The sequence below is a fragment of the Streptomyces mutabilis genome, assembly GCF_014649815.1.
Classification (GTDB): Bacteria; Actinomycetota; Actinomycetes; order Streptomycetales; family Streptomycetaceae; genus Streptomyces; species Streptomyces mutabilis.
Genome location: NZ_BMTT01000001.1, coordinates 513670 through 950325, shown reverse-complemented (window position 1 = coordinate 950325; position 436656 = coordinate 513670). Strand labels below are relative to the sequence as shown.

At 71.7% G+C, this 436656-nt stretch carries 352 protein-coding genes, 9 tRNA genes, 3 rRNA genes, 1 other RNA gene, 20 pseudogenes and 1 riboswitch (1 of these 386 only partly in view); of the genes and pseudogenes, 203 read left to right on the top strand and 182 right to left on the bottom strand.

Translation table 11 applies throughout. The annotated features are described in order from the left end of the window. The 3 genes from IE142_RS04150 to rrf all read left to right on the top strand — a co-directional run. Window positions 1-1216 (top strand): 16S ribosomal RNA (locus tag IE142_RS04150); the annotation flags it as partial. Window positions 1217-1515: 299 nt separating this feature from the next. Beyond that, a 23S ribosomal RNA gene (locus tag IE142_RS04145) occupies window positions 1516-4634 on the top strand. Between the two features lie 90 nt (window positions 4635-4724). Beyond that, window positions 4725-4841: ribosomal RNA gene (gene rrf, locus IE142_RS04140) — 5S ribosomal RNA — on the top strand. Between the two features lie 107 nt (window positions 4842-4948). Here the strand turns inward: rrf and IE142_RS04135 are convergent. From IE142_RS04135 to IE142_RS04115, 5 genes are read right to left on the bottom strand one after another with little or no spacing between them, the layout of a single operon-like run. After that, window positions 4949-6259 (bottom strand): DUF58 domain-containing protein, encoded by a 1311-nt coding sequence (locus IE142_RS04135; protein ID WP_191884403.1) that lies wholly within the window; start codon window positions 6257-6259, stop codon window positions 4949-4951. Further along, a complete protein-coding gene (locus IE142_RS04130) occupies window positions 6259-7248 on the bottom strand; it encodes an AAA family ATPase (RefSeq protein WP_191884450.1) in 990 nt (329 codons plus the stop codon). Before IE142_RS04130 ends, IE142_RS04135 begins: the two co-directional genes overlap by 1 nt. Then, entirely contained in the window at window positions 7248-8468 is a 1221-nt protein-coding gene (locus IE142_RS04125; protein ID WP_191884402.1) for a DUF4350 domain-containing protein, read from the bottom strand. Before IE142_RS04125 ends, IE142_RS04130 begins: the two co-directional genes overlap by 1 nt. Continuing rightward, window positions 8465-9247, bottom strand: coding sequence for a DUF4129 domain-containing protein (locus tag IE142_RS04120; protein ID WP_191884401.1), 783 nt, complete (start codon window positions 9245-9247; stop codon window positions 8465-8467). Before IE142_RS04120 ends, IE142_RS04125 begins: the two co-directional genes overlap by 4 nt. Window positions 9248-9251: 4 nt before the next feature. Continuing rightward, on the bottom strand, window positions 9252-10586 hold the full coding sequence (locus tag IE142_RS04115; protein WP_191884400.1) for a DUF7847 domain-containing protein: 1335 nt from the start codon (window positions 10584-10586) through the stop codon (window positions 9252-9254). Window positions 10587-10726: 140 nt separating this feature from the next. Here IE142_RS04115 and mtnA point away from each other — a divergent pair, with 140 nt between their 5' ends. From mtnA to IE142_RS04080, 7 genes are all read left to right on the top strand, one after another. Then, on the top strand, window positions 10727-11869 hold the full coding sequence (mtnA, locus tag IE142_RS04110; protein ID WP_191884399.1) for an S-methyl-5-thioribose-1-phosphate isomerase: 1143 nt from the start codon (window positions 10727-10729) through the stop codon (window positions 11867-11869). Between the two features lie 4 nt (window positions 11870-11873). Further along, window positions 11874-12563 (top strand): two-component system response regulator MtrA, encoded by a 690-nt coding sequence (gene mtrA / locus IE142_RS04105; protein ID WP_191884398.1) that lies wholly within the window; start codon window positions 11874-11876, stop codon window positions 12561-12563. A 1-nt stretch (window position 12564) separates the two neighbouring features. Then, a complete protein-coding gene (gene mtrB, locus IE142_RS04100) occupies window positions 12565-14643 on the top strand; it encodes an MtrAB system histidine kinase MtrB (RefSeq protein ID WP_191884397.1) in 2079 nt (692 codons plus the stop codon). Continuing rightward, window positions 14633-16471: an LpqB family beta-propeller domain-containing protein gene (locus IE142_RS04095; protein WP_191884396.1), complete on the top strand. Its 1839-nt coding sequence runs from the start codon at window positions 14633-14635 to the stop codon at window positions 16469-16471. The genes mtrB and IE142_RS04095 overlap by 11 nt, the downstream gene beginning before the upstream one ends. Before the next feature lie 100 nt (window positions 16472-16571). Further along, window positions 16572-17519, top strand: coding sequence for a ComF family protein (locus tag IE142_RS04090; protein ID WP_191884395.1), 948 nt, complete (start codon window positions 16572-16574; stop codon window positions 17517-17519). Between the two features lie 312 nt (window positions 17520-17831). Next, window positions 17832-18524, top strand: coding sequence for a ribosome hibernation-promoting factor, HPF/YfiA family (gene hpf, locus IE142_RS04085; protein WP_191884394.1), 693 nt, complete (start codon window positions 17832-17834; stop codon window positions 18522-18524). A 227-nt stretch (window positions 18525-18751) separates the two neighbouring features. Then, complete coding sequence (locus IE142_RS04080) at window positions 18752-19498, top strand: response regulator (RefSeq protein ID WP_191884393.1); 747 nt, start codon at window positions 18752-18754, stop codon at window positions 19496-19498. Window positions 19499-19528: 30 nt separating this feature from the next. Here the strand turns inward: IE142_RS04080 and IE142_RS04075 are convergent, their stop codons facing one another. Then, window positions 19529-20704 carry a winged helix-turn-helix domain-containing protein gene (locus IE142_RS04075; RefSeq protein WP_191884392.1) on the bottom strand — a complete coding sequence of 392 codons (1176 nt, stop codon included), beginning with the start codon at window positions 20702-20704 and terminating at the stop codon, window positions 19529-19531. Window positions 20705-20842: 138 nt separating this feature from the next. Further along, the gene (locus IE142_RS04070) at window positions 20843-21412 is read right to left on the bottom strand and encodes a GNAT family N-acetyltransferase (RefSeq protein WP_191884391.1); all 570 of its coding nucleotides are present in this window, start codon (window positions 21410-21412) and stop codon (window positions 20843-20845) included. Window positions 21413-21689: 277 nt separating this feature from the next. On the opposite strand from IE142_RS04070, the gene secA reads away from it, so the two are divergent. Then, complete coding sequence (gene secA, locus IE142_RS04065) at window positions 21690-24536, top strand: preprotein translocase subunit SecA (protein WP_191884390.1); 2847 nt, start codon at window positions 21690-21692, stop codon at window positions 24534-24536. Window positions 24537-24724: 188 nt separating this feature from the next. On the opposite strand, the gene IE142_RS04060 is transcribed toward secA, so the two are convergent. Then, window positions 24725-25453, bottom strand: coding sequence for an Rv3235 family protein (locus tag IE142_RS04060; RefSeq protein ID WP_191884389.1), 729 nt, complete (start codon window positions 25451-25453; stop codon window positions 24725-24727). A gap of 321 nt (window positions 25454-25774) precedes the next feature. On the opposite strand from IE142_RS04060, the gene IE142_RS04055 reads away from it, so the two are divergent. The 4 genes from IE142_RS04055 to IE142_RS04040 all read left to right on the top strand — a co-directional run bounded on the left by IE142_RS04055 (window position 25775) and on the right by IE142_RS04040 (window position 34338). Continuing rightward, on the top strand, window positions 25775-26290 hold the full coding sequence (locus IE142_RS04055; RefSeq protein WP_191884388.1) for a DUF6912 family protein: 516 nt from the start codon (window positions 25775-25777) through the stop codon (window positions 26288-26290). 114 nt (window positions 26291-26404) lie between these two features. After that, window positions 26405-27079 (top strand): HAD family hydrolase, encoded by a 675-nt coding sequence (locus IE142_RS04050; protein WP_191884387.1) that lies wholly within the window; start codon window positions 26405-26407, stop codon window positions 27077-27079. 767 nt (window positions 27080-27846) lie between these two features. Further along, window positions 27847-32787: an NAD-glutamate dehydrogenase gene (locus IE142_RS04045; protein ID WP_191884386.1), complete on the top strand. Its 4941-nt coding sequence runs from the start codon at window positions 27847-27849 to the stop codon at window positions 32785-32787. Between the two features lie 105 nt (window positions 32788-32892). After that, window positions 32893-34338, top strand: coding sequence for a putative glycosyltransferase family protein (locus tag IE142_RS04040; RefSeq protein WP_191884385.1), 1446 nt, complete (start codon window positions 32893-32895; stop codon window positions 34336-34338). 92 nt (window positions 34339-34430) lie between these two features. Here the strand turns inward: IE142_RS04040 and IE142_RS04035 are convergent, their stop codons facing one another. The 4 genes from IE142_RS04035 to IE142_RS04020 form a co-directional block, all read right to left on the bottom strand. Beyond that, window positions 34431-36116 carry a glycosyltransferase family 2 protein gene (locus tag IE142_RS04035; protein ID WP_191884384.1) on the bottom strand — a complete coding sequence of 562 codons (1686 nt, stop codon included), beginning with the start codon at window positions 36114-36116 and terminating at the stop codon, window positions 34431-34433. Continuing rightward, complete coding sequence (locus IE142_RS04030; RefSeq protein ID WP_191884383.1) at window positions 36113-38320, bottom strand: CDP-glycerol glycerophosphotransferase family protein; 2208 nt, start codon at window positions 38318-38320, stop codon at window positions 36113-36115. The genes IE142_RS04035 and IE142_RS04030 overlap by 4 nt, the downstream gene beginning before the upstream one ends. A 133-nt stretch (window positions 38321-38453) precedes the next feature. Continuing rightward, the gene (locus IE142_RS04025) at window positions 38454-39311 is read right to left on the bottom strand and encodes an ABC transporter ATP-binding protein (RefSeq protein ID WP_191884382.1); all 858 of its coding nucleotides are present in this window, start codon (window positions 39309-39311) and stop codon (window positions 38454-38456) included. Beyond that, entirely contained in the window at window positions 39304-40242 is a 939-nt protein-coding gene (locus IE142_RS04020) for an ABC transporter permease (protein WP_191884381.1), read from the bottom strand. The genes IE142_RS04025 and IE142_RS04020 overlap by 8 nt, the downstream gene beginning before the upstream one ends. A 167-nt stretch (window positions 40243-40409) precedes the next feature. On the opposite strand from IE142_RS04020, the gene IE142_RS04015 reads away from it, so the two are divergent. Beyond that, window positions 40410-41036, top strand: coding sequence for a TetR/AcrR family transcriptional regulator (locus IE142_RS04015; RefSeq protein ID WP_191884380.1), 627 nt, complete (start codon window positions 40410-40412; stop codon window positions 41034-41036). A gap of 310 nt (window positions 41037-41346) precedes the next feature. Here the strand turns inward: IE142_RS04015 and galE are convergent, their stop codons facing one another. Both galE and IE142_RS04005 read right to left on the bottom strand, forming a co-directional pair. Continuing rightward, window positions 41347-42327 (bottom strand): UDP-glucose 4-epimerase GalE, encoded by a 981-nt coding sequence (gene galE, locus IE142_RS04010; RefSeq protein WP_191884379.1) that lies wholly within the window; start codon window positions 42325-42327, stop codon window positions 41347-41349. Window positions 42328-42402: 75 nt separating this feature from the next. Then, window positions 42403-42873 carry a MarR family winged helix-turn-helix transcriptional regulator gene (locus IE142_RS04005; RefSeq protein WP_191884378.1) on the bottom strand — a complete coding sequence of 157 codons (471 nt, stop codon included), beginning with the start codon at window positions 42871-42873 and terminating at the stop codon, window positions 42403-42405. A 126-nt stretch (window positions 42874-42999) separates the two neighbouring features. Here IE142_RS04005 and IE142_RS04000 point away from each other — a divergent pair, with 126 nt between their 5' ends. Next, complete coding sequence (locus IE142_RS04000) at window positions 43000-43413, top strand: organic hydroperoxide resistance protein (RefSeq protein WP_191884377.1); 414 nt, start codon at window positions 43000-43002, stop codon at window positions 43411-43413. Here IE142_RS04000 and IE142_RS03995 read toward each other — a convergent pair whose 3' ends face one another. From IE142_RS03995 to IE142_RS03955, 9 genes are all read right to left on the bottom strand, one after another. Continuing rightward, window positions 43414-44976, bottom strand: a complete 1563-nt coding sequence (locus IE142_RS03995; protein WP_191884376.1) for a hypothetical protein — start codon at window positions 44974-44976, stop codon at window positions 43414-43416. A gap of 101 nt (window positions 44977-45077) precedes the next feature. After that, on the bottom strand, window positions 45078-46388 hold the full coding sequence (locus tag IE142_RS03990) for a hypothetical protein (protein ID WP_191884375.1): 1311 nt from the start codon (window positions 46386-46388) through the stop codon (window positions 45078-45080). Next, window positions 46385-48619 carry a bifunctional glycosyltransferase/CDP-glycerol:glycerophosphate glycerophosphotransferase gene (locus IE142_RS03985; protein WP_191884374.1) on the bottom strand — a complete coding sequence of 745 codons (2235 nt, stop codon included), beginning with the start codon at window positions 48617-48619 and terminating at the stop codon, window positions 46385-46387. Before IE142_RS03985 ends, IE142_RS03990 begins: the two co-directional genes overlap by 4 nt. Window positions 48620-48626: 7 nt before the next feature. Further along, window positions 48627-50831: a bifunctional glycosyltransferase/CDP-glycerol:glycerophosphate glycerophosphotransferase gene (locus IE142_RS03980; protein ID WP_191884373.1), complete on the bottom strand. Its 2205-nt coding sequence runs from the start codon at window positions 50829-50831 to the stop codon at window positions 48627-48629. Window positions 50832-50982: 151 nt separating this feature from the next. Next, window positions 50983-53241: a bifunctional glycosyltransferase/CDP-glycerol:glycerophosphate glycerophosphotransferase gene (locus IE142_RS03975; RefSeq protein ID WP_191884372.1), complete on the bottom strand. Its 2259-nt coding sequence runs from the start codon at window positions 53239-53241 to the stop codon at window positions 50983-50985. Window positions 53242-53404: 163 nt separating this feature from the next. Then, window positions 53405-54322, bottom strand: coding sequence for a carbohydrate ABC transporter permease (locus tag IE142_RS03970; protein WP_191884371.1), 918 nt, complete (start codon window positions 54320-54322; stop codon window positions 53405-53407). Then, window positions 54319-55665 (bottom strand): carbohydrate ABC transporter permease, encoded by a 1347-nt coding sequence (locus tag IE142_RS03965; RefSeq protein ID WP_191884370.1) that lies wholly within the window; start codon window positions 55663-55665, stop codon window positions 54319-54321. The genes IE142_RS03970 and IE142_RS03965 overlap by 4 nt, the downstream gene beginning before the upstream one ends. Before the next feature lie 4 nt (window positions 55666-55669). After that, entirely contained in the window at window positions 55670-57088 is a 1419-nt protein-coding gene (locus IE142_RS03960) for an ABC transporter substrate-binding protein (RefSeq protein ID WP_191884369.1), read from the bottom strand. A 252-nt stretch (window positions 57089-57340) separates the two neighbouring features. Further along, window positions 57341-61225, bottom strand: a complete 3885-nt coding sequence (locus IE142_RS03955; protein ID WP_191884449.1) for an FHA domain-containing protein — start codon at window positions 61223-61225, stop codon at window positions 57341-57343. Window positions 61226-61664: 439 nt separating this feature from the next. Between IE142_RS03955 and IE142_RS03950 the strand changes: the two genes are divergently transcribed. From IE142_RS03950 to IE142_RS03935, 4 genes are all read left to right on the top strand, one after another. Further along, window positions 61665-63395, top strand: a complete 1731-nt coding sequence (locus tag IE142_RS03950; protein ID WP_191884368.1) for a serine/threonine-protein kinase — start codon at window positions 61665-61667, stop codon at window positions 63393-63395. Window positions 63396-63534: 139 nt separating this feature from the next. Then, on the top strand, window positions 63535-64788 hold the full coding sequence (locus IE142_RS03945; protein WP_191884367.1) for a serine/threonine-protein kinase: 1254 nt from the start codon (window positions 63535-63537) through the stop codon (window positions 64786-64788). Between the two features lie 71 nt (window positions 64789-64859). Next, the gene (prfB, locus tag IE142_RS03940) at window positions 64860-65966 is read left to right on the top strand and encodes a peptide chain release factor 2 (protein WP_043372420.1); all 1107 of its coding nucleotides are present in this window, start codon (window positions 64860-64862) and stop codon (window positions 65964-65966) included. 311 nt (window positions 65967-66277) lie between these two features. Continuing rightward, window positions 66278-67150, top strand: a complete 873-nt coding sequence (locus IE142_RS03935) for a hypothetical protein (RefSeq protein WP_191884366.1) — start codon at window positions 66278-66280, stop codon at window positions 67148-67150. A 112-nt stretch (window positions 67151-67262) separates the two neighbouring features. On the opposite strand, the gene IE142_RS03930 is transcribed toward IE142_RS03935, so the two are convergent. Then, window positions 67263-67454: a hypothetical protein gene (locus IE142_RS03930; protein ID WP_191884365.1), complete on the bottom strand. Its 192-nt coding sequence runs from the start codon at window positions 67452-67454 to the stop codon at window positions 67263-67265. Between the two features lie 225 nt (window positions 67455-67679). On the opposite strand from IE142_RS03930, the gene ftsE reads away from it, so the two are divergent. The 5 genes from ftsE to ssrA all read left to right on the top strand — a co-directional run bounded on the left by ftsE (window position 67680) and on the right by ssrA (window position 71600). After that, complete coding sequence (gene ftsE / locus IE142_RS03925; RefSeq protein ID WP_043372426.1) at window positions 67680-68369, top strand: cell division ATP-binding protein FtsE; 690 nt, start codon at window positions 67680-67682, stop codon at window positions 68367-68369. Window positions 68370-68401: 32 nt separating this feature from the next. After that, window positions 68402-69319, top strand: a complete 918-nt coding sequence (ftsX, locus tag IE142_RS03920) for a permease-like cell division protein FtsX (RefSeq protein ID WP_043372428.1) — start codon at window positions 68402-68404, stop codon at window positions 69317-69319. A gap of 68 nt (window positions 69320-69387) precedes the next feature. Next, a complete protein-coding gene (locus tag IE142_RS03915; protein ID WP_191884364.1) occupies window positions 69388-70566 on the top strand; it encodes a S41 family peptidase in 1179 nt (392 codons plus the stop codon). A gap of 47 nt (window positions 70567-70613) precedes the next feature. Next, a complete protein-coding gene (gene smpB, locus IE142_RS03910) occupies window positions 70614-71093 on the top strand; it encodes an SsrA-binding protein SmpB (RefSeq protein ID WP_043372430.1) in 480 nt (159 codons plus the stop codon). A 106-nt stretch (window positions 71094-71199) separates the two neighbouring features. Beyond that, window positions 71200-71600: a transfer-messenger RNA gene (gene ssrA, locus IE142_RS03905) on the top strand. Window positions 71601-71753: 153 nt separating this feature from the next. Here the strand turns inward: ssrA and IE142_RS03900 are convergent. Then, entirely contained in the window at window positions 71754-73052 is a 1299-nt protein-coding gene (locus tag IE142_RS03900) for an MFS transporter (protein WP_191884363.1), read from the bottom strand. Window positions 73053-73135: 83 nt separating this feature from the next. Between IE142_RS03900 and IE142_RS03895 the strand changes: the two genes are divergently transcribed. The 12 genes from IE142_RS03895 to IE142_RS03840 all read left to right on the top strand — a co-directional run bounded on the left by IE142_RS03895 (window position 73136) and on the right by IE142_RS03840 (window position 89500). Then, window positions 73136-74107 (top strand): LysR family transcriptional regulator, encoded by a 972-nt coding sequence (locus IE142_RS03895; RefSeq protein WP_191884362.1) that lies wholly within the window; start codon window positions 73136-73138, stop codon window positions 74105-74107. Between the two features lie 201 nt (window positions 74108-74308). Next, window positions 74309-75994 carry a hypothetical protein gene (locus tag IE142_RS03890; protein WP_191884361.1) on the top strand — a complete coding sequence of 562 codons (1686 nt, stop codon included), beginning with the start codon at window positions 74309-74311 and terminating at the stop codon, window positions 75992-75994. Further along, window positions 75994-78192: a bifunctional polysaccharide deacetylase/glycosyltransferase family 2 protein gene (locus IE142_RS03885; RefSeq protein WP_191884360.1), complete on the top strand. Its 2199-nt coding sequence runs from the start codon at window positions 75994-75996 to the stop codon at window positions 78190-78192. The genes IE142_RS03890 and IE142_RS03885 overlap by 1 nt, the downstream gene beginning before the upstream one ends. Then, the gene (locus tag IE142_RS03880; RefSeq protein ID WP_191884359.1) at window positions 78189-79538 is read left to right on the top strand and encodes an acyltransferase family protein; all 1350 of its coding nucleotides are present in this window, start codon (window positions 78189-78191) and stop codon (window positions 79536-79538) included. Before IE142_RS03885 ends, IE142_RS03880 begins: the two co-directional genes overlap by 4 nt. A gap of 139 nt (window positions 79539-79677) precedes the next feature. Continuing rightward, window positions 79678-81039: a nitrate/nitrite transporter gene (locus IE142_RS03875; RefSeq protein WP_191884358.1), complete on the top strand. Its 1362-nt coding sequence runs from the start codon at window positions 79678-79680 to the stop codon at window positions 81037-81039. 103 nt (window positions 81040-81142) lie between these two features. Beyond that, the gene (locus IE142_RS03870; protein WP_191884448.1) at window positions 81143-82294 is read left to right on the top strand and encodes a uroporphyrinogen-III synthase; all 1152 of its coding nucleotides are present in this window, start codon (window positions 81143-81145) and stop codon (window positions 82292-82294) included. A 153-nt stretch (window positions 82295-82447) separates the two neighbouring features. After that, on the top strand, window positions 82448-83038 hold the full coding sequence (locus IE142_RS03865) for a CGNR zinc finger domain-containing protein (RefSeq protein ID WP_191884357.1): 591 nt from the start codon (window positions 82448-82450) through the stop codon (window positions 83036-83038). A gap of 185 nt (window positions 83039-83223) precedes the next feature. Continuing rightward, window positions 83224-83748, top strand: coding sequence for a sigma-70 family RNA polymerase sigma factor (locus tag IE142_RS03860; protein ID WP_007450155.1), 525 nt, complete (start codon window positions 83224-83226; stop codon window positions 83746-83748). 71 nt (window positions 83749-83819) lie between these two features. Beyond that, window positions 83820-84599, top strand: a complete 780-nt coding sequence (locus tag IE142_RS03855) for a zf-HC2 domain-containing protein (protein WP_191884356.1) — start codon at window positions 83820-83822, stop codon at window positions 84597-84599. Window positions 84600-84716: 117 nt separating this feature from the next. Then, window positions 84717-87029 carry a HelD family protein gene (locus IE142_RS03850; RefSeq protein WP_191884355.1) on the top strand — a complete coding sequence of 771 codons (2313 nt, stop codon included), beginning with the start codon at window positions 84717-84719 and terminating at the stop codon, window positions 87027-87029. Window positions 87030-87449: 420 nt separating this feature from the next. Next, window positions 87450-88865, top strand: a complete 1416-nt coding sequence (locus tag IE142_RS03845) for an NAD-dependent malic enzyme (RefSeq protein WP_191884354.1) — start codon at window positions 87450-87452, stop codon at window positions 88863-88865. Between the two features lie 353 nt (window positions 88866-89218). After that, the gene (locus IE142_RS03840; RefSeq protein ID WP_043372451.1) at window positions 89219-89500 is read left to right on the top strand and encodes an HU family DNA-binding protein; all 282 of its coding nucleotides are present in this window, start codon (window positions 89219-89221) and stop codon (window positions 89498-89500) included. A gap of 188 nt (window positions 89501-89688) precedes the next feature. On the opposite strand, the gene murA is transcribed toward IE142_RS03840, so the two are convergent. After that, window positions 89689-91035, bottom strand: a complete 1347-nt coding sequence (murA, locus tag IE142_RS03835; protein ID WP_100045650.1) for a UDP-N-acetylglucosamine 1-carboxyvinyltransferase — start codon at window positions 91033-91035, stop codon at window positions 89689-89691. A 236-nt stretch (window positions 91036-91271) separates the two neighbouring features. Here murA and IE142_RS03830 point away from each other — a divergent pair, with 236 nt between their 5' ends. The 10 genes from IE142_RS03830 (at window position 91272) to IE142_RS03785 (ending at window position 103620) form a co-directional block, all read left to right on the top strand. Next, window positions 91272-91844, top strand: coding sequence for a YqgE/AlgH family protein (locus IE142_RS03830; RefSeq protein WP_191884353.1), 573 nt, complete (start codon window positions 91272-91274; stop codon window positions 91842-91844). Between the two features lie 30 nt (window positions 91845-91874). Further along, entirely contained in the window at window positions 91875-92159 is a 285-nt protein-coding gene (locus IE142_RS03825; RefSeq protein ID WP_071528725.1) for a DUF3039 domain-containing protein, read from the top strand. Between the two features lie 198 nt (window positions 92160-92357). Further along, complete coding sequence (locus IE142_RS03820) at window positions 92358-93656, top strand: extracellular solute-binding protein (protein WP_191884352.1); 1299 nt, start codon at window positions 92358-92360, stop codon at window positions 93654-93656. Continuing rightward, entirely contained in the window at window positions 93653-94615 is a 963-nt protein-coding gene (locus IE142_RS03815) for a carbohydrate ABC transporter permease (RefSeq protein WP_191884351.1), read from the top strand. The genes IE142_RS03820 and IE142_RS03815 overlap by 4 nt, the downstream gene beginning before the upstream one ends. After that, a complete protein-coding gene (locus tag IE142_RS03810; RefSeq protein WP_191884350.1) occupies window positions 94612-95457 on the top strand; it encodes a carbohydrate ABC transporter permease in 846 nt (281 codons plus the stop codon). Before IE142_RS03815 ends, IE142_RS03810 begins: the two co-directional genes overlap by 4 nt. 1 nt (window position 95458) lies before the next feature. Beyond that, window positions 95459-97078: a beta-N-acetylhexosaminidase gene (locus tag IE142_RS03805; RefSeq protein ID WP_191884349.1), complete on the top strand. Its 1620-nt coding sequence runs from the start codon at window positions 95459-95461 to the stop codon at window positions 97076-97078. A 272-nt stretch (window positions 97079-97350) separates the two neighbouring features. Further along, a complete protein-coding gene (locus IE142_RS03800; RefSeq protein WP_191884348.1) occupies window positions 97351-98244 on the top strand; it encodes an FAD binding domain-containing protein in 894 nt (297 codons plus the stop codon). Further along, the gene (locus IE142_RS03795) at window positions 98241-100583 is read left to right on the top strand and encodes a 2Fe-2S iron-sulfur cluster-binding protein (RefSeq protein ID WP_191884347.1); all 2343 of its coding nucleotides are present in this window, start codon (window positions 98241-98243) and stop codon (window positions 100581-100583) included. The genes IE142_RS03800 and IE142_RS03795 overlap by 4 nt, the downstream gene beginning before the upstream one ends. Next, window positions 100580-102898, top strand: coding sequence for a xanthine dehydrogenase family protein molybdopterin-binding subunit (locus IE142_RS03790; RefSeq protein WP_191884346.1), 2319 nt, complete (start codon window positions 100580-100582; stop codon window positions 102896-102898). Before IE142_RS03795 ends, IE142_RS03790 begins: the two co-directional genes overlap by 4 nt. A 170-nt stretch (window positions 102899-103068) precedes the next feature. Beyond that, window positions 103069-103620 (top strand): SUKH-4 family immunity protein, encoded by a 552-nt coding sequence (locus tag IE142_RS03785; protein ID WP_191884345.1) that lies wholly within the window; start codon window positions 103069-103071, stop codon window positions 103618-103620. On the opposite strand, the gene IE142_RS03780 is transcribed toward IE142_RS03785, so the two are convergent. Beyond that, window positions 103591-103663: transfer RNA gene (locus tag IE142_RS03780), tRNA-Cys, on the bottom strand. The two genes, IE142_RS03785 and IE142_RS03780, sit on opposite strands and share 30 nt — an antisense overlap. Window positions 103664-103856: 193 nt before the next feature. On the opposite strand from IE142_RS03780, the gene IE142_RS03775 reads away from it, so the two are divergent. The 4 genes from IE142_RS03775 to IE142_RS03760 all read left to right on the top strand — a co-directional run bounded on the left by IE142_RS03775 (window position 103857) and on the right by IE142_RS03760 (window position 109134). Further along, window positions 103857-105302, top strand: a complete 1446-nt coding sequence (locus IE142_RS03775) for an MFS transporter (RefSeq protein ID WP_191884344.1) — start codon at window positions 103857-103859, stop codon at window positions 105300-105302. 152 nt (window positions 105303-105454) lie between these two features. Further along, window positions 105455-107251: a DEAD/DEAH box helicase gene (locus tag IE142_RS03770; protein WP_191884343.1), complete on the top strand. Its 1797-nt coding sequence runs from the start codon at window positions 105455-105457 to the stop codon at window positions 107249-107251. A 301-nt stretch (window positions 107252-107552) separates the two neighbouring features. Next, window positions 107553-108209: an IclR family transcriptional regulator gene (locus tag IE142_RS03765; RefSeq protein WP_043372479.1), complete on the top strand. Its 657-nt coding sequence runs from the start codon at window positions 107553-107555 to the stop codon at window positions 108207-108209. A gap of 133 nt (window positions 108210-108342) precedes the next feature. Next, on the top strand, window positions 108343-109134 hold the full coding sequence (locus IE142_RS03760; RefSeq protein ID WP_191884342.1) for a S16 family serine protease: 792 nt from the start codon (window positions 108343-108345) through the stop codon (window positions 109132-109134). Between the two features lie 30 nt (window positions 109135-109164). Here IE142_RS03760 and IE142_RS03755 read toward each other — a convergent pair whose 3' ends face one another. The 5 genes from IE142_RS03755 to IE142_RS03735 are packed head-to-tail and all read right to left on the bottom strand — an operon-like array spanning window position 109165 to window position 113425. After that, the gene (locus IE142_RS03755; RefSeq protein WP_191884341.1) at window positions 109165-110157 is read right to left on the bottom strand and encodes a glycine betaine ABC transporter substrate-binding protein; all 993 of its coding nucleotides are present in this window, start codon (window positions 110155-110157) and stop codon (window positions 109165-109167) included. Beyond that, window positions 110154-111008 (bottom strand): ABC transporter permease, encoded by an 855-nt coding sequence (locus tag IE142_RS03750; protein ID WP_191884340.1) that lies wholly within the window; start codon window positions 111006-111008, stop codon window positions 110154-110156. The genes IE142_RS03755 and IE142_RS03750 overlap by 4 nt, the downstream gene beginning before the upstream one ends. Then, the gene (locus tag IE142_RS03745; protein WP_191884339.1) at window positions 111005-112270 is read right to left on the bottom strand and encodes a betaine/proline/choline family ABC transporter ATP-binding protein; all 1266 of its coding nucleotides are present in this window, start codon (window positions 112268-112270) and stop codon (window positions 111005-111007) included. The genes IE142_RS03750 and IE142_RS03745 overlap by 4 nt, the downstream gene beginning before the upstream one ends. Further along, window positions 112263-112910 (bottom strand): ABC transporter permease, encoded by a 648-nt coding sequence (locus IE142_RS03740; protein WP_191884338.1) that lies wholly within the window; start codon window positions 112908-112910, stop codon window positions 112263-112265. The genes IE142_RS03745 and IE142_RS03740 overlap by 8 nt, the downstream gene beginning before the upstream one ends. A gap of 32 nt (window positions 112911-112942) precedes the next feature. Then, entirely contained in the window at window positions 112943-113425 is a 483-nt protein-coding gene (locus IE142_RS03735) for an Lrp/AsnC family transcriptional regulator (protein ID WP_191884337.1), read from the bottom strand. Window positions 113426-113551: 126 nt separating this feature from the next. Between IE142_RS03735 and hppD the strand changes: the two genes are divergently transcribed. Then, entirely contained in the window at window positions 113552-114697 is a 1146-nt protein-coding gene (hppD, locus tag IE142_RS03730; protein ID WP_191884336.1) for a 4-hydroxyphenylpyruvate dioxygenase, read from the top strand. Window positions 114698-114706: 9 nt separating this feature from the next. Here hppD and IE142_RS03725 read toward each other — a convergent pair whose 3' ends face one another. After that, window positions 114707-116104 carry a tetratricopeptide repeat protein gene (locus IE142_RS03725; RefSeq protein ID WP_191884335.1) on the bottom strand — a complete coding sequence of 466 codons (1398 nt, stop codon included), beginning with the start codon at window positions 116102-116104 and terminating at the stop codon, window positions 114707-114709. Between the two features lie 92 nt (window positions 116105-116196). Between IE142_RS03725 and IE142_RS03720 the strand changes: the two genes are divergently transcribed. Then, on the top strand, window positions 116197-117645 hold the full coding sequence (locus IE142_RS03720; protein WP_370466281.1) for an FAD-binding oxidoreductase: 1449 nt from the start codon (window positions 116197-116199) through the stop codon (window positions 117643-117645). A 42-nt stretch (window positions 117646-117687) separates the two neighbouring features. On the opposite strand, the gene IE142_RS03715 is transcribed toward IE142_RS03720, so the two are convergent. Further along, the gene (locus IE142_RS03715; RefSeq protein ID WP_191884333.1) at window positions 117688-118107 is read right to left on the bottom strand and encodes an SsgA family sporulation/cell division regulator; all 420 of its coding nucleotides are present in this window, start codon (window positions 118105-118107) and stop codon (window positions 117688-117690) included. Window positions 118108-118359: 252 nt separating this feature from the next. On the opposite strand from IE142_RS03715, the gene IE142_RS03710 reads away from it, so the two are divergent. Together IE142_RS03710 and IE142_RS03705 are read left to right on the top strand one after the other, a co-directional pair. Continuing rightward, window positions 118360-119961 (top strand): RDD family protein, encoded by a 1602-nt coding sequence (locus IE142_RS03710; protein WP_191884332.1) that lies wholly within the window; start codon window positions 118360-118362, stop codon window positions 119959-119961. 275 nt (window positions 119962-120236) lie between these two features. Next, window positions 120237-121043, top strand: a complete 807-nt coding sequence (locus IE142_RS03705) for an RDD family protein (protein ID WP_191884331.1) — start codon at window positions 120237-120239, stop codon at window positions 121041-121043. A 37-nt stretch (window positions 121044-121080) separates the two neighbouring features. Here IE142_RS03705 and IE142_RS03700 read toward each other — a convergent pair whose 3' ends face one another. Then, window positions 121081-121374 (bottom strand): hypothetical protein, encoded by a 294-nt coding sequence (locus IE142_RS03700; protein WP_370466280.1) that lies wholly within the window; start codon window positions 121372-121374, stop codon window positions 121081-121083. Between the two features lie 409 nt (window positions 121375-121783). Between IE142_RS03700 and IE142_RS03695 the strand changes: the two genes are divergently transcribed. Then, window positions 121784-124132, top strand: a complete 2349-nt coding sequence (locus tag IE142_RS03695) for an immune inhibitor A domain-containing protein (RefSeq protein WP_191884329.1) — start codon at window positions 121784-121786, stop codon at window positions 124130-124132. Between the two features lie 146 nt (window positions 124133-124278). Then, window positions 124279-124620, top strand: a complete 342-nt coding sequence (locus IE142_RS03690; RefSeq protein WP_043372516.1) for a hypothetical protein — start codon at window positions 124279-124281, stop codon at window positions 124618-124620. Window positions 124621-124636: 16 nt separating this feature from the next. Here the strand turns inward: IE142_RS03690 and IE142_RS03685 are convergent, their stop codons facing one another. Both IE142_RS03685 and IE142_RS03680 read right to left on the bottom strand, forming a co-directional pair. Next, the gene (locus IE142_RS03685) at window positions 124637-125224 is read right to left on the bottom strand and encodes a nicotinamidase (protein ID WP_191884328.1); all 588 of its coding nucleotides are present in this window, start codon (window positions 125222-125224) and stop codon (window positions 124637-124639) included. A gap of 102 nt (window positions 125225-125326) precedes the next feature. After that, on the bottom strand, window positions 125327-126673 hold the full coding sequence (locus tag IE142_RS03680; RefSeq protein WP_191884327.1) for a nicotinate phosphoribosyltransferase: 1347 nt from the start codon (window positions 126671-126673) through the stop codon (window positions 125327-125329). 98 nt (window positions 126674-126771) lie between these two features. Between IE142_RS03680 and clpS the strand changes: the two genes are divergently transcribed. The 7 genes from clpS to IE142_RS03650 all read left to right on the top strand — a co-directional run bounded on the left by clpS (window position 126772) and on the right by IE142_RS03650 (window position 131647). Continuing rightward, entirely contained in the window at window positions 126772-127089 is a 318-nt protein-coding gene (gene clpS / locus IE142_RS03675) for an ATP-dependent Clp protease adapter ClpS (RefSeq protein WP_191884326.1), read from the top strand. A 41-nt stretch (window positions 127090-127130) separates the two neighbouring features. Next, on the top strand, window positions 127131-127739 hold the full coding sequence (locus IE142_RS03670; protein WP_191884325.1) for a DUF2017 domain-containing protein: 609 nt from the start codon (window positions 127131-127133) through the stop codon (window positions 127737-127739). A gap of 389 nt (window positions 127740-128128) precedes the next feature. Next, entirely contained in the window at window positions 128129-129556 is a 1428-nt protein-coding gene (locus IE142_RS03665; protein ID WP_191884324.1) for an amino acid permease, read from the top strand. Window positions 129557-129701: 145 nt separating this feature from the next. Next, on the top strand, window positions 129702-130124 hold the full coding sequence (locus IE142_RS03660; protein ID WP_191884323.1) for a M67 family metallopeptidase: 423 nt from the start codon (window positions 129702-129704) through the stop codon (window positions 130122-130124). Window positions 130125-130214: 90 nt separating this feature from the next. Next, on the top strand, window positions 130215-130310 hold the full coding sequence (locus IE142_RS37615; protein ID WP_310873142.1) for a putative leader peptide: 96 nt from the start codon (window positions 130215-130217) through the stop codon (window positions 130308-130310). A 101-nt stretch (window positions 130311-130411) separates the two neighbouring features. Next, window positions 130412-130690 carry a MoaD/ThiS family protein gene (locus IE142_RS03655; protein WP_043372536.1) on the top strand — a complete coding sequence of 93 codons (279 nt, stop codon included), beginning with the start codon at window positions 130412-130414 and terminating at the stop codon, window positions 130688-130690. Between the two features lie 6 nt (window positions 130691-130696). Continuing rightward, complete coding sequence (locus tag IE142_RS03650) at window positions 130697-131647, top strand: PLP-dependent cysteine synthase family protein (protein WP_100049236.1); 951 nt, start codon at window positions 130697-130699, stop codon at window positions 131645-131647. Between the two features lie 4 nt (window positions 131648-131651). Here IE142_RS03650 and IE142_RS03645 read toward each other — a convergent pair whose 3' ends face one another. Then, window positions 131652-132116, bottom strand: coding sequence for a type II toxin-antitoxin system PemK/MazF family toxin (locus tag IE142_RS03645; protein ID WP_191884322.1), 465 nt, complete (start codon window positions 132114-132116; stop codon window positions 131652-131654). Between the two features lie 204 nt (window positions 132117-132320). Between IE142_RS03645 and IE142_RS03640 the strand changes: the two genes are divergently transcribed. Further along, on the top strand, window positions 132321-133073 hold the full coding sequence (locus IE142_RS03640) for an MBL fold metallo-hydrolase (RefSeq protein ID WP_191884321.1): 753 nt from the start codon (window positions 132321-132323) through the stop codon (window positions 133071-133073). 71 nt (window positions 133074-133144) lie between these two features. On the opposite strand, the gene IE142_RS03635 is transcribed toward IE142_RS03640, so the two are convergent. Both IE142_RS03635 and IE142_RS03630 read right to left on the bottom strand, forming a co-directional pair. After that, complete coding sequence (locus IE142_RS03635; protein ID WP_100049691.1) at window positions 133145-134395, bottom strand: PTS transporter subunit EIIC; 1251 nt, start codon at window positions 134393-134395, stop codon at window positions 133145-133147. A 270-nt stretch (window positions 134396-134665) separates the two neighbouring features. Then, complete coding sequence (locus tag IE142_RS03630; RefSeq protein WP_191884320.1) at window positions 134666-135961, bottom strand: PTS transporter subunit EIIC; 1296 nt, start codon at window positions 135959-135961, stop codon at window positions 134666-134668. Between the two features lie 158 nt (window positions 135962-136119). Here IE142_RS03630 and IE142_RS03625 point away from each other — a divergent pair, with 158 nt between their 5' ends. From IE142_RS03625 to rdgB, 4 genes are all read left to right on the top strand, one after another. After that, window positions 136120-136353, top strand: coding sequence for a PTS sugar transporter subunit IIB (locus IE142_RS03625; RefSeq protein WP_007388582.1), 234 nt, complete (start codon window positions 136120-136122; stop codon window positions 136351-136353). Window positions 136354-136506: 153 nt separating this feature from the next. After that, on the top strand, window positions 136507-137247 hold the full coding sequence (rph, locus tag IE142_RS03620; protein WP_191884319.1) for a ribonuclease PH: 741 nt from the start codon (window positions 136507-136509) through the stop codon (window positions 137245-137247). 180 nt (window positions 137248-137427) lie between these two features. Then, window positions 137428-137835 carry a prefoldin domain-containing protein gene (locus IE142_RS03615; protein WP_191884318.1) on the top strand — a complete coding sequence of 136 codons (408 nt, stop codon included), beginning with the start codon at window positions 137428-137430 and terminating at the stop codon, window positions 137833-137835. Between the two features lie 46 nt (window positions 137836-137881). Beyond that, window positions 137882-138484 carry an RdgB/HAM1 family non-canonical purine NTP pyrophosphatase gene (rdgB, locus tag IE142_RS03610; RefSeq protein WP_043372555.1) on the top strand — a complete coding sequence of 201 codons (603 nt, stop codon included), beginning with the start codon at window positions 137882-137884 and terminating at the stop codon, window positions 138482-138484. A 46-nt stretch (window positions 138485-138530) separates the two neighbouring features. Here the strand turns inward: rdgB and IE142_RS03605 are convergent. The 4 genes from IE142_RS03605 to bcp all read right to left on the bottom strand — a co-directional run bounded on the left by IE142_RS03605 (window position 138531) and on the right by bcp (window position 140534). Then, window positions 138531-138613: transfer RNA gene (locus IE142_RS03605), tRNA-Leu, on the bottom strand. A 12-nt stretch (window positions 138614-138625) separates the two neighbouring features. Continuing rightward, on the bottom strand, window positions 138626-139291 hold the full coding sequence (locus IE142_RS03600; protein ID WP_191884317.1) for an HNH endonuclease signature motif containing protein: 666 nt from the start codon (window positions 139289-139291) through the stop codon (window positions 138626-138628). Further along, a complete protein-coding gene (locus IE142_RS03595) occupies window positions 139288-139932 on the bottom strand; it encodes an HNH endonuclease signature motif containing protein (protein WP_191884447.1) in 645 nt (214 codons plus the stop codon). Before IE142_RS03595 ends, IE142_RS03600 begins: the two co-directional genes overlap by 4 nt. A gap of 134 nt (window positions 139933-140066) precedes the next feature. Continuing rightward, window positions 140067-140534, bottom strand: coding sequence for a thioredoxin-dependent thiol peroxidase (gene bcp, locus IE142_RS03590; protein WP_191884316.1), 468 nt, complete (start codon window positions 140532-140534; stop codon window positions 140067-140069). Between the two features lie 92 nt (window positions 140535-140626). Here bcp and IE142_RS03585 point away from each other — a divergent pair, with 92 nt between their 5' ends. The 3 genes from IE142_RS03585 to IE142_RS03575 all read left to right on the top strand — a co-directional run bounded on the left by IE142_RS03585 (window position 140627) and on the right by IE142_RS03575 (window position 141815). After that, window positions 140627-140959 (top strand): DUF3618 domain-containing protein, encoded by a 333-nt coding sequence (locus IE142_RS03585; RefSeq protein ID WP_191884315.1) that lies wholly within the window; start codon window positions 140627-140629, stop codon window positions 140957-140959. Between the two features lie 75 nt (window positions 140960-141034). Beyond that, window positions 141035-141337 (top strand): GroES family chaperonin, encoded by a 303-nt coding sequence (locus IE142_RS03580; protein WP_167307483.1) that lies wholly within the window; start codon window positions 141035-141037, stop codon window positions 141335-141337. 59 nt (window positions 141338-141396) lie between these two features. Beyond that, window positions 141397-141462: riboswitch (guanidine-III (ykkC-III) riboswitch) on the top strand. Window positions 141463-141494: 32 nt separating this feature from the next. Next, entirely contained in the window at window positions 141495-141815 is a 321-nt protein-coding gene (locus IE142_RS03575; protein WP_019325643.1) for a DMT family transporter, read from the top strand. Window positions 141816-141827: 12 nt separating this feature from the next. Here IE142_RS03575 and IE142_RS03570 read toward each other — a convergent pair whose 3' ends face one another. Continuing rightward, on the bottom strand, window positions 141828-144230 hold the full coding sequence (locus tag IE142_RS03570; protein ID WP_191884446.1) for a transglycosylase domain-containing protein: 2403 nt from the start codon (window positions 144228-144230) through the stop codon (window positions 141828-141830). 281 nt (window positions 144231-144511) lie between these two features. Here IE142_RS03570 and IE142_RS03565 point away from each other — a divergent pair, with 281 nt between their 5' ends. The 4 genes from IE142_RS03565 to IE142_RS03550 all read left to right on the top strand — a co-directional run bounded on the left by IE142_RS03565 (window position 144512) and on the right by IE142_RS03550 (window position 148066). Continuing rightward, window positions 144512-145318, top strand: coding sequence for an ABC transporter permease (locus tag IE142_RS03565; protein ID WP_191884314.1), 807 nt, complete (start codon window positions 144512-144514; stop codon window positions 145316-145318). Window positions 145319-145406: 88 nt separating this feature from the next. Then, complete coding sequence (locus IE142_RS03560; protein ID WP_370466291.1) at window positions 145407-146171, top strand: ABC transporter permease; 765 nt, start codon at window positions 145407-145409, stop codon at window positions 146169-146171. A 5-nt stretch (window positions 146172-146176) separates the two neighbouring features. Further along, window positions 146177-147190 (top strand): ABC transporter ATP-binding protein, encoded by a 1014-nt coding sequence (locus IE142_RS03555; protein WP_191884312.1) that lies wholly within the window; start codon window positions 146177-146179, stop codon window positions 147188-147190. Window positions 147191-147223: 33 nt separating this feature from the next. Then, window positions 147224-148066, top strand: coding sequence for a DUF1707 SHOCT-like domain-containing protein (locus IE142_RS03550; protein ID WP_191884311.1), 843 nt, complete (start codon window positions 147224-147226; stop codon window positions 148064-148066). 83 nt (window positions 148067-148149) lie between these two features. Here the strand turns inward: IE142_RS03550 and IE142_RS03545 are convergent, their stop codons facing one another. Beyond that, a complete protein-coding gene (locus IE142_RS03545; RefSeq protein WP_191884310.1) occupies window positions 148150-149514 on the bottom strand; it encodes an SGNH/GDSL hydrolase family protein in 1365 nt (454 codons plus the stop codon). Window positions 149515-149710: 196 nt separating this feature from the next. On the opposite strand from IE142_RS03545, the gene IE142_RS03540 reads away from it, so the two are divergent. From IE142_RS03540 to IE142_RS03530, 3 genes are all read left to right on the top strand, one after another. Then, window positions 149711-151096, top strand: a complete 1386-nt coding sequence (locus tag IE142_RS03540) for a DUF445 domain-containing protein (protein WP_191884309.1) — start codon at window positions 149711-149713, stop codon at window positions 151094-151096. A gap of 98 nt (window positions 151097-151194) precedes the next feature. Next, entirely contained in the window at window positions 151195-152736 is a 1542-nt protein-coding gene (locus tag IE142_RS03535; RefSeq protein ID WP_191884308.1) for an MFS transporter, read from the top strand. A 50-nt stretch (window positions 152737-152786) separates the two neighbouring features. Further along, window positions 152787-153149, top strand: a complete 363-nt coding sequence (locus tag IE142_RS03530) for a VOC family protein (protein ID WP_191884307.1) — start codon at window positions 152787-152789, stop codon at window positions 153147-153149. Here IE142_RS03530 and IE142_RS03525 read toward each other — a convergent pair. Next, a pseudogene (locus tag IE142_RS03525) lies at window positions 153121-153354 on the bottom strand (hypothetical protein); the annotation flags it as partial. The gene IE142_RS03530 and the pseudogene IE142_RS03525 overlap by 29 nt on opposite strands. A gap of 243 nt (window positions 153355-153597) precedes the next feature. On the opposite strand from IE142_RS03525, the gene IE142_RS03520 reads away from it, so the two are divergent. Together IE142_RS03520 and IE142_RS03515 are read left to right on the top strand one after the other, a co-directional pair. Beyond that, window positions 153598-154071, top strand: coding sequence for a carboxymuconolactone decarboxylase family protein (locus tag IE142_RS03520; RefSeq protein ID WP_191884306.1), 474 nt, complete (start codon window positions 153598-153600; stop codon window positions 154069-154071). Between the two features lie 426 nt (window positions 154072-154497). Then, complete coding sequence (locus tag IE142_RS03515) at window positions 154498-155325, top strand: SAM-dependent methyltransferase (protein WP_191884305.1); 828 nt, start codon at window positions 154498-154500, stop codon at window positions 155323-155325. A 72-nt stretch (window positions 155326-155397) separates the two neighbouring features. Here IE142_RS03515 and IE142_RS03510 read toward each other — a convergent pair whose 3' ends face one another. From IE142_RS03510 to IE142_RS03495, 4 genes are all read right to left on the bottom strand, one after another. Next, window positions 155398-157029, bottom strand: a complete 1632-nt coding sequence (locus IE142_RS03510) for a hypothetical protein (RefSeq protein ID WP_191884304.1) — start codon at window positions 157027-157029, stop codon at window positions 155398-155400. A 303-nt stretch (window positions 157030-157332) separates the two neighbouring features. Continuing rightward, complete coding sequence (gene tgmC / locus IE142_RS03505) at window positions 157333-158532, bottom strand: ATP-grasp peptide maturase system methyltransferase (RefSeq protein WP_191884303.1); 1200 nt, start codon at window positions 158530-158532, stop codon at window positions 157333-157335. After that, on the bottom strand, window positions 158529-158927 hold the full coding sequence (locus IE142_RS03500) for a putative ATP-grasp-modified RiPP (protein ID WP_268252947.1): 399 nt from the start codon (window positions 158925-158927) through the stop codon (window positions 158529-158531). The genes tgmC and IE142_RS03500 overlap by 4 nt, the downstream gene beginning before the upstream one ends. After that, entirely contained in the window at window positions 158920-159456 is a 537-nt protein-coding gene (locus IE142_RS03495; RefSeq protein ID WP_191884302.1) for a hypothetical protein, read from the bottom strand. Before IE142_RS03495 ends, IE142_RS03500 begins: the two co-directional genes overlap by 8 nt. 191 nt (window positions 159457-159647) lie before the next feature. Between IE142_RS03495 and IE142_RS03490 the strand changes: the two genes are divergently transcribed. Continuing rightward, window positions 159648-160922 carry an NsdA family TPR-like regulatory protein gene (locus tag IE142_RS03490; protein WP_191884301.1) on the top strand — a complete coding sequence of 425 codons (1275 nt, stop codon included), beginning with the start codon at window positions 159648-159650 and terminating at the stop codon, window positions 160920-160922. Here IE142_RS03490 and IE142_RS03485 read toward each other — a convergent pair. From IE142_RS03485 to IE142_RS03470, 4 genes are all read right to left on the bottom strand, one after another. Next, window positions 160903-161565 carry an HAD family hydrolase gene (locus tag IE142_RS03485; protein WP_191884300.1) on the bottom strand — a complete coding sequence of 221 codons (663 nt, stop codon included), beginning with the start codon at window positions 161563-161565 and terminating at the stop codon, window positions 160903-160905. The two genes, IE142_RS03490 and IE142_RS03485, sit on opposite strands and share 20 nt — an antisense overlap. A gap of 129 nt (window positions 161566-161694) precedes the next feature. Beyond that, window positions 161695-164841, bottom strand: a complete 3147-nt coding sequence (locus IE142_RS03480; protein ID WP_191884299.1) for a DEAD/DEAH box helicase — start codon at window positions 164839-164841, stop codon at window positions 161695-161697. Between the two features lie 165 nt (window positions 164842-165006). Further along, entirely contained in the window at window positions 165007-165462 is a 456-nt protein-coding gene (locus IE142_RS03475; RefSeq protein ID WP_191884298.1) for an SRPBCC family protein, read from the bottom strand. Between the two features lie 97 nt (window positions 165463-165559). After that, window positions 165560-166597, bottom strand: coding sequence for an SEC-C domain-containing protein (locus IE142_RS03470; protein ID WP_191884297.1), 1038 nt, complete (start codon window positions 166595-166597; stop codon window positions 165560-165562). A gap of 159 nt (window positions 166598-166756) precedes the next feature. On the opposite strand from IE142_RS03470, the gene IE142_RS03465 reads away from it, so the two are divergent. The 3 genes from IE142_RS03465 to IE142_RS03455 all read left to right on the top strand — a co-directional run bounded on the left by IE142_RS03465 (window position 166757) and on the right by IE142_RS03455 (window position 168939). Continuing rightward, window positions 166757-167077, top strand: coding sequence for a DUF6412 domain-containing protein (locus IE142_RS03465; protein WP_191884296.1), 321 nt, complete (start codon window positions 166757-166759; stop codon window positions 167075-167077). Window positions 167078-167179: 102 nt separating this feature from the next. Next, on the top strand, window positions 167180-167893 hold the full coding sequence (locus IE142_RS03460; protein WP_191884295.1) for a YidC/Oxa1 family membrane protein insertase: 714 nt from the start codon (window positions 167180-167182) through the stop codon (window positions 167891-167893). 188 nt (window positions 167894-168081) lie between these two features. Next, window positions 168082-168939 carry a fumarylacetoacetate hydrolase family protein gene (locus tag IE142_RS03455; protein ID WP_043372606.1) on the top strand — a complete coding sequence of 286 codons (858 nt, stop codon included), beginning with the start codon at window positions 168082-168084 and terminating at the stop codon, window positions 168937-168939. Window positions 168940-169040: 101 nt separating this feature from the next. On the opposite strand, the gene IE142_RS03450 is transcribed toward IE142_RS03455, so the two are convergent. The 3 genes from IE142_RS03450 to IE142_RS03440 form a co-directional block, all read right to left on the bottom strand. Beyond that, the gene (locus IE142_RS03450) at window positions 169041-169916 is read right to left on the bottom strand and encodes an LLM class F420-dependent oxidoreductase (protein ID WP_191884294.1); all 876 of its coding nucleotides are present in this window, start codon (window positions 169914-169916) and stop codon (window positions 169041-169043) included. A gap of 102 nt (window positions 169917-170018) precedes the next feature. Then, complete coding sequence (locus IE142_RS03445; protein ID WP_191884293.1) at window positions 170019-170501, bottom strand: heme-degrading domain-containing protein; 483 nt, start codon at window positions 170499-170501, stop codon at window positions 170019-170021. Then, window positions 170498-171577 (bottom strand): Gfo/Idh/MocA family oxidoreductase, encoded by a 1080-nt coding sequence (locus IE142_RS03440; protein ID WP_191884292.1) that lies wholly within the window; start codon window positions 171575-171577, stop codon window positions 170498-170500. Before IE142_RS03440 ends, IE142_RS03445 begins: the two co-directional genes overlap by 4 nt. 230 nt (window positions 171578-171807) lie before the next feature. On the opposite strand from IE142_RS03440, the gene IE142_RS03435 reads away from it, so the two are divergent. Further along, entirely contained in the window at window positions 171808-173097 is a 1290-nt protein-coding gene (locus IE142_RS03435; RefSeq protein ID WP_191884444.1) for an ROK family transcriptional regulator, read from the top strand. Between the two features lie 154 nt (window positions 173098-173251). On the opposite strand, the gene IE142_RS03430 is transcribed toward IE142_RS03435, so the two are convergent. Continuing rightward, entirely contained in the window at window positions 173252-174721 is a 1470-nt protein-coding gene (locus tag IE142_RS03430; protein ID WP_229830132.1) for a PQQ-dependent sugar dehydrogenase, read from the bottom strand. A 319-nt stretch (window positions 174722-175040) separates the two neighbouring features. Between IE142_RS03430 and IE142_RS03425 the strand changes: the two genes are divergently transcribed. The 6 genes and pseudogenes from IE142_RS03425 (at window position 175041) to IE142_RS03405 (ending at window position 179904) form a co-directional block, all read left to right on the top strand. Continuing rightward, complete coding sequence (locus IE142_RS03425; RefSeq protein ID WP_191884291.1) at window positions 175041-175925, top strand: hypothetical protein; 885 nt, start codon at window positions 175041-175043, stop codon at window positions 175923-175925. Between the two features lie 212 nt (window positions 175926-176137). Beyond that, window positions 176138-176418: pseudogene (locus IE142_RS36305) on the top strand (ABC transporter permease); the annotation flags it as partial. Window positions 176419-176531: 113 nt separating this feature from the next. Next, a complete protein-coding gene (locus tag IE142_RS03420) occupies window positions 176532-177311 on the top strand; it encodes an HAD-IIA family hydrolase (RefSeq protein WP_043372617.1) in 780 nt (259 codons plus the stop codon). A gap of 112 nt (window positions 177312-177423) precedes the next feature. Continuing rightward, window positions 177424-177996: a hypothetical protein gene (locus IE142_RS03415; RefSeq protein ID WP_191884290.1), complete on the top strand. Its 573-nt coding sequence runs from the start codon at window positions 177424-177426 to the stop codon at window positions 177994-177996. A gap of 2 nt (window positions 177997-177998) precedes the next feature. Continuing rightward, complete coding sequence (locus IE142_RS03410; protein WP_229830129.1) at window positions 177999-178787, top strand: class F sortase; 789 nt, start codon at window positions 177999-178001, stop codon at window positions 178785-178787. 79 nt (window positions 178788-178866) lie between these two features. Beyond that, window positions 178867-179904: a glycoside hydrolase family 6 protein gene (locus tag IE142_RS03405; protein ID WP_191884289.1), complete on the top strand. Its 1038-nt coding sequence runs from the start codon at window positions 178867-178869 to the stop codon at window positions 179902-179904. 73 nt (window positions 179905-179977) lie between these two features. On the opposite strand, the gene glxA is transcribed toward IE142_RS03405, so the two are convergent. The 3 genes from glxA to IE142_RS03390 all read right to left on the bottom strand — a co-directional run bounded on the left by glxA (window position 179978) and on the right by IE142_RS03390 (window position 184242). Then, a complete protein-coding gene (gene glxA / locus IE142_RS03400) occupies window positions 179978-181915 on the bottom strand; it encodes a radical copper oxidase GlxA (protein ID WP_191884288.1) in 1938 nt (645 codons plus the stop codon). After that, window positions 181912-183885 carry a glycosyltransferase family 2 protein gene (locus IE142_RS03395; protein ID WP_191884287.1) on the bottom strand — a complete coding sequence of 658 codons (1974 nt, stop codon included), beginning with the start codon at window positions 183883-183885 and terminating at the stop codon, window positions 181912-181914. Before IE142_RS03395 ends, glxA begins: the two co-directional genes overlap by 4 nt. 283 nt (window positions 183886-184168) lie before the next feature. Then, window positions 184169-184242 (bottom strand) — tRNA-Lys (locus IE142_RS03390). A gap of 196 nt (window positions 184243-184438) precedes the next feature. On the opposite strand from IE142_RS03390, the gene IE142_RS03385 reads away from it, so the two are divergent. The 3 genes from IE142_RS03385 (at window position 184439) to IE142_RS03375 (ending at window position 187419) form a co-directional block, all read left to right on the top strand. Next, complete coding sequence (locus IE142_RS03385; protein ID WP_191884286.1) at window positions 184439-185485, top strand: peptidoglycan-binding protein; 1047 nt, start codon at window positions 184439-184441, stop codon at window positions 185483-185485. A 66-nt stretch (window positions 185486-185551) separates the two neighbouring features. Beyond that, window positions 185552-186706, top strand: a complete 1155-nt coding sequence (locus tag IE142_RS03380) for an SPFH domain-containing protein (protein WP_191884285.1) — start codon at window positions 185552-185554, stop codon at window positions 186704-186706. Window positions 186707-186813: 107 nt separating this feature from the next. Beyond that, window positions 186814-187419: a lytic polysaccharide monooxygenase auxiliary activity family 9 protein gene (locus IE142_RS03375; protein ID WP_191884284.1), complete on the top strand. Its 606-nt coding sequence runs from the start codon at window positions 186814-186816 to the stop codon at window positions 187417-187419. 74 nt (window positions 187420-187493) lie between these two features. Here the strand turns inward: IE142_RS03375 and IE142_RS03370 are convergent. From IE142_RS03370 to ehuB, 6 genes are all read right to left on the bottom strand, one after another. Continuing rightward, window positions 187494-187567 (bottom strand) — tRNA-Lys (locus IE142_RS03370). A 101-nt stretch (window positions 187568-187668) separates the two neighbouring features. Further along, window positions 187669-188427 carry an IclR family transcriptional regulator gene (locus tag IE142_RS03365; protein WP_043372629.1) on the bottom strand — a complete coding sequence of 253 codons (759 nt, stop codon included), beginning with the start codon at window positions 188425-188427 and terminating at the stop codon, window positions 187669-187671. Between the two features lie 229 nt (window positions 188428-188656). Beyond that, on the bottom strand, window positions 188657-189442 hold the full coding sequence (gene ehuA, locus IE142_RS03360) for an ectoine/hydroxyectoine ABC transporter ATP-binding protein EhuA (protein WP_043372631.1): 786 nt from the start codon (window positions 189440-189442) through the stop codon (window positions 188657-188659). Then, the gene (gene ehuD, locus IE142_RS03355; RefSeq protein ID WP_191884283.1) at window positions 189432-190082 is read right to left on the bottom strand and encodes an ectoine/hydroxyectoine ABC transporter permease subunit EhuD; all 651 of its coding nucleotides are present in this window, start codon (window positions 190080-190082) and stop codon (window positions 189432-189434) included. Before ehuD ends, ehuA begins: the two co-directional genes overlap by 11 nt. Continuing rightward, window positions 190079-190783: an ectoine/hydroxyectoine ABC transporter permease subunit EhuC gene (ehuC, locus tag IE142_RS03350; protein WP_191884282.1), complete on the bottom strand. Its 705-nt coding sequence runs from the start codon at window positions 190781-190783 to the stop codon at window positions 190079-190081. Before ehuC ends, ehuD begins: the two co-directional genes overlap by 4 nt. Further along, complete coding sequence (gene ehuB / locus IE142_RS03345; RefSeq protein WP_191884281.1) at window positions 190780-191709, bottom strand: ectoine/hydroxyectoine ABC transporter substrate-binding protein EhuB; 930 nt, start codon at window positions 191707-191709, stop codon at window positions 190780-190782. Before ehuB ends, ehuC begins: the two co-directional genes overlap by 4 nt. Before the next feature lie 106 nt (window positions 191710-191815). Here ehuB and IE142_RS03340 point away from each other — a divergent pair, with 106 nt between their 5' ends. After that, the gene (locus IE142_RS03340) at window positions 191816-192310 is read left to right on the top strand and encodes a DUF3830 family protein (RefSeq protein ID WP_043372639.1); all 495 of its coding nucleotides are present in this window, start codon (window positions 191816-191818) and stop codon (window positions 192308-192310) included. Here IE142_RS03340 and IE142_RS03335 read toward each other — a convergent pair. Both IE142_RS03335 and IE142_RS03330 read right to left on the bottom strand, forming a co-directional pair. Further along, on the bottom strand, window positions 192291-193694 hold the full coding sequence (locus IE142_RS03335; protein ID WP_191884280.1) for an amidase: 1404 nt from the start codon (window positions 193692-193694) through the stop codon (window positions 192291-192293). The two genes, IE142_RS03340 and IE142_RS03335, sit on opposite strands and share 20 nt — an antisense overlap. A 23-nt stretch (window positions 193695-193717) precedes the next feature. Next, window positions 193718-194689, bottom strand: a complete 972-nt coding sequence (locus tag IE142_RS03330) for a D-2-hydroxyacid dehydrogenase (protein WP_191884279.1) — start codon at window positions 194687-194689, stop codon at window positions 193718-193720. Between the two features lie 186 nt (window positions 194690-194875). Here IE142_RS03330 and IE142_RS03325 point away from each other — a divergent pair, with 186 nt between their 5' ends. The 6 genes from IE142_RS03325 (at window position 194876) to IE142_RS03300 (ending at window position 199747) form a co-directional block, all read left to right on the top strand. Then, a complete protein-coding gene (locus IE142_RS03325) occupies window positions 194876-195745 on the top strand; it encodes a maleate cis-trans isomerase family protein (protein WP_191884278.1) in 870 nt (289 codons plus the stop codon). Continuing rightward, window positions 195742-196473 carry a maleate cis-trans isomerase family protein gene (locus tag IE142_RS03320; protein ID WP_043372649.1) on the top strand — a complete coding sequence of 244 codons (732 nt, stop codon included), beginning with the start codon at window positions 195742-195744 and terminating at the stop codon, window positions 196471-196473. Before IE142_RS03325 ends, IE142_RS03320 begins: the two co-directional genes overlap by 4 nt. A gap of 417 nt (window positions 196474-196890) precedes the next feature. Continuing rightward, window positions 196891-198459, top strand: coding sequence for a pectate lyase family protein (locus tag IE142_RS03315; protein WP_191884277.1), 1569 nt, complete (start codon window positions 196891-196893; stop codon window positions 198457-198459). A 149-nt stretch (window positions 198460-198608) separates the two neighbouring features. Next, window positions 198609-198959 (top strand): DUF8844 domain-containing protein, encoded by a 351-nt coding sequence (locus IE142_RS03310; protein WP_191884276.1) that lies wholly within the window; start codon window positions 198609-198611, stop codon window positions 198957-198959. Window positions 198960-199071: 112 nt separating this feature from the next. Continuing rightward, the gene (locus tag IE142_RS03305) at window positions 199072-199683 is read left to right on the top strand and encodes a bifunctional DNA primase/polymerase (protein ID WP_191884275.1); all 612 of its coding nucleotides are present in this window, start codon (window positions 199072-199074) and stop codon (window positions 199681-199683) included. Next, a tRNA-Lys gene (locus IE142_RS03300) sits at window positions 199674-199747 on the top strand. Before IE142_RS03305 ends, IE142_RS03300 begins: the two co-directional genes overlap by 10 nt. A gap of 72 nt (window positions 199748-199819) precedes the next feature. On the opposite strand, the gene IE142_RS03295 is transcribed toward IE142_RS03300, so the two are convergent. Continuing rightward, window positions 199820-201175: a M6 family metalloprotease domain-containing protein gene (locus IE142_RS03295; RefSeq protein WP_191884274.1), complete on the bottom strand. Its 1356-nt coding sequence runs from the start codon at window positions 201173-201175 to the stop codon at window positions 199820-199822. 302 nt (window positions 201176-201477) lie between these two features. On the opposite strand from IE142_RS03295, the gene IE142_RS03290 reads away from it, so the two are divergent. Continuing rightward, the gene (locus tag IE142_RS03290) at window positions 201478-203475 is read left to right on the top strand and encodes a putative bifunctional diguanylate cyclase/phosphodiesterase (RefSeq protein ID WP_191884273.1); all 1998 of its coding nucleotides are present in this window, start codon (window positions 201478-201480) and stop codon (window positions 203473-203475) included. On the opposite strand, the gene IE142_RS03285 is transcribed toward IE142_RS03290, so the two are convergent. The 4 genes and pseudogenes from IE142_RS03285 to IE142_RS03270 all read right to left on the bottom strand — a co-directional run bounded on the left by IE142_RS03285 (window position 203451) and on the right by IE142_RS03270 (window position 205796). Continuing rightward, a complete protein-coding gene (locus IE142_RS03285; protein WP_191884272.1) occupies window positions 203451-204569 on the bottom strand; it encodes an LLM class flavin-dependent oxidoreductase in 1119 nt (372 codons plus the stop codon). The two genes, IE142_RS03290 and IE142_RS03285, sit on opposite strands and share 25 nt — an antisense overlap. Before the next feature lie 69 nt (window positions 204570-204638). Further along, a pseudogene (locus tag IE142_RS03280) lies at window positions 204639-204832 on the bottom strand (DUF397 domain-containing protein). Between the two features lie 7 nt (window positions 204833-204839). Continuing rightward, a pseudogene (locus IE142_RS36300) lies at window positions 204840-205392 on the bottom strand (DUF5753 domain-containing protein); the annotation flags it as partial. 29 nt (window positions 205393-205421) lie between these two features. Then, window positions 205422-205796 (bottom strand): VOC family protein, encoded by a 375-nt coding sequence (locus tag IE142_RS03270; protein ID WP_191884270.1) that lies wholly within the window; start codon window positions 205794-205796, stop codon window positions 205422-205424. Between the two features lie 98 nt (window positions 205797-205894). On the opposite strand from IE142_RS03270, the gene IE142_RS03265 reads away from it, so the two are divergent. Further along, complete coding sequence (locus IE142_RS03265) at window positions 205895-206908, top strand: helix-turn-helix transcriptional regulator (RefSeq protein WP_191884269.1); 1014 nt, start codon at window positions 205895-205897, stop codon at window positions 206906-206908. Between the two features lie 81 nt (window positions 206909-206989). Here the strand turns inward: IE142_RS03265 and IE142_RS03260 are convergent, their stop codons facing one another. Further along, window positions 206990-208390: an MFS transporter gene (locus IE142_RS03260; protein WP_191884268.1), complete on the bottom strand. Its 1401-nt coding sequence runs from the start codon at window positions 208388-208390 to the stop codon at window positions 206990-206992. 344 nt (window positions 208391-208734) lie between these two features. Between IE142_RS03260 and IE142_RS03255 the strand changes: the two genes are divergently transcribed. The 11 genes from IE142_RS03255 to IE142_RS03205 are packed head-to-tail and all read left to right on the top strand — an operon-like array spanning window position 208735 to window position 218818. Beyond that, the gene (locus tag IE142_RS03255) at window positions 208735-210222 is read left to right on the top strand and encodes an aldehyde dehydrogenase family protein (protein ID WP_191884267.1); all 1488 of its coding nucleotides are present in this window, start codon (window positions 208735-208737) and stop codon (window positions 210220-210222) included. A gap of 23 nt (window positions 210223-210245) precedes the next feature. Next, window positions 210246-211247, top strand: a complete 1002-nt coding sequence (locus tag IE142_RS03250; RefSeq protein WP_191884266.1) for a VOC family protein — start codon at window positions 210246-210248, stop codon at window positions 211245-211247. After that, window positions 211244-212044 carry an aspartate dehydrogenase domain-containing protein gene (locus IE142_RS03245; protein ID WP_191884265.1) on the top strand — a complete coding sequence of 267 codons (801 nt, stop codon included), beginning with the start codon at window positions 211244-211246 and terminating at the stop codon, window positions 212042-212044. The genes IE142_RS03250 and IE142_RS03245 overlap by 4 nt, the downstream gene beginning before the upstream one ends. Further along, window positions 212041-212844, top strand: a complete 804-nt coding sequence (locus IE142_RS03240; protein ID WP_191884264.1) for an alpha/beta fold hydrolase — start codon at window positions 212041-212043, stop codon at window positions 212842-212844. The genes IE142_RS03245 and IE142_RS03240 overlap by 4 nt, the downstream gene beginning before the upstream one ends. A gap of 5 nt (window positions 212845-212849) precedes the next feature. Next, a complete protein-coding gene (locus IE142_RS03235; protein WP_100048114.1) occupies window positions 212850-213371 on the top strand; it encodes a cupin domain-containing protein in 522 nt (173 codons plus the stop codon). After that, window positions 213364-214116: an SDR family oxidoreductase gene (locus tag IE142_RS03230; protein ID WP_191884263.1), complete on the top strand. Its 753-nt coding sequence runs from the start codon at window positions 213364-213366 to the stop codon at window positions 214114-214116. Before IE142_RS03235 ends, IE142_RS03230 begins: the two co-directional genes overlap by 8 nt. A 28-nt stretch (window positions 214117-214144) precedes the next feature. Beyond that, window positions 214145-214936 carry an SDR family oxidoreductase gene (locus IE142_RS03225; RefSeq protein ID WP_191884262.1) on the top strand — a complete coding sequence of 264 codons (792 nt, stop codon included), beginning with the start codon at window positions 214145-214147 and terminating at the stop codon, window positions 214934-214936. A 9-nt stretch (window positions 214937-214945) separates the two neighbouring features. Beyond that, window positions 214946-216577 carry a thiamine pyrophosphate-binding protein gene (locus IE142_RS03220; protein ID WP_191884261.1) on the top strand — a complete coding sequence of 544 codons (1632 nt, stop codon included), beginning with the start codon at window positions 214946-214948 and terminating at the stop codon, window positions 216575-216577. Window positions 216578-216591: 14 nt separating this feature from the next. Further along, complete coding sequence (locus IE142_RS03215; protein ID WP_191884260.1) at window positions 216592-217542, top strand: PDR/VanB family oxidoreductase; 951 nt, start codon at window positions 216592-216594, stop codon at window positions 217540-217542. 18 nt (window positions 217543-217560) lie between these two features. Continuing rightward, window positions 217561-217788, top strand: coding sequence for a recombinase-like helix-turn-helix domain-containing protein (locus tag IE142_RS03210; protein ID WP_191884259.1), 228 nt, complete (start codon window positions 217561-217563; stop codon window positions 217786-217788). Between the two features lies 1 nt (window position 217789). Then, window positions 217790-218818 (top strand): Rieske 2Fe-2S domain-containing protein, encoded by a 1029-nt coding sequence (locus IE142_RS03205; protein WP_191884258.1) that lies wholly within the window; start codon window positions 217790-217792, stop codon window positions 218816-218818. Here IE142_RS03205 and IE142_RS03200 read toward each other — a convergent pair. The 5 genes from IE142_RS03200 to IE142_RS03180 form a co-directional block, all read right to left on the bottom strand. Next, entirely contained in the window at window positions 218797-219345 is a 549-nt protein-coding gene (locus IE142_RS03200; protein WP_179342501.1) for a MarR family winged helix-turn-helix transcriptional regulator, read from the bottom strand. The two genes, IE142_RS03205 and IE142_RS03200, sit on opposite strands and share 22 nt — an antisense overlap. Before the next feature lie 244 nt (window positions 219346-219589). Next, complete coding sequence (locus IE142_RS03195) at window positions 219590-220963, bottom strand: AAA domain-containing protein (protein ID WP_191884257.1); 1374 nt, start codon at window positions 220961-220963, stop codon at window positions 219590-219592. Then, window positions 220960-222558, bottom strand: a complete 1599-nt coding sequence (locus IE142_RS03190; protein ID WP_191884256.1) for a hypothetical protein — start codon at window positions 222556-222558, stop codon at window positions 220960-220962. The genes IE142_RS03195 and IE142_RS03190 overlap by 4 nt, the downstream gene beginning before the upstream one ends. Further along, a complete protein-coding gene (locus tag IE142_RS03185; protein ID WP_370466269.1) occupies window positions 222549-223772 on the bottom strand; it encodes a hypothetical protein in 1224 nt (407 codons plus the stop codon). Before IE142_RS03185 ends, IE142_RS03190 begins: the two co-directional genes overlap by 10 nt. Continuing rightward, window positions 223669-224670 carry a phosphatase PAP2 family protein gene (locus tag IE142_RS03180; RefSeq protein WP_191884255.1) on the bottom strand — a complete coding sequence of 334 codons (1002 nt, stop codon included), beginning with the start codon at window positions 224668-224670 and terminating at the stop codon, window positions 223669-223671. The genes IE142_RS03185 and IE142_RS03180 overlap by 104 nt, the downstream gene beginning before the upstream one ends. A 194-nt stretch (window positions 224671-224864) precedes the next feature. Here IE142_RS03180 and IE142_RS03175 point away from each other — a divergent pair, with 194 nt between their 5' ends. Beyond that, window positions 224865-225461 (top strand): histidine phosphatase family protein, encoded by a 597-nt coding sequence (locus IE142_RS03175; protein ID WP_043372669.1) that lies wholly within the window; start codon window positions 224865-224867, stop codon window positions 225459-225461. 100 nt (window positions 225462-225561) lie between these two features. Here IE142_RS03175 and IE142_RS03170 read toward each other — a convergent pair whose 3' ends face one another. Beyond that, the gene (locus tag IE142_RS03170; RefSeq protein WP_191884254.1) at window positions 225562-227028 is read right to left on the bottom strand and encodes an NsdA family TPR-like regulatory protein; all 1467 of its coding nucleotides are present in this window, start codon (window positions 227026-227028) and stop codon (window positions 225562-225564) included. Between the two features lie 297 nt (window positions 227029-227325). Between IE142_RS03170 and IE142_RS03165 the strand changes: the two genes are divergently transcribed. Together IE142_RS03165 and IE142_RS03160 are read left to right on the top strand one after the other, a co-directional pair. After that, entirely contained in the window at window positions 227326-227709 is a 384-nt protein-coding gene (locus IE142_RS03165; RefSeq protein WP_191884253.1) for a hypothetical protein, read from the top strand. 172 nt (window positions 227710-227881) lie between these two features. Beyond that, on the top strand, window positions 227882-228751 hold the full coding sequence (locus IE142_RS03160) for a spermidine synthase (protein WP_191884252.1): 870 nt from the start codon (window positions 227882-227884) through the stop codon (window positions 228749-228751). A gap of 28 nt (window positions 228752-228779) precedes the next feature. Here IE142_RS03160 and IE142_RS36295 read toward each other — a convergent pair. The 5 genes and pseudogenes from IE142_RS36295 to IE142_RS03140 form a co-directional block, all read right to left on the bottom strand. Then, window positions 228780-229113, bottom strand: a pseudogene (locus IE142_RS36295) (hypothetical protein); the annotation flags it as partial. Between the two features lie 140 nt (window positions 229114-229253). Continuing rightward, the gene (locus IE142_RS03155) at window positions 229254-230702 is read right to left on the bottom strand and encodes a GH1 family beta-glucosidase (RefSeq protein WP_191884251.1); all 1449 of its coding nucleotides are present in this window, start codon (window positions 230700-230702) and stop codon (window positions 229254-229256) included. 176 nt (window positions 230703-230878) lie between these two features. Next, entirely contained in the window at window positions 230879-231790 is a 912-nt protein-coding gene (locus IE142_RS03150; RefSeq protein WP_100048639.1) for a carbohydrate ABC transporter permease, read from the bottom strand. Window positions 231791-231802: 12 nt separating this feature from the next. Continuing rightward, window positions 231803-232813, bottom strand: coding sequence for a carbohydrate ABC transporter permease (locus tag IE142_RS03145; RefSeq protein ID WP_191884440.1), 1011 nt, complete (start codon window positions 232811-232813; stop codon window positions 231803-231805). Between the two features lie 5 nt (window positions 232814-232818). Next, on the bottom strand, window positions 232819-234144 hold the full coding sequence (locus IE142_RS03140; protein WP_191884250.1) for an ABC transporter substrate-binding protein: 1326 nt from the start codon (window positions 234142-234144) through the stop codon (window positions 232819-232821). A 365-nt stretch (window positions 234145-234509) separates the two neighbouring features. Here IE142_RS03140 and IE142_RS03135 point away from each other — a divergent pair, with 365 nt between their 5' ends. Continuing rightward, entirely contained in the window at window positions 234510-235565 is a 1056-nt protein-coding gene (locus tag IE142_RS03135) for a LacI family DNA-binding transcriptional regulator (RefSeq protein WP_191884249.1), read from the top strand. 210 nt (window positions 235566-235775) lie between these two features. Here the strand turns inward: IE142_RS03135 and IE142_RS03130 are convergent. The 4 genes from IE142_RS03130 to IE142_RS03115 form a co-directional block, all read right to left on the bottom strand. Further along, window positions 235776-235848: transfer RNA gene (locus tag IE142_RS03130), tRNA-His, on the bottom strand. Between the two features lie 145 nt (window positions 235849-235993). Further along, a complete protein-coding gene (orn, locus tag IE142_RS03125; protein WP_043372686.1) occupies window positions 235994-236599 on the bottom strand; it encodes an oligoribonuclease in 606 nt (201 codons plus the stop codon). Window positions 236600-236753: 154 nt separating this feature from the next. Next, window positions 236754-237947, bottom strand: coding sequence for a helix-turn-helix domain-containing protein (locus tag IE142_RS03120; protein ID WP_191884248.1), 1194 nt, complete (start codon window positions 237945-237947; stop codon window positions 236754-236756). Between the two features lie 387 nt (window positions 237948-238334). Further along, window positions 238335-238688 carry a hypothetical protein gene (locus IE142_RS03115; protein WP_191884247.1) on the bottom strand — a complete coding sequence of 118 codons (354 nt, stop codon included), beginning with the start codon at window positions 238686-238688 and terminating at the stop codon, window positions 238335-238337. 300 nt (window positions 238689-238988) lie between these two features. Between IE142_RS03115 and IE142_RS03110 the strand changes: the two genes are divergently transcribed. Continuing rightward, entirely contained in the window at window positions 238989-239516 is a 528-nt protein-coding gene (locus tag IE142_RS03110) for a universal stress protein (protein WP_019325548.1), read from the top strand. A gap of 140 nt (window positions 239517-239656) precedes the next feature. On the opposite strand, the gene glmS is transcribed toward IE142_RS03110, so the two are convergent. The 13 genes from glmS to IE142_RS03045 all read right to left on the bottom strand — a co-directional run bounded on the left by glmS (window position 239657) and on the right by IE142_RS03045 (window position 255812). Continuing rightward, the gene (glmS, locus tag IE142_RS03105; RefSeq protein ID WP_043372694.1) at window positions 239657-241474 is read right to left on the bottom strand and encodes a glutamine--fructose-6-phosphate transaminase (isomerizing); all 1818 of its coding nucleotides are present in this window, start codon (window positions 241472-241474) and stop codon (window positions 239657-239659) included. 54 nt (window positions 241475-241528) lie between these two features. Further along, the gene (locus tag IE142_RS03100) at window positions 241529-241786 is read right to left on the bottom strand and encodes a hypothetical protein (RefSeq protein ID WP_029393286.1); all 258 of its coding nucleotides are present in this window, start codon (window positions 241784-241786) and stop codon (window positions 241529-241531) included. 77 nt (window positions 241787-241863) lie between these two features. After that, a complete protein-coding gene (locus IE142_RS03095; protein WP_191884246.1) occupies window positions 241864-242745 on the bottom strand; it encodes a DUF4429 domain-containing protein in 882 nt (293 codons plus the stop codon). An 81-nt stretch (window positions 242746-242826) separates the two neighbouring features. Further along, entirely contained in the window at window positions 242827-244599 is a 1773-nt protein-coding gene (locus IE142_RS03090) for an IucA/IucC family protein (RefSeq protein WP_191884245.1), read from the bottom strand. Continuing rightward, entirely contained in the window at window positions 244596-245150 is a 555-nt protein-coding gene (locus IE142_RS03085) for a GNAT family N-acetyltransferase (protein WP_191884244.1), read from the bottom strand. The genes IE142_RS03090 and IE142_RS03085 overlap by 4 nt, the downstream gene beginning before the upstream one ends. Further along, window positions 245147-246427, bottom strand: coding sequence for a lysine N(6)-hydroxylase/L-ornithine N(5)-oxygenase family protein (locus tag IE142_RS03080; protein WP_191884243.1), 1281 nt, complete (start codon window positions 246425-246427; stop codon window positions 245147-245149). The genes IE142_RS03085 and IE142_RS03080 overlap by 4 nt, the downstream gene beginning before the upstream one ends. Beyond that, window positions 246411-247853 carry a lysine decarboxylase DesA gene (gene desA / locus IE142_RS03075; protein ID WP_191884242.1) on the bottom strand — a complete coding sequence of 481 codons (1443 nt, stop codon included), beginning with the start codon at window positions 247851-247853 and terminating at the stop codon, window positions 246411-246413. Before desA ends, IE142_RS03080 begins: the two co-directional genes overlap by 17 nt. A 182-nt stretch (window positions 247854-248035) precedes the next feature. After that, complete coding sequence (locus tag IE142_RS03070) at window positions 248036-248896, bottom strand: siderophore-interacting protein (protein ID WP_191884241.1); 861 nt, start codon at window positions 248894-248896, stop codon at window positions 248036-248038. Between the two features lie 26 nt (window positions 248897-248922). Further along, complete coding sequence (locus IE142_RS03065) at window positions 248923-249969, bottom strand: ABC transporter substrate-binding protein (protein ID WP_191884240.1); 1047 nt, start codon at window positions 249967-249969, stop codon at window positions 248923-248925. Between the two features lie 121 nt (window positions 249970-250090). After that, window positions 250091-251251 carry an acyl-CoA dehydrogenase family protein gene (locus IE142_RS03060; RefSeq protein ID WP_191884239.1) on the bottom strand — a complete coding sequence of 387 codons (1161 nt, stop codon included), beginning with the start codon at window positions 251249-251251 and terminating at the stop codon, window positions 250091-250093. A gap of 4 nt (window positions 251252-251255) precedes the next feature. After that, the gene (locus IE142_RS03055) at window positions 251256-252221 is read right to left on the bottom strand and encodes a hydroxymethylglutaryl-CoA lyase (protein ID WP_191884238.1); all 966 of its coding nucleotides are present in this window, start codon (window positions 252219-252221) and stop codon (window positions 251256-251258) included. Further along, window positions 252218-254158 (bottom strand): acetyl/propionyl/methylcrotonyl-CoA carboxylase subunit alpha, encoded by a 1941-nt coding sequence (locus tag IE142_RS03050; RefSeq protein WP_191884439.1) that lies wholly within the window; start codon window positions 254156-254158, stop codon window positions 252218-252220. The genes IE142_RS03055 and IE142_RS03050 overlap by 4 nt, the downstream gene beginning before the upstream one ends. A gap of 37 nt (window positions 254159-254195) precedes the next feature. Next, a complete protein-coding gene (locus tag IE142_RS03045) occupies window positions 254196-255812 on the bottom strand; it encodes a carboxyl transferase domain-containing protein (protein ID WP_043372711.1) in 1617 nt (538 codons plus the stop codon). Window positions 255813-255917: 105 nt separating this feature from the next. Between IE142_RS03045 and IE142_RS03040 the strand changes: the two genes are divergently transcribed. The 4 genes and pseudogenes from IE142_RS03040 (at window position 255918) to IE142_RS03025 (ending at window position 259424) form a co-directional block, all read left to right on the top strand. After that, window positions 255918-256529: an SACE_7040 family transcriptional regulator gene (locus IE142_RS03040; protein WP_191884237.1), complete on the top strand. Its 612-nt coding sequence runs from the start codon at window positions 255918-255920 to the stop codon at window positions 256527-256529. 120 nt (window positions 256530-256649) lie between these two features. Continuing rightward, entirely contained in the window at window positions 256650-257807 is a 1158-nt protein-coding gene (locus IE142_RS03035; protein ID WP_191884236.1) for an acyl-CoA dehydrogenase family protein, read from the top strand. A 10-nt stretch (window positions 257808-257817) separates the two neighbouring features. Further along, window positions 257818-258690 carry an acyl-CoA thioesterase gene (locus IE142_RS03030; RefSeq protein WP_191884235.1) on the top strand — a complete coding sequence of 291 codons (873 nt, stop codon included), beginning with the start codon at window positions 257818-257820 and terminating at the stop codon, window positions 258688-258690. Between the two features lie 5 nt (window positions 258691-258695). Then, a pseudogene (locus IE142_RS03025) lies at window positions 258696-259424 on the top strand (cation diffusion facilitator family transporter). 27 nt (window positions 259425-259451) lie between these two features. Here the strand turns inward: IE142_RS03025 and IE142_RS03020 are convergent. Both IE142_RS03020 and IE142_RS03015 read right to left on the bottom strand, forming a co-directional pair. After that, complete coding sequence (locus IE142_RS03020; protein ID WP_100047067.1) at window positions 259452-260240, bottom strand: phosphatase; 789 nt, start codon at window positions 260238-260240, stop codon at window positions 259452-259454. Window positions 260241-260307: 67 nt separating this feature from the next. Then, a complete protein-coding gene (locus IE142_RS03015) occupies window positions 260308-262161 on the bottom strand; it encodes a PucR family transcriptional regulator (protein WP_191884234.1) in 1854 nt (617 codons plus the stop codon). Window positions 262162-262358: 197 nt separating this feature from the next. Between IE142_RS03015 and IE142_RS03010 the strand changes: the two genes are divergently transcribed. The 3 genes from IE142_RS03010 to IE142_RS03000 are packed head-to-tail and all read left to right on the top strand — an operon-like array spanning window position 262359 to window position 266534. Further along, complete coding sequence (locus IE142_RS03010) at window positions 262359-263828, top strand: sodium:solute symporter family protein (protein ID WP_191884233.1); 1470 nt, start codon at window positions 262359-262361, stop codon at window positions 263826-263828. A 52-nt stretch (window positions 263829-263880) separates the two neighbouring features. Next, complete coding sequence (speB, locus tag IE142_RS03005; protein WP_100047064.1) at window positions 263881-264852, top strand: agmatinase; 972 nt, start codon at window positions 263881-263883, stop codon at window positions 264850-264852. Then, entirely contained in the window at window positions 264849-266534 is a 1686-nt protein-coding gene (locus tag IE142_RS03000; protein WP_191884232.1) for a thiamine pyrophosphate-binding protein, read from the top strand. The genes speB and IE142_RS03000 overlap by 4 nt, the downstream gene beginning before the upstream one ends. Window positions 266535-266546: 12 nt before the next feature. Here IE142_RS03000 and IE142_RS02995 read toward each other — a convergent pair whose 3' ends face one another. From IE142_RS02995 to IE142_RS02975, 5 genes and pseudogenes are all read right to left on the bottom strand, one after another. Next, window positions 266547-267386, bottom strand: coding sequence for an endonuclease I family protein (locus IE142_RS02995; RefSeq protein WP_191884231.1), 840 nt, complete (start codon window positions 267384-267386; stop codon window positions 266547-266549). Between the two features lie 151 nt (window positions 267387-267537). Continuing rightward, the gene (locus IE142_RS02990; RefSeq protein ID WP_191884230.1) at window positions 267538-269808 is read right to left on the bottom strand and encodes an ArnT family glycosyltransferase; all 2271 of its coding nucleotides are present in this window, start codon (window positions 269806-269808) and stop codon (window positions 267538-267540) included. A 75-nt stretch (window positions 269809-269883) separates the two neighbouring features. Next, window positions 269884-270489 (bottom strand): hypothetical protein, encoded by a 606-nt coding sequence (locus tag IE142_RS02985; RefSeq protein WP_191884229.1) that lies wholly within the window; start codon window positions 270487-270489, stop codon window positions 269884-269886. Window positions 270490-270622: 133 nt separating this feature from the next. Beyond that, window positions 270623-270811: pseudogene (locus tag IE142_RS02980) on the bottom strand (DUF397 domain-containing protein); the annotation flags it as partial. A gap of 8 nt (window positions 270812-270819) precedes the next feature. Continuing rightward, window positions 270820-271600 (bottom strand): annotated as a pseudogene (locus IE142_RS02975) (helix-turn-helix domain-containing protein); the annotation flags it as partial. Between the two features lie 162 nt (window positions 271601-271762). Between IE142_RS02975 and IE142_RS02970 the strand changes: the two are divergent. Continuing rightward, window positions 271763-272086, top strand: coding sequence for a hypothetical protein (locus IE142_RS02970; RefSeq protein WP_191884228.1), 324 nt, complete (start codon window positions 271763-271765; stop codon window positions 272084-272086). Beyond that, complete coding sequence (locus IE142_RS02965; protein ID WP_306432524.1) at window positions 272083-272280, top strand: hypothetical protein; 198 nt, start codon at window positions 272083-272085, stop codon at window positions 272278-272280. The genes IE142_RS02970 and IE142_RS02965 overlap by 4 nt, the downstream gene beginning before the upstream one ends. A gap of 30 nt (window positions 272281-272310) precedes the next feature. On the opposite strand, the gene IE142_RS02960 is transcribed toward IE142_RS02965, so the two are convergent. Next, on the bottom strand, window positions 272311-272682 hold the full coding sequence (locus IE142_RS02960) for a hypothetical protein (RefSeq protein ID WP_191884227.1): 372 nt from the start codon (window positions 272680-272682) through the stop codon (window positions 272311-272313). A gap of 90 nt (window positions 272683-272772) precedes the next feature. Between IE142_RS02960 and IE142_RS02955 the strand changes: the two genes are divergently transcribed. Further along, complete coding sequence (locus IE142_RS02955; RefSeq protein ID WP_191884226.1) at window positions 272773-273786, top strand: esterase-like activity of phytase family protein; 1014 nt, start codon at window positions 272773-272775, stop codon at window positions 273784-273786. Here the strand turns inward: IE142_RS02955 and IE142_RS02950 are convergent. Next, window positions 273779-274135 (bottom strand): hypothetical protein, encoded by a 357-nt coding sequence (locus tag IE142_RS02950; RefSeq protein WP_191884225.1) that lies wholly within the window; start codon window positions 274133-274135, stop codon window positions 273779-273781. The genes IE142_RS02955 and IE142_RS02950 overlap by 8 nt on opposite strands. Before the next feature lie 169 nt (window positions 274136-274304). Between IE142_RS02950 and IE142_RS02945 the strand changes: the two genes are divergently transcribed. From IE142_RS02945 to IE142_RS02935, 3 genes are all read left to right on the top strand, one after another. Further along, entirely contained in the window at window positions 274305-278036 is a 3732-nt protein-coding gene (locus IE142_RS02945) for an ABC transporter ATP-binding protein (protein ID WP_191884224.1), read from the top strand. 104 nt (window positions 278037-278140) lie between these two features. Further along, entirely contained in the window at window positions 278141-278512 is a 372-nt protein-coding gene (locus IE142_RS02940) for a hypothetical protein (protein ID WP_191884438.1), read from the top strand. 91 nt (window positions 278513-278603) lie between these two features. Continuing rightward, entirely contained in the window at window positions 278604-280028 is a 1425-nt protein-coding gene (locus tag IE142_RS02935; RefSeq protein ID WP_191884223.1) for a S28 family serine protease, read from the top strand. Between the two features lie 52 nt (window positions 280029-280080). On the opposite strand, the gene IE142_RS02930 is transcribed toward IE142_RS02935, so the two are convergent. Together IE142_RS02930 and IE142_RS02925 are read right to left on the bottom strand one after the other, a co-directional pair. Continuing rightward, window positions 280081-280758 carry a hypothetical protein gene (locus IE142_RS02930; RefSeq protein WP_191884222.1) on the bottom strand — a complete coding sequence of 226 codons (678 nt, stop codon included), beginning with the start codon at window positions 280756-280758 and terminating at the stop codon, window positions 280081-280083. A 143-nt stretch (window positions 280759-280901) separates the two neighbouring features. Next, a complete protein-coding gene (locus IE142_RS02925; protein ID WP_191884221.1) occupies window positions 280902-282749 on the bottom strand; it encodes a glycoside hydrolase family 3 protein in 1848 nt (615 codons plus the stop codon). A gap of 588 nt (window positions 282750-283337) precedes the next feature. On the opposite strand from IE142_RS02925, the pseudogene IE142_RS02920 reads away from it, so the two are divergent. Continuing rightward, window positions 283338-283647: pseudogene (locus tag IE142_RS02920) on the top strand (ATP-binding cassette domain-containing protein); the annotation flags it as partial. On the opposite strand, the gene IE142_RS02915 reads toward IE142_RS02920, so the two are convergent. Beyond that, entirely contained in the window at window positions 283631-284431 is an 801-nt protein-coding gene (locus tag IE142_RS02915; RefSeq protein ID WP_191884220.1) for a sugar phosphate isomerase/epimerase family protein, read from the bottom strand. The pseudogene IE142_RS02920 and the gene IE142_RS02915 sit on opposite strands and share 17 nt — an antisense overlap. A gap of 563 nt (window positions 284432-284994) precedes the next feature. Further along, window positions 284995-286041, bottom strand: a complete 1047-nt coding sequence (locus tag IE142_RS02910; RefSeq protein WP_191884219.1) for a LacI family DNA-binding transcriptional regulator — start codon at window positions 286039-286041, stop codon at window positions 284995-284997. 299 nt (window positions 286042-286340) lie between these two features. Between IE142_RS02910 and IE142_RS02905 the strand changes: the two genes are divergently transcribed. From IE142_RS02905 to IE142_RS02895, 3 genes are read left to right on the top strand one after another with little or no spacing between them, the layout of a single operon-like run. Then, window positions 286341-287492 carry a Gfo/Idh/MocA family protein gene (locus tag IE142_RS02905; protein ID WP_191884218.1) on the top strand — a complete coding sequence of 384 codons (1152 nt, stop codon included), beginning with the start codon at window positions 286341-286343 and terminating at the stop codon, window positions 287490-287492. Continuing rightward, a complete protein-coding gene (locus IE142_RS02900; RefSeq protein WP_191884217.1) occupies window positions 287489-288640 on the top strand; it encodes a dihydrodipicolinate synthase family protein in 1152 nt (383 codons plus the stop codon). The genes IE142_RS02905 and IE142_RS02900 overlap by 4 nt, the downstream gene beginning before the upstream one ends. A gap of 41 nt (window positions 288641-288681) precedes the next feature. After that, window positions 288682-289497 carry a sugar phosphate isomerase/epimerase family protein gene (locus IE142_RS02895; RefSeq protein WP_191884437.1) on the top strand — a complete coding sequence of 272 codons (816 nt, stop codon included), beginning with the start codon at window positions 288682-288684 and terminating at the stop codon, window positions 289495-289497. Window positions 289498-289665: 168 nt separating this feature from the next. On the opposite strand, the gene rbsD is transcribed toward IE142_RS02895, so the two are convergent. The 6 genes and pseudogenes from rbsD to IE142_RS02865 form a co-directional block, all read right to left on the bottom strand. Further along, the gene (gene rbsD, locus IE142_RS02890) at window positions 289666-290055 is read right to left on the bottom strand and encodes a D-ribose pyranase (protein WP_043372761.1); all 390 of its coding nucleotides are present in this window, start codon (window positions 290053-290055) and stop codon (window positions 289666-289668) included. Beyond that, window positions 290052-290954 carry a ribokinase gene (locus tag IE142_RS02885; RefSeq protein WP_191884216.1) on the bottom strand — a complete coding sequence of 301 codons (903 nt, stop codon included), beginning with the start codon at window positions 290952-290954 and terminating at the stop codon, window positions 290052-290054. Before IE142_RS02885 ends, rbsD begins: the two co-directional genes overlap by 4 nt. A gap of 110 nt (window positions 290955-291064) precedes the next feature. Further along, window positions 291065-293023: an ABC transporter permease/substrate-binding protein gene (locus IE142_RS02880; protein WP_191884215.1), complete on the bottom strand. Its 1959-nt coding sequence runs from the start codon at window positions 293021-293023 to the stop codon at window positions 291065-291067. After that, window positions 293013-294548, bottom strand: coding sequence for a sugar ABC transporter ATP-binding protein (locus IE142_RS02875; RefSeq protein WP_191884214.1), 1536 nt, complete (start codon window positions 294546-294548; stop codon window positions 293013-293015). Before IE142_RS02875 ends, IE142_RS02880 begins: the two co-directional genes overlap by 11 nt. Next, window positions 294545-295582 carry a LacI family DNA-binding transcriptional regulator gene (locus IE142_RS02870; RefSeq protein ID WP_191884213.1) on the bottom strand — a complete coding sequence of 346 codons (1038 nt, stop codon included), beginning with the start codon at window positions 295580-295582 and terminating at the stop codon, window positions 294545-294547. The genes IE142_RS02875 and IE142_RS02870 overlap by 4 nt, the downstream gene beginning before the upstream one ends. A 198-nt stretch (window positions 295583-295780) precedes the next feature. Then, window positions 295781-296190: pseudogene (locus IE142_RS02865) on the bottom strand (carboxymuconolactone decarboxylase family protein); the annotation flags it as partial. A gap of 281 nt (window positions 296191-296471) precedes the next feature. Here IE142_RS02865 and IE142_RS02860 point away from each other — a divergent pair. Further along, window positions 296472-297089, top strand: a complete 618-nt coding sequence (locus tag IE142_RS02860; RefSeq protein ID WP_191884212.1) for a TOPRIM nucleotidyl transferase/hydrolase domain-containing protein — start codon at window positions 296472-296474, stop codon at window positions 297087-297089. A gap of 124 nt (window positions 297090-297213) precedes the next feature. On the opposite strand, the gene IE142_RS02855 is transcribed toward IE142_RS02860, so the two are convergent. Next, the gene (locus IE142_RS02855) at window positions 297214-297624 is read right to left on the bottom strand and encodes an ATP-binding protein (RefSeq protein ID WP_191884211.1); all 411 of its coding nucleotides are present in this window, start codon (window positions 297622-297624) and stop codon (window positions 297214-297216) included. Between the two features lie 217 nt (window positions 297625-297841). On the opposite strand from IE142_RS02855, the gene IE142_RS02850 reads away from it, so the two are divergent. From IE142_RS02850 to IE142_RS02835, 4 genes are all read left to right on the top strand, one after another. Next, the gene (locus IE142_RS02850; RefSeq protein WP_191884210.1) at window positions 297842-298678 is read left to right on the top strand and encodes a helix-turn-helix domain-containing protein; all 837 of its coding nucleotides are present in this window, start codon (window positions 297842-297844) and stop codon (window positions 298676-298678) included. Between the two features lie 6 nt (window positions 298679-298684). Beyond that, window positions 298685-298873 carry a DUF397 domain-containing protein gene (locus tag IE142_RS02845; RefSeq protein WP_191884209.1) on the top strand — a complete coding sequence of 63 codons (189 nt, stop codon included), beginning with the start codon at window positions 298685-298687 and terminating at the stop codon, window positions 298871-298873. Between the two features lie 527 nt (window positions 298874-299400). Further along, a complete protein-coding gene (gene recD2 / locus IE142_RS02840) occupies window positions 299401-301653 on the top strand; it encodes an SF1B family DNA helicase RecD2 (protein WP_191884208.1) in 2253 nt (750 codons plus the stop codon). Between the two features lie 243 nt (window positions 301654-301896). Then, on the top strand, window positions 301897-303186 hold the full coding sequence (locus IE142_RS02835; protein ID WP_100045941.1) for a citrate synthase: 1290 nt from the start codon (window positions 301897-301899) through the stop codon (window positions 303184-303186). 670 nt (window positions 303187-303856) lie between these two features. On the opposite strand, the gene IE142_RS02830 is transcribed toward IE142_RS02835, so the two are convergent. After that, window positions 303857-306124, bottom strand: coding sequence for a heavy metal translocating P-type ATPase (locus tag IE142_RS02830; protein ID WP_191884207.1), 2268 nt, complete (start codon window positions 306122-306124; stop codon window positions 303857-303859). Between the two features lie 144 nt (window positions 306125-306268). Next, complete coding sequence (locus IE142_RS02825; protein ID WP_019325490.1) at window positions 306269-306508, bottom strand: heavy-metal-associated domain-containing protein; 240 nt, start codon at window positions 306506-306508, stop codon at window positions 306269-306271. Window positions 306509-306665: 157 nt separating this feature from the next. Here IE142_RS02825 and IE142_RS02820 point away from each other — a divergent pair, with 157 nt between their 5' ends. Next, window positions 306666-307703, top strand: a complete 1038-nt coding sequence (locus IE142_RS02820) for a zinc-dependent alcohol dehydrogenase family protein (RefSeq protein WP_191884206.1) — start codon at window positions 306666-306668, stop codon at window positions 307701-307703. Here IE142_RS02820 and IE142_RS02815 read toward each other — a convergent pair. Beyond that, window positions 307690-308283: a GNAT family N-acetyltransferase gene (locus tag IE142_RS02815; protein ID WP_191884205.1), complete on the bottom strand. Its 594-nt coding sequence runs from the start codon at window positions 308281-308283 to the stop codon at window positions 307690-307692. The two genes, IE142_RS02820 and IE142_RS02815, sit on opposite strands and share 14 nt — an antisense overlap. 57 nt (window positions 308284-308340) lie before the next feature. Next, on the bottom strand, window positions 308341-308532 hold the full coding sequence (locus IE142_RS02810; protein WP_043372788.1) for a helix-turn-helix transcriptional regulator: 192 nt from the start codon (window positions 308530-308532) through the stop codon (window positions 308341-308343). Window positions 308533-309097: 565 nt separating this feature from the next. On the opposite strand from IE142_RS02810, the pseudogene IE142_RS36290 reads away from it, so the two are divergent. Further along, window positions 309098-309373, top strand: a pseudogene (locus IE142_RS36290) (hypothetical protein); the annotation flags it as partial. 14 nt (window positions 309374-309387) lie between these two features. Continuing rightward, window positions 309388-310890 (top strand): CoA-acylating methylmalonate-semialdehyde dehydrogenase, encoded by a 1503-nt coding sequence (gene mmsA, locus IE142_RS02805; protein WP_191884204.1) that lies wholly within the window; start codon window positions 309388-309390, stop codon window positions 310888-310890. 90 nt (window positions 310891-310980) lie between these two features. On the opposite strand, the gene IE142_RS02800 is transcribed toward mmsA, so the two are convergent. Further along, window positions 310981-311838 (bottom strand): SCO4651 family lipoprotein, encoded by an 858-nt coding sequence (locus IE142_RS02800; RefSeq protein WP_191884203.1) that lies wholly within the window; start codon window positions 311836-311838, stop codon window positions 310981-310983. Between the two features lie 262 nt (window positions 311839-312100). Here IE142_RS02800 and IE142_RS02795 point away from each other — a divergent pair, with 262 nt between their 5' ends. The 6 genes from IE142_RS02795 to IE142_RS37475 all read left to right on the top strand — a co-directional run bounded on the left by IE142_RS02795 (window position 312101) and on the right by IE142_RS37475 (window position 320778). Then, on the top strand, window positions 312101-314752 hold the full coding sequence (locus IE142_RS02795) for an alpha/beta fold hydrolase (protein ID WP_191884202.1): 2652 nt from the start codon (window positions 312101-312103) through the stop codon (window positions 314750-314752). Then, window positions 314749-315630 carry an ABC transporter permease gene (locus tag IE142_RS02790; RefSeq protein ID WP_191884201.1) on the top strand — a complete coding sequence of 294 codons (882 nt, stop codon included), beginning with the start codon at window positions 314749-314751 and terminating at the stop codon, window positions 315628-315630. The genes IE142_RS02795 and IE142_RS02790 overlap by 4 nt, the downstream gene beginning before the upstream one ends. 172 nt (window positions 315631-315802) lie before the next feature. After that, a complete protein-coding gene (locus IE142_RS02785) occupies window positions 315803-317371 on the top strand; it encodes a vWA domain-containing protein (protein ID WP_191884200.1) in 1569 nt (522 codons plus the stop codon). 100 nt (window positions 317372-317471) lie between these two features. Next, window positions 317472-319397 (top strand): AMP-dependent synthetase/ligase, encoded by a 1926-nt coding sequence (locus IE142_RS02780; protein WP_191884199.1) that lies wholly within the window; start codon window positions 317472-317474, stop codon window positions 319395-319397. Window positions 319398-319618: 221 nt separating this feature from the next. Continuing rightward, window positions 319619-319846, top strand: a complete 228-nt coding sequence (locus IE142_RS02775) for a chaplin (protein ID WP_100045932.1) — start codon at window positions 319619-319621, stop codon at window positions 319844-319846. 140 nt (window positions 319847-319986) lie between these two features. Next, complete coding sequence (locus tag IE142_RS37475; RefSeq protein WP_229830127.1) at window positions 319987-320778, top strand: chaplin; 792 nt, start codon at window positions 319987-319989, stop codon at window positions 320776-320778. A 148-nt stretch (window positions 320779-320926) separates the two neighbouring features. On the opposite strand, the gene IE142_RS02765 is transcribed toward IE142_RS37475, so the two are convergent. Continuing rightward, entirely contained in the window at window positions 320927-322252 is a 1326-nt protein-coding gene (locus IE142_RS02765) for a carboxylate--amine ligase (protein WP_191884198.1), read from the bottom strand. A gap of 142 nt (window positions 322253-322394) precedes the next feature. On the opposite strand from IE142_RS02765, the gene IE142_RS02760 reads away from it, so the two are divergent. Continuing rightward, window positions 322395-323618, top strand: coding sequence for a glycoside hydrolase family 26 protein (locus IE142_RS02760; protein ID WP_191884197.1), 1224 nt, complete (start codon window positions 322395-322397; stop codon window positions 323616-323618). Window positions 323619-323640: 22 nt separating this feature from the next. Here IE142_RS02760 and IE142_RS02755 read toward each other — a convergent pair whose 3' ends face one another. The 7 genes and pseudogenes from IE142_RS02755 to IE142_RS02725 all read right to left on the bottom strand — a co-directional run bounded on the left by IE142_RS02755 (window position 323641) and on the right by IE142_RS02725 (window position 333403). Further along, complete coding sequence (locus tag IE142_RS02755) at window positions 323641-324801, bottom strand: GNAT family N-acetyltransferase (protein WP_191884196.1); 1161 nt, start codon at window positions 324799-324801, stop codon at window positions 323641-323643. A gap of 770 nt (window positions 324802-325571) precedes the next feature. Continuing rightward, window positions 325572-326696, bottom strand: a pseudogene (locus tag IE142_RS02750) (glycosyltransferase); the annotation flags it as partial. Between the two features lies 1 nt (window position 326697). Then, window positions 326698-327387, bottom strand: coding sequence for a polysaccharide deacetylase family protein (locus tag IE142_RS02745; RefSeq protein WP_043377110.1), 690 nt, complete (start codon window positions 327385-327387; stop codon window positions 326698-326700). A gap of 55 nt (window positions 327388-327442) precedes the next feature. After that, a complete protein-coding gene (murJ, locus tag IE142_RS02740; protein ID WP_191884195.1) occupies window positions 327443-329137 on the bottom strand; it encodes a murein biosynthesis integral membrane protein MurJ in 1695 nt (564 codons plus the stop codon). Beyond that, the gene (locus IE142_RS02735; RefSeq protein WP_191884194.1) at window positions 329134-330510 is read right to left on the bottom strand and encodes an O-antigen ligase family protein; all 1377 of its coding nucleotides are present in this window, start codon (window positions 330508-330510) and stop codon (window positions 329134-329136) included. The genes murJ and IE142_RS02735 overlap by 4 nt, the downstream gene beginning before the upstream one ends. 5 nt (window positions 330511-330515) lie before the next feature. Next, complete coding sequence (locus tag IE142_RS02730; RefSeq protein WP_191884193.1) at window positions 330516-331946, bottom strand: exopolysaccharide biosynthesis polyprenyl glycosylphosphotransferase; 1431 nt, start codon at window positions 331944-331946, stop codon at window positions 330516-330518. After that, window positions 331943-333403 (bottom strand): glycosyltransferase, encoded by a 1461-nt coding sequence (locus tag IE142_RS02725; protein ID WP_191884192.1) that lies wholly within the window; start codon window positions 333401-333403, stop codon window positions 331943-331945. The genes IE142_RS02730 and IE142_RS02725 overlap by 4 nt, the downstream gene beginning before the upstream one ends. A gap of 371 nt (window positions 333404-333774) precedes the next feature. Between IE142_RS02725 and chpG the strand changes: the two genes are divergently transcribed. The 5 genes from chpG (at window position 333775) to IE142_RS02700 (ending at window position 337195) form a co-directional block, all read left to right on the top strand. Continuing rightward, window positions 333775-334014 carry a chaplin ChpG gene (chpG, locus tag IE142_RS02720; RefSeq protein ID WP_043372803.1) on the top strand — a complete coding sequence of 80 codons (240 nt, stop codon included), beginning with the start codon at window positions 333775-333777 and terminating at the stop codon, window positions 334012-334014. A gap of 286 nt (window positions 334015-334300) precedes the next feature. Then, a complete protein-coding gene (locus IE142_RS02715; protein WP_191884191.1) occupies window positions 334301-335065 on the top strand; it encodes a hypothetical protein in 765 nt (254 codons plus the stop codon). A gap of 247 nt (window positions 335066-335312) precedes the next feature. Continuing rightward, complete coding sequence (locus IE142_RS02710; RefSeq protein WP_191884190.1) at window positions 335313-335594, top strand: hypothetical protein; 282 nt, start codon at window positions 335313-335315, stop codon at window positions 335592-335594. Between the two features lie 184 nt (window positions 335595-335778). After that, on the top strand, window positions 335779-336345 hold the full coding sequence (locus IE142_RS02705) for a tyrosinase family oxidase copper chaperone (protein ID WP_191884189.1): 567 nt from the start codon (window positions 335779-335781) through the stop codon (window positions 336343-336345). Then, the gene (locus IE142_RS02700; RefSeq protein ID WP_043372813.1) at window positions 336329-337195 is read left to right on the top strand and encodes a tyrosinase family protein; all 867 of its coding nucleotides are present in this window, start codon (window positions 336329-336331) and stop codon (window positions 337193-337195) included. Before IE142_RS02705 ends, IE142_RS02700 begins: the two co-directional genes overlap by 17 nt. A gap of 65 nt (window positions 337196-337260) precedes the next feature. Here the strand turns inward: IE142_RS02700 and IE142_RS02695 are convergent, their stop codons facing one another. After that, window positions 337261-337557: a chaplin gene (locus IE142_RS02695; protein WP_191884188.1), complete on the bottom strand. Its 297-nt coding sequence runs from the start codon at window positions 337555-337557 to the stop codon at window positions 337261-337263. 319 nt (window positions 337558-337876) lie between these two features. On the opposite strand from IE142_RS02695, the gene IE142_RS02690 reads away from it, so the two are divergent. Then, window positions 337877-338530, top strand: coding sequence for a DUF2087 domain-containing protein (locus tag IE142_RS02690; RefSeq protein WP_191884187.1), 654 nt, complete (start codon window positions 337877-337879; stop codon window positions 338528-338530). Here IE142_RS02690 and IE142_RS02685 read toward each other — a convergent pair. Then, a complete protein-coding gene (locus IE142_RS02685) occupies window positions 338503-338904 on the bottom strand; it encodes a Rossmann-fold NAD(P)-binding domain-containing protein (RefSeq protein ID WP_440862262.1) in 402 nt (133 codons plus the stop codon). The two genes, IE142_RS02690 and IE142_RS02685, sit on opposite strands and share 28 nt — an antisense overlap. Window positions 338905-339166: 262 nt before the next feature. Here IE142_RS02685 and IE142_RS36285 point away from each other — a divergent pair. Next, window positions 339167-339716: pseudogene (locus tag IE142_RS36285) on the top strand (IS5 family transposase); the annotation flags it as partial. 244 nt (window positions 339717-339960) lie between these two features. Here IE142_RS36285 and IE142_RS02680 read toward each other — a convergent pair. The 4 genes from IE142_RS02680 to IE142_RS38695 all read right to left on the bottom strand — a co-directional run bounded on the left by IE142_RS02680 (window position 339961) and on the right by IE142_RS38695 (window position 342867). Then, window positions 339961-340380, bottom strand: coding sequence for an RNA polymerase sigma factor (locus IE142_RS02680; RefSeq protein ID WP_191884186.1), 420 nt, complete (start codon window positions 340378-340380; stop codon window positions 339961-339963). Window positions 340381-340392: 12 nt separating this feature from the next. Continuing rightward, on the bottom strand, window positions 340393-340668 hold the full coding sequence (locus tag IE142_RS02675) for a hypothetical protein (RefSeq protein ID WP_191884185.1): 276 nt from the start codon (window positions 340666-340668) through the stop codon (window positions 340393-340395). 355 nt (window positions 340669-341023) lie between these two features. Beyond that, window positions 341024-341788, bottom strand: a complete 765-nt coding sequence (locus IE142_RS02670) for an alpha/beta fold hydrolase (RefSeq protein WP_191884184.1) — start codon at window positions 341786-341788, stop codon at window positions 341024-341026. 335 nt (window positions 341789-342123) lie between these two features. Continuing rightward, complete coding sequence (locus IE142_RS38695; protein ID WP_370466292.1) at window positions 342124-342867, bottom strand: hypothetical protein; 744 nt, start codon at window positions 342865-342867, stop codon at window positions 342124-342126. Between the two features lie 308 nt (window positions 342868-343175). Here IE142_RS38695 and IE142_RS02660 point away from each other — a divergent pair, with 308 nt between their 5' ends. Together IE142_RS02660 and IE142_RS02655 are read left to right on the top strand one after the other, a co-directional pair. Continuing rightward, the gene (locus IE142_RS02660; protein WP_191884183.1) at window positions 343176-344018 is read left to right on the top strand and encodes an oxidoreductase; all 843 of its coding nucleotides are present in this window, start codon (window positions 343176-343178) and stop codon (window positions 344016-344018) included. A gap of 323 nt (window positions 344019-344341) precedes the next feature. Further along, window positions 344342-346318, top strand: a complete 1977-nt coding sequence (locus IE142_RS02655) for a SpoIIE family protein phosphatase (RefSeq protein ID WP_191884182.1) — start codon at window positions 344342-344344, stop codon at window positions 346316-346318. A gap of 364 nt (window positions 346319-346682) precedes the next feature. On the opposite strand, the gene IE142_RS37290 is transcribed toward IE142_RS02655, so the two are convergent. From IE142_RS37290 to IE142_RS02640, 4 genes are all read right to left on the bottom strand, one after another. Next, window positions 346683-346817: a hypothetical protein gene (locus tag IE142_RS37290; protein WP_268252946.1), complete on the bottom strand. Its 135-nt coding sequence runs from the start codon at window positions 346815-346817 to the stop codon at window positions 346683-346685. Between the two features lie 147 nt (window positions 346818-346964). Next, window positions 346965-348254, bottom strand: a complete 1290-nt coding sequence (locus IE142_RS02650) for an alkaline phosphatase family protein (RefSeq protein WP_191884181.1) — start codon at window positions 348252-348254, stop codon at window positions 346965-346967. Between the two features lie 73 nt (window positions 348255-348327). Beyond that, complete coding sequence (locus tag IE142_RS02645) at window positions 348328-349968, bottom strand: alkaline phosphatase D family protein (RefSeq protein ID WP_191884180.1); 1641 nt, start codon at window positions 349966-349968, stop codon at window positions 348328-348330. An 893-nt stretch (window positions 349969-350861) separates the two neighbouring features. Next, a tRNA-Arg gene (locus IE142_RS02640) sits at window positions 350862-350937 on the bottom strand. A 321-nt stretch (window positions 350938-351258) separates the two neighbouring features. Between IE142_RS02640 and IE142_RS02635 the strand changes: the two genes are divergently transcribed. The 4 genes from IE142_RS02635 (at window position 351259) to IE142_RS02620 (ending at window position 357677) form a co-directional block, all read left to right on the top strand. Continuing rightward, window positions 351259-352866 (top strand): dynamin family protein, encoded by a 1608-nt coding sequence (locus tag IE142_RS02635; RefSeq protein WP_191884179.1) that lies wholly within the window; start codon window positions 351259-351261, stop codon window positions 352864-352866. Between the two features lie 3 nt (window positions 352867-352869). Beyond that, window positions 352870-355317 carry a GTPase gene (locus IE142_RS02630; protein WP_191884178.1) on the top strand — a complete coding sequence of 816 codons (2448 nt, stop codon included), beginning with the start codon at window positions 352870-352872 and terminating at the stop codon, window positions 355315-355317. A gap of 226 nt (window positions 355318-355543) precedes the next feature. Next, window positions 355544-356005: a single-stranded DNA-binding protein gene (locus IE142_RS02625; protein WP_191884177.1), complete on the top strand. Its 462-nt coding sequence runs from the start codon at window positions 355544-355546 to the stop codon at window positions 356003-356005. Window positions 356006-356267: 262 nt separating this feature from the next. Further along, window positions 356268-357677 (top strand): Cys-Gln thioester bond-forming surface protein, encoded by a 1410-nt coding sequence (locus IE142_RS02620; RefSeq protein WP_191884176.1) that lies wholly within the window; start codon window positions 356268-356270, stop codon window positions 357675-357677. A gap of 301 nt (window positions 357678-357978) precedes the next feature. On the opposite strand, the gene IE142_RS02615 is transcribed toward IE142_RS02620, so the two are convergent. The 3 genes from IE142_RS02615 to IE142_RS02605 form a co-directional block, all read right to left on the bottom strand. Continuing rightward, a complete protein-coding gene (locus IE142_RS02615; protein ID WP_229830125.1) occupies window positions 357979-359178 on the bottom strand; it encodes an ABC transporter substrate-binding protein in 1200 nt (399 codons plus the stop codon). Window positions 359179-359289: 111 nt separating this feature from the next. Continuing rightward, on the bottom strand, window positions 359290-359670 hold the full coding sequence (locus tag IE142_RS02610; RefSeq protein WP_107477247.1) for a hypothetical protein: 381 nt from the start codon (window positions 359668-359670) through the stop codon (window positions 359290-359292). A 148-nt stretch (window positions 359671-359818) separates the two neighbouring features. After that, complete coding sequence (locus IE142_RS02605; protein ID WP_191884174.1) at window positions 359819-359971, bottom strand: hypothetical protein; 153 nt, start codon at window positions 359969-359971, stop codon at window positions 359819-359821. 143 nt (window positions 359972-360114) lie between these two features. Here IE142_RS02605 and IE142_RS02600 point away from each other — a divergent pair, with 143 nt between their 5' ends. Further along, window positions 360115-360357 carry a hypothetical protein gene (locus tag IE142_RS02600; protein ID WP_191884173.1) on the top strand — a complete coding sequence of 81 codons (243 nt, stop codon included), beginning with the start codon at window positions 360115-360117 and terminating at the stop codon, window positions 360355-360357. A 180-nt stretch (window positions 360358-360537) separates the two neighbouring features. Here the strand turns inward: IE142_RS02600 and IE142_RS02595 are convergent, their stop codons facing one another. Continuing rightward, a complete protein-coding gene (locus tag IE142_RS02595; RefSeq protein ID WP_191884172.1) occupies window positions 360538-361668 on the bottom strand; it encodes an HAF repeat-containing protein in 1131 nt (376 codons plus the stop codon). Between the two features lie 974 nt (window positions 361669-362642). Between IE142_RS02595 and ettA the strand changes: the two genes are divergently transcribed. From ettA to IE142_RS02580, 3 genes are read left to right on the top strand one after another with little or no spacing between them, the layout of a single operon-like run. Then, window positions 362643-364307: an energy-dependent translational throttle protein EttA gene (ettA, locus tag IE142_RS02590; RefSeq protein WP_043372834.1), complete on the top strand. Its 1665-nt coding sequence runs from the start codon at window positions 362643-362645 to the stop codon at window positions 364305-364307. Between the two features lie 6 nt (window positions 364308-364313). Then, window positions 364314-364724, top strand: coding sequence for an acyl-CoA thioesterase (locus IE142_RS02585; RefSeq protein ID WP_191884171.1), 411 nt, complete (start codon window positions 364314-364316; stop codon window positions 364722-364724). Continuing rightward, entirely contained in the window at window positions 364721-365410 is a 690-nt protein-coding gene (locus IE142_RS02580) for a DUF8185 domain-containing protein (protein WP_191884170.1), read from the top strand. Before IE142_RS02585 ends, IE142_RS02580 begins: the two co-directional genes overlap by 4 nt. Before the next feature lie 29 nt (window positions 365411-365439). Here IE142_RS02580 and IE142_RS02575 read toward each other — a convergent pair. The 3 genes and pseudogenes from IE142_RS02575 to IE142_RS02565 all read right to left on the bottom strand — a co-directional run. Next, window positions 365440-365586, bottom strand: a pseudogene (locus tag IE142_RS02575) (AbrB/MazE/SpoVT family DNA-binding domain-containing protein); the annotation flags it as partial. Then, a pseudogene (locus IE142_RS36275) lies at window positions 365558-365972 on the bottom strand (ABC transporter permease); the annotation flags it as partial. The pseudogenes IE142_RS02575 and IE142_RS36275, both read right to left, overlap by 29 nt. A 157-nt stretch (window positions 365973-366129) precedes the next feature. After that, entirely contained in the window at window positions 366130-366543 is a 414-nt protein-coding gene (locus IE142_RS02565) for a globin (protein WP_043372846.1), read from the bottom strand. A 62-nt stretch (window positions 366544-366605) separates the two neighbouring features. Here IE142_RS02565 and IE142_RS02560 point away from each other — a divergent pair, with 62 nt between their 5' ends. Beyond that, complete coding sequence (locus IE142_RS02560) at window positions 366606-367583, top strand: methyltransferase domain-containing protein (RefSeq protein WP_191884168.1); 978 nt, start codon at window positions 366606-366608, stop codon at window positions 367581-367583. 31 nt (window positions 367584-367614) lie between these two features. On the opposite strand, the gene IE142_RS02555 is transcribed toward IE142_RS02560, so the two are convergent. From IE142_RS02555 to IE142_RS02540, 4 genes are all read right to left on the bottom strand, one after another. Beyond that, on the bottom strand, window positions 367615-369297 hold the full coding sequence (locus tag IE142_RS02555) for an FHA domain-containing protein (protein ID WP_191884167.1): 1683 nt from the start codon (window positions 369295-369297) through the stop codon (window positions 367615-367617). Window positions 369298-369345: 48 nt separating this feature from the next. Further along, window positions 369346-370692, bottom strand: coding sequence for a VWA domain-containing protein (locus IE142_RS02550; RefSeq protein ID WP_191884166.1), 1347 nt, complete (start codon window positions 370690-370692; stop codon window positions 369346-369348). A gap of 109 nt (window positions 370693-370801) precedes the next feature. Beyond that, on the bottom strand, window positions 370802-372325 hold the full coding sequence (locus IE142_RS02545; RefSeq protein WP_191884165.1) for a PP2C family protein-serine/threonine phosphatase: 1524 nt from the start codon (window positions 372323-372325) through the stop codon (window positions 370802-370804). Between the two features lie 3 nt (window positions 372326-372328). Beyond that, window positions 372329-374740, bottom strand: a complete 2412-nt coding sequence (locus tag IE142_RS02540; RefSeq protein ID WP_446697079.1) for a serine/threonine-protein kinase — start codon at window positions 374738-374740, stop codon at window positions 372329-372331. 16 nt (window positions 374741-374756) lie between these two features. Here IE142_RS02540 and IE142_RS39400 point away from each other — a divergent pair, with 16 nt between their 5' ends. Next, on the top strand, window positions 374757-375005 hold the full coding sequence (locus tag IE142_RS39400; protein ID WP_446697080.1) for a hypothetical protein: 249 nt from the start codon (window positions 374757-374759) through the stop codon (window positions 375003-375005). A gap of 69 nt (window positions 375006-375074) precedes the next feature. Here the strand turns inward: IE142_RS39400 and IE142_RS02535 are convergent, their stop codons facing one another. The 5 genes from IE142_RS02535 to IE142_RS02515 all read right to left on the bottom strand — a co-directional run bounded on the left by IE142_RS02535 (window position 375075) and on the right by IE142_RS02515 (window position 381350). Continuing rightward, a complete protein-coding gene (locus IE142_RS02535) occupies window positions 375075-376412 on the bottom strand; it encodes a coiled-coil domain-containing protein (RefSeq protein WP_191884163.1) in 1338 nt (445 codons plus the stop codon). A gap of 72 nt (window positions 376413-376484) precedes the next feature. After that, window positions 376485-377534, bottom strand: coding sequence for a glutamate ABC transporter substrate-binding protein (locus tag IE142_RS02530; RefSeq protein ID WP_191884162.1), 1050 nt, complete (start codon window positions 377532-377534; stop codon window positions 376485-376487). Window positions 377535-377593: 59 nt separating this feature from the next. Further along, complete coding sequence (locus IE142_RS02525) at window positions 377594-379063, bottom strand: GlnX family signal transduction membrane protein (protein ID WP_191884161.1); 1470 nt, start codon at window positions 379061-379063, stop codon at window positions 377594-377596. Window positions 379064-379245: 182 nt separating this feature from the next. Next, window positions 379246-380211, bottom strand: a complete 966-nt coding sequence (locus tag IE142_RS02520) for an N-acetylglucosamine kinase (protein WP_191884435.1) — start codon at window positions 380209-380211, stop codon at window positions 379246-379248. Between the two features lie 41 nt (window positions 380212-380252). Continuing rightward, a complete protein-coding gene (locus IE142_RS02515) occupies window positions 380253-381350 on the bottom strand; it encodes a mechanosensitive ion channel family protein (RefSeq protein ID WP_191884160.1) in 1098 nt (365 codons plus the stop codon). A 312-nt stretch (window positions 381351-381662) separates the two neighbouring features. Between IE142_RS02515 and IE142_RS02510 the strand changes: the two genes are divergently transcribed. Further along, window positions 381663-382199: an HNH endonuclease gene (locus IE142_RS02510; protein ID WP_043372873.1), complete on the top strand. Its 537-nt coding sequence runs from the start codon at window positions 381663-381665 to the stop codon at window positions 382197-382199. 75 nt (window positions 382200-382274) lie between these two features. Here IE142_RS02510 and IE142_RS02505 read toward each other — a convergent pair whose 3' ends face one another. From IE142_RS02505 to IE142_RS02485, 5 genes are all read right to left on the bottom strand, one after another. Then, window positions 382275-382532 (bottom strand): Uma2 family endonuclease, encoded by a 258-nt coding sequence (locus IE142_RS02505; RefSeq protein ID WP_370466252.1) that lies wholly within the window; start codon window positions 382530-382532, stop codon window positions 382275-382277. A 216-nt stretch (window positions 382533-382748) separates the two neighbouring features. Further along, window positions 382749-383405, bottom strand: coding sequence for a class I SAM-dependent methyltransferase (locus IE142_RS02500; protein WP_191884159.1), 657 nt, complete (start codon window positions 383403-383405; stop codon window positions 382749-382751). 321 nt (window positions 383406-383726) lie between these two features. Next, complete coding sequence (locus tag IE142_RS02495; RefSeq protein WP_191884158.1) at window positions 383727-385085, bottom strand: FtsX-like permease family protein; 1359 nt, start codon at window positions 385083-385085, stop codon at window positions 383727-383729. Further along, a complete protein-coding gene (locus tag IE142_RS02490) occupies window positions 385082-385789 on the bottom strand; it encodes an ABC transporter ATP-binding protein (RefSeq protein WP_191884157.1) in 708 nt (235 codons plus the stop codon). The genes IE142_RS02495 and IE142_RS02490 overlap by 4 nt, the downstream gene beginning before the upstream one ends. After that, a complete protein-coding gene (locus IE142_RS02485; protein ID WP_191884156.1) occupies window positions 385786-386319 on the bottom strand; it encodes a PadR family transcriptional regulator in 534 nt (177 codons plus the stop codon). The genes IE142_RS02490 and IE142_RS02485 overlap by 4 nt, the downstream gene beginning before the upstream one ends. 278 nt (window positions 386320-386597) lie before the next feature. Here IE142_RS02485 and IE142_RS02480 point away from each other — a divergent pair, with 278 nt between their 5' ends. The 3 genes from IE142_RS02480 to IE142_RS02470 are packed head-to-tail and all read left to right on the top strand — an operon-like array spanning window position 386598 to window position 389863. Further along, a complete protein-coding gene (locus tag IE142_RS02480) occupies window positions 386598-386903 on the top strand; it encodes a hypothetical protein (RefSeq protein WP_043372889.1) in 306 nt (101 codons plus the stop codon). Window positions 386904-386912: 9 nt separating this feature from the next. Beyond that, window positions 386913-389558 (top strand): 4-alpha-glucanotransferase, encoded by a 2646-nt coding sequence (gene malQ / locus IE142_RS02475; RefSeq protein WP_191884155.1) that lies wholly within the window; start codon window positions 386913-386915, stop codon window positions 389556-389558. Between the two features lie 23 nt (window positions 389559-389581). Next, the gene (locus IE142_RS02470) at window positions 389582-389863 is read left to right on the top strand and encodes a hypothetical protein (protein ID WP_191884154.1); all 282 of its coding nucleotides are present in this window, start codon (window positions 389582-389584) and stop codon (window positions 389861-389863) included. Between the two features lie 120 nt (window positions 389864-389983). On the opposite strand, the gene IE142_RS02465 is transcribed toward IE142_RS02470, so the two are convergent. Further along, window positions 389984-390496, bottom strand: coding sequence for a MarR family winged helix-turn-helix transcriptional regulator (locus IE142_RS02465; protein ID WP_043372896.1), 513 nt, complete (start codon window positions 390494-390496; stop codon window positions 389984-389986). Between the two features lie 105 nt (window positions 390497-390601). Here IE142_RS02465 and IE142_RS02460 point away from each other — a divergent pair, with 105 nt between their 5' ends. After that, complete coding sequence (locus IE142_RS02460) at window positions 390602-391528, top strand: EamA family transporter (RefSeq protein WP_191884153.1); 927 nt, start codon at window positions 390602-390604, stop codon at window positions 391526-391528. A gap of 261 nt (window positions 391529-391789) precedes the next feature. Here IE142_RS02460 and pepN (IE142_RS02455) read toward each other — a convergent pair whose 3' ends face one another. Next, entirely contained in the window at window positions 391790-394363 is a 2574-nt protein-coding gene (pepN, locus tag IE142_RS02455) for an aminopeptidase N (RefSeq protein WP_191884152.1), read from the bottom strand. A gap of 113 nt (window positions 394364-394476) precedes the next feature. Between pepN (IE142_RS02455) and IE142_RS02450 the strand changes: the two genes are divergently transcribed. Further along, complete coding sequence (locus IE142_RS02450) at window positions 394477-394953, top strand: DUF1203 domain-containing protein (RefSeq protein WP_191884151.1); 477 nt, start codon at window positions 394477-394479, stop codon at window positions 394951-394953. 10 nt (window positions 394954-394963) lie between these two features. Here the strand turns inward: IE142_RS02450 and IE142_RS02445 are convergent, their stop codons facing one another. Next, the gene (locus IE142_RS02445) at window positions 394964-395980 is read right to left on the bottom strand and encodes an aspartate-semialdehyde dehydrogenase (RefSeq protein ID WP_043372905.1); all 1017 of its coding nucleotides are present in this window, start codon (window positions 395978-395980) and stop codon (window positions 394964-394966) included. A gap of 348 nt (window positions 395981-396328) precedes the next feature. On the opposite strand from IE142_RS02445, the pseudogene IE142_RS02440 reads away from it, so the two are divergent. After that, window positions 396329-396688, top strand: a pseudogene (locus IE142_RS02440) (sigma-70 RNA polymerase sigma factor region 4 domain-containing protein); the annotation flags it as partial. A 555-nt stretch (window positions 396689-397243) separates the two neighbouring features. Here the strand turns inward: IE142_RS02440 and IE142_RS02430 are convergent. Continuing rightward, window positions 397244-400540, bottom strand: coding sequence for a S8 family serine peptidase (locus IE142_RS02430; RefSeq protein ID WP_191884150.1), 3297 nt, complete (start codon window positions 400538-400540; stop codon window positions 397244-397246). A gap of 250 nt (window positions 400541-400790) precedes the next feature. Between IE142_RS02430 and IE142_RS02425 the strand changes: the two genes are divergently transcribed. Together IE142_RS02425 and IE142_RS02420 are read left to right on the top strand one after the other, a co-directional pair. Next, the gene (locus IE142_RS02425; protein ID WP_229830124.1) at window positions 400791-401276 is read left to right on the top strand and encodes an NUDIX hydrolase; all 486 of its coding nucleotides are present in this window, start codon (window positions 400791-400793) and stop codon (window positions 401274-401276) included. Between the two features lie 100 nt (window positions 401277-401376). Beyond that, the gene (locus IE142_RS02420) at window positions 401377-402513 is read left to right on the top strand and encodes a serine hydrolase domain-containing protein (RefSeq protein ID WP_191884149.1); all 1137 of its coding nucleotides are present in this window, start codon (window positions 401377-401379) and stop codon (window positions 402511-402513) included. A 79-nt stretch (window positions 402514-402592) separates the two neighbouring features. On the opposite strand, the gene IE142_RS02415 is transcribed toward IE142_RS02420, so the two are convergent. Together IE142_RS02415 and pepN (IE142_RS02410) are read right to left on the bottom strand one after the other, a co-directional pair. Beyond that, window positions 402593-403657 carry a hypothetical protein gene (locus tag IE142_RS02415; protein WP_191884148.1) on the bottom strand — a complete coding sequence of 355 codons (1065 nt, stop codon included), beginning with the start codon at window positions 403655-403657 and terminating at the stop codon, window positions 402593-402595. A 212-nt stretch (window positions 403658-403869) separates the two neighbouring features. Then, complete coding sequence (gene pepN, locus IE142_RS02410; RefSeq protein ID WP_191884147.1) at window positions 403870-406461, bottom strand: aminopeptidase N; 2592 nt, start codon at window positions 406459-406461, stop codon at window positions 403870-403872. 145 nt (window positions 406462-406606) lie between these two features. On the opposite strand from pepN (IE142_RS02410), the gene IE142_RS02405 reads away from it, so the two are divergent. Both IE142_RS02405 and IE142_RS02400 read left to right on the top strand, forming a co-directional pair. Beyond that, complete coding sequence (locus tag IE142_RS02405; RefSeq protein WP_191884146.1) at window positions 406607-407245, top strand: mycothiol-dependent nitroreductase Rv2466c family protein; 639 nt, start codon at window positions 406607-406609, stop codon at window positions 407243-407245. A 178-nt stretch (window positions 407246-407423) separates the two neighbouring features. Next, window positions 407424-407687: pseudogene (locus IE142_RS02400) on the top strand (SAM-dependent methyltransferase); the annotation flags it as partial. A 116-nt stretch (window positions 407688-407803) separates the two neighbouring features. Here the strand turns inward: IE142_RS02400 and IE142_RS02395 are convergent. Both IE142_RS02395 and IE142_RS02390 read right to left on the bottom strand, forming a co-directional pair. Next, complete coding sequence (locus IE142_RS02395; protein ID WP_191884144.1) at window positions 407804-408445, bottom strand: superoxide dismutase; 642 nt, start codon at window positions 408443-408445, stop codon at window positions 407804-407806. Between the two features lie 189 nt (window positions 408446-408634). Then, window positions 408635-410017, bottom strand: a complete 1383-nt coding sequence (locus tag IE142_RS02390) for an amino acid permease (protein ID WP_191884143.1) — start codon at window positions 410015-410017, stop codon at window positions 408635-408637. Between the two features lie 324 nt (window positions 410018-410341). Here IE142_RS02390 and IE142_RS02385 point away from each other — a divergent pair, with 324 nt between their 5' ends. Next, entirely contained in the window at window positions 410342-410923 is a 582-nt protein-coding gene (locus tag IE142_RS02385; protein ID WP_191884142.1) for a biotin transporter BioY, read from the top strand. A gap of 81 nt (window positions 410924-411004) precedes the next feature. On the opposite strand, the gene IE142_RS02380 is transcribed toward IE142_RS02385, so the two are convergent. Then, a complete protein-coding gene (locus IE142_RS02380) occupies window positions 411005-412447 on the bottom strand; it encodes an amino acid permease (RefSeq protein ID WP_191884141.1) in 1443 nt (480 codons plus the stop codon). 206 nt (window positions 412448-412653) lie between these two features. Here IE142_RS02380 and IE142_RS02375 point away from each other — a divergent pair, with 206 nt between their 5' ends. After that, window positions 412654-413139: a ribose-5-phosphate isomerase gene (locus tag IE142_RS02375; RefSeq protein ID WP_191884140.1), complete on the top strand. Its 486-nt coding sequence runs from the start codon at window positions 412654-412656 to the stop codon at window positions 413137-413139. Window positions 413140-413285: 146 nt separating this feature from the next. Continuing rightward, window positions 413286-414131, top strand: a complete 846-nt coding sequence (locus IE142_RS02370; RefSeq protein ID WP_191884139.1) for an Fpg/Nei family DNA glycosylase — start codon at window positions 413286-413288, stop codon at window positions 414129-414131. Window positions 414132-414147: 16 nt separating this feature from the next. On the opposite strand, the gene IE142_RS02365 is transcribed toward IE142_RS02370, so the two are convergent. Next, the gene (locus tag IE142_RS02365) at window positions 414148-415398 is read right to left on the bottom strand and encodes a GNAT family N-acetyltransferase (RefSeq protein WP_191884138.1); all 1251 of its coding nucleotides are present in this window, start codon (window positions 415396-415398) and stop codon (window positions 414148-414150) included. A gap of 163 nt (window positions 415399-415561) precedes the next feature. On the opposite strand from IE142_RS02365, the gene IE142_RS02360 reads away from it, so the two are divergent. Both IE142_RS02360 and IE142_RS02355 read left to right on the top strand, forming a co-directional pair. Continuing rightward, window positions 415562-416797: a PP2C family protein-serine/threonine phosphatase gene (locus tag IE142_RS02360; RefSeq protein ID WP_229830123.1), complete on the top strand. Its 1236-nt coding sequence runs from the start codon at window positions 415562-415564 to the stop codon at window positions 416795-416797. Window positions 416798-416874: 77 nt separating this feature from the next. Beyond that, window positions 416875-417304, top strand: a pseudogene (locus IE142_RS02355) (HD domain-containing protein). Window positions 417305-417332: 28 nt separating this feature from the next. Here the strand turns inward: IE142_RS02355 and IE142_RS02350 are convergent. Then, window positions 417333-418499 (bottom strand): acyltransferase family protein, encoded by a 1167-nt coding sequence (locus tag IE142_RS02350; protein ID WP_191884137.1) that lies wholly within the window; start codon window positions 418497-418499, stop codon window positions 417333-417335. A gap of 664 nt (window positions 418500-419163) precedes the next feature. Here IE142_RS02350 and IE142_RS02345 point away from each other — a divergent pair. Then, a complete protein-coding gene (locus tag IE142_RS02345; RefSeq protein WP_043372950.1) occupies window positions 419164-419358 on the top strand; it encodes a hypothetical protein in 195 nt (64 codons plus the stop codon). An 89-nt stretch (window positions 419359-419447) separates the two neighbouring features. On the opposite strand, the gene IE142_RS02340 is transcribed toward IE142_RS02345, so the two are convergent. Then, window positions 419448-419518, bottom strand: a tRNA-Gly gene (locus IE142_RS02340). 162 nt (window positions 419519-419680) lie between these two features. Between IE142_RS02340 and IE142_RS02335 the strand changes: the two genes are divergently transcribed. The 5 genes from IE142_RS02335 to clpX all read left to right on the top strand — a co-directional run bounded on the left by IE142_RS02335 (window position 419681) and on the right by clpX (window position 424527). Beyond that, window positions 419681-419757, top strand: a tRNA-Pro gene (locus IE142_RS02335). A 166-nt stretch (window positions 419758-419923) separates the two neighbouring features. Next, complete coding sequence (gene tig / locus IE142_RS02330) at window positions 419924-421318, top strand: trigger factor (protein WP_043372953.1); 1395 nt, start codon at window positions 419924-419926, stop codon at window positions 421316-421318. Between the two features lie 363 nt (window positions 421319-421681). Then, window positions 421682-422287, top strand: coding sequence for an ATP-dependent Clp protease proteolytic subunit (locus IE142_RS02325; protein WP_052412035.1), 606 nt, complete (start codon window positions 421682-421684; stop codon window positions 422285-422287). 81 nt (window positions 422288-422368) lie between these two features. Next, window positions 422369-423049 (top strand): ATP-dependent Clp protease proteolytic subunit, encoded by a 681-nt coding sequence (locus IE142_RS02320; RefSeq protein WP_043372959.1) that lies wholly within the window; start codon window positions 422369-422371, stop codon window positions 423047-423049. A gap of 191 nt (window positions 423050-423240) precedes the next feature. Further along, the gene (clpX, locus tag IE142_RS02315; RefSeq protein WP_043372961.1) at window positions 423241-424527 is read left to right on the top strand and encodes an ATP-dependent Clp protease ATP-binding subunit ClpX; all 1287 of its coding nucleotides are present in this window, start codon (window positions 423241-423243) and stop codon (window positions 424525-424527) included. Window positions 424528-424593: 66 nt separating this feature from the next. On the opposite strand, the gene IE142_RS02310 is transcribed toward clpX, so the two are convergent. Together IE142_RS02310 and IE142_RS38690 are read right to left on the bottom strand one after the other, a co-directional pair. Next, window positions 424594-425577 carry a DUF2076 domain-containing protein gene (locus IE142_RS02310; protein WP_191884432.1) on the bottom strand — a complete coding sequence of 328 codons (984 nt, stop codon included), beginning with the start codon at window positions 425575-425577 and terminating at the stop codon, window positions 424594-424596. Between the two features lie 266 nt (window positions 425578-425843). Continuing rightward, window positions 425844-426652, bottom strand: a pseudogene (locus tag IE142_RS38690) (RNA-guided endonuclease InsQ/TnpB family protein); the annotation flags it as partial. Window positions 426653-426679: 27 nt separating this feature from the next. On the opposite strand from IE142_RS38690, the pseudogene IE142_RS02300 reads away from it, so the two are divergent. The 9 genes and pseudogenes from IE142_RS02300 to mrdA all read left to right on the top strand — a co-directional run. Next, window positions 426680-427022: pseudogene (locus IE142_RS02300) on the top strand (transposase). A 41-nt stretch (window positions 427023-427063) separates the two neighbouring features. Then, a complete protein-coding gene (locus IE142_RS02295; RefSeq protein ID WP_191884136.1) occupies window positions 427064-429688 on the top strand; it encodes a valine--tRNA ligase in 2625 nt (874 codons plus the stop codon). A 171-nt stretch (window positions 429689-429859) separates the two neighbouring features. Next, on the top strand, window positions 429860-431383 hold the full coding sequence (gene folC / locus IE142_RS02290) for a bifunctional tetrahydrofolate synthase/dihydrofolate synthase (protein WP_191884135.1): 1524 nt from the start codon (window positions 429860-429862) through the stop codon (window positions 431381-431383). Window positions 431384-431391: 8 nt separating this feature from the next. Beyond that, window positions 431392-431748, top strand: a complete 357-nt coding sequence (locus tag IE142_RS02285) for a DUF4233 domain-containing protein (protein WP_191884134.1) — start codon at window positions 431392-431394, stop codon at window positions 431746-431748. A 150-nt stretch (window positions 431749-431898) separates the two neighbouring features. Beyond that, a complete protein-coding gene (ndk, locus tag IE142_RS02280) occupies window positions 431899-432312 on the top strand; it encodes a nucleoside-diphosphate kinase (protein WP_043372970.1) in 414 nt (137 codons plus the stop codon). 318 nt (window positions 432313-432630) lie between these two features. Next, window positions 432631-433650, top strand: a complete 1020-nt coding sequence (locus IE142_RS02275) for a rod shape-determining protein (RefSeq protein ID WP_019325389.1) — start codon at window positions 432631-432633, stop codon at window positions 433648-433650. Between the two features lie 166 nt (window positions 433651-433816). After that, window positions 433817-434809 (top strand): rod shape-determining protein MreC, encoded by a 993-nt coding sequence (mreC, locus tag IE142_RS02270; protein ID WP_191884133.1) that lies wholly within the window; start codon window positions 433817-433819, stop codon window positions 434807-434809. Window positions 434810-434822: 13 nt separating this feature from the next. Next, entirely contained in the window at window positions 434823-435494 is a 672-nt protein-coding gene (gene mreD / locus IE142_RS02265; protein WP_191884132.1) for a rod shape-determining protein MreD, read from the top strand. Between the two features lie 52 nt (window positions 435495-435546). Further along, a protein-coding gene (mrdA, locus tag IE142_RS02260) for a penicillin-binding protein 2 (RefSeq protein WP_191884131.1) crosses the window boundary here: on the top strand, window positions 435547-436656 show its beginning. 1188 nt of this gene lie beyond the right edge of the window; only the first 1110 of its 2298 coding nucleotides appear in the window; it begins with the start codon at window positions 435547-435549; its stop codon lies beyond the right edge, outside the window.

Genomic DNA, 436656 nt, shown 5'->3' with positions numbered 1-436656 from the left:
GGGACTGAGACACGGCCCAGACTCCTACGGGAGGCAGCAGTGGGGAATATTGCACAATGGGCGAAAGCCTGATGCAGCGACGCCGCGTGAGGGATGACGGCCTTCGGGTTGTAAACCTCTTTCAGCAGGGAAGAAGCGAAAGTGACGGTACCTGCAGAAGAAGCGCCGGCTAACTACGTGCCAGCAGCCGCGGTAATACGTAGGGCGCAAGCGTTGTCCGGAATTATTGGGCGTAAAGAGCTCGTAGGCGGCTTGTCACGTCGGTTGTGAAAGCCCGGGGCTTAACCCCGGGTCTGCAGTCGATACGGGCAGGCTAGAGTTCGGTAGGGGAGATCGGAATTCCTGGTGTAGCGGTGAAATGCGCAGATATCAGGAGGAACACCGGTGGCGAAGGCGGATCTCTGGGCCGATACTGACGCTGAGGAGCGAAAGCGTGGGGAGCGAACAGGATTAGATACCCTGGTAGTCCACGCCGTAAACGGTGGGCACTAGGTGTGGGCAACATTCCACGTTGTCCGTGCCGCAGCTAACGCATTAAGTGCCCCGCCTGGGGAGTACGGCCGCAAGGCTAAAACTCAAAGGAATTGACGGGGGCCCGCACAAGCGGCGGAGCATGTGGCTTAATTCGACGCAACGCGAAGAACCTTACCAAGGCTTGACATACACCGGAAAACCCTGGAGACAGGGTCCCCCTTGTGGTCGGTGTACAGGTGGTGCATGGCTGTCGTCAGCTCGTGTCGTGAGATGTTGGGTTAAGTCCCGCAACGAGCGCAACCCTTGTCCCGTGTTGCCAGCAGGCCCTTGTGGTGCTGGGGACTCACGGGAGACCGCCGGGGTCAACTCGGAGGAAGGTGGGGACGACGTCAAGTCATCATGCCCCTTATGTCTTGGGCTGCACACGTGCTACAATGGCCGGTACAATGAGCTGCGATACCGCGAGGTGGAGCGAATCTCAAAAAGCCGGTCTCAGTTCGGATTGGGGTCTGCAACTCGACCCCATGAAGTCGGAGTCGCTAGTAATCGCAGATCAGCATTGCTGCGGTGAATACGTTCCCGGGCCTTGTACACACCGCCCGTCACGTCACGAAAGTCGGTAACACCCGAAGCCGGTGGCCCAACCCCTTGTGGGAGGGAGCTGTCGAAGGTGGGACTGGCGATTGGGACGAAGTCGTAACAAGGTAGCCGTACCGGAAGGTGCGGCTGGATCACCTCCTTTCTAAGGAGCACTTCTTACCGAGTCCTTCGGGGCGAGGTCAGAGGCCAGCATGCGAGCGAACGTCTCGCACTGGTTGCTCATGGGTGGAACGTTGACTATTCGGCACGATCAGGATGAGGACTGTTAGTACTGCTTCGGCGTGGAACACAGGGTCTTGGCTGGACGTGTCGGGCACGCTGTTGGGTGTCTGAGGGAATGAACTTCCTTCAGTGCCGGCCCCAGTGCACTCGGGTGTTGATCCCGGGGTGATGGGTGGTTGGTCGTTGTTTGAGAACTGCACAGTGGACGCGAGCATCTGTGGCCAAGTTTTTAAGGGCGCACGGTGGATGCCTTGGCACCAGGAACCGATGAAGGACGTGGGAGGCCACGATAGGCCCCGGGGAGTCGTCAACCAGGCTTTGATCCGGGGGTGTCCGAATGGGGAAACCCGGCAGTCGTCATGGGCTGTCACCCGCTGCTGAACACATAGGCAGTGTGGAGGGAACGCGGGGAAGTGAAACATCTCAGTACCCGCAGGAAGAGAAAACAACCGTGATTCCGGGAGTAGTGGCGAGCGAAACTGGATGAGGCTAAACCGTATACGTGTGAGACCCGGCAGGGGTTGCGTGTGCGGGGTTGTGGGATCTCTCTTCTACGGTCTGCCGGCCGTAGGGCGAGTCAGAAACCGTTGATGTAGGCGAAGGACATGCGAAAGGTCCGGCGTAGAGGGTAAGACCCCCGTAGTCGAAACATCAGCGGCTTGCTTGAGAGACACCCAAGTAGCACGGGGCCCGAGAAATCCCGTGTGAATCTGGCGGGACCACCCGCTAAGCCTAAATATTCCCTGGTGACCGATAGCGGATAGTACCGTGAGGGAATGGTGAAAAGTACCGCGGGAGCGGAGTGAAATAGTACCTGAAACCGTGTGCCTACAAGCCGTGGGAGCGTCGGATGCAGCTTGCTGCATCTCGTGACTGCGTGCCTTTTGAAGAATGAGCCTGCGAGTTTGCGGTGTGTTGCGAGGTTAACCCGGGTGGGGTAGCCGTAGCGAAAGCGAGTCCGAACAGGGCGATTCAGTAGCACGCTCAAGACCCGAAGCGGAGTGATCTAGCCATGGGCAGGTTGAAGCGGAGGTAAGACTTCGTGGAGGACCGAACCCACCAGGGTTGAAAACCTGGGGGATGACCTGTGGTTAGGGGTGAAAGGCCAATCAAACTCCGTGATAGCTGGTTCTCCCCGAAATGCATTTAGGTGCAGCGTCGTGTGTTTCTTGCCGGAGGTAGAGCACTGGATAGGCGATGGGCCCTACCGGGTTACTGACCTTAGCCAAACTCCGAATGCCGGTAAGTGAGAGCGCGGCAGTGAGACTGTGGGGGATAAGCTCCATGGTCGAGAGGGAAACAGCCCAGAGCATCGACTAAGGCCCCTAAGCGTACGCTAAGTGGGAAAGGATGTGGAGTCGCACAGACAACCAGGAGGTTGGCTTAGAAGCAGCCACCCTTGAAAGAGTGCGTAATAGCTCACTGGTCTAGTGATTCCGCGCCGACAATGTAGCGGGGCTCAAGCGTACCGCCGAAGTCGTGTCATTGCAGCAATACGGCCAACGCCGGCTGTGATGGGTAGGGGAGCGTCGTGTGCCGGGTGAAGCAGCCGCGGAAGCGAGTTGTGGACGGTTCACGAGTGAGAATGCAGGCATGAGTAGCGATACAAACGTGAGAAACGTTTGCGCCGATTGACTAAGGGTTCCTGGGTCAAGCTGATCTGCCCAGGGTAAGTCGGGACCTAAGGCGAGGCCGACAGGCGTAGTCGATGGATAACCGGTTGATATTCCGGTACCCGCTGTGAAGCGTCAAACATCGAGCATCGTGATGCTAAGGCCGTGAAGCCGCCCTGATCTCTTCGGAGTTGAGGGGAGTGGTGGAGCCGCTGAACCAAGCGGTTAGTAGGTGAGTGATGGGGTGACGCAGGAAGGTAGTCCATCCCGGGCGGTGGTTGTCCCGGGGTAAGGGTGTAGGCCGTGCGGTAGGTAAATCCGTCGCACATGAGGCTGAGACCTGATGCCGAGCCGATTGTGGTGAAGTGGATGATCCTATGCTGTCGAGAAAAGCCTCTAGCGAGTTTCATGGCGGCCCGTACCCTAAACCGACTCAGGTGGTCAGGTAGAGAATACCGAGGCGTTCGGGTGAACTATGGTTAAGGAACTCGGCAAAATGCCCCCGTAACTTCGGGAGAAGGGGGGCCATTCCTGGTGATGATCTTTACGGTCTGAGCTGGGGGTGGCCGCAGAGACCAGCGAGAAGCGACTGTTTACTAAAAACACAGGTCCGTGCGAAGCCGTAAGGCGATGTATACGGACTGACGCCTGCCCGGTGCTGGAACGTTAAGGGGACCGGTTAGCTCCATTTCGGTGGGGCGAAGCTGAGAACTTAAGCGCCAGTAAACGGCGGTGGTAACTATAACCATCCTAAGGTAGCGAAATTCCTTGTCGGGTAAGTTCCGACCTGCACGAATGGCGTAACGACTTCTCGACTGTCTCAACCATAGGCCCGGTGAAATTGCACTACGAGTAAAGATGCTCGTTTCGCGCAGCAGGACGGAAAGACCCCGGGACCTTTACTACAGTTTGATATTGGTGTTCGGTTCGGCTTGTGTAGGATAGCTGGGAGACTTTGAAGCTCGCACGCCAGTGTGGGTGGAGTCGTCGTTGAAATACCAGTCTGGTCGTGCTGGATGTCTAACCTGGGTCCGTGATCCGGATCAGGGACAGTGTCTGATGGGTAGTTTAACTGGGGCGGTTGCCTCCTAAAGAGTAACGGAGGCGCCCAAAGGTTCCCTCAGCCTGGTTGGCAATCAGGTGTTGAGTGTAAGTGCACAAGGGAGCTTGACTGTGAGACCGACGGGTCGAGCAGGGACGAAAGTCGGGACTAGTGATCCGGCGGTGGCTTGTGGAAGCGCCGTCGCTCAACGGATAAAAGGTACCCCGGGGATAACAGGCTGATCTTCCCCAAGAGTCCATATCGACGGGATGGTTTGGCACCTCGATGTCGGCTCGTCGCATCCTGGGGCTGGAGTCGGTCCCAAGGGTTGGGCTGTTCGCCCATTAAAGCGGTACGCGAGCTGGGTTTAGAACGTCGTGAGACAGTTCGGTCCCTATCCGCTGTGCGCGTAGGAGTCTTGAGAAGGGCTGTCCCTAGTACGAGAGGACCGGGACGGACGAACCTCTGGTGTGCCAGTTGTTCTGCCAAGGGCATGGCTGGTTGGCTACGTTCGGGAGGGATAACCGCTGAAAGCATCTAAGCGGGAAGCCTGCTTCGAGATGAGGACTCCCACCCACTTGATGGGGTAAGGCTCCCAGTAGACGACTGGGTTGATAGGCCAGATATGGAAGCCGGGTAACCGGTGGAGTTGACTGGTACTAATAGGCCGAGGGCTTGTCCTCAGTTGCTCGCGTCCACTGTGTTGGTTCTGAAACCACGAACAACCCCGCGTTTGTCACAGAGCGTGGTGTCGGTTGTCAGTTTCATAGTGTTTCGGTGGTCATAGCGTAAGGGAAACGCCCGGTTACATTCCGAACCCGGAAGCTAAGCCTTACAGCGCCGATGGTACTGCAGGGGGGACCCTGTGGGAGAGTAGGACGCCGCCGAACAATTTTTGCGAGGAGACCCCGCACCGGGAACGGTGCGGGGTTTTCTGCGTTTCAGGGGCAAAAATCGCGAGGACGGCGGGACGGAAGAGCCCCGCCGTATTCGTCGTTCACAGGCGTCCTGCCGCCTTGAGTTCCAGATAGGCGTCGGCCAGGGCCGGGGCCAGTTCGTCAGGGATCGCGTCGACGACCGTGACGCCGTGCCGGCGGAGCCGGTCCGCGGTGCGATGCCGTTCCGCCTGTGCCTGCGCAGCCGCTGCGGCCTCGTAGACGGCGTCGGTGTTGCCGTGGGCTTCGGCCATCCGGGAGATGTGCGGATCGGCCACCGACGCGACGAGGACGGTGTGGCGCTGCGTGAGTTGTGGCAGGACGGGGAGTAGGCCCTCTTCGATCGGGGCCGCGTCGAGTGCGGTGAGCAGGACGATCAGGGAGCGGCGGGGGGCAGAGCGGAGGGCCTTGGCGGTGAGCCCGCGTGCGTCGGTCTCCACGAGCTCCGGTTCCAGCGTCGCCATCGCGTTGACCAGGGAAGGAAGTACGTCGCCCGCTGTGCGGCCCTGGACCAGGGCGCGCACGTGGCGGTCGTACGCGAGGAGATCGACGCGGTCGCCGGCGCGGGAGGCCAGGGCGGCCAGGAGCAGAGCGGCGTCCATGGACGCGTCCAGGCGGGGTGCGTCGCCGACGCGGCCGGCTGAGGTGCGGCCGGTGTCGAGGACGAGCAGGATGTGCCGGTCGCGTTCGGGACGCCAGGTGCGTACGGCGACGGCGGTCTGGCGGGCGGTGGCACGCCAGTCGATGGAGCGGGTGTCGTCTCCGGGGACGTACTCGCGCAGGCTGTCGAACTCCGTGCCCTCGCCACGGGCGAGGACGCTGGTGCGGCCGTCGAGTTCGCGGAGGCGGGAGAGCTTCGAGGGCAGGTGCTTGCGGCTGGTGAAAGGGGGCAGTACGCGCACCGTCCAGGGGACCCGGTGGGTGCCCTGGCGCGCGAAGAGGCCCAGCGGGCCGCACGAGCGGATCGTGACGCGGTCGGCTTGGCGGTCGCCTCGGCGGGTGGGGCGTAGGCGGGTGGTGACGCGTCGGCGTTCGCCGGCGGGCACCGTCACGCGGTGGCGGGAGGCCGAGGTCTCCGTGCCGGGCTGCCAGCTGCTGGGGGGCCAGGCGTCGCGCAGGTGCGCGCGGAGCGGGCGGTTGGAGGGGTTGGTGACCGTCAGCGTGATGTCGGCGGTGTCGCCCAGGCGTGCGGAGGTGTCGCCGGAACGGGTCAGGCGCAGGCGTCGTACGGGGGCGGCCAGGGCGAAGTCGCAGGCGCAGGCCGCGGCCAGTGGGCCGTTCACGGCGAGGAGGCCCGTCCAGCTCGGGTCCCAGATGCCGACCGGGAGAGAGCCCAGGGCCGCGAGGAGCGCGGCGCGTCCGGTGAGTGCCATCAGCGGGGGACGGGGACGTGGGCGAGGATCGCGTTGATCACGGAGTCCGTGGTCACGCCCTCCATCTCGGCCTCCGGGCGGAGCTGGACGCGGTGGCGGAGAGTGGGGAGGGCCAAGGCCTTCACGTCGTCGGGAGTGACGTAGTCGCGTCCCGTGAGCCATGCCCATGCCCGGGACGTGGAGAGCAGCGCCGTGGCTCCGCGCGGGGAGACGCCGAGGGCGAGGGACGGCGACTCGCGGGTGGCGCGGCAGATGTCGACGACGTAGGCCGTGATCTCCGGGGAGACGGAGGTCTTGGCGACGTCGGCGCGGGCGGCTTCCAGGTCGGCGGCGTTCGCGACGGGGCGTACGCCCGCGGCGCGCAGGTCGCGCGGGTCGAAGCCGGAGGCGTGGCGGGTGAGGACGTCGATCTCGTCCTGGCGGGAGGGGAGGGGGACGGTGAGCTTGAGGAGGAAGCGGTCCAGCTGGGCTTCCGGTAGGGGGTAGGTGCCCTCGTACTCGACCGGGTTCTGGGTCGCCGCGACCAGGAAGGGCTCGGGGAGGGGGCGGGGGGTGCCGTCGACGGTGACCTGGCGTTCCTCCATGGCTTCGAGGAGGGACGACTGGGTCTTCGGGGGCGTGCGGTTGATCTCGTCGGCGAGCAGCAGGTTGGTGAAGGCCGGGCCGGGCTGGAAGGAGAACTCGGCGGTGCGGGTGTCGTAGACGAGGGAGCCGGTCACGTCGCTGGGCATGAGGTCCGGGGTGAACTGGACGCGCTTGGTGTCGAGTTCCGTCGCGGCGGCGAGGGCGCGGACCAGGAGGGTCTTGGCGACTCCCGGGACGCCTTCGAGGAGGACGTGGCCGCGGCACAGGAGCGCTACGACGAGGCCGGTGACGGCTGCGTCCTGGCCGACCACGGCCTTGGCGATCTCGGCGCGCAGGGCTTCAAGGGCGGCTCGGGCGTTGCCCGGGTCCCCGGTCTGCCCGGCGTTGTCAGTGGTCGGGTCCATCATGGACGGCGTACCTCTCTGCCGAGGGCGTCGAGTTGGTCGGCGAGGGCGATGAGGGCCGCGTCGTCGCCGGGCGACGGGCCGAAGAGGAGGGTGCGCAGGGACTGTCCGTCGCCGCGTGTGTCGTGGAGGCGGGCGGACAGGGCGGGGAGCAGGGCCTCGGGCGTGTGCGCCTGGGCGACGGGGGTGCCTACGAGGGGGGCGAGGCGGGTGCGGGTGGCGGAGCGAAGAGCGGTGGCCGCGCGGTCGCGGGCGTTGGCCTTGCGGTAGAGGCGTGCGCGGCCTTCGGCGGTTTCGGAGGCGCGGATCGCCACGGGGAGTTTTTCGGGCACCAGGGGGCCGAGCCGGCGTGCCCGCCACAGGGCGGCGAGGGCCGCGGCGATGAAGAGCTGCAGGGTGCCCCAGAGCCAGCCGGAGGGGAGCAGGTCGAAGAAGCTGCGTTCGTCGTCCGGGGCCGTGGTGTCGGAGACCGAGGGGAGGTACCAGACCAGGTGGTCGCGGGAGCCGAGGAGTTGCAGGGCGAGCGAGGCGTTGCCGTGCTCGTCGAGGTGGTTGTTGTAGAGGATGTCGGGGGCGCCGAGGACGACGGTGTCGCCCGGGGTGCCTTCCTGGGCGGCCTCTTCGGGTGCGTCCGGGATGCGGAGCAGGGTGGCCAGGCGTCGGCTGGGGTAGCAGGTGTCGGCCTCGATGTGGGTGGTGCTGTAGCGGATGCCGCCCGTGTCGGCGGTGCCCGCGCGGCGGGCGGCGGGCAGGTCGCAGGCGGGGGCCAGGGTCGAGTCGAAGCTGAGCGCGGGGTCCGCGGTGACGCCGGGGGCGAGGCGTTCGACGGCGGGGCCGCCGGGGGCGACGAGGAGGGTACGGCCGCCGGATCCTTCGGTGGCGGAGTGCAAGCGTGTCTGCTGGCGTTCGGTCAGGAGGTCGGGGACGGCGACCAGGAGGGTGGTGTGGGGGCCGGCGGCGGCGCGGGCGTCGTCCAGGGTGGTGACCACGCGGGTGGACACGCCCCGGTCGGCGAGGAGTTCGGCGACGGCCCGGCTGCCGTACGGGTCGGCGGAGCGCGGGTCGAGTTCGCCCTGCCGGGCGTCGGAGCGGACGACGGCGATCGCGACGGCGCCGGCGAGCAGTACGACGAGCGCGAGGGCGATGCCGCGGGCGCGGGTCCACACCTGGCGGGCGCTGGGTGAGGCCGAGGTGGTGGGGAGCGTGGCCTCGGTGGTCATTCGGCGGCTCCCGGGCGGGTGTCGCGGCCCGTGGCGTCGGCCGTGCCGCCGACTGCGCGGACCGCCAGTCGCGGCTTACTGCGTTCCAAGTCACGGTCGAGTTCGGTGAGGTGCCGGTACGACTGCTCGGTGCCGGGGCGCCCGCCGTACGTGACGTCGTCGAAGTCCCGGGCGGCGGCGCGCAGCCGGCCACCGTGGTCGGGCAGGGCGCGGCCCGCCTCGCGGGCGGCCTCGTCGGCGGTGCGGCCGGGGCGGACGTCGAGGAGGGCGCGTTCCTCCAGGGCGCGGACGACGGCGCGCATGCGCTCCTGGACGGCTTCGTTCCAGTGGCCTTGGGCGGCGTGCGCGTCTGCCGCGGCCCGGTGGTCGGCTGCGCTGCGGGGGCGGTCGTCGAACAGGGCGGGGGCGGAGGTCGGCGGGCGGCGCGGGGTGCCCAGGCGCCACCAGAGCGCGCCCAGCACGGCGAGGACGGCCACGATGATGACGATCAGGCCGAGTGTTCCACCGGGTGTCGCGGTGGACGCGCGGTTGAGCAGCTCGTCGATCCAGTCCCAGAGGGCGTTCAAGGCCCGCTGGAACACGCCGGGGTCGTTCTCGTGGTACATCCGCTTGGACAGCTCCCGCTGTGCGGCCTCCCGTGCGGGGTCGCGCGGGACCGTCACCGGCGGTTCGTCGCCGGAGCGCGACAGCGACAGCACGGGGCGGTCGCCGGCGCGCGCCACCGCCCGTGCGGCGGTGCGCGACAGCACCTCCGTCAGGACTCCCCCCGCCCGGCTCACCGCATCAGCTCCCCGGGTTGGTGCCGGGAGCGCCGGGGCCCTGGGCCCCGGCGGCACGGGCCAGCTCGAGGTCGAGGGCTTCACGGCGGATGCGCTGGTCGATGTAGAGCAGCACGGTGACGCCCGCCGTGATCGGGAACGTGATCATGGAGCCGATCACGGAGCCGATGCCGCTGACGATCAGGAAGGTCCAGCCGAGGCTGCCGGTGCCTTCGAGGAAGCCGCTGACACCGTCGCCGCTGAAGGCGGCGGCGAGGAAGGCGAAGGGGATGACGATGATCGACGCGACGACGTTCGCGATGATCGTGGCGAGCAGCTGGATGCCGAAGACACGCCACCAGGAGCCGCGCACCAGCTTCGTGGAGCGGCCCATGGCCTTCTTGATGCCCTGCTTCTCCAGCATCAGCGCCGGGGAGGCCAGCGAGAAGCGGACCATGAGCCACACCGCGACGATGCCGCTCGCCAGGAAGCCCAGGACGGTGAGGGCCACGCCGGCTCCGCCGCCGCCCGCGGCCGTGACGATGAGACCGGGCGCCATGCCCACCGTGACGATGCCGGCGACGATCAGCAGCAGCAGGACGATCAGGCCGAACAGCCTCGCCACCTGCGGGCGGGCGTCCCGCCAGGCTTCGCCTATGGTCACCGACCTGCCGAGCACGGCGCGGCTGGTGACGGTCGTCAGCAGGGCGGTGGCCAGGACGGTGCCGATCAGGGAGATGAGGAAGATGACACCCGAGTTGATCGTGGTGTCGGCCATGGCGTCGCCGAGTTCGCTCAGCGTGGCGTCGGGGTCGTTGAGGGCCTCGGAGCCGAGGTCGTCCAGGACGAGGCCCTGGAGCAGCACCACGAGGATCTCCGTGAAGACCGCGACGGTGAGCGAGATGCCGAGGACCGTGCGCCAGTAGGTGCGCATGGTGGAGACGGCGCCGTCGAGGATCTCGCCGACGCCCAGCGGGCGGAGCGGGATCACGCCGGGTTTGGCCGCGGGCGGGGGACCGCCCCAGCCGCCTCCCCAGCCGCCGTAGCCACCAGGCACGCCGTAACCGCCGTAGCCACCACCAGGGCCTCCGGGGCCGGCGGGGGGCGGGGTGCCCCAGCCGGCGTTGGGAGGTGGCGGGGGTGGGGCCTGGCCGGGGGCGGAGGGGGCGGACCACTGGCCGGGTGGCGGCTGCTCCTTGGACCACTTCGTGCCGGGGCCCGTAGGTTCCGTGCCCGGCTGGTCCGCGGGCTGCGCGGGCCGGTCGGGGCCACCGGGGCGGTCGGCGGGGCCGGACGCGCCGGGCTCCCGCCCGTCGGACGGGGAGGATCCGGGCGAGGCCCAGCCCGGAGTGTCGTTCATCGTCGCTCCTTCACGGTGCCCGTCCGCGGTCGCGGCGGCAGGTTGGCAGCCATCGTGCCATGGGGTGCTCCGCCGCGGACCGGGCGCGGTATGGCCTGCGCACCTTCGATTGTCCGCCGGACAGGGGGCAGACTGACCGCATGGCTGATCAGGACGCGCGAAACGGCGAGGACAAGCGGCCGACCGAGATCCCGGCACTGCGCTGGGAAGAACCACCGGAGGGCCCGGTGCTGGTCCTGCTGGACCAGACCAGGCTGCCGGCCGAGGAGGTCGAACTGGTCTGCACGGACGCGTCCGCGCTCGTGGAGGCGATCCGTTCGCTCGCCGTACGTGGGGCGCCGCTGCTCGGCATCGCGGGTGCGTACGGCGTCGCGCTCGCCGCCGTACGGGGCTTCGACGTGGCGGAGGCCGCGGACGCGCTGGCCGGAGCCCGCCCGACGGCGGTGAACCTGGCCGGCGGGGTGCGGCGGGCCCAGGCCGCCCATCAAGGTGCGCTCGCCAGGACCGGTGACACCCGGCTGGCCGCCGCGGCGGCGCTGGACGCGGCGCGGGCGCTGCACCGGGAGGACACCGAGGCCAGCGCCCGGATGGCCGCGCACGGGCTAGCGTTGCTGGACGAGCTGCTGCCCGCGGGCGGGCACCGCGTCCTGACGCACTGCAACACCGGTTCGCTGGTGTCGGGAGGTGAGGGAACGGCTTTCGCGGTGGCGCTCGCCGCGCACCGGGCGGGCCGGCTGCGGCGCCTGTGGGTGGACGAAACGCGTCCGTTGCTGCAAGGTGCTCGCCTGACGGCTTACGAGGCGGCGCGCAACGACATGCCGTACACCTTGCTCACCGACAACGCGGCCGGTTCGCTGTTCGCGGCGGGTGAGGTGGACGCGGTGCTGATCGGTGCCGACCGCATCGCGGCCGACGGTTCGGTGGCGAACAAGGTGGGGAGCTATCCGCTCGCCGTGCTCGCGCGGTACCACCACGTGCCGTTCATCGTGGTGGCCCCGGTCACGACGGTGGACCCGGACACGCCGGACGGGGCGTCCGTCGAGGTCGAACAGCGCCCCGGATATGAAGTGACCGAGGTCACAGCACCGCAGGTGCCGGTGACGGGAGCGGGAGGCGGGATTCCGGTGGCACCCCTGGGGACCCAGGCGTACAACCCGGCGTTCGACCTGACTCCGCCCGAGCTGGTGACGGCGATCGTCACCGAGGAGGGCGCTGTCTCGCCCGTGACCACCGAGGCCCTCGCCGAGCTGTGTGCCAGGTCACGCCAGGTCACGATTAGCTAATGGGATGATGGCGTTTATGAAGGGACGAGTCCTTGTCGTCGACGACGACACCGCACTGGCCGAGATGCTCGGCATTGTGCTGCGTGGTGAAGGTTTTGAGCCATCGTTCGTAGCCGACGGCGACAAGGCGCTGGCCGCCTTCCGGGAGACCAAGCCCGATCTGGTGCTGCTCGACCTGATGCTGCCCGGCCGGGACGGCATCGAGGTGTGCCGCCTGATCAGGGCGGAGTCGGGTGTGCCGATCGTGATGCTGACGGCGAAGAGTGACACCGTCGACGTCGTCGTGGGCCTGGAGTCGGGCGCCGACGACTACATCGTGAAGCCGTTCAAGCCGAAGGAGCTGGTCGCCCGCATCCGGGCACGTCTGCGCAGGTCGGAGGAGCCGGCACCGGAGCAACTCGCGATAGGCGACCTGATCATCGACGTGGCCGGTCACTCCGTGAAGCGGGACGGGCAGTCGATCGCGCTGACGCCGCTGGAGTTCGACCTGCTGGTGGCGCTGGCCCGCAAGCCGTGGCAGGTGTTCACCCGCGAGGTGCTCCTCGAGCAGGTCTGGGGCTACCGGCACGCGGCCGACACCCGGCTGGTCAACGTGCATGTGCAGCGGCTGCGCTCCAAGGTCGAGAAGGACCCGGAGAAGCCGGAGATCGTGGTGACCGTCCGCGGCGTCGGTTACAAGGCCGGGCCGAGCTGACATGAGCAGGGACAGTGCCGCTTCGGCGCCCGGCCGGTCCGGGGCCCGCGCCGGACGGCCTGTCGGCCCCCCGCCCGCAGGCTCCCGCTGGGACCGTCTGCTGCAGGGCGGGCTGCTGAACGGCGGGGTGCAGGGCAGCCCGGTGCTTCGGCTGTTCGTGCGCTGGGTGCGCCGGCCGCTGCTGCCCGTCATGCGGCTGTGGCGGCGCAACATCCAGCTGAAGGTCGTCGTCACCACACTGCTGATGTCGCTGGGCGTGGTGCTGCTGCTCGGCTTCGTCGTGATCGGGCAGGTCCGCAACGGCCTGCTGGACGCCAAGGTGAAGGCGTCCCAGAGCCAGGCCACCGGCGGGTTCGCGGTGGCCAAGCAGAGGGCCGAGGAGGCGGCGAGCGTCACCGGCGACGACGGCGTGCCCGCCGGCGACGGCCGTCCCTCGCAGAACGTCATCCAGTGGATGAGCGAGCTGGTGAAATCGCTCTCCAGCGGCGGCCAGGGCGCCTTCGACGTGGTCACCCTCCCCATGGGCGGGGAAGGGGGCAGTGGACGCGGCCCGCGCGCCTCCGGTGTGGTCAACTGGTCGGCCAGTGTGCCGGAGGAGCTCCGGGAGCGGATCGACAGCAGTACGGCGGCCGCGCAGAGCTACACGCGGATCGTCTACGACTCCGACCAGCCCTCCCAGCCCGGTCTGGTCATCGGCAAGCAGGTCAACGACCCCAACGGTGAGCCGTACCAGCTGTACTACCTGTTCCCGCTCACGCAGGAGGAGAAGTCCCTCAGCCTGGTCAGGGGCACTCTGGCGACGGCCGGGCTCTTCGTCGTCGTGCTGCTCGGGGCCATCGCCTGGCTCGTGGTGCGCCAGGTCGTCACGCCCGTACGGATGGCGGCCGGTATCGCCGAGCGGTTGTCCGCCGGGCGGCTGCAGGAACGGATGAAGGTCACCGGCGAGGACGACATCGCGCGGCTCGGCGAGGCCTTCAACAAGATGGCGCAGAACCTCCAGCTGAAGATCAGTCAGCTGGAGGACCTGTCGCGGATGCAGCGGCGGTTCGTCTCCGACGTGTCGCACGAGCTGCGGACGCCGCTGACGACCGTGCGGATGGCCGCCGACGTCATCCATGACGCGCGCGTGGACTTCGATCCGGTGACCGCGCGGTCGGCCGAGCTGCTCGCCGATCAGCTGGACCGGTTCGAGACGCTGCTCTCGGACCTGTTGGAGATCAGCCGGTTCGACGCGGGCGCGGCGGCGCTGGAGGCCGAGGCGACAGACCTCCGGGAGGTCGTACGGCGGGTCGTCAGCGGGGCCGAGCCGCTCGCCGAGCGCAAGGGCGCGCGGATACGGGTCGTCGGCGACCAGCAGCCCGTCGTAGCCGAGGCGGACGCCCGGCGCGTGGAGCGCGTCCTGCGCAACCTCGTCGTCAACGCCGTCGAGCACGGCGAGGGCAACGACGTGGTCGTCAAGCTCGCCGCGGCCGGCGGCGCGGTCGCCGTCGCGGTGCGCGACTACGGCGTCGGCCTCAAGCCGGGGGAGGCCACCCGGGTCTTCAGCCGCTTCTGGCGGGCCGACCCGGCACGCGCGCGCACCACCGGCGGCACGGGTCTCGGCCTGTCGATCGCCCTGGAGGACGCGCGGCTGCACGGCGGCTGGCTGCAGGCCTGGGGCGAGCCGGGCGGCGGTTCGCAGTTCCGGCTGACGCTGCCCAGGACCGCGGACGAGCCGCTGCGGGGCTCACCGATACCGCTGGAGCCGACGGACTCGCGGCGCAACCGCGGGCTGGGCGACGCCGGCCCGGGCGACGCCGCCGCGCCGCAGGGCGCGGAGAAGGCGGCCACCGTACCGGCGCAGACCTCGGCCGGCGGGACGTCCCCGGTGTCCGCGCGGGGCCCGATGCCGCCCCCGCCGGCCTCGGCGGCGCCCACCGCCGACCCGACGGCACTGCCCGGCAACGGCGCGCGCGTGGTGCCGCGGCCCGTGGCGGGCGCCCGGAGCCAGGACGATGGACCCGCGCCGGAGGCGGCGAACCGCCCGGACACCGGGCCGGAGGACTCGAGCAGGCAAGGGGAGGCAACTCGTGGGCGCTGACCGCGAGGGGAGCGGCCGGCGGCCGGCACGCGCCATGACGTACGCCGTCTGCGGCGTCGTACTGCTGGCGGGGTGTGCGTCCATGCCCGACAGCGGGGATCTGCGCGGGGTGGATTCCACGCCGCGGCAAGACCCTCAGGTGCGGGTGTTCGCGATGCCGCCGCGGGAGGACGCCCCGCCCACGGAGATCGTCCAGGGTTTTCTGGAGGCGCTGACCAGCAACGACCCGCAGTACGAGACGGCACGCAAGTACCTGACGGGCGAGGCGGCCAAGACCTGGCGGCCGGAGCGGTCGACCACGGTGCTCGCGGGCGGGCCGGGGACGGAGTCCGACCACTCGGGCAACCGTGAGGAGGCCAACGACTACTCGGTCACCCTGACCGGCACCCGGGTCGCCACGGTGGACGCGCAGCAGTCGTACACGCCGGCGGACGGCGAGTACCGGGAGGCGGTCCACCTCACCCGGGACGTCAAGAGCCGGCAGTGGCGGATCGACGTGCTGCCGCAGGGCGTCATCATGGGCAAGTCGGACTTCCAGCGCACCTACATGTCCGTCAACAAGTACTACTTCGCCTCGAACGCCGCTCCCGCCAAGCAGGCCGGTACGAGCACGCAGCCGGCGGCCGTCGCCGATCCCGTGTACGTGCGCCGGCTCGTGGACCCCATGTCCCAGGTGGTGAGGTCCCTGTTCAGCGGGCCGACACGTTTGCTGGGGCCCGTGGTCAGGTCGAGCTTCCCCACCGGTACCGCGCTGGCGAAGAACGCCGACCCGCTGACGCCCGACGACCACAACAAGCTGACGGTGCCGCTGAACGACCGGGCGGCCGGGGTCGGCGACGACACGTGCGACGAGATGGCGGCGCAGCTCCTGTTCACCGTGCAGAGCCTCACTCCGGTGGTGGACGAGGTCGAGCTGCGCGCGGGCGGCGGGAAGCTGTGCTCGCTCACCGAGGACCGGGCCGAGGCGGTCGCGGCGCGCGGCTCGGCCCATCGGCCCGACTACCTGTACTTCATCGACGAGCGCGATCGCCTGGTGCGCATCGCCGCCGGCAGCAAGGGGACGCGGGCCGAGCCCGTCCCCGGGGCGTTGGGCGAGGGTGCGGTGGGCCTGCGGTCGGTCGCGGTCTCGCGCGACGAGCACAGTGCGGCCGCCATCGGGCTCGACAACAAGTCGCTGTACGTCGGCTCCATGGTGTCGGGCGGCTCGCTCGGCGAACCCGTGCTCGTGAGCGAGGGCAAGACGGAGCAGAACCGGCTGACGCCGCCGAGCTGGGACGCACAGGGCGACCTGTGGATCGCGGACCGCGATCCGGCCGACCCCCGGTTGCTGCTGCTGAAGGAGGGCGCGGGCGAGCCGGTGGAGGTGCGGACCCCGGGCCTGGACGGGCGGGTCCAAGCCGTGCGGGTGGCGGCCGACGGCGTGCGGATCGCGCTCATCGTGGAGAAGGACGGCAAGCGCTCGCTGCTCATCGGGCGGATCGAGCGGGACGGGAAGGCGGGCGAGCAGCCCGCGGTCACCGTCCTCGAACTGCGCTCCGCGACCCCCGAGCTGGAGGAGGTCACGGCCATGTCCTGGGCCGGTGACAGCCGGCTCGTGGTGGTCGGACGCGAGCGCGGGGGCGTTCAGCAGATCGGGTACGTCCAGGTCGACGGGTCCGCTCCGGAGGCCTCGGTGCCCGCCGCGCTGACCGGGGTGAAGGAGATCGCCGCGACCGAGGACGAGACGCTGCCGCTGGTGGCGTACTCGGAGGACCTGATCGTGCGTCTGCCGTCCGGGCTGCAGTGGCAGAAGGTGACGGAGGGGACGGCGCCGGTCTATCCCGGTTGAGGGACGATGAGCGGAGTTCTCCACAGGTATTCCACAGGGGGCTCCGGGGAGTTGTCCACAGGCCTGGTGGAGGCGTGCGGCTGTCGGCACAGTGGTGGTCGTGCGGGGATGGTGGCGGGAACTCACGGATCTGGTGCTGCCGGCCGAGTGCGGAGGCTGCGGCAGGGCTCGGGCGGTGCTGTGCCCGAGCTGCCGTACGGCTCTGAGCGGTGCCGCGCCGTGCCGGGTGCGGCCGGTGCCGGAGCCGCCCGGGCTGCCGGTGGTGCACGCGGCGGCTCGGTACGCCGACGAGGTACGTGCCGCGCTGCTGGCCCACAAGGAGCGGGGTGTGCTGGCACTCGCGGCTCCCCTCGGCGCGGCCCTGGCCGGGGCGGTGCGGGCGGCGGGGCTCCGGGAGGCGCGGGTGGACGGTCGGGCGGCTCGGACCGGTGCGCGTGAGCAGGAGGCGGCGTTGCGTGTGCGGGGGCCGGTGCTGCTCGTGCCGGTGCCGTCGGCGCGCCGGGCGGTGCGGATGCGGGGGCACGATCCGGCGCGGCGCATCGCTCTGGCGGCCGCGGCGGAGTTGCGGCGGACCGGGACTCCGGCCCGGGTGCTGGCCGTGCTGCGGCAGCGGCACGCCGTGGCCGACCAGTCCGGCCTCGGCGCCCGGCAGCGGCTGGACAACCTCGCCGGCGCGCTGGCTGTGGCCCCGGGCGGTGGACGGCTGCTGCGCGGCGGCGGGCAGGTCGTCCTCGTCGACGACCTGATGACGACCGGGGCGTCTCTGACGGAAGCGGCGCGGGCGCTGCGCGCGGCGACCGGCTGGGCGGGCCCGGCCCTCGCGACGGCCGCGGAAAGGGGCCCCGTGGCTGAGCGGACGACGGTGCCGAACACGTACTGGACGGCGAAATCGGCTGTGTATCCGTCGGCGGCAGGGGAAGGCAGAGAGGAACGGAAGGCCGGGCTTCGAATGGCGGGCCCGAACGGAGGCGGTGGCGTGATACGTGAAGTGATCTGCGCGGCGGTGGTCGCGGCTTCACCAGATTCTTTCGAAACAAACCGGAACTGACTGAGAAGTTATGTCGTTGCAGGTGATGAGAGGATCAATTCACCGGAACGGAGGTACCCCGCGATAGAGGGTGACGACATCCGTCCGGGCGGGATATGTTCGGTTGTGAGGAAAGCCGCAGGCCACACCTCTTGAATCCGAATGCCGTGCTGCGGGTTTTGCCGCCATCACCCGCACCGGTGGAGTGGAGATCCCGCCCGCGGGGGAGGAGGTGGACGTCACCGAGTCCGAGGTTCCGGGATAGTCCGGGACCTGGTGCGAAAGGGAGATGCTCCGCCGTCGAAGCGGAGCGATCCGGGAACGGAGTTCTGCGTGGACATCGTCGTCAAGGGCCGCAAGACCGAGGTGCCCGAGCGGTTCCGGAAGCACGTGGCCGAGAAGCTGAAGCTGGAGAAGATCCAGAAGCTCGATGGCAAGGTGATCAGCCTCGACGTCGAGGTGTCCAAGGAGCCGAACCCCCGGCAGGCCGACCGTTGTGACCGAGTGGAGATCACGCTCCGCTCCCGCGGTCCGGTCATCCGAGCGGAGGCGGCGGCGAGCGACCCGTACGCGGCGCTCGACCTGGCGGCGGAGAAGCTCGGTGCCCGGCTGCGCAAGCAGCACGACAAGCGCTTCTCGCGCCGCGGCGCGCGCCGGATCACGGCCGCCGAGGTCGCCGACCACGTCCCTGGCGCGGCGACGCTCAACGGGCACGGCGAGGTCGTCTCCCAGGAGCGGCGGGACGAGGTACCCACCAAGAAGATCGGCTCGCTCGAGGTCCAGGGCGATGGCCCGCTCGTCGTCCGCGAGAAGACCCACGTGGCCGCGCCGATGAGCCTGGACCAGGCGCTCTACGAGATGGAGCTGGTCGGGCACGACTTCTACCTGTTCGTCGACTCCGAGACGAAGGAACCCAGCGTCGTCTACCGGCGGCACGCCTACGACTACGGCGTGATCCACCTCACCACGGACACGATGGTCACCCAGGCGCACGCTCCCGAGGCGGGCGATGCGCTCGGTGGCTGACGACGCCGGATGACACGGAATCGGTGCCCCTGGGGGCGCGTGTGCGCCCCCAGGGGCACCGGTGTGCGACGGTGCGCGAGGGTGTGCGACCCCTTCGTGGCCCGCTGGTCACCCCGGTGTCGGCCGGACATGGAATCATGGCGGCAACGGCCCAACCGGTGGGGCGTTGCTCTGGGTTGGCGATGGCTCAGGACGACCACAGGCCACAGCCTTCAGGGGGAGGAACCATGGCGGAGACTTTCGGACCGATGCGGGGCGAGGGGATCGACGACGGCGCCGCCGGCATGGGCCCGGACGCGGCCTCTGCGCGCCAGGAGCCGATCAGGGTTCTGGTCGTGGACGACCACGCCCTGTTCCGCCGCGGTCTGGAGATCGTGCTCGCGGCCGAGGAGGACATCCAGGTCGTCGGCGAGGCCGGCGATGGAGCCGAGGCCGTGGAGAAGGCCGCCGACCTGCTGCCGGACATCGTCCTGATGGATGTACGGATGCCCAAGCGGGGCGGGATCGAGGCCTGCACCTCCATCAAGGAGGTGGCTCCCAGCGCCAAGATCATCATGCTGACGATCAGTGATGAAGAGGCCGACCTCTACGACGCGATCAAGGCGGGGGCGACGGGCTACCTCCTCAAGGAGATCTCGACGGACGAGGTGGCCACCGCCATTCGCGCGGTGGCCGACGGACAGTCGCAGATCAGTCCCTCCATGGCGTCGAAACTGCTCACCGAGTTCAAGTCGATGATCCAGCGGACCGACGAACGCCGGCTGGTGCCCGCGCCGCGTCTCACGGACCGCGAGATCGAAGTCCTCAAGCTCGTCGCCACGGGAATGAACAACCGGGACATCGCCAAGGAACTGTTCATCTCCGAGAACACCGTGAAGAACCACGTGCGCAACATCCTGGAGAAACTGCAGCTGCACTCCAGGATGGAGGCGGTGGTCTACGCGATGCGGGAGAAGATCCTCGAGATTCGCTGACGGCCGGCGCCGGTGCGCGTCGGCACCGGTTCAGGCGAGCAGGCGGACAAGCTCTGCCGTGAGGGCCTCGCGCAGCTCCGGTGCGTCGACCCGTTCCACCCGCACGTCCGTGCATTCCACCCAGCCCGCCGCCTCGACCAGGGCCTGGGCCACCGGCACGGCGGCCTTGGGGCTGTCCAGCGTGACCTGCCTGGCGACCAGGGTGCGCCCCTCGCGCGCCGGGTCCACGCGGCCGACGAGCCGGCCACCGGCCAGGACGGGCATCGCGAAGTAGCCGTGCACCCGCTTCTGTTTGGGCACGTAGGCCTCCAGGCGGTGGGTGAAGCCGAAGATCCGCTCCGTGCGCGCACGCTCCCAGACCAGCGAGTCGAAGGGCGAGAGCAGTGTCGTGCGATGACGGCCGCGCGGCGGCGTCTCCAGGGCCTCCGGGTCCGCCCAGGCCGGTTTGCCCCAGCCCTCCACCGCGACCGGGACCAGACCCGAGTCGGCGATCACGGCGTCGACCTGCTCGGCCTTGAGGCGGTGGTAGTCGGCGATGTCCGCGCGCGTACCGACGCCCAGGGAACGGCCGGCCAGGCGGACCAGGCGGCGCAGGCACTCGGCGTCGTCGAGTTCGTCGTGCAGCAGGGAGGGCGGCACGGCGCGCTCGGCCAGGTCGTACACCCGCTTCCAGCCGCGGCGCTCGACGCAGACCACCTCGCCGTACATGAGCGCGCGCTCGACGGCGACCTTCGTGCCCGACCAGTCCCACCATTCGCTGGTCCTCTTCGCACCGCCCAGGCCCGTCGCGGTGAGCGGCCCCTCGACGCGGAGCTGCTTGACGACCTGGTCGTAGACGCCGTCCGGGAGGTGGTGGTTCCAGTGCGGGCGGTTGCGGTAGGCGCGGCGGCGGAAGGCGAAGTGCGGCCACTCCTCGATGGGGAGGATGCAGGCGGCGTGGGACCAGTACTCGAAGGCGTGGGTGTCCTTCCAGTAGGCGTCCTCGACGGTTTTGCGGCCCACCGCGCCAAGGCGGGCGTACGGGATGAGTTCGTGGGAGCGGGCGAGGACCGAGATGGTGTCGAGCTGCACCGCGCCCAGGTGCCGGAGGACGCCGCGGACGCCTGCGCGGCGGTCGGGGGCTCCGAGGAAGCCCTGTGCGCGGAGGGCGATGCGGCGGGCCTCGTCTGCGGAGAGTTCCGTGGCAGGGGGCGGGAGGGTCGTCATACGTCGGCACGATAGGGGGTGGGTCTGACAGCGAGGACGGGGTCTTCTGGCAGGGGCCCGGCACTGGTGTGGACGCGGAGGTGGGGCCGCAGCCCGGTGGGGCGGGTCGCCTCCCCGGAGGTGCCCCCACCGCCCACCTCACGTTCGGGCCGGCAGGTACGGGGCCGTCGACGGGAGGCAGAGGTCCGAGGGGAGGAGGGAGCCGATCCAGGCGTCGCGGCGGGTGCCCTTGTTGTTGATCGCGGAGCGCAACGTGCCCTCCATGGTGTAGCCCGCGCGCTGGGCCACCGCGCGGGAGGCCGTGTTGCCGACCTCGGCGCGCCACTCCAGGCGGTCGACCGCCCGCTCGGTGAAGGCCCAGTGGGAGGCGCCGACGGCGGCCTCGGTGACGTAGCCGTGGCCGCGGTGCTCCTTGGAACCCCAGAACCCGATCTCCCCGACACCCAGGGAGATCATCGTGATGCCGAGCATCCCCACCAGGTCCCCGGCGGGGAGGAAGAGGCCGAAGGTGAACATCGAGGCGTTCGCCCAGCCGTCGGGGACCATCTGCTCCGTGAAGCTCCGTGCGTGCTCGTGGAGGTAGGGGGAGGGGATCGTGGTCCAGCGCTGGATGTCGGTGTCCTGACAGGCCGCGTGCACGGCCCCGGTGTCCTGGGCGCCGACCGTGCGCAGGACGAGGCGGTCGGTGGTGAGCGTGACGGGTTCCATCGGCCGATTCTGCGGGGCACTCCGCGACGGGCGCCGTCTTTTTGCCGTGCGTGAACAGACGGTCACTTTTCGCGTGTTTCACCGACGGGTGCGGCACCATCCTCGGTACCCGGACGTTGAACTCGATGACGGCAGACCGGAAGCTGGATGAAGGAGCACACGGTCCCCGTTACAGCGGGCTCCCGGGGCGGCGGGGTCCTCGCATACGATGGCCGTTGCTCAGTACGTCACAGGAAATCGACCGTCCCAGGCCCGACCGGCAAGGAGACCAACCCCCGTGTCCGTCCTCTCGAAGATCATGCGTGCAGGCGAAGGCAAGATCCTGCGCAAGCTGCACCGCATCGCGGACCAGGTCAACTCCATCGAAGAGGACTTCGTCGACCTCTCCGACGCCGAGCTGCGGGCCCTCACCGATGAGTACAAGCAGCGCTACGCCGATGGTGAGAGCCTGGACGACCTGCTGCCGGAAGCCTTCGCCACCGTACGCGAGGCCGCCAAGCGCGTCCTCGGCCAGCGCCACTACGACGTGCAGATCATGGGCGGCGCCGCCCTCCACATGGGGTACGTCGCCGAGATGAAGACCGGTGAGGGCAAGACCCTCGTCGGCACGCTGCCCGCCTACCTCAACGCCCTGTCCGGCGAGGGCGTGCACATCGTCACGGTCAACGACTACCTGGCCGAGCGCGACTCCGAGATGATGGGCCGCGTCCACAAGTTCCTCGGGTTGAACGTCGGCTGCATCCTCGCCAACCAGACACCGGCCCAGCGCCGCGAGATGTACGGCTGCGACATCACGTACGGCACGAACAACGAGTTCGGCTTCGACTACCTGCGCGACAACATGGCCTGGTCCAAGGACGAACTCGTCCAGCGCGGTCACAACTTCGCCATCGTCGACGAGGTCGACTCCATCCTGGTCGACGAGGCCCGTACGCCGCTGATCATCTCCGGCCCGGCCGACCAGGCCACCAAGTGGTACGGCGACTTCGCCAAGCTGGTCACGCGGCTGAAGAAGGGCGAGGCCGGCAACACCCTCAAGGGCATCGAGGAGACCGGCGACTACGAGGTCGACGAGAAGAAGCGCACCGTCGCCATCCACGAGTCCGGGGTCGCCAAGGTCGAGGACTGGTTGGGCATCGACAACCTCTACGAGTCGGTGAACACCCCGCTGGTCGGCTACCTGAACAACGCCATCAAGGCCAAGGAACTGTTCAAGAAGGACAAGGACTACGTCGTCATCGACGGCGAGGTCATGATCGTCGACGAGCACACCGGCCGAATCCTCGCCGGCCGCCGCTACAACGAGGGCATGCACCAGGCGATCGAGGCGAAGGAAGGGGTGGACATCAAGGACGAGAACCAGACGCTCGCCACGATCACCCTCCAGAACTTCTTCCGCCTCTACAAGCGCCACGACCACAACGGCAAGGAACTGCCCGGCCTGTCCGGCATGACCGGTACGGCGATGACCGAGGCCGCCGAGTTCCACCAGATCTACAAGCTCGGCGTGGTGCCCATCCCGACCAACCGGCCGATGATCCGCAAGGACCAGTCGGACCTGATCTACCGCACCGAGGTCGCGAAGTTCGAGGCGGTCGTCGACGACATCGAGGAGAAGCACCGCAAGGGCCAGCCGATCCTCGTCGGCACCACCTCGGTCGAGAAGTCCGAGTACCTCTCGCAGCAGCTCAGCAAGCGCGGCGTCCAGCACGAGGTGCTCAACGCCAAGCAGCACGACCGGGAGGCGACGATCGTCGCCCAGGCCGGCCGCAAGGGCTCGGTCACGGTGGCCACCAACATGGCCGGCCGCGGTACGGACATCAAGCTCGGCGGCAACCCCGAGGACCTCGCCGAGGCGGAGCTGCGCCAGCGCGGCCTCGACCCCGAGGAGCACATCGAGGAGTGGGCCGCCGCCCTGCCCGCCGCCCTGGAGCGGGCCGAGCAGGCGGTCAAGGCCGAGAAGGAAGAGGTCGAGAAGCTCGGCGGCCTCTACGTCCTGGGCACCGAGCGGCACGAGTCGCGCCGCATCGACAACCAGCTGCGCGGCCGTTCCGGCCGTCAGGGGGACCCCGGCGAGTCCCGCTTCTACCTCTCCCTCGGCGACGACCTGATGCGCCTGTTCAAGGCCCAGATGGTCGAGCGCGTGATGTCGATGGCCAACGTCCCGGACGACGTGCCGATCGAGAACAAGATGGTCACGCGCGCGATCGCGTCCGCCCAGTCCCAGGTCGAGACCCAGAACTTCGAGACCCGCAAGAACGTCCTGAAGTACGACGAGGTCCTCAACCGGCAGCGCGAGGTCATCTACGGCGAGCGGCGCCGCGTCCTGGAGGGCGAGGACCTGCAGGAGCAGATCCAGCACTTCATGAACGACACGATCGAGGCGTACGTCCGCGCCGAGACGGCCGAGGGCTTCCCCGAGGACTGGGACCTCGACCGGCTGTGGGGCGCCTTCAAGCAGCTCTACCCGGTGCAGATCACCGTCGAGGAGCTGGAGGAGGCCGCCGGCGACCGGGCCGGACTGACCGCCGACTACATCGAGGAGTCCATCAAGGACGACATCCTCGAGCAGTACGAGGCGCGGGAGAAGCAGCTCGGCTCCGAGATCATGCGTGAGCTGGAGCGCCGGGTCGTGCTCTCGGTCCTGGACCGCAAGTGGCGCGAGCACCTCTACGAGATGGACTACCTCCAGGAGGGCATCGGCCTGCGCGCGATGGCGCAGAAGGACCCGCTGGTCGAGTACCAGCGCGAGGGCTTCGACATGTTCCAGGCCATGATGGAGGGCATCAAGGAGGAGTCCGTCGGCTACCTGTTCAACCTGGAGGTCCAGGTCGAGCAGCAGGTCGAGGAGGTCCCGGTCGAGGACGCGGCGCCGTCGCTGGAAAAGGGCGCGCAGGACGCCGTCCCGGCCCAGGCGGGCGCCCGTCCGGAGATCCGCGCCAAGGGTCTCGACGCCCCGCAGCGCCGGAACATGCACTTCTCCGCGCCGACCGTGGACGGCGAGGGCGGGGTCGTCGAGGGCGACTTCACCACCGACGAGGAGCCCGCGCGGACCTCGTCCGACGGCCTCACGCGCGCGGAGCGCCGCAAGCAGGCCAAGGGCGGACGCCGCCGCAAGAAGTGACCGCGCGGTGCCCGCGGGCGCCGTGGCGGTGGGGAGGGCCGGAGACCACTGGGTGGTGTCCGGCCCTCCGGCCTGGACGGGGCCGCCACGGGCCTGTTTCGGCCTGGACGGGGCCGTTCCGGGCCTGTTTCGGCCGGGACGGGGCCGTTCCGGGCCCTGCTCCGGACGGCCCCTCCCGGTGGCTGGTCTCAGTCGTCCGCGTGCGGCCTGCGGGGACCGCCCAGTTCCACCGCGGTGCAGCGCCAGCGCAGGTCCCGGCCCTGTTCCAGGCGGAAGGCCATCGCGCGCAGCTGGTCCCCCGCGCCGATGCGGGCGAAGACCTCCAGAGCACCCGGCCGGGGCTCGAAGTAGCCGATGTCACGGACGACGGGGAGGGTGCCGCGCGTGCGCAGGGGCCCGCGTTCGGCGAGGCGGGCCAGCTCGTCGTAGGCACGCCCGGCGGTGTGGCGGAGCATCGAGTGGACGGGGCGGCGGCCGCTGAGCACGTTGAGGAGGAGCTCGGCGAAGCGGTCGGTGGGGCGGAGCTGCGGTACGGGTCGGCGCGGAGTCCGGGCGGGCACGAAGGGTCCCGGCGCGGTCGCGGCTTCCCGGCGTACGGCAGGGGCGGCGGGGCCCGGTACGGCGGCGCCGGCGGTCGTGCGCGGTCCCGTCCTGGGGGTGCGGCCCGGCCCGGTCGCGGGCGGGCGGTTGTCCGCCGGCCGCGTTCGGGCCCGCGGGGACCTGCCCGGGGAGCCCGGCGGCCGTCCGCCGGGTGCGGTGGACCGTACGGTGCCGCCGCCGGGCCTGCGGGGCGGTGCGGCGCCGGGGACGCGCGACGCGGACTCCGCGGAGACGGGTGTCGGCGGAGTCGGTGCGACGGCGGTCGCCGACGTGAGGCGGAGCGGGCGGGACTGGGTCCTGGTCATGACCTTGCGCATGGGGGCTCCCCGTTTCGGCGGCCCGGAGCGAATACCGGGCAGTAACTTGCGGTTGGGGATCTTGTACGGGTCGGCGGGGCGGCGCGGCAAGGAGGACCGCGGCCGGGGCGAAGGGCCAGGCAGGTTCACTTATCCGGGTGATCGGGGCCCCGGGAAGCCCGGAGTGGCGCGGGCGCACCGGGTGAGTTCCGGGCGAGGAGTGGACGCGTTCGGCGTCACGGGTGGGGACTCGAAAGGGGACACCCGCACGTATCCTGAAGGCTCTCCCGGGCTCTCCCGGGCACCCGGCGGAGTTCCCCCGACCACGAAAGCGGCAGCCCCATGCGCGTCTACGTTCCCCTGACCCTCTCCGGTCTCGCCGAGGCCCGCAGGACGGGCCAGCTGGGGACCGGACCGCTCGTCGCCCACGCCGTCACACCGGCGCTGCGCGAGTGGTACCTCTCGGACGACATCGAGGAGCTGGAGTACGCCGCCCTGAACCGGGCCGCCCTCGCCTCGCTGCGGCTGGTGGCGGCGGACTCCGGGGCGCCCCGGCGCCGGGTCGTGGTCGCCGCCGACGTGCCCGACGGGGCGGCCACCGTCGACCCGGACCGCGGGATCGATCCCTCCGCGCTGGGCGAGGTGCGGTTGGCGGGACCCCTGCCGCTGGCCAAGGCGGCCTCGGTGCACGTCGACTCCGCCGACGCCGAGGCGGACGTTGCCGCGGCGGCCGGGGCCCTCGCGGCGGCGGACGGCGGGGACGACGACGCCCAGTTCGTCGTGGACGGGGCGGAGGACCACGAGCTGCTCTGGTACGCGACGCAGGAGATCGCGAGCCTGGTCGGGGCCGGCGACTGACATTACGGCGGTCGGCACTCCGGCATCCCGACACCCCCACAGCCTCCGGGTGGCGGCGCCCGCCGGCGAGGGGCCCGTCTTTGACCGTCAGTGGCGGCGGGTACGTTTTCGAGCATGGGGATGCAGACAGGGGCGCACATCGTCTGGGACTGGAACGGGACGCTGTTCCACGACAACGACGCGATCATCGGGGCGACGAACGCGGCGTTCGCCGAGCTGGGACTGGCGCCGATCACGCTGGAGCAGTACCGGGCGCTGTACTGCGTGCCCGTGCCGAAGTTCTACGAGCGGCTGATGGGGCGGCTGCCCAGCGACGCCGAGTGGGAGGTCATGGACGCGACCTTCCATCGCCACTACATCGAGCACCGGGTGCGGTGCGGGCTCGCCGAGGGCGCGGCGGAGCTGCTCGCGGGCTGGCGTTCGGCGGGGCGCAGCCAGTCGATCCTGAGCATGTACGGGCATGACGAGCTGGTGCCGCTGGTCAAGGGCTTCGGGATCGAGTCCCACTTCATACGCGTCGACGGGCGGACCGGGCCCTCCGGGGGCAGCAAGGCCGAGCACATGGTGCGGCACATCGCGGAGCTGGCCGAGTCGGCCGGGATCGATCCGGCGCGCACGGTGGTGATCGGGGACGCCGCGGATGACGCGGTGGCCGCGGGGCACGTGGGGGCGCGGGCGGTGCTCTACACCGGGGGGTCGCACAGTCGGGCGAGTCTGGAGGGTGTGGGGGTTCCGGTGGTGGACACGTTGGGGGAGGCCGTGGCTGAGGCGGAGCGGTTGGCGGCGTGACGTCGTGACGGACGGGCGGGTGCGGGTTCCGCCGGTCTGGTGGTGACCGGCGTGGCTGTGGGTCGGGGGTGGGCCGCGCGGCCCGGCGCCGACGGGGTGCCGCTGCGCCCACCCTCCCCCACTCTCGGCTCCGCTCGAGCGGGGGATGCCCATCGCCCCAGCGGCACGACTGCCCGCAGCCACGGCGGGACGGCGGCACGCAGCTGTGTGGGTGTGCATCGCTGTCCAGCGGCCATGCGGGTGGCACGGCTGACCGGCAGCTGCGCGGGCGGCGCGGCTGCCCGCATGCTCACAACCGTGCCGGGTGTGGCGTGACCGCCGCCGCCGCGAGTGCGGTGTCTCTGTGCAGAACGTCGAAGTTTCGGTCCCGGTCTTGTACACATACGGGTCGTGACGGGAGCCCCGCAGGGAGCGATAGCCTTGTGGCGTGATCAGCGCGATAGCTCGCGGGGGCACCGGTGCCTCCGCCCTGCGCCCGGTACGCACGGACGACATCCGTGTCCGGGTGGCGGTCGCTGATCCTCGCGGGCGGGACGGGGCACGCACAGCCCCCGGTACGACGCCGCGCACTCCCCGGACGGTGACGACGAGAGCGACGTCACACCTGGTGAACGTGGCGACATTGGCTGATATGCCCCCGCTCCTCTCACCTTGCGGCATAGCGTCTGAACGGACCGGACACCCCGTGTCCCGAGGACGTGCCGGAAGGCAGGAGACCGTACTTCCTTCTACGTCACGCAACGGCGCGCGACAGGAGCCAGAGGACAATGCAGACCAAGCTGGACGAAGCCAAGGCCGAGCTGCTCGAAAGGGCTGCGCGGGTAGCTGAGAACAGCCCGGTCGGAGGGCACCTACCGACTGGGACGACGGACGAGGGCACGCCGGGCACCCCGGACCAGGCATCCGTGTTCGCGTTCCTCCGGCGCTACTACCGGCACACCGCCCCGGAGGACCTGACCGACCGCGACCCGGTCGACGTCTTCGGAGCCGCCGTCTCGCACTACCGGCTGGCCGAGAACCGCCCGCAGGGCACGGCGAACGTGCGGGTGCACACCCCGACCGTCGAGGAGAACGGCTGGACGTGCAGCCACTCCGTGGTCGAGGTGGTCACCGACGACATGCCCTTCCTCGTCGACTCCGTGACCAACGAGCTGACCCGGCAGGGCCGCGGCATCCACGTCGTGGTCCACCCGCAGATCGTGGTGCGCCGAGACGTCACCGGCAAGCTCGTCGAGGTGCTCACCGACGGCCCCTCCGCCGAACTGCCGCACGACGCGCACGTCGAGTCCTGGATCCACGTAGAGATCGACCGCGAAACCGACCGCGGCGATCTGAAGCAGATCACCGCCGACCTGCTGCGCGTCCTCAACGACGTCCGCGAGACCGTCGAGGACTGGGGCAAGATGCGCGACGCGGCCGTCCGCATCGCCGAGCAGTTGCCGGACGAGCCGACCCCCGACGACCTGCCCCCGCGGGAGCTGGAGGAGGCCCGCGAGCTGCTGCGCTGGCTGGCCGACGACCACTTCACCTTCCTCGGCTACCGCGAGTACGAGCTGCGCGGCGACGACTCCTTGGCCGCCGTCGCCGGCACCGGCCTCGGCATCCTGCGCTCCGACCCGCACCACGCGACTGACGAGAGCCACCCGGTCAGCCCCTCCTTCGAGCGCCTCCCGGCCGACGCCCGCGCCAAGGCCCGCGAGCACCGGCTGTTGGTGCTGACCAAGGCCAACAGCCGGGCGACCGTGCACCGGCCGTCGTACCTGGACTACATCGGCGTCAAGAAGTTCGACGCGAACGGCAACGTCGTCGGTGAGCGCCGCTTCCTGGGCCTGTTCTCCTCCGCCGCGTACACCGAGTCCGTCCGCCGCGTCCCGGTGATCCGGCGCAAGGTGGAGGAGGTGCTGGAGCGGGCCGGGTTCTCGCCCAACAGCCACGACGGCCGGGACCTGCTGCAGATCCTGGAGACGTACCCGCGCGACGAGCTGTTCCAGACCCCGCCGGACGAGCTCCAGTCCATCGTCACCTCCGTCCTCTACCTCCAGGAGCGGCGCCGCCTGCGTCTCTACCTGCGCCAGGACGAGTACGGGCGCTACTACTCGGCCCTCGTCTACCTCCCCCGCGACCGCTACACCACCGGTGTCCGGCTGCGGATCATCGACATCCTCAAGGAGGAGCTCGGCGGCACCAGCGTCGACTTCACGGCCTGGAACACCGAGTCGATCCTGTCCCGGCTGCACTTCGTCGTCCGCGTCCCGCAGGGCACCGAGCTGCCGCACCTGTCCGACGCCGACAAGGAGCGCGTCGAGGCCCGCCTGGTCGAGGCGGCCCGCTCCTGGGCCGACGGGTTCGCCGAGGCGCTGACCGCCGAGTTCGGCGAGGAACACGCGGCGGATCTGCTGCGCCGCTACGGCAGCGCCTTCCCGGAGGGCTACAAGGCCGACCACGGCCCGCGCTCCGCCGTCGCCGACCTCGGCCACCTGGAGCGGCTCGACGAGGACCGGACGTTCGCGCTGAGCCTGTACGAGCCGGTCGGCGCCGCGCCCGAGGAGCGCCGGTTCAAGATCTACCAGAAGGGCGGCACCGTCTCCCTGTCCGCCGTGCTGCCCGTGCTCAGCCGGCTCGGCGTCGAGGTCACCGACGAGCGGCCGTACGACCTGCGCTGCGCGGACCGCACCACGGCCTGGATCTACGATTTCGGCCTGCGCATGCCGAAGGCGGTGGCCGGCGGCGCCGACTACCTCGGCGACGACGCCCGCGAGCGCTTCCAGGAGGCCTTCGCCGCCACCTGGAACGGTCAGGCGGAGAACGACGGCTTCAACGCCCTGGTCCTCAGCGCCGGGCTGACCTGGCGGCAGGCCATGGTGCTGCGCGCGTACGCCAAGTACCTGCGGCAGGCCGGCTCGACGTTCAGCCAGGACTACATGGAGGACACCCTCCGCAACAACGTCCACACCACGCGTCTGCTGGTCTCCCTGTTCGAGGCGCGGATGGCCCCGGAGCGCCAGAGTGCCGGGCGGGAGATCGTCGACGCCCTGCTCGAAGAGGTCGACGCGGCCCTCGACCAGGTCGCCAGTCTCGACGAGGACCGCATCCTGCGTTCCTTCCTCACCGTCATCAAGGCGACGCTGCGGACGAACTTCTTCCAGAAGGCGGCGGGCGGCAAGGCGCACGACTACGTCTCCATGAAGTTCGACCCGCAGGCCATCCCCGACCTGCCCGCGCCGCGTCCGGCCTTCGAGATCTGGGTGTACTCGCCACGCGTCGAGGGCGTCCACCTGCGCTTCGGCAAGGTCGCGCGCGGCGGTCTGCGCTGGTCGGACCGCCGGGAGGACTTCCGCACCGAGATCCTCGGCCTGGTCAAGGCGCAGATGGTGAAGAACACCGTCATCGTGCCGGTCGGCGCCAAGGGCGGCTTCGTGGCCAAGCAGCTGCCCGATCCGAGCGTCGACCGGGACGCCTGGATGGCCGAGGGCATCGCCAGCTACCGGACCTTCATCTCGGCGCTGCTCGACATCACCGACAACATGGTGGCCGGCGAGGTCGTGCCCCCGGCCGACGTCGTCCGGCACGACGAGGACGACACCTACCTCGTCGTCGCCGCCGACAAGGGCACGGCGAAGTTCTCGGACATCGCCAACGAGGTCGCCGAGTCCTACAACTTCTGGCTCGGCGACGCCTTCGCCTCCGGCGGCAGCGCGGGCTACGACCACAAGGGCATGGGCATCACCGCCCGCGGCGCCTGGGAGTCCGTCAAGCGGCACTTCCGGGAGCTGGGCGTGGACACCCAGACCCAGGACTTCACCGTCGTCGGCATCGGCGACATGTCCGGCGACGTGTTCGGCAACGGCATGCTGCTGTCCGAGCACATCCGCCTGGTCGCCGCCTTCGACCACCGGCACATCTTCGTCGACCCGAACCCCGACTCGGCCACCTCGTACGCCGAGCGGCGCCGCCTGTTCGAGCTTCCGCGCTCCTCGTGGGAGGACTACGACGCGGGCCTGATCTCGGCGGGCGGCGGCGTCTTCCCGCGCACGGCCAAGTCGATCCCGGTCAACGCCCACATGCGCGAGGCCCTGGGCATCGAGCCCGGCATCACCAAGATGACCCCGGCCGAGTTGATGAAGGCGATCCTCACCTCCCCGGTGGACCTGCTGTGGAACGGCGGCATCGGTACGTACGTCAAGGCGTCCACCGAGTCCAACGGCGACGTCGGCGACAAGGCCAACGACGCCATCCGGGTCGACGGCAAGGACCTGCGCGTCCAGGTCGTGGGCGAGGGCGGCAACCTGGGCCTGACCCAGCTGGGCCGCATCGAGTTCGCCCGCACCGGCGGCAAGATCAACACGGACGCCATCGACAACAGCGCGGGCGTGGACACCTCCGACCACGAGGTGAACATCAAGATCCTGCTCAACGGTCTGGTCAAGGACGGCGACATGACCGTCAAGCAGCGCAACAAGCTGCTGGCCCAGATGACCGACGAGGTCGGCGCCCTGGTCCTGCGCAACAACTACGCGCAGAACACGGCGATCGCCAACGCGCTCGCCCAGTCCAACGACATGCTCCACGCCCAGCAGCGCTTCATGCGCCACCTGGTGCGGGAGGGCAGCCTCGACCGGGCCCTGGAGTTCCTGCCCACCGACCGCCAGATCCGCGAACGCCTCGGCGCGGGCCAGGGCCTGACCGGCCCCGAGACGGCCGTGCTGCTGGCGTACACGAAGATCACGGTCGCCGAGGAACTGCTGCACACCTCGCTGCCCGACGACCCGTACCTCAAGGGCCTGCTGCACGCCTACTTCCCGACGGCGCTGCGCGAGCAGTTCCTCGACCGGATCGACGGCCACCCGCTGCGCCGCGAGATCACGACGACCGTCCTGGTCAACGACACGGTCAACACGGGCGGTACGACGTACCTGCACCGGATGCGCGAGGAGACCGGCGCGTCGCTGGAGGAGATCGTGCGGGCGCAGACCGCGGCCCGGGCGATCTTCCGCTCCTCCCCGGTGTGGGACGCGGTGGAGGCCCTGGACACCAAGGTCGAGGCCGCCGTGCAGACCCGTATCCGCCTGCACTCGCGACGCCTGGTCGAGCGCGGCACGCGGTGGCTGCTCAACAACCGGCCGCAGCCGCTGGAGCTCGCCGAGACGGTGGACTTCTTCGCCGAGCGCGTCGAGCAGGTCTGGTCGCAGCTGCCCAAGCTGCTGCGCGGCGCGGACGCGGAGTGGTACCAGCACATCTACGACGAGCTGACCGCGGCCGGTGTCCCGGACGAGCCGGCCACGCGGGTGGCCGGGTTCTCCTCGGCCTTCCCGACGCTGGACATCGTGTCGGTGGCCGACCGCACGGGCAAGGAGCCGCTGGACGTCGCCGAGGTGTACTACGACCTCGCCGACCGGCTCGGCGTCACCCAGCTGATGGACCGCATCAGCGCCCTGCCGCGCACCGACCGCTGGCAGTCCATGGCCCGCGCGGCGATCCGCGAGGACCTGTACGCGGCGCACGCGGCGCTCACCGCCGACGTGCTGGCGGCCGGCAACGGCACGTCGACGCCGGAGCAGCGGTTCAAGGCGTGGGAGCAGAAGAACGCGGCGATCCTCGGCCGGGCCCGCACCACGCTGGAGGAGATCCACAACTCGGACGCGTTCGACCTCTCCAACCTGTCGGTGGCCATGCGGACGATGCGGACGCTGCTGCGCACGCATTCGTGACGGCGTGATGCCGTAGTCGCACAGCCGTGTGAGGCGCCCCGGGTCCCGCGACCCGGGGCGCCCTCATGACCGTTACGGGTGGAATGCCCCGTATAGGGTGACCGCGTGACTGGGCGTCTCTGGACGACACGCGTCGCCGCGCTCGTCCTCCTGCTGCTGCTGCTCCTGGCCGTCGTCCGGCTGCCCTGGGCCGGCGACCTCGGCATCCACGCGGCCACCGTCGAGCGGCTGCGGCACAGCCTGACCGATCCCGGGAACCCACTGGTCGACGCGGACACGCCGAGTCCGTACTACTCGCCGTGGACGGTGCTGCTCGGCTGCGTGGCCGGGGCGACGGGGTGGTCCGTCTTCGTCGTGCTGCGGATCGGGGCGCTGCTGGCCCTCGGGGTGCTGGTGACGGGGGTCTGGCGGTACGTTCGCACGCTGAGCGGGCACCGGGCGGCGCCGCCGCTGGCGCTGCTGTGCCTGGTGCTGTTGTGGGGCACGGACGAGTTCAGCTGGAGCGGCTTCCTCGGTCTTCACTCCCTCGCGCTCACGGTGGCCTATCCGAGCCTGCTCGCGCTCGGTCTCGCCTTCCACCTGTGGGCGTTGCTGGTGCGGCCGGCCGGTCGGTGGGTCCGGCTCGGGTGCGGAGTGCTGTGGGCGGTGATCCTGCTCGTCCATCAGTTCTCCGGGGTGGTCGCCTCGCTGGGCGCGCTCGCCGTCGTGTTCGGCTCCCGGGCGGAGCGGGTGGCGTGGCGGTGGCTGGGCGCGGGCCTGGGACTGGGGGTGGCGGTGCTGTGGGCCTGGCCGTACTACGACTTCTTCGCGCTGCTCGGTGCGGGGGACGGGATGAACGCGGTGCACCGGTCGCTGTACCGGGACCTGCTCGGGCGGTACTGGCTGGTGCTGGTGGGCGTGGCGGCGCTGGGGTTGCGCTGGTGGCGTGACCGGCGGGACGTACTGGTGCTGTTCTTCGCGCTGGGCGCGGTGGTGTTCCTGGCGGGTGGGGTGAGCGGGCACTGGTCGTGGGGGAGGGCGCTGCCCGCCGCGCTGATCCCGGCGCAGCTCGCGGTGGCGCTGGAGGTGGTCGGTTCCGGGCGGCGGGCGGTGCGGACGGTGTGGGCGTGCGTGCTGGGCGCGGCCCTGGTGGTGGGGGCGTGGGCGCAGGCGGGGGCGCTCGGGTACGTGGTGGACCGGGGGCTGCTGCCGGGGGTGGTCGAGGCGAAGTACCGGGAGCCCTGGACGGGGTACCACTGGATCACGCCGTGGGTGGAGTACGGGGACGTGGTCATGGCGAGGAAGCTTCCCTCGCGGCAGATTCCGGCGTACGGGGCGTACACCGTGGCTCCCGGGTATCCCGACTTCTTCCTGCGGGACGAGGGGGAACGGGTGGCGGCGGTGCGGGCGTACTTCTCGGAGGGGGCGGTGGGGAGTGTGCGGCAGGGCATCGTGCGGGAGTACGGGGTGCGGTGGGTGGTGGACCGGGGGGACGGGCTTCTGGGGGTCGGGGGGTTGGCGGTGGTGGCGCGGGGGCCCGGTGGGGAGGTTCTGTACGCGGTGGTGCGGTGAGCGGCACGGGGGGGTGTCGCGGCCCGGCGTGGCGGGGTGCCGCTGCGCCCACTGCCCGCAGCTACGCGCTACGCAGCTGTGGCAGGCCGGCGTCAGCGCAGGACGCTCGCCGCCAGGCGGGCCGCGCGCCTCGCGCGGGGTGTGGCCAGGCGGCGCAGGGCCGGGCGGACGACGGACGCCGTGGCGCCCACCGGCTGCCAGCGGATCTGCAGGCGGCCCGGGTTGTGGCCCTCCGGTTCCACCGTGACCCGGTGGGGCAGGGCGCCCGAGCGGTAGGGAATCCGGGCGGCGAGAGGTGGGAAGGCGAGCGGGGCCAGGATGAGTCCCGTGTGGGTCCGGCCCTGGTGGCGGAGCCGGAGCACGGGGTGGCGGACGCCTTCGAACCCCTGGAGGGGGAGGCGGGCCGATGCCAGGTCCAGGCGTACGCGGCCCTCGAAGACGCCGGGGCGGACGGGCGAGAGGCGGAACGGGACCGTGAGTCGGCGACGGCCGGGGGAGAGGTGGAGGACGGCGCGCCGGTGGCCGACCGGGAGACGGAGGGCCGGGTCGTAGGTGCGGACGGCCAGGTCGACCGAGGCGCCGGGACCGCGCGCGATCTCCGTGATCTCATGTCGCAGCTGGGCACCGAAGAACGGGCGGGTGTCCAGGTCCAGCTCCGTCAGGTCCAGCTCTCGGCGGGCCTGTTCGGAGCGCGGGACCTCCTCGCCCCAGTAGGCGCGGCCGTCGGTCGCGTCCGGCGTGATCCGGCGCGGGGCCACGTCGTGGCCGAGGCCCCGGGCCGCGATCCGTACGTCGGACAGGCGGCCGTCGCGGACCAGCTGGAGCACCACCCGCTCGGCGCGGGGCAGGCGCGCGTAGGCGCCCGGGGCGAGCGTGTCGAGGTACGGGACCATGATGTCCGCGAAGGACGCGAGCCACGTCTCGTCCCGGTACGGGAGGTCACCGGCGTACATCCGGAAGTCGTGCTTGAGGAACTTGAAGTCCTTGTCCTCCCGCAGCGACTCGTGCCCGCTGTCGGCCAGGAAGGCGTCGATGAGGCGCTGCACGTGGACGCGGTCGCGGACGTTGGTCAGCTTGTGCCGCTGGTTGGAGATCGAGGCCGTCCCGGAGGCGGCGTACGGGGCGACGTACCAGCGGTAGACCGGCTCGGGGACGACGGTGAACGTCTTGGCCAGGCAGTACGCCTGCGCCGTGAAGAGCTGGTCCTCGTAGTGGATGCCCTCGGGGAAGCGCAGGTCGTGGCGGTCGAGGAAGGCGCGGGCGTACATCTTGCTGGTCGACAGGTGCTCGAAGAGCAGGCGCGGGTCGGCCTCGATGCCGTCGAGCGTGCGGCGTTCGGCGACCAGGTGCGGCATCCAGGTCGTACGGCGTCCGCCGTCCACGCGTACGCGGTGCACCGCGCCCATCGCGAAGTCCAGGTCGCGCTCGCGGTGGGCGGCGAGCAGCACCTCGACGGCGCGCTCGGGCAGTTCGTCGTCGCTGTCCAGGAACATCAGGTACGGGGCTCGGGCGATCTCCAGGGCACGGTTGCGCGGGGCGCTGCACCCGCCGCTGTTCTCGGCCAGCCGCAGGTACACGACACGGGGATCGCGGGCCGCCAGCTCGCGGGCCACCTCCTCGGTGGCGTCCGTCGAGTGGTCGTCGCTGATGACGACCTCGATGTTCGCGTGGGTCTGGCGCAGGACGGACGCCACCGCGCGGGGAAGGCGTTCGGCGTCGTTGTAGACGATGACCGTGACGGTGACGTCGGGGGTGTCCGTCGGCTGAGCGGTGCTCATGACGCCGTCGCCTCCTCGGGGCTCGGGGCCGGGGTGCGCTCCTCGATCGGCAGGATCGGAGGCAGCGTCCGTTCGTCCTCGCCGAGGAAGACCCGGCGCACGACGCGTTCGGCGGCGCGGCCGTCGTCGTACTCGCAGAACCTGCGGCGGAAGGCGGCCCGCGCCTTCGCCGCGCGGGCGTCGCGCCAGGCGTCGGTGGTGAGGATCTCCGTCAGTTCGGCCTGGTCGCGGGCGACCGGGCCCGGGGTCTCGGCCATCAGGTCGAAGTAGACGCCGCGGGTGGTGCGGTAGGTCTCCCAGTCGTCGGCGTGGATGACGATCGGGCGGTCCAGGTTGGCGTAGTCGAACATGATCGACGAGTAGTCGGTGACCAGCGCGTCGGCGGCCAGGCACAGGTCCTCGACGGGGTCGTAGGAGGAGACGTCGATGATCCGGCCGGTGCGGCGCAGGCCCGCCAGGGGTGAGGTGGCGTTCTCGTAGAAGTAGTGGGCGCGCACCAGGAGGACCGTGTCCTCACCGAGCCGTTCGGCGAGTGCGGCCAGGTCCAGGCGGGGGGTCCAGCCGGCCTCGTAGTCGCGGTGGGTGGGCGCGTACAGGATCGCCCGGTGGCCGGGCGCGATGCCGAGGCGTTCGCGGACCGCGCGGACCTCGGGGGCGCCGGCCGTGTAGAAGACGTCGTTGCGCGGATAGCCGTGGTCGAGGGAGACGTGCCGGGACGGGTACGCCCGCTGCCACATGCGGGTGGAGTGGCTGTTGGCGCTGACGCTGAAGTCCCACCGGTCCACCCGCTCCAGCAGCGCCTGGAAGTCCAGTCCCCGGGCGGCGGCGGGGTACGGCATCTGGTCCAGGCCCATGCGCTTGAGCGGGGTGCCGTGGTGGGTCTGGAGGTGAACCGTGCCGGGGCGTTTGACCACCGCGTCCGGGAAGTTGACGTTGTTGACTAGGTACTTGGCGCGGGCCAGCACCTCCCAGTAGCGGCGGCTGCCGGGGACGACGTGGTCGGTGCCGGGCGGCAGCAGGGCCGCGTTCGCCGCCGTGACCACCCACACCGGGTGCACGCTCGGGGCGAGTTCGGCGAGCTTGGCGGCTGTCGCGGCCGGGTTGCAGGCCACCCCGCGCGCCCAGTACGCCGAGAAGACGGCGAGATGCTGGTCGACCGGCTCGGCGAGCGCCCGGCGGTACTGGAGGGCGCGCAGCCGTGTCCCGGCCCGGTGCCGGGCGGTGCGCGCCGCCGACCGCGCGCGGAGGCGCGTGCGGTTGGCGACCTGCAGCGTGCGGTACCGGGCGCGGGCGTCCTGCTCCAGCAGCGACCGGCGTACGCCTTCGAGGCCGGTCCGGCGCCGGTGGCCCTCGGGGCGGTGCTGCCGGGCGGCCAGGGACGCCCGGTGGAAGAATTCCCGTGCGACGTCGTCCGGCATCCCGGCGCGGGCGTGGGCGCGCAGGCAGTCGCGGACCATCAGGTCGTACAGGACGGCGTGGACGGCGGGCCGGCCGGCGGACAGGTCGAGGAGCCGCTCGTAGCGCTCGATCAGGGCGTAGTGCCGGTCGGGCGTGACCGGCGGCAGGCTCTCGGCGCGCAGTCGCCGGTCCTCGTACGCCGGGTGGGGCAGGCAGGCGACGCGGTCGGCGAGCAGCAGGGCGGTGTACGCGGCGAACGGTTCGTCGTCGGTGGTGAGGAGCCGTTCGTTCGCCCGCCAGAATCCGGCGCGCACGGCGCGGTTGCCGAGCAGCCCGGTCACCGACAGCAGCGCCGCGTGGTCGTCGAGGGCGAGGCCGGCCCGGCCCGCGCGGGCGAGGCGGGGGCCGTCGGGGGAGGGCAGGCCGGAGGCCCGCCAGGTGCTGCGGACGTGGTCGAAGAGCAGGACGTCCACCGTGTCGGGGAGGTCCGCGGTGTGCTCGGCGACCGTGCGCGGGGCGCCGGCGGGCACGCCGTCCTTGGCGTGGACGAAGTGCAGCCACCGGCCCGCCGCGCGTGCCGCCCCCGCCGCGCGGGCCGCGGCGTCGCCCGCCCCGTCCGGGAGGGGGAGCACGGTGAACGCGGGGGTGTGCCGCTCGGCCGCCTCCCGCGCCCAGTCCCCGACGGCGGCGACGATCACCTCGACGCCGGTGAGGGGGTGGGCGTCGAGGGTGTCGAGGAGGGCGGGCAGGTGGTCCTGGACGTTGGCACCGTGGACGATGACGCTGAGGTCGGGGGTCTCGGACATCGCGGGGACTCCTTCGCCGTCGTCGCTCCCGGCACACTCCTGTTCGTTCGTCCGGCCATAGTTGCACTAATCGGGCAAAAGGGTTAACCGCAGGTGCGCCTCCCGGGGGAGGGGCGCGGCGCCCCGCAGGCGGTCAGGCGGCCGTCTTCGCCTTCGGGGCGGGCTTGGCCGCCCTGTCCGGGCCGCCGGTGAACTTCTCGTACTCCTTCAGGACCTCGTCCGTCGGCCCGTCCATGCGCAGCTCGCCGCGCTCCAGCCACAGCACCCGGTCGCAGGTGTCCCGGATCGACTTGTTGCTGTGGCTCACCAGGAACACCGTGCCGGCGTGCTTGCGCAGCTCCCGGATGCGTTCCTCGGACCTCTTCTGGAAGGAGCGGTCACCGGTGGCCAGGGCCTCGTCGACGAGGAGGACGTCGTGGTCCTTGGCGGCGGCGATGGAGAAGCGCAGCCGGGCCGCCATGCCGGAGGAGTACGTGCGCATCGGCAGGGTGATGAAATCGCCCTTGTCGTTGATCCCGGAGAAGTCGACGATCTCCTGGTACCGCTCCTTGATCTGCGCCCGGGACATGCCCATCGCCAGGCCGCCGAGGTGCACGTTGCGCTCACCGGTGAGGTCGTTCATCAGGGCCGCGTTGACGCCGAGGAGGGAGGGCTGGCCGTCGGTGTAGATGCGGCCGTTCTCGACGGGGAGCAGACCGGCGACCGCCTTCAGCAGCGTCGACTTGCCGGAACCGTTGGTGCCGATCAGGCCGATGGCCTCGCCCCGGTACGCCACGAAGGAGACGTTCTTCACAGCGTGCACCCGGCGTACGCCCGCCGCCTTCTCGGCCTTCTTCCGGCGCACGATGCGGTTGAGGGCGGCGGTCGCGGAGCCCCGGCCGGCGCCGGTGCCGTTGACCCGGTAGACGATGTCGACGCCGTCGGCGACGACGGTGGGGACGCGCTCGGCGGGGGTGCCGGCGGGGGTGTTGTCAGCGGGGGTGTCAGCCACGACCGTACGTCTCCTCGGCCTTCCAGAAGTAGATGAAACCGCCGACGCCGGCGACCAGCGCCCAGCCGAGCGCGAGCGCCCACACGTGGGGCGGCAGGTGGCTCGCGTCGAAGGTGTCGATCAGGGCGAAGCGCATCAGGTCGATGTAGACGACGGCGGGGTTGAGCTGGAGCACCGTGCCGACCCAGGAGGGCAGGCCGCTGTCCGGGCCGGTCATGTGGTCGATGCTGAACATGACGCCGGAGGCGTACATCCAGGTGCGCAGCAGGAACGGCATCAGCTGGGCCGCGTCGGGGATCTTGGCGCCCACCCGGGCCATGAACAGCGACACGCCCGCGTTGAACAGGAACTGCAGCACCAGTGCCGGCACCGCCAGCACCCAGGACGGGGCGGGCGGCACGCCGAAGGCGAGCAGGATGACGACGAGCGCGGCCATCGAGAACAGCAGTTGCTGGAGCTGCTGGAGGCAGAAGGAGACCGGCAGCGCGGCCCGCGGGAAGTGCAGGGCGCGCACGAGGCCGAGGTTGCCGGAGATGGCCTTGGTGCCCGCCATGATCGAGCTCTGCGTGAAGGTCCACACGAACACGCCGGTGACCAGGAACGGGACGAAGTCCTCCACGCCCCGGCTGGTGTTCATCAGCACGCCGAAGATGAAGTAGTACACCGCCGCGTTGAGCAGGGGCGTCATCACCTGCCAGACCTGGCCCAGCTTGGCCTGGCTGTACTGGGCGGTGAGCTTGGCGGTGGCGAAGGCGGTGATGAAGTGCCGGCGCGCCCAGAGTTGGCGGACGTACTCCGGCAGGGAGGGGCGGGCGCCGCTGACCGTCAGGCCGTGGCGGGCGGCGAGGGCCGCGAGGTCGTGTTCGTCGGCGAGGGAGGCCGGGGAGGCCGGGGCCGGTTTCGGAGGCGGTGTGTGGAGGACCTGGCTCACATCCGCTGCTTTCGCTCGGGGGAGGGGGAGGTGACGCCCGGCGTTCACCTGCGTGTCGAAGCACGTTCATTACGTCGGGACGGGACCGTATCGTCGTAACGTGAGCGTAGGGCGTCGCCGCGTCGGAACGCAACCGTTTCGTCGTTACGCCCCTATGCTTGGCTCGCATGACGACCCACGCCGACGAGCCGCAGCCGCGCCCGCGCCGCCGGGCACCCGCCGGGGCGGCGGTGCTCCGCGAGGACGTGACGGAGGCCATCCGGGCGGCGGTCTTCGAGGAACTGGCGGCGGTCGGCTACGCGCGGATGTCCATCGAGGGCATCGCGCGCCGCGCGGGGGTCGGCAAGACGGCCGTCTACCGGCGCTGGCGCTCCAAGCTGCACCTGGTCCTCGACATCGTCTCCGCGCTCGCCGTGCAGGGCCTGCCCGTGCCGGACACCGGGTCCCTGGAGGGCGACCTGCGGTTGCTGTACGAGGTGACGTCCCGGGCCCTGCGCCACCCGGTGGCCTCGCAGATCATCCCGGACCTGCAGGCCGAGGCCGCCCGCAATCCCGACATCGCCGAGGCCATGCGGAAGACCCTGAGGGAGGGGCAGGACGGCGTCGCCAGCAGGATCCTCGCGGCGGCGGCGGAACGCGGCGAGCTGGGCCCGGCCGTCGACACCGACCTCGCGCTCGACCTGATCTCGGGCCCGCTGTACTGGCGTTCGGTGGTCATCCGCAGCCCGAAGCTGCCGAAGGGGTACCTGGGAGCGCTGGCGCGGGCGACGGCGGAGGGGCTGAAGGCGCTCTAGGCGTGTCGACGCGGAGTACCCGAGGGCTGGTCGATCCACGTGATGCGCGTCGTGGCCGACGGCGACACCGTGGTCTCCGAGGTGGAGGTCCCCGCACAGGACGCTGGGTGTCCACCGGGTCGCGTCGCTGTGGACGGTGCGGGAGGCGGATCGCCGGCGGCCGGGAGTGCTGGACGCGGCCGGGCGCGGATCCCTCGCCGCAGTGGCGGGCCGCCCTGCGTTCAGCGGTTGTGAGCCGCACCCGGAACCGCGGGCGGCGCGGGGAAGCCCGCGGTCCCGGCGGCCCGGGTGACCGTCGGTGGTGCGCGCCTCAGTCCCGCGCGGCCTTCGGATGCAGCCGCACCCAGCCCGCCCACGCCGACGTGATCATGTCCTCGACGTCGTACTTGGCCTTCCAGCCCAGTTCCACGGCGGCGCGGTCGGACGAGGCGACCACGCGGGCCGGGTCGCCGGGGCGGCGCGGAGTGACCGTCGGGGGGTGGTCGTAGCCGGTGAGGGCGTTGATGCGGTCGATCATCTCGCGGACGGAGACGCCCTCGCCCCGGCCGATGTTGAGGGTGAGGGTGCGGCCGGGGGCGGACCCCAGGGCGCGGGCCGCGGCGACGTGGGCCTCGGCCAGGTCGACCACGTGGATGTAGTCGCGGACGCAGGTGCCGTCCGGCGTCGCGTAGTCGTCGCCGAAGATCCGGGGGGCCGCGGACTCGCTGAGCTTCTCGAAGACCATCGGGACGAGGTTGTGGACGCCGGTGTCGGCCAGCTCCGGGCTTGCCGCGCCCGCCACGTTGAAGTAGCGCAGGCAGGCCGTGGACAGCCCCGTCGCCCGGCCGGTCGCGCGGACCAGCCACTCACCGGCCAGCTTGGTCTCGCCGTACGGCGACATGGGCAGGCACGGCGTCTCCTCCGTCACCAGGTCCACGTCGGGCATGCCGTAAACGGCCGCGGAGGAGGAGAAGACGAAGGACGGGACCTCGGCGGCCGTAACCGCCTCCAGCAGAACGCGCAGACCCTCGACGTTCTCCCGGTAGTAGTCCAGCGGCAGCTGCACCGACTCGCCGACCTGCTTCTTCGCGGCGAGGTGCACCACACCGGTGACGGAGTGGTCGGCGAGGGCGCGGGCGACCCGTTCGCCGTCCAGGACCGAGCCCACCACCAGGGGGACGCCGTCGGGCACGCGCTCGGCGATTCCGGTGGACAGGTCGTCGTACACGACCGTCCGCTCGCCCGCCTCCGTCATCGCGCGTACGACGTGCGCCCCGATGTATCCGGCGCCGCCGGTGATCAGCCAGGTCATGTGCGGCCGTCCCCTCGTCAGTGGTCCTCGGTAGTCATGATCCGTCATCCCGGCGCCCGACGGGCCCCGCACCGGTCAGGACGCGGTGGAGGCCGCTTCGGTGCCGTACGTGTCCAGGGCCGCCGTGAGCCGGTCGAGGCGGGCGCGCAGGTCCTGGACCTCCGCGAGGTCCAGACCGGTCGCCGTCGCGACCCGGCGCGGCACCTCGGTGGCCCGCTCGCGCAGTGCCACGCCCTCCCCGGTCGGCCGCACCCGAACCGACCGCTCGTCACGCACGCTGCGCTCCCGCCGGACCAGACCGGCCGCCTCCAGCCGCTTGAGCAGGGGCGACAGCGTGCCGGAGTCGAGCCGCAGGTGCTCGCCGAGCTTCTTCACCGGCAGCTCCCCGTGCTCCCAGAGCACCAGCATCACCAGGTACTGCGGGTAGGTGAGCCCGAGGTCCTTGAGAACCACGCGGTAGACGCCGTTGAAGGCGCGCGAGGCCGCGTTCAGGGAGAAGCAGATCTGCTGGTCCAGGCGGAGCCAGTCCGTTGCGGGCGTGGTCATGCCTCCAGGGTAGCCGACGGGTATTGCGCACCATTTAGTTGTGCACAACTTAATTGCGTGCTCTACTAGTGGGTGTCAGGCGTCGCCGAGACGCTTCTCAGATCTTCAGTGAGGGACGGTTCACCCATGGACGCGCTCTACACCGCCGCCGCCACCGCCACCCACGGCCGCGACGGCCGCACCGTCAGCTCCGACGGCACGCTCGACCTCGCGCTCGGCATCCCCGTCGAGATGGGCGGCAGCGGTCAGGGCACCAACCCCGAGCAACTGTTCGCCGCCGGGTACGCCGCCTGCTTCGGCAGCGCCCTCGGCCTCGTCGGCCGGCAGGCGAAGGTAGACGTCGGCGACGCCGCGGTGACCGCCGAGGTCGGCATCGGCAAGCAGGGCGAGGGCTTCGCGCTCGCCGTCACGCTGCGCGTCGAGCTGCCCGAGGGCGTGGACGAGGAGACCGGCCGCAAGCTGGTCGAGCAGGCCCACCAGGTCTGCCCCTACTCCAACGCGACCCGCGGCAACATCCCGGTAGACCTCGTCATCGAGTAGTCACCTCCCGGCCGGGACCCGCGCCAGCACCTCTCCCGTCCGCTCGCTCCACGCCACCACCACCGCCTCTTCGGGCACCGGCTGCCAGCGCGTCAGCAGCAGCCAGCGGACGTGGTAGCGGCGGACGACGGCGGCGCGCTCGGCACGGGTCGAGCCGGGCTCGAGGTACGCCTCGACGTCGGCCGCCCGTCGCACGCGCTCCCGCTCGTCCAGCGACGGGTCCGGCCAGGCGGGCGCCGCCAGGTTCGGCCCGTACCCGGCGATGGCGTGACCGGCGAAGTAGCCGTCGGTGATCACGACCTCGCCGGGGCCGATGTGCCGCGCCGCCCACTCGTACGTCGGCCAGTGCGGTGGCTGCTCGAAGCCGACCGGGTCCAGCGCCCGCGGCACCACCGCCCCCGCCTGGACGGTGAGGAAACCCAGCAGCGCCCCCGCGGCCGCCGCCCACCCCAGCGCCCCGCGCCGCCACCCCCACGGCCGGGGCGCCGCCAACTCCACCGCCAGGGCGAACTGCAACGGCACCAGCGTCAGCCCGAGGATCCGGCCGTAGGTGTAGTGGCCGCTGAACCAGCCGTACGCCACCACGGCGCAGTCCAGCGCGAACATCAGCACCAGCGGATCACGCGCCGACGCCCGCCCGCGCAGCCACAGCGCCGGCAGCCCGAGCAGCGCCAGCCAGAACTCCCCGGGCAGGTCCAGGTACAGGACCCGGTGCATCCCGTCCACGCTCTCGTCGCCGGCCAGCGCGAACACGTCGAAGTACGGCCACAGTGCCGCCGAGGCCGTCGCCACGCCGCCCGTCAGCGCCCACCGCCCGACGACCGGCCCCCGCCACCCCCGCTGCCATCCGGCCACCAGCGCCACCGCGCCCAGCGCCGCCGCCACCGCCGTGATCGGGTGGACGAGGAGGATCAGCCCGTACAGGAGGCCGAGCCCCGCGTACCCGGGCAGGCCGTGCAGCCCGCTCGGCCCCACGTAGCGCACCCGGCGCGCGTCCCGGGCCCGCGCGCCCGTCAGGGCCCAGGCCCAGAAGGTGAGTCCGATCGCGAACGCCGACGGGTAGCCGAGGTTGCCCGTCATCGACATCAGTCCGAGGTAGCCGCTCCACCAGGCCCGCTCGGTGCCCCACAGCAGCGTCATCGCCCCCAGAGCCAGCACCGGCGCCCACGGACGCGGGCTCAGCACCCGCACGAAGCGGCCGAGGCCGGTCAGCAGCACCAGCAGGTTCAGCGGCCCGGCGAGCCGCACCACCTCCCAGCCGCCCAGCCCGGTCAGCCGGGCGAACAGACCCTGCGCGACGGCGTACGGCGAGTAGTAGGCGCTGCCCTCGCCCGGCAGGTCGGCCATCGGGTGGCGGGGGTGGAGCAGATCCGCCTTCAGGCGCTCGACGACGGCCGCGTGCTGGCCGGCGTCGCAGCACAGCGGCACCGCCCAGTACGCCAGCGTCATCAGGAGGAAGAACAGGAAGCCGACGGCCTGGTACGGGGTGGGGCGCCAGGACCGGCCGCCGCGAAGCGCCGTCGCACCGCGCACGGGCCGCCGGACGAGGGCACCGGCGCTCACGGGACGGACGAAGGGTGGAACATTTGGGGCATTTGCCGTATGTTCCCGGCAGTCCCTCCGAAGTCAACGACGTGACTTCACGTCACCGCATTGAGTGACTGTCAGTCGGCCGCGCGCGCCCGTTCGGCCTGCCCCTGCCCCTGCCCCTGCCCCTGCCCCTGCTCCTGCACCGGCAGCGCCACCCGGCCGCCCCGCACCGCCGGCTCCAGCAGCAGCGGAACGCCCACCACCGGCAGCAGCCACGCCAGCACGATCAGCCGCTCGCCCCAGATGTCGATGTCCGGATGCCCCGCCTGCGTCAGGACGCCCGTGAACGCCACCGCGACCAGGAAGACCCCGACCGTGCCACCGCGCCGCAGCGCGCCCCACGCCCCGGCGGCGAGGGCCGCGACGAACAGCGGCTCCCACGCCTGCCGGCGCAGCCACTCCACCCAGAAGTTGCCCTGCAACTGCCAGAACTCGGGCCACGGGTCCTTCCGGTCCGGCCGGGCGAAATGGCCGGTCAGCAGGTCCTGGAGGCTGTCGGACACGGACGGGTAGCGCAGCAGTCCCGACAGGAGCATCGTCACGGCGGCACCGGCGAGCCCGACGGCCGCGAGCGCGAGCACGTCCCGGCCCGGCGGGCGGCCCCGCCGGCACCGTCGCAGCGCGATCAGCGCACCCGCCGCCGCCAGGCACACCCCGAGGAACAGGGCCTGGGAATGCTTCACCGCGAACAGCGCCAGCAGCGACCCGCCGACCAGCGCGTACCCGGCCCGCCGCCGCCCCTCCCGCAGCACCAGCGCGCACCCCCACACCGCCGCCAGCGACAGCGCCATCAGCAGGCCCTCGGTCATCGGGCGCATGGCCGTCGTCCCGCAGGGCAGCACGTAGTACAGCGCCTGCCCGGTCAGCGCGAGCGGCACCGGTACGGACAGGGTGCGCAGGATCAGGAAGACCAGGGCGCCGCCGGCGCAGGCGATGACGACGCCCGCCGCCCACAGCCCCCACGTCACCCCGAGCAGCGTGACGAACGGCACCAGGAACAGCGGGTAGCCGGGACGCGCCTCGAAGATGCGCATGAAGCGTTCCGTCATGTACGGCACGGTGTGCCCGCCGGTCTGCCCGGCCGCCAGCCGCGGCTCCACCTGCCGCCACTCCCGCTCCCGGCACTCGTCCATGACCCGGTCGGTGGGGTCGGGGCGGTGGAAGCGGACCACGTGGACGCTCTGGTCACGGCGGGCCGTCGACGCCTTGCTCGCGCACACGTAGTCGATGGTGGCCGCCGCCACCCCGCGCTTGCTCTCACCGGTCAGGCTCAGGGCGTACGACAGGTAGTTCTTGGTGTCGGGGGTGTCCCGGCCGGTGACGTTCGCGAGCTGGAGCAGGGCGAACACCGCGGCCAGGAGCAGCACCCAGGTGCGCGGCCTCACGGCGAGGCCAGCAGGTCGCGGCCGGTGGCGTCCGGGACGGTCCGGGCGCCCGGCACGCCGCCGGGCTCCGGCATCGGCTCGCCGAGCAGCAGCGTCCGCACCACCCGCTCGGCGGCCCGGCCGTCCTCGTACTCGCAGAACCGGGCCCGGAACGCGGACCTGAGCCGGGCCGCCTCCTCGTCCCGCCACGTCCCGGAGGCCAGCAGCCACGCCAGCTCCCGGTAGGAGCGCGAGACGTGGCCCGGTGCCTCGGCGGTGATGTCGAAGTAGGCGCCGCGACTCGCCGTGTAGGCGGCCCAGTCGTCCGCGTGGACCAGGACCGGCCGGTCCAGGAGGACGTAGTCGAACATCAGCGCCGAGTAGTCGGTGATCAGCAGGTCGGAGGCGAGCATCAGGTCCTCGACGTGCGGCTCGTCGGTCGCGTCGATCAGCACGCCCCGCCGGTGCAGCTCCGACAGGCCCAGGCCGCGCGCCGGTCCGTCGGCCAGGGACGGGTGCAGCCGCACCACCAGGGTGTGGCCGTCGCCGAGGTCGGCGGCGAGCCGGGCCAGGTCGATCCGCTCCACGTACCCGCCCCGCCGGTACTCGCGGCGGGTCGGCGCGTACAGCACCACGGTGTTCCCGTCGGGGACGCCGAGCCGCTCGCGCGTGGGGCGGCCCGCCTCCGGCCCGGCGTTCACCAGCACGTCGTTGCGCGGGCTGCCGGTACGCGCGGACGTGAAGTGGCAGGGGTACGCCCGTTCCCACATCCGTTCCGCGTACCGGCCCGCGACCAGGCTGTGGTCCCAGCGGTCGGCCCGGCGCAGCATCTGCGGCACGTCCAGGCCGTGCCGGGCGCCGGGCCGGCCCAGCAGGTCGGCGCCCATGTACTTGAGCGGGGTGCCCTGGTGGGTGTGGATGTGGACGCTGTCCGGCCGCTTGGGCACCGCGTAGGGCCAGTTGACGTTGTTGACGAGGAACGCGGCCCGCTCCACCGCCCGGTGGTAGTCCGCGCTGCCGAGGATCACGTGCTCGGTGTCCGGCGGCAGCGCCGCCGCCTCCTCCTCGCCGCGGACCACCCACACGCCGCGCAGGTGCGGGGCGATCTCGCGGGCCTTGCGGTGGATCGCCGCGGGATCGCCCAGCACGCCCCGGTGGGAGAACGCCGAGTACACGACGAGGTCGGGATCGACTTGGCGGCGCGTGCGCACCGCGGTCCGCACCCGGCCCAGGCGCCCGGCGACCGACCCGCTCGCCTGCCGTGCCCGCCGCTCCAGCTCCCGGCCCGCCCGGCCCGACTCCCGCCGCAGCCGGTAGGCCGGGTACCCGAGGACCCCGCGCTCCAGCACGCGCAGCTCGGCCGGGATCTCCGCGCCCCGCGGCCGGTACGCCCGGAACAGCTCGGCGGTGCGGCGGAAGAACTCCGCCTTGTCCGAGGGCGGCAGCCGGTCCGGCTTGGACAGGATGTCCAGGCAGTGCTCACCCATCTTGGTGTGCAGGAACGGCCGCCAGCGGGCCGCCAGTTCGGGCCGGTCGTCGAGGAACGCGAAGACCCGCTCGTACTGCGCGTGCACGTCGAAGTGCTTGCGGCCGGTGGTGGACAGGATGTTGCCCTGGCGGCGCTGCCGGTAGTTCAGGCAGATGCGGTCCAGCGTGGCGATCCGCCCGGCGGCGAACATCACCGGGAAGGTCCACGGCGTGTCCTCGTAGTAGCCCGGCGGGAAGGTGAAGCCCTCCCGCTCCACGAAGTTGCGCCGGTAGACCTTGTTCCACACCACCATCAGCAGGTCGAGGATCTCGGGGCGCTCGGCGGCGGTGAAGGTCTCGTCGGTCTGAGCGAGCACCTGGGCGAGGACGTTGCGCCGGGTGCCGCCCCACCAGTAGGTGCGCGCGTAGTCGAAGACCAGGACGTCCGGGTCGTCCGCCTCCGCGAGCCGGTCGGCCATCGCGCGCAGGGCGCCAGGGGTGAGGGTGTCGTCGCTGTCGAGGAAGAAGAGGTAGTCGCCGGTGGCGTGCGGCAGTCCCGCGTTGCGGGCCCGGCCGAGGCCGACGTTCTCGTCCAGGTGCAGCACGCGCACCCGCTCGTCGAGGGCGGCGTACTCGTCGAGGATCGCGCCGCAGTCGTCCGGGGAGCAGTCGTCCACGGCGACGACCTCGATGTCCCGGTACGACTGGTCCAGGACCGAGTCCAGACACTCGCGCAGGAAACCCTGCACCTTGAAGCAGGGGATGATGACGCTGAAGCGGGGCACGGCGGGATCAGCTCCTCACGAGGGTGGCGGCGGGGGCCGGGACGCGCTCGGCGAGCGGGACCACGGGCGGCAGGGTCTCGGGCGGTTCGCCGAGCAGCACCCGGCGCACCACGCGCTCGGCGGCCCGGCCGTCGTCGAACTCGCAGAACCGCTCGCGGAAGGCAGCCCGCAGCGCCGCCGACTCCGGGCCCGCGTACGAGCCGTCGCGGAAGACGTGGGCCAGTTCCTCCGGCGTCCGAGCCACCGGCCCGGGCGGGGCCGCCATCAGGTCGAAGTAGACGCCGCGGGTCTCCCGGTAGACGTCCCAGTCGTCGGCGTACACGACGATGGGGCGGTCCAGGTTGGCGTAGTCGAACATGATCGACGAGTAGTCGGTGACCAGCGCGTCGGCGGCCAGACACACGTCCTCGGCCGAGCGGTGCCCGGTCACGTCGATGATCCGGCCGCTGCTCCTCCTGCCGCCCCGGTCGTAGAAGTAGTGGGCGCGCAGCAGCACCACCACGTCCTCGCCGGCCGCCTCGCAGAACGCCTCCGGGTCCAGGGCGCCCGTACCGAACCCTGCCTCCCAGTCGCGGTGCGTGGGCGCGTACAGGACGGCCGTCTTTCCCTCGGGGACGCCGAGTTCGCGCCGCACGCGGGCGACGTCGTCGGCGGTCGCCGTGACGTAGACGTCGTTGCGCGGGTAGCCGTACTCCAACTGCTCGTAGGACCCCGGGTAGGCGCGCTCCCACATCCGGGTGGAGTGCCGGTTGGCGGAGAGGTTGAAGTCCCAGCGGTCCACGCGGCCCAGCAGCTTGGTGAAGCTGCCGCTCGCGGCCGCCACCACCGGATACGTGGACTGGTCGACGCCCATGGTCTTCAGCGGGGTGCCGTGCTGGGTCTGCAGGTGGACGCTGCCGGGGCGCTTGACAATGCCCTCGGCGAAGTTGGCGTTGTTGACCAGGTACTTGGCGCGGGCCAGCACCTCCCAGTAGCGCCGGCTGCCGATGACGGCGTGGTCGACGTCCTCGGGCACGGTGTGCGCCTGGTCCGGCTCGACCAGGAACACCGAGCGCAGGTGCGGGGCGAGTTCGCGGGCCCTGGCGTGGATCGCCGCCGGGTTGCAGGCGTAACCGCGGCCCCAGTACGCGCAGTACACGACCAGGTTCGGGTCCAGCGGGCGGCGCAGGTGGCGGTGGTAGTGCAGGCGGGTGCGCAGCCCGTGCGGGCGCGGCAGGCGCCGCAGGACGCCGACGGCCGCCCGGTTGGCGGCGCGCAGGGCGCGGAAGCCGGCGTAGGACCCGGACGCCAGCAGGCGGTGCTGCACGCCCAGCCGGCCGCCGGGCGCCCGGAAACCGGCCGGGCGGTGGCGGCGGTAGAGGCGGCTCGCCCGGCGGTAGAAGGCCCGGCGCTCCGGGCGGGGCAGGCGCCGCGGATGGGTGGCGGTCTTCAGGATCGCGGCGAAGAGCTGCTCGAACAGCGGCCCCCGCCGCTCCTCCGGCAGCCCCCGCTCGGCGGCGTGCGCGAGCGCCAGTTCCGCCTGGTCCAGGAGCTCCGCGTGGTGCCCGCCGGGCAGGTTCAGCCGGTTGCCCTGCCGCCGCACCAGATGCCGTACGACGACGGAGCGCAGCACCGTCACGCGCTCGGCGCGCGCCGCGACCAGGGCGCCGAAGCCGATGTCGGTGAAGTGCCCGTCGGGGAAGGCGAGCCGCCGTTCGGTCAGGAAGGTGCGGCGGTAGACAGCGCTCCACGCGGGCAGGTGCACGCCGGTCAGGTGCGGGGCGCGCTCGGGGGTGAAGGCGCCGTCCGGGGCCTTCGCCAGCAGAGGGGCGGCCGGGTTGGCCGGTTCACCCTCCCACCAGGGCACCCGCTCGTGCTCGAAGTGCAGGACGTCCACGCCGCCGGTGTCCGCCAGCCGCCCGTCCAGCGCCGCCAGCGCGCCCGGGACGAGGACGTCGTCGCCGTCGAGGAACAGCAGGTACGCGCCGGTCGCCGCCCGCATCCCGGCGTTGCGCGCCCCGGCCAGGCCGGCCGCCGGCGGCGAGTGCACCGGCGTCACCCGGGAGTCCCGCTCGGCGCGCTCCTCGACGACGTCCGCCGCGGCGCGGTCCGCGGTATCACCCACCGGGATCAGCTCGAAGTCGCCGAAGGACTGGGCGAGTACCGAATCCAGCGCCTGGGAGAGCCGCCCCGCGACCCCATGGGACGGGACGATGATGCTGAAGCGGGGCATGCTGCTCTTTCTCTCGTTGTCCTGGTCCGTCGGGAGTCGCCCCGCGGGCCCTGCCGGCCCGGTCGTCCCGTGGGCCGCCGGACGGGCGGCCGGGTCGGAGTGGGCCGCGACGAGCCGCGGGGCATGTGGACTCCCGGTGGACAAACGGCGGTCAGAGGCTGTCGGTGACGGTGCGGGGCCCCGCCAGTTGCGGCACGGTGGTCAGCGGGGCGCGGGCGAGCCCGGCCGCGGCGGAGGGCGCGGGGCGCCGCTCGGCGAGCGGCACGACCGGCGGCGGGTCCGTCTGTCCGAGCACCACGCGGCGTACGACGCGTTCGGCGGCGCGGCCGTCGTCGTACGGGCAGAACCGCTCCCGGAAGGCGGCCCTGAGCTGCGCGGACCGTGCGCCGCGCCAGTGCCCGCCGGCGAAGACGCCGATCAGCTCGTCCTCGTTTCGGGCGATCGCGCCCGGCGGGAAGTCGCGCAGGTCGACGTAGGTGCCGCGGACCGCCTCGAACGCCTCCGGCTCGTCGGCGTGGATCACGATCGGCCGGTCCAGACCCGCGTAGTCGAACATCAGTTCTGAGTAATCGGTGACGAGGGCGTCCGAGGCCAGGCACAACGACTGGACGCTCGGGTGGTCGCTGACGTCGAGGACCCGGCCGGCGGACTCGGCGAGCGGGCCGCCGTGGCGGGGATGGGCGCGGGCCAGCACCATGAAGCGCGGGCCGAGTCGGGTGACGACGCGTTCCAGGTCCAGGGCGGCGCGCTGGGTGCGCCGGTAGTCGCGCTGGGTGGGCGCGTACAGGATCGCGACCGTGCCCTCGGGGATGCCGAGCGTCTCGCGCAGCCGGGCCACGTCCGCGGGCGTCGCCCGCTGGAGGACGTCGGTGCGGGGCTGGCCGTACTCCAGCGTGGTGTAGCGGCCGGGGAGGACGCGTTCCCAGGTCAGGGTGGAGTGGCGGTTGGCGGAGACGACGTAGTCCCACGTGCCGGCGTCGCGCAGCAGCCGGGCGACATCGGTGCGGCCCGCGGCGGCCGGGCGTTCCCAGAGGTCCAGGCCCATGTGCTTGAGGGGCGTCCCGGCCTGCGTCTGGACGACGACCTGGCCCTTGCGTCTGACCAGGCCGGGATCGAAGGCGGCGTTGTGCACCAGGTAGCGGGAGCGTGCCAGTGCCGTCCAGTGAGCGGCCGTGCCGGGGGTCAGGCGGCGGGTGCCGGCCGGGATCGTGTGGTGGTGCGCGGGGTCGGCGGCCCACGCCGTGCGCACGTGCGGCGCGAGCTCGCGGAACGCCTCCTCCAGCGCGCCCGGGTTGCAGCCGTGCCCCCGGCCGTCAGCGGCGAAGACGGCACGGTCGGCGCGCAGGGGCAGGCAGCGCTGGACGCGGTAGTGGGCGCGCAGGGTGACGGTCCGCGCGGCGCGCAGCAGCCCGGCGGTGACCTTCACCGCCCGGCGGCGCGCGGACGACGCCAGCCGCAGGGCCTGCCAGGTGCGGCGCAGGCCCAGCCGGAGCAGGGCGTGGCGCAGCCGCACGGGCAGCGGGGCGGGGGCGCCGGGGACCCGGTAGCGGCGGCAGTGGACGCGGGCCCGGCGCAGGAACTCGGCGCGCAGCCGGCGCGGGAGGCGGTCGGGGCGGGTGAACACCGTCGCCAGGTGGTCGGCCATGCGGCGGTACAGCGCCGGCCGCCAGCGGTCCAGCTCCGGGCGCGACTCCAGGAACGCGAAGACCCGGTCGTACTGCGCGAAGACGTCCAGGTGCCGCTCGCTGGGCGTACCCAGGATGCTGCCGTGCCGGCGCTGCCGGTAGTGGACGCACACCCGGTCCAGGGTGGCGATGGACCCGGCCGTCATCAGGACCGGGAAGGTCCACGGGGTGTCCTCGTAGTAGCCGGGCGGGAAGGTGAGGCCCTCGCGCTCGGCGAACTCGCGTCGCACCGTCTTGTTCCAGGCCACCATCAGGAGCTTCAGCAGCTCGGGCCGGTCGGTGAGCCGGAACGGCGCCGGGCCCCGTTCGGCGAGGTGCCGGGCGGCCTGGTTGCGGACCGCCTCCCCCGTCCAGTAGGTGCGCGCGTAGTCGTAGACCAGGACGTCCGGCTCGCCGGTCTCCTTGATCCGGTCGGCGAGGGCCCTGAGCGCGTCCGGGGTGAGGGTGTCGTCGCCGTCGAGGAAGACCAGGTAGTCGCCGGTGGCCCGTTCCAGACCGGCGTTGCGGGCGGGTCCGAGGCCCCGGTTGCGGGGCAGGTGCACGGCGCGCACCCGACCGTCGCGGGCCGCGAACTCGTCGGCGATCGCGCCGCAGGCGTCCGGCGAGCAGTCGTCGACCACGATCAGTTCGAGGTCCGGGTACGACTGGGACAGCACCGATTCCAGGCATGCGGGCAAGTACGCCTGCACCTGGTGCGCGGGGACGATGACACTGAACCTGGGCACGGGGACATCCAGTGGGTCGACGGGATCGGCGCGGGCGTTCGGCCCGGGAACGGCCGGTGGAGTGACTTGGTTACGCTCCCTGCGGCATCCGGGGGACCACGCCCGGACGAGGAAGGGGCGGACCGCCGACCGGCCCGCCCCTTCAAGGGTGCTCATCCGGCGCCTACTTGACGGCGCCCGCCATCACGCCCGAGACGAACTGCCGCTGGAACGCGAAGAACACGGCCAGCGGGACCACCATCGAGATGAACGCGCCCGGCGCCAGGATGTCGATGTTGTTGCCGAACTGCCTCACCTGCGTCTGCAGGGCGACCGTGATCGGCTGGCTCCCGGAGTCGGAGAAGATCAGCGCGACCAGCATGTCGTTCCACACCCACAGGAACTGGAAGATGCCGAGGCTCGCGATCGCCGGCCCGCCGAGCGGCATCACGACCCGTACGAACAACCGCAGTTCACCCGCACCGTCGAGCCGGGCCGCCTCCAGCAGCTCCCTCGGGATCTCTGCGAAGAAGTTCCGCAGGAGGAACACCGCGAAGGGCAGGCCGAAGCCGACGTGGAAGAGGATCACGCCGACGACCGATCCGAACAGGCCGATCTTCCCGAAGAGTTCGGCAATCGGGATCAGCGCGACCTGGACGGGGACGACGAGCAGGCCGACCACGGCCAGGAACCACCAGTCGCGGCCCGGGAAGTCCATCCACGCGAAGGCGTACCCCGCCAGCGAGCCGATGATCACGACCAGGACCGTCGCCGGGACCGTGATCAGCGCGGTGTTGAGCAGGGAGGAGGTGATGTCGCCGTTCTTCAGCAGCTCCTCGTAGCTCTGGAAGGTGAGCCGGGACGGCTCGGTGAAGACCTCCCACCAGCCGCCCGCCGCCATGTCCCGGGGGGTGCGCAGCGAGGACAGCAGCAGGCCGATCGTCGGAACCAGCCAGAACAGGCCCACCACGATCAGGAACACCCGGACCAGCCCGCCGCTGACGCCCTCGACGAGCCGTGAGCCGAGGGACTGCTTCGCCTTGACGGCACTCTTGGGCGGTTGCGTGGCCGCCTCGGTGAGGGAACCCGCGTCCGCGGTCATCGCCGCACCTCCCGCCGCAGCCGCCGTACGTTGAACCACATCACCGGGATGACCAGGAGCAGCAGGAACACCGCGATGGCGCTGGCGACGCCCGGCTGGTCCGAGGCGAAGCCCTTGCGGTACAGCTCCAGGGCGAGGACGTTCGCGTCGTCCTGCGAGGAACCCGGGGCGATGATGAAGACCAGGTCGAAGACCTTCAGCACGTTGATCATCAGGGTCACGACGACGACCGCGAGGACCGGCGCGAGGAGCGGGACCGTGACCCGTCTGAAGACCTGCCACTCGTTGGCGCCGTCGACCCGGGCCGCTTCGAGGAGTTCCCGGGGCACCCCCGCCAGCCCGGCCGCGATCAGCACCATCGCGAAGCCCGCCCACATCCACACGTACGACCCGATGACGGCCGGGGTGACGAGGGAGGGACCGAGCCAGTCCAGGCCGTTGTACGGCTCCTTGAAGTTGTCGGCGGGGAGCCTGAGCTGCGCCCCGTCGGCCACCGCGGGGAGCGTGAAGGTGCCGTCGCCCGCCGCCGTGGTCTCCGCGACGACCTCGCCGTCCTTCACCGCCTCGATCCTCATCCCGGCGTAGCCCAACTCGGCCGCGTCGACGCCGTTGAGCTCGCCGACGCCCTTGCCGCGGGTGAAGTCCTGCCAGGTGGTACCGGTGATCTTGCCGTCCTCGGGCTTCGCGGGTACGGCCTTCTCCGCGCCGTCCGGCATCACGTCCGGGGCGACGCCCACCAGGGGGAGGACGACCGTCTCGCCCGTGCTCACCGGCTGCTTGGTGATGAACGCGCCGCCACCGGCCGGCTCCAGCGGCGACTCGCGGCCCGGGTGCGCCTTCGGGAACGCCGACGACTCGGCGAACGTGTCGTGCACCCCGACCCACACCGCGTTCGCCACGCCCTTGTCCGGGTCCTGGTCGTACACCAGCCGGAAGATGATCCCGGCGGCCAGCATCGAGATGGCCATCGGCATGAAGACGACGAGCTTGAACGCCGTTCCCCAGCGCACCCGTTCGGTCAGCACCGCGAAGATCAGGCCGAGCGCGGTGGCGACCGTCGGCGCGAACACCACCCAGATGATGTTGTTCTTCAGCGCGGTGCGGATGCCGTCGTCGGTGAACAGGGCCTGGTAGTTGTCGAACCCGGCGAAGGAGTCGCCGGACTGGTCGTAGAAACTGCGGATCAGCGAGTACCCGATCGGGTAGACCACGAGCGCGCCGAGCAGTACCAGGGCGGGCAGCAGGAACAGGGCCGCCACGGTTCTGCGGGTGCCGGTCACGCTCTTGCGCGACTTGGGGGCGGCAGCGCCCCGGGAGGCTCCTGCCGCCGTGGCCGACGCCATCGCGTCAGCCTCCGTAGGCGGCGGCCGCGTCCGCCTCCAGCCGCTGCTGCGTCCCCGCGACGTCCTTCGGGTTCTTCAGGAAGTCCTGGAGGGCCTTCCACTCGCCCTTGCCGGGCGTGCCGCCGAAGGCCTGCGGGGCCTGGTCCGACATGTCGAAGCGGAAGTCGTCGCCGGCCGCGACCAGGGCCTCGGCGATCTTCCTCTGCACGTCGTTCGGGTACGCCGACGCGTCCAGGTTCTTGTTCGGCGAGAGGTAGCCGCCGAGCTTCGCGTGGATCGCCGCCGCGTCCGGGGAGGCCAGCCAGGTGGCCAGCGCCTGCGCCGCCTTCGATTCCTTGAGGATCACCGCCGCGTCACCGCCGGAGACCACCGGCGCGGTGTCGCCGACCGCCGGGAACGGGAACACCTTCGCGTCGGTACCGACCTCCGCCTCCGTCTCGGCGATGTTGACCTGCGCGAAATCCCCCTCGTAGACCATGCCGGCCTTGGGCTGGTCGCCGCCGGTGAAGGTCTGCGTCACCGAGGCCGGGAAGTCGGTCTGCAGCGCGCCGGTCGCGCCGCCCGCCACGTAGTCCTTCCTGCCCCAGATCTCGGCGAGGGTGGTCAGGGCCTCCTTCACGGACGGGTCCGTCCACTTGATCTCGTGCTCGGCGAGCTGGTCGTACTTCTCGGGGCCGGCCTGGGAGAGGTAGACGTTCTCGAACCAGTCGGTGAGGGTCCAGCCCTCCGCGCCGCCGACGGAGAACGGTGTGACGCCCGAGTCGTAGACCGTCTGCGCGGTGGTGAGCAGTTCGTCCCAGGTCTTGGGTTCGGCCGCGCCCGCGTTCTCGAAGACCTGTGCGTTGTACCAGATCAGGGACTTGTTGGCGGCCTTGTAGTAGACGCCGTACTGCTTGCCGCCGACCTTGCCGATGTCCTGCCAGCCCGGCGTGTAGTTCTCCGACAGCTCCTTCGTGGCCTCGGCGCCCAGCGGCTTGGCCCAGCCCTTGTCCACGGCCTGCTTGATGGCACCGGGCTGCGGGAGCATCGCCACGTCCGGCGGGGCGCCGCCCGCGACCTTCGAGCCGAGGAAGTTGATGATCGGGTCCTGGGCGGGCACGAAGGTCACCTTCGCGCCGGTGCGCTTCTCGAACTCGGCGAGGACCTGCTTGAAGTTCTCCTGCTCGGCGCCGGTCCAGACGGCGGCGACCTCCAGGTTCTCGCCGTCCAGCTTCGGCAGGGTGACGGTGGCGGCCGGGTCCTTGTCGCCGCCTTTCTGACCGTCCTTGTCGCCGCCGTTGTCGTCGTCTCCGCCGCACGCGGTGAGCGAGAGGGCGAGGGCCCCGGCGGCGAGGAACGCGGCGGCCCTGGTGGTCCTCTTCGCGGCGCCGTTCCCTGCCCTCTTGACGGTCCTGCGTGTCCGGATGGTGCTGCTCGTGCGCATCACTGCCCCGTTCTTCGTTCCTGGTCGAACGTTCGGCGCTGTCCCGTGCGCTCTGGTGTACGCCAGGGGGATGAGGGGGGCAAGAGCGCGTCCGCTGTCAAGCGGGGTTTCGTGACCGCGTCGTGACCGGGCGACCGGGGTCGGTGCGGCCTGGTCGGGGACTGTCGCCCCCGAGACCTCGCTGCCGCCCGGGGCGGCTTCGTCCTCGAGCTCACTCGGACGGGGCGCCAGACGGCCTGAGAGCGATCGGCGTCACAGGAGCGACGGCACCTCCGCCGCCGACACCTCCCGGGCCGCCCGCTCCAGCGCGCTGGCCAGCAACGCCAGATCGGTCGGCCCGTTGCCCAGCTCCCGCACCGGCCGCCGGGTGGGCGGGTCGCCCATGCGGTGCCACTCCAGCGGGACCACCGTGGGCCGCAGGGTCGCCGTCCGCGGGATGCGGCCCGTGACCCGGCCGCCCTGGAACTCCACGCTCTGCCCGTCCGGGCGGGTCAACCGGCCGCGTCCCGGCGCCGGTTCGTCCGGCCCCGGCACCGGCGCGTCGAGGGTGACCCGCACGGTGGCGCGCAGGGACGGTTCCGTCTGGGCCGTACGGCCGCCGGGCGCGGTGGCCGCCACCAGGTGCACGCCGAGGCGCTCGCCGTCCCGCGCCACGGCCTCCAGTGCCCGCATCACCGACCCCGCCGCGGGCCGGCCGGGCGAGCCGAGCGGGGGAGTGACCAGGGCGTCCAGGTCGTCCACGATCACGACGAGGCGGGGGAGCGGCGGCACGGCGGCGGTGCGGCGCCGGGCCGCGCCCGGCCGCAGGCGCAGCGTGGAGCTGGGCGGGGAGTCGACGTCGCCGGTCTCCGCCGCCGCGCCGGCCGTGGTCCCGCCCGTCGAGGTGCGCTGGGTTATCAGCCGGCCCGACAGCTCCCGCCCGGTGTGCCACTCGGTGAAGTGCGAACGGCCCAGCAGCTCGGCGCGCCGTTTCAGCTCCGCGCTCAGGGACTGCGCGAACTCCCGCATGCGGACCGGGTCGTTGGCGGTGAGGTGGGTGGTGACGTGCGGCACGTCCGTGCAGACGCGCAGGCTTTCGCCGGGCCCGCCGCCCGCGCTCACGCTGTCCCGGCCGTCCACCAGGACGATCCCGAGCCGGTCGGGGCGCTCGGCGGAGGCGAGGGAGGCGACGAGCGCCCGCAGCAGCTCGGTGCGGCCGCTGCCGGGCGGGCCCTCGACCAGCAGGTGCGGCCCCTCGGCGGCGAGGTCGGCGGTGACCGGTCCGCGCGGCCCGGCGCCCAGGACGGCGTGCGCGCGTCCGCCCAGGGCCTGGGTGTCGTCGGCCGCGTCCGCCCACCGCGCCATCAGGGACGCCGGGGTGGCCCGGGCGAGGCCCAGCTCGTCCAGGAGCCGGGCCGCCTGGGGCAGTGGTGCGGACACCCGTGCGTGCCGCTCGCCGCCGGGCTGGTCGGTGCGCAGCGGGGCCAGCGCCCGCGCGAACCGCTCGGCCCAGGCGAGGGAGACCGCGTCCGCCGTGCCGAGGGTGCCGTGGCCGACGGGGCCGCCCCGGCCGTTCGGGGACGCCTCCGTGCGGGCCACGCGCAGCAGCCGAAGGGCCGTCGCCACGTCGCCGCTGAGCAACGCCACGGCCCCGCACTCGCTGAACACGGGGGACACCGCGCAGGCCGCCTCGTACGTCTCGGTCACCGGGGACGACGGGGAGGCGGCGGCCGTCTCGGCGAGGCACACGACGTGGACACCGGCCCGCGGCCCCTCCACGACCAGCCTCGCCACGGCCTCCCGCACGTCGACGCCGCCGGGGTCGCCGTCCACGACGACCACCGTGTACGGGCCCGCGAAGCGGTCGGCCGGGTCGGACCCGTCGTCCGGCCGCGCCCAGGAGGGCCGCCGGGCGGTGTCCGGGTCCGTGCCCGGCGCGGCGGGACCGAAGTGCCGCGCGTCGTGCCCGGGGGCCGTGGGCTGGGCGGGGATCGTGGTCGCCGTCTCCGGGGCGGGTGGGTGTGCGCCGCCGTTCCGGGCGTCCGCCAGGTGGTCCTCCAGGCGGCGCAGCAGCTCGTGGGAGCGGGCCATGGCCTGTTCGCGGTCGTAGGCGAGCAGCAGGCGGCAGTCCTGGCCGCGTCCCGGGCGCAGCTGCGGCAGCCAGCCCAGCCACGACCACTCGGCCGACCGCTCCGCGAGCGGACGGGAACGGTCGGCGCTGATCAGCACGATCTCCAGCACGTCGGCGGAGTGCAGCGCGGCGAGCTGGGCCAGTACGGCGCGGGCCAGCCCGGCGAGCCGCGCGCGGGGGCCGGCCAGCCCGAGCGCCCCCACTTCGCGCAGACCGGCGGTCACCGGCACCGCGGGCAGCGGCGCGTCGCCGCCGGGCGCCACCCGGTCGGCCGTACCGAGCCGCACGGTGAGCGCCTCCGGGTGGCCCGGGCCGCGCTCCCACAGCCGGGGGCCAGGGCCTAGGGCCGTCAGCAGCAGTGAGGCGGGGTCCGGCCAGGTCTCGGGGGCGCTCGAGGCACCGGTGGCCGGGCCCGTCGGGGCGGGCGAGGCCGCCTCGGCGTCGTGCGCCCGCCGGCCGGGTCCGGTGGCGTCCTGCGCCCCGCCGCGTCCTCCGGCCAGCCGCCGCGCCCACGCGCCGAGCCCGCCTCGCCTGCGCACGCCCTGGGGTACGTCGGTGCCGCGCAGTGGCGTGCCTTTGCGGCCGGTGCCGGCGTCGCGTCCGAGGGCGTCGGTGGTCCCGGGGGCCAGGCGGAAGGGTGCGGCGGGGGTGGTGCCGGGCGCAGTCGCACCGGCGGCGCCCGGGGCGGGGGTGCCTGTGCCGGGAGCGTCCGATCCGGCCGCGTCCGTCGCTCCTGGATGGCCGGTGCCGGGTGCGGTGGCGGACGCGTCCGTGCCCTGCGGCTGGGCGCCGAACGTGCCGGTGCCGTGTGTCGGCGCGCCGAACGGGCCCGCGCCGTGCGCGCCCGGCCCGAACCCGCCGCCGTGTGTCTCACCGGTCGGCGGGGTCGGCCGGGACCCGCCGGTCACCGGGCCGGTGCCGTGGCTCTCGATGTGCGGTGCGCCGCCCTGCCCGGGCACCTGGGGGGACTCGGCCGGGGCCGCACCGGTCCGGTGTCCCGCCGAGCCGTGGACGTGGTGGGTCGGACCGGTGGGGCCGCTCCGGCCGTCGGTGCCCGTCCCGGGTCCGGAGCCGTCCGTCGCGCCGGTCGTGTGCGCGGTGCCGCCCGCCCCGCCGGTGATGCGCCCGGGACCGGCCTGGTGCCCGAGGCCGACGTGCGCCGCCCCGGTCGTGTGCGCGGTGCCGTCCGCCGCCCCGGCGGGGAGTCCGGAACCGCCCGACGCCCCGCCCCGGTGCCAGGCGCCGCCGCTCGCCGCCCCGGCCGCCCGCGCGGACCCGTCCGCCCCGCCGTGGCCCCCCGCACCGTCGGCCACGCGCGCGTGAGCCACCTCCTCCCCGGCGCCGTACGAGGACGAGGGCACGCCGGACAGCCGTAGGTGCCCCTCCCCGTCCGCCGTCGTGGCCAGCCGCGCCTCCGCCCCGGGACGGGCCGGAACCAGGCGCAGCGCAGACTCGCCGATCCGCAGCAGCGCCCCCGGCGTGAGGCGGACCGGGCGGTCGCCCACACGGGTGCCGTCCAGGGTCGTGCCGTTGGTCGAGCCGAGGTCGGCGACCGAGACGCCGCCGTCGGGGGCGACGGTCACGGCGCAGTGCATCCGGGAGACGTCCGGGTCGTCGAGCGCCACGTCGGCGTCGGCGGAGCGGCCGAGCCGGATCTGCCCGCCGTGCAGCAGGTGGACGCCGCCCGCGTCGGGACCGGCGACCACGTGGAGCTGGGCCGGGGCGCCGGCCGGGTCGGTGTGAGGGTCGGGCAGGCCGGAAGCGCCCAGACAGAGCACGGCGCCGTCGATCAGCGGGGGCTCGCCCAGGGTGCTGCGCTGGGCGTCGAGCCGCTGCGCACCGGCGTAGAGCACCACCTGGCCGGTCCCCGGGGCCTCGCCGCCGGGCAGCGCAGCGGCCAGCGCGGAGGCGACCGCGGCCAGGGCGGTGCCGACCGGTGCGGTGACCAGCACGTCGCAGCTCGTGGCGCGGTCCCCCTCCGGAGCATGCGGGCCCAGCGGGTCTACGACGGTCAGCCGGATCTGCATCGCCGTCAGCGGTCCCTTCGCGCGGGCGCCCGCGCGCCGGGAATGAAGCCGTTCACCACGGTCCCCCACCGCGGACTTCCCCCACCGCCACACGAGCACGTCGGCCAGTACTGCACGCATCCTCGCACCTGCCACTGACAACGCGCCCGTCGCCCACCGCCGAATGATCTTGATTGGTCGGCTCTGCCCGCAAAAGTGCCCGACAGGTGCCCTCCCGCTGATCGAGCGGGGACCGCTTGAGATCGGTCACGTCCGGACCCGGCAACCAAGGGACCGAGTCGCGCGTCTTCACTTCGAACGCGCGCCTGAAGGCGCCGGAAACGGAACGCAAGACGTACCCGCGGACCAATGGGAACCCACGGAACGACGACAGCCCGGTGCCGGGAGCACGGCACTACAGTGGGTCGGAACAGCCAGCAAGCAACAGGGAGCGCATGACGTGCGGCCGGTAGGCAGCAAGTACCTCCTCGAGGAGCCCCTCGGCCGCGGTGCCACGGGCACCGTCTGGCGTGCCCGCCAGCGCGAGACCGCGGGCGCCGAGGCCGCCGTGGCCGGTCAGCCCGGCGAGACCGTCGCGATCAAGGTCCTCAAGGAGGAGCTCGCGAGCGATCCCGACATCGTGATGCGCTTCCTGCGGGAGCGCTCCGTCCTGCTGCGGCTGACCCACCCCAACATCGTCCGGGTCCGCGACCTGGTCGTCGAGGGTGAGCTGCTGGCGCTCGTCATGGACCTCGTCGACGGTCCCGACCTGCACCGGTACCTGCGCGAGAACGGGCCGTTCACCCCGGTCGCCGCCGCCCTGCTCACCGCCCAGATCGCCGACGCCCTCGCGGCCAGCCACGCCGACGGCGTCGTCCACCGCGACCTGAAGCCGGCCAACGTCCTGCTCAAGCAGGACGGCGGCGAGATGCACCCGATGCTCACCGACTTCGGCATCGCGCGCCTCGCCGACTCGCCCGGCCTGACCCGCACCCACGAGTTCGTCGGCACGCCCGCCTACGTAGCGCCGGAGTCCGCAGAGGGCCGCCCGCAGACCTCCGCCGTCGACGTCTACGGCGCCGGCATCCTGCTGTACGAGCTGGTCACCGGCCGGCCCCCGTTCGGCGGCGGCTCCGCCCTGGAGGTGCTGCACCAGCACCTGAGCGCCGAGCCGCGCCGCCCCTCCACCGTCCCCGACCCGCTGTGGACGGTCATAGAGCGCTGCCTGCGCAAGAACCCCGACGAACGCCCCAGCGCGGAAAACCTCGCCCGCGGCCTGCGCGTCGTCGCCGAGGGCATCGGGGTGCACGCGAACAGCGCGCAGATCGGCGCCGCCGAGAACGTCGGCGCCCTGCTCGCCCCCGACCCGGCGCCCGCGCAGGTACCGGGCGCCCCGGACGCCGCCGACCCGACGCAGGTGCTCCCGCACAACGCGCAGAACCCGAACGGCGCCTACGACCCGAACGGCGCGACCAGCGTCCTGCCGCAGACGGGCAACCAGGCGGGCGCCGCCGACCCCACCGCCGTACTCCCGAACCGCGGCGCGGCCGACCCGACCGCCGTCATGCCGCCCGTGCCGCCGGGACAGCCGGGCGGACCCGGGCAGGGCGAGGGCGGCGGGCCCGAGGACCCGCACCCCTGGCAGAACCAGCTCCGCGCCGCCCGCGACCGCAACGAGCAGACCCAGGTCCAGTACCTCGACCCGGACCAGGACCCGCTGCGCCGCCGCCCCCAGCGGCAGGTCTCCCGCCCGCAGCAGCCGCCCCGCCAGACCCCGCAGGCACCGCCGCCCGGCTACGGATACCCGCAGCAGCAACAGCCGCAGCGGTACGCCACGCCCCAGCCGCAGCAGCCCCAGCAGGCGCCCCGGCCCCAGCCGCAGCGCTACGCCCCGCCGCCCACGCCCGAGCCGCAGCCGCCCCGGCGCGAGCCCCGGCCGCCCCGGCAGCGCAGCGCCAACCCGATGCGCATCCCCGGGCTCGGCTGCCTCAAGGGATGCCTGTTCACGCTCGTCATCCTGTTCGTGGCCGGCTGGCTGATCTGGGAGCTGAGCCCGCTCCAGGACTGGATCGGCACGGGCAAGGGCTACTGGGAGCAGCTCAGCGACTGGTTCACCACGGTGACCGACTGGTTCGGCGAGCTCGGCGGCGGCAGCGGCTCGGGCGGCGGCGGGACGTCGACCGACGGCTGATCCGACGACCGCTTCAGCCGCCGCTCCGGAGGCGAGTCCGGGAATTGTCGACATCCGATGGGTGATTTCGGCCTCCCCGGTCAAGGCCGGCTCCACGGACGCGTACTTTTAGGCGCAACACGCGTCGGTAGGAGCAGTCTTGGCACGGAAGATCGGCAGCCGGTACACCGCCCACCAGATCCTCGGGCGGGGCAGCGCCGGCACGGTGTGGCTCGGAGACGGGCCCGAGGGACCCGTCGCGATCAAGCTGCTGCGCGAGGACCTGGCGTCCGACCAGGAGCTCGTCTCCCGCTTCGTGCAGGAGCGCACCGCCCTGCTCGGCCTGGAGCACCCGCACGTGGTCTCCGTGCGCGACCTGGTCGTCGACGGCAACGACCTCGCGCTGGTCATGGACCTGGTCCGCGGCACCGACCTGCGCACCCGACTGGACCGGGAGCGGCGCCTGGCGCCCGAGGCCGCGGTGGCCGTCGTCGCGGACGTCGCCGACGGTCTGGCCGCCGCGCACGCCGCCGGGGTCGTACACCGCGACGTCAAGCCCGAGAACGTGCTGCTCGACATGCAGGGCCCGCTCGGCCCCGGCGGCGCGCACCCGGCCCTGCTGACCGACTTCGGCGTGGCCAAGCTGATCGACACCCCGCGCCGCACCCGCGCCACGAAGATCATCGGCACGCCCGACTACCTGGCCCCGGAGATCGTCGAGGGCCTGCCCCCGCGCGCGTCGGTCGACATCTACGCCCTGGCCACGGTGCTGTACGAGCTGCTGGCGGGCTTCACCCCGTTCGGCGGCGGCCACCCCGGCGCCGTACTGCGCCGCCACGTCACCGAGACGGTCGTCCCCCTGCCCGGCATCCCGGACGAGCTGTGGCAGCTGCTCGTGCAGTGCCTCGCCAAGGCACCGGCCTCCCGGCTGCGCGCCTCGGAGCTGGGCGCCCGGCTGCGCGAGCTGCTGCCGATGCTGGCCGGGATGGGTCCGCTGGACGTCGACGAGCCCGACGCCGAGCGGGAGACGGACGAGCCGGAGGAGGCCGCCACCGCCCCGGGGAGCGCCACGCCCACCGGGGAGCCGGTACGGCGCCGGGGAGCGGTGCCGCTGGTGCCGGGCGCGAAACCGGCCGACTCCAACCGCGACACGCACACCTCCATGCGCGTACCGGCCCCCGACGAACTGGCCGGCGGCGCCCGCGGCACCGCCCGCGCCCCGCGCGCGTCCGGCGCCCCGCGCCCCGGCTCGGCCCGTAACCGTGCCACCGCGCGGCGACGCAGGCTGGCCCTGGGCGTCGGCGCGGTCGCCCTGGTGGCGGCGGTCGGCGTCGGTACCTGGCTGACCACGGGCGGCGACGAGGGCGACACGGGCCCCCAGGACACGCGGAACTCGGCGCCGGCCTCGCCCTGAGGCCGGGCACGCCACAGCGGTCACGGGACGACCCGGCGAAGACCGGTGGACGGAGCCGTTACGCTGGATGCGTGGCAGTCGTCGATGTATCCGAAGAGCTGAAGTCCCTCTCCTCGACCATGGAGTCGATCGAGGCCGTCCTGGACCTGGACAGGATGAGGGCAGACATCGCCGTGCTCGAGGAGCAGGCGGCCGCGCCGTCCCTCTGGGACGACCCGGAAGCGGCACAGAAGATCACCAGCAAGCTCTCGCACCTCCAGGCCGAGGTGCGCAAGGCCGATGCCCTGCGCGGCCGGATCGACGATCTCGGCGTGCTCTTCGAGATGGCCGAGGAGGAGGACGACCCGGACACCCGTGCCGAGGCCGAGTCCGAGCTCACGGCCGTCAGGAAGGCGCTGGACGAGATGGAGGTCCGCACCCTCCTCTCCGGCGAGTACGACGCCCGTGAGGCGCTCGTCAACATCCGCGCCGAGGCCGGTGGCGTGGACGCCGCCGACTTCGCCGAGAAGCTCCAGCGGATGTACCTGCGCTGGGCCGAGCAGCGCGGCTACAAGACCGAGGTCTACGAGACGTCGTACGCGGAGGAGGCCGGCATCAAGTCGACCACCTTCGCCGTGCAGGCGCCGTACGCCTACGGCACCCTCTCCGTCGAGCAGGGCACGCACCGCCTGGTGCGCATCTCGCCGTTCGACAACCAGGGGCGCCGCCAGACCTCCTTCGCGGGCGTCGAGATCCTCCCCGTGGTCGAGCAGACCGACCACATCGAGATCGACGAGTCCGAGCTGCGGGTGGACGTGTACCGGTCCTCCGGCCCCGGCGGCCAGGGCGTGAACACCACCGACTCGGCGGTGCGGCTCACTCACCTCCCCACCGGCATCGTGGTCTCCTGCCAGAACGAGCGCTCGCAGATCCAGAACAAGGCCACCGCCATGAACGTGCTCCAGGCCAAGCTGCTGGAGCGGCGCCGCCAGGAGGAGCAGGCCAAGATGGACGCCCTCAAGGGCGACGGCGGCAACTCCTGGGGCAACCAGATGCGTTCGTACGTCCTGCACCCGTACCAGATGGTCAAGGACCTGCGCACCGAGCACGAAGTGGGCAACCCCGAGGCCGTGTTCAACGGCGAGATCGACGGGTTCCTGGAGGCCGGTATTCGCTGGCGCAAGCAGCAGGAGAAGTAGCGCGAAGCGCGGACGGCGCTTTGTCGACAAGGCAACTGCCCCCGTCGAGGGGGCAGTTGCCTTTTTTCTGACCGTGTTGTCCAGCTTTTACGTCACACTCACACCCATTGTGTCCGGCATACGTCTCTTACCTGGACATCGCGTACGCAACGGCCTTGACGTTGCTTTGAACATTCGTAAGGGTGAGGCGCGGCATGCGTATTTCTGGGGCGCATGTGAACCGGGGGACTTCAGCAGGCAGCTACCTCCCGTCGATCACGGCCCCCGAGTGCGGCCTCACTGACTAATCGGCTACTGGGGGTAGCAACTACATGACGAAGAAGACGCGGATTCGTGTCGCGCGGATAGCGGCCGGTGCGGTGATCGCCGCCGGCGCGTCGCTGACCGCCGCGGGTGCGGCTTCGGCGCTGGAGATCGGCATCGGCGCGGGCGTCGGCAGCGAGGGTGTCAACCTCGGTGTGAGCGTGGAGGACGGCGAGGACGAGCCCGACCCGTGCGACATCGGTACCGGTCCGGAGTGCGACGACGACACCACCACCGGCGGTACGACCGGTGACACCACCACGGGTGGTACGACCGGTGACACCACCACGGGTGGTACGACCGGCGGCACCACCACCGGCGGCACCTCGGGTGACACGACGACCGGCGGTACGACCGGTGACACCACCACCGGCGGTACGACCGGTGACACCACCACGGGTGGTACGACCGGCGGCACCACCACGGGTGGTACGACCGGCGGCATCACCACCGGTGGCACCTCGGGTGACACGACGACCGGCGGTACGACCGGTGACACCACCACGGGTGGCACGTCCGGCGACACCACCACCGGCGGCAACTCCGGCGGCAATGGTGGTTCCACCGGAGGTGACGGCGGCTCCACCGGTGGTAACGGCGGCGGCTCCACCGGCGGCGGCGACACCACCGGCGGTACCACCCCCGACGGCGGCAGCAACGACAACGTCACCCAGGACGAGGGTTCCTCGGCCCTGACCGACACCGGCGAGGAGGCCCCGGCCTCCTCGGACACCGCCGCCCAGGGCAGCGGTGACGAGCTCGCCGAGACCGGCGCCGCCGAGACCACGTTCCTGCTGGTCGGCGCCGCGACGATGATCGCCGGCGGCATCGGCTTCCGCATGCTGCCGCGTCTGATGAACGGCCGCGGCGCGGCTGCCTGACGGTAGTCACCCGCGTACGCACGCGAAGGGGCCCGGAGCGAAAACCGCTCCGGGCCCCTTCTGTGTCCTGGTCGACCCTCGCCCCAGGGCCCCGCCGGGCCCTGGGCGGGCGTCAGGCGGTCTGGTGGGCCAGTAGAGCCACCGCCGCGATCAGCACCGCCAGCAGCGCGATCAGCGTCGTCGGATTCAGGCCCGCGAAGAGATTCCCCTGCTGCAGCCGCTCGCGGTTCGCCCGGCACACCGGGCACCGGCCCTCGCTCACGGGCGCCGCGCAGTTCGCGCACACCAACCGGTCGTACGTCATGCGCTCGCCCTCCTTGCCGCCGGCTCTGTCGGGACAACGCCCACACCGCCGTGAACGTTCCCCTGTCCACTGTGCCAGGTTCCGTGGGGCCCCGCGCGCCTTCCCCTCAGGGGCGGGCAGGGACAAAACGCGCAACTGATGCGCAACCCCGACCGGTGACTGCGGTCCGCTCCCCGCTTCGCGTATGGTCACGCACATCTACCCCCGGCTACCCGTGGTGCATCCGTGATCCGATTCGACAACGTCTCCAAGGTCTACCCCAAACAGAGCCACCCAGCCCTCAGGGACGTCTCCCTGGAGGTCGAGAAGGGCGAGTTCGTCTTCCTCGTGGGGTCCTCCGGCTCCGGAAAGTCCACCTTCCTGCGGCTCATCCTCCGCGAGGAGCGGTGCAGCCACGGCCAGGTGCACGTCCTGGGCAAGGACCTCGCCCGCCTGTCCAACTGGAAGGTGCCGCAGATGCGGCGCCAGCTGGGGACGGTGTTCCAGGACTTCCGCCTGCTGCCGAACAAGACGGTCGGCGAGAACGTCGCCTTCGCGCAGGAGGTCATCGGCAAGTCCCGCGGCGAGATCCGCAAGTCCGTGCCGCAGGTGCTCGACCTCGTCGGTCTGGGCGGCAAGGAGGACCGCAGGCCCGGCGAGCTGTCCGGCGGTGAGCAGCAGCGCGTCGCCATCGCGCGCGCCTTCGTCAACCGGCCCAAGCTGCTGATCGCCGACGAGCCCACCGGCAACCTCGACCCGCAGACCTCCGTCGGCATCATGAAGCTGCTCGACCGCATCAACCGGACGGGCACCACCGTGATCATGGCGACCCACGACCAGAACATCGTGGACCAGATGCGCAAGCGCGTCATCGAGCTGGAGAAGGGCCGCCTCGTCCGCGACCAGGCACGCGGCGTCTACGGCTACCAGCACTGACGACGAGGAACGGAAAGGCTTAACGAGACGCCATGCGCGCCCAGTTCGTGCTCTCGGAGATCGGTGTCGGTCTTCGCCGCAATCTGACGATGACCTTCGCCGTCATCGTCTCCGTCGCCCTGTCCCTGGCCCTGTTCGGCGGTTCGCTGCTGATGAGCGACCAGGTCAACACCATGAAGGGCTACTGGTACGACAAGGTCAACGTCTCGGTCTTCCTCTGCAACAAGAGCGACGCCGAGTCCGACCCCAACTGCGCCAAGGGCGCGGTGACCGAGGACCAGAAGAAGCAGATCAAGTCCGACCTCGACGAGATGGCCGTCGTCGACACGGTGACGTACGAGTCGCAGGACGAGGCGTACAAGCACTACAAGGAGCAGTTCGGCGACTCGCCGCTGGCCAGCTCCCTCACGCCGGACCAGATGCAGGAGTCGTACCGCATCAAGCTGAAGGACCCGGAGAAGTACCAGGTCATCGCCACCGCCTTCGACGGCCGGGACGGCGTGCAGTCCGTGCAGGACCAGAAGGGCCTGCTGGACAACCTCTTCGAGCTCCTCAACGGCATGAACTGGGCCGCCCGCGCGGTGATGGCCCTGATGCTCGTCGTCGCGCTGATGCTGATCGTCAACACGGTGCGCGTCTCGGCGTTCAGCCGGCGCCGCGAGACCGGCATCATGCGGCTGGTCGGCGCCTCCGGCTTCTACATCCAGGCGCCGTTCATCATGGAGGCGGCCGTCGCCGGGCTCATCGGCGGTGGCGTCGCCTGCGCCTTCCTGGTGACCGCCAGGTACTTCATCATCGACCACGGACTCGCCCTGTCCGAGAAGTTGAACCTGATCAACTTCATCGGCTGGGACGCCGTACTGACGAAGCTGCCGCTCATCCTGGCCACCAGCCTGTTGATGCCCGCGTTGGCCGCGTTCTTCGCGTTGCGCAAGTATCTGAAGGTGTGACACACGCCAAGAGGGCCGCACGGGCAAGCGACCGTGCGGCCCTGGTGCGTTGTCCTAGACTCACCGGCATGTCAGGTCGTGACCCGTTCTGTCAGCCCCGCCGCCCACGCCACGGGGCAGCCCTGGCCTTGGTGTTCACGGGCGTGCTCGTCGCCGGCGCGGCGACCGGTTCGCTCCCCGGGGCCGACCGGAGAACCGCCTCGGGCACGCCGCGGCCGGCCGCTCCCGCCGAACGGCACGAGGAGGTCGCCCGCGCGGCGGCCGAGGCGATGGCCGACGGCAAGTCCCCCGTGGAGGCCGCCGAACGCGCCGTCAGCCGCAGCGGGGACCGCTGGGGCGCCGTCTACTCCAGCGGGGAGTACGCGGAGTTGGAGGACGCCCTCGACGGCCGGTACACCGGCGTCGGGCTCTCCGCCCGCCGCGAACGCGACGGCCGCATCGAGGTCACCGAGGTGAGGTCCGACTCGCCGGCCGCCGAGGCCGGCATCCGCGAGGGCGACCGGCTGCGCACCGTCGACGGCGAACGGGTCGACGGGCGTCCCGTCACCGAGGTCGTCTCCATACTGCGCGGCGACGCCGAGGACGACCCCGCCGGCACCGCCGTCCGGCTGGGCCTGGAACGCGGCACGCGCGCGTGGACCGAAACCCTGCGGCGTGCCCGGCTGTCGACCGATCCCGTGACGGTGCGCACGCTCGCCGACGGCCTCACCGTCGTCCGGGTCACCTCCTTCACCAAGGGCGCCGGCGAGCAGGTGCGCTCCGAAGTGGAGCGGCTGCCGTCCGGGGCCGGTGTCGTCCTCGACCTGCGCGGCAACTCCGGCGGCCTGGTCGGCGAGGCCGTGACCGCCGCCTCCGCCTTCCTGGACGGCGGCCTGGTCACCACGTACGACGTCGACGGCGACCAGCGGGCGCTGCACGCCGAGCCCGGCGGCGACACCACCAGACCCCTGGTCGCGCTCGTCGACGGCGGGACGATGAGCGCGGCCGAACTCCTCACCGGGGCCCTGCAGGACCGCGGACGGGCGGTCGTCCTGGGCTCGCGCACCTTCGGCAAGGGCTCCGTGCAGATGCCGAGCCGGCTGCCCGGCGGCTCGGTGGCCGAGCTGACCGTCGGGCACTACCGCACCCCCCTGGGCCGCGACGTCGACGGTACGGGCATCACGCCCGACCTGGAGGTCGACCCGGCGGACCCGGCCGCACTGGAGCGGGCGCGGACGGTTCTGAGCGGTCTGGGACCGACCGCGTGAATCGGCTTTCCGCGGCCCCCCTCCGTAGTGCCAAAATGGACCGCACTATGGCTAAGGAAAAAGGGCGCAAGCTGATCGCGCAGAACAAGAAGGCGCGGCACGACTACCAGATCCTCGACACCTACGAGGCCGGTCTGGTCCTGTCGGGGACCGAGGTGAAGTCACTGCGCCAGGGGCGGGCATCGCTGGTCGACGGCTTCGTGCAGCTGGACGGACACGAAGCGTGGCTGCACAACGTGCACGTGCCGGAGTACAGCCAGGGCACCTGGACCAACCACAGCGCCCGCCGCAAGCGGAAGCTGCTGCTGCACCGCGTGGAGATCGACAAGCTGGAGGCCAAGTCCCAGGAGACCGGCCACACGATCGTGCCGCTCGCGCTGTACTTCAAGGACGGCCGGGCCAAGGTCGAGATCGCCCTGGCGCGCGGCAAGAAGGAGTACGACAAGCGGCAGACCTTGCGGGAGAAGCAGGACCGGCGCGAGGCGGAGCGGACGATCTCGGCGATCCGGCGCAAGCAGCGGGCCTGAACCCCTGGGAATAGGCTGGCACGGGTGCGTGTTGTTCCCGTACGATGGCACCTGCACCTCACAGAGGGTGCGCGCCCCCTCCTCGGAGGGATTGAAAAATCAACATGGGGATGATCGGTTTCGACAGCGGCTGTCGAAGCAGGGGAAGCGTGTCGAGGAAGCGGCCATGATCTCGTAAACCACAGGCCGAAAAAAATAATCGCCAACACCAAGCGCGATTCCTCCCAGCAGGCCTTCGCCCTCGCTGCCTGATCTCAGGTAGCAGAGCGAGCCTCCTACTAAAGGGAGTGTCAGCCCGGGGCTGTTCCCGACCCGGATCCTGGCATCAGCTAGGGGACTAAACCTTGATCCCGGTCACGGGGTGAAGAGGGAAACCAAACAGTGACTGAGCCCGTCGGAGACTTGTCCGCGTGATCTCCGGGGCCGAGAAAATCGAAGCGGACTGCACACGGAGAAGCCCTGGTTCCGCACCGTTGGACGCGGGTTCGATTCCCGCCATCTCCACGAGGTCGAGGGCGACATGTGCCCGCGTGAAAGCGCGAGCCGTGTCGCCCTCGTCGTTCTTGTGCGGCGAAGCCGCGCGGAGGAGGGGCTTCGCCGCCCGCAGCCCCTCCTCGGGCCCCCCTGGTCACCGGTGACGAGCCGGTGACCAGGGGGTTTTTACGCTCTCGCGGCCCGCCTCCGGGGCATCGGCAGCAGCGCCAGCAGCAGGGCCGCCGCTGCCGCCGTGAGCGGGATGCCGTACGCGGCTGCGGGGGAGGCGTGCTCGACCACCCAGCCGCCCGTCGCGCTGCCGCAGGCGATGCCGCCGAGCAGACCCGTCACCGCGAGGGTCATGCCCTCGTTCAGGCGGCCCTGAGGGGAGCGGTGCTGTACCAGCGTCATGGTGGTGACCATCGTCGGCGCCGTCGCCATCCCGGCGATCAGCAGCGTGAGCGCCAGCAGCGGCAGGGAGCCGGTGAGGGACGCCGCGAGCAGGGGCAGCGTGAGCAGGGCCGTCATGGCGGCCACGCACCACGGCAGGCGGCGCTCGGGGGGACCGGCCGGCTTCAGCGCGCCGTACAGCAGGCCCGCCGCGCAGGAACCGGCCGCCTGCAGTGCGAGGATCACACCAGCCGCCGAGCGGTGGCCCTGTGCATCCGCGAACGCGATCGTCACCACCTCCATCGCCCCGAAGACCCCGCCCGTCGCCAGGCACACGGCCAGCAGCGGCGGAACGCCCGGGACCCGGAAGGGGGCCTTCGCCGTCGGGCGCGGCCGGGCCGGCGGCTCGGTGGAGCGCTGGGCGGCGAACAGCAGCATGCCGCTCACCAGCAGCACCACGCCCACGAGCGTGCCCGCCTCCGGGAACAGGGTCGTGCACAGGAACGCCGCCAGCACCGGCCCGAGCATGAAGCACAGCTCGTCGGTGGCCTGCTCGAAGGAGTTCGCGGTGTGCAGGGCGTCCGAGTCGCCCTTCAGCAGGTGGGCCCAGCGGGCGCGGGCCATGCCGCCGGTGTTGGGCGTCGTCGCGGTGGCGGCGTAGGCGGCGGACAGGGTCCACGCGGGGGCGCCGTAACGGACGCACAGCACCAGGGCCAGCGAGCCCAGGGCCGCGAGCAGCGTGGCGGGCACCGCCACCCGCGCCTGGCCGTGCCGGTCCACGAGCCGCGCGATCCACGGGGCGACGAGCGCGGTCGCCGCCAGCCCCGTCGCGGTGACCGCGCCGGCGAGGGCGTATGAACCGCGCGTACCGGCGATCATCACGACCGCGCTCACGCTGAACATGCCCATGGGTATCCGGGCCATGAGATTCCCGGTCGTGAATCCTCGGGCACCGGGGGTGGACAGGAGCTGCCGGTACGGGCCGGGCGGCCGGTCCCGGGAGCGGGGGCGGAAGTCGGCGGCGACCAGGGCGTCACCGGTGACGACGAGGAGGGGGGACTGCGGGGACGGGCGTGCGGAAGTCGATTGCGGCATGGACTCACCGTCGCCCCGCGGCGATCACGGGGTCCAACACCTTCTCCGTACCCATTGACGCACTCCCGTTGTAAGTTCGCCGGATGTCCGCACCCGACCACCTCGACCCGCGCCTCCTGCGCGCCTTCACCACCGTCGCCGAGGAGCTGCACTTCACCCGCGCCGCCGCCCGCCTGTACGTCGCCCAGCAGGCACTCAGCAGGGACGTGCGGCGCCTGGAGCGGGAGTTGCGCGCCGAGCTGTTCGTCCGCACCACCCGGCAGGTGACCCTGACGGCCGACGGCGAGCGGCTGCTGCCGTACGCCCGCCGTGTCCTCCAGGCGCAGGACGACCTCCTGGCCGCTTTCGGGCAGGCCCGCCCCCTGCTGGTCGACCTCAACTCCCCGGGCCTGGCCACCGGCCGCCTGGTTCTGGAGCGGGCCCGCGAACTGGCGCCCGGTCAGGAGCTGATGGCCCGGTACGAGAGCGGGCTGACGTACGCCGCCGGCGAACTGCTCGCCGGCCGCGTCGACGCCTCCTTCGGCCGGTTCGCGGGCCTGGACCCGGCGCTGCGGGCCGGCCTCGCCCACCAGCCGGTCCGCTACGAGCCGATGGCGGTCGTCCTGCCGGAGAGCCACCCGCTGGCCCCGCTTCCGGAGGTACCGCTGGCCGCACTCGCCGGTGAGACCGTGTACGCCGGTGCCGGTAACCCGCGGACGCCGGAGTGGACCGACCTCGCCCACCGCCTGTTCGAGACGCGCGGCATCGACGTGGCGCCACCCGCGCCCCTGGCCGTCGGGGAGGAGGAGTTCCAGCGGATCATGGGCAAGGCGGGCAATCCGGTCCTCGCCGTGGTGAGCTTTCCGGCCATGGCGTCGACGGTGGTGCGCCCGCTCGTCGATCCGGTGCCGCTGTCGCCGGTCTCACTTGTCTGGCGGAAGGGGCTGGTGCACCCCGAGTTCGACGCGCTGCGCCGGGCGGTGTCCCAGGTCGCGGCCGAGAACGGCTGGCTCAGCAGGCCCGCGGGAGGGTGGATTCCGGCCGCCGACGCCGCTGTGATGTCCGTTCGTGACTGACACGCGGCAACCACACGTCCTCCGCGTGCGCTACATTCTTGGCCTGAGCACGGTGTGGTACAGGGGGCGCTCGAACCTGGTGGGGGCCGGTTCGGTCGACGGGTGCTCGGAGTCGAATGCGCACCCGGAACCGTCCCGTGGGGGAAGTGCGTGCGCGTGGAGAAATGGCAGAAAAACGCCCAACTGGAGGGGACCGAGGCTGTGTCCGGGATACGTGATGTCCCGGAGGCGGGACAGCAAGCCGACGCCACCGAGGTGTTTCCGGCGGCGCGCCCCTTCCAGGTGACCGATGAGGCTCCGACGACCGGAACGGGGCCCGGCGGGTCCGGCGCGGGATGGTTCGGGAACGGCGATGACGCCGCGCGTAGTGACGCGGGTGCCCTGGGAGCGGTTTTCCGCCGCCCGGGCGAGTTCCCCACGCGGGCGGACGCGCCGCGGACCGCCGACCGGCCGTCGCCGGACGCCGCCGGGACGCGCCTCCTCGCCTCCCACGGGAGCGCCGACGCGGACCGGACCGAGGTCCTCGGCGACCGAATAGGCCAGGACCGCATGGGCCGGGAGGGCATAGCCCGGGACCGCACAGATCCGGACGGCACAGCCCGGGGCGGCATAGCCCGGGACCACATAGCCCGGGACCACATAGCCCAGGACCGCACAGCCCAGGGCCGTACGGACCGAGACGGTACGCAGCGGTGGCGTGACCCGTTGGACCGGGGACGGATCACCTGGGGTGCGAACCAGTCCGGATTCGTTCCGGACGGGCCGAGGCCGAACCGTGCGAACCCGTCCCCGACGACTCCGTCCAGGACGGTCCATGACGGGACGCCCCCGTCAGCGACCAACCCGAACGGGACCGACCCGGCCGGCGCGAACCCGGACCACCGGCACCCGGGATACGTCGGCCCGAACGGTGCCGACCCGACCGGACCCGTCCGGCGTACCGCCGCCCCGGACGCCGACAGGACCGACGTCCTGCCCCCGGTCACCCCGGCGACGCCCCCGGTGTCCCCGACCCGCGCGTTCCCGACCACCGCGCCCGGTCCCGCAACCGCCGCCCTCCGCGACCCGTGGCAGGACATCCCGGACGCCGATGCCGGTGCGGCAGCCGCCGCCGACCACACGCACGACCCGCACGAGGTGACGGTCCAGCTCGACGCCGTCCAGCTCGGCGACGGCGTGCTCCGCCGGGCCGACGGCCCGCAGCCCGGCAAGATAGGCCCCGAGGGCTCCGACGGGCCGGTGTTCGTCGACGCGTCCGGCCGCCGCAGCCGTCTCTACCGCCGCCTCGGCATAGCCGTCGGCGTCGTGTGCGCGATCTACGCCGTCGTCATCGTCTCCACGCTGCTGTCCGGCAACTCCAACGCGCCCTGGCTCCCCGTGGACGGCCAGCAGGAGGGCAAGCCGGCCGGCCAGGTCGACACCACCCCGCTGCCCTCCCGGTCGGCACAGCCCTCCGGCACCGGCAGTGCCGCCCCGCGGACCAGCCCCTCGGCCGGCACCGGCGTGACCACCGCACCGGGCGCCGACGCCCCCGCGCCCGGTGCCTCCGGCAGCGCGCGGCAGCCCGGCACCAGCGCCGGCCCCGAGCCTTCCGAGACCTCGGGCGGCACCGAGCCGGGCGGCAGCGGTGGCACCACCGCCCCGAACCCGACGCAGTCGACCCAGGAACCGCCACCCGCCTCCACCGACCCGTCGACCCCGGTGGACGGCGGCGAACCCACGGTCGACCCGACCGGCCCCGCCGTCGACCCCACCACGGGCACCGACCCCGGCGGCGACACGATCGCCAACGGCGCGAGCGACTCCCACTCCACCGTCGTCGCCGGACCGGCCGCTTCGGACACCACCCGCACGTCCCCTCACCTGTCCCCGGAGAACACCCTCTGATGGCACTCCGCACCCGCCGTCACGGAGCCGCGCGCAGCGCCCGTGACGGCTCCCGGCGCCCCCGCCTGCCCCTGCGCCTGCTGCTTCCGCTGCTGGTCCTGGTCGCCCTGGCCGCGATGCTCATGCTGCGCGGATACGTGCACAGCGAGATCCTCGCCGACCACCGCGTCCAGCCGCCCGCCGCCACCGACCAGGTGCCGGAGAAGATCCTCGAGGGCGGCCCGGTCATCGACGCCCGCGGCGGCCGCACCGAGAGCCTGAGCGTCCCGGACCACCGTCTGGTCCTCACCTTCGACGACGGCCCGGACCCGACCTGGACACCGAGGGTGCTGGACGTGCTGAAGAAGCACGACGCGCACGCGGTCTTCTTCGTCACCGGCACCATGGCCTCCCGCTACCCGGACCTGGTCGAGCGGATGGTCGACGAGGGCCACGAGGTCGGTCTGCACACCTTCAACCACCCCGACCTCTCCTTCCAGTCCAAGAAGCGCATCGACTGGGAGCTGTCGCAGAACCAGCTGGCGATCACCGGCGCGGCCGGCATCCGCACCTCGCTCTTCCGCCCCCCGTACTCCTCCTTCGCCGACGCCATGGACAACAAGTCCTGGCCGGTCACCGAGTACATAGGCAGCCGCGGCTACATCACCGTCGTCAACAACACCGACAGCGAGGACTGGCAGCGGCCCGGCGTCGACGAGATCATCCGCCGCGCCACGCCCAAGGGCGGCGAGGGCGCCATCGTCCTCATGCACGACTCGGGCGGCGACCGCAGCCAGACGGTCGCGGCCCTGGACAAGTTCCTGCCCGACCTGCAGAAGAAGGGCTACGAGTTCGACAACCTCACCGAGGCCCTGGACGCGCCCAGCGCGATGACCCCGGTGACCGGCGCCGAACTCTGGAAGGGCAAGGCCTGGATCTTCCTCGTCCAGGCCTCCGAGAAGATCACCGACGGCCTGGTGGTCGGCCTCGCGGTCATCGGCACGCTGGTCATCGGGCGTTTCGTGCTGATGCTGCTGCTCTCCGGCATCCACGCCCGCCGGGTCCGCCGCAAGGGCTTCCGCTGGGGCCCGCCGGTCACCGAACCGGTGACGGTGCTGGTCCCGGCGTACAACGAGGCCAAGTGCATCGAGAACACCGTCCGTTCGCTGATGGCCGGCGACCACCCCGTCGAGGTCATCGTCATCGACGACGGCTCCAGCGACGGCACCGCCCGGATCGTCGAGGCGATGGGCCTGCCGGGCGTCAGGGTGATCCGCCAGCTCAACGCGGGCAAGCCGGCCGCCCTCAACCGGGGCCTGGCGAACGCCCGTCACGACATCGTCGTCATGATGGACGGCGACACGGTCTTCGAGCCGTCCACCGTCCGTGAACTCGTCCAGCCCTTCGGCGACCCGAAGGTCGGCGCGGTGGCCGGCAACGCCAAGGTCGGCAACAAGGACAGCCTCATCGGCGCCTGGCAGCACATCGAGTACGTGATGGGCTTCAACCTCGACCGCCGGATGTACGACGTGCTGCGCTGCATGCCGACCATCCCCGGCGCCGTGGGCGCCTTCCGCCGCTCCGCCCTGGAGCCCATCGGCGGCATGAGCGACGACACCCTCGCCGAGGACACCGACGTCACGATGGCGCTGCACCGCGCCGGCTGGCGCGTGGTCTACGCCGAGAACGCCCGCGCCTGGACCGAGGCCCCGGAGACCGTCCAGCAGCTGTGGTCACAGCGCTACCGCTGGTCGTACGGCACCATGCAGGCCATCTGGAAGCACCGCCGCGCGGTGATCGAGAAGGGCCCCTCGGGCCGCTTCGGCCGCGTGGGCCTGCCCTTCGTCTCCCTGTTCATGGTCCTGGCTCCGCTGCTCGCGCCGCTGATCGACGTCTTCCTGCTCTACGGCATCGTCTTCGGTCCGACCGAGAAGACGATCGTGGCGTGGCTGGGCGTCCTGGCCATCCAGGCCGTCTGCGCGGCGTACGCCTTCCGCCTCGACCGCGAACGCATGACCCACCTGATCTCGCTGCCGCTGCAGCAGATCCTGTACCGCCAGCTCATGTACGTCGTGCTGCTCCAGTCCTGGATCACCGCGCTCACCGGCGGCCGCCTGCGCTGGCAGAAGCTCCGGCGCACCGGTGCCGTCGGCGCGCCCGGGGGCTCCGTGCCGCGGCAGCGCGCGCAGAGCAGCGATGATCGGAGGCCCGTGGCATGACCCACGGATACACGACCGGTTCGACCGGTACGGGCCCTGGCTCGGACCCGTACGGGGTGCCGTACGGCACGCCCCGTGCCCAGGGCGCCGACGCGGCCGCGGGGACGCCGTACGGCGTCCCGCAGCAGCGTACGACGGAGCCCGCGCCCGACACGGCGCCCCCGCCCGCCCCCGCCACCGGGAAGCCGGGCCGCGACCGGTACCTGGACCTGCTGCGTTCCATCGCCCTGGTCCGCGTCGTCGTGTACCACCTGTTCGGCTGGGCCTGGCTGTCGGTGGTCTTCCCGTCGATGGGCGTGATGTTCGCGCTGGCGGGCTCCCTGATGGCCCGGTCGCTGAAGCGTCCGGCGCTGAGCGTGATCCGCGGACGGGTGCGCCGGCTGCTGCCGCCCATGTGGGCGTTTGCCGCGGTCGTGCTGGCGATGATGTTCGTCAACGGCTGGAACCCGACCGAGGACCCGGACCACGGCGACCCCTGGGGCCTGATCGGGCTGTTCAACTACATCGTCCCGATCGGCGCCCCTCCCTACCCCTGGCACGTCGGCTCCCCGTCCGGCCTGCTGGAGGACACCTGGGCGGTACAGGCCGCGGGGCCGCTGTGGTACCTGCGCGCCTACCTCTGGTTCGTCATCGCCTCGCCGCTGCTGCTGTGGCTGTTCCGCAAGGCGCCGTGGCCGACGCTGCTCGCGCCGCTGGGCCTGACGGCGATCGTCGGCACCGGCCTGGTGAAGATCCCCGGCGAGACCGGCAACGCGGTCACCGACTTCGCGGTCTACGGCGGCTGCTGGGTCCTGGGCTTCGCCCACCACGAGGGTCTGCTGAAGCAGATCCCGCGGTACGTCTCCGTGTCCTGCGCGTCGCTGGTGATGGCCTTCGGCCTGTGGTGGGCCTCGAACCACCTGGGCCCCGACGGCTGGGACCTCAACGACATCCCGCTGGCCCAGGCCACCTGGTCGTTCGGCTTCGTCGTGATCCTGCTCCAGTACTCCCCGTCGTGGCAGGAACTCCCGGGCCGGCTGGCCAAGTGGGACAAGCTGGTGACCCTCTCCAACAACCGCGCGGTCACCATCTACCTGTGGCACAACCTGCTGATCATGGCGACGGTCCCGATCATCGACCTCGCCTACCAGCTCCCCTTCATGCAGAGCGAACGCGCGGTCAGCGCCCTCGACGGCGCGTACACGATCTGGATGTTCGCCCTGGTCTGGCCGCTCATCGGCCTGATGGTCCTCGCGGTGGGCTGGGTAGAGGACCTGGCGGCGAAGCGGAAGCCGAACCTGTGGCCGAACGGCACGAAGCGCTCCACCGGCGGACGGCCCGGAACGAGGGCGGCCCACCGGAGCTGAAGCCCCGCCCGGACCTCTCACCCGGCTCCCGCGCCGGGTGAGGGCAACGTTCCCTTCCGGTCATCCGCAGCCCCACCGGCCCGAAACGCGTCCTCCCTACCTTCGCGGCAATCGAGCTGTGGAGCACCGTGGAGGCGTCATGACAGTCCCTGGCCGCCGCTGGATCCAGCACTGGGATCCGGAGGACGAGACCTTCTGGAAGGAGACGGGGGAGCGGGTCGCCCGGCGGAACCTGTTCTTCTCCGTCCTCTCCGAGCACATCGGGTTCTCGGTCTGGACCCTGTGGTCGGTGCTGGTGCTCTTCATGGGCCCGGAGTACGGGCTGACACCGGCCGACAAGTTCCTGCTGACGTCCGTGGTGACGCTCGTCGGGGCCGTCGTGCGGGTGCCCTACACCTTCGCCGTCGCGGTCTTCGGCGGGCGGAACTGGACGATCGTCTCCGCCGGGCTGCTGCTCGTACCGACCGTCGCCGCCTTCGCGGTCATGGAGCCGGGAACATCGTTCTCGACGTTCCTCCTGGTCGGGCTGCTGGCCGGCATCGGCGGGGGCAACTTCGCGTCCTCCATGACCAACATCAACGCCTTCTTCCCGCTCCGGAAGAAGGGCTGGGCGCTCGGTCTCAACGCGGGCGGCGGGAACATCGGCGTGCCGGTGATCCAGCTGACCGCCCTCGCGATCATCGGGGCGGGCGGCGGGCCCCGGGTGCTGCTCGGCATCTACATCCCGCTGATCCTGGTGGCCGCCGTCCTCGCCGCCTGCTTCATGGACAACCTCTCCTCCGTGAAGAACGACACCGGGGCCGCCAAGGACGCCGCCCGGGACGGCCACACCTGGATCATGGCCGTGCTGTACATCGGCACCTTCGGATCGTTCATCGGCTACAGCTTCGCCTTCGGTCAGGTGCTCCAGACCCAGTTCGGGCGGACCCCGCTCCAGGCGGCGTACCTGACCTTCATCGGTCCGTTGCTCGGCTCCCTGATCCGGCCGCTGGGCGGCAGGCTCGCCGACCGGTACGGCGGCGCGCGGATCACACTGTGGAACTTCGTCGCCATGGCCGCCGCCACCGCCGTGCTCGTCGCCGCCAGCATGGCGAAGTCGCTCGCGCTGTTCGTCGCCGTGTTCGTGGTGCTGTTCGTGCTCAGCGGGCTCGGCAACGGCTCGACGTTCAAGATGATCCCCGGCATCTTCCAGAACAAGGCGCTGGCCAGGGGGCTGACGGGGGAGGAGGCCGTGGCGTACGGGCGGCGGCTCTCCGGTGCCTCCATGGGGCTGATCGGCGCGGTCGGCGCGCTCGGCGGCGTCGGCATCAACCTCGCCTTCCGGCAGTCCTTCCTCTCCGTCGGCTCCGGCACCGGCGCCTTCGTCGCGTTCCTCGCCTACTACGCCGTCTGCTTCGCCGTCACGTGGGCGGTATACCTTCGCCGCCCTGCCGTACGGACGCCGGACGGCCCGGCGAACACGGCCGAGGCGAAGAGCCGGCTCAGCTACGCCGAGGTGTGACGTAACACTGGTGACACGCAGCGGAACCGAGCCCGTCACGCGCCGTTGACAGGCTCGTCGCCGTGCAGTCAGTACGACGACCGGGACGATCGGGACGAGAATGATGGACGACGTACAGCAGCGACCCGAGCACGGCCCCCTCGCCGGTTTCACCGTGGGCGTGACCGCCGCCCGCCGGGCCGACGAACTGGGCGCGCTGCTCCAGCGGCGCGGCGCCGCCGTCCTGCACGCACCGGCGATCAGGATCGTGCCGCTCGCCGACGACAGCGAGCTGCTGGCCGCGACCAAGCAGCTCATCGACCAGGCACCGGACGTCGTCGTGGCCACCACCGCCATCGGGTTCCGCGGGTGGGTGGAGGCCGCCGACGGCTGGGGGCTCGGTGACGTCCTGCTGGAGCGGCTTCGTGCCGTGGAGCTGCTCGCGCGCGGGCCCAAGGTCAAGGGCGCGGTCCGGGCCGCCGGACTGACGGAGGAGTGGTCGCCGGCGTCCGAGTCCATGGCCGAGGTGCTGGACCGGCTCCTGGAGCAGGGCGTCGACGGCCGGCGGATCGCCGTACAGCTGCACGGTGAGCCCCTGCCGGGGTTCGTGGAGGCGCTGAAGGCGGGCGGCGCCGAGGTCGTGGGCGTGCCCGTCTACCGGTGGCTGCCGCCGGAGGACCTCGGCCCCGTGGACCGGTTGCTGGACGCCGCCGTCTCGCGCGGCGTGGACGCCGTGACATTCACCAGCGCGCCCGCCGCCGCGTCGCTCCTGTCCCGCGCCGAGGAGCGCGGCCTGCTGCCCGAGCTGCTCGCCGCGTTCGGCCACGACGTGCTGCCGGCCTGCGTCGGTCCGGTGACCGCGGTACCGCTCCAGGGGCACGGCGTCGACACGGTCCAGCCCGAACGCTTCCGGCTCGGCCCCCTCGTCCAGCTCCTGTGCCGGGAACTCCCGGCCCGCGCCCGCGCGTTGCCGGTCGCCGGGCACCGGCTGGAGATCCGCGGGCACGCGGTCCTCGTCGACGGGGAGCTCAGGACCGTGCCGCCCGCCGGCATGTCCCTGCTGCGGGCCCTGTCCCGTCGGCCCGGCTGGGTCGTCCCCCGCGCGGAACTCCTGCGCGCCCTGCCGGGCACCGGCCGCGACGAACACGCCGTCGAGACGGCGATGGCCCGACTGCGCACGTCCCTCGGCGCTCCCAAGCTGATCCAGACGGTGGTGAAACGCGGCTACCGCCTCGCCCTGGACCCCGCGACCGACGCCAAGTACACGGACGGGTGAGGGCGGCGGGTCCGGTCCTCGTGAGCGGGCATCCGGACAGGGGCGGTACTAGGGGTTCCGGGCAGCGGAACGGGCAGGCACTGTAGAGGGAGCGGTTCCCCTGCTCCCCTCTCCGGCCCGCCCCACCGGGCACCCCAAGGCGGTGACAGGAACATGGCACTGGGTACGGCCACCGGCCCGTACGAGCTGCGGTTCGACACCGGGCGGATCTGCCTGGACCTCCTCGCCACCACCCACCCCGTGGAACGCCTCGTCTCCGTCGCGGCGCTGGGCGCCTGGATCACCGGCTCCGGACTCGTCCCGCCCGGCACGCCGTTGAGCCACGCCGATGCCTCCTGGCTCGCCCGCTTCCGCGAACTGCGCTGTCAGACCGCCCGACTGGTCCGTGCCCGGCCGGGCCCCGGCGCCGTCCCGTACGACCACGCGCTCACCCGCGTCAACGCCCTGGCCGTCTCCGCACCCCCGGCGCCGCGCGCGGTGCGCGGCCAGGACGGGGCGCTGGTGCGGGAGTTGACCGGTCCGCCGGAGTGCGCGGAACTGCTCGGCGCCCTCGCCCGGGACGCCGTGGAACTGCTCACCGACCCCGTCGCACGGGCGAGCCTGAGGCAGTGCGAGGGCGACAACTGCCCCATCGTGTACGTCGACACGTCCCGCGGCCGCCGCCGGCGCTGGTGCTCCAGCGAGGTCTGCGGCAACCGCGAACGCGTCGCCCGGCACCGCAGGCGCGCCGCCCTCGCCCGCTAAGTGCGGCCGTGCCCCGTTCGTCGCACCGCCCCCGAGGAAACCGTCACCGCGCTTTGAACACCCCGCACTCCGCGTCCGTACCGGATGGGCGAGCGACCGACTGGGGGGACCCCCGGACATCGGAGGTGGGCGTGCGCAAGGATTCCGTCGTGGCCAATGACCGAGGTGCCAGGGCCCGACATCGCATGTCCCAGTCGTCCTCGGAACCCGACGAGGAGCTGATGCGCGCCCTGTACCGGGAGCACGCGGGCCCCTTGCTCGCGTACGTGCTGCGGCTGGTCGCGGGGGACCGCCAGCGCGCCGAGGACGTCGTCCAGGAGACGCTCATCCGTGCCTGGAAGAACGCCGGTCAGCTCAACCGGGCGACCGGATCGGTACGCCCCTGGCTGGTGACGGTCGCCCGGCGCATCGTCATCGACGGCCACCGCAGCCGGCAGGCCCGGCCGCAGGAGGTCGATCCGTCGCCGCTGGAGGTCATCCCCGCGGAGGACGAGATCGACAAGGCGCTGTGGCTGATGACGCTGTCGGACGCGCTCGACGACCTGACCCCGGCCCACCGGGAGGTCCTCGTCGAGACGTACTTCAAGGGGCGTACCGTCAATGAGGCGGCGCAGACACTGGGCATACCCAGCGGCACCGTTCGCTCCCGGGTGTTCTACGCCCTGCGTTCGATGAAGCTGGCTCTGGAGGAGCGGGGGGTGACGGCGTGATGAGCGGGTACGGGGGCGCTCAGGGATTCGGCGGGGGATTCGGCCCGGGCGATACGGGTGATTCTGTCCCCATGCAGGGATCACCGGCGCCGAACGAGCACGAGACCGTCGGCGCCTACGCCCTCGGCATCCTCGACGGCGCGGAGGCCACCGCCTTCGAGGCCCACCTCGCCGGCTGCGAGTGGTGCGCCCAGCAGCTCGACGAACTGGCCGGGATGGAGCCCATGCTGGCCGCCCTCGCGGACCTCCCCGGCGCCGGTACGCCCGCGATCGCCGAGTCGCTGACGGCGAAGCCGAGCCCGGCGCTGGCGGAGAGGCTCGTCGAGGAGGTCGCCGAGCGCCGCGCGAGCAAGCGGCGCCGCAACTTCTACTTGGTGGGCACCGCGGCCGCGCTGATCATCGGCGGCCCGTTCGCCGCCGTGGCGACCACGGGCGGCGGCGGTGACGACGGCGGCGGGAAGAAGACCGAGGCGACGCGGCAGGCCGGCAGCCCCGCCGAGTCCGCCTTCGCCGAGATGCCCGACCGCGTGACCGCCACCGACCCCGCCACCCGGGTCAGCGCGACCGTCGCCCTGGAGAAGAAGGCGTGGGGCACCGAGGCGGTCCTGGAGCTGAAGAACGTCAAGGGCCCCCAGAAGTGCTCCCTGATCGCCGTCGGCAAGAACGGCGAGCGCGAGACGCTCAGCTCCTGGACGGTCCCCAACTGGGGCTACGGCATCCCGGACGCCACCACCGAGAAGGCCAGGAAGCCCCTCTACGTGCACGGCGGCGCCGCCTTCGAACCCAACCAGATCGACCACTTCGAGGTCATGACCTTCGACGGCGAGCGGCTGGTGGAGGTGGACGCCTGAGGCCGGCCCGGGGCCCGTCCGGCGGACGGCCCCGGGACGGCCCCCGGCCGCGCCGTGGCTTCCGGCGTCCCCTTCGCGTACCTTTGACGGCTGCCCAGCACGTCAGAAGGGGGCCCGGTGGCCGCACAGGCGCAACAGGACTCAGCGGTCGACTCGGTGCACGACTCCGTACGGGAGGACTCCGTACGGGACCGAGAGATCAGCGTGGAACAGGCACACCTGGACCGGGTGTACCGCCGCCTCGAGGAGAAGATCCACGAGGCCGAGTTCCTCATGAACGACGCCGCGCAGCGCGGCCAGGTCGGCACCCCCGGCGCGCTGGCCGAGCGCGACGCGCAGGTCTTCCGGGCCGGCGTCCACCTCAGCCGCCTGAACAACGAGTTCGAGGACTTCCTCTTCGGCCGCATCGACCTGCTCCTCGGCAAGGACGGCAAGAAGGGCCCCGACGGCGCCTACACGGCCGTCGAGCCCGCCGAGGGCGCCCTCAGGCCCGACAGCACCGCCGACATCGCCGAGACCCTGCACATCGGCCGCATCGGCGTCCTGGACGAGGACTACGCCCCGCTGGTCATCGACTGGCGGGCGCCGGCCGCGGCCCCCTTCTACCGGTCCACGCCGGTCGACCCCGGCCGGGTCGTGCGGCGCCGGGTGATCCGCTCCAAGGGGCGGCGCGTCCTCGGCGTCGAGGACGACCTGATGCGGCCCGAGATCAAGGCGAGCCTGGACGGCGAGGAGCTGGCCGTCGTCGGCGACGGCGCCCTGATGGCCGCCCTCGGCCAGGCCCGTACGCACTCCATGCGGGACATCGTCGCCTCCATCCAGGCCGAGCAGGACCTGGTCATCCGCGCCCCCGCCGCCTCCGTGACCTACGTCGAGGGCGGCCCCGGCACCGGCAAGACCGCCGTCGCCCTGCACCGCGCCGCCTACCTGCTCTACCAGGACCGGCGCCGGTACGCGGGCGGCATCCTCATCGTCTCGCCGACCCCGCTGCTGGTGGCGTACACCGAGGGCGTACTGCCCTCCCTCGGCGAGGAGGGGCAGGTCGCCATCCGCGCCATCGGCTCCCTGGTCGACGGCGCCGAGGCCACGCTGTACGACTCCCCGGCCACCGCCCGCGCCAAGGGTTCCTCGCGCATGCTGAAGGTGCTGCGCCGGGCCGCGCGCGGCGCGCTGGAGCCGGAAGGGTCGCCGACGCTGCTGAGGGTCGTCGCCTTCGGCCGCCGCCTCGAACTGGGGGCCGAGGAGCTGGCCGGCATCCGCCGCACCGCCCTCGGCGGCACCGCCCCCGTCAACCTGCTGCGCCCCCGCGCCCGCCGGCTGCTCCTGGACGCCCTGTGGGCCAAGTCCGGCGCCGCCGGCCGGCACACCGACCCGGAGCTCGCCGCAGAGCTGCGCTCCTCCTTCGACGAGGACGTCAGTTCCGAGGACTCCTTCCTCGCCTTCCTCGACGCCTGGTGGCCCGAGCTGACCCCGGCCGCCGTGCTGGCGGCCATGGCGGACGAGCGGAAACTGGGCCGCTGGGCCCGGCGCGTGCTCAACCCGGGCGAGGTGCGCAAGGTGGCCCGGTCGCTGCGGCGCGAGGGCCACTCCGTGCACGACATCGCCCTGCTCGACGAGCTCCAGGCCGTCCTCGGCGCCCCGGCCCGCCCCCGCAAGCGGCGCGAGCTGGACCCGCTGGACCAGCTCACCGGCCTGGAGGAGCTGATGCCGCAGCGCGAGGAGACCCAGCGGGAGCGCGCCGAGCGCCTCGCGCAGGAGCGCACCGAGTACGCGCACGTCATCGTGGACGAGGCACAGGACCTGACCCCGATGCAGTGGCGGATGGTGGGCCGCCGCGGCCGGCACGCCACGTGGACGGTCGTCGGTGACCCGGCCCAGTCCTCCTGGTCCGACCCCGACGAGGCGGCGGCGGCCCGCGACGAGGCCCTGGGCACCCGCCCGCGCCGCCGCTTCGAGCTGACCGTGAACTACCGCAACCCGGCCGAGATCGCCGAGCTGGCGGCGAAGGTGCTGGCCCTCGCCATGCCGGGCTCGCAGTCTCCGGCGGCCGTCCGTTCGACGGGTGTGGAACCGCGCTTCGCGGTCGCGGCGGACTCCTTGGAGGAGACCGTCCGGTCGGAGGCGGCCCGGCTGCTGGACCTCGTCGACGGCACCGTCGGCGTCGTGGTCGCCATGAACCGCCGCGAGGAGGCCCGGCGCTGGCTGGCCGGGCTCGGGGACCGCGTGGTGGCGCTGGGCAGCCTGGAGGCCAAGGGCCTGGAGTACGACGCCACGGTGGTCGTCTCCCCGGCCGAGATCGCCGACGAGTCGCCCGCCGGGCTGCGGGTGCTGTACGTCGCGCTGACCCGGGCCACCCAGCAGCTGACGGTGGTCTCGTGCGAGCGGGACGAGCCGGACGCCGCGGGGGTGCCGGACCTCCTGCGGGACTGAGGAGCGGCCGGTACGCACGAGGGGCCCGCGCCGTCGGACGGCGCGGGCCCCTCGTGTGCGTCTCAGGTGGCACCGGCCCGCCATGCTCGCCTCGCGGCAAGTGGTCGCTCGTAGCGACGAAGGTTGGGCCCGGGGGCTTGGATCGAGCCGGTGCCACGTCCAAGGTAACAAACGATCCCCGCAAGGCAATTCCCGTCCCGCGGGTTCTTTCCCGGACTCGCGCACCGGTGGGGGCACCCCCTTCCCTAGGGGCCCTACTTCTCGTATGGTGGAAGTCGTTTTCCGAAAGTGGCGGCTCCAGGTGTGGACGGCGCGCGAACACAAAGTCCGCAATCCGGGGCGGCTACCACGTACTCGGTGGTAGGTGCGACGATCGGACGGCACAACGCAGTCACACGGTGAAAGCAGAGGAAGTCGGCCATGGCAACGGCGCCCAGCGTCTCCTACTCGATGACGGTCAGGCTGGAGGTGCCCGCCGGCGGAACAGCGGTCTCGCAGCTCACCACGGCGGTCGAGTCCTCCGGCGGCTCCGTCACCGGCCTCGACGTCACGGCGTCCGGCCACGACAAGCTCCGGATCGACGTCACCATCGCCGCCGGCTCGACCTCTCACGCCGACGAAATCGTGGAGCGGCTGCGCGGCATCGAGGGCGTCAGCCTGGGCAAGGTCTCCGACCGTACCTTTCTGATGCACCTCGGCGGCAAGATCGAGATGGCGTCGAAGCACCCCATCCGCAACCGTGACGACCTCTCCATGGTCTACACGCCCGGCGTGGCCCGCGTCTGCATGGCGATCGCCGAGAACCCCGAGGACGCCCGCCGCCTCACCATCAAGCGCAACTCCGTTGCGGTCGTGACGGACGGCTCGGCGGTCCTCGGCCTCGGCAACATCGGCCCGAAGGCCGCGCTGCCGGTGATGGAGGGCAAGGCGGCGCTGTTCAAGCGGTTCGCCGGCATCGACGCCTGGCCGATCTGCCTGGACACCCAGGACACCGACGCGATCGTCGAGATCGTCAAGGCCATCGCCCCCGGCTTCGCCGGCATCAACCTGGAGGACATCTCCGCGCCGCGCTGCTTCGAGATCGAGGCCCGCCTGCGCGAGGCCCTGGACATCCCGGTCTTCCACGACGACCAGCACGGCACCGCCATCGTCGTCCTCGCCGCCCTCACCAACGCCCTGCGCGTGGTGGACAAGCCGATCGAGAACGTACGGGTCGTCATGTCCGGCGCCGGCGCCGCCGGTACGGCCATCCTCAAGCTGCTGCTCGCCGCCGGCGTCAAGAACGCCGTCGTCGCCGACATCCACGGTGTCGTGCACGCCGGCCGCGCCGACCTGGTCGACGCCGCCCCGGAGTCGGCGCTGCGCTGGATCGCCGACAACACCAACCCCGAGGGCCTCACCGGCACCCTGAAGGAAGCCGTGCACGGCGCGGACGTCTTCATCGGCGTCTCGGCCCCCAACGTCCTGGACGGCGACGACGTGGCCGCCATGACGGACGGCGCGATCGTGTTCGCGCTCGCGAACCCCGACCCCGAGGTGGACCCGGCCATCGCCCGCCAGACCGCGGCGGTCGTGGCCACGGGCCGCTCCGACTTCCCGAACCAGATCAACAACGTGCTGGTCTTCCCGGGCGTCTTCCGCGGCCTGCTGGACGCCCAGTCCCGCACGGTCAACACCGAGATGATGCTGGCCGCCGCGCACGCCCTGGCGGACGTGGTGACCGAGGACGAGCTCAACCCGAACTACATCGTCCCGAGCGTCTTCAACGACAAGGTCGCCGGCGCGGTCGCGGGCGCCGTGCGGGAGGCGGCCAAGGCCGCCGGAGTGGTGGCGTAGGTCTCTCCGACGCGGTCGGGCGGCCCGTGTCGCGGTGGTGAGGATCACCTCCGCGGGCCGCCCCGTCGGCGCGTCGCGGGACGGTGGGCCTCGCATCGCCCTCTAGGGTGGCGCAAGGCTCAGGCCCTCTCCATCGTGTGACTCCCAAGGGTGTTCTCACGACTCCTGGGGGTGCCGGATTGGCTTTACCGCCGCAGGTGGAGGCAGGATGCCTCCCTGGGCGCGAGGGTCTGACGACCGACCCGGGTCCGGGGAGTGTCCGAGGCCCCTGGCAGCATCGGCATCGCTGTGCCCATCATGCGGCTCCGCCGCGTGGCACGCCTCAACGGCAAGAAGAACACGGGAGTAACAACATGAACCGCAGTGAGCTGGTGGCCGCGCTGGCCGACCGCGCCGAGGTGACCCGCAAGGACGCCGACGCCGTGCTGGCCGCGTTCGCCGACGTCGTCGGCGACATCGTCTCCAAGGGCGACGAGAAGGTCACCGTCCCCGGCTTCCTGACCTTCGAGCGCACCCACCGTGCCGCTCGCACCGCCCGCAACCCGCAGACCGGCGAGCCGATCCAGATCCCGGCCGGCTACAGCGTCAAGGTCTCCGCGGGCTCCAAGCTCAAGGAAGCCGCCAAGGGCAAGTAAGCGCTCCGCTCCGAGCGCCGGGTGACTGCGCGGCCCCTTCGTCCGGGCTGCGGCCCGTGTGCGGCCGCGGGCCGTGCGTGGCTGGTCGCGCATTCACCCGCGCCCCTTTCAGGGGCGCTCGTCTCAACGCCAGTGGGGCGGTCACCCGGTACCGGGTGACCGCCCCACTGGCGTGTCCGCGAGGGGCGTCAGCCCAGGGCCTTGCCCGGCAGCTCGACCTTCGCGCCGAGCTCCACGAGCTTCTCCATGAAGTTCTCGTAGCCGCGGTTGATCAGGTCGATGCCGTGGACCCGGGAGGTGCCCTGGGCCGCGAGGGCGGCGATCAGGTACGAGAAGCCGCCGCGCAGGTCGGGGATGACCAGGTCGGCGCCCTCCAGCTTGGTCGGGCCGGAGACGACGGCCGAGTGCAGGAAGTTGCGCTGGCCGAAGCGGCAGTCGGAGCCGCCCAGGCACTCGCGGTAGAGCTGGATGTGGGCACCCATCTGGTTGAGCGCGGAGGTGAAGCCGAGCCGGGACTCGTAGACCGTCTCGTGGACGATGGACAGGCCCGTGGCCTGCGTCAGAGCCACCACCAGGGGCTGCTGCCAGTCCGTCTGGAAGCCGGGGTGCACGTCCGTCTCCAGGGCGATGGACTTGAGCCGGCCGCCCGGGTGCCAGAAGCGGATGCCCTCGTCGTCGATCTCGAAGGCGCCGCCCACCTTCCGGAAGGTGTTCAGGAACGTCATCATCGACCGCTGCTGGGCGCCGCGCACGTAGACGTTGCCCTCGGTCGCGAGCGCCGCCGAGGCCCAGGAAGCGGCCTCCAGGCGGTCCGAGAGGGCGCGGTGGGTGTAACCGCCCAGCTCGTCCACGCCCGTGATGCGGATCGTGCGGTCGGTGTCCATGGCGATGATCGCGCCCATCTTCTGCAGGACGCAGATCAGGTCCTCGATCTCCGGCTCCACGGCCGCGTTGGAGAGCTCCGTGACGCCCTCCGCCAGCACCGCCGTCAGCAGCACCTGCTCGGTCGCGCCGACGGACGGGTACGGCAGCCGGATCTTGGTGCCGCGCAGCCGCTGCGGGGCCTCCAGGTACTGGCCGTCCGCACGCTTCTCGATCTTCGCGCCGAACTGCCGCAGCACCTCGAAGTGGAAGTCGATGGGCCGGCCGCCGATGTCGCAGCCGCCCAGGCCCGGGATGAAGGCGTGCCCGAGACGGTGCAGCAGCGGGCCGCAGAACAGGATGGGGATGCGCGACGAACCCGCGTGGGCATCGATGTCGGCGACGTTCGCGCTCTCCACGTGGGAGGGGTCGAGGACCAGCTCGCCGGGCTCCTCACCCGGGCGGACGGTCACCCCGTGCAGCTGCAGCAGCCCGCGCACGACCCGCACGTCGCGGATGTCCGGCACGTTGCGCAGCCGGCTCGGCGCACTGCCCAGCAGGGCGGCCACCATGGCCTTCGGCACGAGGTTCTTCGCACCGCGGACCCGGATCTCGCCCTCCAGCGGGGTCCCGCCGTGGACAAGCAGTACGTCATCAGTGCCGTTGACGGTCATGAATCTCGCGTTCCGTGGGGTTCGGGCAGGGGCCAGAAGGGAAAGGGTAATCGCCTTGTACCCCCGCCGAGTAAGCCCGCGCAGGGTCCGGCAACGTCATGGATTCGTCACAACACGCGGCGTTCACCGGCGCGCACAGGGGGTCACGGTCGCGGAGCCGTGCGCGGGGTGCGTGTTCACCCTCGTGCCCCCGAGTGCCTCCCCATGACAGGGGAACATGCGGGATCATGTCAGGCATGACCGAGGTGTCCTCGCTCACGGGGCGGCTGCTCGTGGCAACGCCCGCCCTGGCGGACCCGAACTTCGAGCGTGCGGTGGTGCTCCTCCTCGACCACGACGAGGAGGGCTCCCTCGGTGTCGTCCTCAACCGTCCCACGCCGGTCGACGTGGGCGACATCCTGGAGGGTTGGGCGGACCTGGCCGGCGAGCCCGGCGTCGTCTTCCAGGGCGGCCCGGTCTCCCTCGACTCGGCGCTCGGCGTCGCCGTGGTCCCCGGCGGGGCGTCCGGTGAGCGGGCGCCGCTGGGCTGGCGCCGGGTGCACGGCGCGATCGGCCTGGTCGACCTGGAGGCGCCGCCGGAGCTGCTGGCGCCGGCCGTGGGCGCCCTGCGGATCTTCGCCGGGTACGCGGGCTGGGGGCCCGGCCAGCTGGAGGACGAGCTGGGGGAGGGGGCCTGGTACGTGGTCGAGTCCGAGCCCGGCGACGTGTCCTGCCCGATCCCGGAGAGACTCTGGCGCGAGGTGCTGCGCCGCCAGCGGGGCGACCTGGCGATGGTGGCGACGTATCCGGACGACCCGTCTCTCAACTGAAGCGTGTGAGCTTCAGTACCCTTGGCGGTTATGAGCACTCTCGAGCCCGAGCGCGGGACTGGTACGGGAACCCTCGTAGAGCCGACGCCACAGGTGTCCCACGGCGACGGCGACCACGAGCGCTTCGCCCATTACGTCCAGAAGGACAAGATCATGGCGAGCGCCCTCGACGGCACCCCCGTCGTGGCGCTGTGCGGCAAGGTCTGGGTGCCGGGCCGTGACCCGAAGAAGTACCCGGTCTGCCCCATGTGCAAGGAGATCTACGAGTCCATGAGCGGCGGCGGGGACGAGGGCAAGGACGGCGGCAAGAAGTAGCGCCCCTGCCCCTTCGAATCTTCCAGACGTCCCGAAGGCCCCCGGAGTGCGCCCGCGCGCACTCCGGGGGCCTTCGCGTTGTCACGAAGTGGTTGAGACCTCTTGTGGACATGTTCATGTAGTCCATAACCTCCTGGATGTTGTGCAGAGCGAAATCGTCATTGCATATGTTGCAACGCACGTCCGGAGGATCACTCCATGAAGCTCGCCCCGCGCCTGGCCGTCCTGCTGGCCGCCGCCGTCGTCACCGCGACCGCCTGCGCCCCCCAGACCTCCGACAACTCCTTCCTTGGCAAGGACGAGAAGAGCGGCACGCTGAGGGTCTGGCTCTTCCAAGAGGTCAACAACAAGCCCAAGGAGAAGGTCGTCGACGCGGTCCTCGCCGGCTTCGAGAAGGTCCACGAGGACACGGAGGTCACCGTCGAGTACATCCCGGTCGAGACCCGCGCCCAGCGCATCAAGGCCGCCTTCAACGACCCCGACAGCGCCCCCGACGTCATCGAGTACGGCAACACGGACACCGCCGGCTACGTGAAGGACGGCGGACTCCTGGACGTCACCGAGGAGTTCGGGGCCTGGGACGAGGCGAAGGACACCGACCCCACCGCCCGCCAGTCGGTCACCGTGAACGGCAAGGTCTACGGCGCCCCGTACTTCGTCGGAGTCCGTGCCCTGTACTACCGGACCGACGTCCTCGGCGAACTCGGCCTGGAGCCCCCCGGGTCGCTGGACGAGCTGGCGTCCACCGCGAAGAGGATCCGGGCCGAAAAGCCCGGTCTCTACGGCATCGCCGTCGGCGGCGCCTACACCTACGGCGCCATGCCCTTCATCTGGGCCAACGGCGGCGACCTCGCCACCGGCAAGGGCGGTTCGTACGCCTCCGCCATCGACGGCGCCGCCGCGCGGAAGGGCATCGAGGCGTACACGTCCCTGTTCGGGGACGACAACTGCCCCGCCGCCAAGTGCGCCGGCATGGGCGGCAACGACACCGTCACGGCGTTCGCCTCCGGCAAGGCGGCCATGGCGATCGTCGGCGACTTCAGCCGCCGGGCCGTGGAGGCGGGCAAGGTCAAGGGCAAGTACGGGGTCGTGCCGCTGCCCGGCGTGCAGCCCGGCTCGATCGCCCCGGCCTTCGCGGGCGGCAACAACATCGGCGTACTCAAGAGCACCTCGCACCGCACTCTGGCCGTGGACCTGATGAAGCGGCTCGCGTCGAAGGAGGCGCAGGGCGAGCTGTTCGACGCGATGGGCTTCCTGCCCACCTACACGGACGTACGGCAACGCGTCGCGGCCGAGGAGCCGTTCGTGAAGCCGTTCGTGGACACCCTGGCGGCGGGCACGAAGTTCGTGCCGGCTTCGGCGGCCTGGGCGACGATCGACTCGTCGCTGGTGCTGCCGACGATGCTCCAGGAGGTGGTGAGCGGCAGGAAGGACGTGGGGGCTGCCGCGGGGGACGCCGCCCGGAAGATGGACGAGGCGTTCGGCTCCACCGGATGAGTGCGCCTTCCGGCTCGGGGGGTGCGGTGCGATTGCGGGTGCGGCGCCGTCGGGGCTTGTCGCGCGGTTCCCCGCGCTCCTCGAGGGGCGCCCTCAGCACCCCTTGGTTGTATCTCGCGCCCGCTCTTGTCGTCCTCGGTGGGCTGCTCGTCTACCCGGTCTACCAGCTCGGGCTGATCTCCTTCCTGGAGTACACGCAGGCGCAGGTCAGCGGTGGGGAGCCGACCACCTTCCAGGGGTTCGGCAACTACGCCGAGCTCTTCGGGGACGCGCAGTTCTGGCGGGTGCTCGTGGCCACCGTCGTGTTCGCGGCGGGGTGTGTGGTGTCGACGCTGGCCGTCGGGTGTGCGCTCGCCGTGCTGCTCACGCGGGTGCGGGCCGTGCCGCGGCTCGTGCTGATGCTCGCGGCGCTGGGCGCCTGGGCGACCCCGGCGGTCACCGGGTCGACGGTCTGGCTGCTGCTGTTCGACCCGGACTTCGGGCCCGTCAACCGGGTGCTCGGCCTCGGTGACCACTCCTGGACGTACGGGCGGTACAGCGCCTTCGCGCTCGTCCTGCTCGAAGTGGTGTGGTGCTCGTTCCCGTTCGTCATGGTGACCGTCTACGCCGGCATCCGCGCGGTGCCGGGTGAGGTGCTGGAAGCCGCCGCGCTCGACGGTGCCTCGCAGTGGCGGATCTGGCGGTCGGTGCTGGCGCCCATGCTGCGGCCCATCCTGGTCGTCGTCACCATCCAGTCGGTCATCTGGGACTTCAAGGTCTTCACCCAGATCTACGTCATGACGAACGGCGGCGGCATCGCCGGCCAGAACCTCGTCCTCAACGTCTACGCCTACCAGAAGGCGTTCGCGTCCTCGCAGTACAGCCTCGGCTCGGCGATCGGCGTCGTGATGCTGCTGATCCTGCTCGCCGTGACACTGGTCCACCTGCGACTGCTGCGCCGCCAGGGGGAGGAGCTGTGAATCTTTCGCGCCTGCGCGTGCGCCGTCCGTGGCGGCTGGCGGCCGAGGCGTCGGCGCTGCTGATCGCCGTCGCAGTGGCCTTCCCGCTGTACTGGATGGTGCTGAGCGCCCTCAAACCGGCCGGGGAGATCGAGTCGAGCGAGCCTCGGCCGTGGACGCTGACCCCTACGCTGGATTCCTTCCGGCGGGTCTTCGGGCAGCAGGAATTCGGTCGCTACTTTCTCAACAGCCTGCTCGTGGCGGGCACCGTCGTGGTCGCCTCGGCGCTGATCGCGTTCCTCGCGGCGACCGCGGTGACGCGTTTCCGGTTCCGTTTCCGGACCACTCTGCTGATCATGTTCCTGATGGCCCAGATGGTGCCCGTCGAAGCCCTCACCATCCCGCTGTTCTTCCTCATGCGGGACTTCGGCCAGCTGAACACGTTGGGTTCGCTGATCCTGCCCCACATCGCCTTCTCACTGCCCTTCGCGATATGGATGCTGCGGGGTTTCGTGAAAGCCGTGCCCCAGGCCCTGGAGGAGGCTGCCTACATCGACGGGGCGAGCCGGACGCGGTTCCTGTGGCAGATCCTTTTCCCGCTGGTCTTTCCGGGGCTGGTCGCCACCAGTGTCTTCTCGTTCATCTCGACCTGGAACGACTTCCTGTTCGCCAAGTCGTTCATCATCAGCGACACCTCCCAGTCGACACTGCCGATGGCGCTGCTGGTCTTCTACAAGCCGGACGATCCCGACTGGGGCGGCGTGATGGCGGCCTCCACCGTGATGACGATCCCGGTGCTGGTCTTCTTCGTCCTCGTGCAACGACGACTCGTCTCCGGCCTCGGCGGAGCGGTGAAGGACTGACATGACGGAAGTGACCGACGTGATTCCCCTGCCACAGCACGCGACGAGCCAGGACGCCTATTTCGATCTCGGCCCGGACACCGGGCTGGTGGCGGACGACGGCGCCGGGCGGACCGAGCGCTGGCTGCGGGCCACGCTGGGCGCGGCCACCGGCCTGCCGCTGGCGCCCGCGACGGGTGGCGGCGGCGACATCCGGCTGTCCCTCGACGGCGGACTCGCCACCGAGGGCTACCGCCTCGACATCGCGCCGACGGGCGTGCACCTCGCCGGCGGTGGTCCGGCGGGCCTCTTCTGGGGCGCCCAGACGCTGCGGCAACTGCTCGGCCCGGACGCCTTCCGGCGCGCCCCGCTGCCCGGGCGCCGCTGGCGGCTGCCGGCGGTGCGGATCCAGGACGCCCCCCGCTTCGGCTGGCGCGGCCTCATGCTGGACGTCGCCCGGCACTTCATGCCCAAGGAAGGCGTCCTGCGTTACCTGGACCTGATGGCTGCCCACAAACTCAACGTCCTGCACTTTCACCTGACGGACGACCAGGGCTGGCGCGTCGAGATCAAGCGCCACCCCCGGCTCACCGAGCACGGCTCCTGGCGCTCGCGAACCAAATTCGGGCACCGCGCCTCGCCCTTGTGGGAGGACAAACCCCACGGCGGCTACTACACCCAGGACGACATCCGGGAGATCGTCGCCTACGCCGCCGAACGCCACATCACCGTCGTCCCGGAAATCGACGTACCGGGCCACTCCCAGGCCGCCATCGCCGCCTATCCGGAACTCGGCAACACCGACGTCGTGGACACCACAGCCCTCGCCGTCTGGGACACCTGGGGCATCTCCCCGAACGTACTCGCCCCCACCGACAACACCCTGCGCTTCTACGAGGGCGTCTTCGAGGAACTCCTGGAACTCTTCCCCTCGGAGTTCGTCCACATCGGCGGCGACGAATGCCCCAAGGACCAGTGGCGGCGCTCCGCCACCGCACAGGCCCGCATCGAGGAATTCGCACTCGCCGACGAGGACGGACTGCAGGCCTGGTTCATCCAGCACTTCGACACCTGGCTCGCCGCACGCGGGCGCCGGCTCATCGGCTGGGACGAGATCCTCGAGGGCGGACTGGCCAAGGGTGCGGCCGTGTCCTCCTGGCGCGGGTACGCGGGCGGGATCGCCGCCGCGCGCGCCGGACACGACGTCGTCATGTGCCCCGAGCAGCAGGTCTACCTGGACCACCGGCAGCACGCGGGCGAGGACGAGCCCGTGCCGATCGGTTTCGTGCGCACCTTGGAGGACGTCTACCGGTTCGAACCGGTCCCGGCGGAGCTGACGCCGAAGGAGGCGGAACACGTGATCGGCACCCAGGCGAACGTGTGGACCGAGGTGATGGAGGACCAGCAGCGCGTGGACTACCAGACGTTCCCGCGGCTCGCCGCGTTCGCCGAGGTGTCCTGGAGCGCCCTGCCGGCCCCGGACGAACGGGACTTCGACGCCTTCGAGCGGCGGATGGCCGCCCACTACCGGCGGCTCGACGCGCTGGGCGTCGCCTACCGGCCGCCCGGCGGTCCACTGCCCTGGCAGCGGCGGCCCGGCGTCCTGGGCCGGCCGATCGACGGGCCGCCGCCGAACAAGTAGGGAAACACCGGAAGGAGTCCCGAAACGTCACCGAAGAGTGGCAACTCCCGGCACGTCACGCCGACCGCGCCCAGCTCCGACACCGGCACGATGTCCGGAGAAGACGTGTGAAAACGGCCCATCTCGCCAATGAGGCGGGCGAATGCCTCCTAGCGGACCCCCGCGTTCGGGCCCTGCGAAGATGTGCCAGAGTTGCCACGTCCGCCCTGTGAGGTCGTACGGTACGGCCACATGGGCGGGACCAGGTGGGACAGCGGGAAGGGGCAGTCGGTTTGACCACGCACGCACCGCAGGCGGCGCAGGCCGTCACGCTGCCCACAACACTGGACGAGGCCGTGGCGGCACTGGCCGCCGTACCCGCCGCCGTGCCGGTCGCGGGCGGCACCGACCTGATGGCCGCGGTCAACTCCGGTCAGCTCAGGCCCGCCGCGCTGGTGGGCCTCGGCCGGATCAGCGAGATCCGCGGCTGGCAGTACCAGGACGGCCACGCCCTGCTCGGCGCGGGACTCACCCACGCCCGCATGGGCCGCCCCGACTTCGCCGCGCTCATCCCGGCGCTCGCCGCCGCCGCGCGCGCCGCCGGACCGCCGCAGATCCGCAACGCCGGCACCCTGGGCGGCAACATCGCCTCGGCCGCCCCCACCGGCGACGCGCTGCCGGTGCTGGCCGCCCTGGAGGCGACACTGATCATCGCGGGCCCGGACGGCGCCCGCCGCGAGATGCCGGTCTCCCACCTGCTGGCCGGCATGGAGATGCTCCGCGCGGGCGAACTCATCGGCTACGTGCGCGTGCCGCTGCTGCACGCCCCGCAGGTCTTCCTGAAGGCGACCGGCCGCACCGGTCCGGGGCGCGCGATGGCCTCCGTCGCGCTCGTCCTCGACCCCGCCCGACGCGGGGTCCGGTGCGCCGTCGGAGCCATCGCGCCGATGCCGCTGCGGCCCCTGGAGGCCGAGCAGTGGGTGGCCTCGCTCATCGACTGGGACAACGGCCGCGCGATCGTCCCGGAGGCGCTGCACGCCTTCGGCGAGTACGTCGCCGCCGCCTGCATCCCCGAAGCGGCCCCGGCGGAGGACGGCTCCGTACCGCAGCTGCCGCCCGCCGTACTGCACCTGCGGCGCACCGTCGCCGCGCTGGCCCGACGAGCACTGGGGAGGGCGCTGTCGTGACCGACGACCAGCACGACGACCGGCACGGACAGGGCACGCCCCCGAGCGGCGGACGTTGGGACCCGCTGCCCCAGGGCGACTACGACGACGGCGCCACCGCCTTCGTGAAACTTCCCGAGGGCGGCGTCGACGCCCTCCTGGCCTCCGACAGCCCGCTCGCCGCGCCCGGGCACGGCTACGTGCCGCCGCAGATCACGGTGACGCCCGCCACCACCGCCGGCACCGACCCGGCGGCCACCGGCACCTGGGCGATGCCGGCCGCACCCGTGGACGGCACGCAGTGGCACACCCCGGACGCCGGTCACGAGCCCGCCGACCCGCAGCAGGGGTACGCCGGGTACCCGCAGCAGGACCCCTACGGCGGGGCGGCACCGTACGACGCGACCGCCGGGTACGGCGACCGGTTCGCCTACCGGCCCGCGGCCACGGGCCAGTGGGACTTCTCCGAGGCCGCGGGCGGCGCCGGGGCGGCGGATCACACGGCGTCCGAGTCCGGCACCTCGCCCGGCCACGACGTGACCGGGCAGTGGTCCATCCCCGTCGCCGACGGCGACCTGCCCGAGGAATCGGGCGAGTTCACCCAGTCGTCGCTGGCCGAGCAGTGGGGCGGCACCGCACCGGCCACCCTGCCCGGTGGCGCCCCCGCGCCCTGGGCGACCCAGTCGGCCGGGCAGCCGTGGGGCGAGCGCACGGAGCAGGCCGTGCCGGACGCCGGGGAGCCGCCGGCCGGGACCACGCCGCCCGCGCCCGGCAACACGGCCGGCCTGTACCCGGGAGCGCCGGCACCGGTCCCGGAAGCCGCGCGCCGGGCACCGGCGGCCGACGACACGGTGACCGATGCGACGGCGGACGAGTTCGGCGGGACCGGGGAGTTCGGCGGGGCGCGGGAGTTCGGCGGGACCGGGGAGTTCGAGGGGGCGCGGGAGTTCGAGGGGTCCGGAGGGTTCCGGGACGCCGAGGAGTTCTACGGCGCCGGTGATTTCCACGAGTCCGGCGAGCACCCGGGCGCCGACGCTTCCCGGGCGGTCGGAGAGGTCCCTGTGGGCGCCGTGGAGGGTTCCCCGGGCACGGGCGGCACTCCTGGCCCGGAAGCGGCGCGGGAGGACGCTGACGCGCCTTCGGGGGGCGTCGTGCCCGGCGCCGGGCGGGAGCAGGCGCCGGAGTCCGGGCGGGAGGCACCGGAGTCCGGGCCGGAGCCGGAACTCCGGTCGGGACAGGGCACGGAAGCCGGGGCGGAGCCGGAAACCGCGGGGGAACCGGAGTCCGCGCGGGAACCCGCGAACGTCCGCGAGCCGGAGGCGGAGCCGGAGCCCGAGCCGGAGCCGGAGGCCGAGCCCGAGCCGGAGGCCGAGCCCGAGCCCGAGCCGGAGCCCGAGCCCGCGGCTGAGCGGGACCCGGAGACGGAACCCGGCGACGACCACCACGCCGACCCGGCCGACCCGAGCACCGACCCGGCGATCCAGAGCACGGACCCGGCGATCCAAAACACCGATCCGGCCGACCCGACCGCCTCGGTCGACGCGACGGCCGCCGGCCAGGAGGAGCCCCCCGCCGGCCAGGAGCAGCTCCCCGCCGGCCAGGAGCAGCTCCCCGCCGGCCAGGAGCAGCCCCCCGCCGACCCCTCCGGCCCCACAGCCCCCTCCGGTGCTCACGAGGAGCACCCCCTCGCCTCGTACGTCCTGCGCGTCAACGGCGCCGACCGGCCCGTCACCGACGCCTGGATCGGCGAGTCCCTGCTGTACGTGCTGCGCGAGCGGCTCGGCCTCGCGGGTGCCAAGGACGGCTGTTCGCAGGGCGAGTGCGGCGCCTGCAACGTGCAGGTCGACGGACGCCTGGTCGCCTCCTGCCTGGTACCGGCCGTCACCGCGGCCGGCAGCGAGGTGCGCACGGTCGAGGGCCTCGCCGCCGACGGGCGGCCGTCGGACGTGCAGCGGGCCCTGGCCCGGCGGGGCGCGGTGCAGTGCGGCTTCTGCGTGCCCGGCATGGCGATGACCGTGCACAACCTCCTGGAGGGCAACCCGGCGCCGACCGAGCTGGAAACCCGGCAGGCGCTGTGCGGCAACCTGTGCCGCTGCTCCGGCTACCGGGGCGTCCTGGAGGCGGTCAAGGAGGTCGTCGCCGAGCGTGAGGCACACGCCGGCGCCGAGACGCCCGAGACGAACGCCGAGGAACCCCGTATCCCGCACCAGGCAGGTCCGGGCGCCGGCGGCGTCAACCCGTCGGCCTTCGAGTCCCACGCCCCGCCGGGGACCCCCGACGCACCCGCGCCGCAGCCCTGGGAACCGCACGACCAGCCCTACGGCGACCAGCCCCACGGCCAGGACGGAGGCCACGCGTGAGCAACGACGCCGCGACTGCGGAGGCCACGGGAGCCACGGAGACGGCTCCCGCCCCCGAGCCGATCCCGCACGGCCTCGGCGCGTCCCTGCCGCCCGCCGACGCCCGCGCCAAGACCGAGGGCACCTTCCCGTACGCCGCCGACCTGTGGGCCGAGGGCCTGCTGTGGGCGGCCGTCCTGCGCTCACCGCACGCGCACGCGCGCATCGTGTCCATCGACACCACCCACGCGCGCGAGATGCCCGGCGTGCGGGCGGTCGTCACGCACGAGGACGTGCCCGGCGCCCCCCTGCACGGACGCGGCTCCCGCGCCGACCGCCCGGTGTTCGCCTCCGACGTCGTGCGCCACCACGGCGAGCCCATCGCCGCCGTCGCCGCCGACCACCCGGACACCGCGCGGATGGCCGCCGCCGCCGTCATCGTCGAGTACGAGGTGCTCCACCCGGTCACCGACCCGGAGCAGGCCTTCGAGGCCGAGCCCCTGCACCCCGACGGCAACCTGATCCGGCACATCCCGCTGCGGCACGGAGACCCGGAGGCGGCCGGCGAGGTCGTCGTCGAGGGCCTGTACCGCATCGGCCGCCAGGACCCGGCGCCCATAGGGGCCGAGGCGGGACTGGCCGTACCGCGCCCGGACGGTGGCGTGGAGCTGTACCTGGCCTCCACCGACCCGCACGGCGACCGCGACACGGCCGCCGACTGCTACGGCCTGTCACCCGAGCAGGTGAAGGTCGTCGTCACCGGGGTGCCCGGCGCCACCGCCGACCGCGAGGACCAGGGCTTCCAGCTGCCGCTCGGCCTGCTCGCGCTGAAGACCGGCTGCCCGGTGAAACTGACCGCCACGCGTGAGGAGTCCTTCCTCGGCCACGTCCACCGCCACCCCACCCTCCTGCGCTACCGCCACCACGCGGACGCCGGAGGCCGGGTGGTGAAGGTCGAGGCGCAGATCCTGCTCGACGCGGGCGCCTACGCCGACACCTCCTCCGACGCGCTGGCCGCCGCGGTCGCCTTCGCCTGCGGCCCGTACGTCGTCCCGAACGCCTTCATCGAGGGGTGGGCGGTCCGCACCAACAACCCGCCCTCCGGCCACGTCCGCGGCGAGGGCGCCATGCAGGTCTGTGCCGCCTACGAGGCGCAGATGGACAAGATCGCCAAGAAGCTCGGCCTGGACCCGGCCGAGGTGCGGCTGCGCAACGTCCTGGCCACCGGCGACGTCCTGCCCACCGGTCAGACGGTCACCTGCCCGGCCCCCGTCGCCGAACTCCTCCAGGCGGTCCGGGACTTCCCGCTTCCCGCCCTCCCCAAGGACACCCCCGAGGACGAGTGGCTGCTGCCCGGCGGCCCCGAGGGCGCGGGCGAACCGGGCGCGGTGCGCCGGGGCGTCGGCTACGGCATCGGCATGGTGCACCTGCTCGGCGCGGAGGGCGCGGACGAGGTCTCCACGGCCACCGTGAAGGTCCAGGACGGCGTGGCGACGGTGCTGTGCGCGGCCGTCGAGACCGGCCAGGGCTTCACCACGCTCGCCCGGCAGATCGTGCAGGAGACGCTGGGCGTCGACGAGGTGCACGTGGCGCCCGTCGACACCGACCAGCCCCCGGCCGGCGCGGGCTGCCGCGGACGCCACACCTGGGTGTCGGGCGGCGCGGTGGAACGGGCGGCCAAGATGGTGCGCACCCAGCTCCTCCAGCCACTGGCGCACCAGTTCGGGATGTCCACCGAGCTGCTCCAGATCGCCGACGGCAAGATCACCTCGTACGACGGCGTGCTGTCGACCACCGTCGCCGAGGCGCTGGACGGCAAGGAACTGTGGGCCACCGCCCAATGCCGCCCGCACCCGACCGAGCCCCTGGACGAGACCGGCCAGGGCGACGCCTTCGTCGGCATGGCCTTCTGCGCGATCCGCGCGGTGGTCGACGTCGACATCGAGATCGGCTCGGTGCGCGTCGTGGAGCTGGCCGTCGCCCAGGACGTCGGCCGGGTCCTGAACCCGGCCCAGCTCACCGCCCGGATCGAGGCGGGCGTCACCCAGGGCGTCGGTATCGCGCTCACGGAGAACCTCCGCACCCCGCGAGGCCTGATCCGCCACCCCGACCTGACCGGTTACGCCCTGCCGACCGCGCTGGACGCCCCCGACATCCGGATCGTGAAGCTCGTCGAGGAGCGGGACGTCGTCGCCCCCTTCGGTGCGAAGGCGGTCAGCGCGGTACCGGTGGTGGCCTCCCCGGCGGCCGTCGCCTCCGCCGTACGCGCCGCCACCGGCCGCCCGGTGAACCGCCTTCCGATCCGGCCGCAGGCCGCGGTGGTGACGGGGAACTGAGCCGCCCGCGCGCGTGAGGCAACGCGCCGGGTGCGGGAGGCGTCCTGTACAGGGACGGGCGCGTCCGGTGTGCCGGGGCATTGTCAGTGGTCGCCCCTAGGCTGTGAAGCAGTGGGGTCGGCCGACGCTCCCACCGCTCACAACGCGCTCACGCACACTCGGGGGAGACGATGCACGAGGTCACGACGGACACGTCGACGCGGACACCGGCGCGCGTGCCGCTGTTCTGGACGTCGGCGGCGGTGATCGGCTGCCTCCTGCTGTCGGCGGGCCGCCGCACGGCGTCCGGCCTGGCCCTGGACCTGTCGTACCGCTTCCTGGTGGGCGAGTTCGGCCGGGGACGCGTGGCCCGCTTCGAGGACATCGACTTCCCGCCGGCCCTCACCCACGAGCCCACCCGCCGCTTCCTGCGCGAGACCGGCCTGCCGGAGCACGGGTTCCCCCTCGACGCGGACGACGACGGGATGCCGCTGCCGACCCTGGCGGAGCACTACGGCGACGGGGCCCCGGAGGAGGCGGGCGACCACCTCGTCAGGTTGGGCCGCCTGCCCGACGGCAGCGACGTGGTCGTGGACGGCCTGACGGGCACGGTCCTGACCTGGCACCCGTCCGACGCGAGCCTGCGCCCGCTCACCCCGGACGTCTCGACCCTCGTCTTCACGCTCTGGCTGCTGCGCCGCGCGGGCGCATCGGAGGCCGTGGCGGGATTCGAACCCGCGTAACCCGCTTTGCAGGCGAGCCCCTGGGCCACTCGGGCACAGGCCGTGTCACTGACGCGGTGACCCGACCGTAGGCCGGGGCGAGGGAAGGGCTCAAGGCATCCGGAGGTCCCGCAACACGACTGCCACACACCGTTCATGAAGGCACCTGGGCGACGGGAGTCGTACGACCAAGGTCCCGGTCCCGTACCGCCTCCCGACAGGGGTCAAAGCGTGCTTCGGCCCTTACGCTGACGACCATGACCGTCCCTGAGCCCCGCGACACCGACGTCGCCGTCCCCGCCCCCGTCGGCCCCACGCCGCCCGTCGACACCGTGCTCAGTCGCACCTACCGCGCCCTGAGCGTCGGCATCGTCTCCGTCGTCGTGCTGATCGCCTTCGAGGCGACCGCGGTGGGGACGGCGATGCCGGTGGCGGCGCGGGAGCTGGACGGGGTGTCGCTCTACGCGTTCGCGTTCTCCGGGTACTTCACGACCAGCCTGTTCGGGATGGTGCTCTCGGGGCAGTGGTCGGACCGGCGGGGGCCGCTGGCGCCCCTGACGAGCGGGATCGCGGCCTTCGCGGTGGGACTGGTGCTGTCCGGGACGGCCGGGGCGATGTGGCTGTTCATCGTCGGCCGGGCCGTGCAGGGACTCGGCGGCGGACTGGTGATCGTCGCGCTGTACGTCGTCGTCGGGCGGGCCTACCCCGAGCGGCTGCGGCCCGCGATCATGGCGGCGTTCGCGGCGGGCTGGGTCGTCCCGTCGATCGTCGGCCCGCTGGCGTCCGGCGCGGTGACCGAGCACCTGGGCTGGCGCTGGGTGTTCGTCGGCATCCCGGTGCTGGTCGTGATCCCCCTGGCCCTCGCGCTGCCGCAGATTCGCAGCCGCGCCGCCGGCCCGGTGGGCGGGGCGGCTGCGCCGGCTTCCTCCGACCGCCGCCGCATCCGCCTCGCCCTCGCCATCTCACTGGGCGCCGGTCTGCTCCAGTACGCCGCCCAGGACCTTCGCTGGGCCTCCCTGTTGCCCGGCGCGGTGGGCGTGGCGCTGCTCGTGCCGGCGGTCCTCGGGCTGCTGCCGCGCGGCACCTACCGGGCGGTGCGCGGCCTGCCCTCCGTCGTCCTGCTGCGCGGTGTCGCCGCCGGTTCCTTCGTCGCCGCCGAGTCCTTCGTGCCGCTGATGCTGGTCACCCAGCGCGGTCTCAGCCCCACGCTGGCCGGTCTTTCGCTGGCCGCGGGCGGTGCGACCTGGGCCGCGGGCTCCTGGATCCAGTCCCGCGCACGCCTCGAACCCCACCGTGAGCGCCTGATGACCCTCGGCATGATCCTGGTGGCCGCGGCCATCGCCACGGCACCGAGCGTGCTGATCGACGCCGTCCCCGCCTGGACGGTGGCCGTCGCCTGGGGCTTCGGCTGCTTCGGCATGGGCCTGGTGATCTCTTCCACCAGCGTGCTCCTGCTCAAGCTCTCCGCCCCCGAGGAGGCCGGCACCAACTCCGCCGCCCTCCAGATCTCCGACGGCCTCTCGAACGTGGTCCTGCTGTCGGCCGGGGGAGCGGCCTTCGCCGCCCTCGGCGGCGGCACGGTCAGCCACGCGGCGACCGAGGCGACCGGCTCCCACCCGGCCGCGTTCGCCGCGGTGTTCCTGCCGATGGCGGGGGTGGCGCTGGTGGGGGCGTGGGTGACGACGCGGCTGCGTCAGCGGTGAACCGCCGAGGGGCACGGGACCGCCGCGACGGCTGTGACGTCCGTCCCACCCGGGGGTGACCCGCCCCGGTGTGCGCGTCGACCGCGCCGGGCCGCCGGTAGGGTGGCCCGGTTGTCATACGTGGCCGAGCCGTTCTACCCCTTTCGGAGACCGTGACTACCACCGCCAGCTCCAGCACCTCGCACCACCTCTCCCCGGCCTTCCCCGGCCGTGCCCCGTGGGGCACCGCCAGCAAGCTGCGGGCCTGGCAGCAGGGGGCGATGGAGAAGTACCTCCAGGAGCAGCCCCGGGACTTCCTCGCGGTCGCCACCCCCGGCGCCGGCAAGACCACCTTCGCGCTGACGCTGGCGTCCTGGCTGCTGCACCACCACGTCGTGCAGCAGGTGACCGTCGTCGCGCCCACCGAGCACCTCAAGAAGCAGTGGGCCGAGGCCGCCGCCCGGATCGGGATCAAACTCGACCCCGAGTACAGCGCCGGCCCGCTCAGCCGCGAGTACCACGGCATCGCCATCACCTACGCCGGCGTCGGCGTGCGCCCGATGCTGCACCGCAACCGCTCCGAGCAGCGCAAGACCCTCGTCATCCTCGACGAGATCCACCACGCCGGTGACTCCAAGTCCTGGGGCGAGGCCTGCCTGGAGGCGTTCGAGCCGGCCACCCGCCGGCTCGCGCTGACCGGTACGCCGTTCCGCTCGGACACCAACCCGATCCCCTTCGTCACGTACGAGGAGGGCAACGACGGCATCCGCCGCTCCGCCGCCGACTACACCTACGGCTACGGTTCCGCGCTCGCCGACGGAGTCGTCCGTCCCGTGATCTTCATGAGCTACAGCGGCAACATGCGCTGGCGCACCAAGGCCGGTGACGAGATCGCGGCCCGGCTCGGCGAGCCCATGACCAAGGACGCCGTCAGCCAGGCCTGGCGCACCGCGCTCGACCCGCGCGGCGAGTGGATGCCCGCCGTGCTGCGCGCCGCCGACCAGCGGCTGACCGAGGTCCGCAAGGCCATCCCGGACGCCGGCGCCCTCGTCATCGCCGCCGACCAGGACTCCGCCCGCGCCTACGCCAAGCTGATCCGCGAGATCACCGGCAGCAAGGCCACCGTCGTCCTCTCCGACGACGTCGGCGCCTCCAAGAACATCGACACGTTCAGTCAGAGCACCGACCGCTGGATGGTCGCCGTGCGCATGGTGTCCGAGGGCGTCGACGTGCCGCGCCTGGCGGTCGGGGTGTACGCCACCACCATCTCCACCCCCCTCTTCTTCGCCCAGGCCGTCGGCCGCTTCGTACGGTCCAGGCGGCGCGGCGAGACCGCGTCCGTGTTCCTGCCGACCGTGCCCGACCTGCTCACCTTCGCCAACGAGATGGAGCGCGAGCGCGACCACGTCCTCGACAAGCCCAAGAAGGAGGGCGAGGAGGACCCCTACGCCGAGTCCGAGAAGGAGATGGACGAGGCGAACCGGGAGCAGGACGAGGACACCGGCGAGCAGGAGCAGTTCGCCTTCGAGGCGCTGGAGTCCGAGGCCACGTTCGACCGGGTCATGTACAACGGCGCCGAGTTCGGCATGCAGGCCCACCCGGGCAGCGAGGAGGAGCAGGACTACCTCGGCATCCCGGGGCTGCTGGAGCCCGACCAGGTGCAGCTGCTGCTCCAGAAGCGGCAGGCCCGGCAGATCGCGCACAGCCGCAAGAAGCCCGACGACGAGGCCGACCTGCTCGAACTGCCCGCCGAGCGGCGGCCGGTCGTCTCCCACAAGGAGCTGATGGAGCTGCGCAAGCAGCTCAACACCATGGTCGGCGCCTACGTCCACCAGAGCGGCAAACCGCACGGCGTGATCCACACCGAATTGCGCCGCGTCTGCGGCGGCCCGCCCAGCGCGGAGGCCACCGCCGGGCAGCTGCGCGAGCGCATCGCCAAGGTGCAGGAGTGGGCCACCCGCATGAAGTGACGGGCGGGAAGCGGGCGGCGTCCGCGTGCGCTGTACGTACCCGGACAAACACAGCCAGTCCGCACCGGCCGCCGCCCGGATTCTGGACGGAGCCTTCCGCTGAGCGAACCTGGTCGCTACTGTCCCGCTACGCACACGCCCCGTGGCAGCGCCGCCGCGGAGCGCAGCCGTGAAGCGACTGGGCCGGGCACAGGGCCGGGCCGTCAGCCGATCGGCGGCCTCTGAAGCGCGTCACCGACGGGACTCGGTGACGCATCCGCCGCGAGGGGGCCGCCGACCTCACCACTAAGGAGTGGGCGTCGTGACCGCGGAGACCTCTCAGACGCTCGACCGGGGACTGCGGGTCCTCAAGCTGCTGGCCGATACGGACCACGGGCTGACCGTCACCGAGCTTTCCCACAGACTGGGCGTGAACCGGACGGTCGTGTACCGGTTGCTGGCCACGCTGGAGCAGCACGCACTCGTACGCCGTGACCTGGGCGGACGCGCCCGGGTCGGGCTGGGGGTGCTGGGCCTCGGCCGCCAGGTGCACCCGCTGGTGCGCGAGGCGGCGATGCCGGCGCTGCGGTCGCTGGCCGAGGACATCGGGGCGACGGCCCATCTGACGCTGGTGGACGGGGCGGAGGCGCTGGCCGTGGCCGTCGTCGAGCCGACCTGGACGGACTACCACGTGGCCTACCGGGCCGGCTTCCGGCACCCGTTGGAGCGGGGGGCCGCGGGCAAGGCGATCCTCTCCGCGCGGCAGCAGGCGCAGCCCGCCGAGGAGGGGAAGTGGCCGGGCTACACCCTGACCCACGGGGAGTTGGAGGCCGGTGCCTGTGGGGCGGCCGCGCCGCTGCTCGGGGTGACGGGGGTGGAGGGCAGCGTGGGCGTGGTGATGCTGGCGGACGTGGTGCCGGAGCGGGTGGGGGCGCGGGTGATGGACGCGGCTCGTGAGGTGGCCGAGGCGTTGCGGTGACGCCGCTCGGCCGGTGCGCGGCGCGGGCGCCGGCGCGGGGTGCGTCGCGCGGAGTGTGCGGCTGCCCGCGGCGGGGGCGGCGGGCGGTTGCCCACCGGCCTGCGCGGCAATGCCCTCGCGTTAGATTGACCCCGTGCTTCCTCGTCTCACGCGTCCCCAGGTTCTCGCCGTCTGTGCCGCCCCCGTGGTGGCGCTCCTCACCACCGCCGTGTTCGCGCCGCTGCCGTTCGCGGTGGCGCAGCCCGGGGCGACGGCCGACGTGCTCAAGGAGTACCAGGGCGACGAGGTGATCAGGATCTCGGGCGCGCCCACCCGGGACACCGAGGGCCAGCTGCGGATGACGACGATCGTGGCGACCGGCCCCGACGCGCACGTGTCGCTCGGTGACGTGCTCGGCAACTGGTTCGACACCGACCGGGCGGTCATGCCGCGGGACGCCGTCTACCCCGAGGGCGACGACGTCAAGGAGATCGAGAAGTACAACTTCGACCAGATGCGGGAGTCCCAGAACACGGCGACGACGGCCGCGCTGAACCACCTGGACCTCGACGGGTCCGACATCGACGTGAAGCTGGACCTTGGGGACGTCGGCGGCCCCAGCGCCGGTCTGCTGCTCTCCCTCGGGATCATCGACAAGCTGGATGGCGACGGCCGGGGCGGCGATCTGACCGGCGGCCGGATCATCGCCGGTACCGGCACGATCACCGCCGGCGGCAAGGTCGGCGCGGTCGGCGGCGTACCGCTGAAGACGCAGGCCGCCCGGCGGGACGGGGCCACCGTCTTCCTGGTGCCGAAGGCGGAGTGCTCGGACGCGCAGGCCGAGCTGCCCGAGGGGCTGCGGCTGGTCCCGGTGACCACGCTGGAGGGCGCGGTCGACGCCCTGCGGGCCCTGAGCACGGGCAAGGGCGAGGTCCCCGCCTGCTGAGCTGAGCCGGGCGGTCCGCCCCACGGCTTCTCAGCCCTCCTTCACGAAGCCCTTCTCGATCATCCAGTCCAGCGCCACCTGGTGCGCGTCCTGCCCGTCCACGTCGACCCTGGCGTTCAGGTCCCGGGCGACGTCGTTGTTCAGTGCCTTGGTCACCGGCGCGAGCACGGAGGCGATAGCCGGCCACTTCTTCAGGGTGGCGGTGCGGATCATGGGGGCGGCGTTGTAGTTCGGGAAGAACTTCCTGTCGTCCTCCATCACCACCAGGTTCATCGACTTGATCCGCCCGTCGGTGGTGTACACCTCGCCGTAGGCGCAGGCGCCGTCGGCGGTCTGGGTGTAGATGATGCCGGTGTCCATCTCCGTGATGTTCCGGGCCGGGATGTCCATCCCGTACGCCCTCTCCATGCCCGGCAGCCCGTCCGCGCGGTTGGCGAACTCGACCTCCACGCACAGCGTCACCGCGCCCGGGTCCCTCTTCGACAGCTCGGCCGCCTCGGACAGCGTCCTCGTGCGGTACCTCTTGTGGTTCGCCTGGTTCATGGCCAGCGCGTAGGTGTTGTTCAGCGCGGCAGGCGGCAGCCAGGTCAGCCCCTTCCCCAGGTCCTCCTTGCGCACCGCCTCCCACTGCTCATGCGGGTCGGGGATGGGTTCGCCGTGCCCGAGGTACGTGATCCAGGCGGTGCCCGTGTACTCGTACGTGGCGTCCGCGTCGCCGTTCTCCACCGCCGCCCGGGTGCCGACCGAGCCCTGGATACCGGTGCGGTCCAGGACCTCCGCGCCCGCCGCCTGGAAGGCGATGCCCATGATCGCGCCGAGCACGAGTTGCTCGGTGAACTGCTTGGACACCACGGTCAGATCGGCGCCCTCGAGCGGCCGCCCCTGCCCGATCGTGCCGGGCTCGACGTCGTCGACCATGGGGGAGCCGCTGGTCAGCCCGCAGCCGGAGGCCGCCACCAGCAGCGCAGCCGTCAGCAGCCACGCACGGCGTCGTCCGCCGCCCCGTCCCGTGCGCGCGCTCATGTCCGCACCTCCAGGCCGCGGGGCCGCAGCAGCAGTTCGGCGAGCGAGGCCAGCCAGTCCACCAGCAGTGCCAGGGCCACCGTGAGGATCGAGCCGAGGACGAGGACCGGCATCCGCTGGCTGGTGATCCCCGTGGTGATCAGGACGCCCAGGCCGCCGCCTCCGCCGAAGACCGCCAGCGTCGCCGTGCCGACGTTGAGGACGAGGGCGGTGCGCACCCCGGCCAGGATCAGCGGGACGGCCAGCGGCAGCTCCACCCGCGTCAGCACGCCCAGCGGGGACATGCCGATGCCGCGGGCCGCCTCCAGCAGCGTCGGGTCGTTCGCCTTGAGGCCCGCGATGGTGTTGGAGAGCACCGGCAGGACGGCGTAGACGATGATGCCGATCAGGGCGGCCCGGCGGCCGATGCCCAGCCAGATCACCAGCAGCGCCAGCAGGCCGATCGCCGGGGTCGCCTGTCCCATGTTGGCGAAGGCCATCGCCACCGGCGTCGCCTTCTTGAACATCCGGCGGGTGAGCAGGATGCCCAGCGGAATCGCGATGATCAGCACGAAGAAGGTGGAGATCACGGTCAGCTGCACGTGCTGCCACAGCGCCTTGGTGACCTGGCCGTCGGACAGGGCGTTCCGGCTCAGCGCGTCCAGGGCGGCCTGCCGGAACCACAGCCAGGTCGCCAGCAGCACGGCGACCAGGAGCGCGGGCAGGAAGGTCAGCTTCCGCCAGCCGACCCGCCGCTCGGTCGCCGCCGGGGACGGGGGAGGGGGCTCGTGCTCGAACTCGTCCGCGTCCTCGTAGGCCGGTTCCTCGACACCGCGCCCGCCCTCGGGCCGCCGGCCGGCAGAAGCGCTCACGCCTTCGCCTCCCCTCCGGGACCTCCGACGCCCCCGAAGCCCTCCTGCTCCGCGTGGGTCTGCTCGGCCCGCGTCTCCTCCAGGTCGTGCTGGTGCTCCAGCGCGTCCAGCCGGTCGGCCTCCAGCAGCTCGTGCACGGAGTTCAGCAGCGTCTCCATGTCGACGACGCCCTCGTACTCGCCGCGCCGTCCGGTGACCGCGACCCGCCCCGTGTTGTCGGTGAGCACCGCCTCCAGCGCGTCCCGCAGGGTCGCGTCCCGGGTCACCGTGTCGTGGACCAGCGCCCCGGCCCGCGCCAGCGAGCCCTTGGCCCGCATCAGGTCGCCGCGCCTGAGCCATTTGTAGGGGCGGCGGCGCCGGTCCAGGAGCAGGATCTCGTTGGTGCCGGCCGCCCGGAGCTGGTTGAAGATCTGCTGGAGCGGGTCCTCGACGGTCACCGTCGGGTAGTCGGTGATGCCGACGTCCCGCACCCGGGTCAGGTTCAGCCGCTTCAGCGCCGCTCCCGCGCCCACGAAACCGGAGACGAAGTCGTCCGCCGGGTTGGTGAGGATGGCCTCCGGGGTGTCGAACTGCGCGATGTGGGAGCGCTCGCGCAGCACCGCGATCCGGTCGCCCAGCTTGATCGCCTCGTCGAAGTCGTGGGTGACGAAGACGATCGTCTTGTGCAGCTCGTGCTGGAGCCGGATCAGCTCGTCCTGGAGGTGGTCCCGGGTGATGGGGTCCACCGCGCCGAAAGGCTCGTCCATCAGCAGCACCGGCGGATCGGCAGCCAGCGCCCGCGCCACGCCCACCCGCTGCTGCTGGCCGCCGGACAGCTGGCGCGGGTAGCGGCCGTGGAACTCCCCGGCGTCCAGCCCGACCAGGTCGAGCATCTCCTCCACCCGGGACCGGATGCGGGACTTCGACCAGCCCACCATCTTCGGTACGAGCGCGATGTTCTGGGCGACGGTCATGTGGGGGAACAGACCGGAGGACTGGATCGCGTAGCCGACCTTGCGGCGCAGCTTCACCGGGTCGATGTCGGTGACGTCCTCGCCGTTGATGCGGATGCGGCCGCCGCTGGGCTCGATCAGCCGATTGATCATCTTCAGGGTGGTGGACTTCCCGCAGCCGGAAGGGCCGACGAGGACGACCGTCTCGCCCGCCTGGATCTCCATCGACACGTTCTCGACGGCCGGCTGCGGATTGCCGGGGTAGCGCTTGGTGAGCGACTCCAGCTCGATGGTCGCCCCGGTGGTGGCGTTGCGGCCGTTCTCAGACACGGATCCCCCTCGGGATGGTCAGCCGTCCGAGCAGGACGTACGCGGCGTCGAACAGCAGCGCCAGGACGATGATCCCGAGCGTGCCCGCGAGCACCAGGTTGAGCGCGTTCTCGCTGCCCAGCGAGGCGATCCCGCGGAAGATCTCGTTGCCGAGCCCCGGCCCGGAGGCGTAGGCGGCGATGGCGGCGATGCCCATCAGCATCTGCGTGGAGACCCGGATGCCGGTGAGGATCGGCGGCCAGGCCAGCGGCAGCTCCACCCGCAGCAGCCGCGCCGCCCGCGACATGCCGATGCCCTTGGCCGCGTCCACCAGCGCCGGGTCGACCCCGCGCAGGCCGACGATCGAGTTCCGCACGATCGGCAGCAGCCCGTACAGCGTCAGCGCGGTCACCGTCGGCGGCACGCCCAGGCCCACGATCGGGATGAGCAGACCGATCATGGCCAGCGACGGGATGGTCAGGATGGTCGACGTGCCCAGCGTCGCCAGGTTCCCCGCCCAGTCGCTGCGGTAGGTGAGGACGCCGGTCAGGACGCCGATCAGGGTCGCCACGACCATGCACTGGAAGACGGCGCTGGCGTGCTGGTAGGCGTCGGCGAGCAGCTGCTGGTGGCGGCTGCCCAGGAACTCCCAGAAGTTCACGCCCGCTCACCTCCGGGAACGTCGGACCGGCCTCAGTCGCGTCTGCCGCCGTCCTCGGCCGCCTGCTCAACCAGCGGGATGATCCGCAGCGGAACGGGGTTCTCCATGACGATCGCCGTGGCGGCCCGGACGATGCCATCAAAACCGACAACCCGGTCGATCACCCGCTGGAGATCGGCGTTCGAGCGGGCCACCAGCCGGCACAGCATGTCCCCCGTACCGGTCGTGGTGTGCAGCTCCAGGACCTCCGGCACCGTCGCCAAGTGCGCCCGTACGTCGGACCCTTGACCCTGGCGGATCTCCAGCGTCGCGAACGCGGTCACCGGGTATCCGAGCGCCGCCGGGTCCACCTCGGGACCGAAGCCGCGGATGACTCCGTTCGACTGAAGCCGGTCCAGGCGCGCCTGCACGGTGCCGCGCGCCACCCCCAGTCGCCGGGACATCTCCAGCACCCCGACCCGCGGCTCCCGCGCCAGCAGCCCGATGATCCGCCCGTCCAGCCGGTCTATCCCCATCCCGCGCCCCCTCCAGGCTGGTCATCCTGTACAGATCGCCCGCCCGTCCCGCCGTGTCACTGGTCAGGTTGCCCAGTGAAAACACGAACTATTGCGCACCTTGCAGACGCGGGAGACCCTGCGGCTATGACGCAGACCACACACCACACTCCCGACACCGCCCGGCAGGCCGACCCCTTCCCGGTCAAGGGAATGGACGCGGTCGTCTTCGCCGTGGGCAACGCCAAGCAGGCCGCGCACTACTACTCCACCGCCTTCGGCATGCAGCTCGTCGCGTACTCCGGACCGGAGAACGGCAGCCGCGAGACCGCGAGCTACGTCCTGGAGAACGGCTCCGCCCGTTTCGTCTTCACCTCGGTGATCAAGCCGTCCTCCGAGTGGGGTGAGTTCCTCACCAAGCACGTGGCCGAGCACGGCGACGGGGTCGTCGACCTCGCCATCGAGGTCCCCGACGCCCGCGCCGCCCACGCCTACGCCGTCGAGCACGGCGCCCGCTCCGTCGCGGAGCCGTACGAGGTCAAGGACGAGCACGGCACCGTCGTCCTCGCCGCCATCGCCACGTACGGCGAGACCCGCCACACCCTGGTCGAGCGCACCGGCTACGACGGCCCCTACCTGCCCGGCTACGCCGCCGCCGAGCCGATGGTCCAGCCGCCCGCGCAACGCACCTTCCAGGCCGTGGACCACTGTGTCGGCAACGTCGAGCTGGGCCGCATGAACGAGTGGGTCGGCTTCTACAACGAGGTCATGGGCTTCACGAACATGAAGGAGTTCGTGGGCGACGACATCGCCACCGAGTACAGCGCGCTGATGTCCAAGGTCGTCGCGGACGGCACCCTCAAGGTGAAGTTCCCGATCAACGAGCCCGCCGTCGCCAAGAAGAAGTCCCAGATCGACGAGTACCTGGAGTTCTACGGCGGCGCCGGCGTCCAGCACATCGCGCTGAACACCAACGACATCGTGCAGACCGTCCGCACCATGAAGGCGAACGGCGTCCAGTTCCTCGACACTCCCGACTCGTACTACGACACGCTCGGCGAGTGGGCCGGCGAGACGCGCGTGCCCGTCGAGACGCTGCGCGAGCTGAAGATCCTCGTCGACCGCGACGAGGACGGCTACCTGCTGCAGATCTTCACCAAGCCGGTCCAGGACCGCCCGACCGTCTTCTTCGAGATGATCGAGCGGCACGGTTCCATGGGCTTCGGCAAGGGCAACTTCAAGGCCCTGTTCGAGGCGATCGAGCGCGAGCAGGCCAAGCGCGGCAACCTCTGACACAGCCGGCTACCGGGGCGGGTCCTCCACCGAGGGCTCGCCCAGCTCCGCCAGCGCCCGCCTCGCCTCCGGCGCCCGCAGCGGCGAGAAGTACGGGTTGATCATCAGCGCCTCCCGCAGATGCCGCCGCGCGGGCCCGTACCGCTCCAGCCCCCGCTCGATCACCCCCCGGTGGAAGACGTACAGCGCGCTGCGCACCCCGCCGCCCTTGTCGCCGTCCGTCGCGATGGCCGCGAACTCCAGCGCCTCCTCGTGCTCACCGGCGCGGTGCAGCGCCCAGCCCAACGCGTCGGCCACCGCGATCCCCGGCTGCCGCCCCCACTCCTCGCGCAGCAGCCGCACCGCCCGGGCCGGGTCCCCGTGGTCCGCCTCGAACCGGCCGAGCACCAACCGCTCGTCCGCCCCTGCCGCCTCCACGTCCCGCACCCGCTCCCGCAGCAGGTCGTACTGCACCCGGGCCGCCTGCCCGAGCCCCAGCGACTCGTACAGCTCGCCCAGCTCCAGCGCGTACTCGGGTTCCGGCCGCTTGGCCAGCGCCGCCTGGTACGCCGACAGTGCCTCCGTCGTGCGGCCCAGCGCCGCCAGCGCCCGCCCCTGCCCAACCTGCGCGGCCCGCTGGTCGGGGTCGGTGCGCAGCGCCTCCTCGAAGAACCGCAACGCCTCCTCCCGCTCCCCGCGCTCGAACGCCAGCCGCCCGGCCTGCTCCAGGTACGCCGCCCGCTCGGCCGGCGTTTCGGCGGCCGCCGCCGCGTCGGAGATCCGGGCCTGCGCGTCCTCCCGCCAGCCCCGGTCCCGGTAGACCGCCGCCGCCCGCGCTCCCGTCGCCGGCGCGTCCGGGCGCAGCTCCTTCAGCTTCTCCAGGGCCCGTCCCACACCCTTGTCGTCGCCGAGCCCGGTGTACGCGTCGATCAGCACCGCGTGCGCCGTCCACCGCTTCGGCGCCGCCTTCACCGCGCTCTCGCCCCACTTCTTCGCCGCCGGGAAGTCCCGCCGCGCCACCGCCAGCGTCGCCAGCCCCTCCAACGCCTGCGGGTTGCGCTCCGCCCCGACCTTCAGGGACGTGTGCAGCGCCTTCTCGGCCTTCGCCCAGTTCGCCACGTCCGCCGTACGCCGCCCCTGCTCGACGTAGGCGGCGCCCAGCACCGCCCACGATGCCCCGTCCAGCGGCTGCGCCCGCAGATGCCGCTCCCGGTCACCGATCAGCACCGCCAGGTCCGGCAGCGCGGCCGGCACCCCCGTGGTCACCGCACCGCGCGCCAGCGCCGCGGGGCCCGGCGCGGGCGGGGAGGCGTCACCCCCGTTCCACGGCAGCAGCACCAGAACCCCGCCGAGTACGGCGGCCCCGGCGACGGAGGCGATCAGCACCCGGTTCCGGCGGCGGGAGCGCCGCCCGTGTTCGATCTCCATGGCGCCTACTGTGCGCCCGTACGACAAGCACACCGCGGCTTGCGCCGGGTGCCGCCGACGGGGTTCACACCGATGGCCCCGGGTGCGAACCTGTGATCATGAGCCGTATCGAAGCGCCTCGCGACGAAGACGACGCGGCGGCCGCGGCGACGTCGGGCCCCGCCCCGGCGGTCCCCGGCACCCTCGTCGACCGGCTGCTCGCCGGACTGCCCGCCGACTCCGTCCTCACCGACCCCGACATCACGACCTCCTACGCCAACGACATGGCGAGCTTCTGCCCGGCGGGCGCCCCCGCCGTGGTCGTCCTGCCGCGCACCGTGGAGGACGTCCGGCACGTCATGCGCACCGCCACCGAGCTGCGCGTCCCGGTCGTCCCGCAGGGCGCCCGCACCGGCCTGTCCGGCGGCGCCAACGCCACCGACGGCTGCGTGGTCCTCTCCCTGACCAAGATGGACCGCATCCTGGAGATCAATCCCGTCGACCGCGTCGCCGTCGTCGAACCGGGCGTCGTCAACGCCGCCCTCTCCCGCGCGGTGAACGAACACGGCCTGTACTACCCTCCCGACCCCTCCAGCTGGGAGATGTGCACCATCGGCGGCAACATCGGCACCGCCTCCGGCGGCCTGTGCTGCGTCAAGTACGGGGTGACCGCCGAGTACGTCCTCGGCCTGGACGTCGTCCTCGCCGACGGCCGCCTGATGTCCACCGGCCGCCGCACCGCCAAGGGCGTCGCCGGATACGACCTCACCCGCCTCTTCGTCGGTTCCGAAGGGTCCCTCGGCATCGTCGTACGCGCCGTCCTCGCGCTGCGCCCCAAGCCGCCCGAGCAGTTGGTGCTGGCCGCCGAGTTCGCCTCCGCGTCGGCCGCCTGCGACGCGATCTGCAAGATCATGGAGGGCGGACACGTCCCTTCTCTCCTCGAACTGATGGACCGTACGACCGTCAAGGCGGTCAACGACCTCGCCCACATGGGTCTGCCGGAGACCACCGAGGCCCTGCTCCTGGCCGCCTTCGACACCGCCGACCCGGCCGCCGACCTCGCCGCCGTCGGCGCGCTGTGCGAGGCGGCCGGCGCCACGCAGGTGGTCCCCGCCGACGACGTCGCCGAGTCCGAACTCCTCCTCCAGGCACGCCGCCTGTCCCTCACCGCCCTCGAAGCGGTCAAGGGCACGACGATGATCGACGACGTGTGCGTGCCCCGGTCGAGGCTCGGCGACATGCTGGAGGGCATCGAGCGCATCGCCGCGAAGTACGACCTGACCATCGGCGTCTGCGCCCACGCGGGCGACGGCAACACCCACCCCACCGTCTGCTTCGACGCCCAGGACCCCGACGAGTCCCGGCGGGCCCGAGAGTCCTTCGACGAGATCATGGGCCTCGGCCTGGAACTCGGCGGGACCATCACGGGCGAGCACGGGGTGGGCGTACTGAAGAAGGAGTGGCTGGCGCGCGAGATCGGTCCCGTGGGACTGGAGATGCAGCGGGCCGTCAAGCAGGTCTTCGACCCGCTGGGCATCCTCAACCCGGGCAAGCTCTTCTGACCCCCGCCGCTCCCGCGTGCCCCGCACGCTCCGCACGGGTCCTCACGGGGTGAGCAGCTCGGCCAGCCCGTCGTCGAGGCCGAGCTGCCCGCGCTCGGTCCCCGGCGGCACCGCCCGCAGGGTCCGCTCCAGCCAGGCCGACACCTGCGCCGACGGCGCTTCGAGGAGCGCGTCGCCGTCGGGACTGCTCAGTGCCATCAGCACGACGCTGCGGCCGTCCGCCTTCGACGGCCACACGCGTACGTCCCCGTGCCCGCACGGCCGGAAGACCCCCTCCACCAGCAGGTCGCGGGCGAACGTCCAGTGCACCGGGTGGCCGGAGTTGATGTGGAAGGTGACGTGGACGGCGTACGGATCGTCGGCGTAGTAGGCGAGCCGTGCCGGTACCGGGATGGCGCGCTCGGGTGACAGGACGAGCATCAGTTCCAGCTCGCGTTCCACGACGGTCGGGTTGGGGCGCATGGCGGGTTGTCCTCTCTCGTTCGGTCCGCACAGGCCGCCTGGAACGGGCCCGCACGAGTGAGAGCGACGTGGGCCGTGAGCGTTACGCGGGTTCGCGGAACTTTTTCCATCTCGTCTGTCCCCGGTGTGAAGGTCCATGCACGAGGTTGCCCGGAAAGGGGTGGGTCCGGCGGGACCGGCGGTGCGGATTGCGCCCGTCTGATAGATGTTGAGCCCCCGAACCAACCCCCGAGCAGATACGGGACGACGGACATGAGCGCCCCAACCCCGGCCCCTGGCGACGACAGGCCCCGCGAAGGGTATTACCCGGACCCGTCCATTCCTGGATATGTCCGTTACTGGAACGGCGCCTCCTGGGTGCCGGGCACCAGCCGGCCCGCCCCCGAGGACGGCGAGCCGCTCGCGCCGCCGCCCGGCGTGCGGCCCTCCGTGGAGGAGACCGGCCCGCACTTCTTCGACGAGGACCCGGTCGAGGACCCGCCGCACGCCGCCGCGTCCCAGCACGGCAGCCGTCCCGAGCCGGCCGCGTCCTGGGCCGCCGGCCGCTCCGACCGGTCCGGCTCCGTGGACGCCCACGGCTCCGTGGTCGCGTGGCCGGGCCCGGCCGGGGCGACGGACCCGAGGGTCGCGCACGCGCAGGGGGCGGAACCGGCCCGGGGAGCGGTGGCGGACGCCGGTGACGGGTCGGCCGGCCCCTCGGGCGCGGGGGGCGCTCGAGCCGGGGTTTCCGGTGCCGGTGCCGCTGATGGGGCTCCCGTCGGTTCCGGTGCGGGCGGGGACCCTGCCGGGGCTGCCGCGGGCGGTGCCGCGGCTGCTGGCGGTGACGGGGCCGCGCGGAACGACGACGCCGGTACCGCGCGGGCGGACACCCCGGCCCGGTCCGCGTCCGGCGGCGAGGCGGAGGCCGGTTCGGGCAACACCTTCGTCTTCGGGCGCCCGGCGGCAGGGCCCGGCGCCCGGGCCGGCCGGCCCTCGAACGACACCGCCGAGGACGAGGGCACGATCACCTTCCGCGCGGTCCCCCCGCGCGCGGGCGGCACGGAGGGCCCGGGCTTCGGCGCCGGCAAGGCCGCGGCGCGCGCCGCCGCCCCGCAGGCCCCCGCGCCCACGGCCCCTTCCGGCCCGCAGCCGCCGGCCGGTCCGCCCGTTCCCCACCAGGCCGCCGCCCCCCAAGCCGCCGCTCCTCAACCCGTCGCGTCGCCGCCGCAGCCCGCCGCCTCCGGTCCGGTCGCGGCCGGCCCCGGCGGTGGTCAGTCGTCCTGGGCGCAGCAGGTGCACCGGCTCGCGGGTGCCGGCGAGGGCGAACAGCCCGTCGCGCCGTGGAAGCCTCCGGTGGAGGACGTGTTCCAGGCCGCCGCCCGGCGGCAGGCGGCGGCCCGCCCCGCCGGGCTCGGCAAACGGCTGGCCGCCCGGCTGATCGACACCGTCGTCCTAGGGGGCGTCACCGCCGTGGCCGCCGTACCGCTCGGGATCAAGGCGGTCGACCACGTCAACGGCAAGATCGACGAGGCCAAGCTCTCCGGCGAGACGGTCACGGTCTGGCTGCTCGACGGCACGACCTCCACATATCTGGGCATCGTGCTGGCCGTCCTGCTCCTGTTCGGCGTCGTCTACGAGGCGCTGCCCACCGCGAAGTGGGGCCGCACCCTGGGCAAGAAGCTGCTCGGGCTGGAAGTTCGGGACATCGAGGCCCACGAGCCCCCGTCCTTCGGCGCGGCCCTGCGCCGCTGGCTGGTCTACAGCGTCCCCGGCGTCCTGGTCATCGGCCTGGTCGGCGTCGTCTGGTGCCTGTTCGACCGCCCGTGGCACCAGTGCTGGCACGACAAGGCGGCGAACACGTTCGTCGCGGGCTGACTTGGCGGGGGGCTTCGGGGCCGGGTGCGGGTGAGTGGAGGCTGGTCGCGCAGTTCCCCGCGCCCCTTGGGGCAGGTGCGGTGGACGCGCCCCAGAGGGGCGCGGGGCTGTACCCGGTATGCGGCTCCGCCGCGTGGGTGCGAGCGCCCACGACGCACCCGCACCCGCCGACGCACAATCAGCCCCGCCCCGATCGCGTCGGACCACGCACCCTCCGTCCCCTGGACGGCCCTCCGCCGGATGCGCCGTAATAGAGCCCGAGGTCCACTCGGGACATGAGCAGCGAACCGCCCCCCGGCTCCGGCGGGCAGCCGCCGGAAGACGACCCGTTCGAAAAGCGCCCCCCGCACGGCAGCACCGGCCAGCCCCCGCCGTCCGGCGGCAGCGCACCCCCGCCTCCCGGCAGTGGCGGTCCCTACGGTGCCCCGCCTCCCGGCAGTGGCGGTCCCTACGGTGCCCCGCCTCCCGGCAGTGGCGGTCCCTACGGTGCCCCGCCTCCCGGCAGTGGCGGTCCCTACGGTGCCCCGCCCCCCGGCGGCGGAGGCCCCTATGGCGCACCACCCCCCGGCGGCGGAGGCCCCTACGGCGGTGATCCCTACGGCGGCGGCTCCTACCCCACCGACCCCCTCGCCGGCATGCCCCCGCTCGCCGACAGCGGCCGACGCACCCTCGCGCGAATCATCGACATGATCCTCGTGGGCATCGTGGTGTGGCTGCTCAGTTGGGCGTTCAACGTCCAGGAGTACCAGGTGGACGGCGAGGACATCTCGGTCGGCAGATCGTTCGGGCAGTCGCTGATCGCCGCGGTGCTCTACATCGCCTACGACACCTACATGACGGCGAGGACGGGACAGACCCTCGGCAAGAAGTGGCTCGGTCTGCGCGTGGCCAACCTGGACGACGGCGCCACACCGTCGGTGCAGACGTCCCTGATCCGGGCGCTGGTGCTGTGGATCCCGTTCGCCTTCTGCTGCGCCTGCGTCTGGACGATCATCGCGGGCGGCTGGAGCTTCTTCGACCGGCCCTACAAGCAGGGCCTGCACGACAAGGCCGCCAAGACGGTGGTCGTCAGCGCCCGTTGACGAACCGGGAGCCGACCGACGCCGGGAGGCGACGGCGTCAGGCGGCGCGGCCGCGGGCCGGTTCGCCCGCTCCCGCGGAGACCCGGGCGGCCGGCACGGGTTCCCGGTCCGCCGCGCGCTCCGCGGTCGGGACGGAGGCCATCGTGCGGGTCGGCCTGGCCTGGGGGACCGTCATGGCGACCAGCAGCCCGAGGGCGAGCGCCGCGACGGCGATGACAGCGACTCCGGGACCCGAACTCGTCTGCGACAGCAGCAGCATGGCGAGCGTCGAGAAGATCACGGTGCACGTACCGTAGGCGAACTGTGCGGCAGTCGGACGGGGCATGGCCATCGTGTCCTCGAAAGACAATCTGGGGGTGAGACCGGCTGTCGGCCTGGCTTTCCGCCGGCTTCCGGGCGTTCCGCCAAGCGACTCTAACCCGCTGTGTGCCCGGGGGGAAACAGTGGTAAGCCCGCCCTTACCTTCGGGGCCGATGCACGGGGGGCGCACGGATTCATGACGTCCGGGAAGCGGACGGTACCGCGCGCCCGCGGAGGTGGCGGCCGTCACGCCGCCGCGTCCGCAAAGCGAACGCCGACTCCGCATAGTGCACTTGTTCTGCTCAAGTCAAGGTCTGTCTTTTCCGGTGAACCTCTAGTCAAATGTCGTCACTTGAATACACGCGTTGATCACGTGTGCGCGGACTCTGCTCTGTCCTTGTCCCCCCATCCGCGCGCGTGCACGCGGGGGAGGAACTCGAGTGACCAGTAGATCCTGGACGTTCAGAGCGGCGGCGACCACCGTCGCCCTCGCCGCCGCCACGGCCACGCTCTCGGCGGGCGTCGCGCAGGCGGACTCGCCCGCCAAGCCGGAGGCCGTGGACCGCCACGACCCGCACCCCGCGAAGGACATGCACTCGCATGACCTCAAGGGTCCGCTGAGCGACACTCAGGCGGCCCAGCGCGAGGAGGCCCTGAAGCAGGTCATCTCCGGCAAGGCGTCGGTGAAGAAGAAGGACGGCTCCAACGTCGTCCAGCTCAAGAGCAAGAAGGGCGACGCCAAGTACGTCGAGCTCGGCCGGGAGAAGACCGACAAGATCTTCACCATCCTGGTCGAGTTCGGGGACAAGGTGGACAGCCGCTACGGCGGCGACCCGGGCCCGCTGCACAACCAGATAGCCAAGCCGGACCGGAAGACCGACAACTCCACGGCCTGGAAGGAGGACTACGACCAGCAGCACTTCCAGGACCTGTACTTCGGTTCCGGCAAGGGCGTCGACTCGGTCAAGACGTACTACGAGAAGCAGTCCTCCGGCCGTTACTCCGTCGAGGGCGAGGTCTCCGACTGGGTCAAGGTCCCCTACAACGAGGCCCGCTACGGCAACAACGCCTGCGGCGCCACCAACTGCCCGAGCGTGTGGAACGTCGTCAGCGACGGCCTGACCGCCTGGGTCGAGCAGCAGAAGGCGGCCGGCCGCACCGACGCCCAGATCAAGGCGGACGTCGCCCGCTTCGACGAGTGGGACCGCTACGACTTCGACGGCGACGGCGACTTCAACGAGCCCGACGGCTACATCGACCACTTCCAGATCGTGCACGCCGGTGAGGACGAGTCCGCCGGCGGCGGCGCCCAGGGCACCGACGCGATCTGGGCCCACCGCTGGTACGCCTTCGGCACCGACGCCGGCGCCACCGGCCCGGGCGGCAACAAGCTGGGCGGCGCGCAGGTCGGCTCCACCGGTGTCTGGGTCGGCGACTACACCATCCAGCCGGAGAACGGCGGACTCGGCGTCTACGCCCACGAGTACGGCCACGACCTCGGCCTGCCGGACCACTACGACACCGCCGGCGGCGAGAACTCCACCGGCTTCTGGACGCTGATGTCGTCCGGCTCCTGGCTCGGCACCGGCCGCAACGAGATCGGCGACCTGCCCGGCGACATGACCGCCTGGGACAAGCTGCAACTGGGCTGGCTGAACTACGACACCGCCAAGGCGGGCGTGAACTCCTGGCACAAGCTGGGCGTCGCCGAGTACAACACCAAGCACAAGCAGGCGCTGGTCGTCGAGCTGCCGAAGAAGGCGGTCACCACCGAGATCACCACCCCCGCCGAGGGCAGGACCCAGTGGTGGAGCGGCAGCGGCGACAACCTCAAGAACACGCTGAGCCGTTCGGTCGACCTGACCGGCAAGTCGAAGGCCGAGCTGACCTTCGACGGCTGGTACGACATCGAGGCCAACTACGACTACCTCTACACCGAGGTCTCCACCGACGGCGGCGCCAACTGGACCGCCGTCGACGGCACGGTGGACGGTCAGCCGATCCCGCGCGACGCCGCCGACAAGCCGGCCCTGCACGGCACGCTCGACGCGTACACGAAGTTCGCGTACGACCTCGACGCCTACGCCGGCCAGGAGATCGACCTCCGCTTCCGCTACCAGACCGACGGCGGCGTGGCCCAGAAGGGCTTCACGGCCGACTCGATCAAGGTCACCGCGGACGGCGTGGCGCTGTTCACCGACAACGCCGAGAGCGCGGACGCCGCCTGGACGGCCACCGGCTTCTCCCGCGTCGGCGCGTCCTTCACCAAGGACTACGCCCAGTACTACATCGCCGAGAACCGGCAGTACGTGTCGTACGACAAGACGCTGAAGACCGGCCCGTACAACTTCGGCTTCACGGACCGCCCGAACTGGGTGGAGCACTACGCCTACCAGAACGGCCTGCTGATCTGGAAGTGGGACACCTCCCAGGCGGACAACAACACCAGCCAGCACCCGGGCACCGGCCTGGTCCTGCCGGTCGACTCGCACCCGACCGCGATGAAGTGGAAGGACGGCACCCTGCTGCGCAACCGCGTGCAGGCCTACGACTCGCCGTTCAGCCGCTACCGCACGGACGGCATGACGCTGCACAAGGCGGACGTCGCGAAGTACTTCCCGGGCTCGAAGGGCGTCTCGGTCTTCAACGACCGCGAGAACGACTACTACGACGAGTCGAACCCGACCGGTGGCGTCAAGATCACTGACACCAACACGAAGATCAAGATCCTCAAGGAGGCCAGGAACGGCTCGACGATCGAGCTCGAGGTCGGTCCTGCGGGCAGGTAAATGACATCTGCCCAGGTCAGAGCATGATCGGCGGCGACCCTCTGGCGGGTCGCCGCCGATCCGTGTTTAGGTGCGTCCTGTGGTTCTCTTATTGACACCTGGTCCGAGAAGCGGACCGGCACCGGCTGACACGGGGGTATGACCGCATGGCCGCAGGAGGCTTCAGCAAGCTGCCGAACGGCACGGTGGTGGTGGCACTCAACCTGCCCAGCCCCGCCACGCCCGGTGGCAGCGTGCGCGTACTCGTCCACGCCCACAACCGGGCGCGCGCCCTGACCAGGCTGCGCAACCTGGGACTGCGGGCGGTCTATCTGCGGGGCAACGCCGCCCCGCCGACCCCGGACGAGATCACCGCGGTCCTGCACCACCCCGACGGCCTCATATGGCGCACCGCCCCGGTGGCCGGTGTCACGGGCGGCCCGGAGCTCGTCCAGGAGCTGTGGCACCCGATCCGGGCGCTCCTGAGACGCCCGGCGCCGCAGGCGTAGCGCGGTCCGGCGGGCGCTACTGGACGACCGGCTTCCCGGACAGCTCCACGCCCGCCTCCCGCAGCTCCTCCACCGCCCGCTCGGTGGTCTCGGGGGTCACCCCGGCGGTCAGGTCGAGCAGCACCTGCGTGCGGAAGCCCTCGCGGGCCGCGTCCAGGGCGGTGGCCCGCACGCAGTGGTCGGTGGCGATGCCCACCACGTCGACCTCGTCGACCTCGCGGGCGCGCAGCCAGTCGGCGAGCGTCGTGCCGTTCTCGTCGGTGCCCTCGAAGCCGCTGTAGGCCGCCGAGTACGCTCCCTTGTCGAAGACGGCGTCTATCGCGCCGGAGGCGACGGCGGGGGCGAAGTTCGGGTGGAAGCCGACGCCCTCCGTGCCGGCCACGCAGTGCGCCGGCCAGGAGTGGACGAAGTCGGGGTTGTCGGCGAAGTGTCCGCCCGGCGCGACGTGGTGGTCGCGGGTGGCCACGACGTGGCGGTAGCCGGCGGGCGCCTGCCCGATCAGCTCGGTGATGGCGGCGGCCACGTCGGCACCGCCGGTCACCGCAAGGCTGCCTCCCTCGCAGAAGTCGTTCTGCACGTCTACGACGATCAGGGCGCGGCGCATGGTCGGTGTCCTTCGGCTGGGTCGGCTGGGGTAGGAGGGACGGAGGTTGCTCGGCGGGAACGGATCGGTGGCTGGTGCGGCGCCCGTGGGACCGCACCAGCTTTAGCTACCCGAGCCCTCGTGCACGTACTCCGTCGGGATGACGGGTTCCCCTCGGGACAGCTGGGTCGCGGACAGCGGGAGGTTGGCGCGGGCGGCCGCGTGCCGGTCCCGGGCGGCGTCCAGCGGCTCCCGGGCGACCACCTCGCCGCCCTTGACCAGCTCGACCAGGAGCTGCCGGTCGGCGAGATCGTCGGGCACCGGCCCGGTGCCGACCACCTCGGCCTCGGCGTACCCGGAGGAGTCCAGTCGCCGGGCGGCCCACTTGCGGCCGCCGATCGAGGTCTTGCCGCCGCTGGACTTCTTCGCCACGGGAACCAGCGGCGCCCCGTCCTCACCGGACTCCGCGCGGGCGACCAGCTTGTAGACCATCGAGGCCGTCGGGTGCCCGGAACCGGTCACCAGCTGGGTGCCGACCCCGTACGCGTCCACGGGCGCCGCCGCCAGCGAGGCGATGGCGTACTCGTCCAGGTCCGAGGTCACGACGATCTTGGTGTCGGTCGCGCCGAGCTCGTCGAGCTGCTGGCGCACCCGGTGGGCGACCAGCAGCAGGTCGCCGGAGTCGATGCGCACGGCGCCCAGCTCGGGCCCGGCGACCTCCACGGCGGTGCGGACCGCCTCGGCGACGTCGTAGGTGTCCACGAGGAGCGTGGTGTCCCGGCCCAGCGCCTCCACCTGGGCCCGGAAGGCGTCGCGCTCGTGGTCGTGGAGCAGCGTGAAGGCGTGGGCGGAGGTGCCGACGGTGGGGATGTTGTACCGGAAGCCGGCGGCCAGGTCCGAGGTGGTCGCGAAGCCGCCGACGTAGGCGGAGCGGGCGGCGGCGACGGCGGCCAGCTCGTGGGTGCGCCGGGCGCCCATCTCGATCAGCGGGCGGTCCCCGGCGGCCGAGGCCATCCGGGAGGCGGCGGCCGCGATCGCCGAGTCGTGGTTGAGGATGGAGAGGATCACCGTCTCCAGCAGCACGCACTCGCCGAAGGTGCCCTCCACCCGCATGATCGGCGAACCCGGGAAGTACACCTCCCCCTCGGGGTAGCCCCAGATGTCTCCGGTGAAGCGGTACTCGGCGAGCCAGTCCAGGGTCTCCCCGTCGACGATGTCCCGCTCGCGCAGGAAGCGCAGGACGCCCGCGTCGAAGCGGAAGTTCTCCACCGCGTCCAGCACCCGCCCGGTGCCCGCCACGACGCCGTAGCGCCGCCCGTCGGGCAGCCGCCGGGTGAAGACCTCGAACACGCTCCGCCGCCCGGCCGTGCCCGCCTTCAGGGCGGCCCGCAGCATCGTCAGCTCGTACTGGTCCGTGAAGAGCGCCGTCGAGGGGACGTCCACCGGCAGCCCAAGGTCCGCTGTGTTCATACGACGGATCGTACCCCCATTTCGTCAGTCTGACGATTTGTGGTTCCGTGGCACCCACCACAGGCCCGTTTGTGCGGGTGCCCCCCTGTGGTGGCAGCATGGGCCATGTGACGGCAGCCGCACCCATGGAGATCGAGAAGACCGAGTCGGCGGAGGAGGTCTTCGCCGTACCCGAGCCAGACGTGCCCTGGGTGACGATCGTGCACAACGACCCCGTCAACCTCATGAGCTACGTGACGTACGTCTTCCAGTCCTACTTCGGCTACTCGAAGGACAAGGCCACCAAGCTCATGCTCGACGTCCACCGCAAGGGCCGGGCGGTGGTCTCCAGCGGCTCGCGCGAGGAGATGGAGCGGGACGTCCAGGCCATGCACGGCTACGGTCTGTGGGCCACCCTCCAGCAGGACCGGAAATGACCCCCGCCCGCCCGCAGGACGGAAGTAGCTGAATCACCTCCATGCCAGGACAGTTCGAACCGCTCCCCGGCGGCGGCGCGGCCGTCGCCCTAGACGACGTCGAGATCTCCATCATCCGGTCCCTGGCCGTGCAGCTCCTGGAGCTGATCGGCCCCGGCCCCGCCGAGGACGCCTCCGACGACCCGCTCGCCGAGCTCTTCGCCGAGGGCCCGAGCGAACCGCCCTCCGACCCGGTGCTGCGGCGCCTGTTCCCGGACGCCTACGGCGCCCCCGGCTCCGCCCCGCAGGCCGCCGAGGCCGAGGAGCAGCGGGCGTACTCCGCCGAGTTCCGCCGCTACACCGAGAACGACCTGCGCGCCGGCAAGCGGGAGAACGCCCTCGCGGTGATCCGCACCCTGGACGCCCTCTCCTCGGCGTCGGCGGGCGAGGCCGGGGCGGTGCTGAAGCTGTCGCCCGAGGAGTCCCAGCAGTGGCTGCGCGCCCTGAACGACCTGCGGCTGGCCATCGGCTCCCGGCTGGAGATCGCCGACGAGGACGACACCGACCTGCTCTACCGGCTCCCCGACGAGGACCCGCGCAAGCCGATGGTGATGGCGTACCTGTGGCTGGGCGGGCTCCAGGAGTCGCTCGTCGCGACCCTCATGGCCTGAGTCGGACGGCTGCTCCGCCCCGGACGGCCAAGCCCTGAACCGGCCATTCCGATTACCTTCGTGTCCGCTCAGCGGATCCTCAAATCCGGGTAACGAATCCGTCAAACCGGCGCCCCTGTTTGCACCCCGGGGGAGCCCTTTGTCCGCTTCTGCCCGTGCGGCACATCACAGAGCGCCTCTGTGATCGACGTCGCGGTCGTGGTAAATCTTCACGACCGCCCGGCGAACACCACCCGAATGTTCGGCCGGGTGCGCCACCGAGCCGGCGGACCGCCGGCCAGGCAAGGAGCGGGACGTGAGGCCCGCTCGACTCCATCATCCGGGGGGATCGAGACCCGATCCGAGGCCGACGAAAGGCCCGGTTCGGCATGGAGAAAGGCGCACCACACATGACCTCTGCGCAGGTCGACACGGACAAGGCACCGGAAGAGGGCTACGAGCGCGGGCTCAACAGCCGCCAGGTCCAGATGATCGCGATCGGCGGCGCCATCGGCGTCGGCCTCTTCCTCGGCGCCGGGGCCAACATCGCCAAGGCCGGGCCCAGCATCATCCTCATGTACGCCCTCGCGGGCGTGATCATCTTCTTCATCATGCGGGCCCTCGGCGAGCTCCTGCTCTACCGCCCCGTCTCCGGCTCCTTCGCCGAGTACTCGCGCGAGTTCCTCGGCCCCTTCTTCGGATACTTCACCGGCTGGACGTACTGGCTGATGTGGGTGGTCACCGGCATGGCGGAACTCACCGCCGCCGCCATCTACATCCACTACTGGTTCCCGGACGTCCCGCAATGGGTGTCCGCCCTCGTCTTCCTGGTCCTCCTCTTCGTCGCCAACCTGATCTCGGTGAAGCTCTTCGGCGAGATCGAGTTCTGGTTCTCGATGGTCAAGGTCACCGCCATCATCGGCATGATCGTGATCGGCATCGGCGTGCTCACCCTGGGCTTCAGCCAGGCCGGCGACACCGCCGCAGTCTCCAACCTGTGGGAGTTCGACGGCTTCTTCCCCAAGGGCATCGGCTCGTCCCTGATGACCCTCCAGGGCGTCATGTTCGCCTACCTCGCCGTCGAGCTGGTCGGCGTCACCGCCGGCGAGTCGGAGAACCCGGAGAAGACCCTTCCCAAGGCGATCAACACCCTGCCCTGGCGCATCGCCCTCTTCTACGTCGGCGCCCTCACCGTCATCCTGGCCGTGGTCAAGTGGACCGAGTTCGCCGAGGGCGTCAGCCCCTTCGTGAAGGCCTTCGCGGTCATCGGCATCCCGGCCGGCGCCGGCATCGTCAACTTCGTCGTGCTCACCGCCGCCCTGTCGTCCTGCAACTCCGGCATGTACTCCACGGGCCGCATGCTGCGCACCCTCGCGGACAACGGCGAGGCCCCGAGGATCTTCAACCGGCTGTCGTCGACCAGGACCCCGGCCATCGGCATCGGCGTCTCGGTCGTCTTCATGGGCATCGGCGTGGTCCTGAACTACATCGTCCCGGAGAAGGCCTTCGGCTACGTCACCTCCATCGCCACCGCCGCCGGCATCTGGACCTGGCTGATGATCCTGCTCAGCCACGTCATGTACCGCCGCAAGGTCGTCGCGGGCCGCCTGCCCGCCTCCTCCTTCCCGGCACCGGGCGGCTCGGTGTGCTCCTACGTCGCCATCGCCTTCCTCCTCTTCGTCACCTGCCTCATCGCCTACGACGCCGACGCCCGCGTCTGCCTGTACGTGATGGCCGGCTGGGCCGCCGCCCTCGGCGTCGGTTGGGCCGTGCTCAAGAGCCGCAACCCCGAGGTCACCGAGGGCCGCAGCGAGCCGGACCTGGAGAAAATCGTCTGACCCGCGCGTTCCCGGGTCCCCGGGACCTCCGGTCACCCGGAACGCTCGTGGCGTCCTCACCGGCCGCCGCTCAGGACGTCCAGCATGCGGGCCGCCCCGTACCACCCATCGGTACGGGGTGGCCCTTCTGCTTATCCTGGGCCGCATGCTGACCATCACCCAGGCCCTGTACGACCAGATCGTCGCCCACGCGCGCGAGGACCACCCCGACGAGGCGTGCGGCGTGGTGGCCGGTCCCGTGGGCGAGGGCCGCCCCGAGCGGTTCGTCCCGATGCTGAACGCCGCCCGCTCGCCCACCTTCTACGAGTTCGACTCGCAGGACCTGCTCAAGCTCTACCGCGAGATGGACGACCGCGACGAGGAACCCGTGGTCATCTACCACTCCCACACGGCCACCGAGGCCTACCCCTCCCGCACCGACATCACCTACGCCAACGAGCCCGGCGCCCACTACGTCCTGGTCTCCACGGCCGACACCGACGACGCCGGAGACTTCCAGTTCCGCTCGTTCCGCATCCTGGACGGAGAGGTCACGGAGGAGGAGGTCAGGGTCGTGGACGCGTACTGAATCTCCGCTCATATCACATCGCGGATGAGAGACGTCCAGTAGGTGAGATCACACTCCGGAAGCCGGACCGGGAATCGATACGATGAGCCCATGGTTCTTCTCGACGTGAGCGAAAAGGCGCCGGGCACGCTGCTCGTGGCGCGGCTGCACGTCGACCTGTGCAGGCTGAACAGCGCCATCTGTTGATCTTCCGCTGCCGCCGTACGGCCGTGAGGCCGCGGCGGGCTGCCGCGTGCCGCCGCGCGCCTCACCGAACCCACCACACCTTCCGACAGGAGCCCTCAGCCATGGCCATCGAGGTCCGCATCCCGACCATCCTCCGCCAGTACACCGACGGCCAGAAGGCGGTGGAGGGCAACGGGGACACCCTCGCCCAGCTCTTCGCCGACCTCGAGACCCGGCACACGGGCATCCAGGACCGCATCGTGGACGGAGAGCAGCTGCGCCGCTTCGTCAACGTCTACCTGAACGACGAGGACGTCCGCTTCCTCGACGGCATCGACACCAAGCTGTCCGACGGCGACAGCATCACGATCCTGCCGGCCGTCGCCGGCGGTATGGCCTGATAGCCGATGCGTTACGACTCCCCGCTGGCCGCGGTGGGCAACACCCCCCTGGTGCGCCTGCCGCGGCTCTCGCCGTCCGACGACGTCCGCATCTGGGCCAAGCTGGAGGACCGCAACCCCACCGGCTCGATCAAGGACCGCCCCGCGCTCCACATGATCGAGCAGGCGGAGAAGGACGGCCGCCTCACCAAGGGCTGCACGATCCTGGAGCCGACCAGCGGCAACACCGGCATCTCGCTCGCCATGGCGGCCAAGCTCAAGGGCTACCGCATCGTCTGCGTGATGCCGGAGAACACCTCCCAGGAGCGCCGCGACCTGCTCGCCATGTGGGGCGCGGAGATCATCTCCTCCCCGGCCGCGGGCGGCTCCAACACCGCCGTACGGGTCGCCAAGGAACTCTCCGCCGAGCACCCGGACTGGGTGATGCTCTACCAGTACGGCAACCCGGACAACGCCGGCGCCCACTACGCCGGCACCGGCCCCGAGATCCTCGCCGACCTGCCCTCGGTCACCCACTTCGTCGCCGGCCTGGGCACGACGGGGACGCTGATGGGTGTCGGCCGCTACCTGCGCGAGCACAAGCCCGACGTGAAGATCGTCGCCGCCGAACCGCGCTACGACGACCTGGTCTACGGCCTGCGCAACCTCGACGAGGGCTTCGTACCCGAGCTCTACGACGCCTCCGTCCTCACCACCCGCTTCTCGGTCGGCTCGGCGGACGCCGTGACCCGCACCCGGGAACTCCTCCAGCAGGAGGGCATCTTCGCGGGCGTCTCCACCGGCGCCGCCCTGCACGCCGCGATCGGTGTCGGGAAGAAGGCGGTGAAGGCCGGCGAGAGCGCCGACATCGTGTTCGTCGTCGCCGACGGCGGCTGGAAGTACCTCTCCACCGGCGTCTACACCGCGGCCACCACCGAAGAGGCCATCGACACGCTCCAGGGCCAGCTCTGGGCCTGAGCGCTCACCGGGCGAGGTGCCGGACCTGGTCCCACAGGGCCGGGTCCACCTCGCCCACCCGGCGCCTGAAGTCCCGCTTCGGCACCTGGCGCAGCTCGTCCGTCTCCAGATAGCTCGTCCGCCCCCGCGCGTCCCCGACCGAGCCCGGCGGCAGCGTGATCACCCCGGCCCGCTCGTCCCGGTACCGGCTGGTGATCTTCGCGACCAGCGCCCGCCGCCCGTGCACCGAGATCACCAGACACGGCCGGTCCTTCGCACCCCGCGCGTCCTCGTACGGCACCTTCGCCCACCAGATCTCCGCGGGCCGCGGCCGGGGACCCCGTCCCCGCGGTCGCGCGGGCCGCCCCGGCGGACGCCGGCTGCCACCCGGCCGCGGCGGCCGCCGCCCCCGCCCCCACCCGTCGACGACCACGGCGACGAGCGCGAGCAGCACCGCCGCCGCGAAGGCGAGCCACCACGACGTGTCCATACCGACGACGGTACCGGCGCACACGTCTCCCGCGCGCCCCCTCCACGGCCCCGCGCGCCCCGGGTCCAGCCGAACCGGTGACACCACAGGTGAGTTCGCCCACAACGGCCCCTGGCGGAGGAGCGACCAAAGGTTTTGCGCCTTACGCTCGACAAACCGCACGACCCCCGTCTCTCCACACGCGCCAGCGGAGGTTTCTGCTTCATGAAGCTCACCGTCGTCGGCTGCTCGGGGTCGTTCCCGTCCGCGGAATCGGCCTGCTCGAGCTACCTCGTCGAGGCCGACGGCTACCGGCTGCTCCTCGACATGGGCAACGGCGCCCTGGGCGAGCTGCAGCGCCACTGCGGTCTCTACGACCTCGACGCGATCTTCCTCAGCCACCTGCACGCCGACCACTGCATCGACATGTGCGCCTACTTCGTGGCGCGCTACTACCGGCACGACGGCGGCCGCTGCGCCCCCCTCCCGGTCTTCGGACCCGAGGGCACCGAGCACCGGCTCACCACCGCCTACGCCGACACCCCCTCGGCCTCCTCCATGAGCGAGGTCTTCGACTTCCACACGGTCAAGCCGGGCACCTTCGAGATCGGCCCGTTCACCGTGCACACCGACCGCGTCGCCCACCCTGTGGAGGCCTACGGCATCCGCGTCGAGCACGGCGGCCGGTCACTGACCTACTCCGGGGACACGGGCGTCACCACCGCACTGGACGAACTCGCCCGCGACACCGACCTGTTCCTGTGCGAAGCCGCCTTCACGCACGGCAAGGAGAACATCCCCGACCTGCACCTCAACGGCCGCGAGGCGGGCGAGACCGCCACCCGCGCCGCCGCCCGGCGCCTGGTCCTCACCCACATCCCGCCGTGGACCGACCCCCGGGTCAACCTCGCCGACGCGCGCGAGGCGTACGCCGGACCGGTGGAGGTGGCGGCGGCGGGGGCGACGTACGAGATCTGAGCCCGGCATGACGAAGGGCCCCCGAACCGCTCTCGGTCCGGGGGCCCTTCGTCATGCCGTGGGGCGGAGGCTCACGCCTTCGTGAGGTCCTCGATCTCCTCCTCCGGCTCGCGGCCCGGGGTCTTCAGATCGAACTTGACGATCGCGAAGCGGAAGACCACGTAGTAGATGACCGCGAAGACCAGACCGATCGGGATGATCATCCATGGCTTGGTGGCCAGACTCCAGTTCAGGGCGTAGTCGATGAAGCCGGCCGAGAAGTTGAAGCCGTCATGGACGCCCAGTCCCCAGGTGATCGCCATCGAGGCCGCGGTGAGCACCGCGTGGATGACGTACAGGAGAGGCGCGATGAACATGAAGGAGAACTCGATCGGCTCGGTCACGCCGGTGACGAACGAGGTCAGCGCGAGCGAGACCATCATGCCGAGGACGGCCTTGCGGCGCTCCGGGCGGGCGGCGTGCGCCATCGCCAGCGCGGCGGCCGGCAGGCCGAACATCATGATCGGGAAGAAGCCGGACTGGTACATGCCCGCGGAGGGGTCGCCGTGCAGGAAGCGCGGGATGTCGCCGTGCCAGACCTGACCGGCCGCGTCCGTGAAGTCACCCAGCTGGAACCACGCCACCGTGTTGACGAACTGGTGCATGCCGACCGGGATCAGCGCACGGTTCACACCGCCGAACAGGGCCGCACCACCCGCGCCCAGGCCGGTCATCCACTCACCGAAGTTCGAGATGCCCTCACCGATGGGCTCCCAGACCAGACCGAAGAAGACACCGACCACGATGCCGACGAAGGCCATGATGATCGGCACCAGGCGCCGGCCGTTGAAGAAGCCGAGCCAGTCCACCAGCTTGGTGCGGTGGAACCGCTGCCACAGCACGGCGGCGAGCAGACCCATGATGATGCCGCCGAGCACGCCCGGGTCGTTGTACGTGGCCGCGACGTCCTCGCCGTTCTTGACCACCGCCTCGGTGACCGGGAAGGCCTCCAGGACCTTGCTGTAGACCAGGAACCCGACCACCGCGGCCAGCGCGGTCGAACCGTCCGCCTTCTTGGCGAAACCGATGGCCACGCCTATGCAGAACAGGATCGGCAGCGAGCCGGTCAGAGCCCCGCCCGCGTTGTTGAAGACGGCGGCGACCTTGTCCCAGCCGAGGCCGTCCTTGCCGAAGATGTCGTCCTGGCCGAGCCGGACCATGATGCCCGCCGCCGGCAGCACGGCGATCGGGAGCTGCAGGCTGCGGCCGACCTTCTGCAGACCCTGGAAAAGACCAGATCCCCGCTTCTTCGCGGGGGCCGCCTTGTCGGTGGCGGTGCTCATACTTCCTCCATCGGGTGGTGGTCTACACCACTCAGTGGTGTAGACCTGTTTTAGCACGATGAAGGCGGCGTAAGGAACCCGCGATTCCGCGACGGGGACGCTACGCGCAGTACCGGACCAAGACCCCGCCCGGACCCGGCCCGAGGGCCCCGACGAGGGCCGCAGAGGGCCCGATGAACATCCGGCGAGGGCGTGCCGAAGGCCCCCGGCCGGTCGCTCCGGGGGCCTTCGCGAGACCACGGTCAAAGGGTACGTGAGGGGACGTGAGGTCTACACCTTCGTGACGTCCTCCACCTCGTCCTCCGGCTCCCGCCCCGGCGTCCTCAGATCGAACTTCGTGATCGCGAACCGGAACACCGCGTAATAGACGACCGCGAAACACAACCCGATCGGAATGATCAGCCACGGCCTGGTCGCCAGGTTCCAGTTGATGACGTAGTCGATCAACCCCGCCGAGAAACTGAACCCGTCCCTCACACCCAGCGCCCACGTCACCGCCATCGACACACCCGTCAGCACCGCGTGCACCGCGTACAGCACCGGAGCGATGAAGAGGAACGAGTACTCCAGCGGCTCGGTGATCCCCGTCACGAACGACGTCAGCGCCACCGACAGCATCAGGCCGCCCACCTCCTTGCGGCGGTGCGGCTTCGCACAGTGCGTGATCGCCAGCGCCGCCGCCGGCAGCGCGAACATCATGATGGGGAAGAAGCCCGAGGTGAACTGGCCCGCGTCCGGATCACCCGCCAGGAACATGTTGATGTCGCCGTGCACCACCGTGCCGTCCGGCTTCGTGTACGAACCGAACTGGAACCACATCGGCACGTTCAGGAACTGATGCAGACCGATCACCAGCAGAGCCCGGTTCGCCAGCCCGAACACACCCGCACCCCACGCGCCCAGCCCCGTCAGCCAGTCGCTGAAACTCTCCAGCGCGTCACCGATCGGCGGCCACACCCACAGACACAGCGCCGCGAACGCGATCGCCACGAACGCCATGATGATCGGCACCAGCCGGCGCCCGTTGAAGAACCCGAGCCAGTCGACCAGCTTCGTACGGTGGAACCGCTGCCAGAAGTACGCCGCCAGCAACCCCATCACGATGCCGCCGAACACCCCCGGATTCTGGTACGTGAACGCCGTCACCGTCCCCGAACCGTCCGTCAGCTGACAACCGACCTGCGGAACCGCCTCCGATCCCTCCGGACAGTCCTCCGGGAACTGCCGCAGCACGTACCAGTAGACGAGGAACCCCGCCACCGCCGCCAGCGCCGTCGAACCGTCCGCCTTCTTCGCCATCCCGATGGCCACACCCACGCAGAACAGCAGCGGCAACCCCAGCGATCCGTCCAGCAGCGCACCGCCCGCACCCGTCATCACCTTCGAGACGTTCGTCCACCCCAGACCGTCGTCCCCGAAGACGTCCGGCTGCCCCAGACGATTGAGAATGCCCGCCGCGGGCAGGACTGCGATGGGCAACTGCAGACTGCGGCCCATCTTCTGCAAGCCCTGGAACGCCTTGTTCCACCGGCCACGAGCAGGGCTGACCGCCCTGTCGGCACTCATCCGGTCTCCGTCCCCTCGCCGGTACACTGGTGTAGACCAGTTGACAGACGGCTCCGCCGCCGTGACGCCATCATTCGATACAGACCCCACGATGGCTCGCGAAGATGGGCCAACTGTGGGTTACTGCCACAAAGCGGCTCGGATCAGGGAGAAAGAACATGGCCAGCAAGGCTGAGAAGATCGTCGCCGGCCTCGGCGGCATCGACAACATCGACGAGATCGAAGGCTGCATCACCCGCCTCCGTACCGAGGTCAACGACCCCGACCTGGTCAACGAAGCCGCCCTCAAGGCCGCCGGCGCCCACGGCGTCGTCAAGATGGGCACCGCCATCCAGGTCGTCATCGGCACCGACGCCGACCCCATCGCCGCCGAAATCGAAGACATGATGTAAGCGCGCACCGCGCACCGCGCACCGCGCACCGCGCACCGCGCACCGCGCTCCCGAGCGCACCGGGCGCACCGGGCGCCGAAAGCGCCCCCAGGGGCCCCTCCCACCACACACCACGGGAAGGGCCCCTCCCCATGCCCCGCTAGGCTCACCCGCATGTCACGCATCGACGGCCGCACCCCTCAGCAACTCCGCCCCGTCACCATCGAACGCGGCTGGAGCAAGCACGCCGAAGGCTCCGTCCTCGTCTCCTTCGGCGACACCAAAGTCCTCTGCAACGCCTCCGTCACCGAAGGCGTCCCCCGCTGGCGCAAGGGCAGCGGCGAAGGCTGGGTCACCGCCGAGTACGCCATGCTCCCCCGCGCCACCAACACCCGCGGCGACCGCGAATCCGTCAAGGGCCGCATCGGCGGCCGCACCCACGAGATCAGCCGCCTCATCGGCCGCTCCCTGCGCGCCGTCATCGACTACAAGGCGCTCGGCGAGAACACCATCGTCCTCGACTGCGACGTCCTCCAGGCCGACGGCGGCACCCGCACGGCCGCCATCACCGGCGCCTACGTCGCCCTCGCCGACGCCATCACCTGGGCCCAGCACACCAAGAAACTGATCAAGCCCAGCCGCAAGCCCCTCACCGGCACCGTCTCCGCCGTCTCCGTCGGCATCGTCGACGGCACCCCCCTCCTCGACCTCCGCTACGAGGAAGACGTCCGCGCCGACACCGACATGAACGTCGTCTGCACCGGCGACGGCCGCTTCGTCGAGGTCCAGGGCACCGCCGAAGCCGCACCCTTCGACCGCGACGAACTCAACACCCTCCTCGACCTCGCCGCCGCCGGCTGCACGGAACTCGCCGAACTCCAGCGCAAGGCGCTTGGTACCGTCCTCGAAAAGTAAAGAGCGCGCCAAGAAAGGCGGCCGGGAGGCGCAACTCGACCGCCCGCCACAGCGTCACTAGCAGTACGAGCGGCAGCACAGCAGTTCTACGGGCGTACAGCCGAAGCCGGTTGTACGCCCGCCGCCGCACCGACCGCACACGGGCCGCCCGGCCCTGTCCCAAGGGGAGGACCGAGACCCATGGCCGCGAGCCGCCACCGCAGCCTTCGCCGCACCACCGTCACCGCCGCAGCCGTGGCGACCTTCGCCCTGACGGCCGGCCTCACCACCGGCTGCGACGCCGTCGACAAGGCACTCGACTGCGTCCAGACCGCCGACGCCATAGCCGACAGCGTCACCGCCCTCCAGCAAGCCGTGGAGAACGCGTCCAACGACCCGACGCAACTCGAGGAATCCCTCAACTCCATAGACAAGAACCTCGACGAGATCGGCGACCAGACCGACGACGCCGACGTCAACAAGGCCGTCGAAGACCTCGGCAAGGCCGTCGACAACGTCCGCACCTCCGTCGAGAACGGCGACGACACCCCCGACCTCAGCCCCGTCACCGACGCGGCCGGCGAACTGACCAAGGTCTGCACGCCGTAAGGACGGGCCGACGGGACGGACTCAGGGGTCCGGAATACTGGACCCCATGACCCGCCTCATCCTCGCCACCCGCAACGCCGGAAAGATCACCGAACTCAGGGCCATCCTCGCCGACGCCGGCCTGCCCCACGAACTCGTCGGCGCGGACGCCTACCCGGAGATCCCCGACGTCAAGGAGACCGGCGTCACCTTCGCCGAGAACGCCCTCCTCAAGGCCCATGCCCTCGCCCGGGCCACCGGCCTGCCCGCCGTCGCCGACGACTCCGGCCTCTGCGTCGACGTCCTGAACGGCGCGCCGGGCATCTTCTCGGCCCGCTGGGCCGGCCGCCACGGCGACGACAAGGCCAACCTCGACCTCCTCCTCGCCCAGATCGGCGACATCGCCGACGAACACCGCGGCGCGCACTTCGCCTGTGCGGCGGCGCTGGCCCTGCCCGACGGCACCGAACGAGTCGTCGAGGGCCAACTCCGAGGCACCCTCCGCCACGCCCCCGCCGGCACGGGCGGCTTCGGCTACGACCCGATCCTCCAGCCGGAGGGCGAGACGAGGACCTGCGCGGAACTGACTGCGGACGAGAAGAACGCGATCAGCCATCGAGGGAAGGCGTTCCGGGCGCTGGTGCCGGTGGTGCGGGAGCTGTTGGGCTGACGTGAGCCGGAGGGGCTGCCCTACTGGGGCAGCCCCTCATCGTGGGTGCGGCCGATGGGAGTCGAACCCACATGGGCAAATGCCCCGAGGCACCTAAAACCTCTGCTTATACCATTCAGCAACGGCCGCATTGCGGCCATGCTACCGGTCGTCAGCCACTTGCCTACCGCGGCCTCCGCGGGACCAGGTGTCCGTGGCGGCGTGGCAGTTCGGGCAGAGCAGCCTCAGGTTCGCAGGCCGGTCGTTGCTCCAGTCACCGTCGATGTGGTCGACTTCCAGTGTCATCGGCTTGCCGAGCCATTCGGGGCCGGTGCCACACTCTGCACACTGCTCAGCCACGCCGATTTCGCGAAGCGCCCGGCGCAGCAAGACGGTCTTTGTCCGGCGCTTGCCGTCGTGTTTGACCAGGATCTCCTCAGGACGCTTCAGTGGTGTCGTGCCCGCCCCGCCTCGCTGGTGCGCTTGGCCAAGGAAGTGAGCCGTCGAGATGCTCTCTTCGGCGAGCCACTGACGCAACAGGGCGCGCTGGGTGCCCCCGTCCGGGCGTCCCAGTCGGCGAAGCAGTTCAGCGATCGAGACGGAATCGGCGACTGCGAGACGCAGCTCTTCAACACTGGGGCGGAGGAGCCTGCCGGAGGGCGCGAAATGCGAGATGTCGATGCTGAAGTAAGCGAACCGTCTCGTGAGGTACCTACGGAGATGGCCGTACGGCTGGGTGCCGAAGAAAGCGATCACTTCGTCGATGCTGGAACACCGCGCGGCGGCTTCTGTGAGTCGATCGCGGGTGTACCGCACTCCGTTGCTCATGCGTGGGTACGCCCTTTACCCCGTCCCCGGTAATTGTCAGTCGTCGAGTGGCAGTTGGGGCAGAGGAAGCGGAGGTTCTCAACGCGGTTGTTCCGCCAGTTGCCATCGATGTGATCGACCTCGAGAGGGAGCGGGCGCCCTCGCCAGGCGGTTCCAGTGCCACAGACGGCGCACTGCTCCGGTGCGCCCGTGGTCGTCATGGCCCACTTGAGGCGGTCGCTCGGAATACGCCGGGCCTGGGAAGACAGCTGCTCGACGAGCACCCCTTCCGGCGTCCGGGGGCGCCAGGCCTTGCCCCTCCGGGTCGGCAGCTGGAAGTGCGAGATGTCGATGCCGTACGACTTGATGCGTCGGCTGATGTGCGTGTGGTGCCCGCCGACCACTTCCAGTCCGAGATGTCGGAGTACCTCGCACATGTTCGTCGAAGCTGTGACTGCTTCCTGGAGAACCTCCCGGGTCCACTTCACCCCCTCACGCTGGAAGTGGGCGGTGTCCACCCCCAGCCGCTTCATCCGCGCCATGACATAGCGCCGCGTGGAACTCCTCGGATCCACCCCCAACCGCACCAACGCGTCCGACAGCGTCCGCGCCCCTCGAGCCGCCTCCTCCAGCCGCTCCCTGCTGTACACGCTCGCCCCCATCGATTCCCCTCCGTCCTCGGCCACCCGTTCGCAGCCTCGTACGGAGTAACGGACCGTTTATCGGACAGTCACGCGCGGAATGCGGAAGGGCCCGCACCGGAAGGCTCCGGCACGGGCCCCGCCAAGAGGGGGACTCAGACGCCCAGGTCCTTGATGATCTTGGCTACGTGGCCCGTGGCGCGGACGTTGTACAGGGCCCGTTCGACCTTGCCCTCCTCGTCCACCACGATCGTGGAGCGGATGACGCCCATGTAGGTCTTGCCGTAGTTCTTCTTCTCGCCGAAGGCGCCGTACGCGTCGAGGACCTTCTTGTCCGGGTCGGCGAGGAGGGTGACCTTCAGGGACTCCGTGTCGCGGAACTTGGCCAGCTTCTCCGGCTTGTCGGGGGAGATGCCGATGACGTCGTACCCGGCGCCGGCCAGCAGCTCCAGGTTGTCCGTGAAGTCGCACGCCTGCTTCGTGCAGCCGGGGGTAAGCGCCGCGGGGTAGAAGTAGACGATGACCTTGCGGCCCTTGTGGTCCGAGAGGGACACCTCGTTGCCGTCGGCGTCCGGGAGGGTGAAGGCGGGGGCAGGGTCCCCGGGCTGGAGTCGCTCGCTCATCGATCCAGCGTAACGGGGGGTCCTGACAGTGCGGCGGAGCGAGTAGCTGACAGACTGTCCGGGACAGTGTCGGATGACTTCGGAGGCGTACGGTGGCGGACACGTCGGACATCAGAACCCCGGCGCAGATCGAGGCGGACATCGAGCGCCGCCGCGCAGTGCTGGCCGAGACGCTCGACGAGATCGGGATGCGGGTGCATCCGAAGACGATCATGGACGATGCGAAGGCGAAGGTCGCTTCCAGCGTCGACCACACCCTCGGACGGGCGTACGTCGGGGTCAATCGTGTGGTCAGCGATGTGAAGTCGCAGTTCGTGGACGAGGACGGCGCGCCGCGGATGGAGCGGGTCGTGCCCGTCGCGCTGGTCGTGGTCGGGGTGGTGGGGCTGCTGGCCCTGGGCGGTACCCGGCGGCGCAAGCGCTGAGCGGGGACAGGTAGGTTTCAGGGCGTGAGCGCCAAGAGAAACGAGCACCCGCAGGACGACAAGCTGCCGATCCGGATGCTGCACGACCGTGTACTCGTGCGGCAGGACACCGGTGAGGGCGAGCGGCGTTCGGGGGGTGGCATCCTGATTCCCGCGACGGCTGCCGTCGGCAAGCGGCTGGCCTGGGCCGAGGTCGTCGCGGTGGGGCAGAACGTGCGGACCGTGGAGCCGGGTGACCGGGTTCTGTACGACCCGGAGGACCGGGCGGAGGTCGAGGTCCGGGGTGTGGGTTACGTGCTGATGCGTGAGCGTGATCTGCATGCGGTGGCCGCGGACCGGTTCGAGGGGTCGGAGGACTCCACCGGGCTGTATCTCTGAATCGGGGCCGCAACGGGCTTCAGGGGCTGGTGATCAAGGTCACCAGCCCCTTTTTCCTGTTTTTGCTACCTTGGGAAGCACCCGACGAGACGCGCCGTACCGGGTGAAGGAAAAGACGACGCACCACCGTTCAGTTCGTTTCACGGAGGTGCCTGTCATGGCGTGGGTTCTGCTCGTCGTCGCCGGTCTGCTCGAGGTCGGCTGGTCGATCGGGATGAAGTACACCGACGGTTTCACGCGGCTGTGGCCGAGTGTGTTCACCGGTGCCGGGATCGTCGCGAGCATGATGCTGCTGTCGTACGCGGCGCGGACGCTGCCCATCGGTACCGCTTACGGCGTGTGGGTGGGCATCGGTGCGGCCGGTGCGGCGGTGCTCGGCATGGTGGTGCTGGGGGAGCCGGCGACCGCCGCCCGGATCTTCTTCATCTGTCTGCTGCTGGTGGCGGTGGTGGGGCTGAAGGCGACTTCCGGTCACTGAGCCCCGGATGCGTCAGGGTCGCCGGGAGTCGGTGGGGAGGCCGGCGATCGTCCCGGTGTCGGGGTCGCCGCCGCCCGCGCCGGTCGTGTCGCCCTCTCCGCCCTCGGTGCCGCCGTTCGAGGAGTCGTCCCCGCTTCCGTCGCCGCCGGTGGGGCCGGGCTCGGTGCTGGGGCCGCCCGTGGTGGGGCCGCCCGTGGTGGGGCCGCCGGTGGAGGTGTCGCCCGGCGGGCTGCTGGCCGATCCGCCCGGGGTCTCGGCGCCGGTCTCCTCGTTGCCGCTCGACTCGTCGTCCGGGGCGCCGGTGCCGCTCTCGTCGCCGCTGCCCGCTTCGTCGGAGGAGTCGGCGGACGGGGCGGCGGTGACGTCGGCGCCGGTCTGGAGCTGGAGGTCGAAGTCGGTGACGGGTTCGCCCTTGAGGGCGTCGCGGGTGTACTGGCCCCAGATTTCCGCGGGGGCGCCGCCGCCGTTGATGCGGGGCAGGCCCATCGCGCCGTAGAGGGACTTGTGGGCGGCGGTCTCCGGGTCCTGGCCCATCACCGCGACGACGGTGGCGAGTTCGGGGGTGTAGCCGGCGAACCAGGCGGCGGTGTCCTCCTCGGCGGTGCCGGTCTTGCCGGCGGCGGGGCGGCCGGCCGCCTGGGCGGCGGTGGCGGTGCCGTTCTGGACGACACTGCGCAGGACGGAGGTGGTGGTGTCGGCGGCCTCGCGGCTGACGGCCTGGTGTTCGCGCCGTTCGGGCAGGTCGACCTCGTGCTTGCCGTCCTTCATGACCTTCTCGACGAGTGTGTACGTGCCGTGCCTGCCGTGGTTGGCGAGGGTGGCGTAGGCCTCGGCCATGTCGAGGGGGCTGGCGGTGGCCACGCCGAGGGCGATGGAGGGGGAGGGGGTGAGCTCGGGGGTGTTCTTGGAGAGGCCGAGGTCGATCGCGGTCTGCATGACCTTGTCGGAGCCGACGTCGACGGCCATCTGGGCGTACACGGCGTTCACGGACTTGTCGGTGGCCTCGCGGACGGTGACGTCGCCGTAGTCGCGGTGGTCCTCGTTCTCGGGGGCGTAGCGGCCGCCGCTCCAGCCCTGGACGGGGCGTTCGCTGGTGCCGTCGTAGATCGTGTTCGGGTTGATGGTGCGGCCGTCCTGCGTCTCGGAGTGGTTCTCGACGGCGGAGGTGAACACGAACGGCTTGAAGGTGGAGCCGACCTGGAAGTCGCGGCGGGTGGCGTTGGGTGTGTACTGCTTGACGTAGTCGATGCCGTTGTACATGGCGACGACCTTGCCGGTCTTGGGGTCGACCGAGGCGCCGCCGGCGCGGACGTAGGTGTCGACCTCGCGTTCCTTCTTGTCCAGCTGGGACATGAGCTTGTCGTCGACGGCCTTGACGAAGGCGTCCTGCTTGTCCTTCTGGAGGGTGGTGGTGATGCGGTAGCCGCCGCGGTCGAGTTCCTCCTCGCCGACGATCTCGTTGCTGATCAGGTAGTCCTTGACGATGTTGACGATGTAGCCGCGCTGTCCGGACATGCCGGTGGAGATCGTGGACTGCTTGGGCACGGGGAACTTCTGGGCGGCGCGTTCGGACTGGGTGAGCCAGCCCTTCTTGACCATGCCGTCGAGGACGTAGTTCCAGCGGGACTCGGCCGCGGGCCGGTTCTCGGGGTGGGCGACGACGTCGTACTGGCTGGGTGCGTTGAGCAGGGAGGCGAGGTAGGCGCCCTGGCCGGCGGTGAGGTCCTTGGCGTCGATGCCGTAGTAGGCCTGGGCGGCGGCCTGGATGCCGTAGGCGCCGCGTCCGAAGAAGCTGGTGTTGAGGTAGCCCTCGAGGATCTCGTCCTTGCTCTTCTCGCGGTCGAGCTTGATCGAGATGAAGAACTCCTTCACCTTGCGGCTGATGGTCTGTTCCTGGGCGAGGTAGTAGTTCTTGACGTACTGCTGGGTGATGGTGGAGCCGGACTGCTTGCCCTTGCCGGTGGCGGTGTTCCAGCCGGCGCGGATCATGGCCCCGGGGTCGACGGCGGACTCGGTGTAGAAGTCGCGGTCCTCGGCGGCCAGGACGGCGTGCTGGGCATCCTTGGAGATGCGGGCGAGGCCGACGCTCTCCCGGTTGACCTCGCCGTCGCGGGCGATGACGCTGCCGTCGGCGTACAGGTAGACGTTGGCCTGTTCGGTGGCGAGGGCGTTGGCGGCCGGGATCTTGACCAGGGAGTAGCCGACGAAGAAGCCGCCGATCAGCAGCAGCACGCCGACGACGAAGGTGCCGAGCACCATGCGCCAGGTGGGGATCAGCCGGCGCCATCCGGTTCGCTTCGGCTTCTTGGGCTTGGCCGAGCCTTCGGGGCCCGCGGCCTGTGGGTCGCCGGCCGCCAGTGACTCTCTGGACGCCCAGCCCGGGGTCTGCGGCTGCGGCTGCGGCTCGTCGCTCATCTCGTGCACGGACTCCTGTTTCACGTCGTACGGTTTTCGCATCGTACGTTTTTCGCGGTGTAACGGTCTTCGCGTCGTACGGTCTGGTCTCGTACGGTTGTGCGCGTCTGCGTCCTCTGACGCCCTTGGTGCCCTGTGCGTCTTGTGAGGTCCTCTGAAGAAGACTCTCGCACCGCGCGTTCCGTTCCCACTCGACGGCACACCCGTGAAAATTCCGTGGCCCGTGCTCTCGCGTCCGCACTAGGCTCCTGCGCTTCGGTGCCGGTCGGAGGGGGAGGGCTGTGGGCGTGGGCTCGGGGCGGTTGTACGCGGCCGTCGCGGCGGGCGGATTCAGGCGTTACGCGACGTATCGGGTGGCCACCGCCGCCGGGGTGTTCACCAACACGGTTTTCGGGCTGATCCTCGTGTACACCTATCTGGCCCTGTGGGACGAGAGGCCTCAGCTGGGGGGCTACGACCAGGCGCAGGCCGTGACGTTCGTGTGGCTGGGGCAGGCGTTGCTGGCGGCGCTGGCGATCGGTGGCGGCGGGTTCGAGGACGAGCTGATGGAGCGCATCCGAACGGGTGACATCGCGGTGGACCTGTACCGGCCGGCGGATCTGCAGCTGTGGTGGCTGGCGGCGGACGCGGGACGGGCGGTGTTCCAGTTGTTGGGGCGGGGGGTGGTGCCGTTCGCGTTCGGGTCGCTGTTCTTCCCGGTGGCGCTGCCGCGAGAGGTGTCCACGTGGGCGGCCTTCCTGGTGGCGGTGGGGCTCGGGGCGCTGGTGAGTTTCGCGCTGCGCTATCTGGTGGCGTTGTCGGCGTTCTGGCTGATGGACGGCACGGGAATGCTGCACATGGCGTGGATCGCGGGGCTGTTCTGCTCGGGGATGCTGTTGCCGCTGAACGTGTTCCCCGGCGCGCTGGGCGAAGTCGTGCGGGCGCTGCCGTGGTCGTCGCTGCTGCAGGCGCCGGCGGACGTGCTGCTGGGGGAGGCGGCCCCGCTGGGGACGTTCGTCTTCCAGGCTGCGTGGGCGGTGGCGCTGCTGGCGGTGGGGCGGTTGGTGCAGTCGGCGGCGACGCGGCGGGTGGTGGTGCAGGGTGGCTGAGACGGCGGAGGCGAGTGAGGCGGCCGGGAGGGCGGAGCCGCGCGGCCGGGTCGTGGAGGGGCTGCGGGCGTACCGGCTGATCGCGGCGATGTGGATCAGGTCGACGATGGCGTACCGGACGTCGTTCGTGCTGACGACGTTCGGGAACTTCGCGATGACCGCGTTGGACTTCGTGGCGATCCTGTTGATGTTCTCCCGGGTGGACGCGCTGGGCGGCTGGTCGCTGGGCGAGGTGGCGTTGCTGTACGGGCTGTCGGGGATCTCCTTCGGGCTGGCGGATCTGGCGATCGGGTCGATGGACCGGCTGGGGCGCCGGGTGCGGGACGGGACGCTGGACACGCTGCTGGTGCGTCCGGCGCCGATGCTGGCGCAGGTGGCGGCGGACCGGTTCGCGCTGCGGCGGCTGGGACGGGTGACGCAGGGGCTGCTGGTGCTGGGGTACGCGCTGGTGGTCGTGGACGTCGACTGGACGGTGGCGAAGCTGCTGCTGATGCCGGTGATGCTGCTGGGCGGGGCGGGGATCTTCGCGGCGGTGTTCGTGGCGGCGGGGGCGTTCCAGTTCGTGGCGCAGGACGCCTCCGAGGTGGCGAACGCCTTCACGTACGGCGGTATGACGATGCTGCAGTATCCGCCGACGGTGTTCGCGCTGGACCTGGTGCGGGGGGTGACGTTCGTGGTGCCGCTGGCCTTCGTCAACTGGCTGCCGGCCTGCTTCGTGCTGGACCGGCCGTACCCGCTGGACCTGCCCGGCTGGGTGGCGTTCGCGCCGCCGCTGGTGGCCGTGGCCTGCGGGGCGCTGGCGGGGCTGGCGTGGCGGGCGGGGCTTCGTTCTTACCGAAGTACAGGGAGCTGAGGGAGATGGGCGGGTCGGGGACGATGGCCGGGGCGGACACCGCGGGGCCCGGTGCGGCGGCCTTCATCGAGCTGGACGGCGTCGAGAAGGTCTTCGACGTGCGCAAGAAGACCGGGTTCCTGAAGCGGGAGCGGCGGCGGGTGCGGGCGGTGGACGGGCTGTCGTTCACCGTGGCGCGCGGCGAGATGGTCGGTTACATCGGGCCGAACGGTGCCGGGAAGTCGACGACGATCAAGATGCTGACCGGCATCCTGACGCCGAGCGGCGGCCGGCTGCGGGTGGCGGGCATCGACCCGTCCCGGGAGCGGACCCGGCTGGCGCAGCGCATCGGGGTGGTGTTCGGGCAGCGTACGACGCTGTGGTGGGACCTGCCGCTGATCGACTCCTACCGGCTGATGCACCGCATGTACCGCATCCCGGACGTCCGTTACCGGGAGAACCTGGAGCGTTGCGTGGAACTCCTCCAGTTGGGCGAGCTGCTGGACGTGCCGGTGCGGCAGCTCTCGCTGGGCCAGCGGATGCGCGGCGACATCGCGGCGGCGCTGTTGCACGACCCGGACGTGCTGTACCTGGACGAGCCGACGATCGGCCTGGACGTGGTGTCGAAGGCCAAGGTGCGGGGGTTCCTGAGGGACTTGAACGCGGAGCGCGGCACCACGGTGCTGCTGACCACGCACGACCTCCAGGACATCGAGCAGCTGTGCTCGCGGGTGATGGTCATCGACCACGGGCGGCTGGTGTACGACGGTCCGCTCGCCGGGCTGCACGAGGCGGGGGAGAGCGAACGGACCCTGGTGGTGGACCTGGAGCGGGAGCTGCCGCCGATCGAGGCGCCGGAGCCCGCGCGGGTGATGCGGGTGGAGGGGCCGCGGCAGTGGCTGGCGTTCCCGGCGTCGGCGTCGGCGGCGGGGCTGGTGGCGCGGATCGCGGCGGAGTATCCGCTGGTGGACCTGTCGGTGCGGGAGCCGGACATCGAGTCGGTGATCGCGAGGATGTATGCGGAACGCACGAGCGCGTAGTGCCCGGCGCGACGACCTCGTAGGCTGCTGTACATGACCGACGACGCCCCGGAGCTGCGCGCATCCGACGCCGACCGTGAACGAGTCGCCGAAGTCCTGCGGGAGGCCCTCGCCGAGGGGCGTCTGGACATGGCCGAGTTCGAGGAGCGGCTGGACGCCACGTACAGCGCGCGGACCTACGGGGAGCTGGCGCCGATCACCCGGGACCTGCCGGTCGGCACGGTGGCGGCACCCAAGGTGTCGATGACCAAGGAGCCGGCGGCGGCCGGGGAGTGGGCGGGCCGGATCACCGGTGGCGACGGTTCGTCGTCGTGGGCGGTGGCCGTGATGTCCGGCTTCGAGCGCAAGGGGCGCTGGACGGTGCCGCGGCGGTTCAACTCCTTCGCGTTCTGGGGCGGCGGGGACATCGACCTGCGGGAGGCGAACTTCGCGGGCGGCGAGGTCGTGGTCAACTGCGTCGCGATCATGGGCGGCATCGACGTGATCGTGCCGCCGGGCATCGAGGTGATCGTGCGCGGCGTCGGCGTCATGGGCGACTTCGACCACCGGGAGTCCGGTGTGCCGGGCGACCCTGGTGCCCCGCGCGTCATCGTGACCGGCTTCGCCTTCTGGGGCGGCGTCGGCGTCCGGCGCAAGCTGACGCGGGCGGAGAAGCTGCGGATCAGGGAGGAGCGCCGGCAGGAGAAGCTGGAGCGCAAGGCCGCCCGGCGGGAGCTGCGCTCCTCGCTCGGCGAGTCCCGCGATGACCTGTCGGAGGCCCACCGCCGGATGCTGGACGGCCACCGCGACATGCTGCGCGAGCACCGCGACGAGCGTCGGGAGCAGCGCGAACTGCGCCGGGAGGAACGGGACCGGCGCAGGCGGGGCGAGGACTGAGCGGGGCGGGCCCCGGTGCCCCGCGGGGCGGGGCGCCCGAGCCCTCCCGGCACCGGACCCGGCGCCGCCTCCGGTCCACGCGGTCACAGCTGGACCGGTGCCGCACCCTTCAGGTCGTCCAGGTCGAAGACCTCGCCCATGCGCTCGTACCCCTCGTCGCTGGGGTGCAGGTGGTCGCCGCTGTCGTAGTCGGAGCGCAGGCGGCGCGGGTCGTAGGGGTCGCGCAGCGCCTTGTCGAAGTCGACGACCGCGTCGAACACGCGGCCGGAGCGGATCTCCTCGTTGATCTCCTGCCGCATGGTCTCGCGGGTTTCGGTGTAGCCGCCGTACCCGCCGAACGGCATGATCGTCGCGCCGACGACCTTCAGTCCACGGCCGTGCGCCCGGTCGACCATGGTGCGCAGGCCGTCCAGGAGGCCCTCGCGGTCGGCGAGTTCGGGGCTGTTCAGGATGTCGTTGACGCCGAGGACGATGACGACGGCCTTGACGTTGGTGCGGCCCAGCACGTCCCGCTCGAACCGGCTGAGGGCACTGGGATTGTCGGCGGGACGGCCTGCCCTGCTGGTCAGGATGCGGTTTCCGCTGATGCCCTGGTTGACGATGCTGTACCGGGGCGTGTCCCGCCCGTCCGCGGCCGCCTCGTGCAGCCGCTCGGCGAGGACGTCGGTCCAGCGGTTGTTGGCGCCCGTCTCCGACCCCGCGCCGTCGGTGATCGAGTCGCCGAGGGCGACGACGGTGCCGTCGGCCTCGTTGCTGAGCACGTCCAGGGCGGTCAGGTACCGCCAGTACCGGGTCTCGCTCGTGTAAGCGACGCCGGTGACGTCCGCGGTGTGCTCCCCGTCGGCGAGGTAGCTGATCTGCTGCGCGTGCGGGTGGTAGGTGACCGGGCCGGACGGCACCGGGGAGTACGTGGTGACCAGGACGTCCGCGCCGTAGGGGACGGGGAGGCGGGTGATGTCGCTCATCACCTGCCCGCCGGCGGGGATGACGACCTGCGGGCTGCCGCCGAAGGTGAGGCGGCGCATGGTGTCGGCGAGCGCGGCGGCGGTGCCCGGTCCGGCGGACAGGGCGATGGAGGCGTGCGTGATGGTCAGCGGGGACTGCCCGTAGAGGTTGGACAGTGTGATCCGCGCGCTGGTGCCGCCGACGCCGGCGTGCACGACGTTGCGTACCGAGCGGCCCGCCATGCCGGTCGTCTCGGTGCGGGGTTCCGCCGCCGCCGGGGACGCGGACCAGGCGCCCACCCAGGTACCCGTGGAGGCGGGAGCGGCGTCGCCGCGCGGCGCGGGGCCGCCGGCGAGGGGTGTGCGGTCCCTGGTGCCGTCGTCGGCGGACACTCCGGCGTATATGGCCGCGGAGATCGCCACTATAAGGGTGACGATCGCGGCGAGCAGGGCACGGTGCTTGGTGGGAGGCGCCCCCGTGCCTCCGTCACGACCCCGGGTCATGCTGTGCTGTTCTCCTCGGGCGAGGGGAGCCCGAGGCTCCGGTCCGATATACCCATGATGCGGCATGGGGCGGGGAAATGCCGTAAGACCCCCGGGTGTTCCCCTCCCGGACAGACGCCGGGAACTCGTGTTCCGTTCCAGGAGTCGGTCAGGAAGGGACAATGTGTGCGGGACGGATCAGCGAACGGTGGAGTGGATGGAACGCGCGAAGGCGGAACTTCCGGACGGTGCCGGCGGTGACGGTGGCGGCAGCGGTCCGGGGGAGGACACCGGTGGCGGGGCCGGTCGCGCCGCTCCCGGCGCCGTCCGCGACCGCGCGATGACGTCCTTCAGCGCGGCCGACGAGGAGAAGCGGCGCGGCGTGCGCCGTATGAAGCTCACCGCCACCGGCCTGCTGCTGTTCGTCGCGCTGGTGTACGTCCTGGCCGAGTGGGCCTCCCACCGCGGCGCGGGCGCCTGGGCGGGTTACGTCTCGGCCGCCGCCGAGGCCGGCATGGTCGGCGCGCTCGCCGACTGGTTCGCGGTCACCGCCCTCTTCCGCCACCCCTTGGGCCTGCCCATCCCGCACACCGCGATCATCCCGAAGAAGAAGGACCAGCTGGGCGTCTCGTTGGGCGAGTTCGTCGGCGAGAACTTCCTCTCCGAGGACGTCGTACGGCAGCGACTGCGCGCCGTCGGCATCGGCAGCCGGCTCGGCGCCTGGCTCGCCGTGCCCGAACACGCCGACCGGGTGACGGCCGAGCTGGCCGCCGCCCTGCGCGGCGCCCTGACCGTGCTGCGCGACTCCGACGTGCAGGCGGTCGTGGGGGAGGCGATCACCCGCCGGGCCGACGCCCAGGAGATCGCGCCCGGCATCGGCAAGATGCTGAACCGCATCGTCGCCGACGGCGGCCACAAGCGCGCCGTCGACCTGATCGTCTCCCGCGCCCACGACTGGCTCGTCCTGCACGGCGACTCGGTGATGGACGCCGTACAGGGCGGCGCGCCCGGCTGGACGCCCCGGTTCGTGGACAAGCGGGTCGGCGAGCGCGTCTACAAGGAGCTGCTGCGCTTCGTCACCGAGATGCGCGACATGCCCGCCCACCCGGCGCGCGGCGCCCTCGACCGCTTCCTCGCCGACTTCGCCTCCGACCTCCAGTCCGACACGGACACCCGCGCCCGCGTGGAGCGGCTGAAGACCGAGGTGCTGGGCCGCGGCGAGGTCCAGGACCTGATCGCGTCCGCCTGGACGGCCGTACGATCCATGATCGTCTCGGCGGCGGAGGACGAGCGCAGCGAACTGCGCATGCGGGTGCGGGCCTCGCTGCTGTCGCTGGGCGCCCGGATGGCCTCCGACACCAAGGTGCAGGGCAAGGTCGACGCGTGGGTGGAGGGCGCCGCGGTGTACGTGGTGACCACCTACCGCAAGGAGATCACCTCCCTGATCACCGACACCGTGGCGAGCTGGGACGCCGAGCACACCACGAAGAAGATCGAGGCGAACATCGGCCGCGACCTGCAGTTCATCCGCATCAACGGCACGGTGGTCGGCTCGCTGGCCGGGCTGCTGATCTACACGGTGTCCCGCATCCTGGGGGCGTAGGGCTGCCACGGGCGGCCCTCGGGCCTCCCGGCGCGGCGGGCGTGTTCCCCCCCCGGTGCAGGGCACACGGGGGGCGTTCGCTAGACGGAGAGGGAGCCATGACAGCTGAGTCGTCGTCGGCGGGCCCGGCGCCCGCCCCCACCGGCACCGTCACCACGGCCGTCCCCGCCCGCCTCGACCGCCTGCCCTGGTCGCGCTGGCACTGGATGATCGTGATCGGCCTGGGCACCGTCTGGATCCTGGACGGCCTGGAAGTCACCATCGTCGGCAACGTCGCCGGCCGTATCGCCGAGGAAGGCAGCGGCCTGGACATCAGCGCCGCGCAGATCACCGGCCTCGCCGCCGCCCTCTATGTGGCGGGCGCCTGCTCCGGGGCCCTGTTCTTCGGCTGGCTGACCGACCGTTACGGCCGCAAGAAGCTGTTCATCGCGACGCTGGCCGTCTACCTGGCGGCGACCGCGCTGACCGCGCTCTCCTTCGAGTCCTGGTGGTTCTTCCTCTTCCGCTTCCTCACCGGCTTCGGCATCGGCGGCGAGTACGCGGCCATCAACTCGGCGATCGACGAGCTGATCCCCTCCCAGTACCGCGGCCGCGTCGACCTCATCATCAACGGCAGCTACTGGCTCGGCGCGATCGGCGGCTCCCTGCTGTCCATCGTGATGCTGGACACCGACATCTTCGCCAAGGACCTCGGCTGGCGGCTCAGCTTCGCCATGGGCGTGGTTCTCGGCCTGGTCATCCTGCTGGTCCGCCGGCACGTGCCGGAGAGCCCGCGCTGGCAGTTCATCCACGGCCACGGCGAGAAGGCCGACGCACTCGTCACCTCCGTCGAACGGGAGATCGAGCAGGAGAAGGGTGAGAAGCTGCCGCCGCCTGCCGGTGAGATCACCATCCACCAGCGCCAGAGCATCGGCTTCGGCCTGATCGCCAAGACCGTCTTCCGCCGCTACCCGCGCCGCACGGTCCTCGGCCTGTCCCTCTTCATCGGCCAGGCCTTCCTCTACAACGCCATCACCTTCGGCTTCGGCACCATCCTCATCACCTTCTTCGACGTGCCGACCGGCTCCACCGGCTATTACTTCGCCGTCATCGCCGCCGGCAACTTCTGCGGCCCGCTCCTCCTCGGCCCCCTCTTCGACACGGTCGGCCGCCGGATCATGATCTCGGGCACGTACCTGCTCTCGGGCATCCTGCTCTTCGCCACCGCGTGGCTCTTCGACCGGGGCTCGCTCACGGCCGCGACGATGACTGCCTGCTGGTGCGTGGTGCTGTTCTTCGCCTCCGCGGGCGCCTCCAGCGCCTACCTGACGGTCTCCGAGATCTTCCCCATGGAGACCCGTGCCATGGCCATCGCCTTCTTCTACGCCCTGGGCACCGCCGCCGGCGGCATCAGCGGCCCGCTGCTCTTCGCCGACCTCACCGAGTCCGGGGTGGTCGCCGACACGGCACTGGCCTTCCGGATCGGCGCCGGGCTGATGTGCGCGGCCGGCCTGGTGGCGGCGTTCCTGGCGGTGAAGGCGGAACGCCGCTCCCTGGAGGACATCGCGGAACCGCTGTCGGCGGTGCGGGCGGGGCCCGCGAAGCCGGCGGACCCGGCGAACTCACCCGGAACGTCCGGCTCCGGCACGGCGAGCGCGTAGCGTCGGGCCGTACGCCCCGTCACCCGTCGCCCGCGCGGGAGGAGCCGCCCATGACCATCCGCAGGATCATGCCCGACATCCAGGTCGAGGACGAGGAACAGCTGCACACGAGCCGCGACTTCTACGGCCTGCTGGGCTTCGAGCAGGTCATGGACATGGGCTGGGTGACGACCCTCGCCTCCCCGTCCAACCCCACCGCCCAGATCAGCCTGTTCACCGAGGAACGCGCCGCGCCCCTCGTCCCCGACCTCAGCGTGGAGGTCGAGGACGTCGACGCGGTGTACGCGCGGGTCACCGCGTCGGGCGCGGAGATCGTGCGGGAGATCGCGGACGAGGAGTGGGGCGTGCGGCGCTTCTTCGTGCGGGACCCGACCGGCCGGGTGGTCAACGTACTGACCCACCGCCGGAACTGAACCGGCCCGGGACGGGCGCTCGGGCCCGCCGGTCGGCGACCGCCCAGGACGCCAGCGCCACGGCACCGGCGACACCGAGGACGGACGGCCGGGCGCCCACCTTCTTCGCCGGCGGGTGCGACCCGGCGAAACCGGTGACGTACGCGGCCCTCGGCGCACCCGCGGCCTCCCCGCCGGCCCGCGCCCGCCACTGCCGCGCGGCGGCACCGGCATGCCCCACCGACTGGCCGAGGCAAATCGGCGCCGGGCGGGCCGCGCCCGCCGGGGTGAGGACATCACGGCGGCTCCTGCCCCGAACCCCCGCACGCACGTGAGACGCAGATCACACCCGTCCGCCCGTCGGGCCTGTCACATCCCCTCCCCGCGATCCGTCGTAGCTGTGTACGCCCGAGGGCGAACGACTACCGACCGGAACTTGAGCCCGATCACCGACGACGGAGGAACCACCATGGAAGCTCGTCTCAACATGTTCGCCAACCCCTTCGCGGGCAAGCTGGTGCGCCACATCAACTCGGCCGGCAAGGTCGTGGCCGACTCGACCCTGCCCGCCGCGACGCAGGAGCTGGTGAAGATCCGCGCCAGCCAGATCAACGGCTGCGGCTTCTGCCTCGACATGCACACCAAGGACGCCGCGAAGGCGGGGGAGACCGCGCTGCGCCTCAACCTGATCGCGGCCTGGCGGGAGGCCAAGGTCTTCACCGACGCCGAGCGCGCCGCCCTGGAGCTGACCGAGCAGGGCACCCGCATCGCCGACGCCGCCGGCGGCGTCACCGACGAGGCCTGGGCGGAAGCCGCGAGGCACTACGACGAGGACCAGCTCGCCGCCCTGGTCGGCCTGATCGCCATCATCAACACGTACAACCGGATGAACGTCATGCTCCAGAACCCGGCGGGCGACTACGAGCCGGGCATGTTCGGCTGACGCGCCCGTCCTCCCGTCCTACGGTGCTGCCGGGTGCCGTCGGGCCGGTCCGCCCGAGCGACGGGTGGACCCCCCACGCACCCGGGCACCCGAACGCCACGGGCATGCGGATCACTGCCCGGTGCCCTGCCTGCCCGTGACGGCTGGCCAGGGCCCGCGACCGTGTCACGGCGGCGTGGCGCGACGCACCGTGGCCCGTTCGTCGTCGGATGTCCTGCCGGGATGTGGATGCTGCGCGCGCCTGGAGAGGACTTCTTCCGGGAATCGCGGCTTCCCACTGGCCTACCCGGCTCGGCGCCGGGAGGGGAAGGGTCGTCCGGACAGGGCGCGGGCAGGGGTGCGGGCACTCCTCCGCATCTTCTCCGCGCCGGAGCGCGGCACTAGGTTGGTTCCCTGATCGGTCAACCCAACGGTCAGGAGGATGCCGTGTCGGACTCCCGTTCCCAGCTCGGCGCCGGCGCGGAGTTACGCGCCCGCATCGACACGTCCACGCCGCACTCGGCGCGGTTCTGGAACTACTTCGTCGGCGGCAAGGACAACTACGAGGTCGACCGGGAGATCGGTGAGCAGATCAAGGGCATCTTCCCGGGCCTCGTCGACGTGGCCCTCACCAGCCGGCTCTTCCTCGGGCGCGCCGTCCGCCACCTGATCCGGGAGGAGGGCGTCCGGCAGTTCCTGGACATCGGCACCGGACTGCCCACCGCCGACAACACCCACGAAGTGGCCCAGCGCGAGGCTCCCGACGCCCGCATCGTGTACGTCGACAACGACCCGATCGTGCTGACCCACGCCAACGCCCTGCTCACCAGCACCCCCGAGGGCAGGACCGCCTATCTGGACGCCGACCTTTACGCCCCCGAGGCCGTCCTGGAAGCCGCCGCCGGCATCCTCGACTTCTCCCGGCCGGTCGCCCTGATCATCCTCAACACACTCGGCCACGTCGCCGACCACGACCAGGCCCGCGACCTGGTGCGGCGCCTCCTGGCGGGCCTCCCGTCGGGAAGCTACCTGGTCATCGGCGACAGCACCGCGACGAGCGAGGGCATGATCGCCGCGTCGGAGGCCTACAACGCCAGCGGCGCGACGCCGTACCACGTACGCAGCGTCGAGGAGATCGCCGGCTTCTTCGAGGGGCTCGAACTGGTCGCCCCCGGCATCACCCAGGTCCCGTCCTGGCGCCCGGACCAGGAGCCCCCGACCGGCCCGACCGCCGTCTCCGTCGACGCCTACTGCGGGGTGGGGCGCAAGCCGTGAGCCGGGCTGTACGGTGTGCCGCCGCGCGGACCCGCCTGGCGGCCCGCCCGTCGTTCCTCGCGTCGGACGGGGTCACCCCGAGGCCAGCTGCTCGGCGATCTCCTTGACCCAACCATCCCTCTTCGCGGGGTCGTTGAGGGTCAGCTCCCAGGCCTCCGCGTCCAACTTGTGCTGTGCGGGACCCGCCTTGAGCGCGATGAGCAGCTCCCGGGCGGACTGCCGCAGCTCGGGTGTCGTGCTGTCGCTCCCGGGGACGTCGGGGCCCGCCGCCAGGCCGTAGATCTTGCGCGCCATGGCCTGCCGCTCGCCCTTCGACACCTTCTTCCAGAACTTCAGGGCGTGCTTCAGCGAATCCGTGCGGGGCGCGGCCTCCGCCGGCGCCTCGCCCTCCGGCGCCCAGCGCTCGGGGTGGCGGACCTCCTCGTAACGCTTCGTGGCCGCGCGGCCCGCCTTGTAACCGGTGGTGCCCAGGACGAGACCGGCCCCGACCGCGGCGAGAATCCAGCCGGCCGGGTTGCTCGCCAGCGCTCCCGTCGCCGTGACCAGCGTCATGACCCCGGCCGCGGCCTTGACGGGCTCGCCCACCACGCCGCCCACCATTTCCTTGCCGATCTTGGCGGCCTGCTTCTTCATCGCGTACTTCTGCACCTGGCTCAGGTCCGCCGTGTCCTTCACGGCACGCCGGTAGGCCTCTTCGGCGGGCCTGATGCTGCGGAACTCCCTCTCGAAGGCCGCGAAGGCCGCGTCGACGCCCTGCTGCCACCCCTCGTGCGGGTGCGCCTCGGCCGCGTCCAACCTGGCGTACACCTCCGCACGGGCCACCTCGGCCCGGTTCACGGCCCCGTGCACCTCCCGGTCCAGCCGGGCGAGCAGCTCCACGTTGACGACGTTGGCGTCTCCGAGGTCCTTCAGGTTCTTGTACTTGCTCGTCGCTCCCCCGACCCGGACCAGGGCGCGGGCGCCCTTGGTCAAGCCGGTGACGGCACTGAGGGCCCCGCTCGCCTCGGCCGCCGTCGCGGCGTTCGCCGCCCCCTGGACCTTGGTCGCCTCCTTGGCGATGGCGGCACCGTAGGAACCCGAACTGACGGCACCGACGCCCGCGTCCGTCCCCTTGGTCTTGGCCCTCCTGTTCGCCGTGTGGTGTCCGGCCCCGGTCTCGTTCCTCCGGGAGTCCTTCATGCTCTTGTACGCGTCCATGCCGCTGACCACGACGCCGGTCGCCTCCGTGAGGAGGTTCCACCCTCCGGCGGAGGTCCCCGAGATGGCGGAGTCGTTCTTGAGGGCCCCGTCGGCGGTGGCGGCGGCCTGGTGGGTGAGGGCGGCGTTGGTGGGCGTCTGGCCACCCTTGACGGCGTTGTCCGTGGGTTCGAGGTTCTTCTTGAACCGGTCCAGCAGCGCGGCGATCCGGTCCCGGTAGCTCTTCCTCTGCCGCGCCCCGTCGGCCGCGCCACCGGCCCCCGTCGCCTCTTCCCTGACCGTCCCGGTGCCCTCCGCCGCCCGTTCCCCGGTCGCGCTCCTGACACGCTGCACCGCCGCGGCGGCGGCCCGATTCCCGACACTGGACTGGAACCGCAGGAAGGCGTGCTCCGCCGAGCTCCCGGACGGACTCCCGACCCGGCTCCCGTTCCCTTCCCGACGTTGCCTGGCCGCCGCCAGCGTGGCTACGGAGGGCCGTGCCGGCGTGCGGTGGACCGGGGTGCTCATGGGCGTGCCTCTCCTGCTGCCGGACCGGGCGTGGCGGCGAAGCTAACAAGGCACGGCGAACAGGAGGGGAGCGGCGGGGAAACACTCCGGGCGAGGGGAGCGCTGCGGCGGCCGTGTCGCTGACCCGAACCACCCGTCCGGCGAAACGAGTGCGGTGCGCAACCAGAGTTGCGTACTGGCACGGCAGTCATGACGCCGGTCACTCGCCGTGCGCCTCCCGCGCCCCGGCCGGATGTGCAGGTGTCCGTCTCTCAGCCGTGTGCGATAGGGCGCCGCACCCATCCGTGAGCGGGGAGCCCCTCCTCAGCCTTGGCGTAGAGTCAGGTGAGGCATCAGCGGGTGGAGCAGCCGCTGCCCGTCGGCGTCCACCCGCAGGGTGAAGCTCTCAGGACCGGGGCGTCTCGCGGCGATGAAGTCGTCGATGAGGCGCTCGGCGCGCTCCCATAGCTTCAACGGCCCGCCTTCACGCACGAGCCAGGTGTCGCCATCGCGGGCGAGCGTGGCGGCGGAACCGGATGTCACGTCGATCAGATGCAGTACCCCGCCTAATGTGACCATCTGGGCGTCCGGTACGGCACTCTGCACCAAGAAGCGCAGGTGGAACGCCTCGTCGGTCGCAGCCGTCAACTGCTCCGGGGTGTGCCTCGCCGGTCGGGGGCGCTCGGTCAGGCCGGCGGCCCAGTCCGCCGGGTTACCGAAGGCGGGCGCAGTGTGCGTGCGAGCCGACATGAAGGAGATGGTGCCGGGCAGCAAAGGGCCCTCGGCAGCGCCGTCCTCGGCGACCGTGAGCAGGGCGCGGGCGCTTCCGTATAGCCAGCCCGACAAGGGTAGAAGCACCTTCCCGCCTGGCCTCACTTGTTGGAGCAGGGTGGGCGGCACGGCACGGAAGGAGCAGGTGGCCACGGCCCGGTCGAACCAGGCTTCGGGCCAGTACCCGTAGAGTCCGTCGGCTCTGGCAAGCGTCGGCGTGTATCCACAGGAGTACAGGGCGTCGGCCGCCGTCTTCAGCCTGTCGGAATCGATTTCGACGCTGGTGACGTGCGACGAACCAAGGAGTTCGCATGCGAGGGCGGTCGAGTAGCCCGTCCCAGTGCCGATCTCCAGGACCGTGTGCGCCTCTGTGACGTCCGCGTCCGACCACGTGCGCAAGACCAGTGAAGGCAGGGTGGACGACGAGGTCGGTACACCTCCGTGCCGGGCGACCGGGTTGCTCCAATCGGTCTCCTCGCCGTCGATCCGGGTCACCAGTGCCGTGTCCGAGTACACGCTCGCCAACCAGTGGCCATAGTCCAATTGGGCCGTGATGGGCTCCCACACCGTCAGCCCATGCGCGTCAGGTTCGGCGCCGGGCAGATAGAAGCCGGGGACGAACGCGTGGCGCGGTACCTTCTCGGTAGTCGTCAGCCAGGCCGGGGCGATGGCAGTCCCGGCTTCCGCGATGGTCTTCGCCATTTCGCTCCGTAGGGCGGTGGCGTCGTTTTCGATGTCCGTGGGCAACGTCATGGCTGGCCGGGTCCTTCCATGCTCAGAATGTCGGCGGACGCCTCGGTGATCGACGGTGCGTCCGGAAGCCAGCCCCACTGGCCGTTCGAATTGCACTCGATCGCCCACGAGTCGTCCGGATGGCTCCCATCGCCGGTGAGCGCGAAGTCGGTCGTGGTGCCGTCCGGTGACTGGGGCTGTGGTTGCTGTCCGTCTCCGCCACCGAAAACGGACACCGTGCCGCTTGTCTCGGACGTCCCGTGGCGCCCCATGTCCCCTACTCGGCCGCTGGCGTCGGTGTAACGGGCGGTTCGCGTCTGCGGATCCAGCACCACTGCCGCGTACGCGGCCGGGCCGACCGGCATACGATCGGCCACCGATCGGAGGGCCGAGGGTTCTCGGGCCGTGTCACTCACCGGTGGTGCGGGCTTCTTCGGGGGAGGCACCTGATACGCCGGCCTCCATCTGCTCGGCCAGCCGCCCTCGGCCCTCCCTCATCAGCGCCGTAATGTCCCGCGGGGCGCACAAGTCGCCGTCGAACCGCGGCGGTACGACCCAATACGTGCCGGGCGGCTGTTGGCGGTCAAGCCGTGGGATGCCCAGGTAGGTGCCGTGGCCGAGACAACTCGCGAGGTCGTCGTACGCCCAGACCAGGCCCGCGTGCCCTTGGATCAGCGCGTAGTACGTGCCACCTCCGACTCGTCGATCGTGGATGATCGAACCGCCGAGCAGTTCGCCCAGCGCCGTGGCCACGCCCGCCTTATCGGCAGTCCGCACGGCGGCGTGAACGATGTACGCGGCCATGCGTACGGCTGCGAACCGTTCACCGAGCGGCACCAGGGCGACGCCCTGCGCCGCCCACTCGCGCCGAATCCGCTCCGGATTCGGATCGGTTTGAGCCAGCCACTGCGCGATCGCACGGTCCAATGCTTCTTGGGTGGACACCGGTGTCCTCCTGCTGTCCGCCGGGGTTGGATGTGCCCTCAGAGTCCACGAAGTCATCGCCCACATCTAGGACTTGAAGAGGCCCCTGAGAGGACTTCGAAAGGGCCTCGATGACGCCTTCGGGGTGATGAGCTGTCCAGCTTCGGCCGTGCTGTGCGAAGCTCTGGAGCAGCAGCCCGCAGGAGGTCCCCATGTCCAGGCCGACAGGCAACGTCCGACTCAAAGCCGCCCGAGTAGCAGCCGGATTCAACTCGCAGCAAGACTTGGCGGACGCCCTCACGGAGCATGCGAGGCGCATGGGCATTCGCGGTCTGTCCGTCGGCGTACGGCAGGTCCGTCGATGGGAGTCGGTCAACCCGCCCTGGCCACAGCCGGATTGTCAAAGAGTGCTCGTGCACCTGCTGGGGCAGAGTGTGGAAGCACTCGGGTTCGTGCCGCCGTGGGGCTCAGAGGGGCCCAAGCCCGATGCCGTGCGCCGTGCGTTGGCCGCAGGGGGAACGGCGGGTCTTGGGCTGGCCGTAACGACCGGCAGGAGTGTTGCGGCATCTCAGCCGATGACCGTCGGAGCGGACTTCGAGTCGGTCACCAGGTCCCATCGCCGGCTGTACTGGTCGGTGGCACCGGCGAAGCTCCATCCAGCCGTCGCGGCCCACGCCGCGCTGGGCTGCGTGCTACTCCGGGAGACGGAGGACGCCACGCGTCGCGTGATCGCTGCCGCGCTGGCCGAGACCTACCTTTTGGCGGGCAGGATCGAGTTCTTCGATCTCCGTGAAACGGATGCGGCCAACGAGACCCTTCTCCTCGCCCTGCAGTCGGCGGGTGAAGCCGACGACCCGATGCTCGGCTCGGCGATCATCGCGCACATGGCCTTCATCCCCGGTTGGGCGGGAGATAGGGAGTCCGCCCAGGAGCGCATGATCGCGGCGCGCACGTATGCACGCCGGGCTCCCGCGTCAGCGGAGTTCCTAGCCTGGCTGGATGCGGTCGAGGCCGAATGCGAAACCCGGTGCGGTGACACCCGCACGGCCCTGCATCTGATCGGCCACGCGGAAGACGTCCTGAAGGACGGCAACGAGCATCCGACGCCCTCGTGGATGGACTGGTTCTCACCGGCCAGGCTCGCGGCCTTCAAGGGCAACACCCAATTGCTCGCCGGACACCGCCCACAGGCCCGCCAGACACTATTGGAAGCACTCGAAGCCATGACCTCCGCCGACGACAAACAACGCACGGTCGTCTACGGCGACCTGGCGGCCGTGGAAGCGCTGTCCGGCAACGCTGAGGCGGCCTGTGAGTACGCGGGTAAAGCCCTGGATCAGTTGGCCGTCACTTGGTACGCGACCGGCATGGACCGCGTACGCGAGGTTCGCCGTGCACTCACCGCACACCAACACGAGCGGTGCGTGCGGGAGCTGGACGACCGTCTGTACGACTGGTCGACGACGGTCAGTGTGATGAGTCGTTGAACTGGGCGATCGCGGCGGGCAGCTCGGCCAGGTCTTCGATACGGAAAGTCGGCAGTTCCAGGGCTTCGGGGCGGCCCCACTGGATAGTTGCCCACGGGCCGCGATGCACCAGCGCGGTGAGCATGCCCGCCTCGCGGGCGGGCCGGATGTCATTGTCACAGCGATCCCCGACGTAAAGGATCTCCCCGACCGCGAAGGGAACGGCGTCGGCGACCCGTCTGAAGAACTCCGGATCGGGCTTGCTGGCCCCCCAATCGTCGGACGTACCGATCAGATCCACGTCATGGGAGAACAATGCACGCAGGATCCGGCCCGCGCGCACCGTCTGGTTCCCCGCGATCCCCAGCCACAGTCCGTCGGACCGTAGCTGTTCGAGAGACGTCCGGACCTCCGGGTACAGGTCGTCTTCCCCGAACGTCTCCGGCTGTCCGGCGACGGCCCTCTTCTCGCGCTCCGCGTAGAGATCGAAACCGGGTTGGAACTCCTGGAAGGTCTCGCGGTAGTCGCGACCTTGAGCGATCACCGCGCCGAACATCGCGTGGAACGTGTGTCGAGGCACGCCGAGCCAGTCCGCCCATGTTCCGTACTCACGGGTCTCGTCCACGAGACACTCACCGACGTCGAAGACCACTGCGCGAATCATGCGGGGCAGGGTAACGGGTGGCGCCTTACGCAGCGAGGCCGTGGTGGGAGCCTGGGCCGGGCCGGGGCGCGTCCCGGAGAGTGGGCCTCGTCTCCTCAGGACACGTCCCCACCGGCCTTCCTACCCAGGTCAGCTCACCTTCCCCGAGTACGTCCACACGTCGGCCGGGAGTTCGTGTTCCAGACGCCAGGTGATCGCCATCGGTTTACTGCCTGTGTGGCTCTCATAGGTCGCCGGGCCGAGGAGCATCCAGGGCTGCGACTTACCCATGTCGGTGTTCTTGTACCGCCGCATGAACAGCAGGACGTGGCTTCCACGCTGTACGTGTTGCTGGTAACGCGTGCCGGTGCGGGAGTCGGCGGCCGTCGCGTTCTGCGACTCCCAGTGATAGAGGGTCGGGCTCAGCGCATAGTCCTTGTACCGAACCGTCGGTGAGAAGTCCCTCTCGTTCTTCTCCTGCGTGATGAGGAGGGCGTCCGTGCGAAGCTCCTCGACCCACTGAACGCCCTGTGCGAAGGACCGCGGCATCTGGCCACCGAAGCGGGCGACCCCGAGTGCGGCGAGTATCTCCGAGCGGTTGTAGGCGCTGTGCACCTTGAGCGGGAGATGACTCAAAGGACCGGCAAGCGGGATGGGGAAGTGGTCGGCCTGCTCGACGACGTGGGCCAGTAGCTGTCGCAGCTCGTCACGGACCGCCCACTGGCCCCGCAACGACTCCAGCCCATCCCGGTAGCTGGTGAACCCGCCTGCGTTGTCCCAGAGGTTGAAAAACAGCATCCGGGCGTACGCCTGGTCGGTGGCCCCCAATTCGTCGTAGGGAGGGGCGTCGTCTTCGAGTAGGCGAAGGTATGCCTGCGCGCGTTCCGGATCGTCCACATGGAGGAAAGCATGGGCGCGCTTGAGTAGCGTCTCTTCCCCTTGAGGTGCGGGCTCCTTGAGTAGGCCGGCTCGCCGGAGGACGGTCGTCCAGGAATTGTCGCTTTTGTACAGCTCTTTAATCTCCCGACGGCTCTCCCGGAGGAAGTCGGCGAGACGCGGAGTGCGGTACTCCTTGACCTCTTTCACCAGCGTCTTCACCGTGGCGCCCAGCTGGGTCCGGATGTTGTCGAGGACGAGGTCCTTGGACTTCCCCTCCAAGATGACTTGGCAGCCGGACGGCAGCTGAGGGAAGTCATGCTCGATGTGCTCGACCAGACGACTGCGCGACAGATTGGTCAAGGCTCGGAATTGTTCTTCGAAGCGGAACTCCGCGCGGTGTTGTCCGATGAAGTCGAGGACGGTGAGGACCGGCTTCGTCTCGGTGCGTCGGAGGCCCCGCCCCAATTGCTGGAGGAAGACCGTGGCGCTGTTGGTGGGGCGCAGCAGCAAGAGGGTGTCGACGTCCGGGATGTCGAGCCCCTCATTGAACAGATCCACCGAAAAGATGACCTGGAGCTTGCCGTCACGGAGGTCGGTCAGCGTCCGGGCGCGCACGTCAGCAGGCGAGTCACTGTCGAGTGCCACTGCCTCGAAGCTCGCTTTGCGGAAGAACTCCGCCATGTAGTGGGCGTGCGCCTTGGTGACGCAGAAACCGAGCGCTCGCATCGAGCCCGGGTCGGAGACCTTGTCCCGGATCTGCTTAACGACGATGCGGGCCCGGGCGTCATTGCCCGTGAAGAGATTCCCGAGGTCCTGATCTGCGTACGAGCCCTTCTGCCAGCCAAGGTTTCTCAGGTCGGTACCGTCTGGGATCCCGAAGTAGTGGAAGGGGCACAGCAGGTCGTTCTCCAGTGCTTCCCAGAGTCTCATCTCCGCGGCGATGCGACCTTCGAAGAACTCGTCCTGCACGTTGGTCCCGTCCATCCGTTCGGGAGTGGCGGTCAGGCCCAGCAGTTCCGTCGGTATGAAGTGGTTGATCACCCGTCGGTAGGTGGAGGCTGTGGCGTGATGGAACTCGTCGATGACGATGATGTCGAAGTGATCCGGAGCCAACTGCTCAAGCCGCTGGACGTTGAGTGACTGGACGCTGGCGAAGACGTGATTCCATTTGCGAGGATCTGCGCCCCCGTGCAGCAGCTCACCGAACGAGGCGTCGTCCAGCACCTCACGGTAAGTGCGGAGGGACTGCTTGAGGATCTCTTTGCGATGCGCCACGAACAGCAGCCTGGGTCGGCTGCCGGTCGACTCCCGGCACAGATGGCGGTAGTCGAGTGCGGCCATCACGGTCTTGCCGGTTCCCGTCGCCGCGACCAGCAGGTTGCGATGGCGCCCGCGGATCTCACGCTCGACGCGAAGCCGTTCCAACATGTCCCGCTGATGCGGGAACGGGCGCACTTCGAGCCCGGACAGGTTGATCTTCAGGTCGCTGGTCGATGTGTTCCCACCAGCCTGGGCCAGCGCTTCGGACAAGCGATCGCCATGGCGATCGGGGTCGTAGGTCTCGAAGGCCGAGTCGTTCCAATAGGCGTCGAAGGTCGCCTCGAATTTGTCCAAGACCGCGGGGGTGGCCACCGAAGACAGTCGTACGTTCCACTCGAGCCCGTCGAGGAGTGCCGCCCTGGACAGGTTCGAGCTGCCGACGTAAGCCGTGTCGAAACCCGTACGGCGCCGGAAAAGCCAAGCCTTGGCGTGGAGCCGCGTCGAGCGGATCTCGTAGTTGACCTTCACCGTGGCGCCGAAGTCGCGCACGAGCCGGTCGAGCGCATGGCGATCGGTGGCGCCCATGTAGGTGGTGGTGATGACCCGAATCGGTACCCCACGCTCCTTTGCGGCACGCAGCGCGTCCTCCAGTACGCGGATGCCGTACCACTTCACGAACGCGCAGAGCAGGTCGATGCGGTCTGCGGTGGCCAACTCGGCCCTCAGCTCCGAGCCCAGGCTCAGGTCCTCCGGCGAGTTGGTGAGGAGCGACGTCTCAGACAGGGGAGTCAGCGGGCGGATCGCATAGGCGCCGGGAGCTTCTTGCTCAGCAAGAGCCAGCAGCTGCCGAGGCCCGTCGGCGATGGTGCTGACGGGCTCGCCATCGCTTTGATCGCCGGGACCGGCGGCGAGTGACTCCAGAATGCGATTCGCGAAGGGAACCCGCTGGTCGGCCGGAAGCTGGTTGAGGCGACTAGTCACGATGTCGCCGATGTGCCGCGCCAGCACACGAGGCGAGGACTCCGCACTGACCTCCGCGTCGACAGCCCTCCACCCGGCGGCCTCAAGCCGCGCCAGCTCGCCGTGCACGCTCTCCGTGATCAGCTGCTCGTAAACTCCCGCGACCGGCTGTGCCGGTCCCCCCGTCTTCTCCACCATGCCACCCCAGGATCACTATTCCGATGTGGCTCAGTTCTAACAGCAGCCACTGACACCGGGCCACGTACATGGCGGTGTGAGACAGCCGTGATGTCGACTGCCCATCAGATGAGCAGGGCGTGAGTGGTGTCCCGGTGGAGGGAAGGCGCCGAGGAAGGCCGCCCCTCAGGACTTCGCCCCGTCCCCCAGGAACCCCTCCAACCCGTCCAGCAGTATCCCGCTCCCCTGCTCCGCCATGTCCCGCTCCTCCTCCGTCTCGCAGGTCTGGCTGAGGGTGATCACCGTGTTGCGGGGGCCCTGTTCCGTGAGTTCCATGGTCATCAGGGTGGGGCCGGGGCGGCCGGGGATGTCCATGCCGAGGACCAGGCGGTGGTGTTCGGCGACCTGCTGGTAGGTGCCGGTCAGGGGGAACTCGGCGCCGTCGGGGGTCTGCATCGTGGCCTTCCAGGCGCCGCCCGGGCGGACGTCGAGTTCGACGGAGCCGGGGACGGCGTGGGCCCACTGGGCGTACTGGTCGGGGGCGGTCCAGGCCTGCCACACCTGGGCCGGGGAGGCGTCCAGGGTGCGGGTCAGGGTGTACGAGAAGCCGCCGGCCGGGGTGGAGGTCTGGTCGGTGGTCATGGTGTCCGTCTCCTCGGGGTGAGGTCGAGCCGGGGCGGTCGCGTCCTGCGGTCCGCGTGAGGCCTTTGCACCTGTAGACGTCCGGCGGCGCCGGTTCTCATCGGTCAGCGGCGATGTTCTCCCCGTGGCACCGCTCGTACGGGCGGTCCGAGCCGCACCAGCAGGCCGCGCCGCGCTGCGGCGGCCACGCCACCGCGCGGCCCCGGGCCGCCAGCGTCGTCGCGTACTGGGGGAGGAGGGTCGCGTCGGCCGGGGAGGCGCCCTCCGAGGCGGCGAAGGCCTCGTAGGAGGGGACCGTGCCCCGGACCACGCCCAGGTTCGGGGTGCCGGACGCGGCCAGCTCGCGCAGGGCGGCCTCCGTCGTCGCCAGGTGGTCCTCGTAGGAGGGGTACTCGGCGGAGAGGGACGGGTACGCCTCGAGCAGTTCCGTCAGTTCGTCGGCCGGCCAGTGGAGCATTGCCACCGGGAAGGGGCGGGAGAGGGCCTCGCGGTAGGCGCCCAGTTCGGCGCGCAGGCGGGAGATCTCCGCCTGCAGGTCGGCCGGGTTGTCCGAGCCCAGGGACCAGACGCGTTTGGGGTCGTGCAACTCGTCCAGGGAGACCGGCATGGTGTGGAGGGTGTCGGCCAGAGCGTCCCACTCGTCGTGGGGCAGGCCCAGCATGCGGCGGACGCGGTGGCGGCCGTAGAGGAGGGGGTGGGTGGAGTACGGGGGTTCCGCGACGTCCGTCAGCAGCAGGCGGGCGCCCTCCGTGAACGTCTCGTGCGCCGCCTCCAGCTCGTCGTGGGCCTCCAGGGACTCCGCCGCGATCACCCAGGGAGCCGGGTCGCGGGGCGACGCCGTGCGGACCCCGTCGATGATCGCCCTGGCCTCCGCCTCGTGGCCGTACTCCCACAGGTTCGACGCCTTGAGGGCGCGGACCAGGGACGGGTTCTCCAGCCCCTGGGAGTCCGCGGCGGAGGACAGCAGGCGGTCGTAGAGTTTGGTCGCGGACGGGCGGTCGCCGGAGAGTTCCAGGTGGGCCGCGGCGCGCAGGAGCAGGGTCTCGGCGTCCTCGGGGTAGAGGCCGGCGGTCCGTTCCAGGCGTGCCGCCTCGGCGGCGTGGTCGACGTTTTCGGCGGGCGTGTCGGGGCGCATGAGGGACACCGTACTGCCGTCAGCCGACGAGGGTGAGGGCCCCGGGGGCCGGAGGCCGGGGCCGTGCGGTCCGGCTCCACAGCCCGTACCGGCTTCCGTGCGGCTCCTGTATAACTGGGGCGAACGTGTGTACGCGAGCGGGTGGAGGGGGAGCCGCGGATGAGCCGGAACCGGACCGTGCCGCGGGTGCCTCGCGCGCTGTTCGTACTGCTCCTCGTGATCCTCCCCGTCGCCTTCGTCGACATCGGCAGCCTCTCCGCCACCGTCGCGCTCGCCGCGACCGCGGCGGTCGGTTCCGCGCTCGCCGTCTGCGCCGTCATCGCCGCGCGCTGCGCGCCCGCCGTGCCGCCCACCCGGGTGCGTACGGCCATCAGGGACCGGGACCGGCGTACGGCCTTCCTGCCCCAACGCGATCCCGACGCCCCCGGCCGTCGCCGGCCCCGAGCGCCCGGACACGCCCTCCCGGCGACCGCCGCGTAGGGCACGTCCTTCACCCAGGTCACTTCCCCGCGCGGGGCGTGTCGTCATGCCGCTGTTCTCACTTCCCCGGCACGACGAGACCCTCGGAGGGCTCACTCACCCATGTCCGTTTTCGCCAACCTGGTCGAGGGCATCGCCGACCTGCTCCAGCCGCTGTTCGGCGCCTGGGCCGCGGCCGCCGCCATCGTCCTGTTCACCGCCCTCGTACGGCTCCTCGTCCACCCGCTGTCACGGGCCGCCGCACGCGGGCAGAAGGCGCGCACCGAGCTCCAGCCGAGGATCGCCGAACTGCGCCGCAAGCACGCGAGGAACCCCGAGAAGCTCCAGCGGGCGGTGCTCGAACTGCACGCCCGGGAGAAGGTGTCGCCCCTGTCGGGGTGCCTGCCCAGCCTGTGCCAGATTCCCGCGTTCTTCCTCCTCTACCACCTCTTCTCCAGCCCGACGATCGGCGGTCAGGCCAACGAACTGCTGTCGCACCGGCTCCTCGCCGCCCCGCTCGGCGGGCGGTGGACCGACGCGCTCGGCGACGGTGGGCTCCTCGGCGGTGCCGGGCTCGTGTACGTGGCGCTGTTCGCGGTCGTCGCCGGGGTCGCCGCCTTCAGCTATCGCCTCGCGAAGCGGACGATGGCCGACCGCCCGATACTGCCCACCGGTGACGGCGGGCAGGTGCCGGGGCTCGGCGCGATCGGCAAGGTCATGCCGTTCATGTCCTTCTTCACGCTCGTCACCGTGGCCGTCGTACCGCTGGCCGCCGCGCTGTACGTCGCCACCAGCACGACGTGGAGCGCCGTCGAGCGGGCCGTGCTGTACCGCTGAGCGCGGCGGCGCGCGCGGGCCCGCGTGGACCCGCGTGGACCCGCGTGGCTACGGTCCAGTAGGTGAACGGGGTATTGCGGAGTGGAACGGGACCTTGGAGGATCGAACAGTCCTCCGATGGTTGTCGTTACTGCCGCACCCAGGTCGCACTCATCGGGCGGGCTGCCCGCGATCGAGGAGTTGGGGATATGAAGCTGTTGCGAGTCGGTACGGCGGGGTCGGAGCGGCCCGCGCTGCTCGACGCCGACGGAACCCTGCGAGACCTGTCGGGCGTGGTGACGGACATCGACGGGGCGCTGCTCGCCGACGATGCCGCGCTCGGGCGGATACGGTCCGCCGCCGCGGCCGGTGAGCTGCCCGCCCTGGACGCCACCGGACTGCGCGTGGGACCGCCCGTGGGGCGCATCGGGAAGATCGTGTGCATCGGGCTCAACTACCACGACCACGCCCGGGAGACCGGGGCAGAGCCGCCCGCCGAACCCGTCGTCTTCTTCAAGGCGCCGGACACGGTGGTCGGGCCGGACGACACCGTGCTCGTACCGCGCGGCTCCGTCAAGACCGACTGGGAGGTGGAGCTCGCGGTCGTGATCGGGCGCACGGCCCGCTATCTGGAGTCGGCGGAGGAAGGGCTCGCGTGCGTCGCCGGGTACGCGGTCGCGCACGACGTGTCCGAGCGGGAGTTCCAGATCGAGCGGGGCGGGACCTGGGACAAGGGCAAGAACTGCGAGACGTTCAACCCGCTCGGGCCATGGCTGGTGACCGCCGACGAGGTGCCCGACCCGCAGCGGCTGTCGCTGCGGCTATGGGTGAACGGGGAGCTGAAGCAGGACGGGACGACGGCCGAGCAGATCTTCCCGGTGGGGGAGGTCGTGCGGTACGTCAGCCAGTTCATGGTGCTGCGTCCCGGTGACGTCATCAACACCGGGACGCCGGCGGGGGTGGCCATGGGGCAGCCCGAGCCGAAGCCGTATCTGCGGGCCGGGGACGTGGTCGAGCTGGAGATCGACGGGCTCGGGCGGCAGCGGCAGTCGCTGAAGAGCGCATAGGCGCTCCGCCGGGGGTGCGGGGGACTGCGGGGGCGTTGTCTGGTGCGGGTTGTCCGTGGTTGGTCGCGCAGTCCCCCGCGCCCCTTTCAGGGGCGTTCACCTCACGTCAGCAGTGAAGCGAGCTTGCGCCAGCCCTCCCTCGGGAGGTGGGCCATGTCGTCCTCGACCAGTTGGAGGGCGACGTGGTCCGCGCCCGCGGCGTGGAAGGCGTCTACGCGGGCGCGGATCGTGTTCTCGTCGCCCCAGGCGAAGACCGCGTCGATCAGGCGGTCGCTGCCGCCGTCGGCGACGTCGGCGTCGGTGAAGCCGAGGTTGAGGAAGTTCCTGGTGTAGTTCGGCAGCTCGAGGTACCGGCCGAGGTAGGCGCGGGCCGTCGCGCGGGCGCGGGACGGGTCGGAGTCGAGGACCACCTTGAACTCCGGGGCGAGCAGCGGACCCTCGCCGAGCCGCTCGCGGGCCTGCGCGGTGTGCTCGGGGGTGACCAGGTACGGGATCGCGCCCGCCGCCCGGTCCCGGGAGAGGTCCAGCATCTTCGGGCCCAGTGCCGCCAGTACGCGGTGACCGGCCCGCATCCCGGCCTTGTCTAGGTCGTCCAGGTAGCCGACCATCGTCGAGTACGGGCGGCTGTAGCCCTCCACCCGGGGACCGTGGCTGACGCCGAGGCCGAGCAGGAAGCGGCCGGGGTGGGCCACCTCCAGCTCGGCGAAGCCCGCCGCCGCCTCGGGGGCCCGGTGCTCCCAGACACTCTGGATGCTGGTGCCGACGACGATGCGCTCGGTCGCTTCGATCAGCGGGGCCGCGTCCCGGGCGGAGGTGTTGCCGCCCAGCCACACGGCGCCGAACCCGAGCCGCTCCAACTCGGCGACGGACTCGGCCCGTTCGCGACCGCGGACCGGGTCGGAGTCGGCGTGCAGCGCCGCGCTCCAGACGCCGTACCGTCCGACCGATTCCTTCAGAGAAGCCGTCGCGTCGTTCATCGGTTGCGATCCCTCCGGTGGGGCGTTGTGATCGTCCTTCGTGCGTACACCGCGTGCCAACCGGAGGGACCGCTGAGTGATTCCCGGAGTCCGCCGTACGGGCTATTCGCCCAGGAAACGCTCCAGCGCCTCCACCACGAGCCGGTGGTCCTCCACCTGCGGCAGCCCGGACACCGTCACCGCGCCGACCACGCCGACGTCGGCCACGGTGATCGGGAAGGAGCCGCCGTGCGCCGCGTACGTGTCCGGATCGAGGCGCGAGGACTCCTCGAACGTCGTGCCCTTGGCCCGGAAACGGGAGCCGACGAGGTACGACGCGGAGCCGTACCGCTCCACCACCCGGCGCTTGCGGGCGATCCAGGCGTCGTTGTCGGGGGTCGAGCCGGGCAGGGCCGCGTGGAAGAGCTGCTGGCCGGCGCGGTGGATGTCGACGGCGACCGGCGCCCCGCGCTCCCGGGCCAGCTCCACCAGGAGGGAGCCCAGTGCCCACGCGTCGTCGTTGGTGAACCGGCGGAAGACCAGGCGGCGTTCCTGCGCCTCCAGTTCGTCCACCGTCGGGACGGACGTCTCGGGGGAGGGGCTCACAGGGTCACCACCAGTCCGTCGCGGGCGGACTCGCGGGCCGCCTCCAGTACATCCAGGGCGGCCGCCGCCTCGCGGACGCCGACCGGGTTCGGGCCGCCTTCGCGCAGGGCCTTCGCCACCGCCGCGTAGTACGCGGGGTAGTCGCCCGCGACGGTCGCCTCCACGTGACCGCCGCCGGTCGTCGGGGACTCCCCGGCGCCCACCCGGCCCCACAGGGACTCGTCCTCCTCGCCCCAGCCGGGGCCGGGCCGCTTGCCCTCGCGCAGCGCCGCCTCCTGCGGGTCCAGGCCGTGCTTCACGTAGCCGGCCTTCGAGCCCAGGACGCGGAAGCGCGGGCCGAGCTGGGCGGCGGTGGAGGAGACGTAGAGGTGGGAGCGGACGCCGTTCGCGTGCGTGATCGCGATGAACGTGTCGTCGTCCGCCTCCGCGCCCGCGCGCCGCACGACCGACTCGGCGTACACGTGCGTGGCCGGGCCGAACAGGACGAGGGCCTGGTCGACCACGTGGCTGCCGAGGTCGTAGAGGAGACCTCCGATCTCTGCCGGGTCGCCGGACTCGCGCCAGCCGCCCTTCGGCTTCGGCCGCCAGCGCTCGAAGCGGGACTCGAAGCGCCATACGTCGCCCAGCGCGTCCTCGGCGAGCAGTTTGCGGAGGGTCAGGAAGTCGTTGTCCCAGCGGCGGTTCTGGAAGACGGAGAGGAGCAGGCCGCGCTCCTCGGCCAGCGCCGCCAGCTCACGCGCCTCGGCGGCGGTGCCCGCGACCGGCTTGTCCACCACGACCGGCAGACCGGCCTCCAGGGCCCGCTTCGCGAGCGGTACGTGCGTCCTGTTCGGGGAGGCTATGACGACGAGGTCCAGCTCCGCGGCCCGGGCGAACAGCTCGTCGGGGCCGGCGACGGTACGCACGTCCGGGAACTCCGCGCGGGCCTGCTGCTGCCGGTCGGGGTTCGAGGTGACCACCGTGTCCAGCGCCAGGCCCTCGGTGGCGCCGATCAGCGGGGCGTGGAAGACGGAGCCCGCGAGTCCGTAGCCGATGAGGCCGACGCGCAGGGGGCTGCCGGGAGGGTTACCAGTCATGCGTCCCACTTTCGCAACGGTGTTGCCAAAGTGCAAGCGCCGGGGACAATGGGGGCGTGAACAGGACCGACGGCAGAGGTACGGGGACGGGTACTGCGGGCGTGGGGCGAGGGCCGGGCCCGGGTGCGGGGTCGGGCGTGCCGGTCGAGGGCGTGCGGGCGGGTTCGGGCTCGGGCTCGGGTGTGCGGTCCGGTCCGGGTGCGGGCGCGGTCCCCGCGGCGGGCGGCGGGATGCGGGGTGCGGCGGGCGGCGCCAACCTGCTCGCCCTGCGCAGCCACAACACCGCGCTGGTGCTCGACCTGCTGCGCACCGCCGGTGCCGGGGGGATCAGCCGGCTGGAACTCGCCGAGCGGACCGGGCTCACCCCGCAGGCGGTCAGCAAGATCACCGCCCGGCTCCGTGAGGACGGCCTCGCCGCCGAGGCCGGACGCCGTGCGTCGACGGGAGGCAAGCCGCGTACGGTACTGCGCCTGGTCCCGGAGGCGGGCCACGCGCTCGGCGTGCACCTGGACCGGGACGAGCTGCGGGCGGTGCTGGTCGACCTAGACGGTGCCGTGGTGGGTGAGCGGCGTTCCGCGCTGGATCTGGGGGCGGGCGCGGAGGCCGTGGTGGAGGCAGTGGCGCGGGCGGCCCGGGAGCTGGTCGCGGACACCTTGCGGCCGTCTGAGGGCGCCGTGGGAGCGCTGGGCGGCGCCCCGGAGCCGTCGGGCGGCGCTCCGGGCCGGTCGGAGGGCGCCTCGCCGTCGCCGGGCGGCACCTCGGGCCGGTCGGAGGGCACCCCGCCGTCGCCGGACGACACCCCGCACCGCCCGGACGGCCCCCCGCCACCGCCGGACCGCGCGTTCGCCGCCGTCCCCGGTTTCCTCGGCCTCGGTGTCGCCCTCCCGGGGCCGCTCGACCACGTCCGGGGCGTGCTGCACCGGGTCACCGGCTTCCCGGAGTGGGACGGGTTCCCGTTGCGGGACGCGCTGGCGCGGCGGCTCGGCGTGCCGGTCGTCGTGGACAAGGACACCAACGCGGCGGCGCTCGGCCTCGCCGTCGGCGGAGAGGACGGCTCCTTCGCCTACCTGCACCTCGGTACGGGACTGGGTGCCGGCCTCGTGATCGGCGGGGGCGTGCACCGGGGCGCCCGGACCGGCGCCGGCGAGTTCGGGCACCAGGTCATCCAGCTGGACGGGCCGCCCTGCACCTGCGGCGCCCGCGGCTGCATAGAGGCCCTGTGCCTCGGTGCCGTCGCCCGCGGCGATCTGGCCGGGGCGGCCAGGGTGCTGGGCGCGGGCGCCGCCAACCTCGCCGGGCTGCTGGACATCGACCTGGTCCTGCTCGGCGGCCGTACCGTCGCCGCCGCCCCCGAGGCGTTCGTCCACGGGGTCGGCGCCGTCCTCGACGCCCGCGCCCGTCGCGAGGGCGGTCACGACGGCGCCGTGCCGGTGCGACTCGCGCCCGGCGGGACACGCGGGGTGGCGGAGGGAGCGGCCCAGCTGCTGCTCGCGCCGCTGTTCGGGCGAGGGGACGCGTGAGGGGGCGGCCCCCGCGCGCCCGGCACCAACGGCGGGGCGCGTAACGAGGGGCGGCCCCCGCGCGCCCGGCCGACGGGCGTCCCGCGTCTGCCGCCGGTGCCGCCGCCGGTGCCGTCCCGCCCACGGCGCCGCCCCCGCGGCTCCCCGGCGTCGCTCAGCGGCCCACCGCGCACGCGTCCCCGTTCAGCGTGAACCGCGGCGGCGGTGACGCGTCACCGGTGTGCTCGGTGAGATAGCCCAGCGTGACGCTCGCGCCCGGCGCGATCGTCGCGTTGTGCGGGGCGTTGGCCGCCGAGATCGTGTTGCTTCCCTGGGTCAGCTCCGTGTTCCAGTCGGACACGACGGTCTGACCGAGGGGCAGCGGGAACGCGAGCGTCCACCCGCGCACCGGGGTGTCGCCCGTGTTGGTGACCGTGAGGTCGACCGTCGTGCCGGTGCCCCAGGCGGTCACCGTCCGGTCCACCCGGCAGACCGGCTCCTCCCGCGTGAACGACACCCGGTGCAGGCCGCCCGGCAGGTCGTTGACCACGTAGAACTCCCCGTCGACGGTCGTGCCGACCGACGTCACCTGGGTGGGCATCTCCCCGATCTCGGCCTGCTCGTAGCCGCCCCTGCCGTCCGGGCGCAGCGCCCAGACGGTGGACGAGCAGTAGTCGGTGGCGATGTAGACCCCGCCGACCAGGTCGGCGTACTCGCGGCCCCGGTAGACGTGGCCCCCGATGACCGAGCAGCCGCCGGTGTACGGGGAGTAGGTGAAGACCGGCTCGGTGTACTGCCCGCCGGACGCGCAGTCGCCGCCCTCGAACCTCTCCAGGCCCTCGTAGCAGGACCAGCCGAGGTTCAGTCCGCCCTGCCCGGCGGGGAGGTGGTCGATCTCCTCCCAGCGGCCCTGGCCGACGTCGCCGATCCACATCGACCCGTCGGCGCCGTCGAAGGAGAAGCGCCACGGGTTGCGCAGGCCGTACAGCCAGATCTCCGCGCGGGCGCCGGGGGTGTCGACGAAGGGGTTGTCGCCGGGGACGCAGTAGGCGAGCGGGGCGCAGGCGCGGCTCACGTCGATGCGCATGATCTTGCCTAGGAGGGTGTCCAGTCGCTGCCCGGAGCGGAAGGGGTCCCCGGAGCCGCCGCCGTCGCCGATGCTCCAGTACAGGTTGCCGTCGGGGCCGAACGCGAGCTGGCCGCCGTTGTGGTTGCTGTACTCGGCGTGCGGCTGGGAGAGCAGCGGTTCCAGACGGGACTCGTCGAGCCGGTAGCGGGCGAGGGTGACGGCGCCGTCGGGCAGCGCCGTGTACGCCAGGTACAGGGCCCGGCTGTCGGCGAAGTCGGGCGGGACGGCGATGCCGAGGAGGCCGCGCTCGTTGCCCGACTCGTCCACGGACGCGGTGATGTCGAGCAGCGGGGCCGGGGCCAGGCCGGTGTCCGGGTGGTAGACGCGGACCCGGCCGGGCTTCTCGGTGATGAACAGCCGGTCCGTGCCGTCGTCCGGGGCGACGAGGGCGGTGGGGCGGCGCAGGCCGGAGGCGACCTGGGTGGTGGTCGCCTCGAGCGACGGCAGGGGGACGGGGGTCGGCTCCGCGGCCGCGGCGGGCGAGGGGGCGAGCGTGGCCAGCAGGAGAGCCGGCACGAGCAGGAGGAGGGCGCTCAGGAGACGTGCCGGACGGCGACCTCTCCTCGGATGGCCATGTATATGACAATTACGGATTTCCGTAGTGTCCATTCCAGTCCCTTCAGTAGTGTGGGAGCGCTCCCGCTCCTTCAGGCTGGGGCCCGCCGAGGAGAGCGGCAACGCGCGAACGCGCCACTTTCGCGCCGTCCGGCGCGAAAGTGCACGGTCGGTCCGCCGGTCGCCGCCCGCCGATCGGGGGGTGTCCGTCCGCCGTCCGGGCGTCGTGGCCCGAATGGCGGTGCCCGAAGCCGGGATCCACCGGCACGCTCATGTGTTCATGCGACTGTTCACGCCCGCGTCCCCCCGCCTGACGGCGGCAGCCGCCCTCCTCGCCGCCTCCGTGTCGGCCGCCCCCGTGTCGGCCGCTCCCGCGTACGCGGACCCCGGCGCGCCGCTGCCCGCCTGCACGGCCCCCGACGACCACACCTTCCCCCTCACCACCCGCCTCCACGGCGGTCCCGCCGCCTACGAGGCCGGCGGCGGCTACGGCACCTGGTACCTGGACCTCACCAACACCACGTCCCGCAGCTGCGAGGGCATCCACCCGGTCGTCGTCCTCGTCGACGAGAAGCGCGCGCTGGAACCGTCGCAGCCCCTCCTGGAGTTCTACGACGGGGACCGGCCGCACCCCGTGGAGCTGGAGGCCACCGACCGGGACGAGCTGATCGGCGCGTTCGGCGAAGGCGCCGGCGAAGACGCGGTCGACGACTTCCCCGGCTTCACGGTCGGCCCCGGCAAGACCCTCACCGTCAAGGTGCGGCTCGCGCTGGCCTCGGACGCCGAGGCCAACGAGGTCACCGCCAACGCCGCCGTCGTCCAGCGTCGCGGGGGCGACGGCGAGTGGATCGGCCAGTCGAACGACTACCGCTTCCGCATCCGCAACGACGACTCGACCGACGCGCCGAACGAAACCGACGCCCCGGACGCCGACCCGAGCGCCGAGCCGTCCACCGGGCAGACCACCGGCCCCGCCACCGGCCACAGCACCGGCCCCGCCACCCCCACCGCCGCCACCACCCCGGACGACCGGAGCACCGGCCTGCCCTCCGCCGACGAACTCGCCGGCACGGGACCGGGCAGGGCGGCCGCGACCCTGGCCGCCACCGTCCTGCTGGTCGTCGCCGGCGGCGCGGCCGTACTGCTGGCCCGCCGACGCCGCTGACCACCGCCCGCCCGCCCGCCGACGCCACCGCCCTGCGCCGCCCCCACCCGGGGCACCCGAAGCCCCGTCACGGCAGCTTCCCGGGTGCCGGCGCCACGCACGGGCCCCGGCATCCAAGCCACCCGTGACCGCCCGCCGCCCCGTCACCCCCCGACTGCGAACATCCCTCCGTGGACTACCCCGAGGACCAGTACCCGGGCGCCCCCGTCCGCCTCGCCCTCGCGGCCGGCACCTGGGCCGCGCTCGCCGCGGCGGCGCTGAAGCAGTGGCACCGCAGGGTGCTGGACGCCCTGTTCGTGCTCACCCGCTGGATCGTGATCATCGCCCGCTCCGTCCTGGTCACCGCCTTCGCCTACCGAGCCGGTGTCCGCGGCGATCACCGCCTCGACCCGGCCACGAACAGGCCGCCGTCTCCCTCGGCGCCTCCCCGGCGTACGTGCTGTGGCGGGTCGGGCTGCCGCCGCTGCTGCCGTCCCGTACACCGATGCCTGGAAGGGAACCACCGGAAGCTGAGAAGGACCGGAAGCCGAGACGGCCGTTCCCACAAGATCCCGCTCTGTTTAGGCTGGGGCGCACGCCGGACCACGCAGGCAGGAGATCCCGGACATGGCAAACCGCAAGCCCATCGAGTCGTGGCTCACCGACATGGACGGGGTCCTCATCCACGAGGGTGTGCCGATCCCCGGCGCCGACGCCTTCCTCAAGAAGCTCCGTGAGTCCGGCAAACCCTTCCTGGTACTCACCAACAACTCCATCTACACCCCGCGCGACCTGCACGCCCGGCTGCGCCGCATGGGCCTGGAGGTGCCGATCGAGTCGATCTGGACCTCGGCGCTGGCCACCGCCAAGTTCCTGGACGACCAGCGGCCCGGCGGCTCGGCGTACGTCATCGGCGAGGCGGGCCTGACCACCGCCCTGCACGACATCGGCTACATCCTCACCGACCACGACCCCGACTACGTGGTCCTCGGCGAGACCCGCACGTACTCCTTCGAGGCCATGACGAAGGCGGTCCGGCTGATCAACGCGGGTGCCCGCTTCATCTGCACCAACCCCGACGAGACCGGCCCCTCCACCGAGGGGCCGCTCCCGGCGACCGGCGCGGTGGCGGCGCTGATCACCAAGGCGACCGGCAAGCAGCCGTACTTCGCGGGCAAGCCCAACCCGCTGATGATGCGCACCGGCCTCAACGCGATCGGTGCCCACTCCGAGACCAGCGCGATGATCGGTGACCGCATGGACACCGACGTGCTGGCCGGCATCGAGGCCGGGATGCAGACCTTCCTCGTCCTCACCGGCCTGACCCGGCCGGAGCAGGTGGATGCCTTCCCGTACCGGCCGTCCAAGGTGGTCGACTCGATCGCGGACCTCGTCGAACGGGTCTGAGCCGCCTCAAACGCGCCGTTCCTCGGTATAACCCGTTCGGAGCACGCCGGCCCCCGCGCAGGATGCGGGGGCCGGTCCCGCGGGGGAGTCTCCAGGTAACTGGAGGTACACGATGGGCTCACTGAAAGTCACTCTCTGCGCCGGAGCGGCGGCGGCCGCGGTGCTCGCCCCGATCGCACCGCTCGCCTCGGCCGCACCCGCCGCCCACCCGGCGGACGGAGGGGGCGTCTCGGTGTCACCGTCCTCCCCGGCGCCCGGCAGCGACGTGAGGCTCCGCGTGCCCGACTGCACCGAGAAGACGGCCGTCGCCGTGTCGGCGGCGTTCGTCTCCGACGCGAAGCTCTCCCCGTCGAGCTCCGACGGCGCCCTCGTCGGGGCCGGCACGGTCCGCTCCACCATGGAGGCCGGCGCGTACGTCGTGCGGGTCGAGTGCGGCCAGGACGCGCGCGAGGGCACCGTCACCGTCGCCGAGCGACAGCGGCCGGCGGCACCCGCCTCGCCCGTCGCCCCCGTCGACGCGGGCGGCGGCGGCACCGCACGGCTCGCCGCCTCCGACACCCGCGACGAGGTCCGGCCCGAGCCCCCCGGCACGGCGCACACCGTGACCGGCCTGGTGCTCGCGGGCATCGCCGCCGTCGCCGTCGCGCTGCGCGGTGTCCGCAGCCGGAGCCGCGGGACGGACTGACCATGTCCGAACGGAACGGACCCACCACGCCCGAACGAGACGGACCGACCACGTCCGAGCGACACGGTCCGACCACGTGTGAAGGGAACGGGCCGACCACGCCCGAACAGGACCGGCAGCGCCCCGTCGGCCCCATCGGTCCCGTCACCCCCGGCGGCCGCCTGGTGACCGGCATCGCCTGGACGGTGCTGCTGCTCGGGCTGTGGCTGTGGGGCCGCGAGGCCACCGACGTGCGCGAGGGCATATCCGTGCCGACCACCGGCGACATGGCGGCCGCCGGCCGACCGCCCGACATACCGCTGCCGCCCGCCCACGAGCCCCTCGGCGACGCCCTGCCGCAGCGCCTGGACATCCCCGAACTCGACATCCGGGCCCCGGTCCTCGCCAGCGGCCTCGACACCAAGGGCGCCATCGAACCACCGCCCTTCGACCGCCCCGGCTCCGTCGGCTGGTACGCCGACGGCGTGACGCCGGGAGCGGCCGGGACCGCGCTCCTGGTGGGCCACGTCGACACCGAGACCCGGCCCGCCGTCTTCTACGAGGTCAGCACCCTGGAACCCGGCGAGACGATCCGCGTGGTCCGCGAGGACGCCGAGGTCGCCGAGTTCACCGTCGACGACGTCCAGGTCCTCACCCGCGACGGCTTCGACGCCCAGCAGGCCTACGGCCCGCGCGACACCGGCCGCGCCGAACTCCGCCTGATCACCTGCGGCGGCACCTTCGACCCCGCCACGGGCGGCTACACGGCCAACGTGGTCGTCTCGGCGTACCTCACGGGGACGGGCGGCTAGCCCGTTTTCCGGACCCACGCGGGTGCCGGAGGCGTATGTCAGGATTGAGCCTCGGAAACAGTGCACCCAGGGGGGTTGGATGTACGGCAGCAGGGGGGCCGGAACGATGTCCACGAGGCGGGCGTCCGCGGTGGTGCTGGGGGCGGCGCTGCTGCTCGCGGGCTGCTCCTCGTCGGGTGACGGGGACGACGAGGGCAAGGACAAGGCCAAGGACGCGGGGGCCGGCATCACGCAGCAGCCGAAGGAGGCGGACCCGTTCTGGGTCAACCCGGACGGCAACGCGGCCAAGCAGCTGGCGGCCCTGGAGAAGTCCGACAAGAAGGACCAGGCCGAGCAGATCCGCAAGATCGCCCAGCAGCCGACCGGCGAGTGGATCAGCCCCGAGAACCCCGAGGAGCAGGCCCGGGGCTTCACCGAAGCCGCCGACGAGGCGGGCCGCACCGCGCTCCTCGTCCTCTACAACATCCCGCACCGCGACTGCGGCCAGTACTCGGGTGGTGGCGCCGCCGACGGCAACGCCTACCGCGACTTCATCGACGGCGTCGCCAAGGGCATCGGCGACCGTTCCGCGACGGTCATCCTGGAGCCGGACGCGGTGCTCCACCTGGTGGACGGCTGCACCCCGGAGCAGTACCACGAGGAGCGCTACGACCTCCTCAAGGGCGCCATCGCCAAGCTCTCCGCGCTGAAGAACACCAAGGTCTACCTCGACGCGGGCAACGCCGGCTGGGGCCACCCCGACCAGATCTTCGAGCCGCTGAAGTGGGCGGGCATAGACCAGGCCGACGGCTTCTCGGTCAACGTCTCGAACTTCTACACCACCGAGGACTCCATCGCCTACGGCAAGCAGCTCTCGGCCAAGGTCGGCGGCAAGCGCTTCGTCATCGACACCAGCCGCAACGGCAACGGCCCCTACACCGAGGGCGACCCGGGCGAACGCTGGTGCAACCCGCCGGGCCGGGCTCTCGGCGAGACCCCGACCACGAAGACCGCCGACCCCCTGGTCGACGCCTACCTGTGGGTCAAGCGCCCGGGGGAGTCGGACGGCGAGTGCAAGGGCGGCCCGAAGGCCGGCGAGTGGTGGCCGGAGTACGCCCTGAAGCTGGCGCAAGGATGAGAAACCCAGGGGCGCGGGGACTGCGTGACAAGCCACAGCGCTCCCGCACCCCTGGTCGCCACCTGCGCGAGCGCTACGGCACGTGCACCCACTCCGCCTTGGAAGGCGTGCCCTCCCCGTCAGTCACGAACATCATGTACCACCCCGACTGAACCAGGTTCTTGTTCTCGGGAACCGTCACCGTCAACTGGTCCCCGTCGGCCTCGAAGTCCAGCGCGATCGACCGCTGGTCGACATCCGTGACGTGCGTCGACGCGCTCGGCCGGATCAGCCGCACCTTCTTGACCGACTCCGCCGCCCGTGAGGTGAACGTGCCCGACTCACCCCGCTCGATGGTCTGCGGCCCGCCCGACAGGTCCGGCCGCGAGTCCCGGTACAGGTACGGCGGCGTGTAGATCTCGATGCGCTGCTCGAACTTGCCCGGCTTGGTGTTCGCCTTGTCGGCGTAGAGCGAGTCCGACCCGAAGAACATCAGGCGCCCGTCGGGCAGCAGGATGGAACCGGAGTGGTAGTTGCGGCCCACCAGCGGATCGGCGACGCGCTCGAACTCGTTCGTCTCCGGGTGGTACAGCCGGGCCTGGAGGATGTTCGAGTCGCTGCGGCCCCGGTAGTCCTCCGAGCCGCCGGAGACCAGCACGCTGTCGTCGGGCAGGACCGAGGCCTGCGGATAGCGCGTGCCCTTCTCCAGCGACGGCCCGTCCACGAACTTCGGGTCGTCGGCCTTGAGGTCCGCGATCCGGGTCTTCTCGCTGGACAGCTTGGACTCGCCGACCCCGCCGCCGCCGATCACCATGTACTTCTCGTCCTGCGCCGGCGGCAGCAGCACCGTGTTGGCGGTCTCCAGCATGTTGGCGTCGCTCATACCGGGGACCTCGGTGAACTTGTTGGTCTCCACGTCCCAGATGCCCGGGTCGCGGCCCACGTCGTCCGGGCCGTAGCCGGCGTTCGCACCCGAGTAGAAGATCTTGCCGTTCTGCATGAGGAACAGCGCCGGGTACGTCGGGAACTGGCGCTCCTCCTCGGTGTACGTCCACTTCCTGGTCTTCGGGTCGTAGATCTCGTTCTTGCCCGGCACGATCTGGCCGATGTCGTCGAGGCCGGAGACGCTGAGGATCTTGCCGTCGCTCAGCGTGGTGAGCGTCGGGTACCAGCGGGCCTCGTGCATCGGGTCGACCTTGATGTACTTCTCGGCGACCGGGTCGAACTCGAACGCGTCCCGGATGCCCTGGAAGTCCTTCTTGTCGAGGGCGAGCTTCTCGGCGATCCCGTACGTGTTGCGCGCGTCGTCGCCCGACAGGCCCTGGACGGTGTAGTTGTCCTGGGTGCCGGTGGCGTACTTCTGGCCGCTCTTCGCCGCCTCGACGTAGATCCGGCCGAGGCCGGGGTCGTTGCGCAGGAACTGCCCGGTCTCCTTGTCGAAGACCTTCTCGGCGCGCGGCACCAGCACCGGGTCCTTGGAGACGAAGGTCTTGCCGTTCTCCTTGCCGGTGAACTCGGTACCCGCCGGGAGGGTGATCGGCTTGTCCGGGTTCTCGTTGTGGACGATCATCAGGCCGCCGGCCTTGGTGACGTCACCCTTGAGCTTCTCGTACCGCTTGGTGCCGCCCGCGATCAGCAGATTGCCGTTGGCGAGCTGGGTGTGGCCGGTGCAGAACAGGTCGGTGGGCGTCGGCACCTTCTTGATGGTCCCCTTGACCGGGTCCCAGATCCGGGTGTCGTACTGCTTGGCGTCGAAGTTGTCCTGGTTGTTGCCCGACCCCGCGACGAGCAGCACCTTGCCGGTGCGCAGCAGCGCCGCGTGGATGGTGTTCTGCCGGTACTCCTCGGGGAACTCGACGATCTCCCACTTGCCGTTGGCGGCCTTGTACTCCGGTTGATTGATCTTGTACTGGTGGTATTTCTCGGTTCCGAAGCGGTAGAGCCACGGCCCGTTCATCCCGGCCAGCGCGACTACCACCGCCGTGCCTATCGCGAAGCGACGGGCCCGGCGGCGGCCGGCACGGTCCTTCATTCCTTACGTCCCCCAAGTCCACCAAGGGCGATCTGCATGGTCTGGTCGTTGCCCCCGTCGGAGGGGGCTGCCCAGCTGGGCTTCTGCTGCGGCGCGTGCGGCGCGTACGACTGCTCCGGCGCCGACTGCTGCGGCGGAACCCGGGGCTCGGGCTCCGCCGCCACGACCGGCGGTTGCTTCTTCGTCTTTCGCAGTTCATGGCGCCACGCGAACATCGGCGACGCGGTGATCAGCAGCGCGAACGTCGCCCAGATGATCATCGCAGGGTGCGAGTGGCCGAAGACGAGACCGGCGGCGATCGAGGCGCCGAAGATCACGATGAAGTACCAGTGGTACCGGAAGGTCCCGAACCACGTGTCCGGGCTGGCCGAGTCGCCCTTCGGGGTCACCACGAACTTGCTCTTGCGGCGCAGCACCGAGTCGATGAGTGCCTTCGCGTACAGGGGCGCCGACAGCGCGGACATCACCATGCCGGCCACACCGCCGGAGCCCTCCGGCTCGTGCGGGGAGACGTTGTGGCGGCGGTTCCAGACGTACAGGCCGATCTGCAGGGCGGAGGCGTTGCCGTAGAGCATCAGCCAGACCGTCGGGTCGATGTTGACACCCGAGGCGCCGGCGCCGAGGAACAGCGCGCAGCTGAGTGCGGCCAGGATCCAGTTCAGGGCCGACATCGGGTAGAAGATGATCATCATCGTGTAGTTGAAGAGCTTGCTCGGCGGCAGCGAGTACCAGCCCTTCCAGTACTGCTTGAGGATCGTCTCGTACGTCCCTCGCGACCAGCGCATCTGCTGGGTGAAGAAGTCCGTCCAGGCGTTCGGGCCCTCGCCGACCGCGAGCACGTCCGGGGTGTAGACCGAGCGCCACTTGCGGCCGGTGGCCGGGTTCTTGTGGCGGTGGATCTCGAAGCCGGTCGCCATGTCCTCGGTGATCGAGTCGTACAGACCGCCGATCTGCTTGAGCGCCTTGATGCGCACCGCGTTCGACGTGCCCACGAACATGGGGGAGCCGTAGCGGTTGCCCGCGCGCTGGATCAGGGCGTGGAAGAGGAACTGCTGCGACTCGGCGGCCTTGGTGATCGGGTTGTCGTAGTTGCCGTAGACCTGCGGGCCGATGACGAAGCCGACGTCCGGGTCGCGGAAGAAGCCGAGCATCCGCTCCAGGTAGTTCGGCAGCGGCACGTGGTCGGTGTCGACGGAGGCGAAGAAGTCGTAGTCGTCGCCGTGCGCGTCCAGCCAGGCGTTGTAGTTGCCGTGCTTGGTCTTGGCGCGGTGCGGACCCTTGGGCATGTTCCACTTGGCGACGCCCTTGCGGGAGAAGTGGTGCACGCCGAGACGCTCGCAGACCGCCTTCACCTCGGGGTCGTCGCCCTCGTCGAGGAGCCAGACGTGCATCAGACCGCGGTGGCGGATCTTGACGGCCGCCTCCAGGGTCTTCGTCACCATCTCCAGCGGCTCCTTGCCGGGCACGAAGGAGGTGAGGAAGGCGACCCGGGTGCCGGTCTCGGGCACCACCGGGACCGGGTCCCGGGCGACCAGGGTCGCGTGCGCGTTCGACAGCACGTTCAGGCAGCGGAACAACTCGATCAGGCCGATCGACACGAGCATCACGATGTCGAGCGTCGGCAGCCAGTCGAAGGCCGGGTAGTCGCGCTCGGTCCAGTGCGTGGGCTGGAGCAGCCAGACCAGCAGCACGACCGACAGCAGCGGGGCGGCGGCCAGCATCAGGGCGACCCGGATGCGGTGCGGCTCCTGCGAGATCAGCGAGCGGTACTGGACCTTGTACGGCTTGTTCGGGTCGGGCTGGGTGAGGGGGCCCGCGAGCCGGCTGTAGTGCTCGTAGTCGTACCTCGGCAGGGTCTTCCTGATCCGGCGGAACGAGCCGGTGTTCCAGGTCCGGTGCGCAGGCACTCTGAGCTGCGTGGTCTGGGACGGGTCGTGGTCCTGCCCGGCGCCCGTCGGCGTCGACGTCATGAGTCATCCCCCCACACGCGAGTCACGCGTGTTTCGTCGCTTCCGTCGTCCGCTCGGGTCCCCCTCGACCTTCACGGACGTAACAGTGGTGGGTTACTGTCACCACGGCATCCACACCTTATATAGACATGGGACAGCGACCCCCCGGTTGCATGATGCCCCCCTCGGCATCCTTCCCCCCAACCGGACCAGGGTTCTACGGTGTTCGCCATGATCGCAAGACACCCGTCGGCCGGGCACGCCGAAGGCCCCCCGTGTGCTACGGGGGGCCTTCGGCCGTCTGTGCGCCGCCAGGGACTCGAACCCCGGACCCGCTGATTAAGAGTCAGCTGCTCTAACCAACTGAGCTAGCGGCGCCTGCTGACCTGCACAACTCTACCCGATACCGGCCGGTGCTCCGGACCGCGCCGAAAGGCCCGGCGCGAGCGCCCGGGCGCCGTGTACATCATTCGGACCGTCAGCATGCGCGTGTGCGGGACAGTTGAGAAACTGTCCGGCATGTACCGAACTGTGCCGTCGCGGAGTTTTTCGCCGGGAGTGTGAGGGGAATCGCATGGAGGCTGCTCCCGTGTTCGAGGAATTCGATCCCCCGGGCGACTGCGACTGTGCCGGCTGCCGCCACTGGCGCCGCGTCCTGCCGCATTCCCGCACCGGCCGCGCCGGCGCCCACCCGGCGGCCCGTCGTGCGCTGCTCGTGGCCACCGCCGCGGCCTCCGCGCTCGGCGCGGGCGGTGTCGCGGCGGTCCCGGCCGCCGCCCACGCGGTTCACCGGCCAAGCGTCGCGGCCGTCGACGTGCCCGACACCCCGCAGGGGCCGAGGGCCCAACTGCACGGTTCGGCCGGCCCGCCGGCGATGCCCCCCGCCGGTACGCCGCTGGCCGGGATCACCCGTACGGAGATCATCGAACGGGCCCAGACCTGGGTCACCGCGAAGGTGCCCTACGGCATGACCTCCTACTGGTCCGACGGTTACCGGCAGGACTGCTCGGGCTATGTCTCGATGGCCTGGAAACTGCCCACGAACGAATGGACCGGCAGCCTCGGCACCTTCGCCGACCGCATCACCAAGGAGGAACTCCAGCCCGGCGACATCCTGCTCTTCCACAACGCGGCCGACCCCCAGGCCGGGTCCCACGTGGTGATCTTCGGCGGCTGGACGGACGGCACGCGCACCTCCTACCTCGCCTACGAGCAGATCCCGCCGCACACCCGCAAGCAGTCCACGCCCTACGCCTACTGGAGCGATTCGGCGAAGTACCTGCCCTACCGCTACAAGGGCGTCACCGCGACCACGGCCGCCACCGGCACGCGGGAGCCGGCCCCCGCACCCGGCGCCGCCCCGGCCCCCGCTTCGCACGGGGTGGCCGGCTACCCCGGACGGGCGATGTTCCGGCCGGGCGCGGACAACCCGTACGTCACCCGGCTCGGCCGGCAGCTGGTGAGGAAGGGATTCGGCACCCACTACACGACCGGACCGGGGCCGCGCTGGGGCGAGGCGGACCGGCGGGGCGTCGAGGCCTTCCAGCGCGCCCAGGGCTGGCGCGGCGGGGCGGCGGACGGCTATCCGGGCCCGGAGACCTGGCGGCGGCTCTTCTCCTGACCGTCCGCCCGGCGATCACCCGTTCACGACGTTCATGACGCATCTGGCGCGGAGGCTGGAGCACGCATGAGTACGACCTCTTCCACGAACCCGGACACCATGCCGCCGGCCCCCCAGGGGCCCCCGGAGCCGGGCGGACGGGCGGAGACCGGTCACCGGTCCGCCCGCCTCATCCACAACGAGGCCACCACCGAGATCCCCGTCCACCTGCTCTTCCGCGACGACCCGGATCCGTCGCCGGTGCCGCTGGGGCCCGCGGTCGTCGCGCGCCGGCAGGGCATGGGCGAGCAGCCCCGCGCGCGGCGCCCGGTCGCCGCGCGCACGGTGCCGCCGGTACGGATCGACCCGGAGCTGACGGAACATGCGGCGCGGGTGCTGCCCGGCGCCGCGGGCGTGGTCGCCGGTGCGTGCGGCGCGGCGGGCTGCGCGCTCACCTCCTGGTGGGCCGGGCTCGTACCGCCGCTCGCGGCCGAGGCGCTGGGGCTGCCGGCGTACGCCGGTGCCGGACTCGGGCCCGCGCAGTGGGCGGTGTACGCGGCCGCCGGGGCGCTGGGGCTGTTCGGCTTCGGCGGGCTGGCCCGGGGCCGCACCGGGCGGGCCTGGGTGCTCGGCCTGTTCGGCCGCTACCGGGGCACCGTCCGGCGCACCGGCCTGATGTGGGTCAACCCGCTGCTGCTGCGCCGCCGGGTGGACGTACGGCTGCGGCACTGGCGCAGCGAGCCGATGCCCGCGGCCGACGGCAACGGGGTCGCCCTGAGGGCGGTGACGCTGGTGGTGTGGCGGGTGCGGGACACCGCGAAGGCCACGCTGGGCGTCGAGGACCACGAGGCGTACCTGCGCGAGTGCGTCGAGGCGGCGCTGGCCCGGGTGCCGGTGGAACCGCTCGGCACGGTCCGCAGCTCGGCCGACGTGGCGGGCGAGACGCTGACCCGGCTGGTGGCGGCGGACGCGGCGCCGGTCGGCCTGGAGGTGTTTTCGGTGCGGCCGGTCCGGGTGGAGTACGCCCCCGATGTCGCCGCCGCCATGCACCGGCGCCGGATCGCCGCGCTGGACGCCGCGCAGCGGGCCAGCGCGCTCACCTCGGTCGTGGACTCGGTGGAGGACACGGTGACCCGGCTGACCATGCGCGGGCTGGTCGAACTCGACGACTACGAGCGCAAGGTGCTGGTGAAGGACCTGACGGTGGCGTTCTGCGCGGGGCGTGGGGAGGCGGGGTGCTGACCCGTTCCTCGATTGGTATGGACATGTTCAACTAACGGCAATAACCTGAAACTTGGTCTAGACCTGCACGGCTCACTGAACCTCCCCACGTCACAGGAGCATTCAGCATGCGCACAAGGACCAAGTTGTATGCCGCCGCCCTGGGCATGGCGACCACCGGAGCCCTCGTGCTCTCGTCCGGCGGCGCCAGCGGCCACGGCTACACCGACCTGCCGGTCAGCCGGCAGAAGCTCTGCCAGAACGGCGGGGTCAGCAACTGCGGCGCCATCCAGTGGGAGCCGCAGAGCGTCGAGGGGCCCAAGGGCTTCCCGGCGGCGGGACCGGCCGACGGCCGGATCTGTTCCGCGGGCAACACCGGGTTCGCCCAGCTGGACAGCCCGAAGACGCCGAACGGACAGGCCTGGCCGACCACCAAGGTGAACGGCGGGCAGAGCTACACCTTCCGCTGGCAGTTCACCGCCCGGCACGCCACGACCGACTTCCGGTACTACGTCACCAAGCCGGGCTGGAACCAGAACCACAACCTGTCCCGGTCCGACCTCAACCTCACGCCGTTCTTCACGGTGCCCTACGGCGGCAAGCAGCCCCCGGCCACGCTCTCCCACACCGGCACGCTGCCGTCCGGGCTGAGCGGGCACCACGTGATCCTCGCGGTGTGGACGGTCGCCGACACGGGCAACGCGTTCTACGCGTGCTCGGACGTGACCTTCTGAGACGGAAGCCTCTGAACGGAAGCCTCTGAACGAGCGGAGGGCCCCCTCGCCTGTGCGAGGGGGCCCTCTTGCTGTGCGCCGCCAGGGACTCGAACCCCGGACCCGCTGATTAAGAGTCAGCTGCTCTAACCAACTGAGCTAGCGGCGCATGACTCCCGCCTTCCGCTTCCCGCGGTCGGCGACGACGAAAATACTACCCGGTCCTCGGGTGTGCTCGTGACCACCGGTGCGGGAGCCCGGAGCCGGCGTCTAGATCGCCAGCGACAGCAGGACCGGCGCCGCGTTCCGGTTCAGCTCGTCCGCGGCCCGGCGCAGCCGGTGGGCGTGCTCGACCGGAAGGGACAGGGCCAGGCAGCCCACGGCCGAACCGGCCGTGATCGGGACGGCCGCGCAGACCGTGCCCACCGCGTACTCCTGGAGGTCCAGCACGGGCACGGTGGGCGGCTGGGACTCCAGCCGGGACAGCAGCAGCTTGTCGCTGGTGATGGTGCGCGAGGTCAGGCGGGCCATCTTGTGCCGGGCGAGGTGGTCGCGGCGGCCCGCGTGGTCCAGCTGGGTCAGCAGGCTCTTGCCGACCGCGGTGGCGTGCGCCGAGACCCGGAAGTCCACCCACTCGTTCACCTTGGGCGTGGCCGGGCTGTCGGCGTACTGGGTGACGCTGACCTCGCCGTCCACGTACCGGCTGATGTAGACGGCGGCACCCACCGAGTCGCGCAGCCGGTCCAGGGTGCGCTGGAGCTTCTCGCGCAGCGCCTCCTCACGGCCGTGGGTCGAGCCCAGACGGGCCAGTGCCTCTCCGGTGACGTACACGCCGTCGGCGGTCTGCTCGACGTAGCCCTCACGGCGCAGCATGCGCAGGAGCGGGGTCAGTCGCTCCCGGTCCAGGCCGGTGTGCCGGGCGATTCCGGTGTCGGTGACTCCGGTGGAGTGCCGTGCCACGGTCTCCAGGGCGCGCAGGGCGTCCTGGGCCGAGTGGTGCGGCGCGGTCGGCTTGTGCTGCAGCGCCACGGTGGTCTCCCCCTGCGCTTCGCTGATAGGCCCCTGCCCCTGCCCCTGCCTGTGCCCCCCCGACCGGACAGCGGATGCCTTTCACGATAACCGTCAAAAGGGGCCGTGTGGCGGGGTGTTGACGAACTTCCGGAGCCCTGGGCTGGGCGCTGACCCGCTGGCATATGCCAAAGGCACGCCCCAGCGCCACGACCTCGGGCGATGGGGCGTGCCTGCGTGCCGTCGGGGGTCACAGCACCGCGCTGAGGAATTCCCGCGTCCGGTCGTGCTCCGGCTCGCTGAAGATCTTCTCCGGCGGACCGGCCTCGATGACCCGGCCCGAGTCGAACATCAGGACCTGGTCCGAGATGTCCCGCGCGAAGTTCATCTCGTGGGTGACGCAGAGCATGGTGATGTCCGTGGTGCGGGCGATGTCCCGCAGCAGGTCGAGGACGCCCGCGACCAGCTCCGGGTCCAGGGCCGAGGTCACCTCGTCGAGGAGGAGCACCTTGGGCCGCATCGCCAGCGCCCGGGCGATCGCCACGCGCTGTTGCTGGCCGCCGGAGAGCTGGGCCGGACGGGCGTCGCACTTGTCGGCCAGGCCCACCATGTCGAGCAGGCCCTCGGCCCGCTCGACCGCCTCGTCCTTGGACATCCCGAGCACCGTGACCGGCGCCTCGGTGATGTTGCGCAGCACGCTCATGTTCGGGAACAGGTTGAACTGCTGGAACACCATCCCGATCTGTTTGCGGGCCTCGCGGCGCTCCTTCTCGGTCGCCGGGAAGAGCTTCTGCCCGTCCACGGTGATCGTGCCCTCGTCGGGCTTGAGCAGCGTCATCAGCAGCCTGAGGATCGTCGTCTTGCCCGACCCGGAGGGGCCGATCAGGGTGACGTGCTTGCCGGCGTCGACGGAGAAGTCGAGGTGGTCGAGGACGGTGTTGTCCCCGAACCGCTTGGTGACCTGTTCCAGGCGTATCAGCTCGCCGGAGCTGCGCTCGGGGCTCTTCTCGGGATTGGGGAGGGTGTCAGTGGGCAAGGCGTCGCTCCAGGGCTCGCAGGGCAAGGGAGGCCAGGTAGGAGATGACGATGAAGGCCACGCCGATCACCGTCAGGGGCTCGGTGAACTGGAAGTTCTGCTGCGAGAACAGCCGCGCCTCGCCGAGCATCTCCAGCACCGTGATCGCCATCAGCAGCGGCGTGTCCTTCAGCATGGAGATCACGTAGTTGCCGAGGGCGGGCACCACACGGCGGATCGCCTGCGGCAGGATCACCGCGGTCCATGTCCGCCCCATCGGCAGGTTCAGCGCCGTCGCGGCCTCCCACTGGCCGACCGGCACCGCCTCGATGCCGGCCCGGTAGACCTGCATCGTGTACGTCGAGTAGTGCAGCCCGATGGCGAGCACACCGGTGGTGAGCGCCGAAGCGGTCACACCCCACTCGGGCAGCACGTAGAAGAGGAAGAACAGCTGCACCAGCAGCGGGGTGTTGCGCACGAACTCGGTGACGACCCCGACGGGCCAGGTCACGAAGCGGGACGGCACCCGCATCAGCAGCGCCCACGCCAGTCCGAGGACGAACGAGACCAGCGACCCCAGGACCAGGATCTGCAGGGTGACCAGCAGACCGTCCCAGAAGTGCGGCATGAAGCCGGAGACCGCGCTCCAGTCCCACTTCATCGGACACCCCCCAACCCGGCAGGCTCAGGAGCGGCGGCCTCGCGCTTCGGGGCCGCCTTCCCCACGCCCGCCTTCAGCTTCTTCTCCAGACCGCGCATCACCCGCGTCAGCAGGAACGCGATCACGAAGTAGATGAGCAGGATGTACGTGTAGATCTCCGCGCTTTCCTGCAGCGCGAGACGCACCAGGTTGCCGCTGAAGGCCAGGTCGCCCATGCCCATGATCGACACCAGGGCGGTGCCCTTGAGCAACTCGATCAGCAGGTTGGAGAAGGGCGGGATCATCTCCGGCACGGCCTGCGGCAGCAGGATCAGCTTCATCCGCTGCCAGGGCGTGAAGCTGAGGGCGATGCCCCCCTCCTTCTGCGCCGGGTCGACCGCGGCGAGCGCACCGCGCACGATCTCGGAGCCGTACGCCCCGTAGGTCAGGCCCAGCGCCAGCGTGCCCGCCCACATCGGCACCAGCTGCCAGCCGAAGGCCGGGGGCAGCACGAAGAACACCCAGAAGATCATCACCAGTGCCGAGGTGCCGCGGAACACCTCGGTGTAGAAGCCCGCCAGGAAGCGGACGATCCACAGTCGGTGGGTGCGGCCGACGCCGACCACGAAGGACACGGCGATGGCCAGCAGCGCGCTGAAGAACAGCAGCTGGACGGTGACCCAGACGCCCTGCAGTACGAGTTCCCACAGTCCCGAGGTCATCCGCCGCAGAGCTCCTTCGCGGTCAGATCGGTCATCTCGTTCTCGGTGAAACCGAAGGGTTTGAGAATGCGCAGCAGTTCGCCGCTCTTCTTGAGCTTCTGCAGCTCGACGTTGAAGGCGTCACGCAGGTTGGTCTCGTTGGGCCGGAAGGCGAAGCCGCCGCCGTCGACGTGCGGTTCGCCGTCGATGATCGGCGCGAACGCCTCGGTCACCTCGGCCTTGTCGGACTTCTTCACCACCTCGCGGGTGGTCAGGGCCGTGCCCGCGAAGACGTCCACGCGCCCGGACTCGACGGCGTTGAGTCCGGCCACCTGGTCGGGGACGATCAGGATGTCGTCCTCCTTGTACCCGTGCTCCACCGCGTAGGCGATCTCGGCGTAGCCGGTGCCGGTCGCGAACTTGGCCTTCTTCTTGACGACGTCCTCGTAGTCGTGCAGCCCCATCGGATTGCCCTTGCGTACGATGAACGCGTCGAGCATCTGGTAGTCGGGGTCGGAGAAGATGACCTGCTGGCAGCGGTCGGGGTTGATGTACATCCCGGCCGCCACCACGTCGAACTGCTGCGACGCCAGACCCGGGATGAGGGAGCCGAACTCCGTCGGCACCGGCTGCACGCGGTCCACTCCGAGCCGCTTGAAGATGACCTTCGCCAGCTCCGGCGCCTCGCCCGTCAGCTCACCGTTCTTGTCGATGTACCCGAAGGGGATCTCGCCGGCGATGCCGAGCCGGGCCACGCCCTGGGCCTTGAGCCGGTCGAGGAGATCGCCGCCTTCCACGCCGGACCCGGCGGCCACCCGGGAGCAGCCGGCCGCCCCCAGTGCGCCGAGCGCCGCGACCCCCGCGAGCAGCGACCGGCGAGTGGGCCCGGCTGTCCTGGTCCTTTGGTCGGATATGCCCCATGGAGGGGTTCTGTGTGGTGGAGCCATGGGCGCGCAGCTACCCGAAGCCGGTCGGGTTATGCCGATCGTTTTCAGTCCGATACCTCCGCCCTGCGCCCTTGACCGGGGGCCCCGGGGGCACTGCCATGGAGGCATGGCTGATCGCTACATCGAAGTCTCGCTGGTCAAACGCGGAATCACGTGCAGGGCCCAGTTGCTGGACGACCGGGCCCCGATCACCTGCGCGGCGGTCTGGGACGCGCTCCCCCTCGGCGGCGACGTGTATCACGCCAAATACGCACGCAACGAGATCTACGCCCTTTTCCCGCCCTTCGCGGCATCCGAACCACCACTGGAGAACCCGACTGTGACGCCCATTCCGGGCGACCTGTGCTATTTCGCCTTCGCGGGTGCCGAGTTGGGCACCAAGGCGTACGGCTACGACCGCGAGGTCCGCGCGGGCACCACCCTCGTCGACCTCGCCCTGTTCTACGAGCGCAACAACCTGCTCCTCAACGGCGACGTCGGCTGGGTGCCCGGCACCGTCTGGGGCAGCGTCGTCGAGGGCCTCGACGAGATGGCCGAGGCCTGCAACGACCTGTGGCGGACCGGAGCCGCGGGGGAGACCCTCAGCTTCCGGCGGGCGTAGGCGAGGCGGGCACGCCCGCTTCGTACAGCGCGTGCGCGGCCCGCAGGACCAGGTCGTCCCGGTGGCGGGCCGCCACGAGCTGCAGGCCGATCGGCAGCCCGTCCCCGTCGGTGCCGACCGGGACGGTCGCCGCCGGCTGCTGGGTCAGGTTGAACGGATAGGTGAACGGCGTCCACCCCGTCCACCGCCGGTGCCCCGAGCCCTTCGGTACCTCGGCACCGGCCTCGAACGCCGTGATCGGCAGCGTCGGCGTCACCAGCAGGTCGTACGCCTCGTGGAAGCGGCCCATCCGCCGGCCCAGCTCCATCCGGACGTCCACCGCGGCCAGGTACTCCAGCGCCGAGTACCGCGCCCCCGCGCCGACGATGTCCCGCAGCCCGGGGTCGAGCAGTTCCCGCTGACCCGCCTTGAGGTGCTGCACCACGCGGGCCGCCCCGCTGAACCACAGGGTGTGGAAGGCGTCCACCGGGTCCGCGAAGTCCGGGTCCGCCTCCGACACGTACGCGCCCAGCTCCGCCAGCCGTTCCACGCCGCGCCGCACCGCCGACGCCACCGCCGGACGCACCGCCACCTGCCCGCCGAGCGAGGGCGAGTACGCCACCCGCAGCCCCCGCACCCCTTCGGCGAGAGCCTCCGTGTACGACCCGGGCGCCGGTCCCAGCGCCGACCAGTCCCGGGCGTCGGGCGTGCCGATGACGTCCAGCATCAGCGCCGCGTCCGCCGCGTCCCGGGTCATCGGGCCGACGTGCGCGAGGGTGCCGAACGCGCTCGCCGGGTACAGCGGCACCCGGCCGTACGTCGGTTTCAGGCCGAAGATCCCGCAGAAGGAGGCGGGGATGCGCACGCTGCCCCCGCCGTCCGTACCGAGCGCCAGCGCGCCCGCCCCGCGCGCGACGGCCGCCCCCGCGCCCCCACTGGAGCCGCCCGCCGTGCGGGAGGGGTCGTGCGGGTTGCGGGTGACGCCGGACAGGGGCGAGTCCGTGACGCCCTTCCAGCCGAACTCGGGCGTCGTCGTCTTGCCGACGAACACGGCGCCGTGCTCGCGCAGCCGGGCGACGGACGGCGCGTCCTCGTCCCACGGACCGTCCGGCGACACCGCCCGGGAGCCGCGCAGGGTCGGGTGACCCCGCGTCAGCAGGATGTCCTTCACGGTGACCGGCACCCCGTCCAGCCGCCCGCCCGGCTCCCCGCGCCGCCACCGCTCCTCGGCACCCCGGGCCCGGTCGAGCGCCTCCTCGCCGGTCAGCCGGACGAACGCGTTGAGCTCCGGCTGGATCCGCTCGGCCCGCTCCAGGGCCGCCCGGGTCACCTCGACGGGGCTGAAATCGCCCTCGCGATAGCCGGCGACGAGCTGTACTGCGGTCAGCTCCGTGAGGTCGGTCATGCACCCTCCCGTTTCCAGGGACGTCAGTGTCCGGGCACGTATCCACGCTTCTTGTCGACCACGTTCGCCAGCGGCTCGCCCGCCGCCCAGCTCTCGAACAACTCCACGAACTGCGCGCCCAGTTCGTCCCGCCAGCCGATGGTGTCCCCGCTCATGTGCGGGGAGACGATCAGGTCCGGGACGTCCCACAGCGGGCTGTCGGGCGCCAGGGGCTCGTGGACCAGGACGTCCAGCGCCGCCCCCGCGATCCAGCGCCTGGTCAGGGCCTCGGCGAGGTCGTCCGCGACGACCAGCTGACCGCGCCCCACGTTCACGAACCGCGCGGACGGCTGCATCATCCCGAACCGCCGGGCGTCGAACATGCCGCGCGTGTCGTCGGTCAGCGGCGCCGCCGCGACCACCCAGTCGGCGCGCGCCAGCAGCCGGTCCAGCTCGCCGGGCCCGTGGACACCGGGGCGGGCGGTGCGGCCGACCAGCGCGGTCGTGATGCCGAGCGCCTTCAGCGTCCGGGCGATGGCCCTCCCGATCGGCCCGGAACCGACCACGCAGGCGCGAGTACCGGCCACCCGGAGGGACTCGCGGTGCCGCCAGGTCCGCTCGCCCTGCAACCGCAGCGTCGTGGGCAGATCCTTGGCCATCGCCAGGACGAGCGCGGCGACGTACTCGGCGATCGGCTGGTCGAAGACACCGCGCGCGTTGGTCACCACCGTGTCCGACCCGGCCAGCTCCGGACACATCAGATGGTCCACGCCGGCACTCGCCGTGTGCACCCAGCGCGGACGCGGGCCGTCACCCGGCCACGCCTCGCGTACGGCGTGCGAGGTGAAGTCCCACACGAGCAGCACGTCGGCGTGCGGCAGCCGCTCGGCGAGGGTCGACTCGTCGGCGTGCTCGATCCGCGCCCGTCCGGTCAGCCGGCCCAGTCGGGGGAGGGGCTCGGCGTCCAGTACGAGCAGGGTCGGCGAGGACGGGGGCGTGGGCGTGGAGGTGGTCATCGGCAGGTTCGTCTCCGGGGGCGCGCGGGGGTGCTCGGAACGGGTTGACTGGGGACTTAACCGGCTGTTGACCTGGTGGTGACGCGGGCGGATTGACCACGCTCGCACCAGAACCTACCTTCGTCAACACGGCCGTGCGTACGGTGCGTTGTCCTCCCCTCTCACAGCGTGAGGTCGGTGCGTGCCATGGACATCTCCTTTCTGGGCGGACCAGCTCCGCAACGCGGGGTCGGCGTGGTCGCCCCGTTCGACTTCGCACTCGATCGCGAGCTGTGGCGATGGGTGCCCGACGAGGTCTCGCTGCACATGACGCGAACCCCTTTTGTGCCCGTCGAGGTCAGTCTGGACCTCGCGCGCATGGTCAGCGAACACGAGACCCTCGGCGAGGCGGTGCGCACCCTCAACGCCATCGCGCCCGAGGTCGTCGCCTACGCCTGCACCTCGGGCAGCTTCGTCGGCGGCGTCGCCGGCGAACGCGCGATGTGTGAGGCGATGACCTGGGCGGGCGCGGTCCCGTCCGTGACCACCTCCGGCGCGCTCCTGGACGCGCTGGCCGAGCTGGGCGTACGCCGGGTCGCGCTGGTGACGCCGTACACCGTGTCGGTGACGCGGGCGCTGGAGGCGTACATCGCCGAGGCCGGTGTCGCGGTCACCGGCTGCGCCTTCATGGGGCTGACCCGGCACATCTGGAAGGTCCCGTACCGGAACGTGGCGGACATGGCGCGCCAGGCGGTACCGGCTGAGGGCGCGGCCGACGCCCTCTTCATCTCCTGCACCAACCTCCCCACCTACGACGTCATCCCGCAGCTGGAGGCCGAGCTGCGGATCCCGGTGATCTCGGCCAACCAAGTGACGATGTGGGCGGCGCTGCGCCGACTGGGTACCCGTGCCGTGGGGCCGTACCAGGCGCTGACCGACCCGTCGGCGCGTACCGGCCCCCTGGTGCCGGGGCCGGCCGACCCCGCGGTGGCGGGTCCGGTCGGTCCGCCGGTGGCGGACATGCCGGGCGTCCCGGAGGCCCCGGACACGGAACAGCAGCAGGAAGGGTGGACATGACAGCACTGGGATTCCTGTACCCGGGCCACTCCGGCGAGGACGACTATCCACGCATCGAGCAGCTATTGGGCAGCGACATCCGGGTGGACCTGGTGCACACGGACATCGGCGAGGACGCGCACCGGGTGGACGCGCTGCTGGAGATGGGCTCACCGCGGCGGCTGGCGGCCGGCGTGGAGGAGCTGCGGCTGGCCGGCGCGGACGCGGTGGTGTGGGCCTGCACCAGCGGCAGCTTCGTGCACGGCTGGGAGGGCGCCCAGGAGCAGGTGCGCGCGCTGGCCCAGTCGGCGGGGCTGCCGGCCTCCTCGACCTCCTTCGCCTTCGTGCACGCGGCCAAGGAGATCGGGGCGCGGCGGGTCGCGGTCGGCGCGACCTACCCGGACGACGTGGCGCGGCTCTTCGCGGGCTTCCTCGGCGCCGCCGGCATCGAGGTGACCGACGTGGTCAGCTCCGGAATCATCACGGCGGCGGAGGTCGGCACCTGGACCGAGTCGGAGGTGCTGGCGCTGGCCCGCTCCGCCGACCGCCCGGACGCCGAGGCGGTCCTCCTGCCGGACACGGCCCTGCACACGGCGGCCCACATCCCGGCCCTGGAGAAGCGGCTGGGCAAACCGGTTCTCACCGCCAACCAGGTCACCGTCTGGGAGGGCCTGCGTCTGGCGGACCGCCGGGTCAACGCCCCGGAACTGGGCGCGCTCTTCACGCGGGAGCCGGTGGTCCAGGCCTGAGGCACGGCCGGGGAGGCCCCGGCCGACACGGAAGAACCCCGGTCCCGCTGAGCGGGGCCGGGGTTCTCGTCGAGCGCTGGGCAGGCCTTGCACCTGCATTTCCCCACGGGAAGTGGGGCGTCTTTCCTTGGACCACCAACGCATTGCCGTTCGCGGGGAGTTGGCCTCCCTGAGCAGCAAGATGATCGTACCGCAGCTTCGGTCCGGGCGCACATCGGCTGGGAGTGCGGGTGTGCGCGTCGGTCGGATGTTCATGTGGAAGAGCGACGTTCTTCATCGTGAACTTACCTGAACCCTTGTCAGGTCTGGGGGCGGCCCCTATTCTCGCCGCGAGAAAGCGCTTTCCCGCCTGGTCGGATTGACATGACCAGGACAAGTAGCTCGTTCCGGCATGTGAAGAGAATGGGGAGACCGAGGATGAGACGACCAGTCGCGCTGCGACTCCACGCCGCGCTGGCCACGATGGCCGTCGCGGCGGCGACCGGTGTGGTGCTGTCGATGCCCGAGGCGGCGGCAGCGGCCAGTGGCGCCACCGGCTACGCGACCCAGAACGGCGGCACGACCGGTGGCGCGGGCGGCCAGACGGTGCGGGCCACCACCGGGACCCAGATCCACCAGGCCCTGTGCGGCCGGGCCAGCAGCAGCACCCCGATCACCATCGAGGTCGAGGGCACCATCAACCACGGCAACACCACCAAGGTGTCCGGAGACAGCTGCAGCACCGCGGCCGACAAGATCGAGCTCAAGCAGATCAGCAACGTCACGATCGTCGGCGTCGGAAACGGCGCCGTCTTCGACCAGCTGGGCATCCACATCCGGGAGTCCAGCAACATCATCATCCAGAACGTGACGGTCCGTAACGTCAAGAAGTCCGGCTCGCCCACCTCCAACGGCGGCGACGCCATCGGCATGGAGAGCGGCGTCCGCAACGTCTGGGTCGACCACACCACCCTGGAGGCGTCGGGCGGCGAGTCGGAGGGTTACGACGGCCTCTTCGACATGAAGAACGACACCCAGTACGTGACCCTGTCCTACAGCACCCTGCGCAACTCCGGCCGCGGCGGCCTGATCGGCTCCAGCGAGAGCGACCGCTCCAACGGCTACGTCACCTTCCACCACAACCTGTACGAGAACATCGACTCCCGCGCTCCCCTCCTGCGCGGCGGGATCGCCCACATGTACAACAACCACTACAAGAGCCTGAACGAGTCCGGCATCAATTCCCGGGCCGGCGCCAAGGCCAAGGTGGACAACAACTACTTCGAGGACTCCAAGGACGTCCTCGGCACCTTCTACACCGACCAGGCCGGCTCCTGGCAGGTCAGCGGCAACATCTACGACAACGTGACCTGGTCCGAGCCGGGCGAGGACAACAACCCGGCGGGCCCCGACCCGCAGTCCAACACCACGGTCTCCATCCCGTACCCCTACACCCTCGACGACGCTTCCTGCGTGCCCGAGGTGGTGAGCGGTACGGCGGGCGCGGGCAAGGGCCTGCGGGTCTCGGACGGCAACTGCTCTCCGCAGACACCGACGCCGGGTCCGAGCGACCCGACGCCGAGCCCCACCGACCCGACGCCGGACCCGACCGACCCGCCGGACCCGACCGACCCTCCCAGCGGGACCAACCTCAGCATCGGGGCCGGCTCCGACGGCACCAGCAAGGCCGGCGGCACCAGCTACGGCAACGTCCGCGACGGTGACATGAGCACCTACTGGTCGCCGGCCGGCTCCACCGGCTCCGTCTCGGTCAAGTGGGGCTCCGCCACCACAGTCTCCAAAATCAACATCCGGGAGGCGGCCGGCTCCGAGGGCACCATCGGCGCCTACCGGGTCGTCGACCACGGCACCGGCGCCGTGCTGGCCTCCGGCAGCGGAGCGGGCGTCATCACCTTCCCCGCGGTCTCCCTGGAGAAGATCACCTTCCAGATCACCGGCGCGTCGGGCACCCCGAAGGTCGCCGAGTTCGAGACCTACGCCGGTTAGCGGCGGCGTTCCTCCTTCGCGTCCGGCCCGACGTGCGTCGGGCCGGACGCCCACTTGCGCGGGCGCGGGACAATGGGCGGTGGCCCACTCCACCGGGGTGCCCCCGCCCGAGCGGGGAGGGCCGTCGCACCGTACGAGGAGGAGAAGACATGGCGGAGCCCACGCCGCGTCGGAACGAACCGCGGCTACGCCCCGCGCCCCTGCTCTTCGAGCCGGCGGAGGCGTCCGCCGACCCGGAGCACTTCTTCGACCTCGAGTCGATCGACGACCCGCGGGCACTGCTCGACCGGGCCACCGAACTGACGCAGGCGTTCCGGGTGGCCGCGGACCGGGCGATGGAGTTCCAGGCGATCGCGGCGGCCCAGCTGGCCGACCCGCGCCGCTTCGACCGGCTGACGGCCGCGGACATCGCCGCGCGGGCCGAGTGGACCGAGGGCTACGCCAAGAAGATGGTGGAGTTCGGGCGGGGCCTGATGCGCGGCGACGATCACTCCGACTAACCCGAGCGCATATGCCGCGTGGGTGGGCAAGATACTCCTCGCCGCGTCCTGCTGTCCCGGTTTCCCGCAACCCAAAGGAGCCGGGTCCTCACGCGGGGTAGATGTATGCGTCATGAGCAGCAGCACGCGCAACGTCACCCCCACCGCCGCACCCCACGCATCGGACGTCACCTCCGACGGCGCCGCCTGGCTGGCATCGGCGGGCGCGTACCCGCGCAGCACGCTCGCGTTCCGGGAGGAACGGCCCGAGGCTCCGGTCGTCCTGCCCTGCGGCTCCGCCTTCGACGTGGTGAGCGCCCCCGCGATCTTCGGCCGCCGGATGCTGGACCGCCTGTGGGACGAGGGGCCCGGCTCCGGCCCCGTCGCCGAGTGCCGGGGGCGGATGCTCCTGTTCGCCGCGCCCGGCACGGCCCAGCGGCTTCCGTCGCTGCTGGAGTGGGAGGAGTGGGGTGCCCGGGGCCGGGAGGGCGGCCGTACGGGCGCGGTGCCGCCACTGCTGTGCCACGGCGCCGGCGACGCGGTGACGGTGCCGGCTCCCGCCGGCGAGCCCGCCCGCTCCGGCTGCCGCTGGCTGGTGGCACCGGACACGCGCCTGCCCTGGCTGCCGGGTCCGGAGATCTTGTTGTGGGCGGCGGTGAGGGCGGCCCGAGCCGCCGTCCGTATTCCGATTTTTCCCTCCGCCGACCAGGGTGCTAAGGTCTACGACGTCAGCAGGCGCCGCTAGCTCAGTTGGTTAGAGCAGCTGACTCTTAATCAGCGGGTCCGGGGTTCGAGTCCCTGGCGGCGCACAGACGACGAAAAGGCCCCTCACTCAGGTGAGGGGCCTTTTCGCATGCTCGGGGGAAGCCGGACGGAGCGGCTCACCCGGGTGTGACCTGCACCGTCCACGCCCCCGACGCCGTCCGCCCCTCCACCTCGACCCGTACGCCCTCGCCCGGCACCGTGAAGCTCTCGCCGAGGGCGACCGGGGCGTCGGCGAGGGGCGGGTGGACCGACTCCTCCCAGCACGCCTCGGTGTCCGGGTGGGCGTCGACGACCTGGATCGGCCCGTTTCCGGACCGGGCCCCGCCGTGCACCCGGTACACCAGCACCCCTGCCCGGCAGGCGGCGGCGTCGTTGCCGACCGGCCCCCGCGCCTCGAAGGCCAGCACGGTGTCCGTCCCGGTGCGCACCACCGCCAGCTTGGTGCCGCGCCCGAGGCCGAAGGCGGGCGCTCCCGCGGCGCCGGTCACCACCACCCCAGGCCCCGCCCCCAGCGGCTCCAGCGTCAGGCGGACCGGTTCGCCGCCCCGCACGCACGCCACCTGCCGGGGCTCCAGCCAGCCCAGCTTCCACTTGTGCCAGCCGAAGAGGTCCGGGGCCAGTCCGAACTGGCTGCCCATCAGGTCCCAGTCGCCGACGTGGGTGTCCCAGTCGCCCTCGTCGTCCTCGGGCCGGTGGTAGAGATCGGGCAGGTCGAAGACGTGTCCCGTCTCGTGGGCCAGGACCAGCCGGTCCGGCGGATGGTTCTCGAAGACGGTGACGACCCGCCGGATGTCCGTGCCGTCGGCCCGCAGCGGAGTGTTCAGGTTGACGACCTTCGTGGCGTCGGAGTCCACGCCGGGCGCGTCCGGGTCGGCAACGAAGTACACGATGTCGTAGCGGGAGAAGTCGACGTGCCGGTCGGCGGCGTCGAGGGCGTCGCGCAGGTAGGCGGCCCGGTGCTCGGGGCTCCAGTCACGCTGTATGTCGTACGCCGTCGACGGCCGCGGCATGGAGATCCAGCCGGGCAGCGGGTGCGGGCGCAGCGTGAACCTGCCGTAGGAGGCGCGCTGGAAGAAGCGGGTGGTGGCGGGGAAGTGGTCGGCGGCGAGCTCGGCCGGGGCGGTCAGCGGCTGGGAGTCGGGGAAGGACAGGAAGACCATCACCGCGTCCAGGGCCCGCACGGGCTTCGGGTACGCGGCGTTCCAGGTGCTCAGTCCCTCGGAGTGGTGCACCTCGGTGCGCCGGAGGGCGCAAGGCTGCGGGGAGAAGGGCTCGGCGGCCGAGGGGGCGGTGATCAGGGAAGTCGCGGCGAGTGCCGACATCGTGGTGCACACCGCCGCCGTACTGCGCAACCTGGGCCGGGCCGCTCCCGCCCCGCGGTCCGCGTCGAGCCCCTTGAGGGCCTCCCGGGGAAGTCGCCTCAGGGGGAGCTGGCGCGGCACATGGACCTCCGGGTGCGGTTGACGGGACACCGCACCCAGCTTGTGGGTGATTGTCGTACTACGCCCTGTTCGCGTGCGCCGGATGGGTGAGCCGTCCTGAATTTCGGCGCACATCACCGCTCGGGCACTCGGAAGTCATTTACGCAACGTCACAACTGGTCGGGGGCATGAAGAACTCGTCCAGGTGCGAGCAGAAACGATCTGGCGCAGGGGTCAGCCGGTCGGGAGCGTGAGGCGGCGGCTGGAAGGGCTCCGTGCCAGCCTCTATGATCGGCACACTTTCCTGCACGAACAGAGCACGCACAGAGATCGAGGCACTGCGGGAGCGAGCGGTGAACGGAACCTCCGAAGGGCCGGCGCCCGCGGCAGACTTCGACCGGTCCGCCGTCACGGACAGTGACGCCGAGCTGGCCCCACGTGCGCCGTGCGCGGGGGCACCGACCTACCGTTCGGCGTTCACGGCCGCCCCCCTCGCGATGGCCGTCGTCGACACCGAGGGCCTGGTCGTCAGCGCCAACGACACGCTGGGCACCCTGCTGGGCACCGGCCCGGAAGCGCTGGCCGGCCGCCCCGCCGCCGACCTCGTGGACCTCGCCTCCGACGCCGGCACCTGGCAGGCGTACCGCGAGGTGCTGGACGGCCTCCGGTCACGGCTGCGCTGCACCCGGCGCCTCAAGGGGGCCGACGGGCGCTCCCTGTGGGCGCAGGTGACGGTCGAGCCGCTCGCCGAGGCCGAGGGCGCCCCGGGGGTGCTGATGTCGGTCACCGACATCAGCGCCCGGCGCGAGCTCCAGGCCCGGCTGCGCCACCTCCAGATGCACGACCCGGTGACCCGGCTGCCCAACCGCGCCCTGTTCTTCGAGCGGCTGACGGCGGCGCTGGAGGCAGACTCGTACGAGCACGGTGGCACCGGCCGGATCGGCGTCTGCTACCTGGACCTGGACGGCTTCAAGGCCGTCAACGACACCCTCGGCCACCGGGTCGGCGACCGGCTGCTGGCCGCCGTGGCCGAACGCCTCACGCGCTGCGCCGAGGAGGCCGCGGACCCCCGTTCCGGCACCCCGCTGGTGGCCCGGCTCGGCGGCGACGAGTTCGCCCTCCTCGTCGAGGACTCCGCGGGCACCGACCAGCTCGCCGACCTGGCCGAATCCGTGCTGGCGGCCCTCCAGGCGCCCTTCGAGGTCTCCGACCGCCGCCTCTCGGTCACCGCCTCCGTCGGCGTCGTCGAGCGCCACACCGCCGGTACCACGCCGACCGCTCTGATGCAGGCGGCCGACACGACCCTGTACTGGGCCAAGGCCGACGGCAGGGCCCGCTGGACCCTGTTCGACCCCGAACGCAACGCCAACCGCATGACCCGCCAGGCGCTGGCCGCCACCCTCCGTCCCGCCATCGACCGGGGCGAGTTCGCCCTGGAGTACCAGCCGCTGGTGGGCATGGAGGACGGCCGGGTGCGGGGCGTCGAGGCCCTCATCCGATGGAATCATCCTCAGTTCGGCGTACTTGCGCCGAATCGGTTCATCGCACTGGCGGAGGAGGACGGTTCGATCGTTCCTCTTGGCCGCTGGATCCTGCGCACGGCCTGCCGGCAGGCGCGGCGCTGGCAGCTGGCCCACCCGGACGACCCGCCGATCTTCGTCAGCGTCAACGTGGCGGTCCGCCAGGTCTGGGACTCCGATCTGGTGGCGGACGTGGCGGCGACCCTGGAGGAGACGGGCCTGGCCCCGGAGCTGCTCCAGCTGGAGCTGACCGAGTCGGCGGTCATGGGCTCCGCCGGGCGCCCGCTTCAGGCCCTCAAGGCGCTCAGCGACATGGGCGTCCACATCGCCATCGACGACTTCGGCACCGGCTACTCGAACCTGGCCTACCTCAGCCGGCTGCCGGTCTCGGTGCTCAAGCTGGACGGCGCCTTCGTGCGGGGCTTCCAGTACGACGCGGGCCGGGACGCCGGGACCGCGGACGCGGGGGCCTCGGACGCCGGGCTCTCAGATGCCGGGGCCTCGGATTCCGGGCCCTCGGACACTGGGCTCGCGGATGCCGGGGCTTCGGACGCCGGGGTGGCCTCCGGGGCCGACGCGTCCGCGGCGAGCCCGGCCGACGAGGTCATCGTCGAGGCGATGGTCCAGCTCGCCCACCGCCTCGGCCTCACCGTCACCGCCGAGTGCGTGGAGACATCCGACCAGGCGACCCGTCTGCGCCGCATCGGCTGTGACACAGGTCAGGGCTGGTTGTACTCCCGGCCCGTTGCACCGGACCGCATCTCGGCCCTGCTGGGCTCCGCCGCCGGGTCCGGCGGGGCCGGGGTTCAGGCGGGCGCCGACAAGCCGTAGGCGTCGGCGATCAGCTCGTAGGAGCGCAGGCGCACGTCGCCGCCGTGGGCGTTGGCGGTGAGCATCAGCTCGTCGGCGCCGGTGCGCTTGTGGAGATCGTCGAGGCCCGCCCGTACCTCGTCCACGGTCCCGTGGATCACGTTGGAGTTCCAGGACTGGACGAAGTCCTGCTCCATCGGGCTGAAGTCGTACGCCTCCGCCTCCTCGGGCGTCGGCACGAGCCCGGGGCGCCCGGTGCGCAGCCGGACCATGTTCAGCGCGGCGGCCAGCACCTGCCGACGGGCCTCCTTCTCGTCGTCGGTGGCGAGCGCGGAGACGCCGATCAGGGCGTAGGGCGCGTCGAGGACGGCGGAGGGGCGGAAGGACTCCCGGTACAGGTCCAGCGCGGGGATCGTGTTCTGCGCGGAGAAGTGGTGCGCGAAGGCGAAGGGCAGCCCCAGGGTGCCGGCCAGCCGGGCGCTGAAGCCGGAGGAGCCGAGCAGCCACACCGGCGGCCGGTGGGCCGACTGCACACCACCGTGCGACGTGGCCTGCACGGGGCCGGGCACGGCGTGGATGCGCCGGTACGGATGCCCGTCGGGGAAGTCGTCGTCCAGGAACCGGATCAGCTCGGCGAGCTGCTGCGGGAAGTCGTCGGCGCCCTCGTTCAGGCGGTCGGTGCGTCGCAGGGCGGCGGCGGTGGCGCCGTCGGTGCCGGGGGCGCGGCCGAGGCCGAGGTCGACGCGGCCGGGGGCCATCGCCTCCAGGGTTCCGAACTGCTCCGCGATCACCAGCGGCGCGTGGTTCGGGAGCATGACGCCGCCCGAGCCGAGCCGGATGCGGTCGGTGTGGGCCGCCAGGTGGGCAAGGATCACCGCGGGGGAGGAGGAGGCGACGCCGGGCATCGAGTGGTGCTCGGCGACCCAGTACCGGTGGAAGCCGCGCCGCTCCGCGAGGCGTGCGATGTCCACGCTGGTGCGCAGGGCGTCCGTGGCGGTCCGGCCGGCGCCGACGGTCACCAGGTCCAGCACGGAGAGGGGGACGGGTGCGGTGCCGTGGGCGGTGCCCCGGATCTCCTCTGCGGTGCTTGTGCCTGCGGCGGCGTCTGGGGCCATGGTGGGGTGCCTCCCGGGTGTCACGTTCGATGTCGTTCGCTGCGCGACGTAACGGGAGACAGTCTCCGGTTATTCCCCGGCGGGGGTTTCGAGGACGGCGAGGAAGGCGGTGAAGGCGGGGGCGGGGAAGGTGAGCACGGCTCGGGCGGGGCTTTGGAGTCGCGGATGGCTATGTCGGGGTGGCGGTGGGCGATCTCCACGCAGTCGTTGCCTTCACCGCCACCGGAGTAGGACGACTTCTGCCACTGGGTGGGGGTGGGCATGACTCCCTCACAGCTCCTTGGCCAGCTTATGGATGAGGTCACGCGATCGCTCGGGCGAGAGCGATTCGTCCCTCACTCTACGAAAGAGCCTGCGAAAGTGGTCGAGTTGGGCCTCGGAGTCGAGGAAGACCGTGCCGTGCGGTGCGTCGCGCACCACTGTGTCCAAGCGGGGTACGGCTCCTCCCACGTGCACCATGGTGCTGCCCGCTCCGGCGAAGTCGTCCAGTGGGAGCGGGAAGACCCGGACCGCGACGTGCTCGGCCTCGGACATCTCCGCGATGCGTGTCAGTTGTGCACGGCTCGCGGCACGTCCGGCCACTCTTGATCCGCAGAGCTGCCTCATGAATCAACGTCTCGTAGGGGACGGGATCAGGTCCTTCGATGATGACCTTTCGCTTCATCCTGTGCTGCACCCGGTGCTCCACTTCGCCATCGGGGAACTCCGGATTCATGTAGGTGAAGAGGGAGCGGGCGTGGTCCTCTGTCTGGAACAGGCCAGGCACGTGCATGACCGCCACGTCCCGACGGAACGTCGCATGATGATCCAACTCGGCGAGGTCCTGACTGCGGGCGCCGTGAGACACGCCGGCTAGTCGACGGGCGCCACCCGGATCAGGTTGCCGTCGGGGTCCGCGACGACGAAGGTGCGGCCGAAGACCTCGTCGTGCGGCGGTTCGACCACAGTGGCGCCCTTGGCGGTCCACGCGGTGTGGAGGTCGTCGATGGCGGAGGCGGGGCCCGGGAGCATCAGGCCGATCTCCGAGGTGCGCGGCGTCTGCGGGCCGAGCCGGTCCGTCTGGCCGCTCCAGAGGGCGAACACCACTCCGGGCGCGACCTCGAACGGGATGTAGCGCGGAGTGACCATGATCGGCTTCATGTCGAACAGGTCGGTGTAGAAGGCGGTCGCGCGCTCGGCGTCGGTGACGTAGACGAGGAAGAGGTTGGGTGTGGACGGTGCGGACATGGGTGGCCGGCTCCTTCCGGGCCGGGCGTTCCGGCCGTCGGTGACAGCCTCGCGTGGGAACATGACAGAACCTGTCCTGTTCGAGGAGAGTGGGGCCCATGGGGCGACCGCAGCGTTTGATCGAGCTGCTGGCGGCGTTGCAGGCGCGTCCGCGGACCACCGCCGAGGCGTTGGCCGGGGAGCTGGGGGTTTCGAAGCGGACGGTGCTCCGGGATGTGCGGGCGCTGGTCGACGCGGGAATTCCCGTCTCCACCGAGCGGGGCAAGTACGGCGGGATCAGTCTGCTGCCCGGTGACCAGGCCGATCTGTCGAAGCTGACGACCGGCGAGGCGGACCTGCTGCGGGCCGTCGGGCTCGATCCCGACCGGGCCCGCCGGGTGGGCGGCGAGGCGGCCGCCCGGTCGGCGCTGCGCAAGCTCACGCCGCGCCGGTCGCCACCGCCCGCCCGGGACGACCTGCCGCTGTCGCTGACGGACGTGATCGCGATCGACAACCGGCCCTGGTTCGGGGAGGCCGCGCCGCTGCCCGACGTCGCGGCGCTGGTGCGGGACGTGCGTACGGGTAGGCGGCTGCGGATCGGCTACCGGCCCAGTGGCGCGGCTGCCGCCGAGGACTTCGTGGTCGATCCCTACGGGCTGGTGGAGCGGGCCGGGCGGTGGTACCTCGTGGGCGACCGGGACGGGCGTCCGCGCATGTTCGCCCTCACCCGCCTGAGGGACTGGACGGTGCTGGACACCGCCCGGCGGCTCCGGCCCGGCGCCGACCTCGTCGGTACGGCACGGGAGTTGGGCGAGATGTTGGAGAGCAGGCAGGACGTCATCGTCACGGCGCGCGTCGATGCAGGGAGCGTCGACCTGGCCCGCCGCATCCTGGGCGCCCGGCTCCGGACGGTGGGTGACCGACCGGACGGCGACGGGCGGGTCGAGATCATCGTGGCGTACGGCGGACTGGACGGAGTGCGGCAACTGCTCCAGTTCGGGGACCACATCGAGGTCGTCGATCCGGAACCGGCCCGCCGGCTGATCCACCGGCTCGCGGCCCGCACCGCCCACACCCACCGCCCCGCAACCGTGAACACTTCCGCCGAAACTGTTCACACGCCTCTCATATGAGCGACCCAAGGACAAATTCGCCGCAAGTGTTCACGTCGTGGCGTAAGGCACCCACCGCCCGCGGGCCTCGGTGACGGCACGCTACGGCGCGACGTCCTCCAGTGTCCGCCCGCTCGTCTCCTCCGCCCCGACCGCAGCCGACAGCGAGCCGACGAGGGCGACGGCGGCCAGGGTCACGAACACCGTGCCGATGGCGCCTCCCGCGTAGATGGCGCCGACGACGATCGGGCCGAGGATGACGCCCAGGCGGTTCATCGCGCCGCCCACGCTCGAGCCGAGCGCCCGGATCCGGGTGGGGAAGAGTTCCGGCGTGTAGAGGTAGAGGCAGATGTTGGAGCCGAAGAGGAAGACCGAGGCCAGGGACGTCCAGGCCAGGACGCCCTCAGCGGAGTCGCCGGCCAGCAGGCCCAGGAGCAGCAGGCAGAGTGCCGCGGCCGCCATGCACCAGATCACGGTGTTGCGGCGGCCGACCCGGTCGACGGTGAGGGCGACGACCAGGCAGCCGGCCAGGCCCGCGCAGCTCGTCACGGTCGAGTAGAGGAGGGCCGTGGACAGGCTGAGGTCGAAGTGGCCCTCGTAGATGGTGGGCAGCCAGGACGTGATGCCGTAGTTGGCGAAGTAGCCGGTGAACCACAGCAGTCCGATGACGAGGGTGCGTTTGCCGTACCTGCCGGTCAGCAACTCGCGCAGGCCGCTCTTGTGCGGCGCGGGCGGGACGGGGCGCGCCGGGGCGGGGTCGGGGAGCGGGGCGCCGGTGATCCTCTCGACCTTCTCCTCGATCGTCGCCATCGTCGCCAGGGCCTCGTCGTGCCTGCCGTGGTCGGCGAGCCACCGCGGTGACTCCGGTACCCAGCGGACGAGTGCGAAGCACAGCAGGCCGGGGACGGCCGCCAGGGCGAACACCCAGCGCCAGCCGAGTACCGGCACCAGCCAGGCGGCCAGGAGGGCGCCCGCGGTGAGGCCGGCCGGGAAGACCAGTTCGTAGAGGAGGACGAAGCGGCCGCGCTGGTGGGCGCGGGTGATCTCCGCGATGAAGGTGGCCGCGATGGGCACCTCGCCGCCGATGGCCATGCCCTGGACGAAGCGGATCGCCATGAACGGTTCGGGCGAGGTGCACAGGGTCAGGGCCAGGTTGCAGATGCCGGACAGCGCGATGCAGCCGGCGATGACCTTCACCCGGCCGATCCGGTCCGCGAGCCTGCCCGAGGCCAGCGCGCCGATCAGCATGCCGATCGAGCCGACCGTCATCAGGGCGGTGACCTGCGTCGTGCCGAGGTGCCACTCGTCGCGCAGGTCGGGGAGGGCGTAAGCGATCAGGAGCTGGTCGAACGCCTCGAAGAAGGTGACGGCGCCGACGACGAGCCGGACCATCACCTGCCAGCGGCACAGCGGCAGGCGTTCGAAGCGGGCGCCGATGGAGGCCGCCAGCGCGGCCGAGTCGTCCTGTCGGCCCGGGGTGGCGCGGGCTGCGTCGAGCGTCATGGGTGTGTTCTCCGGTTCGGGACACACGGCACGGCGGAGCAACCGCGTGCCGGGCGGCGATGAGTGCTGGAGAGGTGCGGCGAGGACGAGACGGGAGCGGGTCGGGCGGACGGTGCCGCCGGTCCCGGTTATGTAGGCGCTGAATGTCTCAGGGCTTAAGTTCTACCGGTAGCCCGCCGAGGTTAGGCAAGCCTTACTCCTGACGTCGCGAAAAATTCATCGGCCGCGGTCCCTTGCGGGCCAATTAATTAAGCCCTTAGATTTCTGGTGCTTAGACACGGCGCCTCGGGCAACGCCCCCGCCCTGTCCGCGAGTTCCCGCACCGTCCCTTTCCGGAGGCCCCCATGCCGCGCATCCCAGCCGACGAGATCCTCATCGCGGGGCGCTGGCGGCGCGGTGGCGGTCTGCCGATCCACACCGTGGACCCGGCCGACGGCAGCCTCATCACCACCGTCCACGCCGCCTCCCCGGCCGACGTGGACGAGGCCGCGCACGCCGCCGCCGAGGCCGCCGCCGCACCCGAGTGGCGGGACCTCCCGCCCCACCGGCGGGCCCGCGTCCTGTACCGGATCGGCGACCTGCTCGAGGAGCACGCCGACGCGCTGTCCGCCCTCCAGACCGCCGACACCGGCAAGACCCTCGGCGAGACCCGCGCCCTCGCGCTGAGCGCCGCCGGCACCTTCCGCTACACGGTCGCCGCCCTGGAGACGGCCGAGGACGCGCTCACACCCCCGCGCGGCCCCTACGTCACGATGAGTACGTACGAACCGATCGGTGTCGTCGGCGCCGTCAACCCCTGGAACTCGCCGATCGCCTCCGACGCCCAGAAGGTCGCCCCCGCCCTGGCCGGCGGCAACGCGGTCCTGCTCAAGCCCGCCGAGTGGACCCCGCTGGTCTCCCTCGCCTTCGGGCGCCTGGTCCACCGGGTCCTCACCGAGGAGCGGTTGCCCACCGCGCTGCTCGCGGTGCTTCCGGGCAAGGGCCGCATCGTGGGCGACGCGATCGTCCGGCACCCGCTGGTCGGCCGGATCGGCTTCACGGGCGGCACCACCACCGGCCGCGCCATCGCCCGTGCGGCCGCCGACAAACTCGTCCCCGCCTCGCTCGAACTGGGCGGGAAGTCCCCGACGATCGTGCGCGAGGACGCCGACACCGAACAGGCCCTCGCGGGCGTGATGTACGGGATCTTCTCCTCCAGCGGCCAGTCCTGCATCGCCGGTTCACGGCTGTTCGTCCACGCCTCGCGCTACGACGCCTTCGTCGGCGAACTCGTCGAACGGGTGCGCAAGCTGCGCGTCGGGCCGGGCACGTCCCCCGACACGCAGGTCGCGCCGCTCGTGCACCACGCGCACCGGGACGCCGTCGCGGCGGCGGTCGACCTCGCCCGGAAGGAGGGCGGCAGGGTCCTGTGCGGCGGCTCCGCGCCCGAGGGCGAGCGCTACGCGAAGGGTGCCTACTACCTGCCGACCGTGATCGACTCCCTGCCGAACTCGGCCCGCGCCTGCCAAGAAGAGATCTTCGGCCCGGTGCTCGTCGCGCTCCCCTACGAGGACGAGGACGAACTCGTCGCCCAGGCCAACGACTCCGTCTACGGGCTCGCCTGCGGTATCTGGACCCGCGACGCGCGGGCCGCCTGGCGGCTCGGACGGCGGATCGAGGCCGGGACCGTCTGGATCAACACCTACAAGCAGTTCTCCATCTCGACCCCCTTCGGCGGGATGAAGGACTCCGGGCTCGGCATCGAGAAGGGCCGCGACCTGATCCGCGCCTACCAGCGGCAGAAGTCCCTGTACTGGGGCACCGACTCCACGCCCCTGCCCTGGGCCAACTGACCCACCCCTCGGGAGATTCCGCCATGAACCACCCCCCGACCGACCCCGCCACGACCCACCCCCCGATCGGCCGGCTGCGCGCCCTGCGCTCGGTCGAACTGCTCACCCCGAACTTCGCCGACGCCGTCGACTTCTACGAGGAGGTCTGGGGCCTCCAGGTGGTCGAGGCCGAGCACAGCGCGAGCTGGCTGCGGGGCACCGGCGAGGAGCACCACGCCCTGCGCCTGACCCGCTCCGACCGGATCGGCCTGGGCCGCCTCGTCTTCGCCCTCGCCACCCCCGCCGAGATCGACGAGGCCGCCCGCCGCCTTCGGGCCCGCGGCATCGCCCTCGTCACCGAACCCGGCCCCCTCGACCAGGTCGGCGGCGGTTACGGCCTGCGCTTCCACGACCTCGACGGACGGCTCATCGAACTCTCCGCCGACACCTGGGCGGTCACCGAACGCAACCGGGACGTCTCCCTGCCCGTCGGCGTCACCCACGCCGTCCTCAACACCCCAGACATCGACGCCTCCGTCGCCTTCTACCGCGACGTGCTCGGCATGCGCGTCTCGGACTGGTCCGAGCACCAGATGGCGTTCCTGCGCTGCGGCTCCGACCACCACTGCGTCGCCTTCAACCAGGCGCCGTGGGTCTCCCTCAACCACGTGGCCTACGAGATGACCTCGATCGACCACTTCATGCGCGGCCTCGGCCGGCTCCGGCACCACGGCATCGCCCCCGAGTGGGGCCCCGGCCGGCACGGCCCCGGCAACAACACCTTCTCCTACTTCACCGACCCCACCGGCCTGGTGTGCGAGTACACGACCGAGGTCGCCCAGGTCGTCGAGGACACCTGGATCTGCAAGGTGTGGCGGCGCACCCCCGAACTGTCCGACCTGTGGGGGACGGCCGGCCCGCCGTCGAAGCGGATCCGCGCCCACATGACGGGCACGCCCGACGGCAGCCCGGTCGTCGCCCCCGTGGACGCGCCCGCCGCCACGAACCCCGGCCCCGGCTCCGGCACCGAAGGAGCCGCGGCATGAACGCCCACACGCGCAAGGTCGGCCTCATCGGCTGGGGCGCCATCGGCCGGACCGTCGGCACCGCGCTCGCCGCGGGCGACGTGCCGGGCGCCGAACTCGTCGGCATCGTCGACAACCGGCCGCTCGGCGACGCCGTCCCCGCCCCGCAGCTCACCGTGGAACAGGCCCTCGCCTCCTGCGACCTGATCGTCGAGGCCGCCGGACAGGGCGTCGTACGCGAACGGGGTGAGACGATCCTCGCGTCCGGCACCGACCTGCTCGTGGCGTCCACCGGAGCGCTGACCGACGAGGAACTGTCGAAGCGGCTCCTGGCGGCCGGGCCCGGCCGGGTGTACTTCACAGGCGGCGCGGTCGGCGGACTCGACCTGCTCCAGGCCGTACGCGCCATGGGACCGCTCGGCGAGGTCACGCTGACCACCACCAAGCTGCCGTCCACCCTCGAACAGCCCTGGATGGACGAGGAGACCCTCGCCCGGCTGCGGGCCACGACCACCCCGGTGGAAGTCATGCGCGGCACCGCGCGCGACGTACCGGTCAGGTTCCCGAAGTCCACGAACGTCGCCGCCTCCGTGGCCCTCGCGGTCGGCGACCTCGACGCCGTACGGGTGCGGGTGGTCGCCGACCCGGCGGCCTCGCACACCTCACACGTCATCGAGGCGAGCGGACCGCAGGGCTCGTACCGCTTCGAGGTGCGCCACGTCCCCGACGCGGCCAACCCGGCCACCAGCCAGGTCGTCCCCTACGCCGTGCTGCGCTCGCTCGCGGCCCTGGCCGGACGCCGGGGGCAGATCCTGTGACCGCGTACGACCCCGCCGGGCTGCACCTGGAGGAGAACGGGGACGACGGGCCGCTGGTGCTGTGCCTGCACGGCATCGGCTCCTCGTCCGCCGCGTTCGCCCCGCAGACCGAGACGCTCGCCGCCGCCCACCGGACGGTGGCCTGGGACGCCCCCGGATACGCCCAGTCGGCCGACCCGGAGCAGGACCTCACCCTCGACGACTACGCCGACACCGCCGCCGAGGTCATCCGGGCACGCGACACCGAGGCGCACGTCGTCGGCGTCTCCTGGGGCGGCGTGATCGCGCTGCGGCTCGCCACCCGGCACCCGGACCTCGTCGCCTCCCTCACCGTCGCCGACTCCACCCCCGGCTCCGGTACGAGCCCCGAGAAGGCCGCCGCGATGCGCGCCCGCGTCCCGGAGCTGGAGAGCCTCGGCTCCCGTGCCTTCGCGGAGCGCCGCGGCCCCCGGCTCCTGTCGCAGGACGCGCCGACCGAGCTGGTGCGACGGGTCGTCGACACGATGGCCGACTCGATCCGGCTGCCCGGCTACGCGTCGGCGGCCGAGTCCATGGCCCGCACCGACCTGCGCGGCGAACTCCACCGGGTCACCGCGCCCACCCTCGTCCTGTGCGGGGAGAAGGACCGGATCACCGGCCCCGACGCCTCACAGGTCCTGGCCGGCGGGCTGCACAAGACCGCCTCCGTGATCGTCAAGGACGCCGGTCACCTGGCCAACCAGGAACAGCCCGGGCGTTTCAACGCCTGGCTGCTCTCCCACCTGCACATCGTCACCGACACCCGCGCCACGAAGGGCTGATCACCATGCCGCTGACCACCACCGACTACGACAACGGCGGGGACCTCGCCAAGTACACCGACTCCCTGATCGCCTCCAAGGACTCCCGCGAACCGGACTGGGGCACCCTCTCCTTCCAGGAGAAGGCCGGCCCGCAGTACAAGCGGGCGCAGATCCGCTACGTCGGTTCCGGCGCCACCGGCAACCACGAGAACGACGGCCGCATCATCCCCTCCGGCGGCTTCACCTTCTCCAACATGCTGCTGCCGCCCGGTGCCGAGGGCCCCGCCCACACCCACCACGACGTCGAGGAGGCCTTCTTCGTCCTGGAGGGCCAGGTCCGCGTCGGCATCCACCGCGGCCCCGACGAGACCGAGTACCGCACCCTCGGCTACCGCGACATGATCGTCGTGCCGGCCGGCGTGACCCGCTCGCTGAAGAACGAGGGCGACACGGACGCCCTGTTCTGCGTGATCATCGGCACGCAGAAGCCGCAGGTGCCGACCTACCCCGAGTACTCCCCGCTGTACGGCGTCACCCGTGACTGACCCGGCCGGCGGGCGCCGTACGGTCGTCGTGACCGGCGCGGGCCGTGGCCTGGGGGAGGCCATGGCCCGCCGGGCGGCGGCCGACGGGTACCGGGTCGTCGTCGCCGAGCTGAACGAGGAGCGGGGCTCCCGCACGGCGGCGGCGATCCGCGAGGCGGGCGGCACGGCGGAGTTCGTGCCGCTGGACGTCGCCGATCCGGCCTCGGCCCAGGCGCTGGCCGCACGTATCGCACCCGGCGGCCCCGTGTACGGACTGGTCAACAACGCGGCGCTCGCCAACGGAGTGGGCGGTAAGGAGTTCCAGGACATCGACGTGGAGACCTGGGACCGGCTGATGACCGTGAACGCACGCGGCCCCTGGCTCGTCGCCAAGCACCTGCTGCCGCTGATGTCCACCCCGGGACGGATCGTCAACATCGCCTCCGACGCGGCCCTCTACGGCTCCCCACGCCTCGCCCACTACATCGCCTCCAAGGGCGCGGTCCTCGCCCTGACCCGAGCGATGGCCCGCGAGCTGGGAGAGCGGGGCATCACCGTCAACGCGGTGGCACCGGGCCTGACGGAGGTCGAGGCGACCGAGTCCGTCCCGGCCGAGCGGCACGCCCTGTACGCGGCGAACCGCGCGATCCCCCGCCCGCAGCGGCCCGACGACCTGGTGGGGCTCGTCTCCTACCTGCTCGGTGAGGAGTCCCGCTATCTGACCGGGCAGGTGGTCGCCGTCAACGGCGGCTTCACCATGCACTGAACACCCTCCCCAGCGTCTAGGAGTACTCATGGATCTCGGCCTCGCCGACCGCACCGTCCTGGTCACCGGCGGCAGCTCCGGCGTCGGCCTGGCCACGGTCCGCGCCCTGCTCGCGGAAGGAGCCCGCGTCGCGACCTGCGGCCGGGACGCCGACCGGCTCGCCAAGGCCGCCGCGGGCCTCGGCGCCGGTACGGACCGGCTGTACACCGGCGTCTGCGACGTCCGGGACGCGGACGCCGTACGGGACTTCGCCGAGCGCGCCGCCGCCCGTCTCGGCGGACGGCTCGACGGACTCGTCAACAACGCGGGCCAGTCCCGGATGAAGTCCCTCGACGAGACGACCGAGGACGACTGGCGCGACGAGCTGGAACTGAAGTTCGCGGGCGTCCTCAACCCTCTGGGCGCCGTCCGCGATCACCTCCGCGCCTCCGACGCCGCCGCGGTCGTCAACGTCAACGCCGTCCTCGCAAAACAGCCCGAGACCCGGCTGATCACGACCAGCGCCGCCCGCGCCGGCATCCTCAACCTCTCCGCCTCCCTGGCCCGCGAACTCGCCCCCGAGGGCATCCGCGTCAACTCCGTCTGCCTCGGCCTGGTCGACACCGGCCAGTGGACCCGCCGCCACGCGGCGGCGGACAGCGGACTCACCTACGAGGAGTGGCAGGCGGAGATCGCCGCCGACCGGGGCATCGCGCTCGGGCGGCTCGGCCGCGCCGAGGAAGTCGCCTACGCGATCGTCTCGCTGCTCTCGCCGCGCGCCTCCTACATCACCGGAACCAGCATCGACGTCTGCGGCGGAGTCGGCCGCGGCATCCTCTGAGGAGCTCGCATGCGTTACGACCACGGTGGCGGACTCCTGACCGCCCACCTCAAGTCCCTCGGCGTCGACACCGTGTTCGGCATCGTGTCCGTCCACAACCTGCCGCTGGTGGAGGCCGTCGAGGCCGACCCGGAGCTGCGGTTCGTGCCGGTGCGGCACGAGGCGAGCGCCGTCAACGCCGCCGACGCCCACGGCCGGGCCCGCGGCTCCATCGGCTGTGCGCTCACCTCCACCGGCACCGGCGCGGGAAACGCCGCCGGGTCCCTGATCGAGGCGCTGGCGTCGGGGACGTCGGTGCTGCACATCACCGGGCAGGTCGAGTCGGCGTACCTCGGCAGCGGACGCGGCTTCATCCACGAGACCAAGGACCAGCTCGGCATGCTCGCCGCGGTGTCCAAGTACGCCGCGACCGTCACCTCCGCCCGGGACGCGGGCCGCGTCCTGCGCGAGGCGTCCGCCGCCGCACTCACCGCGCCGGGCGGGCCCGCGAGCGTGGAGTGGCCGATCGACCTGCAGTACGCGGTCCAGGAGGACGACGGGCAGGGCGCACCCGCCTTCGAGGTTCCGGTGCCGGACGCCTCCGCGCTGGCCGGCGCACGCGAGTTGCTCGCCACCGCCCGCCGCCCGCTGATCTGGGCCGGCGGCGGCGCGAACACCGCCCGCGACCAGCTCCTCGCCCTGCTGGAGACGACCGGCGCCGGCCTGCTCACCTCCAACTCCGGCCGGGGCGCCGTACCCGAGGACCACGACCAGGTCATCGGCAACTTCGCCACCACGCCCGCCGCCCGCGCCCTCCTCGCGGACGCCGACGTCGTCGTCACCGTCGGCACCCACTTCCGATCCAACGAGACCGCCGACTACGGAATCCGCCTCCCCGAGGCCCACATTCAGATCGACGTCGACGCCGCCGCCCTCGGCCGGGTGTACCCCGCGTCGCACGCACTCCACGGCGACGCGGGCGCGGTCCTGCCGAGGCTCACGGAGGTCGCCGTCCGGGCCGACGGAGGCTGGACGGAACGGGTGCGGCGGGCGCGCGAGGAGGTACGGGCCGTACTGCACGACGGCATCGGACCCCAGGCGGCCGTCTGTGACGCCCTCGCCGCCGCCCTGCCGCGGGGCGCCGTCGTCGCCCGGGACGTCACCATCCCCTCCTCGGCCTGGGGCAACCGCCTCCTGCCGATCCACGACCCGCGGGCCAACGTCTTCCCGCGCGGCGGCGGCATCGGGCAGGGCCTCGGCATGGGCATCGGCGCCGCCCTCGCCCGCCCCGACGAGCCGACCGTGGTCATCGCCGGGGACGGCGGACTCGCCGTCCACCTCGGCGAACTGCTCACCCTCGCCCAGGAACGGCCCCGGCTGACCCTCGTCGTCTTCAACGACGGTGGCTACGGCGTGCTGCGCAACATGCAGGCCACCTACACCGAACGCCGCTCGGGCGTCGACCTGTTCACCCCCGACTTCGCACAGCTCGCCGCCGCCTGCTCGCTCCCGTACGCGCGGATCGGCGACGCGAGCCAGGCCGCGAAGGTGATCGACGCTGCCGTCGCCTCCGACGGGCCGACCCTCGTCGAGGTCGACCTGGCCACGCTCGGCCCGATGAAGAACCCCTTCACCCCGCCCGTCAAGATCCCCACCCGGTAGGGAGGCCCGCCGACATGAGCACCACCGAAGAGCAGGAACTGGACCTCCTCGTCCACCGCACGACCTGGGAGGCGGACGGAGTCCTCTCCGTCGAACTGGTCCACCCGGACGGCAAGCCGCTGCCGGCCTGGACCCCGGGCGCCCACCTGGACCTGCACGTGGGCGGCCACGTCCGCCAGTACAGCCTGTGCGGCGACCCGGAGGAGACGGGGTCGTACCGGCTCGGCATCCTCAACGAGGCGGCGTCACGGGGCGGTTCGCGCCACGTGCACACCAAGGTGCGGCCCGGCCAGACCGTGCGGGTGGCCGGGCCGCGCAACCACTTCGCCCTGGAACCGGCCGCCTCCTACGTCTTCATCGCCGGCGGCATCGGCATCACACCGATCCTGGCCATGGCCCGCCGCGCCGAGCGGGACGGCATCCCGTACCGGCTGGTCCACGGCGGCCGTACCCGCGCCTCGATGGCGTTCGGTGGCGAACTCGCCGCACTCGGCGGCGGCGAGGTGACCCTCGTACCGCAGGACGAGCAGGGACACATCGACGTGGCGGGCGTCCTCGCGGACCTCGAGCCCGACGCGCTCGTGTACTGCTGCGGTCCCGAGCCGCTGCTGAAGGCCGTCGAGGAGGCGGCGCCGCAGGGGCGGCTGCGCACCGAGCGCTTCGCCGCCCCGGCCGTGGCACGCGACGACGGCGACGACAGCGCCTTCGAGGTCGAGTGCCGCACGTCGGGCGTGACCCTGAGCGTCGGCCCCGGCACCTCCATCCTGCAGGCCGCCGAGAACGCGGGCCTCGCCGTCGCCTCCTCCTGCCGGGACGGCATCTGCGGCTCCTGCGAGACCCGCGTCCTGGCCGGCACCCCCGACCACCGCGACTTCCTGCTCAGCGACGCCGAACGCGCCACCGGCGAGACGATGATGATCTGCGTCTCGCGCTGCGCCTCGGACCGCCTCGTCCTGAACCTCTGACCGCTTACGGAGAACGCCGTGTCCGAGACCACCTGGCCCTGCCTGGACCCCCACCAGACCCGCGACCACGAGCCCACCCCGTACGAGACCGATCTCGCGCGCACCCTCGAGGACATCTTCACCAAGGACGGTCACGAACTGGCCGACGTGATCGACGGCCTCAACTCCCGCCAACTGCGCACGCCCACGGGCGAACCCTGGACCGAGGAGTCCTTCCGCGCCGAGATGCACCGCCTGGGAGCCTGACATGACCCTCTCCACCCGCGACACCGCCGAGCACATCTACGCCCACGGCCTGCGCAACCAGTGGCACCCCGTCGTGCCGTCCCGCTTCGTCGAGCCCGGCGGCATGCGCAGGGTGACGGTCCTCGGCGAGAACTGGCTGCTCTTCCGCAAGTCCGACGGCGCGCTCTCCATGCTCGCCGACCGCTGCCCCCACCGCGGGGCGCCCCTGTCCCTCGGCAAGCACCTCGGTGACCGGGTCGCCTGCTGGTACCACGGTGTCGAGGTCGACGGCGCCGGCACGGTCACCTCGGTGCCCGGCCTGCCCGGCTGCAACCTGGAGGGCAAGACCCTCGTCACCTCGCCGCCCGTGCGCGAGGTCGGCGGCGCGATCCTCGCCTACTTCGGCGACGAGGAGCACCCGGAGCCGGTGGAGCTGACGCTCCCCGAACCGCTCACCGACGACGACGTCTCCGCCTTCCTCTGCTACGCCGAGTGGAACGTGCCGTGGCGGTTCGCCATGGAGAACCTGCTCGACCCGATGCACGGCGCGTTCCTGCACTCCGAGTCGCACACCATGTTCGCCGGCGACACGTCCGCCAAGTTCCGGATCCGGGAGACCGAGCGCGGCTACTTCTTCGAGAAGACCGACCAGCGCGGCGTCAACTTCGACTGGGTGGAGCTGTGCCGCACCGGCGTCGACTGGGTCGACCTGTCCATCCCCTACCCGCCGTCGGCGGGCCCCGGCGGGCCGTTCGGCATCGTCGGCATGGCCTGCCCGGTGGACGCGGAACGCACCGGCGTCTTCTTCTGGCGCTACCGCAAGGTGAGCGACTGGCAGCGCGACACCTGGCGGTTCCTCTACAAGACCCTGATCGAGGCCCGCCACTGGGAGGTCCTGGAGCAGGACCGCGTCATCCTCGAAAGCATGCCCGCGGACGCCGACCAGCGGGAGAACCTCTACCAGCACGACCTGGGCGTGGTCCGCCTGCGCCGCCTCTACCAGGCGCAGGCCGGGCGGCAGTCGAAGGCTCAGCCGGTCTCGGCGCGCTGAGCGGGGATGTCGTCGGAGTCCACGATGGAACGCTCCAGCTTGGACAGCAGACGGCCCAGCTGACGACGCTCGGCGGGTGAGAGCCCGTCGAGCATCCGGCGTTCGTTCTCCAGGTGTTCGGCGAACACCTCGTCCACCTTCGCCAGCCCCGCCTCGGTGAGCCGCGAGTACACCACCCGCCGGTCACCGGCGTCCCGCTCGCGCACGAGCAGACCGTCCTTCTCCAGCCGGTCCAGCCGCAGGGTCACCCCGGCCGACGAGATCAGCCCGGAGTCCGCGAGTTGCCCGGCGGTCAGCCGGTACGGGGCTCCGGCCCGGCGCAGCGCGGTGAGCACGTCGAACCCGGCGACGGACAGTCCGTGCTCGTCGAGCCGCGAGGTCATCCGCGACTGGTACTGCAGGTACGACCGGTGCAGCCGGGCCAGCACCTCCAGCGGCGAGGTGTCCAGCTCGGGCCGCTCCCGCGCCCAGTCCTCGACGATCCCCGCCACGGCGTCCGGCCGCTTCGCCGCCCTGCCCTGAGCCATGTCTTCCCCTCGCGGCACGTGTTCGGTGCTGAAATCTTAGCCCTGAGGGAAACTGCGCCAGGCACCGGACAGACGCTCAGGCCCGCCACGCCACGCGGTGTTCCGCCAGGTGTGCCGGCACCGTGCGGTTCGCCTCCCAGCCGTCCGGGCCGTGTCCATCGGCCGCCTCCGGCGGCGTGCCGGGCTTCGACCGGCGGGCCGGGGTGTCGGGCCGGTCGTCAGTCCGACGATGCCGGACAGACGATCAGCCCCGCCAGGGCACCCGGTGTTCCGCCAGGTGGGCCAGCACCGCGTGGTTCGCCTCCCAGCCGTCCGGGAACTTCACCAGCGTGCCCAGCTGGACCGGCTCCGTGGACGGGTAGTCGTCCAGCAGTTCGCCGACCCCTTCCCGGCAGACCACGACGCAGGCGTGCCGGTGCCGGGAGGCCAGGACGCACAGGCGGCCCGTCTCCAAGTGGAAGGCGGTGGCGTCGGGGCGGCCCGACAGCGGGTGCAGGACGACCGTGACGTCGTACTCGCGGCCCTGGAGCCGGTTCGCCGTGTCGACGGTCACCTCGGTCACGCCCAGGTCGGCCAGCGCCGCCCGTACCGCCGCCGCCTGGTCGCGGTGCGCCGTGCCGACGGCGACGCGGTCGGCGGTCAGGGGGACGGGGCCGGCAGAGCGCTCGGACGTCGCCCGGCCCTCCCGGTCGAGGAGCCGCCGGACCACCTCCGCCACCGCCCGCACCGCCTCCGGGTCGGTGCGGGGCGTGTGCCGGGCGGGCAGCTCCAGCAGGCCCCACCCCGAGCGGGCGGCCTCGTCGATGACCCGGTCGGCGCCCGAGCCGTCCGAGGGCACGGCGAAGGTCAGACCCCGGTCGTCGTGGTCCGTGCCGCTGCGGAACGGCGTGTACGGGTAGAACGCGTCGGAGACCAGCGGCGCCGCCGACGCCGGAAGCCGCCACGACACCGGCAGCCGGTGCTGCGGCAACGACGGGTTGTGGGCCAGGAGCGTCGTCACGGCCGAAGCGGACGGGTCGTACGACAGGCCCGCCCACTGCTCGCTGCCCACCGTCGCGAACGGGTCCAGCTGACCGGGGTCGCCCACGAACAGCGCCCGCTCGAACAGCCCGGCGACCGCCAGCAGCGAGTCGGAGCGCATCTGGTACGCCTCGTCGACGATCGCGTGCCGCCACGGCTCGTCCACCTTCACGTGCGCCCACTTCGCGGCCGTGGACAGGACCACGGCCTGCCCGGCGAGGTCGGCGGCCTTCGCCGACTTGCGCACGTTCGCCAGGTCGTCGAGCGCCTTGTCGTACGGGTCGGCGTCGCTGCTGTGCAGGCGCCCCACCGGCAGGTCGGGGTTCTTCTCGGCGAGGCGCAGCACCAGGTCGTCCACCTGGGCGTTGGTCTGCGCCACGACCATCAGGGGACGGCCGGCCGCGGCCAGCTCCAGCGCGGCCCGCACCACGAGCGTGGACTTGCCGGCGCCGGGCGGGGAGTCGACGACGACACCGCGCTCGGTGCCGTGCAGGGTGTCGTGGAGGATCGCGGCGGTGGCGCGGGCGGCCTCCCCGCCCGGGTCGAAGACCGGGACGGCGGGCGCGTCGACGGCGGTCGTGGTTGCCTCGGCGGTCACAGGACGTCCTCCTCCGTCTGCGCGTCCGGGGCCTCCGGTACGGCGGCCTTCTCACCGGGCGGCCCGCCGTGCGTCCACGGGGTCCGCTCCGGATCGGGGAGCTTGGCCCCGCCCCGCTGCTCGTGTTCGAAGAGGGTGAAGCAGACCCGGTCGCCCTTCTTCGGCACCGACCCGGCCTCGGGCTCCTTGCCGCGGCCCATCTTGTCCACGACACGAAGCACCAGGACCCCCTCTTCCTGCTGCTCGACGAACTCGGCCGCCTGCGGCTTGCCGCCCAGCGACCGGTACACCTTCGCCCGCTCGCCCAAGTGCGGCCGGTCGTCGGTGCGGACGGTGACCAGCGGGCGCGGGCTGGGCCGCTTGCTCTCGCTGTACGCCATCACGATGTCCGTGACCTCCCCGGCGAACGCTTCCCCGGCCAGCCGTCGCCCGGCCATCACCAGCGGGTCGTCCAGCGCCTCCTGGGCCTCCAGCCGGGCCTGTTCCCGCTCGCGCGTGGCGAGCTTGTTCGCCGCGGTGACCGCGTCGTCGCGACGAGGCTGCGGGGGCTCGCCGGCCAGGACGCGGTCGCGGTGCGAGGTGAACGACCAGCGGTCGCGGGTCCACCGGTCCTCGACGTGCGCCCCGGCAGGCAGCTCCCGCAGCAGGTCCATGCCGCGCCAGACCGCGTCCCAGGTGGGGCGCGTACGGCTTTCGACCAGGGCGCGGATCTCCCGCTCGGCGGCGGTCAGCGCGCCCAGCCGGTCGTCGGCCTCCAGGCCGTCCTCGGCGGCGGCGAGCGCGGTGCGGGCACGGTCGTAGCGCTCGATGGCGGGGGCGAGCAGCTTGTTGTCGAAGGCCGGGTCGGTGGCCGGGCCGGCGGGCGGGCACAGCAACTGGCCGTCGGCGTCGCGGGCCAGCTCGACCCGGCGGGCGGCCTCGGCGCCGGTCAACTCCTCGTCGTCCGGGGCGATCCAGGCGAGCAGCGCGCCCAGGTGCTGGTCCTCCAGCGTGGACTGGCCCGTCGCCCAGTGCCGGCCCAGCAGGTCGGTCATGGCGAGGAGCAGGGAGGAGCCGGGGACCCGGGCCCGTTCGCCGTAGTGGGTCAGCCACCGGCCGAGCAGCGGCACCCTCGGCGGCGCGGGGTGCGGCGCCTCCGGGTCCTGCTCCGCCGTGCGCCGGAACCGCATGGACCGGCCCAGCAGCCGTACGAAGTCGACGCCCGCGCGGGACGGCACGATCAGCTGCGCGGCGTCCGCGCACAGGTCGACCTCGACCTTGACCCGCTTGCCGGTCTCCGGGTCGGTCTCGGTGCGCTCGGCGGCCTCGACGCTGTCCGCGTACGCCTCGACGTGCGGCAGCACGATGCCGGCCAGCTCGGCGAGGAACGCGAACCGCAGGTCGCGGTCGCGGGGCTGCGGGACGACCAGCAGATGCGGCGCGTCCCGGTCGGTGCCGACCAGGGCGCCGAGCGGGGCGCCTGCCTCACCCGCGGTGATCAGCGGCACGAAGACCAGCGGCCGGTCGGACAGGTGCCGGTGCCGGACGGTGGCGGCGGGCTGGGCGCGGCCGGTACGCACGGCCTCCAGCCGGGCGAGCGTGGTGATCAGAGACATACGGCCGCCTCCTGCGCGGCGGCGCCGGCCGCCGCGAGGGCCTCCGCCCGCAGCTCCGCCGCCCGGCGCAGGGCCGCCACCGCCGGGTCGTCCGGGTCACCGGCCTCCCCGCGGGCCGCCGCCAGCACCTCTTCGACCGTCGAAAGGCCGCCCAGCTCGGCCCGGACCGGGCGGCCCAGCGAGGTCACCGCGCCGGCCTCGCGGGACCGGGCACGGCAGTGGAAGGCCAGCTCACAGGTGGACAGGCACTCGGGTGCGTACGTCGCCGGAACCGCCTCGACCGCGGACGTCAGCTCCTCGGCCGGCAGCTCGGGGGAGAAGCAGACGCCGTCGGGGAGCGTGTCCGCGATGTCCTCGATGCGGGTCAGCCGGGCCAGCTGCCGGTCGGTGACCGCGCGCTGCTTGCGCACGTCGACGGTGGAGGCGGTGGGCAGGTTGGAGAAGTCCTTCGGGCAGACGAGGAGGAAGCGGTCGCGTACGCGCGGGGCGGGGGCCAGCCGGGCGGCGACCCGCTCCAGGGCCAGCACGTACACCGCGGCCTGCCGCGCGGCGGCGCCCACCTTCGCCGGGTCGGCGGAGCCGTCCAGCACGGGGAAGGACTTGATCTCCACGACCGTCCAGCTGCCGTCCGGATGCACCACCACGGCGTCCGGCTCCAGGTAGGCGGGGGAGCCGGCGACGTCGAGGGCCAGCATCGGGTGGTCGAGGAGCGTCCAGGTGCCGGGGAGGCCGGGCGCCCGCGCGGTACCGGCGGTGGCCTCCCGAAGTGCCAGCGCCGTCCGGGCCGCGCGGCCCTCGGGGCCGGTGGCGGACAGGTCGGGCACGTGCCCGACCGCGGGCGGCTCGGCGCCCCGGTCCAGCTTCTCGTGCACGAGCCGCAACAGTTCGGCACCACCGTCCGCCTTGACCCGCGCCTCGAAGGCGTTGCCCCGCGTGAAGGCGAACTGCGACTGCCCGAACACCGACGGCGAGCCCAGCGCGCTCGCCAGGGACGCCTTGTCGACTCCGGCACCGTCGAGGATCGCGCGCCGCCGGCAGCCCGGGTTGGCGGCGAGGGCGGCCAGCGCCCGCGCGTCCAGCGCCTTGGCCGGTACGTCCAGGCCGCGCAGCTCAGCGAGCCGGTGCCGGAGTCTCGTCCCCCGCGTCCGAGGGGGAGGTGTCCGGCTCGGCTCCTGGTTCCAGCCGCTGCTCGCGCTGCCGTGGAAATCGCTCACCCGCGGAAGTCTGGCATCCGACACTGACAATCGGGGAACCCGCGCCCTCGGTGACCGGCGCGGCAGGTGCGTCAGGCGCGTCGGCGGTGACGGCGGTGCCGGACGCGGTGCGCGTGGTGAAGCGCGCCACGAGCAGGGCCCGCGCCCGGTCCGAGGTCCGCATCACGTACGGCGTCAGCAGCAGACCCGCGCCCATCACGGCCGCGCCCGCGACCGCGTCGAGGAAGTAGTGGTTGGCGGTGCCCATCACGACGATCGTGGTCACCAGCGGGTAGACGACGCCGGCCACCTTCGTCGCCCGCGTGCCGCCGTAGCGCCACAGCACCACCCCGCACCACAGCGACCAGCCCACGTGCAGGCTCGGCATGGCCGCGTACTGGTTCGTCATCCCGCCCAGGCCGCGCGGCGCGCTGGCCTCGCCGCCCCACCAGCCGTAGGAGCTGTAGTACGCCATCGTGTCGACGAAGCCGTGGCTCGCGTCCAGCAGCCGGGGCGGGCAGGTGGGCAGCAGGGTGAAGCCGATGAGACCGATGAACGTGGAGGTCATCAGCCAGGTGCGGGCGGCCCGGTAGCGCACGGTGCGCGAGCGGAAGATCCAGATCAGGAGCACCGGGGTGACCAGGTAGTGCAGCGACGCGTACCAGAAGTCGGCCGGTACGCCGAGCCACGGCTCGCGGGTGAAGAGGCGGTTGAGCGGGTGCTCCGCGTTGAGGAACAGCGCCTTCTCCACGCGCAGGATGGCCAGGCCGTGGTCGACCGCGTCGGAGACGTCGCCCCGCACCGTGAGGCGGCCGGCCGAGTAGCAGGCGTAGACGAGGACGATGAGCGGCAGCTCGGTCCACCAGCGCAGCCGAGTCTTCGGGATCGCCTCGGTGCCCGGTGGCTCGGTGTGCCGCAAACCGATCGCCCTCCCCCTTCTTCCCGCATGCGCCTCGTGGACATGGACGTGCCACTCTACGGCCTGTGCGCGCCCGCTTCACGGAACGCTCCCGGCCCTGATAGACGCCGGGATCGCCCCCCGGGTTGCCCGCGTGCGGCGTGCGCGATGATGGAGGCGTCCGCTCAGACATTGCTCCCGGAAAGGCCCCATTCATGGCACCGCGCATCCTGCTGGCCCGGCACGGACAGACCGAGTGGTCGCTGTCCGGCAAGCACACCGGCAGGACCGATGTGCCGCTCCTCGAGGAGGGCCGGCGCGGTGCGAAGCTGCTCGGCGAGCGGCTGCACCGGGCGCCGCTGGACGGGCTGCCCGGCGTCGAGGTGCGCACCAGTCCGCTCTCCCGCGCGCGTGAGACCTGCGAACTCGCCGGCTTCGGCGAGCGCGCCCGCGCGTGGGACACGCTGATGGAGTGGGACTACGGGGCGTACGAGGGGATGACACCGGCCGAGATCCAGGCCGTGCGGCCGGGCTGGCTGATCTGGCGGGACGGGGTACCGCGCGGGGAGAGCCTCGCGGACGTCACCGCGCGTGCGGACGAGGTCGTCGCGTGGGCGCGGGAGACGGACCGCGACGTCCTGGTCTTCGCCCACGGGCACATTCTGCGGTCGATCGGGGCGCGGTGGCTGGGCCTGCCGCTGGACTTCGCGGCGCGGATACGGCTGAACCCGACGTCGCTGTCGGTGCTGGGGTGGGCGTACGGGGAGCCGGCGGTGGAGAGCTGGAACGACCTGGGGCACCTGGCGGGCTGAGCGGAAGGGCCGCGCAGGGGGCGGGCGCCGCCGCGCACGGGGCGGGCGCCGGTGCCACGTCGCCGCGGACAGCCGCACGCCGTCGTGGCCGTGGCGGAGTTCACGGGGTTCTCGGCAGCGAGGCGTGGCGGTCGAGGAAGGTCGACACTCCCGATGCCCTCCGGTGGGGGAGGAGGACCCGGGCCGTGCCCGCCAGCATCGTGTGGATACGGGAGGACTGGACCTCGGCGAGGAGGTCCATGACCCGCATGCCCGCCCCGGCCGCCTCGTCGGGGCGGCCACCGCGGGCCAGGTCGTCCGCCAGTTCGGCCGAGTACAGCGCGAGGTTCCGGGTGAAGTGCGGGTCCTGCAGCCCGGCCGCCCGGCGTGCGTGCCGGGCCGCCCGGGACCAGTCGCCCAGCGTGGACCAGCACTGGGCCTCCAGCCCCTCCAGCTCCGCCTCGCCGTAGAAGCTCATCCACTCCGGATCGGCGTCCGAGCGGCCCCGTCCGAACAGTGCCTGCGCGCGGGTCAACGCCTGCTCGCAGCCCGTCCGGTCGGCGAGCCCCGCCCAGCCGCCCGCCTCGCGCAGCGCGAGCAGGGACATCAGCCGGGCCGAGCCCAGCGGGCGGGCGGCGCGCTGTGCGGCCTGGGCCGCCCGCACCGCCTCGCGCGGACGTCCGGCGTCGCGGGCCAGGAACGCCATGTTGCAGAAGGTGTGCGCCTCCAGCGCGGGGTCGCCGGTCATCCGGGCGGTGGCGAGGGCCTCGGCGTAGTGGGAGCGTGCGTCGTCGAAGCGACCGGAGTCGTGCGCCAGCCAGCCCACGGAGATCGCGAGTTCCCCCGCTCCGGCGTACAGTCGGTCCGCCGTCGCCTGCCGGGTCGCGCCGGCGTCCAGCAGCGCGTACGCGGTGCGCAGCGGGGCCGCCGCGCGCCGGTAGAGGCCGTCCGCGCCGTGCCGGTCGTCGAGCAACCTGATCCGGCGGACGGCTTCTTCCAGCGCGCCAGCGTGGCCCGCCCCGGCCCGGCGCAGGGGTTGTCCGGCCGCCGCGGCGTCGTGGGCGAACCCCAAGGGGCCCAGCGAGGCGGCGGCCACCGTGGCACCGCTCGTCATGAATGCGCGACGCAGCACGTCGCTCTCCTCGTTGTTGTCGTGCGTGTCGTACGGGTACTGCGTTTTCTGTGTGTTCTGCGTTTTCCGTGTGTCGTACGGCGCGCGCGCCCCTCGCGTCTCAGTTGTGGTGCGCGTCACCCGGTCTGTGCGCGCCGGGGGCGCGTCCTCGGTGGCACGCGCCTGGCGTCCACGTACCGACGAGCGGGGCGCGAACCCCAGGTCGGTGAGCGTGCGGCCGGGGAACATGTGCAGGAACACCCGCTCGTACGCGTAGTTGGGGCAGCGGATCTCGCCCGCCTCGACCCGGCCGACGTAGCGCGCGTCACAGCTGACCCGCTCGCCGATCTCACGCGCGGCGCGGCGCACCGCCGCCGCGAACTCGGCCGGTGAGCGCTTGCCGCGCAACCGCCGGAAGGCGAGGTTGGGCCGCGGTGGCCGGTCGGGCTGGGCGGAGGTCACCGTTGACGACGCCATGGCCGGGTCCTCTCGTGCGAACCGTCGAACCATGCCGGGAAATGGGGGACGTGCGGTTGTTCCTCCGTTTGTCGTCCCTGTTTCCGGCGAGCAAGAACGTACCTGCTGTGACGGAATGATCACGCGGTGTTTGGCTGCAAACCGGATATCTCATCCACGATCTGCCATGAAGTGCCATCCTTTGCGGCTGACTTGCGCCGTAGCCGTTGACGTCCCGCCGCGTTGAACCCTGTGGACCGGGAGGCCCCCGACTCCCGACCCGCTCGTCCGAGGAGGAGTTCCGTGGTGGAGGCCGGGATGGATACCAGAGGGATCAGCGAGCCCGTCCGCGACGCCTGCGACGTCGTCACCGTGCCGACCCGGCAGGGCCTGGAGGCGGTCGACATCCTCAGGCGGGGTACCGGTGACGGGGTGGGCCCCGTGATCCACGACGACGGCTGCGACACTCTCGGCTTCCTGGTGCCGTCGGGCACGGCCGCCGCCTGGGACGTACCGGGAAGCACCTGCACGGAGACGGGCGGCCGCGGACTGCGCCTCGACCCGGACCCGGCGCCCCCGGTGGCGGGATCGGACTGGCTGCTGCCGCCCGGCGAGGCCGACCTGGCGACCGACCCCGCCGTACTGCGGGCCGCGCTGGGCGAGGCGGCCCGGCTGATCGAGGCCGCGGACAGCTGCCGCTGAGCGGGACGCGGGCCGGGCACGGGCACGTCCGGCAGGCATGCCAGGCGCTCGGTCCGGCAACCGTCGGGCACGGGCTTGCTCTGGCGTCCGTCGGGCACGGGCTCGGCCCGGCACGCGCCGTCACGGGCTCGGCCCGGCGAACCGAGTACGGGCGTGGCCCGATAATGGGCTGATGGGAAAGTCCAGGAACACCCGTCGTGGGCGCGCGGCCGTGGAAGCCGTCGTCGAGGACGTCGACGGCGGGCGTGCCGAGCTGGTCCCCGACCGGGAGCGGCCGAGGGCCTGGACGCTGCTGATCGACGGCGCCCCGCAGTCGCACGTCGACCTCGACGACCCGGCGTACCTGTCCTTCGAGTACCAACGCCGTATCGGCCACGTCATCGACCTCGCCGCCCCGCCGGGCAGACCCGTGCACGCCGTGCACCTCGGCGGCGGCGCGTTCACCCTCGCCCGTTACGTCGCCGCCACCCGACCCCGCTCCACCCAGCAGGTCGTCGAGCGGGACGCCGGTCTCGTCGAGCTGGTCCGCCGAGAGCTCCCCCTGGACCCCGGCGCCCGGATCCGGGTCCGGTCCACCGACGCCCGCGCCGGGCTGGCGAAGGTCCCCGACGGCTGGGCGGACCTGGTCGTCGCGGACGTGTTCGGCGGGGCCCGTACACCGGCCCACCTGACGTCCACCGAGTTCCTCGACGAGGTCCGGCGCGCGCTCGCGCCCGGCGGGGTCTACGCCGCCAACCTCGCCGACGGTCCCCCGCTCGCGCACCTGCGAGGCCAGATCGCCACCGCCGCCGACCGCTTCCCGGAGCTCGCCCTCGTCGCCGATCCGGCCGTGCTGCGCGGCAAGCGCTTCGGCAACGCGGTCCTCGTCGCCTCCGACCATCCGCTGCCGGTCGCCGAACTCACCCGGCGTGCCGCCTCCGACCCGCACTCCGCGCGCGTGGAACACGGCCGCGCGCTGAGGGACTTCACCGGTGGTGCCGCACCCGTGACGGACGCGGCGGCGGTGGACTCGCCCGCGCCGCCGGCCTCCGTCTTCGGGTGAGGCGTCGCCGCAAGGCGACTCAGGCGCCTCAGTAGCTTCCGATCTCCACCCGCGGCGGCCCGTCGTGCCACGTGCGGAAGACCGGCACCCGGTCCGTCCCCGAGGTGAACTCCACCCGGATCCACGACTCCGTCCTCCACACCTGCATCGACCAGCCCGCACCGCGTCGCCGACACCCGGGACGCGGAGGCCGTACCCAGGCCGAAGACGGCACGGCCGCACTCGGTGTCGTAACTCCGGACGCGGCCGGAGGCCGTGGGGGACGGGTCGGGGGCGGGCGCGGTGGGCGCGGCGGTCCGCGACGGCGCGGGGTCCGGCTCGCGGGACATCCCGCTCGGTGGCGTCGCGCACGTCCGCGTCGGCCGCCGTAAGCGGGGCGCGGCACCCCCCGTAGGACACCGCGCCCCTGCCCGTGCTTCCCCGGAGCAGTGGTCCACTCGCCCGAGCCCGAGCCCGAGCCCGAGCCCGAGCCCGATCCCGAGCCCGATCCCGAGCCCGATTCCTAGGCCTGTGCCTCGGCCGCCCCCACCGCCGGCAGCGTGCCCGTGCGCGCCGCCCGCCCGTACCACAGGGCGCTCGACTTGGGCGTGCGCTGCTGGGAGGCGTAGTCGACGTACACCGCGCCGAACCGCTTCTCGTAGCCGTAGGCCCACTCGAAGTTGTCCAGCAGGGACCACAGGTAGTAGCCGCGCACGTCGGCGCCGTCCGCGATGGCCCGGCGGACCGCCCTGAGATGACCGTCCAGGTAGGCGACCCGCTCGGGGTCGTGCACCGTGCCGTCGGCGCCGGGCTTGTCGTCGTAGGCGGCACCGTTCTCGCTGATGTACAGCGGCAGGCCCGGTGCCTCCCGGTGGTAGCGCATGATCAGCTCGTGCAGGCCGGTCGGGTCGACGCTCCAGCCCATCTCCGTACGCTCGCCCGGCGGCTGGTGGAACGCCACGTCGTCCGCAGCGGGCCACGGGGAGTGGTCGCTCTCGCCGTGGCCGTCGGCGCGCGGGGCGCGCTTGTCCGCGTCGGCCGCCGACACGACGGTGGGCGTGTAGTAGTTGAGGCAGACCGCGTCGATCGGCTGGCGGATCAGCCCCAGGTCGCCGTCCTGGACGTACGACCAGTCGGTGAGCGAAGCCGTCGCCTCCAGCAGGGTCCGCGGGTAGGCGCCGTGCAGGATCGGGCCGTGGAAGATCCCGCCGGACAGGTCGTCGATCTTCTGCGCGGCCGCCAGGTCCGCCGGGCTCTGCGACAGCGGCCGGACGACGGAGGTGTTGAGGCTGATCGCCACCGAGTTGCGGGTCGGCATCACCGAGCGCAGGGCCACCGTGCCGAGGCCGTGCGCCAGGTTCAGGTGGTGCGCGGCGCGCAGCGCGGCCGCCGGGTCGGTACGGCCGGGGGCGTGCACGCCGGAGGCGTAGCCGAGGAACGCGGCGCACCACGGCTCGTTGAGCGTGATCCACTGCTCCACGCGGTCGCCGAGCGCCTCACCGACGATCTGCGCGTACTCGGCGAACCGGTACGCCGTGTCCCGCTCGGGCCAGCCGCCCGCGTCCTCCAGCTCCTGCGGCAGGTCCCAGTGGTAGAGGGTGACGGCCGGCTTGATCCCGGCGGCCAGCAGCTCGTCGACCAGGCGGCGGTAGAAGTCCAGGCCGCGCTGGACGGCGGGGCCGCGGCCGGTGGGCTGCACCCGGGGCCAGGAGATGGAGAAGCGGTAGGCGCCCAGCCCCAGCTCCTTCATCAGCGCCACGTCGTCGCGGTACCGGTGGTAGTGGTCGACAGCGATGTCACCGGTGTCGCCGCCGGCCGTTTTCCCCGGGGTGTGGCTGAAGGTGTCCCAGATCGAGGGGGTGCGGCCGTCCTCCCGTACCGCGCCCTCGATCTGGTACGCCGAGGTGGCGGCGCCCCAGAGGAAGGCAGGGGGGAAGGTCACCGGGGTCACCGGCGTTTCGGACTCAAGCATGGAAGCGCTCCCATAGAGGGGTTGTGGCGGGTCGTCCGGGTCGTGGGAATCCAGACGGCGGAAGACCGACGGGTGGAAGTACGAGGGGGGAAGGCGGGGCCGGGACGGCGGTGGCCCGGCCCCCGGGGCGTGCGCGAGCACTTGGCGGACGGATGTCAGCCGTTGTCGGGCGGGCGTCAGCCCTTGACGGCGCCCTGCATGATGCCGCCCACGATCTGCTTGCCGAAGATCGCGAAGACCAGCAGCAGGGGCAGGGTACCGAGCAGCGCGCCGCCCATGATCAGGGCCTGGTCCGGGGTGAAGCCGCGGCCGAGGCCCGCCACCGCCACCTGCACGGTCGGGTTGCCGTTCTGCGTCAGCACGAGGAACGGCCACAGGAAGTCGTTCCACACCTGCACGAAGATCAGCATGCCCAGCACGGCCATCGCGGGCCGCGCCGCCGGGAACACCACGTGCCACACCACGCGCCAGCTGCTCGCGCCGTCCACGCGGGCGGCCTCGATGATCTCGTCCGGCAGCGCCTGGAGCAGGTACTGCCGCATGAAGAACACGCCGAACGCGCTGACCAGCGACGGGAAGATCACCGCCTGGAGCTGGTCGGTCCAGTCCAGCTTGGCCACCATCATGTACAGCGGGATGATGCTGAGCTGCGGCGGGATCATCATCGTGCCGACCACGATCAGCATCAGCGCGTTGCGGCCCCGGAACTTCAGCTTGGCGAAGGCGAAGCCGGCGATCGTCGACAGGAAGACGACGGTGACCGCCGAGATCCCGGCCACGATCGTGGTGTTGAGGATCGCCTCGCCCATGTTGGCGTCGGTCCAGGCGATCTCGATCTTGTCGAGGAGGTTGCCGCCGAACCAGAACGGCGGCGGCGTCTGCGCCAGGCGCTGGTTGTCGCGGGAGGCGGCGATCGCCGTCCACACCAGCGGGAACAGCGAGCCGATGGTGAACAGGGCGAGGATGATGTACGCGACGGGGCCGGCGTGCATCTGTCCGCCGGCCCGGGCCGACTTGGGCCCGCGGCGGCCCCGCCGGGGCGGCTCGGGCACCGGCTCGGCCGGGGGTTTGGTCAGGGTCGTCGTCACGGCCGGTTCTCCTTAACTACTGGCGCGCAGCCGGCGCGAGATGACGTAGTTGACGATCCCGATCACGATGAGGATCAGGAACATCGTCCAGGCGATCGCGGAGGCGCGGCCCAGGTGCTGGTTGACCCAGCCCTGCTCGTACAGGTACAGGCCGAGCGTCTGGAACTGGTGCTGGGAACCGCCCGAGGCACCCTTGTTGGCGTCGAACAGCAGCGGCTCGCCGAACAGCTGGGAGGCGCCGATGGTGGACACGACGACCGTGAAGAGGATCGTCGGACGCAGCTGGGGAAGCGTGACGTGGATGAACTGCCGCCACCGGCTGGCACCGTCCAGCGCCGCCGACTCGTACAGGTCCTGCGGGATCGCCTGCATCGCGGCCAGGTAGATGAGCGCGTTGTAACCGGTCCAGCGCCAGATGACGATCGACGAGACGGCGATCTGGGACGGCCACTTGTCGCTCTGCCAGTCGATCTTGTCCAGGCCGACGAGGTCGAGGGTCCAGTTGATCATGCCGTAGTCGCGGCCGAAGAGCAGCACGAAGACGAGCGAGGCGGCGGCGATCGACGTCGCGTACGGCGCGAGCATCACGACGCGGTAGAACGTGGAGCCGCGCAGCTTGTAGTTGAGGATGTGCGCGAGGCCCATCGCCATCAGCAACTGCGGCACCGTGGAGATGATGCCGATGGTCAGCGTGTTCTGCGCGGCGTTCCAGAAGAACTCGTCGTCGAAGATCCTGGTGAAGTTGTCCAGGCCCGTCCACTCCATGTCGGTGGGCGCGGTCAGCTCCACCGTGTGCAGCGAGGCCCAGCCGGTGTAGATCAGCGGGAACAGGCCGAAGGCGGCGAACAGCAGGAAGAACGGGGAGACGAACGCGTACGGGCTCCAGCGCAGGTCCCGCTGCCAGCGGCGGGAGAGCCGGGCCCGCTTCCTCGCCTCCCCGGGGGAGGCTGGTGCCCCGGGCCCTCGGCCCGGGGCCGCGCCCCCCTTCGAGGGGGGCGCGGCGGTGTCGTGCCGGGTGGTCATTCCGGTCACTTCTCCAGGTTGTTGTCGATGGTCTTGGTGGCGTTCTCCCAGGCCTCCTCGGGCGACTTGCCCTGGGTGACGAGGATGACGCCGTTGTCGGTCAGACCCTGCTGGATGATCTGGTCCTTCGGGCCGATCACCTGCGCCGGGATGGCCTCGGCGGCCTTGGCGAAGATGTCACCGATCGGCGAGTCACCGGTCATCTCGTTCTCGGCGTCGGTCACCTGCGGCAGCTTGTACGCGGCCGGCGCGCTCGGGAAACTGCCCTGCACGGCGAACAGCTTGGCCTGCTGCTCCGGCGCGGTCAGCCACGCGACGAACTTCTGCGCCTCCTCGACGTTCTTGCCGCTCTTGGGCACACCCAGGAAGGAGCCGCCCCAGTTGCCGGACTTCGGCGCCGCGGCCACGTCCCACTGGCCGGCCGCCTCGGGCTGCGACTTGGCCTTGATGGTGCCGAGCATCCACGGCGGGCAGGCGACGGTGGCGAAGAGGTTGTTGGAGATGGTCTGTTCCCAGGCCGGCTGGAACTGGGTCTGCGCCTGGACCAGGTCCTTCTCGGCGGCCTCGGCGGTCAGGTCGAAGGCCTTCTTGACAGCGGGGTTGCTCTTGTAGACGACCTTGCCGGAGGCGTCGTAGAACTTCTCCTCCTCACTGCTGAGGATGGCGTTGATCAGGCCGCCGGGCGAGTCCATGAAGTAGGTGTCCTTGCCGGCGCCCTCCTTGTACTTCTCGCCGGCGTCGATGAACTTGCTCCAGTCGCCCGCCCACAGCTTGCTGACCTCGTCGCGGTCGGTGGGCAGGCCGGCCTTCTGGAAGAGGTCCTTGCGGTAGCAGATGGCCATGGGGCCGATGTCGGTGCCGAGGCCGACCGCCTTGCCGTCCTTGGTGACGCCCTGCTTCCACTTCCAGTCCAGCCAGTTGCTGGGCTGCACACCCTCGACCTTGGACATGTCCACGAACTTGTCCGCCTGGGTCTCGACGACCTCGGCGATGTTGCCGACCTCGATGGCCTGGACGTCCTGCAGGCCGCTTTCGGTGGTGAGGTGGTTGACCAGGGCGGGGTAGTAGTTCTCGTTCCGCTCGGTGACCGTCTCCTCGATGTTGATGTCCGGGTTGAGCTTCTCGTACTCCTCGTAGAGGCCGGCCTCCTTGAAGCCCATGGTGCCGAACAGGCCGAGGGTGATGGTGGTCTTGCCGCTGCTGTCGCCCGACGACGAGCCGTCCTCGTCCTTGCCGTCGTCGGCACAGCCGGCCAGCAGCCCGGCGCCCAGCGACGCGATGGCCGCCACGACCACCGCCTTGCGGGCCGATCCTCTGCGTGCTGCTCGCATTGCGTCCTCCTGTTGCCCTGACGTGCCGACCCCCCGGCCAACTACATGGTTGGACCCGCTGCTTCATGTCGTTCGTTCGTCGCTGCGGCTCGGGCGGGGAACGTGCGGGATGTGTAAGTGCCAGGTAGTGTGGGAGCGCTCCCACGAGTGATGTCTTGAAGAGTCGCGGCTCCGAGCGGGGGTGTCAAGGGAACGGACGCGACGAACTGCGTTCAGTTATCTGCCTGTTAACTGGACGCCGTGAGCGGCACGGAAAGCCCTCCCGCACGGCGGGCGGCGGCCCGGAGCCGGTCATTACACCCGACCGGCCTGTTAAATTCCAGGCCAGCCGCAGAGTGCGGGGGTGTCGACGGGAGGCGGAGCCGATGGTGGGCCACGGAGCGCGTGGGCGGAGCGGTGGCCGGCCCACCCTCGAAGAGGTGGCGGCACGGGCGGGCGTCGGCCGCGGGACGGTGTCCCGGGTGATCAACGGCTCGCCCCGGGTCAGTGACGCGACCAGGGCGGCCGTCGAGGCGGCGGTCGCGGAACTCGGCTACGTCCCGAACACGGCGGCCCGCGCGCTGGCCGCCAACCGCACGGACGCGATCGCGCTGGTCGTGCCCGAACCGGAGACCCGCTTCTTCGCGGAACCGTACTTCTCGGACATGCTCAAGGGCGTCGGCTCGGAGCTGTCCGACACCGAGATGCAGCTCCTGCTGATCTTCGCGGGCAGCGACCGCGAACGGCGCCGGCTCGCCCAGTACCTGGCCGCGCACCGCGTGGACGGCGTCCTGCTGGTCTCGGTGCACGCCGACGACCCGCTGCCCGACATGCTCTCCCAGTTGGAGATCCCCGCGGTGATCAGCGGCCCGCGCTCGGCCGCGGAGTCACTGGCGTCGGTGGACTCGGACAACTACGGCGGCGCCCGCTCGGCCGTCGAGCACCTGCTCTCCCGGGGGCGCCGCCGCATCGCGCACATCACCGGCCGCCTCGACGTCTACGGAGCCCAGCGCCGCGTCGACGGCTACCGCGCGGCCCTGCGTGACGCCGGCCACGCCGAGGACGAGCAGCTGATCGAGGCGGGTGACTTCACGGAGGAGGGCGGCCGCCGCGCCATGGCGGAACTGCTGCGCCGTCGCCCCGACCTGGACGCGGTCTTCGCCGGCTCGGACGTGACCGCGGCCGGCGCCCGCCAGGTGCTGCGCGAGGCGGGCCGGAGCATTCCGGACGACGTGGCACTGGTCGGCTACGACGACTCGGCCATCGCCCGCCACATGGAGCCGCCGCTGACCAGCGTGCGCCAGCCCATCGAGGAGATGGGCCGCGCGATGATAGACCTCCTCCTGGCCGAGATCGCGGACCGCCGCCCGGCGGCCTCCCGCGGGCTGGACCGGCACCAGGTGGTGCTGGCCACTGAGCTGGTGGAGCGGGCGTCGTCCTGACCCGGTGGTCCTCTTTCGGCCGTCCCCTGCCGAGCGGCCGGAAGAGGGCGGCGCGGTCGCGGACGCGGGTGCCGCCGCGGCCCGGGCTGATGACCTTGCCAACGTTGTCCCTGGCGGCTGGGGCGGGTGACCGTTACCGGGCTGCCGGGGGGCGTAGATCAGAACACGATGAAGGGCTGACCCTTTACAGGTCAGCCCTTCATCGAACAGGGTGAGTGACGGGACTTGAACCCGCGGCCACCTGGACCACAACCAGGTGCTCTACCAACTGAGCTACACCCACCAAGGCCGGTACTGGAATCCCGCGAGGCGGGCTTTCCCGACCGGCTGAGAAAAAGTGTACAGGGTCCGAAGGGGTGCTCGCGCCCGCCTTTTCCGACGCCGCGGGCCGCCGGACCGGCGCCGCCGTGCCGCGGCGCTGTCCGGCGTTACTGGCCGGCGGGCAGGACGTGCTTGGCGGCGATGGCCTTCGCGGTGTCGGAGTCGGGGCCCGGCTGCGGTACGAAGACGGCCTCCCGGTAGTAGCGCAGTTCGGCGATGGACTCGCGGATGTCGGCGAGCGCGCGGTGGTTGCCGTTCTTCTCGGGGCTGTTGAAGTACGCCCGCGGGTACCAGCGGCGGGCCAGCTCCTTGATGGAGGACACGTCGACGATCCGGTAGTGGAGGTAGTCCTCCAGCGTGGGCATGTCCCGCAGCAGGAAGCCGCGGTCGGTGCCGACGGAGTTGCCGCACAGCGGGGCCTTGCCGGGTTCCTTCACGTGCTCCTTCACGTACGCGAGGACCTGTGCCTCGGCGTCCGCGAGTGTCGTGCCGCCGTCGAGCTCGGCGAGCAGGCCGGAGGCGGTGTGCATCTGACGCACCACTTCCGGCATCGTCTCCAGGGCCCGCTCCGGCGGGCGGATGACGATGTCGACGCCCTCGCCGAGGACGTTCAGCTCGGAGTCGGTGACGAGGGCGGCAACCTCGATGAGCGCGTCGTCGGACAGCGAGAGGCCGGTCATCTCGCAGTCGATCCACACCATGCGATCGTTCATGCGGCCACTTTACGGTGGGCGCCCGTTCTCCAGTCCCCGGCGTCGGTGCCCGCCTCTCCGGGGGCTGCCGCCCCCGCGCCCCCGCTTCGGCCTGGACGGCCTCGTCCTCGAACGCCGGACGGGCTGGAACGTGCCCGTCCGGCGTTTCACAGGATCACGGCGCGCTGCGCTGCCCCGGCAGGCTGCCCGCCGCGGCGGGCAGCGGTGCCGCGGTGCGGCGGGACTGGAACGGGACCGCGTTCTCCGGTGACAGGGCAGCCGGGTCCGACGGTGGGGCGGTCCGTGGGCCACCGGCGGACTCCGGGTCCACCGCGCGGTCGCGGTCGCCCTGTGGGCGGCGGGCCCGGTACGCGGCGCGGTAGGCGGCCGGCGACGAACCCAGCTGGCGGCGGAAGTGGCCGCGCAGCGCCACCGGCGAGCGGAAGCCGCAGCGGCCCGCGACCTCGTCCACCGAGTAGTCGGACGTCTCCAGGAGCCGCTGCGCCTGGAGGACCCGCTGGGTGATCAGCCACTGGAGCGGGGCGCTGCCCGTCAGGGAGCGGAACCGGCGGTCGAAGGTGCGGCGGCTCATGTACGCGCGGGCCGCCAGCGTCTCCACGTCGAACTGCTCGTGCAGGTGCTCCAGCGCCCAGGCGACGACCTCGGCGAGCGGGTCGGCGCCGATCTCCTCCGGTAAAGACCTGTCGAGGTAGCGCTCCTGGCCGCCCGAGCGGCGCGGCGGTACCACCAGGCGTCGGGCCAGCGCGCCGGCCGCCTCGTTGCCGTGGTCCGTGCGCACGATGTGCAGGCACAGGTCGATGCCGGCGGCCGTGCCCGCCGACGTCAGCACGTCACCGTCGTCCACGAACAGCTCGCGCGGATCGACGTGCACCGACGGATAGCGCTTGGCCAGGGTCGGCGCGTACATCCAGTGGGTGGTGGCGGGGCGGCCGTCCAGCAGGCCCGCCGCCGCCAGTACGAAGGCGCCGGTGCACAGCCCGACTATGCGGGCGCCCTCCTCGTGCGCCCGGCGCAGCGCGTCGAGGGCTTCCTCCGGCGGCGGTGAGGTGATCGACCGCCAGGCGGGCACGACGACCGTGCCCGCGCGCGAGATCGCCTCCAGCCCCTGCGGCGCCGTGAGTTCGAGGCCCCCTGTGGTCCGCAGCGGGCCCTCCTCGCCGGCGCACACCAGAAGGCGGTAGCGCGGCACGCCGGCGTCCTGGCGGTCAATCCCGAACACCGACAGCGGTATGGAACTCTCGAAGATGGGGCCGCCACTGAACAGCAGCACCGCGACGATCTCCTTGCGGCGTCGCCCGGAGAGCTTCCGGGCCGCGGCTTCCGGCGCGGCAGCGGAGTCGTGGCTCATAACTGCTAAGCCCCCCTCGGTGGTCGCGGCGCCCTGATCCTTTCGGGTCTGTCGCTCCAACACGTTTCCCCTCGGTCCTGCACGAGTCCCCCGCCGTAGACAGTCAAGATCGAATCTACTGTGTCCCGTCGCGCCGAGGTGGCCGGTTCGGCACTTGGGACATTGTCGACATGGCAACTTGGCGTGAAGCAGTCGATCACGAAGCGTTGCACTCCGGGGCGCCACAGGGAAGTGCGCCTTGTCGCAGTGGCCAATCCCCGTAGGGTGCGCGGGGCCCCCTGAACCCTTTCCGTGCAGGTGGAACGGGGGTTCGGAGGTGGTGGGGGCCAGGGATGAGCCACCCACGGAAGTTGGCTGAAAAGATGCGGACGCGTGCGCGGAAACCGGTCAGTCGACCGGTGTGTTCTTCCTAGTGTGCCGTCCTCCCCTGTGAACCGGTGGTCCGGCCCGGTGCCGGCGCCCGGTCGGCACCGCGCGATGTGTGCCGTGCGGTCGGCCCGCGACGCGCTGGGAGCGGCGCAGCAGCAGGCGGCAGACGCCGGTGACGGCGGCCAGCCCCAGGGCCGTCCCGGCGGCGCCGGTGAACGAGGTGCCGCAGTGGAGGAGTACGACGGGGACCAGGACGACGCTGAAGGCCGCCCAGCGGACGAGATCGGTGACGCCGTCCCGGGGCGGCGGCGCGGCCGTACCGGCCCCGGTCGCACCGGACGGCCGCTCGGCGTGCTGGTGCGGTTCGGACATGGCGCTCCGTGCTCCCTCGGGCTGGCGGCGAGAAGATCAACGCCCGGACGGCGCGTCGGTAACGACCGGTCACGGACAGTTGAATCCCGCGCAAACCGCCTGTACAGCGCAGCAACCATTGCGTTACGGGCGCCCCCTCGTGCATGCTCCCTGGAACCCCGCGGCGGACCCTGCGCGGGATCTGGGCGAAGGAGGCGTGCCGCCGTACCCTCGGGGGTATGGGCCTGGGAAGACCATTCCTGGACACAGCTCCGCCGCACACTGTTGTCCCCCATAGAGGATAAAAACGCCGAGACAGCCATGGCCGGTCACGAATTCTTCGAACCCGCGGACCGCAAGCGGCCCGTCGCCGAACCTACGGCGGCCGAGCCCCTGGCGGCCGAAGAGCCACGCCAGTCGTGCGACCCAGCCTTCAAGCACGGCGTCGTCGTCGGCTTCGACGGCTCCACTTCCAGTGAGCGCGCCCTCGCGTACGCGATCGGCATGGCACGCCGGCTCGGATCGGGCCTGGTCATCGTGCACGTCGCCAACCGGCTGCCGACCACCGTGTGGGCGGGCTGCGAGCCCCCCGTCTTCGTGGACGTGCCGGACCACCGCACCGAGGTGCTGGGCCTGGAACTGGCGTGCGCGGACTACCTCGCCGAGGTGCCCTGGATCCTGGTCGAGCGCGGCGGCGACATCTGCCACGAACTCGAGGAGGTGGGCCGGGAGTACGAGGCGGACGCCATCGTCGTCGGTTCCAGCCACGGACTGGTGGGCCGTCTCTTCGGCTCCGTCGCCGGCCGGCTCGCCAAGCGGGCCCAGCGGCCCGTGGTGGTCATCCCGTAGCAAGGGCATACAGGGGTCACCGCACCACCGCACATGACGCAGGGCCCGGGGGCCGGGCGGCCCCCGGCGACGGAACGGCCCCCCGCGTGCCGGTGGCATACGCGGGGGGCCCGTCCGGTCGACTCGGTCCGTGCTGGTGCTTACTCCACCGTCACCGACTTGGCGAGGTTGCGGGGCTTGTCGATGTCCCGGCCGAGGGCCAGGGCCGTGTGGTAGGCGAGGAGCTGGAGGGGGATGCCCATGAGGATCGGGTCGAGTTCGTCCTCGTTCTTCGGGACGACGATCGTGTGGTCGGCCTTCTCCTGCTCCTGGTGGGCCACGGCGAGGATCTGGCCGCTGCGGGCCTTGATCTCCTCCATCGCCGCGCGGTTCTTCTCCAGGAGGTCGTCGTCCGGCACGATCGCGACCGTCGGCAGGGCGGGCTCGATCAGGGCGAGCGGGCCGTGCTTCAGCTCGGAGGCCGGGTAGGCCTCGGCGTGGATGTAGGAGACCTCCTTGAGCTTGAGGGAGGCCTCGCGGGCGACCGGGTAGCCACGGACCCGGCCGATGAAGAGCATCGAGCGGGCGTCGGCGTACTGCGCGGCCAGCTTCTTCACGTCCTCCTCCTGCTTCAGCATCTCCTCGATCTGCGCGGGCAGCTTGCGCAGGCCTTCGATGATCCGCTTGCCGTCGCGCACGGAGAGGTCACGGGTGCGGCCCAGGTGCAGGGCGAGCAGTGCGAAGGCGACGCAGGTGTTGGTGAAGCACTTGGTGGAGACGACGCAGACCTCGGGCCCGGCGTGCACGTACATGCCGCCGTCGGCCTCGCGGGCGATCGCCGAGCCGACGACGTTGACGATGCCGAGGACGCGGGCGCCCTTGCGCTTGAGCTCCTGGACGGCGGCCAGCACGTCGTAAGTCTCACCGGACTGGGAGACGGCGATGTACAGGGTGTCGGGGTCGACGACCGCGTTGCGGTAGCGGAACTCGGAGGCGGGCTCGGCGTCGGCGGGGATGCGGGCCAGCTCCTCGATCATCTGGGCGCCGATCTGACCCGCGTGGTACGAGGTGCCGCAGCCGAGGATCTTGACGCGGCGCACGGCGCGCGCGTCGCGGGCGTCCAGGTTGAGGCCGCCGAGGTGCACGGTGGAGAAGCGGTCGTCGATCCGGCCGCGCAGCACGCGGTCCACGGCCTCGGCCTGCTCGTGGATCTCCTTGTGCATGTACGTGTCGTGGCCGCCCATGTCGTAGGAGGCGGCCTCCCACTCCACGGTGGTGGGCTCGGAGGTGGTTCGGGTGCCCTCGGTGGTGTAGGTGCGGAAGTCGTCGGCCTTGAGGGTGGCCATCTCGCCGTCGTCGAGGGTGACTATCTGCCGGGTGTGGGTGACCAGCGCGGCGATGTCCGAGGCGACGAACATCTCCTTCTCGCCGATGCCGAGGACGACCGGCGAGCCGTTGCGGGCGACGACGATGCGCTCGGGGAAGTCGGCGTGCATCACGGCGATGCCGTACGTGCCCTCGATCACCCGCAGCGTCTCGCGGACCCTGTCCTCCAGCTTCGCCGCCTCGGAGCGGGCGATGAGGTGGACGAGGACCTCGGTGTCCGTCTCGGAGAGGAACTCGACACCGTCCGCCTCCAGCTTGCGGCGCAGGTCGGCGGCGTTGTCGATGATGCCGTTGTGGACGACGGCGACCCTGTTGTCGGCCGACATGTGCGGGTGGGCGTTCTCGTCGGAGGGGGCGCCGTGGGTGGCCCAGCGGGTGTGGGCGATGCCGGTGGTGCCCTTGAAGCGCGCCGGGACCTTGGCCTCCAGGTCACGGACCCGGCCCTTGGCCTTGACCATCTTCAGGCCGGCCGCCTTCGGAGACGTGACGACGATGCCCGCCGAGTCGTAACCGCGGTACTCCAGGCGCTGGAGACCTTCCAGGAGCAGGGGCGCGACGTCACGCTTGCCGATGTATCCGACGATTCCGCACATGTATACGTAGACCTCGTGTCTCTCTTCGGCTTCCCAGCCGTGGACGACGGCTTCTCAGCCGTAGACGATGCGGCGCAGCTGACGGAGCGACAGCTCCGGTGGAGCCACCGCGCGGTACTTCAGTTCCGCCTCGATCCGCTCGAAGATCGTCGCGTTCACCAGGCCCTGGGCCTGGAGCTCGCGGTGGCGGCGACGGACGAATTCCTCGGTCGTCTCGTCGAAGTAGGCGAGCACGTCCTGGATCACGCGCAGCGCCTCGCCCCGGTTGAGGGGGGTGGACCGCGTCAGATGATCAACGAGTTCGTCGTGCACCCCGTAGATCCTGGAGTACGGGACGCACTTGTGCAAGAATCCTGCCCGATTTCGGGCAAGCGGCCGGAGGTGCGGGTCTACATCCGCTTCAGCACTGCCTGCTTCGCCAGGGTGAACTCCTCGTCGGTCAGCACCCCCGACCGGTGCAGTTCGCCCAGCTCGCGCAGCCGCCGCAGCAGCGCGTCGTGGTCGTCCTCGGTGGCGGGCGGCGGTGCGGGTGCCTGCTCGGCCGGCCGGGCGTCCTCCACGGCGGCCGGGGCGGACGGGTGCGGGAGCCGGGCCTGCACGGCCGCCGCGACCAGGGCCATCAGCGGGTCCCGCTTGAAACCCCACAGCTCCACCGCGTTCGGGTCGTACTTGGGGGGCACCTTGCTCGGTGCCGCCCGCACGGTGAAGCGGAGGTGGCCGTTCTCCAGGCCGACCGTCGGCTGCCACTCCACCGCGACGATGTCGGCCAAGGGCAGGGTGCGCGGGCCGGCGGCCGACTTGGCGTCCTCCGCCTGCCACTTCCACTCCAGCCGCACCCGCTCGCCGTCGAAGCTCGCGACGCCGTCCCCGGCGGAGACCGACAGCGGCACGGAGGGGCCCGGCAGCAGGTAGGAGTCGACCGGGCCGGAGGGGATCTGGTCGAGGAGCAGGGCGTTGCGCACCTCGTCCACGAAGTACTCGGCGACGCCGTACCGGTCGGGCTCCACCGTCAGCTGGTACGGATCGTGCGGCTCGGTCAGCCGGCCGCCGGTCGCGTGCAGCAGGGGGTCGGCGCCGTCCCGCAGCCGCAGCCGCAGCCGCCCCGACTTCTTGCCCTGCTCGAACGATATGCCCGCCAACGCCGGCAGGGGGACGAGCAGTTCACCCAGTTCCCTGCGGAGCAGGCTGACGTTCTTGTCCCGACCGGGAGTCAGCCGCAGGGTGTCGCCGTCGAAGACCCACGTTCCGTCTTTCTGGATGATTTCCGCCATGCGGGAATTGTTTCACCGACGCCCGGCGGGCACCCCGGAGGACCGTCTCCGAGGTGCCCGCCCGCTTGCGGGGGCCTTCGCCTACCGGCCCGCGATGGGGTTCTTCAGGTTGCCGATGAGCTGGAGCGCGCCGGACGGGTCGGCGAGGTCCACCATCTGCTTGTTGTTGCGCAGCTGGAGCCGGTTGAGGCAGGACAGCGCGAACTCGGGCGCGAACATGTCGTACCGGTCGAACTTGTCGGCCAGCTCCGGCACCGACTCCTGGTACGCGCGGGTGACCTCCGCGACGGTGCGCCAGAAGTCGTCCTCCTCGACGACGCCCTCCTGCGCGAGGTTGGCGGCGAGGAAGCGGAAGAAGCAGTCGAAGACGTCCGTGAAGATCGACAGGAGCTTCTTGTCCTCCGGGACCTCCACGGCGATCCGCGAGACCTCCGGCGGCAGCACCGCGTCCGGGTCCATCACCGCGATCTCCTCGGCGATGTCCTTGTAGACCGCGCGCTGTACGACCCCGTCCTTCAGGACCAGGATCACGTTCTCGCCGTGCGGCATGTAGACCAGGTCGTAGGCGTAGAAGCTGTGCAGCAGCGGGACGAAGTACGCCCGCAGGTAGTGCCGCAGCCACTCGGTGGGCGCGAGCCCCGACCGCTCGATCAGCGCGCCCGCGAAGGAGGCGCCCTCGTGGTCGACGTGGACCAGGGAAGCCATGGTGGCGAGGGTCTCGCCGTCCTGGAGGGACGGGACGGGGCTCTCCCGCCACAGCGCCGCCAGCATCTTGCGGTACGGCGAGTAGCGGTCGGTGGCCTGCTCGTACTCCAGGTGCCGGTAGCCGACGGCCGCCCGCTCCCGGATGATCGTCAGGCCCGTCGACTTCAGCACCGGGTCGGACTCGATGAGCTGGGCGAGCCAGTCGTTGATGGCCGGGGTCGCCTCCATGTACGCCGCCGACAGGCCGCGCATGAAACCCATGTTGAGGACGGACAGGGCCGTCTTCACGTAGTGCTTCTCGGGGTGCGAGGTGTTGAAGAAGGTGCGGATGGACTGCTGGGCCAGGTACTCGTCGTCGCCCTCGCCGAGGCAGACCAGGTGCCCGCGGGCGACCTCGGCGGCGAAGGTGACGGTGAGCTTGTTCCACCACTGCCAGGGGTGGACCGGGATGAAGAGGTAGTCGGCCGGGTCCAGGCCACGGTCGCGCAGGACGCCGTGGAACCGGTCGACGGTCGCCTCGCCCAGCTCGTCGCGCACGAAGGACTCGTACTCGATCCCGACGCCGGCCGTGAACGCCGCCCGCGAGCGGTGCGCGGCCAGCCACACCAGCCGGACGGGGCTCGCGGTCTCCGGGGCGTACGACAGGTACTCGTGGATGCCGAAGCCGAGGCGCCCGTTGTTGGCGACGAAGCAGGGGTGGCCCTCGGTCATACCGGTCTCGACGGCCTGGAAGTCGCTCTTCGCCAGCTCGGCGGAGGTGAGCTTCGGCTTGGTGAGCTTGTAGCAGGTGCCGGAGAGGGTGGAGGAGATCTCCTCCAGGTAGACGGGCAGGATCTCGTCGCTCAGGCCGAGGGACTCCTTCAGCTCGATGAAGAAGTCCAGCGCGGCGAGCGGCAGCTCGGTGCCGTCGCGGTGGCGGGTGATCGAGGCGGCGTCGACCTGCCAGTGGTCCAGAGCGCGGACGGTGGCGGTGAAGCGGTACTCGGTCTTGCCGTCGTCGGAGCGGACGACGTATGCCTCACCCGCCCACTGTTCCGGCGTGATCAGCCGCTCGTGGGTGAACTCGGCCAGTGCCTTGCGGATCAGGAGGCGGTTGGCCTGCTCCCAGTGCTCGGGGGTCAGGTGGGCGACGGCGTCGGCGAGGCTCATGCGGACACCGCCTTCTCGAACTGCTCGCGGCTGCAGAAACTCAGCAACGCCTTCTTCTCCGGCTTCTGGATCTCGCGCGCGGGCACGAATCCGACGGCTGCGTTCAGGGCGTGGACGGCCTTGTTGTCGACGTCCGGCTCGACGACGACGCGGGCGGTCGCCGGGTCGGCGAACAGCTCGGTCATCACGGCGGTGATCACGGCGCGGGTGAAGCCGTGCAGGGGCCGGTCGGTGGGGGCGACCAGGAAGTGCATGCCGACATCGCCCGGCTCGGGTTCGTACAGGCCGACCAGCTCGCGGTGGGCGGGGTCGTACTTCTCCATCAGGAAGGCGGGGACGCCGTCGTGCAGGCCGACGTAGGCGTGGTGGTGCTCGTCGGCGGCTATCTCCATGTAGGCCCGCTCGACGTCCACCAGTTTCGCGTCCTGCATCATCCAGAACGCCGACTTCGGGTGCGTGACCCAGCTGTGCAGCAGTACGGCGTCCTTCAGCGGGTCGACGGGACGGAGGGTGAGCGCGCCGATGTCGGCGGCCGTGGTGGGGGTGGTCATGCGCTGAACTCCTGGAACGCGATCGTCTTCTCGACCGGGTAGTACTCGGTGCCGAGCAGCTCTCGGATGATGTAGCTGTTGCGATAGGCACCCATGCCCAGATCGGGGCTGGTGATGCTGTGCGTGTGGACACCCGCGTTCTGCAGGAACACACCGCCGCCCGTGACGTCGACGGCGTAGTTGCGGGCCACGTCGAAGTTGCCCCGGGAGTCGTAGCGCAGCCGGTCGCGGACGGGCTTGAGGAACTCCGGCTCGGCGTACCGGTAGCCGGTGGCCAGGATCAGGCCCTCGGTCTCGATCTCGAAGTCCGTGCCCTGCTCCTCCTGGCGGAAGCCGAGCGTGTACGTGCCGTCCGCGTACCGGGCGTCGGTCAGTGCCGAGTTGGTGAGCAGGCGGGTGGGGACCGGGCCGCCGAGCTTCTTCTGGTAGAGCAGGTCGAAGATCTCGTTGATCAGATCGCCGTCGATGCCCTTGAACAGGCCCTTCTGTTCGGACGTGAGGCGGTAGCGGGTGTCCTCGGGGAGCGCGCGGTAGTAGTCCACGTACTCGGGAGAGGTCATCTCCAGCGTGAGCTTGGTGTATTCGAGGGGGAAGAAGCGGGGGGAACGGGTCACCCAGTTCAGCCGGTAACCGTGGACGTCGATCTCGCCGAGCAGGTCGTGGTAGATCTCGGCGGCGGACTGGCCGCTGCCGATCAGTGTGATCGACTTCTTCTTCACCAGCTCCGCCCGGTGCTGCACGTAGCGGGAGTTGTGGATGAAGTCGCCGGCCAGGCCACGGCAGGCGTCGGGGATGTGCGGCGGGGTGCCGGTGCCGAGGACCAGGCGGCGGGCGCGGTAGGTGTCGCCGGAGGTGGTGGTGACGACGTACAGCTCGTCCGTCTCGTCGTACGTCACCTCGGTGACCGTGGTGGAGAAGCGGACGCTGCTCAGTTTGTTCGCGGCCCAGCGGCAGTAGTCGTCGTACTCGACGCGCAGCGGGTAGAAGTTCTCGCGGATGTAGAACGAGTACAGCCGGCCCTTCTCCTTCAGGTAGTTGAGGAAGGAGTACGGGGACGTCGGGTCGGCGAGGGTGACCAGGTCCGACATGAACGGGGTCTGGAGGTGGGCGCCGTCCAGGAACATGCCGGCGTGCCACTCGAAGTCCGGCTTGGACTCCAGGAAGACGCCGTTCAGTTCGGCGATGGGCTCGGTCAGGCAGGCCAGTCCGAGGTTGAAGGGGCCGAGGCCGATCCCCACGAAGTCGTACGGGGCACTGGCTTCAGGAAGCGCGGTCAAGGGACTCTCCCAGGTACTGCTCGGCGTGGCCGGCGATCAGGTCGAGGACGGCGGCGATGTCGGCCGTGGTCGTCTCGGGGTTGAGCAGGGTGAACTTCAGGTAGTGGCGTCCGGCCACCTTGGTGCCCGCGACCACGGCGTCGCCGGAGGCGAACAGGGCCTTGCGGGCGTACAGGTTGGCGCGGTCGATCTCGGCGGGGTCGGTGACGGCCGCCGGGATGCAACGGAAGACCAGCGTGGACAGCGACGGCTGGACCACGACGTCGAAGCGGGGGTCGGCGGCGAGCAGTTTCCAGCCCTCGGCGGCCAGGTCGCACACCTCGTCGAAGAGCTCGCCGATGCCGTCGGCGCCCATCACGCGCAGTGTCATCCACAGCTTGAGCGCGTCGAAGCGGCGGGTGGTCTGGAGGGACTTGTCCACCTGGTTGGGTATACGTTCCTGCACCATGCGGCGCGGGTTGAGGTACTCCGCGTGGTAGGTGGCGTGGCGCAGGGTGGCCGCGTCCCGGACCAGCACGGCGGACGAGCTCACCGGCTGGAAGAAGGACTTGTGGTAGTCCACGGTGACCGAGTCGGCCCGCTCGATGCCGTCGATGCGGTCCCGGTACTTGAGGGAGGCGAGCAGTCCGCAGCCGTAGGCCGCGTCCACGTGCATCCACACGCCGTACTGCTCGCACAGCCCGGCGATCTCCGGCAGCGGGTCGATGGAGCCGAAGTCGGTGGTGCCGCCGGTGGCGACGACGGCCATGGGGACCAGGCCGTCCTCGGCGCAGCGCTCCAGTTCGCGGGCGAGAGCGACGGTCTGCATCCGCTTGTCCTGGTCGACGGGGATCGACACGACGGCGTCCGGGCCGAGGCCGAGCAGTTTCGCCGACTTCTTCACGCTGAAGTGGCTGACCTCGGAGGCGAAGATGCGCAGGTCGGCGAAGTTCTCGGCCTTCGCCTCCTCGCGGGCCAGCAGCAGCGCCTGGAGGTTGGACTGGGTGCCGCCGGAGGTGAAGACGCCGTCGGCGGCCGGGCCGAGGCCGATGCGGGCGGTGGTCCAGTCGATCAGTTTCCGCTCGATGAGCGTGCCGCCGGCCGACTGGTCCCAGGTGTCCAGGGAGGAGTTGACCGCGGAGAGCACCGCCTCGCCGAGCACGGCCGGGATGACGACCGGGCAGTTGAGGTGGGCGAGGTAGCGGGGGTGGTGGAAGTAGATCGCGTCACGGAGGTAGACGTCCTCCAGCTCGTCGAGGACCGCGGCCGTGTCGTGCAGTGGCTTGTCGAGGTCGATCTCGTCGATGCGAGGGGAGAGGGCGTCGACCGTGACGCCGGTGAACGGACGGTCGGTGGTGGCGAGTTTGGCGGCCACCCGCTCGACTCCTTCGGTCACGGAGCGGCGGTACTGCTCCGCGGTGGTGTCGTTGAGCAGGTGCGAGCGCATGTGGGGGTCCTCCGGTGGGGACGGTCCGAGAGGGACGGGAGAGGGCGGAGCCCTGGCTTCGACTTAGGCAAGCCTAACCTAATTATGATCGATCAAACATGTGCCAGTACGTGACTGCCGTCACTCAGGTCCCACCCGGGCGTCACGGACGGTGAGTCGGCGCGCTGCGGGGGCGCGGGGCGTCAGCCCTGTTCGCGCAGCTGCTCCTCCGTCAGGCCCTGGCGCCAGTAGCCGACGAAGGTGACCCGGCGCCGGTCGATGCCGCGTTCGCCGACGAAGTGCCGGCGGAGCTGCTTGACGCGGCCGGATTCGCCGGCGATCCAGACGTACGGGTGTTCCGCGGGCGTCAGTTGGGCCGCGCGGAGGGTGGCGAGGGTCGTCTCGGGGCCGTCGGCCGCGTCCTTGACCAGCCAGGTGACCTCGGCGTCCGCCGCCGTCCGGAGGTCCTGCACGTCGTCGGCGCGCGGCACCTCCAGCCAGACCCGGGCGCGGGTGCCGGGCGGCAGGGACTCGACGACGGCGCAGGCGGCCGGTACGGCGGTCTCGTCGCCCCAGATCACCACCAGGTCGGTGTCCTCGGGCGGCCGGAAGCGGATCGCCCGGTTGTCCGCGACCGCCGGGCCGAGCAGGACGACCCGGTCACCGGGGGCGGCGCCGGCGGCCCAGCGGGCGGCGGGGCCCGCCTGGACCGCCGACTCCGGTTCGACGCCGTGCAGGACGAAGTCGATGTCGATCTCGGCGGTGTCCCCGTCGGCGTCCCGGCGCAGCGCCCGGAGCGTGTACGAGCGCATCACCGCCCGCACGTCGTCCGGCAGTTCACGCCACCCCTGCCACCACCCGTCGCCCAACTCGATGGGCACGGCGGGTTCCGACTGGCCCGGGTGCGGCAGGAACAGCGACAGGGACTGGTCCCGCCCGTCCGAGTGGAAGGCGCACAGGTCGGGGCCCGCGAACGTGACCCGGGCCAGAGACGGACCGAGCCGCCTCGTCCGTACGACCTGGAGGGAGAAGAAGCGGAACGGGGCGGCGACGGCCGTCGTCATGAAGGGCTCCGGGGGAGAAGGGAAGGTCAGCCGACCTTCTTGGCGTTCTCGATCGCCTCGGCCAGGTTGTCGAGGAGCGGCGTGCACTTGTCGTAGGACAGGATCGGCTCGGGGGAACGGGCGATGACCTGGCCGGCCTTGACCGCGGGGAGCTGCTTCCAGGTGCCCTCGGTGATGTCCGCGGGCTGGATGGTGGAGGCGCGGTCGTCCATGATGATGACGTCGGCCGGGTACTTGTCGACGTTCTCCCAGCTCAGGGACTCGAACCAGCCGCCGGTCGCCTTCTTGGCCTCCTCCGAGGGCTCGACGAAGTTCACGCCGAGGGCCTTGAAGTACTCCAGGTCGACCGAGAGGTTGGTTCCGGAGACGTAGAACAGCTCGGCGCTCGCCGAACCGGCCAGGACCCTGATCTCGGGCTTGGCCTTCGCGGCGGCGCGCAACCGGGCCGCGGCCTTCTCGAAGGCGGCCTTGGCGTCGGTGACCTTCTTGGCCTTCATGTCCGCGCCGAGCGACTCGGCCAGCTCCCACATGCGCTGCAGCGGCTGGGTGAGCTGGCGGTCGAAGACGGAGATCGCGACGCTGGGTGCCAGCTTGGCGATCTTGTCCTTGGACTCCTCGGGGACGGACCACAGGGTGCCCGCGGTGTCGAACGTCGTCGTGACGAGCAGTTCGGGGGCGAGGGCGGCGTACTTCTCGACGTTGAGCTTGCCCCACTCGTTGCCGAGGACGGTGACCTTGTCGACGTCGAGGTCGCCGGCCTGGACGTCGGGCTTGCCGTCCTTGGTGGTGGTCGGGCCGAAGACGCCCTTGACCTGGACGCCGTAGTCCCACAGGGCGGCGGCGACGCCGGTGAAGGCGACGAGGTTCGCCGGGACCTTGTCCAGTTCCACGGTCTTGCCGCGGTCGTCCTCGAAGGACCAGGGGCCGGACTTGGCGGCGGCCGTCCCGTCGTCCGAGCCACCGCTTTTCGCGTCGTCGTCACCGCAGGCCGTGAGCGCGGCACCGAGACCGAGGGCGCCGCCCGCGGCGAGGATTCCGCGGCGGGTGAGGTGGGTAGCTCTGGCGTTGGGCATGGTGTGGCTGCTTTCGAACGGTGCGGAGCATCCGCGGGACAAGTCCAAGATAGGTTAGCCTAACCTCAGATCTTGTCCATAGGGCGGGGCCGCGACCTGCCCCGCCCGGACTGCCGGCGCCTCAGCTGACCAGGCCCAACTCCCTCGCGATCAGCATCCGCTGGACCTCGCTGGTGCCCTCGCCGATCTCCAGGATTTTCGCGTCCCGCCACATGCGGGCCACCGGGTACTCGTTCATGAAGCCGTAGCCGCCGTGGATCTGTGTCGCCTCCCGGGCGTTGTCCACCGCCACCGTCGACGAGTACAGCTTCGCCAGCGCCGCCTCCTTCTTGAACGGCTCGCCCGTCACCAGCCGGGAGGCCGCGTCGCGCCAGGCGAGTCGGGAGGTGTGGGCCTTCATCTCCATGTCAGCGATCTTGAACTGGATGGCCTGGTTGGCGCCGATGGGCCTGCCGAAGGCGTGCCGCTCCTTCGCGTACTTCACCGACTCGTCCACGCAGCCCTGCGCCAGCCCCGTGCCCAGGGCGGCGATGGCGATCCGGCCCTCGTCGAGGATGCGCAGGAACTGCGCGTAGCCGCGGCCCTCCTCGCCCAGCAGGTTCGTCGCCGGGACCCGGACGTCGGCGAAGGACAGCTCACGAGTGTCCGACGCGTTCCAGCCGACCTTCGAGTACGGGGCCGCCACCGTGAAGCCCGGGGTGCCGGACGGCACGATGATCGCCGAGATCAGCGGACGGCCGTCCGGCTTGCGGCCGGTGACCGCCGTGACCGTCACCAGACCGGTGATGTCGGTGCCGGAGTTGGTGATGAAGCACTTGGTGCCGTTGATCACCCACTCGTTCGTCGCCTCGTCGAGGCGGGCCGTGGTCCGCGTCGCGCCCGCGTCACTGCCGCCGTCCGGCTCGGTCAGCCCGAAGGCGCCCAGGATCTCGCCGGAGCACAGCCGGGGCAGCCACTCGCGCTTCTGCTCCTCGGTGCCGAACAGGTGGATCGGCATCGCGCCCAGCGAGACGCCCGCCTCCAGCGTGATCGCCACCGACGAGTCGACGCGGGCCAACTCCTCCAGGGCGATGCCGAGTGCCAGGTAGTCGCCGCCCATGCCGCCGTGCTCCTCCGGGAACGGCAGGCCGAACAGGCCCATGCGGCCCATCTCCCGGACGATCTCGTACGGGAACTCGTGCCGCTCGTAGAAGTCGCCGATCTTGGGCGCCACGACGTCGTGGGCGAACTCCTCCACCGTGCGGCGGAGTTCCTCGAGTTCGGGGGAGAGCTTGTGGTCCATGGCTTCACTTCTCCTGGTCGGAGTCGTCGCCCGGGCCGGCGAGGGCCCGGACGGTGCGGGACGGGCTGGGTCGGCCCAGGTGGGCGGCCATCCAGACGCTGGTGGCGACGAGAGAGCCGAGGTCGACCCCGGTGTCGATGCCGAGGCCGCGCAGCATCCACACGAGGTCTTCGGTGGCGAGGTTTCCGGTGGCGGACTTCGCGTAGGGGCAGCCGCCCAGTCCGCCCGCGGAGGCGTCGACGGTGCTCACGCCGTGCCGCAGGGCCGCGTAGGTGTTGGACAGGGCCTGGCCGTACGTGTCGTGGAAGTGCACGCCGAGCGCGTCCACGGGAACGCCGGCGTCGAAGAGGGAGGTGAGCAGGGCGCTCACGTGGCCCGGGGTCGCCACCCCGATGGTGTCACCGAGGCTCAGCTCGTCGCAGCCCATGTCCAGCAGGGCCCGGCAGACCTTCACCACCTGCTCGACGGGGACCGCGCCCTCCCACGGGTCGCCGAAGCACATCGAGAGATAGCCCCGGACGTGGACGTCGGCGCCCTTGGCCCGCGCCACCACCGGCTCGAACATGGCCAGCGCCTCGTCCACCGTCCGGTTCAGGTTGGCCTTGGCGAAGGACTCCGTGGCACTGGCGAAGACCGCGACGCGGCGGGCGCCGAGCGCGAGGGCGCGGTCGAGGCCGCGTTCGTTCGGCACCAGCACGGGCAGCTCGACCGGCAGGTCCGCGACCGCCGGGAACAGCCGCTCCGCGTCCGCCAGCTGCGGCACCCACTTGGGGTGCACGAAGCTCGTCGCCTCGATGGTGGTCAGGCCCGTACCGGCCAGACGGCGGACGAACTCCGCCTTCACCTCCACCGGCACCGTCGCCTTCTCGTTCTGCAGGCCGTCGCGCGCGCCCACCTCGTGGATGCGGACGCGGGCGGGCAGTCCCTCGGCCGGTACGGCCATGGGCAGACCCAGCTCGGGGGCGTTCACGCCGTCTCCTCCTCACCGTCGTCGGTGGGTGCGATGACCGCGAGCACCTGGTCCATGGCCACGGTCGTGCCCGGCGCCACGTCCAGCTCGGCGACCGTGCCCGCGTGCGGGGCGGAGATGACGTGCTCCATCTTCATCGCCTCCACCACCAGCAGGCTCTGCCCGGCGCTCACCTCGTCGCCGACGGCCACCTTCACCACCGTCACCGTGCCCGGCATGGGAGCGGTCAGCGAGTCGGCGCCCGCGTGGGCGGCACCGGTGAGGGAGGCGGCGACCGGGTCGTGGTCGCGCACGTGCCAGGCGTCGCCGTCGCGGCCCAACCAGTCGGCGGCCCGGTGGAAGGTGTGCCGGACGCCGTCCAGGGCGACGGCGACGTGGTCGTCGGTGACGGTGTGGACGCCGCGCGGGGTGTGCTCCACCGGGTCGGTGACCCGCAGGTGGAAGGAGACCGGCTTCGGCGCGCCGCCCATCCGCCAGCCGCTCGGCACCGAGAACGGGTCCGTCCAGCCGTCCCCGCGCGGACGCAGCGCGTCCAGCCGTACGGCCGCCGCCGCCTCGTACACCTCCTCCGGCACGTCGGTGGAGACCAGGGAATCGACTTCCCGCTCCACCAGTCCGGTGTCCAGCTCGCCCGCCACCACCGCCGGGTGGGCGAGCAGCCGCCGCAGGAACCCGGCGTTGGTCTGCACGCCCAGCGTCACCGTCCGGGCGAGGGCCGCCCGGAGCCTGCGCAGGGCGGTGGCGCGGTCGGGGCCGTACGCGATGACCTTGGACAGCATCGGGTCGTAGAGGCTGCCGACCTCGGTGCCCTCGCTGAGCCCGGAGTCGGTGCGGACACCGTCGCCCTCCGGCTCGTGCAGGCGCAGCACCGTGCCGCCGGAGGGGAGGAAGCCGCGCGCCGGGTCCTCCGCGCACAGGCGGGCCTCGATCGCGTGCCCGGTCAGCCGCACGTCCCGCTGCGCGAAGCCGAGCCGTTCGCCCGCCGCCACCCGCAGCTGCCACTCCACCAGGTCCAGGCCCGTGACCAGCTCGGTCACCGGGTGCTCCACCTGGAGGCGGGTGTTCATCTCCATGAAGTAGTACTGCGAGGGGTCCTCGCCCGGCACGATGAACTCCACCGTGCCCGCGCCCCCGTAGCCGCAGGAGCGGGCCGCCTGCACCGCCGCCTCGCCCATCGCGGCGCGGGTCGCCTCGTCGAGCAGGACGCTGGGCGCCTCCTCGATGACCTTCTGGTGCCGGCGCTGCAGCGAGCACTCGCGCTCGCCCAGGTGCACCACGTTCCCGTGGCCGTCGGCCAGGACCTGGATCTCGATGTGCCGGGGCCGGTCGATCCACCGCTCCACCAGCAGCGTGTCGTCGCCGAAGGAGGCGCGGGCCTCGCGGCGGGCGGCGGCGATCTCGTCGGCCAGCACGGCCGCGTCCCGCACCAGCCGCATGCCCTTGCCGCCACCGCCGGCCGACGGCTTGAGCAGCACCGGTGTCCCGATCTCACGGGCGGCCTCCGCGAGCTGCGCGTCCGTCAGGCCGCTGCCGCTGGAGCCCGGCACCACCGGCACCCCGGCCGCCTTCACCGTCTCCTTGGCCCGGATCTTGTCGCCCATCAGGGCGATGGCGTCGGCGGGCGGCCCGATGAAGACCAGCCCCGCCTCCTCGCAGGCCCGCGCGAAACCGGCGTTCTCCGCGAGGAATCCGTACCCCGGGTGGACGGCCTGCGCGCCCGTCCGCGCCGCCGCCTCCAGCAGCCGTTCGACCGACAGATAGCTCTCCGCCGCCGGCGCCGGGCCGATCCGTACCGCCTCGTCGGCCTCCCTTACGTGCCGCGCGTCCGCGTCGGCGTCGGAGAAGACCGCCACCGAGCGCACGCCCATCGAGCGCAGCGTCCGGACGACCCGCACCGCGATCTCACCGCGGTTGGCCACCAGCACCGTGTCGAACATCGAGCTCCCCATCGCGCTCCCCATCGAAGTCCCCTCCTCACATCCGGAAGACGCCGAACTGGGGCTCGCCCAGCGGCGCGTTGGCACACGCGGTCAGGGCCAGACCCAGCACCTGCCGGGTGTCGGCGGGCTCGATCACCCCGTCGTCCCACAGGCGGGCGGTCGCGTAGTAGGCGTTCCCCTGGCGCTCGTACTGCGCACGGATCGGCGCCCTGAAGGACTCCTCCTCCTCGGCCGGCCACTCCTCGCCCCGGGCCTCCAGCTGGTCCCGTTTGACCGTGGCCAGCACGGACGCGGCCTGCTCGCCGCCCATTACCGAGATCTTGGCGTTGGGCCACATCCACAGGAAGCGCGGCGAGTACGCCCGCCCGCACATCGAGTAGTTCCCCGCGCCGTACGACCCGCCGACCACCACCGTCAGCTTCGGCACCCGTGTGCACGCCACCGCCGTCACCATCTTGGCGCCGTGCTTGGCGATGCCCCCGGCCTCGTAGTCCTTGCCGACCATGAACCCGGAGATGTTCTGCAGGAACACCAGCGGGATGCCGCGCTGGTCGCACAGCTCGATGAAGTGGGCGCCCTTCTGGGCCGACTCGGCGAACAGGATGCCGTTGTTGGCGACGATCCCCACCGGGTGGCCGTGGACGCGGGCGAAGCCGGTGACCAGCGTCTGCCCGTACTCGGACTTGAACTCGGCGAACCGCGAGCCGTCCACCACCCGGGCGATGATCTCGCGGACGTCGTAGGGGGTGCGGGAGTCGACCGGGACCACGCCGGACATCTGCTGCGGGTCGGCCTTCGGCTCCACGGCGGGCTCCACGCCCCACGGCAGCGCGCCGCGCCCGGGCAGCGTGGAGACGATCTGCCGCACGATCCGCAGCGCGTGCGCGTCGTCCTCCGCCAGGTGGTCGGTCACGCCGGACACCCGCGAGTGCACCTCGCCGCCGCCCAGCTCCTCCGCCGTGACCACCTCGCCGGTGGCCGCCTTCACCAGCGGCGGGCCGCCCAGGAAGATCGTGCCCTGATCGCGCACGATCACCGCCTCGTCGCTCATCGCCGGGACGTACGCGCCGCCCGCCGTGCAGGAGCCGAGGACGGCCGCGATCTGCGGGATGCCGGCGCCGGACATCCTGGCCTGGTTGTAGAAGATCCGCCCGAAGTGCTCGCGGTCGGGGAAGACCTCGTCCTGCATCGGCAGGAAGGCGCCCCCGGAGTCCACCAGGTACAGGCACGGCAGCCGGTTCTCCAGCGCCACCTCCTGCGCCCGCAGGTGCTTCTTCACGGTCATCGGGTAGTACGTGCCGCCCTTGACGGTGGCGTCGTTGGCGACGATCACGCACTCCCGGCCGCTGACCCGGCCGATCCCGGCGATCACGCCGGCGGCCGGGGCCTGGCCGTCGTAGAGCCCGTCGGCCGCGAGCGGCGCCAGCTCCAGGAACGGCGAGCCCGGATCGAGCAGCGTGTCCACGCGGTCGCGCGGCAGCAGTTTGCCGCGGGCGGTGTGCCGGGCCCGGGCCCGCTCCCCGCCGCCGAGCCTGGCCGCCGCCAGCTTGGCGCGCAGCTCCTCCACGAGGACGCGGTGCGCCTCCTCGTTGGCCCGAAAGGCCTCGGAGGCGGGATCCGCCGCCGTCGTCAGCTCCGGTGCCTCGTGCATCCTGCGGTCCCCTCACCCGATGGTCGATCGGTCGATCGGTTAATGAGCGTTAACGCATTTCCTTCAGGTTAACGACCGCTAACCGCCCTGTCTAGAATTGATCCCATGGCCACCAGAACCGACGCCCCCACCCGCCGCGAGCAGATTCTCAAGGAGGCCGCCCGGCTCTTCGCCGAGCGCGGCTTCCACGGTGTCGGCGTCGACGAGATAGGTGCCGCGGTCGGCATCAGCGGCCCTGGCCTCTACCGGCACTTCGCCGGCAAGGACGCGATGCTCGCCGAGCTGCTGGTCGGGATCAGCGACTCGCTGCTGACCGGGGCGAAGCGGCGGCTGGCGGAGGCCGACGGGGTGACCGGCTCCGACCCGGGCCCCGGGGCGGTCCTCGACTCGCTCATCGAGGGTCACATCGACTTCGCGCTCGACGACCGCCCGCTCATCACCCTGCACGACCGCGAGCTGGACCGCCTCCGGGACGCCGACCGCAAGCTGGTCCGCCAGCTCCAGCGGCAGTACGTCGAACTGTGGGTCGGGGTGCTGCGCGAGGTCTACCCGGCGGTCCCGGAGCCGAGCGCCCGCTCGGCCGTCCACTCGGTCTTCGGCCTCCTGAACTCCACCCCGCACCTGGGCCGCCCCGGCTCCCTGCCGGGCCGCGCGGTGACGGCGGCGCTGCTGCACCGGATGGCGCGGGGGGCGTTCGCGGCGGTGGGGGAGGGCTGACGCCCGAAGAGGCGGGGGAGTGACGAGGGTTACCCGCGTCCCACTCTGGACGCCTCTCCCTACCCGCCGGTACGGTGAAGCCTGAGCAAGCGCTTAGATACGTACCCTGGAGGTGGCGCGGTGCGCCGTACGGTGTTCAACGAGGACCACGAGGCGTTCCGGGAGACCCTCCGCGCCTTCATCGAGGCCGAGGTCGTCCCCGTCTACGACGAGTGGTTCGCCGCGGGCCAGGCGCCGCGCGACTTCTACTACAAGCTCGGCGAGCTGGGCATCTTCGGCATCAACGTGCCCGAGGAGTTCGGCGGCGCCGGCCTGGACAGCCACAAGTTCGAGGCCGTCCTCTACGAGGAGACCGCCCGCGCGGGCGTCCAGTTCGGCGGCTCCGGCGTGCACGTGCTGCTCGCCCTGCCCTACATCAAGATGCTGGCCACCGACGAGCAGAAGAAGCGCTACCTGCCGAAGTTCGTCACCGGCGAGGAGATGTGGGCCATCGCGATGACCGAGCCGGGCACCGGCTCCGACCTCGCGGGCATGAAGACCACCGCCAAGCTGAGCGAGGACGGCACCCACTACGTCCTCAACGGCGCCAAGACCTTCATCACCGGCGGCGTTCACGCCGACAAGGTGATCGTCTGCGCCCGCACCTCCGCCCCGCGCGAGGACGACCGCCGCTTCGGCATATCCCTGTTCGCCGTGGACACCAAGTCCGAGGGCTACTCCGTCGGCCGCAAGCTGGACAAGCTGGGCCTGCGCACCTCCGACACCGCCGAGCTGGCCTTCGTCGACGTCAAGGTGCCCGTCGAGGACCTGCTCGGCGAGGAGAACAAGGGCTTCTCCTACCTCGGCCACAACCTCGCCTCCGAGCGCTGGGGCATCGCCTACGGCGCCTACGCGCAGGCCAAGGCCGCCGTCCGGTTCGCCACGCAGTACGTGCAGGAGCGCACCGTCTTCGGCAAGCCGGTCGCCCACTTCCAGAACACCAAGTTCGAGCTGGCCGCCTGCCAAGCCGAGGTGGACGCCGCCGAGGCCGTCGCCGACCGCGCCACCGAGGCCCTGGACGCCGGCGAACTCACCCCCGCCGAGGCCGCCAGCGCCAAGCTGTTCTGCACCGAGGTCGCCCATCGCGTCATCGACCGCTGCCTCCAGCTCCACGGCGGCTACGGCTACATGAACGAGTACCCGATCGCCCGCCTGTACGCCGACAATCGCGTCAACCGCATCTACGGCGGTACCAGCGAAATCATGAAGTCGATCATCGCGAAGAACATGGGCCTGTAAACCCCAGGACATGAGCGAAGCACTCCAGTCCCTCCTCGACCTGCTCGACCTCGAGCGGATCGAGGAGGACATCTACCGCGGCGACTCCCGCTGCGCCGTCGTCCCCCGGGTCTTCGGCGGGCAGGTGGCCGCCCAGGCGCTGGTCGCCGCCGGACGCACGGTCCCCGCCGACCGGCACGCGCACTCCCTGCACGCGTACTTCCTGCGCCCCGGCGACCCCGGCGCCCCCATCGTCTACGACGTCGACCGCCTGCGCGACGGCCGCTCCTTCACCACCCGCCGCGTCGTCGCCGTCCAGCACGGCAAGCCGATCTTCGGCCTGTCGGCGTCCTTCCAGACGTACGAGGACGGTCTGGACCACCAGGCCCCGATGCCGCCCGCCCCGGACCCGGCGACCCTCCCCACCGGCGAGGAACGGCTGCGGAGCTACCCGCACCTGCCCGCCGAGACCGTGGAGCGGTTCCTGGAGGCGCGGGCCGCCGTCGACCTGCGCTACGTCGACGACCCGCCCTTCGGCGACTACGGCACGCCCCGCGAACCCCACTCCCAGGTGTGGTTCCGCACCAACGGCAAACTCACCGACGACCCCCTCCTGCACGTCGTCCTCGCCACCTACGTCTCCGACATGACCCTCCTCGACTCGGTGCTGCTCGCCCACGGCCGCGGCGGCTGGGCCGTCGGCGACGTCGTCGGGGCCTCGCTGGACCACGCGATGTGGTTCCACCGGCCCTTCCGCGCCGACGAGTGGCTCCTGTACGACCAGCAGTCGCCGTCCGCGTCCGGCGGCCGGGGCCTCGGCCAGGCCCGTATCCACACGCATGACGGGCGGCTCGCCATCTCGGTCATCCAGGAAGGCGTGGTGCGCGTCCCTCGGGAACGCTGAGGGGCATGGCCAGACCTCAGCGGCACGAGACCGGCGGCGGCGAGAGCACTTTCACCGTGCTGGTCGCCGCCTTCGCCAACCTCGGCATCGCCATCGCCAAGGCGGTGGCCGGCGTGATCAGCGGCTCCGGCGCGATGCTCTCGGAGGCCGCGCACTCGGTCGCCGGCACCGTCACGAGGTCCTGCTGCTGACCTCGCTCGAACGCAGCGAGCGCCCCGCCGACGAGGCCCCCCCTCGGCCACGGCCCCGAACGCTGCATCTGGGCCCTGCTCGCCGCCGTCGCCACGGCGAGGAACCCGGCGACCCGCTGCTCGCCTACCTCGTCCTCGCCGTCGCCTTCCTCCTGGAGGGTTACTCGCTGCGCACCGGCCTCAAGCAGGCGCACGGCGAGGCATCGGCGCCCTGCTGCTGTACGTCGCCTGGGTGCCGGGCCGCTCCGACGCCGAGTTCCGCTGCCCCGCACCGTGCGCGAGCGCGTCAGCGCGGAACCGGTGGCCGTCGAGCACATCGAAGCCGTACTGGAGCTGACCACCCTGGTGCAGGGACCGCGGGAGGCGCTGGTCGCCGCCAAGGCCGACTTCCGGGACGTTGCGACGGCGGCGCAGACCGAGTGGGCGTGCGAGCGGGCCGAGCAGCGGCTGCGCGAGGAGTTCCCGATGATCCGCCGGGTCTGCCTGGACCCGACGCCCGGGTGCGCGCAGCGCCGCTCGGAAGGGCTCAACCCCTGGCCGTGACGGCCGACAGGGGGAGGGAGGGGGGGGCTACTTCAGCCCCGCCTCCGTCAGCAGGTACGCCGTCATCGGGTCGTAGTAGCGCGGGCTGACCACGTGGTCGTCCAGCGGCACCGCGACCTGGAGAGTGCCCTCGGACTCGGCGAGGAAGAGCGCCGGGTCGTTGCAGTCGGCGTAGCCGACGGAGTCGACACCGTGCTGGCCGGCGTAACCGGCCCAGCCGTGGTCGGCGACCACCAGGTCGGGCAACGGGCGGCCCTCCCGCTCCAGGCCGGTCAGGATCGCCTTCATCGGCTCACCGGAGTGCGTGTGCCACAGCGAGGCGCCGTGCTCCAGCACCGCCACGTCCGCGAACTGCTGGACGTACCCCTCCTCCGTCGTCAGCCCCTCCGGGATCACGACGATCTCGCAGCCGGCCGCCCGCAGCGCGTCGGCCGTGGCCCGGTGCACGTCGAGCAGACCGCCCGGGTGACCGGTCGCGAACAGCACCCGCTGCCCGCCGTCCGCCGCCTTGCGCAGCCGGCCGGCCATCCGCTCCAGCGCGGCCACGGTCAGCTCGGGGTCGATGGTGTCCTGGCCGTGCCGGTACTCCGGGTCGTCGTTGACGCCGACCCGCTCCGCCATCACCGCGAGCACGTCCTGCTCGTCGCTCCAGCGGTCGCCCAGCTCCAGACCGAGCCAGAAGCCCCGGTCGCCGTTCGCCAGTTTGCGGTAATGAGAGAGGTTGTTCTCGCGGGGCGTGGCGACGTCGCCCGCGATACGGGTTCTGACGAGGTGTTCGGCGAGTTCGGCGCGGCTGGGTGTCCCGGGTATCGGCATGGCTCCATTGTGTAGCAGCCGCCCGTGGGCGTCTTCGGCATGTCACGCGCTGGGACGTGGGTCACCTTCACAGGTGCCGCAGCGCGAACCACAGTTCCATCCGTACGTCCGGGTCGTCGAGGTCGGCGCCCAGCAGGGCCGCGCAGCGGGCGATGCGCTGGCGGACGGTGTTGCGGTGCACGGACAGGGCGACGGCGGTGCGGTCCCAGCTGCCGTGCAGCGAGAGCCAGGCCCGCAGCGTCTCGGTGAGCGCCGGAACGGTGGCGACCGGCGCGAGCAGCGCCCGAGCGTGCGCCTCGGCCTCGCCGGCCGGCACGAGGTCGGCGAACGCCGGCCGGTCGGCATGCCGGACCAGTGCGGACCGGGTGGCCCTGGCCCTGGCCAGCGCCCGCGCCGCCTGCGCGTCGGCGGCGGGCCATTCGGCGGGGGCGACGGGCGCGCTGACGCCGAGGGTCCAGCCGGGCTGAGCGGCGGGGCCGGAACCCGCGGGCGGCTTCGGCGAGGTGGGGATCGCGGGGCCGACGGGGCGATCGCGGCCGGTGGAGATGGTCGTCCGGCCGACTTCCGCCCCCGGGCCCGGGTCTGCCGCCCCCGCCGCACCGGACACGACCGAACCGGCCTCGACGGGTGAACTGGCCCCGGCGACCGCACCGGCCCCGGCGGGCGAACTGGCCCCGGCGGGTGAACTGGCCCCGGCGGGTGAACTGGCCCCGTCGGGTGAACCGGCTCCGACGGCCGGGCCGGCCGTCGAGGTCGTCCCCGCCTCGCCCTGCGGGGCCGCGCCCGCATCGGGCTGCGCACCCCCGCCCGCCTCGGGCTGCGAGCCCGCGCCGCCCTCCGTCCGTGGCGCGGCCGGCACCAGGACCCGTACGACGTCGTCGGCCGCGTCGACCAGCGGGGAGCCGAGGGCCGTGCCGAGGGCCGAGGCGGAGACCGCGTCGGGAGTGCCGGTGTTCGGGCGGGCGTGGACGACGTACCAGCGGGTGACGCCGCCGTCCCCCTCCCCGCCGCCGAGCAGCGGGGCGACCTCCTCGCGCCGGGCGCCCAGCAGCAGCCGCACGAGCGCCGAGGAGCGGGCCGCGCCGGTGCCGCTCCGGTGCTCGCCGGTGAGGAGGGAGAGCAGCACGGCGGCGACCGAGGCGATGGTGTGGTCCCCGGACTCCCGGTGCGGGGCCGCCACCCCCAGGACGAACCCCCGCCCGGCGCCGAGCGCGTACGCCGCGAGACGAGTGCCGGCGACGGTGTCCGTGGCCGTGCTGGAGGCGTGCCCGGAGACGAACCGGGCCAGCTCCGCCAGCGCCCCCCGCACCTGCGCCCCGGGCTCCCGCCCCGCCGCGGCGATCTCCGTGCCCTCCGGTCCGTACAGCACCGCCCGCCCCTCGAGCCGGCCGGCCAGCCGGCGCAGCACCGACGGCACCGGGTCCGGACGGGAGGCCGCCGCGGCCAGCCCCTGCTGGGCCTCGGAGATCCGGCGCAGCTCGGCCAGCCGGGCCTGCCCCATCAGCTGCCACACCGCACGGGCCACGCCCGAGAACGTCGTCCGCGGCGGCACCTCCACCAACGGCAGCCCGTACGCCTCGCAGGCCGCGACCAGCGCCTCGGGCACCGTGTCGTGCACGGGCGCCACCCCGAAGCCGAGGGCGGCCCCGCCCGCCGCCACGATCCGGGCGACGTAGTCGTCGAAGTACGAGGTCTCCGGGTCCGCCGCGTCCGTGAAGTGCACGCCCGCCGTCAGCAGCAGCTCACCGCCCAGCAGGTACGGGTAGGGGTCCGACATCTCCGAGGTGTGCGCCCCGTGGATCGTGACGTCCGCCGCCGGGTGCCCGGCGATCTGGCGCAGCCCCAGGTCGTCCCGGGACAGCAGGGCAGCCAGGGAGACCGGGGGAGTGGGCGGCGTGGGCGGGACGGCCGGTCCTTGCACGATGGACGATTCCTCCACTAAGGCGACCCCCCGCTGGATGAAACGTACACTTCGCAGCCGCTTTCCAGCCACCTAATGTCAACCCGGACCGGAATCCACACCGGCAGCCGCGGGTACGGGCGGATGTCCCCGCAGCGCCACCGGACACACACCCATCGCACGACACGCCACCGAGAGTGCGCGAAGGAGAGCCCCACATGGCCGTCGACTACATCGTGATCGTCGTCTATCTCGCCGGCATGCTGGCCATGGGCTGGTGGGGCATGCGCCGCGCCAAGTCAAAGAGCGAGTTCCTCGTGGCGGGACGCCGCCTCGGCCCCGGCATGTACTCCGGCACCATGGCGGCGATCGTCCTCGGTGGCGCCTCCACCATCGGCGGCGTCGGCCTCGGCTACCAGTACGGGCTCTCCGGCGCCTGGATGGTCGTCACGATCGGCCTCGGCATCCTCGCCCTGTCCGTCTTCTTCTCCGCCCGCATCGCCCGCCTCAAGGTCTACACCGTCTCCGAGATGCTCGACCTGCGCTACGGCGGCCGGGCCGGTGTCATCTCCGGCGTCGTCATGTGGGCGTACACCCTGATGCTGGCCGTGACCTCCACCATCGCCTACGCCACGATCTTCGACGTCCTCTTCGACGTGAACCGCACCCTCGCCATCGTCCTCGGCGGCTCCATCGTCGTCGCCTACTCCACGCTCGGCGGCATGTGGTCCATCACCCTCACCGACATGGTGCAGTTCGTGGTGAAGACCATCGGCGTGCTGCTCCTGCTGCTGCCCATCGCGGTCGTCAAGGCCGGCGGCTTCGGCGAGATGAAGGACCAGCTGCCCACCTCGTACTTCGACCCGCTGGGCATCGGCGGCGAGACCGTCTTCACCTATGTGCTGATCTACACCTTCGGCATGCTCATCGGGCAGGACATCTGGCAGCGCGTCTTCACCGCGGGCAGCGACCGCACCGCCAAGTGGGGCGGCACCGTCGCCGGCACCTACTGCCTCGTCTACGCCGTCGCCGGCGCGATCATCGGCACCGCGGCCAAGGTGCTCTACCCGAAGCTCGCCAGCCCCGACGACGCCTTCGCCACCATCGTCAAGGACGAACTGCCCATCGGCGTGCGCGGACTGGTACTGGCCGCCGCCCTGGCCGCCGTGATGTCCACTTCCTCCGGCGCCCTCATCGCCTGCGCCACCGTCGCCAACAACGACATCTGGTCCCGGCTGCGCGGCGCGGTCCGGGGGCCGGAGGGCGGGGGCGAGCACGACGAGGTCAAGGGCAACCGCGCCTTCATCCTCGCCATGGGCGTCGCCGTCATCCTCATCTCCATCGCCCTCAACGACGTCGTCGAGGCCCTCACCGTCGCCTACAACCTCCTCGTCGGCGGCCTCCTCGTCCCCATCCTCGGTGGACTGCTGTGGAAGCGCGGCACCGCACAGGGCGCCCTCGCCGCGGTCGCCGTCGGCGGTCTCGCCGTCGTCGGCCTGATGGCGGGCTACGGCATCCTCGCCAACGAGCCCGTCTACTACGGCCTCCTGGCCTCCCTGGCCGCCTACGTCGCCGTCTCCCTGACGACCCGCCCCACCGACGAGGCGACCCTCACCGCCTGGCGCGAACGCCTCGCCGGCCGGGCCTCCGAACCCACGTCCGAACCGGCGGTCCCGGCTCACCAGTAGAGTCGGACAGCAGTAGTACATACGCGACGAAGCGTAAGAAGGAAGGCAGTACATGAGCAGCAACGAGACGCCCCGCGGCCCCGTCGACTCCTCCCGAATCCCGCGGTACGCGGGCCCCGCGACCTTCGCCCGGCTGCCCCGCCTGGACGAGGTCGGTACCGCCGACGTCGCCGTGGTGGGCGTGCCGTTCGACTCGGGCGTCTCCTACCGGCCGGGCGCCCGCTTCGGCGGCAACGCCATCCGCGAGGCCTCCCGCCTGCTGCGCCCGTACAACCCGGCCCAGGACGCCTCCCCCTTCGCCCTCGCCCAGGTCGCCGACGGCGGTGACATAGCCGTCAACCCCTTCAACATCAACGAGGCCGTCGAGACCGTGGAGGCCGCCGCCGACGACCTCCTGGGCACCGGCGCCCGCCTGATGACCCTCGGCGGCGACCACACCATCGCCCTGCCCCTGCTGCGTTCGGTCGCCAAGAAGCACGGCCCGGTCGCCCTGCTCCACTTCGACGCCCACCTCGACACGTGGGACACCTACTTCGGCGCCGAGTACACGCACGGCACCCCGTTCCGCCGCGCCGTCGAGGAGGGCATCCTCGACACCTCCGCCCTCTCCCACGTGGGCACCCGCGGCCCGTTGTACGGCAAGCAGGACCTCACCGACGACGAGAAGATGGGCTTCGGCATCGTCACCTCCGCCGACGTCTACCGTCGCGGCGCCGACGAGGTCGCCGACCAGCTCCGCCAGCGCATCGGTGACCGCCCGCTCTACATCTCCATCGACATCGACTGCCTGGACCCCGCCCACGCCCCCGGCACCGGCACCCCCGAGGCCGGCGGCATGACCTCGCGCGAGCTGCTGGAGATCCTGCGCGGCCTGGCGTCCTGCAACCTGGTGTCGGCCGACGTCGTCGAGGTCGCCCCCGCGTACGACCACGCGGAGATCACGTCGGTCGCCGCGTCCCACACCGCGTACGAACTGACCACGATCATGTCCCGCCAGATCGCCCAGGAGAAGGCAGCGCAGTGACCCACGACCACGACCTGGTACTCCGTCCGACCGGCGCCCAGACGGAGGCCGCACTGAACCCTCCCCCCGGCCGCAACGGCGGAGACCTGGTCGTGGAGACGCTGGCCGCGCTCGGCGCGACCACCGTCTTCGGCCTGCCCGGCCAGCACGCCCTCGGCATGTTCGACGCCTTGCGCCGGTCGGACCTGCGCTACATCGGCCTGCGAGTGGAGAACAACGCCGGTTTCGCGGCCGACGCGTACGGCCGCATCACCGGTGAGGCCGCCCCGCTGCTCCTGTCCACCGGCCCGGGAGCCCTCACCTCCCTGGCCGCCCTCCAGGAGGCAAGGGCGGCCTCCGCTCCCGTACTGGCGATCAGCAGCCAGGTCCCGACGGCCGGCCTGGGCGGCGGACGCCACGGCTACCTGCACGAACTCCCCGACCAGGCCGCGTCCTTCCGGGGCGTGGTGAAGTCCGTCCACACGGTCCGCACCCAGTCCCAGATCCCGTCCGCGATCGCGGAGGCATGGACGTCGGCGCTGACCGTCCCGCACGGCCCGGTGTGGGTGGAGATCCCGCAGGACGTCCTCCTGGCGAAGACGCCGATCCCGGTGGTGACCGGCGGCGACACCTTCCCCGAGGAACTTCCCCCGCGCCTCGAACTGACGGCGGTCGCCGCCGACCTGCTCTCGCGCGCGGAGCGCCCCGCGATCATCGCGGGCGGCGGGGTCGTCCGGGCGGACGCGTCGAAGAAGCTCCGGCAACTGGCCGAGCGTCTCCAGGCGCCGGTCGTCACGACTTTCGGCGGCAAGGGCGCGTTCCCGTGGACGCACCCCCTGTCCCTCCAGTCCTGGCTGGAGGACCGCCACACCACGGACTTCCTGGAGGACGCCGACGTACTCCTCGTCGTCGGCTCGGGCCTCGGTGAACTCTCCTCGAACTACCACACCTTCAAGCCGCGCGGCCGGGTCGTCCAGATCGAGGCCGACCTCGGCAAGCTCGAGTCCAACCACCCGGCCCTCGGCATCCACGCCGACGCCCGCCTCGCCCTCCAGGCGCTGCTGGAGACGGTGGGGGAGCGGACCGACCCGGCGGCCCCGGAGCGCGTGCGCGAGGTACTGGCCAAGGTCCGCGAGCGCATCGCGTCCCAGGAGCTCACTCTGGAGCAGGACGTACTGGCCGCCGTCCGCAAGGCCCTCCCGCGCGGCGCGCCGTCCTTCTGGGACATGACCATCCTGGCGTACTGGGCGTGGTCGGCCTTCGACGCCAAGGCCCCCAACACCATGCACTCGGCCCAGGGCGCCGGTGGCCTCGGCTACGGCTTCCCGGCGGCCCTGGGCGCCGCGGCCGCCGACCCCACCCACCCGGTGCTGGCGGTGTCCGGCGACGGTGGCGCCCTGTACTCCATCGCCGAACTGGCCACCGCCCGCCAGTACGACCTGAACGTCACCTGGCTGATCGTCGACGACGGCGGCTACGGCATCCTGCGCGAGTACATGACCGACGCCTTCGGCGAGCCGACCGCGACGGAGCTGACCCGCCCCGACTACGTGGCCCTCGCCGAGTCGTTCGGGGTGCCCGGCGTCCGTACGTCCCCGCAGACCCTGGAGACGGATCTGGCGAAGGCGCTGGCGGCACCGGGCCCCTCGGTCGTCGTCCTACCGGCCGTACTGCGCATGTTCGCGCCGACGCACCTGGACTGACGGCGTCGGCGCCTACCAGATCGCCTCGACCCACTCCGGGTGGTCGACGAACGGGTTGCGGTTGTGCTGGTAGTCGTCGTAGATGACCTGGTTGCGGCGCTGCTCGAAGGCGTCCGGCGGGTCCTCGTCGTTCCATTCCTTCAGTACGGCGAGCTTGCCGATGTACGGGCTGCTGCCGTTGTCCACGCTGCCGTTGACCTCGAGGTCGGCCCAGCCGTCGCCGCCCTCGTAACGGACCGCCATGTAGAAGATCATGCGGGCCACGTCGCCCTTGACGGCGTCGCGGGGTTCGAAGGAGTCGGAGTCGGTGAGGCTGCCGCCGCTGTCGGTGAAGCCGCTGCCGCCGTTGTCGAAGTCCTTGTTGCCCCGGACGCCGTTGACCCGCACGTCCTCGGGACGCAGGTGGTGGATGTCCGTGCCGGGTCCGGTCGAAGTGCCGAAGTCGCCGTGGGACTTGGCCCACACGTGCTCGCGGTTCCAGTCGCCGGTGTCCCCGCCGTTCAGGGACTTGCTGCGGGAGATTCCCGAGTAGAGCAGGATGACGTTGCCGCTGTCGGCCGGGTCCTGGTCGGTGACCTTCAGGGCGTTCCAGACCGCCGAGTACGAGAGCTTGGTCTGGTCGCTGATGATGGTGTGCAGGGAGGACTTGAGGCTGTCGCCCGTCTTGCCGATCGCGTCCCTGTAGTACGTCGAGTCGTAGTCCGATGCCGTGGTCGTCGCCGCTGTGGTCGTCGCCGTGGCGGAGGTCGCCTTGGCCGGGGTCGCGGTCAGCGAGGGGGCGGCGAGGCCGGCGAGTGCGACGGCCGTGGCGAGGGCCACCGCTTTCCGGTGCCGTGGGCGTATCGCGAGCATGTGGGGTGTCCGATCTACGCGTGTGGAGTGGAGCGGTGAATCGAGCGTGACATGGACATGTAGGAGACGGGGTGTACGGAGCGTGGCGATTGCGTGACGACGGCCCCCGACCGGGGTGGTCGGGGGCCGTCGTGCCGGTGTGCGGAAAGGGTCAGTTCACGTCCGCGGGGTCCAAGCGGTAGAGACCGGAGGCGGTTTCGGTACCGGAGCCGGAATCACCGGTGGTGGAGTCGGACGAGGAGGAGGCGGCGTACTCGCTCTCGCTCACGGCCGTGCCGTGCTCCTGCACCCACTGGGTCACCTCGGCGCTGAGCCCGGCACCGCCGCCCATGCCTCCGCCGACCTGGACGTAGTGCAACTCGCCCTTCTTCACCAGCTCCTTGAGCCGGGCGAGGGTCATCGCGTTGTCGCTGCCCGACCAGCCCCACATGGAGATGACCGGCTCGCCGCTGCTGAGGATGAGCTGGGCGGCGCTCTGCGAACTGGGGACCGCCAGCAGCCACTTGGCGCCGTCCCGGTGCTTCTTCAGGTAGGCGGCCAACTCGGTGCTCGCGCCACCCATGCCGCCACCTCCGCCGAAGCCTCCGGCACCACCCTGCTGCCTGCCCGGACCCGCGCCACCGACCGTGTCCGCGCCACCGTCGGTGTCCGAGGCGCTGTCCGTGTCCGTGCCAGTGTCCGTCGGGCCGTCTGTGTCCGTGTCCGTGTCGTCGGCGGTCGTGCCGTTCTGCGGCGGTGTGCCGGTCGTGGGTGTGTCGGTTGTGTCGCCTGTGCCGTCGGGGTTCCGGCCGCCGCCCGGGAAGGTTCCGCCGCCCGGGCCGCCTTGGCCTTCCTGGGACTGACTGCCGGGGCCCTCGCCGCCGGGACCGCCTTCGCCGCCGCCCGGGAACCCGCCCCGGCCGCCGCCTCCGCCCGGGCCGCCCATGCCCCCGCCCGTCGACGGACCGGCGGTCGGGTTGGTCCCGCCCATGCCGCTGCCCGAACCGGACGGCACCGACCAGGCGTACGCCGCCGGACCCGCGACCCCGGCGACGACGGCCGCCGCCACGGACACCGCCAGCAGCCGCATACGGCGCCCCGAACGGAAGCCGAGCAGGCCCGCGATCGCCAATGCCATCACCACCGCGATCGTCGGCCACAGCCAGGAGTGCCAGCCGGAGGCGCGGCGCAGCAGCACGGTCGCCCAGATCCCGGTGACACCGAGGGCGAGCGGCAGCACCCACACCCAGCGCCGGTCGGCCCGGAAGGCGCGCAGCAGCATGACACCGCCGCCTCCGCACAGCGCCGCGATGCCCGGCGCGAGCGCGGTCGTGTAGTACGGGTGCATGGTGCCCTCGGCCATGCTGAACGTCAGGTAGTGCAGCACCGTCCAGCCGCCCCACAGCACCAGCGCGGCACGCGTGGGGTCGGTGCGGGGAGAGCGGCCGCACAGCACCAGGCCGCCGACGAGCGCGATGCCGGCGAAGGGGAGCAGCCAGGAGATCTGACCGCCGAGGACGTCGTTGAACATCCGCCCGACGCCCGCGGCACCGGAAAAACCGCCCCCGCCGCCACCGCCGCCCCCGCCCATGTTGCCGTCGCCGCCGAAGATCCGGCCGAGCCCGTTGTATCCCATGATCAGGTCCCAAGCGGTGCCGTCCGTCGAACCGCCGATGTACGGCCGTTCGGAGTCCGGCACCAGGGACACCGCGGCGGCCCACCAGAAGCTGGAGACCACCAGGGTGACGGCGGCGAGCATCAGATTCCTGATCCGCTTCGCCCAGCCCAGGTTCGTCGCGTACACGTACACGACGAAGACCGCCGGCAGCGCGATGTAGCCCTGGAGCATCTTCGTGTTGAAGGCGAGCCCGAAGCAGACCGCCGAGCCGAGCAGGGGCAGCAGTCGCGCGTCGCGGACCGCACGCAGCCCGAGGGCCGCCCCGCCCACCATCAGGAACACCAGCAGCGTGTCCGGGTTGTTGTCCCGGTTGATGGCGACCGTGATCGGGGTCAGAGCCAGCACCAGCGCGGCGACCGTCGCCGCGCCGTGGCCCCACACCCGCTTCACGGAGGAGTGGAGTATCCAGATCGTCACCAGCGCGGCGGCGATCAGCGGCAGCATCATCTGCCAGGTCCCGTACCCGAGGAGGCGACAGGACAGCCCCATGACCATCAGGGCGAAGGGCGGCTTGTCGACGGTCAGGAAGTTCCCCGCGTCCAGCGAGCCGAAGAACCACGCCTTCCAGCTCTCGGTGCCGCTGAGCACGGCGGCGCTGTAGAAGCTGTTCAACCCGGCCCCGGACAGGTTCCAGGAGTACAGCAGCGCCGCGAGGGCGAGGATCGCCAACAGGGCCGGCAACGACCAGCGTGGCGTGCCGGGTGCGGGAGACGGTACGGGCGGCGGCTCGGGGGCCGCTTGCAGAGGAGCGGTGGCAGATCTCACCACACCACCGTGTCCACGGCGCTTGGGCAGGGGCTGTGCTCCGACTTGGGGCGAGCTGTGAATCCCGGGCCGGGCTCAGTCGGCCGTCGCCCAGGGAGCGAGCAGATCGCGCAGCAACTCGGCGAAGGCTCCGTCCAGTGTGGCCTCCCACTCCCGGTCACCGACGGCTTCGGGGCACAGGGCGGCGGGACGGGCGATCCACAGGATCTTCCAGGGCCTGGAGTACAGCGCCGCGTCCCTCCACACCCCGCCGTGCGGGGCGAGGGGATGCAGGAGATCGCTGACGCGTTCCGTCGCCACCTGTACCAGGGGACCTTCGATCGCGGCATGCGCCCGGGGGATCGCCGTGCGCGACGTGCGGGCGATGGCCGCGGTCGTCGGATGCTGCCGGACGAGGCGTACGACCTGCGTCAGGTGCCTAACGATGCCGTCAACGGTGCCGTCGCTGGGGTGGGTGCGGCCCACGTCGTCGAAGGCGTAGGCGAGTTCCACCTGAAGCGCGCGCAGGTGGAGCCTGGAGGGGGTCCTCCAGTTCGTGTAGAGGAAATTGCGCGAGGACCCGCAGGCGCGGGCGATGGCGGTGAAGGACACGTCCAGGCCGTCCGTGCGCATGAGCTCGCGCACCGTGCCGATCACGTTCCCGATGCCGAGGGGGTTGCGGTAGTTCCAGGCGGGGGTCATGGCGACCATGGTCGGGAAAAAGTGTGAGCACTTGGGGGGTAAGTGTCATCAGGGCACTCAGATGAGCGACTTGAGGACAGTTCGGGGCTGAGTGTTCACGCTGCGGAGGGAGGGGGGCTTCCTTGAGGGTCCTGATGAACGACGTCCAGCCGGCCGCCGAGAAGACCAACGCCGGGCCAAGCGGGTCCTTCGAATCCCGCACGGGTATCCCGTCGGGATGACCGTCCACCACCTCCAGGCAGCTTCCGGCCTCGTTGCCGCTGTAGGTGGACTTGCGCCAGCCCACAAGGTCGGCCGCATACGGAACAAGGCGTTCAGGCATCGTGTTACGTAGTCCTTCGCTGTCGACTTGAGCAGGGCCACCGTTTCCCGGAGCGACATCGCGTCGCTCAGCGCGTGATAGTAGGCGCCCTGCAATCGCTCGACGACGGCTGGACTGTCGTGGATCTTGGCGACCTGGATTCCTTCCGAGTACGCCACCGGCGGCTGATCCTCGAACCACATGAGGCTCAACATGCTCTGTATCACCGGATAGGCGCCCCGGTCCCGGGGCATCACGTGCACCCGGATGCGTCCTGACTCCGCGAGCCCGGCTACATACGCGAGTTGGTCCGCCATGACCCGTCGGTCACCCACCACCCGGTGCAACAGAGTCTCGTCCAACAGCGCCCAGAAGACGGGCGTGAGGCGGATCATCGAGCTCTTTCGCGCGTTCAAGGCGTGTGACAAGGCGTCTGTCACATTCCTCGTCGGTCAAGGGCGGGTACGTCGTACCGAGAACGGCACGCGCGTACGGCCGAGTCTGGAGAAGTCCGGGAACGAACGTGACAGCCGACTCTCGGATCGCCACCGCCTGCGACTCCAGCTGCCGCGCCGCCTCGAAGTAGTCCGCGACCGCCGCGTCCTCCTCCGGGAGGAAGCTGCTCAGCACGTTCCCCGTGTTCAGCGCCCGGTCCGGTCGCCGCGCGTCCTCCTTCGACGGCACTCGGCGCCCCGCCTCGATGCGTGCGATGTGCGACCGCGTCATGATGGCCATGTCGGCCAACTGCTGCTGCGTCAGGTCGGACGCTTCCCGCTGCTGCCTGAGCCAGTCGCCGCAGATGTTGCTCATCCGTTCGACTCCCGTGTGACAAAGGCGCCGTCACATCCGCACCCCTGGCGAGCCTAGCTCCGGCCGTCTCAATCTGTACGCGCATCGCTACGGAAAGCGAGGCCGCCGCGACCGTGGCACCGGTCCGGGGGCATGGCCACCGACCACCACGGAGTCGACGACATGGGTCACCGTACCGCCCGCCTCGCAGGACCTCACCTGCTTCCGCTGCTCCACCTCCTGCTGCCGGGCTCGGGACGGCGGCGCCGACGGCGCCCCCCAGCGCCGCCCACCGCCCCGCCGTACCCCCCGGACGTCACCGCCCGCCGCACCGGCATGCCGGCCCTGCGCGGAGAGGACAACGCACTCCTACGCCCCTACCTGCTCGCCCACGAGCGACGTGAGGAGGCCGGACGGCAGCGGGCCCGGCGCCGTGCGCCGCGGTTCGCGGTGCACGGTATCGACCTCGGCACGCGCGTGATCCGCGGCGTGGAGGTGGCGCGGTGAACCACGGCCCCCGTCCGGCCCGGCTGCTGCCCTGGGCGAGCCCCGAGGGCAAGCCCTGCTACCTGCTGACCGACGGCGACGGCCCGCTGTCCCGCATCGCCGACGTCGTCGAGACCACCCACCTGGGCATGGCGGAGGACCTGCTCGACCACGCCGCAGCCCTGCTCGCCGACACCCGGACGACGCCCGAGTAACTCCGGTTCCTCCTGACCCGCACCGAGACGTCACTCGACCAGTTCGGGAAAAGCCTCCTTGAGCTCGACGAGTTGAGCGCGGTAGCCGGCGTTGAACTCGGCCAGTCCGCGCTCACCGAGGTTCTTCTCGAGGGCGACTCCCTGTCCGGGCACCAGGGCGGGTATGGCGCGGAACACCTCGCCGGCGGCCTTCACGTGCCGGCCGTTCTGAACGGCGGACACCAGGCCCTTGAAGAGGTCCAACTCCAGGGCCCGGATGCGTCTGCGCGGACTGTCCCGCCCTTCGAGCCTCTCCTCGGCGACCGGCTTCGGCCCGGAGGGTGCGGTGAGGAACTTCAGCACCCGCATCGTCGCGTACAGCCGCCCGGCCAGCTTGTGACCGCTCTCGTTCTGTTCTGGCACGGTTCATTACTTGCCATCTCGACGCCCCCGCATCCCACCCTTCGAGCAGCGGTCAACTTCCGTCCACTCCCCGGCCCTAACCTGACGCCCATGCGCCCGAGAACCCTCCGCACCGTCCTCGCCACCCTCACCGCGAGCCTCGCGGCGGCCGGCTGTCTGACCGCCGCCGCGCCGGCCACTGCCGTGCCGACCACCGCCGCGCAGGAACGGCCGCCGAGGAACGCCTGCTCGCCCGCCGTCTCCCTCACCGGCTTCTCCGACGCCCTGGACAAGACCACCCACGCCGGAACCTACGTCGGCAACCTGTCGGCGCTGGCCGAAGACCGGCGCGGTACGGTCGCCGCCCTCTCCGACCGTTCCGCCCTCTTCCGGCTGGACGCGCGCACGCTGAAGCCGCGGGACGTCATCCCGCTCGCCGACGAGAACGGCGCCGCGCTCGACTCCGAGGGCCTGGTCGTCGACCGGGACGGCACCTACCTGGTCTCCTCCGAGACCGAGCCGTCCGTCCGCCGCTACTCCCGCACCGGTGAGATCCTCGACCGCCTGCCCGTGCCGGACGCCCTGCACACCGCCCCCGCGGGCCGCGCCCGGGCCAACGGCAGCTTCGAGGGGCTGACCCTCCTCCCCGGCGGCCGGACCCTCATCGCCTCCATGGAGTACCCGCTCGCCGGCGACCCCGCAGACGTCGTCCGCTTCCAGACCTGGCGGCGGTCCGGGCACGGCGACTTCCGGCTCGGTGCCCAGTACACGTACCGGACGGACACCGGCCTGGGCGTCCCCGAGGTCACCGCGACCCCCGACGGGCGCCTCCTCGTCCTGGAACGCGGCTTCACCTCCGGCGTCGGCAACACGGTCCGCCTCTACCTGACCGACCGGCGCGGCGGCACCGCACTCGGCAAGACCCTCCTCGCCGACCTCGCCGACTGCCCCACCCTCGGCGCCACCGCCGAGCAGCCCCAGGCCAACCCGCTCCTCGACAACATCGAGGGCATGACCGTGACCGGCCGCACGAAGGGCCGCCTGGACGTCCTCCTGGTCAGCGACGACAACCAGAACGCCGTCCAGACGACCCGCTTCTACGCGCTGCGCCTGCGCCTCAGGTGAGCAGTTTCCTGTGGGCGAGCTCGTACTCCAGCTTCTGGGTGCCGTAGCCGCGCAGGAATTCGGTCTGCTGGGCCTCGCCCAGTGTGGCGGGCGGTGTCTCGGCGGCCGGGTGGAAGTCCGCGAGCGCCCGGAACACCTCGGCCGCGGCGTCCGCGTGCGCCGGACCCCGGCGCTTGGCCTTGCCCAGGTGCCGGTACGCCTTCACCATCCGGTCACCGAACACCGTCAGCGGCCGCTTGGCCGCGTCGTCGCGCGCCGCGTCCAGTTTGCCGTCCTCGCCGGCGAGGACACGCAGCGTGTGCAGGCCCGCGTAGAACCGTCCCCACCGACAGGCGTCGCTGTCCGCCATGGCCCCCCCTTCCCTGCCCGGCCCCACCGGGCTCCACGTGCCACTGACTACCCGGGCCGGGTGCAGATCGAACTTTGTCGCCGCGGGATGAAATCCCCGCTCGCCCGTGTTGGTGCCTTCCGGTAGATCAGGTGAGCAGGACGACCGGACGAACGACCGGAGGGCACGCGTGGACGCGCAACGGGGATGGGCACGACGACTGGCGGGGTATGCCTGGCGCCACCCCAGGGACGTCGTCCTCGCCCTCGGCGCCTCCCTGGGCGGCATGGCCGTCATGGCCCTGGTCCCGCTGATCACGAAGGTGATCATCGACGACGTGATCGGCACCAAGACCAGGGACATGGCCGTCTGGGCCGGTCTCCTGATCGGCGCCGCGGTCGTCGTGTACGTCCTGACCTACATCCGGCGCTACTACGGCGGCCGGCTCGCCCTCGACGTGCAGCACGACCTGCGCACCGACATGTACGGGGCGATCACCCGGCTCGACGGGCGGCGCCAGGACGGACTGTCCACGGGGCAGGTGGTCGGGAGGGCGACCAGCGACCTCCAGCTGATCCAGAGCCTGCTCTTCATGCTCCCGATGACCATCGGGAACGTCCTGCTCTTCCTGATCTCGCTCGTGATCATGGCGTGGCTGTCCCCGCCGCTCACCCTGGTCGCGCTGGCCGTGGCGCCCGCGCTGTGGTTCATCGCCCGCCGCAGCCGCACCCGCCTGCACCCCGCCACCTGGTACGCGCAGGCGCAGGCCGCCGCCGTCGCCGGTGTGGTCGACGGCTCGGTGAGCGGCGTACGCGTGGTGAAGGGCTTCGGGCAGGAGGACCAGGAGACCGGGAAGCTCAGGGAGGTCGGGCGCAGGCTCTTCGCCGGGCGGCTGCGGACGATCAAGCTGAACGCCACCTACACCCCCGCCCTCCAGGCCGTCCCCGCCCTCGGCCAGGTCGCCATGCTCGCCATCGGCGGCTGGCTGGCCGTCCGCGGGAACATCACCCTGGGCACCTTCGTCGCCTTCTCCACCTACCTGGCCCAGCTCGTCGGCCCGGTCCGCATGCTCGCCATGGTCCTCACCGTCGGCCAGCAGGCGCGCGCCGGCACCGAACGCGTGCTGGAGCTTATCGACACGGAGCCGGCGATCGAGGACGGCACCAAGGAGCTGCCCGCCGACGCGCCCGCCACCGTCGAGTTCGACGACGTGTCCTTCGGCTACGAGACCGGCGACGGGAAGAGCACCCCCGTCCTCGACGGCCTCTCCTTCGAGATCCGGCCCGGAGAGACCCTCGCCGTCGTCGGCTCCTCCGGTTCCGGCAAGTCCACGGTCTCCCTGCTCCTGCCGCGCTTCTACGACGTGACGCGGGGCGCCGTCCTCGTCGGTGGCCACGACGTGCGCGAGCTGACCCTCGACTCGCTGCGGGCCGCCATCGCCCTCGTGCCCGAGGACTCCTTCCTCTTCTCGGACACCGTGCGCGCCAACATCGCCTACGGCCGCCCGGACGCCACCGACGAGGAGATCGAGGCCGCCGCCCGCGCCGCGCAGGCGCACGGATTCATCTCCGAGCTGCCCGAGGGCTACGGCACCACCGTCGGCGAGCACGGCCTGACCCTCTCCGGCGGCCAGCGCCAGCGCGTCGCCCTCGCCCGCGCCATCCTCACCGACCCCAGGCTGCTGGTCCTCGACGACGCCACGTCCGCCGTGGACGCGCGCGTCGAGCACGAGATCCACGAGGCGCTGAAGGAGGTCATGCGGGACCGCACCACGCTCCTGATCGCCCACCGCCGCTCCACCCTCGGGCTCGCCGACCGCATCGCCGTCCTCGACCGGGGCCGGCTCGCCGACCTCGGCACCCACGAGGAGCTCCAGGAGCGATCCGCCCTCTACCGGCGCCTGCTGACCGACCCCGACGAACTGGGCGGGGTGTCGCCGGGGCACGCCCGGTCCGCCGCGCCCGCCGAGGACACCTCCGTCCGCGACGAGCTGGACGCCGAGTTCGACGCCGAGCGCGGCGTCACCCCGCGCCTGTGGACCGGCGACCGCACACCGAAGGACACCGCCCTCTCCGGCACCCCGGCCACCCCGGAACTGCTCGCCCAGGTCGACGCGCTGCCCCCGGCCGACGGGACCCCGGACGTGGACGAGGCACGGGCCGTGCAGCCGGAGGAGTCGTACGGCCTGCGCCGCCTGCTGCGCGGCTTCGGCGCCCCGCTGCTGATCAGCCTCGCCCTGGTCGCGGTGGACGCCGGTATGGGGCTGCTGCTGCCTGTACTGATCCGGCACGGCATCGACGAGGGCGTCACACAGCTCGCCCTCGGCGCGGTCTGGGCGGCCTCGCTGCTGGGCCTGCTGGCGGTGCTCGCCCAGTGGACGGCGCAGACCGGCGAGATCCGCATGACCGGGCGGACCGGGGAACGGATCCTGTACTCGCTCCGGTTGAAGATCTTCGCCCAGCTCCAGCGGCTCGGCCTGGACTACTACGAGCGCGAGCTGACCGGCCGGATCATGACCCGGATGACGACGGACGTGGACGCGCTGTCGACGTTCCTGCAGACGGGGCTGGTCACCGCCTTCGTCTCGGTCGTCACCTTCTTCGGCATCATGGTCGCCCTGCTGGTGATCGACGTGCAGCTCGCGCTGGTCGTCTTCGCGACGCTGCCCCCGCTGATCATCGCCACGTACTTCTTCCGCAGGGCCAGCGTGAAGGCGTACGAGCTGGCCCGCGAGCGGGTGTCCACGGTCAACGCCGACCTCCAGGAGTCGGTGGCCGGGCTGCGGATCGTGCAGGCGTTCCGGCGCGAGCACGACGGCGGGCGGCGGTTCGCCGAGCGCAGCGACAGCTACCGGCAGGCCCGCGTCCGGGGACAGTGGCTGATCTCGATCTACTTCCCGTTCGTCCAGCTGCTGTCCTCCGCGGCGGCCGCGGCCGTACTGATCGTCGGCGGTGCGCGGATCGACGACGCGACGCTGACGACGGGCGCGCTGGTGGCGTACCTGCTGTACATCGACCTGTTCTTCGCACCCGTCCAGCAGCTCTCCCAGGTCTTCGACGGCTACCAGCAGGCGTCCGTCTCCCTCGGCCGCATCCAGGAACTGCTGCGGGAGCCGACCTCCACCGAGGCCGCCGAGAAGCCGTCCGAGGTCACGTCCCTGCGCGGTGAGATCGCCTTCGAGGGCGTGCACTTCGCCTACGGGGACGAGGAGGAGGCCCTGACCGGCATCGACCTGCGCATCCCCGCCGGGCAGACCGTCGCGTTCGTCGGCGAGACCGGCGCCGGCAAGTCGACCCTGGTGAAGCTGGTGGCCCGCTTCTACGACCCGACGGGCGGCCGGGTCACGGTCGACGGGCGGGACCTGCGCGACCTCGACCTCACCGCCTACCGGCACCGGCTCGGCGTCGTCCCGCAGGAGGCGTACCTCTTCCCCGGCACCGTCCGGGACGCCATCGCCTACGGACGTCCGGGTGCCACCGACGCCGAGGTGGAGGCGGCGGCCCGGGCGGTCGGCGCCCACGAGATGATCGCCCGGCTCACGGGCGGCTACCTCCACGAGGTCGCCGAGCGGGGCCGCAACCTCTCCGCCGGACAGCGGCAGCTGATCGCGCTGGCCCGCGCCGAGCTGGTCGATCCGGACGTGCTGCTCCTCGACGAGGCGACGGCGGCCCTGGACCTGGCCACGGAGGCACAGGTCAACCAGGCCACCGACCGCATCGCGGGCCGCCGCACCACACTCGTCGTCGCGCACCGGCTGACCACGGCCGCCCGCGCTGACCGCGTCGTCGTCATGGACCACGGGCGGGTCGCCGAGGACGGCACGCACGACGAACTGCTGGCGCTCGGCGGGCGGTACGCGCGACTGTGGCGCACCTTCGTCGGCGCGGCCGAACCGGAGGAACCGGTCGGGGCCGTGCACTGACGCCGGCGCAACCGTGCGACAGGTGCCGTGCGTCCGTACATCCGTACGACAGATCGTCATGCGGAGGGGACGGAGGGGACGCGGTGGGCGAGGGTGGTGCCCGGATGCGCCGGCGGCTTGCGCTCGGCACGGCCGTGCTGACGGCGACCGGGCTGCTGGCCGTGGCGGTGCCGCAGCAGGCGCAGGCCGCCGCGGCGTGCCCGGGCCGCAAGGTCCGGGCGCTGCATTTCGCCACCGGCTCGGTCCTGGTCTACAAGCGTGACGGTCACGTCTGCGCCGTCACCGTCCCGAAGAAGCCCGGCACCAAGCGGCAGATGTCCGTCAGCGTGCAGGCGCGCGGTGACCGGCCGGTCGTGGACTCGGGGCGGTTCGCCTACCGGGCGGGGCCGGTGACCGTGTACGTCGGGAAACGCTGCGTGTGGCTGAGGGGCACGGTGTCCGGACGGTCCGTCAGCTCCGGCTGGACCCTCTGCTGAGACCGGCGGCGGCCATTTCCCGATCTCCCCTGGTGTACGGGTGACTTGCTCCGATAGCTTCCGGCGCACATCTGTTTCACAGGGAGGGTGCATGCGCAAGGCGCTCAGATGGCTGCTGGCGCTCGTGGTGCTCATAGGCACCGTCAGCACGGCGGGCGCGGCCACCGCCGCCGAGCCGAAGGCCGTCGACATCATGGATCGGCTGCTGTCCGTACCGGGCATGAGCCTGATCGAGGAGAAGCCGTACACCGGCTACCGCTTCTTCGTCCTCAACTACACCCAGCCGGTCGACCACCGGCGCCCGTCCAAGGGCACGTTCCAGCAGCGGATCACCGTGCTGCACAAGGACGTGAACCGCCCGACGGTCTTCTACACCGGCGGCTACAGCGTCTCCACGAACCCCAGCCGCCGCGAGCCGACCCAGATCGTGGACGGCAACCAGGTCTCCATGGAGTACCGCTACTTCACCCCGTCCCGGCCCGAGCCCGCCGACTGGTCGAAGCTGGACATCTGGCAGGCGGCCAGCGACCAGCACCGCATCTTCCAGGCCCTCAAGCCGATCTACTCCGAGAACTGGATCTCCACGGGCGGTTCCAAGGGCGGCATGACCGCCACCTACTACGAGCGCTTCTACCCGCGCGACATGGACGGCGTCGTCGCCTACGTCGCCCCCAACGACGTCGTCAACCACGAGGACTCGGCCTACGACCGCTTCTTCGCCCGCGTCGGCACCGGGGAGTGCCGCGACCGGCTGAACGGCGTGCAGCGCGAGGCACTGGTGCGCCGGGCGCCGCTGAAGGAGAAGTACGAGGCGTACGCGGCCGAGAACGGGTACACCTTCGACACCATCGGCAGCCTGGACCGCGCCTACGAGGCCGTCGTCCTGGACTACGTCTGGGGCTTCTGGCAGTACAGCACCGTGAAGGACTGCGCGGACATCCCGGCCGACGCGAAGAACGCGACGGACGACGAGATCTGGAACTCCGTCGACACGATCTCCGGCTTCTCCTTCTACACGGACCAGGGGCTCGCCCCGTACACGCCGTACTACTACCAGGCGGGCACGCAGCTGGGCGCGCCGACGATCCACTTCCCGCACATCGAGAAGAGGTACATCCGCTACGGCTACCAGCCGCCCCGCAACTTTGTGCCGCGCGACATCGACATGCGGTTCCAGCCGTGGGCGATGCGGGACGTCGACACCTGGGTGAAGCACAACGCCCGGCACATGCTGTTCGTGTACGGCGAGAACGACCCGTGGGGTGCCGAGCCCTTCCGTCTGGGCCACGGTGCGCGCGACTCCTACGTCCTCACCGCGCCCGGGATGAACCACGGCGCCAACGTCGCAGGCCTGGTGCCCGAGGAGAAGGCCCTCGCCACGGCCCGCATCCTGGACTGGGCGGGCGTCGCCCCGGCCGAGGTCCAGGAGAATCCGTCGGCGGCCGAGCCGCTGGCGACGTTCGACGCCGAGCTGGACAAGCGTGACGTCCAGCGGGAGCCGGCGCTGCGCCCGTAGGAGCGCGGTACCGGTGGCCGGCTGTGCCCCGGCCGTTGGGACGCTGAGGCGTTCACAGCGGCCGGGCGCAGCCCACCGGCCGTTCGCCGCCGAGGCGGACGTAGAGCCCGGTCGAGGCGGGGCAGTCCGCCCGGGCGGCGACCGCCTCGACCACTTTGAACTGGGGCTTCTTCTTCCCCGTGCCGTCGCAGGCGGTCTCGCGGACCTTGCCGCCGCCGACGCCGTAGACGCAGTCGCCGACGATGGTGCGCGGGCCGCCCCCGCCACCCGGGTCCCCGGGGTGCGGCGGCTGCAGACTGCGCATACAGGCGTAGCCCTGGGGCACGGCCCCGTCGCCGTCCTCGTCGGCGGAGGGGCGCTGCTCGCTGATGTGCAGGACGAAGTCGGTGGTCGCGGGGCACGGCGGCCCGTCGGCCGCGCGTCCGTCCTCCCGGGCCACGACCCGCGCGGCGGCCCGTTCGCTGGAGCACGGTACCTCGGTGAAACTGACCGTCCCGAACGAGCTGCACTCGTCGATCGCCAGGAACACCGCCCCGTACCCGGAGGGCCGCCCGGCCGCCGAACCCGGCGCGGTGTCCCCGCCGGGCGGCCCGTCGCCCCGCGCGGCGCCGCCGCTCGCGCCCGTGTCGCCGCCCGCCAGGCCACCGGACGGGCTCTGGCACCCCGTCAGCAGCACGGCGCACAACGCCGGCAGGGCGCACAGCACCCGCACAGCCGATCTCGCACGCATCGCCATCCCCCCGGATCCCCCGTCCAGCGTGACCCGCCGCAGCGGGGCACGCCAGACGCGCGGGGTGCATTGCGCACGGGTGACGGGGGGCGCCCCCGGCGCGTGGCGTAGGCGCGCTACGGTCGACGACCGGTCACGACCGCCTACGACCGGTACGACAGCCCGTGCCCGAGCGGGTACAGCACCGTCTCAGGATCGTCCGCCCCTACCACCGGCACCGGCAGCTTGCCGCGCGGTCGCACCCGCCCGGCGATCACGCGGGCCGCGGCCCGCACCTCGACGTCCGTCCAGGAGTAGGCGGCGAGGAAGGCGGGGACGTCCGGGAGCTGGGCGACGTCGTACGGATTGCGGACCGCGACCGCGACGACCGGCTTGCCGGTCTCCAGCAGCCGCGCGACCAGCGTGCGCTGACTGCTGCCCGCCGTGACGTTGTACGTCGCGACCACCACCGCGTCGGCGTCCCCGGCCGCCGCGACCGCGCGGTCGATGACGGCGGCGGACGGTGCCGTCCCGGTCGGCAGGGCGGTGGCGGCGAAGCCCAGCTCGGTCAGCGCGCCCGCGAGGACACCGGTGGGCGGCCCGGTCGTGCCGGAGGGGGACGCGGGGTCGGCGCCGACGACGAGCAGCCGGCGGTGCTCTGGGGGCGACAGCGGCAGCAGCCGTCCCTCGTTGACCAGCAGCGTGGTGGACCGCTCGGCGATCCGGTCCGCCGCCTCCAGGTGGCCGCGGGTGCCGACGGTGCGGTCGACGTCCCGGCGGCTGGTGTAGGCGTCCCGGAACAGGCCCAGCTTCGCCTTCAGCCGCAGCACCCGCAGGATCGATTCGTCGAGCCGCGCCTCGGTGAGTTCGCCCTCGCGCACGGCCGTCAGGACGGCGTTCCAGGCGAGCGGCAGGTTCGGCGGGTTGAGCAGCTGGTCGACGCCGGCCTTCAGCGCCAGCACCGGCACCCGTTCGTCGCCGTACTTCGTGCGTACGCCCTGCATGCCGAGGGAGTCGGTGACCACGACCCCGTCGTAACCCAGTTCCTCGCGCAGGATGCCGGTGAGGATGGGTCGGGAGAGGGTGGCCGGGTCGCCGGAGTCGTCGAGCGCCGGGACCACCAGGTGGGCGGTCATGATCGCGTCGATGCCCGCCTCGATCGCGGCGCGGAAGGGCGGCGCGTCCAGCTCCTCCCACTGCTCGCGGCTGTGCGTGATGACCGGCAGGCCGGTGTGGCTGTCGGTGGCGGTGTCGCCGTGCCCCGGGAAGTGCTTGGCGCACGCCGCGACCCCGGACCGCTGGTACCCCGTCACCTCGGCGGCCACCATGTCCGCCACCGCCCGGGGATCGGCGCCGAAGGACCGTACGCCGATCACCGGGTTGGCCGGGTTGACGTTCACGTCGGCGACGGGGGAGTAGTCCTGGCGGATGCCCATGGCGCGCAGCTCGGCGCCCGCGATCCGCCCGAGGGTGCGGGCATCGGACCGCGACCCGCCGGCACCGACGGCCATCGCGCCCGGGAAGAGGGTCGCCGGCTCGCCCACGCGAGCCACGATCCCGTACTCCTGGTCGGTGGAGATGAGCACGGGCAGGCCGCGCGGCGACTCCAGGGACGCCCTCTGGATGCCGTTGGACAGCTCGGCGATCTGGTGCGGGTCGCGGGTGTTGTGCGCCCAGGCGAAGTAGATGATGCCGCCCACCCGGTACTCGGCGACCAGCTCGGCCGCGGTGCGGACGCCGATCTCCTTCAGGTTGGCGTCGATGTCGGCCTGGTCGGGGTCGGTGGCGGAGTGGCCGTAGACGCGCATGACGAAGAGCTGGCCGACCTTCTCCTCCAGCGTCATGCGGGAGATGAGGGCGCGCAGCTTGTCGTCGTCGGGCCTGCGGGCGTCGGCGTACGCGGTGCCGCCGCCGGCCGCGAGCGTCGCGCCGACGACCGCGGTGGCGGTGAGGACGGTACGTCTGGAGGGGTGTGCGGTGCTTCCCGTGCTGGCCGTGCTGCTGTGGTGCACGTGCGCTCCTTCCGGAGTGATCCACTGGGAATCGCTGGAGAGCTGCTGAAGGAAACTTCCAAGGAGTCACCAATATCCGGGAAGTTTCTGCCAGTCAAGGGAGCGCACAGGCATCTTGGGAAGCCGCGGGCAGCGGGCCACAGGGGCCGCCGTCGGCGCCAGGGAGGGGGCGCGCCGACGACGGCGTGCTGCCGGCCGCGGTACGGCTGGAGAGGGTGGTCAGCGATCGCAGCCAGCAGCGAGGCCGACACCGCACCGCGGAGACTCGTCCGACAGCGTGCAGTTTGGACGGACGGGGCGGTACCGGGGTTCCGCCCGGACCCGGGATTCCGCGAAGTCGGTGCGCGCGGGGACGGTGGGGCGCGAGAGGCGGGGCCGGACCACCGGACCGGCCCCCGGGGCCTCCGCCCCGGCTGCTCACCGGCTGCCTGCCGCGTCCTGGCCGTCCGTAGCGTGCGCTGTCGCTGTCCGCTGTGCCCCGGCCGTTCGCCCTTCAGTGCTGTCCGCCGCGTCCGGCCTGCCCGTCGCGGGCTTCGGGCCGTCGCTTGTACCCCTGCGGCTGCGTCCCGGCTGTCCGTCGCGCACCGCGCCGGGACGCTGCTCGCCCTCGGCCTGTTCCGCCCCGCGGACCTGGACCGGCCCGTCGGCGACCTCTCCACCGGGCAGCGGCGCCGCCTCGCACTGGCCCGCCCGGTCGCCGAACCGCACGACCTGCTGCTGCTCGACGAACCGACGAACCACCTCTCGCCCGCCCTGATGGAAGACCTCCAGGCCGCCGGCCGACTACGTCGGCACCCTCGTCGTCTCCCACGACCGGCGCCTGCGGGCGTCCTTCGACGGGCCCGTCACGGAACTGGCGCCCGTCGGGGTGAGCCCGGCCGTCAGGCCGACTCGTTGAGCAGCCGCGCCAGGTGCTCACGTCCCGCGTCCAGCAGGCCGGGCAGCGGCTCGGCCGCCTCGTACCACCGCTTCTCGTACTCCCAGCACAGCCAGCCGTCCCAGCCCTCGCGCGAGAGCACCTCGACGCACTCGCCCAGCGGCAGTACGCCGGCGCCGAGCGGCAGCGGGGTGGTGTCGTCGGCGGAGGCGATGTCCTTGACCTGGACGTACCCGAGGTGCGGGGCGAGGGCCAGGTAGCTCTCGGCGGGATCCTCGCCCCCCAGCCAGGTGTGCATCACGTCCCACAGCGCACCCACCTGCCGGTGCCCGACCAGACTGAGGACGCGCATCGCGTCGGCGCCCGTGCGGTGCGAGTCGTGGGTCTCCAGGAGGATGCGCACGCCGAGGTCGGCGGCGTACTCGGCGGCCGTGCCCAGCCGCCGTGCGGCCGTCGCGTCCGCCTCCCCGGGGCTCTGCTCGGTCCCGCCGCCGGGGAAGACCCGGACGTACGGGGAGCCGAGGTCACGGGCCAGCTGGAGCAAGCCGCGGATCTCGGCGAGCACGGCGTCGTCGTCTCCCGGCGCGGCGACGCGCGCGTATCCCGCCAGGCCCAGCGGCTCGACCCCCGACGCCTCGAACTCGGCGACCACCGCGGCCCGTTCGTCGGGCGTCAGGCCCGGATGCACCGGTTCCTCCGGGTGGGCGCGCAACTCGACACCGTGGTAGCCGTGCGCGGTCGCGAGGCCCAGCACCTCGCGCAGTGGCAGGCCGGGGACACCGAGGGTGGAGAACGCCAGCTTCATGGTGACGGAGCGTACCCGCCCCCGCCGCCCCCACTCCTCCTCACGACTCGGGTGTCGCAGCCCACTCCCGGTCGGACACGGACCGACCGTCCCGGCCGTCCACTGTCGGGTACGGGCCGGCAGTCCCAGTCCGTGCGCTGTCTGGAGGGGGCCGGTGTTCCTGTGTTCCCCGGCCGGCCCGTCGCCGGAAGCGGACCGACACTCCCGGCTCGTCCGCTGCCGGACGCGGGCCTGCATTCGCAGCCGGGTTCCCCGGGCGTGGTCCGGTTTTCCGGCTCGTCCGTAGCCGGGCGAGGCATCCGCATTCCCAGTTCGTCCGTTGTCGGGCGCGGGGCCCGCATCCCCGGCCCGACCGCTCCGGGGCGCAGGCCGCCGTTCACAGCCTGTCGGCTTTGGGGCGCAGGTCGCCGTTCACGGCCCCTCCGCTCCAGGGCGCGGGCCGGCACTCACAGCCCGTCCGGCGTTTGAGGACGGGGCCGTTCAGGCCGAAGCGGGGGCCTGGGGGCGGCAGCCCCCAGCAACGCCCACACCCGCGCGGACCACCGCGAACCCAACCGCACGACTCAAACCCGCGGCCCTCCGGAAGACCCCCGCACCATCAACTCCCCCCGCACCGTCGCGATCCCCCCGATCGGCGCCTCCTCCCGCCCCATCGCGATCCGCCCCGCCCGCGCCCCCGCCTCCGCGAGCGGCAACCGCACCGTGGTCAGCGCCGGCACCGCGTCGATGCTGAACGGCAGGTCGTCGAAGCCCGCCACCGACACGTCCTCCGGAATCCGCAGCCCGGAGTCCCGCAGCGCCGCGCACGCCCCCAGCGCGACGGTGTCGTTCGCGGCGACGACGGCGGTCAGCGTCGGGTCCCTGCGCAGCAGTTCCAGCGTCGCCTCGTAGCCGGACTGCCGGTCATAGCGGCCGTGCACCGCCCAGCGGGGATCCTCCTCGATGCCGTGCGCGGCGAGCGCCGCGCGGTGGCCCTCCAGCCGGTGCCGGGTGGTGGTCCGCTCCTCCGGCCCCGCGATGTAACCGATCCGCCGGTGGCCGAGACCGATCAGGTGCTCGGTCAGTTCGCGGCCGCCCCCGCGGTTGTCGAAGGTCAGCGCGATCGCCCCGGTCTGCGGCGCCGGCGGCCGCCCGCACAGCACCACCCGCGTACCGGCCTCGGTCAGCTTGCGCAGCTTCGCCGCCACCGCCGCCTGGTGCGCCGCGTCCTCCATCGCCCCGCCGGTCAGCACCACGGCCGCGGCCCGCTGCCGTTGCAGCAGGGTGAGGTAGGTCAGCTCGCGTTCCGGGGTGCCGCCCGTGTTGCAGACCACGGCCAGTCTCTCGCCGCCCGCCCTGCCGCCCGGCCCCCCGATCTCGGACTGGACCGCGCCGGCCATGATGCCGAAGAAGGGGTCCGCGATGTCGTTGACGAGGATGCCCACCAGGTCGGAGGTGGCCGCCGCCAGCGCGCTCGCGGGTCCGTTGAGGACGTAGTCCAGCTCGTCGACCGCCTTGAGCACCCGCTCGCGCGTGGAGGCGGCGACGGGATAGTTCCCGTTCAGCACCCGCGACACCGTCGCGGGGGAGACCTGGGCGCGGGCCGCCACGTCCGCCAGGGTCACCGTCATGTCCTCGTCCTCCGCCTCGCGCCTGCGCCGTGCCGCCGTACGGCGGCAGACCGTCGTCCCGTCCCGGGTGACCTTACGACCGTGAACCGCCGGTCGCTCGTCCCCTCGAACCACTCGCCGTCCGTCGGATCGGACAACGCACCCGAAAACACGGTCTTGTCCAGACCACCGTCCACAGGCTAGCTTCGTACCGCATAGAAAGCGCTTGCTGTACCGCGGTGCTCGTCGCGGTCGCCCCGGCACTCGCCGCGGCACCCGTCGCAGTACCCCTGGCTCATCGCTCGTACGAAGGGAATGACGTGACACGCAAGACGGTGCGAATCGCCATGAACGGTGTGACCGGACGCATGGGCTACCGCCAGCACCTCGTCCGTTCCATCCTGGCCCTCCGTGAACAGGGCGGCCTCGACCTGGGCGACGGCACCGTGCTGTGGCCGGAACCGGTCCTGGTCGGCCGCCGTGAACACGCCCTGCGGACGCTGGCCGAACGTCACGGCCTGGAGCACGTCTCGACGGACGTGGACGAGGTCCTCGCCGACCCGTCCGTGGACATCTACTTCGACGCCCAGGTCACCTCGGCCCGCGAGGAGGCGATCAAGAAGGCGATCGCCGCGGGCAAGCACGTCTACACCGAGAAGCCGACGGCCACCGGCCTGGACGGCGCCCTGGAACTGGCCCGCCTGGCGAACGCCGCAGGCATCAAGCACGGTGTCGTCCAGGACAAGCTCTTCCTCCCCGGCCTGCTCAAGCTCAAGCGCCTCATCGACGGCGGCTTCTTCGGCCGCATCCTGTCCGTGCGCGGCGAGTTCGGCTACTGGGTCTTCGAGGGCGACTGGCAGGACGCCCAGCGCCCCTCCTGGAACTACCGCGCCGAGGACGGCGGCGGCATCGTCGTCGACATGTTCCCGCACTGGGAGTACGTCCTGCACGAGCTGTTCGGCCGCGTGAAGTCCGTCCACGCCCTGGCCACCACCCACATCCCGCAGCGCTGGGACGAGAACGGCAAGCCCTACGACGCCACCGCCGACGACGCCGCCTACGGCGTCTTCGAGCTCGACGGCGGCGCGATCGCCCAGATCAACTCCTCCTGGGCCGTGCGCGTCAACCGTGACGAACTGGTCGAGTTCCAGGTCGACGGCACCGAGGGCTCCGCGGTCGCTGGCCTTCGCAACTGCCGTGTCCAGCACCGCTCGGCCACCCCCAAGCCGGTGTGGAACCCGGACATCCCCGCCACCGAGGTCTTCCGCGACCAGTGGCAGGAAGTCCCCGACAACCAGGACTTCGACAACGGCTTCAAGGCACAGTGGGAGCTCTTCCTCAAGCACGTCTACGCCGACGCGCCCTACCACTGGGACCTGCTGGCCGGTGCCCGCGGCGTCCAGCTCGCCGAGCTGGGCCTGAAGTCCTCGGCCGAGGGCCGCCGTCTCGACGTACCGGAGATCGCGCTGTGACCCTCCACCTGCCCGACGCGAACGGCGCCCTGCGCGCCTACGAGCCCCGCACCGAGCCCCTCACGCTCACCCCGGGAAGCGCTTTCACCTCCCGCACCGTCTTCTCCGCGGCGCACGTCGTCGCCGACCCGTACGCGGACACCACCCCCGACGGCCCCGCCGCCGTCGACTGGGACGCCACCCTCGCCTTCCGCCGCCACCTGTGGTCCCACGGTCTCGGCGTCGCCGAGGCGATGGACACCGCCCAGCGCGGCATGGGCCTGGACTGGGCGGGCGCGGCGGAGCTCATCCGCCGTTCGGCCGCCGAGGCGCAGGCGTGCGGCGGCAGCATCGCCTGCGGCGTCGGCACCGACCAGCTCGCCGCCGGCACCCTCGCCGAGGTCCGCGCGGCCTACGAGGAACAGCTGGCCGTCGTCGAGGAGTCCGGCGCCCAGGCCATCCTGATGGCCTCCCGCGCCCTCGCCGCGACGGCGCGGGGCCCGGAGGACTACCGGGAGGTCTACGGCCACCTCCTGCGCCAGGCCGCCGAGCCGGTGATCCTGCACTGGCTGGGCCCGATGTTCGACCCGGCCCTGGAGGGCTACTGGGGTTCGTCCGACCTCGACGCGGCGACCGGCACCTTCCTGGAGGTCATCGCCGCCCACCCCGACAAGGTCGACGGCATCAAGGTCTCCCTCCTGGACGCCCAGCGCGAGATCGACCTGCGCCGCAGGCTCCCGCAGGGCGTGCGCTGCTACACCGGTGACGACTTCAACTACCCCGAGCTGATCGCCGGTGACGAGCAGGGCTTCAGCCACGCCCTGCTCGGCATCTTCGATCCGCTGGGCCCGCTGGCCGCCGAGGCGGTCCGCGTCCTCGACACCGGGAACACGGACGGTTTCCGCGCCCTGCTCGACCCCACCGTCGAACTCTCCCGCCACCTCTTCCAGGCCCCCACCCGCTTCTACAAGACGGGCGTGGTCTTCCTGGCCTGGCTGGCCGGTCACCAGTCCCACTTCACGATGGTCGGCGGCCTCCAGTCAGCCCGCTCCCTGCCCCATCTCGCCCGCGCCTACGAACTCGCCGACGGACTGGGCCTCTTCCCGGACCCCGAACTGGCCGAGAAGCGCGTGCGGAACCTGCTGAGCCTGTACGGAGTGAACCAGTGAGCGACACGGCGCCCGACCTGACGCGCTTCAGCATCAACCAGATGACGGTCAAGCAGCTCTCGCTGCCCGAGCTGACCGCCGTCTGCCGCGAACTCGGCGTCGGCAACGTCGGCCTGTGGCGCGAACCCGTCCAGGCGTACGGCGTCGAGGCGGCGGCGAAGCTGGTGCGCGACGCGGGCCTGACCGTCACCACCCTGTGCCGCGGCGGCTTCCTCACGGCCGTCGACGCGGACGAGCGGGCGAGGGCCCTGTCCGACAACCGCCGCGCCGTCGACGAGGCCGCCAGCCTCGGCACCGACACCCTGGTCCTGGTCTCGGGCGGCTTGCCGCCCGGCGACAGGGACCTGCGCGCCGCCCGGGAACGCATCGCGGACGCGCTGGCCGAACTCGGCCCCTACGCCGAGCGGCACGGCGTACGGCTCGCCATCGAACCGCTCCACCCCATGTACGCCTCCGACCGCTGCGTGGTCTCCACCCTCACCCAGGCGCTGGACCTCGCCGAACGCTTCCCGGCCCACCAGGTCGGCGTCACCGTCGACACGTACCACATCTGGTGGGACGACCGGGCGCCCGAGCAGATCGCCCGGGCCGGCGCGGGCGGCCGCATCCACACCTTCCAGCTGGCCGACTGGACCACTCCGCTGCCCGAGGGCGTCCTCAACGGCCGCGGTCAGATCGGGGACGGCGCGATCGACATGCGGGAGTGGCAGGGGTACGTGGAGGCGGCCGGATACACCGGCGCCATCGAGGTCGAGCTGTTCAACGAGGGATTGTGGGCCCGGGACGGGCGGGAGGTGCTGGCGGAGACGGCACAGCGGTTCGCCGCGCACGTCGACCTCGCGGGCAGCGGAGAATAGATACCGGCGATCCGTGCAACCGTTCCGGGGCCGAGCGGGTCGTACTTGTCATCAGAACCCTGACGGGGGGCCGGGGGGCCAGGGATTCTGACGGGGAGGGAAACCCGAGGGGGCCCGGTCGCCGACCGGGCCCCCTCGAAGTTCTCGGGCCGTCCCCTTCCGCCCGCCTCAGAAGAAGACCCCGCACCGCAGCAGCACGTTCGCGTACGGCCGGGCCTCCCCGGTCCGCACCACCAGCCGAGCGCCGGCCGACAGCTCCTTCAGCCGGGCGTGCGGCACGAGTTCGAGGCCGGGGAAGTGCCCGTCGAGCAGGGCGGCCGCCTCCGCGTTGGCGTCCCGGACCTCCGCCGCCGCCGTCGCCCCCTCGACCACCAGCTCGTCGAGCAGCCCGTCCAGGACCTCGGCGAAGGAGGGCACCCCGGAGCGGAAGGCCAGGTCCACGACGCGGGGACCGGACGGCACCGGCATGCCCACGTCGCACACCAGGACGCCGTCGCCGTGGCCGAGTTCGGCGAGGGCACCCGCGAGATGCCGATTGAGTATCCCCGCCTTCTTCACAGGGCCTCGACCTCCGCCGCCGTCGGGTACGATGCCTGCGCGCCCGCCCTGGTCACGGCCGCCGCGCCCACCCGCGCCGCGTACGCCGCCGCGTCCGCGAGCGACTCGCCGGTACCGAGCCGCCAGGCCAGCGCCGCGGTGAACGCGTCGCCCGCGCCCGTCGTGTCCACGGCGTCCACCATCACCGACGGCACCCGGGACACCTCCGCCCCCGACGCCACCAGCGCACCCTCCGCGCCCAGGGTCACGACCACCGAACGCGGCCCCTTGGCCAGCAGGATGCGGGCCCAGTCCTCGGGGCGGTCGCTCACACGGGAGCCACCGAGGATGACCTTCGCCTCGTGCTCGTTGACGATCAGCGGGTCGCAGGCCGCCAGCACCTCCTGCGGCAGCGGGCGCGGCGGCGACGGATTCAGCACGAAGCGGCTGTCCGGCGCCAGACTCCGGACCACCTCCACGACCGTCTCCAGCGGCACCTCCAACTGCGTGGAGACCACGCGGGAGGCGTGGAAGAGACTGGCGGCGGCGCGGACATCGCCCGGCACCAGGCGGCCGTTGGCGCCCGGCGAGACCACGATGCTGTTGTCCCCGGACGGGTCGACGGTGATCAGCGCGACGCCGGTGGGGGCCCCGCCCACCAGGACGCCGACCGTGTCTACGCCGGCCGCCCGCTGCGAGTCCAGCAGCAGCCGGCCGTAGTCGTCGTCGCCGACCCGGGCCAGCAGGGCGGTGCGGGCACCGAGCCGGGCGGCGGCCACCGCCTGGTTCGCGCCCTTGCCGCCCGGGTGGACGGCCAGGTCGGTGCCGAGCACCGTCTCGCCGGCCCCCGGCCGCCGCTCGACGCCGATCACGAGGTCGGCGTTGGCCGATCCCACGACCAGGAGGTCGTAGTCGTACATGAATCGTTCTCCGATCCCGATGAACCCGATGAACCCGATGAACTCAATGAATCCGAGTGGATCCGAGTGAGTCCATGAGTGCAGCCCGCGTGCGTGCCGTTCCGCCCGTGTCAGCCCTCGAAGCCGGCCACGTTCTCCTCGGTGACCACCTTCACCGGCACCTTCACCATCTTCTCCGTCTTCTCGCCGTCGGCGGCGCGCAACGCGTTCTCGACCGCGATCGTGCCCAGTTCCCTGGGCTGCTGTGCCACGGAGGCGAACAACGTGCCCTCCCGCACCGCCTTCAGCCCGTCCGGGGTGCCGTCGAACCCGACGACCTGCACGGACTTCCCGGCCTTGGAACCCAGCGCCTTGATGGCGCCGAGCGCCATCTCGTCGTTCTCCGCGAAGACACCGTCGATGTCCGGGTGCGCCTGGAGCAGGTTGGTCATCACGTCCAGGCCCTTGGTGCGGTCGAAGTCCGCGGGCTGCTTGGCGACGACCTCGATGCCCGGGTACTCCTTCAGCCCGGCCGCGAAGCCCGCGCCGCGCTCCCGGCTGGCGGAGGTGCCGGCCTGGCCCTGGAGGATGACGATGGTGCCCTTGCCGCCGAGCTTCTCGGCCAGCGCCCGGGCACCCAGCTCGCCGCCCTCGACGTTGTCGGAGGCGACCAGCGCCGACGTGTCCGCCTTGTTGACGCCCCGGTCCACCGCGATGACGGGGATGTCGTCCTTGTTCGCCGAGCGCACCGAGGGACCGGCCGCGTCGGAGTCCACCGGGTTGACGATGATCGAGGACAGGCCCTCGCTGGTGAAGTTCTGCAACTGGTTGGCCTGCTGGGAGGCGTCGTTCTGCGCGTCCGTGACGGTCAGGTCCACGCCCAGCTTCTTCGCCTGCTCCTCGGCGCCCGCCCGGATCTGCACGAAGAACGGGTTGTTGAGCGTGGACAGCGACAGGCCGATCTTCCGGCTCTTCCCGTCCGACGACCCGCTGTGCAGCAGCGAGGTCGCGCCCACCACGGCGACGGCGACGACGGCCGCGACGACGTACGTCAGAGCCTGCTTGCCCCGGTTGCCGCCGCCGGACGCCCCGGCCGCCGGAGTCGTCGCACCGGCCTTGCGCCGCAGCGTGTCGAGGAGCACGGCCAGCGCGATGACGACACCGATGACGACCTGCTGCCAGAACGCCGAGACGGACAGCAGGTTGAGGCCGTTGCGCAGCACCGCGAGGATCAGCGCACCGATCAGCGTGCCGGACGCCTTGCCCGTGCCGCCCGCCAGCGAGGCACCGCCGATGACGACGGCGGCGATGGCGTCCAGCTCGTAGCCCTGTGCGGCCTGCGGCTGCGCGGAGGAGAGCCGGGAGGCGAGGACGATGCCCGCGGCGGCGGCGAACAGGCCGGAGAAGGCGTAGATGGCGAGCTTCTGCCGCTTCACCCGGAGCCCGGACAGCCGGGCGGCCTCCTCGTTGCCGCCGATGGCGTACATGGACCGGCCGATGTACGTCCGTCCGAGCACGAACGCCGTGATCAGCCCCATCACGATCATCACGAGCACCGGCACGGGCAGCCACCCGCCGAGCGTGTCACCGAGGTGGGAGACCGAGTCCGGGAAGGCGATCGGCGAGCCCTGCGAGATGACCAGCGACAGACCGCGCCCCACCGACAGCATGGCGAGCGTCGCGATGAACGGAGGCAGTTTCCCGTACGAGATGAGGAAGCCGTTCACCAGGCCGCAGGCGATGCCGGTCGCGACGGACAGCAGCACCGCGAGCACGACCGGGATGCCGGCCTCGGTCGCGCTCCACGCCAGCACCGTGGCCGACAGCGCGGCGACCGAGCCGACCGACAGGTCGATGCCGGCGGAGACGATGACGAAGGTGACGCCGAAGGCGAGGATCGCGGTGACGGCGGCCTGGACGCCGACGTTCAGCAGGTTGTCGGCGGTCAGGAAGTCCCCGGACAGCGCCGACATGGCGATGACGAGGACGATGAGTGCGGTCAGGGCGCCGTTGTCGAGCAGCAGGCGGCGCAGGCCGCCCGTGGCGCCGCCCTGCGCGCCCGGCTTGTTCTTGAGCGTGTCAGTGGCCACGGGAGGCCTCCGTTCCGGTTTCGTCGGTGTGGGGAGTGCTGACGGCGAGCGCCATCACGGCGTCCTGGGTGGCCTGCTCGGCGGGGAGTTCGCCCGCGACCCGCCCCTGCGCCATGACGACCACCCGGTCGCTCATGCCGAGCACCTCGGGCAGGTCGCTGGAGATCATGAGCACGGCGGCACCGGCGGCCGTCAGTTCGTTGACCAGCTGGTAGATCTCGACCTTGGCGCCGACGTCGATGCCGCGGGTCGGCTCGTCGAGGATGAGCACCTTGGTGTTCGCCAGCAGCCACTTGCCGATGACGACCTTCTGCTGGTTGCCGCCGGACAGGGTCCGCACGTGCTGCCCGAGCCCGGCCATCCGCACGCCCAGCTGCCCGGCGATCCGCTCGGCCGCCGCGTGCTGCCCCTTGAGGTCCACGAGCCCCGCGCGGGCGGACGACCTCAGCGTCACCAGCCCGAGGTTCTCCTCGACGGAGGCGTCGAGCACGAGCCCCTGCCCCTTGCGGTCCTCGGGCACGAGGCCGATCCCGGCCGCCATGGCGGCGTTCACGTCGTGCCGCCGCAAGGGGGCGCCCGCGACGTGCACGGTGCCGGAGTCGTACGGGTCGGCGCCGAACACGGCCCGCACGACCTCGGTCCGCCCGGCCCCGACGAGCCCCGCGATGCCGACGACCTCGCCGGCCCGCACCTCGAACCCGACGTCGTGGAAGACCCCGTCCCGCGTCAGCCCCTCGACCTTGAGCAACGGCTCACCGGCCTCGGTGCGTTCACGCGGGTACTGCTGCTCGATCGACCGCCCGACCATGAGCCGGACGAGTTCGTCCTCGGGCGTGGAGGCGGGCACCTGCCCGACGCTGCGCCCGTCGCGGATGACGGTGACGCGGTCACCGAGGGCGGCGATCTCCTCCAGGTGGTGGGTGATGAAGACGATCCCGACGCCGTCCTCGCGCAGCCGCCGCACGATGGCGAACAGCTTCTCGACCTCCTCGGAGGTGAGCACGGCGGTCGGCTCGTCCATGATGAGCACACGCGCGTCCAGGCTGAGCGCCTTGGCGATCTCCACCATCTGGAGCCGGGCGATACCGAGTTCACGCACGCGCGTGCGGGGCGACACCTTGACGCCCACCCGCTCCAGCAGCGCCTCCGCGTCCGCGTCCATCTTCTTCCGGTCGATCATCCCGAACCGGCGGGGCTGGCGCCCCAGGAAGATGTTCTCGGCGACCGTCAGGTCGGGAACGAGGTTGAACTCCTGGTAGATGGTGGCGATCCCGAGCCGCTCGGAGTCCTGCGCACCGTGGATGCGCACCTCCTCGCCGCCGGCCAGGATCCGCCCGGCGTCGGGCGTGTAGGCGCCGGAGAGCATCTTGATCAGGGTGCTCTTGCCCGCGCCGTTCTCACCGAGCAGCACGTGCACCTCGCCCCGGCGCAGGTCGAAGTCGACGCTGTCGAGGGCGACCACGCCGGGGAAGGTCTTGCGGATGCCCTCGATGCGCAGCAACTCGTCGGGACTGCGGCTGCTCACGGCGTACTCCTTCGTACGGGGGACGGGGACTGTCGGGGACCGCCGGGCTCCCCGCACGAGCGGCGGACGACGAGCCGGGCCGGCAGGGTGACGGACGCGCCGGTCCGCCCCTCGATCCGGTCGACCAGCGCGCGCACGGCGGCGCGCCCGAGCTCGCCCGTGGGCTGGGCGATCGCGGTGATCGGCGGATCGGTGTGCACGAACCAGCGGATGTCGTCGAACGCGGCGAGCGCGATGTCCTCGGGGACGCGCAGTCCGCGTGCCCGTACGGCGTCCAGCGCGCCGAGCGCCATCAGGTTGTCGGCGGCGAAGACGACCTCGGGCGGCTCGGACAGGTCGAAGAAGCCCTCGGTGACCCGGCGCCCGCTCTCCGCCTGGAAGTCGCCCTGGCCGATATACGCGTCGGGTAGGGCGAGCCCGTACGCGCCGAGCGCCTCGCGGAAGGCGTCGACGCGCTCGCGTCCGGTCGTCGTGGCGGCGGGCCCGGCGATGATGGCGAGCCGCCGGTGCCCGAGCCCGTGCAGGTGCGCGACGAGGTCCCGCACCGCCTGCCGCCCGTCCGACCGGACCACGGGTACGTCCACGCCCGGGATCCACCGGTCGACGAACACCATCGGCGCCCCGGCCCGGGCGGCGTCCAGCATGCGCGGGGAGCCGCCGTCGGTGGGGGAGACGAGGAGCCCGTCGATACGGCGGTCCAGCAGGGTCGTCACGTGGTGGTCCTGGAGATCCGGCCGCTCGTCGGCGTTGCCGATGATGACGCTGTACCCGAGCGCGCGGGCCTCTTCCTCCACGGACCGGGCCAGCTCGGTGAAGTACGGGTTCATGACGTCGCTGATGACCAGGCCGAGGGTGCGGGTCTGGTCGGTGCGCAGTGACCGGGCGACGGCGTTCGGGCGGTAGCCCAGCGTCTCGACGGCGGCCAGCACGCGGGTGCGGGCGCCGGGGCTGACGGACGGGTGGCCGTTGAGGACGCGCGAGACCGTCGCGACGGACACGCCCGCCTCGACGGCGACGTCCTTGATGCTCGCCATCGCCGTTCCACCTCCTTGTGGAATCGATTACACGGAGGATTGGAATCGATTACACGGGCGTTCGGCAAGAGGGGGAGCGCAGGCCGAAACCCAATCGTGACCGAAGGCCCCGGAGCCTCTGGCCGGACATGGCGGCGGCCCGGTCCGGGGTGTGGAGGCCCCGGGCCGGGCCGGGCGGTCGCCGCTCGGTCGGTCGCCGACCGCGGCCTCGAACACCCCCGCCTCGTAGGCACCGCCCTTCCGGTGCATGATCACGGCGAGCCGGTTGGCCGCGTTGATCAGGGCGACGAGGCAGATCAGGCGCGGCGGTCCGATCGTCGTCGTAGTGCTTGCGCGCCAGGGTCCGAATCTCGTCGGACACGCCCTGGTGGGCGTCGGCGGGCCGGGTGCCCTCCTCGGCGAGCGCGAGCGCGCGCGGCCTGCTCGGCCTTGGTGAACACGGTGAACTCGCGCCAGGTGGCGACCAGGTGGAGCCGGACCGCGCTCTCACCGGCCGCCGCGGCCTCCTTGACGCGCATGTCGACGCAGTGGCCGCAGCCGTTGATCTGGCTGGCCCGCAGCGACACCAGCTCCTGCGTCGACTCCGGCAGCGCCGACTGCTGGACCAGCAGGCCTCCGACAGCGCCAGATGCTTGCTGACCGACTGCCGGGCCATGTCCAGCTCGACGTACGGCTCGCGCAGGCTCAGCCCGTTCGCGCGTTCAGACTGTCCAGCCGTCGTCGTCGGCTGCCGTCGGCCGGCGCCTTGAAGGCTCCGTCCGTCTCCGCCCCTCTGACATGCGGCCCACATGGCTGCCTCTTGCGTCAGGCAGCCGTCAGGCTGCATGTCAACCGCGCGAGGCCGCGATATTCACTACCGCCGTGGTCCCCGAGGACGGAGACTCTACCCATGGCGGACATGGCATCGTTCCGGGACGCGGTCACGGCGTGGGCGGCGGGCGGCCCCGGGGAGCCCGCACGCGACCTCGCCGGGCGCCTGTCCGTCCGGACGGCGGTGCTGCTCGAAGGGCCGAGCGACACGGCGGCGGTCGACGCGCTGGCCGCGCACCACGGCCGGGACCTGGCGGCGGAGGGCGTCTGCGTCCTGGCGATGGGCGGCGCGATGAGCGTCGGCCGCTTCGCCGGCCTGCTCGGTCCGTCCGGCCTGGACCTCCGCCTGACGGGCCTGTGCGACGAACGGGAGCGCGGCTACTACGTCCGCGCCCTGGACCGCGCGAACGCCTCCCCCCACGACCTCTTCGTCTGCACGGCCGACCTGGAGGACGAGCTCATCCGCGCGCTCGGCGAGGAGCGGGTGGCGGAGCTCATCGAGGCGGAGGGCGACCTCCGCCCCCTGCAGACCTTCCTCCGGCAGCCCGCCCAGCAGGGCCGCACCGCCCGGCAGCAGCTGCGCCGCTTCTTCGGCACGAAGAAGGGCCGCAAGATCCACTACGGCCGGGTCCTGGTCGAGGCATTGGACCCGGCCCGTACCCCGGCCCCGCTCGCGGGCCTGTTGGCGGGGATCTGACCGCGTGGAGCGTCTGGCGACCGTGAACACATGACCCGAGGTTGTACTTGGTGCGCTCGAATGAGCGCATGGGTGACACTTGGCGGGTAGGTGTCCTCGTGCTGCGGGGGTGGTGTCGGGGTGGTCAGGCGGAGGCCAGCTCGCACCACACGTACTTGCCCCGGTTGCCGTGTCTGGCCAGCGGGTGCCACCCCCACACATCGGCGCAGGCCCGCACCAGCGCCAGCCCCCGCCCTTCCTCCAGTTCCTCCACCCGCCCGAAGGCGGCCGGGGGTACGGGCGGTTCGGGATCCGCGTCCCAGGCCCCGATCCGCAGTGTGCCGGGCGGCGACCAGCGGATGCGGAGGGCGGCGGGGCCCTTGGTGTGCCGTACGGCGTTGGTGACCAGCTCCGTCGCGAGCAGTTCGGCGACGTCGACGAGGCGGATCAGGCCGTGCATGGTGAGGACCAGGCGAAGGGTGCGGCGGCTGACGGTGACGGCGCGGAGGTCGTTGGGGATGTAGAGGGAGTACTCCCACGGGTCGGTTTCGGGCATGCGGAACTCCTCGTTCGGCGGGATGCGGCGAGTGCGGGCCGGGTGTCGATGCCGCAGCCGTCATGGCAGGACGGGGCGGTGCGCTTCCGGCGGCCCGGTTGCGCTTGGTGTGTCTCGCGTCACCGACAGTAGATCTAAATTTAGGGACGCGACAAGTCGGTCGCGTAATCTGACGCCGAACGAGTTGCACCAACGGATGTGTAAAGAGGGCCAGTCGATGGTGAAGAGGCGCGAACCGACGGCACGCCAACTGCGACTGGCAACGGAACTGCGCCGACTCCGTGAGGCGGCCGGACTCAACTCCCGCCAGGCGGCCGCGTTGCTCGGTGTCGCCCCGGCGCAGATGACCCACATCGAGTCCGCGCTCGCGGGCGTGAGCGAGCAGCGGGTCCGCCGTCTCGCGGCCCACTATGCGTGCACTGATGACGGGTTCATCGACGCACTCGTAGCCATGGCCGTCGAACGGTCGAACGGCTGGTGGGAGGAGTATCGCGGCTTGCTGCCCACGTCGTTCCTGGACCTCTCCGAGCTGGAGCACCACGCCCGCTTCCTCCGCCACGTCGCGATCCTGTACGTGCCGGGACTGCTCCAGACCGAGGAGTACTCGCGCGCTGTCTTCTCGGCGAGACTCCCAGAACTGACCGCTGAGGAACTGGAGGTGCGAATCCGGCACCGGAAGGCGCGCCAACGATTCACCATCCCCTACGAAGCGGTGATCCACGAGGCGGCACTCCGCATCAGAGTCGGCAACCGTGCCACCTCCAGGGCCCAACTCTCGCGACTTCTGGAGCTGTCCGAGGCGGACCACATCACCGTGCGCGTCATTCCCTTCGACTTGGACGGTTTCGCCAGTGCCTCCAGCGCAATGACGTACGTGGGCGGCCCCCTGCCCAAGCTGGACACCGTGGTCCGTGACGCGCTGCACGGCTCGGCCTTCATCGATTCCGAGGCTCAGCTCAACACCTACCGAACGAGCTTTCGTAAGGTGGAGGCCGCGTCACTCGACCCCGGACAGTCGCGTGACTTCATCCGCCGGCTGACGAAGGAGTTCTGAGTCCCTATGGACAACTGGCGCAAGTCGTCCTACTCGGGACCGGGCGACGGCAATGAGTGCGTGGAGATAGCGACGTCGACCACGTGCGTCGCCGTCCGCGACAGCAAATCCCCCACCCGAGCCACCCTCAGTTTCCCCCGCACCGCTTTCACCCACTTCCTCCAGGCGTTGAAGGAGCCGACGGGAAAGCCGTGATGTCGGCGTCGGGCCAAGTCGCCACCAACGTACGTTGAGCCGGGAACCGGGCGCCGCCGATGCACTTCCGTGTCGCCTCGCCGTTGAGCCGGCACACCTCCTCGGGGCCCCGCCACCGGTGTCGAACAGGCAGCACACAGCGCCGACGGTGGCCGCGAGGCCGGTGAACGTCTTCCTGATGCTCGCGGACCGGGCCGAACCGACAGGTGACGTAGCCGATCCGGACCTTCCGTTCTCCTCGGAGGGCGGCCCGGCCGCCTCCCCGTACGCGCGCACCGCCTCATCGAGAACGGCAGGACGATCCGGTCGCCGCTGGGCAGTGTGACGTCGAGCGGCGGCACGTCACGGGACGGGGGCGCCATCCCGGCCACGGCGGCCAGTGCCCTCGCGACGCTCCGGGGACGCAGGCAGATGTCGCAGCCGTGGTCAGTCCCATGGTTCCCCTCCGCCGCGCCGGGGCGATTCGCACGCCCGCATGATCTTGCGGACCTCTCACCACTGTCACACCCCACCGGTACCGTCGGATCATGCCCAACCAGCCCCCCGCGGCCCCCGGCGAGCGGCGGCTCGCCACCCTCGAAGGCGTCCTGGAGCGCATCACGTACGCCAACGAGGAGAACGGCTACACCGTCGCCCGGGTCGACACCGGCAGAGGCGCAGGCGACCTGCTGACCGTCGTCGGCGCGCTGCTCGGCGCCCAGGTCGGGGAGTCGTTGCGGATGGAGGGCCGCTGGGGGTCGCATCCGCAGTACGGCAAGCAGTTCCACGTCGAGAACTACACGACCGTCCTGCCCGCCACCGTGCAGGGCATCCGCCGCTACCTCGGCTCCGGCCTCGTCAAGGGAATCGGGCCGGTCTTCGCCGACCGCATCACGCAGCACTTCGGCATCGACACCCTCACCGTCATCGAGGAGGAGCCGAAGCGGCTCATCGAGGTGCCCGGCCTCGGCCCCAAGCGGACCAAGAAGATCGCCGACGCCTGGGAGGAGCAGAAGGCGATCAAGGAGGTCATGCTCTTCCTCCAGACCGTCGAGGTGTCCACCTCCATCGCCGTGCGCATCTACAAGAAGTACGGCGACGCCTCGATCTCCGTCGTGAAGAACCAGCCCTACCGCCTCGCCGCCGACGTCTGGGGCATCGGCTTCCTCACCGCCGACAAGATCGCCCAGTCCGTGGGCATCCCGCACGACAGCCCGGAGCGGGTGAAGGCGGGCCTTCAGTACGCCCTGTCGCAGGCCACCGACCAGGGGCACTGCTACCTCCCCGAGGAGAAGCTGATCGCCGACGCGGTGAAGCTGCTCCAGGTGGACACCGGGCTCGTCATCGAGTGCCTGGCCGAGCTGGCCGCCGAGCCGGAGGAAGGTGAGGATCCGGGGGTGGTGCGGGAGAAGGTCCCCGACCCGGAGGGCGGCGACCCCGTCACCGCCGTCTACCTCGTCCCGTTCCACCGCGCCGAACTGGCCCTGGCGGGACAGCTGCGCCGCCTCCTCCGCTCGGCCGAGGACCGGATGCCCGCCTTCCAGGACGTGGCCTGGGACAAGGCGCTCGGCTGGCTGGGGCGGCGCACGGGCGCCGACCTCGCCCCCGAGCAGGAGGCGGCCGTCAGGCTGGCCCTCACCGAGAAGGTCGCCGTCCTCACCGGCGGCCCCGGCTGCGGCAAGTCGTTCACCGTCCGGTCGATCGTGGAGCTGGCCCGCGCGAAGAAGGCCAAGGTCGTACTCGCCGCACCGACCGGCCGGGCCGCCAAGCGCCTCGCCGAGCTGACCGGCGCCGAAGCGTCCACCGTGCACCGGCTGCTGGAGCTCAAGCCCGGCGGTGACGCCGCCTACGACCGGGACCGGCCGCTCGACGCCGACCTGGTGGTGGTCGACGAGGCGTCCATGCTGGACCTCCTCCTCGCCAACAAACTGGTCAAGGCCGTACCCCCGGGCGCCCACCTGCTCTTCGTCGGGGACGTCGACCAGCTGCCGAGCGTGGGGGCGGGGGAGGTGCTGAGGGATCTGCTCGCCGACGGCAGTCCCGTGCCCGCGGTCCGCCTCACCCGGGTCTTCCGCCAGGCCCAGCAGTCGGGGGTCGTGTCCAACGCGCACCGGATCAACGCCGGGCAGCACCCGCTCACGGACGGCATGAAGGACTTCTTCCTCTTCGTCGAGGACGACACCGAGGCGGCCGGACGGCTCACCGTGGACGTCGCCGCGCGGCGCGTACCGGCCAAGTTCGGGCTCGATCCGCGTCGGGACGTGCAGGTGCTCGCTCCCATGCACCGCGGGCCCGCAGGCGCCGGCGCGCTCAACGGACTGCTCCAGCAGGCCATCACCCCGGGCCGCCCGGATCTCGCCGAGAAGCGGTTCGGCGGTCGTGTCTTCCGGGTCGGCGACAAGGTCACCCAGATTCGCAACAATTACGAAAAGGGTGAGAACGGTGTCTTCAACGGCACCGTCGGCGTGGTCACCTCACTCGACCCGGTGGACCAGCGCCTCACCGTGCTGACGGACGAGGACGAGGAGGTTCCGTACGAACTCGACGAACTGGACGAACTGGCGCACGCCTACGCGGTGACGATCCACCGCTCCCAGGGCAGCGAATACCCGGCGGTGGTGATTCCCGTGACCACCGGCGCCTGGATGATGCTCCAGCGGAACCTGCTGTACACGGCGGTCACCCGGGCCAAGAAGCTGGTCGTCCTCGTCGGCTCCCGCAGGGCGATCGGACAGGCGGTGCGCACGGTCTCGGCCGGCCGGCGCTGCACGGCGCTCGACTTCCGGCTGGCGGGCTGCTGACCCAGAGGCCCTCCGGGTAAACCTCCCGACCCTGTGACAAAAATGATCGATCAAACGGGTCGGGAAGGTCACAGAGCACTTCCGGATGGGGACAGGAGGGGGCAGGATGGGCTGGCTGGCGGCACTGAGTGCCGCCAAGAGGCCCGATGGTCGACCCCGAGTGCACTCTCCTGAGCCAAGTGGGGGATGGTAGAGACAGTCAGGGCACCTCGAAGATGAGGCACTACGTCGGTGAGGGAAGACGTGAGCGACAACTCTGTAGTACTGCGGTACGGCGATGGCGAGTACACCTACCCGGTGATCGACAGCACCGTCGGCGACAAGGGCTTCGACATCGGGAAGCTCCGCGCCCAGACCGGTCTGGTGACGCTGGACAGCGGTTACGGCAACACCGCCGCATACAAATCCGCCATTACCTATCTGGACGGCGAAGCCGGCATCCTCCGGTACCGCGGCTACCCGATCGAGCAGCTGGCCGAGCGCTCGTCCTTCGTGGAGGTCGCCTACCTGCTGATCAACGGCGAGCTGCCGACCGTCGACGAGCTCACCGCGTTCCAGAACGAGATCACGCAGCACACCCTGCTGCACGAGGACGTCAAGAACTTCTACAAGGGCTTCCCGCGCGACGCCCACCCGATGGCCATGCTGTCGTCGGTGGTCTCCGCGCTGTCGACGTTCTACCAGGACAGCCACAACCCGTTCGACGAGCGCCAGCGCAACCTCTCGACGATCCGGCTGCTCGCCAAGCTTCCGACGATCGCCGCCTACGCGTACAAGAAGTCGATCGGCCACCCGTTCGTCTACCCGCGCAACGACCTCGGCTACGTCGAGAACTTCCTGCGCATGACGTTCTCGGTCCCGGCGCAGGAGTACGAGCTCGACCCGATCGTCGTCTCCGCGCTGGACAAGCTGCTGATCCTGCACGCGGACCACGAGCAGAACTGCTCGACGTCCACGGTCCGCCTGGTCGGTTCCTCGCAGGCGAACATGTTCGCCTCGATCTCCGCCGGCATCAACGCCCTCTGGGGCCCGCTGCACGGCGGCGCCAACCAGTCGGTGCTGGAGATGCTGGAGGGCATCCGCGACTCCGGCGGCGACGTCGACACCTTCATCCGCAAGGTGAAGAACAAGGAGGACGGCGTCCGCCTGATGGGCTTCGGCCACCGGGTCTACAAGAACTTCGACCCGCGCGCCAAGATCATCAAGGCCGCCGCGCACGACGTGCTCTCCGCCCTCGGCAAGTCCGACGAGCTGCTGGACATCGCCCTGAAGCTGGAGGAGCACGCGCTCTCCGACGACTACTTCGTCTCGCGCAGCCTCTACCCGAACGTCGACTTCTACACCGGCCTGATCTACCGGGCCATGGGCTTCCCGACCGAGATGTTCACGGTCCTGTTCGCCCTCGGCCGGCTGCCGGGCTGGATCGCCCAGTGGCACGAGATGATCAAGGAGCCGGGTTCGCGCATCGGCCGCCCGCGCCAGATCTACACCGGCGTCGTCGAGCGCGACTTCGTGCCGGTCGAGGAGCGCTGAGCGCCCCCTCCCCGGGCTTGTGGGTCCCGTGCTCGACGCGCTGCCGTCGGGCGCGGGGCCTTTCGCCTTCTCGCCCCCGCCGTGCCGTCCCGCCCTGCCGCCGTCCTGTGCCCCGCACGGGCCGCGAACAGCAGAAGGCGCCCCGGCGCCGGTCCCCCCACGGGCCGACGACCAGGGCGCCTTCCCATGTCCCGGTGCGGATTCCCCCCACGGGATCCGGCCGGGCGTCTGTGAGGACAGCGCCTGAATCGCTGTACTGAGCACAACGAGCAGAACCCGCCGTGCCTGTCGTGCCGATCTATCGCGTGTTGCGTGTCGCCTGTGTCCGTCGTCGTGCGGTCTGCCGGGACAACGCACGCCCGGGAGGGCCGCTCAAAGCTTCCCGGTGTACGTGTCCCGGCAACGCAGCTCTGGGAAAGTCCCCCAAGACATCCCCAGATGTCAGGTGACGCCCCCCAAGACGCTGCCTGACATCGCCAACTTAGACCTTCGAACCCCTTCGATGGTTACGTTCGCATCACTGTGATCTGCGTCTCTTGCATATGTCCCTTAGGTGCGCAAGAGCCCCGATACGCCGACCGGGACCCAAGCGTAAGGAAGATGCGCGAGCCTTGTGAAGAGCTTATGTGAGGTGCGTGCCGGACTCCAGAGGGCTCCGGCCATCGAGACCTCAGTGAAACGCGCGCAGCCGCAGGCTGTTGGTCACCACGAAGACCGAGGAGAAGGCCATCGCCGCCCCCGCGATCATCGGGTTCAGCAGCCCCGCGGCGGCCAGCGGCAGCGCGGCCACGTTGTAGCCGAAGGCCCACACGAGGTTGCTCTTGATCGTGGACAGGGTGCGCCGGGACAACCGGATCGCGTCCGCGGCCACCCGCAGGTCACCGCGGACCAGCGTCAGATCGCCCGCCTCGATGGCCGCGTCCGTCCCCGTGCCCATCGCCAGGCCCAGGTCGGCGGTGGCGAGCGCGGCGGCGTCGTTGACGCCGTCCCCGACCATGGCGACCGCACGGCCCTCGCGGCGCAGCCGCTCCACCACGGCCACCTTCTCCTCGGGCAGCACCTCGGCGATCACCTCGTCGATGCCGACGGCGCGGGCGACCGACTCGGCGACCCGCCGGTTGTCGCCGGTCAGCAGTACGGGGGTGAGGCCCAGCCGGCGCAGCTCGGTCACCGCCTCGGCGCTGGTCTCCCGGACCGTGTCCGCCACGGCGACCACCCCGCGCGCGGCGCCGTCCCAGCCGACCACGACGGCCGTACGACCGCCCCTCTCGGCCTCGTCGCGAGCGCGGGCCACCCCGGGCGGGAGGTCGTCGTGGAGACGCCCCACGACCACCTCACGGCCCTCCACGCGCCCGCGCACGCCCCGCCCCGGGACGTTCTCGAAGTCCTCGACGCCGGGCAGCGTGCCGACCCGCTCCTCGGCGCCGGCGGCGACCGCGCGTGCCACGGGGTGCTCGGAGGCGTGCTCGACGGCGCCCGCGAGGCGCAGCACCTCCTCCTCGTCGGTGCCCTCGCCGGCGTACACCTCGTGCAGGGTCATGCGGCCCGTGGTGACGGTGCCGGTCTTGTCCAGGACGACCGTGTCGACGCGCCGCGTGGACTCCAGCACCTCCGGGCCCTTGATCAGGATGCCGAGCTGGGCGCCGCGCCCGGTGCCGACCATCAGCGCGGTCGGTGTCGCCAGGCCCAGTGCGCACGGGCAGGCGATGATCAGTACGGCGACGGCGGCGGTGAACGCGGCGACCGTGTCACCGGTGGCGCCCAGCCACCCGCCGAAGGTGGCGAACGCGATCAGCAGCACGACGGGCACGAAGACGCCCGAGACCCGGTCGGCGAGCCGCTGCACCTCGGCCTTGCCGCTCTGCGCGTCCTCGACCAGCTGCGCCATCCGCGCCAGCCGCGTGTCGGCGCCGACCCGGGCGGCCTCGACGACCAGCCGGCCCCCGGCGTTGACCGTGGCGCCGGTGACGGTGTCGCCGGCGCCGACGTCCACCGGGACGGACTCACCGGTCAGCATCGAGGCGTCCACGGCACCGGCGCCCTCGACCACCGTGCCGTCGGTGGCGATCTTCTCGCCGGGCCGTACGACGAACCGGTCGCCGACCGCCAGCCGGCCCACCGGAATCCGCACCTCGCGCCCGTCCCGCAGTACCGCGACGTCCTTCGCGCCCAGCTCCATCAGCGCCCGCAGCGCGGCTCCGGCGCGGCGCTTGGCGCGGGCCTCCAGCCAGCGGCCGAGGAGGAGGAAGGCGGTGACCCCGGCCGCGGCCTCCAGGTAGATCGCGGAGGCGCCGTCGGCGCGGGAGACGGTGAGGTCGAAGCCGTGCCGCATGCCCGGCATGCCCGCGTCTTCGAAGAACAGCGCCCACAGCGACCAGCCGAACGCCGCGAGCGTGCCGAGCGAGACCAGGGTGTCCATGGTGGCCGCTCCGTGCCGGAGGTTGGTCCAGGCGGCGCGGTGGAAGGGCAGCCCGCCCCAGACCACGACGGGCGCGGCCAGGGTGAGCGAGAGCCACTGCCAGTTGTCGAACTGGAGCGCCGGGACCATCGCGAGCAGCACGACGGGGGCGGCGAGGAGGGCGGAGACGACCAGGCGCCGGCGCAGGGTGGACAGCTCGGGGTCGTCGGTGCCCGCCGCGGACCCGGCGCCCTCCGGCGGCTCGGCCTCCTCGGCCGGCTGGGGTTCCTCGGCGGTGTAGCCGGTCCTGACGACGGTGGCGATCAGGTCGGCGACCGGGGTGGTCGCCGGGTACGTGACCCGGGCCTTCTCCGTCGCGTAGTTCACCGTGGCGGTGACGCCGTCCATCCGGTTGAGCTTCTTTTCGACACGGGCGGCGCAGGAGGCGCAGGTCATCCCGCCGACGATCAGCTCGACCTCGGCGAGGGCCGGCCCGGGGGCCGTGGCGTCCGTGGGCGTTTCCGCGGTGGTGCTGGTCATGGTCCGGACTCCAGACGAGCCGGCCGGACCGTGCGAGGCCCGGCCGGAGGGGCTGTGGGAGGTGCTGGGCGCTTCAGAACGGGGCTGCGGGGCCTTCGGGCCGTGGGCGGCGCATGGGCGCTCGTCCCCCGGTGACGTGGCCGGTCAGGCCCTGCCGACCAGCTCGAAGCCCGCCTCGTCCACGGCGGCGCGTACGGCCTCGTCGTCGAGGGGCGCCTCGGAGACTACGGTGACGACGCCGGTGGACGCGACGGCCTGCACCGAGCCGACGCCCGCGATCTCGGAGATCTCGCCGGAAACGGCGCCCTCGCAGTGTCCGCAGCTCATTCCGCTCACCTTGTAGACGGTGGTGACGGAGCCCTGGGTGTCGGTCTGGGCGGTCATGTTGTCGCTCCTCGTCAAGGCGTTCGTGGCGGGTACGCGTGATCCGGCGCGGATCACTCATCCCCCACTGTACCCCTAGGGGGTATGAAGCCGGATGGGCCTGCCGTGAGATGAGGGGCGGGAAGCGGAAACTCCGCTACGGAAGTGAGGGTGACGGATGCGCGCGGTCGTGTTCGAGCGCTTCGGTGAGCCGGCCGAGGTGCGGGAGGTCGCCGACCCGCGGCCCTCGCCGCACGGCGTCGTGGTCCGCGTCGAGGCCACCGGGCTGTGCCGCAGCGACTGGCACGGATGGCAGGGCCACGACCCGGACATCACGCTGCCGCACGTGCCCGGCCACGAGCTCGCCGGGGTCGTCGAGGCGGTCGGCGACCGGGTGGCCGGATGGCGGCCCGGCGACCGGGTGACCGTGCCCTTCGTCTGCGCCTGCGGGAGCTGCGGGGCGTGCGCGGCGGGCGACCAGCAGGTGTGCGAACGCCAGACCCAGCCGGGCTTCACCCATTGGGGTTCCTTCGCCGAGTACGTGGCGCTCGACCACGCCGACGTCAACCTCGTCGCCGTGCCCGAGGGCATGTCGTACGCCACGGCCGCCTCGCTGGGCTGCCGGTTCGCCACCGCCTTCCGTGCCGTCGTGCAGCAGGGCCGCGTCGCGGCGGGGGAGTGGGTCGCGGTGCACGGCTGCGGGGGCGTCGGCCTGTCCGCGGTGATGATCGCGGCGGCGTCGGGCGCACGGGTGGTCGCCGTGGACGTGTCGGTTCGGGCGCTGGAGCTGGCGCGCGCATTCGGCGCGGTGGAGTGCGTGGACGCGTCCCGGACGCCGGACACCGCGGCGGCCGTTCGCGACCTCACCGGCGGCGGCGCCCACCTCTCCCTCGACGCCCTCGGCTCGCCCGTCACCTGCGCCGCGTCCGTGAACGGCCTGCGTCGCCGCGGCCGGCACGTCCAGGTCGGGCTGCTGCCCTCGGCCGACGGCACCACACCGGTGCCGATGGCCCGCGCCGTCGCCCTGGAGCTCGAACTCGCCGGCAGCCACGGAATGGCCGCGCACACCTACCCGCCGATGCTGGAACTGGTCCGCGGCGGAGTGCTCCGCCCCGACCTGCTGGTGACGTCCACCATCGGGCTGGAGGCCGTCCCGGCGGCCCTCGCGGCGATGGGGACGGCGCCCGGCGCGGGCGTGACGGTCATCGAGCCGTGACGGGGCGCCCTCGGTCGGCGTCGGGCCGCCCGCGGTGGGCGGCCCACTCGTGGTCGAGGACTGCCATCAGCACTTCGTCCACCCACACGCCGTCCCGCCACGCGGCTTCGCGCCGCACCCCCTCCACCACGAAACCGGTCTTCTCGTACACCCGCCGGGCCCGGGGGTTGTCTGCGTAGACCTCCAATTGGACGCGGTGCAGGCCCACCTGGTGGAAGCCGTGGCCGACGATCAGCCTTGTCGCCTCGCTGCCCAGGCCCCGGCCGCGTCCCCGGGGGCCGATGAGGGTTCGGAAGGTGCAGCTGCGGGCTGACGGGTCCCACTCGTACAGGACGACCTCGCCGACGAGTTCGCCGGTGGCGCGGTCGGTGACCGCGAGGTCGAGCCGGTCCGGGTCGCCGGTACGCACGCCGTACCAGGAGCGCAGCCGTTCCCGGGTGAGTTCTGTGGTCGGCTCGAAGGTGAAGCGGATGACCTCGGGGTCGCCGGTGATCTCCCACATCGTGTCGGCGTCCTGCCGGGTGAACGGCCGGAGGACGGTTTTCGAGCCGGTCAGGACGGGTTTCACGGAGAAGTCCATGGGCGCAACCTTGCCCCCTGCGACCACGGGACAGCGAACGGATCGCCGGCCTTGGGGCTACCGCTTCCGGTTGCTGGGGCGGGACGCCACCCAGGCCCGGACCGTGTCCGGGTACCAGTAGGGCTTCCCGCCCTCCACGTGGTCGGGTGGCGGCAGCAGCCCGTGCTTCCGGTACGACCGGACGGTGTCCGGCTGTACCCGGATGTGAGCAGCGATGTCCTTGTAGGACCAGAGCCTTCGGTCGGTCACTCGTTGCACCTCCCTGCGCGCACCTCGGCGGCGGCCGGGGACGGCCGCCGGGGGGAGCCGGATGCCGCGCCGGTGATCTCCAAGCCTGTGCCGGGTGAACGACGTCGGGTGCTGGGCGGTCAGGGCCCGTTCCGGGGTGTGACGAAAGTCCCGCCTCCGCGTGACATGTGTGACAGGAGGAGCGTCTTTGTGACACAAGTGCTGCAATCGCGTACGCCGGAGTTCAGGCGTGGCGCGTTGACTTCCGCTGTGCGGTGTGGGACGCGACGGCGGACGGCTGACTCTCGGGCCATGTCGTCCGAATGTCCGGACAAAACATTGACAGGTCGCACCCGCGGGGCTAGAAACCGGGGGAGACGCGACGGCGCGCAGTGAACGGCGGGCACCGAAGGGGGAACGCGATGGCGCACGACCCGATCGCCGGGTGCCCGGAGTCCGCGACCGCCGACGCCGGTCCCCCCACCGAACGCCTCCGGCGCGGGGCGGCCGCCTCGCCCTGGCAGGAGCGAGGCGCGAGCGCCGACTCCCCGCTCGCATCGGCCCGCGCCGGAGGTTCCCGCGTCCCGCAGGGGCGCCGGCCGCCGACACTGCCCCACGTGTCTACGCGGACACCCAAACCGCAGACACAGTGTCGGGCCCGTCCGGAGCGCCCGGCTGCTGGGATGGACCCATGGCAGTGACCGCGACCCGAACGCCCCGGACCGCGACCCGAACGCCCCGGACCGCGACCCGAACGCCCCGGACCGCGACCCGATGGCCGCGGACGGCGCCCCGATCGTCGCCGGTCACCGCCCGTGAGCTGGACCAACGGCACGTCTCGACCCGTCGCCGCCATCTGTGAAGGAGTTCTCGGTCATGACGAACATCGTCAACCACTGGATCGGCGGCAAGACCGCCGAAGGCGCCTCGGGCACGTACGGGCCGGTGACGAACCCGGCGACCGGCGCCGTCACCACCAAGGTCGCCTTCGCCTCGGTCGAAGAGGTGGACGCCGCGGTCGCCGCCGCCAAGGAGGCATACCTGACCTGGGGTCAGTCCTCGCTGGCCCAGCGCACCTCGATCCTCTTCAAGTTCCGGGCGCTGCTGGACGCCCACCGCGACGAGATCGCCGAGCTGATCACCGCCGAGCACGGCAAGGTGCACTCCGACGCGCTCGGCGAGGTCGCGCGCGGCCTGGAGATCGTCGACCTGGCCTGCGGCATCAGCGTGCAGCTGAAGGGGGAGCTGTCGACGCAGGTCGCCACCCGCGTCGACGTGTCCTCGATCCGGCAGCCGCTCGGCGTCGTCGCCGGCATCACCCCGTTCAACTTCCCGGCGATGGTGCCGATGTGGATGTTCCCCATCGCCATCGCCTGCGGCAACACCTTCGTGCTCAAGCCGAGCGAGAAGGACCCGTCGGCCGCGAACAGGATCGCCGAGTTGCTCGCCGAGGCCGGTCTGCCGGACGGCGTCTTCAACGTCGTGCACGGTGACAAGGTGGCCGTGGACCGGCTTCTGGAGCACCCGGACGTCAAGGCGGTCTCCTTCGTCGGCTCGACCCCGATCGCCCGCTACATCCACACCACCGCCTCGGCGAACGGCAAGCGCGTCCAGGCCCTCGGTGGCGCCAAGAACCACATGCTGGTGCTGCCCGACGCCGACCTCGACGCGGCGGCCGACGCGGCCGTCTCCGCGGCGTACGGCTCGGCCGGCGAGCGCTGCATGGCGATCTCCGCGGTCGTGGCGGTCGGCGCGGTCGGCGACGAGCTGGTCGAGAAGATCCGCGAACGCGCCGAGAAGATCAAGATCGGCCCGGGCGACGACCCGGCGTCCGAGATGGGCCCCCTCATCACCGAGGCGCACCGAGACAAGGTGGCGTCCTACGTCGAGGGCGCGGCGGCCGAGGGCTGCGAGGTCGTCCTGGACGGCACCGGCCACACGGTCGACGGCCACGAGGACGGCCACTGGATCGGCATCTCGCTCCTGGACAAGGTGCCGACCACGGCGAAGGCCTACCAGGACGAGATCTTCGGCCCGGTGCTGTGCGTGCTGCGCGCGGGCACCTACGAGGAGGGCCTGGCGCTCATCAACGCCTCCCCCTTCGGCAACGGCACCGCGATCTTCACCCGGGACGGCGGCGCGGCCCGCCGCTTCCAGCTGGAGGTCGAGGCCGGCATGGTCGGCGTCAACGTCCCGATCCCGGTCCCCGTCGGCTACCACTCCTTCGGCGGCTGGAAGGACTCGCTCTTCGGCGACCACCACGTCTACGGCAACGACGGCACGCACTTCTACACCCGCGGCAAGGTCGTCACCACGCGCTGGCCGGACCCGGCCGACGCCCCGGCGGGCGTGGACCTGGGCTTCCCGCGCAACCACTGAGCTGGACCGCTGAGCGCGACCACTGAGCTCGACCACCCGGGCTCCGGTGCCCCGGCCCACCCGTGCGGGCCGGGGCACCGCCGTGCGGTCTCAGCCGGCCGTCGCGCCCGAGTTCTTCACTTCCTCGGTGAGGTCCCCGACCTCATGCGCGGGCGGGGCCACGATCTCCTCGGTGGCGCCGAACTTGTCGAAGTCCATGGTGACCTTCATGGCGCCGAACTCCTGCTCCAGGCGCACCGGCAGATCCTTCTCGCCCACCCAGATGTCCATGGTGATCGAGTCGCCGCCGGTGGAGTCGAGCATGCTGTCGGCGCCGCTGAAGGCCTCCTTGAACTTGCCCAGGTCCTTCTCGTCGAGCACCGCACGGTAGTGGGTCGTGGGCTTGCCGTTGACGGTCTCCGCGCCGAGGTCCTCGACGTCGCTCGCGTACTTGAGACCCTTCATGGAGTCCGCCGGGCTGGCCCCGCCGCCCCCGCTGAACGCGGCGGCGCCCGACTCGCCGAACACCGCCGACCCGTCGATCTTGATCCATTCCTTGCCCTCGAGCGGGCCGTCGGGCTGCGGATCGATGTCGTAGTAGTAGGCGCCGTCGACGAACAGGGTGCGCACGGTCGGCGAGTCCGTGAGGTCCTGCATCTGCACGGCCTCGGTGTCCATCTCGACATCGAGCGCGTAGCCGTCGCCCCAGGAATAGGTGCCGTCCATGGCGATCGGCTCGCCGGTGCCCAGGTCGGTCGTCGTCCTGACCTCGGCGGAGCCCAGCTCCTCGGTCCGGTCGGTGGCCCGCGAGAGCGCCGCCATGATCGTGTCAGCCTTGCTCACGGCCGTGTCGGCCGCCTTGCCGGCGCTTTCCGCCGCCGACTTGGCGCTCTCCGATCCGCACGCGGTCGCCGCGACCATCGCCGCCGCCGTCAGCCCCACCCAGGCCGCGCTGTACCTCAGGTTCATGAGTCCCCACCCGTTGCCGTGTTTCTGTGATTCACCTGTGCCCAGGACTCTACCGGGCGTCACCGACAGCGTCCGGTCACCGGACGACGGGACGTCCCTTAGCCCCGCCCCCGTCCGCCGGAAGGCCCCGGACGTAATCCGCCAGTAACTCCCCCCTACCGCGTCCGCGGTACGCGGTGCCCGTCCCGTACCTCCGTGGGAGGGGCGGAGGTTCGGCCCCGGGGCTGCCCCCGATGTCGGCGGCGGCCCGTACCGTTGACGCATGGATCTTCGACTGCCCCGCGTGCGAGGGCTGCTACGGGGGCCGCGGCGGATCCTCGCCGCCGCGGCCGTCGTCGTCGTGCTCGCCGGCGCCGGGACCTGGACGGCCGTCGCCGGTGACGACCCGCCGCCGGTGCACCGCTCGGACCGGGTCGTGACGGTGGGCGACGGGGTGCGCCTGGACACCTCCTTCTTCACGGCGGGCACCGACGGCCGCCGCCCGGCCGTCCTTCTCGCGCACGGCTTCGGCGGCAGCAAGGCCGACGTACGGGACCAGGCGGAGGACCTCGCCCGCGACGGGTACGCGGTCCTGACCTGGTCGGCGCGCGGCTTCGGCGAGTCCACCGGGAAGATCGGGCTGAACGCCCCGGACGGCGAGGTCGCCGACGTGTCCCGGCTGATCGACTGGCTGGCGAAGCGACCCGAGGTGCGGCTGGACGAGCGGGGCGACCCGCGCGTGGGCGTGACCGGCGGCTCCTACGGCGGCGCGGTCGCGCTGCTGGCCGCCGGGCACGACCACCGGGTCGACGCGATCGCCCCGGCCGTCACGTACTGGAACCTCTCGGACGCCCTCTTCCCGAACGGCGTCTTCAAGAAGCTGTGGGCGGGCATCTTCGTCAACCTGGGCGGTGGCTGCGAGCGGTTCGAGGACCGGCTGTGCCGCATGTACCAGCGGGTCGCCGAGTCCGGGACGCCGGACGCGCGCGCCACGGCTCTCCTCGACGAACGCAGCCCGCAGGCCGTCGCCGACCGCATCGACGTACCGACGCTGCTGGTCCAGGGGCAGACCGACTCCCTCTTCCCGCTGAGCCAGGCCGACCTGGCCGCCCAGGCGATCGGGGACGACGGCGCCCCGGTGGCCGTCGACTGGATCGCGGGCGGGCACGACGGCGGCGACATGGAGACGGACCGCGTCCAGGCCCGCGTCGGGGCGTGGTTCGACCGCTATCTGAAGGACGACGAGTCGGCCGGCACCGGCCCCGCCTTCCGCGTCACCCGCACCCTGGGCACCGGCAGCGGCGACGGCGAACCCCGCCTGGAGGGCGTGAGCGCCGACTCCTACCCGGGCCTGGCCGGCGAGCCGCGCACGATCGAACTGCGCGGCCGCGAGCAGTCCTTCGACAACCCGCCCGGCGCGAGCCCGCCCGCCGTCTCCGCCCTCCCCGGCATCGGCGGCTCCGGCGGACTCTCCCAGCTCTCCTCCCTCGGTATCGGCGTCTCCCTCGACTTCCCCGGCCAGCACGCAGCCTTCGAGTCGGCACCGCTGGAGGAGGACGTCCGGATCACCGGCTCGCCGACCGCCACCGTGCACGTGAAGTCCACCGAGGACGAAGCCGTGCTCTTCGCCAAGGTGTACGACGTCGGGCCGGGCGGCACCCAGCCGGTGCTCCCCTCCCAACTGGTCACGCCCGTCCGGGTGGACGACATCGGCGACGGCAGGGACGTGAAGCTGGCCCTGCCCGCGATCGACCACGAGGTGGAGCGCGGCCACCGCCTGCGCCTGGTCCTGTCCTCCACCGACCTCGGCTACGCCTCCCCGGCCGCTCCCGCCACGTACACCGTCTCCCTGAAGGGCGACCTGGCCGTCCCGACGGGCCTCCGCGACACCGGCCAGGTGGCCGGGCTGCCGGCCTGGGTCTGGGGGGCGCCCCTCGCGGGCGCCGCCGTGGCCGCGGCCCTGCTGGTGACCGCCCGCCGCCGCACCACCGCGCCGCCGCCCGACCCCGCGCTGGCCGGCGTACCGCTGCGGATCACCGGCCTGACCAAGCGGTACGGCAAGTCCGGCGACCGGTACGCCGTCCGGGACCTGTCCTTCCGCGTCGAGCCGGGCCAGGTGCTCGGACTGCTCGGACCCAACGGCGCGGGCAAGACGACGACCCTGCGCATGCTCATGGGCCTGATCACGCCGGACGGCGGCGAGATCCGCGTCTTCGGTCACGCCATCGCGCCCGGCGCCCCGGTGCTCTCCCGCGTCGGCGCGTTCGTCGAGGGCGCCGGCTTCCTGCCGCACCTGTCCGGCCGGGAGAACCTGGAGCTGTACTGGCGGGCCACCGGCCGCCCGCCCGAGGACGCCCACCTGGACGAGGCCCTGGAGATCGCCGGTCTCGGCGACGCGCTCGCCCGCGCGGTGCGCACCTACTCGCAGGGCATGCGCCAGCGGTTGGCCATCGCCCAGGCCATGCTGGGCCTGCCCGACCTGCTGATCCTGGACGAGCCGACCAACGGCCTGGACCCGCCGCAGATCCGCGAGATGCGCGAGGTGATGATCCGTTACGCGGCGGCCGGCCGCACGGTGATCGTCTCCAGCCACCTGCTGTCCGAGGTCGAGCAGAGCTGCACCCACCTGGTGGTCATGGACCGCGGGCGGCTCGTCCAGGCGGGCCCGGTCGGCGAGATCGTCGGCTCCGGGGACACGCTGCTGGTGGGCACCTCCGCGGCGGTGGACGCGCCCCTGGTCGAGAAGGTGGCCGCCCTGCCGGGCGTGGCCTCGGCGGCGGCGGCCGACGGCGGCCTGCTGGTCCGCCTCGGACCCGGCGGCACCGCCCGGGACCTGATCGCCGAACTCGTCCGCCTCGAGGTGCCCGTGGAGTCGGTGGGCCCCCACCGGCGCCTCGAGGACGCTTTCCTCACCCTGATCGGAGACCCGGCATGAGCACGCAGGTCGAACGCGCCGCGCCCGCCGGCCCCCGGGAGGTCGCCGAGGGCTATCGCGCGGGCCGCACGCTGCCCGTGCGGGTGGAGCTGGTCCGCCAGCTGAAGCGGCGGCGCACGCTCGTGATGGGCGGCATCCTCTTCGCCCTGCCGTTCGTGCTGCTCGTCGCCTTCCGGATCGGCGGCGAGCCGGGCCGGGCGAACGGCCAGATCAGCCTGATGGACTCGGCCACCGCGTCGGGGGCCAACTTCGCCGCGGTGAACCTGTTCGCCTCCGCGGGCTTCCTCCTCGTCGTGCCCGTCGCCCTGTTCTTCGGGGACACGGTCGCCTCGGAGGCCGGCTGGTCCTCCCTGCGCTATCTGCTGGCGGCGCCGGTGCCCCGTGCCCGCCTGCTCTGGTCCAAACTGGTCGTCGCCCTCACCCTCAGTCTCGCCGCGATCGTCCTGCTGCCGCTGACCGCGCTGGCCGTCGGCACGGCCGCCTACGGCTGGGGGCCGCTGGAGCTGCCCACCGGCGGCAGCCTGCCCACCGGCACCGCGGCCGAGCGCCTGGCGATCACGGTGGCGTACGTCTTCGTCTCGCAACTGGTCACCGCCGCGCTGGCGTTCTGGCTGTCGACCAAGACGGACGCCCCGCTCGGCGCGGTCGGCGGTGCGGTCGGCCTGACCATCATCGGCAACGTCCTGGACGAGGTGACCGCCCTCGGCGGCTGGCGCGACTTCCTGCCCGCGCACTGGCAGTACGCCTGGCTCGACACGGTCCGGCCCGAGCTGGACTGGACCCGCCTGATCCAGGGCACGTCGCTGTCGGTGACATACGCACTCGTGCTGTTCGCCCTGGCCTTCCGGGGCTTCGCCCGCAAGGACGTGGTGTCCTAGGGCGAAGCCCGGTGACTTCGGCGAGGTCACCGGAGGATCACCCACCGGTCTCGGCGGCCCGCCGCCGTGCCCACTTCGAGACGCAGCCGTGACGCCCCGTGCCGCACGTTCCGCCCTCCCGCGCCGTCACAGTCACGTACAGCGGCGTCAACGGAACCAGGGGGCACGGAAGATGATGCGTCACCGGACACGAGGGCCGATCGGCGCGCTGCTCGCGCTCACGGCGGCGGGCGGCCTGCTGCTCACCGGCTGCGGGGGAGGCGACGACGCGGCGCGGGGCGCGAAGGACACAGCGGTGGATTCCCGGGGCGGGAACTCCGTGCCGATGCCCGCACCCGACCGACCGCGCGGCGAGGGCGGACAGCGCCACGACGGGACCGCGACCACCGGCGGGACGGCAGACTCCCGGGAGATCGCCCCCGAACCCGCCCTCCTCTCCACCTTCGCCCTGGACGTCGACACCGCTTCCTACGGTTACGCCCGCCGCACCCTGGCCGAGGGCCGGCTGCCCGACCCGTCGACGGTCCGGCCCGAGGAGTTCGTCAACAGCTTCCGCCAGGACTACGACCGCCCCGACGGCGACGGCTTCACGGTGACCGTGGACGGCGCCCGCGCCGACGAGGAGGACTGGTTGCTGGTCCGCGTCGGCCTGGCCACCCGCTCCGCCGAGCAGCGGGACGATCGCCCGCCGGCCGCGCTGACGTTCGTCATCGACGTCTCCGGCTCCATGGCCGAGCCCGGCCGCCTCGACCTCGCCAAGGAATCCCTCGGCACGATGACCGACCGCCTGCGTGACGACGACTCGGTCGCGCTGGTCACCTTCAGCGACGAGGCCGAGACCGTCCTGCCGATGACCCGGCTCGGCGAGCGCCGCGGCCGGATCCACGACGCCGTCGACAGCCTGGAGCCCGCCCAGTCCACCAACCTCGGCGCGGGCGTGGAGACCGGCTACGACACCGCCGTCGAGGGCCGCCGCGAGGGCGCCACCAACCGCGTCGTCCTGGTCTCCGACGCCCTCGCCAACACCGGCGACACCGACGCGGACGCCATCCTCGAACGCATCGCGGACGAGCGTCGCGAGCACGGCATCACCCTCTTCGGCGTCGGCGTCGGCAGCGACTACGGCGACGCCCTGATGGAGCGCCTGGCCGACAAGGGCGACGGCCACACCACGTACGTCTCGGACACCGGGGACGCCCGCGAGGTCTTCTGCGAGGAACTGCCGCGCCACGTCGAACTGGCCGCCCGCGACGCCAAGGCCCAGGTCGCCTTCGACCCGGAGACGGTCGCCGAGTTCCGCCTCGTCGGCTACGACAACCGCCGCGTCGCCGACGACGACTTCCGCGACGACCGCGTCGACGGCGGCGAGGTCGGCCCGGGCCATACCGTCACCGCCCTGTACGCCGTCCGCACCCGGCCCGGCGCCGACGGCCACCTGGCCACGGCGACCGTCCGCTGGCTCGACCCCGTCGGCCGCGCCCCGCACGAGGAGTCCGGCGAAGTGGGAACCGGCGACCTCGGCGACTCGGTGTGGGACGCGGACCGCGGCCTGCGGGTGACGGCGACCGCCGCCTACTTCGCCGAGGCCCTGCGCTCCCCGTACGACGGCGACGGTGCCCTGCCCGGCGCACCGCCCCTGGGCGATCTCGCCGAGCGTGCGGAGGCGCTGGCCGACCGCACGGAGGATCCGGACGTCCGGCAGCTTGCCACCGCGGTCCGGCAGGCCGACCGGCTGACCTGAGTCACACCCGTTGACCGCTTACGCATGAGTAAGTTTACTCTCAAGTAAGTAGCGGGAACATGCAGCGCGACACCACTCCGATCCGCGACCGGGAGCCGACATGGGCGTACGCAGGGACCTGAAACGGGCGAGGCAGCGCGGCGACCTGGTCTCCCGCGCACGGACCGAGACCGTCAGGGACGCGCACGGCACCGTCCGCGAGGCCCGCACCGCGCCCCTGGCGTCCCGGAAAACCACGGGCAGCACCGCGGACATCCCGTTCACCAACGCGGCCGAGGCCCCCGACGCGGTGGTCCTGCGCCGCGAGGCGAACGGCGCCTGGCAGCCCGTCACCGCGGTGCAGTTCGCCCGCGAAGTGGCCGCCGTGGCCAAGGGCCTGATCGCCGCCGGCCTGGAACCCGGCGGCCGGGTCGCCGTCATGTCCCGCACCCGCTACGAGTGGACGGTCCTGGACTTCGCGGTCTGGACGGCCGGCGGCCAGACCGTGCCCGTGTACGCCACCTCCTCCGCCGACCAGGTGGAGTGGATCGTCCGCGACTCCGGCGCCCGCCACGTCGTCACCGAGACCGCCGCCCACACCGCGACCGTCGTGGCGGGCACGGCCGGTCACGACCAGCACCCGCGAGCTTGGGAAATCGACTCCGGCGCCCTCGCCGACCTCACCGCCCTCGGCCTGGGCGTGAGCGACGAGGAGGTCACCAAGCGCCGCACCGCCCTGACCCCGGACACGGTGGCGACCGTCTGCTACACCTCCGGCACCACCGGCCGCCCCAAGGGCTGCGTCCTCACCCACGCCAACCTGCACGCCGAGGCCGCCAACACGGTCGAGCTGCTGCACCCGATCTTCAAGGAGGTCACCGGTCAGACCGCGTCGACCCTCCTCTTCCTGCCGCTCGCCCACATCCTCGGCCGCACCATCCAGATCGCCTGCCTGCTGGCCCGCATCGAGCTCGGCCACTTCCCGAGCATCAAGCCCGACGAACTCCGCCCTGCGCTCAAGGAGTTCCGCCCGACCTTCCTGGTCGGCGTCCCGTACCTCTTCGAAAAGATCCACGACACCGGACGCGCCACCGCCGAGAAGATCGGCCGCGGCGCCTCCTTCGAACGCGCCCACCGCCTCGCCGTCCGCTTCGGTGCCGCCCACCTGCAGCGCTTCCTCGGCCGCGGCAAGGGCCCCGGCCCCGCCCTGTGGGCGGGCTGGGCCCTGTACGACCTGCTGGTCTACCGCCGGGTCCGGGCCGAACTCGGCGGCCGGATGCGCTACGCCATCAGCGGCGGCTCCCCGCTCGAACGCGACCTCAACCTGTTCTTCCACGCCGCCGGAATCATGATCTACGAGGGCTGGGGCCTCACCGAGACCACCGCCGCCGCCACCATCGTCCCGCCGCTCGGCCCCCGTCCCGGCACCGTCGGACCGCCGATCCCCGGCACCGCCGTGCGCATCGCCGACGACGGCGAGGTACTCGTCAAGGGCGGCATCGTCTTCGGCGCCTACCGGGGCGACCGGCAGGCCACCGACGCCGCCCTCACCGACGGCTGGTTCGCCACCGGCGACCTCGGCTGCCTGGACGACGACGGCTACCTCACCATCACCGGCCGCAAGAAGGACCTGCTGGTCACCTCCGGCGGCAAGAACGTCTCCCCGGCCGTCCTGGAGGACCGCCTGCGCAGCCGCCCGCCCGTCGCCCAGTGCCTGGTCGTCGGTGACAACCGCCCGTTCGTCGCCGCCCTGGTCACCCTCGACCCGGACGCCGTCGCCCACTGGCTGGCGGTGCGGAAACTGCCCGCCGACACCCCGATGTCCGAGCTCGTGCGGGACGAGCGGATGCGCGCCGACGTCCAGGCGGCCGTCGACCACGCCAACACGGCCGTCTCCCGCGCCGAGTCGATCCGCGCCTTCCGCATCGTCGAGGGCGAGTTCACCGAGGAGAACGGGCTGCTCACCCCGTCCCTGAAGGTCAAGCGGCAGGCGGCGGTGGCGGCGTACGCGCACGAGATCGAGGCGCTCTACACGTCGGACCGGTGACCGGGGGTGCGGCGGCGCACGGACCCGCCCCACCACCCGGGATTCACGGCCTCATCATGCCGTGAGGCATTCGAGTGAATTCCGCCGCTCTTCTCATTTCGTCGTTTCTCCGCTCGCCAATTCCTCGTTGGCAGGCTGCAGGTCATGGTGCGAGCCGTCAATGCTGTGCTCGCGCGGTTTCTGCCGTCATTCAGGCATGACTGCAAGGAAGGGAAGATCTCATGAAGAAGAGCGCTGCAGTCGTCGCCGGCGCGTTCATGGCCCTCGGCATGGCCGCCCCGGCGTTCGCCGACTCGGGCGCCGAAGCCGCCGCGATCGGTTCCCCGGGGGTCCTGTCCGGCAACGTCGTCCAGGTTCCCGTGCACATTCCCGTGAACGTGTGCGGTAACAGCGTCAACATCGGCGGCCTGCTGAACGAGGCCGCCGACAACACGTGCGTGAACGACTGAGGCCGTTCCGACCAGCCGACCGGCCGCGTCACGGCCGGCCCTGGCCAGCTCTTCTGGTCCGAGGGTCGGCTTTCGCCCGTTTCTGCGGCCGTTGTGCGGCTCATCCTTCAGTCATCTCTCCAAGTAGGAAGACAACCAGAGTGCGACAGACCTTGAGCAGGGGGATGGTCGCGGCTGCCGCCGCGACGGGCATCCTGTCCCTGTGCGGCAGCCCCGCCCTTGCCGACTCGTCCGCGGACGGCGTCGCCAAGGGCTCGCCCGGCGTCGCGTCCGGCAACGCCGTTCAGGCCCCGGTCAACGTGCCGGTGAACGTCTGCGGCAACACCGTCGACGCGGTCGGCGCGTTCAACTCCGCCTACGGCAACGAGTGCGTGAACGGCTCGGACGAGCACGCCGACGACTCCGGATCCCACGGCGACGACCGCTCGGGCCACGGCTCGTACCAGGACGGCGGATACGGCGAGGACGTCGAGGTTCCGTCCGGTGCCTCAGCGATCGCCGAGGCCAAGGGCTCGCCCGGCGTCGCCTCCGGCAACGTCGTCCAGGTCCCGGTCGACGTGCCGGTGAACGTCTGCGGCAATTCCGTCGACGCGGTCGGCGCGTTCAACTCCGCCTACGGCAACTCCTGCGAACAGGAGAAGACCCCGGGCGGCTACGGCGAGGAGGAGAAGCCTCCGGTCACTCCGCCCACCGACGAGGAGAAGCCTCCGCCGCCGGCCGAGGAGGAGAAGCCTCCGCCGCCGGCCGAGGAGGGCAAGACCCCGCCGCCGGCGAAGGAGGAGAAGACCCCGCCGACCCCGGACTCGGAGCGTCCGCCCGTGCTGGCGGAGACCGGCAACGAGGTCATGCTGGGTTCCGCTGCCGCTGCCGCCGCACTGGTCGCGGGCGGTGCGATCCTGTACCGCCGGGGTCGGGCCGCCACCCGCCACTGACGGGTTCCAGCCCGCCTCATCGCCCCCGGCCGGCCTTCCACGGTCCGCCGGGGGCGTCGTGGTGCCCGGCGCCGGTGGACGGGACGGTGCCGGGCCGCCCGGCACGGCACGGCGCCCTGCCCGCGACCGTCCCAGCCGGGTGGCCCCGTCAGCGGCTGCCCGCCTTCTCGTCGTCCGGGCGGTCGGAGCAGCCGGCACGGTCGTCGGCGGGAGCGGTCGCCTGGCGGACCACACGGGCCCGGACCGGCCCGCCGGAACCCGGGCGACCGTCCCTCCGGCGCAGGCGGGGCAGACCGTGCGGGCCGTTCAGGCGGTGCAGCAGCCGGGTGGTCACATGCCTGCCCCACAGGGCCCACAGGGCCCGGCCGGGGGCCCGGTCGTCCGCGGCGTGCCAGGCCAGCTCACGACCGTCGGGGGCCGGACGCAGCAGGCTCAGCGGCGCGTAGTTCTCCACCACGAACGCCCGCCCCGGCCGCGGCGCCCCCTCCGGCAACGGACGGTCGGTCAGGTCCAGGTGCAGCGCGCGTACGACGTCCAGCCCGGCCGTGTCGGTGAAGAGCCGGAACTGGGCGCCGGGGCGCGGGTTGAAGTCGAGCAGGTGGTAGCTGCCCGTCGTACCGCAGCGACGGAAGTCGAGGTCGAAGACGCCCCGGTAGCCGAGCTCCCCGGCGATCCGCTCGGCGAGCGCCTGTACCTGCGGGTTCCGCGTCCAGCGGCCGACCGCCGTCAGACCGGCGCCACGCGGCCGGGCGAGCGTCTTGCGGCCGGGACCGCCGGCCCGGACCGTGCCGAAGCGGTCGGCGTACCCGTGGAAGAACCAGTCGCGGTCCGGCCCCGGTGGCAGGAACGCCTGGAGCAGCAGCCGGCTGCCCGCCTCCTCGGCCCGCCGGCACAGCTCACCGGCCTCCCGCGCCGAGCGCACCAGCACCGTGCTGCGCAGTCCGCCGCCCGGGGGCAGCAGCCAGGGCCGGCTCCACTTCGCCACCATCGGCAGCCCCAGCCGCGACGCGGCACGGGTGGCCTCGACCGGACCGTCCGGGACCAGGGTCTCGGGGTGCGGGACGTCCAACGACGCGCACACGCCGACCAGTTCCGCCTTGTCGGCCACTCGTCCGGGCAGTGCCGCGGGCAGGTCGGGCAGCAGGTACCAGGGCGCCAGCTCCAGCCGCGTCCGCCCCACCGCGAGGGCACTCGCGTCGTCCATCGGGATCAGTACGGCGGGGCGTGCGATCTGCGCGGCGACACGGCGCAGGACGCCCACGATGTCGGCGGTGGACGCGCCGGGCGGCGGGGGAGTGTGCAGCCGGCTCAGGTAGCGGGAGGAGCGGACCGGGCTCCGGCCGCAGTCGGCGACCACGTGCACGTCCACCCCCGCGCGGCCGAGTGAACGCACGGCGCCCAGCGTTCCGTGGTGAAAGGGATTCCGGTCGATCCGCAGCAGTACGGCGGGAACACGGGTGTCGAAAAGCGACACGGGGATACTTCCTTCGAAATCGGTCGGGGTCACCGGAGCGGGCGATCAACGCACTCGAAAGCCGTAGCGGCGGTGGCGTGATGGCATTTCATATGACTGAGTGTCGGTAGCTGATCGGCGAGGAAAGAGGAAAGAGGCCGGCATGGTCGTACGGCAGTCACGGACCCGGCCCGGGAGGCGGACGGCATGCGTCGCCGCGGCCGCGATCGCTACGGTGGCGCTCCTGGCCGCCGGTCCACCGGTCGCGGTAGGAGGACCGCCCTCTCCCTCGGCGCCGCCGCCCGCCCCCGGCGCTCCACCGGGAGCCGTCGCTCGCTCCGGCCCCGCGTTCGGCGCGTACCTGGACTACGGCCCGCGCGGCGTGGCCCGGATGGCGGAGCTCAGCGACTGGCTGGGCGACGCCGAACTGCGCGTCGGTCACACGTATCTGCCCGGCGACCGCTGGAGCAACATCGAGGGCGCCCCCGGCTTCCTCGACGCGTGGGCGGACTGGCGCACCGGCGACCCCGACCGGATGCTGGTCCTCAACGTGCCCATGATGGAGCGCAACGAGGAGGGCCTCGACGACGACGAGGTACGGGGACTCCTGCGCCAGGGCGCCGCCGGACGCTTCGACCACCACTTCAGGGCCCTCGCCGAACGGCTGGTCGACCTGAAGGTGCCGGACACGGTCATCGTGCTCGGCTGGGAGATGAACGGCGTCACGTACAGCCACCGCTGCGGGCCGGACCCGGAGGCCTGGAAGACGTACTGGAACAGGATCGTCACGGCGATGCGCGCGGTGCCGGGCCAGAAGTTCCGGTTCGACTTCACCCCGAGCCGCGGCCGGGACGCCGTCCCCTGGACGCGGTGCTACCCGGGTGACGACACGGTCGACATCATCGGCATGGATTCTTACGACCAGCCGCGCGGGATGACGTTCGACGAACAGGTGAAGGAGCCGTACGGACTCCAGGACCACGTGGAGTTCGCCAAGGCGCACAACAAGCCCCTGTCCTATCCCGAATGGGGCCTCTTCCGCAACGGCGACAATCCCGAGTACATGCGGCGCATGCTCGCCTGGATGGACGAGCACGAACCCGTCTACAACACGATCACCGACTACTGCCCGCACGGCGTGTGGCAGTGCGACGACAACCCTCGTGCCAGCGCGGTCTACCGGTCGGTGCTCTTCGGCCGCACCGACCAGCCGGCCCCCACGGTCCCGGTGCCGACGAAGCCCGCCGAGCCGCCCGTGCCCCCGGTGCCGCCCACCGCGCCCCGGCCCTCGGCCGACTGCACGCCGCTGGAGACCGGCGACTGGGTCGAGTACTGGCTCGGCGGGAAGCTCTGCATGCGCCTCGACTGGTTCTCGCGCGACGAGTAGCGGCCCTCGGCGGCGGGGCCGGTCAGGTCCTGCCGCCACCGCCGGACTCCTTCCGCTCCTGCCCGCGGCGCCGCAGCTCCTTGGCCCGCCGGCGCACGGCGACGTCGCACAGGGCCGCCGAGAGCAGCGGAGCCGTGCGGCGGCGGGCCAGCAGCAGCCGCTGGTTGTGCACCGGCTCCGGACGCCAGTGGTGCTTGTAGGGCTCGTTGCCCCGCAGCAGGCTCAGCGTGCCGCGCTCCGGTGCCCGGGCGTGCTCGGCGCACGCGTCCAGCAGCATCACCGCCACGTCCGCCTTCCGCTCCCGCAGCCCGGGATGGGCGCCGTACAGGTAGCCGCCGGCCAGCCGCCGCGACAGCAGCGTCACGTCCACGGCCACCACCTCGTCGTCCATCCGGAACTCGGTGACCACCGCGTCCCCGGAACGCACCATCGGTCCCACGGCTCGCACCAGATGGTCGCGGAACCGGGTGCGCAGGTGCTCGCCGGTCACCTTCCGCCCCTGCCACTGCAGCCGGTGCAGCTCCAGCAGCCGGCGCAGCGCCGCCTCCACCTCGTCCGGGAGGACGGTCCGCCTCTTGACCCCGAGCGCGTCCAGCCTGCGCAGCTTGGCGCGCACCCGCTGCTGCGCCTTGGCCGTCGGCAGCCGGGCGACCAGCCCGTCCATCGGGGCGGCGGGCAGCTCCAGGCAGAGCGAGTCGGGCACCCGGTGCCGGGGGCCGAGCCAGCGGTCGTAGACCCGCTCGGCGGCGGCACCCGGCCGTACCTCGCGCAGGTCGATCAGCGCGGTGCGCGCCGCCGCCGACAGACCCTCGGTGAGCGCGGCCGCCGCCTGCGGACCGCGTTCGTCGTCCAGCAGGACGTCCCCGTAGTCGGAGATCGCCCCGCCGAGCGTCACCAGCGTCGGCACCGGACTCGCCACGCGCATCAGCGGCGCGGCGGCCACCAGTTCACGGCCGTCGCGGGCCAGCAGCACCCGAAGCCGCCCGCGCCGGCCGTACGTCCGCCACCAGGAGTGCAGCCAGGCGTGGCTCTGGAACGGGGTCGCCGCGGCGCACCGCCGGTACAGCCGCCCCCAGTCCGCCGCCAGTTCGGCGAAGCCGCGCTCGTCGGTGACCGTCTCGGTCCGGTACGTCGTCGGGCGCGAGGCCGCGACCGCGCCCGGGTGCGTCGTCGGGGACGTCACAGCTGTCCGCGGGTGTCGGACGCCGGGGCGGGCCCGGGTACGGCCGCCGCCGTGCGCTCTGCCTCCCGCGCGGCGCGCCGCGGCCGGACCAGCAGCGCCAGCCCGCCGAGTAGACCGCCCGCGCTCGCACCCACCAGCCCCGTCACGGCGGGCGAGGCCGAGGACGCCTCGGTGGGCTCGGTGGCGCGCGCGAACGTGCGCAGCTCGACGTGGGTGTCGTCGACGGAGTCCGCGGCGTGCCGCGTCAGCGCGCGGGAGACCGCGTTGGCCATGTCGGCGGCCTGGTCCGGGCGGGAGGAGGTGGCCGTCACCGAGACCATCGGCGCGTCCGGCGAGGTCGCCGTGCGGACGCTCTCCTTCAGCGTCGTCACCGGTACGCCCGCCCACATCTGCGCGTCCCCGAGCACCGCGAGCTGCGTGGCGACCCGGCCGTAGGCCTGCGCGAAGCCCAGCGCGGAGGCCGGGTCGGACTTGTCGGTGGGAACGGCGACGACGTAACCCGTGGCCGTGTACTGAGGGGTGGCGACCAGGCCGTAGCCCGCGCCGAGGAGTCCGCCGGCGAGGGCGGCGGCCGCGAGCGCGGACCAGCGCGGGAGGGTACGGGTCCGGGCCCGGACGCGGCGCAGGGCGGCGCGGGCGCGGCGCAGGGCGGCGCGGGCGCGGCCGGGGCGGGCGGGCCGCTCGGCGTGGACCGTGGCCGCCGGGTCGGCCGACGGGCGGGTGAGGGGCTCGGTCATGCGGAACTCACTCCCTGGGGTGCCGGGGACAACGGGTGGGTGAAGGGCGGCCGCGTACACGTCCATCAATCGGGCGGCGCTGCGGGTGACGCAGTAGTGACGGGCGGCCTCGGGCGCGGTGCGCGGGCCGGGGCCCGGACCGGCGGACGCGCGGGCCTCGGCGAGGGCGCGGGCGAACTCCTCGTCGCCGCCCGTGACGCGCCGGGCCCTGGGCGCGGCGCCCGGGGGCAGGTCCTCGATCGCCGGGCAGGAGGCGTACAGCACCGGCAGGCCGGACGCGAGGCCTTCCACGGCCGCCAGGCCGAAGGCCTCCTCCGGCGACGGTGAGGCGAGGACGTCCATCGCGGAGGCGAGCGAGGGCAGGTCGGGGCCGGGGGAGCCGTCGGCGGCGCAGGGGCGTTCGCCGGTGAGCAGGACACGGTCGGCGACGCCGGCCCGGTGCGCGGTGCGGCGCAGGACGTGCTCCTCGGGGCCGCCCCCGACCAGCAGCAGCCAGCAGTCGTCCGGCAGCCGGGCCAGGGCGCGGACCAGCACGTCGAACCGCTTGCCCTCGGTCAGCCGGCCGACGCCGCCCACGACGTACGCGCCCGCCGGCAGACCGAGGCGGCGCCGGGTGCGCAGACGGGCGACGGGGTCGAAACGGAAGCGGGCCAGGTCGACGCCGTTGGGGACGACCTCGATGCGGGGCGCGGGCACGCCCCAGCGCCGCAGCCGGTCGGCGACGGTGGGGGAGACGGCGACCGTGGCGCTGCCCAGCCGCTCCCCGGCCAGATACAGGGCGCGGACGCCCGGGGTGAGCGGGCGGCCCTCCATCTGCGAGTCGCCGAGGGAGTGTTCGGTGGCGACGACGGCGCGGACGCCGGCCAGGCGGGCGGCGAGGCGGCCGTAGAGGCAGGCGCGGTAGAGGTGGGTGTGCACGAGGTCGTAGCCGCCGGTGCGGATCAGCCGGGTCAGGCGGGGCAGCGCGGCCAGGTCGCGGTTGCCGGCCATGCCGAGGTGGACGACCTCGACGCCGTCGGCCCGCAGCCCGTCGGCGACCGCGCCCGGGTTGGTGAGCGTCACGACGTCGCAGTCGACGGGGAGGTGGCGCAGCAGCAGCCGCAGTTGCTGCTCGGCGCCGCCCACGCCGAGGCCGGTGATGATGTGCAGGGCCTTCATCTCAGACCCCCGTCGCGGCTCGGCGGCGCAATCGGTGCAGCCGGGTCTTCAGCAGGAGCCGCACGGCCTTGTCGTGCTGTCCGACGTGCACGCGGGGAAGGGCGTACCGACCGGTCAGCGGGCCGGGGTCGATGGCGCACGCGTAGGCGTAGCCGGCGGCGCGCACCGCGTCGGCGGCACGGGCGTCGACCGTGCCGTACGGGTAGCAGAAGCCGGTCACCGGAGCGCCGGTCAACTCCTCGAGCAGCGCCCTGCTCTCGGCGGTCTCGGCCTTCAGCACGGTGTCGTCCGCCTCGGTCAGGTCGACGTGGGTCAGACCGTGCGAGCCGATCTCGACGCCCTCGGCGGCGGCGTGCCGGATGCCGTCGGCGGTCAGCAGCGGCTTGCGCGGGCCCAGCGGGTCCCAGGCGTTGTCGCCGCCGAGCCGGCCCGGCAGCACGAACAGGGTGGCCCCGCAGCCCCAGCGGCGCAGACGGGGCAGCGCGTGCTCGACGAAGTCGGCGTAGCCGTCGTCGAAGGTCAGCCCCACCAGGTCCCGGCCCCCGCCGCGGGCCCGGGCGGCCAGCAGCTCGCCGACCGGCACACCGCGCAGTCCGCGCCGCCGCAGCCAGCCGAGCTGCGTGTCCAGCCGGTCGGGCGTGACCGTGATGCGGTACGGGTCGTCGGAGCGGTCGCCGACGGAGTGGTACATCGCCACCCAGGGGACGACTCGGGTGCGTGCGCGTGTGCCGGTGCGCGTGCGTGCGTCAACGGGACCGGCGGGAGCGGGAGCTGAAGCCGAAGCGGCCATGGGGGAGCCTTCGTGTGACGGAGCGGACGGAATCCAGGGCCGGCGCGATGCCTTGGACGCGCAGGACCCGGCCGAGCAGGACGTATACGCCGACGACGGCCGCCGAACCGGCGGCGAGGGAGACGGCGGGGGCGGCGAACCGGCCCGCGACCAGCGTGCCCGCGACGGTCGCCGCGGTCGCCGTCGCCACCGGTCTGCCCAGGTCGCCCAGGACGCGCCGGACGCGGACCGGGACGCTGCGCGGGCCCATCCCGGCGAGCAGCACGGCGGCGGTCACGGTGATGCCGGCGGCGTTCGCGGCGGCGATGCCGGTCACGGCCCACGGGCCGACCGCGTACGCGCCGATGCCGGCGGTGGCGGCGATGCCGACGGCCATCGCGCCCAGCGGGTACCAGCTGGCGCGGCCCGCCGAGAAGTAGGAGCGGGCCAGCGCCCCCACCACGGTCTGACCGAGCAGCCCGAGGGCGTACACGCGCATGACGCTCGCGGTCGCCGCCGTGTCGGACGCCGTGAAGGCGCCGCGCTGGAGGAGCAGTCCGATGATCTGCGGCGCGCAGGCGACCACCATGGCCGCGCCCAGCAGCACCAGGCAGGCCGCCAGCGCCACGTCCCGTTCGACGCGGTCGCGGGCCCGTTCGGTGTCGCCGTCGGCCATCGCCCGGGCCACCACCGGGAACGTGACCGTGCACAGCATCAGCGACAGCGTCATCGGGATCTGGGCCACCTTCTGCGCGTAGTTCAGGTGCGAGATGGCGCCGGAGGGGAGCCCGGAGGCCAGGAAGCGCTCGATGAGGACCTGGGACTGCCGGCACAGTGCGAAGAGCAGGACGGTGGTGAACAGGGCGAGGGCGAGGGGGCGCGCCTGGTCGTCCGGGACCGGGCGCACCCCGCCGCCGTCGTCGTTCCGGCGGCGCAGCTGCCGCAGCAGCGACGGCAGTTGCGCCGCCACCATCAGGACGCCGCCCGCCGCCACCCCGGCCGCCGCCGAGCGCACCCCCCAGCGCCCGCCGAGCACGAACATCGCGGTGATGATGCCGGTGTTGTAGACGACGTAGATCGCCGCGGGCGCCAGGAACCGGCGGTGCGCCCGCAGGGCGGCGCTGCAGTACCCGGCCAGCCCGAAGCTCACGACGCAGGTGGCGGTGAGTCGGATGCAGTCCACGGCGAGGGCGTGCTCGGGCAGCCCCGGCGCCATCGCCCCGACCAGCTGGGGCGCGCAGACGACGACCAGCGCGCCGACCGCGACGAAGGCCGGCGCCAGCCGGGGCAGGGTCGACACGACCACCGCGCGGACCGGGTCCCCGGGGGCGCCCTGCGCGCGGCGGGCCAGGGCCAGGCTGAACATGGGGACCAGCGCGAAGGCCAGCCCGTCCTCGATCAGCAGCGTCGCCGCGAACTCCGGCACCGTCCACGCCACCAGGAAGGCGTCCGTCTCGCCGCCGGCCCCGAACAGCCGGGCCAGCGCCTGGTCCCGGGCCAGTCCGAGCACCGACCCGGCCACCGACAGCACCGCCGTGAGCAGGGCGGCACGCGCGAGGAAGCGCGTGGAGGACCGGCCCGCGGCCGACGTCGCCCGGTCCGCGTCCGGCGCGGCGGTCCGGGCCGACGGGACGGACGCCTCGTCCGCCGCACGGAGCGGGGTCCCCTTCACCGCGCCGGTACCTCCGTACCGGACCCGGCCCCGGCAACAGCCCCGGGCCCGAACCGGGAACGGGCCCCGGTGCCGGCCCCGAGCGCCCACCACGCCGCCAGCCCGAAGCACACCGCCGTCAGCACGGTCGACGGCCCGCCGATGTCGGCGTAGGCGAAGTCGGTCAGCTGCCACACCAGCAGCCCGCAGGCGACCAGCGCGCAGTCCAGGCCGTCCGGTCCGGCGGGCTGGGAGCGCCGTGCCGCTCTCAGTCCGCGCAGCCCCAGCAGGAGCAGCGCCAGCCAGCTCGCCGTGAGCGCGAGAAGCCCGATCAGCCCCTGCTCGGCCAGCACCAGCAGGTACATGTTGTGCGGGGAGAGCAACGGCTGCTTGCGGTATCCGGCGCCGGCGCCGTCGGTGTCGCTGCCCGAGGACAGCGCCAGCGAGGCGTGGGTGTCCAGGTGTTCGGGGAAGCCCTTCAGGCCCACGCCGGTCAGCGGCTGCTCGCGCCACATGCCGACCGCCGCCGCCCACATCGTGTAGCGGTCGGTGACGGACTGGTCGGGGGCCTCGGTGACCTGGGTGATGCTGCCGACCCGCTCCTCGAGCATCGCCGTGCCGATCCCGAACCCGCCCACGAGCACCACCCCCGCCGCGACCGCGGCCACCCCCACCGTCAGCGCCCTGCGCACCCCGGCGAGCAGCAGTTGCACCGCGCACGTCACGGCCGTGGCGATCCACGCCCCGCGGCTGAAGGACAGGGCGAGCGGCAGCAGCAGGGCGAGCGCGCACCCGGCGGCGAGCAGCCGGTGGCGGACCGGCGTCCGTCCCAGCGCCAGCCCGACGGCGCAGACCAGCCCCAGGGAGACCACGGTGGCCATGCCCATCACGTCCTGCGGCCCGAAGGTGCCCACGGCACGGATCTGCTCGCCCTGGTACGAGGCACCGGTCCCGGTGACGTACTGGTGGACACCGACCGCGCCCTGCCACGCCGCCAGCCCCACCATCGACCAGGCGAGCAGCCGCACGTCGTCCCGGCCGCGGATCAGCAGCAGTACGGCGGCGGGGACGAGGACGAAGACCTGGAGGTAGCGGCCGAACCCGACGAGCCCGGCGCCCGGCGACACCGCGCTCACGGCGGCGACGGCGAGCCCGAGCACGGGCAGCCCCAGTACCGCGGCCGCCGTACGGGACAGGGGGTGCCGCCGGTCCCGTACCAGGCGCAGGGCGCAGTACAGCACCACCAGCGCGGAGAGCGCGTCGGCCGGATGGGCGCCGCCCCCGCCGTCCGGTGCGACCGGCAGGGCGAGCAGCGCGACGACCAGGGCCACGGCCAGCACGGGCGGCAGCCGCCGCAGGCCCGTCGCGGACCCCAGGGGCAGGGCGTGGCTCACCGGGCTCAGCTCCCCGTGGGGCGCACGAGCGCGACGGCCGTGCGCAGCAGGATGCAGACGTCGTGCCACAGCGACCAGTCGTCGATGTAGGCGTTGTCGAAACGGGCCCGGTCCTCGATGGAGGTGTCGCCGCGCAACCCGTTGATCTGGGCCAGGCCCGTGATGCCGGCCGGCACCCGGTGGCGGGCGGCGTATCCGGGATGGGCGCGGCTGAACCGGGCCACGAAGTAGGGGCGTTCGGGGCGGGGGCCGACCAGGCTCATGTCGCCCCGCAGGACGTTCCACAGCTGGAGCAGTTCGTCGAGCGACGTACGGCGCAGGAAGCGGCAGAACCACGGCATGCGCCGTTCGTCCGCCACGCTCCACCGGGTCGCCGACTCGTGCTCGTCGGCCGGGCGGTGGGTGCGGAACTTCAGCAGCGTGAACGGCCGGCCGTCCTTGCCGACGCGCTCCTGCCGGAACAGCACCCCGGGACCGCCGATGACCCGCAGCACCGTCGCGCAGGTCAGCAGCAACGGGCTCAGCAGCAGCAACAGCGCCCCGGACACCGTAACGTCCAGCACCCGCTTGCCCACGCTCCCCGACCGCTGCCGCACCGGATCCAGACGCCGGCAGGAGAACCCGGCGAGCCGGTCCGGGCCCGGGTACGGGGGGACCTCCGCGTCGATCTCCCAGACCGCGCAGCCGGCCCCGGCCAGCGCCCGCAGCAGCGACTCCTGCCGCGTCCGCGCGGAAGGGTGCACGACCAGGACGTCGCGCACGCCGTTCTGCACGGCGGCCCGCCGCGCCTCCTCCTGCGTGGTCAGCACGGGCAGACCGGTGGCGCCGCCCGGGTCGTCGGAGACGACCCCGACGGGGCGCACCCCGCAGCGCGGGTGGCGAAGCACCGCCGAGGCCACGCGCTGCGCGGTCGCGGCCGGGCCGACGACGAGGGCCGCGCGCGGGTGGTTCAACAGCGCGGTACGGCGCCGCCGGTGCACGGCGCCCCGGGCGGCGCAGCCCGCCGCCGCGTGCAGCAGGAAGCCGAGGAGCAGCGTGCGGGCGGACAGCGTGTGCGGCGGGGCGTACGCCGCGGCGAACGCCCCCAGCGCCAGCCAGGCCACGGCGATCCGGCCGCACAGGGCGGGCAGGTCGTCCAGGACGCCGGGCAGCCGTCGGCGTGGGCGCGGGCACAGCAGCAGCGCGGCGGCGACCAGCAGGCCCGCGAGCAGCGGTTGGTGCGGGGTGCCGGTCAGGGCCAGCGCGCCCGGCAACGCGGCCGCCGCTCCGTCCGCGACGAGCAGCGGCGCCCGGGAGTCCGGCCGCGTCGCGGGGCGCCCGGTGGGAAACCCGGAACCCGTGGTGCCGGTACTGGGCGGCAGCACCGAGACGGCGGAGGGGGAGCCGAGGTCGCGCGGCTGGCCGGCGGGGGCGGGAACGGTGCTTTCCGCGGTCATGGGTGCGTGGACTCCGTGTGCTCGATGGGGGCGAAGGACGACCGCGTCGCGGCCGTCGGCCGGTCGCCGGGCAGGCGGGGCTGCGCGGGTGACGGCTCGCGGCCGGGCAGGGGGAGCGGTTCCGCTGTCCGCCGGTCACTGAGGAGGGTGCGGTAGACCGCCGCGACGGCCGCGGCCGTGAGCCGTACGTCGTGCCGGGACAAGACGTGCGCACGCCCCCGGCGGCCGAGCGACGCGCGCAGTGGAGCGTCGAGCAGCAGGCCGGTGACGGCGTCGGCCAGCGCCGTCGGGTCCCCCGGCGGTACCAGGCAGTGCGGGGCGAGAGCGGGCGGCAGGCCCTCGCGGGCGCCGTCCACGTCGGTCACCACCACGGGCCGCCCGCAGGCCATCGCCTCCAGCGGGGCCAGTGCCATGCCTTCCCAGCGCGAGGGCAGGACGACCAGATCGGCGGCCCGGTACCAGGGGGTGGCGTCGGCGACGGCTCCTGTGAACAGGACGGACGCCTGGGCGGTACCCCCGGAGGTGCGGAACCGGGCCGGTCCCTCACCGGCCGACGGGGGCGTCGGGGTGGGACCGTCGGGGCGGGTGGGGTCCGGGTCCGGGCCGCCGCCGAGGGGGCCGGCTGCCCGGCCGGAGCCGTTCGCCCGAGCCCTGTCCGGTCCGTCGCCGAGGAATCCGTACGCCGACGCGAGCGCGGCGAACCGGGCGTGTTCAGGGCCGTCGCCGACCAGGACCAGCCGGGCTCCCGGCACGCGCGCGCGGACCGACTGCCACGCCGTCAGCAGGACGTCCTGACCCTTCTGCCGGCACAGCCGCCCCACGCAGACCACCAGCGGAGCCCGCGGGCCGACGCCGGTCCGCAGCCGTGCCGGGTCCGCCTCGGCCGCGTCGTCCCGGTCCCCGGCGGCGTCGTCGCGGAAGCGGTCGAGAGCGATGCCGTTCGGGATCACCGCCCACCGGCCGCGGACCCCGGCGCGCACCCCCCGCAGCCGCTCCGCGTCGCTCACGCAGACCGTCCGCGCCGCCCACCGCGTCCCCCACCGCTCCCACCCGAGCGCCAGGGCGGCGGCGGGCCCCCCGACGGCCTCGAACGACCAGGCGTGCGGCTGGAACACGGTCGGAACGCGCCCGCGCACGGCGAGGCGCCCCGCGAGACCGGCCTTCGCACTGTGCGCGTGCACCAGATCGGGACGGACGTCCGCGATCACGCGCGCCAGCCGCCGTACCTCCCGCGCCAGCGCCGGCCCCGGTGACCGTGTCGCCGGCCAGTGCCGCACGTCGGCGCCGAGCGACCGCAGTTCGCCGGCGAGGGCCCCGTCGGGACAGGCGACCGCGACGTGCAGCCCGGCGTCGACCTGGGCACGTGTCAGATCCGTCACGACACGGGCGACTCCGCCGTCCACCGGCTGGGTGACGTGGAGAACCCGCGGCGGGGAGTCGGTCGGTGGCAGGTGCATACGAGTTTCCTCGCTCACGGAGCATGTTCGGGACAGGCGCGAACTCGTCACCGCAGGGAGCCGGCGTGAACGGTACGCGTGTCCCGCCGGGGGACGAGCCGGAAGACCTGCGGATCACCGTGGCGATCGGAGCCCCGGAGAGTGCCCTGGCCGATGTCCCGCACTGGTGCACGGGGTTGCGTCGGATGGAGTGGGACTCTAGCCGCTATCCGTAGGAATCCGGCGAAACCGGGTAAGTGTGTTGGATTGGTGAATGCCGCGTGTCTCGCGGGATCACTCGTTAGGAGGCGCAACTTGTGCGGGTGCGACACGTTGACACTGCGCCGGGCACCCGCCCGGATGTTTGCGTCGATTCCAAGGAGCACCTCTCCATGTCGCGTATCGCGAAGGGCCTGGCCCTGACCTCCGTCGCCGCCGCCGCGGCGGCGAGCACCGCCGGTGTCGCCGCCGCCGACAGTGGCGCGCAGGCCGTCGCCGCCCACTCCCCGGGTGTCCTGTCCGGCAACGTGGTGCAGGTCCCGGTGCACGTGCCGGTCAACGTCTGCGGCAACACCGTCAACATCATCGGCGCGTTGAACCCGGCGTTCGGCAATGAGTGCGTGAACGACTGACGTCGCCTCGAAAGCCCCGCACCGGCCGTCCGTGCCGCGGTTCCTCCGCTGACGGGCGGCCGGTTCGCTGAGGGGGCGGACGGTTGCCGGACGGACGGCCGTGTGCTGCCCCGAATGGGGGCTACGTGTGCCGACACGGCCGGAAGGTCTTGACAGGCGTCTCACCAGGGAGGACGTCGGTGCGGGAAACGCCGGGCGGGTGCGGGGGGTGAGTGATCGGTTGCAGAGCGCCATGGGCGCTTCCACGGTGGGCACAAGACCCGACGCACCACCGAAAGGAACCCCCATGCGTCTGCCCGCACGGCGAATCGCCACCACCGCTCTCACTGCCGGCCTCCTGATCGGTCTTTCCGGTCCGGCGGTGATGGCGGCCGATGGCGACTCGGGCCGGGAACGCACCCACGCGGCGTCCCGCGCACCCCTCCCCGACGCGGAGGAACTGCTGAGCCAGGTAGGCAGCCTGGCCGGACTGGGCGGAGTGCTCACGCCGGTCACCGACCTGCTCAACGCCGTCCTCAAGGCCGACAACGGCCGCCTTCCCGCCGAGGAGGCGGACGAGCTCGCCGCCGCCGTCAAGGAAGCCCTCGCGGCCGACGCCGCGGACGCGGACGACGCGGCGACCGCGCCCGGCACCACGACTCCCGGCACCACGACCCCGGGCACCACCACCCCCGGCACGAGCACCCCGGCCCAGCCGCCGGTCGTGACCGCGCCGGAGGCCGGGAACCCGGTCACGCTGCCGGCGCCGGTCACGGCACAGAGCGATGACGCCGCCCAGGCGGCCACCGATCTGACCGCCGCCGCGCACGCCGCCCTGCAGGTGCGGATCGACGCCCTGCTCAAGGCCACCACCTCCGGTACCGCGGCACAGGTGAGCCCGGCCGTCGAGAACGTGGTGACCGGCGTCGTCAACGTCGTCGCCGCCACGCTCGTCGGCGGCGGACTGCCGGCCGCGGACCTGGCCGGGCTGCCCGCGCTGCCGAGCGCGCCGGAGGGCGCCGCACCGGAGGTCGCGGTACCGGCCGCCCCGCAGGAGGCGAATCCCTCCTGACGCGCGGACGGCGAACCTGGCCGTTGCGCCGCCCTCCCGGGGCGGCGCAACGGCCTTTTTTTTCGGTCTCCCTGCTGTTGCACGCCGCGGGATTTCGGCGGGCCGCGGAGTGATTTCGTATCGGGTGAGGACGCCTTCCCGTATCTCATATGTCTTCCGAGCTCATGGTTTCCGCGCCCGGCCCGTGTCGTTGTGCAGGGCGTCAGCATTCCCTCGGGCGACGTGAGTTGCCGAAGAAAGGAACACGATGAAGTCCCTCAAGGCCGTCGCTGTCGTTGCCGGATCCTTGGCCGCCGTCGGCTCCGCCGCGCCCGCGTTCGCCCAGGACGCCCCCGGTCTCACGGCCGGCACCCTCGACGGCGCCGTGAGCACGCTCACCACGGACCCCGTCAACGTCCTGCCGGAGAAGGCCCCGTCGGAACTGCTCGACACCGAGAACAAGGAATCCGTGCTGCACACCGTGAAGGACGTGAGCACCCAGCTGGACTCCGGTGACCGGCTGCTCGGCGGCCTCCCGCTGGGTGGCTGACCCGCGCTCGGCGCACGGTCATCCCGTGAGAAACCCCCGGCGTGCGCGCCGGGGGACGAAGCGTGTGCCCGAGTACTTCCGCCGGTGTCGGCGGCCGGTGCTCCGTGCGGCCGCACGAGCGGTGACCGCGGGGGCCGCCGCTCGGCCGATGGTACGGGTCACCGGAAACGGACGAGGAGAAGCCATGATCGTTGATGTGGGCGGAGCAGCGAGCGGCGGGGAACGGGACGCGACGGCTCCCGCGAGAGGCGGACCCGGTCACGGGACGCGGCGCGGGATGCTGCGGGGTCTGCTCGCCCCGGCCCTCGCCGTGGCACTGACCCCCTTGGTCACGGCCTCCCGGCCCTCCCCGGCACCCGATGCCGCCGAGGGCATCGAGGACATTCTCACCAGGACCGGCGCACGGCCCGCACGCCCCGAGCCGCACGCCGCAGGGCCCGCCGGGACCGCCGCGTTCGACGCGACCTACCGAGGCCGCCGCATTCGGGGTGCCAGGGCGGCCGCGGGGCACGCCGTCTCCGCCGGCGCGTGGCACATCACCGTGGACGGCAGGCCGCTGCATCTGATGCGCCGGGCCGACGGCGGCTGGCTGAGCATGATCGACCACTACCGGTCGTATCCCACCCCCCTCGCCGCGGCCCGCGCCGCCGTCGACGAACTCGGCGGCGAGCCCCTGCGCGAGGCACCGGCCGGTGACGGCCGACACCAATTCGGGCACGGTTCCGGGGGGCACCGTGGTGTACACGCGTAAGGACGTCACCACGCTGACCGGCACCGAGAAGCGGCGGTTCGTCGACGCGCTGCTGGAGACGAAACGCCGCGGTGAGTACGACGAGTTCGTGCGCATCCACATCGAGTACTACGTCTCCGACGGCGAGCACGGGCTGCGCACCGCCCACATGGCCCCGTCCTTCCTGCCGTGGCACCGCAGGTTCCTGCTGGACCTGGAGCAGGCGCTGCGCCGGGTCGACTCGTCGGTGACGGTGCCGTACTGGGACTGGACGAAGGACCGCACCACCTCGTCCTCGCCCTGGACCGCCGACCTCCTCGGCGGCACCGGGCGGCGCTCCGACCGCCGGGTCACCACCGGGCCGTTCGCCCACGCCACGGGCAACTGGACCATCAAGGAGAACGTCACCGGCACCGAGTACCTCACCCGGGATCTCGGACGCTCCGGCAACCCCATCGAGCTGCCCACGAAGAGCGACCTGGAGTGGGCGCTCGACGACCCGGTGTACGACACCGCGCCCTGGGACTCCACGGTCCGCAAGGGGTTCAGGAACAAGCTGGAGGGATGGGGGACCGGCCGTGGCAGCGCCTCCTGGCGCAACCACAACCGCGTGCACCGCTGGGTCGGCGGGGCCATGGTCGGCGGCGCGTCCGTCAACGACCCGGTGTTCTGGCTGCACCACGCCTTCGTCGACCTCCAGTGGTCCCGCTGGCAGGCCCGGCACCGCGGGACCCGCTACCTGCCCGCCGAGCCGCCCGGACCGGGCGACGCCCAGCACGGTCGGGTCGTCGCGCGGCACGAGCGGCTGCCGCCCTGGGACGTGACGCCGGACGAGCTGGAGGACCACAGCCGGATCTACCAGTACGCCTGAGCGGACTGGGCGGACACGAAAGAGCCCCGGCCGGGACGGCCGGGGCTCTCCTGGTGCCACGGGACTCAGCCCTTGTGGCCGCCGTTCTTGCCGTCCTGGCTGTGCTTGTCGTCCTTCTCGACGTCACCGTTCACGCAGGTGTTGCCGAAGGCCGGGTTCAGGGCGCCGACCACGTTGACGGTGTTGCCGCACACGTTGATCGGCACGTTGACCGGCACCTGGACGACGTTGCCGGACAGGACGCCGGGCGAGCCGACGGCCGCCCCCTTGGCGCCCGCGTCCGCCATGGCCAGGCCGGTGCCGCTGAGCACGACGGCACCGGCGCCGAGCGCGACACCGGTGGCCTTCGCGATGCGAGACATCACGTTCTCCTTCTGACTCGGGTGGTACGGCGGCAGGACGCGCCACCGCACTGCTGGTTCAACGCGACGGGTCGGAGAGGGGTAACGGGGGAATGTGAGGATCACCCTTTTTGAACAAGAGCGTGGGGTAAGGGGGTTCTGGACGCGTGCACCTCTGGGCTGCTCTGGGTTTCTGGAGCCCCTGGGACCGCGGGTGCCTGGGGTGCCGGTGGGGTGCCTGGGGGCTTGAGCCAGGGTGCTGGGCGCCAGAGGCATAGGAGCCGTCGGCGGGCCGAAAACCGTTCGGCCCCGTGCCGGGGTGTCCACTAGCCTCCCGGGCATGACTGACGACCTACCCGACCAGGCCGCCCCGTTCCCCGGCACGCTGGGGCAGTCGGCATGCGCCGACCTGCCCGGCGTCGTCGCGCAGTCCGGCGTGACCGCGCTGCCCGCCCTGTTCGCCGACGAGGGCCGGGTGCGCGCCTTCGCGGCCGTGGCCCTGGGGGCGGACAGCGCGGCGGAGGTGGGCCGGGCGGCCGGCCTGACCTCGATGGAGACCGCCGCCGCACTGCGCCGGCTGCGGGAGCACGGTGTGGTGACGTCCGGGGACGACGGCGGCCTCGTCGTCGCCCACGAACGGTTCGGGGAACTGGCCCGCGCGGGCCGGCCGGCCGCGGAGACCGCCGGGCGCACCGGGGCCGACGACCGGGCGGGCCTGATCGTGAGGACCTTCGTCAAGGACGGGCGACTGGTGCGGCTCCCCGCGCGCTGGACGCGCAAGAAGGTGGTGCTGCGGCACATCGCCGAGCAGACCTTCACGCCAGGCGCGGAGTACCCGGAACGCACCGTCGACGAGAAGCTGCGCGCCTGGTGCGACGACGGCGACGTCGACCGTGTGACGCTCCGGCGCTACCTGGTGGACCTCGACCATCTGCGCCGGAGCGGCGGAACGTACTGGCGGCCGGATCAGTCCGTCCGGGCCGGCATCGCCTGAGCGTCCGGGCCCTGAGCACGGGGGCACGGCCGGGGCAGCGGTAGTAGGTGCCGGTGCCGGAGGCGGGGGGCGCGGGCAGGCGCCGTACCGGGGGAGCCCGCGAGGTAGGCCCGGATCGCCTCGACCGCCTGGCCGTAGTACGTGGCGTAGTCGGTGCGCGAGACGTAGCCCAGGTGCGGCGTCGCCTCGCGCAGCGAGGCGAGCAAGGTGTCCTGGTCGACGATCGCGGCGCGGAACAGTTCGGCGGGGCCGAGCAGGCCGCGGGTGCGGTCGCCGAGGGCCAGGTGGACGGAGACGAGTCGGCCGTCGAGACACCGGGGCAGCCTGGCGATCAGCGATGCGGGGAAGGAGACGCGATCGCGCAGCGTGACCACGATGTCGACGTCGGTGAGCGCCGCGGCGAGGGCGTCCTCGTCGGTGAATGGGTGTCGAAGGACACGCCGTCCGCGACCGGCGACCAGTCGGCGATCTCGGTCGCCACCTGCTGGGAGTCGTCGAGCACCGTGCAGCGCAGTCGCACGTCGTCCGGTCCTCCGCCAACGGGCAGTGGCGCCCCCGGCAGTACTCGGACCTTGCGGCCGCGCGCTCAGGCCCGTGTCCTACATGGTCAGTTGACAAGCGTCCTGGGCGTGGGAGGTGGATCGTTGGGGATGGATCGTTCCGGACGGACTGCGGGAAATAGCGAAGCCGTTGTTGCCGCCGGCCCGGGTGCGTCCGCGAGGGGGCGGGGTAGCGAACCTCGATGATGAGGCGGTCTTCGCCGCGATCATCTATGTGCTGGTCAGCGGTTGCGCTTGGCCGGGCGTTGCCACCGTGCTTCAGGGCGTCGAAGTCGACTGTCCATCGCCGGTTCGTCATCTGGTCGCGAGCCGGGGTCTGGGGACGGCTGCATCACAATATGCTCCGGCTTATGCGCGGTCCTTGACTCTGCCCATGTGAGGGCTGAGAAGGGGCGAACTTGCGAGTCCGAGCTCCGTGGACCGGGGTAAGCCCGGTTCCGAGATGCCCTGTCGACGCGAACGGACTGCCTCTACGTGTCGGAGTCTCCGCCGCCAACACCCACGACAGCCAGACCCTGGAGCCGATGCTGTCCCATTTCCACATGGGACACGAAACCCACGCGACCGATTCCAAGCCCCAACGCCTTCCTGCGGACAAGGCGTACGACGTGCCTCACCTGCGGCGTCGGATTGGCCGCAGCCCTCTGCTGCTACAAACGGCTCCGAAAACTGACCATGAGGACATGGTATAAGGACCTAAAAAACAATCGTGGCCATCAACAAGGACGCCGAGGCTCCGATCTTGGCCTCGTGGACCAGGGCGTGGTCGACGACACCTTCGACGTCGTCCCGGAGCTCACCGATGGCTTCACGACCTGCAGTCGATGACAGCTCTGTTGCTGAGGAGGTGGCGAGGCTGTGACACAAGAGTCAGTGTGCAGTGTCGGGAAAGACCACCTGAAGCTTCTGCACGCGCTGGCGCACGCCAGCACTCAGAATCCGGCGCATGACGGGGACCGGGTGGACGCGTTCTCCAGGCTTTCCGAGTTCACCGATCATCTCGGTCTCCGCCGGCCACAGTTCCAAGATTTCCTGGGGCAGCACACCACGTTCAGAGACTTCCAAGGTCGCCACTGCCTCGTGTCGGCTCTCCTCCGTGAGAACGAAAGCATCGCTGTGTGCTTGCGTCGCGGCCGACAACAACAAGCCAGCCATCTTCCCCTTGGCCTGATTGAGTCGCATTGTGCTGACCGGGATCTCGCAAGCGGCGGCGATCTCCTGGCAGGAGGTAATGCCGCTGAAGTGCCGCAGTACCAGCACCAACCGGAGCTGCTGCGGAAGTTCCTCCACTGCGTGGCAGATTCAGTCACGCATCGCGTGCTGTTCGATGAGTCGCTCCGGATGCGACGGCTCGTGGTAGCGAAGCGGAAGATGATCGAAGCTGTCCAGCCCCGGCGTCTCACGCGTAGAGCGCAGGTGGGTCTGGCGGCATTGCACACGATGGCCCGCAGCCATGCACCCACGGCTGAGTGGGTCCCGGACGTCACCGATGCGCAGCAGCGCAACCAGGGCGGCTTCCTGAACCGCGTCTTCTGCGTCGGGCCCATACCCGAGCAAACTCAGTGCCACCGCCTGCATCGAGCGAAGCCTGATGGCGAGCCAACAGCAATCCGAGAGCCCCAGTCTCGCCTGCTTGCGCCCTGCGTGTGAGTTTCTCGTCCGTCGGCGGACTGAGGGATGACATGACTGAACACCTCCGTGTTTCCCTCCCTGCGCCGACTTGCAGGGTAAGCGCCGACGATTAGTAGCTTATGCGCGTAGAGCAACCTGGCAGCTCGTTAGGTCGGTGCTACCTCTGAACCGGTGGCTTGTCCGGCACGATCCACGACAACATTTCCCCGCGGCACGTATGCTCAACTCCCGGTGCAGCACTACCATTAACAGACTGCTTGGCCACCATGCGGGGCCCGTCTGCACAGTGGGAATTCTGCTACTAATTCCGACGAGTGGGATATTCCTCGTTGAGGAAATCTCTCAGCAGGTCCATCACCGCTGCGGGTCGCTCAAGGCTTGGGAAATGACTGGCCCAAGGCAGTTCAAGGTGGCGCGCACCAGCGATCCGCTTCGGCATGTCAGCTGCAATCTCCCGAAAATCCAACAGGTCATGCGCCCCAGAAATAGTCAGACATGAAGCCGTGATCCGTGTGAGTTCTACCGGTTCACTGACTGAGTCAAATCTAGCCGATGTCTGCATTTCGAATGCGCGCCGTTGCATGCGCCGGACGTTTTCACTAACCTCCGCACTGGCATCGGAGCCCAACCACGTCGTGATGCTTAGGTCCACCGCTCCGGAAATATCGTTCGCTGCCAGCAGTGCAGTCTTCCGTTCAGTGAAGGCCCTCAATTCGGGCCCTGGTACATGCCCAGGAATCGCAGAGCAAAGCAACACCAGAGCGGGTACTTGTCTCGGCCGCTGCGCCGCCACTTCCAATGCTACTTCACCTCCATGGGAAGATCCGATCAGAGCGGCGCATTCAAGATTCAGGTAGTCAAGGAGGTCGCAAACGTCCGCAGCATCACTGTACGGCTGGTTCGCTACCGGCGAGTCTCCGAATCCTCGGAAGTCGCATCGCACCACTTGATAGCCTGCGTCGTACAGCGTCGGCACCTGTGGGTCCCACATGCCGCGGTCGCACACAGACGAGTGCAGCAAGACGAGGGCTGGGCCATCTCCGTTGCTATCGTAAGAAAGCGTCACCTGAGTGAGGATAGTCGCAGTGACCGACAGGGTGCGTTGGCATCCGCTGCCAGCGCGACACCTCACGCGAAAGAATCACCGTGGGTCTGCCAGAACGAGTTTCAACGTGACCACAGATCGCATGCTGGCCTCGGTTCCCGTATCTGACAGGGCTTGAGTGCTGTTGAGGTGTTCGAACTCGCAAGGTGTCTGTCCAGGACCCTGCTAGTTACGTACATGCTGTACTCGACCTGCCTTCTGTTTTGGTCGAGTGGGTCACGATACTCATAGCCATCCGTGAGGGTGACCGCCGATGCAGGCTCCTGCTTGCACCAACGTGGCACTCGTTTTTGCGCCTACTTGCGCACCGGGCACCTCGTCGACTGGAGCACAGCCCAGCTCGATATCGTCCTCGACGTGGTCCGCCGCAGCGACAACACACGAGGGTTCCAGATGCTGCCCCGCCGCTGGGTCGTGGAAGATCGTTCGCCTGGTTTCTGCGCAGCCGGCGCCTGGTCCGCGACTACGAACGTCGCCCCGACACCGGCGAAGCCGTCGTCCTGTGGTCGATGACCATGCTCATGAGCCGCCGCCTGGCCGCCGGCACCCGCGTCCTGCCGCGAAGGCGGGACAGGCAGCGTGAACTTGCCCGGTTTCGCCTCGACCAGCCAGCCCCGTTCCACCAGCCGCTTCAGCCGTGCCCTGGCACCTTCGACGCGGGAGACGGTCGCACTGTCCCAGCCCAGCACCACCGCCGCCCGCCGGGCACCGAGCCCGTCGTCTCCCGCATCGACCGCGGCGGCCATCAACGCCCGATAGTCCGGCGACAGCTCCATCACCTCGCTCGCGTGCTGCCGGTGAGGCACCGCCCGGCGCGGCCCGACCACCTTCTTCTGTGACATCTCGCCGGCCACGTCGGCGGACGCGTCCTCCTCGGCCAGCGCCTTCAAGTACTGCTCCAGGCCGATCACCCGGCGCCGGTGCACCTTCCCGGCGTCCCCCAGAGCCGCCCGCACCCGTTCCAGCTCGGCTTCGAGGTGCTTCACTTGCGCGGCTGCAGCCTTCTGCCGCGTCTCCAGCACCGCCCGCATCGACGGCATCCGCCACCTCCACGACTCCTCGCCCGGCAACAGGTCCAGGCTCCCGAAGAACGGCCTCTCACACGCGCAGAGGTGCTGCGCTGCCTCTCCCTGTGCGCCTGTGGACTCGTCGACCTCGACGAGTCCACAGGGGGGTCCTGCCTTACAAGGAAGCGTGCCGACCCGCCGCGAGCCGTGCCATTGGGCGAAGCGATCGAGGCGGCAGCCGCCGTGCGCAGACAAGCTTGCGCGTTTTCGCCAACCATCGGTCTCGACCATTTTCATCTCTTTAGCGTTATAATTGATGTTTGATCCGTAGGAGGACTAATATGTCTGTATGGTTCGTGACAGGAGCTTCCAGGGGCTTCGGCCGGGAAATCGTCCGCGAGGTACTCGCACGCGGTCATCAGGTGGTCGCCACGGCGCGGCGCCCCGAGTCGGTCGCTGAGGCGTTCCCGGACGCTGGCGACGCGCTGGCGCTCGCCCCGCTCGACGTGGTGGACGAGGACCAGGCCCAGGCTTCGGTCGAGGTCGCGCTCGAACGGTTCGGCAAGGTCGATGTGCTGGTCAACAATGCCGGGCGCGGACTGCTCGGCGCGGTCGAGGAAGCCAGCGACGCGGAGGTCCGGGCGGTGTTCGACACCAACGTGTTCGGCTTGCTCGCCGTCACACGCGCGGTGCTGCCGGTCATGCGCCGACAGGGCGCGGGCCGGGTGTTCAACTTCAGCTCGGTTGGCGGAATCGCCGTGGACCAGGGCTGGGGCATTTATGGCGGCACCAAGTATGCTGTCGAGGGAATTTCCGAGGCGATGCGACAGGAATTGGCGCCTCTTGGTGTGCAGGTCACCATCGTCGAGCCAGGTGTGTTCCGGACGGACTTTCTTGACGGCAGTTCGCTCCACACCGTGGCCGCCGAAATCGAGCAGTACCGGGAGACCGCAGGCCGCACTCGAGAGTTCGCCGAGACCACCAACCATCGCCAGGAGGGCGATCCGGTGAAGCTCGCACGCGTCATCGCCGACGTCGCCGAAGCTGATCACCAGCCGGTTCGCCTCCAACTCGGCGCCGACTGCGTGGCCCGCGTGGTCGGTCGGCTCGACGACATCCGCGCCGAACTCGAGCAGTGGCGTCCGGTCGCCGAAAGCACAGCGTTGGATGCGACGGCGCACTGAGACGGCCGTTTCCATGGACCGCTCGAGGGTTGTGCCGTCGTTAGAGCCAGGCGGGGGCTGCGACTGCCACCAAGATCAGGCGAACCGCCAGGTGGGTCGATGGCCACGACAACCAACTCGACGGGCCGGCAAGGACGACCCCACCCACAGCCCTCGCCACCACGCCCCGAACCGCTTCCTGCAATCGGCCGAGCTGATCGACCCGCAACCCGGTGAACGTCTCGACCTACACCATGAGCATGCGGATGCCAGGAAACGCAGTCCGTAGCGGGCGTATCCTCCTGCGGTGGCATGGACCGGCACAGGCGCGGCATACTTGCTGTATGTCCGCTGGCATTCTGGCAGTGTTCGATGCCGATATGGCGGTCTCCGTGTGGACAGTGGCTGCCGAGCGCCTATGGGGCTATACAGCTGATCAGGTGCTGTATGGTCCCGCCGAGGTGTTGCTGGCTTCGAGCGCCGCGGAAGTTTCCCGGTTCTTTGGCGGCAGCCCCTCGTCAGGACATATACGGATCCGCCGCCGCAACGGCCATGAGGCTATTGCATACCTGTGGGCCATTCCTCTGGACTATGACGGTGGCGCGGGCTGGCTCGTGTGGGGGACAAACGCGAGTGGCCAGCCAGGCGTTGATCCGGCCGCGGTAGATGCGTTTCTCAACCACTCGCCGATCAGTCTGGCCATCTGGGACCGGGAATTGCACTGTGTCTGGTTCAATGACGGCGTTCACAACCAGGAGATCTACAGCCCCGAGCCAGAGTTGGGTGGCTATGTCACCGATTTCCTGCGTGCTCGTCACCCAGAGTACTTGAAGCGAGCCATGATGCGCGTCCTCCGCAGCGGTGAGCCGCTGCTCGGGCACGAACTGTGGCCGGCCGAGACCCGGGTTCCCGACTGCTACTACCGCGTCGACCTGCTCCGTGTCGATGGGTCGGACGGTCTACCGCTGGGCGTGTGTTCTGTGGTTGTACAGGCCGGAACCGGGGAGGAAGGCGGGCGACTCCACTTGCTCAATGAGGCGAAGAGCCGCATCGGCACAGATCTTGACCCCTTGGTGACCAGTCAGAGTCTCGCGGAGGCGGCAGTACCGGATCTTGCCGACTACGTCACCATCGACCTCGTGCAGCCTGTGCCACTGCACAAGGAGCCCCTGAGGCGCCTCAAGCCCACCGACATAAGCATTCCCGGCTTCTACCGAGCCGGCGCCGCGTCCATTCACGACGATCTCCGCGAGTCTCTCTGGGCACGCGGAACACCGGTTTACGTACCGCCGGCATCCCCTTTCACAGCCGTACTCGAAACCCATAGGTCTCACTTCGAACCTGTACTCGACACCTCCCCCGGTACGTGGCTTGACAACGACCCGGATCGAGCCCGTGTCATTCACCAAACCGGAATGCACTCCCTCATGATCGTCCCTTTGGAGGCCCGCGGTGCGATGCTCGGCATCGCCGTTTTCGTACGCAGCGAAGACCCGATCCCGTTCAGCAGGGCGGACCTCGCACTCGCAGAGGAACTCGCGGCCCGGGCCGCCCTGATCATCGACAACGCTTTGCGGTTCGCGCGAGGGCGAACCGCAGCGCTCGCCATTCAACGGGACCTGCTACCACGCCACTTGTCAGGGGGCAGCACAGTGGATGTGGCGGGCCGCTACCTGCCAGCGGACACATACAGCGGCGTCGGCGGCGACTGGTTCGACGTCATACGACTATCCGGCGCCCGCGTGGCCCTGGTCGTGGGAGATGTCGTCGGTCACGGCACCCAAGCAGCCGTGACAATGGGACGCCTGCGTGCCAAGACTCGCGCGCTCAGCAAGTTGGAATTGCCGCCCGACGAACTGCTAAGCCTGATGGATGAACTCACGCTCGACATAGCCCGGGACCGTTCCGAAGACGACCCCTCTGCTTTCGGAGCCACTTGCTTCTACGGCGTGTACGACCCGGTAATCAAGCGATTCATCATGTGCAGTGCTGGCCATCCCCCACCCGTGATCGTCTACCCTGACGGATCGGTCGACTTTGCCGAAGTGCCTCCAGGTGCACCCATCGGGGTGGGACTGAACTCCTACGAATCGACGGAGGTGGAGCTGCCGGAAAACACCGTGATAGGGCTGTACAGCGACGGTCTGATCGAGATGGACCACGATATCGGCCGTGGACTACAGCGGTTGCGCACCGCTTTCGCCGACCCCGTCTCCAGCCTGGAGGACCTGTGCACATCTGTCATCGACACATTGGCCCCTGAAGGGCCGGTGGACGACGACATCGCCCTCCTTCTGGCCCGCACTCACGCTGCCGCCTGATCGATAACGGCTGGCGGAATTGACCTTGCGTCTATGGCGCAGAGGGGAAGAAGACGCTTCCGAGCGTCCAGACCAAGGTGTCCGCGCATGGTTCGTCCGCGCCCGGGCCGGAAATCCGCATCGCGACGAGGACGAGCAGCACGGGCATCCAAGTCTTGATGGGTCTTTTGGTCGGCGTCGACATCACCGACCTCCAGAGCCCCGATAGGCAGGGGCCCGCACGGACACGACGAATGGCGGCATGACCGAGGATGCGCCGCGTCTTGCCCGTAGGGCCAGGGCGGAGGGGCGCCCGCCGCGGCCAGCGTAATGTTTGATGACCGCGTCCGGTTGGCCAGGGCGCGATCATCGGTGCCGGTAGCGGTCACCACGCAGGGCTCACCGTGCAGGACGGCGGAGGCGCACTGGCCGGGCCGCGGTCGATCTCGGTGACACCGTGGAGGCCGTGGGCGGCCATGAACCACACCCGGTCCACGTCGACGATCGCCACCGTCGTCATGGGCGCGTCGAAGACACGCGCAACCAGGGAGGCGGTCCGGTCGAATGCGCCGTCGGGCGGTGTGTCCCATATCCGGTGGCGACGGACGGCGGCCGGCCGCGCCTCCTCGGCGACGGACCCCTCCGGCCCGCATCCGCCGGAGGCGCCCTACTTCGCGGCGCGGTCGAAGGCGTCGGTGCGGGCGGTGCCGTCCCAGCCGCCGGAGGGGGCGCGCAGCCCGTACAGGGCGGCGACCGTCGGGGCCACGTCGACCGTGCGGGCCGGAGCGTCGCTCACGTGGCCGCGGCGGACGAGGGGCGAGCCGCCGGAAACGAAGAAGGGGATGGGCAGGGTCGCCGGATGACCGTGGTTGCCGGGGATGGGGTTGGAGTACGGACGCGGGTCGGTGAAGCGGTGGCCGGGGCGGGCGTACGCGACGAGGTCCCCGGCCCGGTCGCCCAGGCGCAGCTCCTCGGGGGCGTGCACTGACAGCACGCCCTCCTGGGCCGCGGTCAGTTCGCGCATCCGTGCGACGGCCCGGTCCCGGAAGTCCTCCGGGCCCGTCCAGTAGAGCAGGTCGGCTCCGCCGTTCTGGGCGATGGCGTACCGGTCCTTCAGCAGCGGGTCGGCGTCCAGGACGGGGGCGAGGGAGACCATCGCGCTGGGGAGCGACCAGTCCATGGAGTGGTCGGCGAGCACGAGGACCACGCTCGTCGACCACTTGCCCGTCTCCACGAGGTGGTCGACCAGCCGCCCGACCTGGTGGTCGGTGGCGGCGAGCGCGCTCTTGCGGGCGGCCTCCACCGTCGTGCCGGTGACGTCGCTGTGGCCGACCCGGTCCACGTCGCCGAAGTTCACGAACACCAGGTCCGGGTCGGAGCCGTCGATCATGGCGATGGCCGCGTCCGCGGTGAAGGAGTCGGGGGCGTGCCCGGTGGCAGGCAGGAGCGGCTCCGGCTTCCACTGGACGTCGGCGCGGGTGCCGAAGATGCCGTACAGGTAGCGCTTGGAGAGCACGGTACCGCCGGTGAGCCCCCTGGCGCGCAGCAGTTCGAAGACGGTCGTCGCCCGCAGGTCCGCCGGCCGGTCCAGGTCGCGCACGGTCCGCTCGGCGGCGTCGTACACGGAGTTGGCGGGTACCTGGGAGCGGTCGGGGCGCACGCCCGTCATCATCATCACGTGGTTGGGGACCGTCTCCATGACCGGCAGCGACTGCGCGGCCGGGTACGTGGTGCCCTCGTCGCGCAGCTTCGACAGCCGCGGCATGAGGACGGGGCGTACCTCGTCCGGGCGGCATCCGTCGACGACCAGGACGTAGGTGCGCCGCCGGGGGCCGGACGGACCGGCGGTGGCCGACTGCGCGCCGACGCCGCCGAGGATGACGCCGCCCGCCCCACCGGCCACAGTGGCCAGGACCTTGCGTCGGGAAGGACCGGGGTGTGCGTGGTGGCGGGGCATGAGGCGTCTCCAGGAGCGTGCGGAAGGGCGGCCCGTCCGGCCGGGGCCGGGACGGGTTGCGGACGGGAGCGGGTCAGTCGGCGAGCGGGGTGGCGGCGGGGGTGACGCGGTTGCTGCCGGCCTCCACCTGCCAGCCGGCGGCGCGGCGCGGGCGGGCGTCCGGGTCGACGGGGTCACTGATGTAGACCCAGTCCATCTGGACGCGCTCGAGGGTGACTTCGAGCAGGGAGTAGCCGTGCGAGTCGAACTCCAGCATCTTGACGTGCCGGTTGGCGGCCTTGATCGACTCCTCGACGGTGATCGAGGTGGTGCGCGGTTCGGACCCGGTGATCTCGTCCAGGTTGTCCGAGGTGACGGACGTGCACACCAGCTCGGTGGCGACCGAGGGTGCCGTCGGGTACGTGCCGGCGTCCAGCGGGAGGTCGGCGGCCCAGGACGAGTGGATGTCGCCGGTGAGGAAGACAGTGTCGTCGATGCCGTTGTCGTGCAGGTGGGAAAGGAGCTCGCGGCGGTCGGCGGTGTAGCCGTCCCACTGGTCGACGTTGTACGGCACTCCCTCGGGCGGCAGCAGGCCCGTCGTGTCGGCGAGCGGCCTGGCGATGCCCTCGGGCAGCGGCGGGAAGAGCACGGGGGCGATCATCACCGGGTTGCCGATCAGCTTCCAGCGCGCCCGCGTGGTGGCGAGGCCGTCCTTGAGCCAGCGCATCTGCTCGTCACCGGTGATGGTGCGCGCGGGGTCGCCGACGGCGTCGAGGTCCCGGTCGTCGACCTGCTTGCTGCGGTAGCTGCGCAGGTCGAGCATGGACAGGTCGGCCAGGGAGCCGAAGGAGAGGCGGCGGTAGAGACGGCGCGGGTCGGGTTCGCGCACCGGCATCCACTCGCCCCAGGCCCGGCGGGCGGCGGCCCGGCGGTCCTGCCAGTCGCCCTCGGTCCCGGGCGTGTGGTTCTCCGCCCCGCCGGACCACGCGTCGTTGGCGGACTCGTGGTCGTCCCAGGTGACGATGAAAGGGGCGGCGGCGTGCAGGGCCCGCAGGTCGGGGTCGGCCTTGTACTGCGCGTGGCGGCGGCGGTAGTCGGAGAGGGTCACCATCTCCTTGTCCGGGTCGTGCGCGCGTCCGATCTCCGAGCCCGGACCGTATTCGCCGTCCGCGTACTCGTAGAGGTAGTCGCCCAGGTGCAGCACCGCGTCCAGGTCGGAACGCGCGGCCAGGTGGCGGTAGGCCGAGAAGAAGCCGGCCATGTAGTTGGCGCAGGAGACGACGCCGAAGCGGAGCGAGGACACCGCCGCGCCGGGGGCCGGCGCGGTCCGGGTACGGCCGACGGGGGAGGTCCGGCCCTCGCAGACGAAGCGGTACCAGTACGTGGTGGCCGCGTCGAGGCCGTCGACGTCGACCTTGACCGTGTGGTCGGCCTGCCGGCCGGCGATGGCCGAGCCGCGTCGGACGACACGGCGGAACTCGCGGTCGGCGGCGACCTCCCAGCGGACGGAGACGGTGGGGCCCGTTCCCGAGCCGGGCTGTGCCTCGGGAACGGGCGTGACCCGGGTCCACAGGACGACGGCGTCTGGCAGCGGGTCACCCGACGCCACCCCGTGGCCGAAGACCCCGTCGGACCCGGGGGCCGCGCCGGCGTGCAGGACGGTCAGGGGGGAAGCGACTCCGACGACCGTGAAGCCGGTGGCGGACAGGAAGCGGCGGCGGTTGAGGAATGACACATTCCGTTTTTAGTGAGCAAGGGTGACCGCTTGGGTAACGAAAGGTGATGCCGGAGCCAACGACCGGTTCCGCCGGGGCCGCGAAGGCGCGGGGGCGCCGGTGGGCGGGCACGGCGATCAGTACCACAGGGGCCGGATGCACTTCATGGTCTGCGGCCGAGGGCTTCACCGGGTGGTGTGCACTCCGGGCGGAGACCGGTGTAGCGGAGGGTCGCGAAGAAGGTCCGATAGTGGGGGCTCCGCCGCAGGGGCCGTTTGCCGATCCAATCGAGGACGCGGTGACCTGCTCAGCGTTCAGCAGGGAACGTGCGTCGATGGCCTGAGCGACCTCGGGGCCGTCGCGCTCCATGTGAGCGATGTCACGCTGCCCGATACGAGCCGGGGCGAGTTCATGGTCCTCAACGACCGGCTCGGGATCGGCAGCCGATGGACCGGCGGTGGAGAGCCCCACGACGACCGCGACCTGGAAGGGGCGAGCGGAGGGCGACCCGGACTGTGCCCGTACACCCTGAGCTCGTCGCTTCCTTGACGAAGTCACCGTCCAGTACGAGCCCGAGCCGACCGACCTCCGCTTCGGCAGGCTGGCGGGCTCGGTGTCCCGACGGGTCTGGGACAAGGCCCGAGGGAAGGTTCTCCGGCCCCACGAGTACGAGTCGTAGGCCGGTAAGCGCGTGTACTGCTGCCGCCACACCTGCCTCACCGCGTGGCTCGACAGGGGCATACCCCCGGCTCAGGTCGCCGAGTGGGCCCGGGGGGCAGACACCCGTAGAGGCCCGGTTTCAGCCGGGGCTACCCGGACTCCCGCGCCTTTCGGTGTACCGGGCCAGGCTGGGAACTGCGAAGGTCGGACACGGCTTGACCGGGCGCAATGGGGTTCCTCGCCAAACGGGCAGTGGCGCCCCCGGCAGGACTCGAACCTGCGGCCAAGCGCTTAGAAGGCGCCTGCTCTATCCACTGAGCTACGGGGGCCTGGTGTGGTGGCCTCGTTCGTGGTGCCCGGGTGTGGGCTGATCCGTGACGTTGCCGGGGACAAGGATAGGGCTCCCGGCTCCATGTCCCTGATGCTCCTCCTCCGTGGCTCGATGTGGAGGTTCGGTGAAGCGGTTCCGATAATCGCAGGCAGGTACGAATCGTGCACCGCTTTTGACGTCTCACGCATCGGGTGTTGTGCACTCGTTATGCCTGGACTGAGCTCGCGTCCCAGTAATCCCTTCCGCCTGAAGTGTCCGGTCGGCGCGCAGGCATACTCATATGCTTCAGAATTCCCCTGAAATTGGGCATTCTTCACATGTGGTGACCTTGGACGTACGGCCTCAGCTGCTCGACGCACTCTCCGCCCTGCGCGACCGTGTCGCGGCCGCACGCTTCCCGCTGCCCCTGGCGGGGGCCCCACGCGCGCGTGCCAACCGCGACGAACTGCTCGCACAGCTCGACGACTACTTGGTGCCCCGGCTGAAGGAACCCGAAGCGCCCCTGCTGGCCGTCGTCGGCGGCTCCACCGGCGCCGGTAAGTCCACGCTGGTGAACTCCCTGGTGGGCCGTCGGGTAAGCGAGGCGGGCGTACTGCGGCCCACCACCCGCACGCCGGTGCTGGTCTGCCATCCGGAGGACCATCACTGGTTCAGCGGTATGCGGGTGCTGCCCGACCTGACGCGCGTGTGGGTGCCCCACCGGGAGCCCGACGACGACCTGCTCCTGCCGGGCGAGAACCCCACGCGCGTCCTGCGCGTCGAGACCGCCGACAGCCTCCCGCCGGGCATCGCCCTACTGGACGCACCGGACATCGACTCCCTCGTCGCCGACAACCGCGTCCTGGCGGCCGAGCTGCTCTGCGCCGCCGACATCTGGGTGATGGTCACCACGGCCGCCCGGTACGCCGACGCCGTCCCGTGGCATCTGCTGCGTACCGCCAAGGAATACGACGCCACTCTCGTCACCGTCCTCGACAGGGTGCCCCACCAGGTGGTGGCCGAGGTGTCGCGGCAGTACGCCGCACTGCTCACCAAGGCCGGGCTCGGCGACGTCCCCCGCTTCACCGTCCCGGAGCTGCCCGAGTCCGCCTGGGGCGGCGGGCTGCTGCCGGCCAGCGCCGTGGCGCCGCTGCGGACCTGGCTCGCGCACCGGGCGCAGGACCTCGGTGCCCGGCACGACGCCATGGCCCGTACGGCGCACGGCATCCTGGACTCGCTCAAGTCCCGGATGCCCGAACTGGCCGGTGCCACCGCCGCGCAGTACGCCGCCGCGCTCCGGCTCACCGCCGCCGTCGACGGCGCCTACGACGGCGAGCACGCGCGCGTACGGAGCAGGTTGCAGGCGGGAGCCGTGCTCGCCGGGGACGCGCTGAAGCGGTGGCGGGCGTTCCCCCTCGACTGCACCCCCGAGGAACTGCTCGACTCGCTGGTGGAGAGCCTCACCGCCCTGCTGCTGTGCTCCGTGACCGCCGCCGACGAACGGGTCGACGAAACCTGGCGGCGCGAACCGGCCGCCGCCGCCCCGGAACTCGCGGGCCGCGACCCGGCGCCGGAGAGCGCCGAGCACCGCATCGGCATGGCCGTTCGGCGGTGGCGCCGGGAGCTGGAGGAGTACGCCGAGGACGAGGTCCGCGAGCTCGACCGGAACCTGGCCCCGGACCCCGCCGTCGTGGCCGCCCTGGTCGCCACCGTGCTGCTGGGCGGACGGCGGGGGCGCAGCGCCGGGGAGCGGCTCGCCGAACGGATCGGCGCCCACGGCGCGCTGCGGCTGCGTGACCGGGGCGGGCGGCTGCTCGACGAACACGTGGACCGGGTCCTGCACGTCGAGCGCGAGCGCAGGCTGGCACCGCTCGACGGGCTCGAGGTCCATCCCGAGCCCCAGGCCGAACTCATCGCCGCGCTGTCCGTACTGCAGAAGGAGAGGTGACCGGTGACCGCCGTCACTGATCAGGACCCCACCGAGCACACCGGCCACACGACCGGGGAAGTGGTCCCGGCCGGCCGGCCGGACCAGGCGGGTCGGTCGGAGCAGGCCTCGGCCTCGGAGGGTCGGTCGGAGCAGGCCTCGGCCCTGGAGGGTCGGTCGGAGCAGGCCTCGGCCCTGGAGGGTCGGTCGGAGCTGGGCTCGGCCCTGGCGGGTCGGGCGGACCGGGGAGGCCGGTCGGGTCAGCCATCGGCGCAGCCGGCGGACGAGTCGGGCCGTTCGGGCACGACGGACCGGTCGGGGCCCGGGAACGGCCAGGAGCCGGACCGGGACGCCACGGAGCGCGTCACCGCGCGGGGGGACGTCGCCGGGGACGCGACCGGAGAGGACGCCGGGGGCGCAGGGCGGGGCGCGCCCTCGCAGAAGCGCGGGGGCGAGCGCCACTCACGCGGGTACCACGCGCGTGCGATGGACGCGGCGGTGTCACGGCGTACGGAGCGCGACCGGGAGCGGGACGGGGCGTGGGGCCGGATCGGGGAATCGGGCCGGGACCGGAACGGAGATGCGGGCGCCAAGCGCCGGGCGGCTTCGGAGCGTGAGGCGGCCGTGGGACACGAGTCGGTCTCCGGGCGTCCGGTGGCTTATGAGCAGGCAGTGCCTTCCGTGCCTGCGGTGGCTTCCGGGCACTCGGTGGTCTCCGAGCGCGCGGTGGGTGCACCGCCCGGCTCCGCGGACGGAGGCGAGGGCGCCTGGGGTGACGGGCTGATCGCGCGGCGGGTGGACGAGAGGAACGGCGGAACGGACCCGTACTCCGTCGTGCCGAGCAGGCCCGCCGGTTCCTCGGCCGCCTTGATGCCGCTGGCGTACGACGGACAGCTCAGGTCGCGGCTCGACGCGCTGCGCGAACTGGTGGGCCTGTCCCGCACCCGGCTCGACACCGGCACGCTGGGCGAGGCGGGCCGGGTCCTGGACGAGGCCGCCGCGCGGCGCAGGCTCTCCGGGCAGCACACCGTCGTCGCCATCGCGGGCGCCACCGGCAGCGGCAAGTCGCAGCTGTTCAACACGCTCGCCGGGGTGACGATCTCCGAGACGGGCGTCCGCCGGCCGACCACCGCGGCACCCATCGCCTGCAGTTGGAGCGACGGCGCGGCCAGCCTCCTGGACCGGCTGAGCATCCCCGGCCGGCTGCGCCGCCGCCCGATCCAGTACCCGGACTCCTCCGGGTCGCCGCTGCGCGGGCTGGTCCTGATCGACCTGCCCGACCACGACTCGGCGGCCGTGCAGCACCGCGAGCAGGTGGACCGCATCCTGCGGCTCGTCGACGCCGTGATCTGGGTGGTCGACCCGGAGAAGTACGCCGACGCCGTGCTCCACGAGCGCTATCTGCGGCCGATGGCAGGCCACGCGGAGGTCACCTTCGTCGTCCTCAACCAGGTCGACCGGCTGCCCGGGGAAGCCGCCGAACAGGTCCTCGACGACCTGCGGCGCCTGCTCGACGAGGACGGCATCGCGCTCGGAGAGCACGGCGAACCCGGAGCGACCGTGCTCGCCCTCTCCGCGCTGACCGGTGAGGGCGTCGGCGAACTGCGCGAGATGCTCGGCCAGTTCGTCGCCGAACGGCAGGCTCCGGCGCGCCGCATCTCGGCCGACGTGGACGCCGCCGCGCGCGACCTGCGGCCCGTGTACGTCACCGGGCAGCGGACCGGGCTCAGCGAGGAGGCGCGGGAGGAGTTCGCCGACCGGCTCGCGGACGCGGTGGGCGCCACCGCGGCGGGCGAGGCGGCCGAACGCGCCTGGCTGCGCAACGCCAACCGCGCTTGCGGCACCCCTTGGCTGCAGCTGTGGCGCTGGTACCACGACCGGCGCGAGCCCCCCACGGGACGGCTTCCGCTGCGCTCCCAGGTGGACGAGGAGGCCACGGCCCGGCAGCGCGTCGAACAGGCGGTGCGTACGGTGTCGGAGCGGGCGTCGGCCGGGCTGCCGACGCCGTGGGCGCAGGCCATGCGCGAGGCCGCGGTCCGCGGCGCCCAGGGGCTGCCCGAGGCCCTGGACGAGCTGGCGGTGCGCACGGGACTGCCGCCGGGTCGTCCGCCGCGGCCGGGCTGGTGGCCGGTGGCGGTGCTGGGCCAGGCGTCCATGACCCTTCTTCAGGTGGTGGGAGGACTGTGGCTGCTGGGGCAGATCATCGGGTTCGTGCCGCCTGATCTCGGCGTGCCGGTGCTACTGATGCTGGCCGGGATCATCGGCGGCCCGCTCATCGAGTGGAGCTGCCGCATCGCGGCACGCGGCCCGGCCCGGCGCTACGGCCACGAGGCGGAACGCCTGCTGCGCGAGGCGGCCGCGGGCTGCGGCCGTGCCAGGGTGCTGGACCCGCTGGCGGCGGAGTTGCTGCGGTACCGGGAGGTACGGGAGCAGTACGGGCGGGTCACGGGCGTGGGGGCCGTGGCGAGGTAGCGGAGAGTGCGGCCGCACCGCCCGAAGGAGTGGCGGAGTTCTCCACAGACCCGGAGCCGGTCCACAGCGCTCAGCGGGCCGGCCCGGACGGAGGCAGTCTGACCTCGGGCGATCGCGACGGACGCGGTCGTCACGGCAACGGCGGTGGCGGGAGCACGCGGAGGTGGTGCCCGCCGCGCCGGAGCAGCCGTACGGGACGCCCCCGTACGGGGAGGGAGGACTCGCGATGAACGAGACGATGATCTGCGCGGTGGGCAACGTGGCGACCCAGCCGGTGTTCCGGGAGCTGGCGAGCGGGCCGTCGGCGCGGTTCCGGCTGGCGGTCACCGCGCGCTACTGGGACCGGGAGAAGAGTGTGTGGACGGACGGCCACACCAACTTCTTCACGGTGTGGGCCAACCGGCAGCTCGCCACCAACGCGTCGTCGTCGCTGGCGGTGGGCGACCCCGTGGTGGTCCAGGGCCGGCTGAAGGTACGCACGGACGTGCGCGAGGGGCAGAACCGGACCTCGGCGGACATCGACGCGGTGGCGATCGGCCACGATCTGGCACGCGGTACGGCGGCGTTCCGGCGCGCGGGCAGGACCGAAGCAGCCGCCTCCCCGCCGCAGCCGAACTGGGAGGCACCGGCTCCGGATCCGGCCGCTCCAGCCACCGCACGGCGGCCGGAACCCGCGGCCGTGGCATGACACAGGCGACCCACCGGAGGTGACCGAAGCGCGGCTTATCGGCGAATACGCCTCGGATGCACTCGGGTTGATTTGTCGATAAGCCCTGCTCATGGCTCTGTCGGCGATAACGATTCCGATTCGGATCATCGCGTGGGCGAACATCACCGGCGGACACGGTGCGTCATGTCCTTAGGATGCCGAACGAGCCCCGAGGGGCTGCTGATTCTGCTGGTGGGACCGTGCCCCCCACGCCAACGGGTCCTGCTCGAAGGGGAATTTGGTGTTTTCTACGCTCGCTGTGCTGTCCCTGCCAGGCCGAGGAGCGGCGCGACGCGCCGCCACGGCGTTGGTGTCCGCGGTCGCCGCCGCAGGGGTGGTGACCGGTGCCGGCCCGGCAGCCGCGGCACAGGACGGGGCGGCACAGGGGCAGGGCGGGGCGACGGCCACCATAGGTGGCCTCAAGACACACGGCACCGCGGTCATCCACGGCGCCACCGGCGACCAGGAGGTGCCGGCCGGCCTGTTCGAGATGTCCGTCGACGGCGGCGGCATGCTGCAGACGTACTGCGTCGACATCCAGAACCCCACGCAGAAGGACGCCAAGTACCGCGAGACGGCCTGGAGCGGCACATCGCTGGGCACCAACAAGGACGCCGGCCGCGTCCGCTGGATCCTGCGCAATTCCTACCCCCAGGTCAACGACCTCGCCGCGCTCGCGAAGAAGGCCGGCGTCCGCGGCGCCCTCACCGAGCAGGACGCGGCGGCCGGCACACAGGTGGCCATCTGGCGGTACTCGGACGACACGGACGTCGAGGCCACCGACCCCGAGGCCGAGCGGCTCGCCGATTACCTGGAGAAAAACGCCCGCGACCTCGCGGAGCCGAACGCGTCGCTCTCCCTGGACCCGCCCGCGGTCTCGGGCCGCCCCGGTGAGCGGCTCGGCCCGGTGACGGTGCGCACCAACGCCGACGGTGCGACGGTGACCCCACCGGTCGACGCCACCGCGGGTGGCGTGCGGATCGTCGACCGGAACGGCGCCCCCGTCACCTCCGTCACCAACGGCACGCAGATCTTCTTCGACGTGCCGGAGGATGCGGACCCCGGCACCGTCGGACTGACCGTCCAGGCCTCGACCACCGTGCCGGTCGGCCGCGCCTTCGCCTCCGAGAGCCGCAGCCAGACCCAGATCCTGGCCGGCTCCAGCGAGTCGACGGTCACGGCGACGGCGACCGCCACCTGGGCCGGCCAGGGCGCGATACCCGCTTTGTCCGCGAGGAAGAACTGCGCCGAGGGCGCCCTGGACATCACCGCGTCCAACAAGGGCGACGAGGACTTCACCTTCGAGCTGCTGGACACCGAGTACACCATCGCGGCGGGCGAGTCCCGGACGGTGACGGTCCCGCTGCCGGAGGACCGGCCCTACGACTTCACCGTCCGCGGCCCGGCCGGCTTCGAGCAGCGCTTCTCCGGCGTCCTCGACTGCCGCACCCGGACCGCAACCCTCGGCGACACCACCCACACCCTCACCGAACCGGTCCCCTCCGCCCCGGTCGAGCCCTCCAGCGCGAACCCCAACCTCGCTGAGACCGGCAGCTCCGGCGTGACCCCCCTGATCGGCGGCACGGCCATCGGCCTCGTCGTGATCGGCGGCGCGGTACTGCTGGTCCTCCGCCGGAGGGACGAGCAGTGACCGCGGGTGCTTCGGCACCGGCGAGGGAGTGAGGGGGAGGGGCAGGCACCAGGACGAGGGGGGTGCCCGCACCAGTGCTCCGGAGGAGGGAGTGAGCCGTGGGGACGGCGTTCGCGACCACGAACCATGGCCCGGTAGCGCTCGGGGAGGCCGGCCTGTACGCCGAAGACCCAGGGCCACGCGATCGCCAGCCGCTTCGAAGGGCTGGTCACCCGCTACAAGGCCGGAGTCCACCTCCCCCCACTGGGCCTCTGGCTCCGCGACCGCATCAGGCTCGTGCTAGCGACGCCACATCAATGGTTCAGGTGGGCTGGAGTTCGCCGGTGACGGGGACGTCGGGGGCGTCGTGGTTGGTGACGATGACGAGGTTCGGGCCTTTCGGACCGGGGCGCCACTGGCCGCCGGCCAGGCTGAGGAGCGCGATGTTGGGGGTGGGCCCCCGCTTCCAGTCGAGGCTGCCCGCGATGGTGGCCAGGGACGTGCCTGCGAGAGTGTGGGCGACGGCGGCATGGTCGGTGGGATCGTTGGCGGTGGTGAGGGCGTGGTGGGCGGTTTCCACGAGGGCATGAGCCAGTCCGAGGGGCTGCAGCCAGGATTCGCCGGTGTCGCGTTGGTAGGCGTGGGCGAGATCGGCGCAGGTGGTGCCGTCGAGGCTGGAGCGGTAGGGGTGGTTGGGGCTCCAGTAGACGAGGGTTGCGACGCGGGCGTCGGCGAGTTCGTCGTGGATGCCTGGGGCTGTGGTGGTGTGGGTGTGGGGGTAAGTCAGCCACCGCGAGCAGGTGATCAGCCGGGGCCGTAGCCCGGCCTGGCGTGCCTGGTGGTGGAAGAGGGCCAGGTCAGTGGCGGTGGCGGCGCTGGTGACGATGTCGACGCCGTGTTCCCGCATCCGGCCGACCTGCGTGTGGAAGTCGGTAGCGGGTTCGCGGTAGGGGCCAAGGTCGGCCAGGGTGTGTCCGCGCGCGGACGTCACCGGGGCGAATCCGTACTCGTGGTGACGGAGCAGGGTGCCTTGGAGGTCGTCGTTCCACAGGCAGCCGGCGGTGTGGGGGCCGTCGATCTGTTCCCACATCCGGGCGAAGACGGTGGCGATGTCGTCCAGTCCCCACGCGAAGTGGTAGGTCCATCGGAAGGTATGCCCCCGGTCAGCGCCACGGGAGTGGACGTAGGCCTGCCACGGGAAGGTGGTCGACAGGCACGGAACGCCCAGTTCCTCGCACGCGTCCGCAACAGCCGGCAGGACCTGTGTGCCGGCCATGGTCAACACGATGTGTGCCTGGTCGGCGGTGACCAGGTCGTGGACGGCCTGCCGCGCCGCCGCGGGGTCGGAACGGCTGTCGCGAACGGCGATAGTCACGTCGTAGCGGCGGTTGCCGTTCCGGACGTGGGCCAGCTGCGGCGCCAACGCCTTCAGGACGTACGTCAGCGGCTTGCCCAACGGGGCCAGACGCCCCGTCAAAGGTGCCACCACGCCGATCGTCAACCGGGCCGAGGCTGTGCTCACCCGTACTACCTGCTTTCTCATCGCTCGCCGGGAAAGGGTCGGTGCACCGTGACGGCGGACGACGTCACGGTGCACCGACCCCGTAGGTGGGCCTGTGTCGGCCTCTTCGGATCAGTGGCTGGACCGGTCCACGGTGACGCACGTGGTGCGGCTCATCACCGACACCGTCTCGTTGCCGCAGTTGTTGCTGTGGCCCGAGGCGTTGCGGGCGAACAGCAGGTTGGACAGGATCCCGCCGCTGGGGCCGGCCTGGTCACCGCCGCCGCTCTCACCGGTGTCCTCGGACAGACACGTGCGGTCCTTGAACAACGCCACCTTGCCCGTCCCGCACAGGTTGGCGTGACCGGAGGAGTTCCTGCCGGACAGGTTGGACAGCACACCCCCCGGCCCCGCGTCCCTGTCACCGGCCTGCGCCTCCGCCACACCCACGGGCGTCGCCAACACCATCCCCACCATCGAGGCCACCACCGCGATACGCCGCGCACCGAACATCCGCACCCTGATTCCTCCCCATCTGCCGTTCCCGGCCGCGTCGGCCGGTCCACCACCCATAACGACGTGCCGGCCCAATGGCATGGCCCCCGAGCCGGTGAATCACCAGCACGACGGTTGATCAACCCCCCGAAAGCAGACACATAGCTCAGACCGTTGACATCGGCTGATGGGGGTACTCGATCGTCGGCTTGCCGGGGGAAGCCGCCTTGCCGGGGGAAGCCGCCTCGATGCTCCCGGTCGTGTGCACACGGGCCACGGGGAGGGACGGCAGGCCGACGCCGGTGACGGCGCCGGACACTCTCCTCGAAGGAAGCCACCAGAATGTCGTGCCCGGAGTCCCGGAGCGCTGAGGCGAGGGGCCCGATCGCGAACGCGCTGGCCGGGATCGTACGCGCCGCGTGAGTGCCCCGCGCGACTGGTGGCGAAGTGGCTCCCGGGGGCGTGAGTTTCCAGGCGATCGGCGACCGGATCACCAGCATCCAGATGGGCGCCTGGTCGTGGTCGGCGCTCATCTGGATGCTGGTCGTCTTCAGTTGCCGCTTCACCGTGGCCGTGGAAGGGCCGCCCCAACTCGTCGAGGCGGCCCGAAAATTGACGGGCCGCATCGACGTCGAGGTAACCCGGCCCGACGGTAAGCCGAGGCCGGGCCGGAGTCCAGAGCTGTCGGCGGGAACGCCGGGCTGAGCGCACACCCTGCCCGAAGGGGGACGGAGCCCTCGTGCAGGCTGCGGCAGTGCCGGCTAAAGGGCGACGGAGTTCACCGGGCCATGCTCGGCATCGCCCGGCTGCACGACCTGGCCCTCACTGGACAACTCCCACCTCATCCGGGACGACCTCTGACTCTTCCGCACGTGAGGTGCTGAGTCAGTCATTGGGCACCAGCATGAAGGCGCGTACCGGAGCCGTCTTGTCGGAGGGGCAGTTATAGCTGCATGTGGACCCGACGACGGTTCCGTCGTTGCTGATCGCCCGCGCGTGACTCAGCAGGACACCGGTAGGCAGGTTCGCCACCCGATCGTTCAGGTCGATCATCTCGTCGCCGTTCCACAGGAACGCCCGCGCCGGTTCCGTGGGCGTCGGCCCGGCCTGGCCGACCACCTGGCCGCGGTCGTTGATCCCGTAGGCGTAACTGCTGTTCTCCTTGCCGCCGAGCGTCCCCAGCTCACGCATCACGCCCTCCTCCCACAGAAAAGCGTGCATGTGGCCGTCAACGGTCTGGGAGTTGCCGACGATCTGACCGGCGGTGTTGATGTCACGCGCCTCGGTGGCCTCAGCGTTGCCCCCCAGGGTCCCGAGGTCCCGCATGACGCCGTTCTCCCACACGAAGCCGTGCAGCGGGTGCCCGGACTCCGGCAGCGCCGCCCCGACGACCTGGCCGCCGTCGTTGACGGCGTAGGCGATGCTCTCCGTGACGTAGGGACGATCGGACCGGCCGCCGAGAGTGCCGAGGTCACGTATGGTCCCGTTCTCCCAGAGGACCGCCCGCCGGGGCGCCTCCGGGGCAACCGACCGGACGCCGACGACCTGGCCGGCGGAGTTGATGTCCTCGGCACTGCTCATGCTGCCCGGCCCGTATCCCGTCCCCAGGTCGATCGTCGAGCCGTCGCGGTGGAGGAACGCGTGGGACGGGTCGGTGGAGGTGACGCTCGTATGTCCGACGACGTGGCCGGCGTCGTTGAGGCCGTTGGCGAAACTTCGGGCGTACGGATCGTCCGAGATCGGTGCGAGGTCGCTCATGGTCCCGGCCTTCCACGTGAACCCGTGGCGGGACGGTCCCGCGGTGGTGGAATTGCCGACGGCCTGTCGTGAGTCGTTGACGTCCGCGCCGACACTGATACTGACGCCGTATCTGTTGGTGCCCAGCACTCCGAGGTCGACGTACGTGTACGTCGTGACGCTCGAGGGCGCCGGGTGCGCCGCGTGAGCGGCCGGGGCTGTGGCGAGCGTCGCCGACGCCACCGTGAGCAGGGCAAGGAATCGAGATCTCCGTCGCATGACCCCAGCCTTCAGCAACACTGCCGACGCGCACAGAGGTTGATCCCTTACGAAACGCTTACCGATCACGTACGAATACCGGGCGGTTGACGTCTGACCTCGGAGACACACCGGCGTTCCCGGGGGCCTACCCGGTTCGGCTCGTAAGCCCGGACACTGGACGGGACCCGCTGCCCGGCCGGTCGCTGCCTTCGCGGCCGGATCGTCAACCTCTGCCGGCCGGCCTTCGTCGGCCGGGCCCGGCACCAGCGGCCCTGGCCAGCAGGCCTCGCTCGGTGAGGCGGGGCGCGGCTGACGGCTGCTGCGGCTGCGTGGTACCCCCGTGCGCCGATTTACATCGGGCGTGATCCGCCGAACAGTGCCTACTCGTCAGGTGCTCGCGAATCCGCCGGTCCACCTCGTACTCGGGCCAGATCATGGACAGTTCACGCTTGCCGGGGCCGAGCGCCGGCATGCAGCGGCATCCCTGGCGGTCGTAGATCGAATGTCCGAGGCGGTGCTCATCTCGGCGCGACGGCATCGAGCCAACCGGCGAGCGCGGAGAAGTCGGCGTCTTCGAGGCCCTTGGCCGGGTCGACGCGATGAAGCAGTGACGGCCCGGGGTGGCCGGCAGCGGCCCAGGGGCGGTCCATGCCGCTGATCTCGTCATCGATCCAGATGAACGGCCGGCCGTCCGGATCAGTGGGCCATCGACGTCGAGGAAGAGGGGAGAGGGCACTCCGCTACGGCGGTCACGGCGGCACGATCGCCCGGCTCGGTGGGCAAGCGGCACCCTCGGGCCGGGCCGTCTGCGGGCCGTGCCAGGGTGCCCGAGGCCGACCGGCGACGACCGACAGTGATAGCAGGGTCTCAGACACCTCCACGAAACCGCAGGTCAGAACCCCCGCGGCATACGCGTTTCCTCCCAGGGGTGGCGGTGCGGCAAGATGGGGTGTATCTGCCCACTGCCTGATCAAGCTGCCGGACGGTTTCTCTTGGCTGAGTTCATTTACACCATGCGCAAGGCGCGCAAGGCGCACGGCGACAAGGTGATCCTCGATGACGTCACCCTGAACTTCCTGCCTGGCGCCAAGATCGGTGTTGTCGGTCCCAACGGTGCCGGTAAGTCGACCGTTCTGAAGATCATGGCGGGGCTGGAGCAGCCGTCGAACGGTGACGCGTTCCTGTCGCCGGGCTACACGGTCGGCATCCTGCTGCAGGAGCCCCCGCTCAACGAGGAGAAGACCGTCCTGGAGAACGTCCAGGAGGGTGTCGCCGAGGTAAAGGGCAAGCTCGACCGGTTCAACGAGATCGCCGAGCAGATGGCGACCGACTACTCGGACGCGCTGCTGGAGGAGATGGGCAAGCTCCAGGAGGAGCTCGACCACGCCAACGCCTGGGACCTCGACGCCCAGCTCGAGCAGGCCATGGACGCGCTGGGCTGCCCGCCCGGCGACTGGCCGGTCGGGAACCTCTCCGGTGGTGAGAAGCGGCGTGTGGCGCTGTGCAAGCTGCTGTTGGAGGCCCCCGACCTGCTGCTCCTCGACGAGCCCACCAACCATCTCGACGCCGAGTCGGTGAACTGGCTGGAGCAGCACCTCGCCAAGTACGAGGGCACCGTCGTGGCCGTGACCCACGACCGGTACTTCCTGGACAACGTGGCCGGCTGGATCTGCGAGGTCGACCGCGGCCGCCTGCACGGCTACGAGGGCAACTACTCCAAGTACCTGGAGACCAAGGCCACCCGTCTCAAGGTCGAGGGGGCGAAGGACGCCAAGCGGCAGAAGCGCCTCAAGGACGAGCTGGACTGGGTGCGGTCGAACGCCAAGGGGCGGCAGGCCAAGTCCAAGGCGCGTCTGGCGCGTTACGAGGAGATGGCCGCCGAGGCCGACAAGATGCGGAAGCTGGACTTCGAGGAGATCCAGATTCCGCCGGGCCCGCGGCTGGGCAACGTCGTCGTGGAGGTCAACAACCTCAGCAAGGCCTTCGGAGAGAAGGTGCTGATCGACGACCTCTCCTTCACGCTGCCGCGCAACGGCATCGTCGGTGTCATCGGGCCGAACGGCGCCGGCAAGACCACGCTGTTCAAGATGATCCAGGGCTTCGAGGAGCCGGACTCCGGTTCCATCAAGGTCGGCGACACGGTCAAGATCTCCTACGTCGACCAGAGCCGCGAGAACATCGACCCGAAGAAGACCCTGTGGGCCGTCGTGAGCGACGAGCTGGACTACATCAACGTGGGGCAGGTGGAGATGCCCTCGCGGGCCTACGTCTCCGCCTTCGGGTTCAAGGGGCCGGACCAGCAGAAGCCCGCCGGGGTGCTCTCCGGCGGTGAGCGCAACCGCCTCAACCTCGCGCTCACCCTCAAGCAGGGCGGCAACCTGCTGCTCCTCGACGAGCCGACCAACGACCTCGACGTCGAGACGCTCTCCAGCCTCGAGAACGCCCTGCTCGAGTTCCCCGGGTGTGCCGTGGTCGTCTCCCACGACCGGTGGTTCCTGGACCGGGTCGCCACCCACATCCTCGCCTACGAGGGCGAGTCCAAGTGGTTCTGGTTCGAGGGCAACTTCGAGTCGTACGAGAAGAACAAGATCGAGCGGCTGGGGCCGGACGCCGCGCGTCCGCACCGCGCCACCTACAAGAAGCTGACCCGGGGCTGATCGATCTTGCGGCACATCTACCGCTGCCCGCTGCGCTGGGCGGACATGGACGCGTACGGCCACGTCAACAACGTGGTCTTCCTCCGCTACCTGGAGGAGGCCCGTATCGACTTCCTGTTCCGCCCGGAGAAGGACTTCAAGCAGGGGTCGGTGGTGGCGCGCCACGAGATCGACTACAAGCGGCAGCTCGTCCACCGGCACCACCCGGTCGACATCGAGCTGTGGGTCACGGAGATAAGGGCGGCTTCCTTCACGCTCACCTACGAGGTCAAGGACGGGGACCTGGTCTACGTCCGTGCCTCGACGGTGATCGTGCCGTTCGACTTCGAGGCGCAGCGGCCCCGGCGGATCACCGCCGAGGAACGGGAGTTCCTCGAGGAGTACGCGGACACCAAGGAGGGGGCCGTCGTCGCATGACGGTCCTCCACCTCGCCGACGGGGGGGAGGCCGCGGACCTCGCGGCCTTCCTCTCCCGGCTGCTCCACTACGACCGGTCGGCGGCGGTCCGCCTCCAGGCGGCCGGTACGGCGCTCGCCGTCTTCGGGCGGCCACCCTCCTTCGAGGTGCTGGCCGTGCGCGCGGTGCGGCTGGCCAAGCCGTACGAGAACGGGCTGGACGTCACGCTGGACGTGACCGTGTCCGCCGGTGAGCTGCTGGAGACGGTGGACGAGCAGGCGGCCACCGCCGGTGTACCCGGCGCGGTGACCGGACCCCCGTGGGCCGGGGTGCTGCCCCCGCGCGGTGGCTGGCGGCCCGAGCCGGGGCTGCCCGCCCCGGACGCACTGCGCGCGCTGGTCGCCGCCGCGGTGGCGGAGTTCCGCGCGCGTACGGGCGAGCTGGCGGCCGAAGACCGCACACGGACCGAACTGGACCGGATCGGGCGGGAGATATGGTCCCGGACGGTCGGCGACACCGGGCTGCCGGTGCGTGCCGTGCACGCGGCCCAGTCACTGGGGTTCCTGCGGCCTCCCGGGGCGTCCGTGTCCGACGAGGACGCGCCGAAGCTCTTCTCCTCGGGCGCGTGGCTGCGGCTGCGCACGCCCTACGGGTCCGTCGTCCTGCGCCGGGCGGGGACCGGGGCGCTGGGCATCAGCGTGGGCTGACGGCGCGAGGGGGCGGTGCGGCGGGGCGCTCAGGCTCCGTCGCTGTCGTCCGGTCGTACGGCGATGTGGTCGGGTTCCAGTTCCAGGGCCACGCGGTCGCGCATGTCCAGGGCGCGCGTGTACTCGGCGGGCAGCTGGAGCCGGCCCGCGCGGTCGAGCACGGCGTAGCGCCGCGAAGTACGTCAGGTCGGGGTCGCCGGATCCCTCGGTCCGCGAGCCCGGGGAGGGCGGCAGCGCGTAGGGGCCGGTGCGGATCAGGGTCCGCACCGTGTGCGGCAGGCCGTCGAAGGTTCTGACGGCCCCCTCCCGCACGCCGCGTCGGCGTCGGAGCGCTGCGCCGCCCGGCACGTCCGCCTTCACGACCAGCGCGGCGTCGGCGGCGTTGCGCGGGTCCGTCCAGGGCGTGCCGCAGGGCGGCGTCGCCGATGGCACCGGAGAACGCGGTGAGCGTGGCCAGCACCGTCGTGGTCAGCAGGACGGTGAGCAGGGCCGCGGCGAGCAGCAGGCGGTGCGCCCGCGCGCGCAGCAGCACGAACCCCGCAAGCCCCCCGAACCCCGCCACTGATCCCCCGGCACCCGTTGTCCGGACCACCTTCGGGCGAGGATCGCAGAGGGGACGCGCCGCTGGTAACCGTTCGAAAGGCGGACTTGACCGGATCGTGACCGGATTCCGGCGCCGAGGGACCGGAATCCGCGCATCAGCCCCCCGGCGGGCTCGCTCAGCCCTGCGTGTTGATCATCGAGGCCGCCGCGTACGTCAGGTACTTCCACAGGGTCCGCTCGTGCTCCTCGGACAGGCCCAGCTCGTCCAGGGCCACCCGCATGTGCTTCAGCCAGGCGTCGTGCGCCGCCCGGTCGACGGCGAACGGGGCGTGGCGCATCCGCAGCCGCGGGTGGCCGCGGTTGTCGCTGTACGTCGTCGGACCGCCCCAGTACTGCATGAGGAAGAGCGCGAAGCGCTCCTCGGCCGGGCCCAAGTCCTCCTCCGGGTACATCGGCCGCAGGATCGGATCCTCGGCGACCCCTCGGTAGAAACGGTGGACGAGCCGGCGGAAGGTCTCCTCCCCGCCGACCTGCTCGTAGAAGGTCTGCTCCTGAAGCGTGCCGCGCCGAATCTCATTCACGTCGTCCATGGTCTCAGACGCGTGGACCTAGGACTTGAGGATCAGGACCCGCCGGGCCCTACTGTGGAGTCATGGGCGGGCACCCGGACCTGGACGGCCTCGCCGCCTCCGCGCGGGCGGAGCTGGTGCGGGAGATCGAGCTGAGCGGCGCCTGGGCGGCCGACCCGGTGTGGCGGGACGCCTTCGCGACGGTGCCGCGGCACCTGTTCGTGCCGTACTACTACGTCGGCGTCCGGGGCGGCTACGAACGCCGCTGGGGGGAGCATCCCGACCCCGGTGCCCGCGAGCGCTGGGTGCGCGGCGCGTACGCCGACGCCCCGCTGGCCACCCGGCTGCGCGACGGTGAGCTGCTCTCCTCCAGCAGCCAGCCGTCGCTGATGGCGGAGATGCTGGCGGAGCTGGGCGTGACGGACGGCGACCGGGTCCTGGAGATCGGCGCCGGCACCGGTTACAACGCCGCCCTGCTCGCCCACCGGCTCGGCGACGACGACCTGGTCACCACCGTCGACCTGGAGCCCGAGATCACGGAGTCGGCCCGCCGGCACCTGGCCGCGGCCGGGTACCACCCGGCCGTCGTGACCGGTGACGGCGCCCGCGGGGTGCCCGGACGCGCCCCCTACGACCGCGTCCTCGTCACCTGCGCGCTGTCCTCGATCCCGCGCGCCTGGCTCGCCCAGTGCCGCCCCGGCGGCCGCATCCTGACGCCGCTCGCCACCGGCCTGGTCGTCCTGACCGTCCGCGACGCCGGGCACGCCGAGGGGCGCTTCCTGCACACGCCCGCGTACTTCGTGCCGCTGCGCGGGATCTCTGACCGGGCCGAGCCGGAGACGCCGGGCCTGGGCGGAGTGCCGCGCCGGGCCCGCGAGGACGACCTCTTCCGCTTCCTGCTGGCGCTGAGCCGGGGCAGCCTCGACCCGCAGGAGGCATACGCCCTGTGGGCCCGCGAGGACGCCCCGCGCCGCGAGCGCTACGGCATCACCGTCAGCGGCGAACGGGCCTGGGCGTGGCTGGACGACCCGGAGGGCCCGTACGCCTGGCCGTTCACCTGACCCGGCCGCGCCGGGTCAGGTGGTCCGGCGGCTAACCGCGGCGGATCGTGATCGTCGTCCAGGCGCCGACGTGCACCCGGTCGCCGTCCTGGAGCGGCACCGGCACGAAGGGCTGGATGGGCTCCTCGCCGCCGTTGACCGTCGTGCCGTTCGTCGAGTTCTGGTCGACGACCGCCCAGTTCCCGCCCGGCTGTTGCACCAGCACCGCGTGCTGGTGCGAGACGCCCGGGTCCTCAGGCGGCACGGCCAGATCGATGTCCGGGGTGTCGCCGGTGGAGTGCCGGCGGCGTCCGATGGTGATCTGGTTGCCGCTGAGGGTGCGCTGCTGCTCGGGCGAGTACGCGGGCAGGTTCAGGCCCGCGGCCTCGGGGCCGGAGCGCTGCATCATCGCCATGAAGTACTCGCGGTCCGGGCCGATGGTCGCCGTCCACGTCGCCGGTCCCTGGGGCCGTTGCGGCTGCTGGGGCTGCTGCGGGAACCCGTAGCCGCCGCCACCACCGGGCGGGGGAGGCGGGGCCTGGGTGGTGCCGGGCTGCGGGTAGCCGTAGCCGCCGCCCTGCGCCGGACCCGGGCCGTTCGGACCACCCGGACCACCGGGGCCACCCGGTCCGCCGGACGACGGCGGGGAGAGCACCCAGTCGTCGTCTCCGCCGCCGAAGGAGGGGCCGCCCTGCTGCGGGCGGTCGGTCTCCTGCGGGAAGGCGGGCGGGGCCGGCGGACCGGAGTGCTGGTAACCCTGCGGAGAGCCCCCCGGGGCACCGGGGCCGGGCGGCGGCGGAACCGGCCGCGACGGGTCGGCGCCGAACGAGGGAGGTGCGGGCGGGCCGGAAGGCCCGTTGGGGCCACCGGGGTCGCCGGGCCCACCGGGACGGGACGGTGCGCCGGGGCCACCGGGGCCACCGGGGCCGAAGGGGTCAGAGGGGCTGCCGGCTCCCGGACCGCCGGGGCGGCCCGGTCCTTCGGGACCAGCAGGCCCGCCGGGGTTGAAGGGGCCTCCGGGGCCATTGGGGCCACCCGATCCGAAGGGGCCGCCCGGACCGCCCGAACCGTCGGGCCCGTTGGGTCCGCCAGGCCCGCTGGGTCCGCCGGGCCCATTGGGGCCACCGGATCCGAAGGGGCCGCCAGGGCCACCGGGACCGCCGGGCCCATTGGCGCCGCCAGGCCCGAAGGTGCCACCAGGACCGCCCGAGTCACCGGGGCCGCCAGGGCGACCACCGGGACCACCGCCCGGCCCACCGTTCCCCGACGGGTCGCCGCCGAAGGGCGGGCCCGGCGGGATCGGCTCCGCCGGCCGGTTCATCCGGGACGGGCGGGAGCCCTGGTAGTCGTACGAGTCACCGCCGCCGTACGACGGGCCCGACGGCGGCTGCGGGAAGCGCGGCCCCGGGCCACCGGACGCCTGCGGGCGCGGGGCGGCCGGGGTGTACGAGGTGGCGGTGTTGGTGAGGAAGTTCCACCGGCACTCCTCGCAGAACGGCGCCCCGCCCTCACGCGGCGTGCGGCACTGCGGGCACACCTGCGGCTCGGCACCGGGACCACCGGGGCCGCCCGCCGGGCCACCGGGACCGCCGCCCGGGCCGGCCGGCGGCGGGAAGTAGCCGCCGCCCGGGGGCGGCGGCGGGGGAGGGGGCGGCACGGCACCGGCCATGCGGTGACCGCAGACCTCGCACCAGTCGTCGGAACCCGACTGGTGTCCGTTCGGGCAGGTCGGCATGTCGGTGCTTCCCCCTCTTGCGGGCTTGATGGACCGTGTTGTCCTGCGTCACTTCTTCACACGAACAGTCTTCGTCGACCGAGTCTCGAGAGTCATCTCGTCGGCCTCCTCGACCTTCGCTTTGAGTCGCACAGTACCTGCCACCGCGTCGACCACGTCCACCACCTTGGCGAGCAGTTTCGCCGTATCCGCGTTTCCGGAGGCTCCCGCGAGCTGAACGGCCCGGCCCAGTTTGGCCGTTGATCCGTCGATGTCTCCCGCTTTGCGGAGATCGAGCCCCTGTTGGATGACTTGCGCCAGTTCGGCCTGCCCGGTGTAGTGGGCGACCTGGGGGTTGATCGACGTGGAGGCGGCCATGTCGTCGGTCCACACGGCGCGCACCAGGCCCTGGGCGCCGAGGCTCTGGACCGTGCCGCCGGGCTCCGGAATGACCAGGGAGACCCGGGCGGCAAGCATCTCCTGGCCGAGGTCCGCGGCCGGTACCTCCACGCAGACGTGGTAGTCGCGGGACTCGTCGCCCCAGGAACCGGTGGGGTAGTCACCGGCGCGCGGGCCCGCCTCGGCGCGGCGGCCGGTCAGTTCCTCGACCGTGGGGGCGACCTGCTTGACGAACTTCACAGTGGTGCCCACGGGGGTCCACAGGCGCAGGGCGACGTCCGCGACCTCCTTGCCCATCGCCGTCTCCATCATCTGCGTGAAGTCGGCGGTGAGAGAGGCCGGGTCGGCGACGATGTCGGCGGTGCCGAGCAGGGCGGAGGCGATCCCTGTGACTTCTTTCACTTCCCAGTCGGTGCCCACGCCCCGCGCGTCACAGGTGAAGCGTCCGGCGCAGGCGTCGAGCGCGGCCTTCAGCTCCTCGGGTGACTCGTGTTCATTGCGGCCGTCGGTGAGCAGGATGCCGTGGCGGATGGCGACGTCCGCGGTGGCCAGCAGCCGGTCGGCCAGCCGCAGCCAGGTGCCGATGGCGGTGCCGCCGCCCGCGCTCAGCCTGCGCAGCGCCTGCTTGGCCTGCTCCCGGGTGGTGGCGTCGGCGACCGCGAGCCGGCCGTCGCCCGGATAGACTTCCCTGGCCACGTGCGTGCCGCCGATCACCGTGAAGTGCACGCCGTCGCGCAGAGTGTCGATCGCGGCGGCCGTCGCGTCGCGGGCGTTGCGCATCTTGGTGGGCGGGTAGTCCATCGAGCCCGAGCAGTCGACCATGAGTGCCACGGCCGCGGACGGGCCCTGGCCCGGTGAGTACAGGTGGGGCGCGGTGACCGCGCTCCCGATCGTGCCGCCGCCGGTCGCGGTGACCGTCACGATGGCGTTGACCTCGCGGCCACCCTCGGGCAGGTACTCGTTCTGGTAGACGTCCACCGAGAACTGCGGCACGTTCGACTTCGAGAAATTGGCCATGCCCGATCGCATCCCCCTCTACGTCCCCACGGTGGTGGGCTGACGGCGCGGGCCGCCCCCTGCGGCCCGCGAGACCGCCCCGCGCGCATGCCTGCCCGTGCGGGGGGCCTCAGGCCGATCCTGCCCCCTGCGGCGGCACCGGGAACGGCAGGAGGGCCACTGTTACGTTGTCGTGGCCCCCGCCGTCCAGGGCGTGACCGACCAGGACGCGGGCGCTGTGCAGGGGGCGCGCGGCAGCGTCCAGGGGCACGGCGTCGGCCATCTCCTCGGCCGACTCCGCGTAGTTCCACAGGCCGTCCGTGCAGACCACGACCACACCGGGCCGGTCCGGCTTGAACGCCGCGGTGTGCGGCTCCAGTTCGTAGGCGTCGGCGCCGAGCCACCCGGTGATGGCGTGGGCGCGCTCGTCGGCGTAGGCCTCGGCCTCGCTCATCAGGCCGGCGGCGACCATCTGCGCGGCCCACGAGTCGTCCTCGGTGAGCCGGGCGGGCGGGGTGCTCCGGTCGACCGGCACCCAGTAGACGCGGCTGTCGCCGACCCAGCCGACGACCAGCAGGCCCGCGGCCACCACGGCGCCGACCAGGGTGCAGGCGGGGGCGTTCTGGTGCGGGGCCTGCTCGCGGGCCGTCTCGGGTTCCTCGGCCAGCGCGTTGACGGCGTGCGAGGCGGCGAGGATGGCGTCGTGCATGGCCTGTTGCGGATGCGTGCCGCGCGGCAGGGCGCTGAGCAGCGACTCGCCGGCCGCCCGGGACGCCGCGAGCGAGGCGTCGTCGGGGCGGGTCGCCGAGGAGACGCCGTCGCAGACGATCGCCACGCTCGCGGGAGCGCCGTCGGGCAGCGCGGTGCAGCCGACGGAGAACGCGTCCTCGTTGCGGTGGTGCCGCAGGCCGCGGTCGCTCACCGCGGCGACCGGGCCGGACTCCTGCTCCATGTGGTCGCGTTCGCGAGGCTGGGCGTGCCCGCAGTTCTCGCAGTAGCCGTCGTCGTCGACCCGGCCCGCGCGGCAGGCCACGCATACCTTCTCGTTCGCGGCGGGTGCGGCGGGTGCGGCGGGTGCGGCGGGTGCTGTCGGTGCCGCGGGTGCGGCGGGCGAGCGGGGGTCGGGCGCCTGCAACGGGTACTCCTCGGGCTCTCGGCGGTCGCTCCGCCCGTAGTCCTCCCGTCCGTAGTCCTCCCGTCCGTGGTTCCCCCGGCCGTACTCCTCCCGCCCGTGATCCTCCGGGCCCGCCCGGTGGTCGGACCGCACCCCGGACGCGGCCGGTTCGGGCGCCGTCGGCGGCATGGGCGGCGCGCCCGACGGCACCGGCCGCACCGGCGGCATCGGCGGTGCGGCCGGTGGCGGCGGCAGCGAGGAGCCGCCCGAGTCGGTGCCCGGGACCTCGGCCGCCGTGTGAACGGGGGCGGGCCGGCCGAAGCCGTCCGAGTCCCGGGCCACGGGCCAGTCCACGCCGTCCGGTGCCGACGACGGCGGGGACACCGCGCCGTTCATGGCGATCGTCGGGCTGTCGTCGGGCCGTGCGGGCACGGCGGACAGGTCGTATCCACACGCACCGCAGAAACGGTCACCCGACTCGAGGGGTTCCTCGCAGCTCGGGCACTTCGGCACAGCGGCCTGCTGGGGCATCTGCGACATCAACTACACCCACGTCCGGGGGCGGTAACGATTGGCACGTTCCACCAGGTCGATCCTCTCCTCGCCGCCCCGCGCCAGCCGGGCCAGCGTGCGGTACGAACGCTCCAGGCCGAAGCGCAGGCCGCGTTCGTCCAGGCCGCTGCCGAGCAGCGTCCGTCCCCCGGCGGCGGGAGGGACGGAACCCCGACCTCCGGAGAGTACCCAGTCCAGCGCGCAGCCGAGGACCTCGGCCGACAGCTGTTCGCGCCGCGCCGGGTCCAGACCGTACACGTCCAGCGCCTCGACCTGCCGCGCGGCAGCGGTCAGATCGTCCAGGAACGCCACGTCGCCCGCCGCCGCGGTGCGCTGCCGCAGCCGCGCCCGTACGGCCGCCACGCGCGCGCCGGTGTAGTGGATGGAGGACTCCGGCACCGACTCCAACGTCCGTACGGCACCGGCCCGGTCGCCGCCGGCCAACTGCACCCGGGCCAGCCCGAACGCCGCGCTGACGTGGCTCGGGTCGGTGGCCCACACCAGGCGGTAGTACTCGGCCGCGTTGTCGAGCTGACCCAGAACCTCCGCGCACAGGCCCAGCGCCAGCTTGGGCGCGATCTCGCCCGGGAACGCGTCGTAGATCGCGTCGAAGGCCAGTGCGGCGCCCTCGTGGTCGCCGGTCACCAGCGCGGCCAGCCCCCGGTACCAGACCACCCGCCAGTCGTCGGGCCGTTCACCCTCCAGCGTCTCCAGACCCTCCAGGGCGCCGGGCGCGTCGCCGCTCTCCAGCCGGGCCCGGACCTGCCGCAGCCGCGTCTCCGTGGACGGAGCGGGCGCCGCGGCCAGCGCGGTCAGCAGCTCGGCCGGCGCGGACGCCATCAGGCCCGCCAGGAAACCCGCGTTGGGGTCCCCGGCGTCGACCCGGGGCACCGGCAGCGCGAGGGCGGCGACGGGAGCGTCGGCCTGCTTGACCAGGCCGGGAGCGGTGGCGCCGGGCCCGCCGCCCGCGCCGGCCGTGCTCACCGCGCCCGGCAGCGCGGCGCTCGCGCCCGTCCCCGCGGGCGGGACGGCGCCCGTGCCCGCCGGTCCGGTGGCGCCCGTGCCCGTCCCGCCGGGGGCCCCCGGACCCGCCCCCGTCCCGCCGGGCGCCCCGACCGCGGCGCTCGTACCGCCCGGCAGCGCCGGGCCGGTGCCCGCGCCGCCCGTCAGCCCGGCCGCCGCACCCGCGCCGCGCCGCCTGCTCCCGACCTCCCGCGCCCCCAGCCGGGACACCTCACCGTCGAGCCTCGGGAACAGCTCCGTGTCGGTCACCCTGGCTTCCGGCCCGAACAGCGTGGACACGGCGGGCCGGGAGCGGCCCGTCTGCAGCGAGACCACCTCGCGCAGCACGCCCGTCAGCTGCTCCGCCATCTCCTGCGCCGAGGCGAACCGGCGCGCCGGATCGGGGTCGGTGGCCCGCACCAGCAGCCGGTAGAACGACTCGTACCGCCGGAAGACGTCGATGGTGTCCGGGTCCGGCAACGAGTCGGCGTAGACGGTCGTGTAGCCCTGGAAGTCGAACGTCAGCACGGCCAGCGTGCGTCCGACCGTGTACAGGTCGGACGCCACCGACGGGCCGACGTCGGCGACCTCCGGTGCCTGGTAGCCGACCGTGCCGTAGATGGCGGACTCCTCGTCGTCCATCCGGCGCACCGCGCCCATGTCGATCAGCTTGAGCTGGTCCTCGCTCTGAATGGCGTTGTCGACCTTGAGATCGCAGTAGAGGAGGTTGCGGCTGTGCAGGTGACCGAGCGCCTCCAGCGTCTCGATGCCGTACGCGCAGGCCTGCTCCACCGGCAGCGGGTCGCGCCGCCCCTCGGGGGTGCGCCGGCCGTTGGCGATCTCCTTCAGGGACTTGCCGCCGACGTACTCCATGACGATGTACCCGTCCAGCGAACCCGTCCGCTGGTCGAGGTGCTCGACGAAGTTGTAGATCCGCACGATGTTCGCGTGCTCGATCTCCGCGAGGAACCGCCGCTCGGAGATCGCCGCCGCCATCGCGTCCTGGTCGCCGGTGTCCAGCAGGCCCTTGAGGACCACCCAGCGGTCCGAGACGGCCTTGTCGACGGCCAGGTAGATCCAGCCGAGGCCGCCGTGCGCGAGGCAGCCCACCACCTCGTACTGGCCGTGCACCACGTCCCCGGCCCGCAGCTTGGGCACGAACGAGTACGGGTGCCCGCACTTGGTGCAGAAACCCTCCGTGCGCCCCGGCCGCTGCCCGCGCGCCCGCCCGACCGGCGCCCCGCAGTCCGAGCGCGAGCAGAACCGCTTCCGCTCCGGCACCTCGGGATTGTCCAGGACCATCGCGCGTGGGTCGGGGCGCGGGATCGCCGGGACCTCGACCAGACCGGCACCGAGCCGGCCGCGCGCGGAGGCACCGGCGCCCGAACCCGAGCTGCGCACCGACACCGAGCGTCCCGTGGACCGGCCCGACACCGACCGCGAGAGCCGCCCCGACACCGAACGCCGGGACTTCGAGGACTGCGACGACGTACGCGAACTGCGCCCGCTGGAACGGGAACTCCCACTGTCCGCCGAGCCGCCCGAGCCCCGCCCGCCGCCCCCGGTGACGCCGGTCGGCGACGAGCCGACCATGCCGTCGGCGGCGACGACCGGTGCGAGACCGCACGTGTCGCAGTACAGCTCGCCGCCGCCCACGTCCTCGTAGGTCCCGTCGCAGCCGGGACGCTGACACGTCCGCCCTGCCTCACTCATGACGCTGCCTCCCCCTCGTCGCTCACGCGCCGGGCCCCCGTCCGGTCCGGTCCACCGGCCCGCCCTGACCGGGCACGCGCGGGGCTGAGCCGAGCAGTTCGGCCGCCGCGTGCTGGTAGCGCAGCACGGCCTGCTCGGCGACGCGCAGGTCGCAGGGCGCGCTCCACAGCATGCGGCGCGCCTTCTCGTACTTTTCGGACAGCTCGGGGTCCTCGGCGTGGCCGAGCCGGGCCACCTTCGCCTTGTACGCGTCCAGCCGGCCGCGCAGCTCGGCGCGGACCGCGAGCGGCGCGGTGACCGCCGTCAACGACTCCCGGGCGCGCAGCAGCTCGTCCTCGGCCTTCTCCTCCAGGGACTCCAGGAGCGGGGACAGACGGTGCCACTGGGCGTGCCTGCGGTACTCGGCGGCCGCCGCGAGCTGCTCCTGGAGCGCGGTCGGCGGACCGCTGACCACCGGCACCTCCGTCGCGGCGATCTTCGCCAGCACCTCGCCGCGCGCGGTGCGGGCCTCGGCGAGCGTGCGGTCCGCGCGGGAGAGCACGTCCCGCAGCCGTACGATCCGCTGCTCGGCGTCCTGGCGCACGGCCAGCACGGCGTCGATCTCACGGCGCACGTCCTCCAGGGCGCGCGCCTCCCGGTCGTACACCGTGGTGTCCGGGCGGCCGCCGCCCGGCGCCGAACTGCCCTCGGCGGGCAGCCAGAAGGCGAGCGGGTCGGACACGACCTGCTCGCGCAGCCTCGTCAGGGTGCGGGTGATCCGCTCCAGGTCGTCGCCGGCCGGGTGCTCGCCGGGACGGACGCCCACGGAGTGCGCGAGTTCGCGGGTGCGCCTCAGCTCGGCGGCGAGTAAGTCGATCCGCGCGGGCAGCGCCGACCACACCGCGTCGGCGGCGACCACCATGTCCAGGGAGGTCGCGTACAGCTGGTTCATCCGGTCCACCAGCGTCGCCAGTGAGTACCGCTCGCTGAGCCGGCCCGGCCCCCCGGTCAGGGTGGGGCCCGTGGCCGTGGCGCCGCCGCCCGCCACCGTGACGGCCTCGCCGCGCATCAGTTCGGTCAGCTCCGCCAGGTCCTCGCGGCTGGACCAGCGGCGCCGGGCCCGGATCTCCCGCGCGGTGCGCAACGCGCCCGAGTACGCGTCGAAGTAGGTCCACAGCAGCGTGATCGACGCCTCCGCGGCGGCCCAGCGCTCGGCGGTCACCCCGGTCAGCTCGGCGCCTTCGAGGAGTCTGCGGCCCGCGTGGTCCTGGAGGGCGAGGAGCGAGGTCTCGATCGCCTCGTGCTCCGCGCCGAGCCGCGCCAGCGCACGGTCCACCTCGTCCCGGTCCATCACCGGCCCGGTGGGTCCCGTGTCGCCCATCGATCACCTCTCGCTGTCGCGGACTTGTGCGTTCTCTGTTCCCGCGGTGCGTCCTCGCGGTGCGGCGGTCCTTCAGTTCTCGCGCAGGTACTGCGGTGGACTCGGTGGCTCCGACTTCGCCGGGTCGCCGCCCATGGTCTTGGACAGCCACCGTTCGTACGAGCGTTGCCAGCCCTCGGCCTCGTCCGCGCGCCACTGAACGAGGATGTGGTTGACCCGGCGTACCAGATCGTCGGCGTCCTTCTTCATCGCCACGCCGTAGTACTCGGTGGTGAAGGCGTCGCCCTTCAGTTCCACCGTGGGGTCCTGGGCCGCCTGGCTCGCGGCGAGCGCGCCGTCGGTGACCACCGCGTCGACCTCGCCGAGCTGGAGCCGCACCAGGCAGTCCAGCTGGTTGGGCACCGTGGTGCGCAGGTCGACGCCCTCGGCGAGCCTGCCGTCGGCCCGGTCCCGCTGGAGGGTGCTCAACGCCGTCGAACCCGCCGCCGTGCAGATCTCCTTGCCGGCCAGTGTCCCGTCGTAGCCGGTGATGTCCGACGACCTGGGGGCCAGCACCTGCTGGCCGGTGCGGAAGTACGGGGCGGAGAAGGCGACGTCGGTCAGGCGGTCGCAGTTGATGGTCATGGTGCGGACCACCATGTCGACCCGGCCGTCCTGGATCGCGGGTATGCGCTGGTCGGTGGGGATCGCCTTGAACTGCACGGCGTTCCGGTCGCCGAGGATGTCCTCGGCGATGCGGCGCACCAGGTCGATGTCGAAGCCCTCCAGCTCGGCGTCGCCGCCGCTGTTCGGGTCCCGGTAGCCCCAGTGGTAGCTGTTCTGGTCGACGCCGACGATCAGCTTGCGCCTCTCGCCCTCACGGCCGCGGATCTCGTCGATGGCGGGGCCGTCGTCGCCGGCCGGGGGCAGGGTCTGCTTCTCCGGGTCCGTGCACTCCTCGGCGGCGCGTGCCTGGCCCCCGCGGGCGACGCCGTGGCCGCCGCTGTCCGTGCCGTCGCTCCCGCCGTCGGCGCGGGCCAACGGCAGGAGCAGGGCGAAGAGCACGGCGAGGGCGCAGGCGACGGCCATCGCCCCCACTCCGCCCCAGCCCTTCAGGCCGGTCCGCAGTCGTCGTGCGCGCATCCTCACGCCTCCTTTCACGGGTTCCCCTTCCCACCCGTCCGCCGGACCCACGCCCCGCCTCACCGGTACTCCGAGAGCCTGCGCCCGATGCCCAGCAGCGCGCCGGCCGCGCCCAGCCCGGCGAGGACACCGGCGCCCTGCGGCAGGTACCCCATCGCGTCCAGCCCGTCGCCCGCCGCCTGCGCGAATTCCCGTTCCTCGTGCTCGAGAGCGGTGGCGAGCGAGGCGTCGACGCCGTCGAAGCACTCGTCGGTGGCACCCTCGCCGCCGATCACCAGGTCCAGCGCCTGCTGGTAGTTGCCGTTCTCGTCCTGCTCACGGGCGGCGGCGTGGCGCTCCTTCCACTCCGCCATGTTCCCCTTCGCCACGGTGACCGGGCGCTCGCCCGCCTCGTCGTCGGCCAGGGAGGCGGCCCGGGCCAGGCCATTGCCGAGCGCGTCCATGTTCTTCCCGAAGTCGAAGTCGTAGGCGTCGACCGTCTCGTCGCCGACCTTCTTCGTCTCCGCGCCGCGCGCCACCAGGGTGAGGTTCTCGTTGCCCCGCGCCTTGAGGGAGGCGATCCGGGCGTCGTGCAGCACGTTCAGCGAACGTACGCCGTGGTCGTGGGAGTCGCCCAGGTTCGACCGCGCGACGCCGTGGCCGACGACCAGCCAGAGCAGGACGACGGCGGCCGTGGCCGTGGCGGTGACCATGCCGTGGTTGAGGACCCGGTTGGTGCGCCGGTAGTTGCGGTGCTGTGCCCAGGCCAGGGCGGCGAGCGCGAGGACGCCGAGGCCGATGGCGGCCCACGGGTAGGACCTGGCGTCGTCGTAGTCGGCGCTCAGCCGCCGGTTCTCCGTCTTGTACAGGTCCTCCGCGGCGGGGAGCATCTCCCGCTGCATCTTCTCGTTGGCGTAGCGCAGGTAGGCGCCGCCGACCGGGAAGCCCTGCCGGTTGTAGGTGCGGGCGCGCTCGATGAGGCCCTTGTACTCGGGCAGCAGGCGGTTGAGCCTGGTGATGGTGTCGGCCGAGGGCGAGTCGGCGTCGGAGTCGGCGGCGGCCGTCACCAGCCCTTCGGCGGCCGTGCGGATGCCCTTCTCGTACCGGTCCCGGGACTCCTCGGTCTCCTGGCCGCCGGCGAGGAACCCGCTGGAGGCCGCGGTGTTGGCCTCGGCGAGGGAACGGTATATGTCGGCCGCGTCCGAGGTGAGCGGCTGGCTGCGGTGCAGCACGTCGTCGGCCGCCGCGGATCGCTCGTGCATCTGCCAGGCGGTGACCGCGCCGAAGGCGACGACCAGCGCGGCGAGCAGCGCCCCGATGATCCGCAGCCGCCCCGGCTCGGTGACGGCGGCCGCGCGCAGCCGGTCGAGGCCCTCGGCGAACGCGGTGCGGCGGGGGGCGGTGGGCGGGGGAGGGGGAGGGGGAGGGGACCCGGCGGGAGCACCGCCCCGCTGCGGTGGGACGGACGCGGACCGCGGCGGTACGGCGGGCAGGGTCGGCACGCCCGTGCCCGGCGGTGGCGCCGCGCTGCCCTTCGGCGGTCGATTCACTGCTGACCTCCCCCATGGTCATCCGTCGCCGCAAGTATCGCTGCCCGCACCGGCATTCGCACCGGCCTTCACTCGATCTTGATTCGATCCGGGTGCAACGCACCACCCATGCCCAGGAATACGCCACCGGAACCGGTCCGGTTCCCCGGACCGGTTCCGGTGGCGCGACACCGCCCAGGGCCTCAGCCGGCGAAGTGGTCCCGCGCCCGCGCGTGCGCCTCGGGCGCCGCCCCCGTCCGGTCAAGCCCCAGCAGCACCGCGCCCAGCACCGGCCGGGCCGTCACCACGCGCGGTACGGCCTCGGGGGCGCGGGCCGCCAGCAGCTGCCGTATCCGGTCGTCGAGCCGCGGATGCCGGGCCGCCAGGACGCTGCCGCCCAGCAGTACCGGCGTCCGCTCGGCCAGCAGGTCCAGCCGGGTCAACGCGATCGTGGCCATGGCGACCACCTCGTCGGCCTGCCGGTCGACGATCGCCCGCGCGATCGGGTCGCCGCCCGCCGCCGTCGCGAACAGCACGGGCGTCAGCTCGTGCCGCCGGGCGGGCTCGACCCGGCGCAGGTGCAGGGCCTCGATGAGGGCGTACATCGAGGCGAGCCCGAAGTGGGCGGGCAGCGTGCGCGCCAGCTCGGTGGGGTCCCCGCGGCTGTCCGCCGCCCGCGCCGCGTGCCACAGCGCCTCCTCCGCGAGCCCCCAGCCGCCGCCCCAGTCGCCGGACAGCCGCCCGACGGCCGGGAAGCGGGCGGTGCGCCCGTCGGGGCGCATGCCGACGCAGTTGACGCCCGCTCCGCACACCACGGCGACCCCGCGCGGCTCGTCGACGCCGGCCCGCAGGACCGCGAGCGCGTCGTTGCGCACGTCCACGCTCGCGCCCCGCGCGCGGGCGTGCAGGGCGGCGGCCAGCTGCTCCTCCTCCACCGGCAGGTCGGCGTTGGCCAGGCATGCCGAGACGTGTTCGACGGAGGTGACGCCGGCCGCCGCGAAGGCCCGCGCCACCGCTTCCGCCAGGGCGTCCACGGCCCGCTCGACGCCCACCGCGGGAGGCCGGAAGGCGCCGCCGCGAGCCGTGGCGAGGACCTCCCCGTCGGCCGCCACCACGGCCACGTCGGTCTTGCTGTTCCCCGCGTCGACGGCGAGGAGAGTCCCGGTCAGACCCGGTCGTTGTCTCGGGGGCGGGAAGAGCGCGGGTGTCCCTACTTGGTGGTGCTCGGCGGCGGAATCGGGGACGCCGCGACGGACTGCGGGGAGACGGTGCTCGAGTAGGCCGACGGGGCCGCCATGCCCGCGGTCGGATCGGGTGCCGCGGCCTCCTGCCCCGGCACCTCCGGCCTGCCGACGATCGGGATGCCGGCCGCGTCGAAGGCTCGCTTGACGCGCCAGCGCAGCTCGCGCTCGACGGTGAGGGACTTGCCGGGCATGGTCTTCGCGGAGACCCGCACCACCATGGAGTCCAGCAGTACGGAGTCCAGGCCGAGCACCTCGATCGGGCCCCAGAGCATCTCGTTCCAGGGTTCCTCCTTGCTCATCCGCTCGCCGACCGCGGCGATGGTCTCCTTCACCTTCTCCAGGTCCTCGTCCGAGCGGACGGTCACGTCGACGCCGGCCGTCGACCAGCCCTGGGAGAGGTTGCCGATCCGCTTCACCTCGCCGTTGCGGACGTACCAGATCTCGCCGTTGTCGCCGCGCAGCTTGGTCACCCGCAGTCCGACCTCGATGACCTCGCCGGAGGCCACGCCGGCGTCGATGCTGTCGCCGACGCCGTACTGGTCCTCCAGGATCATGAAAACGCCGGAGAGGAAGTCGGTGACCAGATTGCGGGCGCCGAAGCCGATCGCGACGCCGGCGACACCCGCGGAGGCCAACAGCGGGGCCAGGTTGATCTCGAAGGTGCCCAGCACCATCAGGGCCGCGGTGCCGAGGATGAGGAAGCTGGCCACCGAGCGCAGTACGGACCCGATGGCCTCCGAGCGCTGGCGGCGCCGCTCGGCGTTGACCAGCAGGCTGCTCAGCGCGGTGCTGGCTCCCGTCCCGGCCCTGCGGTTCATCCGGTCTATCAGCTTGGTGATCGCCCGCCGGACCACCACCCTGAGCACCGCCGCTATCGCCACGATCAGCAGCACCCGCAGGCCGATCGCGAGCCAGGTCGACCAGTTCTCCTCGACCCAGCCGGCGGCGTTCGAGGCGCTTTCCTGGGCGTCCTTGAACGAGGGCACCGCCGGTGTCGACGACTCCGAGGGCGACGGCGACGGTGACGGACCGGCGGCCAGTAGGACGGCGGCGGACAGGGACACGACGGATACCTCCAGGTGCGGTGCCGCCCGCCCCCCCCGGTGGGGGTCGCTCCAAGTCCACGGAATGGTCACCGGACGGGCGGAATCACCACACTAACGGGGCACCGTGTGCGGAACGGCGCGAAGTTCACAGGAGAGACCGTGCTCACCCGCGCTTGAACTGGTCACGGTCGTGGGGATGGATTCCCTGTGGTCGAAAACACTCCCAGCCCGTTACCGGGACATGGTGGCGCTTCCACCAGCCATGAGGGGAGACTGACTGCAGATCGTCCCGGCGCGAGCCACGCGCCGCCGACGCCCAAGGAGGCACCCGTGCCGCATGTTCTGGTCCTCAACGCGTCGTACGAGCCACTCGGCGTCGTACCGCTCCGCCGCGCGCTCGTCCTCGTCCTCGAGAACAAGGCCGTGTGCCTCGAGGAGTCCGGCGCCTTTCTGCACAGCGCGACCGTCACCGTGCCCGCACCCAGCGTGGTCCGGCTCAAGCGGTTCGTGCGGGTGCCCTACCGGGGGCCCGTCCCGCTCACCCGCCGGGCGCTCTTCGCCCGGGACGGGGGCCGCTGCATGTACTGCGGCGCCGTCGCCACCAGCGTCGACCACGTCATCCCGCGAAGCCGCGGGGGCCTGCACGCGTGGGACAACGTGGTGGCGTCCTGCCGCCGCTGCAACCACCTCAAGGCCGACCGCCACCTCGGCGAGATCGGCTGGCGCCTGCGCCACGAGCCCGCCCCGCCCACCGGACTGGCCTGGCGCATCATCGGTACGGGCCATAGGGACCCGCGCTGGCTGCCGTACCTGCAGCCGTACGGCGCGGAGGACGCCATGGCCCGGATCGACGGCATTTCCGCCTGACGATCCGGGCCTCTGTCCGCCGTGCGGTCGGGTGGGAGCCGCGGCTGGCGGGAGCGGGTCAGCGCACCCACTTCTTCAGCGGCTCGGTGTCCAGGGTGATGCCGACGGGATCGGGCAGCGCGATCTCCTCGCCGAAGGGGACCGCTGCACGGTCTCGTACCGCCCGCCGTCCGGCCGGCTGCGCACCTCGCAGGTGTCCCGTTCGATGAGGAGGTACACCGGGATCCCGGTCTCCGCGCGTGCCCGGGGCTTGTCGACGCGGTCGCGCCGGTCGGTGTCCGAGTCGTACGAGGTGACCTCGACGACCACGAGGACGGGGTGGCATCCGCCCATTCGCCCGCGCCGGCGAAGGCGTGGCCGGCGCTGAGTGAGCCGTCGGGGCGGGCAGCGGCCTTCCCGGTACGACTCGACAACCGGAACCTGTGGTGAGAGTCGAGAACGCAGTGGGGAACTCAGCCCTGGCGTGCGGGGTGTTCCCGGTGCGGGGTGCCCGGCCCCAGCGCGCGCGGTCAGCGCCCCGACCAGGAGGAAGGCCGGGGCGGCGCTCGATCAGGGGCGACGCCACGTGAGTGTGTAGCGCCAGAAGAGCCGGCGGCGCAGGCGTGCGCCGGGCAGGACCGTACGGGCCTGTTGGGCGATGTCGGCGAAGGGCATGTCGGCCGGCCGGGTCCGGGCGGACATCGAAACGGGCGGGGCCGCGCTCCGCCCTCGGTTCTTGAGCCACCCCGTGGCGGCGTTCAGGGGGAGGGCCGTGGCGCTGAGCAGATGGTCCGTGGCGGTCTGTGGCCGGTAGAGGCCGACGACGACCAGGGTGCCGCCGGGAGCCAGGTGCCGGCGGAAGGCGGCGAGGGTCTCGGCGAAGGGCAGGTGGTGGAGGGTGGCGACGCAGGTGATGACGTCGTGGGGCCCGTCCGGGAGGCCCGTCGGGGCGTCCGCGACGGTGAAGGACGCGGATGTCGCCTCGGGGGTCAGCAGGCGCGCCCGCGAGGTGATCTCCGGGTCGGAGTCGATGCCCCGGACCTCGTCGGCGCGGGTGGCGAGGAGCCGGACCAGATCACCGCTGCCGGAACCGACGTCCAGCGCGCTGCCGAACCGGCTGGGGAGCCGTCGCAGGATCCACGGGTGGTAGTGGGCGTTGTGGTCCCACGGGTGAGCGGCGTTGAAGCGGTCGAGCGCTTGGAGCAGCCGGTGCGGCGGCGGTGACACGCGGCTCCTTCCGTGCTCCGTCCCGGTGGATCCGCAGCCCGTGACGGCTCACGCCCGTCCCGGCTCCACGCCCTCGCGGGGAAGCGTGAGCACTTCCACTCCAACTGTCCTTGAGTCGCTCATGTGAGCCCTCCGATGACACATGGCCGCCGACTGCTCACGCTTCTGGAACGCTACCCGCCCCCGGCCCGAGCCGCGGGGCGCCATCCGGCACGGCTGCGACGGGGAGACGCGCGCGGCCGGGACGGGCGGAGGTTCCCCGGCGGAGTCGCTGGTCACCCTGGCCCTCGGCCGACCTGCCCGCGCCCGGTCATCGACCCCTCACACGTAGCGCAGCTCGCCCGGCCGCACCGAGCGCCCCAGCAGCGGCAGTGCCGTCGCTGCTGCCAGCAGGCAGGACCCGTACACGGCGGGCGCGACCAGCAGGGCGGTCCACGGGAGCGAGCCGTCGCCGGTCAGGGACGAGTACCAGGTGCCGACCGCCATGCCGCCGACGCCCGCCAGCAGCAGGGCGGGGGCGAGGGGGAGCGCGGTCTCCAGGAGCAGGGCCCGGTTCAGGACCGTACGGGGCACTCCCGCGGCGACCTGGGCTGCCAGGGCGCGGCGGCGGGTGGTCAGCGACTCGGCAGTGCCCACGGCGAGGCCGCAGAGGGTGATCGCGAGGGCGACGAGGACGGCGGCGGCGGTCAGGTCGAGGCCGGTGGTGTAGTACGCCATGTCGGCGCCGAGGTGCCACTCCCTGGTGCGCAGCTCGGTGAGCATCGCGTGCCGGATGCACAGGAACGCCGTACCGGCGACGGTCACCACGAGGACGGCGGCGTGGGTGCGGGCCGGGGCATACGGGTCGTCGCGCAGCCGTTCCGCCGCGAGCAGTGGGGCCGCCGTCCCGGCCCGCTCGGCCAGGAGCCGGCCGGTGAACCGAGCGGTGGCCCCGGCCAGCCAGACCGCGCCCGCGCCGAGCGCGACGACGAGGGAGAAGACGGTCAGCGGACCCTGCCAGTGCACCCGGTCGCCCGCGCTGTGACCGCTGCTCATGGCGAGCGGGGCCACCGCTGCCAGGAGGACCAGTCCGCACAGGAACAGCGTCCCCGGCCCGCGTCCCGTTCGCGGCGCCACCCGTCGCACCCATCCCAGCGGCGACGCCACGACCCGGCGCAGCGCCAGCGCACCCGCTGCCGCGCCCAGTACGGGTACGCCGACGGCGACCAGCGCGATGCCCGCCCACGTCAGCGCGGTCGGCCCGTTCCACAGGCGCAGCAGGAGCAGCACCGAGAAGACGGTCGCCACCGCCGAGCCCACCAGACAGGCGAGCCCGGTCTCCAGCGCCGCGATCCGCCGCACCTGCCAGGGCGTCGCCCCGGCCAGCCGCAGCGCGGCGAGGCGGCGGTCCCGGTGCACGGCCCCGATCCGCGTGCACTGGCCGAGAAACGCCAGCACCGGCACCAGCACCAGCAACAGGCCGGCGATCACCCCGGACCGGGTACCGGGCTGGCTCGCCAGACCGTGGAAGACGGACACGGTGAAACCACTCGGGACCGAGGCCAGCGCGACCGCCGCCAGCGCGAAGCCCGTCGCCAGTGCCGCGCCCGCCGCCGTCAGCGCGAGTCGCCACCACTCCCGCCGGTCCGATCCGCGCACCAGCTGCCGGGCCAGCCGGACGTCCGAGACCACCGTGCTCACGCCGTCACCCCCAGCGGCGCAACCGCGCCGTCCCGGAGCCGGACCTCGCGGTCGGCGTACGCCGCCACCTGGGCGTCGTGCGTGACCAGCAGCACCGCCGTGCCCGACTCCCGGGCCGTGTGCGCCAGCGCCGTCATCACCTGCTCCGCCGACAGCGAGTCCAGCGCGCCGGTCGGCTCGTCCGCGAACACCACCTTCGGGCCGGTGACCAGCGCACGGGCCAGCGACGCCCGCTGGGCCTGTCCGCCGCTCATCGCGCCCGGCCGCAGTTCCTCCTGCCCGCGCACCCCGAACCGCTCCAGCCACTCCCCGGCCCGCGCCCGTGCCTCCACGCGCCCGGCACCGGCCAGCATGAGCGGCAGCGCCACATTGTCCAGGGCCGTCAGCTCCGGAATCAGCTGACCGAACTGGAAGACCACCCCGAAATCGGTGCGCCGCAGCTCGCTCAGCCGCTTCTCGGGCAGTTCCTCCAGCCGCCGTCCGGCGTACGTCACCGAGCCGGCGTCCGGCCGGACGATCCCGGCCAGGCAGTGCAGCAGCGTGGACTTGCCACTGCCGCTGGCCCCGGTGACGGCGAGGATCTCGCCGGCCCGCAGTTCGACCGAGGCACCGCGCAGGGCCTCCGTCCTGCCGTGGGCCTTCACCAGGCCGCGGGATGCGAGAAGCGGCTGCGCCGCGTTCCCGGTCGTGTCCCCGTTCGTCATGCTGTGCGAACCTCCGCGGTCAGGGTGGTGAGCCGGGCCGCCGTCGTGGCCATCCAACGGAGGTCGGCGTCGAGGTGGTTGAGGGCGTAGTCGGCCGAGAGCACGGTGGTCAGGTCCGTGCCGGGGGCCGTCTTCACCGCTGTGAGCTCCCGCATCCGTTCCATGTGAGCGGTGCGCTGGGCCAGCAGATAGGTGCCCGCGTCGCCACCGGTCAGGATGGAGACGACGACCTTGGTGAAGATCTCGTTCGTCACGAAGGGGGCGGGCGGGGCGATCTCGCCCGCCCAGCGCGCCAGTTCGCGCGCGCCCGCCTCGGTCGGGCGGTACGCGGTCCGCTCGGGGCCGCCGTCCGACGCGGTGCCGTCCACCTCCGCGAGGCCGTCGCGGACCAGACGCTGCAGGGTCGTGTAGACCTGCCCGTAGGCCAACGGCCGGGCCTGGGGGAAGCGTTCGTCGTGGCGCCGCTTCAGGTCGTAGCCGTGGCTCGGCCCCGAGGCGAGCAGCCCCAGCAGGATGTGACGGGTGCTCATGAGGAGTAAGTATTCACCAAGTACAGGTACTGAGTGAATAGCCGGGGCGTTGCCAGGGCGCTTCCCCTGATCTTCGGCGTTCGCGGCCTCTGTCCGTCGTGACCGGTTTGCGCGTTCTCCTGATGGGTTAGGTGACTGTTCCGCCCGTATTCGGTGAGATTTTTCGGGGGTGAGGTGTGACCAGGGCCACGTTGTCGGTGTCGGGGCGTCTGTCCTCGCGCGGACTGGGTAGGGCTGCCGTAACCCGCCAAAAGCGTGCTCGACACAAGGAGGCCCCCGTGGCTGCACTGGCACCCCTGCTGCTCCCCGCCCCGTCCAAACCCGTGGCGGAGCCGTCCACTCCCTGGGCGGAGCCCTCCGCCGCCTCCGACACCCCTCACTACTGCGTCTTCGGCGCCACCGGGAGCTGCGCCGAGACCCCGCTCACCAGCGAACCGCCGCTGCCCGACGCGGAGCCCCTCACCAGCGAGTCGCCGTTCGCCGACGCCGTACCGCTGACCAGCGAGTCCTCGCCCGAACTCACGGCCGACGTGCCGGAGCAGGGCGGCCCCTCCTTCGCCGTCCCCGAACCCACGAGGTCATAGAGGTCGCAGATGCCAGCAGCCCGGCCGGCCGAGCTTCCCGCCGAGGACCTTCCCGAGGATCTGACCCGGCTCGCCGCCCTGCACGGCGTCGCCACCTCCTACCGCCCGTCCCCGGACCGCACCGTCGCGGCCTCGGTCACCGCCGTCACGCTGGCCCTGGCCGCCCTCGGCGTGGACGCGAGCACGCCGGAGGCCGTGCGTGCCGCGCTCGCCGCCCGCGACACCGACCTGCGCGAACGCCTGCTGCCGCCCACCGTGGTCGCCTGGAGTGACGGCACCCCACCGGCCGCCCTCACCACCCTGCCCGACGGCACCCGGCTGCGCATCGACACCGAGCTGGGCGACCACCGCACCGGCACGGTGGGTAACCCGTCCGCTGAGATCGCGACCTCCTCGACCGGCGACACCCTCGCGGACCGCCCGGTCGGTGAGGGCGCCGTGGGCTCGTCGGTGGGTGGGGACGCTGAGGGCGGCCCTGGTGGTGCCGATGCCGTGGATCGCCCGGGAGGTGATGTTCTCGCGGGCCGTCGGGCCGGTGAGGGTGGCGGGGGTGGCCCGGGTGGTGCTGATGTCGTGGGCCGCCCGGGAGGTGATGTTCTCGCGGGCCGTCGGGCCGGTGAGGGTGGCGGGGGTGGCCCGGGTGGTGCTGATGTCGTGGGCCGCCCGGGAGGTGATGTTCTCGCGGGCCGTCGGGCCGGTGTCGGCGTCGTAGGTCCCCCGGCCGGTGACGACGCCGCGGGGCCCCCGGCCGGCGACGTCATCCGCGGTCGCCCGCCCGGCGACGGCACCACGACCCGCACGGCCGGTGACGGTGCCGTGAGGCGGTCGGTCCGTGACGCCCTCGCCGGGCTCCCGCCCGGCGTCCACCGACTGACCGCCACCGCCCCCGACGGCCGGACCGCGCACGCCCACCTGATCGCGGCGCCCGCCCGGCTGCCCGCCCCCGCCGCCCGCTCCCACGGCCTCCTCGTCCAGCTCTACTCCCTCCTCTCCCACCGGTCCTGGGGAATGGGCGACCTCGGCGACCTCGGCGAGCTCGCCGCCTGGGCCGGACGCGCCCTCGGTGCCGGGTTCATCCAGGTCAACCCGCTGCACGCGGCCGTGCCCGGTCCCCCCACCGACCCCTCCCCGTACCGCCCCTCCTCGCGCCGCTTCCCCGACCCCGTGCACCTGCGGATCGAGGACGTGCCCGAGTTCGCGCACGTCACCGACCACGAGCGCGCCCGGACGCTGCGGGAGCGGGCGGCGCGGCTGCGGGGCGCCGTACTGGAGAGGGACGCCCTCATCGACCGGGACGCCGTGTGGGAGCTCAAGCGCGAGGCACTGGAACTGCTCCGCGAGGTTCCCCTCGGCCCCGGCCGCCGCGCCGCCTACTGCGACTACCTCGCCGAACAGGGCACCGCCCTGGAGGACCACGCCACCTGGTACGCCCTCGCCGAGGTCCACGGCCCCGACTGGCACCGCTGGCCCGAGGGCCTGCGCGACCCCCGCTCGGCCGACACCGCTCGCGCCCGCACCGCCCTGATGGACCGCGTCGACTTCCACTCCCGCCTCGCCTGGCTCACCGACACCCAGCTCAGGGCGGCCCAGCACACCGCCCGCGAGGCCGGCATGCCGGTCGGGATCGTCCACGACCTCGCCGTGGGCGTACACCCTCGCGGCGCCGACGCCTGGGCCCAGCAGGAGCACTTCGCCGCCGGCATGTCGGTGGGCGCCCCGCCCGACGCCTTCAACGCCCGCGGCCAGGACTGGGGCCTGCCGCCCTGGCGACCCGACCGCCTCGCCGCCTCCGGCTACTCACCCTTCCGCGGCCTGCTGCGGGGCCTGTTCCGCTACGCCGGGGCCCTGCGCATCGACCACGTCATGGGCCTGTTCCGGCTCTGGTGGGTCCCCGAGGGCCACCCGCCCACCGAGGGCACCTACGTCCACTACGACGCCGAGGCCATGCTCGCCGTCCTCGTCCTGGAGGCCTCCCGCGCCGGTGCCGTGGTGATCGGCGAGGACCTGGGCACCGTGGAACCCGGCGTGCGCGAGGCGCTGCGCGATCGCGGGGTGCTCGGCACGTCGGTGCTCTGGTTCGAGCGGGACTGGGAGGGCGACGGCCGTCCCCTGCCCCCCGAGCGCTGGCGCGCCGACTGCCTGGCCACCGCGACCACCCACGACCTGCCGTCCACCGCCGCCCGCCTCACCGGCGAACACGTCGAACTCCGCGACCGCCTGGGGCTGCTCACCCGCCCACTGGAGCAGGAACGGGCCGAGGCGTCGGCGGACACGGCCGAGTGGCTGGACGTACTGGCCCGGCTCGGCCTGCTGCACGGCACCGCCGGGGACACCGGAGCCCCCTCCGAGGAGGCGGAGATCCAGGCCGTCCACCGCTTCCTGCTGCGCACCCCCGCCCGCATGGCCGGCATCTGGCTCCCGGACGCCGTCGGCGACCGCCGGCCGCAGAACCTGCCCGGCACCTGGGACCAGTACCCGAACTGGCGCCTGCCGATCGCCGACGCCGAGGGCCGCCCCGTGACCCTGGAGGATCTGGCCGCATCTCCGCGGCTGCACGCCCTGATCGACGTCGTACGGGAGCGCGCCGGGCACGGGGAGGAGCGTTCCGAAGGCCCTGTCCGGTCCCCGTACGGCACCCCGGGCGCGCGCCCCTGACGGCCGTTCGCTAACTTTGCACCGTGGACAAGAAGAACGCCCTGCGCGCCGGCGCCCTGGCAGCCGGTACGACGCTGATGATGCTGCTCATGTCGTCCCCCGCGCTCGCGCTGACCCGCGACGACGGTGACGACCCCGGCACGGGCCTGAGCGTCATCGAGACGCTGGGCCTCTACGTCCTGGCCCCGATCGCGCTGTTCGTGATCATCGCCGGCCTGGTCATGGTCCTGGACCGGTCCCAGGAGAAGCACCGGGTGACCTCCCGCAACATCAAGACCCGGCCCGAGGCCGACGCCAAGGCCTGACGGGCTCCACCCGACGGGTCCACGGCCCGACGGCCCACCTCAGCTGTACCGAGGGCGCCGGTCCCTCCGCACGTGGCGAACAGCCGCGCGCGGGCGGGACCGGCGCCTTCCGCATGTCGTCTACCTCTCGGTCGCCGACAGCAGGTCCCGCAGCAGGTCGGCCAACTGGCCGGCCCGCCCGGCGTCGAGGGCCGCGGACAGGGCCTCCGTCTGTACGGCGAGGCCCGCGCCGACCGCCTCGTCGACCAGCTCCAGCCCGCGGTCGGTGAGCGTGACCCTGAGGCCCCGGCGGTCGTGCGGGTCGGGGGAGCGGCGCAGCAGCCCGGCCCGTTCCAGCTTGTCGAGGCGGCCCGTCATGCCGCCCGTGGTGAGCATCAGGGTCGCCGAGAGCTGCCGGGGCGAGAGCGCGTACGGCTCCCCGGAGCGGCGCAGCGTCGCCAGGACGTCGAACTCGCCGCGGGAGATGCCGAACCGCGCGTAGGCCTGGTCCATACGCTCGCCGATCGCGCGCGAGAGCCGGTTGACCCGCCCGAAGACCTCCATCGCGGTGGTGTCGAGGTCGGGCCGGACCTCTGCCCACTGGCCGATGATCGCGTCGACCGGGTCCTCGTGCTGCTCGGGGCGCTCACTCATGGGACGAGTATCGGCGCCGGCAAGGTCGGCCGCAAGAAAGTGGCTTGGTAATAAGTTGCTTAGACGTAAGCTACTTATTGTCGACCTACTCGAAGGGGCTTCCCCGTGGCCGTGAACCCTCCCGCCCTCATCGCCCTGACCGCCCTCGCCCCCGTCTCGTGGGGCACCACCTACGCCGTGACCACCGAGTTCCTGCCGCCCGACCGGCCGCTGTTCACGGGGCTGATGCGTGCCCTGCCCGCCGGCCTGCTGCTGCTCGCCCTCGCCCGGGTGCTGCCCCGCGGCGCCTGGTGGTGGAAGGCGGCGGTGCTGGGCGCGCTGAACATCGGGGCCTTCTTCCCGCTGCTGTTCCTCTCCGCCTACCGCCTCCCCGGCGGCATGGCGGCCGTCGTCGGCTCGGTCGGCCCGCTCTTCGTCGTCGGGCTCTCCGCGCTGCTGCTCGGGCAGCGGCCCACCACCCGTTCCGTGCTCGCCGGGGTCGTGGCGGCTTTCGGCGTCAGCCTGGTGGTGCTGAAGGCGGCCGGGGCGCTGGACCCGCTCGGCGCGCTGGCCGCCCTCGCCGCCACCGCGTCCATGTCCACCGGCACCGTGCTCACCAAGCGGTGGGGCCGCCCGGACGGTGTCGGCCCCCTCGCCCTCACCGGCTGGCAGCTGACCGCGGGCGGCCTGCTCATCGCGCCGCTCGCCCTCCTGGCCGAGGGCCCCCCGCCCGCCCTGGACGGCCCGGCCGTCGGCGGCTACCTCTACCTGGCGCTGGCCAACACGGCGGTGGCGTACTGGCTCTGGTTCCGCGGCATGGGCCGGCTCTCCGCGACCCAGGTCACTTTCCTCGGCCCGCTCTCGCCGCTGAGCGCGGCCGTCGTCGGCTGGGCGGCGCTCGGCGAGACGCTGACGCCGGTGCAGCTGGCGGGCATGACACTGGCGCTCGGGGCGACGGTCGCGGGGCAGCTCGCCCCGAGGGGTGGGACGCCGACGCGGCCCGGAACGTTCAGTCTCCTGCAAAGAACGGTCGGGAAGATTCGATGGACCTGAGGAGTGAACCGCTGCGACGGTAGGGCCACCGCGATCGCCGACCAGCGAAAGGACCTCCGTGGCCGTAGCGCGCCGTGCGGCCGGAGAGCGCTGGGCTGCGGTACCGCCGAAGGAGCCTGCGCTGCCGCAGCGCGGACGAGGCTCTGGGCTGCCCAGCAGCGTGGGCCCGTCCCCCCAGAACACCCGCGCGCGCCACCCCACAAGCCTCGGGGGCTCCCGGCGCGGTGCCGGGAGCCCCCGAGGGCGTACTCGTGGCGACGGCTACTCGGCCGCCGCCGCGTCCGCCCGCTGTGCCCGCAGCGCGCGCTCCACGCCCGAACGGGACTCCGAGACCAGCCGGCGCAGGGCCGCGTTCGGCTCGGCGGAGGAGAGCCAGGCGTCCGTGCGGTCCAGGGTCTCCTGCGACACCTGCACCGCCGGGTACAGGCCGACCGCGATCTGCTGGGCCATCTCGTGCGAACGGGACTCCCAGACGCCCTTCAGCGCCTCGAAGTACCGCTCCGTGTACGGCGCCAGCAGCTCGCGCTGGTCGGTCTGGACGAAGCCGGCGATGACCGCTTCCTGCACGGCGTTCGGCAGCTTGTCGGACTCCACGACCGACTCCCAGGCCTCCGCCTTGGCCGCCTCGGTCGGACGGGCGGCACGCGCGGTGGCGGCGTGCCGCTCACCGGCCGCCGTCCTGTCCCGCTCGTACTCGCTCTGGATCTCCGAGCCGCCGAACCGGCCCACGGCCGCCAGCCGCTGCACGAACGCCCATCGCAGCTCGGTGTCGACGGCCAGGCCCTCGATCGTCGTGGTGCCGTCCAGCAGCGCGTCCAGCAGGTCCAGCTGCTCCGGCGTCCTGGCCGTCGCCGCGAATGCCCGCGCCCACGCCAGCTGGTGGTCGCTGCCGGCCTCGGCGGCCCGCAGGTGCGCCAGTGTGGCCTCCGTCCAGCGGGTGAGCAGCGCCTCGCGGGCGGAGGGGGCGGCGTACTGGTCGATGGCCAGCTTCACCTGGCGGTGGAGCGACTGCACCACGCCGATGTCGGACTCCTTGCCGATGCCGGACAGGACCAGGGAGAGGTAGTCGCGGGTGGCGAGCTCCGCGTCCCGGGTCATGTCCCAGGCCGACGCCCAGCACAGGGCGCGCGGCAGCGACTCGGTGAAGTCGCCGAGGTGGTCGGTGACGACGGCCAGTGACTGCTCGTCCAGACGGACCTTCGCGTACGACAGGTCGTCGTCGTTGAGGAGGACGACCGCCGGGCGGCGCTTGCCGACCAGCTGCGGCACGGCCGTCAGCTCGCCGTCCACGTCCAGTTCGGCGCGGTCGCCGCGCACCAGTTTGCCGCCCGCGTCGACGTCGTAGGCGCCGATGGCGATGCGGTGGGGGCGCAGGGTGGGCTCGCCCTTGGCGCCGGCCGGGAGTGCCGGGGCCTCCTGGCGGATGGCGAAGGACGTGATGACGCCCTCGGCGTCCGTCTCGATCTCCGGGCGCAGGACGTTGATGCCGGCCGTCTCCAGCCACGCCTTCGACCAGGTCTTCAGGTCACGGCCGGAGGTCTCCTCCAACGCGCCCAGCAGGTCGGACAGGCGCGTGTTGCCGAAGGCGTGCCGCTTGAAGTACGCCTGCACGCCCCGGAAGAACGCGTCCTCACCGACGTACGCGACGAGCTGCTTGAGCACCGAGGCGCCCTTGGCGTACGTGATGCCGTCGAAGTTGACGAGCACGTCGTCCAGGTCGCTGATGTCCGCCATGATCGGGTGCGTGGACGGCAGCTGGTCCTGCCGGTACGCCCACGTCTTCATCTGGTTGGCGAACGTGGTCCACGAGTGCGGCCACTTCGAGCCGGGCGCGTCGGCCTGGCATGCGGCCTCCGCGTAGGTGGCGAACGACTCGTTCAGCCACAGGTCGTTCCACCACTCCATGGTGACCAGGTCGCCGAACCACATGTGCGCCAGCTCGTGCAGGATCGTGGCGGCCCGCACCTCGTAAGCGGCGTCCGTCACCTTCGAACGGAACACGTACTGGTCGCGGATGGTCACCGCGCCCGCGTTCTCCATCGCGCCGGCGTTGAACTCCGGCACGAAGAGCTGGTCGTACTTCTTGAACGGGTACGGGTAGTCGAACTTCTCCTGGAACCACTCGAAGCCCTGGCGGGTCACGTCGAAGATGGCGTCCGCGTCGAGGTGCTCGGCGAGCGAGGGGCGGCAGTAGATGCCGAGCGGCACCGACTGGCCGTCCTTCTCGTACACGCTGTGCACCGAGTGGTACGGGCCGACGATCAGCGCCGTGATGTACGACGAGATGCGCGGGGTCGGCTCGAAGACCCAGACGTTGTCCTGGGGCTCCGGGGTGGGCGAGTTGGAGATGACCGTCCAGCCCTCGGGCGCCTTCACGGTGAACTGGAAGGTGGCCTTGAGGTCGGGCTGCTCGAAGCTCGCGAAGACGCGGCGCGCGTCCGGCACCTCGAACTGCGTGTACAGGTACGCCTGGTCGTCGACCGGGTCGACGAAGCGGTGCAGGCCCTCGCCGGTGTTGGTGTACGCGCAGTCGGCGGCCACGCGCAGGATGTTGCGGCCCGGCAGCAGCCCCGCGAGGGCGATGCGGGAGTCCTGGAACACCTCGGCGGGGTCGAGGGCGTCGCCGTTCAGCGTCACCTCGTGGACCGTCGGCGCGACCAGGTCGATGAAGGACTCGCCGCCGCCCTCGGCGACGTCGAAGCGCACCGTGGTCACGGACCGGTAGGTGCCGCCCTCCTGCGCGCCGGTGAGGTCGAGATCGATCTCGTACGAGTCAACGGTCAGCAGCTTCGCCCGCTGCTGCGCCTCTTCGCGAGTCAGGTTTGTGCCAGGCACGCGGTCATCTCCTCGTTATGTGTGGGTTGCGCCATCCTTCCACGCGGCCGGTACGGAACGCGATGTCCATTTCCCGCCGGTGCGCGGACCGGGTACGCGTGAGCCTGGGTTCCATGCAGCACTACACCGCACGGCCCGTTCCGCCGGCCGCCCTGAAGGAACTGCGCACCACCGACGACGCGGGCCGCGCACCCGCCCCGCGGACCGACGGGGAAGGCGGCGCCCCGCTGCGCTGCTGCCTGCGCCGCAGCCGCCCGGGGGAGACGATCGCCCTCGTCTCCTACGCCCCGCTGCGCCGCTGGGCGGCGCGGACCGGCACCGATCCGGGCGCGTACGACGAGCAGGGGCCGGTCTTCATCCACGCCGGGGAGTGCGCGGGCCCGGAGGCCGACGGCCTCGCCTTCACCGACTCGCACCGAGTCCTGCGCCGCTACCGCGCCGACGGGCGCATCCTGGGCGGGCGGCTGGTCGAGGAGCCCGACGCCTTCGCACCGGCCCTCCGGGAAGCGTTCGACGACCCGGCCGTGGCGTTCGTCCACGTCCGGGCCGTCGAGTACGGCTGCTTCCTCTACGAGGTGAGGCGGGGCTAGCCCCAGGGGCCTAGCCCTTGAGCTCCGCCGCCACCAGCTCCGCGATCTGGACCGCGTTCAGGGCCGCGCCCTTGCGCAGGTTGTCGTTGGAGACGAAGAGGGCGAGGCCGTTGTCTACGGTCTCGTCCTGGCGGATGCGGCCCACGTACGACGGGTCCTGGCCGGCCGCCTCCAGCGGGGTCGGCACCTCGGTGAGCGCGACGCCGGGGGCGCCGGCCAGCAGCTCCTTGGCGCGCTCCACGCTGATCGGGCGGGCGAAGCGGGCGTTGATCTGGAGGGAGTGGCCGCTGAAGACGGGCACGCGCACGCAGGTACCGGAGACCTTCAGCTCCGGGATCTCCAGGATCTTGCGGGACTCGTTGCGGAGCTTCTGCTCCTCGTCCGTCTCGTGCAGGCCGTCGTCCACGATGGAGCCGGCCAGCGGCAGCACGTTGTACGCGATCGGCGCCACGTACTTGTCCGGCTTCGGGAACTCCACCGCGGAGCCGTCGTGGGTGAGCTTGGGCGCGTCCGCGCCGACCTTCTGGACCTGCTCGAACAGCTCGTCCACGCCCGCCAGACCGGAACCGGACACGGCCTGGTAGGTGGCGACGACGAGCGCCTGGAGGCCCGCCTCCGCGTGCAGCGGACGCAGCACGGGCATCGCGGCCATCGTGGTGCAGTTCGGGTTGGCGATGATGCCCTTGGGGCGGTCGGCGATCGCGTGCGGGTTGACCTCGGACACCACCAGCGGGACCTGCGGGTCACGGCGCCAGGCGGAAGAGTTGTCGATCACGACCGGGCCCTGCGCGGCGACCTTCTCGGCCAGCGCCTTGGAGGTGGCGCCGCCCGCGGAGAACAGCACGATGTCCAGGCCGGAGTAGTCGGCGGTGGCCGCGTCCTCCACCGTCACGCCGTCCAGCTCCTTGCCGGCGCTGCGGGCCGAGGCGAAGAGCCTCAGTTCGGTGACCGGGAAGTTCCGCTCCGTGAGAATCCTGCGCATGACCGTGCCGACCTGACCGGTGGCTCCGACGATTCCGACCCTCACGGTGACTCCTTCTCCGTTGTGCGCGTGTCTTCACGCGCGCTTTGCTCGGCCGAGACTTTTCCATCATGCGGCGCGGCCCGGCCCACCTGTCCAATTCTTTGCGCGGTGCGCCCGCGCACTGGGACGAGGCGGCTCGGGCAGTGGGTGCGGTCCTTTCGCGAAAACCCCGGCTGAGCTGCAGAAATTCCGCCGACCGGACCCCGCGCCGCAAGCTGTGCTGTTCCGCCCCTGCCCATCCCTTCCCACCCCACACGACGATGTGACGTATGCCTCTCGCCGGGGCGGGTGCGCTCCGGCGAACGTTTCGGGCCGCCGCGGCGTCATAGGGGAAACGCGGTGAGGGGAGGGGTGGCCGTGCTGCGCGGAAGGGTTCGCCGCGGCCAGGGGGACGCCGTGCGCGACGATCCCCTGGACGCGGCCCAGGAGCGCAGGGTGCGGGCGGTGCTCGCGCTCGGCGGCGTGCCGCAGGCGGACCTGCCGGACGGGGTGCAGCAGGTCCGCCTGCGGCTGCTGGAGCGGACGGCGAGCGGCCGGGAGGCGCCCCGCGACGTGTCCGCCTGGGCGGCGGTCGTCGCCTCCAACCTGGCCATGGACTGGCACCGGGCCAGGCGCCGGCAGGACCGGCTGGGCGAACGCCTGGCCGCCCTGCGCCAGACCGAGCAGCCCTCCGGGGAAGACACCAGCCTGCTCTCCCTGGCCGTCGCCCGGGTGCAGACCGGCGGCGGCACGGACGACGCGGCCGGCCAGGCGGCGTCCGGCGCCCAGCAGGACGGCTCCGCCTCGGGGGCCGCCCCTGACCAGGAGGCCGGGCTCGTCTTCGGCACCCCCCGTTACCTGGCCTGCGCCCGCCTGGTCGCCGAGGGCACGGTGACCGGCGCCGATCCGCTGCCGGGGGAGGCCCGGCACCGGATCACGCTCCGGGTGACCCGCTCGTACGCACCGGCGGCGAGCGCGCCGCCGCAAGCGAGCACCGGGCCGACGGCGAGCATCGGGCCGCGGCCCGGGACCGAGCCGGTGACCTTCCTCCTGGACGACGCCACCGCCCGGCTCCGCCCCGGCGACCGGGTGCTGGTCGGCGTCTCGCGGGACGGGACCGGCGCCGACACGGTGATCACCGGCGAGCGGAACATCGCCACCGCCCGCACCTGGATCAGCGCCTCCCTGCCCGAGTCCCGGACTCTCACCTGCGACTGACCTCCCGCAGGAAGCCGAAAGGGGCGGGCGCCCCGCAGAGCACCCGCCCCTGACGCGCACCGCACCGGACTACGGCACGACCTTCCCGATCCGTACGCTGCCGAGGCCCGCGGCCGTGCCGTGGGCGTTCACCAGCTGGACCCGGCCGAAGAACTCGCGGCCCTCCGGGGCGGCGGCCAGCGCCGTGACGCTGCCGGAGACCGTCGCGGAGCCGCCCGTGCCGAGCTTCACCGGCGCCGAGCCGTCCACGGTGACCGAGCCGAGGGTGGCGGCGAAGTACACGTCCCGGTAGTCGTACTCCGTGCTGCCCGAAGGCACCGCGTAGCCCACGACCTCGACGGTGTACGCGCCGGCGGCCGGCTTCGGAACGGAGACCGACTCCTCCGAGTCGCCGTCGGCGGACTGGCCGACGACGTTGCCGTCCTTGTCGTAGACCGTCAGGTCCAGGTCGGCTGCCGCGTCGGAGACGCCGCCGATGGCCACGTCCAGCGACTCGGCGCCCTCGGGCACCTCCACCGTGGACCTCTTCGTCTCACCCTGCGCGATCGTCGGGCGGGACGTCTCGGCCGAGCCGAGCGGGCCGCCGACCAGCTTGCCGTCGATCGGACCGTACCGGTTCGTCACCTTCCAGGAGGCGTCGGCCGGGGTGCCGACCTTCGCCTCGGGCACGGTCACGACCTCCGGGTCGAAGGTGGCGCCGAGGACGGTGACGTCCAGCTCGTACGGGTTGTCCAGCAGCGGCGAGGTGCGCCGCGACTCGACCTCGATCTCCCAGACGCCGGGCTGCGGGGCGGCGTACGCGCGCACGTCGGGCCGGCAGCCGTTGCCGTCGAGGTAGTTGTTGTAGCAGTACGGCGTGGAGGTGCTGTCGGCCGGGACGCCGTACGGGTGGATGGCGATGAACCGGGTCTGGCTGCCCTCCTTCAGGCCGCTCATCGCCACCTCGAGCGTCTTCGCGCCCCCGGGGACGGTCACGAAGTACGACTCGGTGCTGTTGCGCTGCACGGAGTCCTTCGCGGAGAAGTCGTACTCCAGCGGGGCCGAGGCCACGACCGTGGTCAGGACCAGCTTGTCGGTGCCCTCGGTGCGCGGGTCGTCGACCTCGAGGATCGCGCTCTTGATGCCCTCGGAGCGCGGCTCGGCCTGCACCTTGACGGTCACCGGCTCGTTCAGCGGCAGCCTCACCTCGTCGGAGCCGACGATCCGGAAGGTGCCGCCGGTGTTGTTCTCGAAGTGCAGCTCGTGCCGGATCGCCCGGTCCGCGCCGGAGGTGCGGGTGAGCGTGATCTCGTACGTCCTGCGCTCGCCGGCCTTCAGGCCGCCCTCGCGGTCGTAGAGGCCGGTGCCGTGGCCCGGCTTCTCCAGGAACTGGTCGATCGCGGTGTCGACCGGCGCCTCGACGGTGTACTCGTGGGCGGTGGCGCCCTTGCGGATCGACCGCCAGGCGTCGGGGATGTTGATCAGACCCGCGCCCTCCTCGTACGCCTGCACGCCCTTGATGTGGTCGGCGGTCGAGGTCAGCGCCGTGCGCAGCTTCGCCGGGGTCAGCTCGATGTCCGCCTGCTTCGCGGCCGACAGCAGCAGCGCCGAGGCGCCGGCGGCCTGCGGGGAGGCCATCGAGGTGCCCTGGAGCATGCCGTAGCCGGCGGGCAGGTCGTAGCCCGCCTCCGGGACCGGGGCGCCGGGTGCCCAGGTCTGGATGGTGTTGACCGCCGCGCCGGGCGCGGTCAACGTCGGCGTGAAGCCGCCGTCCTCACGCGGGCCGCGCGAGGAGAACGGCATCATGGCGTACTTCTTCTTCACCGCGGAGCCGTAGTTGGCGGCCCAGGTCTCGCGGGAGATGGACGCGCCGACCGAGATCACCTTGTCCGCGAGCGACGGGTCGCCGATGGTGTTGGCGCCGGGGCCGGAGTTGCCCGCGGAGATCACCAACTGGACGCCGTAGGTGTCGATGAGCCGCGTGTACAGCTCGGCGCGGGCGTTGTTGCCGTCGTTGAGTGCCGGGAGGCCGCCGATCGACATGTTGACGATGTCGACGCCGCGGTTGACGACGAGGTCGAACATGCCCTCGGTGAGCGCGACGTTGGTGCAGCCGCCGCTCCAGGTGCAGGCGCGCGACGAGACGATCTTCGCGCCCGGGGCCGCGCCGTCCATCCGGCCGCCGAACAGGCCGTTGGCGGCGGCGAGGCCGGCCACGTGCGTGCCGTGCGAGCCCTCGATGACGCCGATGTTGACGAAGTCGGCCTTCGCGCCGGCCCCGTTGTGGACGACGTCCTTGCGGATCTCGACGACGAACGGCTGGCGCTCGGCCACGTCCGTCTTCGGGTCGTCGGTGCCGAAGTACCCGACCTGGAAGCCGTCCTTGTAGGGCTTCATGGGGGTGTCGTCGGCGAAGTCGTTGTTGTTGTTCAGGTCGACGCGGACCGTGCCGGCCGCCTTGTCGTACAGCACGCCCCAGGAGTCGGTGGTGTCACCGTCCCGGTTGGCGTCGCCGGCCGCGTCACCGCCGGTGGTGTACGACTCCAGGAAGGTGCTCACCTGGTAGGAGCCCGCCGGGGCCGCCCAGGTCTTCCCCTCGTAGGTGAAGGTGGGCCCGGAGACGGAGGTGGTCATCGGGCGCCAGGTGCGGTCGCCGTCGACGACCGGGTCGGTCGCGGTGACCCAGTCGACGATCTTGCGCTCGCCGGTGGTGGTCTTCTGCAGCGCCGGGTGGCCGAGGTCGACGCCGGAGTCGAGGATGCCGATGGTGATGCCGCGGCCGTCCGCCTTCGGGTACTTCTTCACGAAGTCGACGGCGCCCGTCTCGAAGGAGGGGTTGTACGGGTTCTCGGCGGGGGTGCGGCGGTCCGGCGCCGGGTAGGAGCGGCCCTCGCGGTGCTCGGCGCCCTTCGCCCGGTCCGCGCTCGGCGTCGGGTCGTCCAGCGGGATCTCGTCGCGCAGGTCGATGCCGTGCACGGAGGAGAGCTCGGTGGCGGCGGCGATGGCCGAGTCCGCTTTGCCGGTGGGGACGGTGGCGCGGACGTAGCCGAGCTCGTCGTAGGTCCGGCCGACGCTGCCGCCGTCGACCGAATCCAGCTCCTTCGCCACCTGCTCCGTCTTGCCGGGGGCGGTGGCGACCATCATGGTGACGGTCTCGGTACCGTCGGCCTTCGCCTCGGCGAGCAGGTCCGCGTCGTCCGAACCGAGCTTGTCGTGCGCCGACTTGACGGAGGCGTCGGCGGGCGGGGTGGCCTGGGGGCCGTCGGCGGCGAAGGCCACGGGTATCGGCCCGGCGGCGCAGAGCGCGGCGACGAGGCCCGTGGCCACGGCCAGGCGGGCCGCGCGTCTCGCGCCCGGTATCGGTTCGCGCTGGGGGGTGTGGGTCATCGGCATCCCTTGTAGGTAAAGGAACGTGCGTGAACGACCGGGGCCGATCGGTCCTGGCCGCAACAGTCCGGAATCCGATCCCGGACGACCGCTCAGCTTTACGCAAGGGCTCACCGTTTGGGGAGAGTTGTCCGGGGCGGTATGGAGTCATGGCGTACTTCCGCCATACGCCATCGGGTACACAAGGGACGGGCTGTGACATTCCTGTGAGCCGTGTCGCGCTCCGGGCCGGGCGGGTTAACGTCCCGGAGTGCTGCGAGAACTGAGGGTGGCGGCCTACGCCGTATGCGTCCGCGACGGGCAGGTGCTGCTCGCCCGGTCCCCCGGCCCCGGCGGGGTCCCCGAGTGGGTGCTGCCGGGCGGCGGCACGGAACACGGCGAGGACCCCCACGACACCGTCGTGCGCGAGGTCGAGGAGGAGACCGGCTACCGCGTCGAGCCCACCGCCCTGCTCGGGGTCGACTCCAGTCGCCGCACCCGCCCGAGCCGGTTCGGCCCCGGCAGGCTGCTGCGGCGGACCGTGGACCACCACGGCGTACGGCTCGTCTACGAGGCCCGGGTCACCGGCGGCGACCTGCGGTTCGAAGTCGGCGGTTCCACCGACCTGGCGGCCTGGCAGGACCTGGACGCCGTGCCCGGGCTGACCCGGGTGCCGCTGGTCGACGCGGGACTGCGGCTGTGGCGGGAGAGGCCGCCGGCGGGGCGGCCCGGGTGCCACGGGGCGAAAGAGGGCTGAATCCGGCTCAACCGTCCCCGGGCACCGCAACCTTCGCGGCGCCCGCCCCGTCCGTCCCACCGACCGGGCAACACCGAGGACGCAGACGATGGGGGAAGACATGACCGCACGTGCACGCACCACCCTGATGGCGGCCACCGCCGTGGCACTGTCGATCGCGGTGGCGGGACCCGCCGTGGCGGCGCCCGCCACCGGCGGCCACGACGCGACCCGCCGTGCCATGGAGGCCGCCGTCACCGCCGGTGTGCCCGGCGTGACCGCGTCCGCCAGGGACGCCCACGGGACCTGGTCCGAGGCCGTCGGAACGGGGGACCTGAGGACCGGCGAACCGCGTTCGGAGCGGGACCGTTACCGGGTCGGCAGCATCACCAAGACGTTCGTCGCCACCGTCCTGCTCCAGCTGGAGGCCGAGGGCAGGCTGTCGCTGGACGACACGGTGGACGAGTGGCTGCCGGGCGTGGTCGAGGGCAACGGCCACGACGGCGGCCGCATCACTGTGCGCCAACTCCTCAACCACACCAGCGGCGTCTACAACTACACGGCCGACGAGGAGTTCGTCCGCGCCTACTTCCTCGAGGACGGCTTCTTCGAGCACCGCTACGACACGGTGACGCCGCGCGAACTGGTCGCGGTCGCCATGACCCACGAACCGGACTTCGCCCCGGGCGCCGGCTGGAGGTACTCCAACACCAACTACGTCCTGGCCGGCATGGTGATCGAGGAGGTCACCGGGCGCCCGTACGGCGACGAGGTGCGCCGCCGCGTCATCGAGCCGCTGAAGCTCCGGGCCACGTCGGTCCCGGGCACCAGGACCACCCTGCCGCGGCCCAGCAGCCGCGCCTACTCCAAGCTGGCCGGGGCGGCCACCGGCCCGACGTACGACGTCACGCGGCTCAACCCGTCCATCGCCGGGGCGGCAGGCGAGATGATCTCCAGCTCCGCCGACCTGAACCGCTTCTACACGGCCCTGTTCCGCGGCAGGCTGCTGCCCGCCGAGCAGCTGGCCGAGATGACGACCACGGTCCCCGCGGAGCCGGGTGTCGAGTACGGTCTCGGCCTGATCAAGCGGCGACTCGACTGCGGGGTGACCGTCTGGGGCCACGCCGGAGGCATTCACGGCTCCTCGTCGGAGGCGGTGACGACGAGGGACGGCCGGCACGCCCTCGCCTTCAACTTCAACGGCGACTGGGCGGGGGACAGCGGGGCGGTGACCGAGGCGGAGTTCTGCGCGAAGTAGACGCCGCAGCGTCAGGAGGGGCGCCCCCGGCACGGCGGCGCCCCTCCTCTCCCCTCCTCGTGGTCGTCCCGGTCCGTCACTACCGGGGCAGCACCACGACGTACGCGGCGGGTTCCCTGTCCCCGGCCGCCATCAACGCCGTACGGACCACGGCCGCCTGATGTTCCGGACGGTCCCGCACCTTGCGCGGCGTCAGGTGCACGACCGTGACGCCCAGCCGCTCCAGGTGCTCGCGCTTGCGGGCGTGTTCGGCCCGGAGCGCCTCGTCCTCCTGCTGCCGGTGGGCGCGGGTGTCCAGCTCCAGTGCCACCGAGTGCTCGGGCCAGAAGGCGTCCACGCCGCCCAGGTGCGGTCCGCCGGGCAGGCGCAGGTCGACGTTCCACAGCGGCTCCGGCAGCCCGTGCTCGCGCACCATCCGGTACAGGCGCTGCTCGGCCAGCGCCCGCCCCTCGGCGACCAGCGAGTCAACGGCGTCCACCACGTGCGGGCGGCTGAGCAACCGGGCCCGGTTCAGTTCCCGGACCACCGCCGCCGGTTCGCAGTGCCCGTCGCGTACCGCCTCCGTCAGCAGCCGGCGGACCACGCCCGCGTCCGTCAGCTCCGCCACGGCGTCCGCCAGGGCCCGCGCCACCGGCGCCACCGGAACCCCGGTGATCAGCTGGGCGGAGGGCAGCGCGGCCGTGCGGACGACGCGTGCCCAGCCCGTCGTGCGCAAGCGGCGCAGTCTCGGCACCAGGACGTCGATGACCTCCAGGGACGGCAGCGGGGGAGTCGTGGAGAAGCCGTGCAACGTCAGCGCGGCCAGCCCCGTGACCATCGCCTCCGTGTAGGGGGCAGCGGGCTCGTCCTCACCGCCCGGCTGGACCGGCACGGACGCGGTGACGCCCGGGCCCGATCCGCCGGAACGCTCCCGTGCCGCGTACAGGAGCACCGCGTGCAGGCGCTCGTCGCTCGTGGGCGGGCCCGGGTGGAGCAGGACGACGTTCGGCAGCAGTTGCTGCCAGGGTCCGCCCGGCCGGCACTGCGCGTCGGCCTCGGCGGCGGAGACACCGTGCGCCCGCAGCTGAGCGGTCGTCATCAGCCGGCGCCGGCCGTCGGTCAGCTGGCGCAGGGGGCGAGGGGAGAGCGGGGTGTTGTGCGTCATGACCGGCAATTTCCCGCGCCCGATCCCTCCCTTAACCGCTGTTACAAGTCCATCGACGAATCAGGACAAGGCCGCCCTCAAGGACGGGTGTTCGGATGTCGAGAACCCCTGGTCCGCGCAGGTGCGGCCAGGGGTTACGGCTGCTGTTGACGGAATTCCGTAACGATCACGGAATGCCGAATCATTGGCCAGAGGTGGGGGCGGCCGGAAGGCTAGCGGCCGGCCGCCGCGTCACACGCCTGCCCCCGCAGCGCCCGCGCCAGGTCGTCCCGCGCCTCCAGCACCAGCCGCCGCAGCGCCGGCGCGGCCCCCTCGTGCGCGGACAGCCACGCGTCCGTCGCCTCCAGGGTGTCCCTGGAGTCCCGCAGCGACGGGAACAGCCCCCGCACCACGTCCATCCCGATCTGGATCGACCGCTCGTCCCACACCCGCTCGATCGCCGCGAAGTACTTCTCCGCGTACGGCGCGAGCAGCTCCCGCTGCGAGGCCTGCGCGAAGCCCGCGATGGTCGCCTCCACCAGGGCGTTGGACAGCGCGTCCGACTCCACGACCTGCGCCCAGGCCTGCGCCTTCACCGCCGCCGACGGCCGGGCCGCCAGACAGCGCACCTGGTGGCGCTTGCCGGAGGCCGTGTCGTCCCGGGCCAGCTCGGCGGCCAGCAGGCTCTCGTCGGCCTCGCCGTGCGCGGCCAGCGGCTCCAGGAACGCCCAGCGCAGCTCCTGGTCCACATCCAGGCCGTCGATCTTCTCCGTGCCCTCCAGCAGCCCGCGCAGCAGCCGCAGCTCCGGCTCCCCGGAGGCGACCGCCGCGAAGAACCGCGCCCACGCGAGCTGCTGCCCGCTGCCCGGCGCCGCGCCCCGCAGCTCGCGCAGCGCGCCCTCGCCCAGCAGCCGGCCACCGGCCTCCCGCCACTCGGGGGCCACGTAGTGCGTCAGCGCCGAGCCGGCCCAGGCGTGCAGCATCTGCAGGACGCCGATGTCGGACTCGCGCCCGGCGAACCGCATCACCAGGCCGGCGAAGTCCCGGGCCGGCAGCAGCGCGTCCCGGGTCATGTTCCACAGCGCCGACCAGCACAGGGCGCGGGCCAGCGGGTCGGTCAGCGCGCCCAGGTGCTCGCGCAGCGTCGCCAGCGACGTCTCGTCGAAGCGGGTCTTGCAGTACGTCAGGTCGTCGTCGTTGACGAGGACCAGCTCGGGCGCCTCGGCACCGGCCAGCTCCGCCACCACCGTGCGCGGCCCGTCGACGTCCACCTCGGCACGCGCGTACCGTTCCAGGGCGCCCTCGGCCGTACGCCGGTACAGGCCCACCGCCACCCGGTGCGGACGCAGCTCGGGGTGCTCCGCCGGGGCGATCACAGCGGCCTCCTGCACCACGGCCAGCTCGTCGACCGTGCCCGCCTCGCTCAGCAGCACCTGCGGGGTCAGCGAGTTGACGCCCGCCGTCTGCAGCCAGGAGCGCGACCAGGCCGCCATGTCCCGCCCGCTGGTCTCCTCCAGCACCGAGAGCAGGTCACCGAGCCGGGTGTTGCCGTACGCGTGCCGCTTGAAGTAGCGCCGGGCGCCCTCCAGGAAGGCGTCCTGCCCGACGTACGCCACCAGCTGCTTGAGCACCGAGGCGCCCTTGGCGTACGTGATGCCGTCGAAGTTGAGCTTGGCGTCCTGGAGGTCGCGGATGTCGGCGGTGATCGGGTGCGTGGACGGGAGCTGGTCGGCGCGGTACGCCCAGGCCTTGCGGCGGTTGGCGAAGGTGATCCAGCCGTCGGTGAAGCGGGTCGCACCGACCAGCGAGAAGGCGCCCATGAAGTCCGCGAAGGACTCCTTCAGCCACAGGTCGTCCCACCACTCCATGGTGACCAGGTCGCCGAACCACATGTGCGCCATCTCGTGCAGGATGACGTTGGCGCGGCTCTCGTACGACGCCCGCGTCACCTTCCCCCGGAAGATGAACTCCTCACGGAAGGTGACCAGTCCCGGGTTCTCCATCGCGCCGAGGTTGTACTCGGGCACGAACGCCTGGTCGTACTTCCCGAAGGGGTACGGGTAGTCGAAGTGGTCGTGGAAGAAGTCCAGGCCCTGCTTGGTGACCAGGAAGACGTCGTCGGCGTCGAAGTGCGGGGCGAGCCCCTTGCGGCACATGGCGCCGAGCGGGATCTCCAGCCGCGTGCCGTCCTCGAAGGTCCGCTCGTAGGAGTCCGTCACGTAGTGGTACGGACCCGCGACCACGCACGTGATGTACGTCGAGATCGGCTTGGTCTCCGCGAACCGCCACACACCGTCGGTGAGTTCGCCGACGCCGTTGCTCCACACCGTCCAGCCCTCGGGTGCCCGCACCTCGAAACGGAAGGGCGCCTTGAGGTCCGGCTGCTCGAAGTTGGCGAAAACGCGGCGGGAGTCGGCCGGCTCGTACTGGGTGTACAGGTAGACCTCGCCGTCCTCGGGGTCGACGAAGCGGTGCAGGCCCTCCCCGGTGCGGGAGTACGCGCACCGGGCGTCGACGACCAGCTCGTTCTCGGCGGCCAGGTCCTCCAGCGCGATGCGGGAGCCGTCGAAGACCTCGCTCGGGTCGAGGTCGCGGCCGTTGAGGGACACCGCGGTCACGCTGGGCGCGATCAGGTCGGCGAAGCTGCTCGCGCCGGGCTCGTTGCAGCGGAAGCGGATCGTGGTCACGGAACGGAAGGTGCGCGGACCCTCACCCTCCGCCTCACCGGTGGCCGAGCGCACGTCGAGGGACACCTCGTACCCGTCGACGGACAGCAGGGCGGCCCGCTCCCGGGCCTCGTCGCGGGACAGATTCTCACCGGGCACGGGCGGCACTCCCTCGGGTGGTGTTCAGCATGCGGACAGCACCGATCCTGCCATGTGCCCCTGACGCGCGGCAGCCGGGAATGGCCACGGCGGCCGACCGGTTGCCAGGAGAAAAGCTCGGTTGCGTCGCCTCCTGAGGAGAGACATGTCCAAGAAGACCCCCGTCGACTTCTGGTTCGACCCGCTGTGCCCCTGGGCCTGGATGACCTCCCGTTGGGTCCTGGAGGTGGAGAAGGTCCGGGACATCGAGGTCCGCTGGCACGTCATGAGCCTCGCCGTCCTCAACGAGGACAAGATCGACGAGCTGCCCGAGGAGTACCGCGAGATGCTCCGGACCAAGGCGTGGGGCCCGGTCCGCGTCGTCATCGCGGCCCAGGAGCAGCACGGCGCCGAGGTGCTCGGCGACCTCTACACCGCGCTCGGCACCCGCTTCCACAACCAGGGCGAGGGCCCGGAGAAGGAGACGGTGGCCGCCGCCCTGAAGGACGTCGGCCTGCCCGAGTCCCTCATGGACCACTGGGACGACACGCCCTACGAGCCCCAGCTGCGCGCCTCCCACAAGGAGGGCATCGACAAGGTCGGCCAGGAGGTCGGCACCCCGGTCATCGCCGTCCCCGGCGCCGACGGCGAGCAGCTCGCCTTCTTCGGCCCGGTCGTCACCCCCGCCCCCAAGGGCGAGGACGCCGCCAAGCTCTGGGACGGCACCCTCGCGGTCGCCTCCGTCCCCGGCTTCTACGAGATCAAGCGCACCCGCACCAAGGGCCCCGACTTCAGCAACCTGTAGGGCCGCGCCGGCTCCCACGAGTACCGGGCGGAGCCCGTCGGCGCCGCCGTTGTGCCGCGCGGGCCCGCCCGCCGTAGCACCATGTGTCGGACACCGGCCCTGGAGGCGAGTCCCACCCCATGACGGAGATCGACAGACGTCGCCGGCCACGCCGTGCCCCGCGACCTGGTCGGCCGGCTTGGCGGGTTTGCCCTCGGACAGCCTCCTGTGCGTCAGCGACGGCTCGCGCGGCACCGACCCGGCCTACGAGACGGCCCGCGCCGGCTACAACGAGACCGGCGCGGTCCCGTACTTCCTGCGGCCGGTCGAGCAGATCGAGGCGTACTGCGATGGGCTCGAACCGGTGGAGCCCGGCGTGGCGTCGGTGCCGCTGTGGCGCACGGACGGCGAAGGGACACCGAAGCCGATCGGCCGGCACGGCGGTCTCGCCCGCAAGCCCTGACCGGCGGGCACACAGGAGGCCCCCGCGAGTCACGTCCTCGCGGGGGCCTCCTCCATTCCGCCTGCCGCCGTGAAGGGTGAGAAGACGATCACGAGGCAGGACGTCTCACGGGCGCGTCAGGGCGCCAGCAGCAGCACGTCCCCGCGGGACTTCGCGGCCTCGTACCGCCTCGCCACGTCCTGCCAGTTCACGACGGCCCACATGGCGTCGATGAAGTCGACCTTCTGGTTCTTGTACTGGAGGTAGAAGGCGTGCTCCCAGGCGTCGAAGACCAGGATCGGGGTGGCGCCCTGGCCGACGTTGCCCTGGTGGTCGTAGACCTGCTCGACGATCAGCCGGCCGCTGAGCGGTTCGTACGCCAGGACGCCCCAGCCGGAGCCCTGCGTGGTCGCGGCGGCCTTGGTGAGCTGCGCCTTGAAACCGGCGAAGGAGCCGAAGGACTCGGCGATCGCGTCGGCGAGGTCGCCCACACCGTCGGCGGCCAGCGGTTCGCCGCCCCCGTCGCCGGTCATGTTGTGCCAGTAGATCGAGTGCAGGATGTGCCCGGAGAGGTGGAAGGCCAGGTTCTTCTCCAGGCCGTTGATCGAGCCCCAGGACTCCTTGTCCCGCGCCTCGGCGAGCTGCTCCAGCGTGTCGTTGGCGCCCTTCACATAGGCCGCGTGGTGCTTGTCGTGGTGCAGCTCGATGATCTCGGGTCTGATCACGGGCGCCAGCGCGGAGTAGTCGTACGGCAGTTCAGGAAGTGTGTAGACGGGCATGGCGGATCCCCTCTGACTTCTTATTGCAAAAGGCTTGCAAGTGCACGCTAGCAGCAAGAAGGCGGGTAGGGGTGTCCGAGGGGGACGGACGGGCGTGCCGCGCCGGCGCGAAAGGACCCGGCGCGCGGACGTGAAAGGGCCCCCGCACGAACGGTGTCCATGCGAGGGCCCCTGGAGAGTCCGTGGCGGCTAGCCGCGCGCCCGCCGCCGCTGCCAGGCGTAACCGGTGGCGGCCAGGACCAGCGTCATCGCTCCGGTCGAGTAGAGCTGCACCCGGGTGTCCGGCTCGCGGGCCATCAGGACGAACACCGCGGCCATGCCCGTCAGTGCCACCCAGGTCAGCCACGGGTACGCCCACATGCGCACCACCAGCTTCCCCGGCGTCTCGCGCTCCAGTCGGCGCCGCAGCCGCAGTTGGGAGACGGCGATGAAGATCCAGACGACCAGGATGACCGCGCCGATCATGTTCAGCAGCCAGGCGAAGACGTCGTCCGGCCGCCAGTAGCTGAGCAGCACGCAGCCGAAGCCGAAGAGGGAGGAGACCAGCACCGCGATCCGCGGCACCCCGCCCGACACCCGGCCCAGCGCCTTCGGGCCCTGACCGCGCTCGACCAGCGAGTAGCCGATGCGCGAGGCACCGTAGATGTTGGCGTTCATCGCGCTCAGCAGTGCGACCAGCACGACGACGTTCATGAGCTGACCGGCGCCTGGGATGCCGAGTTCGTCGAGGGCGGCGACGTACGGGCCCTTCTCGACGACCTCCGGGGAGTCCCAGGGGACCAGGGTCACGATGACCGCCATGGAGCCGATGTAGAACAGCGCGATCCGCCACATCGCCGTCCGTACGGCGCTCGCCACGCCCTTGACCGGGTTCTCCGACTCGGCCGCGGCGATCGTCACCGTCTCCAGGCCGCCGTAGGCGAAGACCGAGGCGAGCAGGCCGATGATCAGGCCGTTGCCGCCGTTGGGAAGGAAGTCGCTCAGGTGGGAGGTGCCGGGGGAGTCGGTGCCCGGCAGGACGCCGGCGATCGCCAGCACGCCCAGCACCAGGAACAGGGTGATCGCGCCGACCTTGAGCGCGGCGAACCAGAACTCGAACTCGCCGAAGTTCTTCACGGCCGCCAGGTTCGTCCCGCAGAACACCACCATGAACAGCGCCACCCACACCCACTCGGGCGTGCCCGGCAGCCAGCCGTGGACGATCTGCGCGGCACCGATGCCCTCCAGGCCGACGGCCGTGCACAGCAGCACCCAGAACGCCCAGCCCGCGGTGAAGCCGGCCCAGGGGCCGATCGCCCGCTCGGCGTGCGCGGAGAAGGACCCCGACGACGGATACGCGGCCGACATCTCGCCCAGCATCCGCATCACCAGCATCACGAGGAGACCGGAGAGGGTGTAGGCGACGACGATCGAGGGCCCGGCGGCCGCGATGCCGGCCCCGGAGCCGACGAAGAGTCCGGCGCCGATCACGCCGCCGAGGGCGATCATCGACAGGTGGCGCTGCTTGAGGTCGTGGGAGAGTGCGGCGTCGGGCGACTCGGGCTGCGCCTCGGTGGTGGTGCTGTTGGACATGGGGCGGCTCGTCCAATGCGTGGGGGGCAGGGCAAAAACGCCCACAGTCTCCGGGGTGGCGTCCGTCGGCGACACCGGTTGCCCACGATACGGACGGTCCCGGCACGGAACGTGATCGTCCGAATGCAGGGTCTCGATTCCGGGTGACACTCACCTCCCCACCGCGGTGACCGATATCACCCGCAACCACGTGTATGCCGCTCGTTTGTCGGGGGCCCACCAAGTCGCCGATCGACCCTTTGTCGAGCGCTGCTGGTGATCGGGTCCCACCCGCTGGGATAGCGTCGCGCTGTCCCGACATGTCCACACCACCGCGGAGTCCCCATGAGCACCGCTGCCCTTCCCACCCGCTCCGGCCAGGTCCTCGCCGATCTCGTCCCCTCCTCCCGGGTCCGGGATGTCGCGCTGGTGGCCGGCGGTGCCGTGCTCACCGGCATCGCGGCCCAGATCGCGGTGCCGGTTCCCGGCTCCCCGGTGCCGGTGACCGGCCAGACCTTCGCCGCCCTGCTCGTCGGCACCTCGCTCGGCGCCGGGCGCGGCCTGCTCTCGCTCGCGCTGTACGCCCTGGTCGGCATGGCGGGCGTGCCGTGGTTCGCGGGGGGCGGCTCCGGCGTCGGTGCCCCGTCCCTCGGCTACGTCTTCGGCATGCTGCTCGCCGCCACCGTCGTGGGCGCCCTGGCCCGCCGCGGCGCCGACCGCTCGGTGCTGCGCACGGCCGGCACCATGCTGTTCGGCGAGGCGATCATCTACGCCGTCGGCGTGCCGTACCTGGCCCTCGCCGCCGACATGTCCCTCACCGCCGCGATCGCGGCCGGCCTGACCCCGTTCCTGATCGGCGACGCGCTGAAGGCGGCGCTGGCGATGGGCGTGCTGCCCACCGTCTGGAAGCTGGTCGACAGGAAGTAGGCACGGCGCGCAGACACGGCAAGGGGCCGGCCCGATCGCTTCCGCGACCGGGCCGGCCCCTTGCCGTGCGTCGGCCGGCGGTCAGTCCTTCCCGACGAGCGCTGTCGGCGCGGTGACCTTCTGCTTGACGACGGCGACGACGAGCACGAGCGCCGCGACGAGCAGCGACAGCAGCACGGTCGTACGCCCGTTGTGCTCCGTGTCGGTCAGCATGTAGCCGAGCACGAAGACGATCACGGCGGCGGTCGCCCAGGTCAGGTACGGGAACAGCCACATGCGCACCACCAGCTTCTCCGGAGCCTCGGCCTGCATGATCTTCCGCATCCGCAGCTGCGAGAAGCAGATCACCAGCCATACGAAGAGGGCCACGGCACCGGAGGAGTTGACGAGGAAGAGGAAGACGGAGTCCGGGAACTCGTAGTTGAAGAACACGGCGACGAAACCGAACACCACGGACACGAGGATCGCCGTTCGCGGCACGCCCCGCGCGGTCGTCCGGGCGAACGCCCCCGGTGCGTCACCGCGCTGGCCGAGCGAGAAGGCCATGCGGGAGGCCGTGTAGAGCCCGGAGTTCAGGCACGACAGTACGGACGTCAGCACGATGAAGTTCATGATCTGACCGGCGTTGGCGATGCCGAGCGAGTCCAGCGCGGCCACGTACGAACCCTTGTCGACGATCGACTGCGAGTCCCAGGGCAGCAGCGCGACCACGACGAAGATGGAGCCCAGGTAGAAGACGGCGATGCGCCAGATGATGCTGTTGGTCGCCTTGGTGACGGCCCGCTGCGGGTCCTCCGACTCACCGGCGGCAAGGGTGGGGATCTCGCTGCCCATGAACGAGAAGACGACGAGCAGCACGCCGGTCAGGATCGCCCCCGCCCCGTTCGGCAGGAATCCCCCGTGCTCCGTGAGATTGGCCAGCCCCGCCTGCTCGCTGTCCACGCCCGGCAGCACCCCGAAGACGGCCAGCCCGCCGACGACGATGAACGCGGCGATCGCGACGACCTTGATCCCGGCGAACCAGAACTCGAACTCGCCGTAGGAGCCCACCGAGGCGAGGTTGGTGGCGGTCAGCACGACCATCACGATCAGTGCCCACCCCCACTGCGGCACGGCGGGTATCCATCCCTCCAGGATCTTCGCCCCCGCCGTCGCCTCCACGGCCAGCACCACGACCCAGAAGAACCAGTACAGCCAGCCGATGGAGAAACCTGCCCAGGGCCCCAGCGCCCGGTCGGCGTGCGCGGAGAAGGAACCCGAGGTCGGGTTGGCGGCGGACATCTCACCGAGCATCCGCATCACCAGCACCACGAGCGTGCCGACGAGGGCGTACGACAGGAGGATTCCGGGGCCCGCGGTGGCGATGCCGGAACTGGAGCCCACGAACAGCCCGGCTCCGATGACACCGCCGATCGCGATCATCGACAGATGGCGGTTCTTGAGTCCGGCCTGGAGCCCGGACCCGGGTCCTCCGGGCTTGTTGGGGCCGTCCTCGGCCTTGGTCAGAGTCGGCTGCGAAGTCATGGGGGTGTTTTCCTTTGCGCCGGTCGAACAGTTCCCCGTACGAGCGGTGTACGAGTCGGACCAGTGAATCGGAGGTGAACGAAATCAGGAACCTTTGATTTCGGATCGTTACTTGAGCCTTTCCTGAGGTTCCATAGTTTTACCCACTCTTTTCACAGCCTGTACCCGACGCCGCGGCCCCGCGGGGCCCGTGTCACACTCGACCCATGCGCGTGTATCTCGGCTCGGACCATGCGGGCTACGAACTCAAGAACCACCTCGTCGAGTGGCTCAAGACGGCGGGGCACGAGCCCGTCGACTGCGGCCCGCACATTTACGACGCCCAGGACGACTACCCGCCCTTCTGCCTCCGCGCCGCCGAGCGGACCGCCGCGGACCCCGGCGCCCTCGGCATCGTGATCGGCGGTTCCGGCAACGGCGAGCAGATCGCGGCGAACAAGGTGAAGGGCGTGCGCGCGGCGCTGGCCTGGAGCGAGGAGACGGCGTCACTGGGCCGCCAGCACAACGACGCCAACGTCGTGGCGGTCGGTGCCCGCATGCACACGCAGGAGGAGGCGACGAAGTTCGTCGAGACCTTCCTCGCCACCCCGTTCTCCGGCGACGAACGCCACGTCCGTCGCATCGACATGCTCACGTCCTACGAGACGACCGGCGACCTCCCGCCCGTCCCCGCCCACCACCCGCAGCGGTAACCGCACGGCCGGTGCACCTCTCCCCGGTGCCCGAGCACCGGGGTGAGCCCCCGCCGGGGTGCGGGGCGGAGCCCCGAAGCGAGCCCCGCTTCCCGTTCGACCGAGTCGGGCGGGAGGGTCGGCACAGGAACGAAAGGACGACCTCCGTGCCAGAGGGGCACACCATCCACCGGCTGGCCGTGGACTACGCCGATGCCTTCGTCAACGGCACGGCGCCGCGGGTCACCAGCCCCCAGGGCAAGTTCTCCGACGCCGCCGCCCTCCTCACCGGCACCCACCTCGTCCGCACCGAGGCCCACGGCAAGCACCTCTTCCTCGGCTTCGGCGCGGCCGACCCGACCGAGGCCCCCGACCCCGCCGACTGGGTCCACATCCACCTCGGCCTCTTCGGCAAGGTCACCTTCGGACCGGCCCCGGCCCCGCCCCCCACGGACACCGTCCGCCTCCGCCTGGCGAACGACACCACGTACGTCGACCTCCGCGGCCCCACCACCTGCGCCCTGATCACGGACCCGGAGAAGCAGGCGATACACGACCGCCTCGGCCCCGACCCCCTGCGCCCGGACGCCGACCCGCGAGCGGCCCACCGCCGCGTCTCCCGCAGCCGCACCACCATCGCCGCCCTGCTCATGGACCAGAAGGTCATCGCCGGCGTCGGCAACGTCTACCGCGCCGAGGTGCTCTTCCGCCACGGCATCGACCCGTACCGCCCCGGCAACTCCCTCACCCCCGCCGAGTGGGACGCGATCTGGCACGACCTCACCGTCCTCATGCGCGAGGGCGTGAAGAACAACCGCATCGACACCGTCCGCCCCGAGCACACCCCCGAGGCCATGGGCCGCCCGCCCCGCGTCGACGACCACGGCGGCGAGGTCTACGTCTACCGCCGCGCGGGCCTGCCCTGCCACCTCTGCGGCGACCCGATCCGCACCGCGGACCTGGCCGCCCGCAACCTCTTCTGGTGCCCGACCTGCCAGCGAGGACGGACGTAGGCGACCACGGCCCCCGTCAGAACCCGTGCGGCAGCCACGGCGCGACGTCCGATCCGAACCCCACCGACGCCTCCGCCAGCGCCCCCGGCCGCACCTGCCGCACCCGCCCGGCCGCGCCCAGCGACGTCAGGCTCACGCCCCCGAGGTACGCCGCGCCCAACTCCCGTACCGACAGCGCGAGATCGGCCGCGTCCGACGTACGCTCACAGGACGCCCCCTTCGTGTCCCCGCTCAGCCGCCAACGCCCCGCGTTCCAGGGGCAGAAGGCGTCCTCGACCTCGAACACGACGTCCACCGGCGCCTGGTACGTCCGCGCCGCGAGCGCCGCCCCCACGTCCACCGGACGCACGTACAGCGCGTCCCGCAGAACCGGCCCGCACCGCCGCAGGTCCGACACCTGGTACTGCCACGCCTCGTCGACCGGCCGCCCCCGCACCGACAGCGTGGACGTCAGGTCGATACCGAACAGGAAGCGCCACAGCGCCGCCTCGGTCACCGGGTCCAACCCGGCCAGGTCCCGCAACACCACCGTGCCGGCGGGCCCCTCGCTGCTCCAGCCCGGCCGCACCTGGAACCGTGCGTACCCCGTGACCTCACCGCCCCGCCGGGCGATCACGCACTGCAGCGGCGACGCCCCGCCCCGGCTGCTCTCCGGGTCCAGCAGCCCGTGCCGCTCCCAGCCGGGCCGCCGGGCCAGCATGCCCGGCCGCCCGGGCACCAGCCGTGCGTAGACCGCCTCGCACACGTCGAGCACATCGCCCGGCGCCGCGTACCGCAGCCGTACGTCGTCCGTACCGTCCGGCACCGACAGCCGGACCCGGCCCGTGTCGATCTCCGCGTTGACCTGGAAGGTCGCGGCGCCGTACCCGAACCTGCCGTAGATCGCCGGCTCGGAAGCCGTCAGCACGGCCAGCGGCTCGCCCATGGACCGTACGTCGTCCAGTTGCCGCCGCATCACCGACGTCAGCACACCCCGGCGCCGGTGCGTGGCGGCCACGCCCACCATCGTGACGCCCGCCACCGGCACCTCGGCACCGCCCGGCACCGTCATCCGGAAGCTGAAGGCCCCCGCCGTGCCGACGCACTCGTCGCCCTCCCAGACCCCGAGCGAGCGGTCGGCCTCGGTCAGCGATTCGTAGAGCTCCAGTTCCTCGGCCGCTTCCGGAACCCCGCCGAAGGCACGGACCAGGGTCGCGTACCACGTGCCCCACTCGCTCTTCCGCAGCGTCCGCAACTCGGTCTTCAGCTCGCCCTTGTCATCGCCCATGGGCCATGCGTACCAGGGTCCGGAAGGACGGGGCGAGGCAATTTCCGCCAGGTTGCCGCACGAGGGCCGTTCGTGACGTTCACTGTGAAGTCGGGCCTCGGACGGGGGACAAGCAAGACCTCCCGTGCCAAGTGTCCGGTCCGATGGATAGGGTCCCGAACTAATGGCAGCAGGACGGCAGCGGCGCGCGGAAGCCGACACGTTCACGGCCCGGTGGAAGAAGCAGTGGCACCGGGCCCGCGTCGGCATGCGCAGATCCGCCGTCGACTACTTCCGCGGCGACGGCTCGGACTGGATCGCCCTGGCCGGACTGCTGCTGACGATCCCCGTCATCGCGGCCACCACGATGATGAACTCGGTCTGGTGCGCACCCTCCGCCCTGGTCCTGCCGATCGTCGCGGGCGGCCTGTTGCTGCGCCCGGCGAGCCTGCTGGGCCTGTACGCGGCGGCGGCCACGGCGCTGATCGTGGAGTCGGTCCAGCTCGGCCCGTACACCGAGGGTCCCTCGCGGGTCACCCCCGGCGTGGTCCTGGTCGTCGCGGCCTGCGGCTTCTTCGGACTGCTGGTCGCCCAGTTCCGCAGCCGGGTCGGCGTGCCCTGGCGGCGCGGCGGCACCATGCTCTTCGACCTGCGCGAACGCATCCGGGTCCAGAGCAAGCTGCCGGGGCTGCCGCCCGGCTGGCACCGCGAGATGGCGCTGCGCCCGGCCGGCGGCCAGTCCTTCTCGGGCGACTTCGTGGTCGCGGCCCGCACCAACGGCGGCCGGACGCTCGAGGTCGTCCTCACCGACGTCTCCGGCAAGGGCATGGACGCGGGCTCGCGCGCCCTGCTGCTGTCCGGCGCCTTCGGCGGACTGCTGGGCAGCCTGCCGCCGCACGCCTTCCTGCCGGCCGCCAACGGCTACCTGCTCCGCCAGGACTGGGACGAGGGCTTCGCCACCTCCATCCACCTCGTCCTGGACCTCGACTCGGGCGACTACGAGCTGTACTCGGCCGGACATCCGCCGGGCCTCCAGCTGAGCGCGGGCACCGGCCGCTGGGAGGAGAAGACGGCCGAGGGCCCGCTGCTGGGCGTGTACGACGGGGCCCAGTTCGACCCGGTGAAGGGCTCGCTACGGCCCGGCGACGTGTTGATGCTGTTCACGGACGGTCTGGTGGAGACCTCGGAACGCGACATCGCCGAGGGCATCGACCGCCTCACCGGTGAAGCCGACCGCTACGTCGCGGGCGGCTTCCACGGTGCCGCCTGGCACCTGATCGAAGCGGTGGCCAAGGACGTCAACGACGACCGGGCGCTGCTGCTGATCTGCCGGGAGGGCCCGACGGCCCAGACCACCACGACCCGGACCACCTCGGCCGTCCGGTCCACGGCGACCCGCCCCTCGCTGACGGCGGACTGACACACTGGCCCCGCGCCCCACACCCCACCCGCACCCTCCACACCGCCCACACCCCCGCCCGGCTCTCGCTGACCGAGGTGGAGGCCGTCGCCCGCGCCGCCCACGCCGGGCAGACCGACAAGGCGGGAACGGCCGTACGCCGAACACCTGCGGGCCGTAGCCGAGGGCGTGCGGCGGCGTGGCGGGGACGACGAGCAGATCGCGGCGGCCTGGCTGCACGACGCCGTGGAGGACGACGCGCTGACCGAGGACCGGCTGTGCGAGGCCGCGCTGAGCCGCCGTACCAAGGACATCGTCCTGGCCCTCACCAGGCGGGCCGGGGAACCGCCCGAGGCGTACGCCGCACGCATCCTCGCCACGCCCGGCGCACCGCTGGTCAAGGAGGCGGACCTGGCGCACAACGCCGACCCGGCACGGGTCGCGGTCCTGGACGAAGCCACACGCACACGACTGACCGAGAAGTACACGCGCATGCGCGCACTCCTCGGTCTGCCGGACGAACACTAGGACCTCAGGACCTCAGGACCTCAGGACCTCAGACGGACACCTTCTCGCCGGCCTCGCTGGACGCGCGCGCCCCTTCCGCCTCGCGTCCCTCGGTCCACTCCCGCCCTTCACGGCCCCGGGCGGCCTCGCCGGGATCACGCTTGAAGGCCCACTCCATCTTCGGTTCCACCACGCACCGCAGGACCCGCTGGACGGGCTTGGTGCACAGCAGGGTGATGAGGGTGGCTCCCAGGACGGTGATCCCGATCTCACCGAGCGGCGTGTCCCACACCGAGGCGTGGAACCAGCCCGCGAAGGTGCCCTCCTTCACCACGAAGCCGTGCAGCAGGTAGCCGTAGATCGTGCCCGCGCCGAGCGCGGTGAACCACATGCGCCGGCCCGGCACCCAGGCGAAGAAGCACGCGGTCAGCACGACCGAGCAGCCGAAGAGCGCCAGCGTCAGGACGGGCCCGGACCACCAGGGGCCACCGGTGTCCTGCACGGCGGCGTTTCGGTAGAACCAGCCGGTCTCCATGCGCGGCACCGACCACCAGGAGACGACCGCCGACACGGCGACCACCGGCACGGACAGGATCCGCACCGACCGGCGCCGCACCAACTGGAAGTGCTCGGGGCGCAGCACCAGGCCCAGCACGAAGCACGGCAGGAACTGCAGTACCCGCTGCATGTTCAGGTCGTTGCCGATGCTGGGCGTCACGGAGGCCAGCGCCGCGATCACCAGGGCGATCGGCAGCGGCCAGCGGACCGTCTTCCAGATGGGGGTGGTCAGCCGCCAGACGAACAGCGCGGCAAGGAACCACAGGAGGTAGGTGGGGTCCAGCAGGCTGATGTCGTTGCCCGGGTCCTCGCTGAAGCGGCGGTGCAGCGCGTAGCCGACCTCGAAGACGACGTAGGGGACGACGACGCCGGTGATCAGGCGTTTCACGCGCTTGGGGCTCAGGTCGAAACTGCGCGAGAAGTAGCCGGAGATGATGATGAACGCCGGCATGTGGAACGTGTACAGGACCCGGTACAGGGTCTCCACGGTCCGGTTCCCGTCCAGGACCTGGCCCCAGGCGTGACCGACGCCGACCAGCACGATCGCCAGGTACTTGGCGTTGTCGAAGAACGCGTCGCGCTGTCGGCCCGGTCGTGTCTGCTGATCCGGTGGGGACGGCGTCTTCCGGTCGCCGTGCGGTCGCAGCGAGCTCGTCATGCAACCCCCCGCCGGAGAATCGGCGAGTCGTCACAGGACCTCGCTGCTCTGGTGGGGGACGAGGCAGCGTAGAACATCTGAGGCACCCTAGCGTTCTCCGTGGGATTCCGTAAAACCTTCGACGTCATTCCTGTATTCGGATCCCGAGTGCCTGGCGAGTACCCCGCAATTCGGGGAACTCGGCCCGGGCGGTGGCATGACCTCCGCCACAGCGCGGAAAGTCGCCGTATACCGAAGGGGCGTCCGGGCCGCCCTGCTTGTCATGACACGTCATGACTAAACAGCGCATAAGACCGGAGGGTGACTTCCCTGGAATGTCCGCCTCCGCGGCCTGGCGGAGACCTTGAGGTGATCCTGTGATCTCCCTGTGATGCACCCGTCGGTGTGCGTCCCCGGGTAATCCGAAATATCTGCGAACGCGTTGTGTGGACATCGAAACGAAGCGGCCGGAATTCCCCGCACGAGTGTCCTGTCGAATTCCTGTACGGGGTGGCATCGTGGGGTGCGTCCGCGCGTGTGCGGCGGCGCCGGGCCCCGGAACCGGCCGACGATGCGTCACCCGCCGCATAGCCGGGCCCGGTTGGTGGCACGATGGTCCTGGCGGGGGTGTGCGCGGCCGCACCTCCGGGCCGGGAGAGCGGACCGATCGAGGGTGTGATCAGTTGTGGCCATTTCACTGTCAGTGGTGCTGCTGTTGGCGATCGTCCTGGTGGTGCTGATCCGAGGAGGCTCCATCAAGGCGGGCCCGGCGATCGTCGCCGTCCTCTTCGGCTTCTTCCTGGCCTCGACCGGCATGGCCGACGACATCCAGCGGTTCCTGGACTCGATAGCGGACACCGTCAACTCGATCCAGTTCTGACCGGGCAGCACCCCGGCCGGCCCGGACCCGCACCGCACAAAAGACCTCCGGCCCGATCCCCTGAAGGGATCGGGCCGGAGGCCTCTCGGAGCGGGCGACGGGAATCGAACCCGCGTAGCTAGTTTGGAAGACTAGGGCTCTACCATTGAGCTACGCCCGCACAGCACGCGCCGCAGGTCGGTGACCGCGGCACTGCAGGCATCGTAGCGGGTCGCACCCCGTTCCCGCACACCCCTTCCGGTCCGCGCCGGACCTCCACGGGCGCCCGGGAAACCGGGGGTACCCGGTGCCTGACGGCATGTACCCTACGTGTCGCACCAGACGGGGTGTGGCGCAGCTTGGTAGCGCGTCCGCTTTGGGAGCGGAAGGCCGTGGGTTCAAATCCCGCCACCCCGACCACCGACCGACCACCGGGTGATCGCCTTTTGGGCGGTGTAGTCGCTGCCGTTACTATGCAAGCTGCACGCCCGTGTGTCTCAGAGTCTGAAGTCTCCGGGCGGCGAATCCGCCGGACGCCCCTGGCCCCGGCAGAACCCAAGAAGTCAGCCACCAAGGAGACCGAACCGTGAAGAGCGCCGTGGAGACCCTGAACCCGACCCGGGTTCGGCTCACTGTCGAGGTGCCCTTCGAGGAGCTCAAGGACAGCCTCGACGCGGCGTACAAGAAGATCAACCAGCAGGTCACGGTGAAGGGCTTCCGCAAGGGCAAGATCCCGGCCCGGGTCATCGACCAGCGGTTCGGCCGCGGCGCCGTTCTGGAGGAGGCCGTCAACGACGCGCTCCCGAAGTTCTACACCGACGCGGTCAACGAGGCCGACCTGAACCCGCTGGGTCAGCCCGAGGTCGACATCACCGAGCTGAAGGACGGCGAGACGCTGAACTTCACCGCGGAGGTCGACGTCCGCCCGACCGTCGAGATCCCGGACTTCTCCGGCATCGAGGTCGAGGTCGACGCCGTCGAGGTCACCGACGAGGACGTGGAGAAGTCGGTCGAGCAGCTGCGCGAGCGCTTCGCCTCCACCTCCCCGGTCGAGCGCGCCGCCGAGGACGGCGACGTGGTCACCATCGACCTGCAGGCCAAGGTCGACGGCGAGGTCCTCGAGGACGGCGTCGCCGACGGCGTTTCCTACACCATCGGCTCGGGCGAGCTGCTGGAAGGCATCGACGACGCCGTGAAGGGCCTGGAGGCCGGTGGCGAGGCCACCTTCACCTCCGAGCTCAAGGGCGGCTCGGCGGCCGGCAAGGAGGCCGAGGTCACCGTCAAGGTCACCCAGGTCGCCAAGCGTGAGCTGCCCGAGCTGGACGACGACTTCGCGCAGCTCGCGTCGGAGTTCGACACCCTGGAGGAGCTGCGCGCCGACAGCCGCAAGCGCCTCGCCAACATGAAGCAGTACGACCAGGCCACGCAGGCCCAGGAGCGCGTCCTGGACAAGCTGCTCGAGCTGGTCGAGGTCCCCGTCCCCGAGAAGCTCCTCGAGGACGAGATCAACACCCGTAAGCACAACCTCGAGCACCACCAGCTCGGCCAGATGGGTCTGGACCTCGAGAAGTACCTCGAGATCCAGGGCAAGACGGCCGAGGAGTTCGACACCGAGACCCGCGAGGCCGCGGTCAAGGGCATCAAGACCCAGTTCGTCCTCGACGAGCTGGTCAAGCAGGAGAAGCTCAACGTCAGCCAGGAGGAGCTCACCGAGCACCTCATGCGCCGCGCCTCCTCCTCCGGCATGTCCCCCGACCAGTTCGCCCAGGCCGTCGTCGAGCAGGGCCAGGTCCCGCTCCTCGTCGGCGAGGTCGCCCGCGGCAAGGCCCTGGCCGTCGTGGTCGAGAAGGCCACGGTCAAGGACACCAACGGCGAGGTCGTCGACCTGGACGACGAGGAGGAGACGGAGGAGGCCGCCGAGGCCGCCGCCGAGTCCACCGAGTCGGGCGACGACAAGGCCGAGGAGAAGACCGAGGGCTGAGACCCTCGCGCCTCCGCAGACGGACGCAGAACGGGCCCCGGGACGATCAGTGCCGGGGCCCGTTCCGCGTACGGCGGGGCACCCCGCCAGGGGCGCGGGGAACGGCGCGAGCAACCACGAGAAGCCGCACCCGGCGACCAACCCCCACCTCGACGGCGAGGCTCCGCACCCGCACCCGCACCCCGCGGAGCGCTACGCCCCCGGCGAACACCCGCGGAACCGGGATGGCACCGCAGGGTCACCGCGTTAGGGTCCATGAATACGAGGGCAGGGGAGTCTCCGAAAGCGGCTCCAGCCCCGCAGGGAAACGTGAGACGGCCCGGCGCCGTCGTAAGACGAGCAGGTGGATACGTGACGAATCTGATGCCCTCAGCCGCCGGCGAGCCCTCCATCGGTGGTGGCCTCGGCGACCAGGTCTACAACCGGCTGCTCGGCGAGCGGATCATCTTCCTCGGCCAGCCGGTCGACGACGACATCGCCAACAAGATCACCGCACAGCTGCTGCTCCTTGCCGCCGATCCGGACAAGGACATCTTCCTGTACATCAACAGCCCGGGCGGTTCGATCACGGCCGGCATGGCGATCTACGACACCATGCAGTACATCAAGAACGATGTGGTGACCATCGCCATGGGTCTGGCCGCCTCCATGGGTCAGTTCCTGCTCAGCGCGGGCACCCCGGGCAAGCGCTTCGCGCTCCCGAACGCCGAGATTTTGATCCACCAGCCCTCCGCCGGTCTCGCCGGCTCGGCCTCGGACATCAAGATCCACGCCGAGCGGCTGCTGCACACCAAGCGGCGCATGGCCGAGCTCACGGCCCAGCACACCGGTCAGACGATCGAGCAGATCACCCGCGACTCGGACCGCGACCGCTGGTTCGACGCCTTCGAGGCCAAGGAGTACGGCCTCGTCGACGACGTGATCACCACGGCCGCCGGCATGCCGGGCGGCGGCGGCACCGGGGCCTGAGCCCTCCCGGACCCCAGCGGGTCCGAGAGCGTGTCCCAGCCTGCCCCCAGCCGACGCCTCAGCCCCTTTCCAGGAGACACTGTGAACGACTTCCCCGGCAGCGGCCTGTACGACCGCACGCGCGCCGAGTACACCGGCCCGAGCGCCGAGTCCCGCTACGTGATCCCGCGCTTCGTCGAGCGCACCTCCCAGGGCGTGCGCGAGTACGACCCGTACGCGAAGCTCTTCGAGGAGCGCGTGATCTTCCTCGGCGTCCAGATCGACGACGCCTCCGCCAACGACGTCATGGCGCAGCTCCTGTGCCTGGAGTCGATGGACCCCGACCGGGACATCTCGGTCTACATCAACAGCCCCGGCGGCTCCTTCACGGCGCTCACGGCCATCTACGACACGATGCAGTACGTGAAGCCGGACATCCAGACGGTCTGCATGGGCCAGGCCGCCTCCGCCGCCGCCGTCCTGCTGGCCGCCGGCACGCCTGGCAAGCGCATGGCGCTGCCGAACGCCCGGATCCTGATCCACCAGCCGTACAGCGAGACCGGCCGCGGCCAGGTCTCCGACCTGGAGATCGCCGCCAACGAGATCCTGCGGATGCGCTCGCAGCTGGAGGAGATGCTGGCCAAGCACTCCACCACGCCGGTCGAGAAGATCCGCGAGGACATCGAGCGCGACAAGATCCTCACGGCAGAGGACTCGCTCGCGTACGGCCTGATCGACCAAATCATCACCACCCGGAAGATGGACAACTCCTCTCTCCGCTAGGCGGGAGGCTGTATCGTCTGCCGCTCCTTGGCGCGGTTTGACGCGATTCACGTCAAAGCGAACCGTGCCAAGGGGGGCCCGGACGGGGGGCCCGGCAAGGTACCGTCGGACATAAGGCAGCACCAGGAGTCCGCCGGCCGTTGACGTCTCGTCGGCGGCCCGGCGTCTCCCAGGCGAAGGGGAAGCACACCGTGGCACGCATCGGTGACGGCGGCGATCTGCTCAAGTGCTCGTTCTGCGGCAAGAGCCAGAAGCAGGTCAAGAAGCTCATCGCAGGGCCCGGTGTGTACATCTGCGACGAGTGCATCGATCTCTGCAACGAGATCATCGAGGAAGAGCTCGCCGAGACCAGCGAGGTGCGCTGGGAGGAGCTCCCGAAGCCCCGCGAGATCTACGAGTTCCTCGAGGGCTACGTGGTCGGCCAGGAGGCCGCCAAGAAGGCCCTGTCGGTCGCGGTGTACAACCACTACAAGCGGGTCCAGGCCGGCGAGAACGGCGGCGCCCAAGGCCGCGACGACGCCATCGAGTTGGCGAAGTCCAACATCCTCCTGCTGGGCCCCACGGGCTCCGGCAAGACCCTCCTCGCCCAGACCCTCGCCCGCATGCTGAACGTCCCCTTCGCGATCGCCGACGCCACGGCGCTCACCGAGGCGGGGTACGTCGGCGAGGACGTCGAGAACATCCTGCTGAAGCTGATCCAGGCCGCCGACTACGACGTCAAGAAGGCCGAGACCGGGATCATCTACATCGACGAGATCGACAAGGTCGCGCGCAAGAGCGAGAACCCGTCGATCACGCGAGACGTCAGCGGCGAGGGCGTCCAGCAGGCCCTGCTGAAGATCCTGGAGGGCACCACCGCCTCGGTCCCGCCCCAGGGCGGCCGCAAGCACCCCCACCAGGAGTTCATCCAGATCGACACGACGAATGTCCTGTTCATCGTGGGCGGCGCCTTCGCGGGCCTGGAGAAGATCATCGAGGGCCGGGCCGGCGCCAAGGGCATCGGCTTCGGCGCGCAGATCCGCTCCAAGCGGGAGGTCGAGTCCAAGGACCAGTTCGAGCAGGTCATGCCGGAGGACCTGGTCAAGTTCGGCATGATCCCCGAGTTCATCGGCCGCCTCCCGGTCATCACCTCGGTCCACAACCTCGACCGCGAGGCCCTGCTCCAGATCCTGGTCGAGCCGCGCAACGCCCTCGTCAAGCAGTACGAGCGCCTCTTCGAACTCGACGGCGTGGAGCTGGACTTCGAGCGCGAGGCCCTGGAGGCCATCGCCGACCAGGCCATCCTCCGCCAGACCGGCGCCCGCGGCCTGCGGGCCATCATGGAGGAGGTCCTCCAGGGCGTGATGTACGAGGTCCCGTCCCGCAAGGACGTGGCCCGCGTCGTCATCACGGCGGACGTGGTCCTCTCCAACGTCAACCCGACGCTGATTCCGCGGGATTCGCGGGGGCGGGGGTCGGGGGAGCAGAAGACGGCGTAGGCAGCAGCAACGCGGAAGGGGCCCGGTCGACCGACCGGGCCCCTTCCGCGTTGTCGCGCGTCCGCGTCAAACCTTGACGCGGACCTCCTTGCGGAACTTGGCGGTGAGTTCGGCGGCCTTCTCCAGGTCGGCTGCCTTGCCCGCCATGGCGTCGGCCAAGTCCATGTTGATGATGACGCCGAGGGTGCTGTGGTCACCCCAGATGCACACCGGCATGCTGAACTCCGACGGTCCGGAAGCCGCCGAACCCGACGCCGCGTCGGCGTTGTTGATCTTGGTCTCCTGGCACTTCAGGATCGCGCCGTCCAGGTCGCTCGGCTTGTACTCCTTGGGGCTGCCGACGACCCGGCCCTCGGTCTCCTCGTCCTTGGAGGCGTTCTTCTTCAGCTCCGCGAACATGGCGTCGACGACCTTCTCCGGGTCCTCGATCTCGCCGTACACGCCCATGAAATTGATCATCTTCATGGAGAGCGGATTGGTCTCGTCCCCGGCCTCGTAGCCCGCGTTGACGTCCTGCGCGTTCTTGACCCCGTGCTTCTCGGCCTCTTCGATGTCGCTCTTGTCGAAGCCGCCGCTGTCCGCGCGGTCGCCCTTCTTGTACTCACCGCCGAGCACCGTCGCCGGAGTGGTCAGCTTGTGCGGCCCGTCGTCGGCGATGTCCGAGCCGCCGCCGCTCCCGCCCCCGCCGAATACGAAGTACGCCCCCACGCCGATCGCCGCCACGACGGCGACCGCGCCGATGATCAGGCCCGTCTTCTTCTTCCCGCCGCCCGGCGCCGGGGGCTGGGGCATGCCGTACGGCTGCTGGCCGTAGGGCGGCTGCTGGCCGTACGGGGCCTGCTGGCCGTAGGGCGGCTGCTGCGGCGGGACGCCGCCCTGCTGGGGCTGCTGCGGGTAGCCGTACCCGGGCTGCGCGGGCGGGGGCGTCTGGGGGTAGCCATAGCCGGGCTGGGGGGCCTGCGGCGGCTGCTGGCCGTACGGACCCGGCTGGCCGTACGGTCCGGGCTGCTGGGGCTGCCCGCCGTACGGGCCCGGCTGGTTGTGACTCATTTCTGGGTTCCCCTCCAGATGCTTACGTGGTGCTGACATCCTGACGCAGACCTGGCGTGCGCAGGTCACCGGGGGGCGCACCGTTACAAACGAAACGCGTTTCGGGACAGGGCCGTGACGCCCTTGACGTGCTCCCCGAAAGGCCTGGGAATCCGGCCTGGGTCGGCTGACCCGTCCGGGGCTTCCTGCTTCACCGCGCTGTGCGGGCACGAGTGCCCGTCTTATCGGCGCTCCACAGGCGTTCAGCGTCTCCGCCCGTCCGGCGGCGACGATGCGGCGTCCTTCACGGACTTGGCGAGCCGGGTGCGTGCGAGGCCGGACACCGCGAGGTCTTCCACGAATATCGCTTGGTTGTCGCGGATGATCTGTGTGGATGCCTTGTGGTGCCAGTCCCGGCGCCGGTCGGCCACACGCGCGTGCTGGCGTGCGACCTTGAAGCGGGCCTTGGCCCGGTTCTTCGAACCCTTCTGCTTGCGGGACAGCTCCCGCTGAAGGCGCTTGAGTTTCTTCTCGGCCCGGCGCAGGAAGCGGGGGCTGTCGATCTTCCTGCCGTCGGACAGGACGGCGAAGGCGGACAGGCCGAGCTGTCCTTGGCGACGGTCAGAGACGTGGGTGGGGCCGGAAGCCGACGGGACCACTTGGTCTTGAGATCACCGACCTTGGCCACGTACACCGTGCCGTCGCTGGTCAGGGAGAAGGCGTTGGTATTGAGGCGGATCGACTGCCGGGTGTCCTTCTTCGACTTGTATTGGGGCGGGCCCACCTTGCGGCCGCGCCGCTTGCCCTTGACCGAGTCGAAGAAGTTCTTGTGTGCGGTGTCCAGGTCCCGCAGGGACTGCTGTAGGACGACCGCCGACACGTCGGCGAGCCAGGCACGCTCCTCGGTGCGCTTGGCCTGGGTGATACGAAGCCGGGACAGCTCGGCCGACTTCACATACGGCAGCCCCGCCGCGTGCGCTTCCTTCCGGTCACGCAGACAGTCGTTCCACACCACCCGCGCGCATCCGAACGCCCTCGCCGGCGCACGACGCTGGGAGGCATCCGGGTAGACCCGGTAGTTGTAGCGGAGCTGCATGAGCAGGATCCTAGGAAAATTCCACTCATGGAGGGGCAGAACGACTACAGACGTGGAAGATGTTTGCTTCGGGCTCTGCATGTGCACGTGGTCTTCGTGACGAAGTACCGGCGCGGAGTATTCAACAGCCTGAAGGGCGTCTCCGCCCGCCGGGCACGGCTGGGGGCACCTCCGAGCCGGAGGCTGGGGGAGAATTCATCAGCCGGATCACCGCGCCATCATGCGCGGACAGCTGTGGTCGCTCCCGTACTTCTCCGTGTCGTGCGGCGGGCCGCCGGCGGTGATGGTCCGTCAGTACATCGAGCAGCAGAAACGTCCGCTCCGCAGTGCACGTCAAAGCACTCCTGAGATGCATTCATCCCCGGCATGAACGCCGGGGCCTTCTGCAAGAGACCCGGTAAACTGACCCCCGTGACCGAGAACACTCAGCAGCCGCAGCCCGCACCCACCACCGAACTGCCGACCCAGTACACGCCGGCCGAGGTAGAGGGGAAGCTGTACGAGCGCTGGGTAGAACGGGGTTACTTCGAGGCCGACGCGGACAGCGAGAAGCCGCCGTACACCGTCGTCATCCCGCCGCCGAACGTCACGGGCAGCCTGCACCTGGGGCACGCCTTCGAGCACACGCTCATCGACGCCCTGACCCGCCGCAAGCGCATGCAGGGCTACGAGACGCTGTGGCAGCCCGGCATGGACCACGCCGGCATCGCCACGCAGAACGTCGTCGAGAGGGAGCTGGCCAAGGAGGGCAAGTCCCGGCACGACCTCGGCCGCGAGGCGTTCGTCGAGCGTGTCTGGCGGTGGAAGGGCGAGTCCGGCGGGCAGATCGGCGGGCAGATGCGCCGCCTCGGTGACGGTGTCGCGTGGTCGCGTGAGCGGTTCACCATGGACGAGGGTCTGTCCCAGGCCGTCCAGACCATCTTCAAGCGCCTCTACGACGACGAGCTGATCTACCGCGCCGAGCGCATCATCAACTGGTGCCCCCGGTGTCTGACGGCCATCTCCGACATCGAGGTCGAGTACCAGGACGACGACGGCGAGCTGGTCTCGATGAAGTACGGGGACGGGGACGAGACGATCGTCGTCGCCACGACCCGTGCCGAGACGATGCTCGGTGACACGGCCGTCGCCGTCCACCCGGAGGACGAGCGCTACAAGCACCTCGTCGGCAAGCTGATCAAGCTGCCGCTGACCGACCGCTCCATCCCGGTCGTCGCCGACGAGCACGTCGACCCCGAGTTCGGCACCGGCGCCGTCAAGGTGACGCCCGCCCACGACCCGAACGACTTCGAGATCGGCCAGCGCCACGGCCTGCCCGCCATCGCGGTCATGGACGAGCACGCCGTCATCACCGCCCACGGCCCCTTCCAGGGCCTGGACCGCCTGGAGGCCCGCTCCGCCATCGTCGCCGCGCTGCGCGCCGAGGGCCGGATCGTCGCCGAGAAGCGGCCCTACGTCCACTCCGTCGGGCACTGCTCGCGCTGCAAGACCACCATCGAGCCGCGCCTGTCGATGCAGTGGTGGGTCAAGGTCGGCCCGCTGGCCAAGGCGGCCGGTGACGCCGTCCGCGACGGCAAGGTCAAGATCCACCCGCAGGAGATGGAGAAGCGGTACTTCGACTGGGTCGACAACCTCCACGACTGGTGCATCTCGCGCCAGCTGTGGTGGGGCCACCGCATCCCTGTCTGGTACGGCCCGGAGGGTGAGGTCGTCTGCGTCGGCCCCGACGAGGAGCCGCCGAGCGGCGAGGGCTGGTACCAGGACTCCGACGTCCTGGACACCTGGTTCTCCTCCGGCCTGTGGCCGTTCTCCACGCTGGGCTGGCCCGAGCAGACCGACTCGCTCGCGAAGTTCTACCCGAACTCCGTCCTGGTCACCGGCTACGACATCCTCTTCTTCTGGGTCGCCCGGATGATGATGTTCGGCCTCTACGCGATGGACGGCACCCCGCCGTTCCACACCATCGCCCTGCACGGCATGGTCCGTGACCAGAACGGCAAGAAGATGTCCAAGTCCTTCGGGAACGTCGTGAACCCGCTGGACTGGATGGACAAGTACGGCTCCGACGCGCTCCGGTTCACGCTGGCGCGCGGTGCCAACCCGGGTGTCGACGTCCCGATCGGCGAGGACTGGGTCCAGGGCTCCCGCAACTTCGCCAACAAAATCTGGAACGCCACCCGCTTCGCGCTGATGAACGGCGCGACGGTCGAGGGCCCGCTGCCGGACGCGTCGAAGATGTCCTCGACGGACCGGTGGATCCTGTCGCGGCTGAACTCGGTCGTCGCCGAGGTCGACGCGTACTACGAGGACTACCAGTTCGCGAAGCTCTCCGACGCCCTGTTCCACTTCGCCTGGGACGAGGTCTTCGACTGGTACGTCGAGCTGTCCAAGACCACCTTCCAGGCGGGCGGCGAGGCCGCCGAGGTCTCCAAGCGCGTCCTCGGCGAGGTCCTGGACGTCACGCTGCGCCTGCTGCACCCGGTCGTCCCCTTCGTCACCGAGACGCTGTGGACGACGCTCACGGGCGGCGAGTCGGTCGTCGTCGCCGAGTGGCCGTCGGACTCGGGCTTCCGGGACGCCGACGCCGAGCGGGAGATCGAGACCGTCCAGTCGGTGATCACCGAGGTCCGCCGGTTCCGCGCCGACCAGGGGCTCCAGCCCGGGCAACGGGTTCCGGCCCGGCTGACCCTCGCGGGCAGCGCGCTGGCCGCGCACGAGGCGGCCGTCCGGCAGTTGCTGCGGCTCCAGCCGGAGGGTGACTCCTTCACGGCGACGGCGACGCTGCCGGTGGCGGGGGTCGAGGTCGCCCTCGACCTCTCCGGTGTCATCGACTTCGCCGCCGAGCGCAAGCGCCTCGCCAAGGACCTCGCCGCCGCCGAGAGGGAGAAGGCCCAGGCCAACGGCAAGCTCGGCAACGAGGCGTTCCTCGCCAAGGCGCCGGACCACGTCGTGGACAAGATCCGTGGCCGCCTCGCCAAGGCGGACGAGGACATCGCCCGTATCCAGGCGCAGCTGGAGAAGCTGCCGAAGGCGTAGCCGCCGTTACGTGATGCAGGCTCCCGGTGCCCTACAAGCGCCGGGAGCCTGCACATCCCCAGGGCGCGGGGAACTGCGCGACCAGCCACAACGGCGCCGCACACGCCACGGAACCTCAGCCACCCCACTCCCCGCCCCCGACCGTCGCAGACTCTCCGTAGACTTGTCTCCGTGAGCGACATCCCCGGCGAGAACGACCAGCCCGACCCCTCCGACCCCCTCGACTCCTTCGACGAGATCATCGACGCGGAGACCACCCGCGACCCCGACCTCGCCGTCATCGAGGCCGGCAGCCGCACGCTGCGCACCCAGGGCGGCCCCCCGGAGGCCGACATCCCCGCGCGTCCCGAGGACCCCGAGGTCGACGCCGCGCTGCGCGAGGTCGAGGCCGAGCTCGCCACCCGCTGGGGCGAGACCAAGCTGGAGCCGTCCGTCGCCCGCATCGCCGCGCTCATGGACGTGCTGGGGGAGCCGCAGCGGTCGTACCCCTCCATCCACATCACGGGGACGAACGGCAAGACCTCCACCGCCCGCATGATCGAGGCCCTGCTCGGCGCCTTCGAACTGCGCACCGGGCGGTACACCTCGCCGCACGTGCAGTCGATCACCGAGCGGATCAGCCTGGACGGCGCCGCGATCTCCGCCGAGCGGTTCATCGAGACCTACCAGGACATCAAGCCGTACGTCGAGATGGTCGACGCGCGGCAGGAGTACCGGCTGTCCTTCTTCGAGGTGCTGACCGGCATGGCGTACGCCGCCTTCGCCGACGCGCCCGTGGACGTGGCCGTCGTCGAGGTGGGGATGGGCGGCTCCTGGGACGCCACCAACGTCATCGACGGGGACGTCGCCGTCGTCACCCCCATCGACCTGGACCACACCGACCGGCTCGGCTCCACGCCCGGCGAGATCGCGACCGAGAAGGCCGGCATCGTCAAGCAGGACGCCACGGTGATCCTGGCCCAGCAGCCGGTGGACGCCGCGCAGGTCATGCTGAAGAAGGCCGTGGACGTCAATGCCACGGTCGCGCGCGAGGGGCTGGAGTTCGGGGTCGTCGCCCGGCAGGTCGCCGTCGGCGGGCAGCTGGTGACGCTGCGCGGGCTCGGCGGTGAGTACACCGAGATCTACCTGCCGCTGCACGGCGCCCACCAGGCGCACAACGCGGCCGTCGCGCTCGCCGCCGTCGAGGCGTTCTTCGGCGTGGGCGCGCAGCGGCCCGAGCCGCTGGACATCGACACCGTGCGCAAGGCCTTCGCCGCCGTCGCCTCGCCGGGGCGGATGGAGGTCGTGCGGCGTTCGCCGACCGTGGTGCTGGACGCGGCGCACAACCCGGCCGGCGCCCGGGTCACCGCGGAGGCGGTGGGGGAGGCGTTCCAGTTCAGCCGGCTCATCGGTGTGGTGGGCGCGAGCGGCGACAAGAACGTGCGGGGACTGCTGGAGGCCTTCGAGCCGGTCTTCGCCGAGGTCGTCGTCACGCAGAACTCCAGCCACCGCGCGATGGACGCCGACGAGCTGGCCGGAATCGCGGTCGAGGTGTTCGGCGAGGACCGCGTCCAGGTCGAGCCGCGGCTGCCGGACGCCCTGGAGGCCGCGATCACGCTGGCCGAGGAGGAGGGCGAGTTCGCGGGTGGCGGCGTGCTCGTCACCGGTTCCGTCATCACCGTCGGCGAGGCCCGGCTGCTGCTGGGGAAGGGCTGAGGGATTCCGTGCGTACGCTCTGTGCTTCGACCTTGATCGGCGAGTTCTTCGTCATCGGCTTCGCCGGGCTGGTCGCCATGAAGGACCCCGACCTGTCCATGGGGACGGTGTGGACGGTCAGCGGCATCGCGATGTTCCTGTGCGTGGCGCTGTGCGGCGCGGTGACCCGGCCGGGCGGCATCGCCTTCGGCTGGGCCCTGCAGATCGCGCTGATCGCGTCCGGTTTCGTCGTGCCGACCATGTTCTTCCTGGGCGCGGTCTTCGCGGCCCTGTGGTGGGCCTCCGTGCACTACGGGCGGAAGATCGACGAGGCGAAGGCGAGGTTCGCGGCCCAGGCCGAGGCGTCTTCGCCCGACGCCGTCTGACGCTGCGTGACGGGCGGCGCGACACGCCCGGTAACCTCTGTCATCAATTCGTGCGACGCGGCATTCGCACCGGCGCCCACCCGCATGCGCACAAACCGTACGCACAGCCCGTACGCACAACCGCACACCCGCATATCCCAAGGAGCCCCCGTGACCCAGCGCAGCCTCGTCCTCCTCAAGCCCGACGCCGTCCGTCGCGGCCTGACCGGCGAGATCATCAGCCGTATCGAGCGCAAGGCCGGCTGGCAGATCACCGCGCTGGAACTGCGGACCCTGGACACCGAGACGCTGGAGCAGCACTACGGCGAGCACAAGGGCAAGCCCTTCTACGAGCCGCTGGTCGAGTTCATGGCGTCCGGTCCGGTGGTCGCCATGGTGGTCGAGGGGGAGCGGGTCATCGAGGGCGTGCGCGCGCTGGCCGGCCCGACCGACCCGATCGCCGCCGCCCCCGGCTCGATCCGCGGGGACTTCGGTGTGATCGTCCGGGAGAACCTGATCCACGCCTCCGACTCCGAGGAGTCCGCCGAGCGCGAGCTGAAGATCTTCTTTCCCGGCCGGGTCTGACCACCCTCCGGACACGCCGGACGCATCTTTTTTCTGACGCCGTGTCAGCCGAACGGCCAGCCGCGGACCAGGGCGGTCGCGTAAAAGCGACCGCCCTGTGGCATATGCGCGCCTGTTCGGGGGAACGGATGCCCCCGTTGGCCCGTCTCCACAAGCGAGGCGGTGCGCCATCTGCCGACAATGGCGAAGACCCTCGCGCAGTGTTCGCGAAAGCGCGTCTACGATGGAAGCCTCCACGCGTCACTGCATCCACTTCGCCTACCTGAAAAGCCCTCAAAAGCTCCTGGGAAGGCCAGTCGAATCCTGATGGGGAACTCAATGTCGTTCATCGGCCGTGACATGGCTGTCGACCTCGGGACCGCCAACACGCTGGTGTACGTCAGGGGTCGCGGGATCGTACTCAACGAGCCGTCCGTCGTCGCGATCAACACCAACACCGGTGGCATCCTCGCGGTCGGCGCCGAAGCGAAGAAGATGATCGGGCGCACGCCCGGCAACATCGTTGCCGTGCGTCCGCTGAAGGACGGCGTCATCGCCGACTTCGAGATCACCGAGCGGATGCTCCGCTACTTCATCCTGAAGATCCACAAGCGGCGGTATCTGGCTCGTCCGCGGGTCGTCGTCTGTGTGCCCTCGGGCATCACCGGCGTCGAGCGCCGCGCCGTCATCGAGGCGTCGTCCCAGGCCGGCGCCCGTCAGGTGCACATCATCGAGGAGCCCATGGCCGCGGCCATCGGCTCCGGCCTGCCGGTCCACGAGGCCACGGGCAACATGGTGGTCGACATCGGCGGCGGCACCACGGAGGTCGCGGTCATCTCGCTCGGCGGCATCGTCACCGCCCAGTCCATCCGCGTCGCGGGTGACGAGCTGGACAATGCGATCATCCAGCACGTGAAGAAGGAGTACAGCCTCCTCCTGGGTGAGCGCACGGCCGAGCAGATCAAGATCACGATCGGTTCGGCGTACGACCTCGACGCTGACGAGCACACCGAAATCCGCGGGCGGGACCTCGTCTCCGGGCTGCCCAAGACCGTCGTCATCTCCGCCGCCGAGGTACGCAAGGCGATCGAGGAGCCGGTCAACGCGATCGTCGACGCCGTCAAGACGACCCTCGACAAGTGTCCGCCGGAGCTGTCCGGCGACATCATGGACCGGGGCATCGTCCTGACCGGTGGCGGCGCGCTGCTGCGCGGCCTCGACGAGCGGCTGCGCCGGGAGACCGGAATGCCGATCCACATCGCCGAGGACCCGCTGGACAGCGTGGCGCTCGGCTCCGGCAAGTGCGTCGAGGAGTTCGAGGCGCTCCAGCAGGTGCTGGACGCCCAGCCCCGCAGATGACGTAACACTTCGGTTCCGCCGTACGAGACGATCTCCTCTCGTGCGGCGGATCGTTGATATAGAGGCTTCGTGCCGCGCGATTCACACCGCGCGCACAGAATCCCCTGAATACCTGAACACCGCCACGTAATTGTCGAATTCGACGAGGAAGGCACGGCCGCCGCACGTGAGGGACACGAAAGAGAGCCGGCTGCTCCTGGTGCTGCTGATCGCCATCGCGTTCGCACTGATCACGGTGGACATCCGCGGTGGTGAGGACTCACCGGTCGACGGTGCCCGGCAGGCCGCGGCCGGTGTCTTCGGTCCGATCGAGAACGGGTTGTCGTCCGCGGTCGACCCGATCGGCAATGCGATCTCCGCCGTCCGCGACTCCGGCGACCGGCACGACCGGCTCGCCGAACTGGAGACGGAGAACGCGGCCCTGAAGGCGAAGCTCGGCAGCGACGAGCGCGGCCGCAGCCGCCTGAAGCAGTTCGACAAGATGCTCGGACTCGCCGGCGCCGGCCAGTACGGCATCAAGGGCGCCCAGGTCATCGCCATAGGAGCCGCGCAGGGCTTCTCCTGGACCATCACCATCGACGCCGGCGCCAACGACGGCATCGAGCGCGACATGACCGTCCTCAACGGTGACGGCCTCGTCGGCCGCGTGACCACCGTCGGCCCGAACACAGCCACGGTGCTGCTCGCCAACGATCCCGACTTCACCGTCGGCACCCGGATGGAGGGCACCGACGAACTCGGCTTCGCCTCCGGCCAGGGCGGCCGTCCCCTGCGCGTCGAACTGCTCAACGGGAAGGCCCAGGTCAAGGAGGGCGACCGACTGGTCACCTTCGGCTCCCAGGCCGACAAGCCGTTCGTGCCCGGCGTGCCCGTCGGCACCGTCTCCCGCGTCGACCCCTCCGGCGGCGACCTGACCCGCACGCTCGAGATCACACCGTTCGTCAGCTTCACCAAGCTCGACGTCGTCGGCGTCGTCGTCCAGGGCCCGCAGAAGGACCCGCGCGACACGGTGCTCCCGGAGAAGAAGCAGCCGAAGCCCACGCCGACCGTCACGGTGACCGTGACCCCCGGAACCGATCCCGACGGCCAGGCCCAGAACGGTCAGCCGCAGGACGGCGGGACCGGGCAGAACCAGCAGTCCGAGCAGAACGAGCAGTAGGAGCTTTCACCCCATGCGCGTCAACCGGATCCTGCTCTCCGCCTCCCTCGTCGTCGTCGCCCTGGTCGTCCAGGTGAGCGTCCTCGCCCGCCTCCACCTGCCCGGAGCCGTCCCCGACCTGCTGCTGCTCACCGTCCTCGGCCTCGCCCTGGTCTACGGCCACGTCGGCGGCGCCCTCGTCGGCTTCGGCGCCGGACTCCTCGCCGACCTCGCCCCGCCCGCCGACCACGCCGCCGGCCGCTACGCCCTGGTGCTCTGCGTCATCGGCTACCTCGCCGGCCTCGCCAAACCGGAGAACGGCCGGCTCAGGTCGGCCACCGGCCCCATGGCCGTCGTGGTCGTCGCCGCCCTCGGCACCACCCTGCTCTACGCCGGAGTCGGCGCCCTCGTCGGCGACACCGCCGCCCGCCATGTCGGCCTGCCCGGCCTGCTGTTCACGGCCGCCCTGTACGACCTGCTGCTCGCGCCCTTCGTCGTCCCCGGCATCATGGCCCTCGCCAGACGCGCGGAGAACGACCCGCTGGCCGACACCAACTCCGCCGGCCAGAAACCCGACATCTCCTCGGGCTGGCTCTCCGGCGGCACCGGCCTGCGCATCGGGAACCAGCGCGACGGGCTCCGCGTGAAGGCGGCACGGGCACGGGTGGCCCGGGCCGGACGCATCAAGGGGGTCAAGCGGCTGTGACCACGCAGCAGCACACCAGGAGCACACACGTCTCAAGGGGGAAGCAGCCGCAGTGACGAACATCCCCGAGACCGGCCGCAGCACACGAGTCCAGACCCGGCTCGTCGTCATCCAGGTCCTCGTCCTCTCCCTCCTCGCCACCCTCGGCGGCCGGCTCTGGTACCTCCAGATCCGCCAGGGCGACGAGTACGCCGCGGAAGCGTCCGGCAACCACGTACAGCAGGTCGTCCAGCCCGCACCCCGCGGCTCGATCCTGGACGCCCGCGGCGTGGCCCTCGCCGACAACGAGACCCGCCTGGTGGTCTCCGCCTCCCGCACCGACCTGCTGAAGATGAAGGACGACGGCAAGGCCGTCCTCACCAAGCTCGCCGGCGTCCTCGGCATGGAGCCCGAGGACGTCATGGACAAGGTCCGGCTCTGCGATGCCGAGACCCCCCAGCCCTGCTGGAACGGCTCGCCCTACCAGCCGATCCCCGTCACCGACGAGGCCACCCCCAAGCAGGCACTCCAGATCCGCGAGCGCGCCGAGGACTTCCCCGGCATCACCGCCGAACCCATGGCCGTCCGCCGCTACGCCGCCCCCGGCAAGGCCAACACCGGCCAGGTCCTCGGCTACCTCTCCCCGGTCACCGACGAGGAGATCAAGAAGGCCGAGGACACCGACTCGCCCTTCCTGCGCTCCGACCAGGTCGGCCGCTCCGGGCTGGAGCGCCAGTACGACAAGGCGCTGCGCGGCAAGGCCGGCGTCACCCGCTACGAGGTCGACAACCTCGGCCGCGTCATCGGCGAGGCCGAGTCCGATCCCGGTGTGCCCGGCTCCAACCTCGTCACCAGCCTCGACGCCCGCGTCCAGCGCGTCGCCGAGTACGAGCTGAACGAGGCGATGAAGGCCGCTCGCAAGGAGATGGACCGCAACACCAACCGGCTCTACGAGGCCGACGCCGGCGCGGTCGTGGTGATGGAGGCCAAGACCGGCCGCGTCGTCGCCATGGCCTCCAATCCGACGTACGACCCCAACGCCTGGGTCGGCGGCATCTCCGCCAAGGACTACAAGAAGCTCACCGGCAAGGAGTCCAACTACCCACTGCTGAACCGGGCCACCCAGGGACAGGCCGCCCCCGGCTCCATCTTCAAGGTGGTCTCCACCTCCGCCGCGGTCGAG

Coding starts and splice junctions, on each gene's coding strand:
- IE142_RS04135 (WP_191884403.1), bottom strand. CDS start 6,259: ATGGCACTCACCGGACGCGCCGCGCTCCTCGCGGCCCTGGGCTCTCTC.
- IE142_RS04130 (WP_191884450.1), bottom strand. CDS start 7,248: ATGGACCCGACCACTGACAACGCCGGGCAGACCGGGGACCCGGGCAAC.
- IE142_RS04125 (WP_191884402.1), bottom strand. CDS start 8,468: ATGACCACCGAGGCCACGCTCCCCACCACCTCGGCCTCACCCAGCGCC.
- IE142_RS04115 (WP_191884400.1), bottom strand. CDS start 10,586: ATGAACGACACTCCGGGCTGGGCCTCGCCCGGATCCTCCCCGTCCGAC.
- mtnA (WP_191884399.1), top strand. CDS start 10,727: ATGGCTGATCAGGACGCGCGAAACGGCGAGGACAAGCGGCCGACCGAG.
- mtrA (WP_191884398.1), top strand. CDS start 11,874: ATGATGGCGTTTATGAAGGGACGAGTCCTTGTCGTCGACGACGACACC.
- mtrB (WP_191884397.1), top strand. CDS start 12,565: ATGAGCAGGGACAGTGCCGCTTCGGCGCCCGGCCGGTCCGGGGCCCGC.
- IE142_RS04080 (WP_191884393.1), top strand. CDS start 18,752: ATGGCGGAGACTTTCGGACCGATGCGGGGCGAGGGGATCGACGACGGC.
- IE142_RS04075 (WP_191884392.1), bottom strand. CDS start 20,704: ATGACGACCCTCCCGCCCCCTGCCACGGAACTCTCCGCAGACGAGGCC.
- IE142_RS04070 (WP_191884391.1), bottom strand. CDS start 21,412: ATGGAACCCGTCACGCTCACCACCGACCGCCTCGTCCTGCGCACGGTC.
- IE142_RS04060 (WP_191884389.1), bottom strand. CDS start 25,453: ATGCGCAAGGTCATGACCAGGACCCAGTCCCGCCCGCTCCGCCTCACG.
- IE142_RS04055 (WP_191884388.1), top strand. CDS start 25,775: ATGCGCGTCTACGTTCCCCTGACCCTCTCCGGTCTCGCCGAGGCCCGC.
- IE142_RS04050 (WP_191884387.1), top strand. CDS start 26,405: ATGGGGATGCAGACAGGGGCGCACATCGTCTGGGACTGGAACGGGACG.
- IE142_RS04045 (WP_191884386.1), top strand. CDS start 27,847: ATGCAGACCAAGCTGGACGAAGCCAAGGCCGAGCTGCTCGAAAGGGCT.
- IE142_RS04035 (WP_191884384.1), bottom strand. CDS start 36,116: ATGAGCACCGCTCAGCCGACGGACACCCCCGACGTCACCGTCACGGTC.
- IE142_RS04030 (WP_191884383.1), bottom strand. CDS start 38,320: ATGTCCGAGACCCCCGACCTCAGCGTCATCGTCCACGGTGCCAACGTC.
- IE142_RS04015 (WP_191884380.1), top strand. CDS start 40,410: ATGACGACCCACGCCGACGAGCCGCAGCCGCGCCCGCGCCGCCGGGCA.
- galE (WP_191884379.1), bottom strand. CDS start 42,327: ATGACCTGGCTGATCACCGGCGGCGCCGGATACATCGGGGCGCACGTC.
- IE142_RS04005 (WP_191884378.1), bottom strand. CDS start 42,873: ATGACCACGCCCGCAACGGACTGGCTCCGCCTGGACCAGCAGATCTGC.
- IE142_RS04000 (WP_191884377.1), top strand. CDS start 43,000: ATGGACGCGCTCTACACCGCCGCCGCCACCGCCACCCACGGCCGCGAC.
- IE142_RS03980 (WP_191884373.1), bottom strand. CDS start 50,831: ATGCCCCGCTTCAGCATCATCGTCCCGTCCCATGGGGTCGCGGGGCGG.
- IE142_RS03970 (WP_191884371.1), bottom strand. CDS start 54,322: ATGACCGCGGACGCGGGTTCCCTCACCGAGGCGGCCACGCAACCGCCC.
- IE142_RS03965 (WP_191884370.1), bottom strand. CDS start 55,665: ATGGCGTCGGCCACGGCGGCAGGAGCCTCCCGGGGCGCTGCCGCCCCC.
- IE142_RS03960 (WP_191884369.1), bottom strand. CDS start 57,088: ATGCGCACGAGCAGCACCATCCGGACACGCAGGACCGTCAAGAGGGCA.
- IE142_RS03955 (WP_191884449.1), bottom strand. CDS start 61,225: ATGCAGATCCGGCTGACCGTCGTAGACCCGCTGGGCCCGCATGCTCCG.
- IE142_RS03935 (WP_191884366.1), top strand. CDS start 66,278: ATGACGAAGAAGACGCGGATTCGTGTCGCGCGGATAGCGGCCGGTGCG.
- IE142_RS03930 (WP_191884365.1), bottom strand. CDS start 67,454: ATGACGTACGACCGGTTGGTGTGCGCGAACTGCGCGGCGCCCGTGAGC.
- ftsX (WP_043372428.1), top strand. CDS start 68,402: ATGCGCGCCCAGTTCGTGCTCTCGGAGATCGGTGTCGGTCTTCGCCGC.
- IE142_RS03915 (WP_191884364.1), top strand. CDS start 69,388: ATGTCAGGTCGTGACCCGTTCTGTCAGCCCCGCCGCCCACGCCACGGG.
- smpB (WP_043372430.1), top strand. CDS start 70,614: ATGGCTAAGGAAAAAGGGCGCAAGCTGATCGCGCAGAACAAGAAGGCG.
- IE142_RS03900 (WP_191884363.1), bottom strand. CDS start 73,052: ATGCCGCAATCGACTTCCGCACGCCCGTCCCCGCAGTCCCCCCTCCTC.
- IE142_RS03895 (WP_191884362.1), top strand. CDS start 73,136: ATGTCCGCACCCGACCACCTCGACCCGCGCCTCCTGCGCGCCTTCACC.
- IE142_RS03885 (WP_191884360.1), top strand. CDS start 75,994: ATGGCACTCCGCACCCGCCGTCACGGAGCCGCGCGCAGCGCCCGTGAC.
- IE142_RS03880 (WP_191884359.1), top strand. CDS start 78,189: ATGACCCACGGATACACGACCGGTTCGACCGGTACGGGCCCTGGCTCG.
- IE142_RS03875 (WP_191884358.1), top strand. CDS start 79,678: ATGACAGTCCCTGGCCGCCGCTGGATCCAGCACTGGGATCCGGAGGAC.
- IE142_RS03870 (WP_191884448.1), top strand. CDS start 81,143: ATGGACGACGTACAGCAGCGACCCGAGCACGGCCCCCTCGCCGGTTTC.
- IE142_RS03865 (WP_191884357.1), top strand. CDS start 82,448: ATGGCACTGGGTACGGCCACCGGCCCGTACGAGCTGCGGTTCGACACC.
- IE142_RS03860 (WP_007450155.1), top strand. CDS start 83,224: ATGTCCCAGTCGTCCTCGGAACCCGACGAGGAGCTGATGCGCGCCCTG.
- IE142_RS03855 (WP_191884356.1), top strand. CDS start 83,820: ATGCAGGGATCACCGGCGCCGAACGAGCACGAGACCGTCGGCGCCTAC.
- IE142_RS03845 (WP_191884354.1), top strand. CDS start 87,450: ATGGCAACGGCGCCCAGCGTCTCCTACTCGATGACGGTCAGGCTGGAG.
- IE142_RS03840 (WP_043372451.1), top strand. CDS start 89,219: ATGAACCGCAGTGAGCTGGTGGCCGCGCTGGCCGACCGCGCCGAGGTG.
- murA (WP_100045650.1), bottom strand. CDS start 91,035: ATGACCGTCAACGGCACTGATGACGTACTGCTTGTCCACGGCGGGACC.
- IE142_RS03830 (WP_191884353.1), top strand. CDS start 91,272: ATGACCGAGGTGTCCTCGCTCACGGGGCGGCTGCTCGTGGCAACGCCC.
- IE142_RS03825 (WP_071528725.1), top strand. CDS start 91,875: ATGAGCACTCTCGAGCCCGAGCGCGGGACTGGTACGGGAACCCTCGTA.
- IE142_RS03820 (WP_191884352.1), top strand. CDS start 92,358: ATGAAGCTCGCCCCGCGCCTGGCCGTCCTGCTGGCCGCCGCCGTCGTC.
- IE142_RS03815 (WP_191884351.1), top strand. CDS start 93,653: ATGAGTGCGCCTTCCGGCTCGGGGGGTGCGGTGCGATTGCGGGTGCGG.
- IE142_RS03805 (WP_191884349.1), top strand. CDS start 95,459: ATGACGGAAGTGACCGACGTGATTCCCCTGCCACAGCACGCGACGAGC.
- IE142_RS03785 (WP_191884345.1), top strand. CDS start 103,069: ATGCACGAGGTCACGACGGACACGTCGACGCGGACACCGGCGCGCGTG.
- IE142_RS03775 (WP_191884344.1), top strand. CDS start 103,857: ATGACCGTCCCTGAGCCCCGCGACACCGACGTCGCCGTCCCCGCCCCC.
- IE142_RS03755 (WP_191884341.1), bottom strand. CDS start 110,157: ATGAGCGCGCGCACGGGACGGGGCGGCGGACGACGCCGTGCGTGGCTG.
- IE142_RS03735 (WP_191884337.1), bottom strand. CDS start 113,425: ATGGGGATAGACCGGCTGGACGGGCGGATCATCGGGCTGCTGGCGCGG.
- hppD (WP_191884336.1), top strand. CDS start 113,552: ATGACGCAGACCACACACCACACTCCCGACACCGCCCGGCAGGCCGAC.
- IE142_RS03725 (WP_191884335.1), bottom strand. CDS start 116,104: ATGGAGATCGAACACGGGCGGCGCTCCCGCCGCCGGAACCGGGTGCTG.
- IE142_RS03715 (WP_191884333.1), bottom strand. CDS start 118,107: ATGCGCCCCAACCCGACCGTCGTGGAACGCGAGCTGGAACTGATGCTC.
- IE142_RS03710 (WP_191884332.1), top strand. CDS start 118,360: ATGAGCGCCCCAACCCCGGCCCCTGGCGACGACAGGCCCCGCGAAGGG.
- IE142_RS03705 (WP_191884331.1), top strand. CDS start 120,237: ATGAGCAGCGAACCGCCCCCCGGCTCCGGCGGGCAGCCGCCGGAAGAC.
- IE142_RS03700 (WP_370466280.1), bottom strand. CDS start 121,374: ATGGCCATGCCCCGTCCGACTGCCGCACAGTTCGCCTACGGTACGTGC.
- IE142_RS03690 (WP_043372516.1), top strand. CDS start 124,279: ATGGCCGCAGGAGGCTTCAGCAAGCTGCCGAACGGCACGGTGGTGGTG.
- IE142_RS03685 (WP_191884328.1), bottom strand. CDS start 125,224: ATGCGCCGCGCCCTGATCGTCGTAGACGTGCAGAACGACTTCTGCGAG.
- IE142_RS03680 (WP_191884327.1), bottom strand. CDS start 126,673: ATGAACACAGCGGACCTTGGGCTGCCGGTGGACGTCCCCTCGACGGCG.
- clpS (WP_191884326.1), top strand. CDS start 126,772: ATGGGCCATGTGACGGCAGCCGCACCCATGGAGATCGAGAAGACCGAG.
- IE142_RS03670 (WP_191884325.1), top strand. CDS start 127,131: ATGCCAGGACAGTTCGAACCGCTCCCCGGCGGCGGCGCGGCCGTCGCC.
- IE142_RS03665 (WP_191884324.1), top strand. CDS start 128,129: ATGACCTCTGCGCAGGTCGACACGGACAAGGCACCGGAAGAGGGCTAC.
- IE142_RS03660 (WP_191884323.1), top strand. CDS start 129,702: ATGCTGACCATCACCCAGGCCCTGTACGACCAGATCGTCGCCCACGCG.
- IE142_RS37615 (WP_310873142.1), top strand. CDS start 130,215: ATGGTTCTTCTCGACGTGAGCGAAAAGGCGCCGGGCACGCTGCTCGTG.
- IE142_RS03655 (WP_043372536.1), top strand. CDS start 130,412: ATGGCCATCGAGGTCCGCATCCCGACCATCCTCCGCCAGTACACCGAC.
- IE142_RS03650 (WP_100049236.1), top strand. CDS start 130,697: ATGCGTTACGACTCCCCGCTGGCCGCGGTGGGCAACACCCCCCTGGTG.
- IE142_RS03645 (WP_191884322.1), bottom strand. CDS start 132,116: ATGGACACGTCGTGGTGGCTCGCCTTCGCGGCGGCGGTGCTGCTCGCG.
- IE142_RS03640 (WP_191884321.1), top strand. CDS start 132,321: ATGAAGCTCACCGTCGTCGGCTGCTCGGGGTCGTTCCCGTCCGCGGAA.
- IE142_RS03635 (WP_100049691.1), bottom strand. CDS start 134,395: ATGAGCACCGCCACCGACAAGGCGGCCCCCGCGAAGAAGCGGGGATCT.
- IE142_RS03630 (WP_191884320.1), bottom strand. CDS start 135,961: ATGAGTGCCGACAGGGCGGTCAGCCCTGCTCGTGGCCGGTGGAACAAG.
- IE142_RS03625 (WP_007388582.1), top strand. CDS start 136,120: ATGGCCAGCAAGGCTGAGAAGATCGTCGCCGGCCTCGGCGGCATCGAC.
- rph (WP_191884319.1), top strand. CDS start 136,507: ATGTCACGCATCGACGGCCGCACCCCTCAGCAACTCCGCCCCGTCACC.
- IE142_RS03615 (WP_191884318.1), top strand. CDS start 137,428: ATGGCCGCGAGCCGCCACCGCAGCCTTCGCCGCACCACCGTCACCGCC.
- rdgB (WP_043372555.1), top strand. CDS start 137,882: ATGACCCGCCTCATCCTCGCCACCCGCAACGCCGGAAAGATCACCGAA.
- IE142_RS03600 (WP_191884317.1), bottom strand. CDS start 139,291: ATGAGCAACGGAGTGCGGTACACCCGCGATCGACTCACAGAAGCCGCC.
- IE142_RS03595 (WP_191884447.1), bottom strand. CDS start 139,932: ATGGGGGCGAGCGTGTACAGCAGGGAGCGGCTGGAGGAGGCGGCTCGA.
- bcp (WP_191884316.1), bottom strand. CDS start 140,534: ATGAGCGAGCGACTCCAGCCCGGGGACCCTGCCCCCGCCTTCACCCTC.
- IE142_RS03580 (WP_167307483.1), top strand. CDS start 141,035: ATGCTGCACGACCGTGTACTCGTGCGGCAGGACACCGGTGAGGGCGAG.
- IE142_RS03575 (WP_019325643.1), top strand. CDS start 141,495: ATGGCGTGGGTTCTGCTCGTCGTCGCCGGTCTGCTCGAGGTCGGCTGG.
- IE142_RS03570 (WP_191884446.1), bottom strand. CDS start 144,230: ATGAGCGACGAGCCGCAGCCGCAGCCGCAGACCCCGGGCTGGGCGTCC.
- IE142_RS03560 (WP_370466291.1), top strand. CDS start 145,407: ATGTGGATCAGGTCGACGATGGCGTACCGGACGTCGTTCGTGCTGACG.
- IE142_RS03555 (WP_191884312.1), top strand. CDS start 146,177: ATGGGCGGGTCGGGGACGATGGCCGGGGCGGACACCGCGGGGCCCGGT.
- IE142_RS03550 (WP_191884311.1), top strand. CDS start 147,224: ATGACCGACGACGCCCCGGAGCTGCGCGCATCCGACGCCGACCGTGAA.
- IE142_RS03545 (WP_191884310.1), bottom strand. CDS start 149,514: ATGACCCGGGGTCGTGACGGAGGCACGGGGGCGCCTCCCACCAAGCAC.
- IE142_RS03540 (WP_191884309.1), top strand. CDS start 149,711: ATGGAACGCGCGAAGGCGGAACTTCCGGACGGTGCCGGCGGTGACGGT.
- IE142_RS03535 (WP_191884308.1), top strand. CDS start 151,195: ATGACAGCTGAGTCGTCGTCGGCGGGCCCGGCGCCCGCCCCCACCGGC.
- IE142_RS03530 (WP_191884307.1), top strand. CDS start 152,787: ATGACCATCCGCAGGATCATGCCCGACATCCAGGTCGAGGACGAGGAA.
- IE142_RS03520 (WP_191884306.1), top strand. CDS start 153,598: ATGGAAGCTCGTCTCAACATGTTCGCCAACCCCTTCGCGGGCAAGCTG.
- IE142_RS03510 (WP_191884304.1), bottom strand. CDS start 157,029: ATGAGCACCCCGGTCCACCGCACGCCGGCACGGCCCTCCGTAGCCACG.
- tgmC (WP_191884303.1), bottom strand. CDS start 158,532: ATGACGTTGCCCACGGACATCGAAAACGACGCCACCGCCCTACGGAGC.
- IE142_RS03490 (WP_191884301.1), top strand. CDS start 159,648: ATGTCCAGGCCGACAGGCAACGTCCGACTCAAAGCCGCCCGAGTAGCA.
- IE142_RS03485 (WP_191884300.1), bottom strand. CDS start 161,565: ATGATTCGCGCAGTGGTCTTCGACGTCGGTGAGTGTCTCGTGGACGAG.
- IE142_RS03480 (WP_191884299.1), bottom strand. CDS start 164,841: ATGGTGGAGAAGACGGGGGGACCGGCACAGCCGGTCGCGGGAGTTTAC.
- IE142_RS03475 (WP_191884298.1), bottom strand. CDS start 165,462: ATGACCACCGACCAGACCTCCACCCCGGCCGGCGGCTTCTCGTACACC.
- IE142_RS03470 (WP_191884297.1), bottom strand. CDS start 166,597: ATGCGCCCCGACACGCCCGCCGAAAACGTCGACCACGCCGCCGAGGCG.
- IE142_RS03465 (WP_191884296.1), top strand. CDS start 166,757: ATGAGCCGGAACCGGACCGTGCCGCGGGTGCCTCGCGCGCTGTTCGTA.
- IE142_RS03460 (WP_191884295.1), top strand. CDS start 167,180: ATGTCCGTTTTCGCCAACCTGGTCGAGGGCATCGCCGACCTGCTCCAG.
- IE142_RS03455 (WP_043372606.1), top strand. CDS start 168,082: ATGAAGCTGTTGCGAGTCGGTACGGCGGGGTCGGAGCGGCCCGCGCTG.
- IE142_RS03450 (WP_191884294.1), bottom strand. CDS start 169,916: ATGAACGACGCGACGGCTTCTCTGAAGGAATCGGTCGGACGGTACGGC.
- IE142_RS03440 (WP_191884292.1), bottom strand. CDS start 171,577: ATGACTGGTAACCCTCCCGGCAGCCCCCTGCGCGTCGGCCTCATCGGC.
- IE142_RS03435 (WP_191884444.1), top strand. CDS start 171,808: ATGCGGGGTGCGGCGGGCGGCGCCAACCTGCTCGCCCTGCGCAGCCAC.
- IE142_RS03425 (WP_191884291.1), top strand. CDS start 175,041: ATGCGACTGTTCACGCCCGCGTCCCCCCGCCTGACGGCGGCAGCCGCC.
- IE142_RS03420 (WP_043372617.1), top strand. CDS start 176,532: ATGGCAAACCGCAAGCCCATCGAGTCGTGGCTCACCGACATGGACGGG.
- IE142_RS03415 (WP_191884290.1), top strand. CDS start 177,424: ATGGGCTCACTGAAAGTCACTCTCTGCGCCGGAGCGGCGGCGGCCGCG.
- IE142_RS03410 (WP_229830129.1), top strand. CDS start 177,999: ATGTCCGAACGGAACGGACCCACCACGCCCGAACGAGACGGACCGACC.
- IE142_RS03405 (WP_191884289.1), top strand. CDS start 178,867: ATGTACGGCAGCAGGGGGGCCGGAACGATGTCCACGAGGCGGGCGTCC.
- glxA (WP_191884288.1), bottom strand. CDS start 181,915: ATGAAGGACCGTGCCGGCCGCCGCCGGGCCCGTCGCTTCGCGATAGGC.
- IE142_RS03395 (WP_191884287.1), bottom strand. CDS start 183,885: ATGACGTCGACGCCGACGGGCGCCGGGCAGGACCACGACCCGTCCCAG.
- IE142_RS03385 (WP_191884286.1), top strand. CDS start 184,439: ATGGAGGCTGCTCCCGTGTTCGAGGAATTCGATCCCCCGGGCGACTGC.
- IE142_RS03380 (WP_191884285.1), top strand. CDS start 185,552: ATGAGTACGACCTCTTCCACGAACCCGGACACCATGCCGCCGGCCCCC.
- IE142_RS03375 (WP_191884284.1), top strand. CDS start 186,814: ATGCGCACAAGGACCAAGTTGTATGCCGCCGCCCTGGGCATGGCGACC.
- ehuD (WP_191884283.1), bottom strand. CDS start 190,082: ATGAAGTGGGACTGGAGCGCGGTCTCCGGCTTCATGCCGCACTTCTGG.
- ehuC (WP_191884282.1), bottom strand. CDS start 190,783: ATGACCTCGGGACTGTGGGAACTCGTACTGCAGGGCGTCTGGGTCACC.
- ehuB (WP_191884281.1), bottom strand. CDS start 191,709: ATGGCTCCACCACACAGAACCCCTCCATGGGGCATATCCGACCAAAGG.
- IE142_RS03340 (WP_043372639.1), top strand. CDS start 191,816: ATGGCTGATCGCTACATCGAAGTCTCGCTGGTCAAACGCGGAATCACG.
- IE142_RS03335 (WP_191884280.1), bottom strand. CDS start 193,694: ATGACCGACCTCACGGAGCTGACCGCAGTACAGCTCGTCGCCGGCTAT.
- IE142_RS03330 (WP_191884279.1), bottom strand. CDS start 194,689: ATGACCACCTCCACGCCCACGCCCCCGTCCTCGCCGACCCTGCTCGTA.
- IE142_RS03325 (WP_191884278.1), top strand. CDS start 194,876: ATGGACATCTCCTTTCTGGGCGGACCAGCTCCGCAACGCGGGGTCGGC.
- IE142_RS03320 (WP_043372649.1), top strand. CDS start 195,742: ATGACAGCACTGGGATTCCTGTACCCGGGCCACTCCGGCGAGGACGAC.
- IE142_RS03315 (WP_191884277.1), top strand. CDS start 196,891: ATGAGACGACCAGTCGCGCTGCGACTCCACGCCGCGCTGGCCACGATG.
- IE142_RS03310 (WP_191884276.1), top strand. CDS start 198,609: ATGGCGGAGCCCACGCCGCGTCGGAACGAACCGCGGCTACGCCCCGCG.
- IE142_RS03305 (WP_191884275.1), top strand. CDS start 199,072: ATGAGCAGCAGCACGCGCAACGTCACCCCCACCGCCGCACCCCACGCA.
- IE142_RS03285 (WP_191884272.1), bottom strand. CDS start 204,569: ATGGCCCCAGACGCCGCCGCAGGCACAAGCACCGCAGAGGAGATCCGG.
- IE142_RS03270 (WP_191884270.1), bottom strand. CDS start 205,796: ATGTCCGCACCGTCCACACCCAACCTCTTCCTCGTCTACGTCACCGAC.
- IE142_RS03265 (WP_191884269.1), top strand. CDS start 205,895: ATGGGGCGACCGCAGCGTTTGATCGAGCTGCTGGCGGCGTTGCAGGCG.
- IE142_RS03260 (WP_191884268.1), bottom strand. CDS start 208,390: ATGACGCTCGACGCAGCCCGCGCCACCCCGGGCCGACAGGACGACTCG.
- IE142_RS03255 (WP_191884267.1), top strand. CDS start 208,735: ATGCCGCGCATCCCAGCCGACGAGATCCTCATCGCGGGGCGCTGGCGG.
- IE142_RS03250 (WP_191884266.1), top strand. CDS start 210,246: ATGAACCACCCCCCGACCGACCCCGCCACGACCCACCCCCCGATCGGC.
- IE142_RS03245 (WP_191884265.1), top strand. CDS start 211,244: ATGAACGCCCACACGCGCAAGGTCGGCCTCATCGGCTGGGGCGCCATC.
- IE142_RS03235 (WP_100048114.1), top strand. CDS start 212,850: ATGCCGCTGACCACCACCGACTACGACAACGGCGGGGACCTCGCCAAG.
- IE142_RS03225 (WP_191884262.1), top strand. CDS start 214,145: ATGGATCTCGGCCTCGCCGACCGCACCGTCCTGGTCACCGGCGGCAGC.
- IE142_RS03220 (WP_191884261.1), top strand. CDS start 214,946: ATGCGTTACGACCACGGTGGCGGACTCCTGACCGCCCACCTCAAGTCC.
- IE142_RS03215 (WP_191884260.1), top strand. CDS start 216,592: ATGAGCACCACCGAAGAGCAGGAACTGGACCTCCTCGTCCACCGCACG.
- IE142_RS03205 (WP_191884258.1), top strand. CDS start 217,790: ATGACCCTCTCCACCCGCGACACCGCCGAGCACATCTACGCCCACGGC.
- IE142_RS03200 (WP_179342501.1), bottom strand. CDS start 219,345: ATGGCTCAGGGCAGGGCGGCGAAGCGGCCGGACGCCGTGGCGGGGATC.
- IE142_RS03190 (WP_191884256.1), bottom strand. CDS start 222,558: ATGTCTCTGATCACCACGCTCGCCCGGCTGGAGGCCGTGCGTACCGGC.
- IE142_RS03175 (WP_043372669.1), top strand. CDS start 224,865: ATGGCACCGCGCATCCTGCTGGCCCGGCACGGACAGACCGAGTGGTCG.
- IE142_RS03170 (WP_191884254.1), bottom strand. CDS start 227,028: ATGGCGTCGTCAACGGTGACCTCCGCCCAGCCCGACCGGCCACCGCGG.
- IE142_RS03165 (WP_191884253.1), top strand. CDS start 227,326: ATGGATACCAGAGGGATCAGCGAGCCCGTCCGCGACGCCTGCGACGTC.
- IE142_RS03160 (WP_191884252.1), top strand. CDS start 227,882: ATGGGAAAGTCCAGGAACACCCGTCGTGGGCGCGCGGCCGTGGAAGCC.
- IE142_RS03155 (WP_191884251.1), bottom strand. CDS start 230,702: ATGCTTGAGTCCGAAACGCCGGTGACCCCGGTGACCTTCCCCCCTGCC.
- IE142_RS03145 (WP_191884440.1), bottom strand. CDS start 232,813: ATGACCACCCGGCACGACACCGCCGCGCCCCCCTCGAAGGGGGGCGCG.
- IE142_RS03140 (WP_191884250.1), bottom strand. CDS start 234,144: ATGCGAGCAGCACGCAGAGGATCGGCCCGCAAGGCGGTGGTCGTGGCG.
- IE142_RS03135 (WP_191884249.1), top strand. CDS start 234,510: ATGGTGGGCCACGGAGCGCGTGGGCGGAGCGGTGGCCGGCCCACCCTC.
- orn (WP_043372686.1), bottom strand. CDS start 236,599: ATGAACGATCGCATGGTGTGGATCGACTGCGAGATGACCGGCCTCTCG.
- IE142_RS03120 (WP_191884248.1), bottom strand. CDS start 237,947: ATGAGCCACGACTCCGCTGCCGCGCCGGAAGCCGCGGCCCGGAAGCTC.
- IE142_RS03115 (WP_191884247.1), bottom strand. CDS start 238,688: ATGTCCGAACCGCACCAGCACGCCGAGCGGCCGTCCGGTGCGACCGGG.
- IE142_RS03110 (WP_019325548.1), top strand. CDS start 238,989: ATGGCCGGTCACGAATTCTTCGAACCCGCGGACCGCAAGCGGCCCGTC.
- glmS (WP_043372694.1), bottom strand. CDS start 241,474: ATGTGCGGAATCGTCGGATACATCGGCAAGCGTGACGTCGCGCCCCTG.
- IE142_RS03095 (WP_191884246.1), bottom strand. CDS start 242,745: ATGGCGGAAATCATCCAGAAAGACGGAACGTGGGTCTTCGACGGCGAC.
- IE142_RS03090 (WP_191884245.1), bottom strand. CDS start 244,599: ATGAGCCTCGCCGACGCCGTCGCCCACCTGACCCCCGAGCACTGGGAG.
- IE142_RS03085 (WP_191884244.1), bottom strand. CDS start 245,150: ATGACCACCCCCACCACGGCCGCCGACATCGGCGCGCTCACCCTCCGT.
- desA (WP_191884242.1), bottom strand. CDS start 247,853: ATGCGCTCGCACCTGCTCAACGACACCACCGCGGAGCAGTACCGCCGC.
- IE142_RS03070 (WP_191884241.1), bottom strand. CDS start 248,896: ATGACGACGGCCGTCGCCGCCCCGTTCCGCTTCTTCTCCCTCCAGGTC.
- IE142_RS03065 (WP_191884240.1), bottom strand. CDS start 249,969: ATGCCCAACGCCAGAGCTACCCACCTCACCCGCCGCGGAATCCTCGCC.
- IE142_RS03060 (WP_191884239.1), bottom strand. CDS start 251,251: ATGGACCACAAGCTCTCCCCCGAACTCGAGGAACTCCGCCGCACGGTG.
- IE142_RS03050 (WP_191884439.1), bottom strand. CDS start 254,158: ATGTTCGACACGGTGCTGGTGGCCAACCGCGGTGAGATCGCGGTGCGG.
- IE142_RS03045 (WP_043372711.1), bottom strand. CDS start 255,812: ATGCACGAGGCACCGGAGCTGACGACGGCGGCGGATCCCGCCTCCGAG.
- IE142_RS03040 (WP_191884237.1), top strand. CDS start 255,918: ATGGCCACCAGAACCGACGCCCCCACCCGCCGCGAGCAGATTCTCAAG.
- IE142_RS03030 (WP_191884235.1), top strand. CDS start 257,818: ATGAGCGAAGCACTCCAGTCCCTCCTCGACCTGCTCGACCTCGAGCGG.
- IE142_RS03020 (WP_100047067.1), bottom strand. CDS start 260,240: ATGCCGATACCCGGGACACCCAGCCGCGCCGAACTCGCCGAACACCTC.
- IE142_RS03010 (WP_191884233.1), top strand. CDS start 262,359: ATGGCCGTCGACTACATCGTGATCGTCGTCTATCTCGCCGGCATGCTG.
- speB (WP_100047064.1), top strand. CDS start 263,881: ATGAGCAGCAACGAGACGCCCCGCGGCCCCGTCGACTCCTCCCGAATC.
- IE142_RS02995 (WP_191884231.1), bottom strand. CDS start 267,386: ATGCTCGCGATACGCCCACGGCACCGGAAAGCGGTGGCCCTCGCCACG.
- IE142_RS02985 (WP_191884229.1), bottom strand. CDS start 270,489: ATGACCCCCGCCTGGAACTACCGCAACCCCCTCGGCATCGGGAACGTG.
- IE142_RS02970 (WP_191884228.1), top strand. CDS start 271,763: ATGGGTCACCGTACCGCCCGCCTCGCAGGACCTCACCTGCTTCCGCTG.
- IE142_RS02955 (WP_191884226.1), top strand. CDS start 272,773: ATGCGCCCGAGAACCCTCCGCACCGTCCTCGCCACCCTCACCGCGAGC.
- IE142_RS02950 (WP_191884225.1), bottom strand. CDS start 274,135: ATGGCGGACAGCGACGCCTGTCGGTGGGGACGGTTCTACGCGGGCCTG.
- IE142_RS02940 (WP_191884438.1), top strand. CDS start 278,141: ATGCGCCGGCGGCTTGCGCTCGGCACGGCCGTGCTGACGGCGACCGGG.
- IE142_RS02935 (WP_191884223.1), top strand. CDS start 278,604: ATGCGCAAGGCGCTCAGATGGCTGCTGGCGCTCGTGGTGCTCATAGGC.
- IE142_RS02930 (WP_191884222.1), bottom strand. CDS start 280,758: ATGCGTGCGAGATCGGCTGTGCGGGTGCTGTGCGCCCTGCCGGCGTTG.
- IE142_RS02915 (WP_191884220.1), bottom strand. CDS start 284,431: ATGAAGCTGGCGTTCTCCACCCTCGGTGTCCCCGGCCTGCCACTGCGC.
- IE142_RS02910 (WP_191884219.1), bottom strand. CDS start 286,041: ATGACGGTGACCCTGGCGGACGTGGCGGCCCGCGCCCAGGTCTCCCCC.
- IE142_RS02895 (WP_191884437.1), top strand. CDS start 288,682: ATGACGGTCAAGCAGCTCTCGCTGCCCGAGCTGACCGCCGTCTGCCGC.
- IE142_RS02885 (WP_191884216.1), bottom strand. CDS start 290,954: ATGTACGACTACGACCTCCTGGTCGTGGGATCGGCCAACGCCGACCTC.
- IE142_RS02870 (WP_191884213.1), bottom strand. CDS start 295,582: ATGGCGAGCATCAAGGACGTCGCCGTCGAGGCGGGCGTGTCCGTCGCG.
- IE142_RS02860 (WP_191884212.1), top strand. CDS start 296,472: ATGGCGGACATGGCATCGTTCCGGGACGCGGTCACGGCGTGGGCGGCG.
- IE142_RS02855 (WP_191884211.1), bottom strand. CDS start 297,624: ATGCCCGAAACCGACCCGTGGGAGTACTCCCTCTACATCCCCAACGAC.
- IE142_RS02850 (WP_191884210.1), top strand. CDS start 297,842: ATGGTGAAGAGGCGCGAACCGACGGCACGCCAACTGCGACTGGCAACG.
- IE142_RS02845 (WP_191884209.1), top strand. CDS start 298,685: ATGGACAACTGGCGCAAGTCGTCCTACTCGGGACCGGGCGACGGCAAT.
- recD2 (WP_191884208.1), top strand. CDS start 299,401: ATGCCCAACCAGCCCCCCGCGGCCCCCGGCGAGCGGCGGCTCGCCACC.
- IE142_RS02830 (WP_191884207.1), bottom strand. CDS start 306,124: ATGACCAGCACCACCGCGGAAACGCCCACGGACGCCACGGCCCCCGGG.
- IE142_RS02825 (WP_019325490.1), bottom strand. CDS start 306,508: ATGACCGCCCAGACCGACACCCAGGGCTCCGTCACCACCGTCTACAAG.
- IE142_RS02820 (WP_191884206.1), top strand. CDS start 306,666: ATGCGCGCGGTCGTGTTCGAGCGCTTCGGTGAGCCGGCCGAGGTGCGG.
- IE142_RS02815 (WP_191884205.1), bottom strand. CDS start 308,283: ATGGACTTCTCCGTGAAACCCGTCCTGACCGGCTCGAAAACCGTCCTC.
- mmsA (WP_191884204.1), top strand. CDS start 309,388: ATGACGAACATCGTCAACCACTGGATCGGCGGCAAGACCGCCGAAGGC.
- IE142_RS02800 (WP_191884203.1), bottom strand. CDS start 311,838: ATGAACCTGAGGTACAGCGCGGCCTGGGTGGGGCTGACGGCGGCGGCG.
- IE142_RS02795 (WP_191884202.1), top strand. CDS start 312,101: ATGGATCTTCGACTGCCCCGCGTGCGAGGGCTGCTACGGGGGCCGCGG.
- IE142_RS02790 (WP_191884201.1), top strand. CDS start 314,749: ATGAGCACGCAGGTCGAACGCGCCGCGCCCGCCGGCCCCCGGGAGGTC.
- IE142_RS02785 (WP_191884200.1), top strand. CDS start 315,803: ATGATGCGTCACCGGACACGAGGGCCGATCGGCGCGCTGCTCGCGCTC.
- IE142_RS02780 (WP_191884199.1), top strand. CDS start 317,472: ATGGGCGTACGCAGGGACCTGAAACGGGCGAGGCAGCGCGGCGACCTG.
- IE142_RS02775 (WP_100045932.1), top strand. CDS start 319,619: ATGAAGAAGAGCGCTGCAGTCGTCGCCGGCGCGTTCATGGCCCTCGGC.
- IE142_RS02760 (WP_191884197.1), top strand. CDS start 322,395: ATGGTCGTACGGCAGTCACGGACCCGGCCCGGGAGGCGGACGGCATGC.
- IE142_RS02745 (WP_043377110.1), bottom strand. CDS start 327,387: ATGTACCACTCCGTCGGCGACCGCTCCGACGACCCGTACCGCATCACG.
- IE142_RS02730 (WP_191884193.1), bottom strand. CDS start 331,946: ATGACCGCGGAAAGCACCGTTCCCGCCCCCGCCGGCCAGCCGCGCGAC.
- IE142_RS02725 (WP_191884192.1), bottom strand. CDS start 333,403: ATGCACCTGCCACCGACCGACTCCCCGCCGCGGGTTCTCCACGTCACC.
- chpG (WP_043372803.1), top strand. CDS start 333,775: ATGTCGCGTATCGCGAAGGGCCTGGCCCTGACCTCCGTCGCCGCCGCC.
- IE142_RS02715 (WP_191884191.1), top strand. CDS start 334,301: ATGCGTCTGCCCGCACGGCGAATCGCCACCACCGCTCTCACTGCCGGC.
- IE142_RS02710 (WP_191884190.1), top strand. CDS start 335,313: ATGAAGTCCCTCAAGGCCGTCGCTGTCGTTGCCGGATCCTTGGCCGCC.
- IE142_RS02705 (WP_191884189.1), top strand. CDS start 335,779: ATGATCGTTGATGTGGGCGGAGCAGCGAGCGGCGGGGAACGGGACGCG.
- IE142_RS02695 (WP_191884188.1), bottom strand. CDS start 337,557: ATGTCTCGCATCGCGAAGGCCACCGGTGTCGCGCTCGGCGCCGGTGCC.
- IE142_RS02690 (WP_191884187.1), top strand. CDS start 337,877: ATGACTGACGACCTACCCGACCAGGCCGCCCCGTTCCCCGGCACGCTG.
- IE142_RS02675 (WP_191884185.1), bottom strand. CDS start 340,668: ATGCAGGCGGTGGCACTGAGTTTGCTCGGGTATGGGCCCGACGCAGAA.
- IE142_RS38695 (WP_370466292.1), bottom strand. CDS start 342,867: ATGCCGTCGATGCGGGCGGTGCTGGAGACGCGGCAGAAGGCTGCAGCC.
- IE142_RS02660 (WP_191884183.1), top strand. CDS start 343,176: ATGTCTGTATGGTTCGTGACAGGAGCTTCCAGGGGCTTCGGCCGGGAA.
- IE142_RS02655 (WP_191884182.1), top strand. CDS start 344,342: ATGTCCGCTGGCATTCTGGCAGTGTTCGATGCCGATATGGCGGTCTCC.
- IE142_RS37290 (WP_268252946.1), bottom strand. CDS start 346,817: ATGACGACGGTGGCGATCGTCGACGTGGACCGGGTGTGGTTCATGGCC.
- IE142_RS02650 (WP_191884181.1), bottom strand. CDS start 348,254: ATGCCCCGCCACCACGCACACCCCGGTCCTTCCCGACGCAAGGTCCTG.
- IE142_RS02625 (WP_191884177.1), top strand. CDS start 355,544: ATGAACGAGACGATGATCTGCGCGGTGGGCAACGTGGCGACCCAGCCG.
- IE142_RS02610 (WP_107477247.1), bottom strand. CDS start 359,670: ATGTTCGGTGCGCGGCGTATCGCGGTGGTGGCCTCGATGGTGGGGATG.
- IE142_RS02595 (WP_191884172.1), bottom strand. CDS start 361,668: ATGCGACGGAGATCTCGATTCCTTGCCCTGCTCACGGTGGCGTCGGCG.
- IE142_RS02580 (WP_191884170.1), top strand. CDS start 364,721: ATGACGGTCCTCCACCTCGCCGACGGGGGGGAGGCCGCGGACCTCGCG.
- IE142_RS02565 (WP_043372846.1), bottom strand. CDS start 366,543: ATGGACGACGTGAATGAGATTCGGCGCGGCACGCTTCAGGAGCAGACC.
- IE142_RS02560 (WP_191884168.1), top strand. CDS start 366,606: ATGGGCGGGCACCCGGACCTGGACGGCCTCGCCGCCTCCGCGCGGGCG.
- IE142_RS02555 (WP_191884167.1), bottom strand. CDS start 369,297: ATGCCGACCTGCCCGAACGGACACCAGTCGGGTTCCGACGACTGGTGC.
- IE142_RS02550 (WP_191884166.1), bottom strand. CDS start 370,692: ATGGCCAATTTCTCGAAGTCGAACGTGCCGCAGTTCTCGGTGGACGTC.
- IE142_RS02545 (WP_191884165.1), bottom strand. CDS start 372,325: ATGTCGCAGATGCCCCAGCAGGCCGCTGTGCCGAAGTGCCCGAGCTGC.
- IE142_RS02535 (WP_191884163.1), bottom strand. CDS start 376,412: ATGGGCGACACGGGACCCACCGGGCCGGTGATGGACCGGGACGAGGTG.
- IE142_RS02530 (WP_191884162.1), bottom strand. CDS start 377,534: ATGCGCGCACGACGACTGCGGACCGGCCTGAAGGGCTGGGGCGGAGTG.
- IE142_RS02505 (WP_370466252.1), bottom strand. CDS start 382,532: ATGGGCGGATGCCACCCCGTCCTCGTGGTCGTCGAGGTCACCTCGTAC.
- IE142_RS02490 (WP_191884157.1), bottom strand. CDS start 385,789: ATGACGAACGGGGACACGACCGGGAACGCGGCGCAGCCGCTTCTCGCA.
- IE142_RS02485 (WP_191884156.1), bottom strand. CDS start 386,319: ATGAGCACCCGTCACATCCTGCTGGGGCTGCTCGCCTCGGGGCCGAGC.
- malQ (WP_191884155.1), top strand. CDS start 386,913: ATGCCAGCAGCCCGGCCGGCCGAGCTTCCCGCCGAGGACCTTCCCGAG.
- IE142_RS02465 (WP_043372896.1), bottom strand. CDS start 390,496: ATGAGTGAGCGCCCCGAGCAGCACGAGGACCCGGTCGACGCGATCATC.
- IE142_RS02450 (WP_191884151.1), top strand. CDS start 394,477: ATGCAGCACTACACCGCACGGCCCGTTCCGCCGGCCGCCCTGAAGGAA.
- IE142_RS02430 (WP_191884150.1), bottom strand. CDS start 400,540: ATGACCCACACCCCCCAGCGCGAACCGATACCGGGCGCGAGACGCGCG.
- IE142_RS02420 (WP_191884149.1), top strand. CDS start 401,377: ATGACCGCACGTGCACGCACCACCCTGATGGCGGCCACCGCCGTGGCA.
- IE142_RS02415 (WP_191884148.1), bottom strand. CDS start 403,657: ATGACGCACAACACCCCGCTCTCCCCTCGCCCCCTGCGCCAGCTGACC.
- IE142_RS02405 (WP_191884146.1), top strand. CDS start 406,607: ATGTCCAAGAAGACCCCCGTCGACTTCTGGTTCGACCCGCTGTGCCCC.
- IE142_RS02395 (WP_191884144.1), bottom strand. CDS start 408,445: ATGCCCGTCTACACACTTCCTGAACTGCCGTACGACTACTCCGCGCTG.
- IE142_RS02390 (WP_191884143.1), bottom strand. CDS start 410,017: ATGTCCAACAGCACCACCACCGAGGCGCAGCCCGAGTCGCCCGACGCC.
- IE142_RS02385 (WP_191884142.1), top strand. CDS start 410,342: ATGAGCACCGCTGCCCTTCCCACCCGCTCCGGCCAGGTCCTCGCCGAT.
- IE142_RS02380 (WP_191884141.1), bottom strand. CDS start 412,447: ATGACTTCGCAGCCGACTCTGACCAAGGCCGAGGACGGCCCCAACAAG.
- IE142_RS02375 (WP_191884140.1), top strand. CDS start 412,654: ATGCGCGTGTATCTCGGCTCGGACCATGCGGGCTACGAACTCAAGAAC.
- IE142_RS02365 (WP_191884138.1), bottom strand. CDS start 415,398: ATGGGCGATGACAAGGGCGAGCTGAAGACCGAGTTGCGGACGCTGCGG.
- IE142_RS02360 (WP_229830123.1), top strand. CDS start 415,562: ATGGCAGCAGGACGGCAGCGGCGCGCGGAAGCCGACACGTTCACGGCC.
- IE142_RS02350 (WP_191884137.1), bottom strand. CDS start 418,499: ATGACGAGCTCGCTGCGACCGCACGGCGACCGGAAGACGCCGTCCCCA.
- IE142_RS02325 (WP_052412035.1), top strand. CDS start 421,682: ATGCCCTCAGCCGCCGGCGAGCCCTCCATCGGTGGTGGCCTCGGCGAC.
- IE142_RS02310 (WP_191884432.1), bottom strand. CDS start 425,577: ATGAGTCACAACCAGCCGGGCCCGTACGGCGGGCAGCCCCAGCAGCCC.
- IE142_RS02275 (WP_019325389.1), top strand. CDS start 432,631: ATGTCGTTCATCGGCCGTGACATGGCTGTCGACCTCGGGACCGCCAAC.
- mreD (WP_191884132.1), top strand. CDS start 434,823: ATGCGCGTCAACCGGATCCTGCTCTCCGCCTCCCTCGTCGTCGTCGCC.